General features: G+C 66.6%; 343 protein-coding genes, 2 tRNA genes, 1 other RNA gene, 1 pseudogene and 1 riboswitch. Of the genes and pseudogenes, 209 read left to right on the plus strand and 138 right to left on the minus strand.

Annotated features, from left to right (window positions below):
* From U4Y91_RS10960 to U4Y91_RS10970, 3 genes are all read left to right on the plus strand, one after another.
* Positions 1–269 (plus strand): hypothetical protein (locus U4Y91_RS10960; RefSeq protein ID WP_321805093.1); only part of this gene is annotated, 269 nt, incomplete at its 5' end.
* 84 nt (positions 270–353) lie between these two features.
* The gene (locus U4Y91_RS10965; RefSeq protein WP_321805337.1) at positions 354–2,429 is read left to right on the plus strand and encodes a molybdopterin oxidoreductase family protein; all 2,076 of its coding nucleotides are present in this window, start codon (positions 354–356) and stop codon (positions 2,427–2,429) included.
* A 136-nt stretch (positions 2,430–2,565) separates the two neighbouring features.
* A complete protein-coding gene (locus U4Y91_RS10970) occupies positions 2,566–4,239 on the plus strand; it encodes a long-chain fatty acid--CoA ligase (protein WP_321805094.1) in 1,674 nt (557 codons plus the stop codon).
* A gap of 415 nt (positions 4,240–4,654) precedes the next feature.
* On the opposite strand, the gene U4Y91_RS10975 is transcribed toward U4Y91_RS10970, so the two are convergent.
* Positions 4,655–5,812, minus strand: a complete 1,158-nt coding sequence (locus U4Y91_RS10975; protein ID WP_044844243.1) for a porin — start codon at positions 5,810–5,812, stop codon at positions 4,655–4,657.
* 277 nt (positions 5,813–6,089) lie between these two features.
* On the opposite strand from U4Y91_RS10975, the gene coq7 reads away from it, so the two are divergent.
* The 18 genes from coq7 to lpxC all read left to right on the plus strand — a co-directional run bounded on the left by coq7 (position 6,090) and on the right by lpxC (position 26,251).
* Positions 6,090–6,716, plus strand: coding sequence for a 2-polyprenyl-3-methyl-6-methoxy-1,4-benzoquinone monooxygenase (gene coq7, locus U4Y91_RS10980; RefSeq protein WP_059608158.1), 627 nt, complete (start codon positions 6,090–6,092; stop codon positions 6,714–6,716).
* 388 nt (positions 6,717–7,104) lie between these two features.
* Positions 7,105–7,533, plus strand: a complete 429-nt coding sequence (mraZ, locus tag U4Y91_RS10985; protein WP_006400450.1) for a division/cell wall cluster transcriptional repressor MraZ — start codon at positions 7,105–7,107, stop codon at positions 7,531–7,533.
* Positions 7,534–7,556: 23 nt separating this feature from the next.
* Positions 7,557–8,498 (plus strand): 16S rRNA (cytosine(1402)-N(4))-methyltransferase RsmH, encoded by a 942-nt coding sequence (gene rsmH / locus U4Y91_RS10990; protein WP_044844251.1) that lies wholly within the window; start codon positions 7,557–7,559, stop codon positions 8,496–8,498.
* Positions 8,495–8,836, plus strand: coding sequence for a cell division protein FtsL (gene ftsL, locus U4Y91_RS10995; RefSeq protein WP_321805095.1), 342 nt, complete (start codon positions 8,495–8,497; stop codon positions 8,834–8,836). The genes rsmH and ftsL overlap by 4 nt, the downstream gene beginning before the upstream one ends.
* Entirely contained in the window at positions 8,833–10,680 is a 1,848-nt protein-coding gene (locus U4Y91_RS11000) for a penicillin-binding protein 2 (RefSeq protein ID WP_321805096.1), read from the plus strand. The genes ftsL and U4Y91_RS11000 overlap by 4 nt, the downstream gene beginning before the upstream one ends.
* Positions 10,677–12,215 carry a UDP-N-acetylmuramoyl-L-alanyl-D-glutamate--2,6-diaminopimelate ligase gene (locus tag U4Y91_RS11005; protein ID WP_321805097.1) on the plus strand — a complete coding sequence of 513 codons (1,539 nt, stop codon included), beginning with the start codon at positions 10,677–10,679 and terminating at the stop codon, positions 12,213–12,215. The genes U4Y91_RS11000 and U4Y91_RS11005 overlap by 4 nt, the downstream gene beginning before the upstream one ends.
* Positions 12,212–13,618, plus strand: coding sequence for a UDP-N-acetylmuramoyl-tripeptide--D-alanyl-D-alanine ligase (locus tag U4Y91_RS11010; protein WP_321805098.1), 1,407 nt, complete (start codon positions 12,212–12,214; stop codon positions 13,616–13,618). Before U4Y91_RS11005 ends, U4Y91_RS11010 begins: the two co-directional genes overlap by 4 nt.
* A gap of 16 nt (positions 13,619–13,634) precedes the next feature.
* Positions 13,635–14,804, plus strand: a complete 1,170-nt coding sequence (mraY, locus tag U4Y91_RS11015) for a phospho-N-acetylmuramoyl-pentapeptide-transferase (protein WP_006752439.1) — start codon at positions 13,635–13,637, stop codon at positions 14,802–14,804.
* Positions 14,805–14,832: 28 nt separating this feature from the next.
* Positions 14,833–16,344: a UDP-N-acetylmuramoyl-L-alanine--D-glutamate ligase gene (gene murD, locus U4Y91_RS11020; protein WP_321805338.1), complete on the plus strand. Its 1,512-nt coding sequence runs from the start codon at positions 14,833–14,835 to the stop codon at positions 16,342–16,344.
* The gene (gene ftsW, locus U4Y91_RS11025; protein WP_257768763.1) at positions 16,341–17,624 is read left to right on the plus strand and encodes a putative lipid II flippase FtsW; all 1,284 of its coding nucleotides are present in this window, start codon (positions 16,341–16,343) and stop codon (positions 17,622–17,624) included. Before murD ends, ftsW begins: the two co-directional genes overlap by 4 nt.
* On the plus strand, positions 17,621–18,724 hold the full coding sequence (gene murG, locus U4Y91_RS11030) for an undecaprenyldiphospho-muramoylpentapeptide beta-N-acetylglucosaminyltransferase (RefSeq protein ID WP_321805099.1): 1,104 nt from the start codon (positions 17,621–17,623) through the stop codon (positions 18,722–18,724). Before ftsW ends, murG begins: the two co-directional genes overlap by 4 nt.
* Positions 18,721–20,118, plus strand: a complete 1,398-nt coding sequence (gene murC / locus U4Y91_RS11035; RefSeq protein WP_321805100.1) for a UDP-N-acetylmuramate--L-alanine ligase — start codon at positions 18,721–18,723, stop codon at positions 20,116–20,118. Before murG ends, murC begins: the two co-directional genes overlap by 4 nt.
* Before the next feature lies 1 nt (position 20,119).
* Positions 20,120–21,061, plus strand: coding sequence for a D-alanine--D-alanine ligase (locus U4Y91_RS11040; RefSeq protein ID WP_040143319.1), 942 nt, complete (start codon positions 20,120–20,122; stop codon positions 21,059–21,061).
* 19 nt (positions 21,062–21,080) lie between these two features.
* A complete protein-coding gene (locus tag U4Y91_RS11045) occupies positions 21,081–21,833 on the plus strand; it encodes a cell division protein FtsQ/DivIB (RefSeq protein ID WP_321805101.1) in 753 nt (250 codons plus the stop codon).
* 26 nt (positions 21,834–21,859) lie between these two features.
* Complete coding sequence (ftsA, locus tag U4Y91_RS11050) at positions 21,860–23,092, plus strand: cell division protein FtsA (RefSeq protein WP_044844232.1); 1,233 nt, start codon at positions 21,860–21,862, stop codon at positions 23,090–23,092.
* A gap of 111 nt (positions 23,093–23,203) precedes the next feature.
* On the plus strand, positions 23,204–24,397 hold the full coding sequence (ftsZ, locus tag U4Y91_RS11055; protein ID WP_044844231.1) for a cell division protein FtsZ: 1,194 nt from the start codon (positions 23,204–23,206) through the stop codon (positions 24,395–24,397).
* A gap of 189 nt (positions 24,398–24,586) precedes the next feature.
* Positions 24,587–25,093 (plus strand): peroxiredoxin, encoded by a 507-nt coding sequence (locus tag U4Y91_RS11060; protein WP_321805102.1) that lies wholly within the window; start codon positions 24,587–24,589, stop codon positions 25,091–25,093.
* A 240-nt stretch (positions 25,094–25,333) separates the two neighbouring features.
* Complete coding sequence (gene lpxC, locus U4Y91_RS11065) at positions 25,334–26,251, plus strand: UDP-3-O-acyl-N-acetylglucosamine deacetylase (RefSeq protein ID WP_059506998.1); 918 nt, start codon at positions 25,334–25,336, stop codon at positions 26,249–26,251.
* Between the two features lie 89 nt (positions 26,252–26,340).
* Here the strand turns inward: lpxC and U4Y91_RS11070 are convergent, their stop codons facing one another.
* Complete coding sequence (locus U4Y91_RS11070; protein WP_321805103.1) at positions 26,341–26,820, minus strand: DUF721 domain-containing protein; 480 nt, start codon at positions 26,818–26,820, stop codon at positions 26,341–26,343.
* 267 nt (positions 26,821–27,087) lie between these two features.
* Between U4Y91_RS11070 and secA the strand changes: the two genes are divergently transcribed.
* The 4 genes from secA to U4Y91_RS11090 all read left to right on the plus strand — a co-directional run bounded on the left by secA (position 27,088) and on the right by U4Y91_RS11090 (position 32,615).
* Entirely contained in the window at positions 27,088–29,886 is a 2,799-nt protein-coding gene (gene secA, locus U4Y91_RS11075) for a preprotein translocase subunit SecA (RefSeq protein WP_321805104.1), read from the plus strand.
* A gap of 143 nt (positions 29,887–30,029) precedes the next feature.
* Positions 30,030–31,271: a bifunctional glutamate N-acetyltransferase/amino-acid acetyltransferase ArgJ gene (gene argJ / locus U4Y91_RS11080; RefSeq protein WP_321805105.1), complete on the plus strand. Its 1,242-nt coding sequence runs from the start codon at positions 30,030–30,032 to the stop codon at positions 31,269–31,271.
* Positions 31,272–31,290: 19 nt separating this feature from the next.
* Entirely contained in the window at positions 31,291–32,160 is an 870-nt protein-coding gene (locus U4Y91_RS11085) for an ATP-binding protein (protein ID WP_321805106.1), read from the plus strand.
* Positions 32,157–32,615 carry an NUDIX domain-containing protein gene (locus tag U4Y91_RS11090; RefSeq protein WP_321805107.1) on the plus strand — a complete coding sequence of 153 codons (459 nt, stop codon included), beginning with the start codon at positions 32,157–32,159 and terminating at the stop codon, positions 32,613–32,615. Before U4Y91_RS11085 ends, U4Y91_RS11090 begins: the two co-directional genes overlap by 4 nt.
* Before the next feature lie 64 nt (positions 32,616–32,679).
* Here the strand turns inward: U4Y91_RS11090 and U4Y91_RS11095 are convergent, their stop codons facing one another.
* From U4Y91_RS11095 to U4Y91_RS11135, 9 genes are all read right to left on the minus strand, one after another.
* Complete coding sequence (locus tag U4Y91_RS11095; protein ID WP_321805108.1) at positions 32,680–32,880, minus strand: DNA gyrase inhibitor YacG; 201 nt, start codon at positions 32,878–32,880, stop codon at positions 32,680–32,682.
* 28 nt (positions 32,881–32,908) lie between these two features.
* Positions 32,909–33,664 (minus strand): cell division protein ZapD, encoded by a 756-nt coding sequence (zapD, locus tag U4Y91_RS11100; protein ID WP_321805109.1) that lies wholly within the window; start codon positions 33,662–33,664, stop codon positions 32,909–32,911.
* Positions 33,665–33,773: 109 nt separating this feature from the next.
* Complete coding sequence (coaE, locus tag U4Y91_RS11105; protein ID WP_321805110.1) at positions 33,774–34,382, minus strand: dephospho-CoA kinase; 609 nt, start codon at positions 34,380–34,382, stop codon at positions 33,774–33,776.
* A gap of 84 nt (positions 34,383–34,466) precedes the next feature.
* Complete coding sequence (locus U4Y91_RS11110) at positions 34,467–35,378, minus strand: A24 family peptidase (RefSeq protein ID WP_321805111.1); 912 nt, start codon at positions 35,376–35,378, stop codon at positions 34,467–34,469.
* Between the two features lie 45 nt (positions 35,379–35,423).
* Positions 35,424–36,629 (minus strand): type II secretion system F family protein, encoded by a 1,206-nt coding sequence (locus U4Y91_RS11115; protein WP_321805112.1) that lies wholly within the window; start codon positions 36,627–36,629, stop codon positions 35,424–35,426.
* 5 nt (positions 36,630–36,634) lie between these two features.
* Positions 36,635–37,912, minus strand: coding sequence for a GspE/PulE family protein (locus tag U4Y91_RS11120; protein WP_321805113.1), 1,278 nt, complete (start codon positions 37,910–37,912; stop codon positions 36,635–36,637).
* Between the two features lie 82 nt (positions 37,913–37,994).
* On the minus strand, positions 37,995–39,281 hold the full coding sequence (locus U4Y91_RS11125; protein WP_321805114.1) for an HlyC/CorC family transporter: 1,287 nt from the start codon (positions 39,279–39,281) through the stop codon (positions 37,995–37,997).
* A 149-nt stretch (positions 39,282–39,430) separates the two neighbouring features.
* Positions 39,431–39,507: transfer RNA gene (locus U4Y91_RS11130), tRNA-Pro, on the minus strand.
* Positions 39,508–39,655: 148 nt separating this feature from the next.
* Positions 39,656–40,651 carry a polyprenyl synthetase family protein gene (locus U4Y91_RS11135; RefSeq protein WP_044844218.1) on the minus strand — a complete coding sequence of 332 codons (996 nt, stop codon included), beginning with the start codon at positions 40,649–40,651 and terminating at the stop codon, positions 39,656–39,658.
* Positions 40,652–40,861: 210 nt separating this feature from the next.
* Between U4Y91_RS11135 and rplU the strand changes: the two genes are divergently transcribed.
* The 4 genes from rplU (at position 40,862) to proB (ending at position 43,970) form a co-directional block, all read left to right on the plus strand.
* Positions 40,862–41,173 (plus strand): 50S ribosomal protein L21, encoded by a 312-nt coding sequence (gene rplU / locus U4Y91_RS11140; RefSeq protein ID WP_006025184.1) that lies wholly within the window; start codon positions 40,862–40,864, stop codon positions 41,171–41,173.
* A 24-nt stretch (positions 41,174–41,197) separates the two neighbouring features.
* Positions 41,198–41,461 (plus strand): 50S ribosomal protein L27, encoded by a 264-nt coding sequence (gene rpmA / locus U4Y91_RS11145; protein ID WP_006476999.1) that lies wholly within the window; start codon positions 41,198–41,200, stop codon positions 41,459–41,461.
* Between the two features lie 188 nt (positions 41,462–41,649).
* Complete coding sequence (gene cgtA, locus U4Y91_RS11150; protein WP_321805115.1) at positions 41,650–42,762, plus strand: Obg family GTPase CgtA; 1,113 nt, start codon at positions 41,650–41,652, stop codon at positions 42,760–42,762.
* Between the two features lie 89 nt (positions 42,763–42,851).
* On the plus strand, positions 42,852–43,970 hold the full coding sequence (gene proB / locus U4Y91_RS11155; protein WP_121858525.1) for a glutamate 5-kinase: 1,119 nt from the start codon (positions 42,852–42,854) through the stop codon (positions 43,968–43,970).
* Between the two features lie 102 nt (positions 43,971–44,072).
* Here the strand turns inward: proB and U4Y91_RS11160 are convergent, their stop codons facing one another.
* Entirely contained in the window at positions 44,073–44,681 is a 609-nt protein-coding gene (locus U4Y91_RS11160) for a CNP1-like family protein (RefSeq protein ID WP_321805116.1), read from the minus strand.
* Between the two features lie 13 nt (positions 44,682–44,694).
* On the minus strand, positions 44,695–45,342 hold the full coding sequence (locus U4Y91_RS11165; RefSeq protein WP_034186372.1) for an RNA pyrophosphohydrolase: 648 nt from the start codon (positions 45,340–45,342) through the stop codon (positions 44,695–44,697).
* Positions 45,343–45,570: 228 nt separating this feature from the next.
* On the opposite strand from U4Y91_RS11165, the gene U4Y91_RS11170 reads away from it, so the two are divergent.
* Both U4Y91_RS11170 and U4Y91_RS11175 read left to right on the plus strand, forming a co-directional pair.
* The gene (locus U4Y91_RS11170) at positions 45,571–47,307 is read left to right on the plus strand and encodes a proline--tRNA ligase (RefSeq protein ID WP_321805117.1); all 1,737 of its coding nucleotides are present in this window, start codon (positions 45,571–45,573) and stop codon (positions 47,305–47,307) included.
* A gap of 21 nt (positions 47,308–47,328) precedes the next feature.
* Positions 47,329–47,937 carry a MarC family protein gene (locus tag U4Y91_RS11175; RefSeq protein WP_257768728.1) on the plus strand — a complete coding sequence of 203 codons (609 nt, stop codon included), beginning with the start codon at positions 47,329–47,331 and terminating at the stop codon, positions 47,935–47,937.
* 85 nt (positions 47,938–48,022) lie between these two features.
* Here the strand turns inward: U4Y91_RS11175 and U4Y91_RS11180 are convergent, their stop codons facing one another.
* Together U4Y91_RS11180 and ffh are read right to left on the minus strand one after the other, a co-directional pair.
* Positions 48,023–48,574: a hypoxanthine-guanine phosphoribosyltransferase gene (locus tag U4Y91_RS11180; protein WP_059535202.1), complete on the minus strand. Its 552-nt coding sequence runs from the start codon at positions 48,572–48,574 to the stop codon at positions 48,023–48,025.
* A 94-nt stretch (positions 48,575–48,668) separates the two neighbouring features.
* A complete protein-coding gene (ffh, locus tag U4Y91_RS11185; protein ID WP_039317379.1) occupies positions 48,669–50,036 on the minus strand; it encodes a signal recognition particle protein in 1,368 nt (455 codons plus the stop codon).
* An 89-nt stretch (positions 50,037–50,125) separates the two neighbouring features.
* On the opposite strand from ffh, the gene U4Y91_RS11190 reads away from it, so the two are divergent.
* The 7 genes from U4Y91_RS11190 (at position 50,126) to U4Y91_RS11220 (ending at position 58,130) form a co-directional block, all read left to right on the plus strand.
* Positions 50,126–51,019 (plus strand): inner membrane protein YpjD, encoded by an 894-nt coding sequence (locus U4Y91_RS11190; protein ID WP_321805118.1) that lies wholly within the window; start codon positions 50,126–50,128, stop codon positions 51,017–51,019.
* A 13-nt stretch (positions 51,020–51,032) separates the two neighbouring features.
* Positions 51,033–51,347, plus strand: coding sequence for a PP0621 family protein (locus U4Y91_RS11195; RefSeq protein ID WP_321805119.1), 315 nt, complete (start codon positions 51,033–51,035; stop codon positions 51,345–51,347).
* Positions 51,344–51,934, plus strand: coding sequence for a 1,6-anhydro-N-acetylmuramyl-L-alanine amidase AmpD (ampD, locus tag U4Y91_RS11200; protein ID WP_321805120.1), 591 nt, complete (start codon positions 51,344–51,346; stop codon positions 51,932–51,934). Before U4Y91_RS11195 ends, ampD begins: the two co-directional genes overlap by 4 nt.
* A 463-nt stretch (positions 51,935–52,397) precedes the next feature.
* Positions 52,398–55,394, plus strand: a complete 2,997-nt coding sequence (locus U4Y91_RS11205) for a ribonucleoside-diphosphate reductase subunit alpha (RefSeq protein ID WP_321805121.1) — start codon at positions 52,398–52,400, stop codon at positions 55,392–55,394.
* 363 nt (positions 55,395–55,757) lie between these two features.
* Complete coding sequence (locus tag U4Y91_RS11210; RefSeq protein WP_096506220.1) at positions 55,758–56,969, plus strand: ribonucleotide-diphosphate reductase subunit beta; 1,212 nt, start codon at positions 55,758–55,760, stop codon at positions 56,967–56,969.
* 83 nt (positions 56,970–57,052) lie between these two features.
* Positions 57,053–57,379 carry a hypothetical protein gene (locus U4Y91_RS11215; protein WP_321805122.1) on the plus strand — a complete coding sequence of 109 codons (327 nt, stop codon included), beginning with the start codon at positions 57,053–57,055 and terminating at the stop codon, positions 57,377–57,379.
* 28 nt (positions 57,380–57,407) lie between these two features.
* Positions 57,408–58,130, plus strand: coding sequence for a histone H1-like DNA-binding protein (locus U4Y91_RS11220; protein ID WP_321805123.1), 723 nt, complete (start codon positions 57,408–57,410; stop codon positions 58,128–58,130).
* A gap of 215 nt (positions 58,131–58,345) precedes the next feature.
* Here the strand turns inward: U4Y91_RS11220 and U4Y91_RS11225 are convergent, their stop codons facing one another.
* The 10 genes from U4Y91_RS11225 to U4Y91_RS11270 all read right to left on the minus strand — a co-directional run bounded on the left by U4Y91_RS11225 (position 58,346) and on the right by U4Y91_RS11270 (position 66,618).
* Complete coding sequence (locus U4Y91_RS11225) at positions 58,346–58,819, minus strand: glycine zipper 2TM domain-containing protein (protein WP_059465339.1); 474 nt, start codon at positions 58,817–58,819, stop codon at positions 58,346–58,348.
* Positions 58,820–58,838: 19 nt separating this feature from the next.
* Complete coding sequence (locus tag U4Y91_RS11230; RefSeq protein WP_321805124.1) at positions 58,839–59,777, minus strand: carbohydrate kinase family protein; 939 nt, start codon at positions 59,775–59,777, stop codon at positions 58,839–58,841.
* A gap of 94 nt (positions 59,778–59,871) precedes the next feature.
* Positions 59,872–60,375 carry a thiol peroxidase gene (tpx, locus tag U4Y91_RS11235; protein ID WP_044844203.1) on the minus strand — a complete coding sequence of 168 codons (504 nt, stop codon included), beginning with the start codon at positions 60,373–60,375 and terminating at the stop codon, positions 59,872–59,874.
* Between the two features lie 72 nt (positions 60,376–60,447).
* The gene (locus U4Y91_RS11240; RefSeq protein ID WP_321805125.1) at positions 60,448–61,824 is read right to left on the minus strand and encodes a zinc-ribbon and DUF3426 domain-containing protein; all 1,377 of its coding nucleotides are present in this window, start codon (positions 61,822–61,824) and stop codon (positions 60,448–60,450) included.
* 45 nt (positions 61,825–61,869) lie between these two features.
* Positions 61,870–62,772: a 50S ribosomal protein L11 methyltransferase gene (gene prmA, locus U4Y91_RS11245; RefSeq protein WP_321805126.1), complete on the minus strand. Its 903-nt coding sequence runs from the start codon at positions 62,770–62,772 to the stop codon at positions 61,870–61,872.
* 2 nt (positions 62,773–62,774) lie between these two features.
* Positions 62,775–64,142: an acetyl-CoA carboxylase biotin carboxylase subunit gene (accC, locus tag U4Y91_RS11250; protein WP_044844200.1), complete on the minus strand. Its 1,368-nt coding sequence runs from the start codon at positions 64,140–64,142 to the stop codon at positions 62,775–62,777.
* 84 nt (positions 64,143–64,226) lie between these two features.
* Positions 64,227–64,700: an acetyl-CoA carboxylase biotin carboxyl carrier protein gene (gene accB / locus U4Y91_RS11255; protein ID WP_321805127.1), complete on the minus strand. Its 474-nt coding sequence runs from the start codon at positions 64,698–64,700 to the stop codon at positions 64,227–64,229.
* Positions 64,701–64,764: 64 nt separating this feature from the next.
* Positions 64,765–65,217, minus strand: a complete 453-nt coding sequence (gene aroQ / locus U4Y91_RS11260) for a type II 3-dehydroquinate dehydratase (RefSeq protein WP_040143361.1) — start codon at positions 65,215–65,217, stop codon at positions 64,765–64,767.
* A gap of 194 nt (positions 65,218–65,411) precedes the next feature.
* The gene (locus U4Y91_RS11265; RefSeq protein ID WP_321805128.1) at positions 65,412–65,966 is read right to left on the minus strand and encodes a TlpA disulfide reductase family protein; all 555 of its coding nucleotides are present in this window, start codon (positions 65,964–65,966) and stop codon (positions 65,412–65,414) included.
* A 7-nt stretch (positions 65,967–65,973) separates the two neighbouring features.
* Complete coding sequence (locus tag U4Y91_RS11270) at positions 65,974–66,618, minus strand: UDP-N-acetylmuramate--alanine ligase (RefSeq protein WP_321805339.1); 645 nt, start codon at positions 66,616–66,618, stop codon at positions 65,974–65,976.
* Between the two features lie 234 nt (positions 66,619–66,852).
* On the opposite strand from U4Y91_RS11270, the gene mpl reads away from it, so the two are divergent.
* The 18 genes from mpl to U4Y91_RS11360 all read left to right on the plus strand — a co-directional run bounded on the left by mpl (position 66,853) and on the right by U4Y91_RS11360 (position 86,775).
* Positions 66,853–68,238, plus strand: coding sequence for a UDP-N-acetylmuramate:L-alanyl-gamma-D-glutamyl-meso-diaminopimelate ligase (gene mpl / locus U4Y91_RS11275; protein WP_321805129.1), 1,386 nt, complete (start codon positions 66,853–66,855; stop codon positions 68,236–68,238).
* Positions 68,235–68,804 (plus strand): YqiA/YcfP family alpha/beta fold hydrolase, encoded by a 570-nt coding sequence (locus U4Y91_RS11280; RefSeq protein WP_321805130.1) that lies wholly within the window; start codon positions 68,235–68,237, stop codon positions 68,802–68,804. The genes mpl and U4Y91_RS11280 overlap by 4 nt, the downstream gene beginning before the upstream one ends.
* An 81-nt stretch (positions 68,805–68,885) precedes the next feature.
* The gene (locus U4Y91_RS11285) at positions 68,886–70,991 is read left to right on the plus strand and encodes an RNB domain-containing ribonuclease (RefSeq protein WP_321805131.1); all 2,106 of its coding nucleotides are present in this window, start codon (positions 68,886–68,888) and stop codon (positions 70,989–70,991) included.
* Positions 70,988–71,854 (plus strand): shikimate dehydrogenase, encoded by an 867-nt coding sequence (gene aroE / locus U4Y91_RS11290; protein ID WP_321805132.1) that lies wholly within the window; start codon positions 70,988–70,990, stop codon positions 71,852–71,854. Before U4Y91_RS11285 ends, aroE begins: the two co-directional genes overlap by 4 nt.
* Before the next feature lie 14 nt (positions 71,855–71,868).
* Positions 71,869–72,606, plus strand: coding sequence for a monofunctional biosynthetic peptidoglycan transglycosylase (mtgA, locus tag U4Y91_RS11295; RefSeq protein WP_321805133.1), 738 nt, complete (start codon positions 71,869–71,871; stop codon positions 72,604–72,606).
* 428 nt (positions 72,607–73,034) lie between these two features.
* On the plus strand, positions 73,035–74,645 hold the full coding sequence (locus tag U4Y91_RS11300) for a S10 family serine carboxypeptidase-like protein (protein WP_321805134.1): 1,611 nt from the start codon (positions 73,035–73,037) through the stop codon (positions 74,643–74,645).
* Between the two features lie 84 nt (positions 74,646–74,729).
* On the plus strand, positions 74,730–75,134 hold the full coding sequence (locus U4Y91_RS11305) for a hypothetical protein (protein WP_044844191.1): 405 nt from the start codon (positions 74,730–74,732) through the stop codon (positions 75,132–75,134).
* A gap of 345 nt (positions 75,135–75,479) precedes the next feature.
* The gene (locus U4Y91_RS11310) at positions 75,480–76,379 is read left to right on the plus strand and encodes an IclR family transcriptional regulator (RefSeq protein WP_044844190.1); all 900 of its coding nucleotides are present in this window, start codon (positions 75,480–75,482) and stop codon (positions 76,377–76,379) included.
* On the plus strand, positions 76,376–77,401 hold the full coding sequence (locus U4Y91_RS11315; RefSeq protein WP_321805135.1) for a 2-dehydro-3-deoxygalactonokinase: 1,026 nt from the start codon (positions 76,376–76,378) through the stop codon (positions 77,399–77,401). The genes U4Y91_RS11310 and U4Y91_RS11315 overlap by 4 nt, the downstream gene beginning before the upstream one ends.
* A gap of 22 nt (positions 77,402–77,423) precedes the next feature.
* Positions 77,424–78,101: a 2-dehydro-3-deoxy-6-phosphogalactonate aldolase gene (locus U4Y91_RS11320; protein ID WP_321805136.1), complete on the plus strand. Its 678-nt coding sequence runs from the start codon at positions 77,424–77,426 to the stop codon at positions 78,099–78,101.
* A complete protein-coding gene (locus U4Y91_RS11325; RefSeq protein ID WP_321805340.1) occupies positions 78,101–78,880 on the plus strand; it encodes an SDR family oxidoreductase in 780 nt (259 codons plus the stop codon). Before U4Y91_RS11320 ends, U4Y91_RS11325 begins: the two co-directional genes overlap by 1 nt.
* 102 nt (positions 78,881–78,982) lie before the next feature.
* Positions 78,983–79,978 (plus strand): arabinose ABC transporter substrate-binding protein, encoded by a 996-nt coding sequence (locus tag U4Y91_RS11330; RefSeq protein WP_321805137.1) that lies wholly within the window; start codon positions 78,983–78,985, stop codon positions 79,976–79,978.
* A gap of 67 nt (positions 79,979–80,045) precedes the next feature.
* A complete protein-coding gene (gene araG, locus U4Y91_RS11335; RefSeq protein ID WP_321805138.1) occupies positions 80,046–81,566 on the plus strand; it encodes an L-arabinose ABC transporter ATP-binding protein AraG in 1,521 nt (506 codons plus the stop codon).
* 80 nt (positions 81,567–81,646) lie between these two features.
* Entirely contained in the window at positions 81,647–82,663 is a 1,017-nt protein-coding gene (gene araH / locus U4Y91_RS11340) for an L-arabinose ABC transporter permease AraH (RefSeq protein ID WP_044844185.1), read from the plus strand.
* A 23-nt stretch (positions 82,664–82,686) separates the two neighbouring features.
* Complete coding sequence (locus U4Y91_RS11345; RefSeq protein ID WP_321805139.1) at positions 82,687–83,502, plus strand: SDR family oxidoreductase; 816 nt, start codon at positions 82,687–82,689, stop codon at positions 83,500–83,502.
* A 74-nt stretch (positions 83,503–83,576) separates the two neighbouring features.
* A complete protein-coding gene (locus U4Y91_RS11350; RefSeq protein ID WP_321805140.1) occupies positions 83,577–84,641 on the plus strand; it encodes an aldose 1-epimerase in 1,065 nt (354 codons plus the stop codon).
* A gap of 39 nt (positions 84,642–84,680) precedes the next feature.
* Complete coding sequence (gene pyrF / locus U4Y91_RS11355) at positions 84,681–85,508, plus strand: orotidine-5'-phosphate decarboxylase (protein ID WP_044844182.1); 828 nt, start codon at positions 84,681–84,683, stop codon at positions 85,506–85,508.
* A 208-nt stretch (positions 85,509–85,716) separates the two neighbouring features.
* Positions 85,717–86,775, plus strand: a complete 1,059-nt coding sequence (locus tag U4Y91_RS11360) for a haloacid dehalogenase-like hydrolase (RefSeq protein WP_321805141.1) — start codon at positions 85,717–85,719, stop codon at positions 86,773–86,775.
* Between the two features lie 42 nt (positions 86,776–86,817).
* Here the strand turns inward: U4Y91_RS11360 and U4Y91_RS11365 are convergent, their stop codons facing one another.
* The 3 genes from U4Y91_RS11365 to thiL are packed head-to-tail and all read right to left on the minus strand — an operon-like array spanning position 86,818 to position 88,883.
* Positions 86,818–87,318, minus strand: a complete 501-nt coding sequence (locus tag U4Y91_RS11365; RefSeq protein ID WP_321805142.1) for a CinA family protein — start codon at positions 87,316–87,318, stop codon at positions 86,818–86,820.
* 31 nt (positions 87,319–87,349) lie between these two features.
* A complete protein-coding gene (locus U4Y91_RS11370) occupies positions 87,350–87,895 on the minus strand; it encodes a phosphatidylglycerophosphatase A (protein ID WP_321805143.1) in 546 nt (181 codons plus the stop codon).
* On the minus strand, positions 87,885–88,883 hold the full coding sequence (gene thiL, locus U4Y91_RS11375; protein WP_321805144.1) for a thiamine-phosphate kinase: 999 nt from the start codon (positions 88,881–88,883) through the stop codon (positions 87,885–87,887). The genes U4Y91_RS11370 and thiL overlap by 11 nt, the downstream gene beginning before the upstream one ends.
* 136 nt (positions 88,884–89,019) lie before the next feature.
* Here thiL and U4Y91_RS11380 point away from each other — a divergent pair, with 136 nt between their 5' ends.
* From U4Y91_RS11380 to U4Y91_RS11390, 3 genes are all read left to right on the plus strand, one after another.
* The gene (locus U4Y91_RS11380; protein WP_321805145.1) at positions 89,020–91,362 is read left to right on the plus strand and encodes an NADP-dependent malic enzyme; all 2,343 of its coding nucleotides are present in this window, start codon (positions 89,020–89,022) and stop codon (positions 91,360–91,362) included.
* Positions 91,363–91,737: 375 nt separating this feature from the next.
* A complete protein-coding gene (locus U4Y91_RS11385; RefSeq protein ID WP_006760307.1) occupies positions 91,738–92,169 on the plus strand; it encodes a ribonuclease in 432 nt (143 codons plus the stop codon).
* Between the two features lie 16 nt (positions 92,170–92,185).
* Positions 92,186–92,749, plus strand: a complete 564-nt coding sequence (locus tag U4Y91_RS11390) for a barstar family protein (RefSeq protein WP_321805146.1) — start codon at positions 92,186–92,188, stop codon at positions 92,747–92,749.
* Positions 92,750–93,029: 280 nt separating this feature from the next.
* Here the strand turns inward: U4Y91_RS11390 and U4Y91_RS11395 are convergent, their stop codons facing one another.
* The 3 genes from U4Y91_RS11395 to speE all read right to left on the minus strand — a co-directional run bounded on the left by U4Y91_RS11395 (position 93,030) and on the right by speE (position 95,304).
* The gene (locus U4Y91_RS11395; RefSeq protein WP_321805147.1) at positions 93,030–93,797 is read right to left on the minus strand and encodes a 16S rRNA (uracil(1498)-N(3))-methyltransferase; all 768 of its coding nucleotides are present in this window, start codon (positions 93,795–93,797) and stop codon (positions 93,030–93,032) included.
* A gap of 17 nt (positions 93,798–93,814) precedes the next feature.
* Positions 93,815–94,231: a VOC family protein gene (locus U4Y91_RS11400; protein WP_321805148.1), complete on the minus strand. Its 417-nt coding sequence runs from the start codon at positions 94,229–94,231 to the stop codon at positions 93,815–93,817.
* 215 nt (positions 94,232–94,446) lie between these two features.
* The gene (gene speE / locus U4Y91_RS11405; RefSeq protein WP_321805149.1) at positions 94,447–95,304 is read right to left on the minus strand and encodes a polyamine aminopropyltransferase; all 858 of its coding nucleotides are present in this window, start codon (positions 95,302–95,304) and stop codon (positions 94,447–94,449) included.
* A gap of 215 nt (positions 95,305–95,519) precedes the next feature.
* Here speE and tkt point away from each other — a divergent pair, with 215 nt between their 5' ends.
* Together tkt and gap are read left to right on the plus strand one after the other, a co-directional pair.
* A complete protein-coding gene (tkt, locus tag U4Y91_RS11410) occupies positions 95,520–97,592 on the plus strand; it encodes a transketolase (protein WP_321805150.1) in 2,073 nt (690 codons plus the stop codon).
* Positions 97,593–97,680: 88 nt separating this feature from the next.
* The gene (gene gap / locus U4Y91_RS11415) at positions 97,681–98,691 is read left to right on the plus strand and encodes a type I glyceraldehyde-3-phosphate dehydrogenase (RefSeq protein ID WP_321805151.1); all 1,011 of its coding nucleotides are present in this window, start codon (positions 97,681–97,683) and stop codon (positions 98,689–98,691) included.
* A gap of 79 nt (positions 98,692–98,770) precedes the next feature.
* Here the strand turns inward: gap and U4Y91_RS11420 are convergent, their stop codons facing one another.
* Positions 98,771–99,661 (minus strand): LysR family transcriptional regulator, encoded by an 891-nt coding sequence (locus U4Y91_RS11420; protein ID WP_321805152.1) that lies wholly within the window; start codon positions 99,659–99,661, stop codon positions 98,771–98,773.
* 150 nt (positions 99,662–99,811) lie between these two features.
* On the opposite strand from U4Y91_RS11420, the gene U4Y91_RS11425 reads away from it, so the two are divergent.
* From U4Y91_RS11425 to U4Y91_RS11440, 4 genes are all read left to right on the plus strand, one after another.
* On the plus strand, positions 99,812–100,585 hold the full coding sequence (locus U4Y91_RS11425) for an SDR family NAD(P)-dependent oxidoreductase (protein WP_321805153.1): 774 nt from the start codon (positions 99,812–99,814) through the stop codon (positions 100,583–100,585).
* Positions 100,586–100,811: 226 nt separating this feature from the next.
* Positions 100,812–102,266 carry an MFS transporter gene (locus tag U4Y91_RS11430; RefSeq protein WP_321805154.1) on the plus strand — a complete coding sequence of 485 codons (1,455 nt, stop codon included), beginning with the start codon at positions 100,812–100,814 and terminating at the stop codon, positions 102,264–102,266.
* A gap of 70 nt (positions 102,267–102,336) precedes the next feature.
* On the plus strand, positions 102,337–103,293 hold the full coding sequence (locus U4Y91_RS11435) for a 2-hydroxyacid dehydrogenase (RefSeq protein WP_321805155.1): 957 nt from the start codon (positions 102,337–102,339) through the stop codon (positions 103,291–103,293).
* 10 nt (positions 103,294–103,303) lie between these two features.
* Entirely contained in the window at positions 103,304–104,362 is a 1,059-nt protein-coding gene (locus U4Y91_RS11440) for an L-idonate 5-dehydrogenase (RefSeq protein WP_321805156.1), read from the plus strand.
* Between the two features lie 95 nt (positions 104,363–104,457).
* Here U4Y91_RS11440 and U4Y91_RS11445 read toward each other — a convergent pair whose 3' ends face one another.
* Positions 104,458–105,657 (minus strand): MFS transporter, encoded by a 1,200-nt coding sequence (locus U4Y91_RS11445; protein ID WP_321805157.1) that lies wholly within the window; start codon positions 105,655–105,657, stop codon positions 104,458–104,460.
* A 315-nt stretch (positions 105,658–105,972) separates the two neighbouring features.
* On the opposite strand from U4Y91_RS11445, the gene cynR reads away from it, so the two are divergent.
* Complete coding sequence (cynR, locus tag U4Y91_RS11450) at positions 105,973–106,863, plus strand: transcriptional regulator CynR (RefSeq protein WP_321805158.1); 891 nt, start codon at positions 105,973–105,975, stop codon at positions 106,861–106,863.
* Positions 106,864–106,920: 57 nt separating this feature from the next.
* On the opposite strand, the gene U4Y91_RS11455 is transcribed toward cynR, so the two are convergent.
* Positions 106,921–107,643, minus strand: coding sequence for a FadR/GntR family transcriptional regulator (locus tag U4Y91_RS11455; protein WP_185733788.1), 723 nt, complete (start codon positions 107,641–107,643; stop codon positions 106,921–106,923).
* 203 nt (positions 107,644–107,846) lie between these two features.
* On the opposite strand from U4Y91_RS11455, the gene U4Y91_RS11460 reads away from it, so the two are divergent.
* The 3 genes from U4Y91_RS11460 (at position 107,847) to U4Y91_RS11470 (ending at position 110,816) form a co-directional block, all read left to right on the plus strand.
* Positions 107,847–109,166 (plus strand): C4-dicarboxylate transporter DctA, encoded by a 1,320-nt coding sequence (locus U4Y91_RS11460; protein WP_321805159.1) that lies wholly within the window; start codon positions 107,847–107,849, stop codon positions 109,164–109,166.
* 103 nt (positions 109,167–109,269) lie between these two features.
* Entirely contained in the window at positions 109,270–110,277 is a 1,008-nt protein-coding gene (alc, locus tag U4Y91_RS11465) for an allantoicase (RefSeq protein ID WP_321805160.1), read from the plus strand.
* A gap of 14 nt (positions 110,278–110,291) precedes the next feature.
* Positions 110,292–110,816, plus strand: coding sequence for an ureidoglycolate lyase (locus U4Y91_RS11470; protein ID WP_006760296.1), 525 nt, complete (start codon positions 110,292–110,294; stop codon positions 110,814–110,816).
* 202 nt (positions 110,817–111,018) lie between these two features.
* On the opposite strand, the gene fur is transcribed toward U4Y91_RS11470, so the two are convergent.
* The gene (gene fur, locus U4Y91_RS11475) at positions 111,019–111,447 is read right to left on the minus strand and encodes a ferric iron uptake transcriptional regulator (RefSeq protein WP_011350926.1); all 429 of its coding nucleotides are present in this window, start codon (positions 111,445–111,447) and stop codon (positions 111,019–111,021) included.
* 142 nt (positions 111,448–111,589) lie between these two features.
* Between fur and bamE the strand changes: the two genes are divergently transcribed.
* The 9 genes from bamE to U4Y91_RS11520 all read left to right on the plus strand — a co-directional run bounded on the left by bamE (position 111,590) and on the right by U4Y91_RS11520 (position 120,893).
* Entirely contained in the window at positions 111,590–112,402 is an 813-nt protein-coding gene (gene bamE, locus U4Y91_RS11480; protein WP_321805161.1) for an outer membrane protein assembly factor BamE, read from the plus strand.
* 65 nt (positions 112,403–112,467) lie between these two features.
* Positions 112,468–113,265 carry a 4-hydroxy-tetrahydrodipicolinate reductase gene (gene dapB / locus U4Y91_RS11485; RefSeq protein WP_124663261.1) on the plus strand — a complete coding sequence of 266 codons (798 nt, stop codon included), beginning with the start codon at positions 112,468–112,470 and terminating at the stop codon, positions 113,263–113,265.
* Between the two features lie 19 nt (positions 113,266–113,284).
* Positions 113,285–113,953: a MotA/TolQ/ExbB proton channel family protein gene (locus U4Y91_RS11490; RefSeq protein WP_321805162.1), complete on the plus strand. Its 669-nt coding sequence runs from the start codon at positions 113,285–113,287 to the stop codon at positions 113,951–113,953.
* A 22-nt stretch (positions 113,954–113,975) separates the two neighbouring features.
* Entirely contained in the window at positions 113,976–114,431 is a 456-nt protein-coding gene (locus tag U4Y91_RS11495; protein ID WP_321805163.1) for a biopolymer transporter ExbD, read from the plus strand.
* A 311-nt stretch (positions 114,432–114,742) separates the two neighbouring features.
* The gene (leuS, locus tag U4Y91_RS11500; protein WP_321805164.1) at positions 114,743–117,337 is read left to right on the plus strand and encodes a leucine--tRNA ligase; all 2,595 of its coding nucleotides are present in this window, start codon (positions 114,743–114,745) and stop codon (positions 117,335–117,337) included.
* A 38-nt stretch (positions 117,338–117,375) separates the two neighbouring features.
* Positions 117,376–117,930 (plus strand): LPS assembly lipoprotein LptE, encoded by a 555-nt coding sequence (gene lptE, locus U4Y91_RS11505; RefSeq protein ID WP_321805165.1) that lies wholly within the window; start codon positions 117,376–117,378, stop codon positions 117,928–117,930.
* An 18-nt stretch (positions 117,931–117,948) separates the two neighbouring features.
* Entirely contained in the window at positions 117,949–119,043 is a 1,095-nt protein-coding gene (holA, locus tag U4Y91_RS11510; protein ID WP_321805166.1) for a DNA polymerase III subunit delta, read from the plus strand.
* 138 nt (positions 119,044–119,181) lie between these two features.
* Positions 119,182–120,453, plus strand: coding sequence for a glutamate-5-semialdehyde dehydrogenase (locus U4Y91_RS11515; RefSeq protein ID WP_321805167.1), 1,272 nt, complete (start codon positions 119,182–119,184; stop codon positions 120,451–120,453).
* A 17-nt stretch (positions 120,454–120,470) separates the two neighbouring features.
* Positions 120,471–120,893, plus strand: coding sequence for a CopD family protein (locus U4Y91_RS11520; protein ID WP_124488267.1), 423 nt, complete (start codon positions 120,471–120,473; stop codon positions 120,891–120,893).
* 259 nt (positions 120,894–121,152) lie between these two features.
* On the opposite strand, the gene U4Y91_RS11525 is transcribed toward U4Y91_RS11520, so the two are convergent.
* The gene (locus U4Y91_RS11525) at positions 121,153–122,001 is read right to left on the minus strand and encodes a MurR/RpiR family transcriptional regulator (RefSeq protein ID WP_044844153.1); all 849 of its coding nucleotides are present in this window, start codon (positions 121,999–122,001) and stop codon (positions 121,153–121,155) included.
* A gap of 293 nt (positions 122,002–122,294) precedes the next feature.
* Here U4Y91_RS11525 and edd point away from each other — a divergent pair, with 293 nt between their 5' ends.
* The 4 genes from edd (at position 122,295) to U4Y91_RS11545 (ending at position 126,897) form a co-directional block, all read left to right on the plus strand.
* A complete protein-coding gene (edd, locus tag U4Y91_RS11530) occupies positions 122,295–124,151 on the plus strand; it encodes a phosphogluconate dehydratase (RefSeq protein ID WP_321805168.1) in 1,857 nt (618 codons plus the stop codon).
* Positions 124,152–124,170: 19 nt separating this feature from the next.
* The gene (gene eda, locus U4Y91_RS11535; RefSeq protein WP_059465387.1) at positions 124,171–124,797 is read left to right on the plus strand and encodes a bifunctional 4-hydroxy-2-oxoglutarate aldolase/2-dehydro-3-deoxy-phosphogluconate aldolase; all 627 of its coding nucleotides are present in this window, start codon (positions 124,171–124,173) and stop codon (positions 124,795–124,797) included.
* A gap of 221 nt (positions 124,798–125,018) precedes the next feature.
* On the plus strand, positions 125,019–126,380 hold the full coding sequence (locus tag U4Y91_RS11540; protein WP_044844150.1) for a GntP family permease: 1,362 nt from the start codon (positions 125,019–125,021) through the stop codon (positions 126,378–126,380).
* A gap of 13 nt (positions 126,381–126,393) precedes the next feature.
* The gene (locus U4Y91_RS11545) at positions 126,394–126,897 is read left to right on the plus strand and encodes a gluconokinase (protein ID WP_321805169.1); all 504 of its coding nucleotides are present in this window, start codon (positions 126,394–126,396) and stop codon (positions 126,895–126,897) included.
* Between the two features lie 84 nt (positions 126,898–126,981).
* On the opposite strand, the gene U4Y91_RS11550 is transcribed toward U4Y91_RS11545, so the two are convergent.
* On the minus strand, positions 126,982–127,632 hold the full coding sequence (locus tag U4Y91_RS11550) for a TetR/AcrR family transcriptional regulator (RefSeq protein ID WP_321805170.1): 651 nt from the start codon (positions 127,630–127,632) through the stop codon (positions 126,982–126,984).
* A 272-nt stretch (positions 127,633–127,904) separates the two neighbouring features.
* Here U4Y91_RS11550 and U4Y91_RS11555 point away from each other — a divergent pair, with 272 nt between their 5' ends.
* The gene (locus U4Y91_RS11555) at positions 127,905–129,326 is read left to right on the plus strand and encodes an FAD-dependent oxidoreductase (protein ID WP_321805171.1); all 1,422 of its coding nucleotides are present in this window, start codon (positions 127,905–127,907) and stop codon (positions 129,324–129,326) included.
* A 91-nt stretch (positions 129,327–129,417) separates the two neighbouring features.
* Here U4Y91_RS11555 and purB read toward each other — a convergent pair whose 3' ends face one another.
* Positions 129,418–130,806, minus strand: coding sequence for an adenylosuccinate lyase (gene purB / locus U4Y91_RS11560; RefSeq protein ID WP_044844148.1), 1,389 nt, complete (start codon positions 130,804–130,806; stop codon positions 129,418–129,420).
* 299 nt (positions 130,807–131,105) lie between these two features.
* Here purB and U4Y91_RS11565 point away from each other — a divergent pair, with 299 nt between their 5' ends.
* The 6 genes from U4Y91_RS11565 (at position 131,106) to U4Y91_RS11590 (ending at position 136,991) form a co-directional block, all read left to right on the plus strand.
* Positions 131,106–132,059 (plus strand): LysR substrate-binding domain-containing protein, encoded by a 954-nt coding sequence (locus U4Y91_RS11565; RefSeq protein ID WP_321805172.1) that lies wholly within the window; start codon positions 131,106–131,108, stop codon positions 132,057–132,059.
* A gap of 277 nt (positions 132,060–132,336) precedes the next feature.
* Positions 132,337–133,623: a Glu/Leu/Phe/Val dehydrogenase gene (locus U4Y91_RS11570; protein WP_321805173.1), complete on the plus strand. Its 1,287-nt coding sequence runs from the start codon at positions 132,337–132,339 to the stop codon at positions 133,621–133,623.
* 250 nt (positions 133,624–133,873) lie between these two features.
* Complete coding sequence (locus U4Y91_RS11575) at positions 133,874–134,767, plus strand: glutamate/aspartate ABC transporter substrate-binding protein (RefSeq protein ID WP_321805174.1); 894 nt, start codon at positions 133,874–133,876, stop codon at positions 134,765–134,767.
* Positions 134,768–134,851: 84 nt separating this feature from the next.
* Positions 134,852–135,592: an amino acid ABC transporter permease gene (locus U4Y91_RS11580; protein WP_321805175.1), complete on the plus strand. Its 741-nt coding sequence runs from the start codon at positions 134,852–134,854 to the stop codon at positions 135,590–135,592.
* The gene (gltK, locus tag U4Y91_RS11585; RefSeq protein ID WP_321805176.1) at positions 135,592–136,269 is read left to right on the plus strand and encodes a glutamate/aspartate ABC transporter permease GltK; all 678 of its coding nucleotides are present in this window, start codon (positions 135,592–135,594) and stop codon (positions 136,267–136,269) included. Before U4Y91_RS11580 ends, gltK begins: the two co-directional genes overlap by 1 nt.
* A complete protein-coding gene (locus tag U4Y91_RS11590) occupies positions 136,266–136,991 on the plus strand; it encodes an amino acid ABC transporter ATP-binding protein (protein WP_321805177.1) in 726 nt (241 codons plus the stop codon). The genes gltK and U4Y91_RS11590 overlap by 4 nt, the downstream gene beginning before the upstream one ends.
* A 128-nt stretch (positions 136,992–137,119) precedes the next feature.
* Here the strand turns inward: U4Y91_RS11590 and U4Y91_RS11595 are convergent, their stop codons facing one another.
* Together U4Y91_RS11595 and U4Y91_RS11600 are read right to left on the minus strand one after the other, a co-directional pair.
* Positions 137,120–142,366 (minus strand): autotransporter outer membrane beta-barrel domain-containing protein, encoded by a 5,247-nt coding sequence (locus U4Y91_RS11595; RefSeq protein WP_321805178.1) that lies wholly within the window; start codon positions 142,364–142,366, stop codon positions 137,120–137,122.
* A gap of 668 nt (positions 142,367–143,034) precedes the next feature.
* The gene (locus U4Y91_RS11600; protein WP_321805179.1) at positions 143,035–143,949 is read right to left on the minus strand and encodes a class II glutamine amidotransferase; all 915 of its coding nucleotides are present in this window, start codon (positions 143,947–143,949) and stop codon (positions 143,035–143,037) included.
* 202 nt (positions 143,950–144,151) lie between these two features.
* Here U4Y91_RS11600 and pyrC point away from each other — a divergent pair, with 202 nt between their 5' ends.
* The 3 genes from pyrC to rnpB all read left to right on the plus strand — a co-directional run bounded on the left by pyrC (position 144,152) and on the right by rnpB (position 146,515).
* Positions 144,152–145,216, plus strand: a complete 1,065-nt coding sequence (pyrC, locus tag U4Y91_RS11605; RefSeq protein WP_321805180.1) for a dihydroorotase — start codon at positions 144,152–144,154, stop codon at positions 145,214–145,216.
* A complete protein-coding gene (locus U4Y91_RS11610; protein WP_321805181.1) occupies positions 145,213–146,091 on the plus strand; it encodes a DUF3025 domain-containing protein in 879 nt (292 codons plus the stop codon). Before pyrC ends, U4Y91_RS11610 begins: the two co-directional genes overlap by 4 nt.
* Before the next feature lie 12 nt (positions 146,092–146,103).
* Positions 146,104–146,515: RNase P RNA component class A (gene rnpB, locus U4Y91_RS11615), an RNA gene on the plus strand.
* 70 nt (positions 146,516–146,585) lie between these two features.
* On the opposite strand, the gene U4Y91_RS11620 is transcribed toward rnpB, so the two are convergent.
* Together U4Y91_RS11620 and U4Y91_RS11625 are read right to left on the minus strand one after the other, a co-directional pair.
* Positions 146,586–147,050 carry an OsmC family protein gene (locus U4Y91_RS11620; protein ID WP_081293719.1) on the minus strand — a complete coding sequence of 155 codons (465 nt, stop codon included), beginning with the start codon at positions 147,048–147,050 and terminating at the stop codon, positions 146,586–146,588.
* A gap of 435 nt (positions 147,051–147,485) precedes the next feature.
* The gene (locus U4Y91_RS11625) at positions 147,486–147,791 is read right to left on the minus strand and encodes a DUF1090 family protein (RefSeq protein WP_321805182.1); all 306 of its coding nucleotides are present in this window, start codon (positions 147,789–147,791) and stop codon (positions 147,486–147,488) included.
* Positions 147,792–148,102: 311 nt separating this feature from the next.
* Between U4Y91_RS11625 and rplM the strand changes: the two genes are divergently transcribed.
* The 3 genes from rplM (at position 148,103) to erpA (ending at position 149,514) form a co-directional block, all read left to right on the plus strand.
* Positions 148,103–148,531, plus strand: coding sequence for a 50S ribosomal protein L13 (rplM, locus tag U4Y91_RS11630; protein ID WP_009687896.1), 429 nt, complete (start codon positions 148,103–148,105; stop codon positions 148,529–148,531).
* An 11-nt stretch (positions 148,532–148,542) separates the two neighbouring features.
* Positions 148,543–148,935, plus strand: coding sequence for a 30S ribosomal protein S9 (gene rpsI, locus U4Y91_RS11635; protein WP_011883283.1), 393 nt, complete (start codon positions 148,543–148,545; stop codon positions 148,933–148,935).
* A 207-nt stretch (positions 148,936–149,142) separates the two neighbouring features.
* The gene (erpA, locus tag U4Y91_RS11640) at positions 149,143–149,514 is read left to right on the plus strand and encodes an iron-sulfur cluster insertion protein ErpA (protein WP_321805183.1); all 372 of its coding nucleotides are present in this window, start codon (positions 149,143–149,145) and stop codon (positions 149,512–149,514) included.
* Positions 149,515–149,671: 157 nt separating this feature from the next.
* Here the strand turns inward: erpA and U4Y91_RS11645 are convergent, their stop codons facing one another.
* Positions 149,672–150,820 (minus strand): anhydro-N-acetylmuramic acid kinase, encoded by a 1,149-nt coding sequence (locus U4Y91_RS11645; RefSeq protein ID WP_321805184.1) that lies wholly within the window; start codon positions 150,818–150,820, stop codon positions 149,672–149,674.
* Between the two features lie 142 nt (positions 150,821–150,962).
* Here U4Y91_RS11645 and tyrS point away from each other — a divergent pair, with 142 nt between their 5' ends.
* From tyrS to U4Y91_RS11660, 3 genes are read left to right on the plus strand one after another with little or no spacing between them, the layout of a single operon-like run.
* A complete protein-coding gene (gene tyrS / locus U4Y91_RS11650) occupies positions 150,963–152,204 on the plus strand; it encodes a tyrosine--tRNA ligase (RefSeq protein WP_321805185.1) in 1,242 nt (413 codons plus the stop codon).
* The gene (gene dtd / locus U4Y91_RS11655) at positions 152,201–152,659 is read left to right on the plus strand and encodes a D-aminoacyl-tRNA deacylase (RefSeq protein ID WP_006751891.1); all 459 of its coding nucleotides are present in this window, start codon (positions 152,201–152,203) and stop codon (positions 152,657–152,659) included. Before tyrS ends, dtd begins: the two co-directional genes overlap by 4 nt.
* 23 nt (positions 152,660–152,682) lie before the next feature.
* Complete coding sequence (locus U4Y91_RS11660) at positions 152,683–153,348, plus strand: histidine phosphatase family protein (RefSeq protein WP_321805186.1); 666 nt, start codon at positions 152,683–152,685, stop codon at positions 153,346–153,348.
* Positions 153,349–153,389: 41 nt separating this feature from the next.
* Here U4Y91_RS11660 and U4Y91_RS11665 read toward each other — a convergent pair whose 3' ends face one another.
* The 9 genes from U4Y91_RS11665 to U4Y91_RS11705 all read right to left on the minus strand — a co-directional run bounded on the left by U4Y91_RS11665 (position 153,390) and on the right by U4Y91_RS11705 (position 162,870).
* Positions 153,390–154,343 (minus strand): oxygenase MpaB family protein, encoded by a 954-nt coding sequence (locus tag U4Y91_RS11665; protein ID WP_321805187.1) that lies wholly within the window; start codon positions 154,341–154,343, stop codon positions 153,390–153,392.
* A gap of 24 nt (positions 154,344–154,367) precedes the next feature.
* Positions 154,368–155,435 (minus strand): Holliday junction branch migration DNA helicase RuvB, encoded by a 1,068-nt coding sequence (gene ruvB / locus U4Y91_RS11670; protein WP_321805188.1) that lies wholly within the window; start codon positions 155,433–155,435, stop codon positions 154,368–154,370.
* A 108-nt stretch (positions 155,436–155,543) separates the two neighbouring features.
* Positions 155,544–156,125 (minus strand): Holliday junction branch migration protein RuvA, encoded by a 582-nt coding sequence (ruvA, locus tag U4Y91_RS11675; protein ID WP_044848281.1) that lies wholly within the window; start codon positions 156,123–156,125, stop codon positions 155,544–155,546.
* Positions 156,126–156,338: 213 nt separating this feature from the next.
* On the minus strand, positions 156,339–156,881 hold the full coding sequence (ruvC, locus tag U4Y91_RS11680) for a crossover junction endodeoxyribonuclease RuvC (protein ID WP_321805189.1): 543 nt from the start codon (positions 156,879–156,881) through the stop codon (positions 156,339–156,341).
* 151 nt (positions 156,882–157,032) lie between these two features.
* A complete protein-coding gene (gene purH, locus U4Y91_RS11685) occupies positions 157,033–158,598 on the minus strand; it encodes a bifunctional phosphoribosylaminoimidazolecarboxamide formyltransferase/IMP cyclohydrolase (protein ID WP_321805190.1) in 1,566 nt (521 codons plus the stop codon).
* 44 nt (positions 158,599–158,642) lie between these two features.
* A complete protein-coding gene (locus U4Y91_RS11690; protein ID WP_006476892.1) occupies positions 158,643–158,876 on the minus strand; it encodes a Fis family transcriptional regulator in 234 nt (77 codons plus the stop codon).
* A complete protein-coding gene (gene dusB, locus U4Y91_RS11695; protein ID WP_321805191.1) occupies positions 158,873–159,940 on the minus strand; it encodes a tRNA dihydrouridine synthase DusB in 1,068 nt (355 codons plus the stop codon). The genes U4Y91_RS11690 and dusB overlap by 4 nt, the downstream gene beginning before the upstream one ends.
* A gap of 143 nt (positions 159,941–160,083) precedes the next feature.
* Positions 160,084–161,271: a UbiH/UbiF/VisC/COQ6 family ubiquinone biosynthesis hydroxylase gene (locus U4Y91_RS11700; protein WP_321805192.1), complete on the minus strand. Its 1,188-nt coding sequence runs from the start codon at positions 161,269–161,271 to the stop codon at positions 160,084–160,086.
* Between the two features lie 201 nt (positions 161,272–161,472).
* Positions 161,473–162,870 (minus strand): aminopeptidase P N-terminal domain-containing protein, encoded by a 1,398-nt coding sequence (locus tag U4Y91_RS11705; RefSeq protein WP_321805193.1) that lies wholly within the window; start codon positions 162,868–162,870, stop codon positions 161,473–161,475.
* A 187-nt stretch (positions 162,871–163,057) separates the two neighbouring features.
* On the opposite strand from U4Y91_RS11705, the gene U4Y91_RS11710 reads away from it, so the two are divergent.
* Complete coding sequence (locus U4Y91_RS11710; RefSeq protein WP_321805341.1) at positions 163,058–163,669, plus strand: glutathione S-transferase family protein; 612 nt, start codon at positions 163,058–163,060, stop codon at positions 163,667–163,669.
* A gap of 94 nt (positions 163,670–163,763) precedes the next feature.
* Here U4Y91_RS11710 and U4Y91_RS11715 read toward each other — a convergent pair whose 3' ends face one another.
* From U4Y91_RS11715 to U4Y91_RS11730, 4 genes are all read right to left on the minus strand, one after another.
* Positions 163,764–165,383 carry an FMN-binding glutamate synthase family protein gene (locus tag U4Y91_RS11715; RefSeq protein ID WP_321805194.1) on the minus strand — a complete coding sequence of 540 codons (1,620 nt, stop codon included), beginning with the start codon at positions 165,381–165,383 and terminating at the stop codon, positions 163,764–163,766.
* A gap of 118 nt (positions 165,384–165,501) precedes the next feature.
* Complete coding sequence (gene mnmA / locus U4Y91_RS11720; protein ID WP_321805195.1) at positions 165,502–166,671, minus strand: tRNA 2-thiouridine(34) synthase MnmA; 1,170 nt, start codon at positions 166,669–166,671, stop codon at positions 165,502–165,504.
* Positions 166,668–167,177: an NUDIX hydrolase gene (locus U4Y91_RS11725; RefSeq protein ID WP_321805196.1), complete on the minus strand. Its 510-nt coding sequence runs from the start codon at positions 167,175–167,177 to the stop codon at positions 166,668–166,670. Before U4Y91_RS11725 ends, mnmA begins: the two co-directional genes overlap by 4 nt.
* 307 nt (positions 167,178–167,484) lie before the next feature.
* Positions 167,485–168,405 (minus strand): LysR family transcriptional regulator, encoded by a 921-nt coding sequence (locus tag U4Y91_RS11730; protein ID WP_321805197.1) that lies wholly within the window; start codon positions 168,403–168,405, stop codon positions 167,485–167,487.
* A gap of 80 nt (positions 168,406–168,485) precedes the next feature.
* Here U4Y91_RS11730 and U4Y91_RS11735 point away from each other — a divergent pair, with 80 nt between their 5' ends.
* Positions 168,486–169,409: a carbon-nitrogen hydrolase family protein gene (locus tag U4Y91_RS11735; RefSeq protein WP_321805198.1), complete on the plus strand. Its 924-nt coding sequence runs from the start codon at positions 168,486–168,488 to the stop codon at positions 169,407–169,409.
* Between the two features lie 264 nt (positions 169,410–169,673).
* On the opposite strand, the gene U4Y91_RS11740 is transcribed toward U4Y91_RS11735, so the two are convergent.
* The 8 genes from U4Y91_RS11740 to U4Y91_RS11775 form a co-directional block, all read right to left on the minus strand.
* Positions 169,674–170,360, minus strand: coding sequence for a helix-turn-helix transcriptional regulator (locus U4Y91_RS11740; protein WP_044848271.1), 687 nt, complete (start codon positions 170,358–170,360; stop codon positions 169,674–169,676).
* Positions 170,361–170,433: 73 nt separating this feature from the next.
* On the minus strand, positions 170,434–170,844 hold the full coding sequence (locus U4Y91_RS11745; protein WP_044848270.1) for a VOC family protein: 411 nt from the start codon (positions 170,842–170,844) through the stop codon (positions 170,434–170,436).
* A gap of 279 nt (positions 170,845–171,123) precedes the next feature.
* The gene (locus U4Y91_RS11750) at positions 171,124–172,422 is read right to left on the minus strand and encodes a class I SAM-dependent RNA methyltransferase (RefSeq protein WP_321805199.1); all 1,299 of its coding nucleotides are present in this window, start codon (positions 172,420–172,422) and stop codon (positions 171,124–171,126) included.
* A 166-nt stretch (positions 172,423–172,588) separates the two neighbouring features.
* Complete coding sequence (locus tag U4Y91_RS11755) at positions 172,589–174,712, minus strand: site-specific recombinase (RefSeq protein WP_321805200.1); 2,124 nt, start codon at positions 174,710–174,712, stop codon at positions 172,589–172,591.
* 506 nt (positions 174,713–175,218) lie between these two features.
* Entirely contained in the window at positions 175,219–175,956 is a 738-nt protein-coding gene (locus tag U4Y91_RS11760) for a PqiC family protein (RefSeq protein ID WP_321805201.1), read from the minus strand.
* Positions 175,956–177,572, minus strand: coding sequence for an intermembrane transport protein PqiB (locus tag U4Y91_RS11765; protein WP_321805202.1), 1,617 nt, complete (start codon positions 177,570–177,572; stop codon positions 175,956–175,958). The genes U4Y91_RS11760 and U4Y91_RS11765 overlap by 1 nt, the downstream gene beginning before the upstream one ends.
* Positions 177,565–178,194, minus strand: a complete 630-nt coding sequence (locus tag U4Y91_RS11770; RefSeq protein ID WP_321805203.1) for a paraquat-inducible protein A — start codon at positions 178,192–178,194, stop codon at positions 177,565–177,567. Before U4Y91_RS11770 ends, U4Y91_RS11765 begins: the two co-directional genes overlap by 8 nt.
* Entirely contained in the window at positions 178,191–178,856 is a 666-nt protein-coding gene (locus U4Y91_RS11775) for a paraquat-inducible protein A (RefSeq protein WP_321805204.1), read from the minus strand. The genes U4Y91_RS11770 and U4Y91_RS11775 overlap by 4 nt, the downstream gene beginning before the upstream one ends.
* A gap of 259 nt (positions 178,857–179,115) precedes the next feature.
* On the opposite strand from U4Y91_RS11775, the gene U4Y91_RS11780 reads away from it, so the two are divergent.
* The 4 genes from U4Y91_RS11780 to U4Y91_RS11795 all read left to right on the plus strand — a co-directional run bounded on the left by U4Y91_RS11780 (position 179,116) and on the right by U4Y91_RS11795 (position 182,347).
* Positions 179,116–179,676: a cytochrome b gene (locus tag U4Y91_RS11780; protein WP_321805205.1), complete on the plus strand. Its 561-nt coding sequence runs from the start codon at positions 179,116–179,118 to the stop codon at positions 179,674–179,676.
* Positions 179,677–179,684: 8 nt separating this feature from the next.
* Positions 179,685–180,245 (plus strand): YceI family protein, encoded by a 561-nt coding sequence (locus tag U4Y91_RS11785; RefSeq protein WP_321805206.1) that lies wholly within the window; start codon positions 179,685–179,687, stop codon positions 180,243–180,245.
* Positions 180,246–180,311: 66 nt separating this feature from the next.
* Positions 180,312–180,893: a YceI family protein gene (locus U4Y91_RS11790; protein ID WP_044844018.1), complete on the plus strand. Its 582-nt coding sequence runs from the start codon at positions 180,312–180,314 to the stop codon at positions 180,891–180,893.
* 176 nt (positions 180,894–181,069) lie between these two features.
* Positions 181,070–182,347, plus strand: a complete 1,278-nt coding sequence (locus tag U4Y91_RS11795) for an MFS transporter (RefSeq protein ID WP_321805207.1) — start codon at positions 181,070–181,072, stop codon at positions 182,345–182,347.
* 109 nt (positions 182,348–182,456) lie between these two features.
* Here the strand turns inward: U4Y91_RS11795 and U4Y91_RS11800 are convergent, their stop codons facing one another.
* The 6 genes from U4Y91_RS11800 to queA all read right to left on the minus strand — a co-directional run bounded on the left by U4Y91_RS11800 (position 182,457) and on the right by queA (position 190,318).
* The gene (locus U4Y91_RS11800) at positions 182,457–184,016 is read right to left on the minus strand and encodes a S41 family peptidase (RefSeq protein ID WP_321805208.1); all 1,560 of its coding nucleotides are present in this window, start codon (positions 184,014–184,016) and stop codon (positions 182,457–182,459) included.
* A 160-nt stretch (positions 184,017–184,176) separates the two neighbouring features.
* A complete protein-coding gene (gene secF, locus U4Y91_RS11805) occupies positions 184,177–185,127 on the minus strand; it encodes a protein translocase subunit SecF (protein WP_044844020.1) in 951 nt (316 codons plus the stop codon).
* Between the two features lie 18 nt (positions 185,128–185,145).
* Positions 185,146–187,176 carry a protein translocase subunit SecD gene (gene secD, locus U4Y91_RS11810; RefSeq protein ID WP_321805209.1) on the minus strand — a complete coding sequence of 677 codons (2,031 nt, stop codon included), beginning with the start codon at positions 187,174–187,176 and terminating at the stop codon, positions 185,146–185,148.
* 106 nt (positions 187,177–187,282) lie between these two features.
* Complete coding sequence (gene yajC, locus U4Y91_RS11815) at positions 187,283–187,606, minus strand: preprotein translocase subunit YajC (protein WP_006476868.1); 324 nt, start codon at positions 187,604–187,606, stop codon at positions 187,283–187,285.
* Between the two features lie 231 nt (positions 187,607–187,837).
* Positions 187,838–189,037 (minus strand): tRNA guanosine(34) transglycosylase Tgt, encoded by a 1,200-nt coding sequence (tgt, locus tag U4Y91_RS11820; RefSeq protein ID WP_321805210.1) that lies wholly within the window; start codon positions 189,035–189,037, stop codon positions 187,838–187,840.
* A 213-nt stretch (positions 189,038–189,250) separates the two neighbouring features.
* A complete protein-coding gene (gene queA, locus U4Y91_RS11825) occupies positions 189,251–190,318 on the minus strand; it encodes a tRNA preQ1(34) S-adenosylmethionine ribosyltransferase-isomerase QueA (protein WP_321805211.1) in 1,068 nt (355 codons plus the stop codon).
* 167 nt (positions 190,319–190,485) lie between these two features.
* On the opposite strand from queA, the gene recG reads away from it, so the two are divergent.
* The 7 genes from recG to ubiA all read left to right on the plus strand — a co-directional run bounded on the left by recG (position 190,486) and on the right by ubiA (position 198,792).
* Positions 190,486–192,825 (plus strand): ATP-dependent DNA helicase RecG, encoded by a 2,340-nt coding sequence (gene recG, locus U4Y91_RS11830; protein WP_321805212.1) that lies wholly within the window; start codon positions 190,486–190,488, stop codon positions 192,823–192,825.
* A gap of 138 nt (positions 192,826–192,963) precedes the next feature.
* The gene (locus tag U4Y91_RS11835) at positions 192,964–193,923 is read left to right on the plus strand and encodes a hydrogen peroxide-inducible genes activator (protein WP_044844025.1); all 960 of its coding nucleotides are present in this window, start codon (positions 192,964–192,966) and stop codon (positions 193,921–193,923) included.
* 190 nt (positions 193,924–194,113) lie between these two features.
* Complete coding sequence (locus tag U4Y91_RS11840; protein WP_014898035.1) at positions 194,114–194,251, plus strand: hypothetical protein; 138 nt, start codon at positions 194,114–194,116, stop codon at positions 194,249–194,251.
* 314 nt (positions 194,252–194,565) lie between these two features.
* On the plus strand, positions 194,566–196,752 hold the full coding sequence (katG, locus tag U4Y91_RS11845; protein WP_321805213.1) for a catalase/peroxidase HPI: 2,187 nt from the start codon (positions 194,566–194,568) through the stop codon (positions 196,750–196,752).
* 104 nt (positions 196,753–196,856) lie between these two features.
* Positions 196,857–197,012, plus strand: coding sequence for a hypothetical protein (locus tag U4Y91_RS11850; protein ID WP_321805214.1), 156 nt, complete (start codon positions 196,857–196,859; stop codon positions 197,010–197,012).
* A 120-nt stretch (positions 197,013–197,132) separates the two neighbouring features.
* Positions 197,133–197,621 (plus strand): non-specific DNA-binding protein DpsA, encoded by a 489-nt coding sequence (gene dpsA / locus U4Y91_RS11855; protein ID WP_321805215.1) that lies wholly within the window; start codon positions 197,133–197,135, stop codon positions 197,619–197,621.
* A 298-nt stretch (positions 197,622–197,919) separates the two neighbouring features.
* Positions 197,920–198,792, plus strand: a complete 873-nt coding sequence (gene ubiA / locus U4Y91_RS11860; RefSeq protein WP_321805216.1) for a 4-hydroxybenzoate octaprenyltransferase — start codon at positions 197,920–197,922, stop codon at positions 198,790–198,792.
* Positions 198,793–198,893: 101 nt separating this feature from the next.
* Here the strand turns inward: ubiA and proC are convergent, their stop codons facing one another.
* From proC to U4Y91_RS11890, 6 genes are all read right to left on the minus strand, one after another.
* Complete coding sequence (gene proC, locus U4Y91_RS11865) at positions 198,894–199,706, minus strand: pyrroline-5-carboxylate reductase (protein ID WP_321805217.1); 813 nt, start codon at positions 199,704–199,706, stop codon at positions 198,894–198,896.
* Positions 199,707–199,756: 50 nt separating this feature from the next.
* The gene (locus tag U4Y91_RS11870) at positions 199,757–200,455 is read right to left on the minus strand and encodes a YggS family pyridoxal phosphate-dependent enzyme (RefSeq protein ID WP_124519959.1); all 699 of its coding nucleotides are present in this window, start codon (positions 200,453–200,455) and stop codon (positions 199,757–199,759) included.
* A gap of 148 nt (positions 200,456–200,603) precedes the next feature.
* The gene (gene glcF, locus U4Y91_RS11875; RefSeq protein WP_321805218.1) at positions 200,604–201,830 is read right to left on the minus strand and encodes a glycolate oxidase subunit GlcF; all 1,227 of its coding nucleotides are present in this window, start codon (positions 201,828–201,830) and stop codon (positions 200,604–200,606) included.
* A 7-nt stretch (positions 201,831–201,837) separates the two neighbouring features.
* Positions 201,838–202,926, minus strand: coding sequence for a glycolate oxidase subunit GlcE (gene glcE / locus U4Y91_RS11880; RefSeq protein WP_321805219.1), 1,089 nt, complete (start codon positions 202,924–202,926; stop codon positions 201,838–201,840).
* Between the two features lie 180 nt (positions 202,927–203,106).
* Positions 203,107–204,600, minus strand: a complete 1,494-nt coding sequence (locus U4Y91_RS11885) for an FAD-linked oxidase C-terminal domain-containing protein (protein WP_321805220.1) — start codon at positions 204,598–204,600, stop codon at positions 203,107–203,109.
* Between the two features lie 37 nt (positions 204,601–204,637).
* Complete coding sequence (locus U4Y91_RS11890) at positions 204,638–206,047, minus strand: FAD-binding oxidoreductase (RefSeq protein ID WP_321805221.1); 1,410 nt, start codon at positions 206,045–206,047, stop codon at positions 204,638–204,640.
* A 140-nt stretch (positions 206,048–206,187) separates the two neighbouring features.
* Between U4Y91_RS11890 and U4Y91_RS11895 the strand changes: the two genes are divergently transcribed.
* Together U4Y91_RS11895 and hmpA are read left to right on the plus strand one after the other, a co-directional pair.
* The gene (locus U4Y91_RS11895) at positions 206,188–206,739 is read left to right on the plus strand and encodes a cob(I)yrinic acid a,c-diamide adenosyltransferase (protein WP_257768456.1); all 552 of its coding nucleotides are present in this window, start codon (positions 206,188–206,190) and stop codon (positions 206,737–206,739) included.
* Positions 206,740–206,833: 94 nt separating this feature from the next.
* The gene (gene hmpA, locus U4Y91_RS11900; RefSeq protein ID WP_321805222.1) at positions 206,834–208,042 is read left to right on the plus strand and encodes an NO-inducible flavohemoprotein; all 1,209 of its coding nucleotides are present in this window, start codon (positions 206,834–206,836) and stop codon (positions 208,040–208,042) included.
* A gap of 85 nt (positions 208,043–208,127) precedes the next feature.
* Here the strand turns inward: hmpA and U4Y91_RS11905 are convergent, their stop codons facing one another.
* The 6 genes from U4Y91_RS11905 to U4Y91_RS11930 form a co-directional block, all read right to left on the minus strand.
* A complete protein-coding gene (locus U4Y91_RS11905) occupies positions 208,128–208,517 on the minus strand; it encodes a type II toxin-antitoxin system VapC family toxin (RefSeq protein ID WP_321805223.1) in 390 nt (129 codons plus the stop codon).
* Positions 208,514–208,783, minus strand: coding sequence for a type II toxin-antitoxin system Phd/YefM family antitoxin (locus U4Y91_RS11910; RefSeq protein ID WP_039323450.1), 270 nt, complete (start codon positions 208,781–208,783; stop codon positions 208,514–208,516). The genes U4Y91_RS11905 and U4Y91_RS11910 overlap by 4 nt, the downstream gene beginning before the upstream one ends.
* 119 nt (positions 208,784–208,902) lie before the next feature.
* Positions 208,903–209,976, minus strand: a complete 1,074-nt coding sequence (gene aroG / locus U4Y91_RS11915; RefSeq protein ID WP_044844038.1) for a 3-deoxy-7-phosphoheptulonate synthase AroG — start codon at positions 209,974–209,976, stop codon at positions 208,903–208,905.
* A gap of 398 nt (positions 209,977–210,374) precedes the next feature.
* Positions 210,375–211,841: a metalloprotease TldD gene (gene tldD, locus U4Y91_RS11920; protein ID WP_257768448.1), complete on the minus strand. Its 1,467-nt coding sequence runs from the start codon at positions 211,839–211,841 to the stop codon at positions 210,375–210,377.
* 92 nt (positions 211,842–211,933) lie between these two features.
* A complete protein-coding gene (locus U4Y91_RS11925) occupies positions 211,934–212,761 on the minus strand; it encodes a carbon-nitrogen hydrolase family protein (protein ID WP_321805224.1) in 828 nt (275 codons plus the stop codon).
* Positions 212,762–212,813: 52 nt separating this feature from the next.
* Positions 212,814–217,013 carry a YhdP family protein gene (locus U4Y91_RS11930; protein ID WP_321805225.1) on the minus strand — a complete coding sequence of 1,400 codons (4,200 nt, stop codon included), beginning with the start codon at positions 217,011–217,013 and terminating at the stop codon, positions 212,814–212,816.
* A 228-nt stretch (positions 217,014–217,241) separates the two neighbouring features.
* Here U4Y91_RS11930 and glnE point away from each other — a divergent pair, with 228 nt between their 5' ends.
* Positions 217,242–220,043, plus strand: coding sequence for a bifunctional [glutamate--ammonia ligase]-adenylyl-L-tyrosine phosphorylase/[glutamate--ammonia-ligase] adenylyltransferase (gene glnE, locus U4Y91_RS11935; RefSeq protein WP_321805226.1), 2,802 nt, complete (start codon positions 217,242–217,244; stop codon positions 220,041–220,043).
* A gap of 259 nt (positions 220,044–220,302) precedes the next feature.
* On the opposite strand, the gene recN is transcribed toward glnE, so the two are convergent.
* Together recN and U4Y91_RS11945 are read right to left on the minus strand one after the other, a co-directional pair.
* A complete protein-coding gene (gene recN, locus U4Y91_RS11940) occupies positions 220,303–221,952 on the minus strand; it encodes a DNA repair protein RecN (RefSeq protein ID WP_321805227.1) in 1,650 nt (549 codons plus the stop codon).
* A gap of 19 nt (positions 221,953–221,971) precedes the next feature.
* The gene (locus tag U4Y91_RS11945) at positions 221,972–222,874 is read right to left on the minus strand and encodes an NAD kinase (protein ID WP_124487961.1); all 903 of its coding nucleotides are present in this window, start codon (positions 222,872–222,874) and stop codon (positions 221,972–221,974) included.
* A gap of 130 nt (positions 222,875–223,004) precedes the next feature.
* On the opposite strand from U4Y91_RS11945, the gene hrcA reads away from it, so the two are divergent.
* The 3 genes from hrcA (at position 223,005) to U4Y91_RS11960 (ending at position 225,716) form a co-directional block, all read left to right on the plus strand.
* Positions 223,005–224,027, plus strand: a complete 1,023-nt coding sequence (gene hrcA / locus U4Y91_RS11950) for a heat-inducible transcriptional repressor HrcA (protein ID WP_121858389.1) — start codon at positions 223,005–223,007, stop codon at positions 224,025–224,027.
* Between the two features lie 138 nt (positions 224,028–224,165).
* The gene (gene hemH, locus U4Y91_RS11955; protein ID WP_321805228.1) at positions 224,166–225,230 is read left to right on the plus strand and encodes a ferrochelatase; all 1,065 of its coding nucleotides are present in this window, start codon (positions 224,166–224,168) and stop codon (positions 225,228–225,230) included.
* A 78-nt stretch (positions 225,231–225,308) separates the two neighbouring features.
* Positions 225,309–225,716 carry an RNA-binding S4 domain-containing protein gene (locus tag U4Y91_RS11960; protein ID WP_321805229.1) on the plus strand — a complete coding sequence of 136 codons (408 nt, stop codon included), beginning with the start codon at positions 225,309–225,311 and terminating at the stop codon, positions 225,714–225,716.
* Here U4Y91_RS11960 and U4Y91_RS11965 read toward each other — a convergent pair.
* Positions 225,688–225,849, minus strand: coding sequence for a hypothetical protein (locus tag U4Y91_RS11965; RefSeq protein ID WP_006476841.1), 162 nt, complete (start codon positions 225,847–225,849; stop codon positions 225,688–225,690). The two genes, U4Y91_RS11960 and U4Y91_RS11965, sit on opposite strands and share 29 nt — an antisense overlap.
* A 351-nt stretch (positions 225,850–226,200) precedes the next feature.
* Between U4Y91_RS11965 and grpE the strand changes: the two genes are divergently transcribed.
* The 5 genes from grpE to U4Y91_RS11990 all read left to right on the plus strand — a co-directional run bounded on the left by grpE (position 226,201) and on the right by U4Y91_RS11990 (position 232,641).
* Positions 226,201–226,746, plus strand: coding sequence for a nucleotide exchange factor GrpE (gene grpE / locus U4Y91_RS11970; RefSeq protein ID WP_321805230.1), 546 nt, complete (start codon positions 226,201–226,203; stop codon positions 226,744–226,746).
* Between the two features lie 10 nt (positions 226,747–226,756).
* Positions 226,757–227,197 (plus strand): thioredoxin family protein, encoded by a 441-nt coding sequence (locus U4Y91_RS11975; protein ID WP_321805231.1) that lies wholly within the window; start codon positions 226,757–226,759, stop codon positions 227,195–227,197.
* A 147-nt stretch (positions 227,198–227,344) separates the two neighbouring features.
* The gene (gene dnaK / locus U4Y91_RS11980; protein WP_321805232.1) at positions 227,345–229,297 is read left to right on the plus strand and encodes a molecular chaperone DnaK; all 1,953 of its coding nucleotides are present in this window, start codon (positions 227,345–227,347) and stop codon (positions 229,295–229,297) included.
* 265 nt (positions 229,298–229,562) lie between these two features.
* On the plus strand, positions 229,563–230,699 hold the full coding sequence (dnaJ, locus tag U4Y91_RS11985) for a molecular chaperone DnaJ (protein WP_321805233.1): 1,137 nt from the start codon (positions 229,563–229,565) through the stop codon (positions 230,697–230,699).
* Positions 230,700–230,703: 4 nt separating this feature from the next.
* The gene (locus tag U4Y91_RS11990; protein ID WP_321805234.1) at positions 230,704–232,641 is read left to right on the plus strand and encodes a bifunctional anthranilate synthase component I family protein/class IV aminotransferase; all 1,938 of its coding nucleotides are present in this window, start codon (positions 230,704–230,706) and stop codon (positions 232,639–232,641) included.
* Positions 232,642–232,648: 7 nt separating this feature from the next.
* Here the strand turns inward: U4Y91_RS11990 and U4Y91_RS11995 are convergent, their stop codons facing one another.
* From U4Y91_RS11995 to hda, 7 genes are all read right to left on the minus strand, one after another.
* Positions 232,649–233,101, minus strand: coding sequence for an STY0301 family protein (locus tag U4Y91_RS11995; protein ID WP_321805235.1), 453 nt, complete (start codon positions 233,099–233,101; stop codon positions 232,649–232,651).
* A 186-nt stretch (positions 233,102–233,287) separates the two neighbouring features.
* Positions 233,288–234,103: a 3-methyl-2-oxobutanoate hydroxymethyltransferase gene (gene panB, locus U4Y91_RS12000; RefSeq protein ID WP_044844052.1), complete on the minus strand. Its 816-nt coding sequence runs from the start codon at positions 234,101–234,103 to the stop codon at positions 233,288–233,290.
* 43 nt (positions 234,104–234,146) lie between these two features.
* On the minus strand, positions 234,147–234,833 hold the full coding sequence (locus U4Y91_RS12005) for a deoxynucleoside kinase (protein ID WP_321805236.1): 687 nt from the start codon (positions 234,831–234,833) through the stop codon (positions 234,147–234,149).
* Positions 234,830–235,372 (minus strand): 2-amino-4-hydroxy-6-hydroxymethyldihydropteridine diphosphokinase, encoded by a 543-nt coding sequence (gene folK / locus U4Y91_RS12010; RefSeq protein WP_044844054.1) that lies wholly within the window; start codon positions 235,370–235,372, stop codon positions 234,830–234,832. The genes U4Y91_RS12005 and folK overlap by 4 nt, the downstream gene beginning before the upstream one ends.
* Before the next feature lie 35 nt (positions 235,373–235,407).
* On the minus strand, positions 235,408–236,943 hold the full coding sequence (gene pcnB, locus U4Y91_RS12015) for a polynucleotide adenylyltransferase PcnB (protein ID WP_321805237.1): 1,536 nt from the start codon (positions 236,941–236,943) through the stop codon (positions 235,408–235,410).
* Positions 236,944–236,948: 5 nt separating this feature from the next.
* Entirely contained in the window at positions 236,949–237,626 is a 678-nt protein-coding gene (locus U4Y91_RS12020; RefSeq protein WP_321805238.1) for an HAD family hydrolase, read from the minus strand.
* An 11-nt stretch (positions 237,627–237,637) separates the two neighbouring features.
* Positions 237,638–238,372, minus strand: coding sequence for a DnaA regulatory inactivator Hda (gene hda / locus U4Y91_RS12025; protein ID WP_006760485.1), 735 nt, complete (start codon positions 238,370–238,372; stop codon positions 237,638–237,640).
* Positions 238,373–238,619: 247 nt separating this feature from the next.
* Here hda and purM point away from each other — a divergent pair, with 247 nt between their 5' ends.
* On the plus strand, positions 238,620–239,675 hold the full coding sequence (gene purM / locus U4Y91_RS12030) for a phosphoribosylformylglycinamidine cyclo-ligase (RefSeq protein WP_321805239.1): 1,056 nt from the start codon (positions 238,620–238,622) through the stop codon (positions 239,673–239,675).
* 168 nt (positions 239,676–239,843) lie between these two features.
* On the opposite strand, the gene miaA is transcribed toward purM, so the two are convergent.
* Positions 239,844–240,821 (minus strand): tRNA (adenosine(37)-N6)-dimethylallyltransferase MiaA, encoded by a 978-nt coding sequence (gene miaA, locus U4Y91_RS12035; protein ID WP_321805240.1) that lies wholly within the window; start codon positions 240,819–240,821, stop codon positions 239,844–239,846.
* Positions 240,818–242,815, minus strand: a complete 1,998-nt coding sequence (gene mutL, locus U4Y91_RS12040; RefSeq protein ID WP_321805241.1) for a DNA mismatch repair endonuclease MutL — start codon at positions 242,813–242,815, stop codon at positions 240,818–240,820. Before mutL ends, miaA begins: the two co-directional genes overlap by 4 nt.
* A 171-nt stretch (positions 242,816–242,986) precedes the next feature.
* Between mutL and U4Y91_RS12045 the strand changes: the two genes are divergently transcribed.
* Positions 242,987–243,670, plus strand: coding sequence for a DedA family protein (locus tag U4Y91_RS12045; RefSeq protein ID WP_124487950.1), 684 nt, complete (start codon positions 242,987–242,989; stop codon positions 243,668–243,670).
* A gap of 175 nt (positions 243,671–243,845) precedes the next feature.
* Here U4Y91_RS12045 and U4Y91_RS12050 read toward each other — a convergent pair whose 3' ends face one another.
* Complete coding sequence (locus U4Y91_RS12050; RefSeq protein WP_321796933.1) at positions 243,846–244,658, minus strand: mechanosensitive ion channel family protein; 813 nt, start codon at positions 244,656–244,658, stop codon at positions 243,846–243,848.
* Between the two features lie 714 nt (positions 244,659–245,372).
* Here U4Y91_RS12050 and U4Y91_RS12055 point away from each other — a divergent pair.
* From U4Y91_RS12055 to U4Y91_RS12165, 23 genes are all read left to right on the plus strand, one after another.
* Positions 245,373–246,539, plus strand: a complete 1,167-nt coding sequence (locus U4Y91_RS12055) for a polysaccharide biosynthesis/export family protein (RefSeq protein WP_321805242.1) — start codon at positions 245,373–245,375, stop codon at positions 246,537–246,539.
* A gap of 6 nt (positions 246,540–246,545) precedes the next feature.
* Positions 246,546–247,361, plus strand: a complete 816-nt coding sequence (locus U4Y91_RS12060; RefSeq protein ID WP_321805243.1) for an ABC transporter permease — start codon at positions 246,546–246,548, stop codon at positions 247,359–247,361.
* Positions 247,358–248,020 carry an ABC transporter ATP-binding protein gene (locus tag U4Y91_RS12065; RefSeq protein ID WP_321805244.1) on the plus strand — a complete coding sequence of 221 codons (663 nt, stop codon included), beginning with the start codon at positions 247,358–247,360 and terminating at the stop codon, positions 248,018–248,020. Before U4Y91_RS12060 ends, U4Y91_RS12065 begins: the two co-directional genes overlap by 4 nt.
* The gene (locus U4Y91_RS12070; RefSeq protein WP_321805245.1) at positions 248,017–249,189 is read left to right on the plus strand and encodes a chain-length determining protein; all 1,173 of its coding nucleotides are present in this window, start codon (positions 248,017–248,019) and stop codon (positions 249,187–249,189) included. Before U4Y91_RS12065 ends, U4Y91_RS12070 begins: the two co-directional genes overlap by 4 nt.
* A 15-nt stretch (positions 249,190–249,204) precedes the next feature.
* Positions 249,205–250,323: a non-hydrolyzing UDP-N-acetylglucosamine 2-epimerase gene (wecB, locus tag U4Y91_RS12075; protein ID WP_321805246.1), complete on the plus strand. Its 1,119-nt coding sequence runs from the start codon at positions 249,205–249,207 to the stop codon at positions 250,321–250,323.
* Positions 250,317–251,585, plus strand: a complete 1,269-nt coding sequence (gene wecC / locus U4Y91_RS12080; RefSeq protein ID WP_321805247.1) for a UDP-N-acetyl-D-mannosamine dehydrogenase — start codon at positions 250,317–250,319, stop codon at positions 251,583–251,585. The genes wecB and wecC overlap by 7 nt, the downstream gene beginning before the upstream one ends.
* 6 nt (positions 251,586–251,591) lie before the next feature.
* Positions 251,592–254,309, plus strand: a complete 2,718-nt coding sequence (locus U4Y91_RS12085) for a hypothetical protein (protein ID WP_321805248.1) — start codon at positions 251,592–251,594, stop codon at positions 254,307–254,309.
* Complete coding sequence (locus U4Y91_RS12090; protein WP_321805249.1) at positions 254,306–256,168, plus strand: BNR repeat-containing protein; 1,863 nt, start codon at positions 254,306–254,308, stop codon at positions 256,166–256,168. The genes U4Y91_RS12085 and U4Y91_RS12090 overlap by 4 nt, the downstream gene beginning before the upstream one ends.
* A gap of 12 nt (positions 256,169–256,180) precedes the next feature.
* Positions 256,181–261,919: a glycosyltransferase gene (locus tag U4Y91_RS12095; protein WP_321805250.1), complete on the plus strand. Its 5,739-nt coding sequence runs from the start codon at positions 256,181–256,183 to the stop codon at positions 261,917–261,919.
* 124 nt (positions 261,920–262,043) lie between these two features.
* Entirely contained in the window at positions 262,044–263,435 is a 1,392-nt protein-coding gene (locus U4Y91_RS12100) for a BNR-4 repeat-containing protein (protein ID WP_321805251.1), read from the plus strand.
* Positions 263,436–263,779: 344 nt separating this feature from the next.
* Positions 263,780–264,949 carry a nucleotide sugar dehydrogenase gene (locus U4Y91_RS12105; RefSeq protein ID WP_321805252.1) on the plus strand — a complete coding sequence of 390 codons (1,170 nt, stop codon included), beginning with the start codon at positions 263,780–263,782 and terminating at the stop codon, positions 264,947–264,949.
* Positions 264,946–266,058, plus strand: a complete 1,113-nt coding sequence (locus U4Y91_RS12110) for a glycosyltransferase (RefSeq protein WP_321805253.1) — start codon at positions 264,946–264,948, stop codon at positions 266,056–266,058. The genes U4Y91_RS12105 and U4Y91_RS12110 overlap by 4 nt, the downstream gene beginning before the upstream one ends.
* A complete protein-coding gene (locus U4Y91_RS12115) occupies positions 266,055–266,606 on the plus strand; it encodes a hypothetical protein (RefSeq protein WP_321805254.1) in 552 nt (183 codons plus the stop codon). The genes U4Y91_RS12110 and U4Y91_RS12115 overlap by 4 nt, the downstream gene beginning before the upstream one ends.
* Before the next feature lie 2 nt (positions 266,607–266,608).
* Positions 266,609–267,583 carry a polysaccharide deacetylase gene (locus U4Y91_RS12120; protein ID WP_321805255.1) on the plus strand — a complete coding sequence of 325 codons (975 nt, stop codon included), beginning with the start codon at positions 266,609–266,611 and terminating at the stop codon, positions 267,581–267,583.
* Entirely contained in the window at positions 267,580–268,920 is a 1,341-nt protein-coding gene (locus U4Y91_RS12125) for a glycosyltransferase (RefSeq protein ID WP_321805256.1), read from the plus strand. The genes U4Y91_RS12120 and U4Y91_RS12125 overlap by 4 nt, the downstream gene beginning before the upstream one ends.
* A complete protein-coding gene (locus U4Y91_RS12130; protein WP_321805257.1) occupies positions 268,901–269,986 on the plus strand; it encodes a glycosyltransferase in 1,086 nt (361 codons plus the stop codon). The genes U4Y91_RS12125 and U4Y91_RS12130 overlap by 20 nt, the downstream gene beginning before the upstream one ends.
* 15 nt (positions 269,987–270,001) lie before the next feature.
* Positions 270,002–271,477 (plus strand): glycosyltransferase, encoded by a 1,476-nt coding sequence (locus U4Y91_RS12135; protein WP_321805258.1) that lies wholly within the window; start codon positions 270,002–270,004, stop codon positions 271,475–271,477.
* A gap of 1,086 nt (positions 271,478–272,563) precedes the next feature.
* Positions 272,564–273,349 carry an SDR family NAD(P)-dependent oxidoreductase gene (locus tag U4Y91_RS12140; RefSeq protein ID WP_321805342.1) on the plus strand — a complete coding sequence of 262 codons (786 nt, stop codon included), beginning with the start codon at positions 272,564–272,566 and terminating at the stop codon, positions 273,347–273,349.
* Position 273,350: 1 nt separating this feature from the next.
* Complete coding sequence (locus U4Y91_RS12145) at positions 273,351–274,883, plus strand: LTA synthase family protein (RefSeq protein WP_321805259.1); 1,533 nt, start codon at positions 273,351–273,353, stop codon at positions 274,881–274,883.
* Positions 274,884–274,885: 2 nt separating this feature from the next.
* Complete coding sequence (locus U4Y91_RS12150; protein ID WP_321805343.1) at positions 274,886–282,499, plus strand: SDR family NAD(P)-dependent oxidoreductase; 7,614 nt, start codon at positions 274,886–274,888, stop codon at positions 282,497–282,499.
* Entirely contained in the window at positions 282,496–283,410 is a 915-nt protein-coding gene (locus U4Y91_RS12155; protein WP_321805344.1) for a UDP-3-O-acyl N-acetylglycosamine deacetylase, read from the plus strand. Before U4Y91_RS12150 ends, U4Y91_RS12155 begins: the two co-directional genes overlap by 4 nt.
* Before the next feature lie 37 nt (positions 283,411–283,447).
* Positions 283,448–284,776, plus strand: coding sequence for an aminotransferase class I/II-fold pyridoxal phosphate-dependent enzyme (locus tag U4Y91_RS12160; RefSeq protein WP_321805260.1), 1,329 nt, complete (start codon positions 283,448–283,450; stop codon positions 284,774–284,776).
* Positions 284,776–285,453: a GNAT family N-acetyltransferase gene (locus U4Y91_RS12165; RefSeq protein WP_321805345.1), complete on the plus strand. Its 678-nt coding sequence runs from the start codon at positions 284,776–284,778 to the stop codon at positions 285,451–285,453. The genes U4Y91_RS12160 and U4Y91_RS12165 overlap by 1 nt, the downstream gene beginning before the upstream one ends.
* Positions 285,454–285,474: 21 nt before the next feature.
* Here U4Y91_RS12165 and U4Y91_RS12170 read toward each other — a convergent pair whose 3' ends face one another.
* Positions 285,475–286,308: a class II glutamine amidotransferase gene (locus tag U4Y91_RS12170; protein WP_124520309.1), complete on the minus strand. Its 834-nt coding sequence runs from the start codon at positions 286,306–286,308 to the stop codon at positions 285,475–285,477.
* Positions 286,309–286,457: 149 nt separating this feature from the next.
* The gene (locus U4Y91_RS12175; protein WP_124520310.1) at positions 286,458–286,787 is read right to left on the minus strand and encodes a carboxymuconolactone decarboxylase family protein; all 330 of its coding nucleotides are present in this window, start codon (positions 286,785–286,787) and stop codon (positions 286,458–286,460) included.
* Between the two features lie 130 nt (positions 286,788–286,917).
* On the opposite strand from U4Y91_RS12175, the gene U4Y91_RS12180 reads away from it, so the two are divergent.
* Positions 286,918–287,865: an AraC family transcriptional regulator gene (locus tag U4Y91_RS12180; RefSeq protein ID WP_321805261.1), complete on the plus strand. Its 948-nt coding sequence runs from the start codon at positions 286,918–286,920 to the stop codon at positions 287,863–287,865.
* 82 nt (positions 287,866–287,947) lie between these two features.
* Here U4Y91_RS12180 and U4Y91_RS12185 read toward each other — a convergent pair.
* The 9 genes from U4Y91_RS12185 to U4Y91_RS12225 all read right to left on the minus strand — a co-directional run bounded on the left by U4Y91_RS12185 (position 287,948) and on the right by U4Y91_RS12225 (position 294,527).
* Positions 287,948–288,024: transfer RNA gene (locus U4Y91_RS12185), tRNA-Lys, on the minus strand.
* A 109-nt stretch (positions 288,025–288,133) separates the two neighbouring features.
* Entirely contained in the window at positions 288,134–288,883 is a 750-nt protein-coding gene (ybgF, locus tag U4Y91_RS12190) for a tol-pal system protein YbgF (protein WP_321805262.1), read from the minus strand.
* A 19-nt stretch (positions 288,884–288,902) separates the two neighbouring features.
* The gene (gene pal, locus U4Y91_RS12195; protein WP_044844089.1) at positions 288,903–289,412 is read right to left on the minus strand and encodes a peptidoglycan-associated lipoprotein Pal; all 510 of its coding nucleotides are present in this window, start codon (positions 289,410–289,412) and stop codon (positions 288,903–288,905) included.
* Positions 289,413–289,429: 17 nt separating this feature from the next.
* Positions 289,430–290,728 carry a Tol-Pal system beta propeller repeat protein TolB gene (gene tolB / locus U4Y91_RS12200; protein ID WP_321805263.1) on the minus strand — a complete coding sequence of 433 codons (1,299 nt, stop codon included), beginning with the start codon at positions 290,726–290,728 and terminating at the stop codon, positions 289,430–289,432.
* Between the two features lie 109 nt (positions 290,729–290,837).
* The gene (gene tolA / locus U4Y91_RS12205; RefSeq protein WP_321805264.1) at positions 290,838–291,905 is read right to left on the minus strand and encodes a cell envelope integrity protein TolA; all 1,068 of its coding nucleotides are present in this window, start codon (positions 291,903–291,905) and stop codon (positions 290,838–290,840) included.
* Complete coding sequence (tolR, locus tag U4Y91_RS12210) at positions 291,902–292,351, minus strand: protein TolR (RefSeq protein ID WP_124487921.1); 450 nt, start codon at positions 292,349–292,351, stop codon at positions 291,902–291,904. Before tolR ends, tolA begins: the two co-directional genes overlap by 4 nt.
* A 10-nt stretch (positions 292,352–292,361) precedes the next feature.
* Complete coding sequence (tolQ, locus tag U4Y91_RS12215; RefSeq protein ID WP_010091489.1) at positions 292,362–293,039, minus strand: protein TolQ; 678 nt, start codon at positions 293,037–293,039, stop codon at positions 292,362–292,364.
* A gap of 144 nt (positions 293,040–293,183) precedes the next feature.
* On the minus strand, positions 293,184–293,672 hold the full coding sequence (gene ybgC / locus U4Y91_RS12220; protein WP_321805265.1) for a tol-pal system-associated acyl-CoA thioesterase: 489 nt from the start codon (positions 293,670–293,672) through the stop codon (positions 293,184–293,186).
* 108 nt (positions 293,673–293,780) lie between these two features.
* A complete protein-coding gene (locus tag U4Y91_RS12225; RefSeq protein ID WP_044844094.1) occupies positions 293,781–294,527 on the minus strand; it encodes an SDR family NAD(P)-dependent oxidoreductase in 747 nt (248 codons plus the stop codon).
* 180 nt (positions 294,528–294,707) lie between these two features.
* Positions 294,708–294,808: riboswitch (ZMP/ZTP riboswitch) on the plus strand.
* Positions 294,809–294,945: 137 nt separating this feature from the next.
* On the opposite strand from U4Y91_RS12225, the gene glyA reads away from it, so the two are divergent.
* From glyA to U4Y91_RS12260, 7 genes are all read left to right on the plus strand, one after another.
* A complete protein-coding gene (gene glyA, locus U4Y91_RS12230) occupies positions 294,946–296,193 on the plus strand; it encodes a serine hydroxymethyltransferase (RefSeq protein ID WP_321805266.1) in 1,248 nt (415 codons plus the stop codon).
* Between the two features lie 6 nt (positions 296,194–296,199).
* Positions 296,200–296,679 (plus strand): transcriptional regulator NrdR, encoded by a 480-nt coding sequence (nrdR, locus tag U4Y91_RS12235; protein ID WP_006760615.1) that lies wholly within the window; start codon positions 296,200–296,202, stop codon positions 296,677–296,679.
* A 153-nt stretch (positions 296,680–296,832) separates the two neighbouring features.
* Positions 296,833–297,390, plus strand: coding sequence for a GspH/FimT family pseudopilin (locus U4Y91_RS12240; RefSeq protein ID WP_321805267.1), 558 nt, complete (start codon positions 296,833–296,835; stop codon positions 297,388–297,390).
* A complete protein-coding gene (locus tag U4Y91_RS12245) occupies positions 297,387–297,809 on the plus strand; it encodes a hypothetical protein (RefSeq protein WP_321805268.1) in 423 nt (140 codons plus the stop codon). The genes U4Y91_RS12240 and U4Y91_RS12245 overlap by 4 nt, the downstream gene beginning before the upstream one ends.
* The gene (locus U4Y91_RS12250; protein ID WP_321805269.1) at positions 297,793–298,632 is read left to right on the plus strand and encodes a PilW family protein; all 840 of its coding nucleotides are present in this window, start codon (positions 297,793–297,795) and stop codon (positions 298,630–298,632) included. The genes U4Y91_RS12245 and U4Y91_RS12250 overlap by 17 nt, the downstream gene beginning before the upstream one ends.
* A 106-nt stretch (positions 298,633–298,738) precedes the next feature.
* Entirely contained in the window at positions 298,739–299,287 is a 549-nt protein-coding gene (locus U4Y91_RS12255) for a hypothetical protein (protein ID WP_321805270.1), read from the plus strand.
* A complete protein-coding gene (locus U4Y91_RS12260; protein ID WP_321805271.1) occupies positions 299,284–299,736 on the plus strand; it encodes a type IV pilin protein in 453 nt (150 codons plus the stop codon). The genes U4Y91_RS12255 and U4Y91_RS12260 overlap by 4 nt, the downstream gene beginning before the upstream one ends.
* Before the next feature lie 118 nt (positions 299,737–299,854).
* On the opposite strand, the gene U4Y91_RS12265 is transcribed toward U4Y91_RS12260, so the two are convergent.
* The 3 genes from U4Y91_RS12265 to U4Y91_RS12275 form a co-directional block, all read right to left on the minus strand.
* The gene (locus U4Y91_RS12265) at positions 299,855–300,298 is read right to left on the minus strand and encodes a DUF3318 domain-containing protein (protein ID WP_321805272.1); all 444 of its coding nucleotides are present in this window, start codon (positions 300,296–300,298) and stop codon (positions 299,855–299,857) included.
* 43 nt (positions 300,299–300,341) lie between these two features.
* A complete protein-coding gene (locus tag U4Y91_RS12270; RefSeq protein WP_321805273.1) occupies positions 300,342–300,731 on the minus strand; it encodes a phage holin family protein in 390 nt (129 codons plus the stop codon).
* Between the two features lie 124 nt (positions 300,732–300,855).
* Positions 300,856–301,158: a DUF883 family protein gene (locus tag U4Y91_RS12275; RefSeq protein WP_044844101.1), complete on the minus strand. Its 303-nt coding sequence runs from the start codon at positions 301,156–301,158 to the stop codon at positions 300,856–300,858.
* A gap of 318 nt (positions 301,159–301,476) precedes the next feature.
* On the opposite strand from U4Y91_RS12275, the gene U4Y91_RS12280 reads away from it, so the two are divergent.
* Entirely contained in the window at positions 301,477–302,115 is a 639-nt protein-coding gene (locus U4Y91_RS12280) for a peroxiredoxin (RefSeq protein ID WP_321805274.1), read from the plus strand.
* Positions 302,116–302,253: 138 nt separating this feature from the next.
* On the opposite strand, the gene U4Y91_RS12285 is transcribed toward U4Y91_RS12280, so the two are convergent.
* Positions 302,254–303,441, minus strand: coding sequence for an acyl-CoA dehydrogenase (locus U4Y91_RS12285; RefSeq protein WP_321805275.1), 1,188 nt, complete (start codon positions 303,439–303,441; stop codon positions 302,254–302,256).
* Between the two features lie 183 nt (positions 303,442–303,624).
* Between U4Y91_RS12285 and U4Y91_RS12290 the strand changes: the two genes are divergently transcribed.
* Both U4Y91_RS12290 and U4Y91_RS12295 read left to right on the plus strand, forming a co-directional pair.
* Positions 303,625–304,416, plus strand: a complete 792-nt coding sequence (locus U4Y91_RS12290; protein WP_044844103.1) for an IclR family transcriptional regulator — start codon at positions 303,625–303,627, stop codon at positions 304,414–304,416.
* A gap of 127 nt (positions 304,417–304,543) precedes the next feature.
* Positions 304,544–304,954 (plus strand): GFA family protein, encoded by a 411-nt coding sequence (locus U4Y91_RS12295; protein WP_321805276.1) that lies wholly within the window; start codon positions 304,544–304,546, stop codon positions 304,952–304,954.
* Positions 304,955–305,188: 234 nt separating this feature from the next.
* On the opposite strand, the gene U4Y91_RS12300 is transcribed toward U4Y91_RS12295, so the two are convergent.
* Positions 305,189–305,992, minus strand: a complete 804-nt coding sequence (locus U4Y91_RS12300; RefSeq protein WP_044844104.1) for an EAL domain-containing protein — start codon at positions 305,990–305,992, stop codon at positions 305,189–305,191.
* A 380-nt stretch (positions 305,993–306,372) separates the two neighbouring features.
* On the opposite strand from U4Y91_RS12300, the gene U4Y91_RS12305 reads away from it, so the two are divergent.
* From U4Y91_RS12305 to fahA, 5 genes are read left to right on the plus strand one after another with little or no spacing between them, the layout of a single operon-like run.
* Complete coding sequence (locus U4Y91_RS12305) at positions 306,373–308,061, plus strand: FAD-dependent oxidoreductase (protein ID WP_321805277.1); 1,689 nt, start codon at positions 306,373–306,375, stop codon at positions 308,059–308,061.
* 29 nt (positions 308,062–308,090) lie between these two features.
* Complete coding sequence (locus tag U4Y91_RS12310) at positions 308,091–308,321, plus strand: DUF2783 domain-containing protein (RefSeq protein WP_321805278.1); 231 nt, start codon at positions 308,091–308,093, stop codon at positions 308,319–308,321.
* A complete protein-coding gene (locus U4Y91_RS12315; protein ID WP_321805279.1) occupies positions 308,318–309,679 on the plus strand; it encodes an MFS transporter in 1,362 nt (453 codons plus the stop codon). The genes U4Y91_RS12310 and U4Y91_RS12315 overlap by 4 nt, the downstream gene beginning before the upstream one ends.
* A 15-nt stretch (positions 309,680–309,694) precedes the next feature.
* Positions 309,695–311,029, plus strand: coding sequence for a homogentisate 1,2-dioxygenase (gene hmgA, locus U4Y91_RS12320; RefSeq protein ID WP_321805280.1), 1,335 nt, complete (start codon positions 309,695–309,697; stop codon positions 311,027–311,029).
* Complete coding sequence (gene fahA / locus U4Y91_RS12325; protein ID WP_321805281.1) at positions 311,026–312,330, plus strand: fumarylacetoacetase; 1,305 nt, start codon at positions 311,026–311,028, stop codon at positions 312,328–312,330. Before hmgA ends, fahA begins: the two co-directional genes overlap by 4 nt.
* Before the next feature lie 22 nt (positions 312,331–312,352).
* Here fahA and U4Y91_RS12330 read toward each other — a convergent pair whose 3' ends face one another.
* The gene (locus U4Y91_RS12330; protein ID WP_124488715.1) at positions 312,353–313,513 is read right to left on the minus strand and encodes an MFS transporter; all 1,161 of its coding nucleotides are present in this window, start codon (positions 313,511–313,513) and stop codon (positions 312,353–312,355) included.
* Positions 313,514–313,645: 132 nt separating this feature from the next.
* Positions 313,646–314,815 carry an MFS transporter gene (locus U4Y91_RS12335; protein ID WP_321805282.1) on the minus strand — a complete coding sequence of 390 codons (1,170 nt, stop codon included), beginning with the start codon at positions 314,813–314,815 and terminating at the stop codon, positions 313,646–313,648.
* A gap of 305 nt (positions 314,816–315,120) precedes the next feature.
* Between U4Y91_RS12335 and U4Y91_RS12340 the strand changes: the two genes are divergently transcribed.
* Entirely contained in the window at positions 315,121–315,300 is a 180-nt protein-coding gene (locus tag U4Y91_RS12340; RefSeq protein WP_321805283.1) for a hypothetical protein, read from the plus strand.
* Between the two features lie 8 nt (positions 315,301–315,308).
* On the opposite strand, the gene bluB is transcribed toward U4Y91_RS12340, so the two are convergent.
* From bluB to U4Y91_RS12355, 3 genes are all read right to left on the minus strand, one after another.
* Entirely contained in the window at positions 315,309–316,073 is a 765-nt protein-coding gene (gene bluB / locus U4Y91_RS12345) for a 5,6-dimethylbenzimidazole synthase (RefSeq protein WP_321805284.1), read from the minus strand.
* A gap of 118 nt (positions 316,074–316,191) precedes the next feature.
* A complete protein-coding gene (locus U4Y91_RS12350) occupies positions 316,192–317,190 on the minus strand; it encodes a 2-hydroxyacid dehydrogenase (RefSeq protein ID WP_321805285.1) in 999 nt (332 codons plus the stop codon).
* 30 nt (positions 317,191–317,220) lie between these two features.
* The gene (locus tag U4Y91_RS12355) at positions 317,221–318,207 is read right to left on the minus strand and encodes a LysR family transcriptional regulator (RefSeq protein WP_321805286.1); all 987 of its coding nucleotides are present in this window, start codon (positions 318,205–318,207) and stop codon (positions 317,221–317,223) included.
* Between U4Y91_RS12355 and U4Y91_RS12360 the strand changes: the two genes are divergently transcribed.
* Together U4Y91_RS12360 and U4Y91_RS12365 are read left to right on the plus strand one after the other, a co-directional pair.
* Positions 318,206–318,415: a hypothetical protein gene (locus tag U4Y91_RS12360; RefSeq protein WP_321805287.1), complete on the plus strand. Its 210-nt coding sequence runs from the start codon at positions 318,206–318,208 to the stop codon at positions 318,413–318,415. The two genes, U4Y91_RS12355 and U4Y91_RS12360, sit on opposite strands and share 2 nt — an antisense overlap.
* A gap of 545 nt (positions 318,416–318,960) precedes the next feature.
* The gene (locus U4Y91_RS12365) at positions 318,961–320,172 is read left to right on the plus strand and encodes an alanine--glyoxylate aminotransferase family protein (RefSeq protein WP_321805288.1); all 1,212 of its coding nucleotides are present in this window, start codon (positions 318,961–318,963) and stop codon (positions 320,170–320,172) included.
* A gap of 63 nt (positions 320,173–320,235) precedes the next feature.
* On the opposite strand, the gene U4Y91_RS12370 is transcribed toward U4Y91_RS12365, so the two are convergent.
* Positions 320,236–321,171, minus strand: coding sequence for an AraC family transcriptional regulator (locus tag U4Y91_RS12370; RefSeq protein WP_321805289.1), 936 nt, complete (start codon positions 321,169–321,171; stop codon positions 320,236–320,238).
* Positions 321,172–321,304: 133 nt separating this feature from the next.
* On the opposite strand from U4Y91_RS12370, the gene U4Y91_RS12375 reads away from it, so the two are divergent.
* The 3 genes from U4Y91_RS12375 (at position 321,305) to U4Y91_RS12385 (ending at position 323,571) form a co-directional block, all read left to right on the plus strand.
* Positions 321,305–322,195 carry a DMT family transporter gene (locus U4Y91_RS12375; RefSeq protein WP_321805290.1) on the plus strand — a complete coding sequence of 297 codons (891 nt, stop codon included), beginning with the start codon at positions 321,305–321,307 and terminating at the stop codon, positions 322,193–322,195.
* 107 nt (positions 322,196–322,302) lie between these two features.
* A complete protein-coding gene (locus U4Y91_RS12380) occupies positions 322,303–322,968 on the plus strand; it encodes a hypothetical protein (protein WP_415750457.1) in 666 nt (221 codons plus the stop codon).
* Positions 322,969–323,031: 63 nt separating this feature from the next.
* The gene (locus tag U4Y91_RS12385) at positions 323,032–323,571 is read left to right on the plus strand and encodes an RES family NAD+ phosphorylase (protein WP_321805292.1); all 540 of its coding nucleotides are present in this window, start codon (positions 323,032–323,034) and stop codon (positions 323,569–323,571) included.
* Positions 323,572–323,598: 27 nt separating this feature from the next.
* Here U4Y91_RS12385 and U4Y91_RS12390 read toward each other — a convergent pair whose 3' ends face one another.
* On the minus strand, positions 323,599–324,813 hold the full coding sequence (locus U4Y91_RS12390; RefSeq protein WP_321805293.1) for an MFS transporter: 1,215 nt from the start codon (positions 324,811–324,813) through the stop codon (positions 323,599–323,601).
* A 349-nt stretch (positions 324,814–325,162) separates the two neighbouring features.
* Between U4Y91_RS12390 and xdhA the strand changes: the two genes are divergently transcribed.
* The 4 genes from xdhA (at position 325,163) to U4Y91_RS12410 (ending at position 330,335) form a co-directional block, all read left to right on the plus strand.
* Entirely contained in the window at positions 325,163–326,707 is a 1,545-nt protein-coding gene (gene xdhA / locus U4Y91_RS12395) for a xanthine dehydrogenase small subunit (protein ID WP_321805294.1), read from the plus strand.
* 18 nt (positions 326,708–326,725) lie between these two features.
* Complete coding sequence (xdhB, locus tag U4Y91_RS12400) at positions 326,726–329,089, plus strand: xanthine dehydrogenase molybdopterin binding subunit (RefSeq protein WP_321805295.1); 2,364 nt, start codon at positions 326,726–326,728, stop codon at positions 329,087–329,089.
* An 84-nt stretch (positions 329,090–329,173) separates the two neighbouring features.
* Complete coding sequence (gene xdhC, locus U4Y91_RS12405; protein WP_321805296.1) at positions 329,174–329,836, plus strand: xanthine dehydrogenase accessory protein XdhC; 663 nt, start codon at positions 329,174–329,176, stop codon at positions 329,834–329,836.
* A gap of 97 nt (positions 329,837–329,933) precedes the next feature.
* Entirely contained in the window at positions 329,934–330,335 is a 402-nt protein-coding gene (locus tag U4Y91_RS12410; protein ID WP_321805297.1) for a polyketide cyclase, read from the plus strand.
* A gap of 54 nt (positions 330,336–330,389) precedes the next feature.
* Here U4Y91_RS12410 and U4Y91_RS12415 read toward each other — a convergent pair whose 3' ends face one another.
* The 3 genes from U4Y91_RS12415 to U4Y91_RS12425 form a co-directional block, all read right to left on the minus strand.
* Complete coding sequence (locus U4Y91_RS12415) at positions 330,390–331,337, minus strand: LysR family transcriptional regulator (RefSeq protein WP_044844124.1); 948 nt, start codon at positions 331,335–331,337, stop codon at positions 330,390–330,392.
* A 69-nt stretch (positions 331,338–331,406) separates the two neighbouring features.
* Positions 331,407–332,045, minus strand: a complete 639-nt coding sequence (locus U4Y91_RS12420; RefSeq protein WP_044844125.1) for a 2-hydroxychromene-2-carboxylate isomerase — start codon at positions 332,043–332,045, stop codon at positions 331,407–331,409.
* 107 nt (positions 332,046–332,152) lie between these two features.
* On the minus strand, positions 332,153–333,607 hold the full coding sequence (locus tag U4Y91_RS12425; protein ID WP_321805298.1) for a TAXI family TRAP transporter solute-binding subunit: 1,455 nt from the start codon (positions 333,605–333,607) through the stop codon (positions 332,153–332,155).
* A gap of 452 nt (positions 333,608–334,059) precedes the next feature.
* Here U4Y91_RS12425 and U4Y91_RS12430 point away from each other — a divergent pair, with 452 nt between their 5' ends.
* The gene (locus tag U4Y91_RS12430; RefSeq protein WP_321805299.1) at positions 334,060–334,425 is read left to right on the plus strand and encodes a BON domain-containing protein; all 366 of its coding nucleotides are present in this window, start codon (positions 334,060–334,062) and stop codon (positions 334,423–334,425) included.
* Between the two features lie 251 nt (positions 334,426–334,676).
* Positions 334,677–336,756 (plus strand): annotated as a pseudogene (locus U4Y91_RS12435) (3-hydroxybutyrate oligomer hydrolase family protein).
* 374 nt (positions 336,757–337,130) lie between these two features.
* On the opposite strand, the gene U4Y91_RS12440 reads toward U4Y91_RS12435, so the two are convergent.
* From U4Y91_RS12440 to U4Y91_RS12465, 6 genes are all read right to left on the minus strand, one after another.
* Positions 337,131–337,919 carry a sulfite exporter TauE/SafE family protein gene (locus U4Y91_RS12440; protein ID WP_321805300.1) on the minus strand — a complete coding sequence of 263 codons (789 nt, stop codon included), beginning with the start codon at positions 337,917–337,919 and terminating at the stop codon, positions 337,131–337,133.
* 295 nt (positions 337,920–338,214) lie between these two features.
* Entirely contained in the window at positions 338,215–339,654 is a 1,440-nt protein-coding gene (locus tag U4Y91_RS12445; protein ID WP_321805301.1) for a DHA2 family efflux MFS transporter permease subunit, read from the minus strand.
* Positions 339,655–339,781: 127 nt separating this feature from the next.
* Positions 339,782–340,516: a DsbA family oxidoreductase gene (locus U4Y91_RS12450; RefSeq protein WP_321805302.1), complete on the minus strand. Its 735-nt coding sequence runs from the start codon at positions 340,514–340,516 to the stop codon at positions 339,782–339,784.
* Positions 340,517–340,642: 126 nt separating this feature from the next.
* Complete coding sequence (locus U4Y91_RS12455) at positions 340,643–340,888, minus strand: hypothetical protein (protein ID WP_321805303.1); 246 nt, start codon at positions 340,886–340,888, stop codon at positions 340,643–340,645.
* 298 nt (positions 340,889–341,186) lie between these two features.
* Positions 341,187–341,981 (minus strand): transcriptional regulator, encoded by a 795-nt coding sequence (locus U4Y91_RS12460; protein WP_321805304.1) that lies wholly within the window; start codon positions 341,979–341,981, stop codon positions 341,187–341,189.
* Positions 341,978–342,940, minus strand: a complete 963-nt coding sequence (locus tag U4Y91_RS12465; protein WP_321805305.1) for an ornithine cyclodeaminase family protein — start codon at positions 342,938–342,940, stop codon at positions 341,978–341,980. The genes U4Y91_RS12460 and U4Y91_RS12465 overlap by 4 nt, the downstream gene beginning before the upstream one ends.
* Before the next feature lie 379 nt (positions 342,941–343,319).
* On the opposite strand from U4Y91_RS12465, the gene U4Y91_RS12470 reads away from it, so the two are divergent.
* From U4Y91_RS12470 to groL, 11 genes are all read left to right on the plus strand, one after another.
* Positions 343,320–344,099: an ABC transporter substrate-binding protein gene (locus tag U4Y91_RS12470; protein ID WP_321805306.1), complete on the plus strand. Its 780-nt coding sequence runs from the start codon at positions 343,320–343,322 to the stop codon at positions 344,097–344,099.
* 67 nt (positions 344,100–344,166) lie between these two features.
* Positions 344,167–345,411: an FAD-dependent oxidoreductase gene (locus tag U4Y91_RS12475; RefSeq protein WP_321805307.1), complete on the plus strand. Its 1,245-nt coding sequence runs from the start codon at positions 344,167–344,169 to the stop codon at positions 345,409–345,411.
* Positions 345,412–345,890: 479 nt separating this feature from the next.
* Entirely contained in the window at positions 345,891–348,092 is a 2,202-nt protein-coding gene (locus U4Y91_RS12480; protein ID WP_321805308.1) for a hypothetical protein, read from the plus strand.
* 271 nt (positions 348,093–348,363) lie between these two features.
* Positions 348,364–348,723: a hypothetical protein gene (locus U4Y91_RS12485; protein ID WP_321805309.1), complete on the plus strand. Its 360-nt coding sequence runs from the start codon at positions 348,364–348,366 to the stop codon at positions 348,721–348,723.
* Between the two features lie 54 nt (positions 348,724–348,777).
* Positions 348,778–349,293, plus strand: a complete 516-nt coding sequence (locus tag U4Y91_RS12490; protein WP_044846302.1) for a sigma-70 family RNA polymerase sigma factor — start codon at positions 348,778–348,780, stop codon at positions 349,291–349,293.
* Positions 349,293–350,078 carry an anti-sigma factor family protein gene (locus tag U4Y91_RS12495; protein ID WP_415750458.1) on the plus strand — a complete coding sequence of 262 codons (786 nt, stop codon included), beginning with the start codon at positions 349,293–349,295 and terminating at the stop codon, positions 350,076–350,078. The genes U4Y91_RS12490 and U4Y91_RS12495 overlap by 1 nt, the downstream gene beginning before the upstream one ends.
* A 28-nt stretch (positions 350,079–350,106) precedes the next feature.
* Entirely contained in the window at positions 350,107–350,520 is a 414-nt protein-coding gene (locus U4Y91_RS12500) for a quinol oxidase (RefSeq protein WP_321805311.1), read from the plus strand.
* Positions 350,517–351,149: a DUF1571 domain-containing protein gene (locus U4Y91_RS12505; protein ID WP_321805312.1), complete on the plus strand. Its 633-nt coding sequence runs from the start codon at positions 350,517–350,519 to the stop codon at positions 351,147–351,149. Before U4Y91_RS12500 ends, U4Y91_RS12505 begins: the two co-directional genes overlap by 4 nt.
* 33 nt (positions 351,150–351,182) lie before the next feature.
* A complete protein-coding gene (locus U4Y91_RS12510; protein WP_321805313.1) occupies positions 351,183–351,692 on the plus strand; it encodes an SRPBCC family protein in 510 nt (169 codons plus the stop codon).
* 372 nt (positions 351,693–352,064) lie between these two features.
* Positions 352,065–352,358 carry a co-chaperone GroES gene (locus tag U4Y91_RS12515; protein WP_011544732.1) on the plus strand — a complete coding sequence of 98 codons (294 nt, stop codon included), beginning with the start codon at positions 352,065–352,067 and terminating at the stop codon, positions 352,356–352,358.
* Between the two features lie 46 nt (positions 352,359–352,404).
* The gene (gene groL, locus U4Y91_RS12520) at positions 352,405–354,045 is read left to right on the plus strand and encodes a chaperonin GroEL (protein WP_014897903.1); all 1,641 of its coding nucleotides are present in this window, start codon (positions 352,405–352,407) and stop codon (positions 354,043–354,045) included.
* Between the two features lie 184 nt (positions 354,046–354,229).
* Here groL and U4Y91_RS12525 read toward each other — a convergent pair whose 3' ends face one another.
* Positions 354,230–355,096, minus strand: coding sequence for a hydroxymethylpyrimidine/phosphomethylpyrimidine kinase (locus U4Y91_RS12525; protein ID WP_059466951.1), 867 nt, complete (start codon positions 355,094–355,096; stop codon positions 354,230–354,232).
* 246 nt (positions 355,097–355,342) lie between these two features.
* Between U4Y91_RS12525 and U4Y91_RS12530 the strand changes: the two genes are divergently transcribed.
* From U4Y91_RS12530 to U4Y91_RS12565, 8 genes are all read left to right on the plus strand, one after another.
* On the plus strand, positions 355,343–355,513 hold the full coding sequence (locus U4Y91_RS12530) for a rubredoxin (protein ID WP_004186709.1): 171 nt from the start codon (positions 355,343–355,345) through the stop codon (positions 355,511–355,513).
* Between the two features lie 104 nt (positions 355,514–355,617).
* Positions 355,618–356,919, plus strand: a complete 1,302-nt coding sequence (locus tag U4Y91_RS12535) for a hypothetical protein (RefSeq protein WP_321805314.1) — start codon at positions 355,618–355,620, stop codon at positions 356,917–356,919.
* Between the two features lie 182 nt (positions 356,920–357,101).
* Positions 357,102–357,680 (plus strand): YqgE/AlgH family protein, encoded by a 579-nt coding sequence (locus U4Y91_RS12540; protein WP_044846295.1) that lies wholly within the window; start codon positions 357,102–357,104, stop codon positions 357,678–357,680.
* Positions 357,677–358,126, plus strand: a complete 450-nt coding sequence (gene ruvX / locus U4Y91_RS12545) for a Holliday junction resolvase RuvX (protein WP_059820149.1) — start codon at positions 357,677–357,679, stop codon at positions 358,124–358,126. The genes U4Y91_RS12540 and ruvX overlap by 4 nt, the downstream gene beginning before the upstream one ends.
* On the plus strand, positions 358,113–358,628 hold the full coding sequence (gene pyrR, locus U4Y91_RS12550; RefSeq protein ID WP_321805315.1) for a bifunctional pyr operon transcriptional regulator/uracil phosphoribosyltransferase PyrR: 516 nt from the start codon (positions 358,113–358,115) through the stop codon (positions 358,626–358,628). Before ruvX ends, pyrR begins: the two co-directional genes overlap by 14 nt.
* Before the next feature lie 74 nt (positions 358,629–358,702).
* On the plus strand, positions 358,703–359,734 hold the full coding sequence (locus tag U4Y91_RS12555) for an aspartate carbamoyltransferase catalytic subunit (RefSeq protein ID WP_044846292.1): 1,032 nt from the start codon (positions 358,703–358,705) through the stop codon (positions 359,732–359,734).
* A 52-nt stretch (positions 359,735–359,786) separates the two neighbouring features.
* Complete coding sequence (locus U4Y91_RS12560) at positions 359,787–361,073, plus strand: dihydroorotase (RefSeq protein ID WP_044846291.1); 1,287 nt, start codon at positions 359,787–359,789, stop codon at positions 361,071–361,073.
* Positions 361,074–361,092: 19 nt separating this feature from the next.
* Positions 361,093–361,950, plus strand: a complete 858-nt coding sequence (locus U4Y91_RS12565) for a lysophospholipid acyltransferase family protein (protein WP_321805316.1) — start codon at positions 361,093–361,095, stop codon at positions 361,948–361,950.
* A gap of 33 nt (positions 361,951–361,983) precedes the next feature.
* On the opposite strand, the gene U4Y91_RS12570 is transcribed toward U4Y91_RS12565, so the two are convergent.
* On the minus strand, positions 361,984–362,823 hold the full coding sequence (locus U4Y91_RS12570; protein ID WP_321805317.1) for a symmetrical bis(5'-nucleosyl)-tetraphosphatase: 840 nt from the start codon (positions 362,821–362,823) through the stop codon (positions 361,984–361,986).
* Between the two features lie 334 nt (positions 362,824–363,157).
* Between U4Y91_RS12570 and rfbB the strand changes: the two genes are divergently transcribed.
* The 9 genes from rfbB (at position 363,158) to U4Y91_RS12615 (ending at position 374,501) form a co-directional block, all read left to right on the plus strand.
* Positions 363,158–364,219 carry a dTDP-glucose 4,6-dehydratase gene (gene rfbB / locus U4Y91_RS12575; RefSeq protein ID WP_321797048.1) on the plus strand — a complete coding sequence of 354 codons (1,062 nt, stop codon included), beginning with the start codon at positions 363,158–363,160 and terminating at the stop codon, positions 364,217–364,219.
* Positions 364,220–364,230: 11 nt separating this feature from the next.
* Positions 364,231–365,124: a glucose-1-phosphate thymidylyltransferase RfbA gene (rfbA, locus tag U4Y91_RS12580; RefSeq protein WP_044846287.1), complete on the plus strand. Its 894-nt coding sequence runs from the start codon at positions 364,231–364,233 to the stop codon at positions 365,122–365,124.
* Positions 365,109–365,660, plus strand: a complete 552-nt coding sequence (gene rfbC / locus U4Y91_RS12585; RefSeq protein ID WP_321805318.1) for a dTDP-4-dehydrorhamnose 3,5-epimerase — start codon at positions 365,109–365,111, stop codon at positions 365,658–365,660. Before rfbA ends, rfbC begins: the two co-directional genes overlap by 16 nt.
* A complete protein-coding gene (rfbD, locus tag U4Y91_RS12590) occupies positions 365,653–366,552 on the plus strand; it encodes a dTDP-4-dehydrorhamnose reductase (RefSeq protein ID WP_321805319.1) in 900 nt (299 codons plus the stop codon). The genes rfbC and rfbD overlap by 8 nt, the downstream gene beginning before the upstream one ends.
* A complete protein-coding gene (locus tag U4Y91_RS12595) occupies positions 366,553–367,452 on the plus strand; it encodes a glycosyltransferase family 2 protein (RefSeq protein WP_321805320.1) in 900 nt (299 codons plus the stop codon).
* A gap of 60 nt (positions 367,453–367,512) precedes the next feature.
* Positions 367,513–368,295, plus strand: coding sequence for an ABC transporter permease (locus U4Y91_RS12600; protein WP_200097096.1), 783 nt, complete (start codon positions 367,513–367,515; stop codon positions 368,293–368,295).
* 9 nt (positions 368,296–368,304) lie between these two features.
* A complete protein-coding gene (locus tag U4Y91_RS12605; RefSeq protein ID WP_321805321.1) occupies positions 368,305–369,057 on the plus strand; it encodes an ABC transporter ATP-binding protein in 753 nt (250 codons plus the stop codon).
* Positions 369,058–369,076: 19 nt separating this feature from the next.
* On the plus strand, positions 369,077–372,631 hold the full coding sequence (locus U4Y91_RS12610; protein ID WP_321805322.1) for a glycosyltransferase: 3,555 nt from the start codon (positions 369,077–369,079) through the stop codon (positions 372,629–372,631).
* 103 nt (positions 372,632–372,734) lie between these two features.
* Complete coding sequence (locus tag U4Y91_RS12615) at positions 372,735–374,501, plus strand: glycosyltransferase (protein ID WP_321805323.1); 1,767 nt, start codon at positions 372,735–372,737, stop codon at positions 374,499–374,501.
* Positions 374,502–374,512: 11 nt separating this feature from the next.
* Here the strand turns inward: U4Y91_RS12615 and U4Y91_RS12620 are convergent, their stop codons facing one another.
* Together U4Y91_RS12620 and U4Y91_RS12625 are read right to left on the minus strand one after the other, a co-directional pair.
* Positions 374,513–374,926 (minus strand): GtrA family protein, encoded by a 414-nt coding sequence (locus tag U4Y91_RS12620; RefSeq protein WP_321805324.1) that lies wholly within the window; start codon positions 374,924–374,926, stop codon positions 374,513–374,515.
* Positions 374,923–375,873, minus strand: coding sequence for a glycosyltransferase family 2 protein (locus U4Y91_RS12625; RefSeq protein ID WP_321805325.1), 951 nt, complete (start codon positions 375,871–375,873; stop codon positions 374,923–374,925). The genes U4Y91_RS12620 and U4Y91_RS12625 overlap by 4 nt, the downstream gene beginning before the upstream one ends.
* Positions 375,874–376,061: 188 nt before the next feature.
* On the opposite strand from U4Y91_RS12625, the gene U4Y91_RS12630 reads away from it, so the two are divergent.
* Positions 376,062–377,480, plus strand: coding sequence for a DUF2142 domain-containing protein (locus U4Y91_RS12630; RefSeq protein ID WP_321805326.1), 1,419 nt, complete (start codon positions 376,062–376,064; stop codon positions 377,478–377,480).
* A 568-nt stretch (positions 377,481–378,048) separates the two neighbouring features.
* A complete protein-coding gene (locus U4Y91_RS12635; protein WP_321805327.1) occupies positions 378,049–378,783 on the plus strand; it encodes a methyltransferase domain-containing protein in 735 nt (244 codons plus the stop codon).
* 377 nt (positions 378,784–379,160) lie between these two features.
* Here the strand turns inward: U4Y91_RS12635 and U4Y91_RS12640 are convergent, their stop codons facing one another.
* Together U4Y91_RS12640 and U4Y91_RS12645 are read right to left on the minus strand one after the other, a co-directional pair.
* Positions 379,161–380,342, minus strand: a complete 1,182-nt coding sequence (locus U4Y91_RS12640) for a glycosyltransferase (RefSeq protein WP_321805328.1) — start codon at positions 380,340–380,342, stop codon at positions 379,161–379,163.
* 8 nt (positions 380,343–380,350) lie between these two features.
* Entirely contained in the window at positions 380,351–383,098 is a 2,748-nt protein-coding gene (locus tag U4Y91_RS12645; protein ID WP_321805329.1) for a class I SAM-dependent methyltransferase, read from the minus strand.
* Positions 383,099–384,147: 1,049 nt separating this feature from the next.
* Here U4Y91_RS12645 and U4Y91_RS12650 point away from each other — a divergent pair.
* The 4 genes from U4Y91_RS12650 to U4Y91_RS12665 are packed head-to-tail and all read left to right on the plus strand — an operon-like array spanning position 384,148 to position 388,837.
* Entirely contained in the window at positions 384,148–384,957 is an 810-nt protein-coding gene (locus tag U4Y91_RS12650) for a glycosyltransferase family 2 protein (protein ID WP_321805330.1), read from the plus strand.
* Positions 384,954–385,919 (plus strand): SDR family oxidoreductase, encoded by a 966-nt coding sequence (locus U4Y91_RS12655; protein ID WP_321805331.1) that lies wholly within the window; start codon positions 384,954–384,956, stop codon positions 385,917–385,919. The genes U4Y91_RS12650 and U4Y91_RS12655 overlap by 4 nt, the downstream gene beginning before the upstream one ends.
* Before the next feature lie 5 nt (positions 385,920–385,924).
* On the plus strand, positions 385,925–386,941 hold the full coding sequence (locus tag U4Y91_RS12660; protein ID WP_321805332.1) for a glycosyltransferase family 4 protein: 1,017 nt from the start codon (positions 385,925–385,927) through the stop codon (positions 386,939–386,941).
* 12 nt (positions 386,942–386,953) lie between these two features.
* Positions 386,954–388,837 carry a nucleoside-diphosphate sugar epimerase/dehydratase gene (locus U4Y91_RS12665; protein ID WP_321805333.1) on the plus strand — a complete coding sequence of 628 codons (1,884 nt, stop codon included), beginning with the start codon at positions 386,954–386,956 and terminating at the stop codon, positions 388,835–388,837.
* A gap of 82 nt (positions 388,838–388,919) precedes the next feature.
* Here the strand turns inward: U4Y91_RS12665 and U4Y91_RS12670 are convergent, their stop codons facing one another.
* From U4Y91_RS12670 to U4Y91_RS12690, 5 genes are read right to left on the minus strand one after another with little or no spacing between them, the layout of a single operon-like run.
* Positions 388,920–390,026, minus strand: a complete 1,107-nt coding sequence (locus U4Y91_RS12670) for a glycosyltransferase (protein ID WP_321805334.1) — start codon at positions 390,024–390,026, stop codon at positions 388,920–388,922.
* A gap of 27 nt (positions 390,027–390,053) precedes the next feature.
* Positions 390,054–391,076 carry a UDP-glucose 4-epimerase GalE gene (gene galE, locus U4Y91_RS12675; RefSeq protein WP_044846276.1) on the minus strand — a complete coding sequence of 341 codons (1,023 nt, stop codon included), beginning with the start codon at positions 391,074–391,076 and terminating at the stop codon, positions 390,054–390,056.
* A gap of 14 nt (positions 391,077–391,090) precedes the next feature.
* Entirely contained in the window at positions 391,091–392,227 is a 1,137-nt protein-coding gene (locus U4Y91_RS12680) for a glycosyltransferase family 4 protein (RefSeq protein ID WP_321805335.1), read from the minus strand.
* Between the two features lie 43 nt (positions 392,228–392,270).
* The gene (locus U4Y91_RS12685; RefSeq protein ID WP_044846274.1) at positions 392,271–393,095 is read right to left on the minus strand and encodes a glycosyltransferase; all 825 of its coding nucleotides are present in this window, start codon (positions 393,093–393,095) and stop codon (positions 392,271–392,273) included.
* Positions 393,092–394,348, minus strand: coding sequence for an oligosaccharide flippase family protein (locus U4Y91_RS12690; RefSeq protein WP_321805336.1), 1,257 nt, complete (start codon positions 394,346–394,348; stop codon positions 393,092–393,094). Before U4Y91_RS12690 ends, U4Y91_RS12685 begins: the two co-directional genes overlap by 4 nt.
* Positions 394,349–394,567 lie beyond the last annotated feature (219 nt).

Consider the following 394,567-nt stretch of genomic DNA (forward strand, 5'->3'; position numbering starts at 1 on the left):
GCGGCGACGGAAATGAGCGATCACAGGCACTCGAATCTCCTCCGTTTGTTGCTCAAGCCGCAACGCATGTCCCACTGTCCATCGTCCAGGACCATTCGCCTGTTTATTCGCTTCAATCTTCGGTCAAGGATCGACTCGCGCGAACTCAGCGAAGCCGCTGGCCCGGAACTGTTCACACCCGCTCCACACCTGTATCGTCGCACCGGCTTTTCAAAGTTGGCCCCGTATCGATATTCGCCATCCGCCGCCACCGCTTTTTCGCCAAATAGGCCCGGAAATCCGTGCGAAATGACGCCTTATTCGGCCCATCCACGTAAAATTTGCGAATCTCCACCCCAGTAGCATTCAGAACGATGAACGCCGCCACTCAGATAGCTCGGGCCGTATGCCCGCACGATTGTCCGGACACGTGCGCAATGCGTGTGACCGTCGAAAACGGTCGGGCGATCAAGGTCGCGGGCGATCCTGACCATCCACCCACACAAGGCGTGCTGTGTACAAAAGTCAGCCGATACGCCGACCGCGTTCATCATCCCGACCGACTCACTGTTCCCCTCAAGCGCGTGGGCGCGAAGGGGGAAGGGCGCTTCGTGCCGATCAGCTGGAGCGAAGCATTCGACGAGATCGGTCGTCGTCTCGGCGAAATCGCCGCGCGCGCGCCGGAGGCGATCGTGCCGTACAGCTACGCGGGAACGATGGGGCTTGTGCAGGGCGAAGGCATCGCTCAGCGGTTCTTCCATAAACTCGGTGCGTCCCGGCTCGAGCGGGCCATCTGCGCCGCGGCCGGCGCAGCAGGGCTGCGCTATACGTATGGCGGAAGCGTCGGCATGCATCTCGAGCATTTCGAGGAAAGCGAACTGATCCTGATCTGGGGCGCCAATCCGATCGCCTCCAGCCTGCATTTCTGGACCCGTGCGCAGGAAGCCAAGCGTCGCGGCGCCCGTCTCGTCGCAATCGATCCCTACCGCTCGCTGACGGCAGAGAAATGCCATCAGCACATCGCATTGAAACCGGGCACCGACGGGGCGTTCGCGCTCGGCATGATGCATGTGCTGATCACCGAGGATTTGCTCGATCACGACTACATCGCGCGCCATACGCTCGGCTTCGATGCGCTCAAGGCGCGAGCCATGTCCTATCCGCCGGAGCGTGTCGCCCAAATCTGCGGCATCGAGGCGTCGGAACTGATCGAACTCGCCCGTCGTTACGGCGCGACCCGCAAGGCATCGATCCGCCTCAATTACGGCATGCAGCGTGTGCGCGGGGGCGGCAACGCCGTGCGCGCGATTGCGAGCCTGCCTGCGCTGACGGGCGCGTGGCGCGACCGGGCCGGCGGGCTGCTGCTGTCGTCGTCGGAATCTGCACCGGTCAATCGGGCGGCGCTGCTGCGCCCCGATCTGATGCCCGGCTGGCCGCAGAAACTGCCGCGCATCATCAACATGAATGCCATCGGCGATGCACTGCTGCATCCGGGCGACGCGACTTTCGGGCCGAAGGTCGAAGCAGTGATCGTCTACAACTCGAATCCGGTTGCGGTTGCACCCGACTCGCCGAAAGTCGCCGCGGGGTTCGCGCGCGAAGACCTGTTCACGGTCGTTCTCGAGCACTTCAAGACAGATACCGTCGACTTCGCCGACATTGTGTTGCCGGCCACGACGCAGCTCGAGCATCTCGACGTCCACAAGTCGTACGGCCACACCTATGTGATGGCGAATCTGCCGGCGCTTCCGCCGGTCGGCGATGCACGACCGAACACCGAAATCTTTCGCGGCATCGCGCGCAGCATGGGGCTGGACGAGCCCGCGCTTTATCACAGCGACGAAGAGGTCGCGCAGGCGGCGCTTCGCTGGGACGATCCGGCGCTCGACAGCGACTGGGAGACGTTGAAGCGTGCCGGCTGGCTGAAGCTCAAGGTGGCGGACGCGCCTTTCGCGAATGGCGGCTTTCGCACACCGTCCGGCAAATGCGAGTTCTACAGCGCGCGACTCGAGCAGATGGGCATGGACCCGGTGCCCGATTACCTGCCGCCGTTCGAATCGGCGGAGGCGGCGCCTGAACTCGCCGCCCGCTACCCGCTCGCGATGATTTCGCCGCCGGCCCGGCACTTCCTGAACAGCACGTTCGTGAACGTGGACAGCCTGCGCAGCACGGAAGGCCAGCCGCATCTCGATATTCACCCGGCCGACGCCGATGCACGCGGCATCGGGGAGGGCGACGTCGTACGCATATTCAACGACCGCGGATCGATGCAGGCGGTCGCAAGAGTGACTGATCGCGCGCGGGCGGGGCTCGTCGTCGGGCTGTCGATCTGGTGGAAGAAATTGTCGGCGGACGGTCGGAACGCGAACGAAGTGACGAGCCAGGCGCTGACCGACCTCGGCAACTCGGCGACCTTTTACGATTGTCTGGTGGAAGTTGAGCGGATTTGACCGAACTTCTCGATATGATCAGACGAATTTGTTCGAAAGTTCGAAGTGGACATCTAACCCTGTTGTCTCAGGACGGGCGAGCCGCTACGATGCGTTTTAGCACGACCATTCGAAAATATGTGAGGAGACGCGCGGTATGGATAAAATTTGGCTGAAATCGTACCCACCCGGCGTTCCAGCCGAAATTGACGCGTCCCCGTATCCTTCCATCCCGGATCTCCTCGACGAGAGCTTCAGGCAGTATCGCGACCGCAAGGCGTTCGTCTGCATGGGCAAGAGCATCACGTACGGCGAACTCGATGCACTGTCGCGCCGGTTCGGCGCGTGGCTGCAGTCGCGTGGCCTGAAGCGCGGCGCGCGCGTCGCGCTCATGATGCCGAACGTGCTGCAGTACCCGGTGGCGATTGTTGCGGTGCTCCGCGCGGGCTACACCGTCGTCAACGTCAACCCGCTCTATACGCCGCGCGAGCTCGAACATCAGCTGAAGGACAGCGGGGCGGAGGCGATCGTCATCCTCGAGAATTTCGCGTCGACGTTGCAGGCCGTCATCGCCAATACCGCCGTCAAGCATGTCGTGGTCGCGTCGATGGGCGACCTGCTGGGCATCAAGGGCTGGCTCGTCAATTACGTCGTGCGCAACGTGAAGAAGATGGTGCCGGCCTGGCAGCTCCCGTCGTTCACGCGCTTCAAGGCCGCGTTGTCCGAAGGGGCGCGGCAGACCTTCAAGCCGCCGAAGCTCGGCCCCGACGACGTCGCGTTCCTCCAGTACACGGGCGGTACGACGGGTGTCGCGAAGGGCGCGACGCTGCTGCACCGGAACATCGTGTCGAACGTGCTGCAGGCCGGCGCCTGGCACCATCCCGCGCACGCGAAGTACCCCGAGGTGAAGCAATTCGTGACGGTTGTCGCGCTGCCGCTCTATCACGTGTTCGCGCTGACGGTCTGCGGCTTCCTGACGATGCGCACGGGCGGCATGGGCATCCTGATTCCGAATCCGCGCGACATCGGCGGCATGATCAAGGAACTGAAGGGATATCAGATCTCGACGATTCCCGCCGTCAACACGCTGTACAACGCACTGCTGAACCATCCCGAATTCAACCAGCTCGACCTGTCGAAGCTCGTGATCGCCAACGGCGGTGGCATGGCGATCCAGGAAGGCGTCGCGAAGCGCTGGTACGAGAAGACCCAAACGGCGATCGTCGAAGGGTATGGCCTGTCCGAAACCTCGCCGGTCGCGACCTGCAACCCCGTGACGGCGACCGAGTACAGCGGGACGATCGGCCTGCCGCTGCCGTCGACCGAAGTTGCCATCCGCGACGACGCCGGCAACGACGTCGCGCTCGGCGAGCCGGGCGAGATCTGCATCCGCGGGCCGCAGGTCATGGCCGGCTACTGGAACCGTCCGGAAGAAACCGCGAAGGTCATGTTCGCGGACGGTTTCTTCAAGACCGGTGACGTCGGCGTGATGGACGCGCGCGGTTACGTGAAGATCGTCGACCGGAAGAAGGACATGATCCTGGTATCCGGTTTCAACGTGTATCCGAACGAGGTCGAGGACGTGGTGGCGTCGCACCCGGGCGTATTCGAGGTGGCGGCGGTCGGTGTGCCGGACGAGCACTCGGGCGAAGCCGTGAAGCTGTTCGTCGTGAAGAAGGATCCGGCGCTGACCGACAAGGACATCCTCGCGTACTGCAAGGAGCGGCTCACCGGTTACAAGCGGCCGAAACTGGTCGAGTTCCGCACGGAGCTGCCGAAGACGAACGTCGGCAAGATCCTGCGGCGCGAACTGCGCGACGGACGCGCGTAACACCCAAGTCGAACGAAGGAGCCCGGCCTGCGCCGGGCTCTTTTGTTTGTGGTGCGGCATCGGGGCTGCCGCGCCATATCGGAACGGCGCGCGTTCGTCCGGGCACGCCACGGCGGGCGGAGCGCCTCGGTCGGGCTGCCGGCAGCCGATTCGATTCGAACGGGGCGGCACCTCGCTGCATGCCGGAGTCGGCAAACAGTCGCGTTCGTGTCGAGTCAGCATCGCGAACGATTCGTCGCCTGAGCGCGTTACCCGGCGATCATTCCGCGCACCGCGCACCGCGCACCGCGCACCGCGCACCGCGCACCGCGCACCGCACACCGCACACCGCACACCGCACACCGCTTCGCAGCCCCAAAAAAGAAAAGGCGCCCCAAGGCGCCTTCAAGATGCTTCGGCTTGTCAGGCAAGCTGATTAGAACTTGTGACGGATACCGACACGCGCTGCGACCTGGTTGCTGGTCGTCGACGGATCGAGACCGTTGATCGAAGCATGTGCCTGAACGACGTTGCCTGCCGAGTCGAGCGTGTTGCCCGATGCATGCTGGTACACGCCGATCACGTAGACGTCCGTGCGCTTCGACAGGAAGTAGTCGACGCCCAGCGAGCCCTGGTGGTACTTGGCTGCCGAGTTGCCGTCGATCTTGCTGCCTTGCGTGTAGTCGTACGCCGCGCCGACGATCAACGCCGGAGTCAGCTGATACTTGAAGTTGATTTCGCCGTTGTTGAAGGTCGCGGTCTGGTTCACGAACGGACCGACCGAGAAGCCCTTGAACTTCGTGTTCGAGTACGTCGCGCCGATCGTCGCTGCGCCGAACGTGTATGCGCCGCCCGCACCGATGACCTGGTACGTGTTCGCGCTGTTCGCATACGCGCCGTACACCGGCGACGACACGGCCGTCGCCGCAGCCGACGCGCCCGTGTTGAACATGCCGCCGAAGTTCGCCGGCGTACGTGCGTTCAAGTAGCCGACACCCAACACCAGCGGGCCGTTGTTGTAACCGGCGCCGAGCGACCAGACCTGGTTCTTCGAGAACTGGCCGGCTTGACCGCCGAAGCTGTACAGGCCGCCGAACGAGAAGCCGCCGTAGGTCGGGCTCGTGTACTTGACCGCGTTGTTCACACGGTAAGCGTTGTTGAAGTTGTCGAGGTCGCCCGGGTGAGCGGCGATGTAGCCGCCCCACTGGTCGCCTGCCTCGAGCGGGCCGACGAAGTCGACGACGGAGTCGTACTGGCGACCCAGCGTGACCGTACCGTACTGGCTCGACAGGCCGACGTAAGCCTGGCGGCCGAACATCAGGCCGCCCTGGCCGAGCTTGCCGGAGTTGACGTCAAAACCGTTCTCGAGCACGAAGATCGCCTTCAGGCCGCTGCCCAGATCTTCGGTGCCGCGCAGGCCGAAGCGGCTGCCTTGCATCACGCCGCTTGCCAGACCGTACAGATGGCCGCCCTTGGCGTTGTTGTTGAAGATGAAGCCTTCATCGATGATGCCGTAAAGCGTCACGCTGCTTTGCGCATGGGCAGCGCCAGCAAACGCGCCCAGCGCGACGAGCGCGAGAAGCGACTTTTTCATTAACGGATCTCCAAGAATCACTGAATTTTTTTGGCGGGGCGGATAGTTATGGTGTGTTGACGGACCCCATCAACTTCGCAAGAAGTCGCACGTAATGTAGCAAAGCCGATTTTTCCGACAAAGCGAAATGCCGTGGCTCAAGGTTGCCATGTTTCGTTTATGCAACAATGGTTAAAATCACGGGTTAACCGCAATTTCCGCTGAATAATCAAGTCGGTTACGTAGCGGAGCACGTGCCGTTGCCGCCCGCGGCAGCACACGCAGCCAGGAGAACAGGATGGTGTTGGACGAACTGATCAGCGAATTCGATCGCGGCCTGCGATCGTTGACCGGCATTAGCCGGATGAGCCGCCCGGTGCCCGCGCCGGCGGAGCCGCCGGCCGGCGAACTGACGCCCGCGGAGCGCACGCATGCCGCCGGGCTGATGCGCGTGAACCACGTCGGCGAGGTCTGTGCGCAGGCGCTTTATCAGGCGCAGAAGCTGACCGCGCGTTCGTCGTCGTCGAAGGCGATGTTCGAGGAAGCCGCGCGCGAGGAGGAGGATCATCTCGCGTGGACCGCGCATCGGCTGAAGGAACTCGATTCGCGTCCGAGCCTGCTCAACCCGCTGTGGTACGCTGGCGCGCTCGCGATCGGCGTCGTCGCCGGCACGCTGGGCGACAAGGTCAGCCTCGGCTTCATGGCGGAGACGGAGCGCCAGGTCGAGAGCCACCTCGACGGGCACCTGTCCGAGCTGCCGGCGACCGACACGGCGTCGCGCGCGATCGTCGAGCAGATGCGGCTCGACGAGGTGAAGCACGGCAAGGCCGCGACCGATGCCGGCGGGATCGAACTGCCGCTGCCCGCGCGGATGCTGATGCGCGCCGCGTCGAAAGTCATGACGAGCACTGCATACTATCTGTGACATTCGGAGGTGGGCGGCGCATGACGCCGCCGACCTCCGTCATCCATCGATACCGCCCGTTTTTTCCGCGTTTTCCCGCCCCCGAAAGCCCCGTCCGCACGCCAGTCTGGCCCGCCTTTCTCACGTATCACCTTCACAAGTTGCACTAGCTCTTTCATTTATAACGGTTTTTGGAATGAGGGGGCGCATGAGCATGTGCGCGTAAGTCCTTGTTCTAACTAACAAAATTCGTCAAAAAACCGGGCCGCTCCCTTGACCATGCCAAACCCTTCCTCTAAAGTGGGAGACAGTGTGAGAAAGTGTATTTTTGTGTGATTTGGCGGGCTATTCGGGCTAAATTCTTGAGCGTTGAGCGGGTGCTTCGGTGCCCTGAACGGGAGAGCGGAAAGTGTTCCAAGGGGCGTCGGCGCTGACGCTCGATGCGAAAGGGCGGATGTCGGTGCCGGCTCGCTATCGCGAAGCGCTGCAAGGACAGGCAGAAGGACGGGTGACTGTGACCAAGCACCCGGACGGCTGCCTGTTGCTGTTTCCGCGCCCCGAATGGGAGGTATTCCGCGCCAAGATCGCCGCGCTGCCGATGGATGCACATTGGTGGCGGCGGATCTTTCTCGGCAATGCAATGGATGTCGATCTCGACAGCGCGGGCCGGATTCTCGTATCGCCCGAGCTGCGGATGGCGGCTGGACTGGAAAAGGAAGTCATGTTGTTGGGAATGGGTAGTCACTTCGAGCTGTGGGATTCGCAGACCTACATCGCGAAGGAGCAGGCAGCGATGGCGCAGGGTATGCCCGACGCGCTGAAGAATTTCACGTTCTGATTGCGGTGACGGAGACGCCCGCGATGGGAAACGAATTGCAGCATCGGACCGTGCTTCTGGACGAAGCGGTCGATTCGCTCGTGACGCGGCCGGACGGCATTTATGTCGACGGCACGTTCGGGCGCGGCGGTCATAGCCGCGCGGTGCTCGCGCGGCTGGCGGCGGCCGGGCGGCTGATCGCGTTCGACAAGGATCCGAGGGCGATCGAGACGGCGCAGCGCATCGAGGATGCGCGCTTCTCGATCGTGCATGACAGCTTTGCATCGATGCGCGACGCGCTTGCGGCGCGCGGCGTCGAGAAGGTGTCGGGTGTGTTGCTGGACCTGGGCGTGTCCTCGCCGCAGGTGGACGATCCGGCGCGCGGCTTCAGCTTTCGCGCGGATGGCCCACTGGACATGCGAATGGATCCGACGCGCGGCGAGTCGGCGGCCGAGTGGCTCGCGCGGGCTTCGGTGCAGGAATTGACGGAGGTGATACGGGATTATGGGGAAGAACGGTTTGCTTTTCAGATTGCAAAGGCGCTTGTTGCTCGCCGGGCAGAGTCCGACCGTCTTGGGCCTCTCGACACCACGGGCGAGCTTGCCCAAATCGTGGGTAACGTCGTCAAAACCCGTGAGAAGGGCAAGGATCCGGCAACCCGCACCTTTCAGGCTATACGGATTCACGTCAATCAAGAGCTTGCGGACCTGCAAGTCGTACTAGACGCGGCATTGTCGTTGCTGGAGCAAGGGGGGCGGCTGGTGGTCATCAGCTTTCATTCACTCGAGGACCGGATCGTCAAGCGATTCATGCAGGCGCACGCGAGCGCGCCTGCGGTCGATCGTCGCCTGCCGATCCGTGCCGTCGACCTCCCGAGCCCGCCGCTCAAGATCATCAGCCGTCAGTTCCCGAGCGAAGCGGAAGTCGCCGCGAATCCGCGCGCCCGGTCGGCCGTGATGCGCATCGCGGAGCGCGTCACGCCATGAGCCGCTTCAATATCTTCCTGCTGATCATCGTGATGGGCTGCGCACTGTCGGTCGTCAACTCGACGAACCAGCAGCGCCAGATCTTCATCCAGCTGCAGCGCGCGCAGTCGCAGGAGCGTCAGTTCCAGCAGGACTACGCGCAGCTTCAATATCAGCAGAGCGCGCTGTCGAAGACGTCGCGTATCGAGCAACTCGCGAACGATTCGCTGAAGATGCAGGCGATCACGACGGGCCGCACCCAATACCTGACGCTGCCGCCGGGCGCCGTGAAGGCGATCGACGCACCGATTCCGGCTTCGGCCGAGACGGCCGCCAAGGGCGGCGGAGGCGCGCGATGAAGCCGTCGCAAAAGCGCCAGGACGTGAAATTCTCGTCGAGCCCCGTGCTCGGCGTGCACCTGCCGATGTGGCGCTCGAAATTCGTCGTGTTCCTGCTGTTCATGGCGTTCGTCGCGCTGGCCGCGCGGGCGTTCTGGATCCAGGGGCCCGGCAACGCGTTCTATCAGAAGCAGGGCGAAAGCCGCTACCAGCGCACGATCGAGCTGCCGGCCACGCGCGGCAAGATCCTCGACCGTAACGGGCTCGTGCTCGCGACGAGCCTGCCCGTGCGCGCGATCTGGGCGATTCCGGATGCCGTGCCGGACGATCTCGGCGCGGACAAGGTCAATCAGCTCGGCAAGCTCCTCGGCATGACGCAGAAGGAACTGCGCGTGAAGCTGTCGGAGGACAAGGGCTTCGTCTACGTGAAGCGCCAGGTGCCGATCGACATCGCGGACAAGGTCGCCGCGCTCGACATCCCCGGCGTCTATCAGCGCAACGAATACAAGCGCTTCTATCCGGAAGGCGAGATCACCGCTCACCTGATCGGCTTCACGAACGTCGAGGACGAAGGGCAGGAAGGCGTCGAGCTCGGCGACCAGAAGATGCTGTCCGGCACGTCCGGCGTGCGCCGCGTGATCAAGGACCGGCTGGGGCACATCATCGAGGACGTCGCCGAACAGATTCCGCCGCACAACGGGACGGACGTCGACCTGTCGATCGACAGCAAGATCCAGTACATCGCGTATGCGAACCTGAAGGCCGCCGTCGAGAAGTTCAAGGCGAAGGCCGGCGCGGCGATGGTGGTCGACGTGCGTACCGGCGAGGTGCTCGCGCTCGTCAACTATCCGACGTACAACCCGAACGACCGTTCGCGCATGACGGGCGAGCAGTTGCGCAACCGGATCATGACCGACGTGTTCGAGCCGGGCTCGATCATGAAGCCTTTTACGGTGTCGCTCGCGCTCGACCTGCACCGCGTGACACCGAACACGCTCGTTGAAACGGGCAACGGGCATTTCGTGCTCGACGGCGCGCCGATTACCGACGACGCGGGCTTCGGCACGCTGACGGTCGGCGGCGTGATCCAGAAGTCGAGCAACATCGGCGCGACGAAGATCGCGATGACGATGCGGCCCGAGGAAATGTGGAATATGTATACGGGCATCGGCCTCGGTCAGGCGCCGAAGGTCGGGTTCCCGGGCGCGGTGGCCGGCCGCCTGCGTCCGTGGAAGAACTGGCGGCGCATCGAGCAGGCGACGATGTCGTACGGCTACGGCCTGTCGGTGTCGCTGTTCCAGCTCGCACGCGCCTACACGGCGATCGCGCACGACGGCGAGCTGATGCCCGTGACCATTTTCAAGACCGACCCCAATCAGCCGATCGTGGGCACGCAGGTGTTCAACCCGACCACCGCGCGCGAAGTGCGCGCGATGCTCGAGACGGTGGTCGCGCCGGGCGGCACGTCGCCGGATGCGGCCGTGCCGGGTTATCGGGTCGGCGGCAAGAGCGGTACCGCGTACAAGCATGAAGGTCACGGCTACACGCGCAAGTACCGCGCGTCGTTCGTCGGGATGGCGCCGATGCCGAATCCGCGCGTCGTGATCGCGGTGTCGGTCGACGAGCCGACCGCCGGCAGCCACTTCGGCGGCCAGGTGTCGGGCCCCGTATTCTCGGCGATCGCGGGCGATACGATGCGTGCGCTGAACGTGCCGCCGAACATGCCGATCAAGCAGCTGGTCGTGTCCGACGACACGCCGGGCGCGCCCGCCAAGACGGGCCCGCAAAAGCTCGCCGTCGGCGGCGGTGCGAAGCATATGATCGTATCCAGCACGACACGTAATTCACCAGGAGTTGTTCGATGAGCGCCGCTCGCAGTTCCCATCCGGCGCATCAGCAGATCGCGGCCGCGCTTGCGTGGCTGCGCCAGCATGTGGCCCCCGCGGCGCAACTGCATGCCGACACGCGCAGCCTGCAGGCAGGCGACGTGTTTCTCGGCTATGCGGTCGACGGGGCAGACAATCGCGCCTTCATTGCCGAGGCCGTTTCCCGCGGTGCGGCCGCCGTGCTGTATCAGCCGGAAGGCCTCGCAGCCGCGCCGGCCGCACCCGTCGCACTCGCGGTGCCGGCGCTCGACCAGCTGGCCGGCGAGATCGCCAGCGGCTGGTACGGCGACCCGAGCGACAGCCTGCTCGCCATCGGCGTGACCGGCACCAACGGCAAGACGTCGTGCACGCACTGGATCGCGGCCGCGCTGACGGCGCTGCACCAGCCGTGCGCGCTGATCGGCACGCTCGGCAGCGGCATGCCGGGGCAGCTGGTGCCGACCGGCTTCACGACGCCGGACGCGCCGCAGCTGCAACGCAGCCTCGCGCAACTGCACGACGCGGGCGCAAAGGCCGTCGCGATGGAAGTGTCGTCGCACGCGCTGCACCAGGGCCGCGTGAACGGCACGGCATTCGATATCGCCGTGTTCACGAACCTCACGCAGGATCACCTCGACTATCACGGCACGTTCGACGCGTACGAAGCCTCGAAGTCGAAGCTGTTCGCATGGCGCGGCCTGCGCGCGGCGGTCGTCAATCGCGACGACGCAGCCGGCCGCCGCCTGCTCGAGAAGCTGGCCGGCCGCGTGCGCACGATCGCCTACGGAATCGGCGACGTGCACGCGGCCGACGCCGATCGCGAGCTGGTCGCGCTCGACGTGCGCGCGACCGCCACGGGCACCGCATTCCGCCTGCGCTCGTCGTGGGGCGACGCGGACATCGAAGTCGGCACGCTCGGCACGTTCAACGTCAGCAACCTGCTCGCGGTGCTCGGCTCGCTGCTTGCAGCCGACCTGCCGTTCGACGCGGCGGTCGCGGAGATTGCGCGGCTCGAGTCCGTCAACGGCCGCATGCAGCGCCTTGGCGGCCGGCTGGCGAACGACGAACCGCTGGTCGTGATCGACTATGCACATACGCCCGATGCGCTCGAGAAGACGCTCGACGCGTTGCGCCCGATCGCGGTGGCGCGCGGCGGCCGGCTCGTCTGCATGTTCGGCTGCGGCGGCGATCGCGATGCGACCAAGCGTCCGCTGATGGGCGCGATCGCCGAGCGGCTCGCCGACGAAGTCGTCGTCACGAGCGACAACCCGCGCAGCGAGGATCCGCAGCGCATCATCGACCAGGTCATCGCGGGCATGACCGCGCCCGATCGCGCACGCCGCATCGAGGATCGCGCGAGCGCGATCCTGCAGGCCGTGCGCGGCGCCGCCCGCGAGGATGTCGTCGTGCTGGCCGGCAAGGGGCACGAGGCAACGCAGGAAATCATGGGCAAGAAGCGCACGTTCTCCGATCAGGATCACGCGCGGCTCGCGCTCGCGGCACGCGCGACGCACGGCAAGGGAGGCGGCGAATGACGATGCTCAGTCTCGGCGAAGCCGCCCGCCTGATTCCCGGCGCCACCGTCCACGGCGATCCGGACGCCACGTTCGAGCGCGTGTCGACGGACAGCCGCACGGTCGGCCCCGGCGACCTGTTCGTCGCGCTGAAGGGCGAGCGCTTCGACGCGCACGACTTCCTCGGCGACGTGGCCGCGCGCGGCGCGTCGGCGGCGCTCGTCGCACACGTGCCGGCGGGTCTCGCGATGCCGGCGATCGAAGGCGGCGAAACGCGTGCCGCGCTCGGTGCGCTCGCGCACGGCTGGCGCAACCGATTCGCGCTGCCGCTCGTCGCGGTGACGGGCAGCAACGGCAAGACGACCGTCAAGGAAATGATCGCGTCGATCTTCGCCGCGGCGGTCGGTACCGACGCGCGGCTCGCGACGGCCGGCAACCTGAACAACGACGTCGGGCTGCCGCTGACATTGCTGCGCCTGTCGACCGCGCATCGCCTCGCGGTGATCGAGATCGGCATGAACCACCCGGGCGAGACCGAAGTTCTGGCGCGCCTCACCGCGCCGACGGTCGCGCTCGTCAACAACGCGCAGCGCGAACACCAGGAATTCATGGCGACGGTCGAAGCCGTCGCGCTCGAACACGCGGCCGTGATCCACGCGCTGCCGCCGGACGGCGTCGCGGTGTTTCCGGCCGACGATGCGTACGCGGGCATCTGGCGCGTCGCGGCGACCGGCAACCGGATCCTCGATTTCGCACTGCACGACGCCGAACGGCAGAACGATGCGCAGGTCGTCGGTCGCCTTCACGGCGGCGAACTCGCGATCGACACGCCGGCGGGCGCCGTCACGGTGCGGTTGCGTGCGCTCGGCGAGCACAACGCGCGCAACGCGCTGGCCGCGACGGCCGCGGCGCTGGGCGCGGGTGTCGAACTGTCGGCGATCAAGCAGGGCCTCGAGTCATTCGAACCGGTCAAGGGCCGGCTCCAGGTGAAGCAGGCGATCGCCGGCAGCCTCGCGGGCGCGACGGTCGTCGATGATACGTATAACGCGAACCCCGATTCGATGCGTGCGGCGATCGACGTGCTGGCCGCACAACCGGCGCCGCGCGTGCTGGTGATCGGCGACATGGGCGAGGTCGGTGACGAAGGCCCGGCTTTCCACCGGGAGATCGGCGCGTATGCGCGCGATCGCGGGATCGATGCGCTGTTCGCGCTCGGCGACGCGTCGCGCGATGCGTGCACGGCGTACGGCGACACGGCACGCCACTTTGACGATGTCGGCGCGCTCGTGGCGGCGCTGCTCGCGGCCGGTTACGGCGCGCAGGCGACGGTGCTCGTGAAGGGCTCGCGGTACATGAAGATGGAGCGCGTGGTCGACGCGCTGACGAACCAACCCGCGGCGGGCACGGTGCCCGCTGCACACTGAGTAGAAGGAAGGAAGCATGCTGCTGGCGCTGGCGCAATGGCTGCAGGGAGACGCAAGCTTTTTGCGCTTGTTCACGTACCTGACGTTCCGTGCGGTGATGGCTACCATCACCGCGCTCGGTATCGGGCTCGTGTGCGGACCGTGGGTGATCCGCAAGCTGACGCAAATGAAGGTCGGGCAGGCCGTGCGCAAGGACGGCCCGCAAAGCCATCTCGTCAAGTCCGGCACGCCGACGATGGGCGGCGTGCTGATCCTGATCGGCATCGCGGTCGCGACGCTGCTGTGGGGCGACCTGACGAACCGTTTCATCTGGATCGTGATGCTCGTCACGTTCGGCTTCGGCGTGATCGGCTGGGTCGACGACTACCGCAAGGTCGTCTACAAGGACCCGCGCGGGATGTCGTCGCGCGAAAAGTATTTCTGGCAGTCGGTGATCGGGCTGTTCGCGGCGGTCTACCTCGCGTTCAGCGTGTCCGAGGCGAACAACGTGCGCGTGTTCGACCTGTTCATGGCGTGGGTGAGGAGCGGCCTGTCGATGGGGCTGCCGGCGCGGGCCGACCTGATGCTGCCGTTCCTGAAGTCGATCAGCTATCCGCTCGGCGTGTGGGGCTTCATTGTGCTGACGTATTTCGTGATCGTCGGCGCGAGCAACGCGGTGAACCTCACCGACGGCCTCGACGGGCTCGTGATCATGCCGGTCGTGCTGGTCGGCGGGTCGCTCGGCGTGTTCGCGTACGTGATGGGCAGCTCGGTCTATTCGAAATACCTGCTGTTCCCGCACATCCCGGGCGCCGGTGAACTGCTGATCTTCTGTTCCGCGATGGGCGGGGCAGGGCTCGCGTTCCTCTGGTACAACACGCACCCCGCGCAGGTGTTCATGGGCGACGTCGGTGCGCTGGCGCTCGGCGGCGCGCTCGGCACGGTCGCGGTGATCGTGCGCCAGGAAATCGTGCTGTTCATCATGGGCGGCATCTTCGTCGCGGAAACGCTGTCGGTGATGCTACAGGTGTCGTGGTTCAAGTACACGAAGAAGCGTTACGGCGAAGGGCGGCGCCTGCTGAAGATGGCGCCGCTGCATCACCATTTCGAATTGTCCGGCTGGAAGGAAACGCAGGTGGTGGTGCGTTTCTGGATCATCACGCTGATGCTGTGCCTGTTCGGTCTGTCCACCCTCAAGCTGCGGTAAAGGAAAGGTAACAAGGATGTCTGGCGAGATGTTTGGAGATCGGCAGCGGCCGATGGTGCTCGTACTGGGGCTCGGTGAATCGGGTCTCGCGATCGCGCGGTGGTGCGCGAGGCACGGGTGCCGGCTGCGTATTGCCGATACCCGCGAGGCGCCGCCGAACCTTGCCGCGCTGCAGGCCGAAGGCATCGATGCGGAATTCGTCGGCGGGCCGTTCACGCCCGCGCTGCTCGACGGTGGCGTCGAGATCGTCGGGCTGAGCCCTGGCCTGTCGCCGCTCGAACCGGCACTGGCGGCGCTGATCGCGGCCGCGAACGAGCGCGCGATCGCGGTATGGGGCGAACTGGAATTCTTCGCGCAGGCGCTGCGCGCGCTCGGCACGAGCGGCTACCAGCCGAAGGTGCTCGCGATCACCGGCACCAACGGCAAGACGACGACGACGAGCCTCACGGGCCTGCTGTGCCAGCGTTCGGGCAAGAAGGTCGCCGTCGCCGGCAACATCAGCCCGGCGATGCTCGACCGGCTCGCGGGCGCGATCGACGATACGGCGCTGCCTGACGTCTGGGTGCTCGAACTGTCGAGCTTCCAGCTCGAGACGGCGCGCACGTTCGCGCCCGACGCGGCCGCGATCCTCAACATCACGCAGGATCACCTCGACTGGCACGGCAGCTTCGACGCCTACGCGGCCGCGAAGGGCCGGATCTTCGGCGCGACGACCACGCGCGTGCTCAACCGCGACGATTCCGCCGTGATGAAGTTCGCGCCGGCCGCCGGCGCGGCCGATGCGGCGCGCGCGGTCACGTTCGGCCTGAATGAACCGGCGCAGGACGGCGACTACGGGCTGTCGCGCGACAACGGCATTGCGTGGCTGGTCGAAGCGGTCGACCGCGACGCGCCGGACGAAACGACGACGACCCGCCGGCGCAAGCGCGACGGCGCGCATACGCCCGACATCGCGCAGAAGCGCCTGATGCCGGTCGACGCGCTGCGCATCCGCGGGCTGCACAACGCGGCGAACGCGCTGGCCGCGTTCGCGCTCGCGCGTGCGATCGACCTGCCGGCCGCGCCGCTGCTGCACGCGCTGCGCGAATACCGCGGCGAGGCGCATCGCGTCGAAGTGATCGCGACGATCGACGACGTGGACTACGTCGACGACAGCAAGGGAACCAACGTCGGTGCGACGGTGGCCGCGCTCGACGGGCTCGCGCAGAAGATCGTGCTGATCGCCGGCGGCGACGGCAAGGGGCAGGATTTCGCGCCGCTGGTCGCGCCGGTCGCGCGCTGGTGTCGTGCGGTGATGCTGATCGGCCGCGACGCGCCGGCGCTTCGCGACACGCTCGCCGAAACCGGCGTGCCGCTCGCGGACCACGCGACGCTCGAAGGCGCGGTGCGTGCCGCCGCCGAGCTCGCCGAGCCGGGCGATGCGGTGCTGCTGTCGCCCGCGTGCGCGAGCCTCGACATGTTCAGGAACTACGCCCATCGCGCGGAGGTGTTCCGCGCGGCGGTGGATGAAGTCGCTATCGACAAAGGAGCGACGCCATGAGCTGGTCCGATCGCCTCGTCTCCCGTTTCAACGACCGGCGCGACACCGGCGGCAATGCCGCCGGCGGCCGCGTCGCGTCCGCCACACGCGCCGCGACCGGCGGCCTCGCGAGCGTCGTCAACGGCGTGCGGCCGAGCCGCTCGCGGATGCTCGACTTCGACTACTCGCTGCTGTGGGTCGCGATCGCGCTGCTCGGGCTCGGCGTCGTGATGGTGTATTCGGCGTCGATCGCGATGCCCGATTCGCCGAAATACGCGTCGTATCACGATTACGCGTTCCTGATGCGCCACTGCGTATCGCTCGTCGTTGCGTTCATCGCGGCGGTGATCGCGTTCCGCGTGCCCGTGTCGACCTGGGACAAATACGCGCCGCATCTCTTCCTGATCGCGCTGGTCGGCCTCGTGATCGTGCTGATCCCGCACGTCGGCAAGGGTGTGAACGGCGCGCGCCGCTGGATTCCGCTCGGCATCACGAACATGCAGCCGTCGGAAATCATGAAGCTCGCGGTGACGATCTACGCGGCGAACTACACGGTGCGCAAGCAGGAGTACATGCAGAGTTTCGCGAAGGGCTTCCTGCCGATGGCGTTCGCGGTCGGTCTCGTCGGCGCGCTGCTGCTGCTCGAGCCGGACATGGGCGCGTTCATGGTGGTCGCCGCGATCGCGATGGGCGTGCTGTTCCTCGGCGGCGTGAACGGCAAGCTGTTCGGCGGCCTGGTCGCGACGGCGGTCGGCACCTTCACGATGCTCGTATGGCTGTCGCCGTGGCGTCGCGAGCGGATCTTCGCGTATCTCGATCCGTGGGACGAACGCTATGCGCAGGGCAAGGCGTACCAGCTCACGCATTCGCTGATCGCGTTCGGCCGCGGCGAGTGGTTCGGCGTCGGCCTCGGCGGCAGTGTCGAGAAGCTGAACTACCTGCCCGAAGCGCATACCGACTTCATCCTCGCGGTGATCGGCGAGGAACTCGGCTTCGTCGGCGTGATGGTCGTGATCCTGCTGTTCTACTGGATCGTGCGCCGCGCGTTCGAGATCGGCCGCCAGGCGCTCGCGCTCGACCGCACGTTCGCGGGCCTGATGGCGAAGGGCATCGGTATCTGGTTCGGCGCGCAGACGTTCATCAACATGGGCGTGAACCTCGGCCTGCTGCCGACCAAGGGCCTGACGCTGCCGCTCGTGAGCTATGGCGGCTCGGGCATCCTGCTGAACTGTGTCGCGCTCGCGGTGCTCCTGCGGGTCGATTATGAAAATCGCGTATTGATGCGGGGAGGGAAGGTATGACCGCGTCGCGACGCACGCTGATGGTGATGGCAGGCGGCACCGGGGGCCACGTGTTCCCGGGGCTCGCGGTCGCGCACCGGATGGAAGCGGCGGGCTGGCGCGTCGTGTGGCTCGGCAATCCGGCCGGGATGGAAGCCACGCTCGTGCCGAAGCACGGCATTCCGATGGAATACGTGCGCTTCGGCGGACTGCGCGGCAAGGGCCTGAAGACCAAGCTGACGCTGCCGTTCAACCTGCTGCGCGCATGCTGGCAGAGCCTCGGCGCGCTGCGCCGCGTGCGGCCGGACGTCGTGCTCGGGATGGGCGGCTACATCACGTTTCCGGCGGGCGTGATGACCGCGCTGTCGGGCCGTCCGCTCGTGCTGCACGAGCAGAATTCGATCGCGGGCCTGACCAACAAGGTGCTCGCGAAGCTCGCCAAACGCGTGCTCGTCGCGTTTCCCGGCGCACTGCCGCACGCGGAATGGACGGGCAACCCGATTCGTGCGGAACTTGCGCACACGGAACCACCCAAAGCACGCTATGCGTCGCGCAGCGGCCCGCTGAACGTGCTGGTCGTCGGCGGCAGCCTCGGTGCGGCCGCGCTGAACGAAGTCGTGCCGCGCGCGCTGGCGCTGCTGACGCCGGACGAGCGCCCGCGCATCGTGCACCAGGCCGGCGCGAAGCACATCGACGCGCTGAAGGCGAATTACGAAGCGGCCGGTTTCGCGGCCGGCGAAGACGTGCGGCTCGTGCCGTTCATCGACGACATGGCGAGCGCGTACGCGGCGGCGGATCTGGTGATCTGCCGTTCCGGCGCGATGACGGTGTCGGAGATCGCGGCGGTGGGCGTGGCGGCGCTGTTCGTGCCGTTCCCGTACGCGGTCGACGACCACCAGACGACCAATGCCGCGTTCCTCGCCGATGCGGGCGCGGCCGTGCTGGTACAACAACGCGACCTGTCGGCGGAACTGCTCGCCGATTGGCTGCACGGCCAGTCGCGGGCGTCGCTCGCGGACATGGCGGAGCGTTCGCGCTCGCTGGCGAAGCCCGAGGCTACCGACGAAGTCGCGCGTGTCTGCGCGAAGGCGGCCGGCGCGAACCTGGAAAAACTGCAATGAAACACATCGTCAAACACATTCATTTCGTCGGGATCGGCGGCGCGGGCATGAGCGGCATCGCCGAAGTGCTCGTCAATCTCGGCTACGAGGTCAGCGGCTCCGACCTGTCGCGCAACGCGGTGACCGACCGTCTCGAGGCGCTCGGTGCGCGGATCGCGATCGGCCACGACGCGGCGAACATCGAGGGCGCGAACGCGGTCGTCGTATCGACGGCCGTGCGCTCGGACAACCCCGAGGTGCTGGCCGCGCGCCACCAGCGCGTGCCGATCGTGCAGCGCGCGGTGATGCTCGCGGAACTGATGCGCCTGAAGCAGGGCATCGCGATCGCCGGCACGCACGGCAAGACCACGACGACGAGCCTCGTCGCGAGCGTGCTCGCGGCGGGCGGGCTGGACCCGACCTTCGTGATCGGCGGCCGGCTGATCAGCGCCGGCGCGAACGCGCGGCTCGGCACGGGCGACTTCATCGTCGCCGAGGCCGACGAGTCGGACGCGTCGTTCCTGAATCTGTATCCGGTGATCGAAGTCATCACGAACATCGACGCCGATCACATGGACACCTACGGCCACGATTTCGCGCGGCTCAAGCAGGCGTTCATCGAGTTCACGCAGCGCCTGCCGTTCTATGGCAGCGCGGTGGTGTGCGTCGACGATCCGAACGTGCGGCAGATCATCCCGTTCATCTCGAAGCCGGTCGTGCGCTACGGGCTGTCGCCGGACGCGCAGGTGCGCGCCGAGAACATCGATGCGCGCGATGGCCGCATGCATTTCACGGTGATCCGCGAAGGGCGCGCGCCGCTCGCGGTCGTACTGAACATGCCGGGCCTGCACAACGTGCAGAACGCACTCGCGGCGATCGCGATCGCCACCGATCTCGGCGTGGCGGACGACGCGATCCAGCTGGCGCTGGCGGAATTCAACGGCGTTGGCCGGCGCTTCCAGCGCTACGGCGAGGTGCCGAGCGCGGACGGCGGCCAGTACACGCTGATCGACGACTACGGTCACCACCCGGTCGAGATGGCCGCGACGATCGCGGCCGCGCGCGGCGCGTTCCCGGGCCGCCGCCTCGTGCTGGCGTTCCAGCCGCACCGCTACACGCGCACGCGCGACTGCTTCGACGATTTCGTCAACGTGCTGTCGACGGTCGACGCGCTGGTGCTGACGGAAGTTTATGCCGCGGGCGAAGCGGCGATCGCGACGGCCAACGGCGACGCGCTGTCGCGTGCGCTGCGCGCGGTGGGGAAGGTCGACCCGGTGTTCGTCGCGACGGTCGACGACGTGCCGGATGCATTGGCGAAGGTCGCGCAGAACGGCGACGTGGTGATCACGATGGGCGCGGGTTCGATCGGCGGCGTGCCGGCGAAGCTCGTGCAACACACTCAACAGAAGGCATGACATGAGCGGGATCGATCCGAAACGTTTCGGCAAGGTGGCGGTGTTGTTCGGCGGCGAATCCGCCGAGCGCGAGGTGTCGCTCACCTCGGGCCGCCTCGTGCTGCAGGGCCTGCGCGACGCGGGCGTCGACGCGCATCCGTTCGACCCGGCCGAGCGGCCGCTGTCGGCGCTGAAGGATGAAGGCTTCGTGCGCGCGTTCAACGCGCTGCACGGCGGCTACGGCGAGAACGGCCAGATCCAGGGCGCACTCGATTTCTACGGGATCCGCTACACGGGCAGCGGCGTGCTCGGCTCGGCGCTCGGCCTCGACAAGTTCCGCACGAAGCTCGTGTGGCAGCAGACGGGCGTGCCGACGCCGCCGTTCGAGACGGTGATGCGCGGCGACGACTACGCGGCGCGCGCGACGGACATCGTCGCGAAGCTCGGCCTGCCGCTGTTCGTGAAGCCGGCGAGCGAAGGCTCGAGCGTCGCGGTGCTGAAGGTGAAGACGGCCGACGCGTTGCCCGCCGCACTGTCGGAAGCGGCGACGCACGACAAGATCGTGATCGTCGAGAAGAGCATCGAAGGCGGCGGCGAATACACCGCGTGCATCGCCGGCGATCTCGACCTGCCGCTGATCAAGATCGTGCCGGCCGGCGAGTTCTACGACTACCACGCGAAGTATGTCGCCGACGATACGCAGTACCTGATTCCGTGCGGGCTGCCCGCCGAACAGGAAGCGGAACTGAAGCGCATCGCGCGCCGCGCGTTCGACGTGCTCGGCTGCACCGACTGGGGCCGGGCGGACTTCATGCTCGACGCCGCCGGCAACGCGTATTTCCTGGAAGTGAACACGGCCCCCGGGATGACCGACCACTCGCTGCCGCCGAAGGCCGCGCGCTCGATCGGCATCAGCTATTCGGAGCTGGTCGTGAAGGTGCTGTCGCTTACGCTCAACGACTGACGCAGGAACGGAACGACGTATGTGGAACAACGTTCGCCAACTCAACCTTGCCGCTAGCGCGCTGTACGCGCTGTTGCTGCTCGTGTTGGCGGCGGCCGGCTGCTACTGGCTGATCCAGCGTCCGACGTTCGCGCTGCGCGAAATCCGGATCGATGGCGACACCGAGCACATCAACTCGCCGACGGTGCGTGCGGGTGTGGTCGGCCGGCTGAAGGGCAATTTCTTCACGGTCGATCTCGACACGGCGCGGGCCGCGTTCGAGCAGATGCCGTGGGTGCGCCACGCGAGCGTGCGCCGGGTGTGGCCGAATGCGCTGGCTGTCACGCTCGAGGAGTACAAACCGCTCGGGACCTGGGGCAGCGCGCAGCTCGTGAGCGTCGACGGCGAGCTGTTCACCGCGAATCAGGGCGAACTGGATCGGGAACTGCCCGCGTTCGACGGCCCGGAGGGCAGCGCGAAGGAAGTCGTCACGCGGTATCACGACTTCGCGAACTGGTTTGCGCCGCTGAAGGCGGCGCCGGAAGAAGTGACGCTGTCGGCGCGCTACGCGTGGACGGTGAAGCTGTCGAACGGCATGCAGGTCGAGCTGGGCAAGGAACGCAACAGCGAGTCGCTGCATGACCGGAGCCAGCGCCTCGTCGCCGCGTGGCCGGCCGTCACGGAGCGTTGGGGCAACGACATCGAGTACGCGGACCTGCGTTATCCGAACGGATTCGCGATTCGTGCGGCAGGCATGCGGTTCCTGACCGATACCGACAAGCGCAAGAAGTAACGAGAGATCACACGCAAGAGCACTTTATGAGCAAAGACTACAAGGATCTGCTGGTTTCCCTCGACATCGGCACGTCGAAGGTGGTGGCCATCGTCGCCGAGCTGAAGGGCGAAGGCCATTACGAGGTGATCGGCCTCGGCCAGAGCGAATCGAAGGGTCTGAAGAAGGGCGTGGTGGTCAATATCGAGGCCACCGTGCAGTCGATCCAGCGCGCGCTCGAGGAAGCCGAGCTGATGGCCGACTGCAAGATCACCAACGTGTTCACGGGGATTGCCGGCAGCCACATCCGCAGCTTCAACTCGAGCGGGATGGTCGCGATCAAGGACAAGGAAGTCACGCAGACCGACGTCGCGCGCGTGATCGAGACCGCGAAGGCGATCAACATCCCGACCGACCAGCAGGTGCTGCACATCCTCACGCAGGAATTCATCATCGACGGCCAGGAAGACGTGCGCGAGCCGATCGGCATGAGCGGGATCCGCCTCGAGGTGAAGGTGCACATCGTGACCGGTGCGGTCAGTGCCGCGCAGAACATCGTCAAGTGCGTGCGCCGCTGCGGGCTGGAAGTGAACGACCTGATCCTGCAGCCGCTCGCGTCGTCGCTGGCCGTGCTGACTGAAGACGAGAAGGATCTCGGCGTGGTGCTGGTCGACGTCGGCGGCGGCACGACCGACATCGCGATCTTCGCCGAAGGCGCGATTCGCCACACCGCGGTGATTCCGATCGCCGGCGACCAGATCACGAGCGACATCGCGATGGCGCTGCGCACGCCGACGCCGGACGCGGAAGACATCAAGGTCGGCTACGGGATCGCGAAGCAGGCGCTCGCCGATCCGGACGAGATGGTCGAAGTGCCGGGCCTCGGCGAACGCGGTCCGCGCACGCTGTCGCGCCAGGCGCTCGCCGCCGTGATCGAGCCGCGCGTCGAGGAACTGTTCTCGCTCGTGCAGCAGGTCGTGCGCGAGTCGGGTTACGAAGAACTGCTGAGCTCCGGCGTGGTCATTACCGGCGGGGCTTCGATGATGCCGGGCATGGTCGAGCTCGGCGAAGACATTTTCCTGAAGCCGGTGCGCATCGGCGCGCCGGAATACGCAGGCGGCCTCGCCGACGTGGTGCGCAACCCGCGCTACTCGACGGCGATGGGCCTGCTGGTCGAAGGCAGTGCACAGCGCATGCGCGGCCGCAAGGTCGCCGTGCAGTCCGGCAACGCGGGGCAGATCTTCTCGCGGATGAAGGAATGGTTCCTGAGCAACTTTTGACATACCGAATCGAAATTCGCGCCGGTGCCGGCGGCTGGCGCGCGACAGGGGGTTGCCCGATCTCCTGCCGAATAACGGCCGAGTAGTTCTATTTTCTTGACGGAGGCAACAATGGAATTCGAAATGCTGGAAACCGAAACCAACGGCACCATCATCAAGGTGGTCGGCGTTGGCGGCGCTGGCGGCAATGCCGTTCAGCACATGATCAACCGTGGCGTGCAGGGCGTCGACTTCATCGTGATGAACACCGACGCACAGGCGCTGTCGCGTGCGCGCGCACCGTCCGTGATCCAGCTCGGCAACACCGGCCTCGGCGCCGGCGCGAAGCCGGAAATGGGCAAGGCGGCGGCGGAAGAGGCGCGCGAGCGCATCGCCGACGCACTGCGTGGCGCGCACATGGTGTTCATCACGGCCGGCATGGGTGGCGGCACGGGCACGGGCGCGGCGCCGGTGGTCGCGCAGATCGCGAAGGAGATGGGCATCCTGACGGTTGGTGTCGTCAGCAAGCCGTTCGAATTCGAAGGCGGCAAGCGCATGCGCGTCGCGGAAGCAGGCTCGCAGCAACTGGAGGATCACGTCGACTCGCTGATCGTCGTCCTGAACGACAAGCTGTTCGACGTGATGGGCGATGACGCCGAGATGGACAAGTGCTTCCAGTGCGCGGACGACGTGTTGAACAACGCGGTTGCGGGCATTGCTGAAATCATCAATGTCGATGGCCTCGTGAACGTCGACTTCGAAGACGTGAAGACGGTGATGGGCGAGCAGGGCAAGGCGATGATGGGCACGGCGACGGTCGCCGGCGTCGATCGCGCGCGTCTCGCGGCGGAACAGGCCGTGGCGAGCCCGCTGCTCGAAGGCGTCGATCTGTCGGGCGCGCGCGGCGTGCTGGTCAACATCACGTCGAGCCGTTCGCTGCGCCTGTCGGAAACGCGCGAAGTGATGAACACGATCAAGAGCTACGCGGCGGAAGATGCCACGGTGATCTTCGGTGCGGTGTACGACGACGCAATGGGCGATGCGCTGCGCGTGACGGTCGTGGCGACGGGTCTGGGCCGTGCAGCGAAGAAGCAGCAATCGGCTCCGATGACGCTGCTGCGCACCGGCACCGACAACCAGCCGGTCAACGTCTCGCACGGCTACGCACAGCCGCAGCACGTCAGCACGGCCGATTACGGCGCGCTCGATACGCCGGCGGTGTGGCGCAACTCGCGCGAAACCGCGGCATCGCACGTGCAGGCGCTTCAGGAGAAGGGTGTCGACACGTACGACATCCCGGCTTTCCTGCGCAAGCAGGCTGACTGACGACGCACACAGGCGAAGCCGCGGCGAGGTTGCCGCGGTAACGCCGGCGTGACGGATGCCACGGACCACGACAGGCCGCGTCGGATGCGACGCCGGGCCGGGAAACGTGCCCTCTTCGCTCGAGCGAGGCGGGATGGGCCGTGCTGTCCGCAACACGCTGAAAAACCGTATCGCTATGAGGGACCAGCCATGATTCAAGTGGGCGACGCGCTGCCCGACGCGCAACTGTTCGAGTTCATCGACGACGCGCGCGAAGGCTGCACGCTGGGGCCGAATGCCTGCAGCGTGCGCGACCAGGTTGCGGGAAAGCGGGTGGTGATCTTCGGATTGCCGGGCGCGTTCACGCCGACCTGCTCGGCGCAGCATGTGCCGGGCTATGTCGAGCACGCCGAGCAACTGCGCTCGGCGGGCATCGACGAGCTCTGGTGCGTGTCCGTCAACGACGCATTCGTGATGGGCGCATGGGGACGTGATCTGCACACCGCGGGCAAGGTGCGCATGATGGCGGACGGCAGCGCTGCTTTCACTCATGCGCTGGGGCTGACGCAGGATTTGTCCGCGCGTGGCATGGGAATCCGTTCCCTGCGCTACGCGATGGTGGTCGACGACGGTGTGGTCAAGACGCTGGCCGTCGAAGCGCCGGGCAAGTTCGAAGTGAGCGATGCGGCGAGTGTGCTCGCGACGTTGAAGTCCTGATCGTGCGGTGCGCCGTTGCCTGCCGGCAACGCTGCTCACCGACCTCAGGGCAGTTGTAACACGGGCCGATGACCGGAAACGCCTCCGTTCCGGGCATCGGCCCGTCCCGTATCGGCGCGGGTAACCAGTCGAAACAGATTGATACGCAGTTTCAAACAGCGGCGAATAGGGAATTACGCTATAATCTCCCCTATCGAATATAACTCCTGATTGATATTCTCAATCAAGATGAAGAACATCATGCTGAAGCAGCGCACCATCAAATCGATCGTGAAGACCGTGGGCATCGGTCTCCACTCGGGCCGCAAGGTCGAACTGACGCTCCGCCCGGCCGCGCCGGGCACGGGGATCGTATTCTCGCGCGTCGACCTGCCCACGCCTGTCGACATTCCGGCATCCGCGATGTCGATCGGCGACACGCGGCTCGCGTCGGTGCTGCAGAAGGATGGTGCGCGCGTATCGACCGTCGAGCACCTGATGTCGGCGTGCGCCGGCCTCGGCATCGACAACCTCTATGTCGACGTGACGGCCGAGGAAATCCCGATCATGGACGGCAGCGCCGCGTCCTTCGTGTTCCTGATCCAGTCCGCGGGCATCGAGGAGCAGAACGCGCCGAAGCGCTTCATCAAGGTGAAGAAGCCGGTCGAAATCCGCGACGGCGACAAGTTCGCGCGTCTCGATCCGTATTTCGGCTTCAAGCTGAAGTTCACGATCGACTTTCGTCACCCGGCCGTCGACAAGACCGGCCAGGAACTCGAGGTCGATTTCGCGAACACGTCGTACGTGCGCGAGATCGCGCGTGCGCGCACGTTCGGTTTTGCCCATGAAGTCGAAATGATGCGCGAGCTGGGTCTCGCGCGCGGCGGCAGCATGGACAACGCGATCGTGCTCGACGAGTACCGGATCCTGAACAACGACGGGCTGCGTTACGACGACGAGTTCGTGAAGCACAAGATGCTCGATGCGATCGGCGACCTGTACGTGGTCGGCCATCCGCTGCTGGCATCGTACACCGCGTACAAGTCGGGGCACGGGCTGAACAACGCGCTGCTGCGCGAACTGCTCGCGCACGAAGACGCGTACGAGATCGTCACGTTCGACGATCCGCAAGCCGCGCCGAGCGGCTTCGCGTTCGACACGCAGACGGCCTTCGCCTGATCGGCGTCCGGCACCTCGCGATAAAAAAGCGACCCTCGGGTCGCTTTTTTATTGGGCGGCCGGCCCGCACGGGCGGCGGCGGTGCGCGTTCAGCGCGACGACTTCGCGCCGTGCCGTGCGGCCATCCGCGCGAGCGCAGCCTGCAGCGGCGACGGCTCGAGGTGATCGGCGAGCTCGCGCAACGCGGCGGCGCCGACGGTCGTCATGCGCGCCTGCTTCACGTGCGGCGGTTCCGGCGCGTCCTTCGGCCGCACGCGCACGCGCAGCGCCGAGACCGGCCAGCCGCGCTTCTGGAGATCGGCGAGCAGGCGCGGCTCGACCTGCCGCAACCGGGCCGCGAGCGCATTGTGCGCGGCAAAGAGGGTCAGGGTGCCGTCCTTGATGGAGCCCGGTTCGACATGACTCGCAAGATAGTCGGGCAGGAGCGCGGCGAGGTCGCGCTGCAGCGACGCGACCTGTTCGACGCCGGCGCGCAGCGCCGCGAACGCGTCGGTGCGGTTGAGCACTTCGGACACGGGTTGCGGGCGATACGCGGGGAGCGTGCCGAAACGCTTGGAAAATCGGTTCATCGAGGCATTCTTCGGGCGCGCACGTGCGCGGACGTTGACGCCGATTGTACCCGCGCCGGCTCCCGCACGGGCGGCTTTCGGGCCGTGCGCCCGGTTGCCTGCACGGGTTCGGCGTGCGGCGTGGGTCCGGCCGGGACACCGGCGCATGCTTTCTCGCGTGCTAAAATTCCTCGTTTGATTCCACTAATTCGCTAAGCCGCCGAGGCTCGGGCGTCGGGGCGCGCAATACGCGCCGGGCGCCGGTGCTGCGACGCAGGGTCCGATCCGATGACAACCGGTTTTCTCCAGAAAATTTTTGGCAGCCGCAACCAGCGGCTCGTCAAGCAATACCAAAAGACCGTCGCGACGATCAATGCGCTCGAAACGCAGATCGAGAAGCTGACGGACGACCAGTTGCGCGGCAAGACGGATGAGTTCCGCCAGCGGATCGCGGGCGGCGAGTCGCTCGACAAGCTGCTGCCCGAGGCGTTCGCAGTCTGCCGGGAGGCGAGCCGCCGCGTGCTGAAGATGCGCCACTTCGACGTGCAGATGATCGGCGGCATGGTGCTCCACTACGGCAAGATCGCGGAAATGCGCACCGGCGAAGGCAAGACGCTCGTTGCAACGCTGCCCGTATACCTGAATGCGCTGGCCGGCCGTGGCGTGCACGTGGTGACGGTCAACGACTACCTCGCGCAGCGCGACGCCGAATGGATGGCGCGCCTCTACAACTTCCTCGGTCTGTCGGTCGGCATCAACCTGTCCGGCATGGAGCACGACCAGAAGCAGCAGGCCTACGCGTCGGACATCACCTACGGTACGAACAACGAGTTCGGCTTCGACTACCTGCGCGACAACATGGTCTACGAGACCGACGCGCGCGTGCAGCGGGCCCTGAACTTCGCGGTCGTCGACGAAGTGGACTCGATCCTGATCGACGAGGCGCGTACGCCGCTGATCATCTCGGGCCAGGCGGAAGACCACACCGAACTGTACGTGCGGATGAACGCGCTGCCGCCGCTGCTCGAGCGCCAGATCGGCGAGGAGAAGGCCGATGGCACGGGCGTCGAGAAGCCGGGCGACTACACGCTCGACGAGAAGTCGCGCCAGGTGTTCCTGACGGAGTCGGGCCACGAGAAGGCCGAGCGGCTGCTCGCCGAGTGGGGCCTGATCGGCGAGGGCGAGAGCCTGTACGCGCCGCAGAACATCACGCTGATGCACCACGTGTACGCGGCGCTGCGCGCCCACACGCTGTTCTACAAGGATCAGCACTACGTCGTGCAGAACGGCGAAGTGGTGATCGTCGACGAATTCACCGGCCGCCTGATGGCGGGCCGCCGCTGGTCCGACGGCCTGCACCAGGCGGTCGAGGCGAAGGAGCACGTGAAGATCCAGAGCGAGAACCAGACGCTCGCGTCGATCACGTTCCAGAACTACTTCCGGATGTACGCGAAGCTCGCGGGCATGACGGGCACGGCCGACACCGAAGCGTACGAATTCAACGAGATCTACGGCCTCGAGACGGTCGTGATCCCGACCAACCGTCCGCCGAAGCGGATCGACAAGCAGGACCAGATCTACAAGACGGCCAAGGAGCGCTACGACGCGGTGATCCGCGACATTCGCGAGTGCTACGAGCGCGGTCAGCCGGTGCTGGTCGGCACGACGTCGATCGAGAACTCGGAACTGCTGTCGCACCTGCTGAAGCAGGCCGGGCTGCCGCACGAGGTGCTGAACGCGAAGCAGCACGAGCGTGAAGCCGCGATCGTCGCGGAAGCCGGCCGTCCGAACCGCATCACGATCGCGACCAACATGGCCGGTCGCGGGACCGACATCGTGCTCGGCGGCAACGCCGAGAAGCAGGCCGCGTTCATCGAAGCCGACGAGGCGATCCCGGCCGACGAAAAGGCGCGCCGCATCAAGCAGTTGCACGACGAATGGGAAACGCTGCACGAGCAGGTGAAGGCCGCGGGCGGCCTGCACATCATCGGCACCGAGCGCCACGAATCGCGCCGGATCGACAACCAGCTGCGCGGCCGTGCGGGCCGTCAGGGCGATCCGGGCTCGTCGCGCTTCTACCTGTCGCTCGACGATCCGCTGCTGCGCATCTTCGCGGGCGACCGCGTGCGCTCGATCATGGATCGCCTGAAGATGCCGGAAGGCGAGGCGATCGAGGCCGGCATCGTCACGCGTTCGATCGAATCGGCGCAGCGCAAGGTCGAAGCGCGCAACTTCGATATCCGCAAGCAGCTGCTCGAATACGACGACGTGTCGAACGACCAGCGCAAGGTGATCTACCAGCAGCGCAACGAGCTGCTCGAAGCGCACGACATCACCGAGACGATCTCGGCGATGCGTCACGGCGTGATCACCGAAGTCGTCCGCCAGTTCGTGCCGGAAGGCAGCATCGAGGAACAGTGGGACGTGCCCGAGCTCGAGGAAGCGCTGCGCAACGACTGGCAGCTCGATCTCGCGATCCAGGAAATGGTGAACGAATCGTCGTCGATCACGGCCGAGGAGATTCTCGAAGCCGTAACGACCGCCGCCGACGAGCAGTACGAGGCGAAGGTCGCGCTGGTCGGCCGCGAATCGTTCAGCGCGTTCGAGCGTTCGGTGATGCTGCAGACGGTCGACCGGCTGTGGCGCGAGCACCTCGCGGCGCTCGACCACCTGCGCCAGGGCATCCACCTGCGCGGCTATGCGCAGAAGAACCCGAAGCAGGAATACAAGCGCGAGGCGTTCGAGCTGTTCGCCGCGATGCTCGAGGCGATCAAGCAGGAAGTCACGCGCATCGTGATGAACGTGCAGATCCAGTCGCCGGAGCAGCTCGAGGAAGCCGCCGAGCAGATCGAGGAGCGCGGTGGTCATCTCGAAAACGTCGAGTTTCAGCACGCCGACTACGCGGAATCCGGCGCGCCGGTCGCGAACGTCGCGGCCGCCGCAGCGGCCACGGCGACGGCCGACATGGTCGGCAGCGCGATGACCCACAGCGGCCCCGGCGGCGAGATGCCGAAGGTCGGCCGCAACGACCCGTGCCCGTGCGGCAGCGGCAAGAAGTACAAGCAATGTCACGGGAAGCTGTCATGATCGGCGGCGGCGCGCATCCGCGTGCCGCTTCGTTCGCAGCTTCGAGTCAGTGATGTGAGTTGCGGCGGTCCGCGCGTGCGGCCGCCGGTTCTTCCAATCGATGCCGGCGCGTGCCGGCATTTTCCATCCGGCAGGTGTGCCCCATGGCTGTCAATTTTCCGTCGATCGATCCCGCCCAACTCCATCCCGTCGCCGGCGTCACGCTCGGCTGGGCGGAAGCGAACATCCGCAAGCCGAATCGCAAGGACGTGCTGGTCATCTCCGTCGACGAAGGGGCGACGGTCGCCGGCGTATTCACCGAGAACCGCTTCTGCGCCGCACCCGTGATCGTGTGCCGCGAGCATCTCGCGAAGGTGCGCGCAGGCGGTGCGGGCATCCGCGCGCTCGTCGTGAACACGGGCAACGCGAATGCGGGCACCGGCGAGCCGGGCCTCGCGAATACCCGCGAAACCTGCGCGGAACTCGCGCGCCTCGCGGGCATCGACGCCGCGCAGGTGCTGCCGTTCTCGACCGGCGTGATTCTCGAGCCGCTGCCGATCGACCGCCTGAAGGCCGGGCTGCCGGCCGCGCTCGCGAACCGCAAGGCCGCGAACTGGTACGACGCCGCGCAGGCGATCATGACGACCGACACGCTGCCGAAGACCACGTCGCGCCAGGTGACGATCGACGGCCACACGGTCACGCTGACGGGCATCAGCAAGGGCGCGGGCATGATCAAGCCGAACATGGCGACGATGCTCGGCTTCCTCGCGTTCGATGCGAACGTTGCGCAGCCGGTGCTCGACACGCTCGTGAAGGAAGTGGCCGACCGCTCGTTCAACTGCATCACGATCGACGGCGACACGTCGACGAACGACTCGTTCATCCTGATCGCGTCGGGCAAGAGCACGCTGCCCGCGATCACGTCGACCGACTCGCCGGCCTATGCCGCGCTGCGCGACGCGGTCACGCAGGTCGCCCAGGTGCTGTCGCAACTGATCGTGCGTGACGGCGAAGGCGCGACGAAGTTCATGACAGTCCAGGTCGAAGGCGGCAAGAGCGTCGCCGAGTGCCGCCAGATCGCGTATGCGATCGGGCATTCGCCGCTGGTGAAGACGGCCTTCTATGCATCCGACCCCAACCTGGGCCGAATTCTCGCGGCGATCGGCTACGCGGGCGTCACGGATCTCGACGTCGGCAAGATCGATCTCTATCTCGACGACGTGCTCGTCGCGAAGGCCGGTGGCCGCAATCCGGCTTATCAGGAAGAGGACGGCCAGCGCGTGATGAAGCAGAGCGAAATCACGATCCGCGTGCTGCTCGGCCGCGGCGACGCGCGGGCAACGGTCTGGACGTGCGACCTGTCGCACGATTACGTGAGCATCAACGCGGATTACCGCTCCTGATCGGGAGCGCTCGAACGACATGGACAAACTCGAACAGTTTCTGACGCGCGCGGAAGCGCTGCTCGGCCGCCTCGAGGGGATACTGCCGCCGGCACCGGCGGCCGTCGACTGGAACGCCGCCACCGCGTTTCGCTGGCGCAAGCGCCAGGGGCGCGGCTATCTGCAACCGGTGCCGGCAGCGTCGACGATCACGCTCGGCGACCTGCACAACATCGATCGGCAGAAAGGGCTGATCGAGCAGAACACGCGACAGTTCGTGCAGTGCAAACCGGCGAACAACGTGCTGCTGACCGGCGCCCGCGGCACCGGCAAGTCGTCGCTGATCAAGGCGTGCCTGAATGCCTATGCGAAGGACGGGCTGCGCCTGATCGAAGTCGACAAGGACGATCTGCACGATCTCGGCGACATCGTCGAGCTGATCTCGCAGCGTCCGGAGCGGTTCATCGTGTTCTGCGACGACCTGTCGTTCGAGGACGGCGAATCGGGCTACAAGGCGCTGAAGGTCGCGCTCGACGGCTCGATCGCCGCGCAGTCCGACAACGTGCTGATCTACGCGACGTCGAATCGCCGCCATCTGCTGCCCGAGTACATGAGCGACAACGAGTCGTACAAGCATCTGCCGGACGGCGAGATCCACCCCGGCGAAGTCGTCGAGGAAAAGATCTCGCTGTCGGAGCGCTTCGGCCTGTGGGTCAGCTTCTACCCGTTCAAGCAGGACGACTACCTCGACATCGTCGCACACTGGCTGCGCCATTTCGGTTGCGCGGACGCCGAGATCGAGACGGCACGCGGCGATGCGCTCGTCTGGGCGCTCGAGCGCGGTTCGCGTTCGGGGCGTGTCGCATGGCAGTTCGCGCGCGACTGGTCGGGCCGCAAGGAGCAGGCATGAGCACGGATTCCGCAACGCGCGCCATGCGCGCGCCCGACGGCCGGAAGGTGACGGAAGTCGCGGTCGGCGTGATGGTGCAGCAGGATGGCCCGGTCGGCCGCAGCCGCTACCTGCTCGCGCAGCGGCTGAAGGGCAAGCCGTACGAAGGTTATTGGGAGTTTCCGGGCGGCAAGCTGGAGGCCGGGGAGAGCGTCGAGGACGCACTGGCGCGCGAGCTGCACGAGGAACTCGGCATCGAAGTCACGGCCAGCCACCGCTGGCATACGCTCGAGCACGATTATCCGCACGCGTACGTGCGGCTTTATTTCTGCAAGGTGACGGGCTGGACGGGCGAGCCGCACAGCAAGGAAGGGCAGGCGTTCGTGTGGCAGCAACTGCCGGTCGAGGTCGCGCCGCTGTTGCCGGCGGCGCTGCCGGTGCTGGAACTGCTCGAGAAGGAAGCGGCGTCGCAATGACGCCGTGACGGCTCGCCTGAAGAAAGGCGGGCCATATCCGCCCATGAGCGGTGCTGTGCGCCGCTCAGCTGTCTCGGCGGCCTTCGGTGCCGTCTTCCTCCGACGACGGACCCTCGTCGGAGGACCCGCCGATCCGGTACTTTTCCGCGGCCCATGCGCCGAGGTCGAGCTGCTTGCAGCGGGCCGAACAGAAGGGACGGAACTTGTTTTCAGGCGTCCAGCGCACTTCTGCGCCGCACGAAGGACATTTCACAACGGTAGTCATACGAAAGCGTCGAACCGGCACACGGCCGTTACAGATTGCACAGTGTCAGATGGAACGGCACGTCGATGTCCACCGCGCGCGGCCGCACGTCGCCGTCCTGCATGGTGAACCGTACCCACAACATGTATTTGTTGGCGCTCGCTTCGGGAATCACGCGCAGCTCCGGCGGCACGCGCACCTGCATCAGCTGATAGGTGCGCCCCGACAGCATCTGCTGGTAGCTGCCCTGCATCGCCATCACCTTCGACGCCTGACCCGATTCGCGTGCGAGCCGCAGCACGATCGCCGCGGCATCGCGCAGCGGCAGCAGCGGCAGGATCCATTTCGCGATGTCATGGCGCCGCTGTTCCGCGGGCCATTGCTGCCACGCGTAGTACGACGGCAGGTCGAACTTGCACGTGCCGCCGGGAATCACCGCGCGGCTGCGGATGCTGGCGAGCCACTCGTTGTCGACCAGATGCTGCCCGGTCTTGCCCTGCATCTGCGCAAGATTGGCGAGCGTCTGCTCGATTTCACCGAGCACGGACTCAAGCGCATTCTGTTCGATGCCCGGATTGCCGCGAAAGGGGGCGAGCGTCTGGCGTTGACGTTCGAGCTCTTTCATCAGATCCGATTTCAGGTCCGCGCGGCCCGTGACCTCGGCGATTTCGAACAGCGTCGTCAGCGCGACGTGATGCTCACGCGGGTCCTCCTGAGCCAAAAAGAACGCGAAGCGCTCGAACAGGTCTTCGAGGCGCAACAGCGTGCGAATTCGCTCGTTGAACGGATACTCGTAAAGAATCAAGCGCGCTCGCCTCTAGGGTAGGGATTGAAACAATGCAGGACATTCTAATGCTCACTGTCTACCCTAGCAACGCACCAATTTCGTACACCATCACGATCGCGCGCCGCGGTCAGTGCGCGGCAGCCGCGAACGCGAGATAGCGTTGGTGCAGTGCATCGACCTGCGCGGCGAGCGCATCGGGTGTCGTCGCGTCGTTGACGATCACGTCGTCGGCCGCCGCGAGACGCGCTTCGCGCGTTGCCTGTCTTGCGATGATCGCTTCGACCTGTTCGCGCGTGAAATCATTGCGTCGCATCACACGTGCAATTTGCGTTTCGACCGGACAGTCGACCACGAGCACACGATCGCTGCGCGCCTTCCAGTTGCCTGACTCCACGAGCAGCGGCACGACGAAGATCACGTAAGGGCCCTGCGCTGCGCGGGCCTCGCGATCGGTCTCGGCGCGGATCAGCGGATGCGTGATCGCTTCGAGGCGCCGGCGTGCGTCGTCGTCGCTGAAAATGAGTGCGCGCATCTTCGCGCGATCGAGCGAGCCGTCGGCCGCAACGAAGTCCGGTCCGAATGCGTGTTCGATCGCGGGCATCGCGAGACCGGCCGGTGCGGTGATGCGGTGCGCGATCAGGTCGGTGTCGACGAGCGATGCACCGCGTGCGGCGAACAGGTCGGCGACGGTCGTCTTGCCGCTGCCGATGCCGCCGGTGAGTCCTATTGCAAACATGTGAGCCTCCGCCGGGCCGTCGCAAAGAAGCGAAGCGCCTCCCCGCGACGCAGCGAACATGGCGGACGCAGGCAGTGTGTCATGTCAGCCGCCGAGCGCCGAATAGAAAGGGGTACCAAAAAACAGCGTGGCGACGCCGCCTGCCGCGAGGAACGGGCCGAACGGAATCGGCTCCTCGAAGCGCATGCGCCCGCGCCAGGTCGCGACGAGCCCGACGAGCGCGCCCGTCACCGCGGCGAACAGCACGACCTGCGGCAGCGCGGCCCAGCCCATCCACGCGCCGAGTGCGGCGAGCAACTTCAGGTCGCCGAAGCCGATGCCCTCGATGCCGCGCAGCCACTTGAACAGCCAGTAGACCGACCACAGGAACAGGTAGCCGGCCATCGCGCCGACCACGGCCGAACGCAGCGACGTGAACGTGCCGCCGAGATTCAGTGCGAGCCCGGCCCACAGCAGCGGCAGCGTCATCGAATCGGGCAGGTAGCCGGTCTGGATATCGATCGCGCTCATCGCCAGCAGCGCGGCGCACAGTCCGAACGCGGCGAGTGCGGCAACGGTGGGGCCGAACGCGGCGAGCGAACCGGCGGCGAGCAGCGCACCGGCGAGCTCGACGAGTGGATAGCGCACGCCGATCGCATGGCCGCACTGACGGCAGCGCCCGCGCAACAGCAGGTAGCTGACGAGCGGGATGTTTTCCCACGCGCGCAGCACGTGACCGCAATGCGGACAGGCGCTGCGCGGTCGCCACAGATCGTAGTGCGGCGGATAGCCGTCGTCCGGCGGCGAGCTTGCGCTGCCGGTTGCTTCGGCGATTTCGGCCTGCCACGCGCGCTGCATCATCACCGGGACCCGGTGCACGACGACGTTCACGAAGCTGCCGACGCACAGGCCGAGCACGACGGCGAACGCATACTGCACCGCGAGCGGCAGCATCGCCAGCGCGAGCAACGTGCTGTCGGGCGAGTCGAAAACGGTGGTCAGGGGCGCGGGCGTCATGGGGCTCGGGTTCGGGCTTGAAAGGCGACAGAATCGGTTGCGATGCTACACCACGTTGCCCAGCTGAAGGATGGGCAGATACATCGCGATCACGAGGCCGCCGACGAGCGCACCCAGGACGATCACGATCAGCGGCTCGCCGAGCGCGGCGAGCGCATCGAGGCGTGCGTCGAGCTGACGCTCGCATAGCGCGGCGATATCGGCGAGCATCGTGTCGAGCGCGCCGGTTTCCTCGGCGACGGCGATCGGCTGCACGACGTCGTCCGGGAAGCAGCCCGCCGCTTGCATCGCATCGGCGAGACGCGCGCCGCGCAGCACGCGCGTCGCGATCTGCGCGGTGGCCTGCTCGAACACCGGATGGCCGGCGGTGCGTTCGAGCGTGGCGAATGCATCGGCGAGCGGGACGCCCGCACCGAGCAGCGTTGCAAGCGAGCGGCACCAGCGCGCGGTCGCGAACCGCGTGAGCGCGCCGCCGACGAGCGGCGCATTCAGCACGTGCCGCGCGGCCGTGTAGCGCAGCGATGGCGAGCGCCGCAGCGCGTGACGCGCGGCGAGCCCCGCCGCCGCTGCCCCGGCGACGAACGTGCCGCCCCAGGCCGAGGTCGCGGACGAGAGGGCGAGCAGGACGCGGGTCGGCGCCGGCAAGGCCGCGCCGAAGCCGTCGAAGATCTGCCGGAACGTCGGCACGACCCACACCATCAGCGCGGCCGAGATCGCGAGTGCGAACACGATGACGGCGACCGGGTAGGCGAGCGCGGCACGCAGCTTGCGCCATTGCGCGTCGGCGCGTTCGCGGTGCTCCGCGACGCGGGTCAGTACGGTGCCGAGCGCGCCCGATGCTTCGCCTACCTCGATCAACTGGCGATACAGCGTGCCGAACTGGGACGGGTAGCGTGCGAGCGCGGTGGCAAAGCGTTGCCCGCCGACGATCTCGCGTGCGAGGCCGGCGGCGATGCGCGGCAGCCCGTCGCGCGTGCGGGTGCGCGCGAGTATCTCGAGCGACGGTGCGAGCGGCAGTCCGGCTTGCAGCAGGCTCGCGAGCTGACGCGTGAAGCGCGTGACCTCCCGTGCGCCGGCCGACGGCGGCCGGGCCGTGCCGCGGACATCGAGCGACAGCACCGTGACGCCGTCGCGCGCGAGCGCCGCACGTGCGGCGGCGGCATCGAAGGCGATGACGTTCCCGCGGCATGGCGTGCCGTCGCGACGACGGCCACGCCACGCGAAACGCGTCTCGTGCGGCGGTGCAGGCATTGCGATCACGCGTCGGGCGTCGCGGCCAGCGCTTCCGCGATGCTCGTCGTACCGTCGCGAACGTGCGCGAGTGCCGCGTCGCGCAGACTGCGTACGCCCTCGGCTGCCGCGCATTGCGCGAGCGCACCGACGCTTGCGCGCGCGACGATGCGTTCCGCCATCTCCGGTGAAACCGGCATCGTCTGATGCAGGCCGATGCGGCCTCGATAACCGATGCCGTGACAGGCGGCGCAGCCGCGCGCGACGAACGGGCGCCATCCGGATTCCAGTGCTGCCGGATTGCAGCCTGCTTCGCGCAGCGCGCGCACCGACGCGTCCGAACGCACGCGGCAGGTGGGGCACAGACGCCGCACGAGGCGTTGCGCGGTGACGAGGCGCAACGCGGCCGCCAGGTTGTATGGCGCGACGCCGATGTCGAGCAGTCGCGCGACGGCTGCCGGCGCGTCGTTCGTATGCAGCGTGGACAGTACGAGGTGCCCGGTCTGTGCGGCCTTGATCGCGACGTCGGCCGTCTCCGCATCGCGAATCTCGCCGACCATGATGACGTCCGGGTCCTGACGCAGCAGCGCGCGTAGCGCAGTGGCGAACGTCAGCCCGGCTTTTTCGGCGACGCCGACCTGGTTGATGCCGTCGAGCTGGATCTCGGCCGGATCCTCGACCGTGCATACGTTGTGCGCATCGCGGTCGAGCATCTGCAGCGCGCAGTAGAGCGACAGCGTTTTGCCGCTGCCGGTCGGCCCGGTGACGAGCACGAGACCGTGCGGCGCGCGTATCGCGGCTTCCATCGCCGCGGCCTGCCGTGCGTCGAAGCCGAGACGCGCGAGCGTGAGGTCGGGCGGCAGCGTTTCGAGGCGGCGCAACACGAGCTTCTCGCCGAACAGCGTGGGCAGCGAGCTGACCCGGTAGTCGCCGCGCATGCCGCCATCGACCGCGATGCGCAGCCGGCCGTCCTGCGGAAGCCGGCGCTCGGCGATGTCCATGCGAGCGAGCACCTTGATCCGCGTGACAAGCGCGTCGCGCAGATGAGCGGGCGGCCGCGCGTGGTCATGCAGGACGCCATCGATGCGCAGGCGGATGCGCCAGCCTGCTTCGAACGGTTCGACGTGGATGTCGGACGCGTCGCGCACGCGGGCGGCGTGCAGCGTGTCGGTCAGCAGCCGTACGGCGGGCGAGTCGTCGAGTTGCGCCGCATCGAGCGACCGCGGTATTGCAGCGGGCGATGCGTCGGTGGAGACAGGCGGCCGCTGCGTGCGCAGCGGCGCCCCGGGAAGTGGGAAGTGCATGTGAGCCGGCGCTCGGCCGCCTGTTGATCGTGACCGGCAAATGGTCGCGTATCGTGCGCGGCGCCGACAGTCGGCCGTTCGGCTAGCGCGCGCCGCGTGCGCGCGTGCTGCGCGGCTTGAAGAGCTTGACGGTGCGCACGGCCTGGTCGTCGCTGCGCATGACCTCGAGCATCACGTCGCGGATCTTCAGGCACACGTCGCCTTCGGGGATTTCTTCGAGGATTTCGAGGATCAGGCCGTTGAGCGTCTTCGGTCCGTCGGTCGGCAGTTGCAGGTGCAGCCAGCGGTTCAGTTCGCGCAGCGGCATGCTGGCGGCGACGATGCATTCGCCGTTCTCGTCCCAGCCGCCCGCGCGTTCGCCGCGCGGCATCGACGTCGTGAATTCGCCGATCAGTTCCTCGATGATGTCCTCGGGCGTGACGAGCCCCTCGAGTTCGCCGTACTCGTTGACGACGAGCGCGGTCCGCTGCCGGCTTTCCTGGAAATACTGGAGCTGCTGGACGACCGGCGTGCCCGACGGCACGTAGTACGGCTCGGCGAGCAGCGTGCGCAACGTTTCGCGGTCGAAATCCTGGTTGTGCAGTGCGGTGAGCGTCTTGCGGACGTGCAGCACGCCGAGCACCTTGTCGATGTCGCCTTCATAGACGACGAGGCGGTTGTGATAGCAGGTCTCGAGCTGATGCAGGATGTCGTCGAGCGGCGCGTAGAAGTTGAGCGACTCGATCTGGCGGCGCGGCACCATCACGTCGTCGACCGTGATGTTCTCGAGGTCGAACAGGTTGAGCAGGATGCTGCGGTGCTTGGTCGGCATGAAGCTGCTCGACTCGAGCACGATCGCGCGCAGCTCGTCGGCGGACATTCGCTGGTCGCGGCCCTTCTTCGTATTGATGCGCAGCATCCAGAGCACGCCGTTCGCCAGTGCATTGACGAACCAGACGACCGGCTTGAACACGCGCATCAGCGGCGCGATCACGAGACTGGCGGGCAGCGCGATGCGTTCGGGAAAGGTCGCGCCGACGATCTTCGGCGCGATTTCCGCGAACACGATGATCAGGAACGCGACGATGCCGGTCGCGATCGACAGCGCCAGGTTGTTACGGCCGAACGTGTGCAGCGCGAGCGACGTCGTCAGGACCGGGATGATCGTGTTGAACAGGTTGTTGCCGATCAGGATCACGCTGAGCAGCAGGTCGGTGCGCGTGAGGAGACCCTGCGTGGTTTTCGCGCCGAGCACGCCCTGGCCGGCGAGATGCTTCAGCCGATGGCGGTTGAGCGCCATCATCGCGGTCTCGGAAATGGAAAAGAAGCTGGAGCAGAGGAGAAGCAGGAAGACGGCGCCGATTTGCGCCCATAAGGGAATTTGGTCCACGCGTCAGAAGGGCAGTGAAGGACAGGGATGGAGGGAATATAGCAGAGGCCGGCGGCCGGGATGTGTCGTGCGCGACACGCGCGCTCGCGAGACCAGGCAGAAGAAGGCAAAAAAAAACCGTGCACTCGGTGCACGGTTTTTTCAAAATCTGGTCGGGGTGAGAGGATTCGAACCTCCGGCCTCTACGTCCCGAACGTAGCGCTCTACCAGGCTAAGCTACACCCCGATTTTTTGCTCTTCCGACTTCGCCGCTTTCGTTCAGATCGCTGCGTCGTCACAAGCAAGAACGTAACTATAACGATGTTTTTTCTAAAAGGGAATACCTTGATGAAGAAATTTTTCGAAAAGCGGTTCGCGTCGTGATCGCCGCGCGTTTACGACTGTCGCGACGTCGAGTACGAGCACAGCGCGAGCAGGCTTTCCTTGTAGATCGAATCCGGGAACGCGGCGATCGCGGCGGCAGCGGCCTGTGCTTCCTGGCGCGCGCATTCGAGCGTATGGTCGAGCGCGCCCGAACGCGTGATCGCGTCGAAGATCGTGTCGAAGCGATCGGTGCCGCCTTGTTCGATCGCCTCGCGGGCGAGCGCCGACTGCTCGGGCGTGCCGCGTTCGATCAGATAGATGAGCGGCAGCGTCGGCTTGCCTTCGCGCAGGTCGTCGCCGGCATTCTTGCCCATCGCTTCGGCCGTGCCCGCGTAGTCGAGCCAGTCGTCCATGATCTGGAATGCGGTGCCGATCCGGCGGCCGTATTCGGCGGCGGCGGCTTCGGTCGGCGCATCGGCGCCGGCGAGCACTGCGCCCAGGCGGGCCGATGCCTCGAACAGCTTCGCCGTCTTGTAGCGGATCACCTGCATGTAGCGCGTCTCGTCGACGTCCGCGTCGTGCATGTTCAGGAGCTGCAGCACTTCGCCTTCAGAGATGATCGTCGTCGCTTCCGACAGGATTTCCATCACGCGCATCTTGCCGACACCGACCATCATCTCGAACGAGCGCGAATAGAGGTAGTCGCCTACCAGTACGCTCGCCGCGTTGCCGAACAGCGCGTTGGCCGTCTGCCGGCCGCGCCGCAGTTCGGATTCGTCGACGACGTCGTCATGCAGCAGCGTGGCCGTGTGGATGAACTCGACGACGGCGGCCAGCACGTGCCGCTGGTGCGACGTCTCGCCGAGCGCGCCGGCGACGAGCAGCAGCAGGGCCGGACGCAGCCGCTTGCCGCCCGCGCCGATGATGTACTCGGCGATCTGGTTGATCAGCAGCACGTCGGACGCGAGGCTTTGCCGGATAACGCGATTCACCTGCTCCATGTCGCTGGCGATCGGGGCGAGCAGGTGGGCGGCGCTGAGGGTGGGGGAGGCGGTGGACGACGACATGATGATCGAAATGGGTGATGCCGCGGATTATAAGTCGAATCCGCGATATGCCGGTCTGTCGGACGTGTTTGCCCGGTGATTTTGGCCGTCCGGCCAGGGCTTGCGGGCGGCAATCGTGGATTGGCTTTGACTTGGGTGCTAACCCCATGTATAATCACGTGTTTTCCGCGCGTGGTGTGCGGAAAAATTGGATCCAGAGTGAGGTTCTCAATGTACGCGGTCATAAAAACCGGCGGCAAGCAGTACAAGGTTGCCGTTGGCGAAAAACTCAAAGTAGAACAGATACCGGCTGACATTGACGCTGAAATCACGCTCGACCAGGTTCTCGCAGTGGGCGAAGGCGAATCGATTAAGTTCGGTACGCCGCTGGTCAGTGGGGCTTCCGTCAAGGCCACCGTTGTGTCGCACGGTCGTCATGCCAAGGTCACCATCTTCAAGATGCGTCGCCGGAAGCACTACCAAAAGCACGGCGGCCACCGCCAGAACTACACTGAGCTGCGCATCGACGCGATCAACGCGTAAGCGCCTCGGTAAAGGAGCAATCAGATGGCACACAAAAAGGCAGGCGGCTCTTCCCGGAACGGCCGCGACTCCGAGTCGAAACGTCTCGGCGTGAAAGTGTACGGCGGCCAGGCGATCAACGCTGGCGGCATCATCGTGCGTCAGCGCGGTACGCGCATGCACGCTGGCGAGAACGTCGGCATGGGCAAGGATCACACCCTGTTCGCGCTGGTCGACGGTCACGTCAAGTTCGCGACCAAGGGCGCGGACAAGAAGCATCTGGTCATCGTTGTCCCGGCGGCTGCCTAACTTCAGGCACCCACGGGCTTCGTAGCCGAAAGGCCCCGCAGTCTTCGCGGGGCCTTTTTTTATTTGGCCGCCGGGCGCATGTGCGCGCCGGCGGCTGTCGCGACACTGGCGGGCAATCGGCCGAACGGCAGATTGTTCAAGCGCGCCGGTGCGCGGCACAATAGCGGAAATACTGGTCGGAGTGACGAATGAAGTTCATTGACGAAGCACGAATCGAAGTCATCGCCGGCGACGGAGGCGATGGCAGCGCGTCGATGCGCCGCGAGAAATTCGTTCCGTTCGGCGGGCCGGACGGCGGCGACGGCGGCCGGGGCGGCAACGTCTACGCGATCGCCGACCGCAACATCAACACGCTGATCGACTACCGTTACGCGAAGAAGCACCTGGCGCGCAACGGCGAAAACGGTCGCGGCTCGGATTGCTACGGCAAGGGCGGGGACGACGTCACGCTGCGCATGCCGGTCGGCACGGTCGTGACCGACATGGACACGGGCGAGCTGATCGCCGACCTGACCGAGCACGATCAGCAGGTGATGCTCGCGCAGGGCGGCGCAGGCGGTCTCGGCAACCTGCATTTCAAGTCGAGCACGAACCGCGCGCCGCGCCAGAAAACCGACGGCAAGCCCGGCGAACGGCGCATGCTGCGGCTCGAGCTGAAGGTGCTTGCCGACGTCGGTCTGCTCGGCATGCCGAACGCCGGCAAGTCGACCTTCATCTCGTCGGTGTCGAACGCGAAGCCGAAGATCGCCGACTATCCGTTCACGACGCTCGCGCCGAACCTTGGCGTCGTGCGGGTCGGCCCGAGCAAGAGCTTTGTGATCGCCGATATTCCGGGGCTGATCGAGGGCGCCGCCGAAGGCGCGGGCCTCGGCCACCAGTTCCTGCGACACCTGCAGCGCACCGGCGTGCTGCTGCATCTCGTCGATTTGGCCCCGTTCGACGAAAGCGTCGACCCGGTCGCGGAAGCGACCGCAATCGTCGGCGAACTGCGCAAGTACGACGAGGCGCTCTACGAGAAGCCGCGCTGGCTCGTACTCAACAAGCTCGACATGGTGCCGGAGGACGAGCGCGAGGCGCGCGTCGCCGATTTCCTCGATCGTTTCGGCTGGGACGGCCCGGTGTTCGAGATTTCGGCGCTGACCGGCCAGGGCTGCGAAGCGCTGGTCTACGCGATCTACGACTACCTCGCCGAGCATTCGGACGCGCATCGTGCGGCGGAAGAGGAAGATCTGGCCGCGGACGTGCGGTTCCGCGATGCGCCGCACGCCGATGGCGGCGCGACGCCCGGCGACGACGCCTGAGCGGGCCCGACACGCACCGGGCATCGCGTCCGGTGCTGAATTAAATTGCGCCCGGCCGGGCAGGCATCAGATACAGGAGACGGCGCACGATGCGTTCGATCATCGCGGATTCGAAGCGATTGGTGGTGAAGGTGGGCTCCAGCCTCGTGACCAACGACGGCAAGGGCCTCGATCATGCTGCAATCGGCCGCTGGGCGGCCCAGATCGCCGCGCTGCGCGCGCAGGGCAAGGAAGTGGTGCTCGTCAGTTCGGGTGCGATTGCGGAAGGGATGCAGCGCCTCGGCTGGAGCAAGCGTCCGCGCGAGATCGACGAGCTGCAGGCTGCTGCCGCGGTCGGTCAGATGGGGCTCGCGCAAGTCTACGAAAGCCGCTTTACCGAGCACGATATCCGTACCGCGCAGATCTTGCTCACGCATGCCGACCTGGCTGATCGCGAACGCTACCTGAATGCGCGCTCGACGCTGCTCACGCTGCTGCGGCTCGGCGTCGTGCCGATCATCAACGAGAACGACACGGTCGTCACCGACGAAATCAAGTTCGGCGACAACGATACGCTCGGCGCGCTCGTCGCGAACCTGATCGAAGGCGATGCGCTGATCATCCTGACCGACCAGACGGGCTTGTTCACCGCCGATCCGCGCAAGGATCCGAATGCGACGCTGGTCGCTGAAGCCAGTGCGGGCGCACCGGAGCTCGAGGCGATGGCGGGCGGCGCCGGCTCGAGCCTCGGTCGCGGCGGGATGCTGACGAAGATCCTCGCAGCGAAGCGCGCAGCGCACAGCGGCGCGAACACCGTGATCGCGAGCGGCCGCGAAGCCGACGTGCTGGTGCGGCTGGCGGCGGGCGAGGCGATCGGCACGCAGCTGATCGCGCGCACCGCGCGGATGGCTGCACGCAAGCAATGGATGGCTGATCACCTGCAGGTGCGCGGGCACGTCGTGATCGATGCGGGCGCGGTCGAGAAGCTGACGGCCGGCGGCAAGAGCCTGCTGCCGATCGGCGTGATCGGCGTGCAGGGCGCGTTCGCACGCGGCGAGGTGATCGCGTGTGTCGGCCCCGACGGGCGTGAAGTGGCGCGCGGCCTCACGAACTACAGCAGCGCGGAAACGAAGCTGATTCACCGCAAGCCGAGCGGCGAGATCGAGACGGTGCTCGGCTACATGCTGGAGCCGGAGCTGATTCACCGCGACAACCTCGTGCTCGTGTAACCGTTCGGCCAGGCGTCGCGAGGCAGCAAAAAGCCCGCATGGCGCGGGCTTTTTGTTGTGACGAAGCGAGGCAAGGCCGGACGGGCGGCCTGCGTTGCGCGGTCAGCGCAGCTGGCTCATCGCGGTGCGGTGGAACTTGATGTTCTCGAGGATCTGCTGGGTCGTGCCCTGCGGCATCTTGTTCGAGCAGAAATAGTCCTGGTACAGCGCCGAGTGGTAAGCGTTCAGCTCGCCGTTCTCGATGCGACGCCAGTCGTTCTCGACCGTGCGGTCCCAGCCGTCATGATCCGAATTCAGGCCTGCATACTGACGCCATTCGTAGGTGTCGCAGCGGATGCCTTCGTAGTTCACGTTGCGCGCGCCGGCCGGGCTCGTGATGACGACTGCGTAGCGCACGACGCCGTCGCTGCCGACCGCGAGCGACTTCGCATCGACGGAGAACTTGAGCGGCGTGTTTTGCGACACGTTGAACGGCAGCAGGTCGCCCGCTTGCGGCAACGGCGGCAGCGTGTCGACCGGGTTTTCCTTCCAGTTCCCCTGGCGGTCCAGCAGATAGACGAACTCGCTGTCATCCTTGTTGGACGGCGCTTTCGAATTCGCGCAGCCGGCCAGGGCAGCCATCGCGGCGATCGATGCGAGCGCGAGAGCAATCGCTTTCAATATGCATTCCTCGTAAAAAAAGGGCGCGACACCAAGGTCGCGCCCGGTCATGCAGTCCGACTCGTCATTTGCCGACGATCACGTGGGGCGGCATCTCGTCGAGCGTGCTCGCTTCCACTTCGATCTCCGAACAGACTACCGATGTGTCGACAATCGTCAGCGTCTGCTGGGCCTGTACGCCAATGACGCGCGGATAGCGCGACATTCGCGGCCCACGCGGCTTTTCGGCTCGCTGCGCCGGGCGGCGCAGGAAGCGCGACAGTTCCGTCAGCGCCAACTGATAGACATCCCGCTTGAACTCGATCACCGCATCGAGCGGCACCCAGTACTCGTTCCAGCGCCACGCATCGAACTCCGGGTGATCGGTCGCGCGCAAGCAAATGTCGCAATCGCGTCCGACCATCCGCAGCAGGAACCAGATCTGCTTCTGGCCGCGGTAATGTCCGCGTACTTCGCGTTTGATGAACTTGTCAGGCACCTCGTAACGCAACCAGTCGCGAGTGCGGCCGATTATCTTGACGTGTTCCGGGTGCAGGCCCGTCTCCTCGTGCAGTTCCCGGTACATCGCCTGCATGGGGGTCTCGCCGTACTTGATCCCACCTTGAGGAAACTGCCAGGAATGCTCGCGGAGCCGCTTGCCCCAAAACACCTCGTTGCGCGCGTTCAAGAGGATGATGCCGACGTTCGGGCGAAAGCCTTCACGATCCAGCATACAACCACCTTCGAATCCTTTAAAATTGCTTTGATTATAAACAGATAACGGGCGCTGCGCACCGTGACGGAGCGAAACCGCACGGGGTACACCGGCTGAATTGTCCCTGATTTGTCTGCTAAGTCATCTGCGCCATCGTCGTCCCTCGTTGTTCGCCGCGCGCAGCTTTTTCACCTTGAAACTTTTTCGGGCGCCCCGCCTGGGGGCGCCGTATTTGGAACCGTCCGCATGAAAGCTTCCCGTTTCTTTATCGGCACCCTCAAAGAAGCACCGGCCGACGCAGAGATCGTCAGCCACAAGCTGATGGTGCGCGCCGGCATGATCCGTCGCGTCGCCGGCGGCATCTACAACTACCTGCCGGTCGGCCTGCGTTCGATTCGCAAGGTCGAGGCGATCGTGCGCGAGGAAATGAACCGGGCAGGCGCCATCGAGCTGCTGATGCCGGCCGTGCAACCGGCCGAGCTGTGGCAGGAATCGGGCCGCTGGGAGCAGTACGGCCCCGAGCTGCTGCGCTTCAAGGACCGCAAGGACAACGACTTCGTGATCGGGCCGACGCACGAGGAAGTCGTCACCGACATCGCGCGTAACCAGATCAAGAGCTACCGGCAGATGCCGGTGAACTTCTACCAGATCCAGACGAAGTTCCGCGACGAGATCCGTCCGCGCTTCGGCGTGATGCGCGGCCGCGAGTTCATCATGAAGGACGCGTACTCGTTCGACAAGGACGCGGCCGGCCTGAACGAGTCGTATCGCAAGATGTACGACGCATACGTGCGCATCTTCACGCGCCTCGGCCTCGAGTTCCGCGCGGTTGCGGCCGACAGCGGCTCGATCGGCGGCAACTTCTCGCACGAGTTCCACGTGATCGCCGATACCGGCGAGGACGCGATCGCCTACTGCCCGACGTCCGACTTCGCGGCGAACGTCGAAGCGGCCGAAGCGCTGCCGCTGACGCCCGCGCGTGCCGCGCCCGCCGAAGCGATGGAAAAGGTCGCGACGCCCGGCAAGGCGAAGTGCGAGGCCGTCGCCGAACTGCTGGCGATCCCGCTCGCGCGCACGATCAAGTCGATCGTGCTCGCCACCGACAACGAAGGCGCCGAGCCGACCATCTGGCTCGTGATGCTGCGCGGCGATCACGACCTGAACGAGATCAAGGTGTCGAAGCTGCCGGGGCTGAAGAACCACCGCTTCGCGACCGAGCAGGAAATCGTCGAGTGGTTCGGCACGCCGCCGGGCTACCTCGGCCCGGTCGGCACGAAGAAGCCGGTGAAGGTGATCGCCGATCGCACGGTCGCGAACATGAGCGACTTCGTCGTCGGCGCGAACGAGGTCGACTATCACATCGCGGGCGTGAACTGGGGCCGCGACCTGCCGGAGCCGGACGTCGCCGACGTGCGCAACGTGAAGAAGGGCGATCCGTCGCCGGACGGCAAGGGTGAGATCGACATCTGCCGCGGCATCGAAGTCGGCCACGTGTTCCAGCTCGGCACCAAGTACTCGGAAGCAATGGGCGCGACGTTCCTCGACGAGTCGGGCAAGCCGCAGCCGATGCTGATGGGCTGCTACGGCGTCGGCGTCACGCGCATTCTCGGCGCGGCGATCGAACAGAACTTCGACGACCGCGGCATCATCTGGCCCGAGTCGATCGCGCCGTTCGAGGTCGTGCTGTGCCCGATGGGCTACGACCGCAGCGACATGGTCCGCGAGGCCGCCGACAAGCTGTACGCGGAACTGGCCGCGGCCGGCATCGACGTGATCCTCGACGATCGCGGCGAGCGCCCGGGCGTGATGTTTGCCGACTGGGAACTGATCGGCGTGCCGCATCGCCTGGTGATCGGCGAGCGCGGCCTGAAGGAAGGCAAGATCGAGTATCAGGGCCGCCGCGACGCCGAGGCGACGCTGCTGCCGGCCGACGCGGCCGCGGCGACGGTGACGGAGAAGATCCGCGCCGCGCTCGCGCGCTAAGCGCTTCGACCGGAGGACACGGTGGAATACACCTTCCTGTCGGCCACCGTGCTCCTCGTGCTGATCACGGATCCGCTCGGCAACATCCCGCTGTTCATCACGGCGATGCGGGACGTGCCGCGCGAGCGGCGCGTGAAGCTGATCCTGCGTGAAGTGGGGATCGCGTTCGTGATCCTGCTGTTCTTCATGGTGGTCGGCGACCGCTTCCTGCGGATGATGAACCTCACCGACCTGTCGCTGCGGCTCGGCGGCGGGATCGTGCTGTTCCTGATCGCGCTGCGGATGATCTTCCCGCATCCGGACGGCGCGCTCGGCAGCGATCCGCGCGCCGGCGGTGAACCGTTCATCGTGCCGCTCGCGATTCCCGCGCTCGCCGGGCCGTCCGCGCTCGCGACGGTGATGCTGCTGACGTCGCAGGCGCCGGGCAAGATGTTCGAGTGGGTCGGCGCGCTGACGGTCACGATGATCGTCTGCGCGATCACGCTGGTGCTGGCCGAACGGATCCAGCAGTGGCTCGGCGAACGGACCGTCGCCGCGTTCGAGCGACTGATGGGTCTCGTGCTCGTCGCGATCTCGGTCGAGATGCTGCTCGCCGGCATCCGGGCGTTCGTGCACCAGCTGCAGATGTAACGCATCGGTGCGTGCCGACGAAAAAAAGCGGCGCTCCGGGTAACCGGAGCGCCGCTTTCTATTTATATAGCGGGCAGGGCGGCGATCAGACGTTCGCGGTCAGCGCACGGATCGTCGGCAGGTTGCGCCAGTAGCCCTTGGCGTCCATCCCGCAGCCGAACACGTAGCGGTCCGGCACCGAGAAGCCGCAGAAGTCGGGATGCAGCGGTTTCGCCTTGGTGAGCGTCTTCTCGCACAGCACGGCGGACATGAAGCGCTTCGCGCCCATGTCGAGGATGCGGTCGCGGATCGCGGCCATCGTCTCGCCTTCGTCGAGGATGTCGTCGAGCACGAGCACGATCCGGTCCTTCACCGATTCGCGCGGCGCGACGCGCCAGTGCATTTCCGGGCTGCCCTGCGTCGTGTTGCGGTAGCGGGTCAGGTGGATGTAGTCGAATTCCAGCGGGAAATCGAGATGCGGCAGCAGCATCCCGGTAAACACCGCGGCGCCACCCATCACCGAGAGCACGAGCGGGAACGCGTCGCCGATGTCGGCGCGGATCGCGTCGGCCATCCGGGCGATCGATGCGTTGACGGCATCGGCCGAGACGATCTCTTCGGAGTGGTCGAAAATGTGGAGGGCTTCTTCGCGGTTCATGGGTTCTGGCGGGCAGTCGGTATACAAATAAGAATGAAGCAGAACGGCCGGCGCGCGCTACGGCAAAAACCCGCGCGCCGGCCGACGGGCGGAATCAGCGCATGCCGGGCATCATGCCCTTCAGGCCGCGCATCATCTTCTGCATGTTGCCGCCCTTCAGCTTCTTCATCATCGTACGCATCTGGTCGTACTGGTTCAGCATCCGGTTGACTTCCTGCACCGGCACGCCCGCGCCGGCTGCAATGCGGCGCTTGCGCGTCGCCTTGATGATTTCGGGTTTGGCGCGCTCGGCGGGCGTCATCGAGCTGATGATCCCTTCCATCCGGCGGATCGACTTCTCGGCCTGGCCCATGTCGGCGCCTGCGGCCGCCTGCTGGAACTGCGCCGGCAGCTTGTCCATCAGCGACGACAGGCCGCCCATGTTCTTCATCTGCGAAATCTGCGCGCGGAAATCGTTCAGGTCGAAGTCGCCGCCTTTCTTGACCTTGTCGGCGAGCTTCTGCGCGGCCTGCACGTCAACGCCGCGCTGCGCTTCCTCGACCAGCGCGAGGATGTCGCCCATGCCGAGGATCCGGTTCGCCATCCGGTCCGGGTGGAACACCTCGAGGCCGTCGAGCTTCTCGGCGACGCCGACGAACTTGATCGGCTTGCCCGTGATGTGGCGCACCGACAGCGCGGCACCGCCGCGCGAATCGCCGTCGAGCTTGGTCAGCACGACGCCGGTGAGCGGCAGCGTGTCGTTGAACGCCTTCGCGGTGTTGACCGCGTCCTGGCCGAGCATCGCGTCGACGACGAACAGCGTTTCGGCCGGCTTCAGCGTGCCGTGCAGCGCGGCGATTTCCTGCATCATCGCTTCGTCGATACCGAGGCGGCCGGCCGTGTCGACGATCAGCACGTCATGGTAGTGGCGCTTCGCCCAGTCGACGGCCGCGAGCGCGATGTCGACCGGCTTCTGGTCCGGCGTCGACGGGAAGAAATCGGCGCCGACCTGTTCGCTCACCGTTTTCAGCTGCATGATGGCGGCCGGGCGATACACGTCGCACGACACCGTCAGCACCTTCTTCTTGTACTTCTCGCGCAAGAGCTTCGCGAGCTTGCCGGCGGTCGTGGTCTTGCCGGCGCCCTGCAGGCCGGCCATCAGGATCACGGCGGGCGGCGTGACCGCCAGATTCAGTTCGGCGGCCTTGCCTTCGTAGTCGCCGCCGATCACGGCGGTCAGTTCCTTCTGGACCACGCCGACGAGCGCCTGGCCCGGCGACAGGCTGCTGATCACTTCCTCGCCGAGCGCCTTTTCCTTGACCTTGGCGATGAATTCGCGGACGACGGGCAGCGCGACGTCGGCTTCCAGCAGTGCGAGACGCACCTCGCGGAGCATCTCCTGGGTGTTCGCCTCGGTAAGCCGGGCCTCGCCGCGCAGCGTCTTGACGACGCGCGCCATCCGTTGAGTGAGATTGTCGAGCATGGGGAGCGATGGACAGTGGGGCCCGAAGGCGCAACGGAACCGAACAAAGGGAGCCGTCGCGGGAAGGGGGCCTAGTGTAAACTTCGAACATGGATATTGTACTGTATGCCCTCACCGCATTCCTGTACGGCGGCCTCGCCGTCGCAGGCTGGCGCACGCACCGCCAGGGTGCGACGCCGCTCGTCGCGAGTGTGCCGGCCGTGCCGGTTCCGGCGTCCGCCGCGTCGGGAATGAGCGGCGCCGGCCGCGCGCTGCTGTTCGCGGCGCTCGTCGCGCACGGCGTGCTGCTGCACATGACGATCTTCCCGCACGACGCGATGGTCTTCGGCTTCGCGTTCGCGCTGTCCGCGATGTTCTGGCTCGGCGCCGGCATCTACTGGATCGAGAGCTTCTTCTTCCCGCTCGACAGTCTGCGCCTGCTCGTGCTGCCGCTCGCGTGCGGCGCGTCGCTGCTGCCGCTCGTGTTCGGCGGCGTGCGGGTGCTGCCTTATGCCGCAGCGCCGCTGTTCAAGATGCACTTCCTGATCGCGAACATCGCGTACGGCCTCTTCGCGATCGCCGCGCTGCACGCGGTCCTGATGCTGATGGTCGAGCGGCGCCTGCAGTCGCTGAGGAGCGGCGGGCGCGACGGCTCGACCGGCTGGATCGCGAGCTGGCTCGAAACGCTGCCGCCGCTGCTCACGCTCGAGAAGCTGCTGTTCCGCCTGATCGGCGCCGGCTTCGTGCTGCTGACGCTGACGCTCGCGTCGGGGATCCTGTTCAGCGAGCAGGTCGATGCACGCGCGCTGCGGCTCGATCACAAGACCGTGTTCGCGGTGCTGTCGTGGCTGATGTTCGGCGGCCTGCTGGTCGCCCACAAGACGTCGGGCTGGCGCGGGCGCGGCGCCGCGCGCTGGGTGCTCGTGTCGTTTGCCGCGCTGCTGCTCGCGTATGTCGGCAGCCGGTTTGTTCTCGAGGTGCTGCTGCACCGCTCCGTGGTTTGAACGCAGGTTTCCGATGCGACAGATTCTTCTCCTGATTCTTCTCTTCTTCGCGGGTTCGTGGCTCACGCGCAAGCTGCGCCAGGCCCAGGAGCACGCGCAGGCGCGCACCGGCCGCGGTGGCGGCTACGACGGCGCACCGGGTCCCGGCGCCGGGGCGGCACGCCCGAACGGCGACGCGCGCTCGCTGCCCGAACCGATGGTGCGTTGCGCCGAATGCGGCGTGCATACGCCGCAGGGCGACGCGGTCGCCGCGGGCGGCGAGTACTTCTGCAGCACCGAGCACGCGCAGCGCCACGGCGCACACGCGAGCGGCCACGACGCCCGATGAGCGACGCAGCGCTGCTGTCGGTCGACGCGAGCGGCTGGGTGCGCGAAGCGCGCCACGCGCCGTCGCCGAATTTCGAGGCGCGGCCCGCGGACGCGGTGCCGACGCTCGTCGTCGTCCACAACATCAGCCTGCCGCCCGGCGAGTTCGGCGGCGATGCAATCGAGGCGCTGTTCCTGAATCGACTCGATTGCGATACGCACCCCTATTACCAGCGCCACCTGCGCGACGTGCGCGTGTCCGCGCACTTCCTGATCCGCCGCGACGGCGAACTCGTGCAGTTCGTGTCGTGCGACGAGCGTGCATGGCATGCGGGTGCGTCCGAGTTCTTCGGCCGGCCGCGCTGCAACGACTTCTCGATCGGCATCGAGCTCGAAGGTGCGGACGACGTGCCGTTCGACGCGGCGCAGTACGCGACGCTCGGCGTGCTCGCGCGCACGCTCGCCGCGCGCTATCCGATCGATGCGGTGGCCGGGCATTCCGACGTCGCGCCGGGCCGCAAGACCGACCCGGGTCCGCACTTCGATTGGCAACGCTTCGCAGGCGATGCCGGCTTTTCCGCCGGATACTTTCCTTTCCGTCAGCACTGAGCGCAGGGTTTTTGAGCCGGCGAAATTTTTTTTTCCGACCAATGCCTTGTCACATCTGCGCCTGCGCGGGGCGGGGGTGATGTCAAGACCTCCAGCGCAAATTATCCGTTTTGACCTCGTCCGAATGTCCACTATACTTGGTGCCAGTTGAGCGGTTCTGTACTAGATATAGTGTGTGTCGCAGGGGAAACCCGAGCGGCACCGGCCGGCGGGCAACGCCGGCGGCCAGGGTTCTCAGTGCGGCGCGCCAGGCCGGGCGGTCCGGGCGTCGCAATCAAGCGCAGCGAACTTCGACGGGGCAGCGTACACATGACGAAGCACACGACCGGATCGGTTGTCGCGCATCGACCGAACCGGCTTCCCCGACGCATCGCTCGCCTCTTACCGCTCGCGCATCCCGTAGCGCAGCGTTCGTTTTAATCCGCGGTTCTCTCCGCACCATCCAACACCAGGAGCTTTGCACATGCAAACCACCGACAACGCGACGTCCCAGTACGAGAGCGCCTCGAGCCGTCCGCTCGGCGGGACCGAACAGGGCGCGCAGGCGCTCGCGCCGCAGGCCACGTTCGCCGACTACAAGGTGATCCGCCGCAACGGCAGCGTGGTGTCGTTCGAGCCTTCGAAGATCGCGATTGCGGTGACCAAGGCTTTCCTGGCCGTCAACGGCGGGCAGGGCGCGGCATCGGCACGCGTACGCGAACTCGTCGAGCAACTGACGCACAACGTCGTGCGCGCGCTCGTGCGCAGCCGTCCGAACGGCGGTACGTTCCATATCGAAGACATCCAGGACCAGGTCGAACTCGCGCTGATGCGCGGCGGCGAGCACAACGTCGCGCGTGCGTACGTGCTGTATCGCGAGAAGCGTCACCTCGAGCGCCAGCACGCGGGCGAGGAAGCAGCGGCAGCGGGCGGCGAGTCGAGCACCGGCATCAACGTCGTCGACAACGGCGTCACGCGCCCGCTCGACCTGAACGCACTGCGCGCGCTGATCGTGTCGGCATGTGACGATCTCGGCGCTGCGGTTAACCCTGACCCGATCGTCGCGGAGACGGTGAAGAACCTGTACGACGGCGTGCCGATGAGTCAGGTCTACGACTCGGCGATCCTCGCTGCGCGTACGATGATCGAAAAGGATCCGGCATACAGCCAGGTCACGGCCCGCATCCTGCTGCACACGATCCGTCGCGAGATCCTCGGCGAGGAAGTGGTGCAGGCCGAGATGTCGGCCCGCTACGCGGAATACTTCCCGCAGTTCCTGAAGCGCGGCGTCGACGCCGGCCTGCTCGACGACAAGCTGCTGCAGTTCGACCTGAAGCGCCTCGGCGAAGCGCTCGACGCGAACCGCGACCTGCAGTTCGGCTACCTCGGCCTGCAGACGCTGTACGACCGCTACTTCCTGCACGTCGACGGCTCGCGCATCGAAATGCCGCAGGCATTCTTCATGCGCGTCGCGATGGGCCTGTCGCTGAACGAGATCGATCGCGAAACGCGCGCGATCGAGTTCTACAACGTGCTGTCGAGCTTCGACTTCATGAGTTCGACGCCGACGCTGTTCAACTCGGGCACGCACCGCTCGCAGCTGTCGTCGTGCTACCTGACGACGGTCGCGGACGACCTCGACGGCATCTATGAAGCGCTGAAGGAAAACGCGCTGCTGTCGAAGTTCGCTGGCGGTCTCGGCAACGACTGGACCCGCGTGCGTGCACTCGGCTCGCATATCAAGGGCACGAACGGCAAGTCGCAAGGCGTGGTCCCGTTCCTGAAGGTCGTCAACGATACGGCCGTCGCGGTGAACCAGGGCGGCAAGCGCAAGGGCGCGGTCTGCGCGTACCTCGAATCGTGGCACCTCGACATCGAGGAGTTCCTCGAGCTGCGCAAGAACACCGGTGACGACCGTCGCCGTACGCACGACATGAACACGGCGAACTGGATTCCCGACCTGTTCATGAAGCGCGTGATGGAAGGCGGCGACTGGACGCTGTTCTCGCCGTCGACCTGCCCGGACCTGCACGACAAGTTCGGCGCCGATTTCGAGAAGGCTTACACGGCTTACGAAGAGAAGGTCGCGCGCGGCGAGATCAAGCTGTTCAAGAAGATTCCGGCGGCGCAGCTCTGGCGCAAGATGCTCGGCATGCTGTTCGAGACGGGCCACCCGTGGATCACGTTCAAGGATCCGTGCAACGTGCGCTCGCCGCAGCAGCACGTCGGCGTCGTCCACTCGTCGAACCTGTGCACGGAAATCACGCTGAACACGAGCGACACCGAGATCGCGGTGTGCAACCTCGGCTCGGTGAACCTCGTCGCCCACCTGGTGAAGCAGGCCGACGGCAGCTACGCGCTCGACCACGACAAGCTGAAGCGCACGATCAGCGTCGCGATGCGCATGCTCGACAACGTGATCGACATCAACTACTACGCGGTGCCGAAGGCGCGTAACTCGAACCTGAAGCACCGTCCGGTCGGCATGGGCATCATGGGCTTCCAGGACTGCCTGCACCTGCTGCGCACGCCGTACGCGTCGAACGAAGCAGTCGAGTTCGCCGATCGTTCGATGGAAGCGGTCTGCTACTACGCGTACCACGCGTCGACCGAGCTGGCCGAAGAGCGCGGCCGCTACTCGAGCTACCGCGGCTCGCTGTGGGATCGCGGCATCCTCCCGCAGGACACGCTGAAGCTGCTGGCCGAAGCGCGTGGCGGCTACGTCGAGGTCGACACGTCCGAGACGCTCGACTGGACGACGCTGCGTTCGCGGATCGCCACGCACGGCATGCGCAACTCGAACTGCGTCGCGATCGCGCCGACGGCGACGATCTCGAACATCATCGGCGTGTCGGCCTGTATCGAACCGACCTTCCAGAACCTGTACGTGAAGTCGAACCTGTCGGGCGAATTCACGGTGGTCAACGAGTACCTCGTTCGCGACCTGAAGGAACGCGGCCTGTGGGACGAAGTGATGGTCGCCGACCTGAAGTACTTCGACGGCATGCTGTCGCGCATCGACCGTATCCCGGCCGACCTGCGCGCGATCTACGCGACCGCGTTCGAAGTCGACCCGACGTGGCTGGTCGAAGCGGCATCGCGTCGCCAGAAGTGGATCGACCAGGCGCAGTCGCTGAACATCTACATGGGCGGCGCGTCGGGCAAGAAGCTCGACGAGGTCTACAAGCTCGCCTGGCTGCGCGGTCTGAAGACGACCTACTACCTCCGCACGATGGCGGCGACGCACGTCGAGAAGTCGACGGTCGCACACGGCGCGCTGAACGCGGTGCCGACGAGCGGCGGTTCGAGCAGCGGCGGCGCGCAAGGCGCAGCCGGCGGCTTCGGTGCGGCAGGCGGCGCAGCATCGTCGTCGGGCGCAGTCGACGCAGCACCGGCACTCGCGCCGGTCGAGGCCGACGGTCCGGTATGCACGATGCGCCCGGGCGACGCCGGCTTCGACGAGTGCGAAGCCTGCCAGTAACGCGGCGCGCATGACCTGAAGAAGGTTCGGGCGGCGCGCACGACAACCGATCGAGGTTGAAGTGTGCGCCGCTCTCAACTAAAAAAATGATAAGGAATCTGTAACGCGGCACTCGCGTTGCAGGCAGTGACAAGCGATCGAAACATCCCCGACGACGTCGCGTTTCGATCAGCGTTCGATGCGTCGAGCGCACCTCGCGATACACGTGCGACACGCGTCGCGCGCTGCATGAACGACGATGCGTTGCTCAAAGTGTTGTATCGAGGTCGCAACGCGAATCGAAAAAAGGATTTTTCGTGAGCGAGCCCTTTTATCGCTCAGGAAAAGATGGTACAAACCGTTCTAAATTGATGGTGAGAATTTATGCTCAACTGGGATGACGAGAAGACTGCCGTAACCCCCGCGAGCGGAGCGCAACAAAACGCGTTGCGCACCTCCGCAGGGATGGCTGTCGGAATGCAGGCTGCAACGCCTGCCGCCCATCAGGTCCGCGACATTTTCGAAGGCGATCTTGCGGTGCCGCCGCAAGCATCGGCTGTTCCCGCTGGTGGTTCCGAAGCGCGGGTCAATGTCGCCGACAAGCGCATCATCAACGGCCAGACTGACGTCAATCAGCTGGTGCCGTTCAAGTACAAGTGGGCGTGGGAAAAGTATCTGGCGGGTTGCGCGAACCACTGGATGCCGCAGGAAATCAACATGTCCCGCGACATCGCCCTGTGGAAGGATCCGAACGGTCTGACCGAGGACGAGCGCCGCATCGTCAAGCGCAACCTCGGCTTCTTCGTGACGGCCGATTCGCTCGCCGCGAACAACATCGTGCTCGGCACGTACCGCCACATCACGGCGCCCGAGTGCCGGCAGTTCCTGCTGCGCCAGGCGTTCGAAGAGGCGATCCACACGCACGCGTACCAATACATTGTCGAATCGCTCGGTCTCGACGAAGGCGAGATCTTCAACGCGTACCACGAGGTCACGTCGATCCGCGCGAAGGACGAATTCCTGATCCCGTTCATCCACACGCTGACGGACCCGGCCTTCAAGACCGGCACGCTCGAAGCGGATCAGAAGCTGCTGAAGTCGCTGATCGTGTTCGCCTGCATCATGGAAGGCCTGTTCTTCTATGTCGGCTTCACGCAGATCCTCGCGCTCGGCCGCCAGAACAAGATGACGGGTGCTGCAGAGCAATATCAGTACATCCTGCGCGACGAGTCGATGCACTGCAATTTCGGTATCGACCTGATCAACCAGATCAAGCTCGAGAACCCGCATCTCTGGACCGCGGAATTCCGCGCCGAGATCCGCGAGCTGTTCAAGCAGGCTGTCGAACTCGAATACCGCTACGCCGAGGACACGATGCCGCGCGGCGTGCTGGGTTTGAACGCGTCGATGTTCAAGAGCTATCTGCGCTTCATCAGCAACCGCCGTTGCCAGCAGATCGGCCTCGATCCGCTGTATCCGAACGAGGAAAATCCGTTCCCGTGGATGAGCGAGATGATCGACCTGAAGAAGGAACGCAACTTCTTCGAGACGCGTGTGATCGAGTATCAGACGGGCGGCGCGCTGTCCTGGGAATAACCCGCAGCAGCGAACCCGTCACATGATGTGAGCAGCCGGCGGCCTCTCGGCCCCGGCCCAAGGTTTAGGAGCAAGAACGCCTGATGCAAAGCATGCCCGGTGCCTTAACGGCCCAACGACATGATCGGCACTTTGCGAACCCTTCAGTGGGATGGGCAAACTTCCCTCCGGAAAAAGCGGACGGCCGTGTGGCGGTCCGCTTGATCAAGCGATTAGGGGTGGCGGCGCGAAGTGCGCCGGCTACCGACTTGATTTGGCGCGCGAGGCCATGGGGTCACGTGCGCCATACCGTATTCATTAGCGTAAGCGCGTGGTATCCGCGTACGCCGATGAATAGCCCGCTTCGAAGCGCACGTCCTGAACAGCGTCCGCGGGAAGCGGGTTTTGACGAAGGGTGTAGTTTGAACTGACTCTCATCTGAACCTGAAGGAGAACAACATGGCTACTGCCAAGAAGAAACCGGCTGCTAAGAAGGTTGCTGCCAAGAAGACCGTTGCGAAGAAGGCTGCTGCTCCGGCGAAGAAGGCCGCTGCAGTGAAGAAGGTTGCTGCGAAGAAGGTCGCGGTGAAGAAGGTTGCCGCGAAGAAGGCAGCACCGGCGAAGAAGGCCGCTGCGAAGAAGGTCGCGGCAAAGAAGGTCGCAACGAAGAAGGTTGCAACGAAGAAGGTTGCTGCGAAGAAGGTCGCGGTGAAGAAGGTTGCCGCGAAGAAGGCAGCACCGGCGAAGAAAGCCGCTGCGAAGAAGGTTGCAGCCAAGAAAGTCGCCGTGAAGAAGGTTGCTGCGAAGAAGGCAGCACCGGCGAAGAAGGCTGCTGCCAAGAAGGCCGCGCCGGCGAAGAAGGCTGCCGCCAAGAAGGCTGCGCCTGCGAAGAAGGCTGCTGCGAAGAAGGCTGCGCCTGCCAAGAAGGCTGCCCCTGCGAAGAAGGCTGCTGCTGCACCGAAGGCTGCCGCTGCTCCGAAGGCTGCCGCTGCACCGAAGGCCGCCGCACCGGCGAAGAAGGCCGCTGCTCCGAAGAAGGCTGCTGCTCCGAAGAAGGCCGTCGTGAAGAAGGCTGCACCGGCAACCACCGCGTCGACCGCATCGGTCGCGCCGGCATCGGGCGTGAAGACCGCGCTCAACCCGGCAGCGGCATGGCCGTTCCCGACCGGCAGCCGTCCGTAATCGCGGCTGACCCGTACCACCCGGACACTCACGCAGTGTCCGCGGGTTGAGTAGCGCTACTCAATCGATCCCGCCATCTGGCTCAGGTGGCGGGATTTTTTTCGTCCGTCTACATCGATGGGCCGGCCGGCTGCCGGGCACGGACGAAAAAAAACGCATGTGCAGCTTCGCACATGCGTTCGACCGCGGCTTGCGCCGCGTGCTGAGGATGCTCGTTAGTGCGTGACGCGCGTGACGCCGCCGCTCGACAGCAGTCGCACCCGTTCGCCGGCGCGGAACATTTCGCCGCTCGCCGCCTGCGTGATCGAGCGCAGGTCGCCGTTGTCGAGGCGCACGGTGATTTCGACACCGTTCGCCGTGCTGAGGTTTTCGCCGACCGCGTTGCCTGCGACCGCGCCGACGAGACCGCCCGCGATGGCCGTCAGGATCGATCCCTTGCCGCCGCCGATCGCGCTGCCCGCGACTGCGCCGAGCGCACCGCCGCCGAGCGTGCCGATCGCGCTGCCGCCGCCGTCGGACTGGATGCGCACCGCACGGACGCTTTCGACGGTGCCCATGCGCACGGTTTGTTCGCGCTGCGCCTGGCCGACGCTATAGACATCTGCCGAGCCCGGCGCCGTGAAGCAGCCGGCGAGCGTCAGCGTGGCCGTCAGCATGGCAGCGAGCGTGAGGGTTTTCTTGGTCAACATCTTTGCTCTCCCACAATATTCATTTGAGACTGTACCCGAAGGCAGCCTCGAAGCGCGCGTCGATTTCGGCGCGCGTCAGTGCGTAAGTTTGAGGCCCCTGGTGGGCGATCTTGATCGAGCCCATCAGGCTCGCGAGGCGGCCCGTGGTTGCCCAGTCGAGGCCATTCTCGATGCCGTACAGCAGGCCGCCCCGGAAGGCGTCGCCGCAGCCGGTCGGATCGACGACACGCTCGGCTTGCACGACCGGAATCTGTTCTTCGCCGTTTTTGTGAAGAATGGTGGCGCCGCGCTCGCCGCGCGTGATGATCAACGCCTGAACCCGGCTGGCGATTTCCTGTTCGGACCAGCCCGTCTTGTCGCTGACGAGCTTGCCCTCGTAGTCGTTGACCGCAACGAAGGTGGCGAGTTCAATGATGCGGCGCAGCGTCGCGCCGTCGAACAGCGGCAGGCCCTGGCCCGGATCGAAGATGAACGGGATGCCGGCCTTCGCGAATTGCTCGGCGTGCTGGACCATCCCGTCGAAGCCGTCCGGCGCGACGATGCCGAGCTTCACGCCCGACACTTCATCCGCGCGGTTCAGGTGCGACTGCATCATCGCGCCCGGGTGGAATGCGGTGATCTGGTTGTTCTCGAGATCGGTCGTGATCATCGCCTGCGCGGTGTGCGTTTCGGGCACTACGCGCACGCTGGCCTTCGACAGGCCGAGGCTGTCGAGACGCTCGAGATAGCGATCGGCGTCGTTCGCGCCGACCGTCGCCATGATGCGCGCGTCGCCGCCGAGCATGTGCAGCGCGTAGGCGATGTTCCCCGCGCAACCGCCGAATTCGCGACGCATCGTCGGCACGAGGAAGCTCACGTTCAGAAGGTGAACCTGGTCGGGCAGGATGTGCTCGCGAAACCGGCCTTCGAAGGTCATGATGTTGTCGTAGGCGAGCGAGCCGCAAATCAGCGTAGTCAAGGCGTGCGTTCCTGTAGAGAGCAAAGGGAAGCGGCCGCCCGGCCGGCGCGCACAGGCCGTCGGGCTTCGTGCGGCAGGGCCGGGCGGCTGCGGGTTACTTCAGTGCGGCGAGCGCTGCGTCGTAGTTCGGCTCGTCCTTGATCTCGCCGACGAGTTCCGCGTGGAGCACCTTGTCCTGCGCGTCGAGCACGACGACCGCGCGGGCCGTCAGGCCGTTCAGCGGGCCGCTCGTCACGTCGACGCCGTATGCGTTCGCGAACGCGCGGCCGCCGCGGAACGTCGAAGCCGTCACGACGTTCGCGAGGCCTTCGGTCGTGCAGAAGCGCGTGGCGGCGAACGGCAGGTCGCCGGACACGACCACCACGACCGTGTTGTCGAGCGACGACGCGGCTTCGTTGAACTTGCGGGTCGACGTCGCGCAGGTGGGCGTATCGAGGCTCGGGACGATGTTCAGCACCTTGCGCTTGCCGGCGAAGCTGGCGAGCGACAGGTCCGCGAGGTCCTTGCCGACCAGCTTGAAGTCGGGGGCTTGCGAGCCGACGGCCGGGAACGTGCCGGCGAGATCGATCGGGTTGCCACCCAGCGTAACTTTGCTCATGTTCGTGCTCCGAAATAGCGCGCCGCAGCGGCGCGCGGGTTGAGACGGCGCGCATGCGCGCGCCGCGGGGCGTCACGGATAGAAGATCTGGACGCGGAAATTCGAGGCGGGCGCGCCGTTCGTGTCGAGACGGACGACCATCGTCTGCGTCGTGCCGGGCGGCAGCCCGGCGTCGATCGGCATGCCCGGGCGCACGTAGTCGCGCGGCGCGAGCACGCGGCGCACGGTCACGTGATTCGTGTCGTCGAGCAGCGTCAGCTCGAGCGACGGGTAGGCGAGCGCAACGCGGTAGCGGTTCGTCAGCGGCACCTTCAACTCCAGCACGCGCGGGCCGTCGATCTGGCGCAGGTCGGCCGCGTCGAGCCGCAGGCCGTCGATCGCGCGCGGCGGCGTCACCTTGCAGCCGAGCGGCGCGCACGCCTGCCGGAACCAGCCCTGCGTGACGGGCCAGTCGATCATCACGGTTTCGCGCTGCCACCACGCGAGCTGCGCGACGAGCAGCACCGCGAGCACGGCCGCGACGAGCCCGCCGAAAAAGCCGCCGAGCGTTCCGTGTCGCTGCTGCGCGCGCATCTCGCGCGTCACGGCGAAGGGCGGGCGATCGTCGTCGGACAGTGCGGCGGGGAAGGGGGCGACCGGCTGGGCGGCGGGTTGTACGTCCGGTTCGGCGCCCGGTTCGCTGGCGGCTGCGGCCGGTGCGGCGGCACGTTCGGCGTGGGTGTCGGGTTCGGGTTTCGATTCGAGTCCGGGCTCGGCTTGTACCGGCCTGAACGCGAAGCGCGGTTCGCGTGGCGCGTGCTCGTCGTCGGGCACGGCGAAGCGCGCGTTGCCGGCCGGTTCGACGGGCGCTGCTGCGGCGTGTTCGGCCGTTGGCGCGGGCGCGACGAAGCGCGGTTCGCGCAGATCGGGTTCGGTGAGCGGCGTGAGCGGTTCGTCGGTTTCGGGCGGCACCGCATCCGCATCCGGTTTGGCCGACCGCGCGGCGACGGCGTGCAACTCGGCCGGCTGCGATGCGATCGGCGCCGGCGTGCCGGACAGGTGAACCACACCGGATTCCGTCGACGGCAGCGCAAGCGGGATCAGCGGTTCGGCGCGCACGGTCTCGACACTGTGCTGCAGGGACGGGTCGACGCCGGCATCGAGCCACGGCGCCCACATGTCCCAGCCTTCCGGCTGGTAATCGGAACCGGCCGCCGGCTCGACCGGTGCGTCGGTGGTGAAGAGCCGCGCGGGCGCGGCGTCGTGTTGCGGGTCGGCGGCGGCCGGCTCGACCGGCGCCGTTTCGGTCAGCGCGGGTTCCGGCGGTGCCGGATCGGGCACGAGCGACTGCGATGCGTTGAAGACCTGCTGACAGTATCCGCAACGCACGAGCCCGTCATGCAGCGAGAGCTGTTCCTGCTGCAGCCGGAAGACGGTTTCGCAATGAGGGCAGCGCGTCGCAAGAAGCATGTCGAGCCGGGCGGCCTGCTGGCCAGAGTGAAGGACAGCGCTATTCTAATGGCTTTCCCGCCGGGTTCCGGCGAGGCATACCCAACCTTCGTGTTCGCGCCAGACCGAGATGTCGACGTAGCGCGCATAGACGGCCGCGACTTCGTCCGCCTGGCGCGCGAGCACGCCCGACAGCGCGATGCGCCCGCCCGGTTTCACCTTCGATGCGAGCATCGACGCCATCAGTTTCAGCGGGTTCGACAGGATGTTGGCGACGACGATGTCGAATTCGCCGGCCGGGCACGCATCGGGCAGCCCGTACGTGACTTCCGCATGGTTGCGTTCGCTGTTCTGGCGCGCCGATTCGACCGCCTGCGGATCGATGTCGATGCCGACCACGGGGTTCGCCCCGCATTTCTGCGCGAGGATCGCGAGAATGCCCGAGCCGCAGCCGTAGTCGAGCACCGACAGACCGGGCTTCACCGACTGTTCGAGCCATTCCATGCACAGGCGCGTGGTCGGGTGGCTGCCGGTGCCGAACGCGAGGCCGGGGTCGAGTTCGAGGATCAGCGCGTCGGGGTCGGGCGCGTCATGCCACGACGGCACGACCCAGATCCGCTCGCCGATCGGAATCGGCTCGAACTGCGACTGCGTGAGCCGCACCCAGTCCTGTTCCTCGACTTCGCGCACGTCGAACTTCGGCGTCTCGGCGACCCCGATCCCGTTCGCGGCCGCCGCGAGCAGCACGGCCGGGTCGTGATCGGGCGACAGCAGCGCGATCACGCGCGAGTGCTGCCACGCGGTGCGTTCGGGAACGAGGCCGGGCTCGCCGAAGAGCGGCTGTTCGTCGGGCGTGTCGGCGTCGGCGTCCTCGACGGACACCGACAGCGCCCCGAGGTCGAGCAGCGCGTCGGACAGCGCCTCCGCGTGCTCACGGGCCAGTTCGACGACGAGTTCGCGATAGCTCATGCTTACGCTTCTTCCGGTGCGACCTGCTGCTTCTGGGCGAGCCGGTGTTCGAGGTAGTGGATGCTGGTGCCGCCTTCGACGAACTTCGAGTCGATCATCAGCTCGCGGTGCAGCGGGATGTTGGTCTGGATGCCTTCGACAACCATTTCCGACAGCGCGATGCGCATCCGGCGGATCGCCTGGTCGCGCGTCGCGCCGTAGGTGATCAGCTTGCCGATCATCGAATCATAGTTCGGCGGCACGAAATAGCCATTGTACGCATGCGAGTCGACGCGCACGCCGGGGCCGCCCGGCGTATGCCACGACGTGATCCGGCCCGGCGACGGCGTGAACTTGAACGGATCTTCCGCGTTGATCCGGCATTCGATCGCATGTCCGCGGAACTCGATGTCGCGCTGGCGCAGCGCGAGCTTCTCGCCGGCCGCGATGCGGATCTGTTCCTGCACGATGTCGACGCCCGTGATCATCTCCGACACCGGGTGCTCGACCTGCACGCGCGTGTTCATCTCGATGAAGTAGAACTCGTTGTTCTCGTACAGGAATTCGAACGTGCCCGCGCCGAGATAGCCCATCTTCTTGCACGCGTCTGCGCAGCGGTCGCCGATGCGCTCGATCAGGCGGCGCGGAATGCCGGGCGCCGGCGCTTCTTCGATCACCTTCTGGTGACGGCGCTGCATCGAGCAGTCGCGCTCGCCGAGCCAGATCGCGTTCTTGTGCGCGTCCGACAGCACCTGGATTTCGATGTGGCGCGGGTTCTCGAGGAACTTCTCCATGTACACCTGCGGGTTGCCGAACGCACGGCCGGCTTCCTCGCGGGTCATGTTGACCGCGTTGACGAGCGCGGCCTCGGTGTGCACGACGCGCATCCCGCGCCCGCCGCCGCCGCCCGCTGCCTTGATGATGACCGGATAGCCGATCGCGCGCGCAATCTTCACGATCTCCTTCGGATCGTCGGGCAACGCGCCTTCCGAACCCGGCACGCACGGCACGCCGGTCTTGATCATGGTCTGCTTCGCGGTGACCTTGTCGCCCATCATGCGGATCGTTTCCGGGCGCGGGCCGATGAACGTGAAGCCCGACTGCTCGACGCGTTCCGCGAAATCGGCGTTCTCCGACAGGAAGCCGTAGCCGGGGTGGATCGCCTCGGCATCGGTGACTTCCGCGGCGCTGATCAGCGCCGGCATGTTCAGGTAGCTCAGGTTCGACGGGGCCGGGCCGATACAGACGGCTTCGTCCGCGAGGCGCACGTACTTGGCTTCCTTGTCGGCTTCCGAGTAGACGACCACCGTCTTGACGCCGAGCTCGCGGCACGCGCGCTGGATGCGCAGCGCGATTTCACCGCGGTTGGCAATGAGGATTTTTTCAAACATAGCGAGTATTCGTCTCTTCGAGGGGCGCGCGAACGGCGCCTGGCGAGCATCGGCGGTGCGCGGCCGGACGGCCGCGCGGCGGGCTTAGCCGATCACGAAAAGCGGCTGGCCGTATTCGACGGCCTGGCCGTTCTCGACGAGGATTTCCTTGATCACGCCGGCCTTGTCCGACTCGATCTCGTTGAGCAGCTTCATCGCTTCGATGATGCAGATCGTCTGGCCTTCCTTGACCGTGTCGCCGACCTGGACGAACGGGTCCGCGCCCGGCGACGGCGCGCGATAGAACGTGCCGACCATCGGCGACGTCACGACGTGGCCTTGCGGGACGGCCGGTGCGGCGGCGGCGCCTGCTGCCGCCGCGGCAGCGCCTTCGGTCGGCAGCGCGACCGACGGAGCGGGCATGCTGACTTGCGGGGCAAACCCAGCCGTCTGCTGCACGTAGACCGGCGGCGCGTTCTTGACGATACGCACCTTGCCTTCGCCTTCCGTGACTTCCAGCTCGGAGATGCCGGATTCGGAAACGAGGTCGATCAGAGTTTTCAGCTTACGAAGATCCATCGGGAATTCCCCTTTCAATACGTGAAAGCGCCGGTGGGACCGGCGCTGAATCTAGATCGCGAAATCAGCCGCGCGACGCGCCTTGCAGCTTGTCCAGCGCGTACTCGAGCGCGTACAGATAACCTTTCCAGCCGAGCCCGCAGATCACGCCTTCGGCCTGGTCGGAAAAGTAGGAGTGGTGCCTGAACGCTTCGCGGCGGTGCACGTTCGACAGATGAACCTCGACGAACGGGATGCCGACGCCGGCGATCGCGTCCCGGATCGCGACGCTCGTGTGCGTATACGCGGCGGGATTGATCAGGATGAAATCGGTCTGTTCCTCCCGCGCGGCCTGGATGCGGTCGACGAGCGCGCCTTCATGGTTGCTCTGGAACGACGACAGTTCGGCGCCCGCTTCCTGAGCTCGCGCGGCAAGCGCCTGATCGATCTGCGCGAGCGTGACGCGGCCGTACACCTCCGGTTCCCGGGTGCCGAGAAGGTTCAGGTTGGGGCCGTGCAGCACCAGCAATCGTGTCATGGTCGCTTCTATTTCTGCGGAATTGCGCGAACTTTAGCGCTATTTAGAGAAATTTGTCTAGTTTTGCCGAACGGCCGGGCGCGCCGGACCTGCAAGAATTACCGGTGCGGCTGCAAAGTATCAGCGAATTCACGTGAAATTGCGGCGATCGACGTACAAATCGCCGCCAACGCGCGGGCCGCCGTTCAGGGCGATCACAACGCGTCGAGGGTCTTTTTCAGCTCGGCCGGTTGGATTTGTCCTAATTTTGTCTCGCGAATCTTGCCGGTTTCGTCGATGACGACCGTAAACGGCAGCGCGCCGGCGGTATTTCCGAAATTACGGGCCAGATCGGCGCCCGCATAACCGCTGACGAAAACCGGATAGTCGACCTTCACCTTCTGCAGGAAGTTCTTCACGTTCTGGTCGGAATCGACACCGATCCCGATGAAGCGGATGCCTTTCTGCTTGTATTGGTGCGACAGCGCGACGAGCTCCGGCATCTCCTCGACGCACGGGCCGCACCACGACGCCCAGAAATTGACCACGACCTTCTGGCCCTTGAAGGAAGCGAGCGACGCCGGCTTGCCGTCGACGCCGGTCAGCGGCGCGGCCCACAGCTGGTCGACCGGGCTGCCCTGCGCAGCGGGCGCGGCGACGGCGACGCCGTCATCGGCGCTGCCGCCGCGGAACCAGTGGCCGGCGGCGAGCCCGCCGGCGACGGCGACGGCCGCGACCAGCGCGAGCGGCAACATGCGTTTCATCATCATCGTTGAATCATTCCGGTTCGGAAGGGGCGTTGCTGGCTTCGAGGAGCGCACGCAATGCGGCGGCGTCCGCGCGGGCGACCCGGCCGCGCGCGTCGGCCTTGACCGCGCCGCGCAGGTCGTCGCTCGCGTAGAGCGCGACGTGAATGCCGATCGCGTCCACGTCACGCCGCGGGCGCCACAGGAAGCTGAGCGTCTCGACGTCGGCGCGACCGGCGAAATGCCGCGTCTCGGACACGTCGTACTGAACGTTCTGGTTCAGCAGGTAGATCGCGACGTCCTTCGGGTTGTCGGTGAATATCTGCAAATGGATGTCCGAATGCGCGTTCGCGGTGCCGTGCAGCACCGCGCCCGTCACATACGGATTGAACTCGGCGAGCCGGCGCATCCAGTCGAGCGCGACCTCGCGCAGGCGGCGCAGTTCGTCCGGCTGCGTGTCGCTCTGGAACAGGGCGAGGTACTCGCGCAGTTCTTCCTCGATCAGGTCGTTATCCGGCAGCCATTCGCCGGCAACGCGCGTATCGTCGAACAGCTGGCGCGCGGCCTTGCGTTTCGCGCTGGCGTAATCGAGGCCGTCCTCCGCGATCAGGCGGGCGGCGGACTGGGCGATTTCCTCGCGGGCGCGCCGCGGGTCGACAAGGGGTTTGCGAGACATGATCCGGCAATCATACTCGATCGCCGCCACGGCAGAACGCGGCGCGGCTGCGTGCTGCCCACCGCGTCGCGCGGCGTCCGGATCCATCGTTCGGGCCGCCGGGCACGGCGGGCCGTCAGTTACAATGGCGGTCTTTGTGTCGCGGCGAAAGTCGTTGGCCGGGCGGCCTGTCCGGCGTGCCGCAGACCATTCTTTCCGAATCGACGGCGCCCGGCGGCGCGAAAGCATTCATCTATGCACATCCACATTCTTGGCATCTGCGGCACCTTCATGGGCGGTCTCGCCGTGCTCGCGCGCGAGGCCGGCCACACGGTGACGGGTTGCGACGCGGGCGTCTATCCGCCGATGAGCACGCAGCTCGAGGCGCAGGGCATCACGCTGATCGAGGGCTACGGCGCCGAGCAGATCGACCTGAAGCCCGACCTGTTCGTGATCGGCAACGTCGTCACGCGCGGCAACCCGCTGATGGAGGCGATCCTCGATCGCGGCCTGCCTTATGTATCCGGCCCGCAATGGCTCGGCGAGCACGTGCTGGCAGGCAAGTGGGTGCTGGCGGTCGCGGGCACGCACGGCAAGACGACCACGTCGTCGATGCTCGCGTGGCTGCTGGAAGATGCCGGCCTGAACCCGGGCTTCCTGATCGGCGGCGTGCCGCTGAACTTCGGCGTGTCGGCGCGGCTGACCGATTCGAGTTTCTTCGTGATCGAGGCCGACGAATACGATACGGCGTTCTTCGACAAGCGCTCGAAGTTCGTCCATTACCGGCCGCGTACCGCGGTGCTGAACAATCTCGAATTCGATCACGCCGACATCTTCCCGGATCTCGCCGCGATCGAAACGCAATTCCATCATCTCGTGCGCACCGTGCCGGGCGTCGGCCGGATCGTGACCAACGGCCGCTCGGACGCGCTCGAGCGCGTGCTCGCGCGCGGCTGCTGGAGCGAGGTCGAGCGCTTCGGCGTCGACGGCGGCTGGCAGGCACTGCCGGCCGAGGACGGCGTACCGGTCGACGAGCGGTTCGCGGTGTATTCGCAGGCAGAGCGTGTCGGTGAAGTCGCGTGGCAGGTGCAGGGCGACCACAACCGGATGAACGCGCTCGCGGCGATCGCCGCCGCGCGCCACGTCGGCGTGCCGCCCGCGCAGGCCGCCGAATCCCTCGCATCGTTTCGCAACGTGAAGCGGCGCATGGAAGTGCGCGGCAGCGTGGATGGGGTAACCGTCTACGACGACTTCGCGCACCATCCGACCGCGATCGAAACCACGATCGCCGGCCTTCGTGCACGCATCGGCCGTCAAAACTCCCGCATTCTTGCGGTGCTCGAGCCGCGCTCGAACACGATGAAGCTCGGCGTGATGAAGGCGCAACTGCCGGCCAGTCTCGCCGACGCCGACCTGGTGTTCGGCTACGGCGCGCCGACCGGGCGCGACGCGCTCGGCTGGAACCTCGGCGACGCGCTCGCGCCGCTCGGCGACAAGGCCCGCGCGTTCGACGATCTCCATCTGCTGGTGAAGTCGGTCGTCGCGGCCGCGCGCCCGGGCGACCACGTGCTCGTGATGAGCAACGGCGGCTTCGGCGGCGTGCACCAGAAGCTGCTCGACGCGCTCGGGAGCCGCGCGTGATCCTGTACCTGCACGGGTTCCGGTCGTCGCCGGAGTCGCAGAAGTCGCGGCTCCTCGCCGCGCGCATGGCCGAGCTCGGCCGCACGCCCGAATGGCGCTGCCCGTCGCTGTCGGTGTCGCCGCTCGACGCGATCGCCGTCGCGGAAGCCGAGGTGGCCGGGGTGCGCGACGTGACGGTGATCGGTAGCTCGCTCGGCGGCTACTATGCGACCTGGCTCGCCGAAAAGCACGGCTGGAAGGCGGTGCTGCTGAATCCGGCGATCGTGCCGCAGCGCGACCTCGAGCAGCATCTGGGCGAACAGCCGCTGTGGCACGGCGGCGGGTCGATCGTCGTCGAACGCCATCACCTGCAGGAGCTCGATGCGCTGCGCGTGCCGGCGATTTCGCGGCCCGAACGCTACTATCTGTTCGCGGCGACGGGCGACGAAGTGCTGGACTACCGCGAGATGCTCGCCCACTACCCGGGCGCGAAAACGCGCGTGATCGAAGGCAGCGACCACGGAATCAGCGAATTTGCCGACTATGTCGACGACGTTCTCGCTTTTTGCGACGACCGAACGTCATGAACCCGGCGTCATGCCGATCGAATTCCCATCATCATGTGGCGCCGCCGATGCGGCGCCCGGCAGTCTGAACGAGAGTACTGAGTGAACGTTTTCTTCGAGGAATCGGGCAGTTTCAAGGCGGGCAGCGTGCTGTCGCGCCAGGGTGACGCGTTTCAGGTCGAGTTGCCCGGCGGGCGGCGGGCGAAGGTGCGCGCGAAAGACGTGCTGATCGAATTCGAGAAGCCGGCCGCGAGCGAGCTGATGCAGGAAGCCGACACGGCCGCGCAGCAGATCGACCTGGATTTCCTGTGGGAATGCGCGCCGGCCGACGAATTCGCGTATACGGCGCTGGCCGCGGAATACTTCGGCGCGACCTACGGTCCGGTCGAGCGCGCGGCGCTGGTGCTGCGGCTGCACGGCTCGCCCGTCTACTTCCGCCGCAAGGGGCGCGGCCAGTATCAGCGCGCGCCGGAAGAGCAGCTCAAGATGGCGCTCGCGTCGCTCGAGCGCAAGCGCCAGCAGGCGCTCGTCCAGGCGCAGTACGAAGAGGAACTGAAGGCCGGCAAGCTGCCGGAAGCGTTCGCGGGCAAGGTGCTCGGGCTGCTGACGCGGCCGGACAAGAATGCGATCGAATACAAGGCGATGGAAGCGGCGGCCGGCGCGCGCGGCGTGTCGCCGGCGCGGCTGATGCTCGACTGCGGCGGCATCGCGTCGCCGCGGGCGCTGCACGAGGCGCGTTTCCTCGCGGAATTCTTCCCGCACGGCACGGGCTTCCCGGCCGTCACGGTCGGCCCGCTGCCGGACGACCTGCCGCGCGCGGACGTCGAGGCGTTCTCGATCGACGACATCACGACGACCGAAATCGACGACGCGTTCTCGGTCGAGCACCTGTCCGACGGTCGCGTGCGGATCGGCGTGCACATCGCGGCGCCGGCGCTCGGCATCGTGCGCGGCGACGCGGTCGACGCGATCGCGCGCGCGCGCTTGTCGACCGTCTACATGCCGGGCGACAAGATCACGATGCTGCCGGACGACGTGGTCGACGTGTTCACGCTGAAGGAAGGCGACTACCGCCCGGCGCTGTCGCTGTACATCATCGTCAACCGCGAGACGCAGGACATCGTCGCGAACGAGACGCGTGCCGAACTCGTGTTCGTGAAGAACAACCTGCGCCACAACACGCTCGACGAGCTCGTCAACGAAGAGACGCTCGCGGCCGGCACCGGCGACTACCCGCACAAGGACGACATCGCCGTGCTGTGGCCGCTCGCGCAGGCGCTGTTCGAGAAGCGCCAGGTCGCGCGCGCGGGCTACGGCCTGAAGCGCGAAGTGCAGCGCAACACCGACTACAACTTCTACGTCGAAGGCGAGCACGTGACGATCACGCCGCGTCGCCGCGGCTCGCCGCTCGACCTGATCGTGTCGGAGCTCGCGATCCTCGCGAACTCGACGTGGGGTGCGTTCCTGCACGATCACACGGTGCCCGGCATCTACCGCTCGCAGCGCGGCTTCGGCGCGCCGGGCCCGAAGCGCACGCGGATGCAGACGACAGCCGCGCCGCACGAAGGCCTCGGTGTCGCGCAATACGCGTGGAGCACGTCGCCGCTGCGCCGTTACGTCGACCTCGTGAACCAGTGGCAGCTGCTGGCATGCGTGCAGCACGGCGTCACTGCGAAGCTCGCCGCGCCGTTCAAGCCGAAGGACGCCGACCTGTACGCGGTCGTGCAGGGCTTCGACGACACCTATACCGCGTACGCCGACTACCAGCGCCGGATGGAGTACTTCTGGTGCCTGCGCTGGCTCGCGCAGGAGCAGAAGAAGCAGGTCGTCGCGAGCGTCGTGAAGGGCGATCTGGTGCGCCTCGAGGAAATTCCGCTGCTGCTGCACGTGCCGGGGCTCGGCGTGCATGCGCGCGGCACGCGCGTGCTGCTCGACGTGATGTCGCTCGACGAGCTGACGATCGAGGCGTCGGTGCGGCTGCTTAACGTGCTCGACGCGCCGACCGTGACGAGCGGCGACGCGGCGGACGACGAAGACGAGAACGAAAACGAAGGCGGCGACGACACGCTGGTCGATGCGCAAGACGCGTCGGCGCAAGCCGAGGCCGAAGCACTGGCCGAAGCGGACGGCGCGACGGCCGCAGGCGACGAGGCCGCGAGCGGCAACAGCCAGGAAAGCGCGGCAAGCGAAGCGGGGCGCGCATCATGAACGCAGCCGCGTCGACGAGCGGCGCCGACCGCTATGTGGTGTTCGGCAACCCGGTGGCGCACAGCAAGTCGCCGTTCATCCACGCGCAGTTCGCCGCGCAGACGGGCGAGGCGATCGTCTACGAGCACCGGCTCGCGCCGATCGACGGCTTCGAGGCCGCCGTGCGTGCGTTCATCGCCGAAGGCGGACGCGGTGCGAACGTGACGGTGCCGTTCAAGCTCGACGCGCATGCGCTCGCCGACACGCTGTCGCCGCGCGCGGCGGCGGCGGGCGCGGTGAACACGCTGCGCATCGATGCCGACGGCGGCATCTACGGCGACAACACGGACGGCGTCGGCCTCGTGCGCGACATCGAATTGAATCTCGGCGTGTCGCTCGCGGGCGCGCGCATCCTGCTGCTCGGCGCGGGCGGCGCGGCGCGTGGCGTCGTGCTGCCGATGCTCGAGCGCGCGCCGCTGTCGATCACGATCGTGAACCGCACCGCGAGCAAGGCCGAGGCGCTCGTCGGCCAGTTCACGCAGGCCGCGCACGATGCCGGCTGCGTACTGTCGGGCGGTGGCCCGGACGCCGTGCGTGCCGAGCCGTACGACGTGATCGTCAACGCGACGGCAGGCAGCCTCGATGCTGCGCTGCCGGCGTGCGACGCGGCCGCGTTCGGCGCGGGCACGCTCGCGTACGACATGATGTACGGCGCGCAGCCGACGGTGTTCATGCAGCATGCGGCGTCGCTCGGCGCGCGCACGGCCGACGGGCTCGGGATGCTGGTCGAGCAGGCGGCCGAATCGTTCTTCATCTGGCGCGGCGTGCGGCCGGACGGCGCACCGGTGCTGGCCGCGCTGCGCCAGGCGCTCGCGGTGGCCTGAGCGGAGCGCGGCAGGTGGTGGCGGTAAGCGGCACGCAGCGCACGCGGACGGTCAGCCCGACCCGCTGGATCGTCTATGCGGGTTCGGTGTTCGCGGGCGCGTGGCTCGCGACGCAGCTGTTCTATCTCGTGCAGATCGCGCTGTGGTCGTTGATCAATCCCGGTTCGACCGCGTTCATGCGTACCGACTCATGGTGGCTGTCGCACGACAACCCGCCCGCGCGGATCCAGCACCAGTGGGTGCCGTACGACCAGATCTCGCGCAACCTGAAGCGCGCGCTGATCGCGTCGGAGGATTCGACCTTCGCGACCAACAACGGCTACGACGTCGACGCGATCCTGCAGGCATGGGAGAAGAACAAGGCGCGCGGCCGGATCGTCGCGGGCGGTTCGACGATCACTCAGCAGCTCGCGCGCAACCTGTTCCTGTCGCGCGAGAAGAGCTACATCCGCAAGGGGCAGGAGCTGATCATCACGTGGATGCTCGAGACGGTGCTCGACAAGGAGCGGATCTTCGAGATCTACCTGAATTCGGTCGAATGGGGCCGCGGCGTGTACGGCGCCGAGGCCGCCGCCCGTTATTACTACAGGATTCCCGCGAGCCGGCTCGGCGCGTGGCAGTCGGCGCGCCTCGCGGTGATGCTGCCGAAGCCGCGCTGGTTCGACGCGCACCGCGGCTCGGCCTACCAGGCGCAGCGCGCGGCCGTCATTGCCCGCCGGATGGGCGCGGCCGAACTTCCGCAATCGCAGTGAGCGGCGCACCCGCGCCGTCGCATTGTCCGTTCCGTCGCCGGTGCGCCATTGGTGCGCTGCAGCGCGTTCGTGGTGCCCGCATTTCGGGCCGCATCCATTAGACGAATTCGTCTATTTCGCTTTGCTGAGCAATGCCCGCGCGCATGGAATTTTGTTTGCCGATATGGCACGAAATCCGCGTGATTTTTAGTGCTCCCGAGTAAACACGAGAGCAATCGAAAGGCGACTGAAAAGCGACGGTTCGCGAATCGAAGCATTCCTGAAAGGTGTGCACTGCACCGGCCGCCGATCGAATATTTCCAAATTTTTCAAAGCCGACCCGCTCGCGTATATTGGCCGGCGCCTCGGCTTATCGGCCGCAATCGAGGCGGGGGGCGGCTCACCCGGCTGCTCGACACAAAAAAACATTCGAGAGAAGGAAAGCAACGATGCCAGCGAGCAAAGCGAAGCTGTGGTTGGGGGTTGTGTTCTCTTCGCTGATTCTGACGGCCTGCAACGACGACGTGACCCCGTCCTCGGCAGCAGGTACCGACAATTCAGCCGATCCCGCCGCTCAGGTGGACAGGCCGTACAACGATCCCAACAGTTATTCATCGAGCGCGACCGCGTCGCTCGACGCGTCCGCCGCGGTCGAAAAGGCCGCCGTCACCCATCACCAGATCACGCTGAACGGCAAGACGATTCGCTACACGGCCACCGCCGGCCATCTCGTCGCGCGCAATCCGCAGACGGGCGCGCCCGAAGCCTCGTTCTTCTACATCGCGTACACCGCGGACAACCAGCCCGCGGCGAAGCGGCCCGTCACGTTCCTGTACAACGGCGGCCCCGGTTCCGCATCGGTGTGGCTGCATCTCGGCTCGTTCGGTCCGAAGCGGATCCAGACGGGCGACCCGAACGCGAATAGCTCGACATTCCCGTTCGTCGACAACGCGGAAAGCCTGCTCGACACGACCGACCTCGTGTTCGTCGATGCGATCGGCACCGGCTTCTCGGAGGCGATCGCACCGAACACGAACCAGACGTTCTGGGGTGTCGACCAGGACGGCGGCGCGTTCCGCGACTTCGTGACGCGCTACATCGCCGTGAACCGGCGCAACGATTCGCCGAAATACCTGTTCGGCGAGTCGTACGGCACGCCGCGCACCGACGTGCTCGCGAACCTGCTCGAGACGGCCGGCGTGAAGCTCGACGGCATCGTGCTGCAGTCGTCGATCCTGAACTACAACGCGAACTGCGACATGGCGAGCGACTATGTCGGCAACTCGAACAACGGGGCGAGCCCGGTGAGCTGCGCGGGCTTCGTGCCGTCCTACGGCACCGTCGGCGCGTACTACCAGCTCGACAATCCGAACCCGTCGAGCCTGCCGCAGTACGCGGACCAGATGCGCCAGCTGACGGCCGGCAGCTACACGCCCGCCGTGAACGCATATCTCGCAAGCCACACGCCGCCTCAGCCGACGCTCGTCACGACGATGGTGAATTCGACCGGCGTGAAGCAGTCGCTGTGGAATGCGGACTTCAACGTGGTCCCGACCTTCTTCGACAACAGCTTCCAGGTGGCGCTGATCCCGGGCACGCTGATCGGCCGCTACGACGCACGCGTGAACGTGCCGTCGTCGAGCCCGCTCGCGGCGGACGGGGACCCGTCGAGCACGTTCATCACGAAGCCGTTCACCGACACGATCGGCAGCTACCTGCCGAACGTGCTGAAGTACAGCGCGCAGTCGGCGTATTCGCTCAGCAGCAATGCGATCCAGACCTGGGACTGGACGCACGACGGCCTCGCGATGCCCGACACGATTCCCGATCTCGCGGCTGCGCTGACGCTGAATCCGTCGCTGAAGGTGCTGTCGCTGAACGGGTATCACGACATCGCGACGCCGTTCTACCAGACCGAGCTCGACCTCGCGCGGCTCGGCACGCAACCGAACCTGACGATCAAGGACTATCAGGGTGGACACATGGTCTATCTCGACGATACGTCGCGTCCGCAGGAGAAAGCCGACCTCGTGACTTTCTACAACGCGGCCGCGCACTGATGCGATGTGCGGGCCTGGCGACGCGCGCCCGTGGCGGTGCCGTTCGCCGGCCGTCGACGACCTCATTCCAGACTGGAGCCTGACATGAAGAAACGTTTCATCGTCGTTGCCGCGGCGCTCGCATGCGCCGGGGTTGCAGCATCCGCATCGGTGTCCGCGTTCGCGCAGGCGAGCGACGCCGCCACCCCGGCGCGCGCGCGCCAGGCGCAGCTCGGCGATCCGTACGTGCCGCCGGCCGCGCGCAAGCCGACCGCCGGCACGCAGACGACGGGCGCCGCGCTGCACGCGCAGGTGGTGCGCAAGCTCGCGCGGCAGTTCGGCGCGGCCGACACGCAGAACACCGGCTCGATCACCGAAGCGCAGGCGCGCGCGGCCGGCCTCGGCTACGTCGCGAACCACTTCCGGCAGATCGACGCGAACGGTAGCGGCCGCGTGTCGTTCTCCGACGTGCAGCGCTACATGCAGGCGCGCAGCACGAACCAGCAGTAAGCACGCCGCGCGGATAACGGGGGCGGGACCCGCGACGCGTCGGGTTCCGCCCCCGTGCGCATGGCGCGGCCGTTCCGCGCCGAATGCCGCGGCTTCTGCCGCTTTTCTCATTATCTGGACAACGCACTCAAATATTGGAGGCGAGTGCGTGCGCTCCTACAATCCGAAGCACATCGACAGCTTCGGACCCACGCATCGCGCGGCGCCCGACGCACACGGAGACACCTTCCATGACGTTCGCCGGGCGCTTTCCTCGGTGCATCGACCGCCGCGTTGCCGCGACGCCCGACTTCGTTCCGGCCTCGCGACAGCGGCTATACCGATTCCGCTGAAGAAGCCCGTTCCATGACCAAGATGCCCGATACCCTTGCTCTCGACGCCCGGCGCGCGACGCCGGACGATGCGCCGCTGACCGACAGCATCGGCGCGACCAGCACGCCGCTCGACCTCGCCGCGCAGCAGGCCGGCACGCAGACGCTGCTGCGCGGCCTCGCGATCCTCGAAGCGATCGCGAACGGCGCGCGCGACATGCGTGCGATCGGCGCCGCGCTCGGCACGACGCGCAGCACGACGCACCGCCTCGTCAGCAGCCTCGTGCAGGCGCGCTACCTGCGCCAGGTGCAGGGCGGCTACCTGCTCGGCCCGAAGCTGATCGAACTCGGCACGATCGCGCTCGAGCAGATGCCGCTCACGGCGGTTGCGCGGCCGCACCTCGAGGCGCTCGCCGAAGCGACGCTCGACACGATCCACCTCGGCGTGCGCGACGGCGACGACGTGCTGTACATCGACAAGATTCCCGGCACGCGCGGCCTCGAGATGCGTTCGCGCGTCGGCCACCGGATGCCGCTCGCGTCGACCGGCATCGGCAAGGCGATGATGCTCGACCTCGATCCGGACCGGTGGCGCTCGCTGTTCGAAGCCGCGCGGCGCGCGCTGGCCGGCGTCAATTTCAAGCCGGACAACCGGCCCGAGACGAGCGCGTTCCTGCAGCGCATGGCGCATTACGCGGCCGGCGGCTACACGTTCGATCTCGAGGAAAACGAAGCGTCGATCCGCTGCGTGGCCGCGCCGATCCGCGACGCGTCGGGCGCGATCGTCGCCGCCGTATCGGTCGCGAGCACGATCCCGTACATGCCGCACGACCGGATGGACGAACTGATTCCGCTCGTGCAGCGCGAAGCGCGAGCCATTTCCGCGGAACTGGGCTGGAGCCCGCCGCAGGGTACCCGCAGGATCAAACGATGACCCATTCGACCCGGACCGCTCCGGACGCCAACACCGCCGCCCCGTCGCTGATCGCGCTCGACTGGGGCACGACGTCGCTGCGCGCGTATCTGTTCGACGCGCACGGCGCGCTGCTCGACACGCGCAGCCGCGCGGCAGGCGTGATGCACGTGCCGGCCGGCGGCGCGCGTGCCTTCGACGTCGTGTTCGAGGAAGCGTGCGGCGACTGGCTCGACCGCGCGCCGGGCGTGCCGGTGCTGGCGGCCGGGATGGTCGGCAGCGCGCAGGGCTGGCGCGAGGCGCCGTACGTCGCGGTGCCGGCCGGCGCCGACGCGCTCGTCGCGGGGCTCGTCACGGTGACGACGGCGCGCGGCACGACGGTGTCGATCGTGCCGGGCGTGATCGCGACGGGCGAATTGCCCGACGTGATGCGCGGCGAAGAAACGCAGATATTCGGTGCACTCGCGAACGATCCCATGCTTGATGCTGATCGTTCAGGTGTACTGATCGGCTTGCCGGGCACGCATGCGAAGTGGGCATGGGTTAAGGACGGGCTCATCGAGCGCTTCCAGACTTTCATGACGGGTGAGCTGTTCGCGGCGCTGCGCGATCACACGATCCTCGGCCGCACGATGCGCGCGAGCGCGTCGCCCGACCGCGCGGCGTTCGCGCGCGGCGTCGCAGTGGCCCGCGGCGCGCAGCGCGCGGGGCTGCTCGCGACGATCTTCAGCACGCGCACGCTCGGCCTGACCGACCGGCTCGCGCCCGATGCGCAGGGCGACTATCTGTCCGGGCTGCTGATCGGCCATGAGCTGAACGCGCTCGACGCGATGCTCGCGGAGCGCGGTGTCGCGCTCGCGAACCAGCCGCTGCTGCTGATCGGCGACGACGGATTGTGTGCGCGCTACGTCGACGCGTTGAGCGTATTCGGCTGCACGCATGCACGCGTCGTCGCCCAGGCGACCGAGCGCGGCTTGTGGTGGATCGCGTCGCGCGCCGGACTCGTGCGCGCGGACGGCGAGCCCGTCTGCGCCGACCAATGAACCGATTGAAGAGGAACCGCTGATGTCGTCCGACCTTACGCTGCCCGCGCCGTACACGCCGCACGCGGCACTGATGCGCGCGTTCGACGCGTGCCCGCTGATCGCGATCATGCGCGGCATCGCGCCCGCGGAAGCTGTCGACCACGGCCTTGCGCTGCATGAAGCCGGCTTCCGGATCGTCGAGGTGCCGCTCAACTCGCCCGATCCGTTCGGCAGTATCGCGGCGCTGCGCCGCGCGTTGCCCGACGACATGATCGTCGGCGCGGGCACCGTGCTGCGCGCCGAATTCGTCGACCGCGTGCAGGATGCGGGCGGCACGCTGATCGTGATGCCGCACAGCGACGCGGCCGTGATCCGCCGCGCGCGCGAGCGCGGGCTCGCGAGCGCACCGGGCGTCGCGACGCCGACCGAGGCGTTCGCCGCGCTCGCGAACGGCGCCGACGTGCTGAAGATGTTCCCGGCCGAGCAGCTCGGCGTGCCCGTCGTGAAGGCGTGGCGCGCGGTGATCGACCGCGCGGTGCCGCTGCTTCCGGTCGGCGGGATTACGCCGGACAACATGCAGCCGTTCCTCGCGGCAGGCGCCAACGGCTTCGGCCTGGGTTCGGCGCTGTACCGACCCGGTCAGTCGGCGGACACGACCGCGGCGAACGCGCGTGCGTTCCAGGCCGGCCTGCGCGCGGCGCGCAGCGGAGCCGCATGATGGAACGCCTCGCGGGCAAGGTCGCGATGGTGACGGGCGCGGGCCGCGGGATCGGCGCCGCGATCGCGCAGGCGTTCGCGCGCGAGGGCGCGGCCGTCGCGCTCGTCGACCTCGACTTCCCGCAGGCGCAGCGCACGGCTGCGGCGCTCGCCGCCGAGGTCGGCGGCGCGCGCGTGCGGGCGCTGCACGCGGACGTCGCGCGGCAGGACTCGGTACGCGACGCGCTCGCGCAGACCGAAGCGGCTTTCGGCCCGCTCGACGTGCTGGTGAACAACGCGGGCATCAACGTGTTCGCCGATCCGCTGACGATGACGGACGACGACTGGCGCCGCTGCTTCGCGGTCGACCTCGACGGCGTGTGGCACGGCTGCCGCGCGGCGCTGCCGGGAATGGTCGAGCGCGGCCGCGGCAGCATCGTGAACATCGCGTCGACGCATGCGTTCCGGATCATCCCGGGCTGCTTTCCGTATCCGGTCGCGAAGCACGGCGTGCTGGGCCTCACGCGTGCGCTCGGCATCGAATACGCGGCGCGCAACGTGCGCGTGAACGCGATCGCGCCCGGCTACATCGAGACGCAGCTCACGCGCGACTGGTGGGATGCGCAGGCCGACCCGGCCGCGGCGCGCGCCGAGACGCTCGCGCTGCAGCCGATGAAGCGGATCGGCAAACCGGAGGAAGTCGCGATGACGGCCGTGTTTCTCGCGTCCGACGAGGCGCCGTTCATCAATGCCGCGTGCATCACCGTCGACGGCGGGCGCGCGGCGCTGTACCACGACTGACGCAACGATTCGACAGACCGCACGTGCGACGGCCGCGCGCACGCTGCGTCGAAACCAACAAGCGGCTGCATTCCGTTCGATGAAGACAAGGAGACACTGGAGATGAAACGCAGAACGTTCGTAACGCTGGCCGCCGCGGCCGCGGTGGTGATGGGAAGCCCGGTTGCGCACGCGGCCGACCCGGTCAAGATCGGTTTCCTCGTGAAGCAGCCGGAAGAGCCGTGGTTCCAGGACGAATGGAAGTTCGCCGAGATGGCCGCGAAGGACAAGGGCTTCACGCTCGTGAAGATCGGCGCGCCGTCGGGCGAGAAGGTGATGAGCGCGATCGACAACCTGTCCGCGCAGAAGGCGCAGGGCTTCATCATCTGCACGCCCGACGTGAAGCTCGGGCCGGGCATCGTCGCGAAGGCGAAGTCGCACAACCTGAAGATGATGACGGTCGACGACCGCCTCGTCGACGGCGCAGGCAAGCCGATCGAGGCGGTGCCGCACATGGGGATCTCCGCGTACAACATCGGCAAGCAGGTCGGCGACGGCATCGCGGCCGAGATCAAGAAGCGCGGCTGGAACATGAAGGACGTCGGCGCGATCGACATCACCTACGAGCAGCTGCCGACCGCGCACGACCGCACGAGCGGCGCGACCGATGCGCTGGTGGCCGCCGGCTTTCCGAAGGCGAACGTGATCGCGGCGCCGCAGGCGAAGACCGACACCGAGAACGCGTTCAACGCGGCGAACATCGCGCTCACCAAGAACCCGCAGTTCAAGCACTGGGTTGCCTACGGCCTGAACGACGAGGCCGTGCTCGGCGCGGTGCGCGCGGCCGAAGGGCGCGGCTTCAAGGCGGACAACATGATCGGCATCGGCATCGGCGGTTCCGATTCGGCGCTGAACGAGTTCAAGAAGCCGCAGCCGACGGGTTTCTACGGCACCGTGATCATCAGCCCGAAGCGGCACGGCGAGGAAACCTCCGAGCTGATGTACACGTGGATCACGCAGGGCAAGGCGCCGGCGCCGCTCACGCTGACCACCGGCATGCTCGCGACGCGCGACAACGTGTCGAAGGTGCGCGAGGAGATGGGGCTTGCCTCGAAGTAAGCGGCACGCCGGCCGCCGCGGCGATGCGGCGGCCGGCGATCGATGGATCTGCAAGTGGGGAGACGACGTGTCAGCGGCACTGCGTTTTGACAATATCGGCAAGGTATTTCCCGGCGTGCGCGCACTCGACGGCATCTCGTTCGACGTACACGCGGGCGAGGTGCATGGCCTGATGGGCGAGAACGGCGCGGGCAAGTCGACGCTGCTGAAGATTCTCGGCGGCGAATACCAGCCCGATGCGGGCAGCGTGCTGGTCGACGGCCAGCCCGTGCATTTCTCGAGTGCGGCTGCGTCGATCGCGGCCGGCATCGCGGTGATTCACCAGGAACTGCAGTACGTGCCCGACCTGACGGTCGCGGAGAACCTGCTGCTCGGCCGCTTGCCGAATGCGCTCGGCTGGGTGAGGAAGGGCGAGGCGAAGCGCCACGTGCGCGAGCGGCTCGCGGCGATGGGCGTCGATCTCGATCCGGATGCGAAGCTCGGCCGGCTGTCGATCGCGCAGCGGCAGATGGTCGAGATCTGCAAGGCGCTGATGCGCAACGCGCGCGTGATCGCGCTCGACGAGCCGACGAGCTCGCTGTCGCATCGCGAGACCGAGGTGCTGTTCAAGCTCGTCGACGACCTGCGCGCGCAGGGCCGCGCGCTGATCTACATCTCGCACCGGATGGACGAGATCTATCGGCTGTGCGATGCGTGCACGATCTTTCGCGACGGGCGCAAGATCGCGTCGCACGAATCGCTTGCCGACGTGCCGCGCGAGCGGCTGGTCGCCGAGATGGTCGGGCGCGAAATTTCGGATATCTACCATTACGCGCCGCGCGCGCTCGGCGACGTGCGGTTGTCGGCGGAAGGCGTCGATGGCCCGGCGCTGCGCGAACCCGCGAGCTTTTCGGTGCGCGCGGGCGAGATCGTCGGGTTCTTCGGCCTCGTCGGCGCGGGCCGCAGCGAGCTGATGCGGCTCGTGTACGGCGCCGACCGCCGGCGCGCGGGCGTGCTGACGCTCGACGGCAAGCGTATCGACGTGAAGCGCACGGGCGACGCGATCCGTCACGGCATCGTGCTGTGCCCGGAAGACCGCAAGGAGGAAGGGATCATCGCGATGGCGTCGGTCGCGGAGAACATCAACATCAGCTGCCGCCGTCATTCGCTGCGCGCGGGCCTGTTCATCGACCGCAAGGCCGAAAGCGAAACGGCCGACCGCTTCATCCAGCGACTGAAGATCAAGACGCCGAACCGGCGGCAGAAGATCCGCTTCCTGTCGGGCGGCAACCAGCAGAAGGCGATCCTGTCGCGCTGGCTCGCGGAGCCCGACCTGAAGGTCGTGATCCTCGACGAGCCGACGCGCGGCATCGACGTCGGTGCGAAGCACGAGATCTACGACGTGATCTACCGGCTGGCGGAGCGCGGCTGCGCGATCGTGATGGTGTCGTCGGAGCTGCCGGAAGTGCTCGGCGTGTCCGACCGCATCGTCGTGATGCGCGAAGGCCGCATCGCGGGCGAGCTGCCGCGCGAACAGGCGAACGAGCATGCGGTGCTGAGCCTCGCGCTGCCGCAGACCAGCGTCGTCGAGGCGGCTGACGCAGTGTGAGGTCGCCGCGGGCGACGCAGGACATTCGAATCGATCACGCGCGGCGCGGGCCGCGCGATGCAGGAGCAGGAGACACAACCATGCAAGTCAGGGAAAACCTCGCCAGCGCAGCCGTGAAGCCGTCGGCCGATGCGCTGGTACCGCAGCAGAGCGACCGCCAGAAGTGGTGGCAGCACCTCACCGAATACAGCCTCATTGCGATCTTCGCGGTGATGTTCTTGACGATGTCGCTGACGGTCGATCACTTCTTCTCGATCGACAACATGCTCGGCCTCGCGCTGTCGATCTCGCAGATCGGGATGGTCGCGTGCACGATGATGTTCTGTCTGGCCTCGCGCGACTTCGACCTGTCGATCGGCTCGACCGTCGCGTTCTCCGGCGTGCTGTGCGCGATGGTACTGAACGCGACCGACAACACGTTCGTCGCGATCGTCGCGGCGGTCGCGGCAGGCGCCGCGATCGGCTTCGTGAACGGCGCGGTGATCGCGTACCTGCGCATCAACGCGCTGATCACGACGCTCGCGACGATGGAAATCGTGCGCGGGCTCGGCTTCATCGTGTCGAAGGGGCAGGCGGTCGGCGTGTCGTCGGATACCTTCATCGCGCTCGGCGGGCTCACGCTCTTCGGCGTGTCGCTGCCGATCTGGGTCACGCTGCTGTGCTTCATCGTGTTCGGCGTGCTGCTGAACCAGACCGTGTACGGCCGCAACACGCTCGCGATCGGCGGCAACCCCGAGGCGTCGCGCCTCGCGGGGATCAACGTCGAACGCACGCGCGTATACATCTTCCTGATCCAGGGCGCGGTGACGGCGCTCGCCGGTGTGATCCTCGCATCGCGCATCACGTCGGGCCAGCCGAACGCCGCACAGGGCTTCGAGCTGAACGTGATCTCTGCGTGCGTGCTCGGCGGCGTGTCGCTGATGGGCGGCCGCGCGACGATCTCGGGCGTCGTGATCGGCGTGCTGATCATGGGCACCGTCGAGAACGTGATGAACCTGCTGAACATCGACGCGTTCTACCAGTACCTGGTGCGCGGCGCGATCCTGCTCGCGGCCGTGCTGCTCGACCAGCTGAAGAACCGCGGCGTACGCGACTGACCGATTTCACGGAGACGATTCGCATGACCATCGACACATCCGCGCAGGATCCGCTCGCCGCTGGCGACGCGCGTTATGCGCGCTACCCGAGCCTCGAGGATCGCGCGGTGCTGATCACGGGCGGCGCGACCGGCATCGGCGCGGCGTTCGTCGAGCACTTCGCGCGGCAGGGCGCGCGCGTGGCGTTCGTCGATCTTGACGCACAGGCGGGCCAGGCGCTCGCGGAAAGCCTCGCGCAGGCGCCGGACGTACGTCACGCACCGCTGTTCCTCCCGTGCGACCTCACCGACATCGACGCGCTACGCCATGCGATCGATGCGATCCGCGCACGGATCGGCGCGATCGCGGTGCTCGTGAACAACGCGGCGAACGACACGCGCCACGCGATCGGCGACGTGACGCCCGCGTCGTTCGACGCGGGCATCGCGGTGAACCTGCGCCACCAGTTCTTCGCCGCACAGGCCGTGATCGACGACATGAAGCAGCGCGGCGGCGGCGCGATCATCAACCTCGGCTCGATCAGCTGGATGCTGAAGAACGGCGGCTATCCCGTCTACGTGATGGCGAAGGCAGCCGTGCAGGGCCTCACCCGCGGGCTCGCGCGCGATCTCGGCCCGTTCGGGATCCGCGTGAATTCGCTGGTGCCCGGCTGGGTGATGACCGACAAGCAGCGCAGGCTGTGGCTCGACGACGCGGGCCGGGCGGCGATCAAGGCCGGCCAGTGCATCGAAGCGGAGCTGCTGCCGGACGATCTCGCCCGGATGGCGCTGTTTCTCGCGGCCGACGACAGCCGGATGATCACCGCGCAGGACGTGGTGGTCGACGGCGGCTGGGCCTGATTGCCGATGTCCGTGTTCGCGCGGCACCGCGCAGCGATCCGTATCGTTTCATCGACGAAGCAAAGGAGTTCACCATGACCGCCACGTCCTCGCACGCAGCGTCGTCGTCCACGAGCCAGTCGCGCCGTGCGCGCCTGGCCGCCGCCGCGCAGCCGGTCAGCGCCGGCCCGCAGACCGCCACGTTCGCGCAGGGCGTCGGCGCCGCGCATGCGGCGGCCGTCACGCTGTCGAACGCGGCGCTGCGGCTCGACGTGCTGCCCCACCTCGGCGGCGGCATCGCGCGCTTCGACTGGCGCGGCGACCACGGCGCACTGGTGCCGGTGTTCCGACGTTGCGAACACCCGGAGACGGCGACGGACCCGAACGCACTCGCGTGCTATCCGCTGCTGCCGTATTCGAACCGGATCGGCAACGGCCGCTTCGAATGCGACGGGCGCAGCGTCGCGGTGCCGCGCAACCGCCGCGACGAGCCGCTGCCGATCCACGGCGACGGCTGGCTCGCGCCGTGGCAGGTGGACGACGCGACCGATACCACGCTGCAGCTGTCGCTCGATCGCGCGAGCGGCGCGCCGTACGCGTTTCGTGCGATCCAGTCGTTCGCGCTCGACGACACGACGCTGTCGATCGCGCTGACGATCGAAAACGCGGGACGCGCACGGCTGCCGTTCGGGCTCGGCGTGCACCCGTTCCTGGTGCGCGACGACGCGACCGAGCTGGCCGCGGCTGCGGGCGGCCTGTGGCTGTCGGGCGCGGATTTCCTGCCGGTGCGGCACGTGTGCGTGCCGCCGGCCTGGCAGTTCGGCGTCGCGTATCCGTTGCCGGCGACGCTCGTCAATCATGCGTTCACCGGCTGGGGCGGCCACGCGACGGTGAGCTGGCCGCGCCGCGGGCTGTTGCTGACGATCGCGGCCGACACCGATGCGTACGTGCTCTATACGCCGCCCGGCGAGCCGTTCTTCTGCTTCGAGCCGGTCGATCATCCGATCAATGCGGTGAACCTGCCGGGCGGCGCGGCCGCGCACGGGATGACGCTGCTCGCGCCGGGCGAGCGGCTCACGCGGCGTTTCGCGTTCACCGTCGAGCGGGCCGATGCACGGGTCGACGCCGCCGTGCGCGAAGGACGCCGGCGACGCGGGTAAAATACGCGGTCTACCAACGGTTTGCCGCGAGTATCCGCCATGTCTTCCCCGCTTACTTTCATCGAATCGCTGCGCGCCGCGTGGCAGCGCACGAATTCGCTGCTCTGCGTCGGCCTCGATCCCGAGCCGTCGCGCTTTCCCGTGCAGTTCGACGGCCAGCCCGACGCGATCTTCGAGTTCTGCCGGCAGATCGTCGACGCGACCGCGCAGTATGCGAGCGCGTTCAAGCCGCAGATCGCGTACTTCGCCGCGCATCGCGCGGAAGATCAGCTCGAGCGGCTGATCGCACACATCCACCTCCAGCATCCGGGCCTGCCCGTGATTCTCGACGCGAAGCGCGGCGACATCGGCAGCACCGCCGAGCAGTACGCGCGCGAAGCGTTCGAGCGCTATCGCGCGGACGCGGTCACCGTGAACCCGTACATGGGCTACGACTCGGTGGAACCGTACTTCGAGCATGAAGGCAAGGGCGTGATCGTGCTGTGCCGCACGTCGAACCCGGGCGGGTCGGACCTGCAGTTCCTCGAAACGGGTGGCCGGCCGCTGTACCAGGTCGTGGCCGATCTCGCGGCGAACAAGTGGAATGCGAAGAACGGCCAGCTCGGCCTCGTGGTCGGCGCGACCTTCCCGAAGGAGATCGAGATCGTGCGCGGGATCGTCGGCGACATGCCGCTCCTGATCCCCGGCATCGGCGCGCAGGGCGGCGACGTGCAGGCGACCGTCAACGCGGGCCGCACTGCCGACGGCACCGGGATGATGATCAACTCGTCGCGCGCGATCCTGTACGCGAGCAAGGGCGAGGATTTCGCCGAAGCCGCCGCGCTCGCCGCGCAGAAGACGCGCGATACGATCAACGCGCATCGCTGAAATATCGCTGAGTCACAGGCCGCCCGCCCGGGCGGCCTTGCAACGCCGAGCCCGCATCCGCGGGCCGCGCGCCTGCCTCGCGTGTTCGCCGTCCTGGCGCACGCGAACAACTTCCCGTCGCTTGCGCACCGCATGCTCGCGCCACAATCGCGCGATGCTGCCGCTTGTCATCGATTCGTCATCAGAATGTCACAAAAGGAGCGGCGCCATGCCCAAGCTGTCCCGACGTTTTCTGAGCGCGCTTGCCGCGTCGTTGTGCATGTCGTTCGCCCACGCGGCGGACCTGTCGCACTGGCCGGCGGACAGCGCGAAGGCGCTGAACGCGATGATCGCCGCGCACGCGCATCGCGGCGACTACGCGGTGTTCGACGCCGACAACACGACCTATCGCTACGATCTTGAGGAGTCGCTGCTGCCATATCTCGAGAACCGCGGCGTGCTGACGCGCGACTCGCTCGATCCGTCGCTGAAGCTGATCCCGTTCAAGGATTCCGCCGACTACAAGGAATCGCTGACGAGCTACTACTACCGGCTCTGCGAGATCGACGACCTGGTTTGCTACCCGTGGATCGCACAGGCGTTCGCGGGGCTGTCGCTGGCCGACCTGAAGCGCCACGTCGACGCGATGCTCGCCGACGGCAAGCCGGTGCCGATCCGCTACTGGCAGGGCGACAAGGTCGTCGACGGCACCGCGAACCCGCCGCGCTTCTTCCACGGCATGCAGGAGCTGTACAACGCGCTGCGCGAGAACGGGATCGAGGTGTACGTGATGACCGCCGCGCACGAGGAGCTCGCGCGGCTCGTGCTGTCCGATCCGAAATACGGCTACAACGTGAAGCCGCAGAACGTGATCGGCGTGACGACGCTGCTGCGCGACCCGGCGACGGGCGCGCTGACCACGTCGCGACTGCAGATCAAGGCCGGCAAGTACGACGAGGCCGCGAACCGCAACCTCGTGATCACGCCGTTCCTGATGAATCCGATGACGTGGTACGAAGGCAAGCTCGGCTCGATCGCCGGCTGGATCGACCAGTGGAAGAAGCCGGTGCTGGTCGCGGGCGACACGCCGAAATCCGACGGCTACATGCTGCTGAACGCGACCGACGTCGCGCGCGGCGGCGTGCGCGTGTGGGTGAACAAGAAGGACAAGCAGATGGCGCAGATCCGCGCGTGGTCGGACGAATCGGCCGCGCAGCAGAAGGCGCTCGGCCTGCCGGTCACGGCGGACAAGAACTGGATCGTCGTGAAGCCCGACGCGATTCAGTAAGCGGGCAGGGGCGCCGGCCGCCCCTGCCGTTGCGCGGGGGAATCAGCCTTCGCGTTCGTCGAGCAGCTTGAGCAGCCCGCGCAGCGCATGCGCGGCCGCCTGCGTACGGATCTGCTCGCGATCGCCCTTGAACACGAGCGTTTCGACGTCGGTATGCAGCCGGTTGCTCCACGCGAACGACACGGTGCCGACCGGCTTCTTCTCGCTGCCGCCCGCCGGCCCGGCGATGCCGGTGACCGACAGCGCGACCTGCGCGCGGCTGTTGCGCAGCGCGCCTTCGGCCATCGCGCGCGCGACCGGCTCGCTGACGGCGCCGTGTTTCTCGATCAGGTCGGGCGGCACGCCGATCATGTCGATCTTGGCCTGGTTCGAGTAGGTGACGAAGCCGCGCTCGAACCACTGGCTGCTGCCGGAGATGTCGGTGATCGCGGCGGCGATCATGCCGCCCGTGCAGGATTCGGCGGTGGCGAGCGACAGGTGCTCGTCACGCAGCTTGTTGCCTGCGCGGATCGCAAGCTGATGGACGACGGAATCGGTTGGCATGCGCGTCGGGAAGCGGGAGTCGGGAAATCGGTCAGCCGACGACGGAGCGCCAGAAGGCGATCACGAGCAGCGTCATGAACGCGGCGATCAGGTCGTCGACCATGATGCCGAGCCCGCCTTTCACGCGACGGTCGAAATAGCGGATCGGCGGCGGCTTGAGCATGTCGAAGAAGCGGAACACGACGAACGCCCACAACTGGCCGATGAAGGTCGCGGGCGTGACGAACAGCATCACGAGCCAGATCGCGACGATCTCGTCCCAGACGACGGCGCCCGGATCGGACGTACCCATCTTCGTCGCGGTGAAACCGGTGATCCACGTGCCCGCCGCGAAACCGATCGCGATCAGCGCCCACCATTCGGGCACCGTCAGGTAGCGGTTGAGCACGACGAACGCGAGCCAGCCGAACAGCGTGCCGAACGTGCCGGGCATGAACGGCGCGAGCCCGCTGCCGAAGCCGAGCGACACGATGTGCGCCGGGTGCGACAGCATGAAGCGCGCGGTGGCGCGCCGCGGCGCGCTCCGGGCGGCGCCGGGCGCGGCCGCGGATTGCGCGGTCGTCGGGTCAGTCTGCATGAAAGTGGTCGAAACCGTGCAACGTGAAAGTCAGGGGCGCGCCGGCGGCGTCGCGCCACGCGATCGCGGGCTGCTCCGACGGCGAGGACAACGCGTGTATTGTACCGACTCGCGTGACCGGAACCCCGGCGCTCGCGCCCGCTGCCTCGACCGCCGCGCGGGCCGCGGCCGGTGCGGTGAAGCACAGTTCGTAGTCGTCGCCGCCGGCGAGCGTGCAGCGTCGCTGCACGTCGGGCGGCAGCGTCGCGAGCGCGGCCGAGCGCGGCACCGCGTCGGCGTCGATCTCGGCGCGCACGTTCGAGCAGGTCAGGATGTGCCGCAGGTCGCCGGCGAGGCCGTCCGAGATGTCGAGCGCCGCATGCGCGACGCCCGCGAGCGCGAGCCCGAGCGCAATACGCGGTTCCGGGCGCTCGAGTGCCTGCCGGAACGCGGCGGCTTCGTCCGCGCCGGCGGTCCATTCGCCGCGCGCGAGCCCGAGCCCCGCGCGCGCGTCACCGAGCGTGCCGGACACCCAGACGTCGTCGCCGTCGCGCGCGGCGTCGCGCCGCAGCGCCGCATCCGGCGCGACTTCGCCGAACACGGTCACGCACAGGTTCAGCGGCCCGCTCGTCGTGTCGCCGCCGATCAGCTCGCAGCCGAACCGCTCGGCGAGCGCGAACAGGCCGTTGCTGAACGCCTCGAGCCACGCTGCGTCGGCGCGCGGCAGCGCGCACGCGAGCGTGAACGCGCGCGGCTCGGCGCCCATCGCCGCGAGATCCGACAGGTTGACCGCGAGCGTCTTGTGGCCGAGCGCGTCGGGCGCGACATCGGGAAAGAAATGGCGGCCCTCGACCAGCATGTCCGTCGAAATGGCCAGCAATTTTCCGGATCGCGGCGCGATCAGCGCGCAATCGTCACCGATGCCGAGCGTCGACGCACGCGCCCCCCGGGCCGCGCGGCGCGCGAAGAAGCGATCGATCAGCGAAAACTCGGACAGGGCGGCTGGCACGGCGGAGGAACCCGGAAGCGGTGAAAGGAATGGCATTGTACGCAGCGAGCGGTGCCGTTCCTGCACCGTTCAGTACATTTATGTCGCGGCTGTCGCACCCGAATCGCCGGTCTGACGGCCTTCGATTGGCGCTACAATGCCGTCGAACAGTTATTCTAATCCGCCCGCCACGAGACACATGTCGACCCAAGCCTCCTCCAAAGCCAAGCTCCGCGAAGCCGCTCTCGACTATCACGAATTCCCGACTCCCGGGAAGATCGCGATCGCACCGACCAAGCAGATGATCAACCAGCGCGACCTCGCGCTCGCGTATTCGCCGGGTGTCGCGTATGCGTGCGAGGAGATCGTCGAGAACCCGCTGAACGCCGCGCGCTTCACCGCGCGCAGCAACCTGGTCGGCGTCGTCACGAACGGCACGGCGGTGCTGGGGCTCGGCAACATCGGCCCGCTCGCGTCGAAGCCGGTGATGGAAGGCAAGGCGGTCCTGTTCAAGAAGTTCGCCGGCATCGACGTGTTCGACATCGAGCTGAACGAGTCGGACCCGCACAAGCTGGTCGACGTGATCGCCGCGCTGGAGCCGACCTTCGGCGGGATCAACCTGGAAGACATCAAGGCGCCGGACTGCTTCATCGTCGAGCGCGAAGCGCGCAAGCGGATGAAGATCCCGGTGTTCCACGACGACCAGCACGGCACCGCGATCGTCGTGGCCGCAGCCGTCACGAACGGCCTGAAGGTCGTCGGCAAGGACATCAAGAAGGTGAAGCTCGTCGCGTCGGGCGCGGGCGCGGCTGCGCTGGCGTGCCTGGACCTGCTGGTCGACATCGGCCTGCCGCTCGAGAACATCACGGTGACCGACCTGGCCGGCGTGGTCTACAAGGGCCGCACCGAGCTGATGGATCCGGACAAGGAGCGTTTCGCCCGCGAAACCGAAGCCCGCACGCTGGCCGAGGTGATCGACGGCGCGGACATCTTCCTCGGCCTGTCGGCCGCCGGCGTGCTGAAGCAGGAGATGGTGAAGGGCATGGCCGAGCGCCCGCTGATCCTCGCGCTCGCGAACCCGACGCCGGAAATCCTGCCGGAACTGGCGCTCGAAGTGCGCCCCGACGCGATTCTCGCGACCGGCCGCACCGACTACCCGAACCAGGTCAACAACGTCCTGTGCTTCCCGTTCATCTTCCGCGGCGCGCTCGACGTCGGCGCGACGACGATCACGCGTGAAATGGAAATCGCGGTCGTCAACGCGATCGCCGAACTCGCGCAGCACGAGCAGAGCGACATCGTCGCGACTGCCTACGGGATTCAGGACCTGTCGTTCGGGCCCGAATACCTGATTCCGAAGCCGTTCGATCCGCGCCTGATCGTCAAGATCGCGCCGGCCGTCGCGCAGGCCGCGATGGACGGCGGCGTCGCGACGCGCCCGATCGAGGACATGGAAGCCTACAAGCAGCACCTGCAGCAATTCGTGTATCACAGCGGCACGACGATGAAGCCGATTTTCCAGCTCGCGCGCAGCGCGCCGGCGGAGAAGAAGCGCGTCGTGTTCGCGGAAGGCGAGGAAGAGCGCGTGCTGCGCGCCGTCCAGATCATCGTCGACGAGAAACTCGCGAAGCCGATCCTGATCGGCCGTCCGTCGGTGATCGAGCACCGTATCCAGCGCTACGGCCTGCGCCTCACGCCGGGCACCGACTTCACGGTCGTCAACACCGAGCACGACGAGCGCTACCGCGATTTCTGGCAGACGTACCACAAGATGATGGCGCGCAAGGGCATCAGCGAGCAGCTGGCCCGTGTCGAGATGCGCCGCCGCACGACGCTGATCGGCTCGATGCTGGTGAAGAAGGGCGAAGCGGACGGGATGATCTGCGGCACGATCAGCACCACGCACCGCCACCTGCACTTCATCGACCAGGTGATCGGCAAGCGCCCGGGCTGCAGCGTGTACGCGGCGATGAACGGCCTCGTGCTGCCGGGCCGCCAGATCTTCCTGGTCGACACGCACGTGAACGTCGATCCGACCCCGGAGCAACTCGCCGAGATCACGATCATGGCTGCCGAGGAAGTGCGCCGCTTCGGCATCGAACCGAAGGTCGCGCTGCTGTCGCACTCGAACTTCGGCACGAGCAACGCGCCTTCGGCGCAGAAGATGCGCGATACGCTCGCGATCCTGCAGGAACGTGCGCCGGAATTGAAGGTCGACGGCGAAATGCACGGCGATGTCGCGCTCGATGCGGCGCTGCGCAAGGAAATCCTGCCGGAATCGACGCTGGAAGGCGACGCGAACCTGCTGATCCTGCCGAACATCGATGCCGCGAACATCGCGTACAACCTGCTGAAGACGGCGGCCGGCAACAACATCGCGATCGGGCCGATCCTGCTGGGCGCGGCCCAGCCGGTGCACGTGCTGACCGAATCGGCGACCGTTCGCCGCATCGTCAACATGGCGGCGCTGCTGGTCGCCGACGTGAACGCCGCACGCTGAGCGGAATGAACGCGCGGCGCCGGTCGAACCGCTGCCGCGCGGCGGGCGAAATTGTAAACAAAAGCAAAAAGAGGCGTGCCCGCAATGGGCACGCCGCGGGCAGGGCGCAAACGCGCTTCCCATAAGCAACAGCGGCATCTCTCCCCCTGGACTAGCGGGCGTGGCAAGGAGGCAGGTCTTGCCATTCGAGAGATGCCGCGGATATTTTATCTCATGTAAGATAAATGTAGTCTTATTTCGGTAAAAAATGCGCGATTCCGGGCGACGCCAGCCTTTCGGTTCCCAAACGAACATTGATTCGCGCGGACAATAGCGCTACGCTAACGCCTTTGGTTGGTCGTCAACTACTTGATTTAACAGCGGGAACCCTGGTTCATGGCACGCAAGTGGCTCCGCAACGGCGCGCTCGCGTCCGTCTTCGCGATGTTCGCGATGGGTATCGTCGGTACACCGACGGGCAGTCTGGTTTCCGCCGCTTACGCACGGCAGGCCGTTTCGGCCGACCTGGCCGTCGGCGGGGTCGATACGATCCCGACCGCCCGTCTGCCGCGCGAGGCCGTGACCACGCTTGGCCTGATCGGCGCCGGTGGCCCCTATCCGTACGAGAAGGACGGCGTCGTCTTCGGCAACCGCGAGCGGATCCTGCCGAAGGCGAAGCGCGGCTACTACCACGAGTACACGGTGCCGACGCCGCGCGCGCGCAATCGCGGCGCGCGCCGGATCGTCTGTGGCGGGCCATTGCGCCGGATCGACAACTGTTATTACACGGACGACCACTACAACAGTTTTAAACGTATTGTTGAATGACTTCGGGATGAACGGCATGAGCGACTCCATCTACGCGCACGATACGGCGGCGGCGGAACTGTTCGCGGCCGGCGACGGCAACCTGTTTCAGCGCGTGATCCAACTTCACGCGGCGGCACAGGCTGGCGGCGCGGCGGGGCAACAGGAAGCCGAGCCCGGGCTTTCATCGAACGAGGAGCCTATGAGCCTTTTCACGACCGTGCGACCCAATCTCGTGCAGTCGATCCGCGCGTTCCGCGTGCAGGATCTCGCCGACGAAGCCGGCCGGCTCGGCCAGCATTTCCTGTACGCGTATTGCGGTGCCGCGCAGTCGAAGCAGGAAGTGATGGAGACGATCGCGACGTCGTTCCTGTTTCCGAAGCATTTCGGCAAGAACTACGACGCGCTGTACGACTGCCTGACCGACCTCGTCGCGAAGGCCGGCGCGCAGCCCGGTTTCGTGATCGTTCTCGAAGGGCTGCCGATCGCGCAGAAATTCGACAAGGAAGGGCGCGAGACGCTGCTCGACGTGTTCCGCGAAGCCGCCGAGTTCTGGGCCGAGCGCAAGGTCGCATTCCGCGTGTTCTATTCGTTCGCGTAAAGCGCGCATCCGCCGGCCGCGGCCGGTTTGGCGAAAAGCCCGCCTCGCGCGGGCTTTTTTGCGTTTGCGCGGCGCAGGCCGGCCGGCCCGTGGTATCGCCTGCTGACATTGGCCTTTCATCTGGCGCCGTTTTCGGGGCAATCTCGATCGGCCCGACGGCGGCAACCGCCGCGCCGGGTCACCAAAAAAACCTTCGAGAGAGGGCCGTCGTCGTGCGGTGATCCGGGCCCGCGTGTGACGTCGCGCACCGGCAGTCGCCCGGCTCGGCACGCTCAGCGCATCACCACCCGCCCCAGCGCGCGGCCAGCGCCGCCAGCACGGCCGCGCCGGCCGTCTCGGTGCGCAGCACGCGCGGGCCGAGCGATAACGCGGTGAACCCGTGTGCGCGGGCTGTGTGTTCCTCGTCCGGCGACAGCCCGCCTTCGGGCCCGATCAGCAGCGTGACGGCCGCCGCGGGCGGCGCGTCGGGCAGCGACGAAAACGGGATGCTCGCGCGCGGCGACAGCAGCAGCCGCAGCTCGCCGTCGGTCGGCGCGGCCGGCAGCGTATCGAGCCAGGCGCCGAAGCCGCGTACCGGCGCGATGTCGGGCACGCGGTTGCGCCCGCATTGCTCGCACGACGCGCGCACGACGCCGCGCCAGTGCGCGACGCGCTTGTCCGCGCGCTCGCCGGACAGTTTCACGACGCCGCGCGCGGTCGACAGTGGCACGACCGCCGCGACGCCGAGCTCGACGGCCTTCTCGATCAGCCAGTCCATCTTGTCGCCGCCGGCGATGCCTTGCGCCAGCGTCACGCGATAGGGCGGCTCGGCCTCGGCCGGATCGAACGCTTCGATCTGCGCGAGCGCGCCGCGCTTGTCGATCTCGACGAGCTGCGCGCGGTACTGGCCGCCGCTGCCGTCGAACAGCGCGAGCGCGTCGCCGGGCTGCAGCCGCAGCACTTGCGCGTGCCGCGCGACGTCGGCCGGCAACGCGAGCGTCGCATCGGCGCGCAGCGCCGCTTCGACGAAGAAACGCGGCACGGCCGCGGTGGTGGTGGCTTCACTCATGCGTATCGCGGCTCCGTTCATGCAGTCAGGCGGTGCGCGAGCGCCCAGCGGTAGCCGTCGAGATCCTCGATCTGGGCGAAGCGGTCGCCCCAGAACTGATCTTGCGGCGAGGTCAGCGATTTCGCGCCCGCGTCGAGCGCGCGCTGCCAGGTTGCGTCGACGTCGTCGACATACAGATAGAAAGACTGCGGGGCGGTTGCGTGCGCACTCTTCGGCGTGAGCGCGATCGAGCCGAATGCGCCTTCGGGCGCGAACATCACGATCAGCTGCCCGCGGTAGGTCATCTCGACGTGCATGATCGCGCCGTCCTCGTCGAGGACGTCGCGCAACTCGAAGCCGAATGCGGCCTGGAAGAACTCGATGGTCGCGTGCGCATTGCGCACGGCCAGGTAAGGCGTCAACCAAGGCACGTTGGCCGGACGTGGATCGGTCATGAAATCTCCTGTCGAACGGGGTTGGCGCTTGAGCGGTGACTCCGGTCCCGTGCTTTGCAGTCCAACGGATATTGGCGCGCGGGTGCCCGGTGCGGTCCCGCGCTGTGCAGAGGATACGCAGGCGGGCCGCCTGGATCGCGCCGGGCCCGCGCGTGGCGGGTCGAGCGCGGGAGAAAGCGCGGCCCACCCGCGAAGCGATACGTCCGCCCGGAAGCTCAGCGGCGAACGCCCAGTGTATCGCGCAGCGCGCGCGGCAGGGCAAAGAGGGCCGCATGGAGTCGCGCGTCGTAGTAGCGCAAGCCCTGCACGCGGCGTGCGGCGAGCCGTTCGTCGATGTCGTGCGCGAACAGCGCGGCCGCATCGAGCGTGTCGCTCGCGATCGCCATCAGCCACTGGGATCCGTACAGCGGTACGTGCGCGGACAGCGGATCGACGACCGCGAAGCTCGCGCGCAGGTCGTCGAGCAGCGCGGCGATGCGCGCCGTGTGGAACACCGGCGAGCCGAGATGCATCGAGATCGCGCCGCACGGCGTGAGGATCCGCTTGAGCCGCGCGTAGAACTCGCGCGTATAGAGGCCGGCCGCCGGCGAGTCGGGCGGCGTGAGGTCGAACACGACGAGATCGAAATGCTCGACGGTCGACGCGACGAAATGCGCGGCGTCGCCGATCACGATCGCGACGCGTGGGTCGTCGAGCGCGCCCTGGTGCACGTCGTCGAGATAGCGGCGCGCCATGCCGACCACCTCGTCGTCGAGCTCCGCGACGACGATCCGCTCGATGCACGCGTGCTTGAGCAGCTGGCGCGCGGCGCCGCCGTCGCCCCCGCCGAGCACGAGCGCCTTCCTCGGGCACGGATGCGCGAGCGCGGCCGGGTGCGTCATGCACTCGTGGTACACGTATTCGTCGCCGACCGACGTCATCGGCCGGCCGTCCAGCGTGAACAGGCGGCCGAGCTGCGGGGTTTCCCAGACCTCGATGTGCTGGTGCGGCGACGCGACGTGCGCGAGCCGGCGTGCGTTCGGGAAGCCGTACGCGGCGTCGGGCGTGGGATGGAAGAGAAGGGTCGTGTTCACGGGCGGGCCGCTCGGGCAGGCAGTTCCGACGTCTGAATTATAGGAGGCTGGCGGTTTGGCGGAAAACCGTGCCGGAACACTACGCGCGGACAAGGGAAATGTCAGCCCATCTGTTAAAATGACGAGCTTTGCAGCCCCGTCCGTAGGCTCCGTCCGCTTCGCGTCCGTCAGGCGCCGCACCGCGCGCCGGGAACGATTGACGCTCGAGCTTCCGGATGCCGCCGTGCCCCCGTTTCCTCGACTCGTTCTCCGGACTCGACATGACGACTTCGTCTCCCGCCTCCACCACCCTGATGGCCAATGCGATCCGTGCGCTCGCGATGGACGCCGTCCAGCAAGCGAACTCCGGCCACCCCGGCATGCCGATGGGCATGGCCGAAATCGGCGTCGCGCTCTGGTCGCGCCACCTGAAGCACAACCCGACGAACCCGCACTGGGCAGACCGCGACCGCTTCGTGCTGTCGAACGGCCATGGCTCGATGCTGCTGTACTCGCTGCTGCACCTGACCGGCTACGACCTGCCGATGGAAGAGCTGAAGAACTTCCGCCAGCTGCACTCGAAGACGCCGGGCCACCCGGAATACGGCATCACGCCGGGCGTCGAGACGACCACCGGCCCGCTCGGCCAGGGCCTCGCGAACGCGGTCGGCATGGCGCTCGGCGAAGCGCTGATGGCCGACGAGTTCAACCGTGACGGCGCGAAGATCGTCGATCACCACACGTACGTGTTCCTCGGCGACGGCTGCCTGATGGAAGGCATCTCGCACGAAGCCTGCTCGCTCGCGGGCACGCTGAAGCTGAACAAGCTGATCGCGCTGTACGACGACAACGGCATCTCGATCGACGGCGACGTCGTGAACTGGTTCCACGACGACACGCCGAAGCGCTTCGAAGCGTACGGCTGGAACGTGATCCCGAACGTGAACGGCCACGACGTCGATGCGGTCGACGCGGCGATCGCGAAGGCGAAGCTGTCGGACAAGCCGACGCTGATCTGCTGCAAGACGGTGATCGGCAAGGGCGCGGCGACCAAGGCGGGCGGCCACGACGTGCACGGCGCGGCGCTCGGCGCGGAAGAAATCGCGAAGACGCGCGAAGCGCTCGGCTGGAAGTGGGAGCCGTTCGTGATTCCGCAGGAAGTCTATGCGGCATGGGACGCGAAGGAAGCCGGCAAGCGCGCTGAAACCGAATGGGACGCGACGTTCGCCGCCTATCGCGCGAAGTTCCCGGCAGAAGCCGCCGAATTCGAGCGCCGGATGGCCAACAAGCTGCCGGCCGACTGGGCCGAGAAGGCTGCGGCGATCATCGCCGGTGCGAACGAGCGCGGCGAGACGGTCGCGACCCGCAAGGCGTCGCAGCAGGCGATCGAAGGGCTCGCCGCCGCACTGCCGGAGCTGCTCGGCGGCTCCGCCGACCTGACCGGCTCGAACCTGACCAACTGGAAGGCATCGAAGGCGGTCCGCGCGAATCCGGAAGGCGCGGGCGTGCTGCTCGGCAACCACATCAACTACGGCGTGCGCGAATTCGGCATGAGCGCCGCGATCAACGGCCTCGCGCTGCACGGCGGCCACAAGCCGTTCGGCGGGACGTTCCTGACGTTCTCCGACTACAGCCGCAACGCGCTGCGCGTCGCGTCGCTGATGAAGCTCCCGTCGATCTTCGTGTTCACGCACGACTCGATCGGCCTCGGCGAAGACGGCCCGACGCACCAGTCGATCGAGCACGTGTCGAGCCTGCGCCTGATCCCGAACCACGACGTCTGGCGTCCGGCCGACACGGTCGAGACGGCCGTCGCGTGGACCCACGCGGTTGCCGCCGACCGTCCGTCGAGCCTGATCTTCAGCCGCCAGAACCTCGCGTTCAACCCGCGTACCGACGCGCAGATCGCCAACATCGAGAAGGGCGGCTACGTGCTGAAGGACTGGGACGAAGAGATCGTCGCGCGCAAGATCATCCTGATCGCGACGGGCTCGGAAGTCGAACTCGCGATGAAGGCCGTCGAGCCGCTCGCGCAGCAGGGCATCGCGGCCCGCGTCGTGTCGATGCCGTCGACCAACGTGTTCGACCGCCAGGACGCCGAATACCGCGAACGCGTGCTGCCGCACGGCGTGCGCCGCGTCGCGATCGAAGCGGGCGTGACCGCGTTCTGGCACAAGTACGTCGGCCTCGAAGGCGGCGTCGTCGGGATCGACACGTTCGGCGAATCGGCGCCGGCCGGCGTGCTGTTCAAGTACTTCGGCTTCACCGTCGAGCACGTCGTCGAGACTGCCAAGGCCGTGTTGGCCTAAAAACATACGCGACGCGCGCTACCCCTCGCGCGCGTCGCACCGTGAAGCTGCACGAAACAATTTTTTTTCAGCCATCAGGAGATAGACCATGACGATTCGCGTCGCAATCAACGGCTACGGCCGTATCGGCCGCAACACGCTGCGCGCGTTCTATGAAAACGGCAAGAAGCACGATATCGAGATCGTCGCGATCAACGACCTGGGCGATGCGAAGACCAACGCGCACCTGACCCAGTACGACACCGCGCACGGCAAGTTCCCGGGCGAAGTGTCGGTCGACGGCGACTACCTCGTCGTGAACGGCGACAAGATCCGCGTGCTGGCGAACCGCAACCCGGCAGAACTGCCGTGGGGCGAGCTGGGCGTCGACGTCGTGATGGAATGCACGGGCTTCTTCACGACGAAGGAAAAGGCGAGCGCGCACCTGAAGGGCGGCGCGAAGAAGGTGATCATCTCGGCGCCGGGCGGCAAGGACGTCGACGCGACGATCGTCTACGGCGTGAACCACGACGTGCTGAAGGCCGAGCACACCGTCATCTCGAACGCATCGTGCACGACGAACTGCCTCGCGCCGCTCGTCAAGCCGCTGAACGACCAGATCGGCCTCGAAACCGGCCTGATGACGACGATCCACGCGTACACGAACGACCAGGTGCTGACGGACGTCTACCACGAAGACCTGCGCCGCGCGCGTTCGGCCACCCACAGCCAGATCCCGACCAAGACGGGCGCTGCGTCGGCCGTCGGCCTCGTGCTGCCGGAACTGAACGGCAAGCTCGACGGCTACGCGATCCGCGTCCCGACGATCAACGTGTCGATCGTCGACCTGTCGTTCATCGCGAAGCGCGACACGACGGTCGAGGAAGTCAACGCGATCATGAAGGAAGCATCGGAAGGCGCGCTGAAGGGCATCCTCGGCTACAACGACGCACCGCTGGTGTCGATCGACTTCAACCACAACCCGGCTTCGTCGACGTTCGACGCAACGCTGACCAAGGTGTCGGGCCGCCTCGTCAAGGTGTCGAGCTGGTACGACAACGAGTGGGGTTTCTCGAACCGCATGCTGGATACGGCAGTCGCATTCGCGAACGCGAAGTAATCCCGCACGTCGCGCGGCCGCCGCACGGCGGCCTGCGTGGCGAACGAGCCCGGCCCGGTTTTTTCCCGGCCGGGCTTTTTCATTGCGCGGCGTTCGCCGTCACCTGCTCGAGCGCGTCGACGAACGCGCGCTTCAGCGGGCTGTCGAGGTCGGTCCACGCGAGGCCGATGCCGGTCCGGTGGCCGGCCAGGTCGAGCGGCCGCGCGAGCACGTTCGGCGGCAGCGCGCTCGCGGCTTCCGCCGGGATCAGCCCGATCCCCATGCCGGCCGCGACGAGCGCGAGCATCGTCGTGAATTCCCCGAACTCCTGCGCGATCTCGAGCGTCGTGCCCGCGCGGCTCAGCGCGAGCAGCATGTCGTCGTGAAAGCCGGGCGCGTAGCGGCGCGCGAGCACGAACGCGGGCTGGCCGCGCAACGCGGCCGGTGAAATCGTGTCGTGCGCGGCGAGCGGATGGTCGAGCGGCAGCGCGACCACGAAGCCTTCCTCGAGCACCACGCGCGTGTCGATGCCCGCATACGCGGCCGGCAGCCGGATCATCCCGAAATCGATGCGCCGGTCGCGCAGCGCGGCGATCTGGTCGGGCGTCGGCAAATCCTTCAGTTCGAGCGTGATCAGCGGATAGCGCTCGCGCATCGTGCGCAGCACGGCCGGCAGCAGAGCCGGCAGCACCGACGACACGAACGCGATGCGCAGCGTGCCGATCTCGCCGCGGCTCGACAGCCGCGCCATCTGCTCCGCGCGCGCGGCCTGCTGCAGCGTCGCCCGCGCTTCGGGCAGGAACACGCGCCCCGTATCGCTGAGCTCGACCTTGTGACGGTCGCGCTCGAACAGGCGTGCGCCCAGATCCTCCTCGAGCGCCTTGATCTGCATGCTCAGCGCGGACTGCACGATGAACAGGCGCTGCGCGGCGCGCCCGAAATGCAGTTCTTCCGCGAGCGTGACGAAGGCGCGCAATTGCTTGAGTTCCATGGTGGGAGGACGGCAGAGAACGGTGATCGGATTTCATGATAACCGGATCAAAAAAGACCATTGGCGCGACGCCCGGCCGAGCGCCGAAGATACCCTCAACGCGAGACCGGCCGCGACCGGCGGTTGGCTCGAAGGCACGAGGAGACATGCATGGACAACGCGCTTGACCGGTTCCGCCTGGATGGCCGCCGCGCACTGATCACGGGTTCCGGACGCGGCATCGGGCTGACGCTCGCCCGCGGGCTGGCGGAAGCCGGTGCGGCGATCGTGATCAACGATCGCAATGAGGAAAAGGCCGCGACGCTCGCGCGCCATTTCCGCGAGGAAGGCTTCGCGGCTGACTTCGCGGTGTTCGACGTCGCCGAGCACGCGCAGGTGCGCGCGGCGATCGACGATTTCGAGGCGCGCGCCGGCGCGATCGACATCCTCGTGAACAACGCGGGCATCCAGCGCCGCGCGCCGCTCGACGCGTTCGACCCGGGCGACTGGCACGCGCTGATGCGCGTGAACCTCGACGGCGTGTTCAACGTCGCGCAGGCGGTGGCGCGCCACATGATCGCGCGCGGCCGCGGCAAGATCATCAACATCTGCTCGGTGCAGAGCGAGCTCGCGCGGCCGACGATCGCGCCGTATGCGGCGACGAAGGGCGCGGTGCGGATGCTGACGAAAGGCATGTGCGCCGACTGGGCGCGCCACGGCATCCAGGCGAACGGCCTCGCGCCCGGCTATTTCGAGACCGAGCTGAATCGCGCGCTGGTCGACGACGCAGCGTTCTCCGACTGGCTGTGCAAGCGCACGCCGGCCGGCCGCTGGGGGCAGGTCGACGAGCTGTGCGGCGCGGCGATCTTCCTCGCGTCGGCCGCATCCGATTTCGTGAACGGCCAGACGCTGTTCGTCGACGGCGGGCTGACCAGCGCCGTCTGAGCGACGACGCTTGCGCCGTGCGCGCAGCGTCGTTGCGCCGGTGAGCCGGTGAGCCGGTGAGCGCCGGTGAGCGCCGGTGAGCGCCGGTGAGCGCCGGCCAATACCGGCCAGTGCCGGCTCGCGCCGGCATCCGAATGCCCAGAAGAGCCCGCCGCACGAGCGGGCCGATGTTCCGGCGCGCCTCGCGCCGGGTTCCGGAACGGAATGCAGGAGACAGGAGACAACGATGGACCGCACTTCCCCGCCGCCCGCGCGGCGCGATGCAATGCCCGGCACGGACGCGCCGGCCGACGCCGTCGAGCGCCGCGGCGTCGACACGAAGCAGCTCAACCGCGCGGCCTGGACCTGCTCGCTCGGCAGCGCGCTCGAATACTACGATTTCGCGCTGTACACGCTCGCGTCGGCGCTGGTCTTCGGGCCGCTGTTCTTCCCCGCGCAAACCGCCGAGATGCGGTTGATCGCGAGCTTCGGCACGTACTTCGTCGGCTTCGCGGTGCGCCCGCTCGGCGGCGTGGTGTTCGGCGTGCTCGGCGATCGCGTCGGCCGCAAGTTCGTGCTGACCGCGACGGTGCTGCTGATGGGCGTCGCGAGCACGCTGATCGGCGTGCTGCCGACCTATGCGAGCGCCGGCTACTGGGCGCCCGCGCTGCTGGTGCTGCTGCGCATCCTGCAAGGCCTCGGCGCCGGCGCGGAGCAGGCCGGCGCCGCGGTGCTGATGACCGAATACGCGCCGCCCGGCAAACGCGGCTTCTATGCGTCGTTGCCGTTTCTCGGGATCCAGCTCGGCACGCTGCTCGCGGCGGCCGTCTATTTCCTGCTGCTCGCGAACCTCGAGCGCGTGACGGACGGCTGGGGCTGGCGCGTGCCGTTCCTGTTCAGCGCGGTGATCGTCGCGGTCGGGCTCTACATGCGCGTGCGGCTGCACGAGTCGCCGACCTTCGTGCGGCTCGAGAAGCGCGCGCAGGTGTCGGCGAATCCGCTGAAGAGCGCGGTCCGGCATTCGAAGCGCACGCTGCTGATCGGCATCGGCCTGCGGATGGCCGAGAACGGCGGCTCGTCGATCTACCAGGCGCTCGCGGTCAGCTATCTCGCCGGCGTGATCGGGATGAAGGGGCCGATCGGCGCGCTCGCGCTGGTGTGCGCGGCGACCGTCGGCGCGTGCACGGTGCCGCTGGCCGGGCGGTTGAGCGATCGCTACGGCCGCGTGCGCGTGTACCGCACGTTCGCGTGGCTGCAGCTCGCGCTCGCGTTTCCGGTGTGGTGGATCTTCAGCCAGGGGAACGTGGTCGCGAGCGTGATCGCGATCTCGGTCGCGCAGGGCTTCGCGAACTGGGGGATGCTCGGCGCGCAGGCCGCGCTGCTGCCCGAACTGTTCGGCGCGCGGCATCGCTACATGGGCGTGTCGTTCTCGCGCGAAGTGTCGGCCGTGCTCGCGGGCGGGATCGCCCCGCTCGTCGGCGCGACGCTCATCGCGACCGTGATCGCGCGGCACGGCGGCGACCATGCGGCGGGCGTGCATGCATGGGTGCCGATCGCCGCGTACCTGGTGCTGCTGACGCTGATCACGCTGTTCACCACCGCGCGGATGCCGGAGACGCTGAACCGCGATCTCGACGATCCGCTCGACGCCGCGCAGGCGCAATCGGCCCCGGACGCCGAATCGCTCGCACGGCATGCATGAACGGGCCGGGCGGCCGACGCGGCCCGGCACGCATTCGACTTTCAACGCTTTTCGACAGGAGCAAGCGCAGATGGCGCACGAATCGAACCGGCGGCCCGAGCTGCTGATGACGGGCCCTTACCAGCCGTGGGACGACGCATGGTTGTCGACCGGCTACGACGTCCATCGGTTGTGGGAGGCCGCCGATCGCGCGGCATGCCTCGCCGAACACGGCGCCGGCGTGCGCGCGATCGCGACGCGCGGCGACCTCGGCGCCGACGCGGCGCTGATCGCCGCGCTGCCGAAGCTCGAGATCATCGCGTGCTACGGCGTCGGCACCGATGCGATCGATCTCGCGGCCGCCCGCGAGCGCGGGATCCGCGTGACCAACACGCCCGACGTGCTGACCGGCGACGTCGCCGATCTCGGCGTCGGCCTCACGCTCGCGCTGCTGCGCCGGATCGGCGCCGGCGACGCGTACGTCCGCTCCGGCGCATGGTCCGACGGCGACATGCCGCTCGTCACGCGCCTGTACGGCAAGCGCGTCGGCATCGTCGGCTTCGGCCGGATCGGCTCGACGCTCGCGCGCCGGCTGTCGGGCTTCGACGTCGAACTCGGCTACTTCGACGTCGCGCCGCGCGACGACAGCCAGCATCGCTTCTTCGGCCGGCTGGCGGAACTGGCCGGCTGGTGCGACGTGCTGATCGTCACGCTCGCGGGCGGCGCATCGACGCGTCACCTCGTCGACGCGGCCGTACTCGACGCGCTCGGCCCGCGCGGCTATCTGGTGAACGTGTCGCGCGGCACGACCGTCGACGAGCCCGCGCTGCTCGACGCGCTCGAACGCGGCGCGATCGCCGGCGCAGCGCTCGACGTGTTCTGGAACGAGCCGCGCATCGACCCGCGTTTCCTCGCGTTGCCGAACGTGCTGCTGCAGCCGCATCATGCGAGCGGCACCGTCGAGACGCGCCAGGCGATGGGCTGGCTCGTGCGCGACAACCTCGCCGCGCACTTCGCCGGCGCGCCGTTGCTCACGCCGGTCGTCTGAGGAGGCTGTCATGCGTATGCGTTGCATGTGTCTCGTGATCCACGGGCCGAACGACCTGCGGCTCGAAGAGCAGGACGCGGGCGAGATCGGCCCGGGCCAGGTGCGCATCGAGGTCGCGATGGGCGGCATCTGCGGCTCCGATCTCCATTACTTCCGGCACGGCGGCTTCGGCGCGATCCGGCTGCAGCAGCCGATGGTGCTCGGCCATGAAGTCGCCGGCACGGTGGCGGCGGTCGCGCCGGACGTGACGTCGGTGAAGGTCGGTGATCGCGTCGCGGTGAACCCGAGCCGCCCGTGCGGCGCGTGCCGCTACTGCCTCGAAGGGCTGCCGAACCAGTGTCTCGACATGCGCTTCTACGGCAGCGCGATGCGCATGCCGCACGTGCAGGGCGCGTTTCGCAACGCGCTCGTGTGCGATGCCGCGCAGTGCGTGAAGGTGGCGGACCATGTGCCGCTGTCGCTCGCGGCGCTCGCCGAGCCGTTCGCGGTCGGGCTGCATGCGGTGTCGCGCGCGGGCCCGTTGATCGGCCGGCGCGTGCTCGTGTCGGGGTGCGGGCCGATCGGCGTGCTGGCGGTCGCGGCGGCGCGGGTGCACGGCGCGGCGGAGATCGTCGCGACCGACGTGGTCGATGCGCCGCTCGAGGTCGCCCGCGCGCTCGGCGCCGACCATACCATCAACGCGGCGGCCGACACCGGCTGGGTGGCGCGCTACGGTGCCGACAAGGGTACGTTCGACGTGATGATCGAGTGTTCGGGCAATGCGCGCGCACTGCGCGACGGGCTCGACGTGATGCGGCCGCGCGGCGTCGTCGTGCAGCTCGGGCTCGGCGGCGACGTCAGCCTGCCACAGAACGTCGTGGTCGCGAAGGAGCTGTCGATCTGCGGCTCGTTCCGCTTCCATGCGGAATTCGCGCTCGCGGTGCAGCTGATCAATGCCGAGCGCGTCGACCTGCGCCCGGCCGTGACGGGCGTGTTCCCGATGCGCGACGCGAACCGCGCGTTCGAGCTGGCCGGCGACCGGCAGCGCGCGATGAAGGTGCTGATCGATTTCGCGGACACGGCGGCATGATCGTCTGCTGATGGCGCGCGACGGCGCGCAAGGCAAAGAAGGCACGCCCGCGATTGGCGGAGCGTGCCTTTTTCATCGGCTGGAGCGAATCCGGATCATTGCGTGACTTGCCGCGCGCCGATGCGCTGCGACGCGAGCCACAGGGCGATCAGCACGCCCGCGAGCGCCGCGCCCGCGATGCATACGCCGCGCCAGCCGTCGATGCCGTACGCGACGCTCGCCGCGAACGATCCGAATGCGCCGCCGATGAAGTAGCTCGTCAGGTAGATGGTCGTCACGCGGCTGCGTGCGTGGCCCGCGAGCGCATAGATCACGCTCTGGTTCGAGATGTGCATGCCCTGTACGCCGACGTCGAGCAGCAGGATCCCCACGATCAGCGCGACGAGCGAATGCGCGCCGGCCGCGATTAGCGCGAACGACGCGAGCACGGCCGCCGCGAACAGGCCGGTCGCCGCGTTGCCGTGGCCGCGATCGACGAGCCGGCCGGCCGACGTCGCCGCGAGCGCGCCCACCGCGCCGACGATCCCGAACAGGCCGATCTGCCCTTCGGAATAGCTGTACGGCGGCTGGCTCAACAGGAACGTGAGGCCGGTCCACAGCAGGCTGAAGCACGCGAACACGAGCGCGCCGTAGGCCGAGCGCAGCGCGATCAGCGGCTGCGCGCGCACCAGCGCGACGAGCGAGCGCATCAGCGCCGCGTAGTCGAGCCGCGCGTGGCGGCGATCCTTCGGCAGCTTCACCGCGAGCACGCCGGTCAGCGCGAGGATCATCGCCGCGGCGATGCCGTACACCGCGCGCCAGCCGAACCCGTCGGCGATCGCGCCGGCCGCGACGCGCGCGAGCAGGATGCCGAGCAGCAGCCCGCTCATCACGGTGCCGACCGCGCGGCCGCGCGTACGCGCGTCGGCGAGCGACGCGGCGAACGGCACGAGCAGCTGCGTCGAGCAGGTGACGAAGCCGAGCGCGATGTTCGCGACGACGAACATCGTGAAGTTCGTGCTGAACGCGACGGCGGCCAGCGCGATCACGTTGAGCACGAGCAGCCGCACGATCAGCGTGTGGCGGTTGACCGCGTCGCCGAGCGGGACGACCAGCAGCAGGCTCGCCGCATAGCCGAGCTGCGTCAGCGTGACGAGATAGCCGAGTTCGGCGGGCGGGCGGCCGAAGCTGTGCGCGATCGCCGCGAGCAGCGGCTGCGCGTAATAGATGTTGCCGATGACGATGCCGCAAGCGCAGGCGAACAGCAGCGTCATCGCGCGGGTCAGGGGAGGATGGTTGTCTTGATGCGGTTCCATGGTCGCGAAAGAAACAGCGGTGCCGGCCGGCGGCGCGGGCCGTCGGCAACGCGGGGTTGCGGAAATCGGGGCCGGCGATCGACGGATCGACGATGAGCGCGATGCGCGCCGGGCGGCGCGTGGCCGGCGCCCGGTCGAGGCGGCGGCGCAACGTCGTGCGGCGGGCGGGGGAGGGCGGGCCCGGGCGGGCCGCTCCGGTGCGGTGGCCAGGCGGCGTGTGCGGGAGCGGATGTGCGTATGATGCGGGAACCGAACCATAGCGTCCAAGACTGGATCCTTATGGTATCCATTGGTGCTACCAATACCCGGGCCGCCATGCTACTCCGTCACATCCGCTATTTCCTGGCCGTCGCCGAGCAGCGCAGCTTCACGCGCGCGGCCGATGCGCTGCACGTGTCGCAGCCGACGCTGTCGCAGCAGGTCCGCCAGCTCGAGGACATGCTCGGCGTGCAGTTGTTCGACCGCTCGGGCCGCACGGTGCGGCTCACCGAATTCGGCGAGGTCTATGCGCGCCACGCGCGCGCGGCGCTGCACGAGCTCGACACCGGGCAGCGTGCGCTGCACGACGTTGCCGATCTCGGCAGCGGTTCGCTGCGGCTCGCGATGATGCCGACCTTCGCGGCCTACCTGAGCGGCTCGCTGATCGACGCGTTCCATGCGGATTTTCCGAACGTCGCGCTGACGATCGACGCGATGCCGCAGGAACGCATCGAGGCGCAGCTTGCCGACGACCGGCTCGATGCGGGCTTCGCGTTCATGCCGCCGCGCGCGCCGGACATCGACGCGCTGCCGCTGTGGGAAGAACCGCTCGCGCTCGTGACGGGCCGCACGCACCGCCTCGCCCGCCGCCGCCGCACGCTGAGCCCGGCCGAACTCGCCGGCGAGCCGCTGGTGCTGCTGAGCCGCGCGTTCGCGACGCGCGCGAGCATCGACCGGTATTTCATCGAGCAGGGCGTGCAGCCGAGGATCGCGATCGAGACGAATACGGTCAGCGCGGTGCTGGAGCTCGTGCGCTGCGGGCGGCTCGCGACGGTGCTGCCCGACGCGGTCGCGCGCGAGAGCGGCGACTTGTGCGCGCTGGAACTCGATCCGCCGCTGCCGTCGCGCACGGCCGCGCTGCTCACGCGCAAGGGCGCATACCGCAGCGTCGCGGCGCGCGCGTTCATCGAGCGCGCGCTCGCGTATCGCGATCCTTCGGGGGGATGACCGGTACGACCGGCGAACCGCTATCGCGCCGGCCGCGACCGTAGGCCGGCGGCTGCGTCAGGTGCCCGGCGTCGGGAAGAAGATGCCCGCGCGCTGCGCGGCGTTCGCGATGTGCGTCTCGATCGCGGTGCCGGCCGCGGCCGCATCGCGGGCGATCAGCGCGTCGACGATCGCGCGGTGCTCGTGCCACGTCGACAGCAGCAGCTCGCGCCGGTAGAACGGCATGCGCTGGCTTTCCTTCATGATGTCGGCGCTGCTGCGCAGCACCGACTCGATCGCCGCGTTGCCCGCGAGATGGATGATCCGCATGTGGAAGTCGAAGTCGAGCTGCGACGCTTCGTCGAGCGCACTCTCCGTCAGCGCGACGTGCAGGTCGGCGAGGTTGTCCTCGAACCACGCGATGTCGTCGTCGGTGACGACGTGCGCGGCCATCCGCGCGGCGAACCCTTCGAGCGCATAGCGCATCTGGTACGTATCGGGCGGCGACGACTGCTCGGCGAATTGCCACGGATGCGCGGCCGACGCCTGCGCGCTTTCGACATACACGCCCTTGCCGGCGCGGATGCGCAGCATCCCGAGCGCCTCGAGCGTCGACAGCGCCTCGCGCAGCGACGCGCGGCTGATCTCCAGCTCCTCGGAGAGCTGGCGCTGGGCCGGCAGCAGGCTGCCGACCGGATACACGCCTGCCTCGATCCGGTCGCGGATCGTCGCGATGGCGGCGTCGGTCACGGTGTGCGGAACGTTTTTCATGATGTGAACGATGGCCGGTCTGACCGGCATTGTAATCCGCACGCGCGCGGTGCACGACCGGCCTACGGGAAAGCCACGATCCGCCCCCGTATGGCGCGGGGGCACAGGGGCGGGAAATCCCTATTTTGTCCGTCCTTGACTCGACTATATCGGCTTCCTACTATCCACCATAACATCACTGGTCTTACCAGTATGAACAGACGAAACTGCAACCGTTGGATCGGGAGAGCGCCGTGTCGAAATTCCTCAATTCGCTGTTTGGCCGGGTAGTCGTCGCATTGATCCTGGGGGTCGCGCTCGGCGCGTTCTTCCCGCATTTCGCCGAGTCGCTGCGACCGCTCGGCGACGGCTTCCTGAAGCTCATCAAGATGGTCATCGGCCCGATCGTGTTCTGCGTCGTGGTCAGCGGGATGGCCAATGCGGGCGACCTGAAGAAGGTCGGCCGGGTCGGCCTGAAGGCCGTCGTCTACTTCGAGATCATGACGACGCTCGCGCTCGGCATCGGGCTCGTCCTCGCGTGGCTCACGCGCCCCGGCGTCGGCATGAACATCGACCTGCGCTCGCTCGACGCGGCCTCGCTCTCGTCGTACGCGAAGAACGCCGAAAGCCTGAAGGACACGGCCGGCTACCTGATGAAGATCATCCCCGAGACCGCGATCGACGCGTTCGCGAAGGGCGACATCCTGCAGATCCTCGTGTTCGCGGTGCTGTTCGGCTCGGCGCTGTCGCTGCTCGGTGACAAGGCGCAGCGCGTCAATTCGCTGATCGAGGAACTGTCGCACGTGTTCTTCCGCATCATCGGCTTCATCATCAAGCTCGCGCCGCTCGGCGTGCTCGGCGCGATCGCGTTCACGACCGGCAAGTACGGCGTCGCGTCGCTCAAGCAGCTCGGCTACCTCGTCGCGGTGTTCTACCTGAGCTGCTTCGTGTTCGTCACGGTCGTGCTCGGCGCGGTGATGCGTCTCGCGGGCTTCTCGGTGTTCAAGCTGATCCGCTACCTGCGCGAGGAACTGTCGATCGTGCTCGGCACGGCGTCGTCGGACGCGGTGCTGCCGCAGGTGATGAGCAAGCTCGAATACATGGGCATCAAGGATTCGACGGTCGGCCTCGTGATCCCGACCGGCTATTCGTTCAACCTCGACGGCTTCTCGATCTACCTGACGCTCGCCGTGCTGTTCATCGCGCAGGCCACCAACACGCCGCTGTCCACGCACGACCTGATCGTCGTGCTGCTCGTGTCGCTCGTCACGTCGAAGGGCGCACACGGGATTCCCGGTTCGGCGATCGTGATCCTCGCGGCGACGCTGTCGGCGATTCCAGCGATTCCGGTGCTCGGCCTCGTGCTGATCCTGCCGGTCGACTGGTTCGTCGGCATTGCCCGCGCGCTGACCAACCTGATCGGCAACTGCGTCGCGACGGTGGTCGTCGCCGTGTGGGAGAACGACATCGACCGGGCCCGTGCGAAGCGCGTGCTGAACCGCGAACTGCGCTACGTGGCCGACGAACCGGGCAGCGCCGCGCCGGTCGCCGGCGACCAGGCCCACGCGCTCTGAGCGCACCCGCGTGCGAGGCGGCCTCCCGGGCTGCTTCGCGCGAACGAATGTCCTGCGGCCGGCGCGACGATGCGCCGGTCCTTACCAAGATAATGGAGACGACATGGCAGCCCCCATCCTCGATCCGAACGCGCCGGCCTTCACGCGGCGCTACATGAACCTCGCCGACCCGCGCCTGGGCGCGCAGGCGCTCTTCGCCAGCGACGAATTCTTCGCGCCGAAGGAGCGCATGCTGAATCCCGAGCCGGCCGTCTTCATTCCCGGCAAGTACGACGACCACGGCAAGTGGATGGACGGCTGGGAAACGCGCCGCAAGCGCACCACCGGCCACGACTTCTGCGTGGTCAGGCTCGCGCGGCCGGGCGTGATTTACGGCGTCGATCTCGATACGAGCCACTTCACCGGCAACTTTCCGCCGGCCGCGTCGATCGAGGCCTGTGCGGCGGACGGCGACACGCCGCCGGACGACACCGCATGGCGCACGATCGTCCCCGCGACGACGCTGCAGGGCAATTCGCATCACTACGTGAGCGTCGACGATGCGCAGCCGGTCACGCACCTGCGCGTGAACCTGTATCCGGACGGCGGGCTCGCGCGGCTGCGCGTGTACGGCCAGCCGCAGCGCGACTGGCGCCACGTGCCGGCGGGCGAACTCGTCGATCTCGCGGCGATCGAGAACGGCGGTTACCTGGTGGCCGCGAACAACCAGCACTTCGGTCCGGCGTCGCAGATGCTGATGCCGGGGCGCGGCGCGAACATGGGCGACGGCTGGGAAACGCGGCGCCGCCGCGAGCCCGGCAACGACTGGGCGATCGTCGCGCTGGCGCGGCCGGGCATCATCCGGCGCGTCGAGGTCGATACGGCGTTCTTCAAGGGCAACTTCCCCGACCGCTGTTCGCTGCAGGCCGCGCACGTTGCCGGCGGCACCGACGATTCGCTCGTCACGCAGGCGATGTTCTGGGCCGAACTGCTCGGCGAGCAGAAGCTGCAGATGGATCACGTGCATACGTTCGACCAGCTCGCGGCGCTCGGCCCCGTCACGCACGTGCGCTTCAACATCTTCCCGGATGGCGGCGTGTCGCGCCTGCGTCTGTGGGGCGAGCCGGCTTGAAGGAGGGCATCGGCATGAGCGGACCACACATCCTGCGCGTCGAGCGCCTGACCCGCGAGGCCTTCGCGCCGTTCGGCGACGTGATCGCGCTCGAAGGCGCGCGGCACTTCCCGATCAACGGCGGCACGACCGAGCGCTTCCACGATCTCGCGACGATCGACGTCTGCGCGGACGGCGGCCGGCCGCTCGTCAGCGTGTTTCGTGCGCAGCCGCGCGCGCTGCCGGTGGCGATCACGCTGATGGAGCGCCATCCGCACGGCAGCCAGGCGTTCATCCCGCTGGCGGCCGTGTCGCGCTACGCGATCGTCGTCGCGCCGGCCGGCGAGTTCCGGCCCGACGCGATGCGCGCCTTCCTCGCTGAAGGCTGGCAGGGCGTGAACTACGCGAAGGGCGTCTGGCACCATCCGCTGCTCGCGCTCGACGCGGTCAGCGACTTCGTGATCGTCGACCGTGGCGGCCCGCAGCCGAACTGCGACGAGATTCCGCTCGACCACGCGTGGGCGCTCGAGTTCGAGCCGGCGTGCGCGAGCGCGGCCTGACGCGCGGCGAAGGCGGCACGGGCGTCACGCGTATCGGGCACCGGGCGGTGGCACGGCTCGCCGCCGCACGCTCGACTGAAAAGGTCCCCGAACCGGCCCGCACGCGACGCGCGGGCCTTTTTTGTTGTTCCTGTCCCGAAAAAAACACGGCCCGGGCGGCGTGATGCCGGCCGGGCCGTCGCGCAGGCGCGAAGCGCGCGGATCAGTGCTTGCGGTGCGGGCAGTTCTCGGTCGTGCAGGAGCCGTACATCGCGAGCGAGTGTTCCTGGAGCCGGAAGCCGCGTTCCTTGGCGATCGCTTGCTGGCGGCCTTCGATCTCGGCATCGAAGAATTCCTCGACGCGGCCGCAATCGAGGCAGACAAGGTGATCGTGGTGCGAACCTTCATTGAGCTCGAACACGGCCTTGCCGGATTCGAAGTTGCTGCGCGTGAGCAGGCCGGCCTGCTCGAACTGCGTCAGCACGCGGTAAACGGTGGCGAGCCCGATGTCGAGCTGCTCGTTGAGCAGGTTGCGGTAGACATCTTCGGCCGTCAGGTGACGCACCGGGCTTTGCTGGAAGATCTCGAGAATCTTGAGGCGCGGTAGGGTGGCCTTTAGCCCGATATTCTTGAGATCCGTCGGATTGGTCATGGCTAGGCATCCCTAGAGTACAATGCAGGGCTTCAATGTTACCGGCTTTTCGCCGTTCCAGAAACACGCGCGACCCGCGACGCGGGCCAGCACGGTGACGGAAATGTTCCCGGAATCCCTTTCGCACTATCAGAGGAGTCGCATGCGGAGTGCCATCATCGCTGCCGCCGCCGTTGCCGCGCTGGCTGGTTGTTCGTCGTACGACAGCGTGACGCAGCGCATCGCGCAGAGCATCACGCCCTATCGGATCACTGTCGTGCAGGGCAACTTCGTGTCGCAGGAGAAGGCCGCGCAGCTGCAGGCCGGGATGACGCGCGAGCAGGTGCGCGCGTTGCTCGGCACGCCGCTGCTGTCGGACATGTTCCATGCCGACCGCTGGGATTACCTCTTTTACTTCAAGCGCGGCTCGACGTCCGTCGTCCAGCAGCGCGACCTCGTGCTGACGTTCTCGGGCGATCGCCTCGCGAGCTGGACGGGCGCCGAGAACCTGCCGTCCGAACTCGACCTGCTGGCCGATATCGACGGCGATCGCGGCGGCAAGAAGGCGAAGGCCGCCGCCGCGGCGAAGAAGGCATCCGAAGCCGCGGCTGCCGCGGCTGCGGCGAGCGCCGCGCAGGTGACCGCTGCCGCGAGCCCGTCCGTCGAGCCGGTTTCCGGCGCGGCGGTCGACCAGGATGCGAACGCCCAGGCGGCGCGCGCGGCGAACCGCGCGACCAACCAGGTGTCGGGGCAGGGCACGACCGCCCGCCGCTTCACGCCGTCCGCGCAGGCCTCGGGCGGCGCGCCGGTGCCGGGCGGCCAGCCGCCGGGCGCCGCGCCGGCGATCCAGCCGCAGTTCCAGTTCCATCGTCCGCCGCCGCCGAACGCGTCAAACGAGGCAGCGCCGCCGGTCGGCCCGCAGGGTTCGGACAACCTGCAGAACCAGCCGCTCACCGCGCCGGCCCAGCCGCAGTAAGCGGCCGGCGTGCGGAAACAGGGCGGCATGCGCCGCCCGCCTTTAGACCTGTCGTGTAGAAAGCCATGAAGATTGCGATTGCCGGTGCATCGGGCCGTATGGGCCGGATGCTGATCGAAGCCGTTCTCAACGATTCCGACGCGCAGCTCGTCGGCGCGCTCGACCGCGCCGATTCGCCGTTCCTCGGCCAGGACGCGGGCGCGTTCCTAGGCAAGGAAACCGGGATCAAGCTGACCGACGACCTCGATGCCGTGTTCGCGCAGGCCGACTACCTGATCGACTTCACGCGGCCGGAAGGCACGATCGCGCACGTCGCGGCCGCGCTGCGCCACGACGTGAAGCTCGTGATCGGCACGACCGGCTTCACCGCCGAGCAGAAGGCCGAGCTGCAGGCCGCTGCGGCCAAGATCGGCATCGTGTTCGCGGCGAACATGAGCGTCGGCGTGAACGTCACGCTGAAGCTGCTCGAATTCGCGGCGAAGCATTTCTCGCACGGCTACGACATCGAGATCATCGAGGCGCACCACCGTCACAAGGTCGACGCGCCGTCGGGCACCGCGCTGATGATGGGCGAGGCCGTGGCCGGCGCGCTCGGGCGCTCGCTCGACGACTGCGCGGTGTACGGCCGCCAGGGCGTGACGGGCGAACGCGACCCGTCGACGATCGGCTTCGCGGCCGTGCGCGGCGGCGACATCGTCGGCGATCACACCGTGCTGTTCGCCGGGATCGGCGAACGGATCGAGATCACGCACAAGTCGTCGAGCCGCGTGTCGTACGCGCAGGGCGCGCTGCGTGCGGTCCGCTTCCTGTCGGCGCGCGGCGCCGGCCTGTTCGACATGCAGGACGTGCTCGGCCTGCGCTGACCCTCACGGGGAAACTCCGATGGCGATTCCCACCGGCGTTGTCCACTACCTCGAAAGCGGCGATGCGATCACGCACGCCGTCGCCTATGTGCTGCTGGCGATGTCCGTCGCCAGCTGGTGCTTCCTCCTCATGAAAGCCTGGCTGCTGGTCCGCGCGAAGCGGCAGGGGCCGCGCGCGCTTGCCGCGTTCTGGCGCGCGGCGTCGCTCGACGCGGGCATCGCCGCGCTGGCCGGCACCGATCGCGAGCGCGTGTTCGTGCCGCTCGCCGAAGCCGCGCGCGATGCGGCCGACGAACACGATCCGGCCGCGCTGGCCGCGCGTGTCGAGCGCAGCGAACGTGTGCTGCGCGCGCTGCGTCACGCGATGCTGCGCTCGCAGCGGCGTCTCGAGTTCGGCCAGGTGCTGCTCGCGTCGATCGGCAGCACCGCGCCGTTCGTCGGGCTGCTCGGCACCGTATGGGGCATCTACCACGCGCTCGGCAGCATCGCCGCGAGCGGGCAGGCGCAGATCGAGAACGTCGCGGGGCCGGTCGGCGAGGCGCTGATCATGACCGCGTTCGGGCTCGTCGTCGCGATCCCCGCGGTGCTCGCCTACAACATCCTCGGGCGGCTCGTGCGCCAGCTCGCCGAGGAACTCGACGGCTTCGCGCGCGACCTGCACGTATTCGTGTGCGCGCAGGGCGCCTGACGCGCGGCCGGGAGGAGCGACCATGGCATTCGGCGGGCTGGAGCACCACAAGACGTCCGCGCCGATGGCGGAGATCAACATGACGCCGCTGATCGACGTGATGCTCGTGCTGCTCGTCATCTTCATCATCACCGCGCCGCTGATGACGCACGCGATCCGGCTCGACCTGCCGAAGGTCGCGGCCAGCGTCGCGCGCGACACGCCGCAGTCGGTCACGCTGTCGATCGACGACGCCGGCAAGCTCTACTGGGACGACGCGCCCGTCGCACTCGACGCGCTGCCGGCGCGCTTCCGGGCCGCCGCCGCGGGCGCCGCGCCGCCCGAGCTGCGGCTGCGCGCATCGCGCGCGACCCGCTACGACGTGATCGCGCAGGTGATGGGCGCCGCGCAGGCCGCGGGCCTCACGCGGATCGGCTTCGTGACCGACGTGCCGCCGGCGGGCGCCGCCGCGCCGGCCGCCGCGGGCGCGACCCGCTGACCGGCTGACCGGCTGACCGGCTGACGCACCGGGCGCTCGCGCCATCCGCGTCGTCCCGCAGGCAAGAATGCGGGCCGGCCGGCGAGACCGGCCGTACCGCCCGCCACGGACGGTATAATCGTCGTTTTCGCCCGGTTGGCAGGGTTTCGCCGGGTAACCTGGAGACCCTCCGGGTTACCCGGCGAATATCCGGAACCATGAGGCAGGCCCGGGAACCGCGAGCCTGCTCCCGCCGCCGGGCTGCCCGATTTCGTCCACTTCCGCGTGCCCGCCTCGTGGCGCGCCGCTTAAAGCCTAGTCCGAACCACACCATGCACGAGAGATACGTACCCGCCGACGTCGAAGCCGCCGCTCAGGGCGACTGGCGCGCAGCCGATGCCTACAAGACGAAGGAAGATTCGCAGAAGCCGAAGTTCTACTGCGTATCGATGCTGCCGTACCCGTCCGGCAAGCTGCACATGGGTCACGTGCGCAACTACACGATCAACGACGTGATGTACCGCTATCTGCGGATGAACGGCTACAACACGCTGATGCCGATGGGCTGGGACGCGTTCGGGATGCCGGCCGAGAACGCCGCGATGGCGAACGGCGTGCCGCCCGCGAAGTGGACCTACGACAACATCGACTACATGAAGGGCCAGATGCAGTCGATGGGCCTCGCGATCGACTGGTCGCGCGAGATCGCGACGTGCAAGCCCGACTACTACAAGTGGAACCAGTGGCTGTTCCTGAAGATGCTCGAGAAGGGCATCGCGTACAAGAAGACGGGCACCGTGAACTGGGACCCGGTCGACCAGACCGTGCTCGCGAACGAGCAGGTGATCGACGGCCGCGGCTGGCGTTCGGGCGCGCTCGTCGAGAAGCGCGAGATCCCGATGTACTACCTGCGGATCACGCAGTACGCGGATGAGCTGCTGAAAGACCTCGACGGCCTCGGCTGGCCCGAGCGCGTGAAGATCATGCAGCAGAACTGGATCGGCAAGAGCTTCGGCGTGAACTTCGGCTTCCCGTACGAACTCGACGGCGAGCAGAAGCTGCTGCGCGTGTTCACGACGCGCGCCGACACGATCATGGGCGTCACGTTCTGCGCGATCGCGGCCGAGCACCCGCTCGCCACGCGCCTCGCGCAGGGCAAGCCGGAACTGCAGGCGTTCATCGACGAATGCAAGCGCGGCGGTGTCGCCGAGGCCGATGTCGCGACAATGGAAAAGAAGGGCGTCGCGACCGGCTTCTCGGTGTCGCACCCGCTGACGGGCGAGCCGGTCGAGGTGTGGATCGGCAACTACGTGCTGATGAGCTATGGCGAAGGCGCGGTGATGGGCGTGCCGGCGCACGACGAGCGCGATTTCGCATTCGCGAAGAAATACGACCTGCCGATCAAGCAGGTGATCGCGGCCGAAGGCCAGACGTACTCGCTCGACGCATGGCAGGAGTGGTACGGCGACAAGGAAGTCGCGACCTGCATCAACAGCGGCAAGTACGACGGCCTGGCGTACGGCGCGGCGGTCGACGCGATCGCGGCCGACCTGAAGGCCGGCGGCTTCGGCGACAAGCAGGTCACGTGGCGCCTGCGCGACTGGGGCGTATCGCGCCAGCGCTACTGGGGCACGCCGATCCCGATCATCCACTGCCCGTCGTGCGGCGACGTGCCGGTGCCGGAGCAGGACCTGCCGGTCGTGCTGCCGGAAGACCTCGTGCCGGACGGCTCGGGCAACCCGCTCGCGAAGTCGGAAGCGTTCCTGAACTGCACGTGCCCGAAGTGCGGCGCGGCCGCGAAGCGTGAAACCGACACGATGGACACCTTCGTCGATTCGTCGTGGTACTTCTCGCGCTACACGGCGCCGGACGCCGAGACGATGGTCGACGCGCGCACCGATTACTGGATGCCGATGGATCAATACATCGGCGGCATCGAGCACGCGATCCTGCACCTGCTGTATTCGCGCTTCTGGACCAAGGTGATGCGCGACCTCGGCCTCGTGAAGTTCGGCGAGCCGGCGAAGAACCTGCTGACGCAGGGCATGGTGCTGAACGAGACGTTCTACCGCGAAGACGCATCGGGCAAGAAGACCTGGTACAACCCGGCCGACGTGACCGTCACGTTCGACGACAAGGGCCGCCCGGTCGGCGCGACGCTGAACGCCGACGGCCAGCCGGTCGTGCTCGGCGGCATCGAGAAGATGTCGAAGTCGAAGAACAACGGCGTCGACCCGCAGGTGCTGATCGACCAGTACGGCGCCGATACCGCGCGCCTGTTCACGATGTTCGCCGCACCGCCCGAGCAGCAGCTCGAATGGTCGGGCGCGGGCGTCGAGGGCGCGAGCCGTTTCCTGCGCCGCGTGTGGAGCTTCGGCGCGACGAACCGCGAAGCGCTCGCTGCGCGCGCGGGCTTCGACGCGGCCGCGCTCGGCGATGCCGACAAGGCGCTGCGCCGCGAGATCTACAGCGTGCTGAAGCAGGCCGATTTCGACTACCAGCGCCTGCAGTACAACACGGTCGTGTCGGCCGCGATGAAGATGCTGAACGCGATCGACGGCGCGAAGGGCGCGACGCCCGGCGTGCTGCGCGAGACGTACGGCGTGCTGCTGCGCGTGCTGTACCCGGTCGTGCCGCACGTCACGTTCGAGCTGTGGAAGGCGCTCGGCTACGCGGACGAATTCGGCCCGCTGCTCGACGCCCCGTGGCCGAAGGTCGACGAGGCCGCGCTCGAGCAGGCCGAGATCGAACTCGTGCTGCAGGTGAACGGCAAGGTGCGCGGCGCGCTGAAGGTCGCGAAGGACGCGAGCCGCGAGGCGATCGAAGCGGCGGCGGTGGCCGACGACGCGTTCGCGAAGTTCAGCGACGGCAAGCCGGCGAAGAAGATCGTCGTCGTGCCGGGCCGCCTCGTGAACATCGTCGTCTGACGGCCGTTGGCCGCCGGGCGCACACAGAAGGAGCGAAGGTGATCCGCAGATCGTTTTTGATGCTCGCCGTCGGCAGCGCGGTCGCGCTGTCGGCATGCGGTTTCCAGTTGCGCGGCCAGCAGGACTACGCGTTCAAGCACCTGCTGGTGGCCGGCGCGCCGGCGCCCGTCGAGGCGCGCCTGGTGCGTCTCGTCGAGGCCGGCAGCGACACGAAGATCGTCAAGTCGGCGGACGACGCCGACGCCGTGCTGCGCATGTGGGAGTCGCGTGGGCAGAACACGCTGACGCTCAACAAGTACGGCTCGGCGCAGGAGTACGCGCTGTTCTATACGCTGAACTACACGCTGACGAGCAAGGACGGCACCGTGCTGATCCCGCCGAGCGCGATCGCGCTGAACCGCGCGATGACGTACAGCGACCAGTACACGAACGCGAAGGCGCAGGAGGCCGAGATTCTGTACGGCGACATGGAGAACGACGCGGTCGACCAGCTGATGCGGCGTCTCGCGATCGTCCACTCGCTGACGCCGGCGCCGGAAGACGTGGTGCCGGGCGTTGCGCCGGGCGCACCGCTGCCGCCGCCGCCGCTCTGATCGCCAGCGAACGTATCGATGCAATTGCGACTTGATGCGCTGGAGCCGCACCTCGCGAAGGGGATGGCCGGGCTCTACACCGTCTACGGCGACGAGCCGCTGCTCGCGCAGGAAGCGTGCGACCGCATTCGTGCGGCCGCGCGCGCGGCCGGCTTCACCGAGCGATCGGTGCATACGGTCGAGCGCGGCTTCGACTGGAGCGTGCTGCTCGGTGCGACCCAGGCGATGTCGCTGTTCGGCGAGCGCCAGCTGATCGAGCTGCGCATTCCGTCGGGCAAGCCCGGCAAGGAAGGCGCGGACGCGCTGAAGACGCTCGCGGCGACCCCCAATCCCGACGCGCTGATGCTCGTCACGTTGCCGCGCCTCGACGCGGCCACGCAGAAATCCGCGTGGTTTACCGCGCTGCAGAACGGCGGCGTCGCGCTGAAGATCGATCCGGTCGACCGTGCGCAGCTGCCGAACTGGATCGGCCAGCGTCTGTCGATGCAGGGCCAGCGCGTCGCGCCCGGCGACGACGGGCGGCGCGCGCTGCAGTTCATCGCGGAGCGCGTCGAGGGCAACCTGCTCGCCGCGCACCAGGAGATCCAGAAGCTCGGGCTGCTCTATCCGCAGGGCGTGCTGACGTTCGAGCAGGTGCACGACGCGGTGCTGAACGTCGCGCGCTACGACGTGTTCAAGCTGAACGAGGCGATGCTCGCGGGCGACGCCGCACGGCTCGCGCGGATGATCGACGGGCTGAAGGGCGAGGGCGAGGCGATCGTGCTCGTGATGTGGGCCGTCGTCGAGGAGTTGCGCACGCTGCTGCGGATCAAGCGCGGCGCGACGGCCGGCAAGCCGCTGGCCACGCTGCTGCGCGAGAACCGCGTGTGGGGGCCGCGCGAGCGGCTGATCGGCCCCGCGCTGAACCGCGTGTCGGAAGCCGTGCTCGAGAAGGCGCTCGCGTTTGCCGCGAAGCTCGACCGGCAGGTGAAGGGGCTGTCGGCTGTTACGCCGGGCCGCCGCGCGCAGGACGATCCGCCGCCCGATCCGTGGGACGGCCTGTTCCAGCTCGCGATGACGGTTGCCGGCGCGTGCGGCGAACGACCGCCGACCGCGGGTCGCGTGCGGCGTTAAGCCCCGTCCGGGCCTTCAGCGCACGCATCGCAACCCGCTTACAATATTTCGATAGCTGGCGCGGCCTTCCTGCCGCCGCGCCTCACGCTTCTCCACGAATTCATGCCGCGCCAAGCGGCTCGCTTCTCGAGTCACACGATGGATATCGACCAGTACATGACGGACCTGGGCCGCCGTGCCCGGCACGCTTCCCGCGCGATGGCGCGCGCCAGCACGGCGGCGAAGAACGCGGCGCTCGACGCCGTGGCCCGAGCGATCGAGCGCGACGCGCAGGCGCTGAAGGACGCGAATGCACGCGACGTCGCCCGTGCCCGCGAAAAGGGGCTCGATGCGGCGTTCATCGACCGCCTGACGCTGTCGGACAAGGCGCTGAACACGATGGTCGAAGGCCTGCGCCAGGTCGCGTCGCTGGCCGATCCGATCGGCGAGATCGGCAATCTCAAGTACCGCCCGAGCGGGATCCAGGTCGGCCAGATGCGCGTGCCGCTCGGCGTGATCGGCATCATCTACGAGTCGCGCCCGAACGTGACGATCGACGCGGCCGCGCTGTGCCTGAAGTCGGGCAACGCGACGATCCTGCGCGGCGGCTCCGAGGCGCTCGAATCGAACGCGGCGCTCGCGAAGCTGATCGGTGAAGGGCTCGAGGCGGCTGGCCTGCCGCAGGACGCGGTGCAGGTCGTCGCGACCGCCGATCGCGCGGCGGTCGGCAAGCTGATCACGATGACCGACTACGTCGACGTGATCGTGCCGCGCGGCGGCAAGAGCCTGATCGAGCGCCTGATCAACGAGGCGCGCGTGCCGATGATCAAGCACCTCGACGGCATCTGCCACGTGTATGTCGACGATCGCGCCGATCTCGCCAAGGCACTGACGGTGTGCGACAACGCGAAGACGCACCGCTACGGCACCTGCAACACGATGGAAACGCTGCTCGTGTCGGGCGGCATCGCGGCCGCGCTGCTGCCGCCGCTCGGCAAGCTGTATCGCGACAAGCAGGTCGAGCTGCGCGTCGATGCGGCCGCGCGCGCGGTGCTCGCCGAGGCGGGCGTCGGTCCGCTCGTCGACGCGACCGACGAAGACTGGCACACCGAATATCTCGCGCCGGTGCTGGCGATCAAGGTCGTCGACGGCCTCGACGCCGCGATCGAGCACATCAACCATTACGGCTCGCACCACACCGATGCGATCGTCACCGAGGATCACGACCGCGCGATGCGCTTCCTGCGCGAAGTCGATTCGGCGAGCGTGATGGTCAATGCGTCGACGCGCTTCGCGGACGGCTTCGAATTCGGCCTCGGCGCGGAAATCGGCATCTCGAACGACAAGCTGCACGCACGCGGCCCCGTCGGCCTGGAAGGGCTCACGTCGCTGAAGTACGTCGTGCTCGGGCACGGCGAAGGCCGCCAGTAAAGCGAGGCGCACAACCGATGGCAATGCTCTGGGTCAAGACGTTCCATATCGTTCTGATCGCCGCGTGGTTCGCGGGGTTGTTCTACCTGCCGCGCATCTACGTGAACCTGGCCATGGAGACCGATCCTGCCGCGGTGCGGCGCCTGCTGCTGATGGCGCGCAAGCTGTTCCGCTTCATGACGATGATCGCCGTGCCGGCGCTCGCATGCGGGCTGTGGCTGTGGCTCGTGATCGGCATCGGCCAGGGGCAGGGCTGGATTCATGCGAAGGTGACGGTGGTGCTGCTGCTCGTCATCTACCACGCGTATTGCGGGCACCTGCTGAAGGTGTTCGAGCGCGGCGAGAACCGTCGCACCGACAAGTGGTATCGCGTGTTCAACGAACTGCCGGTGCTCGGCATGCTCGTGGCGGTCGCGCTGGTCGTGATCAAGCCGTTCTGAGCTGAGCGGCCGGCGAGGTGCGGCCGGCTCGGCTGTCTGCACCGATCCATGCGCAACGGCGCCCCTCGGGGCGCCGTTCGTCGTTTACGTGCGTGTCGGGTAGCGGCTGACGCGCCGGACCGTGAGTCGGTTCTGCATCGCTCATGCGCCGGCCGGGCGCCGTGCGTGGGTCAATCCTTCCCGCCGTCGTCGATCCAGCGGCGCGTGATCGCCTCCTTCGCGCGGCCGACGCGTTACCGGTCGAGCGCCGCACTTGGGATCAATCCTTCGTGCCGTCGTCGATCCGGCGGCGCGTGATCGCTTCCTTCGCACGGCCGACGCGCTCCATCAATGCGGGCCCGCGCGACAGCGCGACGCCGACCGCGAGGATGTCGCCGATCGCGAGATGTGACATCCGCGACGTCATCGGCGAGAACACGTCGGTTTCCTCCGCGACGTTCGACGCGAGGCTCACCGTCGCGAGCTTCGCGAGCGGCGAATGGCTCTGCGTGATCGCGACGACCTTCGCGCCGCACGCGAGCGCGGAGCGCGCGGCCTCGACGATGTCGCGCGTGCGGCCGGTGTTCGAGATCGCGACGACGACGTCGTGCGGCCCGAGCAGCGCGGACGACATCGAGAACGTGTGCGGGTCCGAATACGCGACGCTCGGCACGCCGAGCCGGAAGAACTTGTGCTGGATGTCCTGCGCGGCGATGCCGGAGCCGCCGGCGCCGTAGAACTCGATGCGCGACGCGTTCGACAGCAGCGCGATCGCGTCGGCGACGCTGCCGGCCGACAGGCTGTTGCGCACCTCGATCAGCGCGCCGATCGTGCGGTCGAACACCTTGCCGATGATGCCGGGCGCGGGCTCGTCGGGCTCGACGTCGCGATACACGGACGACACGCCCGGCGCGACGCTCTGCGCGAGCCGGATCTTGAATTCGCGAAAGCCGCTGCAGCCGAGCGCCTGGCAGAAGCGCGCGATGGTCGGCTGGCTGACGCCCGCGCGGGTCGACAGCTCGGTCATCGCGAGGTCGAGCACCTCGCGCGGCGCGGCGAGGATGTAGTCGGCGAGCTTGCGCTCGGACGGGCGCAGGTCGGCGCGGATCGCTTCAATGCGAGGCAGCATGGGACGGCGGATGGAAATCGGGTTCGGATGAGCGAGTGTATCGCAATCGAATTGTAGAAAATCTACATGAAAATGCTAGATCTATCGTCGGCAATTTCTGCAGTGGCAGATGTCGGTGATTAGGGTTTTCACTAGGAAAGCCTTGCTGGTGGCGGCAGAATGAGTTGTGCGTATGCTGATCCGCATTGCGCGCTTGTAGTTTTTCTACTAGACTGGCTTCGTTCGTTCGATGCACTCGACCGTCCCCACGATTCCAACCGCCGGTGTCCGTCCGGCATACAGGAGCGCCCAGCATGACGTCGCTGCACCCCACCCTGGCGAAAGTCACCGATCGCGTGATCGCCCGCAGCCAATCGACCCGTTCCGCCTATCTGCAGCGCATCGACGGCGCGCAAGGCAAGTTCCCGGCGCGTGGCGCACTGTCGTGCGCGAACCTCGCGCACGGCTTCGCGGGTCTCGAAGGCAGCGACAAGTTCCAGATCAAGGCGATCCGCGAGCCGAACATCGGCATCGTGTCCTCGTACAACGAGATGCTGTCCGCGCACGCGCCGTACAAGGATTTCCCCGACATCATCAAGGCCGCCGCGCGCGAGAACGGCGGCGTCGCGCAGTTCGCGGGCGGCGTGCCGGCGATGTGCGACGGCGTCACGCAGGGCAACCCGGGCATGGAGCTGTCGCTGTTCTCGCGCGAGGCGATCGCGATGGGCACGGCGATCGCGCTCACCCACAACATGTTCGACGCGGCGCTCTGCCTCGGCATCTGCGACAAGATCGTGCCGGGCCTCTTGATCGGCGCGCTGCAGTTCGGCCACCTGCCGACCATCTTCGTGCCGGCCGGCCCGATGACGAGCGGCCTGTCGAACGACGACAAGGCGAAGATCCGCCAGCAGTTCGCGACCGGCCAGGTCGGCCGCGACGCGCTGCTCGAAGCGGAATCGGCCGCGTATCACGGCCACGGCACCTGCACGTTCTACGGCACAGCGAACAGCAACCAGATGCTGATGGAGCTGATGGGCCTGCACCTGCCGGGTTCGGCGTTCGTCCATCCGCACACGCCGCTGCGCGACGCGCTGACCGCCGAAGCCGCGCGCCGCGTGCTCGACCTGACGGTCGAGCGCGGCCACTACACGCCGATCGGTCACGTGATCGACGAGAAGGCGATCGTCAACGGGATCGTCGCGCTGCTCGCGACGGGTGGCTCGACCAACCACACGCTGCACCTCGTCGCGATCGCGCGCGCGGCCGGCATCCTGATCGACTGGAACGATTTCGACGAGCTGTCGGCGGTCGTGCCGCTGCTCGCGAAGATCTACCCGAACGGCAAGGCCGACGTGAACCACTTCCACGCGGCGGGCGGCGTCGCGTTCCTGGTGCGCAACCTGCTCGAGGGCGGGCTGCTGCACGAAGACGTGACGACCGTGGCGGGCAAGGGCCTGTCGCACTACACGAAGGAGCCGAAGCTGATCGACGGCAAGCTGACGTGGGTCGACGGCACGGCCGAGAGCCACGACACGAAGGTGCTGCGCGGCATTCGCGACCCGTTCCAGCCGGACGGCGGCCTGCGCCTGATGCAGGGCCGGCTTGGTCGCGGCGTGATCAAGATCTCGGCGGTCGCGCCCGAGCACCGCAAGGTGACGGCACCCGCGATCGTGTTCGATTCGCAGGAAGCCGTGCAGGAGGCCTTCGATCGCGGCGAGCTGAAGCGCGATTTCGTCGCGGTCGTGCGCTTCCAGGGCGCGCGCGCGAACGGGATGCCCGAGCTGCACCGTTTGACGCCGCTGCTCGGCGTGCTGCAGGATCAGGGCTTCCACGTCGCGCTCGTCACCGACGGCCGGATGTCCGGTGCGTCGGGCAAGGTGCCGGCCGTGATCCACGTGTCGCCGGAAGCGCTGCTGGCCGGCCCGCTCGGCAAGGTGAAGACGGGCGACACGCTCGTGATCGACGCGGAAGCCGGCATTCTCGACATCGAGGTCGACGACGCCCAGTGGCAGGCGCGCCCGGTCGCGCAGCCGCTGCATCAGGCCGAGAACGAGGTCGGTTTCGGGCGCGAACTGTTCGGCGTGTTCCGCGCGGCGGCCGCGCCGGCCGAGCAGGGCGCATCGGTTTTCGGGACGCTGGTCGGCGAAACGGCCGTCCGCGTCGCTGCATGAATTTCAAGGAGTGTTCCAGATGAAGACGATTGCTGAAATCGTGAAGCTGGGCCCGGTGATTCCGGTGCTCGCATTCGACTCGGTCGAGCAGGGCGAACACGTGTCGCGCGCGTTGCACGCGGGCGGCGTCAAGGTGCTCGAGATCACGCTGCGCACGCCGGCCGGCCTGGAGGCGATCCAGCGCGCGAGCCAGCTCGCGGACGACATCGTCGTCGGCGTCGGCACGATCACGAAGCCCGAGCACTGCGAGCAGGCGAAGCGCGCGGGTGCGAAGTTCGGCGTGTCGCCGGGCCTGACGAAGGACCTGCACCTCGCGTCGCTCGACGCCGGCCTGCCGCTGCTGCCGGGCGTGATGACGCCGAGCGACATCATCCAGGCGCTCGAATTCGGCTACGAGATCGTCAAGTTCTTCCCCGCGCAGCAGGCCGGCGGCGTGCCGATGCTGCAGGCGTTCCACGGCCCGTTCCCGGCGCTGAAGTTCTGCCCGACGGGCGGCATCACGGTCGACACCGCGCCGAATTTCCTGAAGCTGCCGAACGTCGTGTGCGTCGGCGGTTCGTGGCTCACGCCGAAGGCCGCGCTCGCCGCGCAGGACTGGGCCGAAGTCACGCGCCTCGCGCAAGCCGCGAGCCAGCTTCACCGCTAATACTTGTACGGAATGAAGGCTTGACCCTCGGAAAGCGAGCGCTTAGTGCTTGTTTTACCGAGGGTTTTTGCTGATGGAACCGGTTCTATCCGCGGGCCGTAAAGATAAGTAAAATTCAGCGTCCTCACGGGGTGGGTACCCCCCGTGTTTCGGAGACCTGCATAGCCGGGCATACTCGCAACAACTCGCCCGGTTTCGAACAATCCTAGGAGGAGTGCCACATGGGGGCTGTCCAAGGCAGCATGCTGCTCATTTATACCGTGATCGCGATCGTCGCGCTGATCGTGATGATCGCGCGGTTCAAGATCTATCCGTTCCTGGTGCTCATCATCGTGTCGCTCGGCCTCGGCCTCGTGGTCGGGATGCCGATGGACAAGATCGTCAAGTCGTTCGAGACCGGCAACGGCAACACGCTCGGCCACATCGCGGTGGTCGTCGGCCTCGGCACGATGCTCGGCAAGATGATGGCCGAATCGGGCGGCGCGGAGCGGATCGCGACCACGCTGATCGACTGGTTCGGTGAAAAGAACATCCATTGGGCGATGATGTTCGTCGCGATCATCGTCGGCCTGCCGGTGTTCTTCGAAGTCGGCTTCGTGCTGCTGATCCCGATCGCGTTCAACGTCGCGAAGCGCACCGGCAAGTCGCTGCTCGTCGTCGGCCTGCCGATGGTCGCGGGCCTGTCCGTCGTGCACGGGCTGATTCCGCCGCACCCGGCCGCGCTGCTGGCCGTCCAGCAATACGGTGCCGACATCGGCAAGACGATCGCGTTCGGCCTGATCGTCGGCGTGCCGACCGCGATCGTCGCGGGCCCGCTGTTCGCGCTGATGATCTCGAAGTTCGTCAAGCTGCCGGAGAACAATCCGCTCGCCGCGCAGTTCGTCGAATCGCACACGGAAGGCAAGCAGCGCGAACTGCCGAGCTTCGGCATCACGCTGTTCACGATCCTGCTGCCGGTGATCCTGATGCTGGTCGGCAGCTGGGCCGACCTGATCTTCACGCCGAAGTCGCTGCCGAACAGCCTGCTGCGCTTTGCCGGCAACTCCGACGTCGCGCTGCTGATCGCCGTGCTGGTGAGCTTCTTCACGTTCGGCAAGCTGCAGGGTTTCAACCGCGACCAGATCCAGAAGTTCTGCGGCGAGTGCCTGGCGCCGATCGCCGGCATCACGCTGATCGTCGGTGCGGGCGGCGGCTTCGGCGGCGTCCTGCGCGACAGCGGGATCTCGCAGCAGATCGTCGAGACCGCGAAGCACGCGCACCTGTCGCCGCTGCTGCTCGGCTGGTTCGTCGCGGCGCTGATGCGTCTCGCGACGGGTTCGGCGACGGTCGCGATGACGACGGCCTGCGGCATCGTCGCGCCGATCGCGGCGGCGTCGGGCGCGGCGGTTCGTCCGGAGCTGCTGGTGCTCGCGACGGGCTCGGGCTCGCTGATCTTCTCGCACGTGAACGACGGCGGCTTCTGGCTGATCAAGGAATACTTCGGGATGACGGTCGGCCAGACGTTCAAGACCTGGTCGCTGCTTGAAACCATCATCTCGGTGCTCGGTCTGAGCTTTACGCTGCTGCTGAGCGTGGTTCTGTAACAAGGGGTAGTCAATGATTCTGATCGCAATGGGCGTGTCGGGCGCGGGCAAATCGCGAATCGGCGAAATGCTGGCAGAACGCCTGTCGTGCAGCTATACCGACGGCGACGCGTTTCACAGCGCGGCGAACAAGGAAAAGATGCACAACGGCATTCCGCTGACCGACGACGACCGCTGGCCGTGGCTGGGCACGATCCGCGCGGCCATCGAGGAAAAGCAGCGTGCCGGCGAGACGGCCGTGTTCACGTGCTCGTCGCTGAAGCGGTCGTACCGCGACGTGCTGCGCGGCACCGACACCGACGTGCGGTTCGTGTATCTGAAGGGCTCGTTCGAGGTGTTGCACGAGCGCCTGAAGAGCCGCACCGGCCATTTCTTCGATCCGTCGCTGCTGAAGAGCCAGCTCGACACGCTCGAGGAGCCGGGCCCGGACGAGGCGATCGAGGTCAGCATCGAGCTGACGCCCGAACAGATTGTCGATGAAGTGATGGTGAAGATCGGCCACGCGCAGCAGCACTGAGCGCGGTTCGCGGCAATCATCGTGCAAAGGCGCCCTGCGGGGCGCCTTTGTGCATTTTGGGCGGGTGCGTGCGGGTGCGGCGGCTCAGGCGGTCGCGCGGGCCTGCTTCTCGATGCCGTCGAGCAGCACGTCGAGCATCGTGTCGTGCACGGCGGCCGGGTCGAGTTGCGCATAGAGCGGGGCGGCCGACTTGACGAGCGGGTGCGCGGTGTCGGACAGCGCATCCATTTCCGCGAGCTCGACGTCGTTCGCGGGCCGCGTGAGGCCGCCGGCCTCGGCGGCGGCGAGCCCGATCACGCTCGCATACCAGCCGACGCACACGGACGGCAGCGCGGTGCGCGGAATGCCGGCATCGGCCAGCGCGCGATGCACGGCCTCGATGTGCGCGAGATCGGCCGGGCCGGTGCTCATGTGACGCTGCAGCAGCGCGAACGCGGCGGGGTAGCGCAGCGCGAGCGCGCGGTACTGACGGGCGAGATCGCGCAGCCGTTCGCGCCACGGCAGCGCGGGGTCGACCGGCACGAGCGAGCGCGACAGCGCATTCGCGATCGCACGGCTCAGGCCCTCTTTCGACTTGAAGTGATACAGCACGCTCATCGGGTCGCAGCCGACCGACTGCGCGAGCTTGCGCACGCTGAACGCGGCTTCGCCGACCTCTTCGAGCAGCGCGAGCGCGGCTGTGACGATCGCGTCCTTGTCGAGGCCGCGCGGGCCTTGGGCGGGTTTGTCTTTCATCGATACGGCAGCTGGCATGGGCTCGGCTGTAAACTTGACGAAAGCATATTCTACGCTGTAGAATTATTTCTGCGGTGTAGAAATTGGGTGTCCCGGCACCTTTCAATGCGTGCTTTCGCACGGTCCGGGATCCTGGCAGACACGAGCGTGCCTGCCGTCAACACGGGCCATCGCGCCCTTTATCTCGTTGACACCCAAGTGGAACCGGCTGCCCCACCCGCGAAGCCCGAACGGCTCTTCGACAGGCGGCCCAAGACCATGCAAGTGCAATCATGACTTCCAGCAACAAACCCCTGATCCAGGGCGAATCGCGTTTCGACCAGACGCAACTGAACATCGAAAAGGACAACTGGAACTGGTGCGAGCCGTCCCGCTACGACGGCGAGCGTCCGGCCAACTGGTACGAGGCGTCGTTGTCGCGCCATGAAAACAGCGCGCCGCTCGTGCGCGACGCCGTTTGCGACGTGCTGGTGATCGGCGCGGGGCTGCTCGGCGCATCGGCCGCGCTGCATCTCGCGGAAGCGGGCGTCGACACGATCCTCGTCGACAAGCATCACGTCGGCTCCGCGGCGTCGGGCCGCAACGGCGGCCAGCTCACGCCGGGCCTCGCGCGCTGGGAAGCGGCCGACATGATCGACCACCTGTCGCACGCCGACGCGAAACGGCTGTGGCGCTTCGCGTCGGCCGAATCGATGGACCTGATCGATGCGATCGGCGCGCGTTACGCGCTCGACCTCGACCGCCAGCGTGGCCACATCACGGCTGCGGTCCACCCGGGCCACATGAGCGCGCTGCTCGATGGCGCGGACGCCCGCCGCCATCTCGGCGACGCCGGCGTGACGCTCGTCGGCCGCCATCAGCTGCACGACGAATACGTGCGCTCGGGGCTGTATCACGGTGCCGCGATCGACGCGCTCGGCGGCCAGCTTCATCCGCTCGCGCTGGTGCGCGGCCTCGTGCACGGCTTCCGGCTGAACGGCGGCGCGCTGTACGAGGGCACCGAGGTGCTGGAGCTGGACGAAACGCCGGCGGGCGTCGTCGCGACGACGCCCGCCGGCACGATCACCGCGCGCCGCGGCGTCGTGCTCGCGCTGCACAACACGACGTTCCGGCTGCTCGACGACGGCGCCGCGACCACCGTGCCGTTCTTCACGTACGTGAGCGTGACGGCGCCGCTTGACGTCGACGTCGCGACGCTGATGCCGGCCGGCATGCCGGTGTACGACACGCAGTTCCAGATCGACTACTACCGGCCGGTGCGCGGCAACCGCCTGCTGTTCGGCGGGCAGGGCACCGGCACGTGCTGGGCGCAGCACGACGTCAACGCCTATCTGCTGACGCGGCTGAACACGGTGTTTCCACAGCACGACGGCCGCTTCGCGCTCGACTACTGCTGGAGCGGCGTCAGCGACTTCACGCTGAACGGCGCGACCGACAGCCGCAAGACCGACGGCCGCGTGCCGATGTACATGGTGCAGGGCTGGAGCGGGCACGGCGTCGCGCAGACGGTGCGGATCGGCAAGGCGATCTGCGACGATTTCGTCGGCCGCAACGACGATTTCTCGATGCTGACCGGCATCGACCATCGCGAGATTCCGCTCGGCCGGCAGCTGTCGCCGATCGCGATTCCGGCCGCGAAGGCGGCGATGAGCGTGATGAGCGCGCTCAATCCGGGGCGGATGATCTCGTTCTGACCTTCCGGCCGCAGGCGAACCGCCAATGAAAAAGCCCGATGCGATTGCTCGCATCGGGCTTTTTTCCGTCCGGCGACGGCGACGGCGGCGCTTACGCGATCCGCTTCGCGAGTTCGACGGCCTTGCCGATGTACGACGCCGGCGTCATCGCGAGCAGGCGGTCCTTCGCGTCCTGCGGGATCGCCAGCGTGGCGACGAATTCCTGCAGCGCTTCGCGCGTGATGCCCTTGCCGCGCGTCAGTTCCTTCAGCTGTTCGTACGGGTTCTCGATGCCGTAGCGGCGCATCACCGTCTGCACCGGCTCCGCGAGCACTTCCCAGCAGTTGTCGAGATCTTCGTTCAGGCGCTGCGGGTTGACTTCGAGCTTGTCGAGGCCGCGGATCAGCGAGTCGTACGCGAGCAGCGAGTAGCCGAGCGCAACGCCCATGTTGCGCAGCACCGTCGAGTCGGTCAGGTCGCGCTGCCAGCGCGACACCGGCAGCTTGTCGGCGAGGTGGCGCAGCGTCGCGTTCGCGAGGCCGAGGTTGCCTTCCGAGTTCTCGAAGTCGATCGGGTTGACCTTGTGCGGCATCGTCGACGAGCCGATTTCGCCGGCCTTCGTCTTCTGCTTGAAGTAGCCGACCGAGATGTAGCCCCACACGTCGCGATCGAGGTCGAGCAGGATCGTGTTCGCGCGCGCAACCGCGTCGAACAGCTCGGCCATGTAGTCGTGCGGCTCGATCTGGATCGTGTACGGGTTGAACGTGAGCTTCAGGCGGTTCTCGATCACGTCGCGCGAGAACGCTTCCCAGTCGAATTCCGGATACGCGGAAAGATGCGCGTTGAAGTTGCCGACCGCGCCGTTCATCTTGCCGAGGATCTCGACCTTCTCGATGCGCGTGATCGCGCGTGCGAGGCGCGCGGCGACGTTCGCGAGTTCCTTGCCGAGCGTCGTCGGGCTGGCCGGCTGGCCGTGCGTGCGCGACAGCATCGGCTGCTCGGCGAGCGCGTGCGACAGCGCGACGAGGCGCTGGTGGACCGTGCGCAGCGCCGGCACGATCACGTGCTCGCGCGCGCCGGCGAGCATCATCCCGTGCGACGTGTTGTTGATGTCCTCGGACGTGCACGCGAAGTGGATGAATTCGCTGGCCTTCTCGAGTTCGGCCTGACCCTTCACCGATTCCTTCAGCCAGTATTCGACGGCCTTCACGTCGTGGTTCGTCACGCGCTCGATTTCCTTGATGCGCGCGGCGTCGTGCGCGGTGAAGCGCTCGGCGAGCTGCAGCAGGAATTGTTCGGACGCGTCGGAGAAGCGCGGGACTTCCGCGAAGCCGGCGCGCGACAGCGCGATCAGCCAGTGCACCTCGACGGTGACGCGGTGGCGCATGAAGGCCGCTTCGGAGAGCCAGTCGCGCAGCGCTTCGGTCTTGCTGGCGTAGCGGCCGTCGATGGGCGAGAGCGCGGTGAGGGCGAAAAGCGTATCGGGACGAGTGTCGGACATGATCGGGCGGGGCCTTGGGGCCGGGTCGAGCGAGGGGGGAAGAATCTGGCATTTTACCATCGCCGCGGGGCGATCCCGGCCGAACCGGTCCGGCCGGCGCCGGCGCGGACAAATCGCGTGCGCGCCGCGTCGAAACCGTCCCGGCAACGCGCCCGCGCGGCCCGCCGACGGCCGGTCCGGCGGCTTGCCTGCCGACGTGTGCGGCCGTCTCGCCGGGCTGCCCGCCACACCGCCGGCCGGGCGCGCCCGCCGGTAGAATGCAGGCTTCTTCCCGACCGCCGCCCGCCGCGCCCGCCTGCATGGAACTGAAATGGCTCGAAGACTTCGTCTCGCTCGCGGAAACGCGCAGCTTTAGCCGGTCCGCCGAACTGCGGCACGTGTCGCAGCCCGCATTCTCGCGGCGTATCCAGGCGCTCGAGGCGTGGCTCGCGACCGAACTGATCGATCGTTCGGTCTATCCGACGCGGCTCACGCAGGCCGGCCAGATCTTCTACGAGCAGGCGCTGACGATGCTGTCGCAGGCGCACGAGGCGCGCACGCTGCTGCGCGGCCACGTCGGCGCGCCGGTGCCGACGATCGAGTTCGCGGTGCCGCACACGCTGTCGCTCACGTATTTTCCGCGCTGGCTGCAGCGGATCGAGGCGAAGATGGGGCAGGTCCACACGCGGCTGCGCGCGCTGAACGTGCACGATGCCGTGCTGTCGCTCGTCGAGGGCGGCTGCGATCTCGTGATGGGCTACCACCACCCGAGCCATCCGGTCGCGCTCGACCCGGCCCGCTACGACATGCTGGTGCTCGGCAGCGAGCCGATCAGCGCGTTTTCGGCGCCGGGCCGCGCGGGCCGGCCGCGCTATACGCTGCCGGGCACGGCCGATGCGCCCGTGCCGTACCTGTCGTATACGCCGAACGCGTATCTCGGCCGGATGACCGAAGTCATCGTTGCGAATGCACCGACGTCGCTGTTCCTCGATCGTGTTTACGAAACCGACATGGCGGAGGGGCTGAAGGCGATGGCGCTCGCGGGCCACGGCGTCGCGTTCCTGCCACACAGCGCGGTCGAGGATGCGGTGGCGGGCGGCCGCCTGATCCGGCTCGACCGTTCCGCGCGCGGCGGCACCCATCCGTTCACGCTGACGATGGAGATCCGCCTGTACTGCGACAAGCTCGCGCTGCAGGGCGACGATCCGCACCAGAAACTCGTGCGCGCGCTGTGGGACGTCGTGCGCGACGAACTGCGCGAAACCACCGGTTAACCGTGGGCGGTTAACCGGGCCGGTCGGGCGCGAGCGACTGACGAGCCGCTTTCGACGCCTGTCGGACGCCCATCCGGCGGGCATCTCGCGACTTTCACCGACGATTTTTCACGCACGCGATGCACGGCCGATCGCGGGCGTTCTTGCGCAAATCGACCGCGGATTTGCGAAAAATCACGATCATGCAAGAAACGCATAATCGAATAAGCAAACGGCATTGGATAAAAAAAACGGGTTTTTCGACAATGTGCGCAATCCGTTGAACGTTGGAGTGTCCATGTCTTCGCAACTGCAATCCATCCCGTCCTACCTTCACGCCGACGATCTCGGCCCGTGGGGCAACTACCTTCAGCAGGTCGATCGCGTCGCACCGTACCTCGGCTCGCTGTCGCGCTGGCTCGAAACGCTGAAGCGTCCGAAGCGCATCCTGATCGTCGACTGCCCCATCGAGCTCGACAACGGCACCGTCGCGCACTTCGAAGGCTATCGCGTGCAGCACAACGTGTCGCGCGGTCCGGGCAAGGGCGGCGTGCGTTACCACCAGGACGTGACGCTGTCGGAAGTGATGGCACTGTCGGCATGGATGTCGGTGAAGAACGCGGCCGTGAACGTGCCGTACGGCGGTGCGAAGGGCGGCATCCGCGTCGACCCGCGCAAGCTGTCGCGCGGTGAGCTCGAACGCGTGACGCGTCGCTACACCAGCGAAATCGGCATCATCATCGGCCCGAACACCGACATTCCGGCACCGGACGTCAACACCAACGAACAGGTGATGGCGTGGATGATGGACACGTACTCGATGAACCAGGGCCAGACGTCGACCGGCGTCGTGACCGGCAAGCCGATCGCGCTCGGCGGTTCGCTCGGCCGCAAGGAAGCAACGGGCCGCGGCGTGTTCGTCGTCGGCTCCGAAGCGGCGAAGAAGAAGGGCCTGGAAATCGAAGGCGCGCGCATCGCGGTGCAGGGCTTCGGCAACGTCGGCGGCATCGCGGCGAAGCTGTTCCAGGAAGCGGGCGCGAAGGTGATCGCGGTGCAGGATCACACGGGCACGATCTACCGGCCGGCCGGCCTCGATTCGAACAAGCTGCTCGACCACGTGGCACGCACGGGCGGCGTCGCGGGCTTCGAAGGCGCCGAGCCGATGCCGAACGACGAGTTCTGGACGGTCGAGACCGACATCCTGATCCCGGCGGCACTGGAAAACCAGATCACCGAGAAGAATGCAGCGAAGATCCGCACGAAGATCATCGTCGAAGGCGCGAACGGCCCGACGACGACGGCAGCGGACGACATCCTGAGCGCGAACGGCGTGCTCGTGATCCCCGACGTGATCGCGAACGCCGGCGGCGTGACCGTGTCGTACTTCGAGTGGGTGCAGGACTTCTCGAGCTTCTTCTGGACCGAAGACGAGATCAACCACCGTCTCGAGCGCGTGATGCGCGAAGCGTTCGCCGGCGTGTGGGCGGTCGCGGAAGAGCACAAGGTGTCGGTGCGTACGGCGGCGTTCATCGTCGCGTGCAAGCGCATCCTGATGGCGCGCGAAATGCGCGGCCTGTACCCCTGATCGGTCACATCCGAGTCGATCGGATGACTATGACAAAAGCATGACGCAATCCACCCGATTGTGTGCATGAACCCTCGCGGGCGGTGCCGAATCCGGCACCGCCCGCGTGTGCATTCAGGCGCCGCAAGGGGGGCTCGAAGCCGGGAGGACGGCTTCGTACGGGACGATTCGTAGTGCGGTTAACAACCAGTACTTTCAAAAATATTACTTTGATACACTGGCGCGGGTTTTAGCCAAGGAGATGACCAAAATGAAATACCACAAGGCAGTCCTGATGGTCGCGGCGCTGTGCGCGTTCGCGAGCGGCGCGCATGCACAGGAGACCGGCACGCTGAAGAAGATCAAGGACACGGGCGTGATCGCGCTGGGCCACCGCGAATCGTCGATTCCGTTCTCCTACTATGACCAGAACCAGCAGGTCGTCGGCTATTCGCGCGAATTCCAGATGAAGGTCGTGGACGCGGTGAAGAAGAAGCTGAACCTGCCGAACCTGCAGGTCAAGAACATCCCGGTCACGTCGCAGAACCGCATCCCGCTCGTGCAGAACGGCACGGTCGACATCGAGTGCGGCTCGACGACCAACAACCTGGAGCGTCAGCAGCAGGCCGCATTCTCCGACACGATCTTCGTGATCGGCACGCGCCTGATGACGAAGAAGGATTCGGGCGTGAAGGACTTCGCCGACCTGAAGGGCAAGACGGTCGTGACCACCGCCGGCACGACGTCCGAGCGCCTGCTGCGCAAGATGAACAACGACAAGCAGCTGGGCATGAACATCATCAGCGCGAAGGACCACGGCGACTCGTTCAACACGCTCGAGTCGGGCCGCGCGGTCGCGTTCATGATGGACGACGCGCTGCTCGCGGGCGAGCGCGCGAAGGCGAAGCAGCCGGGCGAATGGGTGATCGTCGGCACGCCGCAGTCGGAAGAGGCGTACGGCTGCATGATGCGCAAGGGCGATGCGGACTTCAAGAGGGTCGTCGACGACGCGATCTCGCAAGTCGAGAAGTCGGGCGAAGCCGCGAAGATCTACGCGAAGTGGTTCGAGAACCCGATCCCGCCGAAGGGGCTGAACCTGAACTTCTCGCTGTCCGATTCGATGAAGAAGCTGTACGCGAACCCGAACGACAAGGCGCTCGACTGACCACGCGGCCGTTGACGCAGAAATGACGCTACTGAAACGGAAGAGGCCACGCTTCTTCCGTTTCTTTTTGCTGGAGTCTTGCCCATGTCTTACCACTGGAACTGGGGCGTCTTCCTGAGCCCCGTCTCGACCGGCGAGCCGACGACTTATTTCGGATGGCTGATGTCCGGCTTCTGGGTGACGATCGAGGTGTCGCTCGTCGCCTGGGTCATCGCGCTGATCGTCGGTTCGCTGTTCGGCGTGCTGCGCACGGTGCCGAACAAATGGCTGTCCGCGATCGGCACCGTGTACGTGTCGATCTTCCGGAACATCCCGCTGATCGTGCAGTTCTTCATCTGGTATCTCGTGATACCGGAGCTGCTGCCCGCGTCGATCGGCACCTGGATCAAGCAGTTGCCGCCGACCACGCAGTTCTTCACCTCGTCGATCATCTGTCTCGGCCTGTTTACAGGCGCGCGCGTGTGCGAACAGGTGCGCTCGGGGATCAACGCGCTACCGAAGGGCCAGCGCGCGGCCGGCCTCGCAATGGGCTTCACGCAATGGCAGACGTACCGCTACGTGCTGCTGCCGGTTGCGTACCGGATCATCGTGCCGCCGCTCACGTCCGAGTTCCTGAACATCTTCAAGAACTCGGCGGTCGCGTCGACGATCGGCCTGCTCGACCTGTCCGCGCAGGCGCGCCAGCTCGTCGACTACACCGCGCAGACCTACGAGTCGTTCATCGCGGTCACGCTCGCGTACGTGATCATCAACCTCGTCGTGATGGCGTTCATGCGCTGGATCGAAGGCCGCACGCGGCTGCCCGGCTATATCGGAGGCAAGTGATGCATCAGTTCGACTGGAGTAGTATTCCCGGCGCGATACCGACGCTGTGGACCGGTGCGATCGTCACGTTCAAGATCACGCTGATCGCGATCGTCGTCGGCATCGTGTGGGGCACGTTGCTGGCGCTGCTGCGGCTGTCGGGCGTGAAGCCGCTCGCGTGGTTCGCGAAGGCGTACGTGACGGTGTTCCGCTCGATCCCGCTCGTGATGGTGCTGCTGTGGTTCTTCCTGATCGTGCCGCAGGTGCTGCAGGGCGTGCTCGGGCTGTCGCCGACGATCGACATTCGCCTCGCGTCGGCGATGGTCGCGTTCTCGCTGTTCGAAGCCGCGTATTATTCCGAGATCATCCGCGCCGGCATCCAGGCGGTGCCGCGCGGGCAGGTCAACGCCGCGTTCGCGCTCGGCATGAACTACACGCAGGCCATGCGCCTCGTGATCCTGCCGCAGGCGTTCCGCGCGATGGTGCCGCTGCTGCTCACGCAGGCGATCGTCCTGTTCCAGGATACGTCGCTCGTCTACGTGATCAGTCTCGCGGACTTCTTCCGCACGGCCGCCAACATCGGCGATCGCGACGGCACGACCGTCGAGATGGTCCTGTTCGCGGGTGCATGCTATTTCGTGGTTTGCTCGGTGGCGTCTGCCCTCGTCAAAGGTCTCCAGAAAAAGGTCACAAGATGATTTCCATCAAGAACGTTTCCAAGTGGTACGGCCAGTTTCAGGTCCTCGCCGATTGCACAACCGAGGTCAAGAAAGGCGAGGTGGTGGTCGTGTGTGGCCCGTCGGGCTCGGGCAAGTCGACGCTGATCAAGACCGTGAACGGCCTCGAGCCGTTCCAGCAGGGCGAGATCCTCGTGAACGGCCAGTCGGTCGGCGACAAGAAGACGAACCTGTCGAAGCTGCGCTCGAAGGTCGGGATGGTGTTCCAGCATTTCGAGCTGTTCCCGCACCTGTCGATCACCGAGAACCTGACGCTCGCGCAGGTCAAGGTGCTCGGCCGCGGCAAGGACGAGGCGAACGAGAAGGGCATGAAGCTGCTCGATCGCGTCGGCCTGAAGGCGCATGCGCACAAGTTTCCGGGCCAGCTGTCGGGCGGCCAGCAGCAGCGGGTCGCGATCGCGCGCGCACTGTCGATGGACCCGATCGCGATGCTGTTCGACGAGCCGACGTCCGCGCTCGATCCCGAGATGATCAACGAAGTGCTCGACGTGATGGTCGAACTCGCGCAGGAAGGGATGACGATGATGGTCGTCACGCACGAGATGGGCTTCGCGAAGAAGGTCGCGCATCGCGTGATCTTCATGGACAAGGGCGCAATCGTCGAGGACGACCGCAAGGACGATTTCTTCTCGAATCCGAAGTCGGACCGCGCGAAGGACTTCCTCGCGAAAATCCTGCACTGAGCGTTCGTGCCGCGCGTGCGCCGCATGCACGCCGATGAAAAAAACCGCCCGGCTGAACACCGGGCGGTTTTTTTTCGCGGGCTGCCCGTCGCCCGCCGGTGGCAGCGGACGGGTCGCCGCGCCGGGCGTTACCAGCTGTAGCGGTAGCCGACCTGCCCGGTCACGCCGCGCCGGTAATCGCCGCCGATGTTGCGCGCATATTTCACGTTCGCGTACAACGCGCCCGACTTGCCGAAGCCCGCGGTCACGCCAAGGCCGAGCTCGTACCACGTACGGCCCAGGTGCGTCGCGAACGGCGTGCCGCCGACGACGGTCTGGCCCGGCGACAGGAAGTCGTGCAGCACGTCGGCCGTGAAGTACGGTGTCGCGGCGCCGCCGCCCGCGTTCGCGTCGAGGTTCGGCCGGAAGACGCGCACGCCGACGCGTCCGCGCAACGCGTGGGTCGTCGTGCCCGACACGGCCGATACGTTGTCGTTGAACCCGTTCAGCTTCAGGTACTGGTACATCAGCTGCGCCTGCGGCTCGACCGCGATCGGCGTGCCGCCGATCCCGAACGGCTTGCCGACCTCCTGCGACAGTGCGATGCCGAAGCCGTTCTGCGAGGCTTCGTTGCCGTAGCTGTCGCGATAGCGGTTGCCGTAGTGCGTGACCTGGTCGACGCTGTCGAAGTAGGTGCCGTCGGACAGGTAGCGCGTCCAGTAGCCGCCGACGCTCTGCGCGTGCATCTCGACCGAGCCCGTCGACGTCGACAGCCCGGCTGTGTCGGCGCGTGCCATGTCGCTGAAGCTCGCGTTCGCGACGCCGATGCTCGCCGTCACGCCCGCATGCGTGCTGCCGCCGGCGGGTGCCTGGTCGAGCGTCCAGTCCTTGCCGAACTGCGCGAAGAAGGTGCGCTCGTCGGCCGCGAAGCGGCCCGCGTTCGCGTCGAGGCTCTGTCCGCCGATGCGGCCCCACACGCCGTCGCGGTTGCCCGGCGCCTGCTTCTCGAGGTTGTAGATGTCGCCGACGCGCTCGTGCAGCTTGCCGAGCGTCGAGAAGCCGTAGTCGGCGTTCAGCAGCGGTGTCATCGCATAGCCCGCGACGCCCGGACGGTACGCGAGATTGCCGCCGTTGTCGCCGTCCTCGATGACGGATGGGCCGACCGGATCGCCGGGGTCCGTCGGGTCCAGTTGCGAGCGCAGGTACCAGCCGTTCGAATCGCCCTGTCCGCCGCGGTAGAGCCGGTATTCGTATGCGCCGGCCTGTACCGGGCCCGCGAGATGGAACGCCGACGCGGTAGTCGTGCCGCCGTTGGCCGTGACGACCACCGGAATCCCGTCGCCCGTCGTCTGCGCGCCGGTGCCGGCCGTGTTCGCGATCTTCAGGCCGGTCGTGCCGCTTGCGGTGCCGCGGTTCACGATCAGCCGGTCGGTCGGCGATGCGTCGGCGCCGAGGTAGGTGTTCAGCGCGATCGTGCCGCCGTTGCCGACGTAACTGCCGGTCGTCAGCGTCCGGTAGCTGCCGGACGCCGTCGGTGAACCGGACGGCGCGGCGAACGCGACCAGGCCCGCGTTGTTCAGGCTGCTCAGCACGGAGCTGCCGGTCATGTGCCACGTGCTCGAGCCGTCGACGCTCAGCGCGACCGGGTCGATCGTGCCGGTCAGGGTCGTGCCGTTCGTCAGGAACACGTTGCCGGTGCTCGACGCGTCCGACACGATGTCGCCGGCGAGATTCACGGCCGATGCGTTGAAGGTCGCGGTACTGCCGTTCGCGAGGTCCAGCAGCGTGCCGTTGCCGGCCGTCACGACGGTGCCGTTGCGCACCGCGATGTCGACGGTGCCGCCGCGTGCGGCGAACGCCGGCCCGGCGACGGACGCGACGCTGCCGCCGTCGACGAGCACCGAGCTCGTCGCGCCGGTCGCGAGCGTGTCCGTGCTCATGACGCCGGCCGTCGCGCCCTTGAGCGTCGTGCCCGTCAGCGCGAGCACGCCGCCGCCGTCGACGGTCGCGCCGTTGCCGGCCGCGCTTGCTAGCGACGAACCCGTGTCGCCGATGCGGCCGCCGTTGCGCGCGACGAGGCCGTCGGCTGCCGCGCCCGCCGCAGAGACCTTCGTGCCCGACAGCCACGCGGTCGCGCCGCTGCCCGCGACGATCGCGTGCGCGCCGGCGCCGGTCGTCGCGACGGTCGTGCCGTCGGCCGCGAGCGTCGAATCCGCACCCGTCACGAAGAGGCCGCGCGCGTTGTCGCCGGCGGTGCGTACGACGGTCGCCGCGTCGGTCGCGATGCGTGCGCCCGTGCCCGTCGACGACAGCCCGTCGGCGCCATTGCCGGTCGTGCCGATCTGCGTGCCCGACAGCGCGATCGTCGTGTTCGTGCCGAGGTTGTCGATGCCCTTGCCGGCGCCGCCCGCCGCGATCGACGTCGCGCCGGCCGCGATCCCGCCATTCGAGACGGTCGAGTCGATCAGCACGCCGTCGGCGCTGCCGTTCGCGACGACGGTGCCCGCGCCCGACAGCGCGACCGACGCACCCGCGCCGGTCAGGTGCACGCCCGCGACGCCGTCGTCGGCCTCGATCGTGCCCGCGTTGGCAAGCGTCGCCGATGCGCCCTGCACGAGCGCGCCGGTGCCGTTGGCCACGCGGATCGCCGACGCGTTGCTCACGGTGCCGAGCGTGCCGACCACGACGCCCGTCGAGCCTGCGCCGCTCAGCAGCACCGTGTTGCGGTTATCGAGCGTGCCGAGGTTCTGCGCGACGAAACCCGTCACGCCCGCGGTCGACGAGGTGACCGCGGCATCGTTGGTCAGCGTCGTCGCGACCGGCGCGCCGGCATTCGCGCCTGCGAGGTCGTGCGCCTGGCCGTCGACGACGCCCGCGATCGCGCCGGCCGCATTCAGGTTGATGGTCGCGCCCGAGTCGATCGTGCCCTTCGCGCCGCCTTCGACTGCTACCGCGATGCCGTTCGCGCCGTTGACGTTGTAGGTGGCGTGGCCGGTCGACAGCATCGTGCCGGCACCGGTCGCGAGCACGCCGCGCGCGCGCTGGCCGTTCACGTCGGTCGTCAGCGTGCCGGCCGCCGATGCACCCGTATAGGCCGCGCCGCCCGCAATGCGGAACAGCGTCGAATCGTCGGTATCGACGCTCAGGTGCTGCGCGGCGACGTTGATCTTCGAGCCTGCGCCATACGCATAGAAGCCGATCTGGTTCGTGCCCGACATGAAGTCGGGCACCGCGTTCGCGTCGACGTTGATCGTCGCGCCCGAACGCGCATGGACGCCGATCGCGCCGGTGCCCGTCAGGTTGAGCGCGCCGTCGACCGTGGCCTTCGCGCGCGGCCCTTCGGCCCACACGCCGTAGTTGCGCGTGTCCGAGGCCGGATCGAGCCCGCCGGCCACGTTGATCGTGCCGGTCGACGTCGCGGCCGTCGCGGTCGAGCCGGTGCCGACCACCATGATGCCGATGCCGTTCACGCCGTTCAGCGTGATCGTGCCGGTGTTGGTCACGGTCGCGGCCGTGTTGGCCGCGAGCATGCCGACGTTCGCGAGCGGCGTGCCGGGCGCCGCGCCGTTGACGACGATCGTGCCCGCGTTGCGCAGCGTGCCGGACGACGAGCCGATGCTCGCGATCCCGGCGCCGTTCTGCGTCTGCGAGCCGATCACGATCGAGCCGCGGTTGCTGGCGGTGCCCGACGCGCCGAGCAGGATCCCGTACGCGTGCGCGGACAGCGCGACGTCGTTCGCCGCCGCCCCCGGCCCGTACTGGGCCGCGCGGCCGAGATAGATCGTGCCGCCGGCCGCGTTCGTGAAGGTGCCGCCCGCCGCGAAGCCGCCGATCACCTGGCTGTCGAGCGTCGTCGCGTTGACGCCGACGTTGATCGTGCCGGCGTTCGACGCGTTCGCGCCGCCCGTCACGGCCACCGCGTAGTTCTGCAGGTCGGGGCGGTTGCCGTCGAGCGTCCATGCGCCGACGTTCATCACGCCGTGGTTGACGAACGAGGTGCCCGAGCCGTTCGCGTACACGCCGTCGCCCTCGGTGTACGCGTGGAACCCGAAGTTGTCGGGCGGCGTGCTGCTGCTCGTGTCGAAATTGTCGCCGGACGCGTAGCCGGACGAGATCACGCCATTGTTGACGCCGCTCGCGCCGCTCAGCAGGCGCACCAGCGTGAAATCGCCCGACAGGCGGCCGTCGTTGACGAAGTGCGCGCCGTTTTCCGCGAGGACGGCCGAACTCGATGCGATCGTGTTGGTGCCGCGGAAGTCGATCTGGCCGTCCTTGCCGATCTGCAGCGTCGCGTTCGCGCCGGTGCCGTGCATTGCCGACAGGTGATCGAGCGGCAGCGTGTTCTTGTCGCCGGCGGACACGTTGTTCGCGTACTGGAAGGTCTCCTTCGAGAACGTGACGGCCTGGCCGAACGCGGTGTCGTACGCGGCCTGCGAGCCGAGCGCGCCGCGCTGGACCGAACGCACGAGGAAGTCGTTGTAGGCGGCGAGCGACGCGGCGTCGCTGACGGTCCACGTGCTGCCGTCGAACGCGGTGAAGGTGCCCGCATAGGCCGGCACGTCGAGCTGGAGGTTGCCGACGGAGCCGCCGCTCGCGAGGTAGTCGCCGGTGGTGAACCAGACCTGGTTGCGTGAATTCCAGTTGACGACGCTTGGGGTGGCGCCCGTCCCGTCCGCGACGGTGAGGTCCGTCTGCTTCGCGGCCATCGTGATTGCGTTGCCGGCCGAGTCGGGCGCGTTGGCGGGATTGCCGATCGACACGTTCAGCGTGCCGCCGGAACGGTCGACCGTGCCGATCCGCGTGTTCACGTACTGGTCGCCGTTGACGTCGCGGTAGACGGGCACGTCGGTCGTGCCGACCGTCGACGCGGAGAACGCGGACGAGTCGTAGGTGGCGACCGACGTATGGGTGCCCATGATCGTGTCGGGCGTGCCGATGCTTTGCGTCTTGCCGCCGAGCGACACCAGCGGCTGATCCGGATTTCCCGACACGATCGTCGTCGTGCCGAACGGGATGCGCGTGTAGCCGGCGTCGCCGCCGTTCTGCCCCGTCCATGCGCCCGTCACGCCGACCGCGTCGCCGCCGGACACGGTCGTGGCGCCGGCCAGGTTGTCGTTCACGGTCGGGCTGACGCTGCCGAGCGCGCAACTGCCGCCGCTCGCGACCGCCGAACCGTCGCCGCAGCTCGACGCGTACGCGGAGCCGGCCGACAGCGCGGCCAGCGCGGCACCGAGCGCGACGACGCGCAGCGGCGAGCGGCGGATCGCCGTGCGGCCGGCGCGGCGGCTTGCGCCCGATTCGCGGCCTGAACGCTTGCCGCGCGCCCGTGTCGTTTCCGCGACCGCGACCCAGCAGCCGGCGGCGTCGCTCCAGATCAATCGAAATGAGTGATTCACGACATGCCCTCTTTCTTGTTTTGAAGTGGTATTCGCCGCATGCGGCGAATGCGCATTCCACGGTGACGCGTGACTCGAATGGACGTGCGGCAGCCGTGGCTGCATGACGCGCCGGTCGGGTTTCGTTACACCGAAGATGGAGCGAGTCTACTAATCGGCGGGGCGGTCGATTTTCAAAAAAATCAGGAAATGTGGGGATGGTAACGGTATCGAGTGGTATTTCTGAATTGTGTGGGTAATCGAACTGAAAGCCTTTGTGGGTAAGGGCTTGGTGGATTTTTTATAAAACAGGCAGAATCGCCGGTTCGGTGGGCTGGCGCACGATCGGCGTGGGGATTTTGCTTTAAGCTGTGGCTTCCGGATTATCCGATTTCGAATGTCTTGTTTTATTTGTTTCGCCAGTGAATTATTTTCGCTTGAAAATTAATTAAATAAAAGTGAATGTCGTGTGGCGACGCACGCGTGCGTGAAATGGCGGCCTGAATGGAACGTTGTCGGGCGGAGCTTTCAATGCGGGCAATCATCGGCGGATGCCGGATGCCGGATGCCGGATGCCGGATGCCGGATGCGTGGTGCGACGATCCGGGCGTGACGCGGGATCGTCGGGCCGCGACGATGGCGGAACAGCGCAACGCATGAAGGGCGCGCCCGGCGGCGGCGCGGGGCGCTCAGAAATCGATCGAGTCGTCGGAATCGCCGTCGGCGCCGGCCGCGAGTTCGGCGTGCTGCGTACCGCACGGCGCGGACGCCGACGCGTCGAGCGCCGGGTTGCGCAGTTTCTCGAGCACGCGCTCGGGCACCGGAATCTGCATCCGCGCGGCGACGTCGCCGCACTGGAACATGATCAGCTCGCCCGGTTCGAACGAGGTCCAGATTTCGTTGTCGGTCAGCGGCTGCGTGGCGATCACCGCGACGCGATCCTCGGGCGTCGTGTATTTCGCGAAGTCGATCGACAGGTCTTCGTCGACCAGATGCGCGGTCGAGAACGGCCAGCGCCGCACGAGGTAGTGCAGCCGCGTCGAGCAGTGCGCGAAGAGGGCCTGGCCGTTCGACATCAGGAAGTTGAACACGCCGTGATCGGTGATGCCGCGCGTCAGCTCGCCGACGCGCTCGAACAGCTCCGGCAACGGCGGCTGCGCGCCGGGAAACGCTTCGCGCAGCCCCTGCATCAGCACGCAGAACGCCTTCTCGCTGTCGGTGGTGCCGACCGGATGGTAGACGCTGCCGTCGAGATCGGGTTCGTAGTCCTGCAGATCGCCGTTATGCGCGAAGATCCAGTGCCGCCCCCACAGCTCGCGCATGAACGGGTGGCTGTTCTCGAGCAGGATGTGGCCTTGCGTGGCCTTGCGGATGTGCGCGATCGTGTTCTTGGACTTGATCGGGTAGCGCTTCACCATTTCGGCGAGCGGCGACGTGGCCGACGCCTGGTGGTCGACGAAGAGGCGACAGGCCTTGTCCTCGAAGAACGCGATCCCCCAGCCGTCGGCATGGTGATCGGTGAGGCCGCCCCGGGCCGCGAAACCTGTGAAGGAGAATGTGACGTCCGTCGGCGCGGCGCAGTTCATTCCTAGGAGTTGGCACATTTTACTTGGGGCGGGGGCGGAAGCGGGGTAACCAACCGGGTGAACCCCGGTACAATATGACTTCTAGCATATCACCGAGCCTTGAGCGGTAAAAAGCGGATTCCGCCGGCCGAAGGCCCCGTGTTGCGGTTTGCCGTCAGTCGGCCCGCGCACGCGCGTTCCGGCCCCGCAGATGGCCAGCCCGTTCCTCACGACGCCTCCTATGACTGCCTCGAACGCTTCCTCTCCGGCGACGCTCACGCTCGCCCGTCCCGACGACCTGCACCTGCACCTGCGCGACGGCGACGTGCTGGCCGCGGTGCTGCCGCACACGGCGCGCCAGTTCGCCCGCGCGATCGTCATGCCGAACCTGAAGCCGCCCGTCACGACCACCGCGCAAGCGCAGGCCTATCGCGAGCGAATCCTGGCCGCGCTGCCGGCGGGCATGGCGTTCGAGCCGTTGATGACGCTGTACCTGACCGACAACACGTCGCCCGACGAAATCCGCCGCGCGCGCGACAGCGGCTTCGTGCACGGCGTGAAGCTGTATCCGGCCGGCGCGACGACGAACTCCGACCACGGCGTCAGCGATCTCGCGAAGTGCGCGAAGACGCTCGAGGTCATGCAGGAAACCGGTATGCCGCTGCTCGTGCACGGCGAGGTGACCGATCCGTCGATCGACATGTTCGATCGCGAGAAGGTGTTCATCGACCGCGTGATGACGCCGCTGCGCCGCGATTTCCCTGGCCTGAAGGTGGTGTTCGAGCACATCACCACGAAGGACGCCGCCGACTACGTGCGCGACGCCGATGCGGCGCCGGGCCTGCTCGGCGCGACGATCACGCCGCAGCACATGCTGTACAGCCGCAACGCGCTGTTCGTCGGCGGGATCCGCCCGCATTACTACTGCCTGCCGGTGCTGAAGCGTGAAACGCACCGCGTCGCGCTCGTCGAAGCCGCGACGTCGGGCAACCCGCGCTTCTTCCTCGGCACCGACAGCGCGCCGCACGCACGCGACGCGAAGGAAACCGCGTGCGGCTGCGCGGGCTGCTACACGGCGCTGCACGCGCTCGAACTGTATGCGGAAGCGTTCGACAAGGCGGACGCGCTCGACAAGCTGGAAAATTTCGCGAGCCGCTTCGGTGCCGATTTCTACGGGCTGCCGCACAGCACCGAGACGATCACGCTGCGCCGTGAGACCTGGGAACTGCCGCGCGAGGTGTTCGCGGGCGATACGCCCGTCGTGCCGCTGCGCGCCGGCGAATCGATCGGCTGGAAGTTCGCGTGACCGGCACGCCGCCGCGCGCGGCCGGCCATGCGGCCGGCGGCGGCGCGGCGGCGTTCGCGCGGATCGACTGGTCCGCGCCGTGGCTCGCGCGCTACGCGGAACCGGGCCGCACGCTTCAGGCGGCCGCGCTCGCGGGCGAGGCCGCGCTGCTGGACGCACTGAACGGCGCGCTGCGCGGTGATGCCCGCGTCAGCGGCCGCGGCAAGCCGCTGCGCTTCGTGCCGCAGGCCGAGCTGCCGCCCGGCATCGCATACGAAACCCATATCGCCGAGACCGGCGGCGTCCCGACCCGCCACAATCTTCACGACTTCTTCAATGCGCTCGTCTGGTTCGCGTATCCGCGCACCAAGGCCGCGCTGAACGCACGCCAGGCCACGGCGATCGATGCCGCGGGCGGCGTCGGGCCCGTGCGCGGCACGCTGCGCGACGCGCTGACGCTGTTCGACGAAAATGCCGCGCTGTTCGTGACGGCCGACCGCACGCTCGCCGACGCGCTGCGCGGCTTCAGCTGGCAGCAGCTGCTGGTGGCGGCGCGCGACGCGTGGGGCACGCGCTGCGAGGCGCGGCTCGTCGGCCATGCGCTGCTCGAGAAGCTCGTCGCGCCCTACAAGTCCTGCACCGCGCACGCATGGATCGTCGAAGTGGGTGACGACTATTTTTCGTGGCCCGACGCGCAGCGTGCCGCGCATGTCGATGCGCGGATCGCCGGCGAACTCGCAACGCGCGAGCTCACGAGCCGCGATTTCGCGCCGCTGCCGGTGCTCGGCGTGCCGGGCTGGTGCGAAGCGAATGCCGCGCCCGCGTTCTACGACGATCCGGCGGTTTTCCGCAGCGGCCGCCGCTCGCGCGCTGCCGGCGGCGGCGCACAGTGCTAGAATGCGCGTCGCAAAGCAGGCCAGGCAGTCGCGGCCTCGCCGCCTTCGGGCAGGCGGGGGCGAGGAAAGTCCGGACTCCACAGGGCAGGGTGATGGCTAACGGCCATCCGTGGCGACACGCGGAACAGGGCAACAGAAAGCAAACCGCCGATGGCCCGGCGCAAGCCGGGATCAGGTAAGGGTGAAACGGTGCGGTAAGAGCGCACCGCGGCGACGGCGACGTCCGCCGGCACGGTAACCTCCACCCGGAGCAATTCCAAGTAGGCAGGCGCGCATTTTCGGATGCAGGACGGGGCCCCCGTCTCGTCTGCGGGTAGGAAGCTTGAGCGCGTCAGCAATGGCGCGCCTAGAGGAATGGCTGCCACGCGCCGTGCGCTTCGGCGTGCAGCGTGCACAGAATCCGGCTTATCGGCCTGCTTTGCCGTTCGAATGCGAAAGGGCCGGCGCTCCATCAGGAGCGCCGGCCCTTTTTTTCATGCGTGGCTGCCGTGCGTTCAGGCCGCGACGATGTCGAACGAATGCGTGAGTTCGGCGGTCTTCGCGATCATGATCGACGCCGAGCAGTACTTGTCGTGCGACAGGTTGATCGCGCGCTCGACCGTGGCCGGGTTCAGGTTGCGGCCGGTGACGGTGAAGTGGAAGTGGACCTTCGTGAACACTTTCGGATCTTCGCTCGCGCGTTCGGCCTTCAGCGTGACCGAGCAGCCGGTGACTTCCTGGCGGCTCTTCTTCAGGATCAGCACGACGTCGTACGCGGTGCAGCCGCCGGTGCCGACCAGCACCATTTCCATCGGACGCGGCGCGAGGTTGTGGCCGCCGCCTTCAGGCGCGCCGTCCATCGCGACGAGGTGCCCGCTTCCGGTCTGGGCGGAAAACGCCATGCCGTCCTGACCCATCCAGCTTACTTTGCATTCCATGCTTGCACTCCAGCGTTGCCTGATTCGGATTCGATCCGGCATTGTAGCCCGCGGCGCTTCGGTCGGCTGATGCGCTGCACGACGCGCAGCGCCATGCCGCTGCGTGCGGCGCCCGGCGGGGCGCCGAACGGCGATTTCCCTGCTGTCTTTAGGGGTTTTACTCTAGGTGTGACGGGCTTGCGGCCGCGCTCTTGCTTTCCAATCGATTGATTCTAAAAGAGAAAATCCATTCATCGGGCGAGGCTCATCGAATTCCGCATTATGGTGTTCGATTTCGTAATGCAAATTTTCTTGTGAAGTCGGCGACGCATTCGTATAATGAGCCTCATTGGTTGTCGCGCTGCGGCAACCTCCGCATGTCTCCTCCACCCTCCTCCAAAGGTGGATTAAGCCCGAACCAACCGTTCGGGCTTTTTTTCGTCCCATGCAAGCATCGGCGCGCAGTTTGCGCGCGTCGATATCGTCATTGACGCCCGTTTACGCCGGCCGCCGTGCGGCTGGCTGCGATGCCGCGCCGGGCGGCGTGTCCGTCGAACGGGCGGCAGGGGCCGGGACGTGTGCGGCCGATGCATGGCCATGACCGCGCGCGCAGAAGTGGCGTACGCGTTCGCGTACCGCACGCAGGCGGGCGATGCGATCTTCGGCATGGGCGCGGCGGGCGTCGGCGATGCGGGAATCGAGGGCGTCGAGCTTGGCCTCGCAGCCGGCCCGGGCGGCGACGGCGGGCGCCGCGGCGGCCAGCAATGCGGCCGCGAGAAAGGGCGTAAGTCGTTGTTTCATCATGCTTGTTTGTTGTTTTCCGTGATCGGCCGGTCTGGCGCGGCAAGGTCAGGTGCCGCGCGTCGATGGGTGCCGCCCCAAGCGCTCGGTTCGCCTGGTGTATCGGGGCACGACCGGATTTTGGCCCATTTCGGGCGCCGCCGGCACGGGGCGTGGATTCTCTTTGACCACGCTGCGGTATTTCCTTTATAATTCAGGGCTTTTCCGCATTCATGCCCACGGAAAAAGAACAGGGAGAGCCTGCACCGCGCCTCGAAGCGCACACAGACAAGCAGGAAGAACACATCGGGCAAAGCATTTTTTTTGGATCGATCATGAAGACGTTTTCCGCAAAAGCCCATGAGGTGACGCGCGAATGGTACGTGATTGACGCGACGGATAAGGTTCTCGGCCGTGTTGCCAGCGAAGTGGCACGCCGTCTGCGCGGCAAGCACAAGCCTGAGTTCACCCCGCACGTCGACACTGGTGATTTCATCATCATCATCAACGCAAGCAAGTTGAAGGTCACGGGCAACAAGACTCTGGACAAGAAGTACTACCGTCACTCGGGCTACCCGGGCGGTATCTATGAAACGACGTTCGGCAAGATGCAAGAACGCTTCCCGGGCCGTGCGCTCGAGAAGGCGGTCAAGGGCATGCTGCCGAAGGGCCCGCTCGGCTACGCGATGATCAAGAAGCTGAAGGTCTACGCTGAAGCTACGCATCCGCATTCGGCTCAACAGCCGAAGGCGCTCGAGATCTAAGGGGAGCCCACATGATCGGTAACTGGAACTACGGTACGGGCCGCCGCAAGAGCGCAGTCGCACGTGTCTTCATCAAGGCTGGCAAGGGCGACATCATCGTCAACGGCAAGCCCATCGCTGACTACTTCTCGCGTGAAACGTCGCTGATGATCGTGCGTCAACCGCTGGAACTCACGAACCACGGCCAGACGTTCGACATCAAGGTCAACGTCAACGGCGGCGGCGAAACGGGTCAGGCAGGCGCAGTGCGTCACGGCATCACCCGCGCGCTGATCGACTACGATGCGACGCTCAAGCCGTCGCTGTCGAACGCAGGCTTCGTCACGCGCGATGCACGTGAAGTCGAGCGTAAGAAGGTTGGTCTGCGCAAGGCACGTCGCGCAAAGCAGTTCTCGAAGCGTTAATTCCGCTTCATGGCCGCGCCGCTTCCGGGCGGCGTCCGCCGGAAAAACCGCCAGTTTTCGCGCTGGCGGTTTTTTTATGCCCGCGCGGCGGCGCCCCGCGGGCGGTTTCCTGTACTGAAATCAACAAGAACCTATTGATTTCATGGACATCAGCACGATCTTCTGATCGGCCCTACAATAGCGGCTAAAGCTTTTTGGAGAGTTCGCATGAACGCTGTTACCGAATCCGCAGCAACGACGACCGATATGCCGATGCCGTTTGTCTTCACCGACGCCGCGGCCGACAAGGTCAAGCAATTGATCGATGAAGAGGGCAATCCCGACCTGAAGCTGCGCGTGTTCGTGCAGGGCGGCGGCTGCTCGGGCTTCCAGTATGGCTTCACGTTCGACGAGGAAGTCAACGAGGACGACACCGTGATGAACAAGAACGGCGTCCAGCTCCTGATCGACTCGATGAGCTACCAGTACCTGGTCGGCGCCGAGATCGACTACAAGGACGACCTCAACGGCGCCCAGTTCGTGATCAAGAACCCGAACGCCACGACCACCTGCGGGTGCGGCTCGTCGTTCTCGGTCTGAACGCACGACGGATCCTGTCCGGTTCGCCGGAATGAAAAAACGGGGCTTGATGCCCCGTTTTTTTCGTCCGTGTGCGCGACGAACCGCGCGGGCGGCCTGTCGGCGCGTCCCGGACGCGCCGCATCCGGGGTTCCTCCTCGTTTCTCGTTTCCTCGCATCAGCGCGGATAGAGCGCGCCGAGCACGCGCTCGCCCGCGGCGCCCGTCACACTCGCGAGATTGCCGGGCTGGCGCGCGGTGAAGCGGTACGCGAGCCACGCGAACGCGAGCGCCTCGACCTGCTGCGGCGGCACGCCGAGCGCGGCCGTCGTCTCCACCGTCGCCGGCACGCCGGCCTCGTGCAGTGCATGCCGGAGCGCAGCGAGCAGCACCGGGTTGCGGGCGCCGCCGCCGCAGACGAACACGGCCTTGCAGCCGGCCGCGTGCCGTGCGATCTCGCGCGCGACCGAGACGGCGGTGAGTGCCGTCAGCGTCGCCTGCACGTCTTCCGGCGCGACTTGCGCGAACGCGGCGAGCTTCGCGTCGAGCCACGCAGGATTGAACAGGTCGCGGCCGGTGCTTTTCGGCGGCGGCGCGGCGAAGTAGGGTTCGTCGAGCAGCGCGTCGAGCAGCGCCGCGTGCACGGTACCGCGCGCGGCGAACTTGCCGCCGTCGTCGTAAGGCTTGCCGAGGTGGCGCATCGCCCATTCGTCGAGCAACGCATTCGCGGGCCCGCAGTCGAAGCCGCGCACGTCGCCGCCTTCGCCGGGCAGGATCGTGATGTTGCTGATGCCGCCGAGGTTGCAGACGACCCGCGTCTCGCCCGGCGCGCCGAACACCGTCGCGTGGAACGCCGGCGCGAGCGGCGCGCCGTGGCCGCCGGCCGCGACGTCGCGGCTGCGGAAATCGGCGATCACGTCGAGATGGGCGAGTTCGGCGAGCAGCGCCGGATTGTTGAGCTGGCGCGTGTAGCCGCGCTCGGGGCGGTGCCGGACCGTCTGGCCGTGCACGCCGATCGCGCGGATCTCGTCGCGCGACAGGCCGGCCGTGCGCTGCAGCTCGTGACAGCACACCGCGTAGCGCGTGACGAGCGCATTCGCCGCGACCGATTCGCGGTCGATCTCGTTGTCGCCGGGCTGCTGCAGCGCGAACAGCGCGTCGCGCAGCGATTGCGCGAAGCCGACGAACGCTTCCGCGAGCACGAGCGGCGCGCGGCCGGTCTCGAAACGCACGGCGACGCCGTCGACGCCGTCCATGCTGGTTCCCGACATCAGCCCGAAGTAGATGCCGTCGGCCGGATGGGCGGGTTGCGGATGTCGTTGCGGCACGTTGGGTCCTCCTGGATCGAGCGGCGCGGGCCGGTGCCACGCGCCTTGCGCCCGATTATCCGCGCAACCTGACGCGTCGTTAAGCGATGCACGCGCAAGTTATGGGAAAATCCCTGTCTTTGCGACATTCTTCCCGGCACCGATGAGCACCGAATCCAGTTCCAAGCCCGTTTTCCCGATCACCGACGAAGTCCGCCATGCGCTCGCCGTCACGAAGCGCGGCGTCGACGAGCTGCTGATCGAGGAAGAGTTCGCGCAGAAGCTCGCGCGCAGCGCGGCCACCGGCACGCCGTTGCGTATCAAGCTCGGCCTCGACCCGACCGCACCCGACATCCACATCGGCCATACGGTCGTGCTGAACAAGATGCGTCAGCTGCAGGACCTCGGCCACACGGTCATCTTCCTGATCGGCGATTTCACGTCGCAGATCGGCGACCCGTCGGGCCGCAACGCGACGCGCCCGCCGCTCACGCGCGAGCAGATCGAATCGAACGCGAAGACCTACTTCGAGCAGGCCGCGCTCGTGCTCGACCGCGACAAGACCGAGATCCGCTACAACAGCGAATGGTCGATGCCGCTCGGCGCGGACGGGATGATCAAGCTCGCGTCGCGCTACACGGTCGCGCGGATCCTCGAGCGCGAGGATTTCACGAAGCGCTTCCAGGGCGGCGTGCCGATCTCGATCCACGAATTCCTGTACCCGCTGATGCAGGGCTACGACTCGGTCGCGCTGAACGCCGACCTCGAGCTCGGCGGCACCGACCAGAAGTTCAACCTGCTGGTCGGCCGCGAACTGCAGAAGCAGTACGGCCAGGAACAGCAGTGCATTCTCACGATGCCGCTGCTCGAAGGCCTCGACGGCGTCGAGAAGATGTCGAAGTCGAAGGGCAACTATGTCGGCATCAGCGAGCAGCCGAACGACATGTTCGGCAAGCTGATGAGCATCTCGGACACGCTGATGTGGCGTTACTTCGAGCTGCTGTCGTTCCGCAGCATCGAAGAAATCGCCGGCTTCAAGCGCGATGCCGAAGGCGGCCGCAACCCGCGCGACTTCAAGGTGCTGCTCGCGCAGGAAATCGTCGCGCGCTTCCACTCGCAGGCCGATGCCGAGCGTGCGCTGGAGGACTTCAACCACCGCGCGAAGGGCGGCGTGCCGGACGACATCCCGTCGGTCACGCTCGCGGGCGCGCCGCTCGCGATCGGCCAGCTGCTGAAGCAGGCGGGCCTCGTGCCGTCGACGAGCGAAGCGCTGCGCAACATCGAGCAGGGCGGCGTGAAGATCGACGGCGCGACCGTCTCCGACAAGGGGCTGAAGGTCGAGGCCGGCGAATTCGTCGTGCAGGTTGGCAAGCGCCGCTTCGCGCGCGTCACGCTGACCGCATGATCGCGCTGATCCAGCGCGTGAAGCGCGCCGACGTGCGCGTCGGCGACCGCACGACGGGCGAGATCGGCGCAGGGCTGCTCGCGCTCGTCTGCGCGGAGCGCGGCGACACCGAAGCCGCGGCCGACAAACTGCTCGCGAAGCTGCTCGGCTATCGCGTGTTCAGCGATGCCGCGGGCAAGATGAACCTGCCGGTGTCGAACATCGACGGCGCGGGCGGCGCCGGCGGCCTGCTGCTCGTGTCGCAGTTCACGCTCGCGGCGGACACCAACAGCGGGCTGCGGCCGAGCTTCACGCCGGCCGCACCGCCCGACGAAGGCGCGCGCCTGTTCGACTATTTCGTCGCGGCCGCGCGCGAGCGTCATCCGGTCGTCGAGACGGGCGAGTTCGGCGCCGACATGCAGGTGTCGCTCGTCAACGATGGCCCCGTGACGTTCTGGCTGCAAGTGCGGCCCTGATTCATTCCCGGAGACGCGCCGCGATGGCCACCACGCAGATTCTCTTCATTCGCCATGGCGAGACGGCCTGGAACCGCATCAAGCGCATCCAGGGCCATATCGACATTCCGCTGGCCGACACGGGGCTCGCGCAGGCGCAGCGGCTGGCCGTCCGGCTCGCGCGGGACGCGCGCGAAGGACAGCGGATCGACGCGATCTATTCGAGCGACCTGATGCGCGCGCAACAAACCGCGCAACCCTTTGCCGATGCGCTCGGGCTGCCGCTGCAGTTGCGCGAAGGGTTGCGCGAACGCGCGTACGGCGTGTTCCAGGGGCATGACAGCACCGAGATCGAGATGCTGTTTCCGGACGCCTACGCCGCGTGGCAGACGCGCGACCCGGGCTTCGCGCCCGACGGCGGCGAGTCGCAGCGCGAGCTCTATCATCGCGTGCTGCATGCGCTCGAGCCGATCGTCGCCGCGCATCCGGGCGACCGGATCGCGTGTGTCGCACACGGCGGCGTGCTCGACTGCGTGTACCGCTTTGCAAACGGTATCGACCTGTCGGCGCCGCGCAGCTATCAGCTGCTCAACACGAGCATCAACGTCGTCGATTACGTCGATGGTCGCGCGCAGGTCGTGCAATGGGCCGACGTGTCGCACCTGGACGCCGCGAGCGACGACGATGACGGGTATCGCAAGGTACTCTGATCCGGTCGTACCGGCTCCACCCCGGCGGAAGAAGCCGATCGTCAGGCGGGCGGGGTACCGTCGGGCGGTGTCGCGGTGGCGCGGCGGCGTGCGCGCTTCGACGCGCCGTTGACGAGCGCCCAGCGCAGCACGGGCGCGACTGCCCGCACACCGGGCCGGACCACCGCGCGTCGCAGCGGCGCGAACGTCGACACGTCGAGCATGCGCTGCGCCCAGGGCGGCAGCAGGTCGATTCCCGCATGCATGATCAGCGACGCGGCCGGTCGCAGCGCGGGCGTTGCGACCGGCACGTTCAGCAGGATGTCCATGACCTCGAAGGTGTGCGGCCCGGCTTCGAGTTCGGGCAGCATGCGCGCGAAATAGGCCGCTACCTCGGCGCGTGAACGGGGCACATCCCGGGCGCCGAGCAACTCCGCGATCAATGCCGTTTCAGCGTAGTAGCCGTCCTGCAGCTCGCCCGACAGCGACGGATTCACATAGCGCAAATGCGCAGCGAGGAAGCTCGAAACTTCCGCGACATGCACCCAGGTCAGCAACGCCGGATCGTCGGCTCGATACGGCCGGCCGTCGGGCGCGGTGCCCGATATGCGCGCGTGGATCGTTTTCACGCGCTCGATGAGCGCGAGTGCGTCCGCGCGGCTGCCGAACGTCGTGCCCGTGATGAACGTGGCGGTGCGCCGCAAGCGGCCGAGGATGTCGGTGCGAAACGACGAGTGATCCCAGACGCCCGCGAGCGCGAGCGGATGGAGCGCCTGCAGCAGCAGCGCGGCAATGCCGCCCGTCATCATCGACGTGAAATCGGCATGCACGCGCCAGCAGATCGCGTCGGGGCCGAACAGCCCCGGGTCTCCGGGCGGCGATGAGAGATCGATAGACGGACCGCCGCCGCCCGTCGTCAGGTGCGTGATGCCGGCCACGAGCCGCTTGCGGATCGGTTCGACCCAGCGCGGGCCCGGTGTGGGCGAGGCGCGGTGCGGGCTGGGCGGCGTGGTCATGGCGAGCTTGGCGCGGGCAGCGGGTTACTTCCCGTCGGCGGTATCCCACATCCCGCGTTCGGGGTTGCCGGCATCGGGCGCGGAGAGCCCGAAGTGGCGATACGTGAGCAGCGTCGCGATGCGCCCGCGCGGCGTGCGCTGCAGGAAGCCCTGCTGGATCAGGTACGGTTCGAGCACGTCCTCGATCGTGTCGCGCTCCTCGCCGATCGCCGCCGCGAGGTTGTCGATGCCGACCGGGCCGCCGTCGAACTTGTGCAGGATCGCCTCGAGCAGTTTGCGGTCCATCAGGTCGAAGCCGACCGGATCGACGTCGAGCATCGCGAGCGCGGCGTCGGCGACGGCCGCGGTGATCTGGCCGTCGGCCTTCACTTCCGCGTAGTCGCGCACGCGGCGCAGCAGCCGGTTCGCGATCCGTGGCGTGCCGCGCGAGCGCTTCGCGATCTCCAGCGCGCCGTGCGGATCGATCTGCGCGTTCAGGAGCGACGCCGAGCGCCGCACGATGCGCGACAACTGCTCGGCATCGTAGAACTCGAGGCGCGCGACGATCCCGAAGCGATCGCGCAGCGGGTTGGTCAGCATCCCCGCACGCGTGGTCGCGCCGACCAGCGTGAACGGCTGCAGGTCGAGCTTCACGCTGCGCGCGGCCGGCCCTTCGCCGATCATGATGTCGATCTGGTAATCCTCGAGCGCCGGATACAGGATTTCCTCGACGACCGGCGACAGCCGGTGGATCTCGTCGATGAACAGCACGTCGTTCGCTTCGAGGTTGGTCAGCAGCGCGGCGAGATCGCCCGCGCGTTCGAGCACGGGGCCCGACGTCTGGCGCAGGTTCACGCCCATCTCGCGCGCGATGATGTGCGCGAGGGTGGTCTTGCCGAGGCCCGGCGGCCCGAACAGCAGCACGTGGTCGAGCGGCTCGGCGCGGCGCTTCGCGGCCTCGATGAAGATCTCGAGCTGGCCGCGCACCTTTTCCTGGCCGACGTAGTCGTCGAGCTGGCGCGGCCGCAGCGCGCGTTCGAACACCTCCTCGTGCGACGAGGCGGGCGTGGCGGCGATGATCCGCTCGGCGGCGAGTTTGTCGGTTTCAATCATGCGGCCATTGTACCGCGCGCCGTCACGCGGCCGAACTGGCCGAGCGGCCGACTGGCGCGTGCCGCGCGACGGCGCGACACTGGCTCCGACAGCCGGCTCGGGCGGCCGTTACACCTTCGACAGTGCCTTGAGCGCGAGTTTGATGCCTTCGGACACGCCGGTGCCGGCCGGCACGTTCTTGATCGCGGCGAGGCCTTCCTTTTCGGAATAGCCGAGCGCGAGCAGCGCGTTGAGGATGTCGGTCGCGTGGTCGGACTGGGACGCGGCGCCGGCGAGCGCGCCGAGGTCCGCGCCCAGCTTGCCCTTCAGCTCGAGCAGCAGGCGCTCGGCGGTCTTCTTGCCGATGCCGGGCAGGCGCGTGAGACGCGCGGCGTCCTGCATCGTCACCGCCTGCGCGAGCTCCTGCACGCTCATGCCGGACAGCACGGCCAGCGCCATGCGCGCGCCGATGCCGGTGATCTTCAGCAGTTCGCGGAAGGTCGTGCGCTCCTGCGGCGTCAGGAAGCCGTACAGCAGGTGCGCGTCCTCGCGCACGATCTGCTGCGTGAGCAGCACGACGCGCTCGCCCGTTTGCGGCAGGTTGTAGAAGGTGCTCATCGGTACGTCGATTTCGTAGCCGACGCCGTTGCAGTCGACGAGCAGGTGAGGCGGATTCTTTTCGAGCAGGATGCCGGCGATGCGACCGATCATGGATGGCGGGATGCGAGGAAGAAAGCGCGAGTGTAGCGCAGGTGCGGCGCGATGCCGATGGGTTGGCCGTCAGGCCAGGGCGCCGCGCGGCGCGTGCGCGACGCGGGGCGATCAGGCGATCAGGCGGGCGGGTAGGCAGGCAGGACGGTGGCAGGCGCAATGCGCGCGATGCGGGTGGCCGCGCGCCGCGCCGAAGGGATGCGTGCCGTCGCGTCAGCCGACGAGCCGTCCGCGCCGCACGCGCAGCCCCCTTTTCGCGAGCGCCGGCGCGAGGCCGCTGATCGTGCCGAGCGTATTGCCGCTGTGCGCGTGGCAGATCGCCATCCCGAGCGCGTCGGCCGCGTCGCTTCCGGGCTGGCCGGTCAGGTTGAGCAGCCTCGTGACCATCTCCTGCATCTGCGACTTGGTCGCGCGGCCGTAACCGACGACCGCCTGCTTCAGTTGCAGCGCGGTGTATTCCGCCACCGGCAGGCCGCCGGAGACGAGCCCGCAGATCGCGGCACCGCGCGCCTGGCCGAGCAGCAGCGTCGACTGCGGGTTCACGTTCACGAACACCTGTTCGATCGCGGCCTGGTCGGGCGCGTGTTCACGCACGAGCGTCGATACGCCCTGGAAGATCGTGCCGAGCCGGGTGGCCAGGTCGGCCGTGGGCGTGCGGATCACGCCGCTTGCGACATAGGCGAGCCGGTGGCCGCTGACGTCGATGACGCCGAAGCCGGTGACGCGCAGGCCGGGGTCGATGCCGAGAATTCGCATGAGTGAGGAGAAAAACCTGATGCCGCGATACTACAACGAATGGTGCGCGGGGCCGGCCGCGCAGCTGCGTGCGCCGGCGCCGCGCAATAAAAAACCCGGCGGGGATGATGCCGCCGGGTCTTCGTGCGGCGGCCGCGCGGGCCGCGTGCGATCAGTGACGGAAGTGGCGCACGCCCGTCAGGATCATCGCGATGCCGTGCTCGTCGGCCGCCGCGATCACTTCGTCGTCGCGCATCGAGCCGCCCGGCTGGATCACGCAGGTCGCGCCTGCCGCCACGACGACGTCGAGACCGTCGCGGAACGGGAAGAACGCATCCGACGCGACGGCCGAGCCGGCCAGCGTGAGGCCCGCGTTCTGCGCCTTGATGCTCGCGATGCGTGCCGAATCGACGCGGCTCATCTGGCCTGCGCCGACGCCGAGCGTCATGCCGTTGCCGCAGAACACGATCGCGTTCGACTTCACGTACTTCGCGACGCGCCATGCGAACAGCAGGTCGTCCATTTCCTTCGCGGTCGGTTGACGCTTCGTGACGACGCGCAGCTCGCTCGGCTGCACGTTCTTCGAATCGAGCGACTGCACGAGCAGGCCGCCGCCCACGCGCTTCAGGTCGAACGCGTTATGGCCGTCGCCGAGCGCGATTTCGAGCAGGCGCACGTTCTGCTTCGCGGCGAACACCTGCTTCGCGGCGTCCGTGAACGACGGCGCGATCAGCACTTCGACGAACTGCTTGGCCACCGCCTGTGCGGCCGTCTCGTCGACTTCGCGGTTGAACGCGATGATGCCGCCGAATGCCGATGTCGGGTCGGTCTGGAATGCCTTCGCGTATGCGTCGGCCGAGTCGTTGCCGACCGCGACGCCGCACGGGTTCGCGTGCTTGATGATCACGCAGGCCGGCGCGTCGAACGTCTTCACGCATTCCCACGCCGCGTCCGAATCCGCGATGTTGTTGTACGACAGTTCCTTGCCCTGCAACTGGCGGTAGTTCGCCAGTGCGCCGGCCGGCGCCGCGAGGTCGCGGTAGAACGCCGCGCTCTGGTGCGGGTTCTCGCCGTAGCGCAGGTCCTGCACCTTGTCGAACGCGATGTTCAGCGTGGCCGGGTATGCGCTGCGCGATGCGTGCTGCAGCTCGTCGGTCAGGCTCGTCAGGTAGTTCGTGATCGCGCCGTCGTATTGCGCGGTGTGCGCGAACACCTTGGTCGCGAGGCGGAAGTTGGTCGCATAGCCGATCGCGTTGCCGTTCGCCTTCATTTCGTCGAGCACGACCGCGTAGTCGGCCGGGTCGACGACGACCGTCACGTCGCGGTGGTTCTTCGCGGCCGAGCGCAGCATCGTCGGGCCGCCGATGTCGATGTTCTCGATCGCGTCGGCGAGCGTGCAGTCGTCCTTCGCGATCGTCGCGACGAACGGATACAGGTTCACGACCAGCAGGTCGATCGTCGGGATGCCGTGCTGCTCCAGCGCCTGCATGTGCTCGGGCAGGTCGCGGCGGGCGAGGATGCCGCCGTGCACCTTCGGGTGGAGCGTCTTCACGCGCCCATCGAGCATTTCCGGGAAGCCCGTGTAGTCAGCGACTTCGGTCACGGGCAGGCCCGCGTCGGCGAGGAGTTTCGCGGTGCCGCCGGTCGACAGCAGTTTGACGCCGAGGTCGGACAGCGACTTCGCGAAGTCGACGATGCCGGTCTTGTCGGAAACGGAAATGAGCGCTTGCTTGATCATGATGGAACCACCAATAGCCAGGGAAACGGGGACGGGACGGCCGCCTACAGCAGGCCGTGCTGCTGCAGCTTCTTGCGCAGCGTATTGCGATTGATGCCGAGGTACTCCGCGGCGAGCGACTGGTTGCCGCCGGCCTGTACGAGCACGACCTCGAGCATCGGCTTTTCGACGCAGGACATCACCATTTCATAGACGTCGTGCGGATTGGAGCCGTCTAGATCCCGGAAATACACGTCCAGGCTCTCGCGGACACATTGTTCGATGTTGTGCTTGCTCATGCTGCTAACTGGTTATGGTCGTCCGACTCGCCCTGGCCGTTTTCCTCTTCGTCATCGACGTAGACGAGGTGGTCCGACAGCGCCTTTTGCGCCTCGAAGAATGCATTGACGGCGGCGAGCTGCTCGCGGGAGGAATCGAGCGTGTTCATCCTGTGCCGGAACCCGTTGGCACCGGAAAGGCCGCGAGTGTACCAGCCGATGTGCTTGCGCGCAGTACGGACGCCCGTGAATTCACCATAGAACGCGTAGTGGTCTTCCAGGTGTTCGTTCATCACCTGCTGGATCTCGTCGATCCGCGGCGGGGGCAGCAGCTCGCCGGTTTGCAGGAAATGATCGATTTCACGGAACAGCCACGGCCGGCCTTGCGCGGCGCGACCGATCATCAGGGCGTCGGCGCCGGTGGCGTCGAGCACGGCCTTCGCTTTCGCCGGCGACGTGATATCGCCGTTCGCGACGACCGGGATGCGCACGGCCGCCTTCACGGCCGCGATCGTGTCGTATTCCGCGTCGCCGCGGTAGAGGTCGGCGCGCGTGCGGCCGTGCACGGTCAGCATCGAGACGCCGGCCGCCTCGGCGAGGCGCGCGACCGTGATCGCGTTCTTGTGCTCGCGATCCCAGCCGGTGCGGATCTTCAGCGTGACGGGCACCGCATCCGGCCCCGTGCCGACCGCCGCGACGACGGCCTCGACGATCCGCTGCACGAGCGGCTCGTTCTGCAGCAGCGCGGAGCCGGCCGCGACGTTGCAGACCTTCTTCGCCGGGCAGCCCATGTTGATGTCGATGATCTGCGCGCCGTTGTCGACGTTGTAGCGGGCCGCTTCGGCCATCATCGCCGGATCGGCGCCGGCGATCTGCACCGCGATCGGCTCGACTTCGCCTTCGTGGTTCGCCCGTCGCATCGTCTTCGCGCTCTTCCACAGCTGCGCATTGGACGCGACCATCTCGGACACGGCGTACCCGGCCCCCAGCCGCTTGCACAGCTGGCGGAACGGACGATCCGTCACGCCGGCCATCGGGGCGACGAACAGGTTGTTACGCAATACGTGAGAGCCGATAACGGGCATCGCAATGGCACCGCCCGCGAGCGCCGGGCGTCGCGGGCAAAAAAGGGCAGAGGGAAAACAGCTATTTTACCGTATTCCCATGCCCCGCCGATTTGACCCGGTTTGCGCGGCCTGACGGCGCGCAACGCGCGGCGCGCCGCGTGTCAGTCGCGCTGGCCGAACATCATCTGGCGTGCGATCGCCTTCTTGAGTGGCGGCACGAATTCGAGCGCGGTGAGCGCCGCGCCGCGCAGCAGCGGAAGGGGTCCGGCGTCGACGGTAAACAGGCGCGCGAGCGTGTCCGTCGCGCCGATCGTGAAGCGCCGGTCGAGCGCGCGCCGTGCGTTGAAGGTGGCGAGCGCGGTCGCTTCGAAGCCCTGCGTGGACAGCGCGTCGACGAGCGTGTGCGCATCGCGCAGCCCGAGGTTGAGCCCCTGGCCGGCGACCGGATGCAGCGTTTGCGCGGCGTTGCCGACGATCGCGATGCGCCCGTTGACGAGCGTCTGCGCCGCGTTCAGCCCGAGCGGGAACGATGCGCGCCCCGCGATCGCGACGAACTGGCCCATCCGCTCGCCGAATGCAGCGCCGAGTTCGCGCAGGAACGCGTCGTCGGGAAGGGCGGCACGGCGGGCCGCCTCGTCGGGCGTGCAGCACCACACGAGCGAATACTCGGCCTGGCGCGGGCCACCGAGCGGCAGCAGCGCGAGCGGGCCTTCGTGCGTGAAGCGCTCCCAGGCGACGTTCGGGCGCGGTGCCGAGACGGTGACCGTGCCGACGATCGCGGTCTGGCCATAGTCGCGGCGATGCTTGCCGGTATCGGCCTGCTGTTCGTGGAACAGCCCGCCTTCGGCGTTGATGACGATGCGCGCGCGCAGCGTGCGCTCGCCTTGCGGGCCGTCGAGCGTCAGCGTGACGCCGTCGGCGTCCTGTTGCGGCGTGCGTGCGGTGGTCGAGGTGAGCCAGTCGACGCGCGTGCCGCGCACGGCCTGTGCGAGCGCCTGCACGATCGAGCCGTAGCGCACGACGTAGCCGAGCGCGGCGAGGTCGTGCTCGTCGCGGTCGATCAGCGTGCGGCCGAAATGGCCGCGCTGCGACACGTGGATGTGTTCGATCGGCGTCGCGTCGGCCGGCCATCCGAGCGTGTCGAGCAGCACGCGGCTGCCGTGCGACACGGCGATCGCGCGCGGGTCGTTCGCACTCGCGGCCGGCTCGCGCGCGTCGATCAGCGCGATCGACGCGTGCTGCGTTGCGCTGCGTCGGGCGAGCCAGCCGGCGAGCGCGAGCCCGACGGGGCCCGCGCCGACGATGGCGAGGTCATAGTCCGGCGTGGCCGGGGAGGAAGCGGTCGTCATCAGTGTTCGTGAAACGGGGTAACGGTCAACTGCGGGTCAACTGCGGGTCAACGGCAGATCAACAGCAGATCAACAGCAGATCAACAGCAGATCAACAGCAGATCAACAGCAGATCAACAGCAGATCAACAGCAGATCAACAGCAGATCAACACCGGGCCAACGGCGGCCCGGCATCGGCGCGATGGCAACCTGCGGCACGCTCACGCGCCGTGCGCCGCGCCCGCACGCATCAGCGCCTCGATCTCGTCGGCCGCCACCGGCACGTCGCGCGTGATCAGCTCGCAACCGTGCTCGTGCACGATCGCGTCGTCCTCGATGCGGATGCCGATGTTCCAGTATTCGGACGGCACGTCGTCGGCGGCCCGCACGTACAGGCCCGGCTCGACGGTGAGCGTCATGCCGGGTTTCAACGTGCGCCACGGCAGCGCGCCGTTGGCGTCGCGCGCGGCGAGCCGCTCGCGGTAGTCGCCGCAATCGTGCACGTCCATGCCGATCCAGTGGCCGGTGCGGTGCATGTAGAAGCGTGCGTACGCGCGCTCGGCGATTACGTCGTCGACGCTCGAGAAGCGCGTCTTCGGGACGATGCCGGTATCGAGCAGCCCTTGCGCCAGCACCCGCACGGCCGCGTCGTGCGGCGCCTCGAACGGCACGCCCGCGCGTGTCGCGTCGATCGCGGCCTGCTGCGCGGCGAGCACGATGTCGTACAGCGTGCGCTGCGCGGGCGAGAAGCGCCCGTTGGCCGGGAACGTGCGCGTGATGTCCGACGCGTAGCCGTCGAGTTCACACGCGGCATCGATCAGGATCAGGTCGCCGTCCCGCGCGGCCGCGTTGCCGGCCGGGTAGTGCAGCACGCACGCGTGCGCGCCGGCCGCGACGATCGAGCCGTACGCGGGCGCCTGCGCGCCATGCTTGCGGAACGTGTACAGCAGCTCGGCCTCGAGTTCGTACTCGCGGATCCCCGGGCGGCACACCTGCATCGCGCGACGGTGCGCGAGCGCGGAGATGTGTGCGGCACGCATCATGATCGCGAGTTCGTGTTCGTCCTTCACGAGCCGCATGTCGTCGAGCAGGGGCGTGAGGTCGAGCAGCGCGTCCGGTGCGGCGACGCCGCTGCGCGCCTGCGCGCGCACCGCATCGATCCAGCCGGCGAGCTGGCGGTCGAACTCGGCCGACGCGCCGAACCGGTAGTGCACGGTGCCCGCATCAGCGAGCAGGCGCGGCATCTCGGTGTCGATCACGTCGACCGCGTAGGCCGCGTCGAAGCCGAACGCATCGCGCGCGGCCTCGGGCCCGTAATGGAAACCTTCCCAGATCTCGCGGTCGGCATTCTTCGCGCGGCAGAACAGGATCGATTCCGGCGCGCCGTGCGACCCGGCCGCGTTCAGCACGAGCACGGCATCCGGCTCGGTGAAGCCCGTCAGGTAGTGGAAGTAGCTGTCATGCCGGTACGGAAAGGCCGTATCGCGGTTGCGCAGCATTTCCGGCGCGGTGGGAACGATGGCGACGCCGCCGCCCGCGGCGCGCAGTGCGGCAAGCACGCGTTCGCGGCGCTGGCGGTAGACGTCGACGGCGATGGCGGTATCGAGGGGCGCATTCATCGTGCGATTGTAGCGCCGCCGGACGCGGCGCGTGAGAGGCACGGCCGCAAGCCGCGCCGGACGGGGCTCGGCGGCGGCTGTTGCAAACCATCCACAGGCCGGACGGGCGATTTTCTATCGGGCCACGCCGGCCGGTTATGATCGGCGACAACGTATACTCTCGGCAGTTCCCTTAAAAAGGCAGATGATGAAATTAATCGGTTCGCTCAGCAGCCCGTACGTCCGAAAGGCGCGGATCGTGCTCGCTGAAAAGAAGATCGACTACAAGCTGGAGCTCGAGAACGTATGGGCGCCGGAGACGGATATTCATGCATCGAATCCGCTCGGCAAGGTCCCGTGTCTCGTGATGGAGGATGGTGCCGCGGTGTTCGATTCCCGCGTGATCTGCGAATACGTCGACACGCTGTCGCCGGTCGGCAAGCTGATTCCGCCGTCGGGGCGCGAACGGCTCGAAGTGCGGTGCTGGGAAGCGCTGGGCGACGGCGTGCTCGACGCGGCCGTGGCGATCCGTCTCGAACACACGCTGCGTGACGAAGCGCAGCGCAGCGCGAGCTGGATTGCGCGCCAGCAGCGCAAGATCGACGACGCGCTCGTCGCGATGTCGCAGGGCCTCGGCGGCAAGACGTGGTGCGTCGGTAATCATTACACGCTCGCTGACATCGCACTCGGCTGCGCGCTCGGCTACCTCGACTTCCGGGTGCCCGAACTCAACTGGCGCGACCGCCATCCGAACCTCGACAAGCATTTCGTGAAGCTGTCGCAGCGGCAGACGTTCGTCGACACGCTGCCGCAAGGCTGACCGGCCGCCGCCGGCGGATCGGGCAGACAAGAGAAAAGCGCCCCGCGGGGCGCTTTTCTTTTTGGCGAGCCGCCCGGCGGCGGGCGATCGCGCGTTACTCGATCGACGTGTAAACGGTTTCGCCGAGCACGAACGAATCGCTGCGTGCGATCGGCCACCACTTGTCGTACAGCGTATAGCCGCAGGTCTGGCCGTCGAGCAGCGCGCCGGGCTTCAGGTACTTCAGCAGCTGCGACATCAGCCGCACCTCGTGCGGCGCGACGCGCTGCACGATGTGATGCGCGCGCAGCTCGGACGGATGGCCGAGGCCGGCCGCCTGCACGAGTTCCTGCAGTGCGTGCAGCGTATTGCGGTGGAAGTTGTACACGCGCTCGGCCTTGTCGGGCACGACGAGCGCGCGCTGGCGCACCGGGTCCTGCGTCGCGACGCCGGTCGGGCAGCGGTCGGTGTGGCAATGCTGCGCCTGGATGCAGCCGACCGCGAACATGAAGCCGCGCGCCGAGTTCACCCAGTCCGCGCCGATCGCGAGCGTGCGGGCGATGTCGAACGCGGTGATGATCTTGCCGCTCGCGCCGAGCTTCACGCGATCGCGCACGCCGATCCCGACGAGCGTGTTGTGCACGAGCAGCAACCCTTCCTGCAGCGGCACGCCGACGTGGTCGGTGAATTCGAGCGGCGCCGCGCCGGTGCCGCCTTCCGCGCCGTCGACGACGATGAAGTCGGGCACGATGCCGGTCTCGAGCATCGCCTTCGCGATGCCGAAGAATTCCCACGGATGGCCGATGCACAGCTTGAAGCCGGTCGGCTTGCCGCCCGACAGCGTGCGCAGCCGGTCGACGAATTCGAGCAGCCCGCGCGGCGACGAGAATTGCGAGTGCGTCGCGGGCGAGATGCAGTCCTTGCCCATCGGCACGCCGCGCGTCTCGGCGATCTCGGGCGTGATCTTCGCGGCCGGCAGCACGCCGCCGTGGCCCGGCTTCGCGCCTTGCGACAGCTTGATCTCGATCATCTTGACCTGCGGATCGGCGGCCTGCTTCGCGAACTTGTCCGGGTTGAACGTGCCGTCCTCGTTGCGGCAGCCGAAGTAGCCGGACGCGATTTCCCAGATGATGTCGCCGCCGTTCTCGCGGTGGTACTTCGACAGCGAGCCTTCGCCGGTGTCGTGCGCGAACCCGCCTTTCTTCGCGCCGAGGTTCAGCGAGCGGATCGCGTTCGCGGACAGCGAGCCGAAGCTCATCGCCGAGATGTTGAAGATCGAGATGTCGTACGGCTGCGCGCGGTTCGCGCCGACCCGGATGCGGAAGTCGTGGTTCGGCAGCTTCGTCGGCGCGAGCGAGTGGCTGATCCATTCGTGCGCGACGGCCTTCACGTTCAGTTCGGTGCCGTACGGGCGATTGTCGGCGACGTTTTTCGCGCGCTGGTAGACGAGGCTGCGCTGCGCGCGCGAGAACGGTTTCTCGTCGGTGTCGTCCTCGACGAAGTACTGGCGGATTTCAGGCCGGATGAACTCGAACAGGAAGCGGAAATGGCCCCAGAGCGGGTAGTTGCGCAGGATCGCGTGACGGTCCTGGTTCAGGTCGTACAGGCCGACGGCGACGAGGGCGACGGGGATGATGATCCACAGCCAGGAAAGCACGTGGATCGACGCGAGTGCGGCCGCGGCAACGAGCAGCAGGACGGCGCACCACATCGCGAGGTAGCGTCTGGAAAGCATGGGGACTCCGTAAGAATCTTGAAATGCCGCCATGCGTACGCTGCGCGGCGGCGCACCGGCCGCGGCGGAATCGTGTTCCGCCGGGCGCGGCGTGCCGCAAGTCTAAACCGAATGGATGTCAGCGTGCTTCGGCGAGCGCGCCCGTGCGGGCTGCCGCCGGTGCCGGCGCCGTCTGGCCGGGCTGGCCGGTGGCCGCGAACTCGATGATGCCGCCGCCGAGGCAGATCTCGCCGTCGTACAGCACGGCCGACTGGCCGGGCGTGACGGCCCACTGCGCGTCGTCGAAGGCGAGCGAGAAGCGGGCTTCGCCGGCCGGGCCGGGTGCGGCGGCGCCGAACGCGCATGCCGCATCGGCCTGCCGGTAGCGCGTCTTCGCGCCGCACGCGAAGCCGTCGGCCGGCGGTTCGCCCGCGACCCAGCTCACGTTGCCGGCGACGAGCTCGCGCGACAGCAGCCACGGATGGTCGTGGCCCTGCACGACGTACAGCGTGTTCGACGCGATGTCCTTCGCCGCGACGAACCACGGCTCGCCGCTGCCGTCCTTGCTGCCGCCGAGGCCGATGCCCTTGCGCTGGCCGAACGTGTAGAACGCGAGGCCGATGTGCTCGCCGACCACCTTGCCGTCCGGCGTCTTCATCGGGCCGGGTTTCGTCGGAAGATAGCGGTTCAGGAAGTCGCGGAATGGCCGTTCGCCGATGAAGCAGATGCCGGTCGAGTCCTTCTTCTTCGCGTTCGGCAGGCCGATCTGCGCGGCGATCTCGCGCACCTTCGTCTTCGGCATCTCGCCGAGCGGGAACATCGTCTTCGACAGTTGCGCCTGGTTCAGCCGGTGCAGGAAGTACGACTGGTCTTTCGTATGATCGAATGCCTTCAGCAGTTCGAAGCGGCCGTCGCGCTCGCGCACGCGCGCGTAGTGGCCGGTCGCGATCATTTCCGCGTCGAGCGACATCGCGTGGTCGAGGAACGCCTTGAACTTGATCTCGGCGTTGCACAGCACGTCCGGGTTCGGCGTGCGGCCGGCCGAATATTCGCGCAGGAATTCGGCGAACACGCGGTCCTTGTATTCGGCCGCGAAGTTCACGGCTTCCACGTCGATGCCGATCAGGTCGGCCACCGACACCACGTCGATCCAGTCCTGGCGCGTCGAGCAGTATTCGCCGTCGTCGTCGTCTTCCCAGTTCTTCATGAACAGGCCGACCACGTCGTACCCCTGTTCCTTCAGCAGCCACGCGGTCACCGACGAATCGACGCCGCCCGACATGCCCACTACTACACGGCGCTTGCTCATTTGTTTACCGCCTGACGGTCGAATGCTTCGGGACGCGGCGCGACCGAATGCGTATGCACGAAATCGAGCGGAATGCGCCGCCCGGCCAGATAGTCGTCGACGCAGCGCATCACCGCGGGCGAGCGGTGACGCTCGCTGCATGCGCGCAGCTCGTCGGCGCTCATCCACAGCGTGCGGACGATGCCGTCGTCGAGCACGTGGCCCGGCAGCGGCTCGCCGGCCGTGCCGCAGAACGTGAAGCGCAGGTAGGTCGCGCCGGCGCTGCCGGGGCGGTCGTAGTGCGCGAGATAGACGCCGACGAGCGCATCGGGGACGAACGGATGCGCGGTTTCCTCGAGCGTCTCGCGGATCACGGCGTCGGCGAGCGTCTCGCCGGCCTCGAGATGGCCGGCCGGCTGGTTGATGCGCAGGCCCGTCGAGGTTTCTTCCTCGATCACGAGAAAGCGACCGGCACGCTCGACGAGCGCCGCGACGGTCACATGCGGGGTCCAGATTTCGGGTTTCATGGATCGGCATTTTACCGGTTGCGCCCGGACGCTGCCGGCCATTACGTTAGACGAATCCGACCCCGGTTGCTTTCGCCCGTCGCCCGTTCGATTGCAGGTCGAACGACATGTGCTGCATTCCGCACGGCGCGGCTCCTGAGCCGGACTACCGGCGGGCCGGGTGAATGGGGCGAAGCGGACGAAGGGGGCAAGCCGGACGAAGGGGGCAAACCGGACGAATGGGGCGAACCGGACGAATAGGGTGAACCGGACGAACGGGACGAACGGGATGAAAGCCCTTCACGGGGGCACGCCGTATCGCGCCCTTTTATGGCGCGACGATCGTCGCGACGCAGGCGGCGATCGTGTCCCGCACGCGCACGATCGCCGGGTCGCGCTGCGTGCTCGTGCGCCAGCCGATTTCCACCGGGTAGCGCGGCAGCTCGACCGGGCACGCGAGCGCGCGCAGCGACGTCGACTGCGCGATCGCGCGGGCCGCGTGCGCCGGTATCGTCGCGACCGCGTCGGAGCCGGCGAGCAGGTACGGTAGCGCCGCGAAATGCGTGGTCGACGCCGCGACGCGCCGCTTGTGGCCGAGCGCGGCCAGCGCCTCGTCGACGATCCCGATCACGCCGCCCGACGACACGAGCAGGTGATCGCGCTGCAGGAAATCGGCGAGCGCGAGCGTGCGCGGCGCGCGCGCCCGGCCGGCCGGATCGATCAGGCATGCGTAGCCGCCGGTCGCGATCGCGCGCCGGCTGAGCCCGTTCGCCGAGAACCCGCCCGACGCGATCGCGAGATCGACGCCGTGCCGCAGCAGCGCGTCGCCCGCAACGCCGCTGTGGGTCTGCCGGAAGATCAGCCGGATGCCCGCGGCTTCCCGCGCGACCGCGTCGATCAGCGCGCGGCCGAGCGCGATCTCGAAGTCGTCCGATAGCCCGATCGAGATCGTGCGGCCGACCCGCTCGCCGCTGTCGGCCGCGATCGCGAGGCTCGCGCGGCAGCGGTCGAGCGCGTCGGACAGGAGCGGCTTCAGCTCGTCCGCGCGCGGCGTCGGCGCGAGCCCGCGGCCGGTGCGCACGAACAGCGGGTCGGCGTAGATCACGCGCAGCCGCGCGAGCGCCGCGCTGACGGCCGACTGCGTGAGGCCGAGCCGCAGCGCCGCGCGGCTCGCGCCGCCTTCCTCGTACAGCGCCTCGAACACCTTCAGCAGGTTCAGGTCGAGCCCGGCGATATCATCCGTATTCATGTCAGTTATCGTTGTATCGATTTGATCGATGAAATGATATCGATAAAGATGGCGTCACCCCATTCACCGGAGACGTCTTCATGTCCACCTCAGTCATCGCCGCGCTGCAGATCGGCGCATCGCCCGCCGGCACGCGCGCCACGCTCGACACGATCCTCGGTTACGAAACCGCGATCCGCGACAGCGGCGCGTCGCTCGTCGTGCTGCCCGAGGCCGTGCTCGGCGGCTATCCGAAAGGCGAGATCTTCGGCACGCGGCTCGGCTACCGGCTGCCCGAGGGCCGCGACGCGTATGCGCGCTACGCCGCGCAGGCGATCGACGTGCCGGGCCCCGAAACCGACGAACTGGCCGCGCTGTCGCAGCGCACGGGCGCGAGCCTCGTGGTCGGCGTGATCGAGCGCGGCGGCAGCACGCTGTACTGCACGGCGCTGTTCTTCGATCCGCGCGACGGGCTCGTCGCGAAGCACCGCAAGCTGATGCCGACCGGCACCGAACGGCTGATCTGGGGGCAGGGCGACGGCTCGACGCTGCCGGTGGTCGACACGGCCGCGGGCCGCGCGGGCACCGCGATCTGCTGGGAGAACCACATGCCGCTGCTGCGCTGCGCGATGTATGCGAAAGGCGTGCAGATCTGGTGCGCGCCGACCGTCGACGAGCGCGACCTGTGGCAAAGCTCGATGCGGCACATCGCGCACGAGGGACGCTGCTTCGTCGTGAGCGCCTGCCAGGTGCAGCCGTCGCCGCGCGCGCTCGGCATCGACGTGCCGGGCTGGGATCCGGAGCGGCCGCTGATCCGCGGCGGCAGCGTGATTGTCGGGCCGCTCGGCGACCTGCTGACGGAACCGCTGATCGGCGAGGCCGGGCTCGTGACCGCGCGTATCGATACCGACGAACTCGTGCGCGCGCGTTACGACTTCGATGTGGTCGGGCACTATGCGCGCCCGGACGTGTTTTCGCTGCACGTCGACGAGCGGCCGAAGCGGTCGGTGGTGTTCGGCGAGTGACGGGTGCGACCGGGGCGCGGACGCCCCGGTGTACGAATGGCGGCGGGATGGCCTGACAGTCGGGCGGCCGGGCAGCCAGACGGACAGCCGGACAACCAGGTAGCCGAACAGCCGAACAGCCGAACAGCCGAACAGCCGAACAGCCGAATAGCCACGCAACCAGACAGCTGAACGGCCGAACGACCGGGCAACCAGACAGCCAGACAGTCGAACAGCCAGGTCGCGGTGCGGCATTCAGCGGGCAGCGGCCCGAGCCTACCCGCGTCAGCGCATCGGCGCTTCCGCGATCCGCATGTAGTCGGCGATCCGCCGGCCTTCCATGTCCGGAAACTGCTCGTGCACGGAGATGTCGCCCATCCGCGCGATGTCGAAGGTGCGGAAGTCGTCGCGCAGCTCGCACCATGCGCCGATCGTCCAGCGTCCGCCCCAGTAGACGAGCCCGAGCGGCCACACGCGGCGTTTCGTGTGCGCGCCGAGCCGGTCGCGGTAGTCGAAGCTGACGACGTGATGCGTGTCGACCGCCTGGTGGATCGCGTCGACCTTCGCGCAGAACGTCTCGTCGATGTGGAACGACGGCGCGAACACCGGCAGGCGATCGAGCGCGGTGCGCTTGTCGGCCGGCATCGCCGACGCGATCTTCGCGAGCGCCGAACGCGCGCCGCCTGCGAAGCGCGCGCCACCCCAGGTCTCGAGCATGCGCGCGCCGGCCGCGAGCGCCGCGAGCTCCTCGGCCGTGAACGTGAGCGGCGGCAGGCTGGCGTTGCGGTTCAGCCGGTAGCCGATGCCGGCTTCGCCTTCGATCGGCACGCCCGACAACTGCAGGTCGCGCACGTCGCGATAGACCGTGCGCGGCGACACCGACAGCCAGTCGGCGAGCTGCTGCGCGGTCGTGAGACGCCGCCCGCGCAGCAGCTCGGCGATCTGGAACAGGCGGTCGGCACGGCGCGTCATGGCTGCACCTCGACTCCAACGGCTACGGGGACTTCGCGATGATAGCGCCGCGCCGGCCGAAGGGTGGACGCGCTCAGTGGCATTTCGGCGCGTGCAGGCCGACGCGATTGCCCTCGGTGTCGATCAGGTAGCCGATGTAGCCGTAGTTGTTCGGCAACTCGACGACCGAGCCCTGCACGACGCCGCCCGCGCGCTTCGCGCGTTCGAGCGCCGCGACGACCGATTCGCCGGCGTTCAGGTAGACGAGCACGCCGTTCGCGCTCGGCTTCATCTGCTGCGGATCGAACACGATGCTGCCGCCCGTGCTCGACGCTTCGTGATCGAACATGGCCATCGGCACGCCGCCGATGACTTCGCGCTGCAGCGTCGTCTGCAGCACGGTTTCGTAGAAACGGATCGCCCGGTCGAAATCGAGGGACGGGATGTCGAACCACGCGATCGCGCGTTCCAGGGTTGCGGTGTCGGTTGCAGTTGCGGACGTCATGACGAGCTCCGTGTTGTTCGGGTTCTTGATGGAAACCAGCCTTGCATTGCGCCGGGATTGCAGTGTGATCGGGGGCTGCTGACAGCGTGCTGTCAGTAGTCGTGGCGACGCTGACAAATGACGCTGAGAAATGGCGGCTTCGGTCGCGCAACGACCGCGCGGCACCGCGGCGGCACGCGTGGCGCCGCTCGCCAGGGTGAGGCGGAAAGAAAAATGCCCGGCCGATTGGCCGGGCATCGTCAGGGTGTCAGCAGGCGGCCGCAGCCGTCGCCTCGCGTATCAGGCGTCGCCTTCCGGCGCCGCTGGGCGTGCCTTCACGCTGCCGGCGATCAGGTCGAAGCGGAACAGCCGGCATTCGAGCGCGCCGTTGAACAGCGGCGTCTTCGCCGATTCGCGCAGGCGCAGCTGGCCCGGCAGCGAGCGGTCCGACGTCAGCAGGAACGCCTGCCAGCCGGTGAAGCGCTGCTTGAGCGCATCGCCGAGCGCGTTGAAGAACTCGCTGTCCGGCGCGTCGGTGTGCGTTCGGCGGAATGCGTCGTCGTTGCCGCGGTTGCGGCCCGTCTCGCGTACCTCGCCGCGCGCGCTGCGGCCGCGCACCTCGATCCGCTCGCCGTACGGCGGGTTCGCGAGGATGATGCCCGGGCCGTCGCACGGCGGCGTCATGCCGCGCGCGTCGACCTGCTTGAGCCACACCGACGGCACGCCCGCGCGTTCGAGGTTCGCGCGCGCCTTCTCGAGCATGTCGCCCGAGATGTCGCTGCCGTACACGCCGAGCGCATCGCGCTTGCCGCGCGCCGCGCGTTTCGCGTCGAGTGCCGGGACCTTCAGGCCCTGCCATGCGGTGATGTCGTACTGCTTGAGCTTCTCGAAGCCGAAGCGGCGCTCGACGCCCGGCGCGACGCCGAGCGCGATCTGCGCGGCTTCCGCGAGGAACGTGCCGCTGCCGCACATCGGGTCGTACAGCGCCGTGCCGGGCGTCCAGCCCGTCAGGCGCAGGATGCCGGCCGCGAGGTTCTCGCGCAGCGGCGCCGCGCCCTTGTCGAGGCGCCAGCCGCGCTTGAACAACGGCTCGCCCGACGTATCGAGGTACAGCGTGCACTCGGTGGCCGTCAGGAACGCGAACACGCGCACGTCCGGCGCGCCGGTGTCGATGCTCGGGCGCGAACCGGTCTTGTCGCGCATCCGGTCGCAGATCGCGTCCTTCACGCGCAGCGTCGTGAATTCGAGACTTTTCAGCGGCGACTTGATTGCGGTGATGTCGATGCGCAGCGTCTGCGTCGACGCGAACCAGCGTTCCCACGGCTGCTCGAGCGCGAGCGCGTAGACGTCCTGTTCGTTGCGGTACGGGCGGTGCGCGATCTTCAGCAGGATCCGGCTCGCGATTCGCGAATGGAGGTTCGCAGCCATGCCGGCGGCCCAGCCGCCGCGGAAATGGACGCCGCCCGGCACCTGCGCGCCCGCGGTGAACGGCGCGCCGTCCAGATGGCGGCCGGCGATTTCGGCCAGCTCGGCGGCAAGCGCCGCTTCGAGGCCGCGCGGGCAGGGAGCGAAGAATTCGTACAGGGTGGGCGAGGACATAAGGCGGGTGAGGACGTGCAAAAGTCCACTATTGTACGCGGCGCGGGCGCCCGGGGCCGGCGTTGCATCCGATTCGGGACGCCGGCGCGGGTGGGCCGGCCGTGACGGGCGGCCCGCCGGGCCGCGCGGCGGCGCCCGCCCGGGCAGGCGCACCGCCGCCAAACGCTCAGTGCGAGCCGGTCTGGCCGGCCCGCGCGGCCGTTCCGCCGGCCGGCCAGAACAGCGCCGACGGCTTCGACAGCACCGTGCGGACGATCGCACCGACCAGCGCGCGCACCTTGGTGCGGCGCAGGCTGCGCGAGCGCACGGCCATCGTGAACGCGAGCGCGAAGCTCACGAGCACGTTGAGGATTGCCATGCTCAGCACGCCGGCGCAGGCCCACCAGAGTTCGGGCGTACTCAGCGCGCCCTTGCCGAGCACGCCGAGGGCAATCCCGATCGAGCCGGCCGACAGCGTTACGTGCCGCACCTCGAACGGGAACAGGAACACGGTGACGATCGCGGGGATCAGGCCGAGCATCAGGCCGAGGCCGACGTTGGCGACCACGCCCGCGACGTTCGAGCGGCAGAAGTGCGCGAGTTTCGCAGCGCCCGACGCGCCGAGCGTGAGCCGCAGGCGGCGGTTGTACGTGAGCGCGTCGCCGACCCGGTGCAGCACGAACCAGTTGTCGGCCCATCCCGCGAGCAGGCTCGACGCCCACAGCAGCACGCCCGTGAGCGCCGCATAGAACGGCGTCGGGCCCAGCAGCGAGAACGAATGCAGCGTCGCGTGCGCCTTTTCCGGCGAGATCAGGTTCGCGTGCAGCAGGTTGCCCGCGAACAGTTGAACGAGCAGACAGACGGGCAGCACGACGAGCACGTTGCCGGAGATCGCCGCGGCCTGCGTGCGGATCAGCGCGATCACCGACGCGACGAACGCCTTCACGCCTTCCTCGTGACCGGTGTCGTCGAGCTCGCGCGCGAGCGTCGGCGCGGTCATCGCGGGCTGCTTGGTCGCGAGCGTGAAGTGCAGGAAGTGCATCAGCATGAAGCTCGCCGCGTAGTTGACGCCCGCGAGCAGCCCTTCGAGCATCGACTGGAGGTGCGCGCCCGTGATCGCGAACTTCACGCACACGGTCGCGACGGTGACGAGGCCGCCGCCCGCGGCCATCCGCAGCATCTTCAGGTACTCGGCGCGGCCGCGCGAGATGTAGTGCTCGCCGGTGTCCGCGTTGGTCTCGACGAGCTTGCGCGCGAACAGCGAGAAGTTGCTGCGCACGAGGTGCGACACGCTCTGGCTGTTCTGGTTCGCGTCGACGAGCTCGGCCGTCAGGCGCGCCATCCCGCGCAGGTCGTCGCGTGCCATCCACGCGTTGAGCAGCAGTTCCGCACGCAGGATGCGCATGCGCATCCGTTCGACCTGGAACACGATGTCGACCGACACGCCGTTGCGGTACAGGTGCGCGAACACGTCGTCGACCGCGATCCGGCATTCGTCGAGCAGCATGCGCAGGTAATTCACCTCGTGCAGCAGCTTGCTCGGGTCGCCGCCGTCCTCGACGGCCGCGTGGGCGGTCTCGACCGCGAGCATCGCACGCGTGAGGCGGTAGAACGGCTGCGTTTCGAGCGGCTTGCGCGCGTCGTCGTCGGACAGGCGGCTGCGCACCGTCTGCGACAGGCCGGTCGAGCTGATCTGGCAGGTCAGGTTGTGCAGCGCGGCCAGCAGGTCGCGCGAGAACGAGCCGGGCTCGTGGCGTTCTTCGTCGGTGACGTCGAACGAGATCAGCTCGGCGAGGCGGGCGAGCAGGTCGTCGGGCAGCGCGTCGATCCATTGCGCGTCTTCCGGCGTCGGGAACATCAGCGTGAACAGCGCCGTCAGCTCGCGGCGGTTCGGCGCCGGCGGGATCAGCGACGAGTCGATGCGCTCGAACAGCGCGCCGAAGAAACCGGAATGCACGGGCATCCCGGCGTCGCACAGCAGCGAGATGCCGTCGCATTCGCGCAGGATCCCGCGCAGGATGCGCGCCGCGTGCGATTTCCATGCCGGGTTGCGGTCGAGTACGTGGAACAGGTAGCGCAGCCGCGCGTGCGCCGGATACGCGCGTGCGTCGGCGTCGCGTGCGGCCGGAGTATCGTGCGCGGCCTGCATCGCGCCGTTGCGGCGCAGCCAGTGCGCGAGCTCGATCAGCCATTCGCTGCGCTCGGCGTACGGCGCGTCCGCGTCGGCATGCGCGAGCAGCGCATCGAGCTGGTGGCCCGCATTGCGCGACGCGCGCCACTTCTTGATCAGGGTCGTCAGGGAACGAAACATAAACGGAATAGCGATAGCCCTCGACGGGCGGGTTCGGGATGCCGGCGGGAACACACGGCGCGGCGCCGGCGAGAACGGTGAAGCTGGTCGGGATGCCGGACGATGCGCGGCGACCCGCGATGCGGCTGCCCCGATGCGGTGCACGCGGACACGCGTGCGAGCCCCGGGAGACGCGGCGACCGGACCGGACACAACGGGCGGATCGCCGCCGGCTGGCGCGCGCGACAGGCGGCGCGTGCCGGAAAGTGCGTAGGATCGTCAATCGGGCGCGAAAACGCAAGCCGACCGCGTTGCATGGCGCCGGTTCCGGCGGATTTTGACAAACACTGCAAAGCGGCCGTCCGGCCGATGGATGCCGTGCTGCGTCGGCCGGAGCGGCGAGGGCGGCGGGTTCGCGTGCGTGGCGGCGCGCGCACGCGGATCGATGCCGGTGAGGACTATCGGGCGGCGCGTGCCGAATCCGGTCGCAGGCGCGCAGCCATCGGACGCCGGCCCGCGCGCCGTGCTTACGCGCCGGACTTGCCGCTCGCGCCCGCGTCGCCGCCGGGCGTCGGATTGGCCGGGCAGGGCATGACGGGCGCGGCGGCCGCTGCCTTGCCGGACGCAGCCGTCGATGGGGCCGAGGCAGCCGTCGAGCCGCGCCGTGCGGCGAGCGCGCGCACGCCGGACGCGGCCTGCGATGCAATCACGTCGAGCGCGCGCCGGTGACCGGCGACGAGCGCGTCGTAGCCGTCGGCGACCGGTTCCGCGACGCTCGTGCGGCAGGTCATCAGCGCCTGTGTGCCGACCGCGCGCACGCTCCACACCGCATCGATTGCCGCACGCTTGCCGGGCCACGACTCGAAGCGCTGCACGTTCACGCTGATCCGATAGACGGGCACGCCGGCCGGATACGCGGAATTCGCGACGTCGATCGTGCCGAGCTGCGCGGCGAGGTCGTCGGACAGCGCGCGGCGGATCTCGTCGGCGGGCGGCGCGGCCCAGCGTTCCTGCTCGAGCACGTCGACCTGCGCGGCGTTCTTCTGCACGACGAGCTGGTTCTTCGCGACCTGTTCGGGCACACCGACGGACGGCACCTCGATCAGGAACGGCGGGTTGGCGGGTGCGGTGCGCACGGGTGCCGCGGCGTCGGCCGGGCTCAGCGTATAGAACCGCGCGGGCGGCGAGCTGCACGCGGCGAGCGCGAGCGCGGCGAACACTGCCGCCGCGCCGCTCGCGAGGACGTTCACGCGTGTCGTCGTCATTATCGATCTCCTGATTTGCCCTTGAGCAGCGATTCGGGATGGCGCTCCAGATAGTCGGCGAGCGCGTTCAGCGATTGCAGCGTGCGCGTGAGTTCCTTCAGCGCACCGCGCACGTCGGACTGCAGCGGCGAATCCTGCTGCAGCGTCACCTCGGCGGTCGAGAAGGTCTGCCGCGCGGCCGACAGCGTGTCGCGCGCTTCCGGCGCGACCTGCGTGTCGAGCTGCTTGAACAGCTTGTCTGCATTCGACAGCGCGCTGTTCAGGTTCGCGCCGATCTGGTCGAACGGCACCTTGTCGAGCTTCTTCGCGATGTCGGCGACCTGCAGCTGCAGTTCGTCGAGCGTGTTCGGCACGGTCGGCAGCTCGAGCGGCTGGCGCGCGGTGTCGATCTTCACGGCCGGCGCCTTCGGGAAGAAGTCGAGCGCGACGTACAGCTGGCTCGTCAGCAGGTTGCCCGTACGCAACTGGCCGCGCAGCCCGTGCTGGACCAGGCGCTCGACGATCTCGCGGCGGGCCGGTTCGCCCTTGCTCGCGATCGTTTCGCGGAAGCGCGGTCCGAGCCGCTCCGGATACACGTTCATCGTCACCGGCATCAGGAAGTTCTTGGTCTTCGGATCGAAGTCGATGCCGATGTTCGTGACTTCGCCGAGCACGATGCCGCGGAAGTCGACCGGCGCACCGACCGCGAGCCCGCGCAGCGACTGGTTGAAGTTCATCACGACCTGCAGCGGCTGGCCGTCCGGATCGCGCATCGCGTCGGTCTCGTCGGAGCCGAGGCGGAAGGTCGTGTTGTTCGGCGCCGTCGCGCCGCTGTCCTGGTTCGGCGGCGTCTGGAATGCGATGCCGCCGAGGATCACCGTCGCGAGCGACTGCGTGTTCAGCTTCAGGCCGCTCGAATCGAGCCGCAGGTCGACGCCGCTCGCTTGCCACCAGCGCGAGTTCACGCCGACGTACTGGTTGTACGGCGCATTGACGAACACGTTGAACGTGACGCCGGTGCCGTCCTTGTCGAGCGAGAAGCCGACCACCTGGCCGACCTGCACGCGACGATAGTAGACGGGCGAGCCGATGTCGACCGAGCCGAGCGAATCGCCGCGCAGCACGTACTGCGTGCCCTTCTGGTCGCCGGTCACGGGCGGCGGCGTCTCGAGGCCGGTGAAGTCGGTCTGCGTGTCCTGGCCGTGGCCGGCGTCGACGCCGATGTACGCGCCCGACAGCAGCGTGCCGAGCCCCGACACGCCGGTCGCGCCGATGCGCGGACGCACGATCCAGAAGCGCGAGCCCTTGATCGCGAAGTCCTCGGCTTCCTTCTTCAGCTGCACCTGCACCAGCACGCGCGACAGGTCTTTCGACAGCTTGATCGTCTTGACCATGCCGATCTCGACATCCTTGTACCTGACCTGCGTCTTGCCCGGCTCGAGGCCTTCCGCGCTGTGGAAGCTGATCGAGATTTCCGGGCCGCGCTCGCGCACGGACTTGATCACGAGGCCGATGCCGATCAGCGCGGCGATCAGCGGCACGAGCCAGACGAGCGACGGCAGCCAGCCGCTTTTCGTCGAGATCGCCGGATCGGGCGGCCGGGACGCATCGTGCTGCGGGCCTTGCGGACTATTCATGGTGTTTCCCTGAGGTTTCGACTGGATCCCAGATCAGGCGGGGATCGAACTGCATCGACGCGAGCATCGTCAGGATCACGACCGAGCCGAACGCGAGCGCGCCGGGGCCGGCCGTGATGACGGCGAGCGAACGGAAATGGACGAGCGCGACGGTGAGCGTCACGACGAAGATGTCGAGCATCGACCAGCGGCCGATCCGCTCGACGATCCTGAACAGGCGCGTGCGCTGCAGCGGCCGCCACGTGGCGCGCCGCTGCGCGCTGCTGACGAGGATCGTCAGCACGCCGAGCTTGAGCATCGGCACGAGGATGCTGGCGACGAACACGACGACCGCGAGCGGCCAGTCGCCGGACGTCCAGAAATAGATGACGCCGCTCATGATCGTGTCTTCCTGCGAGCCGACGATCGACGACGTGTGCAGGATCGGCAGCAGGTTCGCCGGGATATAGAGGATCGCGGCCGCGATCAGCAGCGCCCACGTACGCATGATGCTGTTCGGCTTGCGGATGTGCAGCGTGCTGCCGCAGCGCGCGCAATGCGCGTGCGGATGGTCGATCGTCTGCACGAGCCCGCATGCGTGGCAGCTGGCGTAGCCCTCGCGGGCGGCGGTCGGCGTCGTCATCGGCGGGGGGCTTCCGGCCGCAGCGCGGTGTTGTCGGGCCGCGCGGGCGAGCGCCCGGCGCGCAGGTCGTCGGCCATGTCCCACAGCGTGCGCGGATCGAACATCAGCACGACGGCGGTCATCAGCGTGAGTGCGGCGAACGCGAACAGCGCCGCGTCGGGCACGACGCGCGCGAGGCTCACCATCTTCACGATCGTCACGAGGATCCCGAGCATGAACACCTCGATCATCCCCCATGGCCGCACGAACTGGATCATGCGCAGCACGAAGTTCAGGCCCGGCGGCACGACGCCACGCCGTATCGGCAGCAGCACGTAAAGCAGCGCGGCCATCTCGACGAGCGGGAACAGCACGGTCGAACAGAACACCATCACGCCGACGATCTCCATGTCCTGATGCCACAGCGCGTCGATCGCGCCGATCAGCGTCGTCTGCACGCGGGTGCCGTTCAGGTCCATTTCGAGGATCGGGAACGCCTGCGCGATGATGAACGTGACGAGCGCCGCGACCGCCAGCGCGCTGATTCGCTCGATCTGCGTGGTGCTGTCGCGATAGAGCAGCGCGTCGCACCGCGGGCAGCGTGCGATTTCGCGGCGCGCGAGGTGCGGTTTATGCAACAGTGCGTCGCATTCGTGGCAGGCAATCAGGTCGTGTCGTTGCATGGGAAAAGCGGTTGTGCGACGGGCGGGGGACGCGTCGACGGGGGCCGGAACCCGCGCCAATCTTACCAAAACGGCTTTTTCGACGTGTCAACGCCCGGTTGCCGGGTGACCGGTCGGTAACATGGCGCGAACATGACAGCCGGCTGGCGCGCCTGTCCTCAGAGTCCGCGCGCGACAAAAGGTTGCGGTAGCATGGCGCCCTTGACAAGCGTCGGACGAATGGGCCGGCGCAGCCGTTCGCTCAACTGAGGAATCCAAGATGGTATCGAAATCGCCGCCGGCCGTGCCGGTACGCTACGCGCACACCGCGATCGCGCTGCACTGGCTGATCGCGCTGCTGATCGTCTGCGGCTTCGCACTCGGCTGGGTCATGACCGACATCCCCGGCTTCACGCCGACGAAGCTGAAGTACTTCTCGTGGCACAAGTGGATCGGCGTGACGGTGTTCGCACTGGCCGTCGTGCGCGTGCTGTGGCGCGCGACCCATGTGCCGCCGCCGCTGCCGGGCGACACGCCGGCGTGGCAGCGCGCGGTGTCGCACGGCGTGCACATGCTGCTGTACGTGCTGATGATCGTGATTCCGGTAACGGGCTACCTGTACAGCTCGGCGTCGAACATCCCGGTCGTCTACCTCGGCATCGTGCCGCTGCCGCGCCTGATCGATCCCGATCCGGTGCTGAAGGAAACCTTCAAGACGCTGCACGTGTCCTTGAATTACATTCTGCTTGCGCTCGTCGCCATGCACGTGCTCGCGGCGCTCAAGCACCAGTTGTTGGACCGCGACGGCCTGCTGTCGCGGATGCTCCCCTCTGCCAAATGAAGGATCCCATGAAAGTGTCTTTCTCCCGCTCCATGCTGACCGCGTTCGCCGCGGTGTCACTTGTCGCGTCGGCCGCGGCGCATGCCGACGTCGATCTCTCGAAGAGCAAGGTGTCCGCCGTGTCGAAGCAGATGAACGTGCCGACCGAAGGCGCATTCAAGAAGTTCGCCGCGCAGGTGAAGTTCGACCCCGCGAAGGCGGCGCAGGGCAGCGCGCAAATGTCGATCGACATCGCGAGCTTCGATATCGGCGACAAGATGTACAACGACCAGGTCGCGGGCAAGGACTGGTTCGACGCGAAGGCGTATCCGCAGGCGACCTTCGCGTCGTCGGCGATCGCGCCGGCCGGCGGCAACAAGTACAACGTGACCGGCAAGCTGACGATCAAGGGCAAGTCCGAGACCGTCACCGTGCCCGTCACGGTCACGCAGAGCGGCGCGACGCAGACCTTCGACGGCGTGCTGCCGATCAAGCGTTCGGCATTCAACGTCGGCACCGGCGAGTGGAAGGACACGTCGATCGTCGCCGACGAAGTGCAGATCAAGTTCCATCTCGTCGCCACGAAGTAAGCGGCGGGCTGTCGCATCACCCCGAATGCCGCGCGAGGGCGCGGCGCTGTTCCAAGGAGAAAGCATTTGAAAAAGCATCTGATCATCGCCGCGGGCGCGCTGGCCGCCTCGCTGTCGTTCTCGGCATTCGCCGACAGCGCGACGTACCAGTTCGACCCGAGCCACACGTACCCGAGCTTCGAGGCCGACCACTTCGGCGGCCTGTCGGTCTGGCGCGGCAAGTTCGACAAGTCGAGCGGCAGCGTGACGCTCGACCGCGCGGCGAAGACCGGCACGGTCGACGTGACGACCGACGTCGCGTCGATCCAGACGGGCAGCGCGAAGCTCGACGAGCACCTGCAGACGGCCGAGTTCTTCGACGTCTCCAAGTTCCCGCAGGCGAACTACAAGGGCACCATCAAGTTCGACGGCGACAAGCCGGTGTCGGTGGTCGGCAACCTGACGCTGCACGGCGTCACGAAGCCGCTCACGCTGAAGATCGATTCGTTCAAGTGCATGCCGCATCCGATGCTCAAGCGTGAAGTGTGCGGTGTCGACGCGGTCGGCGAATTCAGCCGCGACGATTTCGGCCTCGACTACGGCAAGCAGTACGGCTTCAAGATGAAGACGAAGCTGCTGATCACGGCCGAAGCCGTCAAGCAGCAGTAACGCGCCCGGCCGGGCCGGCCGCCGCGTCACGCTCGCCGGCCCGTCGCGTGCCAGCCGCCGCGCTTCCGTTCTGCGGGGGCGCGGCGGTTTTTTTTGCGCGCCTATAATCGTCCGCACAGCTCGCGGCGCGAGAACGGACGCGTCGGACAGAACGTACAACGACAAGGAGATCGCCGATGCACGCCGTCACGCAGTCCAGCGCCATTGCTTCGTCGTCGCGCGTATGGCGCGCGGTGGTCGCCGCGTCGATCGGCAACGCGCTCGAGTGGTTCGACCTCGTCGTCTACGGCTTCTTCGCGGTGACGATCTCGAAGCTGTTCTTTCCGGCCGGCAACGACACCGTGTCGCTGCTGCTCACGCTCGGCACGTTCGGCGTGTCGTTCTTCATGCGCCCGCTCGGCGCGATCGTGCTCGGTGCGTACGCCGACCGCGCGGGCCGCAAGGCCGCGCTCACGTTGTCGATCCTGCTGATGATGGCCGGCACGCTGGTCATCGCGGTACTGCCGACCTACCAGACGATCGGCGTCGCGGCGCCGCTGATCCTCGTCGCCGCGCGATTGATGCAGGGCTTTTCGGCGGGCGGCGAATTCGGCAGCGCGACCGCGTTCCTGGCCGAGCATGTGCCCGGGCGGCGCGGTTTCTTCGCGAGCTGGCAGGTCGCGAGCCAGGGGCTCACGACGCTGCTCGCGGCAGGCTTCGGCACCGTGCTGAACGCGCAGCTCACGGCCGAGCAGATGGCCGCGTGGGGCTGGCGCATCCCGTTCTTCTTCGGACTGCTGCTCGGGCCCGTCGCGTACTACATCCGCTCGAAGGTCGACGAGACGCCCGAATTCCTCGCGGCGGAAAGCACCGCGAGCCCGCTGCGCGACACGTTCGCGTCGCACAAGGCGCGGCTCGTCGCCGCGATGGGCGTGGTGGTGCTCGGCACCGTCGCGACCTATCTCGTGCTGTTCATGCCGACCTACGGCGTGAAGCAGCTCGGCCTCGCGCCGTCGGCCGCGTTCGCGGCGATCCTCGTCGTCGGCGTGATCCAGATGGCGTTCGCGCCGCTCGTCGGTCACTGGTCGGATCGTTACGGCCGCGTGCGCGTGATGCTCGCGCCGGCCGTCGGCATTCTCGTGCTGATCTATCCGGCGTTCGCGTATCTCGTCGCGCATCCGGGCTTCGGCACGCTGATCGCGCTGCAGGTGCTGCTTGCGTTCCTGATGACCGGCTATTTCGCGGCGCTGCCGGGGCTGCTGTCCGAAGTGTTTCCGGTGCAGACGCGCACGACCGGGATGTCGCTCGCCTATAACGTCGCGGTGACGATCTTCGGCGGCTTCGGGCCGTTCATCATCGCGTGGCTGATCCGCGCGACCGGGATGAAGACCGCGCCGAGCTTCTACCTGATGTTCGCGGCCGTGCTGAGCCTCGCGGCGCTGGTGGTGTTGCGGCGGCGGTTCGGGTTCCGGTGAGGTCGCGGCGACGCTGGCGGTGCGTCAGCCGCTTTCCGAGGGTGCGGCGGTTTTGTCGTGCCTGATGACCGGGCCGGATTGAGCCGAGGCCTGCAATCGTATTGGCAGATTAGCCTTCCGGCTCGCACGTCGGCTTCGCCGGCATCAACGATGGCTTCGCCTCGACCGTCGCGATCGCGCGCTGCGCAAGCGCATTCAGCGCTTGCTGAAGCTGCCAGTCACTTGCCGTGCCGAATTCGCGCTGCGGCAGCGCCGCGCTTTTCGCCGTGTCGATCTTCGCGCGCACGCGGGCTTCGCGCAGCGCCTGCCGCGCCTTGCGGACCTGCGCGAACGGATCGGGCGCGACCCGGTCCGCATACGGCGCGCGGGCGAGATCGACTTCGCGGTACCACAGCAGCACGCCGTCGACGTCCGAGTCGCGGCGCGGCGGCACGAGCCAGTCCGGCACGACGCCGTAGCCGTCCATCGGGCAGCCGTTCGGCCGCAGGTTGCGCGCGAACGTGAAAGCGAGGCGCGTACCGTCGATCAGGTCGACGCCGGTCTGCGCGAGTCCCTTTCCGTAGGTCGGCATCCCGAGCAGCCGCGCGCGGCCGAGATCCTTCAGTGCCGCCGCGGTCGCTTCGGCGGCCGACGCGCTCTGTCCGTCGACGAGCACCACGAGCGGCACGGTGCGCCACCAGTCGTCGGCCTGCAGCGGCGCGAGCGGATCCTGGCCGCGCATGACCGGCAGCTCGTAGTCAGGCCAGTTGGTCGTGAAGCGGCGGCGCTTCGTGCCGTCGCGCTCGAGCGTGACCATCGCGGTACGGTCGCGCCCTGCGAACAGCGCGGTGATGCCGATCGCCGCATTCAGCGCGCCGCCGCCGTTGATGCGCAGGTCGAGGATCACGCCTTTCACCGGCGGCCCCGCGCGGCGCGCGGCCTGCACCGCGTCGATATAGTTGCCGATCGCGGGTTCCGGAAAGCTAGACAGCCGCGTGTACAGGATGTCGCCGGCGAGCCGCTTCGTCGTCGCCGGGTGTGGCCGGACGATCGCGCGGACCGGCGCGAAGATCAGCGTCGCGTGGTTCGGACCGCGCCGGACCGTGAGCTTGAGCGGCACGCCCGCGTCGCCTTTCGCGAGTTTCACGACCTCGCTGCTGTCGATGCCGACGACGCTTCGGTCGTTCATCGCGACGACGAGATCGTCGGGCCGCACGCCGGCCTGTTCGGCGGGCGCGTCGGGGATCACATCGAGGATGTGCAGCCCGTCGGGCCGCGTCTCGAACACGATGCCGATGCCCGGCGTGCCGTCGCGCGCGCGGCGCTCGTCGTCGCGCCGTTCCTGCTCCTCCTTCGCGTTGAAGAAGCGCGCGTGCGGCAGCGTCTTGATCCCCTCGTGCACGGTGGCGTCGAGCAGCGCGCCGATGTCGACGTCGGTCAGGTGCTGCTTCTTCAGCACGTCGACCGCGGCCTTCAGTTCGCAGAGTTGCGGTTCCCAGTCGGGCGGGCAGGGTGACGGTTGCGGTGCGGCGGCAGCAGCGGCCGCGGATGGGGCCGCAGGCGGGACGGCAGGCGGCGCGGACGCGGATTGCGCGCAGGCGGCCGATGCGCATGCAACGAACGCAGCCGCGGCGGCTGCACCGGTACTCCAGGCGACGATGCGATGAACGACACGCGTGGCTGGCATCATGAGGACCGCGGCTTCGGCGGGTGGCGGGGCGGGACGGTGACGCGATTGTAGCCGACGGTCCGTGCAGCCGCGACGGAGGAGGAGGGCGGCGGCTCGCCCATGAAAAAAGGCCGGTCCACGAGGGACCGGCCTTCCGGTATCAGCCGAAGCGATGCGGCGCTTAAACCTGCGCGCCCGCGTTCGGATCGTCCGGATCGTGCGCCGTCTTCTTTTCCTTGATCAGGTCTTCGCGCTTGATGCCGAGCCACATCGCGAGCGAGCCCGCGACGAACACCGACGAGTAGATGCCGAACATGATGCCGACCGTCAGCGCGAGCGCGAAGTAGTGCAGCGTCGGGCCGCCGAAGAAGAACATCGACAGCACCATCATTTCCGTCGACGTGTGCGTGATGATCGTCCGCGACATCGTGGTCGTGATCGCGTGGTTGATCACTTCCTGCACGCTCATCTTGCGTTCGCGGCGGAACGTTTCGCGGATCCGGTCGAAGATGACGACCGACTCGTTGACCGAGTAGCCGAGCACCGCGAGGATGGCCGCGAGCACCGCCAGCGAGAACTCCCACTGGAAGAACGCGAAGAAGCCGAGAATGATCACGACGTCGTGCAGGTTCGCGATGATGCCGGCGACCGCGTACTTCCATTCGAAGCGGATCGACAGGTAGATCACGATGCCGATCACCACGCACGCGAGCGCGAGGAGACCGTCGGTCGCAAGCTCGCGGCCGACCTGCGGGCCGACGAACTCGACGCGCTGCAGCGTCACGTCGGGGCTTTGCGCCTTCAGCGCGGTCATCACCTGGTCGCTCTGCTGCGCGGACGTGAGGCCTTCCTTCAGCTGCAGGCGGATCAGCACGTTGCGCGACGTGCCGAAGTTCTGCACCTGCGCATCGGCATAGCCGAGCTTGCCGAGCGTGTCGCGCACGGGTTCGAGCTGCGCGGCCTGCTGATACTGGACCTCGATCACCGTGCCGCCGGTGAATTCGACGGACAGGTGCAGCCCGCGGTGGAACAGGAAGAACACGGCGGCGAGGAACGTGACCAGCGAGATCACGTTGAACACCAGCGCGTGCCGCATGAACGGAATGTCTTTACGGATGCGGAAAAATTCCATGGCTTCGTCTCCGGGGCCTTATTGGGTCGAGCCCGGTTTCTTCGGCGACACGCCTTGCTGCGCGCGGTTGCGCAGCTGCGGCTTGCCGGCGCGCGGTGCGTCGCCCTTCGCGGGTGCAGCGAGCTTCGCGGCGCGCGCAGTGTCGGTCGATTCGTCGGCCGCGCCGAACGCTGCACCTGCGGCACCGGCCGTGGCGCCTTCCGGCTTCCACACCTGGCCGATCGCGAGCGACTTCAGCTTCTTGCGGCCGCCGTACCAGAGGTTGACGATCCCGCGCGAGAAGAACACCGCGGAGAACATCGACGTCAGGATGCCGAGGCAGTGCACGATCGCGAATGCGCGAACCGGGCCCGAGCCGAACGCGAGCAGCGCGAGGCCGGCGATCAGCGTCGTGACGTTCGAGTCGAGAATCGTCGCCCACGCATGCGCGTAACCGGCCTGGATCGCGAGCTGCGGCGGCTGGCCGGCGCGCAGTTCTTCACGCACGCGCTCGTTGATCAGCACGTTCGAGTCGATCGCCATGCCGAGCGCGAGTGCGATAGCGGCGATACCGGGCAGCGTCAGCGTCGCCTGCATCAGCGACAGCACCGCGACGAGCAGCAGCAGGTTCACCGACAGGCCGATCACCGAGATCACGCCGAACAGCATGTAGTACGCGATCATGAACACGGCGATCGCGCAGAAGCCCCAGATCACCGAGTGGACGCCCATCTTGATGTTGTCCGCGCCGAGGCTCGGGCCGATCGTGCGTTCCTCGATGATGTCCATCGGTGCGGCGAGCGAACCGGCGCGCAGCAGCAGCGCGAGGTCGGCCGCCGCCTGCGGCGTCGGCTGGCCCGTGATCTGGAAGCGGTCGCCGAGTTCGGACTGGATCGTCGCGACCGTCAGCACTTCGCCCTTGCCCTTCTCGAACAGCACCATCGCCATCGGCTTGCCGATGTTCTCGCGCGACACCGCGCGCACCGAGCGGCCGCCCGCCGAGTCGAGGCGGATGTTGACCGACGGACGCTGGTGCTCGTCGAAGCCGGCCGACGCATCGATGATGCGGTCGCCGGTGAAGATCACGTCCTTCTTCAGCAGCACGGGCGCCTGGTTGCCCTGCGTGAACAGCTCCTCGCCCGGCGGCACGGGGTCGTTCGGGTTCGGGTGCGTGTTGAGCGGATCGGCGAGGCGCGCCTCGAGCGTCGCGGTGCGGCCGATGATGTCCTTCGCCTTCGCGGTGTCCTGCACGCCCGGCAGTTCGACGACGATACGGTCGCTGCCCTGCTGCTGCAGGATCGGCTCGGACACGCCGAGTTCGTTCACGCGGTTGTGGAGCGTCGTCAGGTTCTGCTTCAGCGCGGCGTCCTCGACGGCCTTCTGCACGGCCGGCGTGAACGTGCCGACGACTTGCGTGCCGCCGCCGCCGGGCTGGGTCGCCCATTGCAGTTCGGTGACCGACGCGGCGAGCACCTTGCGGGCGTCTTCGGCCGTTTGCGCGTCGCTGAAGTTGACGACGACGGACTGGTCGACGCGGCTCACGCCGCCGTCGCGGATGTTCTTGTCACGCAGCAGCGAACGGGCGTCGGACGCATCGGAGTCGAGCTTCTTGGTGAGCGCGCCCGTCATGTCGACCTGGAGCAGGAAATGCACACCGCCGCGCAGGTCGAGGCCGAGATACATCGGCAGTGCGTGCAGCGCGGTCAGCCAGCGCGGCGACGCGCTCTGCAGGTTCAGTGCGACGACGTATTGCGGATCGTTCGGGTCGGTGTTCAGCGATTTCTGCAGCAGGTCCTTGACGCGCAGCTGCGTATCGGTGTCCTTCAGGCGCACGCGGATGTTCGCGTTGGACGCCGTGTTCTCGAAGGTGACGTCGTCCGGCGTGATCTGCGCGGACGCGAGCGCGGATTCGACCTGGGTCAGCGTGGTCGAGTCGAGCTTGACCGTGGCCTTGCCGCTCGACACCTGCACCGCCGGCGCTTCGCCGAAGAAGTTGGGCAATGTGTACAGAAGGCCGATGGCGAGCGCCACGACCATCACGACATATTTCCAGAGTGGATAACGATTCATGAGGGGGCCGAACGGGTGGTTGGCGTGAAAGCGTCGCGTCCGGCGCCGCGGCGGCCCGCGCTCTCAGGCGGGCACGGCGCGGGGAGCCGGACGCTCGGTGAAAACCTTACAGCGACTTGATCGTGCCCTTCGGCAGAATGGTCGTGACCGCAGCCTTCTGCACGGTGATTTCGGTGCCTTCGGCGATTTCGACGCCGATGTAGCCTTCGGTGACCTTCGTCACCTTGCCGACGAGGCCGCCGCTCGTGACGACTTCGTCGCCCTTCGCCATGGCCGCGAGCATGTTGCGGTGTTCCTTCTGGCGCTTCATCTGCGGACGGATCATGATGAAGTACAGCACCGCGAACATCAGGATGAGCGGCAGGAAGCTCATCAGGCTCGATTCGGCGCCACCGGCGCCTTGCGCGAAGGCATTGGAAATGAACGGCACGTTGGTCTCTCCGTAGGGGAAGATCGAAAAATAAGCCGGTTATTCTACCACCGGCCCCATGCGCGAACGGCTCGGCAAATGCGCTTTCGGATCAAGCTGTTAAGCGTGAAACGACACCGTTGCGACTCGTTTGGAAAGGCAATTGTAATGTTTGGCGGTCGTGACCGGCACTCAGAACGCATTATTTAGTACACGTCCTATGTGACGGGCGCGCTGCGGGCCGCCGGCCCGTCAGTCGACCCCTCTCGCGCGATCCTCCGCGAAGCGCTGGCGGAATGCGTCGAACGTATGGGTTTCGATCGCGTCGCGGATCTCGCTCATCAGCTGCAGGTAGTAGTGCAGGTTGTGGATCGTGTTGAGCTGCGCGCCGAGGATTTCGCCGACGCGGTGCAGGTGGTGCAGGTAGCCGCGCGAGAAGTTCTGGCACGTGTAGCATGTGCAGCTCGCGTCGAGCGGCTTCAACGAGTTCTTGTGCGTCGCGTTGCGGATCTTCACGTCGCCGAAGCGCGTGAAGAGCCAGCCGTTGCGCGCGTTGCGGGTCGGCATCACGCAGTCGAACATGTCGATGCCGTTCGCGACGCCCTCGACCAGGTCCTCCGGCGTGCCGACGCCCATCAGGTAGTGCGGCTTGTGGGCCGGCAGCTTCGGGCCGACGTGCCGCAGCACCCGCATCATGTCTTCCTTCGGCTCGCCGACCGACAGCCCGCCGATCGCGAGGCCGTGGAAGCCGAGCTCCGACAGGCCCGCGAGCGATTCGTCGCGCAGGTCCTCGAACATCCCGCCCTGGACGATCCCGAAGAGGGCGTTCGGGTTGCCGAGCTGGTCGAACTCGTCGAGCGAGCGCTTCGCCCAGCGCAGCGACATGCGCATCGACTCGGCCGCTTCCTTGTGCGTGGTCGGCACGCCGTTGGTCGCGTACGGCGTGCACTCGTCGAACTGCATCACGATGTCCGAGTTCAGCACCTTCTGGATCTGCATCGACACTTCCGGCGACAGGAACAGCTTGTCGCCGTTGATCGGCGATGCGAACGTCACGCCGTCTTCGGTGATCTTGCGCAGGTCGCCGAGCGAGAACACCTGGAAGCCGCCCGAGTCGGTCAGGATCGGCTTGTTCCAGCCCATGAAGCCGTGCAGGCCGCCGTGCGCGTCGATCGTGTCGAGGCCGGGGCGCAGCCACAGGTGGAACGTGTTGCCGAGGATGATCTGGGCCTTGATCTCGTGCAGCTCGCGCGGCTGGATCGCCTTCACGGTGCCGTACGTGCCGACCGGCATGAAGATCGGCGTCTCGACCACGCCGTGGTTGAGCTTCACGCGGCCGCGGCGCGCATGGCCGTCGGTCGTCAGCAGTTCGAATTCGAGCCCGTTCGCGGGGCGGTCCTGCACGGGGGCGTGCGGATGAGCGTGCGTATCGTGGGATGAACCTTCGGTCATCGCGTCATTCTCCTTGCCACCGGAGAACAGTCCGGCGCATGTTGGAAACGCCGCCGGGCACCCGGCGGCGGGGAAAAGCGGGTGCGCGCCATCGTAGCGCGTACCGCAGGAAAACGGGGCAACAGCGCGGGGACAACGGCGCGGCGCGCGACAGCGCGAAGCGCAGCGGCCGCTGCGCGGTCGCGGGCCGGCGCGTCATCGCACCTGCCGCGCTTACGCGCGCGGCGCCTCCGGCGTGTCGCGCCGCGTGAGCAGCATCGCGTCGCCGTAGCTGAAGAAGCGGTAGCGTGCGTCGATCGCGTGCCGGTATGCGGCGCGGATCGTCTCGACGCCCGCGAACGCCGACACCAGCATCAGCAGTGTCGACTTCGGCAGGTGAAAGTTCGTGACGAGCCGGTCGACGACCCGGAAAGCGTAGCCGGGCGTGATGAAGATGTCGGTCTCGGCCTGCGTCGCGGCGAGCGGGCGGCCCGCTTCGTCGGCGCTGCGCGCCGCGGCTTCGAGCGCGCGCATCGAGGTCGTGCCGACCGCGATCACGTTGCCGCCGCGCGCACGGGTCGCGGCGATCTTGTCGACGAGCGACTGCGGCAGGTCGTACCACTCGCTGTGCATCCTGTGCTCGTCGAGGTTCTCGACGCGCACCGGCTGGAACGTGCCGGCGCCCACGTGCAGCGTCAGCGTCGCGCGCTCGACGCCCATCGCGTCGAGCTTCTCGAGCAGCGGCTGGTCGAAATGGAGCCCGGCCGTGGGCGCGGCGACCGCGCCCGGATTGCTCGCATAGACGGTCTGGTAGCGCGTCTCGTCGTTCGCGTCGGCGTCGTGCTCGATGTACGGCGGCAGCGGCAGGCGGCCGTGCTGCTCGATCAGCGTGAGGCACGGCGCCGGGAAATGCAGCGTGAAGAACGGCTCGACGCGCTCGCCGACCGTCACGTCGAACGCGTCGGCGAGGCGCAGCGTCGTGCCGGCGCCCGGCGACTTGCTCGCGCGGATCTGCGCGAGCGCGGTGTGCGTGCCGGTCACGCGCTCGATCAGTACCTCGATCTTGCCGCCGCTGGCCTTCTGGCCGAAGAAGCGTGCCTTCAGGACCTTGGTATCGTTGAACACGAGCAGGTCGCCGGGCGCGATGCACGACGGCAGCTCGGCGAAGCGGCGGTCGACGAGGCGCGCGGGCTCGACGGTGCCGTCGACCTCGAGCAGGCGGCTCGCGGTGCGGTCGGGCAGCGCGGTTTGCGCAATCAGCTCGGGGGGCAGATTGAAATCGAAATCGGAAAGCGTGAACATGCGGGCTGGTTCGAAACGGCCGGCGGGCGCCGCCGACAAGGCGGAAACGCATGAATGGGGTGCGCGAGCCGCTATGATGGCGGGATGCGCGGCCTGGCCGGCGTCGTTCGTTCGGACGACGTGAAAGCCGCTATTGTACTTGCCTTGCGAAGCACCCAGACGATCCGATGCCTGTGTCACCACGCCGTTCCACCGCCGCCGTTGCCGATTCCGCCGATCCGTTCGACGCGGACGATGCCGCGTTACCCGCGCGCAGCGCGGGGGAGCGCGAGCCGCCGCGCAGTATCGCGCCGCGCCGCACGGGCCCGAAGCGCGGTGCCGACGGGCGGCTCGCGCAGCCGGCCGCTGCCGCGCCCGACGCTGAACCGGGCGCGGGCAGCGACGAAGCGGGCGCAGCGGGACCATCCGGTGCGAAACGCAAGAAGAAGCCGGCCGCCGACAAACCCGTGAAGACCGTCGACAAGCTCGCGAAGCTCGGCCTCACGCGCTCGATCGATCTCGTGCTGCATCTGCCGATGCGCTACGAGGACGAAACCACGCTCACGCCGATCGGCGAACTGCTGCCGGGCGGCATCGCGCAGACCGAAGGCGTTGTGTTCGACAACGAGGTCGCGTACCGGCCGCGTCGGCAGCTCGTCGTGAAGATCCAGGACGACGACGGCGAGCACCTCGTGCTGCGCTTCCTCAATTTCTACGGCTCGCAGGTCAAGCAGATGGCCGTCGGCCAGCGGCTGCGCGTGCGCGGCGACGTGCGCGGCGGCTTCTTCGGGATGGAGATGGTGCATCCGGCCGTGCGCGTCGTCGAGGCCGATGCGCCGCTGCCGCAGGTGCTCACGCCCGTCTATCCGAGCACGGCCGGCGTGTCGCAGGCGTATCTGCGCAAGGCGATCGAGAACGCGGTCGAGCGCACGCCGCTGCCCGAGCTGCTGCCGCCCGAGATCGAGCGCGACTACCTGAAGCCGCTCGGCGTGCCGACGCTCGCGCAGGCCGTGCGCATCCTGCACCACCCGGCCATCGATTCCGACGAAGCCGCGCTGATGGACGGCTCGCATCCGGCGTGGACCCGCATCAAGTTCGAGGAGCTGCTCGCGCAGCAGCTGTCGCTCAAGCGCGCGCACGAGGAGCGCCGCACGCGCGCGGCACCCGCGATGCCGCGCCGCGCCGCGGCCGATGCCGACGCGCTGACCACGCGCCTCTACGCGGCGCTGCCGTTTACGCTGACGGGCGCGCAGTCGCGCGTCGTCGACGAGATCGCGCACGACCTCACGCTCGCGCACCCGATGCAGCGGCTGCTGCAGGGCGACGTCGGCAGCGGCAAGACGGTCGTCGCGGCGCTGGCGGCCGCGCAGGCGATCGACGCCGGCTACCAGGCCGCGCTGATGGCGCCGACCGAAATCCTCGCGGAGCAGCACGCGCGCAAGCTGCGCGCATGGCTCGAACCGCTCGGCGTCACGGTCGCATGGCTCGCGGGCAGCCTGAAGGCGAAGGACAAGCGCGCGGCGATCGAGGCCGCGGCGCTCGGCACCGCGCAGCTCGTGATCGGCACGCACGCGATCATCCAGGACACCGTCGAATTCGCGCGGCTCGGCCTCGTGATCGTCGACGAGCAGCACCGCTTCGGCGTCGAGCAGCGTCTCGCGCTGCGCGCGAAGGCCGCGAACGCGGCCAACGGCGCGCGCGATTTCCAGCCGCACCAGCTGATGATGTCGGCCACGCCGATTCCGCGCACGCTCGCGATGACGTATTACGCGGATCTCGAGGTGTCGACGATCGACGAACTGCCGCCGGGCCGCACGCCGGTGCTGACGCGCCTCGTCGGCGACGCGCGGCGCGAGGAGGTGATCGCCCGCGTGCGCGAGGCCGCGCTGACCGGCCGCCAGGTGTACTGGGTGTGTCCGCTGATCGAGGAGAGCGAGACGCTGCAGCTGCAGACGGCCGTCGAAACCTATGAAACGCTGGCCGCGGCGCTGCCCGAGCTGAAGGTCGGGCTCGTGCACGGGCGGCTGTCGCCGGCCGACAAGGCGGCCGTGATGGAGGCCTTCACGCGCAACGACGTGCAGTTGCTCGTCGCGACGACCGTGATCGAAGTCGGCGTCGACGTGCCGAATGCATCGCTGATGGTGATCGAGCACGCGGAGCGCTTCGGCCTCGCGCAGCTGCACCAGCTGCGCGGCCGCGTCGGGCGCGGCACCGCGGCGTCGGTGTGCGTGCTGCTGTACACGGGCCCGCTGTCGCTGACCGGCCGCGAGCGGCTGAAGACGATGCGCGAGACGACCGACGGCTTCGAGATCGCGCGGCGCGACCTCGAGATCCGCGGCCCCGGCGAATTCCTCGGCGCGCGCCAGTCCGGCGCGGCGATGCTGCGCTTCGCGAACCTCGAGACCGACGGCTGGCTGATCGACCCGGCCCGCGACGCGGCGGCGCGACTGATCGCCGCGTATCCCGATGTGGTCACGCAGCATCTCGCCCGGTGGCTCGGCGCGCGCGAGCAATATCTGAAGGCCTGATTCCGCGCATTCAGGGTCGGATTTAAAAGCGCCATTCCGCGCTGATTCGGCGCGTTGCGATGCAGAGAAACTTGGCGAACCGGTGCCAACGGGTGTATAAATTAAACCTATCGCCTGTATATCCCTGATTGACCCACAATGACCCTGACTGAATTGAAATACATCGTCGCGGTCGCGCGCGAACGGCATTTCGGTCGCGCGGCCGAAGCGTGCTTCGTGAGCCAGCCGACGCTGTCGGTGGCGATCAAGAAGCTCGAAGACGAGCTCAACGTGCAGATTTTCGAGCGCGGCGCGAGCGAAGTGAGCGTGACCCCGATCGGCGACCAGATCGTCACGCAGGCGCAGCGCGTGCTCGAGCAGACCTTCGCGATCAAGGAGATCGCGAAGCAGGGCAAGGACCCGCTCGTCGGCCCGTTCCGGCTCGGCGTGATCTACACGATCGGGCCGTACCTGCTGCCGACGCTCGTCAAGCAGATGATCCAGCGCGTGCCGCAGATGCCGTTGATGCTGCAGGAAAACTACACGCTGAAGCTGCTCGAACTGCTGAAGCAGGGCGAGATCGACGCCGCGATCATGGCGCTGCCGTTCCCGGAAACGGGCCTGATGGTGCGGCCGCTGTACGACGAGCCGTTCGTCGTCGCGCTGCCGGCCGGCCATCCGTGGGAGAAGCGCGAAGAGATCGACGCCGAGGACCTGAAGCAGGAAACCATGCTGCTGCTCGGCAACGGCCACTGCTTCCGCGATCACGTGCTCGGCGTGTGCCCGGAGCTGATGCGCTTCTCGCAGACGGCCGACGGCATCCAGAAGACCTTCGAGGGCTCGTCGCTCGAAACGATTCGCCATATGGTCGCGAGCGGCGTCGGCATCACGGTGCTGCCGCGGATGTCGGTCGCCGAGGTCGGCCCGCGCGCGAACGGCCCCGACGCCGAATTGCTGTCGTACGTGCCGTTCAACGAACCGGTGCCGGATCGCCGCGTCGTGCTGGTGTGGCGCAAGAGCTTCACGCGGATGCCCGCGATCGACGCGATCAGCGAGGCGATCGCCGCCTGCGAGCTGCCGGGCGTCGCGAAGCTCGACATGCCGGCGACGATGAACTGAGCAGGGCGCGGCGCGCCCGCATGCCGGCCGATCGACGGGGTCTTGCGACCCCGTTTATTTTTTCCTATCGCATAGATAAAATTAATCAAATTAAAATAATCGATAGGTTTGCATAGAATGCTCTACATGGATCGGCGCCGGATCGGCAGCCCGATTCGCACGCTGGATGCAAGCGTCAAAGGAGGATGTCATGATGCGGTCGGTAATGCAGCACGCGCAGCGGAACATCCCGTCGCGCGACGAGGTCGTAACGCGCGCCAGGGCCGTGGTCCGCAACCTGCGCCCGATTGCGTTCGCGTACCTGGCGGACCGTGTGTACGGCGGCTGAGCGCCGCTGCACGCCGGTCCTGTGTTCCCCCGATTCACCTGCCGTCCAGCCATGAGGGAGCATTGCATGTCCGAAGTCCGGAAAACCACCCGCACCGCCGGCGTAGCGCCGGCCGGTCGCCGATTCCTGGAGCGCCCCGCTTGCGGCGCTTCGCGACGGGAACGCGCACCGAAGGTCACGCACGACATCCCGTAGTAAGCAGGAGGACCAACCTGTTCCGTTTCTTACCCCCGCAATGACACTCCACGAACCGCGCGCGGCACGATGCCGGGCCGGGTTGGTGGAGGCACATGAGCAAGCCTAGGAGAAAACGCATGTCGAACGAAAAGAAGTGTCCGTTCAATCACACCGCAGGCAGCGGCCCGTCGAACAAGGACTGGTGGCCGAACCAGGTGAACCTGAACATCCTGCACCGGCACTCGGCGCTGTCCGATCCGATGGACCAGGATTTCGACTACGCGGAAGCATTCGGGAAGCTGGACCTCGCGGCGGTGAAGCGCGACCTGCAGGCGCTGATGACCACGTCGCAGGACTGGTGGCCGGCCGACTTCGGTCACTACGGCGGCCTGTTCATCCGGATGGCCTGGCACAGCGCCGGCACGTACCGGACCGCCGACGGCCGCGGCGGCGCGGGCGGCGGGCAACAGCGCTTCGCCCCGCTGAACAGCTGGCCGGACAACGGCAACCTCGACAAGGCGCGCCGGCTGCTGTGGCCGATCAAGCAGAAGTACGGCCGCAACATCTCGTGGGCCGACCTGCTGATCCTGACCGGCAACGTCGCGCTCGAATCGATGGGCTTCAAGACCTTCGGCTTCGCGGGCGGCCGCGTCGACACGTGGGAACCGGACGACGTCTACTGGGGTTCGGAAAAGATCTGGCTGGAACTGAGCGGCGGCCCGAACAGCCGTTACTCGGGCGACCGTGACCTCGAAAATCCGCTCGCGGCCGTGCAGATGGGCCTCATCTACGTGAACCCGGAAGGCCCGGACGGCAATCCCGACCCGGTCGCGGCGGCCCGCGACATCCGCGAGACGTTCGCGCGGATGGCGATGAACGACGAAGAGACGGTCGCGCTGATCGCCGGCGGCCATACGTTCGGCAAGACGCACGGCGCGGGCCCCGCATCGGACGTCGGTCCCGAGCCGGAAGCGGCCGGCATCGAGCAGCAGGGTCTCGGCTGGAAGAGCGCTTACGCATCGGGCAAGGGCCGCGACGCGATCACGAGTGGCCTCGAAGTCACGTGGACGTCGACGCCGACGAAGTGGAGCAACGATTTCTTCAAGCACCTGTTCGGCTATGAATGGGAACTGACGAAGAGCCCGGCCGGCGCGCACCAGTGGGTTGCGAAGGGCGCCGACGAAGTGATTCCCGATGCGTTCGATCCGGCGAAGAAGCGTCGCCCGACGATGCTGACGACCGACCTGTCGCTGCGTTTCGACCCGGCCTACGAGAAGATCTCGCGCCGCTTCTACGAGAACCCGGCCGAGTTCGCCGACGCGTTCGCGCGCGCCTGGTTCAAGCTCACGCACCGCGACATGGGTCCGCGTGCGCGCTATCTGGGCCCTGAAGTGCCGGCCGAGCACCTGCTGTGGCAGGACCCGATCCCGGCCGTCGACCACACGCTGATCGACGACGCCGACGTCGCGGCGCTGAAGGCGAAGGTGCTCGCGTCGGGCCTGTCGGTCGCGCAGCTCGTGTCGACCGCATGGGCGTCGGCTTCCACGTTCCGCGGTTCGGACAAGCGCGGCGGCGCGAACGGCGCGCGCATCCGCTTGACACCGCAGAAGGACTGGGACGTGAACCAGCCGGCCGCGCTCGCGACGGTGCTCGAGACGCTCGAAGGCGTGCAGATGACGTTCAACGATGCGCAGACGGGCGGCAAGAAGGTGTCGCTCGCCGACCTGATCGTGCTCGCCGGTGCAGCCGGCGTCGAACAGGCCGCGAAGAACGCGGGTGTCGCGGTGACGGTGCCGTTCGCACCGGGCCGGATGGACGCGTCGCCGGAGCAGACCGACATCGAGGCGATGGCCGTGCTCGAGCCGGTTGCGGACGGTTTCCGCAACTACCTGAAGCACGCGTACAAGACGCCGGCCGAGGCGCTGCTGGTCGACAAGGCCCAGCTGCTGACGCTGAGCGGGCCGGAGCTGACGGTGCTCGTCGGCGGCCTGCGGGTGCTCGGCGCGAACGTCGGTGACGCACAGCACGGCGTGTTCACCGATCGTCCGGGCGCGCTGACCAACGACTTCTTCGTGAACCTGCTCGACATGGGCACGGAGTGGAAGCCGGTGTCGGCTGCGAACGACGTGTTCGAAGGGCGCGATCGGGCGACGGGCCAGGTCAAGTGGACCGGCACGCGCGTCGACCTGATCTTCGGTTCGCACTCGCAGTTGCGGGCGCTGGCCGAGGTGTACGGCAGTGCCGACGCGCACGAGAAGTTCGTGCGCGATTTCGTCGCGGCCTGGAACAAGGTGATGAACCTCGACCGCTTCGACCTCGCGTGAAAGTCGCGATGCGCTGACGCAGTCATGCTGCAACGTGAAACGGCCGGTCGCACGACCGGCCGTTTTTTCTTCCGATTCAAGGTCTTGTCGAAGGAGTGACGACCATGACGCAAATGATGCTGAACATGCGCGCCGCGTTCACGCCGGCCGAGCTGGCGCGCCGTATCGTCGGTTTCGCGATCGTCATCGGCGGTGCGGCCGAGCTGGTCGCGCAGGCGCTGCACGCGCTCGCACCGCTCGTGTCGAGCGTCGGCGGCTGAGCGCAGCGAATCGCGCGCCGCGCTAGACTGGCCCGTCGCGAACGGATGCCGCACGGCGCGGCATGCGGATTGCTCGACGCGTTTTCGCCGGTTCAACATTTCGAATGAGGAGTCCCGAAGATGGCCAAGAAAGGCAACGCCACGAAGATCAACATCGGCATCAGCGACAAGGACCGCAAGAAGATCGCGGACGGCCTGTCGCGTCTGCTCGCCGACACGTTTTCGCTGTACCTGAAGACCCACAACTTCCACTGGAACGTCACGGGTCCGATGTTCAACACGCTGCACCTGATGTTCGAAGAGCAGTACAACGAACTGTGGCTCGCGGTCGACTCGGTCGCGGAGCGCATTCGCACGCTCGGCGTCGTCGCGCCGGGCACGTTCGCGGATTTCGCGAAACTGTCGTCGGTGCCGGAAGCGAACGGCGTGCCGGCGGCCGAAGAGATGATCCGCCAGCTCGTCGAAGGGCACGAGACGGTCGTGCGCACCGCGCGCGAAATCTTCCCGATCGCCGATGCGGCGAGCGACGAGCCGACCGCCGACCTGCTGACGCAGCGCCTGCAGACGCATGAAAAGACCGCGTGGATGCTGCGGTCGCTGCTTGCCTGAATCCGGCGTGACTGGCCGTGTGTCGTGCAGCCGGTCTCAGCGGGTGATCGGCAACTGAGCGGTGTCCCGAAGTCGAAGCGGGGCCGGATTGCCCGCATCGGCATCGCATGTCGGCAGGGCGGGCTACGCACCGCCCATGCATCTGTCCCCTGATTGACGTATGCGGCTGCTCGGCCGCGTGCAGCGGGCCCGAGCAGCCTGCGCGCGTGCCGCCGCACCCGGCTGCGGGCCGTCCCCGACATGACGCGAACCGCCGCTCGGCTCTAAAATGCCGGGATTCTCTTCCCGGTGCTTCGCCATGCTCGCCCGCTTTCCCCTGTATCTGCGGCTCGTCCGGATGGACAAGCCGATCGGCAGCCTGCTGCTGCTCTGGCCGACGCTCAACGCACTGTGGATCGCGTCGGACGGTCATCCGCGCTGGTCGCTGCTGGTGATCTTCGCGCTCGGCACGCTGCTGATGCGCTCGGCCGGCTGTGCGATGAACGACTACGCCGACCGCGATTTCGACCGTCACGTGAAGCGCACGGCCGACCGGCCGCTGACGTCGGGCAAGATCCGCGCATGGGAAGCCGTCGCGATCGCGGTGGTGCTGTCGTTCATCGCGTTCCTGCTGATCCAGCCGCTCAACACGCTGACGAAGGAGCTGTCGGTCGTCGCGCTGTTCGTCGCCGGCTCGTACCCGTTCATGAAGCGTTTCTTCGCGATTCCGCAGGCGTATCTCGGCATCGCGTTCGGCTTCGGCATCCCGATGGCGTTCGCGGCCGTGCAGGACACGGTGCCGACGCTCGCGTGGGTGATGCTGGTGGCGAACATCTTCTGGTCGGTCGCGTACGACACCGAATACGCGATGGTCGACCGCGACGACGACATCAAGATCGGCATTCGCACGTCCGCGCTGACGTTCGGCCGCTTCGACGTCGCGGCCGTGATGGCGTGCTATGCGGTGACGCTCGGCATCTACGTGTGGATCGGCGTGACGCTCGGCTTCGGTCTCGCGTACTGGGCCGGCTGGGCGGCGGCGCTCGGCTGCGCGCTGTATCACTACACGCTGATCAAGGGGCGCGAGCGGATGCCGTGCTTCGCGGCGTTCCGGCACAACAACTGGCTCGGCGGCGTGCTGTTCGCGGGGATCGCCGCGCATTACCTGCTGGCGGGGCCGGCTGCCAACTGAAGCGGTACGGGCACCTCGCCGGTGCGCGATGCCAACAAAAAAGCGGCCGCGGCCGCTTTTTTGTTGGCGCTGCCGGGCAAGCCCGGCCGACGACGCGGCGCTTACGCGCGGCCGAGCTCGTCGCCCATTTCCTTCGCGCGTGCCTCGGCTGCGAGCGCGCCGCGCACGATCGCTTCCTTCACGCCTTGCGCGTCGAACGACGCGAGCGCGGCGGCCGTCGTGCCGCCCTTCGACGTCACGCGCTCGCGCAGCACGCTCGCCGGTTCGCCCGATTGCGCGGCGAGCTGCGCGGCGCCCGCGAACGTCGCGACCGCGAGCGCGCGGCCCTGTTCGTCGTTCATGCCGAGGCGGCGCGCGGCTTCCTGCAGCGCTTCGATGAAATAGAACACGTACGCCGGGCCGCTGCCCGAGATCGCCGTGACCGCGTCGAGCTGCGCTTCGTCGTCGAACCAGACGATCTCGCCGACCGCGCCGAGCACGTTCGACGCGAGCTCGCGACCGGCCGCGTCGACGCCCGGCAGCGCGGCGAGGCCCGTCACGCCCATGCCGACCAGCGCGGGTGTGTTCGGCATCGTGCGCACGACGCGTGCGTAGTCGCCGAGCCAGCGGGCGAGGTCGGTGGCGCGGATGCCGGCCGCGATGCTGATCACGAGCTGCGACTTCAGGTGCGGCGCGAGCGCCTGCGCGACGTCCTTCAGCACCTGCGGTTTCACCGCGAGCACGATCGCGTCGTAGTCCGCGAGCGTCGCGTCGACCGCCGCGCCGGTGCGGATGCCGAACTGCTGCGCGGCGCGCGCGCGGGCGTCTTCGTTGACGTCGATGGCATACAGGCCGTCAGCGGCGACGCCGCGCTTGACGAGGCCGCCGATCAGGGCCGCGGCCATGTTGCCGCCGCCGATGAATGCGATTTTCATGGTGTCGAATTGAGCAAGTGAGTGAACGGGAAGGCGGAAAAGGGCGGCGCTCAGTGCGAATAATCGCGTGCGCCGAAGATCGCGGTGCCGACGCGCACGATGGTCGCGCCTTCGAGCACCGCGGCCTCGAGATCGGCGGACATGCCCATCGACAACGTGTCGAGCGGCAGGCCGTCGGCACGCAATGCGTCGTACAGCGCGCGCAGCGCGCGATGCGGCACGCGTTGCGCATCGATATCGCCGGCCGGCTCGGGAATCGCCATCAGGCCGCGCAGGCGCAGCGCCGGCAGCGCGGCGACCGCGCGCGCGACGTCGGCCACGTCGGCCGGCGCGACGCCGCTCTTCGACGCCTCGCCGCTGATGTTCACCTGCACGCACACGTTGAGCGGCGGCAGGTGCGCGGGGCGCTGTTCGGCGAGACGCTGCGCGATCTTCAGCCGGTCGACCGAATGGACCCAGTCGAACCGTTCGGCGACCGGGCGCGTCTTGTTCGATTGCAGCGGCCCGATGAAATGCCATTCGAGCGCAGCGCGCAGATCCGCGAGCGCGTCGATCTTGTCGATCGATTCCTGCACGTAGTTCTCGCCGAACGCGCGTTGGCCGGCCGCATGCGCGGCGCGCACGTCGTCGGCGGGAAACGTCTTCGACACGGCGAGCAGCGAGACGGTGGCGGGATCGCGGCCGGCCGCGCGGGCGGCGTCGGCGATGCGGCGGTGAACGGAGTCGAGACGGACGGCGAAATCGGACATGACGGGCACGGAAGCAGGCACGGGAAGCGAGTACGGCGGCGAATGGTGACGAACGCGGAGACGAATGCGACAGCGGATGCGGCACGGCACGCGCCGCATCGGTTCGCCCATTATACGGACGGGGCGCCGGCGGGGCCGGCCATCCGCGTCAGCCGTACAGCAGATGTTCGACGAGCTGGATCCAGTGCGCGACCGGAATCTGCGTGCCGCTTTGCAGGTGCGCGATGCAGCCGACGTTGCCGGACACGATCATCTGCGGCTCGAGTGCCTGCAGCTTCAGCAGCTTCTGCTTGCGCAGCCGGTACGACAGCGACGGCTGCGTCAGCGAATAGGTGCCGGCCGAGCCGCAACACAGATGGCTGTCGGCCGGCAGCCGCACGTCGATGCCGAGCGTCTCGAGCAGGCGCTCGACCTTGCCGCGCGACTGCTGGCCGTGCTGCAGCGTGCACGGCGGGTGGTACGCGACGGTATGGATCGCGCGGCGCCGCGCGAGCGTCGCGATCTCGGCCTCGAACGCGAGCAGCACGTCGGAGATGTCGCGCGTCAGCGCGACGATGCGCTGCGCCTTCTCCGCATAGGCCGGATCGTCGCGCAGCAGGTGCGCGTATTCGAGCACCGTCACGCCGCAGCCGGTTGCGTTCATCACGATCGCTTCCGCGCCTTGCTCGACGTACGGCCACCACGCGTCGATGTTGCGGCGCGCGTCGTCGAGCGCCTCGTCGTGATAGTTCAGGTGCAGGCGGATCGCGCCGCAGCAGCCCGCGTCGGGCGCGACGATCGTCTCGATCCCGAGCGCGTCGAGCACGCGCGCGGTCGCGATGTTGATGTTCGGCAGCATCGACGGCTGCACGCAGCCGGCGAGCATCAGCATCTTGCGCGAATGGGGGCGCTGCGGCCATTCGAGCAGCCGCGTGCGCGGCGGCACCTTGTCGCGCAGCCGTTTCGGCAAGAGCGGCCGCATGTGCTGGCCGAGCCGCATGAGCGGCGAGAACAGCGCCGCGTTCGGCACGAGGCTGGCGAGCACGCGGCGCACGAGCCGTTGCTGCACGGGGCGCTGCACTTGCGCCTCGACGTGCTTGCGGCCGATTTCGACGAGCCGGCCGTACTGGACACCCGACGGGCAGGTCGTCTCGCAGCTGCGGCAGGTGAGGCAGCGATCGAGGTGCTGCTGCGTGCTGCGCGTGACGGGCGCGCCTTCGACCATCTGCTTGATCAGGTAGATGCGGCCGCGCGGGCCGTCGAGTTCGTCGCCGAGCAGCTGATAGGTCGGGCACGTCGCGGTGCAGAAGCCGCAATGCACGCACTTGCGCAGGATCGCGTCGGCCTCGTCGCCGTCGGGCGTATTGCGGATGAAATCGGCGAGGTTCGTTTGCATCGATCCCTCAGAGATCAGGGTAGAGCCGGCCGCGGTTGAAGATGCGCGCGGGATCGAACGCAGCCTTCAGCCCGCGGTGAATCTTCATCAGCGGCGCGGGCAGCGGCGTGAACACGCCCGCGCTGCGGTCGTACGACTCGCCCGCGCGGAACAGCGTCGCATGGCCGCCGGCCTGCTTCGCGCTCATGCGCACCGTCTGCGCGTCGGCGTCGGTGATCCACCAGCGCTGCGCACCGCCCCATTCCATCAGCTGGGTGCCGGGCAGGTGCATCGGTTCGGTGATCGACGGCAGCGCGAGCCGCCACAGCGCATAGCCGGGCGGGATGCCGTTGAAGAACGGGTCGGTGTGCTCGCGCACGGCTGCCCAGAAGCGCTCGGCCTCGACCGCGTCGACGACTTCGCCGCCGAGCAGCGTCTTCGCCGATTTCACGGCCGCCTCGGCGCCCGACAGCCGCAGCACGAGCGTGCCGTTGCGCCACGCGCTCGCGCTGACGGGCAGCGGATGGCCGCCCCATTCGTTGAGCTTGCGCACCGCGTCGGTCGCGCTCATCTCGAACTTCAGCGTGACTTCGGCGACCGGCACCGGCAGCACCTTGATCGACAGGTCGAGTATCAGCCCGAGCGTGCCGAGCGAGCCGGCCATCAGCCGCGACACGTCGTAGCCGGCGACGTTCTTCACGACCTGCCCGCCGAAGCGCAGCACTTCGCCGCGGCCGTTCATCAGCGTGACGCCGAGCACGAAATCGCGCGGCGCGCCGCAGGTCGCGCGGCGCGGGCCCGCGAGGCCCGCCGCGACGCAGCCGCCGACGGTGGCCGCGCGGCCGAAGTGAGGCGGCTCGAACGGCAGCATCTGGCCGCACTCGGCGAGGACGGCTTCAAGCTGCGCGAGCGGCGTGCCCGCGCGGACCGTGACGACGAGTTCGGCCGGGTCGTACGACACGATGCCCTGAAACGCGCGCGTGTCGAGTATTTCGCCGTCCAGCGCCTGGCCGTACCAGTCCTTGGTGCCGCCGCCGCGAATCCGCAGCGGCCGGCCGTCGGCACTGGCGGCGCGGACGCGTTCGGCCCATCCGGCGACGATGTCGTCCTCTTCCATGTTGTATTGCTGCCTCGTTGTTGTCCGGTCGATTGTACCGGGGTGGCGCGAATCCACATCGCGACTATCCCTAAGCCGCGCATGACGAACGCATGCGGGCGTCGCCGCGCGCACGGCTGGCGCGGGCAGGGCGGTACGCCGCGGCCCGCGCGTCGGCACGGGCCGCGCACCGCGCGGCGCTCAGAAGCGCGGCAGGTCGGGGTGCGGCAGCAGCCCTCCGCGCACGTGCTGGCGGCCGTATTCGGCGCAGCGCGCGCGGGTCGGGATGCCCTTGTCGGGATTGAGCAGCCCGGCCGGATCGAACGCGCGCTTGACCGCGAAGAACGCATCGCGCTCCTGCGGCGAGAACTGCACGCACATCGAATTCAGCTTTTCGATGCCGACGCCGTGCTCGCCCGTCACGCTACCGCCGAATTCCACGCAGCATTCGAGGATTTCCGCGCCGAACTGCTCGGCGCGGTGCAGCTCGTCCGGATCGTTCGCGTTGTAGAGGATCAGCGGATGCATGTTGCCGTCGCCGGCATGGAACACGTTGATGCAGCGCAGCCCGTAGCGTGTCTCGAGCTGCTCGATGCGGGCGAGCAGCGGGCCGATCGCACGGCGCGGCACGGTGCCGTCCATGCAGTAATAGTCAGCGGAAATGCGCCCGGCGGCCGGGAACGCGTTCTTGCGGCCGGACCAGAAGCGCAGCCGCTCGCTTTCGTTGCGCGACACCTGGATGCGCGTCGCGCCATGCTCGCGCAGCACGGCCGTCATGCGGACGATTTCCTCCGCGACTTCTTCGGGCGTGCCGTCCGATTCGCACAGCAGGATCGCTTTCGCGTCGAGGTCGTAGCCCGCGTGCGTGAACGCCTCGACGGCCTGGGTGGCCGGCTTGTCCATCATCTCCAGCCCCGCCGGGATGATGCCCGACGCGATGATCGCGGCAACCGCCTCGCCGCCCTTCACGACATCGTCGAAGCTCGCCATCACGAGCTGCGCGGTCTGCGGTTTCGGGATCAGCTTCACCGTGATTTCGGTGACGATCGCGAACATCCCTTCGCTGCCGATCATCACCGCGAGCAGGTCGAGGCCGGGCGCGTCGAGACCGAGCGAGCCGAATTCGACGATCTCGCCGTCGATCGTGACCGCGCGCACGCGCATCACGTTGTGCACCGTCAGCCCGTATTTCAGGCAATGGACGCCGCCGGAATTTTCCGCGACGTTGCCGCCGATCGTGCAGGCGATCTGCGACGAAGGATCGGGGGCGTAATACAGCCCGTAAGGCGCGGCGGCTTCCGAAATCGCGAGGTTGCGCACGCCGGGCTGCACGGTCGCCGTGCGCGCGTACGGATCGACCTCGACGATGCGCGTGAAGCGCGCGAGCGACAGCACGACGCCGTTCGCGATCGGCAGCGCGCCGCCGGACAGGCTCGTGCCGGCGCCGCGCGGCACGATCGGCACTTCCATGCGGCGGCAGATCTGCACGATCCGCTGCACCTGCGATTCGGTTTCGGGCAGCGCGACCGCGAGCGGCAGCCGGCGGTACGCCGACAGGCCGTCGCATTCGTACGGCGCGGTGTCTTCGTCGCGGAACAGCAGGCAATGCGTCGGCAGCACGGCCATCAGCGCCTGCACGACCTCGCGCTGGCGCTGCGCGCGGGTCGCGCTCGACAGTTCGACGGAAGCGTTCATTGGGTCTCCAGCCGGGGCGCGGCGGCGCGCCGCCGTGTCAGCACGTGAAGATCTTGCCGGGATTCATCAGGTTGCGCGGATCGAGCGCCAGCTTGATCGCGCGCATCGCGTCGATCGCGTTGTCGCCGTGCTCCTTCGGCAGGAAGCGCATCTTGTGCAGCCCGACGCCGTGTTCGCCGGTGCAGGTGCCGCCGAGGCGCAGCGCGCGCTCGACGATCCGGTCGTTGATGCGTTCGGCTTCGTCGATTTCCTCGGGCTTGTCGGGATCGATCAGGATCGCGACGTGGAAATTGCCGTCGCCGACGTGGCCGACGATCGGGCAGGGCAGCGACGATGCGCGCAGGTCGATCTCGGTTTCCTCGACGCACGCGGCGAGCTGCGAGATCGGCACGCACACGTCGGTCGTTACCGCGCGGCAGCCGGGCTTCAGCTGCAGCATCGCGAAGTACGCGTTGTGGCGCGCGGCCCAGAGCCGCGTGCGGTCCTCGGGGCGGGTCGCCCATTCGAAGCCCTGGCCGTTGTTCTGGCCCGCGAGCGCCTGCACGAGCTCGGCCTGTTCCTTCACGCCGGCCTCGGTGCCGTGGAATTCGAAGAACAGCGTCGGCGCTTCGGCGAGCGTCAGGTTCGAGTGGCGGTTGATCGAGCGCACCGCGAGCGAGTCGACGAATTCGACGCGCGCGATCGGCACGCCGATCTGGATCGTCTCGATCACGGTGCGCACCGCGTCGCCCATCGACGGGAACGTGCAGATCGCGGCCGACACGGCTTCGGGCAGCGGATGCAGGCGCAGCGTGATCTCGGTGATCACGCCGAGCGTGCCTTCGGAGCCGACGAACAGGCGCGTGAGGTCGTAGCCGGCGGACGACTTGCGCGCGCGCGAGCCCGTCTTCACGACGCGGCCGTCGGCGAGCACGGCGGTCAGGCCGAGCACGTTCTCGCGCATGGTTCCGTAGCGCACGGCGTTGGTGCCCGATGCGCGGGTCGCGGTCATCCCGCCGATGCTGGCGTCGGCGCCCGGATCGATCGGGAAGAACAGGCCGGTGTCGCGCAGCGCTTCGTTGAGCGCCTTGCGCGTGATGCCCGGTTCGACCGTGACCGTCAGGTCTTCCGCGTTGATCGACAGCACGCGGTTCATTTCCGACAGGTCGAGCGAGACGCCGCCGCGCACGGCGAGCAGATGGCCTTCGAGCGACGAGCCGGCGCCGTACGGGATCAGCGGCACGCTGTAGAGCGCGCACAGCGACACGACTTCGCGGACTTCATCGGCGTTGCGGGCGAACACGACGGCGTCGGGCAGTTGCGGATCGAACGGCGATTCGTCGCGGCCGTGATGGGCGCGGACGGCGTCGGCGGTCGACACGCGCTCGCCGAAGGCGGCGCGCAGCGCCTCGAGCATGGCGGAGGGCAGCGGGCGGCGCGTGGTGGCCGGCGGGGCAGGGTGATTCACGAATGTCTCCTGACGACTGCTTGTCAAACTTTCGGCCCATTCTACGCTGGAACGCCCGCTGCGCCCGCCGCCGCGGGCTGCGATAATCGCGTACCAACCCAACCGGGCCGCATCGCGGCCGCGCACGAGAGGAGATTCGCATGGGCAACCGCTTGAGCAAGATCGCGACGCGCACGGGCGACGACGGCACCACCGGCCTCGGCGACGGGCGGCGCATCGGCAAGGACGACGCGCGGATCGCCGCGATCGGCGACGTCGACGAACTGAACTCGACCCTCGGCGTGCTGTTGGCCGAACCGCTGCCGGACGACGTGCGCACGGCGCTCGTCACGATCCAGCACGACCTGTTCGATCTCGGCGGCGAGCTGTGCATTCCCGGCCATGCGGTGCTTGACGACACGCACCTCGCGCGCCTCGACACGTGGCTGGCCGACTACAACGCGACGCTGCCGCCGCTGAAGGAATTCATCCTGCCGGCCGGCTCGCGTGCGGCGTCGCTCGCGCACGTCTGCCGGACGGTGTGCCGCCGCGCGGAGCGCTCGATCGTCGCGCTCGGGCGCACCGACACGCTCAATGATGCGCCGCGGCGTTACGTGAACCGGCTGTCGGACCTGCTGTTCGTGCTGGCGCGTGTGCTGAACCGCGCGGATGGCGGCTCGGACGTGCTGTGGGAGCGCGGGCGCGTCCGCTAGCGCCCGGCGTCGCTTTTCCGCACTGCGACAATTTGCCCAAGGGGCGTCTATTTTTAAAGATGTATCGTATTCGCATGTTTAACGGAGAACGAACATGACCCACATCACCGCTGACCAGATGGCCCGTGTGAAGGCCACCGCCCCCGTCCTTGCCGTGCACGGCGCGACGATCACGAAGCATTTCTACCAGCGCATGTTCGCGCGTCATCCGGAACTGAAGAACCTGTTCAACCAGACGCACCAGAAGACCGGCAGCCAGCCGGAAACGCTCGCGAAGGCGGTCTATGCGTATGCGGCGAATATCGACAACCTCGGTGTGCTCGGCGGGGCGGTGTCGCACATCGCGCACAAGCACGCGAGCCTGAACATCCGCCCCGAGCATTACCCGATCGTCGGCGAGAACCTGCTCGCGTCGATCGTCGAAGTGCTCGGCGATGCGGTCGATGCTCAGACGCTCGAGGCATGGCGCGTCGCGTACGGCCAGCTCGCGCAGATCCTGATCGGTGCCGAGGCCGACCTGTACGCGGGCGCCGCGTGGAGCGGCTTCCGTCCGTTCAAGGTTGCCCGCAAGGTGCGTGAAAGCGACGAGATCACGTCGTTCTACCTGACGCCCGCCGACGGCGGCGACGCGCCGAAGTTCGAGCCGGGCCAGTACGTCACGGTGAAGCGCTTCGTCGGCGATCTCGGCGTCGATCAGCCGCGCCAGTACAGCCTGTCCGACGCGCCGCACGGCAAGTGGCTGCGCATCTCGGTGAAACGCGAGGCCGGCCAGCCGGAAGCGATCCCGGCCGGCAAGGTGTCGACGCTGATGCATGACGGCGTGGAGGAGGGCGCGATCGTCGAGGTGACCGCGCCGATGGGCGAATTCTCGCTGAAGCGCGGCGTCGATACGCCGGTCGTGCTGATCTCCGGCGGCGTCGGCCTGACGCCGATGGTGTCGATGGCATCGACGCTGGTCGCCGAAGGCAGCAAGCGTGAGGTGCGGTTCGTCCACGCATGCCGGTCGGGCGCGGTGCATGCGTTCCGCGACTGGCTGAACGATACGGTGCGCGAACACGCGAACGTGAAGCGCACGGTGCTGTACGAGCTGGTCGGCCCGAACGATCGCGTCGGCATCGATCACGACCTCGAAGGGCGCCTGACGCCGGAACGCGTGAAGCAATACGCGCTGGTGCCGGATGCCGACTACTACATCTGCGGTCCGATCGCGTTCATGAAGGCGCAACGCGATGCGCTGGTCGCGCTCGGCGTCGCGCCGGAACGCATCAATACCGAGATCTTCGGCTCGGGCGCGCTCGAGTGAGGATCTGACGGCCGGTTCCGGCCGAGGCAATGAAAAAGCCCGGCGCGAGCCGGGCTTTTGTTCGTGCTGCGCCAGGCGGGCGACTTCAGGCGCGCAGCATCAGCGTTGCGTGGTAGCGCCATACCTTCGGATCGGCACTCACGAATGGCATGCCTTCATGTAGCGCTTGCGCGACCATCACGCGGTCGAACGGATCGGCATGATCAGCGAAATCCGGCAACACGGCGACCGCTTCAGCGTGATCGCTGCTAATTGGCAACTCCGCGAAGCCAGCGAGCCGGAATGCCGAACGGGCATCGCGTGGATGAACGGGGAGGTTGCCTTTGCGATACTTGATCGCAATTTCCCAGATGGACGCGGCGCTGACATACAGCGTGTTCTGCGGATCCTCGATCAATGCGACGGCGGTCGGCGACAGTTGCGGCGCGCCTTCAGCCGCCCACAGCGCGATATGCGTGTCGAGCAACAGCTTCACGGCGCGAGTCCTCGCTCGGCGCTGGCATCGAAATCGGCGGCAATCGATTCGTCGCCAGCGTTGAATGCTTCGACCGTCGTCGGGATGTTCAGGCCGGCAAGCAACTGACGAGCGGCGCCGATGCGGCGCGGCGCCGTGTAGGGGACGATGCGGGCGACCGGATGGCCGTTGCGGGCGATCACGACTTCGGATTCGCGCCCCAGTTCCAGTGCCTCGACGAGACTTGAAAGCCGCGACTTGGCATCATGCATGTTGACGGTCGACATGAGTACCTCCGGTTAGCTAGGGGGTGTTAGCTAGTCTAGCAGAACCGGATGCCGGTCGCAGTCGAACCATGGCAACCCGCCGGCAAGCGGGAAGCCACGGTCCGGACCGGTGTCGTCTGTCAGTTGCCGCTGCCGCGCGCGACGCGGCGTGCCTTCACCGATTCCGCGAGGCCTTCGAGCACCTTCACGCTGTCGTCCCACGCGATGCACGCGTCGGTGATGCTCTGGCCGTAGGTCAGCGGGCAGCCTTCCTTCAGGTCCTGGCGCCCCTCGACGAGGTGCGACTCGATCATCACGCCGACGATGCGCTCGTCGCCGGCCGCGACCTGGCGGCCGATGTCCGCGCACACGGGAATCTGGTTCTCGTGCTTCTTCGAGCTGTTCGCGTGGCTCGCGTCGATCATCAGGCGCGCGGCGAGGCCGGCCTTGCCGATGTCCGCGCACGCGGCGTTCACACTGTCCGCGTCGTAGTTCGGCGTCTTGCCGCCGCGCAGGATCACGTGGCAGTCCTCGTTGCCGGCCGTCGACACGATCGCCGAGTGGCCGCCCTTGGTCACCGACAGGAAATGGTGCGGCTGCGATGCGGCCTTGATCGCGTCGACCGCGATCTTCACGTTGCCGTCGGTGCCGTTCTTGAAGCCGACCGGGCACGACAGCCCCGACGCCAGCTCGCGGTGCACCTGCGACTCGGTCGTGCGCGCGCCGATCGCGCCCCACGAGATCAGGTCGGCGATGTACTGCGGGCTGATCATGTCGAGGTATTCGGTCGCGGCCGGCAGCCCCATCTCGTTGATCTGCAGCAGCAGTTCGCGCGCGGTGCGCAGCCCTTCGTTGATCTTGAAGCTGTTGTCCAGGTGCGGATCGTTGATGAGCCCCTTCCAGCCGACCGTCGTGCGCGGCTTCTCGAAGTACACGCGCATCACGATTTCCAGCTCGCCGTTGAAGCGCTCGCGCTCCTTCACGAGCCGCCCCGCGTACTCGATCGCCGCCTTCGTATCGTGGATCGAGCACGGCCCGATCACGACGATCAGCCGGTCGTCCATCCCGTGCAGGATGCGGTGCATCGACTGGCGCGAGTTGTAGATCAGCTCGGACGCGGCCTCGGAGCACGCGAATTCGCGGATCAGGTGGGCGGGCGGCGTCAGTTCCTTGAGTTCGCGGATGCGGACGTCGTCGGTGTTGTGCGGGGGCATGCTGTTTCTCCTAGTTTTGCGGGCGCCGTTCGGTCAGTGCGCGTGCGGCAGATTCATCGATTCAAGCGATTCAGTGATTTCGGTCGGGGCCGCGGGATCCGCTGCGGCGGCGACCGGGTGGCGAAGGGCGAAAAAAAACCGCCGGGTTCGCCGGCGGTTTTTTCGGGAATTTCGGTTGCGCTTCACGCGCCATCAACCCTCTCGATCCGCCAGCGGTCTGAGATGCCAAAAAAAGTAAAAATAAAACTTGGCGGACATGACGGAGATTCGGTTCGTCAAAAAAGTTGATTCGGAATTTATACCCGGTCGCCGCGTCGCTGGCAACCGGGGGTGCTCAAAAATGCGGACAATCCGCGCGCATTTGCCAAAATGCGCGGATTGTCTGCGGCGCGATGCGGTTATGCCGTACCGCCGACCGTCATCTTGTCGATCCGCAGGGTCGGCTGGCCGACGCCGACCGGCACGCTCTGGCCTTCCTTGCCGCACACGCCGACGCCCGAGTCGAGCGACATGTCGTTGCCGATCATGCTCACGTACTTCAGCGATTCCGGGCCGCTGCCGATCAGCGTCGCGCCCTTCACCGGGTAGGTGATCTTGCCGTTCTCGATCATGTACGCCTCGGACGCCGAGAACACGAACTTGCCGTTCGTGATGTCGACCTGGCCGCCGCCGAAGTTCACCGCGTACAGGCCGTTCTTCACCGACGCGAGGATTTCCTGCGGATCCTTGTCGCCGTTCAGCATGTACGTGTTGGTCATGCGCGGCATCGGCAGCGCCGCGTACGACTCGCGCCGCGCGTTGCCGGTGACGGGCATCTTCATCAGGCGCGCGTTCAGCGTGTCCTGGATGTAGCCCTTCAGGATGCCGTCCTCGATCAGCGTCGTGCACTGCGTCGGGTTGCCTTCGTCGTCGATGTTCAGCGAGCCGCGGCGGTTCGGCAGCGTGCCGTCGTCGACCACCGTCACGCCCTTCGCGGCGACCTGCTCGCCGATCCGGCCGGCGAACGCCGACGAACCCTTGCGGTTGAAGTCGCCCTCGAGACCGTGGCCGATCGCCTCGTGCAGCAGCACGCCCGGCCAGCCCGGCCCGAGCACGACCGTCATCGCACCGGCCGGCGCGGGGCGCGCGTCGAGGTTCACGAGCGCCGCGTGCACGGCGTCGTCGACGTAGCGCGACAGCACTTCGTCGGTGAAGTAGCCGTAGTCGAAGCGGCCGCCGCCGCCGCCGGAGCCGATCTCGCGGCGGCCGTTCTGTTCGGCGATCACCGTGACCGACACGCGCACGAGCGGGCGGATGTCGGCCGCGAGCGCGCCGTCGCTGCGCGCGACCAGCACGACGTCGTATTCGCCGGCGAGGCCCGCCATCACCTGCGTGACGCGCGGGTCGCGCCCGCGCGCCATCTGCTCGATGCGCTCGAGCAGCTTGACCTTGGCGGTCGCGTCGAGCGACGCGAGCGGATCGGACGGCAGGTACAGGTCGCGGCCCGAGATGCCCTTCAGCGACGTCGCCGCCTTGATCTTCTGGCGGCCGCCGCCGGCCGCCGCGATCGCCTTGGTGGCCGCGGCCGCCTGGGCGATGGCTTCCGGCGACAGGTCGTCCGAGTACGCGAACGCGGTGCGGTCGCCCGCGACCGCGCGCACGCCGACGCCCTGGTCGATGCTGAAGCTGCCCGACTTCACGATGCCTTCCTCGAGGCTCCACGCTTCGCTGCGGGTCGCCTGGAAGTACAGGTCGGCGTAGTCGACGCGATGCGTGAAGATGTCGGCGATCGTGCGCGTGAGCAGGCTCTCGTCGAGGCCGTACGGCGTGAGGAGGATGTCCTTCGCCAGCGCAAGATTGCGGATGCCGGGTTCGATGATGTTCATGCGGGTATCGAGGGTTCTCAAAAAGTTGTCGGGTGCGTTCTGGGCAGATGGGTTGGCCGGGCGGCGTTTCAAGCGCCGGGCGGTTCAGCGGTTCAGGCCAGCACGCGATGCCGCCACGCGGGCAGGCTCTGGCGCACGTCGGCGATGCGCTGCGGATCGAGCGCGCCGGTCACGACGCTCGCGCCTTCGTCGCGGACCGCGACGATCTCGCCCCACGGGTCGATCAGCATGCTGTGGCCCCAGGTGCGCCGGCCGTTCTCGTGCTTGCCGCCTTGCGCGGCCGCGAGCACGTAGCACTGGTTCTCGACGGCCCGCGCGCGCAGCAGCATTTCCCAGTGCGCGCGGCCCGTCGTATACGTAAACGCCGACGGCACGACGATCAGCGCGCAGTCGCCCATCCTGCGATACAGCTCCGGAAAGCGCAGATCGTAACAGACCGACAGGCCGACCCGCCCGAACGGCGCGTCGAATGTGACGACCGTATCGCCCGCGCGGATCGTGCGCGCCTCGTCGAACGATTCGTCGCCTTTCTCGAAGTTGAACAGGTGGATCTTGTCGTAGCGGGCGGCTTCCTGGCCGTTCGGGTCGAACACGAGCGTCGTGTTCAGCACGCGATCGGGCTCCGGCGCCTTCAGCGGCAACGTGCCGCCGATTACCCAGATGCCGTGACGGTGCGCGGCCTCCGACAGGAAGCGCTGGATCGGGCCGTCGCGGTAGGGTTCGGCGAGCGCGAGCTTGTCGGTGTCGCGATGGCCCATGAAGCAGAAATACTCGGGCAGCAGTACGAGCTGCGCGCCGTCGCCGGCCGCTTCCGCGATCAGGCGGCCGGCTTCGGCGAGATTGCGTGCGACGTCCGGCGTGCTCACCATCTGCAGCGCGGCGACCCGAAAGGGCGTGGCGGAACGGGTGTGATCGGTCATCGCTGGATCGGTTGCGTCATAAATGGGGTGCGGCCCGGCACCGTGCGCGCCGTCAGTGGCTCGCCGCATCGGCCGGACCGTGATTCATCTTACCCTGATCGCCTCGCACCCGCTCGATGTGCGGATGCGCCCACGAGCCGGTGATCGCGTAGTCGAGCGCGAACGCGTGCGACAGCGTCTCCGACAGCGCGTAGTTCGCGGCCAGCACGCCGACACCCAGCAGCGGATTGATGATCGCGGCCGCGATTGCCGCCGTGCCGGCGCCGATCTTCGGCGCGACGTGCGCGTGCAGGTCCTGCGTCTCGGCGCCGAGGTCGACCGCGCCACGCACCGTCACGTTCGCCGGCGCCGTCGTCATCGAGAAGTCGTCGGTGCGCGCGATCCCGTTGGAGATCCGGCTGGTGCCCGTGATCTTGTCGAACGGCAGCCCCTTGCCGATCACGTCGCGGAAATTCAGCGTCAGGAAGCGCGCGAGGCTCTGCAGGCTCAGCACGCCGAGCAGTTTCGCGGCACCCGGATCGACCTTCAGGATCTGGCCGTGTTCCAGGTCGAGCGCGACCTGGCCGCCAAGCGACGGCAGATCGACCGCGGTCGGGCCGCCGCGCCAGCCGACCTTGCCGGTCACGGTGCCGTGGCCGTTTGCAAGCGTGCGCGGCAGGCCGACGAGGTCGAGCAGCGCGCCCGCGTTGCCGACGTCGAGCTTGAAGTCGAACACGCTGCGGCGCGGCGCATCGTTTTCGTCGACGCCGCGGGCCAGCGCGCGGCGCGACGTGCGCCAGTTGCCGGTCGCCGTCAGCTTCGCGGCCGGGTTCGCCAGTTCGAACTTGTCGAGCTGCCACACCGGTACGCCGTCTTCCTCGAGGTTGCGCGCGTTGACGACGAGCCGGCCGATGTCGTGATCGCGCGCGACGACCTGGTCGACGATCAGGTCGACCGCCGGCATCGGCCGGTCGGTCGGCGTCGGCAGGTTCATCGCGCGGCCGACGAGGTCGTGCTGCGCGCTCTGCGGGATCACGAGCTTCGCGAGCCGTGCGTTCAGCACGCCCGCGCCGTTGTGGCCGCCGCCCGGCGCCCACGACAGGTAGCCCGATACCTGGTTCGACGCGATGTTCGCCTGCCACAGCTCGTCGACGTGCGACGCGCCGATGATCACGTTTTCCCAGTTGCGCTTGAGCAGCTTCAGCGTGCCGAAGTGGAGCGCGAAGCGCTTCGGCGTGAAGCTCGCGACGTCGATGCGCGGCGCGGCCGGCGGTTCCGGCGCGCGCGGCGTGTCGTGCTGCAGCGTGCGGGCCAGTGCGAGCCAGGCGTCGGCGTCCAGTTCGTCGACGTCGACGGCGGCGCTCACGCCGTCCTGCGGCAGATCGGGCATCCGGTGGATGCCCATCGCGCCGCGCACCGCGCGCAGCGGCTGGCCGGGCGTCGCGTCGAGCAGGTAGGTCGCGGACACGGGCCCGAGCGTCAGGTCGGCATGCTCGAGGCGCTTGCCACCGTCCTGGGCGGCCGGCTGCAGCGTGAAGCGGAACGGCATCGGCGTGCCGGCCGGTTTCGCGAACGGCGCCGGGAAATTCAGCGCGACGCCCGTCAGGTCGGAATGCGCGGTGACCTCCGGCAGGCGGCCCGGCGCGCCGCGCACGGCGAGCTGGTACGGCGCGTCGCCGACCACGTGCTCGAGCAGCGCCGCGGCCGTGCCGCGCAGGTTCAGGCCGCGCGCGGCGTCAAGCGCGAGCTTGCCGTCGACGTCCACCGCGTACGGGCCGTGCGACTGGAAGTTGCCGTTCGCGCGCACCGGGCCGCCGAGGAAGCGCCCCGACAGCTCGTGCAGCGACGCGCCAGCCTCGCTGAAGCGCACGCTGCCGCGCAGCGCGGACAGCGGCGGCACGCCGTCGGTCGACAGCGTGTTGCCGCCGAACGCGAGCGCGCCCTCGACATGCGTATGCGGATGCGGAACGTGCTGCGGAATCGTGATCTTGAGCGCGAGCGCCGCGGGCCCCTGCGCGTCGATCCGCTGGCCGATGTGCCCGCTCATCGCGCCGAGCGAGCTGTTGTCCGCGTAGTCGATCAGGTCCGCGAGCGGGCCTTGCGCGTGGCCGTCGATGATGAGCGGCGACTTCGACGGATTGCCGAGATCGTCGATCCGGCCCGCGACCTTCGTCAGTGCGACGCGCTTGTAGTGCGCGCGCGCGATGTCGAAGTGCAGCTTGTTCTGCGCGAGCTCGAACACGCCGTCGATCCCGTCGAGCGCCGGCCAGACGCTCGGCGTGCCGTTCGCGAGCTTGCGCGGCGGGTACGGCGTCGGCTCGAAGCGCCCGCCGGTGAACGGCGCGACGATGTGGAACACGCCGGCATCCGGCTCGTGTTCGAACGGGAATTTCTCGAGCGGGCCGCGGGCGACGATCGACGCCCCCTTGGTCACCTGGCCGTCCTGCAGCGCATGGCCGAGATAGTCGCGCAGGTGCTCGGACATCCCGGTCGGCAGGTAGCGCGGAATGCGCGCCACCGACGCGCGCGCGAAATCCGCGCGCAGGTCGAGCGAGCCGCGGCCGTGGCCGGGGTTCGTGTACGTGCCCGACACCGCGATTTCCGCATCGGGGTTCGCGACGAACAGGTCGGGCAACGTCACGTCGACGCGCGCGTGCTTCTCGCCCGGCGCCGGCGTGATCACCCATTTCGCGTTGCCGCGCAGCCGGTCGAAGGTCAGGCGCGGCTCGTCGAATTCGCCGGGCACCGTGACCGCCGCATTGACCGTGTCGAAGTGCGCGCGGCCGCCGGTTTCGTTCGCATCGATGCGGCCCCACAAATTCTCGACGCCCGGCCAGCCGGCGCGCGGGTGACCGCGCGGGGACAGCCCCGGAGGCGGCTCCTGCGCGGCGACGCTGATGCCCTGCAGATCGCCGAGGAAGCGGTAGCGGACGATCGGCGCGGCGCCGGTGCGCCGTTCTTCGTCGGCGAGCTCGGCCCGCGCCGGCTTCGCGCGTTCGACCTCGATGTGATAGTTCGACACCATCCCGCGCGGGTCGAGCTTGATCAGCTCGTTGCGCAGCCGCGCGGGCAGCGGCAGCCCGCGGATGAACTCGCTGAGGATGCCGAGATCGACGCGGTCGCCGACGACGCTCAGCAGCTGCCCCTGGTCGGCGGTCGGCACGCGGTAGCGGGCGGTCAGCGTCGACAGCGCGAGCGAACGGGCGAGCGGCGTGCCGTCAGGCAGCGGCGGCTGGCCGAGCTCCGCGTTGAAGCGCGTCAGGTGCAGCGTGTAGTCGCGGCCGGCGTCCAGCGCCATGTCCCAGCCGAACCCGACCGTCGGCACGTCGAGGCGCGGCTGGGTCGGCCGCACGCGCAGCACGACGTCGGCGCCCTGCAGGTCGCCGCCCGCGGAGCGCAGATGGCCGTCCTGGAAGGTCGCCCAGATCGCGTTGTCGATGCGGCCCGCGTGGATCGTGAGCGGGATGTCGAGATAGCGGCCGAGCGTCTGCAGGTCGACCGGGCCGGTCGACAGGTACGCGTCGCCGGTCCAGTTCGTCGGCTTGCCCATCGGCGCGAGCGGCTTGTGGCGGAAACGCGCGCGGAAATCGAGCGGACCGAGCAGCAGCGTGCCGTTCGCGGGCGCCTGCAGCGCGGCCTTGTGCTCGCGGCCATGGTTGAGCACCGCGAGGCGGATGCCGGACAGCGCGAGCTCCGGTGCGTCGTGCTGCGCGTCGCGCCAGCGCAGCGTGCCGTTGCGCAGCACGATCGCTTCCTGCTTCAGCAGCCACGTGCTGAACGTGTCGTTGCCGCCATGGGTGGTCGCGACGCCGACGCCCGCGACGCTCAGCGAGCCGTCGGCGGCGCGTGCGACGACGAGGTCGGGATGGTCGACGATCAGGCTCGACAGCGCGGGCGACAGCCGCAGCAGCGACATCCACGACAGCGCGGCCGTCGCGTGCGGGACCGACAGCGCGATCTGGCCGTCACGGCCGCGAATGGTGAGGTTGGCGACTTCGACGCCCGGCTGCATGCCGGACCAGTGGGGAGACAGCTTGCCGATCGAAAGTTGCGCGTGGAGCTTGTCGGACACCGCGCGCTCGATGCGCGGGCGGTATTCGTCGATGCGCGGCAGCAGCACGTAGCGCATCCCGAGGAACACGCCGGACGCGACGAAGTACGTGCCGATCCCGACTGCCAGCGTCACCCTGAACACGCGACGCAGGACCGGATGATCGTGCTTCGGAGGTCCCGCTTCGGGCTCAGCTACGGCGGATTCCTGACGGTCGGACATGCGGCGGAAGGGCGGCGATATGGTAGTTTTGCAGACTGACGTTGAAATGTATCACACGGGTTCGTGCCGGCGGCCGTTGCGGCCGCACGGCACGGGCTTTCCGGCGCGCGGTTTTCGCGGCGGCGCACCCGCGTCGCGACACCGCGCCGAGTCCAAGGGGCCTGTCGGCAGCGGGGCGCGCACGCGTTGTCCCGCAGCGGCAGGCCTTACCGCCAGGCCCGCTTTTCGATGACCGACGCTTCCGCCCTGATCAGCACGTCCTATTCCCGCTACATCGCCCGCGCGACCGCCGCGCGTCCCGCGCTGTCCGGCCAGATCGCCGCGTGGGCCGCCGCGCCGCTCATGCGCGCGCAGCTCGACGCGCGCCTGACCGAACTGCTCGCCACGCCGGCCGGCACGGCCGCGCCGGGCGACGAGCAACTGAAGCGCGCGCTGCGGCAGTTGCGTATCGAGGTGTTCGGCGCGGTCGCGGAGCGCGACCTGCGCGGCGTCGCGAGCGTCGCCGAGGTGACGGGCGCGATGACCGATCTCGCCGAAGTGGCCGTGCAGCGCTCGCTCGCGCTGCTGTCGGCCGAACTCGAGGCGATGTACGGCGAGCCGCGCGGCGCCGACGGCCAGCGCGTCGTGCTCGGCGTGGTCGGGATGGGCAAGCTCGGCGGCCGCGAGCTGAACGTGTCGTCGGACATCGACCTGATCTTCGTCTACGAGGACGACGGCGAAACGGCCGGCGGCACGCGCTCGCCGCTGTCCACCCAGGAATATTTCACGCGGCTCGGCCGGCGCCTGATCGGCGTGCTGTCCGAGGTCACGGCCGACGGCTACGTGTTTCGCGTCGACATGCGGCTGCGCCCGAACGGCGATTCGGGGCCGCTCGTCTGCAGCCTCGGGATGCTCGAGGAATATTTCTACGTGCAGGGGCGCGAATGGGAGCGCTACGCGTGGATCAAGGGGCGGCTCGTATCCGAAGGCGACAGCGACGCGGCGCGGCGGCTGGCGGCGCAGCTCGAATCGATCGTCAAGCCGTTCGTGTACCGCCGCTATCTCGACTTCGGCGTGATCGGCGCGATCCGTTCGCTGCACCAGCAGATTCGCCAGGAAGCTGCGCGCCGCGCGTCGATGCGGCCCGACAAGGCCGACGACATCAAGCTCGGGCGCGGCGGGATCCGCGAGATCGAATTCAGCGCGCAGGTGTTCCAGCTGATCCGCGGCGGCCAGGATGCGGAATTCCGCGTGCGGCCGACGCTGGCGGTGCTGCGCCATGCGCAGGCGCGCGGGCTGATCGGCGAGGACGTGCGCGAGCGGCTGACCGACGCCTACAACTTCCTGCGCACGCTCGAGCACCGGCTGCAGTACCGCGACGACGCGCAGACGCACGCGATGCCGGTCGATCCGGGCGAGCGGGCGGTGCTGGCCGCGTCGCTCGGCTTTGCCGACTATGCGGCGCTGATGACGGTGCTCGACGATCACCGGACGTTCGTCGAGGCGCAGTTCGACCAGGTCTTTGCCGACAAGGTGAGCGGCGGCCCCTGCGCGGCGGGCGAGGACACGGCCGCGACGTGGATCTGGAGCGGGGCGCTCGCCGACGACGGCGAAGACGACGCGCTGCTCGCGCGCCTCGACGGCGTGGGTTTCACCGATCCGGCGGCCGTGCTCGCGCGGCTGCGCGCGATCTGGCAGTCGTCGCGCTACGCGGGCCTGCCGGAAAAGAGCCGGCAGCGCTTCGACAGCGTCGCGCAGCGCGCGCTCGAGGCCGCGCCGCGGATCGACGCCGCGCGCCGCGACGATACCATCGTGCGGCTGTTCGACCTGCTCGAGACGGTCAGCCGGCGCGGTGTCTATCTCGCGCTCCTGACCGAGTATCCGGCTGCGCTCGACCGCGTGCTGTCGGTGCTCGGCGCGACGCGCTGGGGCGGCGGCTACCTGATCCGCCATCCGCAGCTGCTCGACGAACTGCTCGACGACGAAGCGATCGCGAGCCCGTTCGACTGGCCCGCGTTCAAGGATGCATTGCGTGCGCGCCTCGCGGCCGCCGACGGCCCCGAGCAGCAGATGGACCTGCTGCGGCACGCGCAGCACGCGGAAGTGTTCCGCATCCTGCTGATCGATCTGGCGGGCCAGCTGTCGGTCGAGCATGTGAGCGACCGCCTGTCCGAGCTCGCCGACGCGGTGCTCGACGTGACGATCGAAGTCGTCTGGTCGCAGCTCGCGAAGCGCCACCGCGACGTGCCGAAGTTCGCGGTGATCGCGTACGGCAAGCTCGGCGGCAAGGAGCTCGGCTACGCATCGGATCTCGACCTGATCTTCCTGTACGACGACCCCGACGAGCGCTCGGCGGACGTCTACACGACGTTCACGCGACGGCTGATCACGTGGCTCACGACTGCGACCGGTGCGGGCGCGCTGTTCGACATCGACCTGCGGCTGCGGCCGAACGGCGAGGCCGGGCTGCTCGTGACCGATCTCGACGCGTTCCGCCGCTATCAGCTGCGCGAGGGCGACGCGGCGAACACCGCGTGGGTGTGGGAACACCAGGCGCTGACGCGCGCCCGCTACAGCGCAGGCGACCCGCAGATCGGCACGGACTTCGAGGCGATCCGCCACCAGGTGCTGACGACGCCGCGCGACGGGGCGGTGCTCGCCAAGGAAATCGTCGACATGCGCGGCAAGGTGTTCGCCGGCCACCCGAACCAGACCGAGCTGTTCGACCTGAAGCACGATCGCGGCGGGATGGTCGACATCGAGTTCATCGTCCAGTACTGGGTGCTGCTGCATGCGTCGAGCGATGCCGAGCTGATCCGCAACACCGGCAACATCGCGCTGCTGCGCGAGGTCGCGCGGTTCGGGCTGATGGGTGAGGACGAGGCCGAGCGCGTCGGCGCCGCGTACCGCAAGTACCGAAAGCTGCAGCACAAGCTGCGGCTCGACGGGATGGAGAAGGCGCGGGTCGATCCGGCGCTGGTGGCCGACGAACGGGCGGCCGTGACGGCGTTGTGGGAGCGTGTGTTCGGCGGGGCCGAAACGGGCGTTTGAGTCGGACGTTTGAATCCGGCGTTCGCGGCAGGCCGCTCGAATCCGCGGGGCAGGGCGGGCGCGCTCGGGCGGCGGCCGTCCATCGAAAAACTGCGCCGTGCGAGCTGTTTGACCGGCAGATCGGTCTGCTGACTCGCCGTGCCGCTGCAGCTCTGTTCCGGGGAAAGCGACACGCCACGTTCCGAAAAACGTGGGGTTCGTCGGCAGTCCGGGACCGGCGCATGCGCCGATCTTCTGCATTCGGCCAACGGAGCTGGCGTCAGGCCGCCAGCATTTCCTTCGCGTGCTTGCGCGTGGTGGCGGTGATTTCGAGCCCGCCGAGCATCCGGGCGACTTCCTCGACCCGGTTCGCCTTGTCGAGCGGGACGACCGACGAGACGGTGCCGCCGCGCTCGTCGGCGCCTTTCGCGACCTGGAAGTGATGGTCGCCGCGCGCGGCGACCTGCGGCAGGTGCGTCACGCACAGCACCTGGCGGTCGCGCCCGAGCTGGTGCAGCAGGCGGCCGACCACTTCGGCGACGCCGCCGCCGATCCCCGTGTCGACTTCGTCGAAAATCAGCGTCGGCGTCGGGCTGGCGGCGCTCGCGATTACGGCTAGCGCGAGGCTGATCCGTGCGAGTTCGCCGCCCGACGCGACTTTCGCGAGCGGCCGCAGCGGCACGCCCGGGTGCCCGGCGACCCGGAATTCGACCTGCTCGAGCCCGTGCGGGCCGCCGTCGGCGAGCGGCACGAGCGTGACTTCGAAGCTGCCGCCCGCCATCGACAGTTCCTGCATGCCGGCCGTGACGGCCGTGCCGAGCGCCTTCGCGGCCTGCGCGCGGGCCGTCGACAGGTGTTTCGCGTCGGCGAGATAGGCTTCCCATGCCTTCGCCTGCGCGGCTTCGAGCGCGCCGAGATCGGCGGCCGCGTCGAGCGCGGCGAGCTGCGCGCGGCGTGCCGCATGTTCCTCGTGCAGCGTGTCGGGCGGCAGCCGGAACTTGCGGGCGGTCGAGTGCAGCGCGTCGAGGCGCGATTCGACCTGCGCGAGCCGGGCCGGGTCGAGATCGAGGCGCTGCGCGTAGTGCGACAGCGAATAGACGGCTTCCTGCAGCTGGATTTCGGCCGGTTCGAGCGAGGCGAGCGCATCGCCGAGCCCCGTGTCGTAGTCGGCCAGGCTGCGCAGCTTCGACACGATTGCGCCGAGCTGCGGGAGCATCGCGTCGTCGGCCTCGGTCAGCGCGTTGAGCGCGCCCTGCACGCCGGCGATCAGGTTCGCCGAATGCGACAGGCGCTTGTGTTCGCTGCCGACTTCGTCCCATTCGCCGGGTTGCGGTGCGAGCTTGTCGAGCTCGGCGAGCTGCCACGCGAGCTTCTCGCGTTCGAGCTGCAGTTCGCGCTCGTGCGCCTTCGCGGCGTCGATCGCCTGCGTTGCGTCGCGCCAGACGCGCCACGCGCGTGCGACGTTCGCGGCGTCGGCGACGAGCCCCGCGTGCGTGTCGAACAGCTCGCGCTGCGCGTCGGGCCGCATCAGCAGCTGGTGCGCGTGCTGACCATGGATGTCGACCAGCATCTCGCCGAGTTCACGCAGTTGCGCGAGCGTCGCGCTGGTGCCGTTGATGAACGCACGCGAGCGGCCGTTCGCGTCGATCACGCGGCGCAGCATCACGGTGTCCTCGGCGTCGAACGCGTGTTCGTCGAGCCAGCGCGCGACGCGGTCGTGCGGCGTGAATTCGGCGGTGATGTCGGCGCGGGTGCAGCCGGCGCGCACGACGCTTGCGTCGGCGCGTTCGCCGAGCGCGAGCGCGAGGGCGTCGATCAGGATCGATTTACCGGCGCCGGTTTCGCCGGAAAAGACGGAAAAGCCGCTGTCGAATTCGAGATCGAGCGCGGCGACGATCACGAAGTCGCGAATCGAGAGGTGGCGGAGCATGGTGTCGGGCGTGGGTGCGTCAGGACGCCTTGTCGTCTTCGTTCGATGCGTGTTCGTTCCAGTGCAGCTTCTTGCGCAGCGTCGCGTAGTAGCTGTAGCCGACCGGGTGCAGGAACGGAACCGTGTGCTTCGAGCGGCGGACCTCGATCGTGTCGTTCAGCTCGAGCGACGTGAACGACTGCATGTCGAAGTTCACGTTGACGTCGCGGCCGCCGACGATCTGGATCGCGATCTTCGAATCGTCGGGCAGCACGATCGGCCGGTTCGACAGCGCGTGCGGCGCGATCGGCACGAGCACGATGCCCTGGAGCTGCGGATGCAGGATCGGGCCGGCCGACGACAACGCGTACGCGGTCGAGCCGGTCGGCGTAGCGACGATCAGGCCGTCCGAACGCTGGTTGTACATGTACCGGCCGTCGACCGACGCGCGCAACTCGACCATCCCGGAAAAGCCGCTGCGGTTCACGACGACGTCGTTGAACGCGAGCGCGTGGTAGATCGGTTCGCCGTCGCGCACGATCCGGGCCTCGAGCAGCGAGCGCTCCTCGCGCTCGAACTTGCCCGACAGGATCACCGGGACGCGCGCCTGCATGTCGGCCGCCGCGATGTCGGTGATGAAGCCGAGCCGCCCGTGGTTGATCCCGATCAGCGGTGTCTTGTACGGCGCGAGCTGGCGGCCGATGCCGAGCATCGTGCCGTCGCCGCCGAGCACGACCGCCACGTCCGCGCGCGCGCCGATCTCCGCTGGGGTGAGCGCCGGATAGCCGGAGATGCCGATCTCGCGCGCCGTTTCGGCTTCGAACACGACCTCGAAGCCGAGCTTCGCGATGCAGCCAGCCAGCGTGGCGAGCGGCTCGGCGATGCCGGGCGTGTTGCTCCGGCCGACGAGCGCGACAGTGTTGAACTGATTACCGGTTTTCATGCCGGCATTACACCATAGCTCGTTGACGAAAAGAACCGGCTGTGCGCAGACGGGGCCGGATCGGTCGGCCTGTGCGACAGTGGCCGCGGCCACTCGCCGTGCTCGCGCGGTTGCGCTAAAATTTTCCACCATGCTAGATCCTCGCGCACGAACCCTCCTGAAAACCCTGATCGAACGGTATATCGCCGACGGTCAGCCGGTCGGCTCGCGCACGTTGTCCCGTTATTCCGGGCTCGAACTGAGCCCGGCAACGATCCGCAACGTGATGTCCGACCTGGAGGAGCTCGGCCTCGTGTCGAGCCCGCACACGTCGGCCGGCCGCGTGCCGACGCCGCGCGGCTATCGGCTGTTCGTCGACACGATGCTGACGGTCGAGGCGCCGATCGACGCCGAGGCCGTCGCGCGCCAGGTGCAGAACACGCTGCAGACCGGCGAACCGCAGCAGCGGGTCGTGGCGGCCGCGGCGAGCGTGCTGTCGAACCTGTCGCAGTTCGCGGGTGTCGTGCTGACGCCGCGCCGCAGCCACGTGTTCAAGCAGATCGAGTTCATGCGGCTGTCGGACAAGCGCATCCTGCTGATCATCGTCACGCCCGAGGGCGACGTGCAGAACCGGATGCTCGCGACGCCGCGCGACTATTCGCCGTCGCAGCTCACCGAGGCGTCCAACTACATCAACGCGCATTTCGCCGGGCTGTCGTTCGACGAGGTGCGCCGCCGCCTGCGCGACGAGATCGACCAGCTGCGCGGCGACATGACCACGCTGATGCATGCGGCCGTGACGGCCAGCACCGAGGTGCCCGACACCGAGGACACCGTGCTCATTTCCGGCGAGCGCAACCTGCTCGAAGTGGCGGATCTGTCGTCCGACATGGCGCGGCTGCGCAAGCTGTTCGACGTGTTCGACCAAAAGACGGGCCTCCTGCAATTGCTCGACGTGTCGAGCCACGCCCAGGGCGTGCAGATCTTCATCGGCGGCGAATCGACGCTCGTGCCGATCGAGGAAATGAGCGTCGTGACCGCGCCCTACGAGGTGAACGGCCAGATCGTCGGCACGCTCGGCGTGATCGGCCCGACCCGCATGGCGTACAACCGCGTGATCCCGATCGTCGACATCACCGCGCGGCTGCTGTCGCTCACGCTGAGCCAGCAGTAACCCGAACCGACACCGTCCTGCCATCGTGCCGCGGCGCCGTGCGCACCGCCAGTCGGCCGAACGGCCAGCCGACCCGGGCGAGACGGCCCGCTATAATTGAGGGCCGTCCGACTGCGTGCCCCGAGCACGTTCCTGCCCATGCGTTTCGATCTTGAGCCGCCTTCGAGCGTCGCGGCTGCCCATCGCATTGGCGTGCTGCTGATCAATCTCGGCACGCCCGACGCCCCGACGCCGCGCGCGGTGCGGCGCTATCTGGCCGAGTTCCTGTCGGACCCGCGCGTCGTCGAAATCCCGCAGGTCGTCTGGCAGGTGCTGCTGCGCACGCTGATCCTGCCGCTGCGCGGTCGCGCGTCCGCGAGGAAGTACGCGGCCGTCTGGATGCCCGAAGGCTCGCCGCTGCGCGTGTACACCGAGCGCCAGACCGACGGCGTGCGCCACCTGCTCGCGTCGAACGGCTATCAGGTGACGGTCGACTACGCGATGCGCTACGGCAGCCCGGGCATTGCGCAGGTGCTCGCGCAGTTCAAGCGTGCGGGCGTCGAGCGCGTGCTGCTGATGCCGATGTACCCGCAATACTCGGCGTCCACCACCGCGACGGCATTCGATGCCGCGTTCGCCGCGCTCGCGCGGATGCGCAACCAGCCGGAAGTGCGCACGGTGCGGCACTACGCCGACCATCCGGCCTATATCCATGCGCTCGCCGAGCAGGTGCGCCAGTACTGGGCGCAGCACGGTCGGCCCGACTTCGCGGCCGGCGACAAGCTCGTGCTGAGTTTCCACGGCGTGCCGAAGCGCACGCTCGATCTGGGCGACCCCTATCACGACCAGTGCCAGCAGACGGGCGCGCTGCTGATGGCCGCGCTCGGGCTGTCGACGCTCGAATGCCGCGTGACGTTCCAGTCACGCTTCGGCAAGGCCGAATGGCTGCAGCCGTACACGGCGCCGACGCTGCGCGAACTCGGCGAGGCGGGCGTGCGGCGGGCCGACGTGTTCTGTCCCGGTTTTACGGCCGATTGTCTGGAGACGATCGAGGAGATCGGGATGGAGGTACGCGACGAGTTCATCGCGGGCGGCGGCCAGGCGTTCCACCGGATTCCGTGCCTGAACGGCGCGCCCGCGTGGATCGGCGCGGTGGGCGAGATCGTCGCCGAGAATCTGCAGGGCTGGCCGGTGAAGGCCGCGCAGCCCGAAACGGTGAACTGAAATGACGATACGACCGGTGCGTTCGGCACGGCGCGACGGTATGACCGGCCGCGGCGGGGCGGCCCGGCGGAGGCTGGCATGAACTACAGGATTTCGACGGAACCCGGCGCGAAGCTGCGCATCGACAAGTGGCTGTGGGCGGCCCGCTTCTTCAAGACGCGCTCGCTCGCGTCCGACGCGGTCGACAAGGGCCACGTGAAGATCGGCGGCGCGGCGGTCAAGCCGGCCAAGGACGTGCGCGTCGGCGACGAGGTCGAGATTGCGATCGACGGTGTCGTCTGGCACATTGCCGTGCTGGGCATTTGCGACGTGCGCGGGCCCGCCAGCATCGCGCAGACGCTTTACGAGGAAACGGAAGCGGGGCGCGTCGCGCGGCTCGCCGAACTGGAACGGCGCCGCACCTATCGCGAGCCGGCGGCGGAACTGCACGGCCGGCCGACCAAGCGCGACCGGCGCATCATCGACAGATTTTCTGGTGGGAACTGAACATCTGGTCGAACGTCGCCCGCGCGCTTCCGTATTCGGTCGTGCGGTCGGTGACGGCTCCGGACAGGCAGATGGTGGTGGTGCCGGCAATCAGTACCAGCGCGACCACCGATATGGCAAAGGTCAGTTTCACGGTACGCGCCTCGATGGGACTGTGAACGCAGCGCCAGGTGGATGTCAGGCGCCGGTAAGCTAGGGTAAACGCGCTTTTTCGACGCTTGAATGGAGTGTAGTGCACCCCCCTGTGCCGAGCTAGTACTTGCCTGGTAAGCGTTGTTACCGGTCGTTTCGTCCGATCTGGCGACAAATGCGCGCAATCGGGCGGCGCGCAGCGTGGTTGTTTCACGGCATTGGCGAATGCCGGTGAATAACCCTCTTGAAATCGCAGTTTTCGCCCTTATTTGCACCAACAATGTGCGGTTCCGCCGGCATACGGTCCGGCGGTTGCCGATTTGGCTTCAACCTCTAATCGACTTTCAGCGACATGGAAAACACGCAAGAGAACCCGGCTACCCAATCGGCCGATGACATCGGCAGCGAGAAGCAGGCGGCGCAAGGCGCTGCGCCCGCCGCCGAAGCAGCCGACGCGGCGCTCGCGGAGGCTCAAGCCAAGGTCGCCGAGCTGCAGGAGAGCTTCCTGCGGGCGAAGGCCGAGACCGAGAACGTCCGCCGCCGCGGGCAGGAAGATGTCTCGAAGGCGCACAAGTTCGCGATCGAGGGCTTCGCGGAGCACCTGCTGCCCGTGCTGGACAGCCTCGAGGCCGCCGTCAGCGATACGTCCGGCGACATCACGAAGGTGCGCGAAGGCGTCGAACTGACGCTGCGCCAGCTGACGAGCGCGCTCGAGAAGGGCCGCGTCGTCGCGATCAACCCGGTCGGCGAGAAGTTCGATCCGCACCAGCACCAGGCCATTTCGATGGTGCCGGCCGAGCAGGAGCCGAACACCGTCGTGACCGTCCTGCAAAAGGGTTACATGATCGCCGACCGCGTGCTGCGCCCGGCGCTCGTCACGGTCGCCCAGCCGAAGTAAGGCTGCCGCGATGGTTCCCGCCGGCGTCGATCCGGCCGCGTTCGACGCGTTCGACATGCAGGCGCTGGCGGCCGACACGTTCGACGCCGCGATCGCCGGCGCCGGTGATGCGCTCGCCGTGGTGTTCTTCTGGGGCGTCGACTGCTTCAACTGCGAGATCGCCAAGAAGGCGATGCTCGCCCAGCCGGACGCGATCCGCGCGCTGGACCTGAAGTGGTTCCATTGCAACGTGTACGAACATCATGAGCTGGGGCGCCGCTTCGGCCTGCACGGTGTGCCGACGTGGTTCTTCTTCCACCGCGGCAAGCGGCTCGGGCGTGCGACCGGCTGGCATGGCCTCGCGCAGTTCCAGGCGGCGGTGTCGGCGGCGCGCGCGAAGATCGCCGCGGCGGCCGGCGCGCAGTCGGACCGCGACGGCGGTCCGCACGATCCGGCTACCGGCGGCGATTGAAAAAATTTAATATCCGCATCGCTCGGCGGGTCTTGAAAACGGATCGGCCGGACGCATTTCGGGAACAGAGTTGAATTCTGGCGCGCGAAACTGCCCAAAAACGCGGGGTTTCGCGCAGCAAACAAGCATTTCTGGAGATTAGGAAAAATGGGAAAGATCATCGGTATTGACCTCGGCACCACGAACTCGTGCGTCGCCATCATGGAAGGCAACCAGGTCAAGGTCATCGAGAACTCGGAAGGCACGCGCACGACGCCGTCGATCATCGCCTACATGGACGACAACGAAGTGCTCGTCGGCGCGCCGGCCAAGCGTCAGTCGGTGACCAACCCGAAGAACACGCTGTTCGCGGTGAAGCGCCTGATCGGCCGCCGCTTCGAAGAGAAGGAAGTCCAGAAGGACATCGGCCTGATGCCTTACAGCATCGTCAAGGCCGACAACGGCGATGCATGGGTCGAGGCACACGGCGAAAAGCTCGCGCCGCCGCAGGTTTCGGCGGAAGTGCTGCGCAAGATGAAGAAGACGGCCGAAGACTACCTCGGCGAGCCGGTCACGGAAGCTGTGATCACGGTGCCGGCGTACTTCAACGACAGCCAGCGCCAGGCGACCAAGGATGCCGGCCGCATCGCGGGCCTCGAAGTCAAGCGGATCATCAACGAGCCGACCGCAGCCGCGCTCGCGTTCGGCCTCGACAAGGCCGAGAAGGGCGACCGCAAGATCGCCGTGTATGACCTCGGCGGCGGTACGTTCGACGTATCGATCATCGAGATCGCGGACGTCGACGGCGAAATGCAGTTCGAAGTGCTGTCGACCAACGGCGACACGTTCCTCGGCGGCGAGGACTTCGACCAGCGCATCATCGATTACATCATCGGCGAGTTCAAGAAGGAGCAGGGCGTCGACCTGTCGAAGGACGTGCTCGCGCTGCAGCGCCTGAAGGAAGCCGCTGAAAAGGCGAAGATCGAGCTGTCGTCGAGCCAGCAGACCGAAATCAACCTGCCGTACATCACGGCGGACGCGTCGGGCCCGAAGCACTTGAACCTGAAGATCACCCGCGCGAAGCTGGAAGCGCTGGTGGAAGACCTCGTCGAGCGCACGATCGAACCGTGCCGCATCGCGATCAAGGACGCAGGCGTCAAGGTGTCGGACATCGACGACGTGATCCTGGTCGGCGGCCAGACGCGCATGCCGAAGGTGCTGGAGAAGGTGAAGGAGTTCTTCGGCAAGGATCCGCGCCGTGACGTGAACCCGGACGAAGCTGTCGCGGTCGGCGCAGCGATCCAGGGCCAGGTCCTGTCGGGCGACCGCAAGGACGTGCTGCTGCTCGACGTGACCCCGCTGTCGCTCGGTATCGAGACGCTCGGCGGCGTGATGACGAAGATGATCAGCAAGAACACGACGATCCCGACGAAGCACGCGCAGGTGTACTCGACGGCCGACGACAACCAGGGCGCCGTAACGATCAAGGTGTTCCAGGGCGAACGCGAAATGGCAGCGGGCAACAAGCTGCTCGGCGAATTCAACCTCGAAGGCATCCCGCCCGCACCGCGCGGCGTGCCGCAGATCGAAGTGAGCTTCGACATCGACGCGAACGGCATCCTGCACGTCGGCGCGAAGGACAAGGCGACCGGCAAGGAAAACCGGATCACGATCAAGGCCAACTCGGGTCTGTCCGAGGCTGAAATCGACCAGATGATCAAGGACGCGGAAGCGAACGCAGCGGAAGACCACAAGCTGCGCGAGCTGGCCGATTCGCGCAACCAGGGCGACGCACTCGTCCACAGCACGAAGAAGGCGCTCACCGAGTACGGCGACAAGCTGGACGCGGGCGAGAAGGAAGCGATCGAAGCGTCGCTGAAGTCGCTCGAGGAAGTGCTGAAGGACACGTCGGCCGACAAGGCTTCGATCGACGCGAAGGTCGAGGAACTCGGCAAGGTGTCGCAGAAGCTCGGCGAGAAGATGTATGCCGACATGCAGGCCCAGCAGGCAGGTGCAGCCGGCGCGGCCGGTGCAGCTGAAGGCGCGGCCCACGCGGGTGGCGCACAGCAGGCGGCCGACGACGTCGTCGACGCCGAGTTCAAGGAAGTGAAGAAGGACTAAGCCGGGTTGCAATGGCACCGCACGCCGCGCGTGGAAACGCGCGCGGCGCGACTGACCAGCGGCTGAAAAGCGGTCTGTCTTTCCTTCCGGATGGCCGGATCGACTCCACGCCTGGCGGGCTTCGCGGCCCTCCGGGCACATTTGTTTTTTGGCGGGTGCTGCGCGAGCCGTCCGCGGACGGTGCAGCGCCAGACGAGTCGAGAGACTTTACTGCAGGCGAAAGGAGCCGCCGCGTGCGCGATGCGTGGCGGCACAGTGAATCGATATGGCGAAACGGGATTACTACGAGGTTCTGGGCGTCGCGAAGAATGCGAGCGACGACGAAATCAAGAAGGCGTATCGCAAGCTTGCGATGAAGTATCACCCTGACCGCAATCCGGACAGCAAGGATGCGGAAGAGCATTTCAAGGAAGTGAAGGAAGCCTATGAAATGCTGTCGGACGACCAGAAGCGCGCGGCGTACGACCAGTACGGCCACGCGGGCGTCGATCCGAACATGGGCGGTGCGGGCGCACAGGGTTTCGGCGGTTTCGCGGATGCGTTCGGCGACATCTTCGGCGACATCTTCGGCCAGGCCGCGGGCGGTGCCGCGCGCGGCGGCCGCGGCGGCCCGCAGGTGTATCGCGGCGCCGACCTGCGCTACAGCATGGAAATCACGCTCGAGCAGGCCGCGCACGGCTACGACACGCAGATCCGCGTGCCGAGCTGGGTGTCGTGCGAAGTCTGTCACGGGTCGGGCGCGAAGCCCGGCACGAAGCCGGAAACCTGCCCGACCTGTCACGGCCAGGGCACGGTGCGCATGTCGCAGGGCTTCTTCAGCATCCAGCAGACCTGCCCGAAGTGCCACGGCACCGGCACCTACATCCCGGAACCGTGCGTGCATTGCCACGGGTCGGGCAAGGTGAAGGAAACCAAGACGCTCGAAGTGAAGATTCCGGCCGGCATCGACGACGGGATGCGGATCCGCTCCGCCGGCAACGGCGAGCCGGGCATCAACGGCGGGCCGCCGGGCGACCTGTACGTCGAGATCCACATCAAGCCGCACTCGGTGTTCGAGCGCGACGGCGACGATCTCCACTGCCAGATGCCGATCCCGTTCACGACCGCCGCACTGGGCGGCGAGATCGAGGTGCCGACGCTGGCCGGCCGTGCATCGTTCCCGGTGCCGGAAGGTACGCAGTCGGGCAAGACGTTCCGCCTGCGCGGCAAGGGGATCAAGGGTCTGCGTTCGAGCATCGCGGGCGATCTGTACGTACACGTGCAGGTCGAGACGCCCGTGAAGCTGACCGACCAGCAGCGCGATCTGCTCAAGCAGTTCGAGAAGTCGCTGGCCGAGGGCGGTGCGCGTCACAGCCCGCAGAGCAAGAGCTGGTTCGACCGGGTGAAGAGCTTCTTCGAGTAACGGCATGACTGAAGGCAACGAGAGCGCGTCGTTCGCGCTCTTGGACGATTGCGACTCGACCGCGTCCGCGCGGTCGAGTCGCTTGTATTCCGGTTTCGTGCGCGAACGCGTGTGCACGGATCCGGCACGGCTCGACGAAGTCGATGCGGCGGTGGCGCAGGATCTGCGCGACGGGCTGCATGCGATCGTCGTCGGTGATTACGAATTCGGACGCAATCTGGACAGAGCGCAGCCGGGCCATGCCCCGCTGCGCTTTTTGCTGTATGCGCGCTGCGAGCGCCTGTCGCGCGACGAAGTCGATGCGTGGCTCGCGCAGCAGGACGGCGGCGGACCGCCGTCGATCGCGGGCGTCGCGCACGTCGCGAAGAGCGTGTCGCGGGACGCGTTCGACGCGGCGATCGCCGCGGTGCACGACGCGCTGCGGGCGGGTGATTCGTATCAGATCAACTACACGTACCGGCTGAATTTCGACATGTTCGGCACGCCGCTCGCGCTGTACCGGCGGCTGCGCGCGCGTCAGCCCGTGCGTTACGGCGCGCTGATCGCGCTGCCCGACGGCGCGTGGGTCGTGTCGTGCTCGCCGGAGCTGTTCGTCGAGAAGCACGGCGACGTGCTGCGCGCGCGGCCGATGAAGGGCACCGCGCCGCGCTCGGCCGATCCGCGCGACGATGCGGCGGCTGCCGCGTTCCTCGCGAACGATCCGAAGAACCGCGCGGAAAACGTGATGATCGTCGATCTGCTGCGCAACGACGTGTCGCGGATCGCGCGCACGGGCACGGTCAAGGTGCCGACGCTGTTCTCGGTCGAGCCATATGCATCGGTGTGGCAGATGACGTCGACGGTCGAGGCCGGCTGGCGCGACGGCACCACGTTCGCGCAGATGCTGCGTGCGCTGTTTCCGTGCGGATCGATCACCGGTGCGCCGAAGCACAAGACGATGGAACTGATCGACGCGATCGAGTCGACGCCGCGCGGGCTCTATACGGGCGCGATCGGCTGGCTCGATGCACCGGAGGAAGGCCCTTCGGCAGGCGCTGCGGTGCCCGACGGCGCGGCCGGCTGCGGCGATTTCTGCCTGTCGGTCGCGATCCGGACGCTGACGCTCGATGCGATCGCCGTCGATGCGGCCGCAACGATCGACACGCGCGACGCGGCAACCGCCGCTAGCGGCCGGCGGCGCGGCAGGATGGGTGTCGGCGCGGGCATCGTGCTCGACAGCGTCGCCGCCGACGAATATGCGGAGTGCGAATTGAAAGCGCGATTCCTGACCGATGCCGATCCCGGCTTCCAGTTGTTCGAAACCACGGCCGCGACACGTGCGGACGGCATCCGGCATCTCGAGCGCCATCTCGCACGGCTGCAGCGCAGCGCGGATGCGTTCGGCTTCCGCCTCGACGCCGACGCGTTGCGCCGCGAGATCGACGCGCGCTGCGCGGCGCTCGACGGCGACGGCCCGTACCGGATGAAGCTCGCGCTCGCGAAGGACGGCACGGTCGACATCACGGCCGCGGTGCTGAAGCCGCTGCCCGCGGGGCCGGTCGGCGTGATGCTCGCGTCCGCGCATGGCTTCGCGCCAACCCGCACGGACGATGCGCTGCTCTTGCACAAGACGACGCACCGCGCGGAATACGATCGCGCGTGGCAGGCGGCGGAAGCGCTCGGCGGCTTCGACATGCTGTTCGTCAACGAGCGCGGCGAGGTGACGGAAGGCGGGCGGTCGAATGTGTTCGTGAAGCGTGATGGCGTGTGGTTGACGCCGCCGTTGTCGTGCGGCGTGTTGCCCGGCGTGATGCGCGGTGTGCTGCTCGACGATCCGGCGCTAGGCGCAAAAGAGCGTGTGCTGACGCTCGACGATGTGCTGAACGCAGACGAGTTGATGATCTGCAATGCGTTGCGCGGGTCGGTCGCGGCGCGGCTGATTCAAGGCCGCGCACCGGCCTGAACGCGGATTACTTCCGCGGCGTGCATTGCCAAGTTTGTACGATGGCGTGCCCACGCCTGTAACGCGCGACGCAAGTCTGTGCCTGTCTGCCGAGCGGCCGTGCGATCACGACGCTCGTATTGCCGTAGTCGCATGAGACCCAGTACTCCTCACGGTTTTCAGCGAGCGACCAAGTATAGACGTCGCTGTTGGGCTCGGAGCGCGAGCGGTTCGGCAGCAAGGACATCATCCGGTCCGGCGGCCCTGACCAGAAGGTGACGCTGGCAAGCGGGTAGGTGCTTTGCGTGTCGAAGCTTTTCCAGCCGTCGGGTGGTTGACCGTCGAGCTGCTGGGTAACGGCAACGCGTGCGGGGCAGTCAGCGGTCGCAGCGGACGCGGGTAATGCGACGAGCGGACTGCATGCGAGCGCGGCGATGGCGAGCAGCCGATGTTCGGCCGCCTTTTCATACACATGTGCCATCTTTCCCACTCCTTCGTTTGACGAAGGTTTGATGGTCGCAGCGACGAAGGTGTGCAGGAATAGGACGAGTTAGAAAGTACGCGCTGTTCGTCATGCAGTACGAGAAACGGCGTACCGCATCGCCGGCCACGTCAGCGAGTGTGCCGCAGCGATCGCTAACAGCGCGCCGCGGCACGCACGTCCCGATCAGAACGAATGCTCGGGCCCGGGGAACGTGCGGTCCTTCACCGCGCTCACATACGCCTCGACGGCTGCCTGGATGTTCGGCTGGCCCTGCATGAAATCCTTCACGAAACGCGGCCGCTTGCCGGGGAAGATGCCGAGCATGTCGTGCAGCACCAGCACCTGGCCCGAGCAATCGAGGCCCGCACCGATGCCGATCGTCGGGATCTTCAGCATGTGCGTGACTTCGGACGCGACGAGCGTCGGCACTGCCTCGAGCACCACGAGCTGCGCGCCCGCATCTTCGATCGCACGCGCATCGCGCAGCAGCTGCGCGGCGCCGGCTTCCGTGCGGCCCTGCACCTTGAAGCCGCCGAACGCATGCACCGACTGCGGCGTAAGGCCGAGGTGCGCGCACACCGGCACTGAGCGTTCGACGAGGAAGCGGATCGTGTCGGCGAGCCATTCGCCGCCTTCGAGCTTGACCATCTGCGCGCCGGCGCGCATCAGCGTGACCGCGTTCGCGAACGCCTCGGCCGGCGTGCCGTACGTGCCGAACGGCAGATCGGCAACGACGAGCGCGCGCGGCTGCACGCGCGCGACGCATGCGGTGTGGTACGCGATGTCGTCGAGCGACACCGGGAGCGTGGTCGTGTGGCCCTGCAGCACGTTGCCGAGCGAGTCGCCGATCAGCAGCACGTCGGTGCCGGCGCGATCGAGCAGCGCGGAAAAGCTCGCGTCGTAGCAGGTGAGCATCGCGATCTTCTCGTCGGCTTCGCGCATTGCCTGCAGCTTGGGCACCGTGACGGCAGGCCGGCTCGATTCCTGGAGATAGGTCATGGGAAATCCGGTTCGATGGGGAGGAACGACAGGCGAGGACGCGTCAGCGCGTCGTCTCGCCCTTGACGAAGAATTCCTTGCGGCCGCGCATCGTGTCGATGCGCTCGATCAGCAGCGCGAGGTCTTCGGGGGAATCCTGCGGATTCAGGTGTTCGGCTGCGACCGTGAGTACCGGCGTGCGGTCGTAGTGATAGAAGAATTCGTTGTATGCATCGACGAGCGAGCGCAGGTACGCGTCGCTGATCTGCAGCTCCATCGGCAGCCCGCGCTTCTGGATGCGCGAGAACAGCACCTCGGGGCTCGCCTGCAGGTACACGACGAGATCGGGCGTGGGTGCCTGCGGCACGTCGAGGTGCGTCGCGATCGACCGGTACAGCTGCCATTCGTCTTCCGGCAGGTTCAGCCGCGCGAAGATGTCGTTCTTCTGCGGCATGAAATCGGCGACGACGGGCCGGCCCGTATCGAGCGCGCCGATCAGTTCGCGCGCCTGCTGCGCGCGCTGCAGTGCGAACGACAGCTGCGCGGGCAGCGCGTAGCGCGCGGTGTCGCGATAGAAGCGTTCGAGGAACGGGTTGTCCTGCGGGCGTTCGAGCAGCGCCTGCATCGACCAGCGCTCGGCGAAGAGGCGCGCGAGCGTCGTCTTGCCGACGCCGATCGGGCCTTCGATCACGAGATAGCGATGCGGGGCGCGCAGGTCGGGCGCGGTGACGGTCAGCGGAGTGGTGTTCATCGGCAGGGGTTCTTGTCGGCGTCAGCGCCGGCGGCAAGGGCCTTCTGCATCAGGCATTGACAGGTCTGCACCTTCTCGACGCGCTGATCGGCGACGGCGGCGAGGAACGCATCGGCGCGGCCGCGCGCGGGGATGTCGAGCGCCGGTTCGATTTCGACGAGCGGCACGAGCGCGAATGCGCGATCGGTGAGGCGCGGATGCGGGACGATCAGGTCGGGTTCGTCGATCGAATCGGAGCCGAACAGCAGGATGTCGAGGTCGAGCGTGCGCGGCGCGTTGCGATACGGGCGCTCGCGCCCGAAGTGATGTTCGATCTTCTGGCAGAGCGCGAGCAGCTCCCGGGCCGACAGCGTCGTGTCGAGCTTGACGACGCAGTTGTAGTAATCGTCGCCGCCCGCTTCGAAGGGCGCCGTGCGATACAGGCTCGATTTGCCGAGGATCGAGATGGTGCGCTGCTGCGCGAGGCACACCACCGCGTCCTTCAGGGTCTGGCGCGCATCGCCGAGATTCGCCCCCAGTCCGATATATGCAACCGTCATGGCATCACTTCCTACGTCGTTCGCCGGCGAGCGCGTCAGTCGTCGGAACCGTCCGCGGTGTCCGGCGCCTGCTCGGCGGCGCCTTCGCCCGGCTTGCGGTTTCGCGCACCGCCGCGGCGGCGCCGCTTGCGGGGCGATTTTTCCTTCGAGCCGCCCTGCGTGAGGAGTGCCTCACGGGCGGCCGCGTCGCCTTCGATGAAATCCGTCCACCACTGTCCGACTTCCGCATCGAGCTCGCCGGATTCGCAGCGTAACAGGAGGAAATCATACCCCGCTCTAAACCTTTGGTGTTCCAGCAGCCGCATCGCGCTGCGGCCCGAGCGTTTTTCGAGGCGCAGTTGCAGGCCCCAGATCTCGCGCATGTCGGCCGAGTAGCGCTTGTGGATCGCGAGCTTCTCGGTCTGCATGTCGAGCACGTCGTCCATTGCGCGATGGAGCGCCGGCACCGGGATTTCGCCCTCCGCCGTGTATTGCTCGAAGCGCTGGCGCATGTCGTGCCACAGCAGCGTCGCGAACAGGAAGCCCGGCGACACCGGCTTGCCGGCGCGCACGCGCGCGTCGGTGTTGTTCAGCGCGAGCGTGATGAACTTCTCGCCCTGCGGCTGCTCGAGCACGACGTCGAGGAGCGGCAGCAGCCCGTGGTGCAGGCCTTCCTTGCGCAGCTGCTTCAGGCACGCGAGCGCATGGCCCGACAGCAGCAGCTTCAGCATTTCGTCGAACAGGCGCGCGGCCGGCACGTTGTTGATCAGGTCGGCGAGCGCGTTGATCGGCTCGCGCGTGTGCGGCTCGATCTCGAAGCCGAGCTTCGCCGCGAAGCGCACGACGCGCAGCATCCGCACCGGATCCTCGCGGAAGCGCGTGGCCGGATCGCCGATCATCCGCAACAGGCGGGCGCGCATGTCGGCCATCCCGTCGTGGTAGTCGAGCACCGTCTGCGTCGACGGGTCGTAGTACATCGCGTTGATCGTGAAGTCGCGGCGCGCGGCATCTTCATGCTGCTCGCCCCACACGTTGTCGCGCAGCACGCGGCCGCTCGCGTCCACCGCATGCGTGCGGCGGTCGAGCTCGTCGCGCTTCAGGCGCTTCGGCGGCTCGGCCGCGGCGGCTTCGGGCGGCGCGTCGACCAGCGCGCGGAACGTCGACACCTCGATCAGTTCCTGGCCGAACTGCACGTGGACGATCTGGAAGCGGCGGCCGATCAGGCGCGCGCGGCGGAACAGGCGCTGCACCTCGGTCGGCGTCGCGTCGGTCGCGACGTCGAAGTCCTTCGGCGCGATGCCTAGCAGCAGGTCGCGTACGGCGCCGCCGACGATGAACGCGCGAAAGCCCGCCTGCTGCAGCGTGTCGGTCACGCGCACGGCGTTCCGCGAGATCAGCGACGGATCGATCTGGTGCACGCTGGCCGGCACGACGGTCGGCTCGTGGTTGCTGCGCGCCTTCTTGGCGCTGCCGCTGCGGTTCCCCTTCGCGGGGCGCGGGGCAGGGGCCGTGTCGGCGGCGGGCGCCTCGACGGGCGACGTGTGTTCGGCGCCGTCCTGGCCGAGCAGCTTGCGAATGAATTTTTTGATCACGACGTTCAGAAGAGATCGAGGATGCGCCAGCCGCGGTCGCTTGCATGCGCACGCAGCGTGTCGTCGGGGTTGGTCGCGATCGGGTCGGTGACTTTCTCGAGCAACGGGATGTCGTTGTGCGAGTCGCTGTAGAAGTAGCTGTGTTCGAAGTCGTCCCAGTGCTTGCCGAGCGACGCGAGCCACGCTTCGGTGCGCACGATCTTGCCTTCGCGATAGCTCGGCGTGCCGGTCGGCCGGCCCGTGTACGGCGAGTCGGGATGGCCGTCGGTCGTTTCGACCTCGCACGCGATCAGCGTGTCGACGCCGAACGCGGTCGCGATCGGACGCGTGATGAACTCGTTGGTCGCGGTCACGACGCAGCACGGGTCGCCGGCATCGAGGTGCTTGCGCACGAGTTCGAGCGCGGCGGGCGTCATCGCGGGGCGGATCACCTCGTGCATGTACTGCTCGTGCCATTCGGCCAGCTGCGCGCGCGAATACTTCGCGAGCGGCGTGAGCATCGCGCACAGGTACGCATGGATGTCGAGCTTGCCGGCCTTGTAGTCGGCGAAGAACTGATCGTTCTGACGCGAGAAGCTTTCCGCGTCGACGATGCCGAGCTTCACCATGAAGCGGCCCCATTCGTGGTCGCTATCGGTCGGGATCAGCGTGTGATCGAGGTCAAAGAGTGCCAGATTAGTCATGGATGCGCATTTTACTCGAAGCGGTTCGGGCCTGTGCCCGGCGGTGCGATGTCGTCGCCGGGGCGGGCCAGCATCCGGCGCAGCAGCGGCAGCGTGACGGCGCGTTTCTGCTCGAGCGAGAAGCGGTCGAGCGCGTCGAGCAGCGCCATCAGGCTCGGCATGTCGCGGCGGAAATGGGTCAGCAGGTACGCGGCGATGTCGTCGGTGAGCGCGATCCCGCGCTCCTTTGCCGCGAGCTTCAGCACGGCGATCTTGCCGGCGTCGGACGGCGGCGACAGATGGAACACGAGCCCCCAGCCGAGGCGCGTGCGCAGATCTTCGCGCACGTCGAGCGCGAGCGGCGCCGCGGGGCCTGCCGCGACGAACGCGCTCGACGGGTGCGCGCGGACTTCGTTGAACAGGTTGAACAGCGCGACCTGCTGGGTATCGCTCATCCTGTCGCAGTCGTCGATCGCGTAGATGCCGATGCGCGGGTCGAACGTGAACGCGCCGAGCGGGCTCTGCGGCGTCAGATAGCGCGCGTAGCCGTACGACGCATCGCTCACGAGCGCCTGCAGCAGGTGGGTGCGGCCGCTGCCGGGCTCGCCCCAGATGTAGAACGACCGGTCCGGCACGGGCCCCGCCGCGAGTGCGAGGTCGAGCTTCTGGAGCCGCGAGATCAGCTCGTCGTTCTCTTCATTCATGATGAAGTTGTCGAACGTGGCGGGCGGCGGCGTGCCGAGATCGAGCGTCAGTTGACGGGACACAACAGTCACAATGCAGGTCGGTTGATGAAACGCGCGCCGTACGCCGGGCACGCGCGGGGGGCTGCTCCGGTGCCCGACCACGCGGCCGCACGCACGGCGGCGCGCGGGTTTCGGCGCGGCTCGCGTAGCGAGGAAAACGGGGACGTGTCGACCAAGATGCAATCCCTGACGATTCGGTGCTGGGAATTCCGGCCAACGGGCCGGCTTCGGGTAAAATCGCATTTTACCGACCTTCTCGCATTCCCCCATGAATCCTCCGAAATCTGCTCCTGACGCTCAGGGTCTGTCCTATCGCGACGCAGGCGTCGACATCGACGCGGGCGACGCGCTCATCGACAAGATCAAGCCTTTTGCGAAGAAAACCCTGCGCGACGGCGTGCTCGGCGGCATCGGCGGGTTCGGCGCGCTGTTCGAAGTGCCGAAGAAGTACAAGGAGCCCGTGCTCGTGTCGGGCACCGACGGCGTGGGCACCAAGCTCAAGCTGGCCTTTCATCTGAACAAACACGACACCGTCGGCCAGGATCTGGTGGCGATGAGCGTGAACGACATCCTCGTGCAGGGTGCCGAGCCGCTGTTCTTCCTCGATTACTTCGCGTGCGGCAAGCTCGACGTCGACACGGCCGCAACCGTCGTCAAGGGCATCGCGCACGGTTGCGAACTGTCGGGCTGCGCGCTGATCGGCGGTGAAACGGCCGAAATGCCGGGCATGTACCCGGACGGCGAATACGACCTGGCCGGTTTCGCGGTCGGCGCGGTCGAGAAGAGCAAGATCATCGACGGCAGCACGATCGCCGAAGGCGACGTGGTGCTCGGCCTCGCGTCGAGCGGCATCCACTCGAACGGCTTCTCGCTCGTGCGCAAGATCATCGAGCGCGCGAATCCCGACCTGTCGGCCGATTTCCACGGCCGCTCGCTGGCCGACACGCTGATGGCGCCGACGCGCATCTACGTGAAGCCGCTGCTCGCGCTGATGCAGAAGCTGGCGGTGAAGGGCATGGCCCACATCACCGGCGGCGGCCTCGTCGAGAACATTCCGCGCGTGCTGCGCGAAGGCCTCACGGCCGAGCTCGACCAGAACGCGTGGCCGCTGCCGCCGCTGTTCAAGTGGCTGCAGGAGCACGGCGGCGTCGCCGACGCGGAAATGCACCGCGTGTTCAACTGCGGGATCGGGATGGCCGTGATCGTTTCGGCGGCCGATGCCGACGCAGCGATCGCCGACCTGACGGCCGCCGGCGAGCAGGTGTGGAAGATCGGCACCGTGCGTGCGAGCCGCGAAGGCGAGGCGCAGACGGTCGTGGTCTGACGCACCGCACGCAGGATGCAGCAAGGAAAGCCGCCCGGAGTCGATCCGGGCGGCTTTTTTTCTGGCGTGGCCCTTGGCGTATCGGCGCGCGGCCGAAGGAGGAACGACGATGACCGAAGACGAGGGTATCGCGCGCAAGCAGGATAGATGCGCGGCGATCCTGCCCCGTTATTGATCGTCGATGCGGCCGTCGAGCACGCGTTCGAGCGTGTCGAGCGCCTGTGCCGTCGAATCCGGCGCGACGCAGTCGATGACGATCCGCTCCGGCATCGCGCGCAGCCACGTGATTTGCCGTTTGCACAGCTGGCGCGTCGCGAAGATGCCTTTGTCGCGCATGGTCCGGTAGTCGGTGTCGCCGTCGAGGAATTCCCATGCCTGCCGGTAGCCGACGCAGCGCATCGACGGCAGGCCGAGATGCAGATCCTCGCGGCGGCGCAGCCGTTCGACTTCGTCGATGAAGCCCGCGTCGAGCATCGCGTCGAAGCGTTGCGCGATGCGCGCGTGCAGCACCGCGCGGTCGGATGGTTCCAGTGCGACCGGCACGAAGCGATACGCAGCGGCTTCGTCGTCCGCGCGCCGCGGCGCGGCGAGCAGCGCCGACATCGGCTGCCCGCTCAGCAGGAACACTTCGAGCGCGCGCTGGATCCGCTGCGAATCGTTCGGTGCGAGCCGCGCGGCCGTTGCGGGGTCGACCTGCGCGAGCCGCGCATGGAGTGCCGGCCAGCCATCGCGCGCGGCCTCGGTGTCGAGCTCGGCGCGCACGGCCGGATCGGCGGTCGGCAGGTCGTTGAGGCCCTGCGTGAGCGCCTTGTAGTACAGCATCGTGCCGCCCGCGAGCAGCGGCGTGCGGCCGCGCGCGGCGATCTCGCCGATCAGGCGCAGCGCGTCCGCGCGGAATTCGGCCGCCGAATACGCATCGGCCGGGTCGATGATGTCGATCAGGTGATGCGGCACGCTCGCGCGCTCGTCGCGCGTCGGTTTCGCGGTGCCGATATCCATGTCGCGGTAGACGAGCGCCGAATCGACGCTGACGATCTCGATCGGACGGCGCGCGGCGAGCGCCAGCGCGGCGGCCGTCTTGCCCGATGCGGTGGGGCCGAGCAGGCAGGCGATCGTCGTCGGAGCGGACTGCGGTGAAGCGCTCATTGGCCGCGCATGAAGAGACGGTCGAGATCGTTCAGCGTGAGCTGATACCACGTCGGCCGGCCGTGATTGCACTGGTCCGCGCGTTCGGTCGCTTCCATCTGGCGCAGCAGCGCGTTCATCTCGTCGAGCGTCAGGCGCCGGTTCGCGCGCACCGCGTGGTGACACGCAAGCGTGCCGAGCAGCTCGTGCTGGCGTTCGGTGAGCACGCGCGAACCGCCGAACGCGTGCAGGTCGGCGAGCACCGCGCGCGCGAGCGACTGCAGGTCCGCGTCCTTCAGCAGCGCGGGCACCGCGCGGATCGCGAGCGACGTCGGCGACAGCACCGCGAGGTCGAAGCCGAGCGATTCGAGCGTGTCGCGTTCTTCCTCGACCGTGCCGATCTCGACCGGCGTGGCCGTCATCGAGATCGGTAGCAGCAGCGACTGCACGGCGACCGTGCGGTCGGCGAGCGCGTTCTTGAACTGTTCGTACAGGATCCGTTCGTGCGCCGCGTGCATGTCGACGATCACGAGGCCGTGCGCGTTCTGCGCGAGCACGTAGATCCCGTGGATCTGGCCGAGTGCGAAGCCGAGCGGCTGCTCGTCGTGCGCGGTGGCGGCGAGCGGCGACGCGACGAAGCCCGACAGCGGCGCGACCGGCGCAGCGGCCGCATCCGCCGCATCGCGCGCGACGATCGTCGTGCCGTCCGGCGTGCCCGCGCCCGTGTCCTTGCGGCCGAACAGCGCGTCGTAGAGCGCGAGCGGCTGCGCGACCGGCAGCGTGCCCTGCGTCATGCGCGCCTGGCGCATCCACGTGTTGCCCGACGACGACGAGGAGGACGACGGCGACGAGAAGCCGCTGCCGCCCGTGCCGGTGGCCGCGCCCTGGCCGAGCGGCGTATTCAGGAACGACGCGGGGCCGCTCGGCGCCGGTGAGAGTTGCGCGGCATGGCCGCCCGCGGTGGTTTCCGGCGACGCGCCTGCATGGCGCGCGAGCGCGCGCTGCACCGCGTGGAAGACGTACTGGTGGATCGAGCGCGAATCGCGGAATCGCACCTCGATCTTCGACGGGTGCACGTTCACGTCGACGCCTTCGGGCGGCAGATCGAGGAACAGCACGTACGACGGGTAACGGTCGCCGTGGAGGACATCCTCGTACGCCGCGCGCACCGCGTGCGTGAGCAGCTTGTCGCGCACGAAGCGGCCGTTGACGAAGAAGTATTGCTGGTCGGCGCGGCCGCGGCTCGCGGTCGGCAGGCCCGCGCAGCCGTAGACGGCGAGCGGCCCGGCCTGCTCGTCGAGCGGCAGGTGTGCGGTCGCGAAGCCGTCGCCGAGGATCTTCGCGACGCGCTGTGCGGGTTCGGTCGCGTTCCAGTGCTCGACGGCCTTGCCGTTGTGCAGCACCGAGATCGCGACGTCCGGCCGCGCGAGCGCCGCGCGGCGGATCATTTCGAGGCAGTGGCCGAACTCGGTCTGCTCGCTTTTCAGGAACTTGCGGCGCGCGGGCGTGTTGAAGTACAGCTCGCGCACCTCGATCGTCGTGCCGACCGCGCCGGCGGCCGGCGACAGCGCGCCCGTGGTCGCGTCGATCTTCGTGGCATGCGCGACCTCGGCCGTGCGGCTCGTGATCGACATCTCGGCGACCGACGCGATCGACGCGAGCGCTTCGCCGCGAAAACCCAGCGTCGCGACCGCCTCGAGCTCCTCGAGCGAGCGGATCTTGCTCGTCGCGTGGCGCATCAGCGCGAGCGGCAGTTCGTCGGGCGGAATCCCGCAGCCGTCGTCGGTGATCGAGATGCGCTTGACGCCGCCTTCCTCGAGCACGATGCGCAGCGTCGTCGCGCCGGCGTCCATCGCGTTCTCGAGCAACTCCTTGACGACCGACGCCGGGCGTTCGACCACCTCGCCGGCGGCGATCTGGCTGATCAGCTGGTCGGGCAGGGGCTGGATCGCGCGCAGCGGGCGCGCGGCGGGCGTGGGCACGGCGCCTGCGGCCGTTTCGGTGATTTCGGACATGGCCGAATTATAGCGAGGCGGCGGGGGATGCCGTGGCCGGGGCCGGTTACGTTTTTTTCACGGAGCCTTAAGGTAGTTTCGGTATGATGACTCCGTTCCGCGCGCCGCCTTGTCCGGCGGGCACTTCCGCTTTTCGGCCGCTCCGGCCCTTTCGCCTTCGAGGAATCGCATTTGGATACGCTGCTTCATTTCGTCAACCTGGTCCTGCATATCGACGCGTTCCTCGGCGACTTCATCCGGCAGTACGGTGCGTGGGTGTATCTGGTGCTGTTCCTGATCGTGTTCTGCGAGACGGGGCTCGTCGTGTTGCCGTTCCTGCCGGGCGATTCGCTGCTGTTCATCGGCGGCGCGTTCGCGGCGACGGGCGACATGAACGTCGGCGGGCTGATCGTGCTGCTGCTGGTCGCGGCGATTGCCGGCAATACCGTGAACTACCTGATCGGCCGCTGGGTCGGGCCGAAGGTGTTCAATACGCATATCCCGGTGCTCGAGCGCTTCCTCGATCGCGCGGCGCTGCAGAAGACCCACTCGTTCTACGACAAGCACGGCGGCAAGACGATCGTGCTCGCGCGCTTCATCCCGGTCGTGCGCACGTTCGCGCCGTTCGTCGCCGGTGCTTCGTCGATGAGCGTCGCGCGCTTCCAGCTGTTCAACGTGATCGGCGCGTTGCTCTGGGTGCTGCTGCTGGTGCTGCTCGGCTACTTCTTCGGCAATATCCCGTTCATCCGGCAGTATCTGAACGTGATCGTGCTGGCGGGGATCGGCGCGGCGATCGTGCCGGTCGCGCTCGGCGCGCTGTGGAAGCTGGTGCGCGGGCGGCATTCGGGCGGTACGCAGAACACGCGCGGCCACTGAGCCTGCGCGTTTTCGCTTCGGCGCAGTAAAAAGCGTGGCAGTTGCCACGCTTTTTTTTCGTCCGTGCGGTTCGTGCGCTCCGATCGATTGCCGATGTGCGGTATCGGCCGATCCGGCTGCTCGACGCCGGCAGCTTCAGTCGTAATCCCGCGAACCGCTGGGCGGCACCGTACCGTCAGGTCGTGCGATGGAAGATCGGCGTTTCGGGCGTCGGGTATTGCGCGTCGCGGAACGTCTCGAGGATCACGCGGTTGGTGTCGCAGTACACCTGCCAGTAGTTCTCCGGCTGCGTCGACGGACGCACGAACAGCAGCGGGCCTTCCGGCGTGAACTGCAGCACACCGACGTCCGGCGCCGGCACCTTCATCACGTTCGGGATCAACTGGATCTGCGTCTTCAGGCGGTTGATCGCATCGGCCGCGTCGACGCCGTTCGCGATCTTCGCGGTCAGATCCACGCGGCGATGCGGCGTCGCGCTGTAGTTCGCTATGTTGTCCGAGAAGATCTTGTTGTTGCCGACGATCGTCACGACGTTGTCGGCGGTGATGATCGTCGTGCCGAACAGGCCGAGTTCCTTCACCGTGCCCGTGACGCCGCCCGCGCTGATCACGTCGCCGATCTTGAACGGACGCAGCACCTGCATGAACACGCCGGCGGCGAAGTGCGCGAGCAGGCCGCCCCAGGCCGTGCCGATCGCGAGGCCGAGGCCGGCGAGCAGGGCGGCGAACGACGTGGTCTGCACGCCGAAGATCTGCAGGATCGCGAGGATCAGCAGGATCGTCAGCAGCACGCTGACTACAGAGGTCAGGTAGTCGGTGAGCGTCGGGTCGACCTTGCCGCTGCGGCGCACCACCTTGCCCAGCAGGCGCGTGCCGAGGCGGATCGCCCAGCGGCCGATGAACCACAACGCGATCGCGGCGAGGAGGTTGAGGCCGAAGTCGAGGCCGCGGGTCATCAGGAATTGCTGGGTGGATTCCAGGTTCAGCATGGGGACTCCATGGCAGGTTTAAAGAATGGCCTGCGGCCGATTTTCGTCGAACGGTTATAACCGACCTGCGTGACCGAGACAACCACAGCACTCGCCGGAGCAGCGGCATGGAAAACGTTTCAATCAGCGCGGCGCGTGCCGTTTGTCACGACACGAACATTGTTAAATCGGGTATGCAGTGCGTATTAATTACCGCTTATTACCGGCCGATCGTGATGCGGACTGATCCTATAACTTACAGAGTGATTTCGGGTGTGTCCGACTTCCATGCGATAATGCCGGCGTCGGGAGACCCTGCGCTGTAAGTTGCGAGAACCTGAGCGGGCAGTTCGATTGCATGAGACGGTCGAACACCCCTGATAACAGGCGCAATCGGCCGGCTGCCAATGCCGGGCGGGTTTTGCAGGCGTGCCGTCGTGTTGGTTATTTTCCGTGGTTTTCCGACGTTCGTTCGCCAACTGGCCAGGTATCCATGGCGGGATTTGACATGCGGTAACCATTTCTTCTGTTGTCACAGAGGGGGGATTTGTTGCTTTTTCGGTCGTCAATGTCCGAAAGAGTGCAAATTTAAGTGAAGAATTTTTGAGACGCCGGTGGCCTGATCGAGCCAATCGGCTGATGAATGAGCGGCTGGGTGTTCGGGGGATGCGTCGATTGAACGCCCGGGAAATGACGCTTGCAAATCAATAGTAAAAAGTCTTGGCCTCAAGATCCATGAAAAAGAGTGTATTGGCAATTTCCGTTCTTGCCGCTGTGGCGCTTTCGGGGTGTGCAACCTATCCGGACTGGATACCTGCTTCCGGTGCGTCGCGCCAGAAAGTGCAGGAAGTGCCGGAAACCGGCGGGCGGATCGAAGGTATTCAACTGGTGGACGTCAACGATACGTTGGCGCGGAAACTTGCCGACAGCAAGAAGCTGGGCCAATTCGCGAACATCTTTCCGAGTGCGGTTACCAACAATTACCTGATCGGCCCGGGCGACGTCATCGAAGTGACGATCTGGGAGGCGCCGCCGGCGATGCTGTTCAGCACGCTGGCGCCCGCGCAGCCGATGACGACGAGCACGGCCAACAGCGTCACGCTGCCCAACCAGATGGTGGCCTCGGACGGCACGATCACCATCCCGTTCGCGGGGCGGATTCCGGTCAAAGGGCGCACGACGGAGCAGATCGAGTCGAGCATCGTCAGCCATCTCAAGGGCAAGGCGAACCTGCCGCAGGTGCTCGTCAGCGTCACCAAGAACAATGCGTCGAACATCACGGTCGTGGGCGAAGTCAACACGAGCGCGCTGATGCCGCTGACCCCGAAGGGCGAGCGTCTGCTCGATGCGCTGGCATTTGCGGGCGGCGTGAAGCAGTCGGTCAACCGCATGGCCGTGCAGCTTTCGCGAGGCAGTGTCACCGCGACGATGCCGCTCGATTCGGTCATTCGTGATCCGCACCAGAACGTCGTGCTCAAGCCGGGCGATGTCGTGACTGCACTCTTCCAGTCGCAGAGCTTTTCGGTGTTGGGCGCAACGGGCAAGAACGACGAGATTCCGTTCGAAGCGCAAGGCATTTCGCTGGCCCAGGCGCTCGCGCGTTCGGGTGGCCTCAACGACAACCGAGCCGACGCGCGCGGCGTGTTCGTGTTCCGGTTCGAAGACGCGAAGCTGGTCGATGCGCAGGACAAGACGGTCAGGGCCATCAACGGCACCGTGCCGGTGGTCTACGAGATCAACCTGCGGGATCCCGCGGCGTTCTTCGTGACGCAGAACTTCCCGATTCAGAATCACGACGTGATTTACGTCTCGAACTCGCCCGAGGTTGAGTTCAAGAAGTTCCTTACGCTCGTTGTGATGGTGGCCAGCCCCGCGGCGACGCTCAACCGGGAACTGGAGTAAGGCGCCATGGAGGGAAAGGTGCGTACTCCGATGGAGATTACGGTTTCGGTCTGGCGCGCGATGTTTCTGCGCGAGGCGTTGGATCGCCTCTTTGAAGCACGAGCGGCTTGGCTCTGGCTGCTGGTCGAGCCCGTGTTCTATATTGCGATCCACGCCTTTGGATATATCACGTTCCACATTCACCAGATTGGCGGAATCGAGATAACCATGTGGATCATCGCCGGCTTCATTGGATTCCTGCTTTGGCGGCGTACTTGGGTTCAGGTATTGCATGGGATCGACTGCAACAAGGCCTTCTTCGTGTACCGGCAGGTCAAGCCATTCGATGCGGCGTTCATGCGGGCTGTTCTCGAGTTGTTTTTGATGATTCCGATTTCAATCGTCATCTTCTTCATCGCTGTCGCTGCGGGCCGGATGATCACGCCGGGTATGCTTAACCCGGTTTTTCTGCCGGCAGATCCGTTGCTAATGATAGCCAGTATTTTTGGACTGTGGCTGTTTGCGCTAGGCTTTGGTTTGATTACTTCGGTTGCGATGAAATTCGTGCCGGAGCTCGACCACGTTTTCAAAATACTTTTTTTGCCATTGTTTTACATCTCCGGGGCGATGTTTCCGATTGCGCTGGTGCCAACGCCGTATCGTGAAATATTGCTAATTAATCCGGTTGTCCATGGCGTTGAGTTGCTGCGGCTCGGATTTCTGTCCTCATATCACACGCTCCCCGAAGTGAGTCTTGCCTATCTATACGAAGGCGGGATCATATTTATGCTTGCGGGTCTGATGCTCTATCGGCGATTTGCAAAAAAGCTGGTGATGAAATGATCATTATCGAAGATGTTCATAAGCGATATCTGACAGAGCACGGGGCCGGCAAGTGGGTACTGCAGGGTATTAGTATGACGATCCCGCCGAAACGGAATATTGCCCTGATCGGTGTGAACGGTGCGGGCAAGTCGACGCTGCTGCGTATTATTGGGAACGTTGATTACCCGACCAAGGGGCGGGTCGAACGGCGCTGTCGCGTATCCTGGCCAGTAGGTGGAGGGGGGTTGGAAGGGACGCTGACCGGGCGTCAGAATGCGAAATTCGTTTGCAGGGTGTACGGTCGTGAAGAAGAGTTGAAGGATCGACTCTCGTTTATTCAGGACTTCACCGAACTGGGTGATTCATTTGATGAGCCCGTGCAGACGTATTCGTCTGGGATGCGGTCGCGTCTCCAGTTTGCGCTGTCGATTGCTTTCGAGTTCGATGTATATATTTCGGATGAGGTGACGGCTGCGGGCGATGCTAGATTTAGAAAAAAAGCCGCTGATGCTTTCAAGAGCAAGGTTGATCGGGCAAGCGTGATCATGGTGTCCCATGACGAAGGCACGCTAAAACAGTTTTGCCAGTCCGGTATCTGGATCAATGGCGGTAAGGCATATTGGTTCGACGAACTTGATGAAGCATTGAGGGCTTATAAGGACGCTATCTTGGTATGAAAGAACTAACAGTGAGCAGAAGTGGGCGCATTGGTGCCAGGCTGGCTGCGGTATATGGAAAAGGGAAGTCGACGCTTTTTTCGATGGGAGTATTTCGGCTGATTATCAAGGTGATCTTGATTTATGCGGTGCTTGCCACCGTGTATTGGCTGTTCATCGCTTCCGACCGATTTGTATCGGATGCGAATGTAATCATCCGATCCACCGATCAGATCAGCAGTCCGAGTGTCGATGTATCAACGCTCGTTCCCGGTGCTGGTGGTCCCAATCGCGGTGATCAGCTGCTGTTGCGCGAATATCTTCTGTCGGAAGATGTTCTTAAGAAGCTGGATACCGCTTTGGATTTGCGCTCTCATTTCAGCGATGGACATCGAGATCCCATTTCGCGGATGTGGTTCAAGAGCGCACCGATGGAGTGGTTCTATCGCTACTGGCTGTCGCGTATCGATGTCGAGTACGACGACTACAGCGGTGTACTGCGCATCCAGGCACAAGCCTATGATTCGAAGACTGCGCAGGAAATCGTCAATTTCATGGTTCGCGAAGGTGAAGCCCACATGAATCAGATTGATCATGAATTGGCTTTGTCACAGGTGCGCTTCCTCGAGCGGCAGGTGACGCTGGCGCATGGCGGTCTTCTAGATGCGACGCATACGCTGATCGATTTTCAGAACCGCAAGGGGTTAATGGCGCCACAGGCAACGGCAGAGAGCCAGAATGCGCTGATTGACAAGCTCGAAGCGCAAAAGGTTGACGTGCAGACGCAAATTGCTTCATTGCCTCCAACGTTGAGCCCGGATCAGCCCACCGTGGTGATGCTCCGGAACAACCTCAACGCGCTTCAAAAGCAGATCGCGCAAAAGCGGGCTGAACTGGCGTCACCCTCGAAAGGGACGCTCAACTACACCGTAGAGGAGTTCCAGCGCCTGCAGATGCAGGTGAGCTTTGCGCAGGACTTGTACAAAACCGCGCTTTCGGCGCTTGAGAAAGGGCGGATGGACGCAGCCCGCACACTCAAGATGGTTTCAATCCTGCAAGCACCGACGAGACCGGGTTATCCATTGCAGCCGAAGCGACTCTATAACGCATTTCTGACTCTGCTGCTTGCTGCCTCATTGATTGGTGTTTTGAAATTGTTGGAAAGCATCATTCGTGATCACGTAGATTGAGTTTCGGGGGATTCAATGAGGGCCTTGATTATCCTTGGAACCCGGCCAGAAGCGATAAAAATGGCACCACTGGTCGGTGTACTGAGGAACGAACCTGAGATCGAGACGAAAGTCTGCGTAACGGCACAGCATCGTCAGATGCTCGACTCGATGCTCGATTTTTTCGGCATTTGTCCCGACTACGATCTTGACGTCATGGCACCGGATCAAACGCTGACCGGGATGACGAGCAGAGCGCTGGCTGGCCTCGACATCGTATTGAGTGAGGCTCGGCCGGATCTGGTTCTGGTACAGGGCGACACGTCGACCACGCTTGCCGCCGCCCTGTCCGCACACTATCGGCAGATCGAAGTCGGGCACGTCGAGGCCGGTCTTCGGACCGGTGACTTGCTAGCTCCTTGGCCGGAGGAGGCAAATCGCAGGCTGACGAGCGTTCTGGCTAAATACCATTTCGCGCCGACATCCAGCGCTCGTGACAATCTGCTGCGGGAAGGCATTGCTGAATCGAATATCCACGTAACCGGAAACACTGTTATCGATGCCCTTCTGGCCACTGCAGCAAAGATGCGTGACGACACTGCACAGCGCAGCGAGCTTGATTCGCGTTTCGGTTTTCTCGATCCGAAGAAGCGTTTGATTCTTGTCACCGGACATCGCAGAGAGAATTTGGACGGCGGCCTCGACTCCGTGTGCCACGCGTTGCGGGAAATTGTCCGGCGTGGCGACGTGCAAATCGTCTTTCCGGTCCATCTCAATCCTAGGGTCCGACAGTCTGTATATCGCCTTCTCGGCGACGTTCCGGGCGTGTATCTGATGGAGCCGCAGGACTATCTGCCCTTCGTTTACCTGATGGACAGAGCCACGCTGCTGATTTCGGATTCGGGTGGAATTCAGGAGGAGGCGCCTGCCTTGGGCAAGCCGGTGCTTGTGACACGTGAGACGACGGAGCGTCCGGAAGCGGTGGCCGCCGGCACGGTGCGGATCGTCGGTACTAGCCAAGCGGCAATAGTTGCGGAGGCGAGCAGACTTCTCGACGATCCGATCGGATATGCCGCCATGGCCCGGGCGGCCAACCCCTATGGCGATGGCAATGCTGCCCAGCGCATCCGCGATATTTTGGTGAACGCATGTTGAATACGATTTCGATAATTGGCCTCGGCTACATAGGCCTGCCGACTGCTACGTTGTTTGCGTCGCGCAAGATGCGGGTTATTGGCGTCGATGTGTCTTCGCATGTCGTCGATACCATTAACCGAGGGAATATCCATATTGTCGAACCAGAACTCGACATTCTGGTTCACGCCGCGGTGGGTGCCGGTTACCTGCGCGCGACGACACGCGTCGAGCCTGCCGATGCGTTCATCATTGCCGTGCCGACGCCGCTGACGGCAGACCGAAGGCCGGATTTGAGCTACATCGAGGCTGCGGCCAAATCGATTGCGCCCGTGCTGGCCAAGGGCAACTTGGTCATTCTCGAATCGACATCGTCGGTCGGTGCGACCGAATTGCTGGCCAACTGGTTGGCAGAAATCCGCCCGGATCTTACTTTTCCGCAACAGACTGGAGAAGCATCCGATATTCGGATCGCTCACTGTCCCGAGCGCGTCTTACCAGGCCGCATCGTGCATGAACTGGTCGCTAACGACCGCGTGATCGGCGGGATGACCGCGAACTGTTCCAAGGCGGCGATTGAGCTTTACAGCTTAGTGGTACAAGGCGACTGCATTGTCACGGATGTTCGCACTGCTGAAATGTGCAAGCTTGCTGAAAACAGTTTCCGTGACGTCAATATCGCCTTTGCGAATGAACTGTCGATGATTTGCGACAAGCAAGGTATCGACGTTTGGGAACTGATCAAGCTGGCAAACCGGCACCCCCGCGTCAATATCTTGCAACCGGGGTGCGGGGTGGGGGGACACTGCATTGCGGTCGATCCGTGGTTCATCGTGGACGGCGCACCGCAGGACGCAACGCTTATCCGTGCTGCACGCAGTGTCAACGACACGAAGCCGGACTGGGTGATTCGCAAGGTCGGTGAGGCTGTCGAAGTGCTGTCCCGTTCGGGTGTCCCGGCCGAGGAAATTTGTGTTGCTTGCCTCGGTATCACATACAAGGCGGATATCGACGACTTGCGCGAAAGCCCGGCCCTTGAAGTTGCGCAGGCGCTCGCGAATTGCCACCGCGGAAAAATCGCAATCGTGGAACCGAACCTTCAAACGTTGCCCGATGAGCTTGCAGCGGGAAGAGCGACATTGTCCGCACTGGATGATGCGATCGCGGAGGCTCACGTCCTCGTCCTGCTTGTCGATCATGCAGAGTTCAAAAACTTGAAGCCCGAGCTTGGCGGCAGGCAATTGCTTGTCGACACGCGTGGTGTCTGGAAAAACGCAAAATAAATGATAATGAACCAGAAAATTCAGGCTGATCTCGAGTCTCGTCTCCACGAGATGGGAGAAGAAAACGAGCTGTTACTCCTGCAACTCCATCAGGTTCAGGAGGCGCTCGAGCATCACCATCTGCAGAACAAAACGTCTGCGACCGACCTTGCAGCCGCGCCGCAAGCCGGTGGTGCGACCGGCTGGGGCTGGGTGGACGACGAACTGCCCGAAGCGTTGGCGGAAAGCCAGCGTTTACATGCATTGGTGGACGTTCAGCGGCAAGTCCATCAGACCGAGTCTCGCAACGCATTGAATTCGAAGCTGGGGGACTTGCTGATCGAGGGCGCGGATTCCCCGGGCTCGATTGCGATGTTGCCTGGAAAGCTCTGGAAGATCTGGCGGTCATATAGTCGGCAGACACCTCCGGAATCGCTCGGTGGAAAAGGATTCGACAAGATCATCGACGCGTACGGTGTGGGGAGTTTCGACGCGGTCGACAAGCTTATGTCGCAGACGTCGAGTTCACCCGCCATGCAGGCCAACGGCTATACCGCGTTGGCGCGGTATCTGATGAAAGGTGATCGCCAGTGCGCGGCTGAAGCTGCACGTCGCGCGTATGCACTGGAGCCGAAGCCTTACCGATTGAAATGGCTCGCGTTCCGACTTCATGAAGCCGGTGACGTCATCGAAGCGAGTGCCATGCTGGACGTCCTGCCTTCTGACATTCAGTTTAGCGAGTCGGAAGGCCGGCAGGCTACCCAATTGCGCCATGAGGCACGGCACGCGCTGCAGCGCGAGGCCAAGCAGAAGACCGGGTTTTCCGAGCGCCGCGCCGAGATTGAGCGTCAGTTGAGCGGCCTGGTACAGGAAAGGGACGAGCTATCGAAGGAGCTCGATTCGCTTCGCGACGAAAACGAGACGCTCAAGCAGGCGAACGCACGGCTCGAACAGGACAAGCAGTCGTTGACAGATCTCCACGGAGAGGTCGCTCGGCAGGTTCGTGAACGGGCGGGCGAAGTCGACGCACTGAAGCAGCTCAATACTCGATTCAAGCAGGACCAATTGGCGCTTACGGGCCGGTATGACGAGGCCATTAGGCAAGTGCATGAATATGCCCTGGAAATCAGGAGCCTGAAGCAAGCCAACGCGCAGTTTGGGCAAGACCAGGTGGCATTGACTTGGCAGCACCGCGAGGCTGCAAAGCAAGCGGCGGACCGTACTCGTGCGGTCGAAGTGCTGAAGCAAGCCAAGGTGCAACTCAAGCAGGAAAAGTCGGCGCTGGAGATGCGGTACGCAAAGGTCGCGAAACAGGCGACTGAGCAGATGCGGAAAGTCGATGCGCTGGAGCGCATCATGGCGCAGCTCAAGAAGGACAAGATCGTCCTGGCCGACTTGCACGATGATGCAGCGAAGCATGCGTCCGAGCGCAACCGCGAAGTCGAAGCACTGAGGCGACTCAACGCGCAGCTTGAGCAAGACAAGACGACTTTGGCCGGTCTGCATCAGGCGGCCGAGAAACTGCTGGCTGAGCGCGGCAGTGAAGTCGACGCATTGAAACAGGTCAACACGCAATTGGTAGAGGACCATGCGGTCTTGACGGTGCGGCATGAAGATGTCGCGAAGCAAGTCGCTGAACGTGTTCAGGAAACCAATGCGTTGAAGAGTGCCAACACTCAACTGGAGCAAGAAGGGCTGGTGCTCGCGCAGCAGCGCGAAGAAGCGACGCAGCGAATGGTCGAGCGTAGCCGCGAGATCGACGCGCTGAAGCAACTTAACATGCAGCTTGAGCAGGACCAGGCGACGCTGGTGGCTCAACGTGAGGAGGCCGCGAAGCAGATGGCCGAGCGTAGCCGCGAGATCGACTCACTCAAGCAACTCGCAACGCAGTTGGAGCGGGACAAGGCGACGCTGGCGGGGCAACGTGAAGATGCGACCAAGCAGTCGGTTGAACGTGCCCGGGAAGTCGATGCGTTAAAACAGGCCAATGCGCAATTGGAACAAGACCGAGCGGCCCTGATCGGCCAGCATGATGACGCTACTAGACAGGTGGCCGAGCGCAGTCAGGATGTCGAAGCACTGCAAACTGCCAACGCCCGGTTGGAGCAGGACAAACTGATGCTGGTGGGGCAGCAAGAAGAAGCGGCGAAGCAAGCGGCCGAGCAAAGTCGCGAGGTCGAAGCACTGAAGCAGGCCAATGCACTTCTGGAACAGGACAAGGTGGCACTTGCGAGCCGACATCAGGAACTTGCGCAGCAGGCTGCCGAGCGGTGTCAGGAAGTCGAATTGCTGAAACAAGCCAGGGCGCAACTGGAGCAGAGCAAGCTTCTGCTGGCAAGCCAGTACGAAGAGGCCGCGAAGCAATCTGGAGAGCGCAGCCGAGAGGTTGAATCGCTGAAGCAGGCCAAGGCACAACTGGAGCAGGATAAGGCAGCGCTCACAGGTCGGTACGAAGAGGCCGCTAAGCAGATGGCCGAACGCAGTCACGAAATCGAAGCCCTGAAGCAAGCCAGGGCACAGCTGGAGCAGGAGAAGTCAGTGCTCGCTGGGCAACATAATGACTCTGCCAGGCAGGCAACTGAACGCCTCGCGCGAGTCAACGTATTGGAACAACTGATTCAAAGTCGTCAGGTGTACGAGGCGGAGCTGGCGGCGCGTCAGAAGATTGTGCAAGAGGAGATGGTTCGGGCCGAAGCTCAACTCGACCTGATCAAGGATATTCTGCTTCGAGAGTCCGGGTTATGAGAAAGAAGTCCGCGTCCGTTCGCTATACAACGGCGGCGAAGGAGTCTGCGCATCCCGTCACGGTAGTCGAGGTCGATTCCGCACATTCCGTTGTTCCTTACGACGAGAATCTGCTGGAGCGTGCGCGCACGCAATGGCAGTTCGGCGACTGGCACAGCCTCGCCCAACTCGGGCGCGGTGTCTTGCAGCACCATCCGGATCGAGCCAAGCTGGCCCTACTTGCAGCGGCAGGTCGCCTGCAAACCGGGCAAATCGCCGAAGCCAAACAGTTCATTCGACTTGCCCAGGATTGGGGAATCAGCCAGAAGCTCCTTTGCCAGATTCTTGCAGCAGGCGTTCACAACAGCTTGGGGCGTGCTGCCGCTGTGGCCGGGAATCTACCGCGGGCGCTCACTCATTTCGAATCTTCCATTGCTGTCGGTACACCGGAGGCCGACCGATCGCTATTGACCAAGGCACGAATCCACCAGCAGTGCAGCGAACTTGGCGTAGCGTCCGGTCATCTTGAAAGAGAGCTGGAAAGCGTTGCGCGATCGGATCGACCTTTCTCGCACTCATCCACACGACGTTTTCACGTCGTCAAGCTGGCTGAGTTCGATCTAGGTGATGCTTGGGCCGGGAATACGATCAATACGGTTATCTTTCGCCACCACGGTGTTCTGACTCATCAGGGAAAGCAAATCACGGCCTTTTATGTCGATGCGCATACGCTGCGCGTCGTACGCCGTGATCTGGAGACAGATGATCTCCAGACGTTTGACCTGCGTGGTGAATACAATTTGGCAGACGCTCACAACAGCATCAGTCTCGGTATCGATCGCGCTGACCATCTGCACATTTGTTACGATCACCACGCTACGCAGTTGCGATATCGCAGAAGCACCCGACCCAACGATATATCGAGTTGGACCGACGAACTGCCCATGACTGGAGAGGCTGAAACGAAGGTAACCTACCCGACTTTCATGCAGCCGCATCATGGCTTTCCGTTGACGCTGCTATATCGCGATGGCGTACACAACAATGGCACCGCGCGTCTCAAGACCTACGACGAGGCATCCGCGGGTTGGACGGACCATCCGACACCTGTTTTGAGCGGTAGCGACTCGAAGCCGTGGACCAGCAACGCCTATTGGAACCACCCGGCTATTGGTCGGAACGGCAGCCTTCACCTGAGCTTTGTCTGGCGTACACATACGCTCGGTGTGGAGGAGCGAGTCAACAACATCAATATCGGCTACGCCTGCTCGCTAGACAATGGGATCAGTTGGGTAACGTCCAAAGGGCGGGGCTACCAGCTTCCGATTACGCCGGTAAATGCTGAAACGGTTCATCCGGTGTCTCCGGGCAGCAACCTCATTAATCAATGCAGCATGGCGCTCGACAGTTGCAATCGTCCGCATATCGTTTTTTATGCCGATGATTCAAACGGCATCCCGCAGTATCAACACTTGCGGTACGACGGCAAGCAATGGCATCACCAGATCGTGTCGCAACGCGTTGAGCCGTTTGCGTTGCAAGGTGGCGGAACGCTGCAGATCCCGATCAGTCGGCCGGAAATCGTTATCGACCGCCTGGACAACGCGTACATCATTACTCGCGGAGATCACAGCGACGGAAGAATGGTTGCGACAGTCCTGGCCGCCCCGGAGTACACCTGGCATCAAGACAACACCCGGGTTCTGTGGGATGAGGATCTCGGGTTCGCGGAACCCGTAATCGACCGATTGCGATGGGAGCAGGAAAACGTATTGAGTATGTTGCTGCAGTACAACGAGCAACCCAGTCATGACATCGGCTGGCGGCAGACGAATGGGCCCGTCACACTGCTGGACATTCAATTCAAATTTAAAAACTAAGTCCAAAAAAATATGAAAAATCTGGATACGTCTCTCGCACTTGGCAACGCATCGATGCGGGCGGGAAACTTCGAAGACGCTATTCGCCACTACGCAAGGGTGTTGCTCAAGGCTCCGGGGTTGGCCAAGCACATCTCGGCGAATTTCGTTTTGGCGCGGAGGAAGTACCTGAGAGAGCGCCAATGCGTCAAAAAACCGCGTGTAGGCGTATGCGGTTGGGATCTCGGGCGCAATCCCGCCGGGCGTGCGTACACGCTGGCCATGTTGTACGAAGACTTCGCGGACGTGGAAATCGTCGGCAGCATATTTCCGAAGTACGGGCGACAGATCTGGGAGCCTATTCGAGGAAGTCGGATCGCGAAGCATTGCTTCGTGGCGGACGACGAGTCGCGCTATATCGATCAGGCGATCGAACTCGTTGCGGACCATCCTTGCGACATCGTGCATCTGTCCAAGCCGCGAGCCCCGAATATCTTCCTGGGGATTCTCTACAAGCTGATTTGGGGTGCCAAGGTCATCGTTGACGTCGACGACGACGAACTTGCCTTTTTCGGCGACGACGCGTCTGTCGGCATTGACGAATACATCCAGAAACACCATCAACTGCCTGCTCTAGCAGACCTTGCGGGGAAGAACTGGACGCGTCTGGCCGTCGGGCTTGCCGAGTCTTTCGACGGCGTTACTGTTTCGAACACCGTTCTCAAGCAGCGCTACGGCGGCCAGGTCATTCAGCATGCGCGGAATGAAAAGCTCTTTGATGCATCTCCGGAGTTCAAGCGGAAGTGCCGGGAAAAGCACGGTGTGCCGCAAGAGAAGAAGGTCGTACTGTTTTTCGGTACGCCGAGGACGCACAAAGGGTTGCTTGAAACAGCCGAGGCCATAGCTGCACTCAAGCGGAATGACTTGGTGTTCGTCATAGCCGGCGAATTCTCCGATGCGGCACTGAAGGCGAGATTGCAAGCGATTGCCGGTGTCGAATACCTTTTCATCGGCAATCAACCCATCGGAAGTGCTCCAGAAATCGCTGCGGTAGGGGACGTCTGCGTTCTGTTGCAGGATGTCGGTTCGGCCGTTGCACAGTGTCAGATTCCGGCCAAGCTCTCTGACGCGTTGGCCGTCGGCATGCCTGTTCTGGCAAGCGAGACCCAGGCGCTGGCCGATGTCTTTGCGCGAGGCGCGCTTCTGGCGGTCACGCCAGAAACGTTGAGTGTCAAGCTGGGGCAGGTATTGAGCGATTCCGGTACTGCTGACCGCTTGAGCGAGGCCGGGCGTGCCTATTTTCATAGCGAGCTTGGTCACGACACAAATGTGCTTCGCCTGCGTCAGGCTGTCGAGCAACACCGCAATTTACCCCTGTCGAAAGGCGGTGAACTCCTTCTCAACAACCTGGACGCGAATGTTCGCGGGACGCTGCAATACCTGTTGAACGCCGTAGACGCAGGCCATCCGGGATCTGAGACAACGAATGACCGGGGTGGCGTAGACACACGCCAGCTCGCAACTGGGGACGCCGCTGGATCGGCAAGCGCTGGTCCGTGGGCGAACGCGGGGCGCGGCGGCGTGTCCGGTCGAATTGCCGTCGTCGTCCACTATTTTTATCCGGAGATCTGGCCGGAAATTTGTGGGCGATTGGAGCGAATCGGTACCGCTTTCGACCTTTTTGTGACGGCACCTGTCGAACTCGCGTCGAGCGCGCACGAAAATGTTCTTCGCAGTTTCCCGAATGCGCGATTCGCCTTTGGTCCCAATCGCGGGATGGACATCCTCCCATTTCTCTCGTTGATTCCTACGTTGATCAACGAGCGATACATGGCTGTGTGCAAGATTCACACCAAGCGCGGCTATGACGAATCTGCGGTGGTGTGGCGTAATGTGATGCTCGACAGCTTGCTGGGTTCCGACGACTCCTTTTCCTCCGTGGTTCGCGCATTCGATGAGCATCCGGAACTCTGCCTGGCAGGACCAGCGATGCTGTATCAGTCGGCGCCCAGACTGATGTACGAGAACAAGACGAACGTTTCGCGCATCTTGAGGGAGAGCTACGGGAGGGACATTCCCGAGACGGACTGGGGATTTTTTGCGGGAACGATGTTTTGGGTTCGTCCCGAACTGCTCGAAAAAATTTGCGGGTATGCAACCTTTCATATCGCGGACCAGCAGGCTGCGAATCATAAGGACGGAAAACTCGAACACGCATTAGAGCGCGCATTCGGGCTACTGCCGACCATTTACGGAGGCAGCGTCGGCCTGCTGCACGGCTCGAGCAGCGGCGAAGGAAATTGCACGCTTCAGTTGACGAACAATTCCGCTTTCGTCGGCAAGGCTGACGTAGGTGCCGCTCTTGCGCATCGAGCTGGTCTTGCGCGATATGTGGACGCGATCCGGAAGGCGGGGGTCTTTGACGAAGCACTTTACAGATTTCAGTATTCCGAAGAACTGCCGATGGATGTCGATGCGTTGGCGCATTACCTTCTGATCGGTTGCTTCAGCGGAAAGCGTCCGGTCAAGTCATTCAGTCCGACACAATATCTGTCTCAGAATCAGGATGTCAGGCGACACAGGGTCGAGCCGTTGTTCCATTATCTGTCCAGCGGTGCGCGGGAGGGCAGGTTGCTGTTCAGCGAGCCTGAGAAGGAGCCGCAGTTTCGGTTCGAAGTACTGAACAGGACGTTGATCGACTGGAATCGGCTCGCCGCGGAATCTCGGAAGCCTCGCACGCTCGACGTGTCTATCGTGATTCCGGTGTATGGCCAACCCGAGCTCACCGTGAAATGCGTGGAATCGATATTGAACGCGGATTCTACGCTGTCGTGGGAAGTCATTCTCGTCGACAATGGCAGCGACCCAGTTACGGCGGCGCAGGTTGAAAAGCTCAAGAGCGGTACGCGGGTCAAAGTCGTGCGAAATTGGGAGAACCTGAATTTCGCCCTTGGCTGCAACGTCGGCTTTGCGCACGCAAGCGGGAAGTCGGTCGTGTTTCTGAACAACGATACGACGGTCACGAATGGATGGCTGGAAAAATTGGTGCAGCCCCTTGCGGATGCAAAGGTCATGGCCGTCCAGCCCAAGCTCCTGTTCCCGGACGGAACGCTGCAATGTGGCGGGGTGGTGTTTTCGCGATGGAGTGCCCTCGGCTATCCGATATATGTGGACTTTCCCGGGGATGCCGAGTGCATCAACAAGAGTCGACCATTCCAGGCCATTACGGCTGCCTGTATCGCGCTGCGCAGCGAGGATTTTGCGGAAATCGAAGGATTCGATCCTGTATTCATCAACGGGCAAGAGGACATCGATCTATGCCTCAGGCTCAGAGAGCGCTTTCGTGGACATTGTTGGTACGCCGCAGACTCCACGGTGATTCACTACGAAGGCAAGACGCCCGGCCGCGGAAAATATATTGCGCACAATCGAGCAAAATTCATTGCGCGATGGTCGGAAAAGCACACGCCCGATGACTTCTCCTACTATGCGGAGGATGGGTACGTCGTGAAGGAGTGGCGAGTCGATTCGGAAAGAAATCTGGAGAGGGGCATCGCGGTCTATCGTCCTGCGGTCGCTCGCGCCGAGACACGGACCACCCTTGACCGCGAGCACGCCGTGTCCTGGCCTATTGCGGATGTGTCGGGTGATGCTGTAGTGCCTAAGCGAGACACGTTTGTCGGCGGAAAGCAGGCGATCCGGCCGGATGCGCCGTGGCTGCTCCTGTGCGCGCACGCGGCCGGAACGCAGTTGTTCGGAGGTGAGCGAAGCTTCCTGGATATGCTCGTCGCGTTGAACGGATGCGGTTTCAACGTCGTTGCAACCTTTCCGGGTTTCGGCAATGAGGAGTATCTGGCAGAGGTTCTACAGTACGTCCATGCGCTGTATGTTTTCGAGTATCACCACTGGCAAAAAGAAGTACCGATGTCGCGATCTGCCGTGGAACGATTCTCTGCCATCGTTAAAAAGCATTCGATCGATGCCGTCTACGTCAACACGATCGTTATCCGGGAGCCGTTGCTGGCTGCTCGGGAGTGCGGCGTGCCCAGCGTCGTTCACGTGCGGGAAATGATTTCGAACGATGAGCATCTTTCGAAGGCGATCGGGATGTCGCCCGAGGACATCGCCCGCCACGTGTATGCGAGCGCCGACTACGTCGTGGCGAACTCGAGGACGACTGCTCAGGCGCTGGGACACCCGGATCGCACGTTCGTAGCACCAAACGTGGTCGATCTGACGTGTCTTGATGTGCCCAACCCCATTGATCCGGGGGAGATCACATTCGCGCTGATCAGCAGCAATATCCCGAAAAAGGGGATCTATGATCTCGTCGAGGTGGCTCGAATTTGCGAAAGGATCGCCCCGACGGCGAGATTCTGGTTGGTTGGGCCAGAGCGAAAGGAAATAAGCGAGCTCATGGCGTTTCAGGAGAGTGGGCGGATTCCGCGAAATGTGGTTTTTGCTGGATACAAACAAACGCCTCGTGAGGCGCTAGTGGGTGTCAATGTGGTCCTCAACCTGTCGTTGTTTGCCGAATCGTTCGGACGAACGGTAGCCGAAGCGCTATCGGCAGGACGCCCCGTTATCGCGTACGACTGGGGTGCATTGGGTGAACTCGTCCAATCTGGGAAAACAGGATTCTTGGTTCCGTATCGGGATGTTGCACAGGTTGCACAGAAGGTCAGGGCGTTCTGTGCGAACCCGGCACTGATAGACACCTTCGGCGAGGCAGGGCGGCAATTTGTCCTCGAGAAATATACCCCTGCAACGCTTCAGGGCAACCTCGGCAAGGCGTTCTCGAAAATTCTCGGACGAGAGCCGGTCGTGGATGAAGTATCGCGGGCTGCAGACCAAGCCAAGCAGATGCTCAAGCTCGCGACGGAAAAATACGGGCGTTTTCCGTCGCACGCAGTTAATCGGGATGTCACGGTAATCGTTCCTGTATATAACGCACTGAACGAGTCGATAGCGTGCATCGAAAGCGTTATCGCAAATACGGACCCGCAACATACGCGCTTGCTCGTCATCGATGATGGAAGTCCGGATCAGCAAGTGTTTCCCGTTCTCTCGAAATTCGACGGCGTGGGCAATGTGACCGTCGTTCGTAACGAGCGAAACATCGGTTATACGAAAACGGTCAATAGAGGGCTCGAGCTTGCCGGTACGGATGACGTCGTTCTGTTGAACAGCGATACGGTGGTGACGTCGAATTGGCTACTTGGACTGAGAATCGCAGCGTATGGGCCCGACTCGGTCGGCACGGTGACTGCTATGAGTGACAACGCGGGCGCATTTTCGTTTCCCGTTCCAGGTCGAGCGAATCCGAAGCCGGACAGCATGTCGTATGACGAATATGCGTCCGTGGTTCTGACGGGGAGTACCCCTAAAGATCCGATCGAGCTTCCGACCGGCAATGGCTTCTGTATGTATATCAAGCGGGAACTTGTCGACAAAATTGGTACATTTGATGAGGAAGCATTTCCGCGAGGCTATGGAGAGGAAAATGATTTCTGCATGCGTGGACTGAAGGCAGGCTATAAAAATCTTCTGTCTCCGTGGTCGTTCGTATTCCACGTGCGAACTGCCAGCTTCAAGGGTGAGAAAGTCAAGTTGGTTGCCGAAGGTAATGCCGCACTCGAAAAATTGCATCCTGATTATCCGGGGCGAGTTCGGGAAGCATTCTCGTCTCCGGCAATCAAAGACCTGCATAGCGCTGTTCAGGCGGCGGTTCGTGAATACGATCTGAGAGCTGCGGAGTTTCGTCAAATGTAGGAAACGCAAGGATCGGTACAGGCAAGTCGCTGGGGTAAGTGGAACTCTTGCGAAATTTGTAGCGTCAGTTTGAAGAGTTCTTGAACGATGGGAAAAGTGGTTTTTGCTCAAAAGAGGGGTTGAGATGCCGAGATATTTGATCGGATGTCTTGCTGTGGCAGCGGCGATGGCTTGTTCAACCTCGTCGTTTGCAGGCAGCGACATCGATACTTGCAAGGTTCTGCCGCCAGAACTGCCGATCGATCAGGTCTGGGGGAGCGCGCACGTCGAGTTCGCTTCTCTCGAAAGCGAGAAATTCGTCTACGTTGCCTACTACGACGCTGATCGCTGGCTCACCGTTGCGCAAATCAATAAATGCACCGGTGACAAGGAGAAAGTCAGGGTTCCGTCTCGCTTCGAGGGGTGGGACGAGCACAACTATATTTCCCTCGTGCTGGACGACAAGAACCGGCTGCATGTATCGGGGAATATGCATGTGTCTCCATTGATTTATGCCCGAACAGACGGCCCGGATCGATTGACTGGACTTGATGCGCTACGACCGATGACCGGAACGGACGAGACTCGAACAACCTATCCGTATTTTTTTCGCTTCGCTGATGGCGCGCTCGGATATTCATACCGATCTGGCCGGAGTGGCAACGGTATTGAATTGATCAACCGGCTGGAAGGTTCGCGATGGGTCCGCTGGACAGACCAGCCGATCTTCGCTCCGAACTCGGGAAAGAGCACGGTCAACGCTTACCATTCGGATTACCAGTTAGGGCCGGACGGCTTCTTCCACGTAGCCTGGGTTTGGCGGGAGACCTACAGAGTCGAAACCAACTTTAACGTCAGTTATGCGAAGAGCTCTGATCTGCGCACCTGGAGGAATAGTCGAGGAGAGGTTGTACCATTGCCTATCACGCCAGCCACAGCTGAAGTTGTGGACGCCATTCCGAAGGGTAGCGGACTGATCAACAATGTCCGGATCGGGTTCGATGCAATAGGCCGCCCGGTCATCTCATACCTGAAATTCGATTCGACCGGTGCTACACAGTTGTTCCACGCCAGACGAGAGAACAACGGGTGGAAGTCAGTGCCAGCGACCCAATGGACCTATCGGTGGGACCCGAGGGGCGGCGGAACGATTCCGAGTGAGATCAATTTCTCGGGCGTGAAGATGAGAAGCGGTCGCCTGATCGAACAGGTTCATCAACGGGATATCGGTACGAAGACGTTTGCGTACGATGGCGATTCACTCAAGGCTCGACAAGTGCTTGGTGCAAGCGTATGGGCGCCGACAATTGCCATCAAGGATCGTCAGGCCCCGAAGGGCGCCGAGCTGAATGTTCGTCCTGTCGCCATTGGGGATGCGGCACCTGATAGCGCCGACGCCAATTATGCGATTTCGTGGTTTAGCTTACCGGCGGACAATAGAGATCGCCCGAGGGACTGCAAGTCTGAGGTGCCGTGTAACTTCGTCTCTGATCTGGTGTTGAAAGCGATTCGGACGTCACATGACGCCGCGAACTAGCGAGTGAAGCGGCCACGGATTGTGGAGGTTGCGGATCATGTCGCGGAAGCGGGTGCGTTGCCGCATGTCAGAGGGCTCCCGTTTCGCAGTTGAGTGTGACGATGTGGTCGGTTTGATCCTGTTGGCACTGGAGGCTGGCTCTGAAAGCGCGGCATTCAAACGCAATGTCGGGCACCGCTGAATTTGAACAGACTTCCCCTGGACGACGGCCCATTGGCCTCGGCCGTTGGGGGATGTTTGCAATGGAATGAAGTTGCTTTTCGTGGCACGGATCGCCTATGGGTGCGCTTGTCCTGGCCGGAAGGAAGGCAGCGGATTTCTTTATCTGTCTGAGAGATGTTTGCATGAAAATCGCTATCGCCGGCACAGGCTACGTCGGCCTGTCCAACGCCGTCCTGCTGTCGCAGCACAATGAAGTCGTGGCTCTGGACATCGTCCCCGAGAAGGTGGCGATGCTCAACCGCAAGGAGTCGCCGATCGAGGATGCCGAGATCGAGGACTACCTGCGCCACAAGGATCTGAACTTCCGCGCGACCCTGGACAAGGAAGACGCGTACGCCGGGGCCGACTACGTGGTGATCGCCACGCCGACCGACTACGATCCGGATACGAACTACTTCAACACCCGCTCGATCGAGGTCGTCATCCGCGACGTGATGGCGATCAACCCGCGCGCGGTAATGGTGATCAAGTCGACCATTCCGGTCGGCTACACCGAGCGCACGCGTGCGGCACTCGGCACCGACAACCTGATCTTCTCGCCGGAATTCCTTCGCGAAGGCAAGGCGCTGTACGACAACCTGCACCCTTCGCGGATCGTGATCGGCGAGCGTTCCCGGCGAGCCGAAGCATTCGCCGATCTGCTGAAGCAGGGGGCGATCAAGCAGGACGTTCCGACGCTGTTCACCGGCAGCACGGAAGCCGAGGCGATCAAGCTCTTCGCGAATACGTACCTGGCGATGCGCGTGGCCTATTTCAACGAACTGGACACCTACGCCGCGCAGCACGGTCTCGATACGCATCAGATCGTCGACGGCGTCTGTCTCGATCCGCGCATCGGCGCGCACTACAACAACCCGAGCTTCGGCTACGGCGGCTACTGTCTGCCGAAGGACACGAAGCAGCTACTGGCCAACTATCGCGACGTGCCGCAGAACCTGATCCGCGCGATCGTCGAGTCGAACAGCACGCGCAAGGACTTCATCGCCGAGAGCATTCTCAAGCGCAAGCCGAAGGTTGTCGGCATTTACCGTCTCGTGATGAAGGCTGGGTCGGACAATTTCCGCGCGTCGAGCATCCAGGGCGTCATGAAGCGCATCAAGGCCAAGGGCGTCGAGGTCATCGTCTACGAGCCGGCATTGCACGAATCGACGTTCTTCAATTCGTCGGTCGTGCACGATCTGGCCGAATTCAAGCACTCCGCCGACGTGATCGTTGCAAACCGCCTGACCGACGATCTGACCGACGTCGCAGCCAAGGTCTACACGCGCGACCTGTTCGGCGGGGACGCATGATCGACCAGCAGTCCGGTCACGCGGTAGGCGCGGCGAGCGCGTTGCCGCGCATCCTGTTCTTCAACGTGAACGGCTCGGGCATGGGCCATCTGAACCGTTGCCTCGCATACGCGCGTCGCCTGCGGGGCCGCGCTCGCCCGTATTTCTTTTCGCTGGCGTCGGCGATCGAAATCATCGAGGAGATGGGATTCGAAGCGGACTACTTCGTTTCGCATTACTGGTCGTCGAGTTCGACGTTCGGCTGGAACAGTGAACTGGCCGTCCGATTGGGCCTGATGCTGGAGCGGGTACGTCCGGATGCGGTCGTATTCGACGGCACGTGGCCGTTCAAGGGTTTGCTGACGGCCAGCGAAATGTATGGATCGCCCGTCCTCGTGTGGTCCAATCGCGGGCTGCTCAAAGCCGATACCAAGGCGGTGCCGGTGGACGAATCGTTGTTCGATCTCGTGATCCAGCCCGGTGAACTGGGTGCGGCCGAAGCACGCGCGGCCCTGACGAACGGCGGCACGCGGCTGACGGTTCCGCCGGTTTGCCTGCTGGAGGACGACGAGTTGCTCGACCGAGGAGCGGCGAGAGACGCGCTTGGCCTGCCGCAGGCGGGCCGCTTCGTCCTCTTTTCGCTCGGCCCGGGCAATCTGAAGGATGTCGCCGGCATCGGGCACGGACTGATCGCCTCTTTCGAGGCGGCCGGTTTCCAGGTGGTCTGGGCGCGTGCGCCCATTTCGGTGCGTGACGTCGAATTGCCGGCCGGCGTATTGCCGGTCTCGGTCTATCCGTTGGCGCGCTATCTGCGTGCGTTCGATGCATTTGTCGGCGCAGCGGGCTACAACACCTGCTGCGAACTGGTGCAGTCGGGCGTTCCCGCGCTGCTGGTGCCCAACGCGCAACTGGTGGACGATCAGGTGCGTCGCGCACTGATGGTCGCCGACGTGATGCCGGCTGTCGTTTCGGCGTGCGAGACTGAACAGGAACGCAAGACTGCCGTCGACGCGCTGCTGGACCTGTTGCCCGATGCAGGACCGGCGCAGCGCGCGGTGCCGATGAACGGCGCGTCGCTCGCGGCGGACGAGATCATCGCCAGGATTGCTGACAAGAGGCGAACGCATTGAGCATCATCGACCAAACCCGAACCTTGAGGCGCGAGTTGCGTGCGCTGGCGGCGAGGCCCGACTGGACGTTGCTGACGCGCCACGACCTGCTCGCCGGGAAACCGCCTGCCACGCTGAAGGAGCGCGCGTGGCGCGGTGCCAGGCGCCTGCTGGCCACGTTGGGCGTGATTCCGCCTCACGTGACGAAATATCCGTGGCTGTCGACCCTGAAGCACGCACCGGTTTCGGCCGAAGCGAACACGCTGCTGATCTGGGCGCCGGGTACGGAGCGCGATGCACTGCGCCGTGCGTGCGAAGGATTTTCCGCGCGGCTGAAAGGTAACGATGCGCTGGCGCCGGTACTGGTGACCGACGTGGCCGATTTCGCCTTCTATTCGCGGCTGGGCTGGCTGGTGGAATACCTGCCGGAATTGAGCGGCGAGGACCGTTCCTATCGCGAGAGAAAGCGCGCGTACCTTGCGTGGCGCTATCGCGATGCGCGGATCGTGCCGCCGGCCGTGGCGCAGGCCAACGACGCCGACTGGAAGGCACTGGTGGAAGTGAACTGAACATGATGGATAGAAATCGCTATGCCATGTTGACGGTGGATACCGAGGCGCTGCCCAAGCGCGCCACGGAGGATCACGTCAAACGGCTGATGTGGGGTGTGCACGAGAAGGGACGGGCGGGGGTCGGTGAAATGGCTTCCATCGGCGACGAGTTCGGCGTCAAGCACGTGTTCTTCGTGGACCAGTGCGGCGCATATGCGTATCTCGACGAGACGAAGGACGTCGTGCGCCGACTGGATGCCGCAGGGCAGGACGTGCAACTGCACACGCATCCCGAATACCTGCCGGACGCGTTCTGGGCCGAGCACGGCCTTGCGCGGCGTCCGCAATACATGAACCAATACACGGACGATGCGCGTGCGGAGTTCGTGATTCGCCACTTCGGCGGGCTGATTTCGGCGGAAACGGGCAAGCCGGTGCTGGCGCACCGTGCCGGTTCGTTCCGCTGGAACGCGTCGACGATCCGGGCGCTGAAGTCCACCGGCGTACAACTGTCGTTCAACAATTCCCTGTGCGCCGTCCATGCCGGGCAGTGCAACTACAGCGAGCCCACGAATCTGCCGTTCCAGTGGTCGAACGGCGTGATCGAGGTGCCGATGACGGAAAAGAAGATCCTGCCGAAGGTCGGCAAGGAAGAATGGTGGGCACGCCTGACTTACCCTGAGTCGCCGTATTTCCGGTTCCGTCCGTGGTGGGGCAAGCTGCTGCTCGACGCGTTCAGCGGCAGTCCGACGTTCTCGATCTTCCTGCTCCATTCGTGGTCGCTGCTGTATTGGGACGAAAACGGGCACGCGACCTACCGGGACGACCAGCGCGTCGAAGGCTACCGCAAGCTGCTGTCGCGGCTGACGAAGGACTACGACGTGATCACCACGGCGGAATTCCTGGACCTGCAGGCCCGAGGAAAGATCCGGACCACGCATACGACCGATCTCGCCCATGCCGAACTGAGGGCGGCCGGGGCGGTGAAAGCATGAGCACGATGCTCGATTCGTTGCAGACGGCGTTGACCGAGCCGCTGCTCGCGATGAGCCGTCGACTGACGGCGCATGTGCTCGAGCGCAAGTTGAAGCAGCGTTCGCGTGGCGTGCCGTTCGTCGGTGATCCGGACAGCATGCTGTACGTGGCGGCGAGCGCGTTGCCGTATCACACGAGCGGCTATACGACGCGCACGCACGAAGTCGTTCGTGCCTTGGCCGCTGCGGGCGGTCGCGTGCATCCGTTGACGCGGCCCGGTTATCCCGGCGATCGCGTGGATCGCCTGACGGATGTCGCGGGAAGCGACACGCAGGTCAGCGAGGTCCGGTATCTGCATGCGAGCGCACCGTTGAACAACCGGCCGGTGCTGATGTATGCGTTGCAGGCGGCGCCGGTCATCGCGCGCGTGGCCATGCAGCATCGCGTGTCCGTGATCCACGCGGCGTCGAATCACGTGAACGCGCTGCCCGCCCTGCTGGCGGCACGGCAACTGGGCATCCCGTTCCAGTACGAGATGCGCGGGTTGTGGGAGTTGACGCGCATCTCGCGCATGCCGGAATACGAAGGGCGCCAGGGGTTCGCGCAGGGGCTGCAACTGGAGGGCCTGGTGGCCCGTCACGCGGACAAGCTGTTCGTGATCTCGGCGCAGCTGGGGCGGTTCGCGCGGGACCGCTGGGGGATTGCCGGCGAGCGGATGCATCTGCTGCCGAATTGCGTGGACCCCGAGCGGTTTACGCCGTCGGCACCCGAGGAGATCGACGCGGACACGATCGGCTATGCGGGTTCGCTGATCGGCTATGAAGGGCTCGATACGTTGATCGATGCGGTCGGGCGGTTGATCGGGGAAGGGCGCACGGTGCGGGTCGAGATCGTCGGAGAAGGCGAGGCACGGCCGGCGCTGGAGGCACAGGTCCGGCGCCTCGGATTGTCGGAGCAGGTTCGCTTTCTGGGGCGAACCTCGCCCGAGCAGGCGCGCAGGACGCTCGGCCGTTGCGCGCTGGTGTGTATTCCGCGCAAACCGTTCAAGGTTTGCGAGATCGTGCCGCCGATCAAGCTCGTGGAGGCGCTTGCGATGGGCAAGCCGGTGATCGTGCCGGATTTGCCGGTGTTTCGCGACGAACTGGGCCCGAGTCCGGCCGGCTGGTTTTTCAAGGCCGGCGATGCGGTCGACCTGGCGCGGGTCATCGATGCGGCGCTGTCCGATCGCGGCACGCTCGCGGCGTTGCGCGGTCAGGCGAGAGAATACGCGGCCACGCAGCGCCGCTGGCGCGAATTTGTCATGAACGCACTGCCAATGTCGCAGGGTGAGGGGTTAAATGGTCGGCAGGGTCATTAGAAAACTGGGTTCGTTGGTCTACGACTACCCGACGGTTGCCGAGGACGTGGAGCAGGCAGGGCGCTTCGGGCGTCTGAAGATCGCGCTCGTCACGGATTACTTCACGGCGGATTGCCTGTCGGCAGAATGCCGCGTGCGCACCATGACGCCTGCCAACTACGCGGACGTGATCGGCAACTGGAAGCCCGATCTCGTTCTCGTGGAATCGGCGTTTCATGGCGTGGACGGAAGCTGGCGCTACGAGCTGGCGCGACAGTCGCCGCCGATGCGCCTGAGCAAGCCGACGGCGATCTTTCGCCTGGTCGACTTCGCCAGGCGCGCGGGTGTGCCGACCGTATTCTGGAACAAGGACGACGGCGCGTTCTTCGACACGTTCATCGACGTGGCGAAGGTATTCGACTACGTGTTCACGACCGACGAGGAGTGTCTCGACCGGTATCGGCAGCAGGTGCCCGCGCATGTGCCGGTGAACACGCTCGTGATGCCGTATCAGCCGGCGTCACATAACTTCACGGGCTTCAATTTCGTGCGCAACGAGGCGTGCTTCACGGGCAGCTATTACCGGCGCATCCTGAACGAACGCCGCCGCTTTCTCGACATGGTGTTCGACACCTGCGAGCACAGCAATCTGCCGCTCAACGTATTCGACCGCAATCACGATCGCCTGTCGCGCTTCTTCGAGTTTCGCTATCCGAAGAAGAGCGGGCTGCGCGTGCATGGCAAGGTGCCGCATCGGGAAACGGCGCATGTGTACAAATCCCATGCGATTTCGATCAACGTGAATTCCGTGACGGGCTCCGAGACGATGTTCTCGCGGCGCCTGGTCGAAATCCTCGCGTGCGGCGGCATCGCCGTGACCAACGCGAGCCGCTCGGTCGACCGGTACTTCCGCGGGTTCTGCCATGTGATCGATACGCCTGATGAGGCGCGTGAGTTGTTTTCGCGGCTTCGGCACGGTCCGTCGCAGGACGATCTGGACCGAGCCGAGGCAGGCGCACGCTACGTACGGCAAAACCATACGTGGGCGCACCGGCTGGAGGAAATCTGCGCCGTCGTGAAGATCTGAGGAGAAGCGGTCACGATGCTCGCGCTGCTCTCCTATGCTGCCCAGCTGGTGTTCCTGCTGGTGGTGCTCTATTTTGCGCTGTACGTGCTGCTCGAACTGCGCGTGCTGCTGATTTCCCGCAAGGTCGAACGGCGCAAGCTGACCGACCTGGCGCAGCCCGTCCGGATTTCCGAAAACGGGTTTCATCCTCGGGTCAGCGTGCTGCTGCCGATCTGCAACGAGTCCGAGGTGGTCGAGCGGCTGATCGACGCGGCCTGCCGGCTGACCTATCCGCCGAACGAGATCGAGATCCTGGTGCTCGACGACTCGTCGGATGCGACGACGAAACTGGCACGGGCGAAAGTCGATCGCTACGCCGCCGACGGAATCAACATCCGGCTCGTCAAGCGTCAGTCGCGAACGGGCTACAAGGCCGGCAATCTGGTCAACGGCATCCAGCAGTCGTGCGGCGAGTTCTTTGCGATCTTCGATGCGGACTTCGTGCCGCCGGCCGATTTCCTGCTGAAGACCATTCCATGCTTCACCGATCCGAAGCTCGGTTTCCTTCAGACCGGCATCGGCTACGAGAATCGCGACGCGTCGTTTTTGACGCGCTTCCAGGCCATGGAAATGGGCCACCAGCAGTACGTGACGGTAGGGCTGAGCGAGGACGGCGACATGGCTTCGCTGAGCGGCAGCTCGTGTGTGTGGCGCAAGGAGTGCGTTGACGCATTGGGCGGCTGGAATGCGTCGACGGTCACCGAAGACGTGGACCTCGGCTATCGCGCGCAGTTCGGTGAATGGAAATACGCGTATCTGCGAGAAGTCGTTTCCATGTCGGTGCTGCCGGAGACCATCAGCGCGTTTCGCATTCAACGGGAACGCTGGGGGCGCGGCCTGATCCACAGCGGGTTCAAGCATGTCGGGCAAATGTTGTCGCAAAGCATGCCGCTGATGAAGCGGATGCACGCGATCTCGGTGATGTTCTCGTCCGTGCTGCTGGCTTCGATCTATGTGCTGATCCTGCTCAGCCTCCCGTTGACCTGCCTGGTGCATTTCGACGGCGAGGGTATTCATCTCGGCGCATTCGCCTTTTTTGTACTGGTGGCAATCTGGGCGCTTGCGAATGCGTTTGGTTCACGCAAGGGCGCGAGATTCGACGACAAACCGAGCGTTCTGAAAACCGTATGGGATACCTACCTTTATATCGCGATGTTCTTGCCGATGGCCTGGTATTACTTTGCGGGGGGCGTGCGCGCCGTTTTTGGCGTGTATAGCGGTTTTCACCGCACACCAAAAGGCAAGGAAGCCTATCGTTCCACGATGCCGCGCATCAATGCAGTTCTGCTGGCCGGAGAAATCGCCACGTTTTCCTATTCGCTCGTGACGATTTTGCTGGCGATTCAGAAGAAGAACTACGTTCTGATTCCGCTCAACGTAACGGTTTGCGTCGGCTTCGGGATGGTTCTCTATTGGTCGTGGCGAGAGCGCCGTGCCCGTGAGCAATCGTGATTTCAGTGCGCGTAGTCGAATCAGTCCAAGTGAAGGGCGAGAATTGCCGATTCGTTAAGGGCACCTTCCTTTCTTCCATGTGGCCTGCGTAAAGCGATTGTCAGTATCGAAGAAGCACCGATCTTTGCACGACGAGGGAACGTGCCATAACAATCGATACCATCAGACGAATTCCGCACGCCGCCGATGCGCTGGCCGGCAGCTCGACCGAGGGCAGTGCATTCACTTTTACCGATGGCGCGGCCGTCCGGTTGCGCTCGCTTCGCCGGTCTGGCGCCGGTCGAAGGCGCCGCCTGACGATCTCCATACATAGTTCAGCGAATCAAGCGAGTCGAAGGATCATCAAGATTTGCAAAGAACATTCGAGGAATTCTATCCGTCCCAATTGGACGGGGCAGAATGCCACCAGACAGCCTTTCGTCGAACTCGCCAGGTCCGAGGGTACGTCTGACAAATAGCCGGAAAACTTTAAGAATTGCTTGCAGGATGGGCCGCATGCAGTCCGCCGCGTGGCGTCGCGCGCATCGGTTATCTGCGCGATTAAAAGCATCTTGAGGATGGGTCGCTACCGGACGGTCAGGAGAGCGGTTCGGCATTTTTTTCCGATATTTGTACTTCGGGAATCGGTGTGCGGCCGGTACTTGAGGATTGCAGGCAACGCGAGTTTCTACCTTTACATGGAGCAGGACGGCCGGCGCACGTCTGATGTAAGCGGTTGTAACACGTAAGGTATTACTCGAATATTAATATTGATGTATGATCGCGTCGGCGCGTTGTAAGCTTGTGGCCAACTGCCTTTCGCGCCGCGCAAATTTCCATGTGGTGCCGTTCGCTGCATGGTCCGCACATTTTTTCGCAACCCTGATTCGGGCGGTCGCACGTCGTCACGTCGATGTGCCTTATCAGTGCGTGGCATGTTGCGGGCATAGTCAAATCAAACGCAATAAATCGACAATGTTGTCCGCTGCTTGGTCGAAATATCAGGCAGCGCTTGGCGCTTGGAGATCGATAACCAGACGGCCGCTGAAAAACAATGTTCGTTTAAAACGATGGAAAAACAGCAATATTCGCAACCGGGGAGGGCAGGTGAGCGCAAACGGGCCACGAGCAATCGTGATAACCGGCAGTAGTGCCGGGCTTGGGCGCGCGCTGGCATTGAGTTATGCCGCGCCCGATATCACGCTGGGGTTGATTGGCAGAAATTCGGCACGGCTGGAATCCGTCGCTGCAGAATGCCGCGCGCGCGGCGCCCGCGTCGTGATCGGCTGCATGGACGTGCGCGATTCGGCCACCGTCCAGGACTGGATGATCGATTTCGATACGCGATACCCGATCGAATTGATGATTGCGAATGCGGGCGTCGCCAGCACGCTGCAGTCCGCCGACGACTGGGAGCACATGGCGCGTACCGCCGACGTCGTCGATACCAACCTGTACGGCGCACTGCATGCGGTGCTGCCGGTCATCGACCGGATGCGCATGCGCGGGCGCGGACAGATCGCGGTCGTCAGCTCGCTCGCCGCATTGCGGGGCATGGCCATCTCGCCCGCCTATTGCGCGAGCAAGGCGGCGCTGGTCGCCTACTGCGATTCCGTGCGCCCGATCCTCGCACGCGAGGGCATCGGCCTGTCTGTCGTGATGCCGGGTTTTGTCCGCACGGCGATGAGCGACGTCTTCCCGGGCAGCAAGCCGTTCATGTGGAGTGCGGACAAGGCCGCCGGATACATCAAGAAGCGCCTCGCGCGACGCCGCGTGGAAATCGCATTTCCGTTCAGTCTTGCCTTCGGCATCAAGTTGCTGCGCCTGCTGCCGGCCACGCTGGCGGATGCCATTCTCGGTCGTCTGTCCTACCTCCCGCGCGGGAAGGCGTGACGTGCTGCCCGGATTCGCGTTCGCGGCTGCCGCAGCCGCACTCTCATTTCTCGTAGAGGCCATCGCGTATCCGCGCGCGTCGCTCGCCCGTTCGCCGGCGGCGATCGCACTGCATGTCTGCGCGTTCGCGATCGTGGCGGGCGCGACTTTCGCCGTGACGGCACGGCCGCTTTTCTCGACATCCGTCGCCCTCGTGCTGATCGCCTTGCTGGCGGTCATCAGCAACGCAAAATACGAATCCCTGCGCGAGCCCTTCGTCTTTACGGACCTGAGCCTGTTCAGCCAGGTCTTCGCTCATCCGCGTCTCTACCTGCCGTTTCTGAGTGCCGGCAAGGTGCTCGGCATCGCTGCCGCCGTGGCGGTCGCGACGGCCGGGTTTCTGCTCGAACAATCGGCCGGCACGACGGCGCGTAGCGCCGCCGCACTGATCGCGGCCGCTTGCGTGCCGGTCTGCGTCGCGCTGTCGCGTCGCATGCCGCTGACGCTCGACCCGATGTCGGACCAGCACCGGACGGGTTTCTTCGCGACATTCGTCGCTTATCTCGTCAACGGGCTGCGGCGCGCGGAACGCAATGCGTTCTTTCGCGCGGTCGATGCCGGGCCATTCTCCGGCGGCCGTCCGGACAGCACGCCGGACGTGATCGTCATCCAGAGCGAATCCTATTTCGACGCGCGCCGTCTCGGCGCAAGCGTGCTGTCGGAGCCTTACGCGAACCTCGATCGCGTCCGCAGAGAAGCATTCATGCAGGGCAGCCTGGACGTTCCCGCCTGGGGCGCCAATACGATGCGCAGCGAATTCGCGATGCTGACGGGATTGCCGTCGGCGGCGCTCGGCTATTCGCGCTTTTATCCGTACATGTACGTGCGCCGCGCGTGCGCGTCGCTGGCGGGCTGGTTCAAGCAAGGCGGATATCGCACTCTCGCGATTCATCCGTATCACGCCGACTTCTTCGGGCGCGACCGGGCATTCCGGTTCATGCATTTCGACCGCTTTCTGGACATTCGGGATTTCGGCGGTGCGGCGCGAATCGGGCCGTATATCGGCGACGGTCCGGTGGCCGATGCGATCATCGCGGCCCTCCAGGCGCATGACGACAGGCCGGTATTCGCATTTGCGATCACGATGGAAAACCATGGCCCGCTGCATCTGGAGTCGGTCGGGCCGGGTGAGTCCGAATCGCGGCATACGCTCGGCGACGACGCGCGCTGGCGCGACCTGACCGCCTATCTTCGACATGTCGAGAATGCCGACGGCATGATCGGCAAGCTGACTGATTATCTCCGCATGCGGGAACGACCGACCGTGCTGTGCTTTTACGGCGATCACGTTCCTGCTTTGACTTCGGTGTTCGACGCGCTCGAAACCGAACCGACCAATAGCGACTACTTTATTTGGCGCAACTTCGCGAACGATTTCGGCGAGCAACGAAACGTTCGCGTCGAGAGTCTCGGTGCCGCGATACAGCGCGCGATGGTGCACGTCGATTGCACGCGCGCCGCTTCGCCGACCGGGATGCTGCAGACGCCGGCGTGATGATGGAAAAAAGAATTGCAATTATTGGGATGGCGTGCCGCTTTCCCGGTGGGGTTGAAGGACCGGACGACTTCTGGCAACTGTTGTGTGACGAACGCGATGCCGTGACCGCCATCCCACCGGACCGTTTCGGTACGGCGTTCTACCAGCACCCGTCGAAGCGCGAGCCGGGAAAGAGCTACACGTTCGCAGCGGGTGTCGTCGATGACGTCGCCGGTTTCGATGCCGAATTCTTCGGCATCTCGCCGCGCGAGGCGGCGCAGATGGACCCGCAGCAGCGCCTGCTGCTCGAACTCGCGTGGGAGGCGTTCGAGGACGCCGGCGTGCGTCCGGCCGCGATGCGCGGCCGCGACTGCGGCGTGTTCGTCGGTGTGGCGGGCATGGATTACGGCAACCGCAATATGGACGACATGAACACGATCGATCCGTATTCGGCAACCGGCAACACGCTCAGCATTGCGTCGAACCGCGTGTCCTACCTGTTCGACCTGCGCGGACCGAGCATGTCGGTCGACACCGCATGCTCGTCTTCGCTCGTCGCGCTCCATCAGGCGGTCCGGGCGCTGCAGTCGGGCGAGACCGCGATGGCGCTGGCCGGCGGCGTGAACCTGCTGCTGCACCCGTTCGGATTCGTCAGTTTTTCGAAGGCGTCGATGCTGTCGCCGCGCGGCCGCTGCCGTGCGTTCGACGCGACCGGCGACGGCTACGTGCGTGCCGAGGGCGGTGCGTTCGTGCTGCTCAAGCCGCTCGATCAGGCGCTGGCCGACGGCGACACGATTCACGCGGTCATCGCCGGATCGGGCGTGAATTCGGATGGCCATTCGCACGGCGGCATCAACGTGCCGGCCGCGGCGACGCAGGCGGATCTGCTGCGCGCCGTGTATCGGCGCGCGGGCATCGATCCGCGCACGCTCGCGTATCTCGAGGCACACGGGACGGGCACGGCGGTCGGCGATCCGATCGAGGCGCGTGCGTTGATCGATGCGGTGTCGGGCGGCCGGCCCGAATCCGATCCGCTGCTGATCGGTTCGGTCAAGACCAATATCGGTCACCTCGAAACCGCGTCGGGCATGGCGGGCTTGCTGAAGGCGGTGCTGTGCCTGAAGCACCGCGCGGTGCCGCGTTCGCTGCATTTCGACACGCCGAATCCCGGCATCGATTTCGATGGCGGACGCTTGCGCGTGGTCGATCGGTTCACGCCGCTCGAGCGCGGCGAAGCACCGCTGACGATCGGCATCAACTCGTTCGGCTTTGGCGGCACGAATGCGCACGTCGTCATCACCGAAGCAGCGGCACCGGCGCCCACCGCGCAGTCGGCGGCAAGGATCGATGCACCGTTGCCGCCGCTCGTCCTCACCGCACGTTCACCGGCCGCGCTGGCGGCCGTCGCCGCGGGCCATCTCGCACGCCTGCAGTCCGGTGCCGACTGGGCTGCACTCGCCGCCGCCGCCGCACGGCGTCGCCAGTGGCTCGAGCATCGCGCGGTCGTCGCGCCGGCCGATCGGGCCGAAGGGCTGGCCGCGCTCGCCGCACTTGCCGACCCGTCGGCGCGCGGGCTGCCGGCGTGCGCGGTGCAGGGGCAGGCCGTCGAAGGCGACGCGCCGGTCGCGTTCGTCTATGCGGGCAACGGCAGTCAATGGGCCGGGATGGGCAAGCGGCTCTATGGCGAGGACGCCGTGTTTCGCGCGGCACTCGACGAAGTCGATGCGCTCTGGCGTGCGGACGGCAACGCGTCGCTCGTCGAAGTCATGTGCGAAGGTGTCGACGCCGCATGGCTCGCCGCGACCGAAAACGCACAGCCGCTGCTGTTCGCGATGCAGGTCGGCATCACGCGTGTGCTGACCGCGCGCGGCATCCGCTTCGACGCGGCGGTCGGCCACAGTGTCGGCGAGATCGCCGCTGCCTGGGCGTCGGGCGCGCTCACGCTCGCCGAGGCCGTGCGCGTGATCCGGATTCGCAGCGGTGCGCAGGGCCTGACACGTGGCGCGGGCAGGATGGCGGCGGCCGGCATCGGCGAAGCCGCGGCGCGCGACTGGATCGCGCGTCTCGATCTCGCCGCAGCGATCGAAATCGCGGGCGCCAACAGCCCCGACTCGGTGACGCTCGCGGGTTCGCAAGCGGCGCTCGACGCGCTCGGCGCGGCGCTTGCGGACGCCGGCCATTTCTACCAGATGCTCGACCTCGATTACGCGTTCCACAGCAGCCGCATGGACGCGATCGAGCCGGTCGTGCGCGACGGGCTGGCCGATCTCGCGCCGCGCGAGACGCATACGCGATTCGTGTCGACGGTGACCGGCGACACGCTGCCGGGTACCGCGCTCGATGCAAGCTACTGGTGGCGCAACATTCGCGAGCCGGTTCGTTTCGGCGCCGCAATTTCCCGCCTGGCGGACGATCGCGTGCGCGTGTTCGTCGAGATCGCGCCGCACTCGATCCTGCGCACCTACGTGAAGCAGACGCTTGCGGCGCGCGTTGCGCCGGGCGTCGTCGTGCCGACGCTCAAGCGCCAGCACGATAGCGCGGAGATGCTCGCCCATTCGGTCCTGTCGGCGGTTGCGCAAGGCGCGCGCGTCGATCTCGACCGCTTCGTGCCCGATGCGCCGCACGCCGCGCTGCCGACCTATCCGTGGCAGCGCGAGCGCTACTGGCTGGTGCCGAGCGTCGAGGGCTACGGGCTCGTGAGCCGGCGCGTCGATCATCCGCTGCTCGGCTATCGCCTGCACGAGCATGCGTTCGCCTGGGAGAACCAGCTCGATCCGCAGCGCGTAGCGATGCTCGCCGATCACGTCGTCGACGGTGGCGTCGCGTTCCCCGGTGCCGGTTATGTCGAAATGGCGCTCGCGGCGGCGCGCACGTTCTTCGGGACGCCGGATGTGGCCATCGAGAACGTCGAGATCCGCATGCCGGTCGTGTTCCAGCCGCAGCACGCGAAGCTGTTCCGGTTCGCGATCGACGTGCGCACGGCGTCGTTTACGATCGAGACGCGCGACCGGATGACGGACGGCCCGTGGAACCTGAACGTGACGGGGCGCCTGCTCGAAAGCGGCAATACGCTCGATGCGGACAGCATGCCGGAGGCGTCCGTCATCGCCCGCCTGCAGTCGTGTCCGGCGCTGTCCGGCGACGCACTGTATGCGGGCACGACGGCAATCGGCCTGAGCTACGGGCCGGCGTTCCGGTGGGTGCGGTCGCTGTGCGTGTCGGGCGACGACGCGCTTGCCGAGCTCGAGGTGCCGTCGGTCCTCGCCGATGCGCGTGCGCGGTCGGACTATCTGCTGCATCCCGCGCTGATGGACAGCGGTTTCCATCCGCTGTTCGCGGTGCTGGGGCAGGCCGGTGCCGCACCGGACGATGCGCATGCGGCATTTGTTCCGGTCCAGATCGGCCGCGTCGATTTCCTGAGCGGCGAATCGATTCATCGCGTGCTGGCGCGCATTCACCGCCGCAGCCCGCATTCGATCGTCGCATCGTTCGAATTCATCGATGCCAACGGCAGGATCGTCGCGCGCCTTGCCGCGTGCCGCTTCCGTCGCGTCGATCTCGCCGGGCGCCGTCACGGCGCGCCGGCACGATTTGCCTACGTGCTCGAAGCGCGGCCGCTGCCGGGCGGCTACACGGCCGCCGCACTGCCACAGCCGGGCGTGCTCGTCGAGCGTGCGAACGCGCACGTCGCGGCGCGCGCGGACCTCGCGCGCCGCACGCAGCATCTGACCGAAATGCTGCCGCTGCTCGACGTGCTTGCCGGTCTGCATGCGCTCGATGCACTGGATGCGCTTGGCGTCTTCGCCCGGCCGGCGCTGCCGATGGACACGCACCCGCAACAGGTCGCGCGACTGGCGGAGATCGTCGTCGAGGACGGGCTGGCCCGTTTCGACGGCGATCGTCTGGTTCGCGATGACGAAGCCTGCGCGGCGATGCCCGCGCGCGACGCGCTGTGGCGCGACGTGCTGGCGGCATCGCCGGCCCATGTCGCCGAACTGACGTTGCTGGCGCACGTCGGCGCGGCGCTGCCGCGCGTGCTGCGCGACGCGTCGTCCGAGGGCGCGCTGCTGTCGTCGACCGGGCGCAGTCTGGTCGAGCAGTTCTTCGATGCCTCGCCGACCTGGGCGCATGCACGCGCGCTGCTCGCCGCCTGCGTGACGCAGGCCGTCGCGGCGTGGCCGGACGCACGCCGCTTGCGTGTGCTGGAGATCGGTGCCGCGAGCGGCGACGTGCTGCAACCGCTCGACGTGGACGTGCCGGCCGGTCGCTGCGAATACCTGCTGGCAGGTACGCAGCAGCAGCTCGCCGGGTTCGATGCAGAAGCGCACGCGCAGGTACGAACGCTGGCGTTTGCGACCGACGCGCCGTTGTTCGCGCAATGTTGCGATACGACGCCGTTCGACGTCGTGATCGTCAACCGGATGCTGGGCGATCACCCGGATCCGCTCGCCGCGCTGACGGCGATCACCGACCGGCTCGCACCGGGCGGGCTCGTCGTCGTCGCCGAGGCGCGACGCAGCCGGTTCTCCGACATCGTGTTCGGCACGGCCGGTGGCGAAGTTGCCGCCGGCACGTACGGCGCGCTGGCGCCCGCCGCGATCGAGTCGATGTGCGAACGCGCCGGACTGGTCGACGTGGTGCGCGATACCGAACAAGGCCTCGATCTCGAGGGCATGCCGACGTTCGTCGTCGCGCGCAAGCCGGTTGCCGACGAACAAACGGCCGGCGCATCGCGGGCCGAGGATCGCATGCGTTGCATGGCGGAGCGTGACGGCGCGCACTGGCTGATCGTGCAGGAGGATGACGATGCGTTCGGCATCGCCCTGGCGGGTGAACTCGAGCGACTGGGTTGCCGCGTCGAGTCGGCAGCGGTGCGCGACGCCGCGGGATGGTCGGCGCGTCAGCCGGCCGAGCATCCGGCGCATGTCGTGTTCGTGGCGCCGCTTGCATCGCTCGACTCGGCCGACGGTGCGGCCGTGATGCGCGCGCAGCACGGCGGCGCACTCGCGCTGGCGTCGCTCGTGCGCGATCTCGAGGCGGCTGGTGCGACGGCGCGCGGTCGGCTGTGCGTCGTGACGCGCGGCGGTGCGCCGTTTGCTGCCGGTACGTCGTCACATCCCGAACATGGAACGTTGTGGGGCCTCGGCCGCGTGATGGCGAACGAGTATCCGACGCTGCCGATCCGTCTGATCGACGTCGATCAGGCCGTCGAGCAACCGGCGCTGCAACTCGCGATGGCGCTGCTTGGCGACGACGGAGAGGAAGAAGTGCTGCTTGCGCCGCGAGGCCGCTACGTGCCGCGCATGCTGCCGGCCGCGCAGGCGGCCGAGCGTGACAACGCGCTGTCGATCGCATCGGACCACCCGGGAGCGCGGCTCGCATTCGACATGCCGGGTTCGTTGCGCAACCTCGAATGGTTCGCGATGCCGGCGCGCGATCTCGCAGCCGGCGAGGTCGAGATCGCGCCGATGGCGACGGGGCTCAATTTCCGCGACGTGATGTACGCGATGGGGCTGCTGTCCGACGAAGCCGTCGAGACGGGTTTCGCGGGCGCGACGATCGGCATGGAAATGTCGGGGCGCGTCGCCCGGGTCGGCCCGGACGTCGACGGTTTTGCGCCGGGCGATGCGGTGCTGGGTTTCGCGCCGGCATCGTTCGCGACGCGCGTGGTCACGCGCGCAACCGCGATTGCACGCAAGCCCGACACGATGTCGTTCGAGGAGGCCGCCACGGTCCCGACGACGTTTTTCACCGCGTACTACGCACTTTGCGAACTGGCGCGGCTGCGACGCGGCGAGCGCGTGCTGGTGCACGGCGGTGCGGGCGGGGTCGGTATCGCGGCGATCCAGATCGCGCGGCATCTCGGCGCGGAAGTCTTCGCCACGGCCGGCAGCGACGAGAAGCGCGAGTTCATTCGCCTGCTCGGCGTCGACCGCGTGTTCGATTCGCGCAGCCTCGCGTTCGCCGACGAGATCCTCGCGCGCACGCACGGCGAAGGCGTCGACATCGTGCTCAATTCGCTCGCCGGCGAAGCGATGGTGCGCAGCATCGATACGCTGCGTCCGTTCGGCCGTTTCCTCGAACTCGGCAAGCGCGACTTCTACGAGAACAGCCAGATCGGCCTGCGGCCGTTCCGCAACAACATCAGCTATTTCGGCATCGACGCCGATCAGCTGATGGGCGTGCTGCCGTCGCTGACGACGCGACTGTTCGAGGAAGTGATGGACCTGTTCTCGGGCGGCGTGCTGCATCCGCTGCCGTACCGCGCGTTCCCGGCCGCGCGTGCGGAGGAAGCGTTCCGCTACATGCAGCAGGCGCGCCAGATCGGCAAGGTGCTGGTCACCTATCCGTCGGGCACGCCGGTACCGACGCGCGGCGTCGCGGTGCCGACCCTGCGGCTCGACCCGCAGGCGGCGTACCTGATCGTCGGCGGCACCGGCGGGCTGGGCTTTGCGACCGCGCGCTGGATGATCGAGCGCGGCGCGCGGCACCTGACACTCGCGAGTCGCGGCGGCGCACTGGGCGCCGCGATGCAGGCGGAAGCCGATCGCTGGCGCGACGCGCTCGGCGCGCACGTGTCGGTCGCACGATGCGACGTGACCGACAGCGCGGCGCTGGAAAACCTCATCGACGCGATCGAGCGTCGCGGGACACCGCTCAAGGGTGTGCTGCATTCGGCGATGCGGATCGACGACGGACTGCTGCGCAACGTCGATGACGCGCGCTTCGCGGCCGTGCTCGAACCGAAGGTGGCGGGCGCATGGAACCTGCATCGCGCGACGCAGCGTTGCGCGCTCGATTTCTTCGTCATGTATTCGTCGGCGACGACCTATCTCGGCAATCCGGGGCAGGGCGCGTACGTCGCCGCCAACGGCTTCCTCGAGGCGCTGGTCGCGCATCGTCGCGCTGCCGGCCAGCCGGCCATGTTCATGGCGTGGGGGCCGATCGAGGACGTCGGCTTCCTGGCCCGCAACGCCGGCACGCGCGAGGCGTTGCAGTCGCGGATCGGCGGTGCGTCGATCACGTCGGACGAGGCGATGGCCGCGCTCGAATGCGCGCTTGCGCAAGGGGCTGCCGGCGAAGCCGTCGTGCGCCTCGACTGGGGGGCCATCTCGCGCGGCATGCCGGCCGCGCACGCGCGCCGTTACGCGGCATTGCAAACGGGTGGGGCGGCCGAGACGTCGAGCGAGGATCGCGTGTTGCTGGAGCAATTGCGAACGTTGCCGGCGGCCGAGGCCGTCGCGCTCGTCGAGACGGCGCTGCGCGGCCAGATTGCGCGGATTCTGCACATGTCGCCGGAGCGCGTCGATGCCGGCCGGTCGGTACTGGATCTCGGGATGGACTCGCTGATGGGCATGGAGCTCGGCATGGCCGTCGAGGAGACCTTCGGCGTCAAGCTGTCGATCATGGCGATCGCGGAAGGCGCGACGGTGCATACGCTGGCCGAGCGCATCGTCGAGTTGCTCGATGCGCAGAACGGCGACGAGAATGTTGCGGCAGCGGACGAACTGGCGGATGCGTTGGTCGCGCGGCATGGGCTGGGCGACGAGGCGCGGGCGACACTCGCACGCAATCAGGATCACGAAAACCAGGGGGCAGCAACATGCAAGTCGACGCCGGTTCATGCCGGGTGAAAGCGCCGCAAGGATGGCGGGCCAGCGAAGGGACGGTCGCCCGGCCGGTGACGATGACCGGACATGGCCTGCACACCGGGCGCCGGGTCCAGGTGCGGATCCTGCCCGCGGCCCCGTCGGGCGAACGGCACGGGATCGTGTTTCGCCGCATGCGCGGCGAGCATGAACTGGGGAGGCTCGCCGCCGGCCCGGCGGTGCGTCGCGCACAACCGCTCTGCACGATGCTGCGAGCGGACGACGGCATGGGCGTGCGTACGGTCGAGCACTTGCTCGCGTCGCTGCTGACCTGTGAGATCGATCACGCGATCGTCGAACTCGATGCGGAAGAAGTGCCGATTCTCGACGGTAGCGCGCGGCCCTGGATCGACGCGATCACCGCCGGCGGCCGTGCCGAATTGCAGCGTTCGAAGCGCTTCCTCCGGGTGCTGAAGCCGGTGAGCGTGGCCGACGGCGAAGGTGCGTCGCGGCGCGAATTGCGCGTCGAGCCCGCCGAGCGATACGAATTCAGTGTGCGCGACGATCTCAAGGGGTTCGGCGACATGCAGTGGGACGGCGAGCTCACGCCGGGGACGTTTGCCAGCGAGATTTCGTCGTCGCGTTCGTACGGGCGGATCAAGTGGGCCGTGCCCGCGATCGCGGTCGGCTACCTGACGGGCACGCCGATCCTGCGTGGCGCACGACCGTCGTGCACGGCGTCGATCATCGGCAATCACGTGATCGGCGGGCTGCGTGCGCCCGACGAATTCGTGCGTCATCGCGTGCTCGATCTCGTCGGCGACCTTGCGCTCGCGGGTTCGCCGCTGCTCGGGCGTGTCATCGCGCATCGCCCCACCCACGAAATGAACTACAGGCTCCTCAGCGCGCTGCTCGGTACGCCCGACGCGTACGAATGGGTTGACGTGTCCGCGTAACGCGGACGCAACGCACGGATTGCCCGGAACCAAAGACATGGCACTCGGAGAACACCTTCGCCAGCAACTGGCCGCGAAAGCCCTGAAACGGCAGCTGGAGCGCGCGACGGAAGCCGTCGCGGCGCCCGGTGTTCCCGCTGCACCGGCGGCACAGGCCGCGTCGGCGCGCAGCCGTTTCGAATCGATGCCGCAGTATCAGCAGGTCAGGATCATGCGCGAGATGGGCGAGAAGCTGCGCGTCGACTCGCCGTTCTTCCGCGTGCATGACGGCATCGCCGGCGCGACCACGCAAATCGGCGGTCGCGAATACGTGAACTTCGCGAACTACAACTATCTCGGTCTCGCCGGCGATCCGGCCGTATCCGAGCGGGCGAAGGCCGCGATCGATCGCTATGGCACGTCGGCGTCCGCGAGCCGGATGGTCGCGGGCGAGCGTCCGGTGCAGCGCGACCTCGAGCGGGCGCTGGCCGCGTTCTACGAGACCGACGACTGCGTCGCGTTCGTGAGCGGCCACGCGACCAACGTGACCGTGATCGGTGCGCTGTTCGGCCCCGGCGACCTGATCGTCCACGACGCGCTCGCGCACAACAGCATCGTGCAGGGCGCGCAGCTGAGCGGCGCGAAGCGGTTGAGCTTCGCGCACAACGACTGGCAGGCGCTCGACGCACTGCTGTCGCGCGTGCGTCGCGAATACCGGCACGTGCTGATCGCGATCGAGGGGCTGTACAGCATGGATGGCGATTTTCCGGACCTGCAGCGCTTCGTTGACGTGAAGACGCGCCACGGCGCGTTCCTGCTGGTCGACGAAGCGCATTCGCTCGGCGTGCTCGGCGGGACGGGCAAGGGCATCCGCGAGCATTGCGCGGTCGCGCCCGACCAGGTCGACATGTGGATGGGCACGATGAGCAAGACGCTGGCCGGTTGCGGCGGTTTCATCGCCGGCTGCCAGCCGCTCGTGGACATGCTGCGCCATCTGGCGCCGGGCTTTCTCTATAGCGTCGGACTCGCGCCGACGCTCGCCGAAGCGTCGCTGGCCGCGCTCGAACGCCTGCAGGCCGAACCGCAGCGGGTGGCGCAATTGCAGGCGCGCGGGCGGCAGTTTCTGACCGAGGCGCGCGCCGCGGGGCTCGACACCGGCACGAGCGCCGGCTATGCGGTCGTGCCGGTGATCACCGGCAGTTCACTGAAAGCCGCGCAGTGGGCCAACGCGATGTTCGACGAAGGGATCAACGTGCAGCCGATCTTCTATCCGGCCGTCGAGGAGAAGGCCGCGCGCCTGCGTTTCTTCATCTGCTCGACGCACGAGCCGGCGCAGATCAGCCGGACCGTCGCCGTGCTGGCCCGCCTGGCGGGGCGGGCAACGTGATGCCCGCCGCGGCGCTCGCACCATCCTTCGACGCGCCGCATGCCGACGCGTCGACACCGTTTCGCGCCGCTTGCGCGAACGATGCGGCGGCTTGCGCGCCGCTGGTGTTTGCATCCGGTGTCGGCGAATTCGGCTTCTTCCTCGGTGAAAGCGACGCGCGCTGCATTGCGTTCCTGCAACAGGCGTTCCGCTCGCGTCATGGCCGGTTCTCATGGCGCCGGCATCGGGTCGCGGTCGGCGCCGACGGCACGGTGCATGCCGTGATGGCCATCCATGACGGGCGCCGGACGATGTTCGACGACCTTCACGTCGTGTGGGCCCTGGCGCGCTTTTTCGGCGTGCGCCGCACGATCGGCCAGTTGCTGCGCGGGCTGGTGCTCGAAACGGAGATTCCGGCGCCGAAACGTGCGCAGATCCTCATCGCGCATTGCGCGACGGACGAGCAGCGGCGCGGCACGGGCGTCTTCACCGCACTGCTGCGCGACGCGCTCGAGGCCGGTGCGTTACCGGACGACGGCAGCCGCGACATCGTGCTCGACGTGCTGACCCGGAATGTGCGTGCCCGCGAACTGTACGAGCGGCTCGGCTTTGCCGTGCTGACGCGGTCGCGTCAGCGCTCGCGCCGGCTGCCGGCAGAACTCGATTCGGTCCGCATGCGGCTCACGCGCCGCGGCTGACGGTGCACCCGCCGTCGCGGCCTACTTGCGCCGCGGATTGAACGGCCGCTGCTGCACATCCGCCCCGTGCGCGACGATCGCCATGCTTTCCGGCACTTCCTCCCATGCGCCGCGCAAGTCGACGAGCGGCTCCGACACGACCATGAACGCGTCGTCGCCCGCTTCCGCGATGCGCGGATTGTGCGGATAGAGTTCGTGCAGATGCTTGAACGACGTGCTGTGGAACAGCGAGCGCGATTGCCGTTCGCTCGAGTAGCGCACCGCGATGATCCGCTCACCATCCGTCGCGCAGATCGTCATGTTGAGCGGCTCGGCAACGCGGTATCGCGCGGCGGTTTCCTCGACCATGCCGACCATCCGCTCGAGCGCCGGCAGCGGCGTCTGCTCGAGGCCGTAGGTCAGCGCGAGACGGAACATCAGCTCGGAGTCGGTCGTCCCTTCGAGCGTCGGGAACAGCGCCGGGTCGACCTTCATCGTCAGGTCGCGGCGCAGCTTGTGGAAATCGCGAATCAGCCCGTTGTGCGCGAACAGCCAGCGGCCGTGGCGGAACGGGTGGCAGTTGGTTTCCTGGACGGGCGTGTCGGTTGCCGCGCGGATATGCGCGATGAACATCCGCGAGCGGATCGCGCGCGCGGCTTCGCGCAGGTTGCGGTCGTTCCATGCGGGATGCACGGAGCGATAGCGGAACGGCAGTTCCTCGGGGCGGCCGTACCAGCCGATGCCGAACCCGTCGCCGTTGGTGGTCGTGGCGCCCAGCTCCGAATGCAGGCTCTGGTCGATCAGCGAATGCTTCGCGCGAAACAGTACGGTCTCGAGATGGATCGGATTACCCGTATAGGCGAGCCAGCGGCACATGGAGCGCTCCTTCGCGATGAATCTTCTCGCGCATGGTAGCCGACTTCGCGGCGCCGGCGTACGCGACTGCGCCGCGTCCGCCGGCTGGCCGGCTGCGCCGGCGATCGTCCGTGAAGGATGCGGCGGGCGCCGCACCCTTCATGCGCGCGTCACTCGCCGAGCGCGTCCATCACGCGGGCCGAATAGACGAGCGCCGCGCCCGCATTCAGCGCGATCGCGACGCCGAGCGCCTCGGCCACTTCCTCCTTGGTTGCGCCATGCTTCGCGGCTTCGGCCGTGTGCACCGCGATACAGCCGTCGCAGCGCGTCGTGACGGCCACCGCGAGCGCGATCAGTTCGCGCGTCTTCGCGTCGAGATGCCCCGTCTTGGCGCCGGCGCCGGCCAGTGCCTGGTAGCCGGCCAGCGTGTCGGGCGAGAGCTTCGCGATGTCGCCGATGCGTGTCGTGAGTTCCTTCCGGTATTCGTTCCAGTTCAGCATGATGCGTCCTTTCGAGAAGAGGTGGATCAGGCGGCGGATGCCGCGATCTCGGGCGATGCAGGACTTATTCTGAGCGTTCGCGCTGAGGGTTTCGATACGCTAGAGTGTCAATTTTTAGCGCAAACGTCTCATGGACGCGTTGAGTCAACTATTGTCGCTGGGCCGCAGCCATGTCGAGCTCGACGTGCGCTGCCTGCTCGACGGCCCGTTCGCGATGCCGCACGATCCGTTGCCGCCCGGCGAAGCGGCGTTTCACCTGCTGCTGTCCGGAACGTGCCGGCTGCGCACGGCCGACGGGCGCACGCTGCGGCTGGCCGACGGCGACTTCGTGCTGCTGCCGGCGGGCGACGCGCACGATGTGTCCGATGTCGAGGGGGGCGGCGCGCGGCCGGTCGCGTCGCTGCGTGAACCGGGCGCGGCCGGCGGCGCGGGGCTGCCGGTCAAGTCGAATCGCGATCCCGCGGATCCGGCCGATGCAAGCGTCGACCTGCTCTGCGGGCGCTTCATTTATGCGCGCGGCGCCGGTGAATTGCTGATGCGTACGTTACCGCGCGTGCTGCATGTCGGGCTGCGCGCGGCGTCGGGGCCCGCGTCGCTGCAACTGCTGACGAGCGTGCTGCGTGCCGAGGCATCGAGCGCGCAGCCGGGTGCGCGCGCGATCGTGAACGCGCTGGGGCAGGCATTGCTCGCCTACGCGTTGCGTGCGTACGGCCGCGATGCGCGCGTGCCGGCCGGCTGGCTCGCGCTGGCTGCCGATGCGCGGCTCGGCCCGTCGGTCCAGGCCGTGCTGCAGGCGCCGGCGCAAGCGTGGACGGTCGAATCGCTCGGCGCGGCATCCGCGATGTCGCGCGCGACCTATGCGCGGCATTTCCGCGAGAAGGCCGGGATGAGCGTCGGCGCGTTCGTCGCGCAGATCCGGATGATGCATGCATGCGCGCTGCTGCAGGACACGCAGCGCGGCCAGGCGGAGATCGGGCAGGCGGTCGGCTATCAGTCCGAGGCGGCGTTCGGCAAGGCGTTTCGCGCGGTGCTCGGCACGACGCCGGGGCGCTGGCGGCGCGCGCAGCGGGGCACGTAAGACCGGCAGCGCGCAATACTGCAGGAAGCAGACGCAAAAAAGCCTCCACTCGGGAGGCTTTTATTGCACTATCAAAGATAGTTGGTAGGGTGGGAGGGACTCGAACCCTCGACTCTCTGATTAAAAGTCAGATACTCTAACCAACTGAGTTACCACCCCACGTTCTTGAAACCGGTTGGTCCGTTGCGCTGACAACTTGCTCAACGACCCAAAGAGCAAAAAATTATATCGGCGAATTGAAGGGCTGTCAACAATTCGACACGGTAATTTATTTGATGCTCTCGATCTTGCCCTGCGCAGTCTGCGCAGCGTTCGATCCGGCGTACTGCGACACGACCTGCTCGAACGTCTTTTTCGCGGCCGCCTTCTGGCCTTGCTCGAGCTGGTTCGTCCCGATCGCGACGAGTGCGTCGGCCGCACGCGGATGCTGCGGATACTTGCTCACGATCGCTTGCCACGTCGCGGTCGAGCCGCGGTAGTCGCGCAGCGCGTATTGCGCATTGCCGAGCCAGTACTGCGCGGTCGGCTGGTACGGGCTCTGCGGGTACTTCGCGATGAAGCTGCGGAACGAGGCCGCGGCAGCCTTGAAGTTGCCGTTGCGGAACTGCTGCTGTGCCGCGCTGAGCGCATCCGTTTCACCCGGCTGCACGGTGCCTTCGACACCATCGATCGTCGCCTGTTGCGGCTCGAACTTCTTGAGCCGCGTGTCGAGATCCTGGTAGTACTCCTTCTGCTGCCGCTCGAGCGTCGTCAGCCGGTTCGTCAGATCCTCGTTCTCGCCGCGCAGCGTCGCGACCTGCTGGTTCAGCTGGTCGATACGGCCGGATTGATCGAGGATCGTACGCTGGGCGGCCGACAACTGGCTCGCCAGGTTGTCGGTTTTGCTGCGCAGATCGAGCACGGCGCGGCGCGCTTCGTTGTCGTCGAACACGCCGGCGTGCGCCGGCGCGGCCGACCACGCCGCGCCGGCGACGCAGAGAGCTGCGGCTGCACGCAGCCAGGTTACACGGTGCGTCATACGGCGATTCTTCCGTTACTTACTGTTGGTAGACGAGGTCGGCGCGACGGTTCTGCGCCCACGATGCTTCGTCGTGACCCGCTGCTTGCGGCTTTTCCTTGCCGAGGCTCACGGCTTCCATCTGCGAGTCGTTCACGCCGAGCAGTGCCATCGCACGGCGGACCGCTTCCGCACGCTTCTGGCCCAGCGCGAGGTTGTACTCGCTCGTGCCGCGTTCGTCGGTGTTGCCCTGGATCAGCACGTGGCGCTGCGGGTGGCTCTTCAGATACTGAGCGTGTTGCTGCATCAGCGGCTGGTACTCGTCCTTCACCGAATAGCTGTCGAAGTCGAAGTAGATGCTGCGCTTTGCGAGCGGGCTGTTCGGGTCGTTCAGCGGATCGACGTTCACTTGCGCGACGTTGTCGGCGCTCGGCTGCGTGCTCATCGCACCTGCGTTGGCCTTGTCGTCGAGCTTCACGCCCGACTTGCACGCTGCGAGCGCGCTGATCATCATCACGGCCAGGGCCAGACGAGCTTTATTCGACATCATGGTTACTCTCCTTGTGGTCATTGCATGAAGGGCCCCCACGACGGCTCACGAACGGAGCCGCCCTGGACGGACAGGATTTGCGGCGGCGCGCTGCCGTCGGAGGGCACTGCTGCCAGCACGTTACGACCACCCGACTGGGTCGCGTAGAGAAGGTACTGGCCGTTTGCCGCGAAGCTCGGCGATTCGTCGTGATTGGTATTCGTGACGGCGTTCGCCGCGCCGGATTGCAGATCCTGAACGTACAGCTTGAACCCCCCACCCGTGCGGGAGATGTAGGCGAGCAGCTTGCCGTCCGGGCTGATGCGCGGGCTGGTGTTGTAGCTGCCGGTGAAGGTCACGCGTTGTGCCGCGCCGGCGCTTTCGCCTTGCGCGGGCATCCGGTAGATCTGCGGCGCGCCGCCGCGATCGCTCGTGAAATAGATCCAGCGGCCGTCCGGCGAGTAGAACGGCTCGGTGTCGATCGAGCTGCTCTGCGTGAGCCGGCGCAGGCCGCCGCCGTTTGCATTGACCGTATAGATTTGCGTATTGCCCGTCAGCGACAGTGCAACGGCCAGCGTGTTGCTGTCCGGCGACCACGCCGGCGCGCTGTTGTTGCCCTTCTGGTCGGAGACGATGTAGCGGCGGCCGGTCGGCAGGTCGTGGATGTAGACGATCGGCTTCTTGCGCTCGAACGACACGTACGCGACCTTCGTGCCGTTTGGCGACCAAGCCGGCGATATGATCGGCTCGGTGCTAGTCAGTGCGCTAATTGCGTTTTGGCCGTCGGAATCGGAGACCTGCAGCTTGTACTTGTTGCCGATCTTGACCACATACGACAGGCGCGTGGCGAACACGCCGCGCGTGCCGAGCAGCTTCTGGTAGATGTAGTCGGCGATCTGATGACCGGCCTTGCGCAGCGAGCCATCGTTTGCTGCCGTCAGCGACAGGCCGCCGAGGCTTTGCTGCTTCACGGTGTCGTACAGGATGAAGTTCACCTTGTACTGGCCGTTCGCTTCGCGGTTCACGCTGCCGGCGACGAACGCGTTCGCGCCCTTGGCCTTCCATGCGCCGAGGTCGACCGATGCGGTCTCGGGCACGGGCGTGCTGCCCGCGTCGATATTGGTGAATTTGCCGCTCCGGGCGAGGTCGGAGCGGACGATCGACGTGACCTGCTGCGGCAGGCCTGCCTCGTTCGCGAAGTTCGCGGTGGCGATGGGGAACTGGGTCGAACCGACGCCGGTGATCAGCACGTTGACCTGCGCGTTAGCGGCGCCGCCGGCCGCAATCAGACACGAGGCCACGAGTGCCCTGAAACCTAGTTTCGTCATCAAACTCATGCTTCTTGCTTCCCATGTGACTTGGATCGCTGCGCAACCGCAGAGACAGTAAAAATACCCGATTCGTTCCCGTCCGGCAGCGACGCACGGAGTGTAAGCGCATTTGCGATCACTCCGCCGCCTTGAAGGTAATCGTAATGTCGGACGGGGTACGACCGTTAGAATCGGGCGGCAATGGGACCGACGACTGGATCGCATTGACCACGGCCTGATCCCACCCCGAATTTCCGCTCGAACGGCGGATCGAAACACTCAGCACGTCGCCCGACGACGTGCAGCGGATCGCGACGACGGTCGTCAGACCCGCGCGCTCGCCACCCCAGACGATGTTCGGCTTCACGCGGCGACGCACCTTGTCGGGATAGCCGGGCGATGCGGCATTGCCGCCGGAGCCCGTGCCGGTGCCGCTTTTCGCGAGGCCCTCGCCGCCGCCTTCGCCGGCGCCGGACATGCCCTGCATCTGCGCGAGGCGCGCGTTGCGCTCACGGTCGAGCTTCGCCTTCGCTGCGGCGTCGGCCTTCGCGCGCGCCGTCGCTTCAGCCTTCGCCTTGGCCTGGGCTTCCGCCTTCGCCTTCGATGCCGCGTCGGCCTTGGCCTTCGCTGCCTGCTGCGCTTCCAGCTGCGCCTGCTTCTGTTGCTGCAGTTTCTGCTGCTGGAGTTTCTGTTGTTCGAGCTTCTGCTGCTCCACGAGCTGTTGTTGCTTGAGCTTGTCCGCCTGCTTCTGCCGTTCGCGCTCGGCGGCCTTCTGCGCTGCGAGCGCGGCAGCCTGCTGGGCCGCGAGCTGCTCGCGCCGGGTTTCCTCTTGCTGGGCCTTCAGCTGCTGCGCGCGGCGCTGCTGCTCGAGCAGCGCTTCGCGCGCGGCCGCTTCCTGCTGCCGCTTCTTCTGCTGCAGCGCGATGTCCGCCTGCTCGTCCCGGACCGGGGGAGGGGGCGGTGCGAGCTTCGCGGGCGGCGCGGGCGTGACGACGGGCCGCGGCGCGGGCACGTCGGGCACCTCGGTCCACAGCTCGGCTTCGGCGCCGGCCGGCGTGCTGTTCTGCCACTGCACGCCGTGATAGAGGAACAGCGCGAGCAGCACGTGCATCAGCGCGGCGAGCGCGAACGCGCGCCAGGTGCCGCGCTCGCGCGGGGGCTGAGACGGGTAGGCGTTGCCGCGCGTGGATTGCTGCCGGTTCATTGCGATTTGACGAGGAGGCCGACGCGCTTGACGCCGCGCGCCTTCAGGTCCGACATCACGGTCATGACCGCATCGTACTGCACGGTCTTGTCGGCCGCGATCACGACGGGCTGGTCGGGATGGTCAGCCTGCCGGGCCGAGATGAAGCTGTCGAGCTCGGCCTTGGTCATCGTGTCTTCCTGCGTCGCGCCGGCGTCGCTCTTGTACTTGACGCTCATCGTGCGGTCGGCCTTGATGTTGACGACGACGGGGGGCGTCTGTTCCTGCGGTGCTGCGTTGCCGACAGTCGGCAAATTGATGATCGACGGGGCGACGAGCGGTGCCGTGACCATGAAGATCACGAGCAGCACCAGCATCACGTCGATGTACGGCACGACGTTGATGTCGGCCATCGCGCGGCGCGAGCGGCCGCCGCGCATGCTGGATCGAATGGGACTTCCTGCCATGGCGTGCTCCTTACTGGGCCTGGCGCTGCAGGATGTTCGAGAACTCTTCGATGAAGGTCTCGAAGCGGATCGCGAGGCGGTCGATGTCGTGCGCGTAGCGGTTGTACGCGACCACCGCCGGAATCGCGGCGAACAGGCCGATCGCGGTGGCGACGAGCGCCTCGGCGATGCCCGGTGCGACGTTCGCGAGCGTCGCCTGCTGCACGTTCGCAAGGCCGCGGAACGAGTTCATGATCCCCCAGACGGTGCCGAACAGGCCGATGTACGGGCTGACCGAGCCGACCGACGCGAGGAACGCGAGGTTCGCTTCGAGGACGTCCATTTCGCGCTGGAACGACGCGCGCATCGCGCGACGCGCCCCGTCGAGCACGAGGCCCGGGTCGCTGATGCGTTTTTCCTTCGCCTTCAGGAATTCACGCATCCCCGATTCGAAGATCCGCTCGAGCGCGCCGATCGTGTGACGGTTGTTGGCCGCGCTTTGATACAGCGCCTGCAGGTCGCCGCCCGACCAGAAATCCCTTTCGAAGCGTTCGGTCTGCGCGCGTGCGCGGCGGATCGCGAACCACTTGCGGAAGATGAAGGTCCACGACATCAGCGACAGCAGCAACAGCAGCCCCATCACGGCCTGGGCCAGCACGCTCGCGTTGAGGACGAGGGAAATGATCGACAGGTCTTGAGAAGTGTTCATAGAGGTTTGAGTAACGTCCCTTCGGGGGTGTCCGGCGAGGGCGCGCGGTATGCGTGTGGCGCGGCGCGCCGGCCTGGCCTGGCGCCGAACCTTGCTTAGTATCGATTCAGGAAGGCAAGTTCATGGGCCTTGTCTAAACGGTGCTCATCCGAGCTTCGTTGACAATACAGCAGTCTGCCCGGCGTCGATGACGGGCCCGCGTTGCAGCGCGTCGAGCGCGACCGGCGGGATCGCCGCGGGCCGGATGCCGATCTGTTCGACGCAGCCGAGGCGGATGTGCCCGGCGACGAGCAGCGTGTCGCCGCGCCACGCTTCCTGCGTGAATTCCACCGAGGCGCGGCCGATGCGTCCGGGCTGGCTCGTGATCGTCAGCGTGTCGTCGAGTCGCGCCGGCGCGCGGTAGTCGAGCGACGTGCTGCGGACGATGAAGATCGCGCCCGTGTCGTCGGCGAGCCGACGCTGGTCGATGCCGCACGCGCGCAGCCATTCGGTGCGAGCGCGCTCGAAGAATTTCAGGTAGTTGGCATAGAAGACGATGCCGCCTGCGTCGGTGTCCTCGTAGTACACGCGTACCGGCCAGGTGAAGCCGGAGTGCGCGTCCGGGGAGCGGGTAGGCTGAGTCATGGCGCGCATTTTACCGGAAGGCCGAGGCCTGATTCGTAACCGATTCGTAACGGAATGTAGTACGTCGTAGCATGCCGCAGGCCGGCCGGAGGCGGGCCCGCGGCTGCGCCCGCCGTGTCAGCCGCGATGGATCGTGAGGCCGGCCGGGGCCTGGGCGACCGGCATCATCTCGATCGTGTTGATGTTGACGTGCGCGGGGCGCGTCGCGATCCAGTAGATCGTGTCGGCGATGTCCTCGGCCGTGAGCGGCTGGACGTTCTGGTAGACGTTCGCCGCCTTCGCATCGTCGCCGCGGAAGCGGACGTTCGAGAATTCCGTGCCGCCGCAGAGGCCCGGCTCGATGTCGGTTACGCGCAACGGCGTGCCGATCAGGTCGGCGCGCAGGTTCAGGCTGAATTGTCGGACGAAAGCCTTGGTTGCGCCGTATACGTTCCCGCCCGGATACGGATAGGTTCCGGCCACCGAACCGAGGTTGAAGATATGGCCGCGGCCGCGCTCGATCATGCCGGGCAGCAACGCGTGCGTGACGGTCACGAGGCCCGAGCAGTTCGTGTCGATCATGGTTTGCCACTCGTCGAGGCTGGCCTTGTGGGCCGGCTCGACACCGAGCGCGAGACCGGCGTTGTTGACGAGCACGTCGAGCGCCGCGAATTCGGCGGGAAGGGCGGCCGGCACGGCTTCTACTGCGGCGCGGTCGCGCACGTCGAGCTCGAGCGGCAGCAGTGCCTCGCCGAGTTCGGCCGCGAGCGCATCGAGACGATCCTTGCGGCGCGCGGTTGCGACGACGCGATGGCCGCCGTTGACGAAGGCTCGGGCGATGGCGGCGCCGAAGCCGGCGGACGCGCCTGTGACGAACACGATCATTGCTGCTCCTGGTCGGTAACAAAGTAGCGGATAGTATCCCGCAAGCCTACTGAGATTGCCGCACCGCGGCAAGGCGCCAAAGCGCGTCGGCACGGGTGCGTAGAGTCTGGCCCTTATTGTTTCGGGGCCGCTGCCGCGCGGTTGCCTATTCATGACGCATCCAATACACTAACGCGCTCATCACCCCTGCGTGACTGGCGATAGAACCCTTCGGGTTCAAGGTGGAGCATCCCACCGTGAAGCGCGGGGCGCCGTTTTTGCCGTTCGCCTGGGCAGCCGTTGTGCGCCGTTGCGTGCATCGCCGGTGGCTGTCCCGTCTCGCGTCATACGGATTCTTCCGCCACGTCGAGCTGGTCCCGCCAGCAACGCAATGTACTCGGCCGCCCCGGTCAACCTGTACACACTTAACGGAAACCGTATGTTTGACAGAGCCCAAAGCACCATCGCGAACGTCGATCCCGAACTCTTTGCAGCGATCGAGCAGGAAAACCGCCGCCAGGAAGATCACATCGAGCTGATCGCGTCGGAAAACTACACGAGCCCGGCCGTGATGGCCGCACAGGGCTCGCAGCTCACGAACAAGTACGCGGAAGGTTATCCGGGCAAGCGCTACTACGGCGGCTGTGAGTACGTCGACGTGGTCGAGCAGCTGGCGATCGACCGTGTGAAGCAGCTGTTCGGCGCGGAAGCCGCGAACGTGCAGCCGAACTCGGGTTCGCAGGCGAACCAGGGCGTGTTCTTCGCGATGCTCAAGCCGGGCGACACGATCATGGGCATGAGCCTCGCGCATGGTGGCCACCTGACGCACGGCTCGCCGGTGAACATGTCGGGTAAGTGGTTCAACGTCGTCAGCTACGGCCTGAACGAACAGGAAGACATCGACTACGACGCGGCCGAGAAGCTGGCTAACGAGCACAAGCCGAAGCTGATCGTCGCGGGTGCATCGGCATTCGCGCTGAAGATCGACTTCGAGCGTCTCGCGAAGATCGCGAAGTCGGTCGGCGCGTACCTGATGGTCGACATGGCCCACTACGCGGGCCTGATCGCAGCGGGCGTGTACCCGAACCCGGTGCCGCACGCGGACTTCGTGACGACGACGACGCACAAGAGCCTGCGCGGCCCGCGCGGCGGCGTGATCCTGATGAAGTCGGAATACGAGAAGCCGATCAACTCGGCAATCTTCCCGGGCATCCAGGGCGGCCCGCTGATGCACGTGATCGCGGCGAAGGCCGTGGCGTTCAAGGAAGCGCTGTCGCCGGAGTTCAAGGAATATCAGCAGAAGGTGGTCGAGAACGCACGCGTGCTGGCTGAAACGCTGGTCAAGCGCGGCCTGCGGATCGTGTCGGGGCGCACCGAAAGCCACGTGATGCTGGTGGACCTGCGCGCGAAGAACATCACGGGCAAGGCAGCGGAAGCGGCACTCGGTGCGGCGCACATCACGGTGAACAAGAACGCGATCCCGAACGATCCGGAAAAGCCGTTCGTGACGAGCGGCATCCGCCTGGGTTCGCCGGCGATGACGACGCGCGGCTTCGGCACGGCGGAAGCCGAGCAGGTCGGCAACCTGATCGCCGACGTGCTCGAGAACCCGGAAGATGCAGCGACGATCGAGCGCGTGCGCGCGCAAGTGGCCGAGCTGACCAAGCGTTTCCCGGTCTATCGCTGATCCGGCATGCGCTGCCCGTTCTGCCGGCATGAGGACACGCAGGTCGTCGACTCGCGCGTGTCCGAAGATGGCGCCGCGATTCGTCGGCGCCGTCGTTGCTCGGCTTGCGACAAGCGCTTCACGACGTACGAGCGGGTCGAGCTGAACCTGCCGGCCGTTGTGAAGAAGGACGGCAGCCGCACGGAATTCGACCGTCGCAAGATCGTCGCCAGCATGCAACTCGCGCTGCGCAAGCGGCCGGTTGCGGCTGACGCGATCGACGCGGCGGTCGCCCGCATCGAATATCAGCTGCTCGCAACCGGCGAGCGTGAAGTGCGTAGCGAGAAGCTCGGCGAACTCGTGATGAACGAGCTGCGCGGCCTCGATACGATCGCCTATGTCCGTTTCGCGTCGGTTTACCGCCGGTTCGAGGACGTTTCCGAATTTGCCGACGTGATCGAAGAGTTCCGTCGCGCGTCCCCCTCCAAGCCTCCGCGTAAGCGCTGACGCGCTGCGTCCGTTCATCGTCTTCTCCGTTGGTTCAGTTCGCGCCGATTGTGTCGGCTGCGATCGCATGTCGCCAGTCGGCCGTTCGGCTAATGGCGCGCGTTCGCTCGCGTCGCTACAGTCGACGCATCACGTTGACGGAGGGCGATCGCGATGGGACTGCACCGGCAGGGTGTTGAAAAACGCATGCGATGCGGCGGCTTCACGCTCGTCGAGTTGATGGTCGCGATCGCGCTGGCAGCCGCGATCGGACTTTACGCCGCACCCGCATTCGATCAGTGGCGCATGCGCGAACGCGTGGAGGCCCGCTCGCTCGCGCTGCTCGGTGCGCTGTCGTTCGCGCGCACCGAGGCGACACGTCTCGGCGTGCGCGTCACGCTGTGCAGGGCCGGGCGCGATGGCGACTGCGTGCGGCCCGGCGAGCGGTGCGATCCGGCGGAATGGTCGTGCGGCTGGATCGTCAGCGGGCAGGTCGACGGGCAGTCGCGCGTGCTGCGGCGCTATCCGCGCGATGCCGACGTTGCTATCGCGGGCGCGGCGCACGATCTGGCATTTGCGCCGTCGGCAGGCCAGGTGATCGGCGGGATCAGGCGTTTCGAATTGCGGCCGCAGCGTGCGCTGTCCGGCGACGACGCACGCGTGTCGCGCTGCATCCGGATCGCGGCGGGCGGTCGGGCACGCGTCGTCGCCGGTCGTTGCGACGCGGCATGAAGCGCGCGCGCAAGTCGATGCGTGGCACGTCGCTGCTCGAAGCGGTGCTGGCCATCGCGCTGCTCGCAATCGTGATGCTGGCCGTGGCCGGCAGTCAGCTCGCGATGACGCGCGCGCAGCGGGCGACGATCTGGCGTGAACGCGCGCTGTGGCTGGCCGACGCTCGCATCGAGCGCCGGCACGCGGCGACGGGCGCCGACGACGGCATCGCGGCGCTCGCGGCTGCATCGCTGCCCGGCGGTACGATGACGCTCGACGATGGGCCGGCCGGTGTCCGCTACGTGATGGTCGGCTGGCGCGACACCAACGCCTACGCGGCGACTTCCACGCGATGTGAAGGTGCGGGGGCTACGGTCAAGCCGGCGTCGTGCGTGCGAATACCGTTTCGGGAGGCCCATGCCGATGCGGACGAACGCTGATCGCCACAGCCGCGCGCATACGCTGCTCGAAGTGCTGATCGCGATGACCGTCGGCCTGCTCGTGCTTGCCGCGGCCGGTGCGCTGTATCACGCCCAGCGCGTCGCGCAGCGGCGCGCGGAAGACGGGTTCCGGATGCGCGATGCGGCCGCGACCGCGCTGATGCTGATCGGCCAGCAGATCCAGATGGCCGGGTTTCGTCCGCTCGATGTCGAAGGGGCGTCGTCGCTGCCGCCGGTGTTCGGTTGTTCCGCGGGGCGCGTGCGAGGCGATGGCGCGCAGGTGCGCTGCGAAGCCGTGCGCGCAGCGTCGGATGCGGTGCTGGTCCGGTATGTCGGCGATGCCGTGTCGACGTGGCCGACGGTCGGTGCACAGGTGTCGGATTGTCTCGGGCAGGGTGTCGGCGCTCCCGGTGAGCGGCCGCTCGTGGAAAACCGTTTCGACGCGCATGTCAGCCCGTCGACGGGCGAGCCCGAGTTGTACTGCGAGGGAAGCGGGCGCCCGGGTACGCCGCAACCCGTCGTGTCCGGCATCGATCAGCTGCGGGTCCGCTACCTGCGTCGCGAAGGCACGCGGTTCGTCGACGCGGAGGCGATGGGTGCCGGCGACTGGCGCGATGTCGTCGCCGTGCATGTATGCGTGCGGGCGCGTGGCGAACCGATTGACGGGCCCGCGCGTCATGTCGATTGCGACGGTCGCACGGCGGTTTCGCGAGATGATCGCGCGCATCTGGTGCTGCATCGAATCGTTGCGTTGCGCAATGCCGCGGTCGCATTCGCGGATCCCGTACGCGACGCGGCGCAGGACCACGAGGTAGTGCGATGATCCATGCAACCGGATTCGTCGGCGAGCTTGCGATGCGAATCGCGGCCGGCCGCGCAAGGGGGCGCGCCGTCGCGTTCTTCGACTCGCAGCACGCGGTGAGGGCCTCATGCTGAGCGGAAGAACAACGCGCACCCGCTTGCCATCCGCCAGCCGCGGCTGGCGTCGCGACGCGGGCCTTGCACTGCCTGCCGTGATCGCGGTCGGCGCGGCGGTCGCTGCGCTGACCGGTACATGGTTCGAATCCGCGCTGACGGAATCGCGCCGCACGCGTGCATTGTCGGACCGGTTGTTTGCATTTCACGCGGCCGACGCAGCACTGGCAGCCTGTACCGCGCGATTGCTCCGCGGCGGGGCGCCGTACATGGACGAACCCCTGTCACCCGGCGAGCCGGATGCATGGCGGCGTACGCCCGCGCTGGGCGTCGCCGACGCATTTGCGCCGTTCGCCTCCTGGCCGATGGCGGCCCAGCCGCCGCGTTGCCTGATCGAAGCCTGGCGAGGCGTCGGTCCGCAAGGGAGTCGCGCTTACCTCGTCACCGCGCGTGGTGTCGGCGGCCATGCGTCGAGCGTGGTCTGGCTGCAGAGCCAGGTCGCGCTGCGCGACGGACGCGTCGTTGCGCAGCGCTGGCGTCGCGTCGCGGCGGTGCATCGATGAAAGCGCCTGCATCGCTGCGCCGGTCGGCGGCGTTCACGTTGCTCGAACTGATGATCGTGCTTGCGATCGTCGCCGTGCTGGCCGCGTGGGGCATCCCGTCGTATCGCGAACATGTCGCGCGCATGCATCGCGCATCCGCGGTTGCCGCGCTGTATCGCGCCGCTCAATATCTCGAAACGCTCGACGGCCCGGCGCCGCAGACGTTGCCGGATGCATACGCACAGGCACCGCCGGACGGGCAGGCGATTTACCGCGTGGGGCTGAAGCGATCGGTCGGCGACGATGCGCAGGTCGTCTACGAACTCGTTGCGAACCCGCTCGAGGCAGGCCCGATGCGCGCCGATGCATGCGGCGCATTCACGCTGCGTTCGGACGGCACGAAAGGCAATACGGGATCGAGCGACGCAGCGACCGAGACACTGGAGCGCACATGCTGGGGCGTGCGCTGATCGCCCGATTACCCGATTACCCGATTACCCGATTACCCGATTACCCGATTACCCGATTACCCGATCACGCACGGAAAACGCGCACCGCCGGATGGCCGTGCACGCCCGTCGTTGCGTATCAGTCGCCGTTCGCGGCCATTGCGCGTTCATCGCGCGACTGTTTCCAGATCCGGTAGAACTCCCACGCGGCGAAGCCGACGGTGCCCCACTTCAGCGCGGGGCCCGCGCTCGCGCGCAGCAGCGATCGAATGGGTTTCGCCAGCACGAGCGACGCGAGCGAACTCAGCATCGGATACTGGTTGACGAGCTGGCCGAGGTTCGCGTTCAGGTTCTTGGCGGACTGGCTGAACTTGCCGCTCGCCAGGCCGGGGATGAACACCTTGAGCCAGCTGAAGCGCGTGACGGCGTGGCGCATTTCGGCGGCGGCTTCGGCAAGCTCGAGCCGCTCGACCTCGGATCGCAGGATCAGCAATTCCTTGCGGAGCGCGCGATGCTGCGACGCGCTCCACTTCGATCGCGACGAATGGGGGCGGGGCGAGTGGCCCGTGACGTTCTGGCTCATGGCGCGTCGGCGAAGTAGGTGAGAGGGGTGAACGCGACTGCGTTCACGGCTTGCCGCGGAAAGCCTCGCGGTCTTTTTCGAGCTCGGCGAGCGTTGCTTCGAACACGGTCGGCGCCTCGCGCAGGCCCGTGCGCGCCTTCAGCGCACATGCGATACCGGCGATCGCGTACAGCGCGGTGATGACCGCGAGCGATTGCCACCGGTAGGTGTCCCAGAACGCGATCGTGATGAGCACGGTCAGGCTGATGAGTGCCATCGTCGCGAGCATCATGGCCGCGAGCCCGAGGAACAGCACGCCCATCAGGCGTTCCTTCTCCTCGGCGAGTTCGATGCCGACCAGTTCGAGGCGCGTCTGCAGGAGGCCGATCGCGGAGCCGACGAAGCGGCGCAATGGTCCCTGGCCGGACGGCTGCGAGTGGGTGTCTGTCGTCATGAATGAGGCGCTTGCGCGCGCAGTGAGCGTCTAGGTCAAAGCCGGCCGGCGGCGAACCGCCGGCCGGCTTCGGCGCCCATGTGCCGCACCGGGCGGCGCATGGGGCGGAACGGCGCTGAGCGCGTTACTTGCGGTTGATCAGCAGGCCGATCAACACGCCGACGCCGGCGGCGACGCCGATCGACGTCCACGGATGCTCGTGCACGTAGTCGTCGGTCGCGCGCGCGGCCTTCTTGCCTTTCTCGACCACCACGACCTGGACGTCGGTTGCCTTTTCCTTGGCCTGCTTCAGGCGCGACAAGGCTTTTTCGCGCAGTTCGGCCGCACGGTCGCCCGTGCTGCTCGCCGCTTGCTTGAGCAGATCCTCGGCGTCCGCGAGAACGGTTTTGATATCCGACATCAGTTTCTCCTTGTTGATTTCCGACATTGCAACTCCCTTCATGCTGTCATGCTGCAGGTTCACATCCTAGCGAAACGCCTGCCCGCTGGCGAGCCGGACAAATACACGGCGGCAGTGCAAGACTGCATGGTAAACGACTCGTAATCATCGACAGAGCTGCAGACGATACGAAAAGTTTCCCTGGGCGCCATCCGTGCCGCGCCGCCACCCGGCAAAAATGACAAAAAAGTATGAATATCAAACGTAATAATCGTTCGCATGTCTCATTGCTTCCCGTAAGCTGATGGACTGTCCCGCGCCATCCCGCGCGCGGTTTCAACCAGCATCGTTCGAGGAGGGAACATCATGAGTCTGCGTCTTGGCGACATCGCACCGGATTTCGAGCAGGAATCGAGCCTGGGCCCCGTCAAGTTTCACGAGTGGCTGGGCGACAGCTGGGGTGTTCTGTTCTCGCACCCGGCCGACTACACGCCCGTGTGCACGACTGAACTCGGGTTGACCTCGAAGCTGAAGGGCGAATTCGAGAAACGCAACGTGAAGGTGATCGCGCTGTCGGTCGACGGCGTCGAATCGCACAAGGGCTGGATCAACGACATCAACGAAACGCAGTCGACCGTGGTCGGTTTCCCGATCATCGCCGACGCGGACCGCAAGGTTTCGCAGCTGTACGACATGATCCACCCGAACGCGAACGAAACGCTGACGGTGCGCTCGCTGTTCGTGATCGACCCGAACAAGAAGGTGCGGCTCACCATCACCTATCCGGCCAGCACCGGCCGTAACTTCGACGAAGTGTTGCGCGTGATCGACTCGCTGCAGCTGACCGACAACTACAAGGTCGCGACGCCCGGCAACTGGAAGGACGGCGACGACGTCGTGATCGTGCCGTCGCTGCAGGATCCGGAAGAGCTGAAGAAGCGCTTCCCGAAGGGCTTCAACGCCGTGCGCCCGTACCTGCGCCTCACGCCGCAGCCGAACAAGTAAAGAGCGGCTGCCGCATCGGCGGCGCGTGACGAACGCGCGTCGATGAAAACGGCCCGCCCGGCAGCGATGCCGGGCGGGCCGTGTCGTTTCAGCGGCAGCGATGCGACGCGAAGGGCGCCGCGCCGTGCCTGCGAATGATCAGAAGAATGCCTGGATGCCCGTCTGGGCGCGGCCGAGGATCAGCGCATGGATGTCGTGCGTGCCTTCGTACGTATTCACCACTTCGAGGTTCACGAGGTGGCGCGCGACGCCGAATTCGTCCGAGATGCCGTTGCCGCCGAGCATGTCGCGCGCGAGCCGCGCGATGTCGAGTGCCTTGCCGCACGAGTTGCGCTTCATGATCGACGTGATCTCGACGGCCGCCGTGCCTTCGTCCTTCATGCGGCCGAGACGCAGCACGCCTTGCAGGCCGAGCGTGATTTCAGTCTGCATGTCGGCGAGCTTCTTCTGGATCAGCTGGTTCGCGGCGAGCGGACGGCCGAACTGCTTGCGGTCGAGCACGTACTGGCGCGCGGTGTGCCAGCAGGACTCGGCTGCGCCGAGCGCGCCCCAGGCGATCCCGTAGCGCGCCGAGTTCAGGCACGTGAACGGACCGCGCAGGCCGCTCACGTCGGGCATCAGGTTCTCTTCGGGCACGAACACCTCGTCGAGGACGATCTCGCCGGTGATCGACGCACGCAGCCCGACCTTGCCGTGGATCGCCGGCGCCGACAGGCCCTTCCAGCCCTTCTCGAGGATGAAGCCGCGGATCGCGTCCTTGCCGTTTTCATCCAGTTTCGCCCACACGACGAACACGTCGGCGATCGGCGAGTTGGTGATCCACATCTTCGCGCCGGACAGCGAATAGCCGCCGGGCACCTTCTTCGCGCGCGTGACCATGCTGCCCGGGTCGGAGCCGTGGTTCGGCTCGGTCAGCCCGAAGCAGCCGATCCATTCGCCGCTCGCGAGCTTCGGCAGGTATTTCTGCTTCTGCGTGTCCGAGCCGAATTCGTGGATCGGCACCATCACGAGCGACGACTGCACGGACATCATCGAGCGGTAGCCGGAGTCGACGCGCTCGACTTCGCGCGCGATCAGCCCGTAGCTCACGTAATTGAGGCCGGGGCCGCCGTATTCTTCCGGAATCGTCGGGCCGAGCAGGCCGATCTCGCCCATCTCGCGGAAGATCTCGGCGTCGGTGCGCTCATGGCGAAACGCTTCGGTGACGCGCGGCGCGAGCTTGTCCCGCGCGTACGCGTGTGCGGCATCGCGCACCATCCGCTCTTCTTCGGTCAGTTGCTGGTCGAGCAGCAGCGGATCGTCCCAATGAAAAGTTGCAGCAGCCATCGTTTCATCTCCTGTCGGCTTCGCGGTCGGCCCGAGTCGGTGCTTCAGCGCTTGCTCCGGCCCCATGCTTTGCGGTCGTCCCGGGTTGGCGCTTCGCTGCCTGGCCCGATGTCTAAAGTTCGCTTGACTGAAGTTCCGCTGTGCGGAACAATGTTTTGCAAAACGAACCCAGTGTAGCATCAGATGACACTTTCAACCATCGACGAAACCACGATCGACGAACGCAAGTTCGTCGTTGCGCTCGCGCGCGGGCTCGACCTGCTGCGCGCATTCCGGCCCGGCGAGACGATGCTCGGCAATCGCGACTTCGCGGAGCGCACCGGGCTGCCGAAGGCGACGGTGAACCGGCTCGCCTACACGCTGACCGTGCTCGGCTACCTGCGCTACGACGAGACGCTCGGAAAGTATGCGCTCGACGCCGGTGTGCTGTCGCTCGGCTACGCGCTGCTGTCCGGCTCGGGGACGCTCGATCTCGCGCGGCCGCACATGCAGGCGCTCGCGCGCGAGATCGGCGCGGCCGTGTCGCTCGGCTGCCGGGACGGGCTCGACATGATCTATCTGGAGACGATCCGCAGCGAAACGGCGCTGACGCTCGGGCTGGCGCCCGGCTCGCGGCTGTCGATGCTGACGAGCTCGATGGGGCGCGCGTACCTGGCCGTGCAGCCGGAGGACGTGCGCCGCGCGCTCTATGCGGATCTGCACCGGGCGGCGGGCGGCGCGGCCGACGCGGATGCGCTCGTCGCGGCCGCACAGGACGCGGTGGCCGAATTCTCCGCGGGCGGATGCTGTTATTCGTTCCGCGCGTGGCACATGGACGTGAACGCGGCGGCCGTGCCGTTTCGCGAGCCGCGCGAGGGGCGCTGGCTGATCCTGAGCTGCAGCGGGCCTGCGTCGTCGATGGACGAGGACGTGTTCCGCACGCAGGTCGGGCCGAAGCTGAAGGCGCTCGCGCAGCGGCTCGGGCAGACGGTCTGAAACGGGCACCGCGCGCGGCGCGTCGCCGGGGTGCCCGGGCACGCGAACGGGCGCTGCCGCCGGTTGCACCGCGCGCGAACCGCGCTCATCATCGTCCACCTGCTTCCCGACGCTGACGAGGTTCGCGATGTCACACCCGGAAACCCTGGAAGGCGGTTGCGCATGCGGGGCAATCCGCTACCGGATCGCCGGCATTCCGACCGACGCAGGCTTTTGCCATTGCCGGCTCTGCCAGCGCACGACGGGCGCGGCGGTCGTCGCGTCGGCCTCGGTGCCGATCGACGCATTCGAGTATGTGCAGGGTGAGCCGACGGTCTATGCGTCGAGCGCGTGGGGCGAGCGGCGCTTTTGCGGCCGCTGCGGCGCGCAGCTCGAGTACCGGCTGGCGGATGCGCCGACGACCGTGGAAATCAACTACGCAACGCTCGACGAGCCGGCGCGGCTGCGTCCCGCATGGCACGTCTGGTACGGGGATCGTTTCCCGGGTATCGAGATCGACGACGATCTGCCGAAATACGCCGACGGCGGAAGAGCATAGGCGGCGGCATCGAGGCCGACGCGGCAGCACGACCACGCGAGCGTGCTCAACGCAGCTCCGATCTTTGCGCGTGATGAATCAGGCACCGGCTACCGTCCGGCATCGCATCACGAACGATCCGGCGTGCCGACATCCCGATCCCCGCCGCAACCCGCTCGCTGAATCGAATCCACGATCCTGCGCGGCGCTCCCCGCGCGCCGGCTGCTCCCGCGCGCCGGCAGCCACACCGTCGATCAGGCCGTGACGACCTTCGCGAACACCGGCCCCTGCATGAACCGCACGTCGTGCTGGCGCAGCAGCTCGCACTGTGTCTCGTCAACGACGCCGTCGAAAATCAGCGGAATCCGCACGCGCTGCGCATACGCGACCAGCGCCTTCACCATCCCGTCGCGCAGCGCGATGCCCGCATCCATCTTGATGTAGTCGGGCCGCGCCATCTCCGATTCGACCGCGAGGATCCGGCCCGGGTCGGGCAGTTTGTCGGCAACCTTGAAGCCGTGATGCTGGTAACTGCGCGTCAGGTAGCCGAGGAAGGTCTTGTGCGCGACCGCGACGGCCGGCAACTCGATCACGATCCGCTCGGTCGGCAGCCCGAAGCGCTGCAGCACCGACGAGAAATGCTTGCCGTGGTCGTACTTCACGCTCTTGAGCAGCCGTTCGTGCACGCGCAGGAACAGCAGCCCGTGACGTTGCGCGCCGAAGAAGTTGATCGCGTGCAGCGCGCGCGACAGCCGGTCGATCGCGACGAGCGTCTGGTCGTCGACGGCCGAATCGACCGGGTCGTGCGGCGTGCCCGTGACCAGCGTGACGGCCTGGAAGCCGAGTTCGTCGCCGTAGCGCTCGATCGCGTCGGCGAACGACGTCGACTGCGGGGCGCCGGGCATCGTCACGTCGTAGATCGGTTCATAGGCGCTCGCGAGCGTGCGCTCCGGCAGATTGGCGCACGCGGTGCCGCCCTCGGCGAGCGCAAGGTGTTCCCGCAGATACGGCAGTTGCCCGGCACGGACGACCAGCTCGGGAATGTTGGGCGGAATCATCGGCGTGGGAAGGAAAAAATGGCGGCCGAAAGGGCCGCCTCACCTCTCGATATTAGCAGCGCGAGCCCGGCTCGGCTTGGCGTTTCGCTCATATGGTTATCCCGTTCTGGAACCGGCGGCTAGGGTTTACGTTGATTTCACTATTCGTAATTGGTTTTACTATTCGTAAATCCAAGAATGTGTCGCCGATCAAGAAAAGCGGCGTTCGGGCGCCCGGAGCGGTGCCGTTTCCCGAATCGGATCAACAGGAAGCAAGGAGCGAGACGTGGCGGTTGACAGAAAGTGGACGGAACAGGGCGGGCCGCGGCGGCGGCGGACAACGGGCATGAGCGGAACGACGCTGCGCGCGCCGGCATGCGCACGGCAGGGCTGAGGAGCGGATGGCGACCATGAGCATCGATTACCAGACGCTGAAGTTCGACTACCGGCCGCGCGCGACGCGCGCCGCCGGCGATGACGCGGCCCTCCACCCGGTGATCGTCGTCGGCGCGGGCCCGGTGGGCCTGGCGGCCGCGATCGACCTGGCGCAGCAGGGTGTGCCGGTCGTGCTGCTCGACGACGACGACACGCTGTCGACGGGCTCGCGCGCGATCTGCTTCGCGAAGCGCACGCTCGAGATCTTCGACCGGCTCGGCTGCGGCGAGCGCTTCGTCGACAAGGGCGTGAGCTGGCATGTGGGCAAGGTATTCCTGCAGGACGAACAGCTGTATGCGTTCGACCTGCTGCCGGAGGAAGGTCACGCGCGTCCCGCGTTCATCAACCTGCAGCAGTACTACGTCGAAGGCTATCTGGCCGAGCGCGCGTTCGCGCTGCCCAACCTCGACATTCGCTGGAAGCACAAGGTGACGGGTGTTGCGCAGTCGGCGGAACACGCCACGCTCACCGTCGAGACGCCGGAAGGGATCGAGACGCTGCGCGCGCAATACGTGATCGCGGCCGACGGCTCGCGCAGCCCGATGCGCGCGGCGATGGGCCTCGAGAGCCGCGGCCGCACGTTCAAGGACCGCTTCCTGATCGCCGACGTGAAGATGAAGGCGGAATTCCCGACCGAACGCTGGTTCTGGTTCGATCCGCCGTTCCACCGCAACCAGTCGGTGCTGCTGCACCGCCAGCCCGACAACGTGTGGCGCATCGACTTCCAGCTCGGCTGGGACGCCGATCCGGTCGCCGAGAAGCAGCCGGAACGCGTGATCCCGCGCGTGCGCGCGCTGCTCGGGCCGGACGTCGAGTTCGAGCTCGAATGGGTGAGCGTCTATACGTTCCGCTGCCAGCGGATGGACACGTTCCGTCATGGCCGCGTGCTGTTCGCGGGCGATTCCGCGCACGGCGTGTCGCCGTTCGGTGCGCGCGGCGCGAACAGCGGCGTGCAGGACGCGGACAACCTCGCGTGGAAGCTGAAGCTCGTGCTCGACGGCCGCGCACACGACCGCCTGCTCGACACCTATGCGAGCGAGCGCGAGTTCGCGGCCGACGAGAACATCCGCAATTCGACGCGCTCGACCGACTTCATCACGCCGAAGAGCGCGGTGTCGCGCGTGTTCCGCGACGCGACGCTGAAGCTCGCGCGCGACTGCGAATTCGCGCGCAAGCTCGTGAACAGCGGCCGCCTGTCGGTGCCTGCCGTGCTGACCGATTCGCCGCTGAACACGCCGGACCGCAACGGCGACGCGTTCGCGTGCGAGATGCGGCCGGGCGCGGCGGCGGCCGATGCGCCGGTGCGCGTGCAGGGTGCGTCCGGCTGGCTGCTGCGGCATCTGGGCGACGGCTTCGCGGGCGTGCTGTTCGGGCTGCCCGGCGACGCCGCCGCGCTCGCGCAGGCGCTCGACGGCCTCGCGCTGCCGGTGCGGCCGGTGCTGGTCGTGCCGGCCGGGCATGCGCAACCGGTGGCCGGCGTCGACGTTGTGGAGGACGTCGACGGTTTCGTCGCGCAACGCTACGACGCGAAGCCCGGCACGTTCTACCTGCTGCGTCCCGACCAGCACGTCTGCGCACGGATGCGCACGCTCGAGCGCCAGGCGATCGCCGACGCACTGGCGCGCGCGACCTGCGCACGCGCAACCGCGCATTGACTACGACAACGATACCGGAGACACCCGTCATGCCCCGACTCGACACCCGCCCGCGCCTGGCCGATCCGGACGCGTTCTACGAAGCGCTGATCGACATGCATCGCGACCTGTCGGACGCCGACAGCCAGCTCGTCAACGCGAAGCTGATCCTGCTGCTCGCGAACCAGATCGGCGACGCCGACGTGCTGCGCGAAGCGATGGCGCTCGCGCGCCAGGGCGTGACGCCGCCCGTGCATCCGGCCGCCGAGGCGGTGCAATGAGCGCGGCGCCGGCCGACGCGCGCGTGCTCGAAGTCGAGCGCGTGATCGACGAGACGCATCGCCCGGGCTTTCACTGGATGCTGCTCGTGTTGTGCGGGCTGTGTCTCGTGATCGACGGCTTCGATGCGCAGGCGATGGGGTATGTCGCGCCGAGCGTGATCGCCGAATGGGGCGTGCCGAAGCAGGCGCTCGGTCCCGTGTTCAGCGCGAGCCTGTTCGGGATGCTGCTCGGCGCGCTCGGGCTGTCAGTGCTGGCCGACCGGATCGGGCGGCGCCCGGTGCTGATCGGCTCGACGCTGTTCTTCGCGGTGACGATGCTCGCGACGCCGTTCGCGGGTTCGATCCCGGTGCTGATGGCGCTGCGCTTCGTCACGGGCCTCGGCCTCGGCTGCATCATGCCGAACGCGATGGCGCTGGTCGGCGAATTCAGCCCGGCCGCCCATCGCGTGAAGCGGATGATGATCGTGTCGTGCGGCTTCACGCTCGGCGCCGCGCTCGGCGGCTTCATCAGCGCCGCGCTGATTCCGGCGCTCGGCTGGCGCTCGGTGTTCTTCGTCGGCGGCGCGGTGCCGCTGGTGCTGACGCTCGCGATGTTCGCGCGGCTGCCCGAGTCGCTGCAGTTCCTGGTGCTGAAAGGGCGCGACGCGCAGGCACGCGCCTGGCTCGCGCGCTTCGCGCCGCAGGCCGGCATCGATGCGAACACGCGCGTCGTCGTGCGCGAGCGCGCGGCGAGCGGCGCGCCGGTCGCCGAGCTGTTCCGCCATGGCCGCCTGCCGGTCACGCTGCTGCTGTGGGCGATCAGCTTCATGAACCTGATCGACCTGTACTTCCTGTCGAACTGGCTGCCGACCGTGATGCGCGACGCGGGCTATTCGCCGGGCACGGCGGTGATCGTCGGCACGGTGCTGCAGACGGGCGGCGTGATCGGCACGCTGTCGCTCGGCTGGTTCATCGAACGCTACGGCTTCATGCGCGTGCTGTTCGCGTGCTTCGCATGCGCGGCCGTGTCGGTGGGGCTGATCGGCTCGGTCGCGCATGCGCTGCCGTGGCTGCTGCTCGTCGTGTTCGCGGGCGGGTTCTGCGTGGTCGGCGGGCAACCGGCCGTGAACGCGCTCGCGGGCCAGTATTACCCCACGTCGCTGCGCTCGACCGGCATCGGCTGGAGCCTCGGCATCGGCCGGATCGGCTCGGTGCTCGGGCCGCTCGTCGGCGGACAACTGATTGCGCTCAACTGGACCAACGGCGCGCTGTTCCATGCGGCCGCGGTGCCCGTGCTGTGCTCGGCGCTGTTCGTGCTGGGTCTGGCCGGCGTCACGCGGCGCAACGGTGCGCAAGCGCCGAACGTCGCCACGAATTGATGGAGAAAGGAAACGATGACGCTTGACCTGTCGAAACCGGCGACCGCCGGCTACCTGAGCGGTTTCGCGAACGAATTCGCGACCGAGGCGCTGTCGGGCGCGCTGCCGCACGGCCGCAACTCGCCGCAGCGCGCGCCGTACGGGCTGTATGCGGAGCAGCTGTCGGGCACCGCGTTTACCGCACCGCGCAGCCACAACCGCCGCTCGTGGCTGTACCGGATCCGGCCGGCGGCCGTGCACCGGCCGTTCGAGCCGTTCACGGGCCCGCAGCGGCTCGTGTCGGAATTCGGCGACTCGGCCGACGTGCCGCCGACGCCGCCGAACCAGCTGCGCTGGGATCCGCTGCCGATGCCGGTCGAGCCGACCGATTTCGTCGAAGGGCTCGTGACGATGGCCGGCAACGGCTCGGCGGCCGCGATGAACGGCTGTGCGATCCACCTGTACGCGGCGAACCGCTCGATGCAGGACCGCTTCTTCTACAGCGCCGACGGCGAGCTGCTGATCGTCCCGCAGCAGGGGCGGCTCTTCATCGCGACCGAATTCGGCCGGCTCGACGTCGAGCCGTTCGAGATCGCGGTGATTCCGCGCGGCGTGCGTTTTTCCGTCGCGCTGCCGGACGGCGATGCGCGCGGCTACATCTGCGAGAACTTCGGCGCGCTGCTGCGCCTGCCGGACCTCGGCCCCATCGGTTCGAACGGGCTCGCGAACCCGCGCGATTTCCTCACGCCGCAGGCCGCATACGAGGATCGCGAAGGCGCGTTCGAGCTGGTCGCGAAGCTGAACGGGCGCCTGTGGCGCGCGGACATCGGCCATTCGCCGTTCGACGTCGTCGCGTGGCACGGCAACTACGCGCCGTACAAATACGACCTGCGACTGTTCAACACGATCGGCTCGATCAGCTTCGACCATCCCGATCCGTCGATCTTTCTCGTGCTGCAGTCGCCCAGCGACACGCCGGGCGTCGACACGATCGACTTCGTGATCTTCCCGCCGCGCTGGCTCGCGGCCGAGGATACGTTCCGTCCGCCCTGGTTCCACCGCAACGTCGCGAGCGAGTTCATGGGGCTCGTGCACGGCGCGTACGACGCGAAGGCCGAAGGCTTCGTGCCGGGCGGCGCGAGCCTGCACAACTGCATGTCGGGCCACGGGCCGGATGCGGACACGTTCGAGAAGGCGTCGGCGAGCGACACGACGAAGCCGCACAAGGTCGACGCGACGATGGCGTTCATGTTCGAAACCCGCACGCTGATCCGGCCGACGCGCTATGCGCTCGATACCGCACAGCTGCAGGCCGACTACTTCGAATGCTGGCAAGGCATCAGGAAACACTTCAATCCGGAGCAACGATGAGCGATACCCAAGACTGGCGCGCGACGCTCGACCCGGCTCGCAAGAGCTGGGTCGAGACGGCGAACGATCCCGCCTGCGATTTCCCGATCCAGAACCTGCCGTTCGGGATCTTCAGCGATGCGAAGCAACCGGCGCGCCGCGCGGGCGTCGCGCTCGGCGACCAGATCGTCGACCTCGCCGCGCTCGCGCGTGCGGGCCTCGTGACGCTGCCGGCCGGCGCCGACGTGTTCGCCGCGCCGACGCTCAATGCGTTCATCGCGCTCGGCCGCGACGCATGGCGCAGCGTGCGTGTGCAGCTGTCGACGCTGTTTTCGCGCGACGACGCGCGACTGCGCGATGACGCCGCGTTGCGCGCGCAAGCGCTCGTTGCGCAGCGCGACGCGACGCTGCACCTGCCGGTCGACATTCCCGGCTACACCGATTTCTATTCGTCGAAAGAGCATGCGACCAACGTCGGCTCGATGTTCCGCGATCCGAAGAATGCGCTGCTGCCGAACTGGTCGGAGATGCCGATCGGCTACAACGGCCGCGCGTCGTCGGTGGTCGTGAGCGGCACGCCGGTGCGGCGCCCGAACGGGCAGCTGAAGCTGCCCGACCAGGAGCGTCCGGTGTTCGGCGCGTGCCGCAAGCTCGACATCGAACTGGAGACGGGCTTCATCGTCGGCCGCGGCAATGCGCTCGGCGAGCCGGTCGCGTGCGAGGATGCCGAAGCGCACATCTTCGGGATGGTGCTGCTGAACGACTGGAGCGCGCGCGACATCCAGCAGTGGGAATACGTGCCGCTCGGCCCGTTCAACGCGAAGACCTTCGCGACGACGATCTCGCCGTGGATCGTCACGCTCGACGCGCTCGAACCGTTTCGCGTCGCGCAGCCCGAACAGTCGCCGCAGCCGCTCGCGTATCTGCGGCACGCGGGCAAGCATGCATTCGACATCGCGCTCGAAGTGACGCTGCGCGCGGAAGGCGCCGCCGAAGCGACGTCGATCTGCCGCACCAACTTCAGGCACATGTACTGGACGATGGCGCAGCAGCTCGCGCATCACACGGTCGCGGGCTGCAATACGCGCGTGGGCGACCTGATGGGTTCGGGCACGATCAGCGGGCCGACGAAGGATTCGTTCGGCAGCCTGCTGGAACTGACGTGGAACGGCAAGGAGCCGCTCGCGCTGAACGGCGGCGGCAGCCGCGCGTTCATCGAGGACGGCGACGAGCTCACGCTCGCCGGGTGGTGCCAGGGCGATGGTTATCGCGTCGGCTTCGGCACGTGTGCCGGCAAGATCCTTCCCGCGCGGGGCGCGTGACGGATCGCGGCCAGCGCCAGCGTCAGACCGCGCGCTGCAACGCGGCGCGTCGTTCCCACAGCGCGGCCGCGACGAACGCGGCGACGCAGACGACCAGCACGCCGATCAGCGCGTTGCTGCCGAGTTGCTCCATCAATGCGCCGGCGACCAGCGGACCGCCGAAGCTCGCGGCACTCCACGACGCCGACACGAGCGAGCTCGCGGTGACGAGCGCCGCGCCGCGAAAGCGTTCGCCGCACGCGACGAGCGACAGCGTGTAGATGCTGCCGGCCGCCGCGCCCAGCACGAACAGCAGCGGCCAGCACAGCCACGGGTTCGCGATCACGAACGGCAGCAGCGGCAGGCCCGCGAGCACGATCCAGCCGGCGCCGAGGTGCACGCGTTCGCGGCCGAGCTTGTCTGCGAGCCAGCCGATCGGGAACTGCATCGCGGTGTCGCCGAACAGCATGATCGACGCGAGCAGCACGGCGGTCGCGCTCGCGACGCCGTGATCCATCGCATAGAGCGGCAGCAGCGACAGCGCGAGCGTATCGAACAGCGCGAAGAAGCCCGTGCCGATGATCAGCGCGGGCATGCGCGGCAGCACGGCGAACCAGCTGTCGTGCGCTGCGTGATGTGCGTCGTCGCCGGCGAGCGGCGCGCGCCGGATCGTCGCGAGCGCCGGCAGCGCGAGCAGGAACAGCGCGCCGCACAGCGCGAAGCGGATGCGCGTCGCGCCGGCGATCTGGCTGACGAGCACCGGGCCCGCCATCTGGAACAGCGTGAAATTGGTCGCATAGATCGCGACCACGCGGCCGCGTGTCGAGTCGTCGGCGAGCTGGTTGACCCAGGCCTCGCCGATCGTGAACAGCAGCATCAGCGCCGCGCCGCACAGCACGCGCAGCGCGCCCCACACGATCAGGTTCGACGTGAACTGCATCAGCGCGGTGGCCGCGGCGAGCAGCACGACCGACACGACGATCGCGCGTCGCGCGCCGATGCGCCGTGCGAGCGCGGTGACGAACGGGACGATCGCGAGGCCGCCCAGGGCCTGCGCGGCCGTCAGCATGCCGACGACGTTGGTGCCGTGTCCGGCTTCGGTCAAGGCGAGCGCGGTGAGCGGCATCGTGGCGCCGGTGCCGAGACCGACCACCGCGACGCTCAGGATCAGCGCGAGGAAATCACGATTGAGAATGGCTTTCATCGGCCGCGATGCTACACCGCGGCCCCTGAAAGGTCCATGAAGGCCATCAGGATCGAATGGGGTTGCGTGTGCAACGATCGCTGCGGCGCGCGGGCGCGCGCCGTGCTGCCGCGCGTCGCCGCCGCGCGCGCGTCATACGTATCCGGTCGGCCCGCTCACCGGGCGGCGTTCGAGCGACGCCGACCACAGCGTGAGCGCGAGCGCGGCGACCGCCATTGCTGCACCGACCCACGGCAGGTTCACGAGCGACACGCCGGAGCCGATCGCCATCCCGCCGAGCCACGCGCCCGTCGCGTTGCCGAGGTTGAACGCGCCCTGGTTCAGCGTCGACGCGAGGTTCGGCGCGTCGCTCGCGCGATCGACGATCAGGATCTGCAGCGGCGGCACGATCGCGAACGCGAGGATGCCCCAGACGAAGATCGTCACGAGTGCCGCGAACGGCAGGTGCATCGTGCCCGCGAACAGCGCGAGGACGATGCCGATCAGCGCGAGCGTCGCGATCAGCGACGGCATCCGGCGCCAGTCGGCGAGCTTGCCGCCGAGCGTGCCGCCGACGGTCAGGCCGAGACCGAACAGCAGCAGCACGTAGGTGACCTGGCGCGGCGAGAAACCCGTCACGTCCTCGAGGATCGGCGTGATGTACGTGAACACGCTGAACAGGCTCGCGGACGCGAGCACGCTGATGCCGAGCACCATCAGCACCTGCGGGTGCTTCAGCACGCTGAATTCGCGTGTGATGCTGGTGTCGGGCATCGCGAGGTGCTTCGGCAGGCACACCGCGAGCGCGGCGGCCGCGGCGATGCCGATGCCGGTGACGGCCCAGAACGTCGCGCGCCAGCCGTACGCCTGGCCGAGCGCGGTGCCGAGCGGCACGCCGAGCACGTTCGCGAGCGTGAGGCCGGTGAACATCAGCGCGATCGCCTGCGCGCGGCGGTTCGGCGCGACGAGGTTGCTCGCGACTACCGAGCCGATCCCGAAGAACGCGCCGTGGCAGAACGCGGTGACGACCCGCGCGGCCATCAGCACCGCATAGCCGGGCGCGATCGCGCAGAACAGGTTGCCCGCGATGAACAGCCCGATCAGGCCCATCAGCGCGCGCTTGCGCGGCATTTTCGCGGTGACGATCGCGAGGATCGGCGCGCCGATCGTCACGCCGAGCGCGTAGCCCGACACGAGCATCCCGGCGGCCGGGATCGACACGCCGAGGTCGCGGGCGACGTTGGGCAGCAGCCCCATGATCACGAACTCGGTGGTACCGATTCCAAATGCGGCGACGGCAAGGGCGAAAAGAGGTAATGGCATCGCGGTGGGCTACGGAAAAGGCCGCGGCCCGAGATCGGCGCGGGATGCGCGGGCGGGCAGGGCGGAGAGACGTCAGTCGCGATTCTACTTCAGTGAAAACCCCTATGCTTGGGGCCAAAACGGATGTTGCCGGCGTGCGACGCGGTAATGCGTCGTGCGCGCCACAGTGTGGGATTGGGCAGCGTCCGGGGCCGGCGCGGTGGCGGAGTGTCGGTCCGGAGCGAAGCTGCGGAAGCGGCGGTTCGGGTGCGCGTGGATGAGCGGTTGGTCAGCGTTCGGGAAGCGCCCCGGTCGGCGTCGAATCGGTGACGCCGTCCACTGCGTCGCTCTCCGGCGACGGCGCCGATCCGGTGGTGGCCGTTCAATTGCGCACGGATGATCGGTCAGTCAGCGTGCTGGTCGGTGTCGATTCGGTAACGCCGTCCACTGCGTCGCCCTCAGGCGACCGCGCCGATCCGGAGGCGGCCGTTCGAATGCGCGGATGAGCGTTCAGTCAGCGTACGGGAAGCGAGCCGGTGGGTGCCGAGTCGGCGACACCGTCCGCTGCGCCGCCCGCAGGCGACGGCGCCGATCCGCCAACCGTGCCAGTGGTCGCAGCACTTTCGGCGGCAACCGTAGTCATCGGCGCATCCCAGCCGTTTTCGAACAGGCACGCCTCGATCGGCATCCGCGCGGCCCACCGCTCTTCCTCGAGCATCGGCTTCGCATAGAACGCGTCGACATGCCCGACGCACAGCACGGCGATCGGCTTCGCGCCGGCCGGCATGCCGAGCAACGTGCGCAGCGCGTCGACATCGAACAGCGACACCCAGCCCATCCCGAGCCCTTCGGCGCGCGCGGCGAGCCACATGTTCTGGATCGCGCAGGCGGCGGACGCGAGGTCCATCTCCGGCAGCGTGCGGCGGCCGAACACGTGGCGCTCGCGGTCGTCGGTCAACGCGACGACCAGCAGTTCGCCGCATTCGCGCACGCCTTCGACCTTCAGCCGCATGAATTCGTCCTGCCGCTCGCCGAGTGCGTTGGCGGTTGCGCGGCGCTCGGCCTCGACCAGCGCATGGATCGCGGTGCGCAGTGCGGGATCGGTGATGCGGATGAAGCGCCACGGCTGCATGAAGCCGACGCTCGGCGCGTGGTGCGCGGCGCGCAGCAGCCGCGCGAGCGTGGCCGGATCGACGGGTGCCGGCGTGAAGTGGCGCATGTCGCGCCGTTCGAAGATGGCGCGGTAGACCGCGGCAATGGCGGAGTCGTCGAAACGCATGAGCGGCAGAAGCAGGGGGAGGTCGGCGCAACGATAGCAGACGCCGCGCGTGCGGCGTTACATCAGTCGAAATAAATCGACGAATCGTTGCCGGATCGCGTGCGCCGGGAGCCGCGGGTCAGCGGCCCGTCGTGACGACGTTGGTCGGCGTTCCGGCGTGCCACGCCTCGATGTTCAGCAGCGTCGTGTGCGCGATCTCGGCGAGTGCCTCGCGCGTGAAGAACGCCTGGTGCGACGTGACGATCACGTTCGGGAACGTCAGCAGGCGCGCGAGCACGTCGTCCTGCAGCGGCAGGTCGGAGTGATCCTCGAAGAAGAGGCCGCTTTCCTCCTCGTACACGTCGAGCCCGAGATGGCCGAGCTGACCGCTCTTGAGCGCGTCGACCAGCGCCGGCGCGTCGACCAGGCCGCCGCGGCCGGTATTGATCAGCATCGCGCCGTGCTTCATCCGCGCGAGCGTCTGCGCGTTGATCAGATGGTGCGTCGACGGCAGCAGCGGGCAGTGCAGGCTGATGATGTCGGCATGGTGCAGCAGCGCGTCGAGCTCGACGTAGCGCGCGCCGAACGCGATCAGTTCGTCGTCGTACGGCGGCATCGAGTGTGCGAGCACATGCATCCCGAAGCCCATCATGATCTTCGCGAACACGCGGCCGATCAGGCCGGTGCCGATCACGCCGACGGTCTTGCCGTGCAGGTCGAAGCCGAGCAGGCCGTTCAGCGAGAAGTCGCCTTCGCGCGTGCGTGCGACCGCGCGCGGCAGCCGGCGGTTGAGCGCGAGGATCAGCGCGACCGCATGTTCGGCGACCGCATGCGGCGAATACGCGGGCACCCGCACGACCGCGATGCCGAGCCGCTCGGCGGCCGTCAGGTCGACATGGTTGAAGCCGGCCGAGCGCAGCGCGATCAGGCGCGTGCCGCCGTCGGCGAGCCGTTCGAGCACGGCCGCGTCGACGGTGTCGTTGACGAACGGGCAGACGACCTCGTAGCCGTGCGCGAGGATCGCGGTTTCCGCGTCGAGGTGCGACGGCTGGAAGTGCAGCCGATAACCGAATGGCCGATTGGCGGCGGTGAACGATTCGTCGTCGTACTGCCGGCTGCTGAACAGGATCACACGCACGCTGCACCTCCGATGGCTGTCGCGTGCAGTTTACTGCAGGCCCGTCTGCCGGCCCGCGACGATCTCGACGCGATCGGGCGTGCGCAGGAAGCCGTAGCCGGTCCGCTCGCGGGCCGCCTGCGCGCCGAAATGTTCGAGCGCATGCTCGACGAAGCTGCGCGTGCGGGCCGGCACGTACTGACGGTTCGGGTAGACGAGCGACAGCTGCGCGTCCGGGTCGTCGATCCGGTAAGCGGGCAACAGCCGCACGAGCGTGCCGGTGGCGAGTGCATCGGCGACGCTCGGCTCGGGCAGTACCGCGATGCCGGACCCGGCGACGGCCGCCGCCTGCACGAGCGCCAGCTGGTTGACCGTGCAGGTCGGGCGCACCGTGACCGAATGCGTGACGCCGTCGTGGCCGATCAGCCGCCACGCCGGCGCATGCTGGTGCGGCGCGAGCGCGACCCAGTCGTGACCCGGCAGGTCGTCGGGTGCGCGCGGCTCGCCGCGCCGTTCGAGATAGGCGGGCGCCGCGCAGGCGACGAACGGGTTCGGCGCGAGCGCGTGGCCGATCAGCGTCGGGTTGCCGTCGAGCCGGTTGCCGGTCACGATGCCGACGTCGTAGCCCGAATCGAGCACGTCGAGCGGCCCCTCGGCGACGGTGAGCTGCACGCGCAGTTCGGGGTAGCGGTGCCGGAAACTGCTGACGAGTGGCGTCAGCGCGAGCGGCGACAGCAGGCCCGATGCGACGACGCGCAGCGTACCGGCCGGCTCGCGCACGGCGTGCGCGACGGATGCCTCGAGGTGGTCGAATTCCTCGAGCAGCGCACGGCAGCCGTCGAGGTAGCGCAGGCCGGCCTCGGTCAGTGACAGGTTACGCGTGGTGCGGTGGATCAACCGCGTGTTCAGGTGAGACTCGAGCATCGCGATCGAGCGCGTGACGAGCGCGTTGGACACGCCTAGATGGTGCGCCGCGCGCCGGAAGCTCTGCTGCTCGGCGACACAGACGAACACACGCATGGTCTGAATCTGGTTCATGGCTCGCGAATTTCTGGCCCGGTTGATTGATTTTGGTTGTGATTTTTCGTTGGACGACCAGGAAAACCGTCGCGCTACCCCCGGTTCTCGTCCGTCTCAAAAAATCGGTTTTTCGATTCTACAGACGATTGTTCATTACGGAAGCAATATCGTCAACCTGAGAAAAGGGGCGGCTTGCGTAAAATCGAAATCGCGGGTATCGATTTAACGGATCGGGGCGCTGGCGTGCGCCGGTGTTAGCCCGGCGCGTATTGGGGGGAACCCGCCTTTGATTTTAATATTTGTCATATAAATCAATGTGTTGGAATTTTTTGAATGCGACAGGGTGCGGTAATAGGTGAAATCGCTCACCAATAGATGCTGCGATAGTGGATGTTTTTGTGCAGTCCCGTTTTCGTGCGCCGATGCCAGTCACGCGATTTTTATCGTGATGACCGGTATTCCGGTCGATGCATGCGGCATGCTGAACCCGGGCGTCAGGATGCGCGTCTCAATATTGCCGGAGAAAATCGCGGGCATCGACCGTCCGGTGGAACCGTTTCGCATGCGGCCGGCAATACCGCGGCAATACGAAACCCGGTCGTGCGACGCGGGCGCGGCCGGCTGGCCCGGTCCGCCGACCGGGCCAGCGTCACGCTGTCCGGGCGCGCGTGCCTCTTGCGCACGGGCGCGGAACGCGGAATGATCGATCAGTTCGCCGTGCCGTGCGGCGAACGACGTCCGAGCGTTTTCTCCGTTCCTCTTTTACCCGCCATGTCCATCGATTACTCGCCGATTCCCTGTCCCGTCGTCGTGCCGCTCGACGCGATCCTGCCCGAAGAACCGCTGCTGATGATGGGGGCCGGCCCGGTCCCGATCCCGGCCGCCGTCGCGAAGGCGAACACGATCGTGATCAACCACCTCGGCGCGACGATGGCGAAGATCATCGAGCAGGTGAAGGAGATGGCGCGCTACGTGTTCCAGACCCGCACGAAGTGGGTGCTCGGCGTTGCCGGCCCCGGTTCCGCCGCGATGGAAATGGCGATCTCGAACCTCGCTTGGCGCGGCACGCGCGTGCTGTCGATCCGCAACGGCTTCTTCAGTGCGCGGATGGCCGAGATGGCCACGCGCGTCGGCGCCGACGTCGCCACGCTCGAAGTGGCCGACCGCTCGGTCGCGAGCCTCGACGAGATCGCGGACGCGATCGCGCGCGAGCGGCCCGAGATCGTCACGATCGTGCAGGGCGAGACGTCGAACACCGTGTGGAACCGCGACCTGCGCGACATCGCGGCGCTCGCGAAGGCGGCCGGCGCGCTGGTCGTCGTCGACGCGGTGTGCACACTGTCGACGATGCCGCTCGAGATGGACGCGTGGGGCATCGATGCGGTGATCACGGGCGGCCAGAAGGGGCTGTCGTCGATTCCCGGCGTATCGCTGATCGCGTTCTCGGACGCCGCGTGGGACCGGATGAAGCAGCGTCCGGAACCGAACGCGCACTGGTGCCTCGACATGGCGCTCGCGGAGAACTTCTGGCACAACGCGGGCTACCACTACACGGCGCCGGTGTCGGGCGTGCTCGCGCTGCACGAGGCGCTGCGGCTCGTCTGCGCGGAGACGCTCGAAAGCCGCTTCGCGCGCCACCTGCGCTGCTCGCTCGCGTTGCAGGCGGGTGTCGAGGCGATGGGGCTCGCGCTCTATGCGCCGAAGGACTGCCGGCTCAATTCGGTGGTCGGGATCGAGACGCCCGAAGGGCTGACGCCCGGGATGGTGTGCGGCCATATCTCGAAGCAGTATCAGGTCGAGATTTCGGGCTCGTTCGGGCTGCCGATCGTGCGGATCGGGCAGATGGGCGAACAGTGCCGCGAACACAACCTGTTCCGCACGCTGCACGCGTTCGGCCGCACGATGATCGACCTGAAGGTGCCGGTGGACCTGCCGGCCGGCGTGGCCGCGCTCGAGCAGGAACTGTCGCAGCGGGGCGGGTAAGCGGGGCGACGGTGGTGCCGGGTGCGCGGGGCGCAGCCGGCCGTTGAACGGTGCGCGCGGGGCTCAGCCGCCCTGCATCGCGCGCCGGTACGCGTTCGGCGTCGTGCCGTGCGCGTCGCGAAAGCGATGGCTGAAGTGGCCGGCGTTCGCGTAGCCGCATTCGGCCGCGACCTGCGCGAGCGGCAGCGTCGTCGTGCGCAGCAGCAGGCGCGCCCGTGCGAGCCGCTGCTCGGCCACCCACGCGTGCGGCGCGCGGCCGAACGACAGCCGGAACATCCGCGAGAAATGGTATTCGGACAGCGCGGCAACCTCCGCCAGTTCGCCGAGCGTCAGCGGCTGCGACAGGTAGCTGTCGATGTAGTCGCGCACGCGGCGGCGCACGGCCGGCGCGAGTCCGCCGCGGAACGGCACGTCGGTGCGCGTCGTGCTCTGGCCGCGCAGCAGCAGGCTCAGCACGTCGTGCGCGGCCTCATTCACGCGCAGCCGCCCGTCGGCATCGTCCCAGCGCTCCAGCGCAAGCGAACGGAACTGCGCCGCGACGCGCGCATCCTCGAAATAGGTGCGGTCGGCGAGCTTCAGCTCGCGCGGCTCGCGGTCGAGTTCGCGGATCGCGCGCTGCGTGAAGTGCTCGGGCAGGAAGTACAGGTGGATGAAGTGCATCTCGCCGCGCACCCACCAGCGCGATTCATGGTCCCCCGGCAGCGCGCACAGCAGGCTCGGCGCGCCGTAGCGCGGCACGCGTTCGCGCTCCGTCCGGTAGCCGCCGTCGAGATAGCACGACAGCGTGTGGTGGCCCGGCTGTTCGTAAATCGTCTCGCTTTCGTCGGTGATGCGCGTCCATTCGGCGATCGCGAGATGATCGCCGAGCCACGTGAAGCGCTCGAGCGTCGCGTTCGCCTCGGCGAGCGTGCGGCACACCGACTGCAGGCCGAACGGCATCGCACCGCCGGCAAGGGCGGCGGCATGATCGGCGGGCGGGGCGTACAGGGGCGGACTCATGGTGCGACGAGTATAAGCGCGCGCGCGGCGCCCCGTGCGGTCGCCCGAAAAAGACCGCAATTCCGGACAATCCGCGCGGGCGGGGCGGCGGCACAGTCTGAGTCCGTTTCACTCGTTTCGCTTCGTTGCCGCCATGAACCTGTCGCTTTATTTCGTCACCGTGCTGATCTGGGGCACCACCTGGATCGCGATCAAATGGCAGCTCGGCGCCGTGCCGCCGCCCGTGTCGATCGCGTGGCGCTTCTGGCTCGCGGCCGCCGTGCTGTTCGCGCTGCTGCGCGTGATGCGCCGGCCGATGCGTCCGCCGCGCGAGGCGTGGCGCTACCTCGTCGCGCAGGGCTTCGCGTTGTTCTGCCTGAATTTCCTGTGCTTCTACTACTCGGAGCAGGTCGTGCCGAGCGGCCTCGTCGCGGTGATCTTCTCGACCGCGCCGCTGCTGAATTCGATCAACGGCCGGCTGTTCATGGGCCGCCCGCTGCGGCCGTCCGCGATTGCCGGCGCGCTGCTCGGGCTGACCGGCATCGCCTGCCTGTTCTGGCAGCAGATGGCCGGCCACCTCGACGATCACGCGACCTGGACGGGCCTCGCGATCGCGTTCGCGGGCACGATGTGCTTCTCGGCCGGCAACCTGCTGTCGAGCCGGATGCAGTCGATGGGGCTGCATCCGCTCGCGACCAACGGCTGGGCGATGCTGATCGGTGCGGCGATCCTGACGGTCGGCAGTGCGGTGGCCGGGCTGCCGTTCATGATCGACCCGAGCCCGCGTTATCTCGGCGCGCTCGTCTATCTGGCCGTGCCGGGCTCGGTGATCGGGTTCACCGCGTACCTGACGCTCGTCGGCCGGATCGGGCCGGAGCGCGCCGCGTACTGCACGGTGCTGTTCCCGATCGTCGCGCTGGCCGTGTCGACGGTCTTCGAGGGCTACCAGTGGTCGCCGCTCGCGGTGATCGGGCTGCTGCTCGTGCTGGCCGGCAATCTCGTTGCGTTCGACCTGACGCGCCGGTTGTTCCTGCGCACGGCTTGATCGACGTCGTATGGCACTGTCCGGATATCACGCGGAAAAGTTGACTTGGTTGACTTGATTTCGATTCGGGACTAGGCTTGATCCTCCGGTTGCATCAGGAGGTGATGATGGTCACGCACGCTCACGCGCTCGAAGGTTCGGCCGCGGTTCTCGATATCGAGACCGAGGAGGCGCTGCGCAGCGCCGTCGGCGCGGCAACCATGCTCGGGCCGGATCGCGCCCGTGCGCTGCTCAGGCTGTCGGACGAGCAACTTGGGCACCTGTTCAAGGTAGGCATCGCGCAGGTCATCGATTTGGCCGGCACGATCACGTTCGGTATCGCGGCCGCCGCGACGCGCGACAGGAAGCCGTCCGGCCGGAAGAAGGGGGCGGCCGATACGCGCACCGGCGTCACCGTCGCCGATCTGGAGCGGCATGCGCAGGCCGAACGACACGCGCTGGTCGCCGACGGCACGCTGTTGCCGGCCGCGCAGATCTGGACGGGGCTCGGCATGACGCGGCAGGCGCTCAGCAAGGCAGTGGCATCGGGGCGGATCTTTACGGTCGATGTCGGCGCCGCGCACTACTACCCGGCGTTCTATCTGGCGGGCGACATCGATCGCAAGACGCTCGGGAAGGTGACTCAGCGTCTTGGGGCCTTGCCGGGGTGGAGCAAATGGCAGTTCTTCACAACACCCAAGGCGTCCCTGGGCAACGTCACGCCGCTGGTCGCGCTGTCGCGCGGGAAGCTTGACGAGGTCGAGCGTGCGGCGATGGCGTTCGCGGGACGCTAGGACGCGCATGTGTTGAAGGCGCCGGGGAAACATTTCGCGAGCACATCGCTGACGATTCGCGAGGTGACGCCGACGGCGCTGGTTCGCATCTCGCGATACGCGACTGGCGAGCCGTACTTCGGCAAGTCCGGCGGCAACCGCTTCGACGATCCGCGCCCGCGGCGGCGGTACGGCACCAGCTATTTCGGTTTCGATCTGCATTGCGCGTTCGCCGAAACGGTGCTGCACGACGAAGTCGCCGATCTGGTGCTGGGCGGCTTTCCGCTCGTGACGACCGAACTCGATCGCTACGTGCTTTCCTTCGACGGCGAGCCATTGACCGTGGCCGTCCTGCACGGCTTGCCGCTGAAAAACCTGGGTGGCGATGGCGCGTTGTCGACCATCGTGCCGTACGACGTTCCGCGGCAATGGTCGCTTGCCGTCCACCGGCATCCGCGGCGGGTCGACGGCTTTCTATACATGTCCCGCCATCTCAACACGTCGGAAGCGCTCGTGCTCTTCGATCGTGCCGCATCCAGACTCTCGCTCAGGAGCGCCGTTCCGTTCCGGCATCATCCCCACGCCGTCCGCGTGCTGCGCGACTTCAACGTGTTGCTGCGCTGAACGGCGTTGCGCGTGCGGCAGCACGACTCACGCCGCCGCGCCGCTCCCCGCGACCCGCGCCTGCCGCTGGTACAGCACCATCGACAGCGCGACGCCCGCCGCCGCGGCCACCGCCGCGAACAGGAACACCTGCGGATAGCCGAACGCGCCCGCCACATAGCCGGCGAGCGGGCCCGTGATGCCGAGCGACAGGTCGAGAAACACCGAATACGCGGACAGCGCCGCGCCGCGGCTCGCCGGCGGGACGAGCGCGACGGCTTCGACGCCGAGCGCCGGGAAGATCAGCGCGAAGCCGAAGCCGGTCAGCGCGGCGCCGATTAGCGCGACGTGCGGCACGGGCGCGAGCCACAGCAGCACGAGGCCCGAGCATTCGAACGCGAACGACACGATCGCGACGCGGAAACCGCCGTGGGTCTTGATCGTGTTCGCGAACAGCAGTCGCGCGCCGATGAACAGCGTGCCGAACACGGTCAGCGACAGCGCGGCGTTCGGCCAGTGGCGCGCCGCGTAGTACAGCGTGACGAAGGTCGCGATCGAGCCGAAGCCGGCCGAGCCGAGCGCGAGGCCGAGGCCGTGCGGCAGCACGCGCGTGAACACGCTTGCATACGACATCCGTTCGCCGTGCACGAGCGGCACGGAAGCGATCAGGCGCGCGAGGTAGAAGCCGATCGCGGCGAGCGCGATCACGATCACGCCGATCAGCGCCGGATTCAGCGTGTGCGCGATCGCGACGCCGACCGGCGCGCCGAGCGCGAGCGCCCCGTAGGTCGCGATGCCGTTCCACGAGATCACCTTCGCGTTGTGCGCGACGCCGACCCGCCCGATGCCCCACAGGATCGCACCGGTGCCGCACAGGCTCTCGCCGACGCCGAGCACGAGCCGGCTCGCGACCAGCAGCACGAGGCTCGCGACCGGCCAGTGGGCCAGCAACAGCGCGACGAGCAGCAGCACGCCCGACACGCCGCAGCCGATCAGCCCGCGCAGCACCGTCTGCTTCGGCCCGAGCGTATCGGCGAAGCGCCCGGCGAGCGGGCGCGACGCGAGCGTCGCGAAATACTGGACGCTGATCGCGCCGCCCGCGACGATCGCGGAAAAGCCGAGGTCGTCATGGACGAAGCCCGGCAGCACCGCGAGCGGCAGGCCGATGGTCAGGTAGCAGATGAACGTGAAACAGACGACGGACACGATTTGCAGCGTGACGGCAAACCCGCTGCGCGGCGGTGTGGCGGAATCGGTTGACATGGGGTCGGATCGAATGGGCGAAACGGAACGGAAAGCGGCGAAAAACGGAATCGGGATTTTCCCATGGAACCGGTTTTCACGCAGGTACCATTTAGTTAATCGCGCCCCCTTTTCGACGCCGAAGAATGGCTGACGGACCGCTGCGGGCCGGCCCGGAACCCAGGCCGGGCAAGGCGCCCGGCGCCTGCCGGGCGGCCCCGGCGCGCATATCGCGGCAGTTATATGCGCCCCATGCGTGATGGGCTATGGGTTGCGGAATTTGATGGTGATAGCGTGCAAACTGTCAGAGAAACGTCGGTCGAGCGCCCCGCGCAGGCCGCCTTGCCCCCACCGGAAGAACGATAGAGACATGAGTGAGCCGATCCGCTTCTACCATCGTCACGCGGTCCGCGAAGTCAGCGGCGCGGACGTCACCCGCACCGTGCTGCAGTACCTGCGCGAGGATGCGCACTGCACCGGCACCAAGGAAGGCTGCGCGGAAGGCGACTGCGGCGCGTGCACGGTCGTCGTCGGCGAGCTGACCGACACGGGTACGGTCGCGTTCAAGGCCGTCAATGCCTGCATCCAGTTCCTGCCCACGCTCGACGGCAAGGCGCTGTTGACGGTGGAAGACCTGCGCCAGCCGGACGGTTCGCTGCATCCGGTGCAGCAGGCGATGGTCGATTGCCACGGTTCGCAATGCGGGTTCTGCACACCCGGTTTCGTGATGTCGATGTGGGCGCTGTACGAGAAGCACGGCCACGAAGGCTGCGCCGGCACGTGCGCGAAGGCGAAGGACGTGCCGACGCGCACCGAGATCGCCGATGCGCTGACCGGCAACCTGTGCCGCTGCACCGGCTATCGCCCGATCGTCGATGCGGCCGTGCAGATGTTTGATGCGCCGGCGCCGGCGGCACCGGTCGACACGGCCGCGCTGGCCCGCACGCTCGCGTCGCTCAAGCGTGACGACACGTTCGACTACACGACGCTCGACGGCGCGCGCTTCGCCGCGCCGCGCACGCTCGACGCGCTGGCCGCGCTGAAGGTCGAGCGCCCGGATGCACGGCTGCTCGCCGGCAGCACCGACATCGGCCTGTGGGTCACCAAGCAGATGCGTCGCCTCGACGACCTGATCTACGTCGGCCAGATCGCCGAACTGCAGCACATCGCGCACGGCGACGACTGGATCGAGATCGGCGCGGGCGTGACGGTCGAGGACGGCTATGCGGCACTCGCCGGCACGTATCCGGAATTGACCGAAATGTGGAAGCGCTTCGCGTCGCTGCCGATCCGCAACGCGGGGACGATCGGCGGCAACGTCGCGAACGGCTCGCCGATCGGCGACTCGATGCCGGGCCTGATCGCGCTCGGCGCGCGGGTCGTGCTGCGCGGCGGCGACACGGTGCGCGAGCTGCCGCTCGAGGCGCTCTACACCGGCTATCAGCAAAAGGACATGGCGCCGCACGAATTCGTCGTCGGCCTGAAGGTGCCGACCCGCACCGGCGCGCGCGCGAAGCTGCAGTTCCGCACCTACAAGCTGTCGAAGCGGTTCGACTCCGACATTTCGGCGGTGTGCGCGGCGTTCGCGTTCATCGCGGACGGCGAGCTGATCCGCGAGCCGCGCATCGCGTTCGGCGGGATGGCCGCGACGCCGAAGCGCGCGACGCATACGGAAAGCCTGCTCGACGGCGCGCAGTGGCACGAAGCCACCGCGCAGGCCGCGATGCAGGCGCTCGAGCGCGACTACCAGCCGCTCACCGACATGCGTGCGACGAGCGCGTATCGCCTCGATACCGCGAAGAACCTGATGTACCGATTCTGGCTGGAGACGCGCCCGCACGACCCGCTGCCGCTGCAAGCGCTGAACGTGCGTGAAGTGGCCGCCGAAGTTGCCAACGACGCGGCGCGCGTCTGACGAGGGAGAACACCGAACATGAACCAGCAAGCAGAACCGTTCCTGAACACCCTCGACCCGCAGGCCGACGCCGCGCAGGTGCACGTCTCGCGCGCGCACGAATCGGCCCACCTGCACGTGAGCGGGCGCGCGACCTACACCGACGACATCCCGCTCGTCGCGGGCACGCTGCACGCGGCGCTCGGGCTGTCCGCGAAGCCGCACGCGAAGATCGTGTCGATGAACTTCGACGCGGTGCGCGCAACGCCCGGCGTGGTCGCCGTGTTCACGGCCGACGACATCCCCGGCGTCAACGATTGCGGCCCGATCATCCACGACGACCCGGTGCTCGCCAAGGGCATCGTGCAGTTCGTCGGCCAGCCGATGTTCATCGTCGTCGCAACGTCGCACGAAACCGCGCGGCTCGCCGCGCGCCGCGCGCAGGTCGCCTACGAGGAACTGCCCGCGATCCTGACCGCGCAGGACGCGCGCCGCGCCGAAACCTACGTGATCCCGCCGCTGAAGCTCGCGCGCGGCGACGCTGGCGCGCGGCTCGCGGCCGCGCCGCATCGCGAGTCGGGCGAGATGCTGCTCGGCGGCCAGGAGCAGTTCTACCTGGAAGGGCAGATCGCATACGCAGTGCCGAAGGACGACGACGGGATGCACGTGTACTGCTCGACGCAGCACCCGAGCGAGATGCAGCATCTCGTCGCGCACGTGCTCGGCGTCGCGTCGCACAACGTGCTGGTCGAATGCCGCCGGATGGGCGGCGGGTTCGGCGGCAAGGAATCGCAGTCGGGCCTGTTCGCATGCTGCGCGGCGCTCGCCGCGTGGAAGCTGCTGTGCCCGGTGAAGCTGCGTCCGGACCGCGACGACGACATGATGATCACCGGCAAGCGGCACGACTTCCATTACCGCTTCGACGTCGGCTACGACGACGACGGCCGCCTCGACGGCGTCGCGCTCGACATGACGTCGCGCTGCGGCTTCTCGGCGGACCTGTCGGGCCCGGTGATGACGCGCGCGGTGTGCCACTTCGACAACGCGTACTGGCTCGGCGACGTCGCCATTGCCGGCTACTGCGGCAAGACCAACACGCAGTCGAACACCGCGTTCCGCGGTTTCGGCGGCCCGCAGGGCGCGTTCGCGATCGAGTACATCCTCGACGACGTCGCGCGCGCGCTCGGCCGCGATCCGCTCGACGTGCGCTACGCGAACCTGTACGGCAAGACCGAGCGCAACGTGACGCCTTACGGGCAGACGGTCGAGGACAACGTGCTGCACGAACTGCTCGGCGAACTCGAGTCGACGAGCGACTACCGCGCGCGGCGCGCGGGCGTGCGCGAATTCAACGCACGCAACACGGTGCTGAAGAAGGGCATCGCGCTCACGCCGGTGAAGTTCGGCATCGCGTTCAACGTCACGCACTTCAACCAGGCCGGCGCGCTGGTACACATCTACACCGACGGCTCGGTGCTCGTGAACCACGGCGGCACGGAGATGGGGCAGGGGCTCAACACGAAGGTCGCGCAGGTCGTCGCGCACGAGCTCGGCATCCGCTTCGGCCGGATCCGCGTGACGGCGACCGACACGAGCAAGGTCGCGAACACGTCCGCGACGGCTGCGTCGACGGGCTCCGACCTGAACGGCAAGGCCGCGCAGGATGCGGCGCGCCAGCTGCGCGAGCGCCTCGCGGCGTTCGCGGCGAAGCAGTACGGCGACGGCAAGGTCGATGCGGCCGACGTGAAGTTCGGCAACGACTTCGTGTGGATCGGTGGCGCGAGCGTGCCGTTCGGCGAGGTGATCGCGAAGGCGTATCTCGCGCGCGTGCAGCTGTGGTCCGACGGTTTCTACGCGACGCCGAAGCTGTACTGGGATCAGTCGAAGCTGCAGGGCCGGCCGTTCTACTACTACTCGTACGGCGCGGCCGTGTCGGAAGTCGTGATCGACACGCTGACGGGCGAGATGCGCACGCTGCGCGTCGACGCGCTGCATGACGTGGGCGCATCGCTGAACCCGGCGCTCGACATCGGTCAGGTCGAAGGCGCGTTCATCCAGGGGATGGGCTGGCTCACGACCGAGGAGCTGTGGTGGAACAAGGGCGGCAAGCTGATGACGCATGCGCCGTCCACGTACAAGATCCCGACCGTCAACGACACGCCGCCCGAATTCAACGTGCGGCTGTTCCAGAACCGCAACGTCGAGGACAGCATCCATCGTTCGAAGGCCGTCGGCGAGCCGCCGCTGCTGCTGCCGTTTTCGGTGTTCTTCGCGGTGCGCGACGCGATTGCCGCGGTCGGCGACTACCGGGTGAATCCGCCGCTCGACGCGCCGGCCACAGGCGAGTCGATCCTGCGCGCGGTGAACGCGGTGCGTGCGGCGAGCGCCGCGCGGGCAGGCTGAGATGAAGCGACCCCCACGCTCACTTCGTTCCCGGCCCCCCGTGGCGGCAGTCAGCCTCCTTGGAACGGCCCGGCGGAGGCTGACATGAACGGGCCCGCTCGTTCGCTGCGTGCCGCGCCGCATGCGCCCGTCGCCGGGTGCGACGGCGCGTGCGGCACCACGCCCGCGCAGACGTTCGCGCCCGGCACCGGCCGGCGCAACCGCGCGGGCGCGCCGCCGCCGCCGATGCACATCGTGCTGTTCGGCGCGGGGCACGTCGGTCATGCGCTCGTCACGCTGCTCGGCGCATTGCCGTGCGTCGTGCAGTGGGTCGATACGCGCGACGAGCTGTTCCCGGACGAATGTCCGCCGAACGTGCAGCCGGAGCCGACCGACATACCCGAGGCCGTCGTCGACGCGGCGCCGCCCGGCGCGTACTTCCTTGTGATGACGCACAACCACGCGCTCGACTTCTCGCTCGCCGCGCAGATCATGCGGCGGCGCGACTTCGCGTACTTCGGGATGATCGGTTCGCGCACCAAGCGCGTGAAGTTCGAGCGCCGGCTCGCCGCGCGCGGCGTCGATCCGGCGCGGCTCGCCGAGATGGTGTGTCCGATCGGCGTCGCGGGCATCGTCGACAAGGCGCCCGGCGCGATCGCAGTGGCCGTCTGCGCGGAACTGCTGCAGGCCCGCTCGGGCATGCCGGTGGCCGATGCGAAGGCAGCCGCGGCGGGGCGCTTGCGCGACGACGCGCGCTGCGCGCGGTAGCGATCAGGGCCGGCACGCCCGACCCACATCCGCGCGTTTTTGCCTACACTGCACGGATCGCGCGGCAGCGGGCCGCGCGTCCTTTCGTGCAGGCACCATGTCCGATCATCAGGTCTATCTCGAAGCGCTCGATGCGAGCCTCGTCGTCATCGAGCGCTGGCTGTCCGGCGCCGATACTTCCCCCGCGGCGCTCGATGCGCTGCTCGCGTCTTTCTCCGCCGAATTCACGATGATCATGACCGACGGTCGCGCGTTCGACCGCGATGACACGCGCGCGCTGTTCGCGAAGCTCGGCGGCGCGAAGCCGGGGTTGCGCATCACACTGTCGGACATCCGCGTGCTCGCGGCAGACGCGTCGCATGCGGTGCTCACCTATCTCGAAGCGCAGCAGGCGGCGTCGGGCGAATTGCCCGCGCGTCGCGCGACCGCCGTGTTCGCGCGCGACGCGGCAGGCGTCGTGCGCTGGACCCATCTGCAGGAAACCTTCTGCACGGCCTGAGCGGCCGCGCCGCGTGATCGTGCGCGGGCGATTCCGTGCGGGTTCAGCGCCGCTTCAGCGCTTGCGGCCGCGTGCGGCCGTCAGCTCGTCGGACACGCTCTGCATCAGCGCACACAGCCACGCGATGTCGGTCGGGCGATCGGGGTGCGGGTGCGTGAGCAGGTAGCTCTTGATGCGCGGGAACGGCACGGGCGGCGCGACGACGACGAGCGGTAGCAGCTGCGCGTAATGCGTCGCGAAGCGGCGCGTCGTCGTGAAGATCAGGTCCGACTGCAGCAGCACCTGCGGCACGATGCCGAAGTACGGCAGCGTCGTCACGATCCGTCGCGTGAGACGGGCGCGGGCGAGGCCGATCTCGATCGCGTTGCGCTTGTCGCCGGTGTACGGCGTCGGCGCGACGTGCGCGGCCGACGCGTACGCTTCGCGCGTGAGCGGTTCACGGGCGAGCGGATGCGCGTCGCGCATCAGGCACACGATCGTGTCGGAGAACAGGTCCTGGCGCGCGAACCGAGGGTCGGGCTTCGGCCAGTTGCCGATCACGAGATCGAGCGCGCCCGATTCGAGTGCCTCCGCATGATCGAGCGCGGGATTCAGCGAGTCGATTTCCAGATGCGCATGCGGCGCCGCGTCGCGAAAGCGCTCGATCAGCGTCGGCATGAAGAAATCGTTCAGGTAGTCGGGCGCGGCGACGCGGAACGTGCGCCGCGCGGACGATGGATCGAAGTCGCCGTGCGGCGTTGCGATGAAGTCGACCTCGCGCAGCGCGCGCGACGCGGCACCGAGCAGCGACGCGCCGTACTCGGTCGGCACCATCCCGGATTTGCCGCGCACGAGAATCGGGTCGTTCAGCGTCTCGCGCAGCTTGCGCAGCGCGGTGCTGATCGCGGGCTGGGTCTGGTTCAGCCGCAGCGCGGCCTGCGTGACGCTGCGCTCGAGCAGCAGCGTGCGCAACACACGCACGAGCCAGATATCGAGCGAGGCGGTACGGTCGTCGTCTTCCATCGGCGAGCGGTGATTCGGGAGAAGCGTAACCTTACCGCAGCCGCACGTTGCCGTGCGTGATACCGGCCATCACGTGCGCCCCTTCGGCAGCACGCTGATCCGCTTGACCTCGCGCGACTCGAGCCAGTTCGGCGTGCGCGCGCAGTACAGCACCATCGGCAGCGCGTCCTCGCCCCAGAACAGCTGCTGGTTCATCCAGAAGGTCGGTACGCCGAACACGCCGAGCGCGATCGCATCGTCGGTGTTGCGGCGCAACTGCGCGCTCGTCTCCTCGAATTCGATCAGCTCGTCGCCATGCCCGACGCCGACGCGCTCGCACAGCGCCGCGAACCCGTCCGGCGTCGACGGATCGTTGCCGTCGTGCCAGATGAAGCGGAACATTTCCAGCACGGTCGCGATGTCGGCGCGCAACGCGATCGCGAGGCGCAGCACCTTGTCGGAGTCGAACGGATGCGCGGGCGGCATCTTGAAGCGGATGCCGAGCTGTTCGGCGCGAAACAGCGCGTGGCGGTACGTGAACACGCGCTTGGCCGGCACGTCGGCGCTCGGGCGCTGCCCCCAGTGGCGCTGCAGGTCGGGCAGCGATACGGCGACGGGGTCGAACGGCACGTCGGGCCACTTGTCGTGCTGTTCGAGCAGCAGGTAGGAGAACGGCGACACGAAGTCGAAGAACCAGGCAGGCTGGGCAGTGTCGAGGCCGGTTGTCATGGCGATCTCCAGAGGGTGGGGCGTGCGCGCCTGGCGGCGGCCTTCATGTTACGTGGCGGCGCGCGGATGCAACCGCGCGGATGCAGCAATGATCGCGGATCGGCCGCTCATGCGGAACCGGGAGTCGCCCGGGGGGGCTCGCCGGCTGGCGGCGCCGCCGCGCCGTCGCGCGCCGCTGCACGGCCGCCGGCGCCGGGTGTGCCCGGCGTGACCGATGCGGCGTCGTGGTCGTGCGCGGTGAGCCGCTCGCGCACGAAGCCGATGTGCTCGCGCAGCACGTAAAACTGCCCTGCGTACGCGAGCGGCATCTTCATCCGGTTCACGGCTTCCTCGATGTCGTCGAGTTCGTCGAGCAGCTGGACGCGCTCTTCGGCCGTATGCTCGCCGAGCGCGCGGCGCTCGAGCGCGATCAGCGCACCATACCAGCGGTAGATGCGCGAACGCACGCGCCAACCGTACAGCGACGGCACCAGCCGCAGCCCGGGGATCAGCACGACGATCAGCGGCACCACGACGACGAGCAGCCGGTCGACGAGACTCGCGACCCAGAACGGCAGCCGCCGGTACAGGAAGGACTTGCCCGACTTGTAATAGCGCCCCGCGTCGTCGGACAGCGGGAAGCCGCGCGTGACGGCCGATGGGAATTCGCCCGCGTGCTGCAGGATCGTCGCGTGGCCGTGCACTTCGCGCGCGGCCTCGATCAGCAGGTCGGACAGCGCGGGGTGCAGCGTATCGCGCGCGACCAGCTCGATCGTCGGCGCGACCGTGTGGATGTCGGCGGGCGGCAGGTTGCGGCCGAGATCGTAGACGCCCATCGGCAGCGTGATCGCGGTCAGGTACGGAAAGCGCCGCGCGTAGGCCTCGGCTTGCGTGAACGAGTACACGTGCACGCCGGGCGCGCGGAACAGCTTCGCCATCACCGGGATCTGCGTCGAGTCGCCGGACAGGAACGCGGCGTCGATCTTGCCGTCGAGCAGCGCGGCCGCGGCGTCCTCGCCGGCCGTCGGCAGCAGCTCGGTCGAGCCGCCCGGCACGATGCCGTTCATCTTCAGCAGCGCCAGGCTCAATTCGCGCGCGCCGCTGCCTTCCGCGCCGAGCGCGAGCCGCTTGCCCTTGAAATCGGACAGGCGCGCGACCACCGGCCCGCGGTACATGATCGCGAGCGGCACGTAGCCGATGCTGCCGAGCGAGACCAGGTGTTCGTCGCGCTCCTTCGGGCCGATGCCGCTCTGCACGAAGCCGACGTCGACCGGCGCGTCCGGATTCGACAGCCGCGCGAGGTTCTGCGCGGATCCTTCGGATGACTGGACGTCGAGCGTGACGCCGTTCTTCGCGAGGATCGCCTTGTATTTCTGCGCGGCGTTCCAGTAGGTGCTGCCGGGCGGGCCGGACGAAATCACGAGCGTGGACGGCGGCGCCGGCTGGATCAGCTTGACCGCGAGCCAGATCGCCGCGACCGCGAGCAGCACGGTGGGGCCGATCGACAGCGCGAGGTCGCGCCACGACACCGCGACGAAGCGGGCGAGGATGCGGCGGGGCGGGCGAGGGCGGGCTGGCTTCATGGGGTCGGCGGATGACACGGGCGTGACGCATCGATGACGGCCGTCACGGACAAGGCACGCGATGCGCGTTCTGGCGGCGATGGTACCCGGTTTCGCCCGACGTGCGGGAGTCTGGCGCCGTCGCGCGGAGGCGGACACGGGAGCGCGCAGGCGGATGGCGGGCGGCCGCGCGTCAAAAGCTTTGCGCTTCGGCGGGCGCTGGATTACATTGTGCGACGCAGCCGCGCCCGATTCGCGCGCGACCCGGCACGTTATGAGACCGGGCGCGCCCGGCCGGCGGCTGTCCGGCCCGGCCGGCCCGCATTCGCGCGCGCCGGCCGCCGGCCCGTGTCGCCTCTCTCGCATCGCCGTGGAAATCATCGGCCGTCCCGCCCGTTCGCGCGCGGGCCGGCTGCCTTTGGGGGTATCCGGCCGTACTGTGCACGGCCGTTCCGGAGTTACAAGGAGATAGCATGAAGTCGATCGTGTTGAGAGCGTTGGGTGTTGCGGCCGTGGCGGCTTGTCTGACGGGTAGCGTGTACGCGCAGTCGAGCGATGCGGCGGTCACCGAAGCGCCGGCCGCGGCAGCGAGCTCGCCGAAGGCGGCGGCCAAGACCGCGAAGAAGGCCAACCGCCAGCTCGGCTATGCGGTGCGCAAGGCCATTACGAAGGCAGGCGGCATCGACGTGGCGAACATCGTCGTGCGCTCGAAGGGCGGCGCGATCTCGCTGGAGGGCACGGTGCCCGACCAGGCACAGATCGACAAAGCGGAAGAGGCGGCGAAGGGCGTGAAGGGCGTGACGTCGGTCACGAACAAGCTGACGGTTCAGCAGCAATGATGCCGGGCGGCGGCGCGCCAGCGCCGCCGTCGTCGGGCGGGCTCCGGCATGCCGGGGCCCGTTTGCACTGTTTTCACTGAAGCGTGCCCCCGGACCTGGCGCCTCGCGCCAGGCTTCCCGACGGGGCCTTCCCCGAACCGCACTTCGTTCGGGGCAGAACACGCGGGGCGATCCGGCGTGTTCCCGATGGCCGCGGGCCGCGCACGACGCGGCGGCGGACCGATAACGATATCGATACCGAGAGGGCGGCGATGACGACGCACGGGTGGGGCAGTCGAATTCTTGTCGGCGCGGCGCTGGCCGCGGTCACGTTGCTCGGCGCCTGCAACGGCGACGAGTCGTCCGAACGCAACCGGCTGCCCGGTTTCGTGGCCGGTAGCGTGCGCACCACCGCCTATGACGGTACGAGCGACGACCTGCTGACGGCCGGTCTCGGCAAGACGGGCCTCGCCGCCGCCACCGCGCCGGCGTTCGCGAATCCGTCGCGGCCGACGAGCGCCGAGCTGCGCCGGCTCGCGATCTGGTCGAACTACCGCGCGCTCGTCGACATGAGCGCCAACGGCGGCTACGGCCGCTTCTGGGGACCGAACGTCGACCTCGACGGCAACGACACGCTCGGCGAAGGCAGGATTCCCGGCACCGAATATCTCGCGTATTCCGACGACGGCAGCGGCCGCAAGAACGTGACGCTGCTCGTGCAGGTGCCCGCGAGCTTCGACCCCGCGCAGCCGTGCATCGTCACCGCGACGTCGTCCGGTTCGCGCGGTGTGTACGGCGCGATCTCGGCGGCCGGCGAGTGGGGCCTCAAGCGCGGCTGTGCGGTCGCGTACAACGACAAGGGCGGCGGCAACGGCGCGCACGAGCTCGGCACCGACACGATCACGCTGATCGACGGCACGCTCGCCGACGCGGTGCTCGCCGGCAATGCCAGTCTCTTTACCGCCAACGTGACGAGCGGCGACCTGGCCGCGTTCAACAGCCGCTTCCCGAACCGCTACGCGTTCAAGCACGCGCATTCGCAGCAGAATCCCGAGCAGGACTGGGGGCACGCGACGCTGCAGTCGGTCGAATTCGCGTACTGGGCGCTCAACGAACAGTTCGGACCGCTGCTCGACGGCTCGCATCACGGCGTGCGCTACCGCCCGGGCGACATCACGACGATCGCCGCGTCCGTCAGCAACGGCGGCGGCGCGGCGCTCGCGGCGGCCGAGCAGGACACGCGCCGCTGGATTACCGCGGTCGTGGTCGGCGAGCCGCAAGTCAACGTGCGGATGGCGCCGAACGCGGTCGTGCGCGAGGGCGGCCAGCCGGTGCCGTCGTTCGGCCGGCCGCTGGCCGACTACGCGACGCTCGCGAATCTGCTGGAGCCGTGCGCGGCCGCGTCGTCATCGCTCGCGGGCGCGCCGTACCTGAGCGCGCTGCCGGCCGCCACCACGCAGTCGATCCGCACGCAGCGCTGCGCGACGCTCGCCGCGGCCGGGTTCGTGTCAGGGGCCGATACGCAGAGCCAGGCCGCCGACGCGCTCGCGCAACTGCATGCGGCCGGCTATCTCGCGGATTCCGACCTGCTGCAGGCGCCGATGTGGGATTCGCAGGCGATTCCGGCGATCGCGGTGACCTATGCGAACGCGTACACGCGCTCGCGCGTGACCGACAACCTGTGCAATTTCAGCTTCGCGACCATCAGCGCGGCGACGGGCGCGGTCGCGCCGCCCGCCACCTCGCCGATGCCGGCCGTGTTCGGCCTCGGCAACGGCGTGCCGCCGACGGCAGGCGTCAGTCTCGTGTTCAACACCGGCGCGGGTGTCGACCACCGGCTCGCGACACCCGATGCGAGCGCTGTGCCTGCGCCAGCTGTGGACCAACGGAATGCTCGACATGCCGGCGAACGTCGATGCGGTGCGCGTGAACGCGAACCTGCAGGGTAAGCCCGCGATCATCGTGCAGGGCCGCAGCGACGCGCTCGTGCCCGTGAATCACGCGTCGCGCGCGTACGTCGCGCAGAACAGCATCAGTGAAGGCGGCCGCAGCCAGCTCGTGTTCTACGAGGTGACGAACGGGCAGCACTTCGATGCGTTCCTGCCCGTCGCGGGCTTCGACACGCGCTTCGTGCCGGTCCACTACTACAACCTGCAGGCGCTGAACCTGATGTGGCGGCACCTGAAGAACGGTGCCGCGCTGCCGCCGTCGCAGGTGGTCCGCACGCTGCCGCGCGGCGGCACGCCGGGCGCCGCGCCGGCGCTGACGAGCGCGAACCTGCCGCCGATCTCGGCGTCCCCCGGCGCGAACGCGATCACGGCCGGCGCGGGCGCGATCGATGTGCCGCTCTGACGGCACCCGCCGCGCTGCGATACGGAAGCCGGACGGTCGTCCGGCTTTTTTATTTTCAGCGGCTGGAATCGGTCCCGCATTGTCCTTTGTTCGACGTCGCGAGCGGCTCGCGCCACCTGATGTGACGTGAAGGCGCTGCCGGGTCAGGTACGCCGGCGCTTCGCATGGCGTGTGTCGATGGCGGCGCTGTCGTCCTGCAAGGTGCCCCGGGAGTCATGGACTTCCGGGGCATTGTCCTGTCCGAGGGGGGAATCGCCGTGCCCGGAAGCCACCCGTGGCGGCATGGCGCAATCCTTGAATCAGCGACGAACGGCCCACTAACGAGGATTGGGGAGGTAGGCCGATCCTGGGGCGCGTTTTGCGCCGCACGCCGCTTACGCCAGCACGAGCCGCAAGCCGACCGCGACGAGCGTTGAGGCGAGCAGGTTGCGCAGCAGCCGCTCGGGCGCGCGCGCCGACAGCAGGCTGCCGAGCACGATGCCGGGCAGCGAGCCGAGCAGCAGCGACAGCAGCATCGACCAGTCGACCGAGCCGAGCAGCCAGTGGCCCATGCCGGCGACGAGCGTGAGCGGCACCGCGTGCGCGATGTCGGAGCCGACGATGCGGGAGGTCGCGAGCATCGGGTACAGCAGCAGCAGCACGGTGACGCCGATCGCGCCGGCGCCGACCGACGTCATCGACACGAGCACGCCGAGCACGGCGCCCGTCAGCACGGTCGACCAAAACGTGCGCGCGGGGTTCGGCGGGAGCGGATTGCGCGCGGCGAGCGCGGTCAGCTGCGGGCGGAAGATCAGTGCGAGCGACGTGAGCAGCAGCGCGACGCCGAGCACCAGCTGGATCATCCGCGCAGTGCCGGGCGAGTTCATCCCGTGCGTGTGCAGCACCCACAGCGTGACGGCCGCGGCCGGGACGCTGCCGGCCGCGAGCCGGCCGGTGATGCGCCAGTCGATCGACCCCTTCAGTCCGTGAACGAGGGTGCCGGTGGCCTTGGTCGCGGCCGCGTACAGCAGGTCGGTGCCGACCGCCGTCGCGGGGTGGACGCCGAACAGCAGCACGAGGATCGGCGTCATCAGCGAACCGCCGCCGACGCCCGTCAGGCCGACGAGAATGCCGACGAACAGGCCGGACAGGGAGTACAGCAGATCGATATGGGGAAGCGACATCGGAAGCAGGCGGTTATGCGGCGTTCGGCGGCGGCGCGCGGCCGCGGCGCGCGCATCAAAGTCTGCCATTGTCGCAAAAGTGGCGCGTCGGTGTACGACTACGTTAAAAATCGGCCGGGAAGGTCCGCCGGACGGGCCGCTCGCGGCGGGTGAAACGAACGTTTGAACGGGCGCCGGGCCGGCCGGGCGGGGCGGCGTGCCGGCGTTGCCGGGTTGCGACGCCGATGGTGGGCTATCGGGTGCGGCGCGGAGGGGCGGCGGGGCGGAGCTCGCCCCGATTCAGGCCGGACGGCCGTCAATGCGTCGCGGGGCCGACGCCCGCAACGGCGTCCTGGCGGCGGATGCGCAGCGCGAGGCCGAGCAGCCCGGCCGCGGCCGCAAATGCTGCGCCGACCGCGAACGCGGCGTGGTAGCCGCCGTTCAGCGCGTCGAGCGGCGAGGCGTGTGCCGCCGCGAGCGCATCGGTGCGCGCGGCCGCGAGGCTCGCGAGCACGGCGAGGCCGAGCGCGCCGCCCATCATGAACGCGGTGTTGACGATGCCCGACGCGAGCCCCGAATCGGCCGGGTCGACGTCGCTCATCGCGGCGAGCAGCACCGGATTGAACGCGACGCCCGCGCCGATGCCGAGCAGCGTCATGCCCGGCAGCACGTGCCAGACGAAGCTGCCGTCGGCCGGCGCGCGCGCGAACAGCGCGAGGCCGCACGCCGCGATCAGCAGGCCGGCGGCGATCGGGCCGCGGATGCCGAAACGCATCACGATCCGCGCCGACAGCCCGAGCGAGAACGCGGCCATGATCAGGTTCGCCGGCAGGAACGCGAGCCCGACCTGCAGCGGTCCGTAGCCGAGCACGCGCTGCATGTAGAGCGCGGACAGGAAGAACCACGCGAACATCGCGGCCGCCCACAGCACGCCGATCACGTTCGCGAGCGCGACGTTGCGCGCGGCGAACAGCGTAAGCGGCATCAGCGGATGCGCGACGCGCGCCTCGATCGCGACGAACAGCGCGAGCAGCACGACGGCCGCGCCGAGCAGCACGACGGTCTGGGTCGACAGCCAGCCGGCCTCGTTGCCGCCGACGATCCCGTAGACCGCGAGCATCAGCGACGCGGTCACGGTGATCGCGCCCGCGACGTCGAGCCGCGCGGCGCCGGCCGGCGCGCGCAGGCGCGGCAGCAGCGCGACGCACATCGCATAGACGGCGATGCCGATCGGCAGGTTGACGAGGAAGATCCAGTGCCACGACAGCGTGCTCGTCAAGAGCCCGCCGAGCAGCACGCCGATGCTGCCGCCGCCCGCGCAGACGAAGCCGTAGACACCCATCGCGCGCGCCCGTTCGCCCGGTTCGGTGAACAGGTTCATGATCAGCGACAGCGACACGGCCGACACGATGGCGCCGCCGAAGCCCTGCACCGCGCGCGCGGCGATCAGCATCGTCTGCGATTGCGCGAGGCCGCAGGCGAGCGACGCGAGCGTGAACACGACGAGGCCGGCGAGGAACATGCGCCGCTGGCCGTACAGGTCGCCGAGCCGGCCGCCGAGCAGCAGGCAGCCGCCGAACGTCAGCAGGTAGGCGTTGACGACCCACACGAGGGCCGTCTCGGTGAAATGGAGGTCGGTGCTGATCGACGGCAGCGCAACGTTCACGATCGTGCTGTCGAGCACGATCATCAGCACGCCGAGGCAGAGGACGATCAGCGCGTACCAGCGCTTCTCGCCGTGGATCCCGTGGGTCATGGGCTGGCAGCCTTCTCTCTGATCGTTATTTGAAAGGCTGAATTGTAGACGTCGTTCGCGTGCGCTTCCTGCCGGTTTGTGGCAGGAGCGACGCGTAGCGGCGGCGCGTGTCGCGCCGCGCCGGGCGTTATCCGCGCGGCGGCAGTTCGCAGCCGTCGGGGCCGCATGCGGCGGCGTCGTCGCCGGCGAATTCGACGATGGCGCCTTCGCGCCATGCCTGCTCGAGCGCCTGCGCGAACACGCCGGCCGGCTGTGCGCCCGATACCGCGTAGCGGCCGCCGAACACGAACAGCGGCACGCCGCGTCCGCCGATCTGCGCGGCGCGCGCGATGTCGGCCTCGACTTCGTCACGGTATGCATCACTGCGCAGCACGGCTTCGACGGCCGAGCGCTCGAGCCCCGCTTCGACCGCGAAGTCGATCAGCGCCGCATGGTCGAACAGCGAGCCGTGCTCGCAGAAATAGGCGCGGTACAGGCGCTCGGTCAGCGCGTGGGCGCGGCCGGTGGCTTCCGCGAGCTTCACGAGCCGGTGGCCGTCGAGCGTGTCGCCGACGAACGTGCCGGGCAGGTCGTAGCTCAGCCCGACGCTCGCTGCCGCGTCGGTCACCTGGCGCAACATCTGGTCGACCTGCGCGGGCGACATCCGGTACTTGCCCGCGAGCATCGCCTCCACCGGTTCGACCGGCTGACCCGGCATCAGCCGGTACGCGCGTAGCGCGACGTCGACGTGCTCCGCGTGCGCGAATGCGGCGAGCGCCTCGTCGAAGCGGCGCTTGCCGATCCAGCACCACGGGCAGATCAGGTCGGACCAGATTTCGACGGTCAGGGTCGGGCGGGCAGTCGGGGCGGGGGTGGTCGTCATGGGCGGTCCGGGGCGGCAAATAAATGTAACCGGGACTATAGCATTTTATGCTTCGACGCTTCGACGCTTCGCCGTGGCCTGGCCCGGGTGGAACGGGCCGGCCCCCTGACGTATCACGAAGCATAGTCACGGACCGCGCGAACCGGTAGCGGGGCCGATGTCAGTGACGGTGAACGGTGAACGGTGAACGGTGAACGCGAAGGCGAAGGCGAAGGCGAAGGCGAAGGCGAAGGCGAAGGCGAAGGCGAAGGCGAAGGCGAAGGCGAAGGCGGCAAGCTCGGCAACCAGCCAACCAGCCAACCAGCCAACCAGCCAACCAGCCAACCAGCCAACCAGCCAACCAGCCAACCAGCCAACCAGCCAACCAGCCAACCAGCCAACCAGCCACCCAGCCACCCAGCCACCCAGCCACCCAGCCACCCAGCCACCCAGCCACCCAGCCACCCAGCCACCCAGCCACCCAGCCACCCAGCCACCCAGCCACCCAGCCACCCAGCCACCCAGCCACCCAGTCACCCAGCCACCCAGTCACCCAGCCAACCAGCCACCCAGCCAACCAGCCAACCAGCCACCCAGCCACCCAGCCACCCAGCCAACCAGCCAACCAGCCAACCAGCCAACCAACCAGCCAACCAGCCAACCAGCCAACCAAGCCCGCAGCGCCCGCCGCTTACGCGTCGCCCTGCGTTTCCTTCAGATGCTTCAGGTGCTTGTAGACGGTCGCGCGCCCCATCCCGAGCACGTTCGCGACGTAGTTCGCGGCGCTCTTGCCGCGGAACGCGCCTTCCGCGTACAGCGCCTCGACGAGCTCGCGCCGGTGCTCGCGCGTGAGGCCGTTCAGGCCGACCTGACGGTCGCGCAGCCACCCGTGCAGGAACGTGTTGATACGTTCCTGCCAGTCGTCGCGGAACAGCTCGTCCGGTTGCGCGACGATGCCCGCGCCCTTGATGAACACGTCGAGCGTCGCGCGGACGTCGTCGAACACCGCGATGTTGAAGTTGATGCACATCATCCCGGCCGGCCGGCCTTCGTCGTCGAACAGCACGTTGCTCACGCAACGCATGCGCCGGCCGTCCCAGTTCAGTTTCTCGTACGGGCCGATCACGCGCTCGCGCGCTGAATGATCGATTTCCTCGAGCGCCGAATCGTCACCGACCTCGCGCTTCGACAGGTTGTTCGCGAGGTACAGCACGGTCTGGTCGTGCAGGTCGTGGATCACGACTTCCGCGTACGGGAAGAACAGCGCCGCGATGCCGTCGGCGATCGGTGCGTAGCGGGTGAGCAGCAGGTCTTTGACGGGGGATTGCTTCTTGCGCATCGGAATCGCCATCTCGGGTGAGCGGGGGCCGGGCGGCGCGTCGGCGCGGCGCGCCGGCGTGCCGTCGACCGGCTCGCCCGTGCGCCCCCGCGCTGCCGCCGCGGCGGTTGCGCCATTGTATCGGCCCCGCGCGCGCGTGCTGCTCATGCGCGCGTCAGATGCGTGTACAGCGCGTGAGCGATCGCGATGTCCTCGAGCCCGAGGCCGATCGAGCGGAAGAACGCGTGACGCGTGCGCGACGGTGCGGCGCAGGTGCCTGCGACGAGCGCGGGCAGGTCGCCGACGATCCGCTCGGGCGTCCAGCCGTGCCCGGCCGCCGCGATCTGCATCTCGCCCGCGCTCGCGGGCGTCGTGTGCCGGTAGTCGCAGTAGACGTCCATGTCGGGCAACCATGCGGGCGGGATCTCATGCGCGCGCGCGACGTTGGTGCTGATCGACGTGACGAGCGCGGGGCGCGTGAGCATGCCGTCGGCGAGCACCGGCGTGCCCGACGACGTGCACAACATCACGACGTCCGCGTCGCGCACGCACGCCTCGACGCTGGCGGCCGCACGGGCGCGCGGATCGATCCGCGCGAGCGTCGCCTGCAGCGCCGGGTCGCCGGCGAGCGCGGGCGAATGGACGCTGATCGATGCCCAGTCGCGCAATGCCGCCGTGTGGCGCAGATGCGCGAGGCCCACCGCGCCCGCGCCGATCACGGCGAGCCGGCGCGCGTCGCGCGGCGCGAGGCAGTCGACCGCGAGCGCCGTCGTGCCGGCCGTGCGCTCGACCGTCAGCAGCCCCGCGTCGCACCACATCAGCGGCTGGCCAGTGCGCATCGACATCAGCGCGGTCCACGCTGTGACGATCGGTTTGCCGCCCGTCACGACGTACGGCGACAGCTTCGCGCCGAACACCTGCTCGTCGGCGAGCGCGCCGAGGTACGTGATGAAATCGCCGGCCTGCTCGGGAAACAGCGTGAGGGTTTGCGGCGGCTGCACCGCGCGGGCCGATGCGAGCGACGCGAACATGCGGCGCAGCGTGCCGAGCACGTCGAGCGACGGCAGCGCCGCGCGCACCGCGGCTTCGTCGACGGTCAGCGGCAGGGTCGGGGCGGGTTGCGTCATGGAACTTCTCCGGTGGGCCGGACAGGACAGTCTCGAAAGCGGGCGTCCGGCGGTGTTCGTGATGGATTAAAAGTCTAATATAGACAAAAGAAGCCGGGTGGATTTTTCTTTTTCGGGACAGGCTCGAGCCACCGTCTGTCGAAAAAACATCGATGAATCAACGGCATTTTGCGTGATCGACGGAATCTCGGCGGGCAGCAGCGAGGCCGCGATTATCGTATCCCCTATAGTCTATAGTAGACTAAGAGTCTATATTTCGTATGCAGACCGACATGTTGCCGCCCGGCGGCCGGCATGCATCGCATGCCGATCCGGCGCCCGGCGACGGCGTCGCGCGAACGGTCTTCATCGCCTCAATCCGGAATCGAAGGACATCGTCATGAACTGGAAGCTTTCCCTCTGCGCCGTCGCGGCGCTTGCGTGCGCGGCCGTCACCGCCCACGCGGAACAGACCACGCTGCGCTTCGGGATCGAAGCCGCCTATCCGCCGTTCGAGAGCAAGACGCCGGCCGGCCAGCTGCAGGGTTTCGACGTCGACGTCGGCAATGCCGTCTGCGCGAAGCTGAACATGAAGTGCGTGTGGGTCGAGAATGCGTTCGACGGGCTGATCCCGGCGCTGCAGGCGCGCAAGTTCGACGCGATCAATTCGGCGATGAACATCACCGCGAAGCGCAGGCAGAGCATCGATTTCACGCCGGCGATCTACGTGGTGCCGATCGTGATGGTCGCGCACCGGGGCTCGCCGCTGCGGCCCGATGCCGCGAGCCTGCGCGGCAAGCACGTCGGCGTGCTGCAGGGCTCGTCGCAGGAGGATTTCCTGAAGGCGCACTGGGCCAATGCGGGCGTGGACGTCGTGTCGTATCAGGACCAGGACCAGATCTATGCCGATCTCGTCGCCGGACGTCTCGACGCGGCCGTGCAGGAAGCGCAGACCGCGCAGGACGGTTTCCTCGACAAGCCGGCCGGCCGCGACTACCAGATCGTCGGCGAGCCGTTGAAGGATCCCGCGACGCTCGGCGAAGGCACCGGCTTCGGGTTGCGCAAGGGCGACAAGGCGCTGCAGGCGAAGATTGTCGGCGCGCTCGACGCGCTGAAGAAGGACGGCACGCTGAGCGCGCTGTCGCAGAAGTATTTCAAGCGCGACATCGTCGCGAAGTAAGCCGGGCCGCGCGCCGGCCATCGTGCGGGCGCGCGTCGCATCCAATCTCGACGCGGTACGGAAAAGCATGGATTTCGACGTCATCGTTCTGGGGGCCGGCATCGTCGGCGTGTCGTCGGCGCTGCATCTGCAGGATCGCGGGCTGCGTGTCGCGCTCGTCGACCGGCGCGCGCCCGGCGAGGAAACGAGCCACGGCAATGCGGGGCTGATCGAGCGCTCGTCGGTCGTGCCGTACGCGTTTCCGCGCCGGCTCGGCACGCTGCTGCGCTACGCACGCAACCGCTCGGTCGATCTCTATTGGGACTACAAGGCCTTGCCCGCGTATGCGGGCTGGCTCGCGCGCTTCTGGCGCGAATCGTCGCCGCAGCGGCTCGCGGCCGCCGCGCGCGACATGCTGCCGCTCGTCGCGGCAAGCGTCGTCGAGCACGACGCGCTGCTCGCGCGCACCGACGCGCAGCCGCTCGTGCATGACGGCGGGTGGATCGAGGCGTTCCGTTCGCCCGCGCTGTTCGACGCGGAAACACGCGCGCAGCAGCGGGTGGCCGCCGCGCACGGGTTGCGGATGAGTGTGCTCGACGCGCGCGCGTTGCGCGAACGCGAGCCCGGCATCGGCGACGCGTTCTGCGGCGCATTCCACTGGCAGGACCCGAAGACGGTGTCGAGCCCCGGGGGCCTCACGAAGGCGTACGCGCGGCTGTTCGAGCGCGACGGCGGCACGTTCGTGCGCGGCGACGCGACGACGCTCGCGCAGGTGCGCGACGGCTGGCAGGTCGATACCGAGCACGGACCGATTGCGGCCCGTTCGGCCGTGGTCGCGCTCGGGCCGTGGTCCGATCACGTGTTCGCGCCGCTCGGCTACCGGATTCCGCTGCGCGCGAAGCGCGGCTATCACATGCATTACCGGCCGACCCGTGCGCCGCTGAACGTGCCCGTGTGCGATACCGAGGAGGGCTTCGTCGTCGCGCCGATGGAAGGCGGCCGCCTGCGGCTCACGACCGGCGTCGAGATCGCGTTGCGCGGCGCGCCGCCGACCGGCGTGCAGCTCGCGCGTGCCGAGCCGCTGGCGCGCGACGCGTTCGGCATCGGCGAGCGGCTCGATCCGGCGCCGTGGCTCGGCATGCGGCCGTGCACACCCGACATGCGGCCGGTGATCGGGCCTGCGCTGCGCCATCGCCATCTGTGGTTCGCGTTCGGCCACTGTCACCACGGGCTCACGCTCGGCCCCGCGACCGGGCGTCTGCTTGCCGAGATGATGACGGGCGCGCCGACCTACATCGATCCCCATCCGTACCGGCCCGCGCGCTTCGGCTGAGCCGGTTGCGATACGACGGCCGCCGCGCGTGCGGCCGTCACAGTTTTTCATTCGGCTGTCCGTATTGTGCGAAGGCTTGCAGTCGGAAATGATCTGCGCAATTGGCCGGAAAGAAATCGCGAAATAAGAAAAACGGAAAACGCGCGATTTATTAATGCATTTTCATGAAGATGAAATGCGACGCAGGCGGTCCGTCCGGGCCATCCGGCGACGTTTCGCAACGGACGTTCCGATGTGACCCGGGATGTACCGGAACACGTTACTTCCGGCCTCGCAAACGTTACGTTACATCCGCGCTCCTGACGCATTTATCATCAGATGATTGTGGCTGCGCGACCCGTTTATTTACCCGGAAATCCATATAAAACCGTTATTGGCTTGCAATGGGCCAACGAATGAATCCGTTTTATCCGGGTGGCACACTTCGTGCAATCCGTCCCCATGCTTTATCAACGTAGTGCCAACGAGATGGGGTAAGGATGAGACAAAACTTTAAATTGACGGGTGTGGCGCTGTCGGTCGCGACGGTGTTCGGGGTACTGGTTTCCGGTTCGGCTATCGCCGGGCCGCTCGATGCGCTGCCGATTCCGCAAGTCATCGTGAATCCGCCGACCAACAGCGTATCGATCGGGTTGGCCGCGACCGGCGCGTCGCCGCTGGGTTCGGTCACCGTGGCGACGGGCGGGGCGGGCGCGATTCAGACGTCGCTGGGCAATCCGGCGCAGGCCTTGTCGGGCGCGGTGAACGCGCTGCAGGGCGCGCTCGCCGGCGGTGGCGGCGCGGTGACGCCGCTCGCGCCGGTACAAGGCGTGGTGAACCAGGTGACGGGAGCGCTCGGTGGCGGCAATCCGGCCGGTGCGCTGACCGGGGCGCTGAATACGGCGACGGGGACGTTGAGCAATGCGGTTGGCACGGTAACGGGCGCAGTGGGGAATGTGGGCGGCGGAGCGAATCCGCTGGCGCCGGTGCAGGGCGTGGTGAATCAGGCGACCGGGGCGCTTGGTGGTGGCAACCCCGCCGGCGCGCTGACCGGTGCTCTTGGCACGGTGACGGGCGGGCAGGGTAACGTCGGCGGCGCGAATCCGCTGGCGCCGGTTCAGGGTGTGGTGAATCAAGTGACGGGTGCGCTTGGCGGCGGCAACCCGGCCGGCGCACTGACCGGCGCTCTCGGCACGGTGACGGGCTGGCTGGGTAATGTCGGCGGCGGTGCTAACCCGCTGGCGCCGGTTCAAGGCGTGGTGAATCAAGTGACGGGTGCGCTCAGCGGCGGCAACCCGGCCGGCGCGCTGACCAGTGCTCTCGGTACGGTGACGGGCGGGCTGGGTAACGTCGGCGGCGCGAATCCGCTGGCGCCGGTTCAGGGTGTGGTGAATCAAGTGACGGGTGCGCTTGGCGGCGGCAACCCGGCCAGCGCGCTGACCGGCGCCCTCGGCACGGTGACAGGGGCGCTCGGTAACGTCGGCGGCCCGAACCCGCTGACGCCGATCCAGAACGTCGTCGACCAGGTCACGGGCACGCTGGGCAGCGGCAATCCGGCCGGTGCGCTGAGCAACGCGGTCAATACGATCACGGGGACGCTCGGCAACATCGGCGGCGCGTCGAGCCCGCTGGCACCGGTGCAAGGCGCCGTCACGCAACTCGCCGGCACGCTCGGCAATGGCAACCCGGCCAGTGCACTGACGGACGCCGTGAACGTGGTGACGGGCGCGCTCGGCAACCTTGGCGGCACGAACCCGCTGGCGCCGGTACAAGGCGTCGTGAACCAGGTCGTCGGCACGCTATCGGGCGCCGGCGGCGGCAGCCCGATCGCGCCGATCACGAACCTCGTCAGCGGCCTGCAGAACGCGCTGCCGACGGGCGGCAACGCGGCCGGCGCGCTGGCCGGTGCGCTCGGTTCGGTGACGGGCGCGCTCGGCAGCCTCGGTAGCACGAACCCACTGGGCCCGGTACAAGGCGTCGTGAACCAGGTGGTCGGCACGCTCGGCGGCAGCAACCCGGCGGGCGCACTGAGCAACGCAGTCAACTCGGTGACGGGCGCACTCGGCAACCTCGGCGGCTCGAACCCGCTGGCGCCGGTACAGGGCGTCGTGAACCAGGTGGTCGGCACGCTGGGCGGCAGCAACCCGGCCGGCGCACTGAGCAACGCAGTCAGCTCGGTGACGGGCGCCCTCGGCAGCCTCGGCGGCACGAACCCGCTGGCGCCGGTGCAGGGCGTCGTGAACCAGGTCGTCGGCACGCTGTCGGGCGCAGGCGGCAGCAGCCCGATCGCGCCGATCACGAACCTCGTCAGCGGCCTGACCGGCGGCAGCAACCCGGCCGCCGCGCTGACCAATGCGCTCGGTTCGGTGACGGGGGCCCTCGCGAACGGTCCGGCGGCCCTCGGGCAGGCGGCCGGCGCGTTGTCGGGCGCGGCCGGTTCGACGGCTGCAGCGGGCGGCAGCCTGCTCGGCTCGGGCGCGAGCGCGGCGGGCAGCACGGCGAGTGCAGCCGGTTCGCTGCTGTCGACGGGCGGCAACGCGACGGCGACGGTCGTCAATGCGGCCGGCACGACGCTGGGCACGGCGCTGGGTTCCACGCCGAGCCTGTCGGTCACGCCGCACTCGGGCAACAATTCGGCGAACAACCCGCTCGCACCGGTGTCGACGCTGCTGCAGGCGGTGACGGGCGCATTGCCGAGGTAACCGGCCGGAGCGCGCGGCGAATCGCCTGCCGCGCACAACGGGTCGCACAACGCGGCATGGCAGCAATGTCATGCCGCGTTTTCTTTGGGTTCCCGATCTATTTCATGGGAGGAATGGGCACTGTATTGCGGGGCGGAATGGAATAACCGGCCGGATTCGTCCGTTTACTTACCGAGTCGCGGCGCAGCCGGACAGCGGGATAATGGTCATGACGTAGTCGACGTCCCGTCCGGCGCCGCCGTGCCGCGATGCCATGCAAAGGAGAACGGGAATGAAGACGATGCTGTTCGCCATCGCGCTGACGGCCGCGATCGCGCGGCCCGCGGCCGCCGAGCCGCCGCAGGCCGGTGACGGGAAACTGGTCGACGAAGATCACATGACGCTATACGTGTTCGATCACGACGCGCCGGGCAAGAGCACGTGCACCGGCACCTGCGCGGCCAACTGGCCGCCGGCGCTCGCCGACGGATACGACAAGGCGTCGGGCGCACTGAGCCTCGTCACGCGCGACGATGGCAAGAAGCAATGGGCGTACCGCGGCCGTCCGCTGTACCGCTGGAAGATGGACCGCAAGGCCGGTGATGCGGGCGGCGACGGCGTCGGCGGCATGTGGCACGTCGCGCGCCCCTGAGAACGGACTGACGGACTGACGGGCTGACGGCGCGGCGACGCGCAAGGCATCCGGATGAGCTACGAATCGGACCTGCTGGTGTGGCTGCCGCATCTCACCCGGTATGCGCGCGCGCTGACGGGCGACCGGGCCTGGGCGGACGATCTCGTGCAGGACACGCTCGAGCGCGCGCTGAACCGGCCGCCGCGTGACGGCGGCAACCTGCGCGCGTGGCTGCTGACGCTGCTGCGCCACCGGTTCATCGACCAGTTGCGCGCGCGGCGCGAGATCGCGGTCGACGATGCTACCGCGCCGTGGCAGACGATGGCCGCGCCGAACGACGAGATCGGCGGCCTGCTGCTGCGCGACGTGCAGCGCGCGCTGTACCGGCTGCCGGTCGAGCAGCGCGAGGTGCTGCTGCTGGTCGCGCTCGAGGAGTTGAGTTACCGCGACGCCGCACAGGTGCTCGGCGTGCCGGTGGGGACGGTGATGTCGCGGCTGTCACGGGCGCGTGAACAGATGCGTGCGCTGCTGTCCGGCGAGCCGCCGGCGCACGGCGCGGCCGCGTTACGGGTGATCGGGAAGACATGATGGACGACGACGATCCGCGCAAACCTTCGAACGATCGGGACGATGCCGTGTCGGCCCAGCTGCTGTCGGCGCTGCTCGACGGCGAGCTGTCCGGGCAGGAGCGCCGCGAGGTGCTCGAGCGGCTGCAGTCCGATCCGCGGGAGGCCGACCGGTTCGCGCATTACGGCGCGCAGCGCGATGCGTTGCACGCGCTGTTCCCGCTGCCGGCTGCCGCACCCGCGCTGTTCGTGCAGCGCCGCGCGCCGCGCTGGCGTGGCCTTGCCTATGCGTTCGCGGGGCTGGCGGCCGGGCTGGTGATCGGCATCGCGCTGCACGCGGGCTGGACGACGTTCGGCGCTGAGCCGGCATTCGCCGCACGCGCGGACGTCGCGTACGCCGTGTATGCGGCCGAGCGGGAGCACCCGGTCGAGGTCGACGCACGCGATCCGGCGCGCCTTGCCGCGTGGCTGTCCGCGCGTCTCGGGCGGCCCGTGCGTGCGCCGTCGCTCGACGAATACGGCTATGCATTGCTGGGCGGCCGGCTGCTGCCGGGCGACGCGGGGCCGGCGGCGCAACTCGTGTACCAGCGCGCGGACGGCAAGCGCGTGACGCTCTACATGACGGCCTACGATGCGCGGCGTTTCGCGCCCCGGGCGATGTCGGCCGACGGCCGCCATACGTATTTCTGGTCGGATCGCGGCATGGGTTATGCGCTCTCCGGGCGCGCCGACGAACGACGCCTGCGCGAGCTCGCGATCGAAGCATGCGGCGCGCTCGGCGGGCCGACCGACGCGTGGAAGGGATGAAGCGCGCGGCATCGGCAGGGAGCCAATGATGAACGCGAAGGTGGCGATGGTGGTGGTGGCGCTCGCGGCATGCGCCGGGCTCGCGCGGGCGGACGGCGATGCCCCGGTGCGCGTGCCGGTTGACGCCGACGGCGTGCAGCGGGTGGCGATCGTCGGCGGCAGCTATTTCTTTCGCCCGAACCACGTGATCGTCCGCGCGCATGTGCCGGTGGAACTGACCGTATCGGCCGAACCGGGCGTCGTGCCGCACAGTTTCGCGATCGACGCGCCGCAGGCCGGCATCGCGGTGCGTACCGAACTCGGCACGACGCCGCGCACGTTGCGCTTCACGCCGACGGCGCCCGGCCGCTTCGCCTACTATTGCACGCATCGGCTGCTGTTCCTGCGCAGTCATCGCGAGCGCGGAATGGAAGGCGTGCTCGACGTCGAGGCGGCGCCATGATTGCCGCGTTGCTGGCCGCGAGCCTGATAGGAGCGAGCATGACAGCCGACCCCGTGACCGTCGCGCAGACGCATTTCGACCAGGTCCACTCGTACCGCGCGACGATCCGCTCGTCGGCGCGAAGCGGCGAGCACGCCGAATTCCACTATGCGTACCTGAAACCCGGTTTCGTCCGGATGGACTTCGTGTCGCCTCATCACGGCGCGGTGCTCGCGTACGATCCCGGCGACGGCAAGGTCCGGCTGCGCCCGTTCGGCGAGCATGCGCTGCCCGCGCTGACGCTGTCGCCGTCCAATCCGCTCCTGCGCAATCGCAGCGGCCATCGCGTCGACCGGTCGGACGTCGGCGTGCTGCTGCGCAACGTGCATGCGCTGCAGCAGGGCGGTGCGACGGTGACGGAGGGCCGGGAAACCCTCGGCGGTCGCACCACGCTGCGCGTGTCGGTGACGGGCGCACCCGCGCACGTGGTCGACGGCGTGCATCGCTATCGTCTGTGGCTGGACACCGAGGACGGCTTTCCGCTGAAGGTGGTCAGCTTCGCGGACGACGACGGCGCGCCGCTCGAGACGGTGACGCTCGACGACGTCGAGATCGACGTTGCGTTTCCCGCCCGCTTTTTCGCACCCTGATCCCTGATCCCGACGACTCATGCCGGAGGCAGCATGGCGGAATACCGGTTTTCGACGACGTGGCGCGTGGACGCGTCGCTCGCGGCTGTCTGGGACGCGATCTACCAGGTCGATCGCTGGCCCGACTGGTGGAAGAGCGCCGTGCGGACCGTCGAGATCGAACCCGGTGATGCGCACGGCGTCGGCGCGCTGCAGCGATACACGTGGAAAGGCGCGTTGCCGTACCGGCTGACCTTCGACATGCGCGTGCTGCGCGTCGAGCGGCTGCATGTGCTCGAAGGCCGCGCGAGCGGCGCGATCGAAGGCGACGGCTGCTGGTCGTTCGCCGGCGACGGCACGCGCACCGTCGTGCGCTACGACTGGCACATCCGCACGCGCGAGCGCTGGATGAACTGGTTGGAGCCGGTCGCGCGCCCGCTATTCGCCTGGAATCACGACGTCGTGATGCGCGAAGGCGCGAAAGGGCTCGCGCGCCGGCTGGGCGCGACGGTCGAGACCGACGGCCGGACGTTCCAGCCGGTCGCCGGCTGTCCGGACACGTGACGATCTCGCGGTCTGTCCCGGCCTCTTTGGCGTCCGAGCGGCCTTTTTCATGCGATGCCGGACGACCGAGGGAACTCGGTGCCTGCCCCGTGTCAAATTGGGGCGATGGTCGGGATATCCCGTATCCCGTCCGCTCCCGGTGTGCGGGGTTGACGTTTATGTGGTTGTTTTGAATGGGATTTTTCGATTTCTCCCCGTTTTTCCGCCGTTCCGCCCCGCACGAAAAAACCTCCGTCGCCCCTTCTTGAATTTGTCAAAACCCGTCCATATAATTAGCACTCGCTGCACGAGAGTGCTAACAATTCTCTGCCGGGCGAACCGCCGGGCAGATTCCCTAAGCGTTCTTCAATCTCAGTCAAGAGAGGAGTGAATATGAACCTTCGTCCTTTGCACGATCGCGTGATCGTCAAGCGCCTGGATCAGGAAACCAAGACCGCCTCGGGCATCGTGATCCCCGAAGCTGCTGCTGAGAAGCCGGATCAAGGCGAGATCCTCGCAGTCGGCCCGGGCAAGCGCGACGACAAGGGCGCGCCGATCGCGCTCGACGTGAAGGTCGGCGATCGCGTGCTGTTCGGCAAGTACGCTGGCCAGACCGTCAAGGTCGACGGCCAGGAGCTGCTGGTCATGCGCGAAGAAGACATCATGGCCGTGGTCAACGCGAAGTAAGCGTCCACTGACGGTACATATTCTCAAGAATTCAAGGAGTTAGAAGATGGCAGCTAAAGACGTCGTATTCGGCGATTCCGCCCGTTCGAAGATGGTCGAAGGCGTGAACATTCTCGCCAACGCAGTCAAGGTCACGCTGGGTCCGAAGGGCCGCAACGTCGTGCTCGAGCGCAGCTTCGGCGGCCCGACGGTCACCAAGGACGGTGTGTCGGTCGCGAAGGAAATCGAGCTGAAGGACAAGCTCCAGAACATGGGCGCGCAAATGGTCAAGGAAGTCGCTTCCAAGACCAGCGACAACGCAGGCGACGGCACGACGACGGCAACCGTCCTCGCGCAATCGATCGTTCGCGAAGGCATGAAGTACGTCGCATCGGGCATGAACCCGATGGACCTGAAGCGCGGCATCGACAAGGCAGTCGCAGCGGCTGTCGAAGAGCTGAAGAAGATCAGCAAGCCGTGCACGACGAACAAGGAAATCGCACAGGTCGGCTCGATCTCGGCGAACAGCGACACGTCGATCGGCGATCGCATCGCTGAAGCGATGGACAAGGTCGGCAAGGAAGGCGTGATCACCGTCGAAGACGGCAAGTCGCTGGCTGACGAACTCGACGTCGTCGAAGGCATGCAGTTCGACCGTGGCTACCTGTCGCCGTACTTCATCAACAACCCGGACAAGCAAGTTGCCGTCCTCGACAACCCGTTCGTGCTGCTGCACGACAAGAAGGTGTCGAACATCCGTGATCTGCTGCCGGTACTCGAGCAAGTCGCGAAGGCTGGCCGTCCGCTGCTGATCATCGCTGAAGACGTCGAAGGCGAAGCGCTCGCAACGCTGGTCGTCAACAACATCCGCGGCATCCTGAAGACCGTTGCGGTCAAGGCGCCGGGCTTCGGCGATCGCCGCAAGGCCATGCTGGAAGACATCGCGATCCTGACCGGCGGTCAAGTCGTCGCGGAAGAAACCGGCCTGACGCTCGAGAAGGCAACGCTGGCAGAACTGGGCCAGGCGAAGCGCATCGAAGTGGGCAAGGAAAACACGACGATCATCGACGGCGCAGGCGAAGCCGTGAACATCGAAGCGCGCGTCAAGCAAGTTCGCACGCAAATCGAAGAAGCGACGTCGGACTACGACCGTGAAAAGCTGCAAGAGCGCGTGGCCAAGCTGGCCGGCGGCGTGGCAGTGATCAAGGTCGGTGCTGCGACCGAAGTCGAAATGAAGGAAAAGAAGGCACGTGTCGAAGACGCACTGCACGCAACGCGCGCAGCTGTGGAAGAAGGCATCGTGGCAGGCGGCGGCGTTGCGCTGATCCGCGCTCGCACCGCGATCGCAGCCCTGACCGGCGCGAACGCCGACCAGAACGCCGGCATCAAGATCGTGCTGCGCGCAATGGAAGAGCCGCTGCGCCAGATCGTCACGAACGGCGGCGAAGAAGCGAGCGTCGTGGTGGCGGCAGTGGCTGCAGGCACGGGCAACTACGGCTACAACGCAGCAACGGGCGAGTACGTCGACATGGTTGAAGCCGGCGTCGTCGACCCGACCAAGGTCACGCGCACCGCACTGCAGAACGCAGCTTCGGTTGCTGGCCTGCTGCTGACGACGGACGCAGCTGTCGCAGAACTGCCGAAGGAAGACGCACCGATGGCCGGCGGCATGCCGGGCGGCATGGGCGGCATGGGCATGGACATGTAATCGACTTCGGTCGATGGTGTCCGGGGCGCGCAGCGATGCGCGTTCCAGCCAAAGAAAAAGACCCGCAGCGATGCGGGTCTTTTTTTATGTGCGCGCAAAAAAGGGCGGACATTTGGGGGCGGACCTGCCGCCCCGGCGCGAGGGTGAGCCGCGTGCAACGGCGGCGCAGGGCCGCCGTGCGGGTTCAATGCCGGGCGATCCGCGGCGAGCTTTTGCTGCTTTCCGTCACCGGGCGCCCGCCTTCCTCATCGTTGCTGCGGGCCCAGAAGAACCGGTCGGGCAGGTACGCGCCCATGCCGGGCCGGAACGCGTCGCGCACGGCCTGGTACAGGTATTCCTGCGCCTCGCGCACCGCTTCGGGCGGCTCCTGGCCATTCGCGAGCAGGGCGGCGATCGCCGCGCCGAGCGTATCGGTGATGCCCATCAACCGGTGCGGCGAGCGATCCCACATGTCTTCGCGAAGCTGGCCTTCCTCGCCGTACAGCGTGTTGACGAGCCGGTGCGAGCCCGTCTCCGACGACAGGATGTACTCGCAGCCCTGCGACAGCAGGTGCGACACGGCCGCATCGAGATTCGGCGCCTCGGCATCGCCGTCCGGCTGCGCGAGCGCGATCAGCGTCGCGTGGTCGGCGACCAGCAGCGTCGTCTGCGGCGCGAGCAGGTCGGCGATCGATTCGCGCAGGTCGTCGGCGGCGAGCACGTGCTCGTCGTCGAGCGTGAAGTCCGGCGCGAGCACGAGCGGCACGCCGTCGTAGTCGGCGACCACTTCGGCGATCGCGCTCACGACTTCCGCGCGCGTCGCCGCGCCGATCTTGAACGCGGCGACCGGCATGTCCTCGAGCAGCATGCGCGCCTGGGCGGCGACGACATCGGGATCGAGACCGGTCACTTCGTCGCAGGCGGCGGAGTCGCGCACGGTATAGCCCGTCAGGACGGACACGCCGTGGCAGCCCATGCTCGCCAGGGTCATCAGATCGGCTTGGAGGCCGGAGCCGCCGGTGGGATCGGACAGGCCGAAGGTGAGGACGATCGGAGGGGCGTTGCTGGACATGTAAAAATGGGGCAAGAAAAAAACGACGGAACTGCGGACGGCGAGGCGAAGTGGGCGTTTGGGCCCTGTGTTGCCCGGCAGGCCGCACTTTCCAGCCATTATGCGGCGGAATCCGGCCCGCACGACGGATTTTTTAGCGCAGCGCAACGTAGTTGCCGTACTCCAGTGCGATTGCTAGGCAGTCCGGCCCCGACACGGTACCATCATGGCTCCCGAATTTACCGACTTTTCCCGACGCGGCTTAAGATGGAATACAAGAGCTGGATGTGCCTGATTTGTGGCTGGATTTATGACGAAGAAGCCGGGCTGCCCGAAGAGGGCATCGCCCCGGGCACGCGCTGGGAAGACGTCCCGATCAACTGGACGTGCCCCGAATGCGGCGCTCGCAAGGAAGACTTCGAGATGGTCCAGATCTGACCGGACCCTTGGCCAACGGACACACGGCTGCGGCCTCGCGGTTGCCCGGTGCTTGCGCGCCGCGGCCGGCGCGAGCGACTTGACGATGACAGGCGCGCGTGTCCATGACGGCCGATCCGGCGAACGTTCCCCACCCTGACGCATTGCCCAACCCGCGCGGCGGGGCTGTGCGCGCGGCCGACGCGTGGCTCGCGGCCGCCGCCGACGCATTCGAGCGTCGCGACGACGCGGCCGCGCCGCTGTCGGCCGCTGCCGCCGTGCTGGCGGAGGCCGGCTGGCTGCCGGCCGCCCGATTCGCGGGGCAACTGGCCGCCGCGGTGCCGGTCGTCGCCACCGAACCGGCTTCCGCCGCCTGGCGCCTCGCGTTGCGCGATTTCAGCGCGGCGGTCGGGCGCCACAATCTGCGCGAGCTGGCCTGCTCACCCATCCTGTTCGACCATTTCCGTGCGCTGCGTGCGCAAAGCTCGGCCGACCTGCACGCGAGCGTGCCGCTCGACGCGCTGGCACTCGTCGGGCGCGCGATGCCGCCGGCGACGCTGCGCGCGCTGCCCGACGCATTCGCGAGCCGCGCGCGGGCCCGTTACGAGCAGGCGCTGCTCGGCGTGCTGCGCGCGCCGCACGGCACGCCGGACGCGGCGCTCGACGAGCTCGACACGACCCTGACCGCGCTGGCCGACGACGCGCCCTACGATTTCTGGCGGCTCGCCGCCGCGTGCCTGCGCGCGCTGCGCGCCTGCGCCGCGCCCGAACTGAAGCGTTTCCTCGCACGGACCAACCTGCTGCTCGGCGAGCACGCGCAGGGCAGGCGCAGCGCGCCGCCGGCGCTCGTGCGCGAGACGGTTGCGTTGCTGTGGCGCGATTTCGCGCTGTTCGGCGCGGCCGCGGAAGACGTCGCGCTCGTCGACGTGCTGCACGACTATGGGCTGACCGTGGACTGGCACGTCGCCGGCACGCCCGCGTCCGAGGCGCTGTGGGAAGCAGGCGCCGCGCAGGCCGAGCATGAGGCGGTCGCGGCGGCGCCCACCCGCATGCTCGGCGTCGTGACCGTCAACGCGCACGCGTATGAGGATTTCCTGCAGACGGCCGACGCGTCGATGGCCGATCTGGCGGTCGATGCGGCCACGGCCGATGCGGGGGCCGCATGGCGCGCATCCGCGGCCGCCTACCGGGTCGGTACGGCCGCATGCGCGCTCGGGCTCGGTCACGCGGCGCTGCTGGCCGACACGCTCGGGCTCGCATGGCGCCGTGCCGCACACGGCCTGCCGCTCGCCGACGGTGGGCTCGACGCGCACGGCCGGGCATCCGACCTGCTGCGCGGCGCGCTGCTGAAGATCGCCGCGGGGGTGGCGCCGCCGGACCTGACCGCGGCATCCGAGGCGCTCGGCGCGGCGCTCGCCCGGACCTGATGCGCAACGGGGCGCGACCGCAGCGGCAGCCCTTGCCACGCGGGCCGGCAACACGCTGCCGACAGCGCCCGCGCGCGTGTTAGAGTGCCATGTGATCCGCGCGCGTCGTTGCCAGCGTCGTGCGGCGTTGCTTGTTGATCGCGGCCCGGTCAGGCCGCGGCGTCTTTGCTAAAATTCAAACCATGTCAAAGCCTTCCGATCGCATCAATCTCACCAACCAGTTCCTGATCGCCATGCCGAACATGGCGGATCCGACGTTTTCGGGAACGGTGGTCTATCTTTGCGATCACAGCGAGCGCGGTGCGCTCGGCCTCGTCATCAATCGGCCCACCGACATCGACCTCGAATCGCTGTTCAGCCGCATCGACCTGAAGCTCGACATCGAGCCGCTGCTGCACATTCCCGTGTACTTCGGCGGCCCGGTCCAGACCGAGCGCGGCTTCGTGCTGCACGAGCCGGTCGAGGGCGCGAACTACAACTCGTCCATGTCGGTCGAGGGCGGGCTCGAGATGACGACGTCGAAGGACGTGCTCGAGGCGGTCGCGACGGGCACCGGCCCGAAGCGCTTCCTGCTGACGCTCGGCCATGCCGGCTGGGGCGCCGGGCAGCTCGAGGAAGAAATTTCCCGCAACGGCTGGCTGACGGTCGCCGCCGATCCGCGCATCGTGTTCGACACGCCGGCCGAGGAGCGTTTCGAAGCCGCACTTGGCCTGCTCGGCGTCAGCTCGTCGATGCTGTCCGGCGAAGCAGGGCACGCATGAGTGGCGCGAGCGCGCGCGACGCGACGCTCCTGGCGTTCGATTACGGCGAGAAGCGGATCGGCGTCGCGATCGGGAATGCGCTGACGCGCTCGGCCCGCGCCCTCGTCGTGATTCCCAACCTGAACCGCGAGCACCGCTTCAAGGCGGTCGGCGAACTGCTGGCCGAATGGCGGCCGGACGCGCTCGTCGTCGGCCTGCCGATGCATCCGGACGGCACGCCGCACGACATGACGCAGCAGGCGAAGCGTTTCGGCAACCAGCTGAACGGCCGCTTCGGGCTGCCCGTCACGTGGGTCGACGAACGCTATTCGTCGGTCGAGGCCGAGGCCGGGCTGCGCGAGCGCAACGTGCGCGGGCGCGCACGCGCCGAGATGCTCGATGCCGAGGCCGCGCGCGTGATCCTTCAACAGTATCTCGATCAATTGTCCGACCATGAGCACCATTGATGCCGACGCGCTCTACCGCGTCCTGCTCGACCAGATCCGCGACGCATACGGCACGGCCTTCGCCGAGCCGGGCGGCCCGCGGCTCGCCGGCATTCACAGCGGCGGCGCCTGGCTCGCCGAGCGCCTCGCGCGCGATCTCGGCGCGCCGGGGTTCGGCGTCGTGAACGTCGCGCTGCATCGCGACGATTACGCGAAGAAGGGGCTGCACAGCCAGGCGAGCCCCACGTCGCTGCCGTTCGAGGTCGACGGCGCGCGCATCGTGCTCGTCGACGACGTGCTGTACACCGGCCGCACCGTGCGCGCCGCGCTCAACGAACTGTTCGACTACGGCCGTCCGGCCGCGGTCGAGCTTGCGGTGCTCGCCGATCGCGGCGGCCGCGAACTGCCGGTCGCCGCGCGTTTCGCGGGCGGCACCCTCGACGTGCCGGCCGATGCGACGCTCGTGCTCGCGCGCGACGAAGCCGCGCAGCTCACGCTGCGCATCGAGGCGCGCGGCGCCTGAGCGAACCGCGAAACCGTATCCCGGGCCGCCGCTTCGTACCGCGGCCCGTTTGCATAGTTGGAATCACGCACACCATGACCACCGACACCACTGGCCGCACCGGCAATCCCGCCGCGGCCGCGAGCCCCGAGCGGTTCCGCTACGGTTTCCTGAAGGGCAACCCGCAGCTCACGAAAAACGGCGAGTTGAAACACCTGCTGTCGATCGAGGGCCTGCCGCGCTCGATCGTCAACCACATTCTCGACACGGCCGAGCAGTTCGTCAGCGTGACGGACCGCGAGGTGAAGAAGGTGCCGCTCCTGCGCGGCAAGTCGGTGTTCAACCTGTTCTTCGAGAACTCGACGCGCACGCGCACGACCTTCGAGATCGCCGCGACGCGCCTGTCGGCCGACGTGCTGAACCTGAACATCAACGCGTCGTCGACGAGCAAGGGCGAGTCGCTGCTCGACACGATCAACAACCTGTCGGCGATGCATGCCGACCTGTTCGTCGTGCGCCATGCGTCGAGCGGCGCGCCGTACCTGATCGCCGAGCACTGCGCGCCGCACGTGCACGTGATCAACGCGGGCGACGGTCGTCATGCACACCCGACGCAGGGCCTGCTCGACATGTACACGATCCGTCACTACAAGCGCGACTTCACGAAGCTGCGCGTGGCGATCGTCGGCGACATCCTGCATTCGCGCGTCGCGCGCTCGGACATCCACGCGCTCACCACGCTCGGCGTGCCGGAAGTGCGCGCGATCGGCCCGCGCACGCTGCTGCCGGGCGGCCTCGAGCAGATGGGCGTGAAGGTGTTCCACAACCTCGACGAAGGGCTGAAGGGCGTCGACGTGATCATCATGCTGCGCCTGCAGAACGAGCGGATGAGCGGCGCGCTGCTGCCGTCCGCGCAGGAATACTTCAAGACCTGGGGCCTGACGCCCGAGCGCCTCGCGCTCGCCGCGCCCGACGCGATCGTGATGCACCCGGGCCCGATGAACCGCGGCGTCGAGATCGACTCGCAGGTCGCCGACGGTCCGCAGTCGGTGATCCTCAACCAGGTCACGTTCGGCATCGCCGTGCGGATGGCGGTGATGGGCATCGTCGCCGGCAACAGCGACTGAGCCCGCTTTCGCGCATCCTTATTCACGCAATCAACGCATTTACAGACAGCGCATGAAGATTCATATCAAAGGCGGCACGCTGATCGACCCGGTCGCCGGCACCGAACGGCAGGCCGACGTATTCGTCGCGGACGGCAAGATCGCCGCGCTCGCGGCAGCAGGGACGGCGCCGGCCGGTTTCGACGCGGACAAGACGATCGACGCGTCGGGCCTGATCGTCGCTCCCGGTCTCGTCGACCTGTGCGCGCGGCTGCGCGAGCCCGGCTACGAGCACAAGGCGACGCTTGCGTCCGAGATGGCCGCGGCCGTCGCGGGCGGCGTGACGACCCTCGTGTGCCCGCCGGACACCGACCCCGTGCTCGACGAGCCGGGCCTCGTCGAGATGCTCAAGTTCCGTGCCCGCAACCTGCACCAGGCGAACGTCCATCCGCTCGGCGCGCTCACCGTCGGCCTCAAGGGCGAAGTGATCACCGAGATGGTCGCGCTGACCGAATCGGGCTGCGTCGGCTTCACGCATGCGAACGTGCCAGTACGCGACACGCAGGTGCTGCTGCGCGCGCTGCAATACGCGAGCACCTACGGCTACACGACGTGGCTGCGTCCGCTCGACGCGTTCATCGGCCGCGGCGGCGTCGCCGCGAGCGGCGCGCTCGCGTCGCGGCTCGGGCTGTCCGGCGTGCCGGTCGCGGCCGAGACGATCGCGCTGCACACGATCTTCGAACTGATGCGCGTGACGGGCGCGCGCGTGCACCTTGCGCGCCTGTCGTCGGCGGCCGGCCTTGCGCTTGTGCGTGAAGCGAAGGCCGAGGGGCTGCCCGTGACGTGCGACGTCGGCGTGAACCACCTGCACCTGATCGACGTCGACATCGGCTACTTCGATTCGCAGTTCCGGCTGGACCCGCCGCTGCGCGGCGAGCGCGATCGCGAAGCGATCCGCGCGGCGCTCGCCGACGGCACGATCGATGCGATCTGCTCCGATCACACGCCGGTCGACGACGACGAGAAGCTGCTGCCGTTCGCCGAAGCGACGCCGGGCGCGACGGGGCTCGAACTGCTGCTGTCGCTCACGGTGAAGTGGGCCGATGAAACGAACACGCCGCTCGCGCAGGCGCTGCGCCGCATCACGGCCGCGCCGGCCGACGTCCTGCAGTTGCCGGCAGGCCGCCTGGCCGAAGGCGGCGCGGCCGACCTGTGCGTGTTCGACCCGCGCGCGCACTGGCGCGTCGAGCCGCGCGTGCTGAAGAGCCAGGGCCACAACTCGCCGTTCCTCGGCTACGAACTGCCGGCCTGCGTGCGTGCGACGCTCGTGGCGGGGCAGGTCGCGTTCGAGCGTCACTGAACCCAGCCGGATCTTCGCCATGACCGCTCTTCGCAAGCTGCGTCTCGTCTTTCACCTGCTGCGCGGCATGGCGATCGTCGCGCTGCGCTTTTCGCATGTCACGCCCGCGCGCCGCGCCGAAATGACGCGCCGCTGGTCGCTCAAGATGCTGCGGATCTGCGGGATGCGTCTCGTCGTGCACAACGACGGCGCGCGGCTCGACGCGAGCGCGCTCGTGGTCGGCAATCACGTGTCGTGGCTCGACATCTACGCGGTCAACGCATGGCGGCCGACGCCGTTCGTGTCGAAGGCCGAGGTGCGGCAGTGGCCGGTCGTCGGCTGGCTCGCCGAGAAGCTCGATACCGTGTTCCTGCAGCGCGAGAAGCGTACCGAGGCGATGCGGATCATGCACGAGATGGCCGAGCGCCTGCGCGGCGGCGGGCTGATGTGCGTGTTTCCGGAAGGCACCACGTCGGACGGGCAGGCGCTGCTGCCGTTTCATGCGAACCTGTTCCAGGCCGCGGTGTCGGCCGGCTGCGCGGTGCAGCCGGTCTGCCTGATGTACGAGGACGCGCAGCGGCGGCAGTCGGTCGCGCCGGCCTACACGGGCGAGCTGTCGCTCGGGATGTCGCTCGACATGGTGTTGCGCGGCGGCCCGCTCGTCGCGCATCTCTACGTGTGCGAGCCGATCGCGCCGGGCGGTGATCGGCGCATGACGTCGGCGGCGGCGCGCGATGCGATCGCCGCCGCGCTGGCGACGTTGCAGGAGAAGGTCGGCAAGCCGTCGGCCGAGTCGCTCGCGGAGTTGCAGAAGCATGCGTATCCGGCGACCGAGCTCGGCGGCGGTGCGGCGGGTGATGCGGCGGCCGAGGAGCCGGTGCCGGGGCGGGAGGGGTGATGCTTCATTCCGCCCGCGCGCCGCGCGTGCGGATTATTCGCCGCCCGGCGTGCGGCACGCCTCGCACTGCACCTGCGTGACCGTACGCTGCGCCGGGTCGGCCGTCAGTCGCACGGCCGACAACTGATTTCCCCATACGCATCCCGAATCGAGCGCGACGACGTTGTCGCGCAGCATCAGGCCGAGCGCGGCCCAGTGACCGAACACGACCGTTACGTTTTCGGTGCGGCGCGCCGGTACGTCGAACCACGGCAGGTAGCCCGGTGGCGCGCTGTCGGGGCCGCCGTTCGCCTTGAACTCCATCGCGCCATCGGGCGTGCAGAATCGCAAGCGCGTGAACGCGTTGAACGCGACGCGCATCCGGTCGCGTTTTTTCAGGTTCGGACTCCATTGATTCGGTTCGTTGCCGTACAGGCCTTGAAGCGTGTCGCGCCAGTCGGGGGCGCGCAGTGCGCGCTGGAGTTCGTCTGCGAGTTCGAGCGCGAGCGATGTGTCCCATTGCGGCAGTACGCCCGCGTGCACGAGCAGCATGTCGTTGTCGAAGTGCGCGAACGGGCGGTGGCGGACCCAGTCCAGCAGTGCGTCGGCGTCGGGCGCGTCGAGGATTTCGCCGATCGTGTCGCCCGGGCGTTCGGTGCGGATGCCGGCCGACACCGCGAGCAGATGGAGGTCGTGGTTGCCGAGCACGACGGTCGCGCGCGGGCCGAGGTCGACCAGCGCGCGCAGCGCGGCGAGGGAGTCGGGCCCGCGATTGACGATGTCGCCGGCGATCCATAGCGGGGTGTCGGCGGGCGCTGAAAGCTTTTCGGACAGCGACTGGAAAGCTGAATGACAGCCTTGGATGTCGCCGATGGCGATGGGGGTGCGGGTCATGAGGGGCGGATCCTGCGGGTTTCCCGGGAAAAAGAAAAGTAATCGGAATTCAGCATAATTTTTTGGTCGATGTTCTCGGAAATGCGCTTGATTTGGTGGGAAATTCCGTTGCCGGCAAGGGTGCGGAGCGCTGTATCAAGTTGTTAGCAACGTGGCTTTTGCGCCGCGCGGCTCCCTATAATTGTCGTTTTCCCGAACAAAATTAGCATTTCATGACTTTGGCGGACATGTTGACCGGTTAAAATTCCCGGTCTGATGTACCGAACACAATACTGACAAATTTGACGCGGCCAGCGCCCGACAGTGCGGGCCGCGCACTACGAGAGGGAACCTCATGATTCTGGTTACGGGCGGCGCAGGGTTTATCGGTGCCAACTTTGTACTCGACTGGCTGCGCGATTCCGACGAGGCAGTGCTCAATGTCGACAAGCTGACTTATGCAGGCAACCTCCGTACGCTGCAGTCGCTGGACGGAAATCCGAACCATGTGTTCGCACGCGTCGACATCTGCGATCGTACCGCGCTCGACGCACTGTTCGCCGAGCACAAGCCGCGCGCGGTGCTGCACTTCGCAGCCGAAAGCCACGTCGACCGCTCGATCCACGGCCCGGCCGATTTCGTGCAGACCAACGTCGTCGGCACGTTCACGCTGCTGGAGGCGACCCGCCAATACTGGAACGGCCTGAACGACGCCGACAAGGCGGCATTCCGGTTCCTGCACGTGTCGACCGACGAGGTGTTCGGCTCGCTGTCGGCGACCGATCCGCAGTTTTCCGAGACGACGCCCTATGCGCCGAACAGCCCCTATTCGGCAACGAAGGCAGGCTCGGACCATCTGGTGCGCGCCTATCATCACACGTACGGCCTGCCGACGCTGACGACGAACTGTTCGAACAACTACGGCCCGTACCAGTTCCCCGAGAAGCTGATCCCGCTGATGATCGCGAATGCGCTCGCCGGCAAGCCGCTGCCCGTGTACGGCGACGGCCAGAACGTGCGCGACTGGCTGTATGTCGGCGACCACTGCAGCGCGATTCGTGAAGTGCTCGCGCGCGGCGTGCCGGGCGAGACGTACAACGTCGGCGGCTGGAACGAAAAGAAGAACCTCGAGGTCGTGCATACGCTGTGCGACCTGCTCGACAAGGCGCGCCCGAAGGCGGCCGGTTCGTATCGCGACCAGATCACCTATGTGACGGATCGCCCGGGCCACGATCGCCGCTATGCGATCGATGCGCGCAAGCTTGAGCGCGAACTTGGCTGGAAGCCCGCGGAAACGTTCGAGACCGGCCTCGCGAAGACCGTCGACTGGTATCTCGACAATCAGGTCTGGGCCGACGAAGTCGCGTCGGGCGAGTACCGCAAGTGGGTCGAAACCAACTACGCGAAACGCGCTTGAGGAGACTCGCGATGGCACGTAAAGGCATCATTCTCGCGGGCGGTTCGGGCACGCGGCTGTATCCGATCACGCACGTCGTCTCGAAGCAGCTGCTGCCGGTGTACGACAAGCCGATGATCTACTACCCGCTGTCCACGCTGATGGTCGCGGGCATTCGCGATGTGCTGATCATCTCGACACCGCAGGATACGCCGCGCTTCGAGTCGATGCTCGGCGACGGCAGCCAGTGGGGCATGAACATCCAGTACGCGGTGCAGCCGTCGCCAGACGGCCTCGCGCAGGCGTTCATCATCGGCAAGGAATTCGTCGGCAACGATCCGTCGGCGCTGATCCTCGGCGACAACATCTTCTACGGCCACGATCTCGCGAAGCAGCTCGAGCGTGCGCACGCGCAGGAAGCCGGCGCGACGGTGTTCGCGTATCACGTGCACGATCCGGAGCGTTATGGCGTCGTCGAGTTCGACAAGTCGTTCCGCGCGCTGTCGATCGAAGAGAAACCGGCGCAGCCGCGTTCGAACTACGCGGTGACCGGCCTGTATTTCTACGACAACCGGGTGTGCGACATCGCGGCCGACATCAAGCCGTCGCCGCGCGGCGAGCTGGAAATCACCGACGTCAATTCGCGGTATCTGAAGGACGGTGCGCTCAATGTCGAGATCATGGGGCGCGGCTATGCATGGCTCGATACCGGCACGCACGATTCGCTGATCGAGGCGGCCAGCTTCATCGCGACGCTGCAGAAGCGGCAGGGTCTAGTGGTCGCGTGCCCGGAAGAGATTGCCTATCGCCGGAACTGGATCGACGCGGAGCAGGTGCTGAAGCTGGCACAGCCGCTCTCGAAGAACGCGTACGGGCAGTACCTCAAGAACATTCTCACGGATCAAGTCGCATGGCCATCCAAGTAACGGCGACGGCGCTGCCCGAAGTCAAGATCATCGAGCCGAAGGTGTTCGGCGACGCGCGCGGGTTCTTCTACGAAAGTTTCAACGGGAAGGAATTCGCCGAGCAGGTCGAACCCGGCATCGAATTCGTGCAGGACAACCATTCGCGCTCGTCGAAGGGCGTGTTGCGCGGGCTGCATTACCAGATCCAGCACGCGCAGGGGAAGCTCGTGCGCGTCGTCGAGGGCGAGGTGTTCGACGTCGCGGTCGATATTCGCAAGCACTCGCCGAACTTCGGCAAGTGGGTCGGTGTGGTGCTGTCGAACGACAATCACAGGCAACTGTGGGTGCCGCCCGGCTTTGCGCACGGGTTCGTCGTGTTGTCGGAGGCCGCGCAGTTCCTCTACAAGACGACCGACTACTGGTTCCCCGAGCACGAGCGGAGCATCGTCTGGAACGATCCCGAAATCGGGATCGAGTGGCCGATCGATTTCGAACCGCTGCTGGCTGCGAAGGATGCGGCCGGCAAGCGTTTGAGCGAAGCCGAAGTCTATGCGTGAGGTGGGTGTGAAACCTGAACCGACGATTCTCGTGACGGGTGTGAACGGGCAGGTCGGGTTCGAACTGCTGCGCTCGCTGCAAGGCCTGGGGCGCGTGGTGGCATGCGACCGTTCGATGCTTGATCTGTCCGATCTCGATCGGGTGCGCGGCATCGTTCGCGACCTCAAGCCGTCGATCATCGTGAATCCGGCCGCGTATACGGCGGTCGACAAGGCGGAGACGGACGTCGATGCCGCGCGTCGGCTGAACGCCGATGTGCCGCGCGCGTTTGCGGAGGAAGCGGCGCGCATCGGCGCGGCGCTGGTTCATTATTCGACGGACTACGTGTTCGACGGCACCAAAGAGGGTGCCTATGTCGAAACGGATGCGACCAATCCGCAGAACGTCTATGGTCTGACCAAGCTCGAGGGCGAACAGGCGATCGCTGCGACCGGGTGTGCGCATCTGATCTTGCGGACGAGCTGGGTTTACGGCCGGCGCGGCAAGAATTTCCTGCTCACGATGCTGAAGCTCGGCAGTGAGAGGCCGGAATTGAAAATCGTCGCGGACCAGATCGGCGCACCCACGTGGTCGAACTCAATCGCGACCGTCACGGCACACGTCGTTGCGCAGGGGCTGGCGGCCGATTCGCCCGAATGGTGGCGTGAGCGCTCCGGTATCTACCACTTCGCCGCAGGCGGTGAAACGTCCTGGCACGGCTTCGCGGAAGAGATTTTCCGTTTGTCGCTGGGTGACAAGGCGCCGCGAACGGTGCCGATTCCGGCGAGCGAATACCCGGTACCGGCGAAGCGGCCCGCGAATTCCCGCATGTCGGGCGAAAAGCTCATGCAGACGTTCGGACTGCGCATGCCTGCATGGGACGATGCGCTCAAGCTTTGCCTGGATGCCTGAATGACTAACGCTTCCGCACCGCGCGGAACGACTGGCTACGTTGTCGTTTTTTATCGACCGGATGCGGACTGCGTGGTCCGTGCGAATCGCCTGTGCGGATTCGGGCCGTGCGTGGTGGTCGACAACACCGAGCGCGCCGTGTCTGCCGCGTCATTAGGGCTCGACCCGAGCGCGATCTATATCGCGAACGGTGAGAATCGGGGGGTTGGCGAGGCGTTCAACCAGGGGGTCGAGCGCCTGATCGAACTGGGGTGCGAATTCGCGATGCTGTTCGACCAGGATAGCGAACCGGAGAGCGAACTCCTGCGCGGATTGCCGGAGGTGCTCGCATGCGAGCTGTCTAACGGCACGCGCGTCGCGCTGGCCGGCCCGGCCTACGACGACCGTCGCCTGGGAGGCGTCGTGCCATTCGTGCGATTCGGCTATTTCAAGCTCAAGCGGGTACCGCCGACGGGAACCCGTCCTGTGGACGTGGACTTCCTGATCAGCTCCGGTTCGTGCCTGAATCTGGGCGCTTGGCGGGAAATCGGGCCGATGGACGAGGGACTGTTCATCGACTTCGTCGACTTGGAGTGGTGCATCAGGGCGCGAGCGAAGGGGTATGCGGTGCTGGGCGTCCCCGCCTTCCGGCTTTCCCACGAACTGGGCGGTGAACCCGTTCGCGTATTCGGACGAAAGTACCCGGGGCACAACGCATTGCGCCACTATTACATGTTCCGTAACGCGATTGCGCTGTTCAAGCGCCGGTATGTTCCGTTGACGTGGAAATCGACCGAGTTCGTCAAGTTGCCGGTCAGGCTCGCGATCTATGCCATCTTCATGACGCCGCGACTCGACCATCTGCGGATGTCCCTGCTCGGGCTCTGGCATGGCGCAATCGGCCGGACTGGTGCCCGATAACCGTATCGTACGGACTGTCCCTCTATTTCCAACCTATTCTGACAGATTCAAAAATCTCGCATGTTTAATCTCGCATTCGGTGACCTCAAGCAGAGCGTCGTGTCCTGGCGGCTCTGGACATTGTTGGGTTGGCTGGAGGTCCGTCAGCGTTATGCGCGGTCACGCGTCGGGCCGTTCTGGCTCACGATCAGCATGGGTGTGGTCATCGGTTCGATCGGCGTCGTGTATGGCACGCTGTTCGGACAGAAGATGAGCGACTACCTGCCGTTTCTGGCGAGCAGCCTCGTGATGTGGGGCGTATTTTCGCAGACGATTCTCGAGGGCAGCGTCGCGTATATCAACAGCGGCACCTACATCCGGCAGGCCGCTACGCCGAAGCTGATCTATATCCTGCAGGTCGCGTGGCGCAACCTGATCGTGCTCGCGCACAACTTCGTGATCGTGCTGCTGCTGCTGGTCATCTTCGGCGTGAAGAACTGGGAGGCGCTGCTGTTCGTGATCCCGGGGCTGATCGTCTACATGCTGAATGCCATCTGGATCGCGATGATTGCGGGTCTGCTGTCCGCGCGCTTCCGCGACTTGCCGCAGATCATCGGTGCGTTGATTCAGGTCGCCTTCTATGTGACTCCGATCATCTACCGCCCGTCGTCCCTGAACCGGTATTCGTTCATCGTCGAATGGAATCCGCTGGCCTATCTTTTGGACATCGTCCGCGATCCGCTGATCGGCCAGATTTCTCCACCGTTGACGTGGGGCGTGACGATTGGAATGGCGCTGATCGGATGGCCCATTGCGCTGACGCTGACCGGCCGGTTTCTGAAACGTATTCCGTATTGGGTGTGAGGTCGCCAAATGGCTTTTATCGAACTGAAAGGGGCGACGCTGGATCTGCCCATCTACGATGTGCAGGGACGCTCGCTGAAACGTCAGGTTCTGCGCATGGGGCGCCGCAACACGATCGCGGAAGACAACGACGGCGTGATTGTCGTGCGTGCGCTCGACAACATCGATTTGCGCCTCGAGAGCGGTGACCGGATCGGCCTGATCGGCCACAACGGTGCCGGCAAATCGACGCTACTGAGAACGATGGCCGGCATCTACCCTCCGACGGCGGGCACGGTGGCCCGCAGCGGCAAGGTGGTTCCTCTACTCGACATCAGTCTCGGGATGGATGAAAACTCTACGGGACTCCAGAACATCCGGCTGCGCGGTCTGCTGCTGGGAATGAGCGACGCGGAGATTCGTGAGAAGCAACAGGAGATTGCCGACTTCTGCGAGCTTGGCGACTACCTGGACCTGCCGATTCGGACGTATTCGAGCGGTATGCGTGTGCGTCTCGCGTTTGCCGTCTCGACGGCGGTCGATGCCGAGATCCTGCTGCTCGACGAAGTGATGGGTGTCGGCGATGCGGCTTTCATGCATAAGGCTGAGCAGCGGCTCGCGGATCTGCATAGCCGGGCCGAAATCGTCGTGCTGGCGATGCATTCGAATCATGAAATCCGCCGTGTCTGCAATAAGGCACTCTGGATGGAGCGTGGTCGGGTGCGGGCATTCGGTGCGGTGGAAGAAGTCGTGTCGGCATACGAGGCGCAAGTCGGCGTCTGATTGTCGTGGTGAGGGCAAGATGGTTGCCGCGCACCGCGTTCTGCTTGAGATGGATGCAATGAATCTGGGAAATACTCGACTCGATGCGGATGGCTGCAGTGATCTGCCCATTTCGCCGGTTTCGCTCTGGTGGCCGGAGCTCACGATTGCATCGGCGTGGCGGGTGCATGCGCCGTTCGGCTTCTGGCTGATTGACGCGGTACGGCCTGCTGTCGTCGTCGAGTGGGGGATGCGCGATGGCTTCGGCTATTCGGTTTGGTGCCAGGCCATTCGCGATCTCGGATTGTCCGCTCGCTGCAGCGCGTTTGGTGAACTGCGTGACGGCGCGTTGCCGGCTGCGCGTGAGGCGTCCGAGCGCCAGGATCTGCACGCGCATCATGCGCGGCATTACGCGACGTTTTCGACACTTGCGTGCTCGACACTGGATGACGCGTGCGCGAGCGTTGCCGATGAGACGATAGGATTGCTTCATATCGATCATGCGCCCGAGGACGGTGACGTCCGTCGGATTTTCGACGCATGGCTGCCCAAGCTCGCGCCGGACGGGATCGTGCTGCTCCATGGCACGCAGCGGGACGCTGGCAATGGCATGCGCGATCTCTGGGCCGTGTTGCGGACCCGCTATCCGTCGTTCGAATTCGCACACGGATCGGGGCTCGGCGTTGTCGCTGTCGGCGAACGTTATCCTGTCCGGCTGCGCCCGTTGTTCGAATCAGGCGCGCGTGCCGAGTATATTGCCGGCCTCTACGCGCATCTGGGCGATGCGGTCATGCAGCGATTCGGCCAGAATGAACGTGCAGGCATGGTGCGCGTCGGCGTGGACCAGGGTGTTCCGGTTCGCGGCGCCGCCGCAATCGGTATATTGCAGGCGGCGGTCGACAAGCAGCGTACGCGGCTCGACGTGCTGACACGTCGACTGAAATCCGAAGCGCGTAGCGCGTATCTTGCAAACGAGCAGTTGCGGCAGGCTCGAGCAGAGGTCAACGCATTGCGCGGCTCGACGTCCTGGCGCATCACGGGACCGATGCGGGCTGCCGTCGGATCCATGCGCGGCCCCCGTAGAGTGGTGTCGAAGGTGAAGAACCTGTCGGCAATCGTGGGTACGTCCGTCCGGACGCGGGGCGTCGCCGCGACACTGCAAAAAATCGTCGGTGCGCGAAAGGAGCATGGCCTGCGCGCGCTGCTGGCCGCCGTACCCGGCATGCATTCGACTCCGTTGTTCGATCTGCCGCCTGCTCGTCCTGCGCAAGGCAATCTGGCATTGCGGGTGCTGCTCATCGCGGAGATGAGCATTCCTCAATGCCTCAAATATCGCGTCACGCAAAAACAGAGGATGATCGAGGCGCTGGGCTTTGATTGCTCGGTCGTCAGTTGGAGCGATATCGACAATGCGAAGAGTCTGCTGCAGACGCATTCGATTGCGATTTTCTACCGCGTCCCGGGTTTTCCGGGGCCGCTCGAACTGATTGCCGAGGCGAAGGCGCTCGGGTTGACGACGTTCTGGGAAGTCGACGACCTGATTTTCGATGCGGAGAAGTATCTGCATAACTCGAATCTCGACAAGGTCGATGCGGAAACCCGCAAGGGCGTGCTGGCGGGAGTGCCGCTCTATCGCGCGGCGATGCTCGCGTGCGACTACGGTATCGCGTCGACGTCGGGTCTTGCGGACGCAATGCGGGAAGCCGGGGTGCCCAAGGTGTACGTGATCGAAAACGCGCTCGACGAAGAGACGATCCGCGTTGCGACCGCCATCGCGAACACACCGAAAAAGGATGATGGGCTGGTGCGGATCGCGTACGGTTCCGGGACCAAAACGCACGACGCCGATTTTCGCGAGGCCGCCGCCGCGATCAAGCGTGTGCTGGCAGCCAGGCCGAACGTCCGCCTGCGTATCCTCGGCGAACTCAACTTGCCGGACGATTTCAGCGACGTCATGGCTCAAGTCGAACGGTTGCCGCTGTCGAACTACGTAACGTATCTGAAACGGCTGGCGGAGTCGGACATCAGCATCGCGCCGCTTGAAGACAACGTTTTCAACGACGCCAAATCGAACATCAAGTATCTCGAGGCGGCAAGTATCAAGCTGCCGTCCGTCTGCTCGCCCAGCGCAGCGTTCCGTACGGCAATCGTGGACGGCGACACGGGTTTCCTGGCGGCGGATTCGGCTGCCTGGGAGCGAGCATTGCTCGCATTGATCGACGATCGGGCGGTGCGCGAGCGGATGGCCGAACGAGCGTTCCAGCACGTGCACGACGATTATGCTCCCGAGCCGATCGGGCGACATCAAGTGCAGCCTTTACTGGCCGGTTATCGGGCGCCACAGCGCAAGTTGCGAGTACTTGGCGTCAACATCTATTTCGAACCGCGGCGCTTCGGTGGTGCGACGGTCGTGGCGGAGGAAATGGCGCGGCGTCTGAATCGAAGCGGTGCACTCGAGTATTTCATGTTTTCGTCACTGCCCACCAGCGACGTGCCGGCCTACAAGCTGAAGCGCTACGATGCGACGGCGGGCGGCGTATTTGCGATGGGGCTGCCGGGCGAGAGCGATCCGTCGTTCGGATTCGAGAATCCGCATTCCTTGGCACCGTTCAGGGAAGCCGTGCGCGCGATACGGCCCGATGCCGTGCATCTGCACAGCATCCAGGGCATCGGCGCCCAGATCGCCGAAGTGTGTCAGGACGAGGACATTCCGTATGTCGTGACATTGCATGATGCATGGTGGATCTGCGGTCGGCAGTTCATGATCACGGGCGAAAATCGGTTCTGCAACCAGCGCAAGATAGACATCAACGTCTGCGCGACGTGCGTCGACAATCCGGCGCTGAACGGGTATCGCCAGATGCGGTTGCGCGATGTCCTGGAAGGGGCTGCGTTGCTGCTCGTGCCGAGCGAGTACTTCAGGCAGTTGTTTATCGAGAACGGCTTCGATCCGGCCCGGATCGCGCTCAACAAGAATGGCATCATGGCGCCCGCGTCGCGCGCCATCCCTCGCTCATCCGGTGAGCGGGTGGTGAGGTTCGGATATGTCGGGGGAGAGACGCCGATCAAGGGTTCGCATCTGATCAAGGCTGCGTTCAAGCAGTTGCCCTATACGAATTACCGGCTTCGCGTTGTCGACAATGTGCTGAATCTCGGCCGTCGCTCGATCGATCCGGTCGACTGGTCGATTCCCGGGGAGCTGGAGATCGTGCCGGCATACACGCAGGAAAGCATCGACACGTTCTTCAACGAAATCGATGTATTGCTCTGTCCGACGCAATGTATGGAGAGCTTCGGCCTGTCCGTGCGAGAGGCGTTGATACGTAACGTCTGGGTGATTGCGACGGACGCCGGCGGCTTGAGCGAGGATATCGTTCCGGGCGAGAACGGCGATGTGATTCCGCTCGACGACACGGGGCCGGCACTTGAAAAGGCCATCGGCCGCCTGCTGGCCGATCCTTCGCGTCTCGACGGATATCGGAATCCGTACGCCGACCGGATCCGGCAATTTGACGATCAGGCGAGCGAACTCGGTCGCCTGATCGAGCAGGCCGTTTCACAGCATCAGTCCATCCCGCAGGCGCCGGCACGATGATGGCGACGGAGTGCTGTCGCTGCGCCGGACAGCGGTGGTCGCGCGTCGGGTATTGCGAGTGCAGTCCGGAGGCATGGTGAGCAGGCGTGCTGCGGGAAATGCAATGCTTGCCCGGATCGCATCCGTGCGCCTTTCGATCAGCAGGCGTGCGGCCACGGTCATGGCGGCCGTGCGCCGGCAGGGGGTCAAGGGCGCGGTGCGCAAGATCGTGCGTGTGTTGCGACGGGATGCGCGATATCAAAAGTGGATCGCCAGCTACGACACGTGCGGAGCCCGAGAGCGCGCGACACTCGAGGCAGAGACAAGGAGGCTGCCTGCGTCTCCGCTGATTTCGATCGTGGTGCCGGTGTACAACACGCCGGCGTCGTTGCTTGCCGAGATGATCGAGTCGGTACTTGAGCAAATCTATCCTCGCTGGGAGCTTTGCCTTGCGGACGATGCGTCTCCGGAGCCGCATGTCCGCGACATCCTCCAGCGTTACGCCGCACGCGATTCGCGCATCCGCGTCGCATACCGGGCGCGCAACGGGCATATTTGCGAGGCGAGCAATAGCGCGCTGGATCTCGCGACGGGGGAATTCATCGCGTTGCTGGACCACGACGACGTATTGCCGAGCCACGCACTTGCCATCGTCGCGCGCTACATCAACGCATATCCTGAAGCGAAACTGTTCTATAGCGACGAGGACAAGATTTCGGAGGCAGGGCGGCGCAGTACGCCCTATTTCAAGGGCGACTGGGATCCTGAGCTGATTGTCCAGCAGAATTTCTTTTCGCACTTCGGCGTGTTCGACACGAATATCGTTCGAGCGGTCGGGGGATTTCGCCGCGGACTCGAGGGAAGCCAGGATCACGACCTCGTGTTGCGATGTGCCCGTGTCGTCGCTCCTTCGCACATCGTGCATATTCCACACGTGCTGTACCACTGGCGGACGATCGAGGGGAGCACGGCGGTCAGCATCGCGGAAAAGCCATACGCGGTCGACGCGTACGTCCGGGCAGTTACCGACCATCTTGCCGCGACCGGAGTGGACGCGACAATCGTGCCGCCGTCCCGCGATTTCCCGTTCATTCGCATCGACCATGCACTCCCTGAGCCGGCGCCACGCGTCCATGTCGTGGTCCTGCCGGACGACAGCCGGGACGCGGATATGGCCACGTATCTGTCGGATTTGCTATCGAAAACCGCTTATACGAACGTTCATGTGACGCTGCTGCAGCGAAACGCTGCGTTGTCGCTGCCTGACGAACTGGCGCGGACGGTTTCAGTCGCCGATGTGCGTGAAACCTGCGACATGGAGCGGCTGCTGGAGGGGCACGACATCGTCTGCATCATCGATGCGCGTGCGATGCCGATCGAGCGGAACTGGCTGCGCTGGTTGATTGGTCACGCGATGCAGCCTGGTGTCGGCCTGACGGGGCCGGTGCTGTTCGACGCGGCGGGCGCCTTGCGGGCGGCCGGACAGGTGATGACCTCGCACGGCCGTGCTGTTCCGGCGCTGCCCGGTGATGGAGTCGGAGACTTCGGCTATTTTGGCTGGCAGGTGCTGACTCATGCCGTATCGTCGATTCCTGCTGCATGCGTCGTCGCGAGGGTTGATCGCGTGCGTGCCGCCGGCGGATTGCGGTTCGATCCGGCGCGTGCATGGAATGTCGACCTGTCGATGCGAATGATCGAGACCGGCATGCGAAACCTGATCGTGCCGCGGGCCGCGTTTCGCGATACGTCGCGCAGGCAGTGGCAATTCATCGACGATCTGGTCGTCGGGGAAGCGGTGCGTGAATCGTGCTATAGCCCCAATCTGAGCCTGACGGGCAGCGCTGCGGAGTTCGACTATGCGTATCCGCCGCGTGTCACAGTCTTTTCGTGATCCGAGTTCGGTCAGTCGGGGCGTTTCGTGGTCGCATGCCGGAACACCCACAGCTTGGCGCTCGCGAAGTTGATGGCCATTCCGGCTAACGAGCCCCCTGCGACTGCGATGAGTGGCGCGAATGTGCCCGCATGCAGGAGCCGGATGATCAGCACGTAGACCGCATAGTTGCACGTACCACCCACCGCCATCGCGAGCAGATATTCGCACCATTCGCGCCACGCTGAGCGTCCATGTGAACGCGAGAAGGTTACCCTGCGGTTGAACTGCCATGTCGTGAACGCGGCGCAAAGAAACGAGATCACACGCCCCAGGTATGGTCCGGTGCCGAATCGCAGCATCATGTACAGGACGCCAGCATCGACAACGAATCCGATCGCGCCTGCAACTACGAAGAATGCGGCTTGCCTGTGAATTCCGGTCATGGCAGCGGCGGACGAGGGAGTCGGGGAATGGCCAGGTACGACAGTCTCTTCATTTCGTTTCTGCCGCGTGTAACGGTATCCAGCACGATGCCGCACGTCAGCAGGACACCACCGAACAGCGTCAGGCCGCAGCAGAAAATGACGGTTGGTATTCTTGGGACGAGTCCTGTCTCGATGAATGTTTCGAATACCGGAATGCTTAAAATGACCGCGAGTATCGTGCAGGCGGCGAAGGCCGCGAAGAAGAAGGCGAAGGGTTTTTCCGATTTGAACAACTTCAGGATCGTCATAAGGATCCTGAGGCCGTCCCGGTAAGTGCTCAGCTTGCTGGTGGATCCGTCGGGACGAGAGCCGTAGCGCGTTTCGATTTCGGCGACCGGCATGCGCATACCCAGCGCGTGGACTGTCAGCTCGGTCTCGATCTCGAATCCTGACGAATGCGCGGGAAACGATTTGGCATAGCGTCGAGAGAACACGCGGTAACCGGACAGCATGTCCTTGAAGGTCTTGCCGAAGATCGACGCAACACATTGCGTCAGCAATACGTTGCCGAATCGATGGCCCCGGCGATAGGCCGTCTGCTCGCTGCTCACCCGTGTGCCGACGACCATGTCGAGCCCGTCGTCGATCAACTGCTTGACCAGCATCGGGGCGACCGACGCGTCGTAGGTCGCGTCACCGTCGACCATCACATAGACGTCAGCCTCGACATCGGCGAACATCCGCCTGACGACATTCCCCTTGCCTTGCAGCGGGACGGAAATGACATCGGCGCCCGCTGCCCGGGCGATCTGCGCGGTGCCGTCGGTCGAATTATTGTCGAACACAAGAACGGAGGCTCCCGGCAAACTGGCCGAGAAGTCGCGAACGACTGAGGTAATGGCCGCCGCTTCGTTATGGCAGGGAATGACGACGGCTATGCGTGGCGTGTGGGATGAAGTCGACATGCTGCAGTGTTCCAGAAGATGGGCCGCCGGGAAATCGAAATAAGCATTGTAGTGTTTGCGAACGATATCTTGGCAATGAGCATGCGTTGTCGGGAGGCGGATTGTCGACCGCGAGACGCGTCGCCATTATGATATGGGGGACGGGTGAGTGGCTAACCGGGATCGAATGATTTCACGATTGGAGCTTCATGAGCGCGATGGAAGGGATGAATCGGCGAGTGACGCCGGCCATGCTCGCATGGATATATGTGTGCTATGCCGTGTTTACGGGGCTGTTGTTGATCGTGATCACGCCGCCGTTTCAGACACCGGATGCCGTCAATCATTTTTATCGCGCCACCCAGGTTTCGGAGGGACATTGGCTGGGTGAGCGCTATCCCGGAACATCCGGCGGCGCAATCGACGGAGGTGCGATCGAATTCGCGACCTTGTTCAATCCGATCATTTTTCATCCGGGTACGAAAGTGGATGGGCGGCTACTCGAGCAGGCCGCGTCGATTCGGTGGAGCGGCGCGGTGCGGCCGGCTGAATTTCCCAATACGGCCATCTATCCGCCATATGCCTATTTTCCTCAGGCGGTCGCAATCGGGATCGGACGATGGACTGGACTCACGATCCAGCGAACCTACATGCTGGCGTGTCTGTTTGGCCTGATCGCAAGTACCGGATTGACTTTCTGGGCGATCCGGATGGGACGTGCCACAGCCTTCCCTGTATTTGTCATTGCGCTGTTGCCAATGACCTCGATGATCTTTTCGTCCGTCAGCCAGGAGACACTCGTGTTTCCCGCGATCTTCCTGCTAGCTACCTATCTCGAGCACTTGACGGAAGCGTCGCGGCGGGTCGACACGCGGTCGCTGGCCTGTATCGGGGCAATGCTGGTGTTGTCCATATCGGCACGGCCACCGTACGCGGGGCTGCTGCTGCTGCTGTTCTGCCCCGGGCTTCGCTTTGACGATCACGGGTTCGGGCTGTTTCGCCGCGTAACGGCATGTATCGCGATCGGAACCATCGCGATGGCGGCGTCGTGGGTATTCGGGGCGGCAGCATGGGCTCCCGTGCCGCCGCCGCGTTCGGTCGGCGGACAGCTTGCCTATCTGATCGGCAATCCAGCGGACATTGTGCGTATCGCTGCTGCGACGATGCGCGAACACCTCGGTTTCTACTGTCAGAGTTTCGTCGGTATCCTCGGATGGCTCAACGTGCATCTCGGGCGCGACTACTATGTCGCCGCAGCATGGATGCTCGGATTCGCGGCGGCCTTTGCCGCGCTCGCTCCCGGTGTCGCGGTACGGTCCGTGATGGATCGATCGCTGCTGCTGCTGTCCGTCCTGACGTGCGTTGGCATGATCTTCGGCTCCTTGTATCTGACATGGACACCGTTGCACGCTCCGGTCGTCGAAGGTGTCCAGGGGCGCTACTTTGTGCCGCTCGCGCCGTTGTTCGCCATGGCGCTGACGGGCGTGGCCGGCGGTGGCGCAATGGGCCGCCGCCTTGCCGCAACCGGCATGTGCGCGGCCCTTTCTTTCGGCCTGGTTGTTTTTCCAATTTATTCGTATGCCCAGATCATTCACGCATTGCTTATGCAGTACTACGTTAGTTCCTAGCAGTGCGAAGCAGGATCGAGTGTATTCGAAGTTTTCTACACATTCGGAAGCGTGGGGCGTGCGTACGATTTATTACATTCTTGAAATATTCCCCTGGACGTCGATGCGCTACGCTGATTAAGGCGTGCCTTTCGCTCTGTCCGACAGCTTATTCGGCCCGTTCCAGCATCATCGGTATCGATGGGTGCTTGATCGGCGCATGACGATGCCCACGCATGGTGAACCAGGTTGTGAATCGATAGGGCGTCGATGTCGGGGGCGACTCCGGCGGGTGGTAGGTGACGCGAGAGATCTGTCCTGAAGCCGCGCGAGGGTCGTGCATTTCCGCTACGATTGGAACCGCCAGCGCCGCGATACGTCCAGGGCCGGCAGGTGCGGGATGCGCAGTGCGCGTCCGTTCAGGATCGCGAAGGCTAAGAGTTTTCTGGTGTGAGGTATCGGCAGATCGCCGAGTCGTCAAGATAACTGTTTAACGTCCCCTGATCTGGCTGTCGATGTCGGTAAGACAGTAGTGATTCATCGTCAGGTAATTGTTCGGTGCTCGACACGCATATGGAGGGAGTTCTGGATGCATCCATCCGCAATGGAAAACGGCAAGATTTTCTTCGATACCTACGTATCACAACTCGGGCCGGTCAAGCTTGTTGAGATCGGTTCGCAGAACGTCAATGGATCACTCAGAGAGGTTGCGCCGTCAAACGTCGACTATATTGGCGTTGATTTTGTCGAAGGGCGAGGCGTAGATGTTATCCTGGATGATCCTTATGTATTGCCATTCGAAACGTCTTCAGTCGATTTGGTTGTGAGTTCGTCCTGTTTCGAGCATTCGGAGATGTTTTGGCTTGTATTCAGTGAAGTGATGAGAACGCTCAAGCCGGCGGGTTTGTTTTTCTTGAATGTGCCGTCCAATGGCCCGTTTCACCGTTATCCGGTGGATTGCTGGCGATTTTACCCGGATTCGGCCAATGCCCTGGTAACCTGGGCGAAACGAACGGGTACCAACGCTGGTGTGCTTGAGTCATTCACAACTCCACAGAAGGATGATTATTGGAATGATTATCTGGCGGTTTTTATAAAAAACATCGAATATGCGCAGAAGCATCCAAACAGAATGCTTGATGGGCTCGAAGAATTCGCTAACGGAATGATTTATGGTGAGGCGAGTACCATCAATCCGGAAAACATGCCGCAGGATGTCAGTGAGAAGCGGCGCCTGATGCAAGAGGTGGGCAGACTGAAGGAAGAGCTTGATGAGCTCAAGCGAATGGTTGAGGCGAATAATAATAACGGACTAAAAGAGTAGCGATTTTGTGCTTCAAGCGGGGACGTGATCGAGTTCGCGGGATATCGATAGTTATTCAATTCCGTCGACGCATCCCGGTTATCCTGTCCAACTGCATGGTCACCTCGGCCGTCGGCTGGCGGTCGAGGTGATCAACGCCGCGTCGATCACCCTCAAAGGCACGGATCGAGCTAGCGGCGGGCGCTTGAACTACTCCACCGGATCAGGTTGCGCCCGCGCCAGGTTGCCGATCGGAGAACTGATAACGGCGTCAACGCGGTTCGAACCGGTGACGGTCCCATCCGCGTTGCCTGTTCGGTGACCGATAGGACCACGATCACGGTGCCCGGCCGTCTTTTTCGATACGCTGCGGGGCAGGAATTGCAGCCGCTTTTCCTTCAAGTGCCCAGCGTGGCAACACGTATCTTGTCGGCCTGTCGATCCCATCCATAAAACGATTTGCATTCGTTGAAGGCCCTGAGCGCTATGTCCGCATAGCTATCCGGGTTTCTAAGTCGTGCGATTGCAATCTCCAGCTTTTCTTCCCATTCATGAGATTTTGAAAGGTAACCAGTCTGATCATCCCGGATTGCCTTGTCGAAGGTATATGTCGGAGTGGCTATGGTCAATGTTCCTGTAATGGCTGCCTCAAAATACTTCAATTCGGATTTGCAATTCGTGAACGTATTGTCAATCAGCGGCGCAATATTGATCTCCGTCGATGCAATCAGGCGTTGCAGGTTCAAGAAATCCTGTAGCGGATGGCGATCAATTCGATCTACGTGAGGCTCCAAATACGGACCTGGCTCGAGAAAGCCGACAATGGTTAATCGTAGTTCGCTGTAACGATCGAGCAGTCTCGCGAGTGTTTGCGACACCACGGCGAAATCCCGGCGGTGGGTGGGAGTGCCGCTGAAATATCCGATATGAAAAGGTGCGGTGGTCCGGAATCCTGTTGCTTTCTTTTGATGAAAGAATGACTCGGATATTTCTTGTTGTTTGCGATTTAAGAAATTTGGAACAATTTTTGCCGTTAAATGAGGCGCGAACTCTTCGATCTTTTTGGCCAGAAATTGATTGGTGGTGATCGCAAAATCACACAATTTCAACAGGGTGCCGTGCCGAGCCATAAAGGCAAAGAAATCGTTTAGTGCGGCTTCATTGCTCGTATCCTGATCCAGCGTATCCAGAACCAAGTGTGTGTATTGCGTATTGAATACCAGATCGTCGATGTCGAAGCCGATGCGAATGCCGCGGCGATGCGCCATACTCACAAGATGCGCGTGTGCAGGGGTATATTTGCTTCGGCAAAATATCAGAACGTCGCAGGCGCCGATCACGGATTCCATCTGGGGAAGATCGCCGACATGAAACCACGACGCTGATACTTCATGCGCATTTACGTCATTGATGGCCTCGACCATGTTGAATGCACGGTATCGAAAAGTGCTGTTGTCGGGGTTGTCATAAAAATACGCAATGCGAGTTTCCCCGGCGCGCAGCATCGCCAAGCGCCTCTCAAAAGATAGCGACCATGGGTCGCTATATTCGATTTGCTCGGTTGAGATGGATTCAAACATCTATATTCCTAGTTCGTTTTGCTGGCGATCGAAGAAAACGCCTTGTCGAAAGATTGTGACCAATTTTTTGAGATGGAATTTTGGCTGGCGTTGGCAGATCTCTGCTCCATTTCCCGCGAAAGATTCAATGCTATTTTGATGCCGTCTTGCAGGGATTCAATATCCGTCTTTGTGCAAATAATATTCCTGGAGTATTTCTCAAGACCGGTCTTGCAGCCGTGTTGATTGGTCACCACGATTGCTCCGGTTGCGGCGAGATCGAACGGCGGATAACTAGGGTGAGGGGTATCCATGAGCGATAGACCGATATCCATGCTCGAAATCAGTTCAACGTAATTCTGCCAAGGAAGGTTCTGATGGAAGTACGGGCGGATGTTGTGCGGAAGGACCGCGTCCGGCATGTCTTTGCCAACGAAGTGAAACTCCCATTCCCGTGGGTCGAGCGTGCCGTCCTTCAGGCTCGTGACGATAACTTCAAGCCCGCGCCAATACAGGTTTCGCAGATTGTTGGGACGGGCATAGAAGAAGAAGCGTCTCTTTTCGCCAGGCAAAGGCTGGCGTCGATTCACGACGTCAGGCAGAAACGGGAATGACGGTTCGAACCAGGTGCCGTTGGCGGCTACATTCGCCAGGGCATCCGGACCGGAAGTGAGGTGATTGAACAATATTTCGCTGTTGACCACGACAGTAATATCGGGGTCGCTGATGGTTTCCGTGCAACGTAGACGCTCGTCGCCAAACGGATAGAACATGCGTTCATCTTCCTGCAGGAGATAGACGATCTGCGATGGCGCGCAAACTTGACGAACCGAGCGAGTGGTCCACCACGACGTGGTGACAAAGATCTCGTCATTGCCGATCGGAACGGCGTACCCGTCTTTCGGCGGGGAAAAGATGAACTCGATATTGTCATCCCAATCTATATCGTTGAGTTTCAAGATGGTGCCGAACGCAGTCGGATCCGCGACTTCCGTGCGGGTGACGAGGCGAAGCTTGACGCCGAGTCGCTTGGCAAGCGACGTAGCGAAGACGATCGCAGTGCCCACACCGCCGAACAGACTGCCGGGGCTGATGCTGTCGGTAACCATGGTGATGCGGCGCGGCTCGCCTGGAACGGGATAGACGCGCAACGGGCGCGTGTTGTTGAAATGGTCGGCGATTAGTTCGTCCGCAAACACGACGCTCGGTACAGGTCGCTGCCGAGTTGCGGTCTCGGTGGCCTTGGCGACGGCAGGCATGAGCTGCGGAGTCGTAGCCGGCTGGATTTGGAGTCCTTCTCTTTTACCTTGCAGTTCGTAATGAACCAGCGGGTTCATTTGGGCGGTTGTGACTTCAGGATATTGTGCAACGTACCACCTTGCGTCGAATCGATTGCTCGGATTGCGATGGTCGGAGCCTCCCACGATCGCATAATGAACTGCGGCGGACAGGCCGGAATGACGAACATCGTCATACTGAGTGATGTACCAGTTCGCATCGAACAACTCCGAGTTTTCGATGATCGCGGCCTCACGCAGCTTGGCCCGCCGAGTGGCGAGCATTCGCGGCAGATTGCCACGGAGGGTGGACACCACCAGCCGCGCGCTCCCCCTGAATGTTCGCCTGACGCGTGGATGACGCGCAAAAAATTCGCGTACCGGCTGCGTGGCGCGCCAGAACGTGCTGTGCTCGATCACGGCTCTCGTTGTTCGCTCCGCATCGCGCTCCTTCTCGGAAAATCCGAGTGCCGCTTCAAGTGCCGAGATGTGCTCCTTTAGACCGGCTATCGAATGAGCTTGAGCGTCAGACTCCGCTTCGACTTGAGACCGTAATCGTTGCAAGTCTCGTTCTGCTGAACGGGCTTTTGCTTCCGCATCGAATAATTGCGTCGACAGCTGCGTGATGGTGTTCTCGTGGCCTGCTGCGAGTTCCGAATTATGCGTTGCCTGCCTGTCGTTCAACTGTGCCTGAAAGGTCTGATGCAACGACTGAAAATGCTCGGCGTTCGCCAGCAATTGCTGCTCCGCCTCCCAGCGTTCTCCCAGCAGCGAGAATCGGTGTCGAATTGTTGCTGCCTGTTGCTCGGGCAAATTTGCGATCTTGAGTAGATCGGCTGGCGGATTTTTGCCGACAAGAAGGACGCCAAGGCCATGCCCGTGAATGAATTCAAATGCAGGGAATTCAGTTCGAAGTTCCGCCCAGAGCTTCCACACCCCGAAATCGTGGTGGCGCTCATTCGTGTCGTGAAACAGGACGACCGCTCTATCGCTTAATTTGCGTTTCCAAGTATCGAAGTCGTGACTCACTGCATCGTACGAGTGCAGTCCATCGATGTGCAACAAGTCGACACTGCCATCGTCGAAATGCTCGACTGCCTCGTCGAATGTCGAGCGAATCAGCGTCGAGAAGGAAGAGAAGCGTGCTCGGTGATATTGGGAGAGGTCGGCAAAAATCTCTTCGCCGTATTTGCCTGCGTGCTCGTCTCCCGCCCATGTGTCTACCGCATAGCATCGTGCCGGTACCGTGTGTCGCTCTACCGACGTGCAAAGCGCAGCATAGGACACACCGGTGTGCGTGCCGAGCTCGACGACGATCCGCGGCCGTGTGACGCCTACCAGCCAGTGTGCAAACGGGATATGTCCACACCAGGCGCTATGTGCATCTACTCGGTCTGCTCGCCAGAACAGGGAGGCGAGCTGAGGGGCGAGGAAGGGTTCAATCGAGGAGGGGGCGGACTCCGCGTCCGACGTGATCGCGTGAGGTACAGCAGAGTTCATACTCACCTTGTGATGAATTGACGATGTCCTAATTATAGAGACGTAGCGATCAGATCGTCGTGAGGAAAACTGGGGGGCAAAGGCTCCATATCGCTTCGCGTCCCAGGTGCGTGACCCGCCGTCGCGCGGATGAGGACAGCGTGGATGGTAAGGCCTGATGACACGGGTGATGCGGCAGCGGGAGAATCCGAGCGCGACGACGGTGGGATTCCCGGTGCACTCGCTGTTCGGTTCCGATTACTTCTCGAAATTCTGGCGATCGCGGTGCTAGTGCTGCTTCCGAGAAGCGCGTTTGAGACGGCGAAGATTTTCGGTGACTGGGGTCGGCATCGTAGTCCATACGGCCTCACACTACGATTGATGCACCCATGGTGCGTCGAAACTGGCATGGTGAGTATGCGTTGGACCCGAAATAGGAATGTTTCTTGTTGTAATGTCCGAACGTCACGGCCGGATTCTGCACCACTGTTTTCGAATCCGGTCTCGGCATGAAACCACGTAATCGAACTCCCTCGTCTTCACGAAGCTCTCTGCTGTGCAGATTAATCAAGGGCTCCCCTGGGGGCTCGCAGCATGCGATGGAACCGCTCGGGTTTGCCGCTTCATGAGGCAAATATCTGAAAGTGCCTGCATGGCAACGCGGTGCATCGTGAGATCTGGCCGTCGCCACCGTCTGCGAACTCGGTTTCCTGACGTTAGCGGAGCGACGCTGATCGCCTGTCTCGTATACGTCGTCGACATTCGTAATCCGAATGATGTCTGGAAGGCACTTGAAAGGCGGGACCAGTTCGGTTCGCATACGGATGTCGCGGTATTCCGCTGTGATGTCTAGCCTGCGTGCTTTCGCGACCTCGCGGAACGCGTTGATCGATGGCACGTCGGTGACCGGTCCGGCGAGACCATGAATGTGAAATGTGGCAAGCCCGGTTGCGCGAGCGGATGACTGTGGCACACTTGACTGCGTTTCGTCCCTTCATCGATCCTGTCAGAACGTGGCATCTCCTCTCGGTAAGTCTTTTTCACCCCCGCCCACGACGGGGGACAATGCATTGTCGGTTTCCGTCGTGACTTATTACTCCGACGAGGGCATGCTCACGCAGACGTTTTTGAGCCTGATCGCAGCAGTCGAGAGGTTGCGGGCGTCGCGCCCCGGATTGGCCGTGAGCGTCTGTCTTGCAGACAACGGCGGCGACGCGACGAAATTGGCATCGGCGGGAGAGGCGTTCTCGAACGTTGGGATCGATTGCAGGGTACTGACTGGCCACGGCAATGTCGGATATGCACAAGGCCACAATCTCTCGATCAGCATGGCGGAGAGCGACTATCACCTCGTCCTCAATCCCGATATCGACATGGTGCCCGATGCGCTCGAGAAGGGGCTCGATTTCCTCGATGCACATCGCGACGCCGGGTTGTTGACGCCGCAGATTGGCGATGATGGCGGCTGTATCCAGTATCTATGCCGGCGTTACCCTGCGCTGTTCGACCTGCTCGTACGGGGCTTCCTGCCGGCTCGCATCCGGCAATGGTTCGCCGGACGCCTCTCCCACTACGAAATGCGCGACGTGATCAACGATCACGACATCGTCTGGGATCCACCCATCGTCAGCGGCTGCTTCATGCTGTTCCGCACGGAAGTGCTGAAGAAACTGGGCGGTTTCGACCCGCGCTATTTCCTCTACTTCGAGGACTACGATCTCAGCCTGCGCACGCACGATGTCGCGCGCGTCGCGTATGTGCCGTCGGTCCGCGTGATCCATCACGGCGGTGGCGCGTCCCGCAAGGGCTTCGCGCACATCCGCATGTTCGCGGCATCCGCGTTCAAGTTCTACAACCGTTTCGGCTGGAGGCTGTGGTGAGTCATCTCGTCGTGACCGGTGCAAACGGCTTCGTCGGCCGCGCGGTATGCCGCCGCGCGCTGGAGGCCGGACATACCGTGACCGCCCTGGTGAGGCGCCCGGGCGGCTGCGTCGACGGCGTGCGCGAATGGGTGCATGACGCCGCCGATTTCGATAGCCTCGATGAAGCGTGGCCGACCGATCTCGCCGCGGATGGCGTGATCCATCTTGCCGCCCGCGTGCACGTGATGCGCGACGAGTCGCCGGATCCCGACGCCGCATTCGACGCGACCAACGTCGCTGGTACCTTGCGTCTCGCTAAAGCCGCGCGCCAGCATGGCGTGCGCCGCATCGTTTACGCGAGCAGCATCAAGGCGGTTGGCGAGAGCGATGGCGGGGTACCGCTGTCGGAAGCGGTGAGTCCCGACCCGCAGGACGCCTACGGCCGCTCGAAGCTGCGCGCGGAGCGGCAGCTGGCACAGTTCGGTGCGGCGAACGGGCTCGACGTCGTGGTCGTGCGCCCGCCACTCGTCTACGGTCCGACCGTCCGCGCCAACTTCCTGCGCATGATGGACGCAGTTGCGCGCGGGATGCCGCTGCCGCTCGGTTCCATCCCGGCACGCCGCAGCATCGTCTACGTCGACAACCTGGCCGACGCACTGCTGCAATGCGCAATCGATCCGCGTGCGGCCGGAGAATGCTTCCACGTCGCCGACGACGACGCGCCGTCGGTCACGGGCCTGTTGCGCCTGGTCGGCGACGCGCTTGGCAAGCCGGCGCGCCTGATCGCTGTCCCTTCCGCCGTGCTGCGAGCGCTCGGCGCGCTGACCGGCCGCCGCGCGGCGATCGACCGCCTGACCGGCAGCCTGCAGCTCGATACGGGTCGGATCGCGCGCGTGCTCGACTGGCATCCGCCTTATACGACAAGACAAGGCCTCGAAGCGACGGCCGCATGGTATCGTTCGCGCGACACACAACAATAATCGCCATGTTTCTCCCGATATCCACGTGGCCCGAAGCGGCCGCGGTGGCGCTGGCCGCCGCCATCGCGTCCACGGCCATCCTGCGCGTGCTGCTCGCGACCGGCCTTGCGTGGCGCCTTGCCACCGACATTCCGAACGACCGTTCGCTCCATACGCTGCCGACGCCGCGTGTCGGCGGATGGGGCATCGTACCGGTCTGCGTCGTTGCGCTGTTCGCGCTGGCGCCGCACTTGTGGCTGATCGCCATCGCCGCCGCCGGACTCGCCGCGATGTCCCAGATCGACGACCGGCGCGGGCTGCCCGCCCGCGTGCGGTTCTCGGCGCACCTCGCGGCGGTCGTCGCGCTGATCGCCGTGTTCCCGGCCGACGCACCGTGGTGGCTGCTGGTCGGCATCGGCTTCGCGATGGTCTGGCTGACGAACCTGTACAACTTCATGGACGGCGCCGACGGCCTCGCGGGCGGCATGGCGCTGTTCGGCTTCGGCGCGTATGCGGTCGCGGCGCTGATCGGCCCGATGCCGTCATCGGATCTGGCCGTGGCCGGCTCGGCCGTCGCCGGCGCCGCGCTCGGCTTTCTGCTGCTGAATTTCCACCCGGCCCGGCTGTTTCTCGGCGATGCGGGCTCGATTCCGCTCGGATTCCTGGCCGGTGCGCTCGGCTATTGGGGCTGGCGGGCCGGGGTCTGGCCGATCTGGTTTCCGGCGCTGGTGTTCGCGCCCTTTATTGTCGACGCATCTGTAACACTTTTGAGACGACTGTTACGCGGCGAAAAGTTCTGGCAAGCGCACCGGGAGCATTATTATCAAAGGATGGTCCGAGCGGGCGTAGGTCACCGCCGGACCGCTCTTTATTGGTACCTCATCATGCTCGCAGGCATAATCGTCGCCGTGTGGGCAAAGGGCCGCCCGGAACTGCAGCAGTGGCTGTCGTTCTTCGCGTGGTACGGCGTCCTGGCATGTATCGGACTGGTCATCGACATGCGCTGGCGCCGGTTTCAGTCGGCCGCCGAAAATAACTCTTGAGGTTTCCCGCCGATGTTGCGATCCAAAGCATCATGGCTTTCGCTGAGCGCTTTCCTGTTTGACCTGACGGCGGTCACCGCCGCGTGGTTATTCGCCTATCTCGTCCGATTCAACGGCAGCGTTCCGTCCGATTTCATGGGCGGCGCGCTGACGGCGCTCGTCTGGGTGCTGCCCGTCTACGCGCTGATGTTCCACGTGTTCGGCCTGTATCGCGGCCTGTGGGTGTTCGCGAGCCTTCCGGACCTGGTTCGGATTTCGAAGGCGGTGATTGGCGGCGGCGTGATCGTGATGATCGGCGCCGTGATGTTCCAGCCGTCGCCGATCATCCCGCGCTCGGTGTTGCTCGTGTCGCCGCTGATGCTGTTCCTCGCGATGGGCGGCGCTCGCGCGCTGTACCGCGCAACGAAGGAGTTCTACCTGTACGGCGGGCTCGTCGGGCAGGGCAAGCCGGTGCTCGTGCTCGGCGCCGGCACGGCCGGCGCGAGCCTCGCGCGCGAACTGTCGCGTTCGGGGGAATGGCGTCTGGTGGGCCTCCTCGACGACGATCCGACCAAGCAGGGGCGCGAGATCTACGGCTACAAGGTGCTGGGCTCGTTCAACGACCTGAAGCACTGGACCGATGCGATGAAGGTCGAATACGCGATCATCGCGATTCCGTCGGCATCCGTTGAAACACAGCGCCGCGTTGCGACATTGTGCGTGCGCGCCGGCGTGAAGGCGATGGTGCTGCCATCGCTGACCGCGCTGATGCCGGGGCAGGGGTTCCTGTCCCAGGTACGGAACATCGACCTCGAGGACTTGCTCGGACGCGATGCCGTGACGATCGACACGCCGCACGTCGAGGCGTTGCTGCGCGGCCGCGTCGTGATGGTAACCGGCGCGGGCGGTTCGATCGGTTCCGAGCTGTGCCGGCAGATCCTCCGCTTCAAGCCGGCGCAACTGGTTGCGTTCGATCTCTCCGAATATGCGATGTACCGGCTCGCCGAGGAACTGCGCGAGCGCTTCCCCGACCAGCCCATCGTGCCGATCATCGGCGATGCGAAGGATTCGCTGCTGCTCGACCAGGTGATGTCGCGCTATGCGCCGCATATCGTCTTCCACGCGGCCGCGTACAAGCACGTGCCGTTGATGGAGGAGCACAACGCGTGGCAGGCGCTGCGCAACAACGTGCTGGGCACCTATCGCGTCGCCCGCTCGGCGATCCGCCACAACGTGCGCCATTTCGTGCTGATTTCGACCGACAAGGCCGTCAATCCGACCAATGTGATGGGCGCGAGCAAGCGGCTCGCCGAGATGGCGTGCCAGGCGTTGCAGCAGACGAGCGAAGGCACGCAGTTCGAGACGGTGCGTTTCGGCAACGTGCTCGGCAGTGCCGGCAGCGTGATCCCGAAGTTCCAGCAGCAGATCGCGAAGGGCGGCCCGGTGACGGTCACGCATCCCGAGATCACGCGCTTCTTCATGACGATTCCGGAAGCGTCGCAACTCGTGCTGCAGGCGTCGAGCATGGGGCGCGGCGGCGAGATCTTCATTCTCGACATGGGCGAGCCGGTCAAGATCGTGGATCTCGCGCGCGATCTGATCCGTCTCTACGGCTTCTCGGAAGGGCAGATCCGGATCGAATTCACGGGGCTGCGTCCGGGCGAGAAACTCTACGAGGAACTGCTCGCGGACGACGAGACGACCACGCGCACGCCGCATCCGAAGCTGCGGATCGCGCGGGCCCGGGAAGTGCCGGACCATCTGCTCGACGAGCTGTTGCCGTGGCTGATGCAGCACCGCGTGCTGAGCGACGACGAGGTGCGGCGGGATCTGCGGCGCTGGGTGCCGGAATATCAGACGACCGTCGCCCCGGTGCTGCAGAGCGTGCCGATGGCGCGAGCCGTATCGAACGAATGAGCGCTCGCGGACGCCGCCCACGTTGGCCCCGAGCATGAAAAAAGCGCCCTGCGAGGCGCTTTTTTCGTTTTGGGTGCCGGACTCACTGCCCGCGCCTCTCCTTCCTCACCACCATCCACCGCGGCGCCTTGAACCTGACGATGCTGAGATAAAGCCACACATACGTCAGCGCGAACAGCACGACGAACACGAACAGGTGCACCGTGTGCCGCCAGAACAGCGTCGCCGGAATCACCGCAACGAGGCACAGCAGCCAAAGATAAGGCGACGTCAGCGAATTCCGCCGCGTGAGGTCGTGCGCATGCTTCGTCCCGACGGCCCAGCGCATCAGCCGCTTGTACACGAGCATATGAAGATGCACGCCGTCCGGAATCCCCGGCGACATCCCGCGGATGAACTTCTTCCGGTAGATCGAGAAACACGTCTCGAAGATCGGATACATGAACAGCAGCACCGGATACCACGCCGACACTTCGCGATTGCGCATCACGAGCATGATCGCGAGTTCGGCGAGCATGAAGCCGATGAAATACGCGCCGCCGTCGCCGAGGAAGATCAGCCCCGCGGGGAAATTCCACAGGAAGAAGCCGAGCACGGCGCCCATCATGATGATCGACGCGGACATCACGACCGGGTCGTTGACGTGGAACGCAACATACGCAAGCGACGCGAACATCATGAAGCTGACCATCGACGCGAGCCCGTTGAAGCCGTCGATGATGTTGATCGCGTTGGCCAGCGCCGCGACCGCGAGCACCGTGATGAACGCCGAGATGGCCACGTAGCCGAGCAGGAAGTCGAGCGGCGGCACGCTGATCCGCTTGACCGCGATGCCCAGCAGCCAGAACGCCAGCGCGGCCGCGCCCATCGTGCACAGCAGCCGCGCGCGCGGCGACACGCGCTTGGTCAGGTCCTCGACGAGGCCCGACAGGAACGCCGGCATCCCGCACGCGACGATCCCGAGAATGCTGCCGGCGATCGTCGGATAGCGCCGCGACACGAGCAGCGCGGCGATGACGACCCCGGCGAGGATCCCGATGCCCCCGACGCGCGGCACCGGCCGCACGTGGAATTTCTGCACGCCGGCCAGGTCGCTGTCGACCGAAAATTTCTCGTGCAGATGCGCATAGCGCACGATGAACAACGTGACGAGCAGGGAGACGATGAAGCCGGACGCGAAGCTGAGCATGGGATCGCTCGAAAAATGGACAGCGGATTATACAAAACCGCGGGGGTTCCCCTCCTGCCATTTCCAGTGGTCGGCGCACATCTCGTCGATTCCGAGCGTCGCGCGCCAGCCGATGAGGTCGGCCGCGGCCTGCGGATTCGCATAGCACTCGGCGATGTCGCCCGGGCGGCGCGCGACGAGTTCGTATGGCACCGGGCGGCCCGACGCCTTCTCGAACGCGCGCACGACTTCCAGCACGCTGTAGCCCTGGCCCGTGCCGAGGTTCACGACGAAGCTCGCATCGCGCTTCGCGAGCGCGTCGAGCGCGGCGATGTGCCCCTTCGCGAGATCGACGACGTGGATGTAGTCGCGCACGCCGGTGCCGTCCGGCGTCGGGTAGTCGGAGCCGAACACGCGCAGCTTCTCGAGCTTGCCGACCGCGACCTGCGCGACGTACGGCATCAGGTTGTTCGGGATGCCGGCCGGATCCTCGCCGATCAGCCCGCTCGCATGCGCGCCGACCGGGTTGAAGTAGCGCAGCGTCGCGATGCGCCACGACGGGTCCGATACCTCGAGATCGCGCAGGACCTGCTCGGCGATCAGCTTCGACTGGCCGTACGGGTTGGTGGCCGACAACGGGAACGATTCGTCGATCGGCGAGCGCTCCGGCACGCCGTACACGGTGGCAGACGAGCTGAACACGAACTGCCGCACGTTGCGCTCGCGCATGATCTTGAGCACCGAGAGCAGTCCGCCGAGGTTGTTCTGGTAGTACTCGAGCGGCTTCGCGACCGATTCGCCGACCGCCTTGAGCGCCGCGAAATGGATCGTGCCCGTGATCGGATGCGCGTCGAACACCTTCGCGAGCGCGGCTTCGTCGCACACGTCGACCTGGTGGAACGCGGGCGTCCTGCCGGTGATCCGCTCGATGCGCCGGACGGACTCGGCCTTGCTGTTGACGAGGTTGTCGACGATCACGACATCGTAGCCGTTGTCGAGCAGCTCGACGGCCGTGTGCGAGCCGATATAGCCCGCACCGCCGGTAACGAGGATGGTGCCTTTAGCGGTCATGCTGATGCGCTCCTTCAGAGTGTGATGCCGGTCAATGTATGAATGGTCTGCCGGTAGCGTTCGACGACCTGCTGCTCGTCGAATTCCGCGCTCACCTTGCGGCGGCCGCGCGCGCCCATCGCGTCGCGTCCGGCGGTCCCGAGTTCGATCATGCGGATCAGCTGCTCCGCGAGGCTCGCACTGTCGCGCACGCGGCACAGGAAGCCGGTTTCGCCGTCGGCGACGATGTCGCGGCAACCCGGCACGTCGGTCGCGACGATCGGACGGCTCATCGCGGACGCTTCCATCAGCGTGCGCGGCACGCCCTCGCGGTACGACGGCAGCACGACGCAGTCGGCCGCCGCGATGTGCGGGCGCACGTCGTGCGCCTCGCCGAGATACTCGACGACACCTTCGCCGACCCACGCGTCGACGTCCGCGCGGCCGATCGCGCTCGGATTGTCGACGCCGAGCGGCCCGAGCAGCTGGAAGCGCGCGTCCGGGTAGCGATCCCGCACGACGCGCGCGGCCTCGACGTATTCGCGCACGCCCTTGTCCCACAGCAGCCGGCCGATCAGGATGAACACGGGGCCACGGCCGGCGGGCAGCGGCACCGGCGCGAACTGGTCGAGATCGACGCCTTCGCCGTGCAGCAACCGCGCGCGTTCGGGGTGCGCGAGCAGCTGCTCGTCGGTGAAGGTCGCGAGATCGTCGCGGTTCAGGAACCAGACTTCACGCGGAAAGCGGAACGCGAACCGGTACAGGCGCTTCGCGACGCTCGCCGCACGGCTTTTCTGGATGAACACGTAGCCGAGGCCGGTGGTGACCGCGATCGACGGCACGCGCGCGAGCCACGCGGCGATCGACCCGTAGATGTTCGGCTTGATCGTGTAATGGAACACGAGATCGGGCTCGAGCGCGCGGTAATGGCGCACCAGCGCGGCAAGCGTGCCGAGATCCTCGCGCGGGCTCGTGCCTTTCGACGCGACGGCGAGCGCGACGTAGCGGCAACCCATCTGCTCGAGCAACGGCACCGTGCGGTCGTGCGGCGCGATCACGATGACCTCGGCGCCGCGCGCGACGAGCGCACGGATCAGCCCGTGGCGGTACGTGTAGATCGCCCAGGCCGTGTTGCAGACGAGCGCGATGCGCAGCGAGGAGGTAGCGGACATGAAAAAAAGAAAAAAATAAAGCGTCGAAAATGCCGGAGGCGGACTACGCGGACGGCCGCGCCGCGAACAGCGTCTGCTTGATCCGCTGCAGCGTACGGTACGGCGTCACGAAATGCAGCAGGTTCTTGGCGAGGCCGGCCCAGTCGTACGGGTTCAGCACGTTGAAGTGCCGCAGCAGCAGCGATAGCGTCGAGATCAGCTGGCGGCGGCGCTTGGTCGCGCTGATCCCGCCCTCGTTGAGCTCGTAGTAGAGGCCGAGCTCGGGCAGGTTCGCGCAATCGTAGCGTTGCATTAACCGTAAAAAAAGATCGAGATCCTCGGCCGCGCGATACTTCGCGCGGTAATTGCCGACTTCGCGCACGGCGTCGATGCGCAGCATGACCGACGGATGCACGAGCGGCGAGCGCAGGAAGCGCGTGCGGCGCAGCGTGCGCGGGTCGGCGGGCGGGGTCAGCATGAAGCGCGGCTCGCCGGCACGCGACACGACCTGGGTCCACATGCCGACGCAGGCCACGCGCGGGTGCGCATCGAGATACGCGCGCTGCTTCGCGAGGCGCCGCGGCGCGGCGAGGTCGCCGGCGTCGATGCGGGCCGCAAAGCGGAAGCCGCGCGCCGCGAGCGCGTCGATGCCGGCCTCGAGCGCGCGCTCGATGCCGCCGTTGCGCGGCATGCGCAGCACCTCGACCGCAAGGCCGGGCAGGTCGGGCGCCACGATCGGCGGCGTGCTGCCGTCATCGACGATCAGCACGTGCACCGGCGCGTCCTCGCGAAACGACGCGAGGGTGCGCACGACGTCGTCGTGGCCGTTGTAGGCCGGCATCAGCACGGCCACGTCGTCGAGCGGGGGCGGGCAATCGGGAGACGTCATGGGCGCAGCTTGAAATGAATGTAATAAAAATTAACGGCGGCGGCGGCCACATAGCCGGCCGCCAGCCCGACGAGCGCGCCGTACAGGCCGAGCAGGGGGATGGCGAACACGTTGACGAGCGCGGCAATCGCGAGCGCGAGCACCCATTTCGCCAGCAACACGAATTTTGCTTGATATTTGAGAACGATAAGATTGCCTATCGCCTCGATGCCGGCCGGCACGGACAGCCAGACCGCCCAGCGGAAGATGTCGACCGACGCTTCGTAGCCGTGCCCGAACACCTTGCCGACGATGAGCGGCGCGGCCGCGTCCAGCACCAGCGCGCCGGCCGTCATCAGGCCGGCGGTCATCACGATCAGCCGGACGATGTTGCGGCGCAGCCGCGCGACGTCCTGTACGCGGTACACGAACGCGGGCGCGATGGTCTGCGCGAGCATCAGCGCGAGCGTGATCCAGTTCTCGTTGAGCTGCTGGGCCGCCGAGTAGCGGCCGAGGTCGGCGAACGACACGTGACGCTCGAGCATCAGGCGGTCGAGCTTCAGGAACAGGTACATGCAGATCAGGCCGAGCCAGAACACGGTGCCGGCGGTGGCAAAGTGCCTGAACAGCGGTTTGTCGAACGTCCAGCCGAGCGCGCCGCCGTTACGATGGCGGAAGTAGAGCAGCAGCGCGAAGCCGATCACGGCGGCCTCCAGCGCCCACAGCCACGCGAAGCGGGCGGGGCCGGCGGCCGCGCGGACCAGCAGCCAGACGAGCAGCGCCTTCGCCAGCGCCGTGACCATGCTGGTCACGAGCTGCGGCTTGCTGTAGGTCATGCTCTGCAGCCACGCGTTGATCACGCCGACGAACGGCTCGCGGAACACCATCGTGACCGCGAGGCCCGCGAGCATCGCGCCGACGAGCGGATCGAACGCGCCGGCGCCGATCGCGATCCAGGTCGCGACGAGCGCGACGGCGGACACGCCGATGCGCAGCACGAAGGCGCTGCCGAGCACCGCGCCGAGTTGCGCGGGCGGGCGCTGGACGATGGTCGGAACCAGGATTTCGGCGCCGCACACCCAGGTGAGCGGCGCCAGTACGAGGAGAAGCGTATTCGCATACTGCCATTTGCCGAACACGTCCGGCCCGAAATAACGGGCCAGAAGACCGCTGATCGCGATCGCGACGCCGATCTGCGTGAGCCGTTCGAGCCCCAGCCAGACGAGATTCGCGACGGCCTTCGCGACGTCCGGGTTGCCGAATCGCTTCAGCATGCGGGGCAGCCGCGCGCGCGGGAGGCGGCCGGCAGGGCGCCCGAAGGCGGCGGGTTGGCGGCGGCGGAACGGCTAGGCATTAAAATGGACAAAATACGCGTCATCAAAACCCGCGATTATAAGTTGGATCGGGGCCGCTCCAGCCGTCCCGTTCCTTGTTCCGCAAGGCCCGCATGTACGATGGCCGGCATGCGCGAAAGGCGGCCAGATTATTTTCCA

The sequence above is a fragment of the Burkholderia sp. BCC1993 genome (assembly GCF_905339865.1).
Lineage (GTDB): Bacteria > Pseudomonadota > Gammaproteobacteria > Burkholderiales > Burkholderiaceae > Burkholderia.

Excerpts from the sequence above, each read along its gene's own strand:
- U4Y91_RS12370 (WP_321805289.1), bottom strand. The coding sequence starts at position 321,171 with ATGAGTCCGCCCCTGTACGCCCCGCCCGCCGATCATGCCGCCGCCCTT.
- U4Y91_RS12130 (WP_321805257.1), top strand. The coding sequence starts at position 268,901 with ATGGTCGGCAGGGTCATTAGAAAACTGGGTTCGTTGGTCTACGACTAC.
- U4Y91_RS12020 (WP_321805238.1), bottom strand. The coding sequence starts at position 237,626 with ATGACTAATCTGGCACTCTTTGACCTCGATCACACGCTGATCCCGACC.
- U4Y91_RS11550 (WP_321805170.1), bottom strand. The coding sequence starts at position 127,632 with ATGAAAGACAAACCCGCCCAAGGCCCGCGCGGCCTCGACAAGGACGCG.
- U4Y91_RS12430 (WP_321805299.1), top strand. The coding sequence starts at position 334,060 with ATGAAGTCGATCGTGTTGAGAGCGTTGGGTGTTGCGGCCGTGGCGGCT.
- U4Y91_RS12005 (WP_321805236.1), bottom strand. The coding sequence starts at position 234,833 with ATGAACACCACTCCGCTGACCGTCACCGCGCCCGACCTGCGCGCCCCG.
- U4Y91_RS11135 (WP_044844218.1), bottom strand. The coding sequence starts at position 40,651 with ATGTCGTCGTCCACCGCCTCCCCCACCCTCAGCGCCGCCCACCTGCTC.
- U4Y91_RS12615 (WP_321805323.1), top strand. The coding sequence starts at position 372,735 with ATGCTTGCCCGGATCGCATCCGTGCGCCTTTCGATCAGCAGGCGTGCG.
- U4Y91_RS11070 (WP_321805103.1), bottom strand. The coding sequence starts at position 26,820 with ATGAACCGATTTTCCAAGCGTTTCGGCACGCTCCCCGCGTATCGCCCG.
- tkt (WP_321805150.1), top strand. The coding sequence starts at position 95,520 with ATGCCGCCGTGCCCCCGTTTCCTCGACTCGTTCTCCGGACTCGACATG.
- wecC (WP_321805247.1), top strand. The coding sequence starts at position 250,317 with ATGTTGAATACGATTTCGATAATTGGCCTCGGCTACATAGGCCTGCCG.
- U4Y91_RS11395 (WP_321805147.1), bottom strand. The coding sequence starts at position 93,797 with ATGAGTGAAGCCACCACCACCGCGGCCGTGCCGCGTTTCTTCGTCGAA.
- U4Y91_RS11690 (WP_006476892.1), bottom strand. The coding sequence starts at position 158,876 with ATGAGCAAGCACAACATCGAACAATGTGTCCGCGAGAGCCTGGACGTG.
- ybgC (WP_321805265.1), bottom strand. The coding sequence starts at position 293,672 with ATGCGCGCCATGACTCAGCCTACCCGCTCCCCGGACGCGCACTCCGGC.
- U4Y91_RS11625 (WP_321805182.1), bottom strand. The coding sequence starts at position 147,791 with ATGATGAAACAACGACTTACGCCCTTTCTCGCGGCCGCATTGCTGGCC.
- U4Y91_RS12070 (WP_321805245.1), top strand. The coding sequence starts at position 248,017 with ATGAAAGAACTAACAGTGAGCAGAAGTGGGCGCATTGGTGCCAGGCTG.
- xdhB (WP_321805295.1), top strand. The coding sequence starts at position 326,726 with ATGAACCAGCAAGCAGAACCGTTCCTGAACACCCTCGACCCGCAGGCC.
- hrcA (WP_121858389.1), top strand. The coding sequence starts at position 223,005 with ATGCTAGATCCTCGCGCACGAACCCTCCTGAAAACCCTGATCGAACGG.
- U4Y91_RS12665 (WP_321805333.1), top strand. The coding sequence starts at position 386,954 with ATGTTGCGATCCAAAGCATCATGGCTTTCGCTGAGCGCTTTCCTGTTT.
- U4Y91_RS12505 (WP_321805312.1), top strand. The coding sequence starts at position 350,517 with ATGATTGCCGCGTTGCTGGCCGCGAGCCTGATAGGAGCGAGCATGACA.
- grpE (WP_321805230.1), top strand. The coding sequence starts at position 226,201 with ATGGAAAACACGCAAGAGAACCCGGCTACCCAATCGGCCGATGACATC.
- U4Y91_RS12310 (WP_321805278.1), top strand. The coding sequence starts at position 308,091 with ATGCCCCGACTCGACACCCGCCCGCGCCTGGCCGATCCGGACGCGTTC.
- U4Y91_RS12465 (WP_321805305.1), bottom strand. The coding sequence starts at position 342,940 with ATGACGCAACCCGCCCCGACCCTGCCGCTGACCGTCGACGAAGCCGCG.
- U4Y91_RS12420 (WP_044844125.1), bottom strand. The coding sequence starts at position 332,045 with ATGACAACCGGCCTCGACACTGCCCAGCCTGCCTGGTTCTTCGACTTC.
- U4Y91_RS12515 (WP_011544732.1), top strand. The coding sequence starts at position 352,065 with ATGAACCTTCGTCCTTTGCACGATCGCGTGATCGTCAAGCGCCTGGAT.
- U4Y91_RS12640 (WP_321805328.1), bottom strand. The coding sequence starts at position 380,342 with ATGTTTGAATCCATCTCAACCGAGCAAATCGAATATAGCGACCCATGG.
- U4Y91_RS11840 (WP_014898035.1), top strand. The coding sequence starts at position 194,114 with ATGATGCGGTCGGTAATGCAGCACGCGCAGCGGAACATCCCGTCGCGC.
- U4Y91_RS11330 (WP_321805137.1), top strand. The coding sequence starts at position 78,983 with ATGAAACGCAGAACGTTCGTAACGCTGGCCGCCGCGGCCGCGGTGGTG.
- U4Y91_RS12555 (WP_044846292.1), top strand. The coding sequence starts at position 358,703 with ATGACCACCGACACCACTGGCCGCACCGGCAATCCCGCCGCGGCCGCG.
- U4Y91_RS12525 (WP_059466951.1), bottom strand. The coding sequence starts at position 355,096 with ATGTCCAGCAACGCCCCTCCGATCGTCCTCACCTTCGGCCTGTCCGAT.
- U4Y91_RS11945 (WP_124487961.1), bottom strand. The coding sequence starts at position 222,874 with ATGAAAACCGGTAATCAGTTCAACACTGTCGCGCTCGTCGGCCGGAGC.
- proC (WP_321805217.1), bottom strand. The coding sequence starts at position 199,706 with ATGAAAATCGCATTCATCGGCGGCGGCAACATGGCCGCGGCCCTGATC.
- dusB (WP_321805191.1), bottom strand. The coding sequence starts at position 159,940 with ATGCCCGTTATCGGCTCTCACGTATTGCGTAACAACCTGTTCGTCGCC.
- U4Y91_RS11835 (WP_044844025.1), top strand. The coding sequence starts at position 192,964 with ATGACCCTGACTGAATTGAAATACATCGTCGCGGTCGCGCGCGAACGG.
- tolR (WP_124487921.1), bottom strand. The coding sequence starts at position 292,351 with ATGGCAGGAAGTCCCATTCGATCCAGCATGCGCGGCGGCCGCTCGCGC.
- U4Y91_RS11730 (WP_321805197.1), bottom strand. The coding sequence starts at position 168,405 with ATGAATACGGATGATATCGCCGGGCTCGACCTGAACCTGCTGAAGGTG.
- accC (WP_044844200.1), bottom strand. The coding sequence starts at position 64,142 with ATGTTTGAAAAAATCCTCATTGCCAACCGCGGTGAAATCGCGCTGCGC.
- U4Y91_RS11850 (WP_321805214.1), top strand. The coding sequence starts at position 196,857 with ATGACGCAAATGATGCTGAACATGCGCGCCGCGTTCACGCCGGCCGAG.
- U4Y91_RS12065 (WP_321805244.1), top strand. The coding sequence starts at position 247,358 with ATGATCATTATCGAAGATGTTCATAAGCGATATCTGACAGAGCACGGG.
- lpxC (WP_059506998.1), top strand. The coding sequence starts at position 25,334 with ATGCTGAAGCAGCGCACCATCAAATCGATCGTGAAGACCGTGGGCATC.
- U4Y91_RS11885 (WP_321805220.1), bottom strand. The coding sequence starts at position 204,600 with ATGAACGCTTCCGTCGAACTGTCGAGCGCGACCCGCGCGCAGCGCCAG.
- U4Y91_RS11470 (WP_006760296.1), top strand. The coding sequence starts at position 110,292 with ATGAGCGGACCACACATCCTGCGCGTCGAGCGCCTGACCCGCGAGGCC.
- holA (WP_321805166.1), top strand. The coding sequence starts at position 117,949 with ATGCAATTGCGACTTGATGCGCTGGAGCCGCACCTCGCGAAGGGGATG.
- U4Y91_RS11370 (WP_321805143.1), bottom strand. The coding sequence starts at position 87,895 with ATGCAGACTGACCCGACGACCGCGCAATCCGCGGCCGCGCCCGGCGCC.
- U4Y91_RS11525 (WP_044844153.1), bottom strand. The coding sequence starts at position 122,001 with ATGCTGCCTCGCATTGAAGCGATCCGCGCCGACCTGCGCCCGTCCGAG.
- U4Y91_RS11455 (WP_185733788.1), bottom strand. The coding sequence starts at position 107,643 with ATGCCGGTCAGACCGGCCATCGTTCACATCATGAAAAACGTTCCGCAC.
- glcE (WP_321805219.1), bottom strand. The coding sequence starts at position 202,926 with ATGGAAGAGGACGACATCGTCGCCGGATGGGCCGAACGCGTCCGCGCC.
- hmpA (WP_321805222.1), top strand. The coding sequence starts at position 206,834 with ATGACCCACATCACCGCTGACCAGATGGCCCGTGTGAAGGCCACCGCC.
- glcF (WP_321805218.1), bottom strand. The coding sequence starts at position 201,830 with ATGCAAACGAACCTCGCCGATTTCATCCGCAATACGCCCGACGGCGAC.
- U4Y91_RS11425 (WP_321805153.1), top strand. The coding sequence starts at position 99,812 with ATGGACAACGCGCTTGACCGGTTCCGCCTGGATGGCCGCCGCGCACTG.
- U4Y91_RS12495 (WP_415750458.1), top strand. The coding sequence starts at position 349,293 with ATGGACGACGACGATCCGCGCAAACCTTCGAACGATCGGGACGATGCC.
- pal (WP_044844089.1), bottom strand. The coding sequence starts at position 289,412 with ATGATGTCGAATAAAGCTCGTCTGGCCCTGGCCGTGATGATGATCAGC.
- dapB (WP_124663261.1), top strand. The coding sequence starts at position 112,468 with ATGAAGATTGCGATTGCCGGTGCATCGGGCCGTATGGGCCGGATGCTG.
- mutL (WP_321805241.1), bottom strand. The coding sequence starts at position 242,815 with ATGTCCGAAATCACCGAAACGGCCGCAGGCGCCGTGCCCACGCCCGCC.
- U4Y91_RS12450 (WP_321805302.1), bottom strand. The coding sequence starts at position 340,516 with ATGACGACCACCCCCGCCCCGACTGCCCGCCCGACCCTGACCGTCGAA.
- U4Y91_RS12245 (WP_321805268.1), top strand. The coding sequence starts at position 297,387 with ATGAAGCGCGCGCGCAAGTCGATGCGTGGCACGTCGCTGCTCGAAGCG.
- murG (WP_321805099.1), top strand. The coding sequence starts at position 17,621 with ATGACCGCGTCGCGACGCACGCTGATGGTGATGGCAGGCGGCACCGGG.
- tolA (WP_321805264.1), bottom strand. The coding sequence starts at position 291,905 with ATGAACCGGCAGCAATCCACGCGCGGCAACGCCTACCCGTCTCAGCCC.
- U4Y91_RS12265 (WP_321805272.1), bottom strand. The coding sequence starts at position 300,298 with ATGAGCCAGAACGTCACGGGCCACTCGCCCCGCCCCCATTCGTCGCGA.
- U4Y91_RS12500 (WP_321805311.1), top strand. The coding sequence starts at position 350,107 with ATGAACGCGAAGGTGGCGATGGTGGTGGTGGCGCTCGCGGCATGCGCC.
- U4Y91_RS11160 (WP_321805116.1), bottom strand. The coding sequence starts at position 44,681 with ATGACCGGGCGCGACCTTGGTGTCGCGCCCTTTTTTTACGAGGAATGC.
- U4Y91_RS12095 (WP_321805250.1), top strand. The coding sequence starts at position 256,181 with ATGAAAAATCTGGATACGTCTCTCGCACTTGGCAACGCATCGATGCGG.
- U4Y91_RS11420 (WP_321805152.1), bottom strand. The coding sequence starts at position 99,661 with ATGGAACTCAAGCAATTGCGCGCCTTCGTCACGCTCGCGGAAGAACTG.
- tolQ (WP_010091489.1), bottom strand. The coding sequence starts at position 293,039 with ATGAACACTTCTCAAGACCTGTCGATCATTTCCCTCGTCCTCAACGCG.
- U4Y91_RS11440 (WP_321805156.1), top strand. The coding sequence starts at position 103,304 with ATGCGTATGCGTTGCATGTGTCTCGTGATCCACGGGCCGAACGACCTG.
- U4Y91_RS11215 (WP_321805122.1), top strand. The coding sequence starts at position 57,053 with ATGCAAAGCATGCCCGGTGCCTTAACGGCCCAACGACATGATCGGCAC.
- dnaK (WP_321805232.1), top strand. The coding sequence starts at position 227,345 with ATGGGAAAGATCATCGGTATTGACCTCGGCACCACGAACTCGTGCGTC.
- U4Y91_RS11110 (WP_321805111.1), bottom strand. The coding sequence starts at position 35,378 with ATGACGCCCGCGCCCCTGACCACCGTTTTCGACTCGCCCGACAGCACG.
- accB (WP_321805127.1), bottom strand. The coding sequence starts at position 64,700 with ATGGATCTTCGTAAGCTGAAAACTCTGATCGACCTCGTTTCCGAATCC.
- U4Y91_RS12180 (WP_321805261.1), top strand. The coding sequence starts at position 286,918 with ATGGACGCGTTGAGTCAACTATTGTCGCTGGGCCGCAGCCATGTCGAG.
- pyrR (WP_321805315.1), top strand. The coding sequence starts at position 358,113 with ATGAGCACCATTGATGCCGACGCGCTCTACCGCGTCCTGCTCGACCAG.
- U4Y91_RS12255 (WP_321805270.1), top strand. The coding sequence starts at position 298,739 with ATGCTGAGCGGAAGAACAACGCGCACCCGCTTGCCATCCGCCAGCCGC.
- alc (WP_321805160.1), top strand. The coding sequence starts at position 109,270 with ATGGCAGCCCCCATCCTCGATCCGAACGCGCCGGCCTTCACGCGGCGC.
- U4Y91_RS12050 (WP_321796933.1), bottom strand. The coding sequence starts at position 244,658 with ATGCTGAACCTGGAATCCACCCAGCAATTCCTGATGACCCGCGGCCTC.
- U4Y91_RS11095 (WP_321805108.1), bottom strand. The coding sequence starts at position 32,880 with ATGACTACCGTTGTGAAATGTCCTTCGTGCGGCGCAGAAGTGCGCTGG.
- U4Y91_RS11490 (WP_321805162.1), top strand. The coding sequence starts at position 113,285 with ATGGCGATTCCCACCGGCGTTGTCCACTACCTCGAAAGCGGCGATGCG.
- prmA (WP_321805126.1), bottom strand. The coding sequence starts at position 62,772 with ATGAGCTATCGCGAACTCGTCGTCGAACTGGCCCGTGAGCACGCGGAG.
- groL (WP_014897903.1), top strand. The coding sequence starts at position 352,405 with ATGGCAGCTAAAGACGTCGTATTCGGCGATTCCGCCCGTTCGAAGATG.
- edd (WP_321805168.1), top strand. The coding sequence starts at position 122,295 with ATGACGTCGCTGCACCCCACCCTGGCGAAAGTCACCGATCGCGTGATC.
- U4Y91_RS12475 (WP_321805307.1), top strand. The coding sequence starts at position 344,167 with ATGGATTTCGACGTCATCGTTCTGGGGGCCGGCATCGTCGGCGTGTCG.
- U4Y91_RS12670 (WP_321805334.1), bottom strand. The coding sequence starts at position 390,026 with ATGCTCAGCTTCGCGTCCGGCTTCATCGTCTCCCTGCTCGTCACGTTG.
- U4Y91_RS11380 (WP_321805145.1), top strand. The coding sequence starts at position 89,020 with ATGCCGTCGAACAGTTATTCTAATCCGCCCGCCACGAGACACATGTCG.
- U4Y91_RS12225 (WP_044844094.1), bottom strand. The coding sequence starts at position 294,527 with ATGATCGTGTTCGTCACAGGCGCGTCCGCCGGCTTCGGCGCCGCCATC.
- glnE (WP_321805226.1), top strand. The coding sequence starts at position 217,242 with ATGACCGACGCTTCCGCCCTGATCAGCACGTCCTATTCCCGCTACATC.
- miaA (WP_321805240.1), bottom strand. The coding sequence starts at position 240,821 with ATGAGCGCTTCACCGCAGTCCGCTCCGACGACGATCGCCTGCCTGCTC.
- wecB (WP_321805246.1), top strand. The coding sequence starts at position 249,205 with ATGAGGGCCTTGATTATCCTTGGAACCCGGCCAGAAGCGATAAAAATG.
- cgtA (WP_321805115.1), top strand. The coding sequence starts at position 41,650 with ATGAAGTTCATTGACGAAGCACGAATCGAAGTCATCGCCGGCGACGGA.
- katG (WP_321805213.1), top strand. The coding sequence starts at position 194,566 with ATGTCGAACGAAAAGAAGTGTCCGTTCAATCACACCGCAGGCAGCGGC.
- U4Y91_RS10970 (WP_321805094.1), top strand. The coding sequence starts at position 2,566 with ATGGATAAAATTTGGCTGAAATCGTACCCACCCGGCGTTCCAGCCGAA.
- ruvA (WP_044848281.1), bottom strand. The coding sequence starts at position 156,125 with ATGATCGGTCGCATCGCCGGCATCCTGCTCGAAAAGAATCCGCCTCAC.
- U4Y91_RS12360 (WP_321805287.1), top strand. The coding sequence starts at position 318,206 with ATGGCTCGCGAATTTCTGGCCCGGTTGATTGATTTTGGTTGTGATTTT.
- U4Y91_RS12415 (WP_044844124.1), bottom strand. The coding sequence starts at position 331,337 with ATGGAAGACGACGACCGTACCGCCTCGCTCGATATCTGGCTCGTGCGT.
- U4Y91_RS11660 (WP_321805186.1), top strand. The coding sequence starts at position 152,683 with ATGGCCACCACGCAGATTCTCTTCATTCGCCATGGCGAGACGGCCTGG.
- U4Y91_RS12600 (WP_200097096.1), top strand. The coding sequence starts at position 367,513 with ATGTTTAATCTCGCATTCGGTGACCTCAAGCAGAGCGTCGTGTCCTGG.
- U4Y91_RS12165 (WP_321805345.1), top strand. The coding sequence starts at position 284,776 with ATGCCCGCCGCGGCGCTCGCACCATCCTTCGACGCGCCGCATGCCGAC.
- purH (WP_321805190.1), bottom strand. The coding sequence starts at position 158,598 with ATGATCAAGCAAGCGCTCATTTCCGTTTCCGACAAGACCGGCATCGTC.
- erpA (WP_321805183.1), top strand. The coding sequence starts at position 149,143 with ATGAACGCTGTTACCGAATCCGCAGCAACGACGACCGATATGCCGATG.
- U4Y91_RS11975 (WP_321805231.1), top strand. The coding sequence starts at position 226,757 with ATGGTTCCCGCCGGCGTCGATCCGGCCGCGTTCGACGCGTTCGACATG.
- gltK (WP_321805176.1), top strand. The coding sequence starts at position 135,592 with ATGCATCAGTTCGACTGGAGTAGTATTCCCGGCGCGATACCGACGCTG.
- fahA (WP_321805281.1), top strand. The coding sequence starts at position 311,026 with ATGAGCGATACCCAAGACTGGCGCGCGACGCTCGACCCGGCTCGCAAG.
- U4Y91_RS12480 (WP_321805308.1), top strand. The coding sequence starts at position 345,891 with ATGAGACAAAACTTTAAATTGACGGGTGTGGCGCTGTCGGTCGCGACG.
- secD (WP_321805209.1), bottom strand. The coding sequence starts at position 187,176 with ATGAATCGTTATCCACTCTGGAAATATGTCGTGATGGTCGTGGCGCTC.
- U4Y91_RS11795 (WP_321805207.1), top strand. The coding sequence starts at position 181,070 with ATGCACGCCGTCACGCAGTCCAGCGCCATTGCTTCGTCGTCGCGCGTA.
- U4Y91_RS12110 (WP_321805253.1), top strand. The coding sequence starts at position 264,946 with ATGATCGACCAGCAGTCCGGTCACGCGGTAGGCGCGGCGAGCGCGTTG.
- U4Y91_RS12540 (WP_044846295.1), top strand. The coding sequence starts at position 357,102 with ATGTCAAAGCCTTCCGATCGCATCAATCTCACCAACCAGTTCCTGATC.
- U4Y91_RS11090 (WP_321805107.1), top strand. The coding sequence starts at position 32,157 with ATGAGCACGGATTCCGCAACGCGCGCCATGCGCGCGCCCGACGGCCGG.
- U4Y91_RS11515 (WP_321805167.1), top strand. The coding sequence starts at position 119,182 with ATGGATATCGACCAGTACATGACGGACCTGGGCCGCCGTGCCCGGCAC.
- U4Y91_RS11040 (WP_040143319.1), top strand. The coding sequence starts at position 20,120 with ATGAGCGGGATCGATCCGAAACGTTTCGGCAAGGTGGCGGTGTTGTTC.
- U4Y91_RS11195 (WP_321805119.1), top strand. The coding sequence starts at position 51,033 with ATGCGACAGATTCTTCTCCTGATTCTTCTCTTCTTCGCGGGTTCGTGG.
- U4Y91_RS12085 (WP_321805248.1), top strand. The coding sequence starts at position 251,592 with ATGAACCAGAAAATTCAGGCTGATCTCGAGTCTCGTCTCCACGAGATG.
- U4Y91_RS11710 (WP_321805341.1), top strand. The coding sequence starts at position 163,058 with ATGAAATTAATCGGTTCGCTCAGCAGCCCGTACGTCCGAAAGGCGCGG.
- araH (WP_044844185.1), top strand. The coding sequence starts at position 81,647 with ATGCAAGTCAGGGAAAACCTCGCCAGCGCAGCCGTGAAGCCGTCGGCC.
- U4Y91_RS11495 (WP_321805163.1), top strand. The coding sequence starts at position 113,976 with ATGGCATTCGGCGGGCTGGAGCACCACAAGACGTCCGCGCCGATGGCG.
- leuS (WP_321805164.1), top strand. The coding sequence starts at position 114,743 with ATGCACGAGAGATACGTACCCGCCGACGTCGAAGCCGCCGCTCAGGGC.
- U4Y91_RS11240 (WP_321805125.1), bottom strand. The coding sequence starts at position 61,824 with ATGCTTCTTGCGACGCGCTGCCCTCATTGCGAAACCGTCTTCCGGCTG.
- xdhA (WP_321805294.1), top strand. The coding sequence starts at position 325,163 with ATGAGTGAGCCGATCCGCTTCTACCATCGTCACGCGGTCCGCGAAGTC.
- U4Y91_RS12285 (WP_321805275.1), bottom strand. The coding sequence starts at position 303,441 with ATGGCTGCTGCAACTTTTCATTGGGACGATCCGCTGCTGCTCGACCAG.
- U4Y91_RS11000 (WP_321805096.1), top strand. The coding sequence starts at position 8,833 with ATGAAGCCGTCGCAAAAGCGCCAGGACGTGAAATTCTCGTCGAGCCCC.
- U4Y91_RS11400 (WP_321805148.1), bottom strand. The coding sequence starts at position 94,231 with ATGACCGATCCACGTCCGGCCAACGTGCCTTGGTTGACGCCTTACCTG.
- tldD (WP_257768448.1), bottom strand. The coding sequence starts at position 211,841 with ATGAACATCATCGAACCCGGCATCCGCAATCTTGCGCTGGCGAAGGAC.
- U4Y91_RS12685 (WP_044846274.1), bottom strand. The coding sequence starts at position 393,095 with ATGACGTCTCCCGATTGCCCGCCCCCGCTCGACGACGTGGCCGTGCTG.
- U4Y91_RS12125 (WP_321805256.1), top strand. The coding sequence starts at position 267,580 with ATGAGCACGATGCTCGATTCGTTGCAGACGGCGTTGACCGAGCCGCTG.
- U4Y91_RS12275 (WP_044844101.1), bottom strand. The coding sequence starts at position 301,158 with ATGTCGGAAATCAACAAGGAGAAACTGATGTCGGATATCAAAACCGTT.
- U4Y91_RS12135 (WP_321805258.1), top strand. The coding sequence starts at position 270,002 with ATGCTCGCGCTGCTCTCCTATGCTGCCCAGCTGGTGTTCCTGCTGGTG.
- eda (WP_059465387.1), top strand. The coding sequence starts at position 124,171 with ATGAAGACGATTGCTGAAATCGTGAAGCTGGGCCCGGTGATTCCGGTG.
- U4Y91_RS12565 (WP_321805316.1), top strand. The coding sequence starts at position 361,093 with ATGACCGCTCTTCGCAAGCTGCGTCTCGTCTTTCACCTGCTGCGCGGC.
- murC (WP_321805100.1), top strand. The coding sequence starts at position 18,721 with ATGAAACACATCGTCAAACACATTCATTTCGTCGGGATCGGCGGCGCG.
- U4Y91_RS12240 (WP_321805267.1), top strand. The coding sequence starts at position 296,833 with ATGGGACTGCACCGGCAGGGTGTTGAAAAACGCATGCGATGCGGCGGC.
- U4Y91_RS11540 (WP_044844150.1), top strand. The coding sequence starts at position 125,019 with ATGGGGGCTGTCCAAGGCAGCATGCTGCTCATTTATACCGTGATCGCG.
- rpmA (WP_006476999.1), top strand. The coding sequence starts at position 41,198 with ATGGCACACAAAAAGGCAGGCGGCTCTTCCCGGAACGGCCGCGACTCC.
- U4Y91_RS11360 (WP_321805141.1), top strand. The coding sequence starts at position 85,717 with ATGCCCAAGCTGTCCCGACGTTTTCTGAGCGCGCTTGCCGCGTCGTTG.
- recN (WP_321805227.1), bottom strand. The coding sequence starts at position 221,952 with ATGCTCCGCCACCTCTCGATTCGCGACTTCGTGATCGTCGCCGCGCTC.
- pyrC (WP_321805180.1), top strand. The coding sequence starts at position 144,152 with ATGACTGCCTCGAACGCTTCCTCTCCGGCGACGCTCACGCTCGCCCGT.
- U4Y91_RS12645 (WP_321805329.1), bottom strand. The coding sequence starts at position 383,098 with ATGAACTCTGCTGTACCTCACGCGATCACGTCGGACGCGGAGTCCGCC.
- U4Y91_RS11390 (WP_321805146.1), top strand. The coding sequence starts at position 92,186 with ATGAGCGACTCCATCTACGCGCACGATACGGCGGCGGCGGAACTGTTC.
- U4Y91_RS12330 (WP_124488715.1), bottom strand. The coding sequence starts at position 313,513 with ATGAAAGCCATTCTCAATCGTGATTTCCTCGCGCTGATCCTGAGCGTC.
- mraY (WP_006752439.1), top strand. The coding sequence starts at position 13,635 with ATGCTGCTGGCGCTGGCGCAATGGCTGCAGGGAGACGCAAGCTTTTTG.
- U4Y91_RS12380 (WP_415750457.1), top strand. The coding sequence starts at position 322,303 with ATGGTCACGCACGCTCACGCGCTCGAAGGTTCGGCCGCGGTTCTCGAT.
- aroQ (WP_040143361.1), bottom strand. The coding sequence starts at position 65,217 with ATGACACGATTGCTGGTGCTGCACGGCCCCAACCTGAACCTTCTCGGC.
- ftsZ (WP_044844231.1), top strand. The coding sequence starts at position 23,204 with ATGGAATTCGAAATGCTGGAAACCGAAACCAACGGCACCATCATCAAG.
- U4Y91_RS11315 (WP_321805135.1), top strand. The coding sequence starts at position 76,376 with ATGACCCATTCGACCCGGACCGCTCCGGACGCCAACACCGCCGCCCCG.
- U4Y91_RS11220 (WP_321805123.1), top strand. The coding sequence starts at position 57,408 with ATGGCTACTGCCAAGAAGAAACCGGCTGCTAAGAAGGTTGCTGCCAAG.
- U4Y91_RS11990 (WP_321805234.1), top strand. The coding sequence starts at position 230,704 with ATGACTGAAGGCAACGAGAGCGCGTCGTTCGCGCTCTTGGACGATTGC.
- ruvX (WP_059820149.1), top strand. The coding sequence starts at position 357,677 with ATGAGTGGCGCGAGCGCGCGCGACGCGACGCTCCTGGCGTTCGATTAC.
- U4Y91_RS11700 (WP_321805192.1), bottom strand. The coding sequence starts at position 161,271 with ATGACGACCGCTTCCTCCCCGGCCACGCCGGACTATGACCTCGCCATC.
- U4Y91_RS12410 (WP_321805297.1), top strand. The coding sequence starts at position 329,934 with ATGTCCGATCATCAGGTCTATCTCGAAGCGCTCGATGCGAGCCTCGTC.
- U4Y91_RS11575 (WP_321805174.1), top strand. The coding sequence starts at position 133,874 with ATGAAATACCACAAGGCAGTCCTGATGGTCGCGGCGCTGTGCGCGTTC.
- U4Y91_RS12425 (WP_321805298.1), bottom strand. The coding sequence starts at position 333,607 with ATGAAGCCAGCCCGCCCTCGCCCGCCCCGCCGCATCCTCGCCCGCTTC.
- U4Y91_RS10975 (WP_044844243.1), bottom strand. The coding sequence starts at position 5,812 with ATGAAAAAGTCGCTTCTCGCGCTCGTCGCGCTGGGCGCGTTTGCTGGC.
- U4Y91_RS11745 (WP_044848270.1), bottom strand. The coding sequence starts at position 170,844 with ATGACGTCCGCAACTGCAACCGACACCGCAACCCTGGAACGCGCGATC.
- U4Y91_RS11060 (WP_321805102.1), top strand. The coding sequence starts at position 24,587 with ATGATTCAAGTGGGCGACGCGCTGCCCGACGCGCAACTGTTCGAGTTC.
- U4Y91_RS11265 (WP_321805128.1), bottom strand. The coding sequence starts at position 65,966 with ATGATGATGAAACGCATGTTGCCGCTCGCGCTGGTCGCGGCCGTCGCC.
- U4Y91_RS11320 (WP_321805136.1), top strand. The coding sequence starts at position 77,424 with ATGTCGTCCGACCTTACGCTGCCCGCGCCGTACACGCCGCACGCGGCA.
- U4Y91_RS11740 (WP_044848271.1), bottom strand. The coding sequence starts at position 170,360 with ATGACGCGCCGTGCCGACCGCCTGTTCCAGATCGCCGAGCTGCTGCGC.
- U4Y91_RS11010 (WP_321805098.1), top strand. The coding sequence starts at position 12,212 with ATGACGATGCTCAGTCTCGGCGAAGCCGCCCGCCTGATTCCCGGCGCC.
- U4Y91_RS12630 (WP_321805326.1), top strand. The coding sequence starts at position 376,062 with ATGAGCGCGATGGAAGGGATGAATCGGCGAGTGACGCCGGCCATGCTC.
- tpx (WP_044844203.1), bottom strand. The coding sequence starts at position 60,375 with ATGAGCAAAGTTACGCTGGGTGGCAACCCGATCGATCTCGCCGGCACG.
- U4Y91_RS12535 (WP_321805314.1), top strand. The coding sequence starts at position 355,618 with ATGACGGCCGATCCGGCGAACGTTCCCCACCCTGACGCATTGCCCAAC.
- ampD (WP_321805120.1), top strand. The coding sequence starts at position 51,344 with ATGAGCGACGCAGCGCTGCTGTCGGTCGACGCGAGCGGCTGGGTGCGC.
- U4Y91_RS11115 (WP_321805112.1), bottom strand. The coding sequence starts at position 36,629 with ATGCCTGCACCGCCGCACGAGACGCGTTTCGCGTGGCGTGGCCGTCGT.
- bluB (WP_321805284.1), bottom strand. The coding sequence starts at position 316,073 with ATGCGTTTCGACGACTCCGCCATTGCCGCGGTCTACCGCGCCATCTTC.
- U4Y91_RS12175 (WP_124520310.1), bottom strand. The coding sequence starts at position 286,787 with ATGCTGAACTGGAACGAATACCGGAAGGAACTCACGACACGCATCGGC.
- U4Y91_RS12150 (WP_321805343.1), top strand. The coding sequence starts at position 274,886 with ATGGAAAAAAGAATTGCAATTATTGGGATGGCGTGCCGCTTTCCCGGT.
- U4Y91_RS11705 (WP_321805193.1), bottom strand. The coding sequence starts at position 162,870 with ATGAATGCGCCCCTCGATACCGCCATCGCCGTCGACGTCTACCGCCAG.
- argJ (WP_321805105.1), top strand. The coding sequence starts at position 30,030 with ATGGCTGTCAATTTTCCGTCGATCGATCCCGCCCAACTCCATCCCGTC.
- secF (WP_044844020.1), bottom strand. The coding sequence starts at position 185,127 with ATGGAATTTTTCCGCATCCGTAAAGACATTCCGTTCATGCGGCACGCG.
- U4Y91_RS12625 (WP_321805325.1), bottom strand. The coding sequence starts at position 375,873 with ATGTCGACTTCATCCCACACGCCACGCATAGCCGTCGTCATTCCCTGC.
- ybgF (WP_321805262.1), bottom strand. The coding sequence starts at position 288,883 with ATGACGCACCGTGTAACCTGGCTGCGTGCAGCCGCAGCTCTCTGCGTC.
- U4Y91_RS11775 (WP_321805204.1), bottom strand. The coding sequence starts at position 178,856 with ATGCAACGACACGACCTGATTGCCTGCCACGAATGCGACGCACTGTTG.
- U4Y91_RS12470 (WP_321805306.1), top strand. The coding sequence starts at position 343,320 with ATGAACTGGAAGCTTTCCCTCTGCGCCGTCGCGGCGCTTGCGTGCGCG.
- U4Y91_RS12260 (WP_321805271.1), top strand. The coding sequence starts at position 299,284 with ATGAAAGCGCCTGCATCGCTGCGCCGGTCGGCGGCGTTCACGTTGCTC.
- rfbD (WP_321805319.1), top strand. The coding sequence starts at position 365,653 with ATGCGTGAGGTGGGTGTGAAACCTGAACCGACGATTCTCGTGACGGGT.
- U4Y91_RS11785 (WP_321805206.1), top strand. The coding sequence starts at position 179,685 with ATGAAAGTGTCTTTCTCCCGCTCCATGCTGACCGCGTTCGCCGCGGTG.
- U4Y91_RS12510 (WP_321805313.1), top strand. The coding sequence starts at position 351,183 with ATGGCGGAATACCGGTTTTCGACGACGTGGCGCGTGGACGCGTCGCTC.
- U4Y91_RS12090 (WP_321805249.1), top strand. The coding sequence starts at position 254,306 with ATGAGAAAGAAGTCCGCGTCCGTTCGCTATACAACGGCGGCGAAGGAG.
- U4Y91_RS11570 (WP_321805173.1), top strand. The coding sequence starts at position 132,337 with ATGTCTTCGCAACTGCAATCCATCCCGTCCTACCTTCACGCCGACGAT.
- coaE (WP_321805110.1), bottom strand. The coding sequence starts at position 34,382 with ATGTTTGCAATAGGACTCACCGGCGGCATCGGCAGCGGCAAGACGACC.
- U4Y91_RS11780 (WP_321805205.1), top strand. The coding sequence starts at position 179,116 with ATGGTATCGAAATCGCCGCCGGCCGTGCCGGTACGCTACGCGCACACC.
- U4Y91_RS12595 (WP_321805320.1), top strand. The coding sequence starts at position 366,553 with ATGACTAACGCTTCCGCACCGCGCGGAACGACTGGCTACGTTGTCGTT.
- U4Y91_RS11750 (WP_321805199.1), bottom strand. The coding sequence starts at position 172,422 with ATGTCCTCGCCCACCCTGTACGAATTCTTCGCTCCCTGCCCGCGCGGC.
- U4Y91_RS11325 (WP_321805340.1), top strand. The coding sequence starts at position 78,101 with ATGGAACGCCTCGCGGGCAAGGTCGCGATGGTGACGGGCGCGGGCCGC.
- U4Y91_RS11520 (WP_124488267.1), top strand. The coding sequence starts at position 120,471 with ATGGCAATGCTCTGGGTCAAGACGTTCCATATCGTTCTGATCGCCGCG.
- recG (WP_321805212.1), top strand. The coding sequence starts at position 190,486 with ATGCCTGTGTCACCACGCCGTTCCACCGCCGCCGTTGCCGATTCCGCC.
- U4Y91_RS12305 (WP_321805277.1), top strand. The coding sequence starts at position 306,373 with ATGGCGACCATGAGCATCGATTACCAGACGCTGAAGTTCGACTACCGG.
- U4Y91_RS12460 (WP_321805304.1), bottom strand. The coding sequence starts at position 341,981 with ATGAGCAGCACGCGCGCGCGGGGCCGATACAATGGCGCAACCGCCGCG.
- U4Y91_RS12605 (WP_321805321.1), top strand. The coding sequence starts at position 368,305 with ATGGCTTTTATCGAACTGAAAGGGGCGACGCTGGATCTGCCCATCTAC.
- U4Y91_RS11005 (WP_321805097.1), top strand. The coding sequence starts at position 10,677 with ATGAGCGCCGCTCGCAGTTCCCATCCGGCGCATCAGCAGATCGCGGCC.
- dtd (WP_006751891.1), top strand. The coding sequence starts at position 152,201 with ATGATCGCGCTGATCCAGCGCGTGAAGCGCGCCGACGTGCGCGTCGGC.
- U4Y91_RS11995 (WP_321805235.1), bottom strand. The coding sequence starts at position 233,101 with ATGGCACATGTGTATGAAAAGGCGGCCGAACATCGGCTGCTCGCCATC.
- ftsW (WP_257768763.1), top strand. The coding sequence starts at position 16,341 with ATGAGCTGGTCCGATCGCCTCGTCTCCCGTTTCAACGACCGGCGCGAC.
- U4Y91_RS11600 (WP_321805179.1), bottom strand. The coding sequence starts at position 143,949 with ATGTGCCAACTCCTAGGAATGAACTGCGCCGCGCCGACGGACGTCACA.
- folK (WP_044844054.1), bottom strand. The coding sequence starts at position 235,372 with ATGACGGTTGCATATATCGGACTGGGGGCGAATCTCGGCGATGCGCGC.
- U4Y91_RS12060 (WP_321805243.1), top strand. The coding sequence starts at position 246,546 with ATGGAGGGAAAGGTGCGTACTCCGATGGAGATTACGGTTTCGGTCTGG.
- U4Y91_RS12170 (WP_124520309.1), bottom strand. The coding sequence starts at position 286,308 with ATGTGCCGCTGGCTCGCCTATACGGGTAATCCGATCCATCTCGAGACC.
- U4Y91_RS11045 (WP_321805101.1), top strand. The coding sequence starts at position 21,081 with ATGTGGAACAACGTTCGCCAACTCAACCTTGCCGCTAGCGCGCTGTAC.
- U4Y91_RS11765 (WP_321805202.1), bottom strand. The coding sequence starts at position 177,572 with ATGAATAGTCCGCAAGGCCCGCAGCACGATGCGTCCCGGCCGCCCGAT.
- U4Y91_RS11345 (WP_321805139.1), top strand. The coding sequence starts at position 82,687 with ATGACCATCGACACATCCGCGCAGGATCCGCTCGCCGCTGGCGACGCG.
- U4Y91_RS11170 (WP_321805117.1), top strand. The coding sequence starts at position 45,571 with ATGAAAGCTTCCCGTTTCTTTATCGGCACCCTCAAAGAAGCACCGGCC.
- hemH (WP_321805228.1), top strand. The coding sequence starts at position 224,166 with ATGCGTTTCGATCTTGAGCCGCCTTCGAGCGTCGCGGCTGCCCATCGC.
- U4Y91_RS11365 (WP_321805142.1), bottom strand. The coding sequence starts at position 87,318 with ATGCCAACCGATTCCGTCGTCCATCAGCTTGCGATCCGCGCAGGCAAC.
- U4Y91_RS11190 (WP_321805118.1), top strand. The coding sequence starts at position 50,126 with ATGGATATTGTACTGTATGCCCTCACCGCATTCCTGTACGGCGGCCTC.
- aroG (WP_044844038.1), bottom strand. The coding sequence starts at position 209,976 with ATGCCCCCGCACAACACCGACGACGTCCGCATCCGCGAACTCAAGGAA.
- U4Y91_RS12445 (WP_321805301.1), bottom strand. The coding sequence starts at position 339,654 with ATGACCCACGGGATCCACGGCGAGAAGCGCTGGTACGCGCTGATCGTC.
- U4Y91_RS11925 (WP_321805224.1), bottom strand. The coding sequence starts at position 212,761 with ATGACCGATCACACCCGTTCCGCCACGCCCTTTCGGGTCGCCGCGCTG.
- U4Y91_RS12610 (WP_321805322.1), top strand. The coding sequence starts at position 369,077 with ATGGTTGCCGCGCACCGCGTTCTGCTTGAGATGGATGCAATGAATCTG.
- rfbA (WP_044846287.1), top strand. The coding sequence starts at position 364,231 with ATGGCACGTAAAGGCATCATTCTCGCGGGCGGTTCGGGCACGCGGCTG.
- U4Y91_RS12530 (WP_004186709.1), top strand. The coding sequence starts at position 355,343 with ATGGAATACAAGAGCTGGATGTGCCTGATTTGTGGCTGGATTTATGAC.
- U4Y91_RS11960 (WP_321805229.1), top strand. The coding sequence starts at position 225,309 with ATGAACTACAGGATTTCGACGGAACCCGGCGCGAAGCTGCGCATCGAC.
- U4Y91_RS11270 (WP_321805339.1), bottom strand. The coding sequence starts at position 66,618 with ATGTCTCGCAAACCCCTTGTCGACCCGCGGCGCGCCCGCGAGGAAATC.
- pyrF (WP_044844182.1), top strand. The coding sequence starts at position 84,681 with ATGTCTTCCCCGCTTACTTTCATCGAATCGCTGCGCGCCGCGTGGCAG.
- U4Y91_RS12375 (WP_321805290.1), top strand. The coding sequence starts at position 321,305 with ATGAACCTGTCGCTTTATTTCGTCACCGTGCTGATCTGGGGCACCACC.
- U4Y91_RS12390 (WP_321805293.1), bottom strand. The coding sequence starts at position 324,813 with ATGTCAACCGATTCCGCCACACCGCCGCGCAGCGGGTTTGCCGTCACG.
- U4Y91_RS11800 (WP_321805208.1), bottom strand. The coding sequence starts at position 184,016 with ATGATGCCAGCCACGCGTGTCGTTCATCGCATCGTCGCCTGGAGTACC.
- U4Y91_RS11300 (WP_321805134.1), top strand. The coding sequence starts at position 73,035 with ATGCCAGCGAGCAAAGCGAAGCTGTGGTTGGGGGTTGTGTTCTCTTCG.
- proB (WP_121858525.1), top strand. The coding sequence starts at position 42,852 with ATGCGTTCGATCATCGCGGATTCGAAGCGATTGGTGGTGAAGGTGGGC.
- rfbC (WP_321805318.1), top strand. The coding sequence starts at position 365,109 with ATGGCCATCCAAGTAACGGCGACGGCGCTGCCCGAAGTCAAGATCATC.
- dnaJ (WP_321805233.1), top strand. The coding sequence starts at position 229,563 with ATGGCGAAACGGGATTACTACGAGGTTCTGGGCGTCGCGAAGAATGCG.
- U4Y91_RS11910 (WP_039323450.1), bottom strand. The coding sequence starts at position 208,783 with ATGTCGACCGTCAACATGCATGATGCCAAGTCGCGGCTTTCAAGTCTC.
- U4Y91_RS12280 (WP_321805274.1), top strand. The coding sequence starts at position 301,477 with ATGAGTCTGCGTCTTGGCGACATCGCACCGGATTTCGAGCAGGAATCG.
- U4Y91_RS12490 (WP_044846302.1), top strand. The coding sequence starts at position 348,778 with ATGAGCTACGAATCGGACCTGCTGGTGTGGCTGCCGCATCTCACCCGG.
- U4Y91_RS11565 (WP_321805172.1), top strand. The coding sequence starts at position 131,106 with ATGGAACTGAAATGGCTCGAAGACTTCGTCTCGCTCGCGGAAACGCGC.
- U4Y91_RS11665 (WP_321805187.1), bottom strand. The coding sequence starts at position 154,343 with ATGACCACGCCGCCCAGCCCGCACCGCGCCTCGCCCACACCGGGCCCG.
- purM (WP_321805239.1), top strand. The coding sequence starts at position 238,620 with ATGAATCCTCCGAAATCTGCTCCTGACGCTCAGGGTCTGTCCTATCGC.
- rsmH (WP_044844251.1), top strand. The coding sequence starts at position 7,557 with ATGGGAAACGAATTGCAGCATCGGACCGTGCTTCTGGACGAAGCGGTC.
- rpsI (WP_011883283.1), top strand. The coding sequence starts at position 148,543 with ATGATCGGTAACTGGAACTACGGTACGGGCCGCCGCAAGAGCGCAGTC.
- cynR (WP_321805158.1), top strand. The coding sequence starts at position 105,973 with ATGCTACTCCGTCACATCCGCTATTTCCTGGCCGTCGCCGAGCAGCGC.
- tyrS (WP_321805185.1), top strand. The coding sequence starts at position 150,963 with ATGAGCACCGAATCCAGTTCCAAGCCCGTTTTCCCGATCACCGACGAA.
- U4Y91_RS11435 (WP_321805155.1), top strand. The coding sequence starts at position 102,337 with ATGGCGCACGAATCGAACCGGCGGCCCGAGCTGCTGATGACGGGCCCT.
- panB (WP_044844052.1), bottom strand. The coding sequence starts at position 234,103 with ATGACCTATCTCCAGGAATCGAGCCGGCCTGCCGTCACGGTGCCCAAG.
- U4Y91_RS12335 (WP_321805282.1), bottom strand. The coding sequence starts at position 314,815 with ATGCCATTACCTCTTTTCGCCCTTGCCGTCGCCGCATTTGGAATCGGT.
- U4Y91_RS11735 (WP_321805198.1), top strand. The coding sequence starts at position 168,486 with ATGTCCACCTCAGTCATCGCCGCGCTGCAGATCGGCGCATCGCCCGCC.
- U4Y91_RS11930 (WP_321805225.1), bottom strand. The coding sequence starts at position 217,013 with ATGTCCGACCGTCAGGAATCCGCCGTAGCTGAGCCCGAAGCGGGACCT.
- U4Y91_RS12660 (WP_321805332.1), top strand. The coding sequence starts at position 385,925 with ATGTTTCTCCCGATATCCACGTGGCCCGAAGCGGCCGCGGTGGCGCTG.
- U4Y91_RS11180 (WP_059535202.1), bottom strand. The coding sequence starts at position 48,574 with ATGAACCGCGAAGAAGCCCTCCACATTTTCGACCACTCCGAAGAGATC.
- tolB (WP_321805263.1), bottom strand. The coding sequence starts at position 290,728 with ATGAGTTTGATGACGAAACTAGGTTTCAGGGCACTCGTGGCCTCGTGT.
- U4Y91_RS12295 (WP_321805276.1), top strand. The coding sequence starts at position 304,544 with ATGTCACACCCGGAAACCCTGGAAGGCGGTTGCGCATGCGGGGCAATC.
- U4Y91_RS11590 (WP_321805177.1), top strand. The coding sequence starts at position 136,266 with ATGATTTCCATCAAGAACGTTTCCAAGTGGTACGGCCAGTTTCAGGTC.
- nrdR (WP_006760615.1), top strand. The coding sequence starts at position 296,200 with ATGCGCTGCCCGTTCTGCCGGCATGAGGACACGCAGGTCGTCGACTCG.
- rplU (WP_006025184.1), top strand. The coding sequence starts at position 40,862 with ATGTACGCGGTCATAAAAACCGGCGGCAAGCAGTACAAGGTTGCCGTT.
- U4Y91_RS12355 (WP_321805286.1), bottom strand. The coding sequence starts at position 318,207 with ATGAACCAGATTCAGACCATGCGTGTGTTCGTCTGTGTCGCCGAGCAG.
- U4Y91_RS11760 (WP_321805201.1), bottom strand. The coding sequence starts at position 175,956 with ATGACGACGACACGCGTGAACGTCCTCGCGAGCGGCGCGGCGGCAGTG.
- gap (WP_321805151.1), top strand. The coding sequence starts at position 97,681 with ATGACGATTCGCGTCGCAATCAACGGCTACGGCCGTATCGGCCGCAAC.
- glyA (WP_321805266.1), top strand. The coding sequence starts at position 294,946 with ATGTTTGACAGAGCCCAAAGCACCATCGCGAACGTCGATCCCGAACTC.
- U4Y91_RS11580 (WP_321805175.1), top strand. The coding sequence starts at position 134,852 with ATGTCTTACCACTGGAACTGGGGCGTCTTCCTGAGCCCCGTCTCGACC.
- U4Y91_RS11430 (WP_321805154.1), top strand. The coding sequence starts at position 100,812 with ATGGACCGCACTTCCCCGCCGCCCGCGCGGCGCGATGCAATGCCCGGC.
- bamE (WP_321805161.1), top strand. The coding sequence starts at position 111,590 with ATGCGGAGTGCCATCATCGCTGCCGCCGCCGTTGCCGCGCTGGCTGGT.
- U4Y91_RS11770 (WP_321805203.1), bottom strand. The coding sequence starts at position 178,194 with ATGACGACGCCGACCGCCGCCCGCGAGGGCTACGCCAGCTGCCACGCA.
- U4Y91_RS11165 (WP_034186372.1), bottom strand. The coding sequence starts at position 45,342 with ATGCTGGATCGTGAAGGCTTTCGCCCGAACGTCGGCATCATCCTCTTG.
- U4Y91_RS12290 (WP_044844103.1), top strand. The coding sequence starts at position 303,625 with ATGACACTTTCAACCATCGACGAAACCACGATCGACGAACGCAAGTTC.
- U4Y91_RS12365 (WP_321805288.1), top strand. The coding sequence starts at position 318,961 with ATGTCCATCGATTACTCGCCGATTCCCTGTCCCGTCGTCGTGCCGCTC.
- ffh (WP_039317379.1), bottom strand. The coding sequence starts at position 50,036 with ATGCTCGACAATCTCACTCAACGGATGGCGCGCGTCGTCAAGACGCTG.
- mpl (WP_321805129.1), top strand. The coding sequence starts at position 66,853 with ATGCACATCCACATTCTTGGCATCTGCGGCACCTTCATGGGCGGTCTC.
- U4Y91_RS11085 (WP_321805106.1), top strand. The coding sequence starts at position 31,291 with ATGGACAAACTCGAACAGTTTCTGACGCGCGCGGAAGCGCTGCTCGGC.
- U4Y91_RS11445 (WP_321805157.1), bottom strand. The coding sequence starts at position 105,657 with ATGGAACCGCATCAAGACAACCATCCTCCCCTGACCCGCGCGATGACG.
- U4Y91_RS11555 (WP_321805171.1), top strand. The coding sequence starts at position 127,905 with ATGACTTCCAGCAACAAACCCCTGATCCAGGGCGAATCGCGTTTCGAC.
- U4Y91_RS11305 (WP_044844191.1), top strand. The coding sequence starts at position 74,730 with ATGAAGAAACGTTTCATCGTCGTTGCCGCGGCGCTCGCATGCGCCGGG.
- U4Y91_RS11870 (WP_124519959.1), bottom strand. The coding sequence starts at position 200,455 with ATGTCCGATTTCGCCGTCCGTCTCGACTCCGTTCACCGCCGCATCGCC.
- U4Y91_RS12055 (WP_321805242.1), top strand. The coding sequence starts at position 245,373 with ATGAAAAAGAGTGTATTGGCAATTTCCGTTCTTGCCGCTGTGGCGCTT.
- U4Y91_RS12300 (WP_044844104.1), bottom strand. The coding sequence starts at position 305,992 with ATGATTCCGCCCAACATTCCCGAGCTGGTCGTCCGTGCCGGGCAACTG.
- U4Y91_RS11620 (WP_081293719.1), bottom strand. The coding sequence starts at position 147,050 with ATGCCGGATCGAATCCGAATCAGGCAACGCTGGAGTGCAAGCATGGAA.
- queA (WP_321805211.1), bottom strand. The coding sequence starts at position 190,318 with ATGTTCACGCTTTCCGATTTCGATTTCAATCTGCCCCCCGAGCTGATT.
- U4Y91_RS11385 (WP_006760307.1), top strand. The coding sequence starts at position 91,738 with ATGGCACGCAAGTGGCTCCGCAACGGCGCGCTCGCGTCCGTCTTCGCG.
- ruvB (WP_321805188.1), bottom strand. The coding sequence starts at position 155,435 with ATGATTGAAACCGACAAACTCGCCGCCGAGCGGATCATCGCCGCCACG.
- rfbB (WP_321797048.1), top strand. The coding sequence starts at position 363,158 with ATGATTCTGGTTACGGGCGGCGCAGGGTTTATCGGTGCCAACTTTGTA.
- ftsA (WP_044844232.1), top strand. The coding sequence starts at position 21,860 with ATGAGCAAAGACTACAAGGATCTGCTGGTTTCCCTCGACATCGGCACG.
- U4Y91_RS11715 (WP_321805194.1), bottom strand. The coding sequence starts at position 165,383 with ATGCTTTCCAGACGCTACCTCGCGATGTGGTGCGCCGTCCTGCTGCTC.
- U4Y91_RS12105 (WP_321805252.1), top strand. The coding sequence starts at position 263,780 with ATGAAAATCGCTATCGCCGGCACAGGCTACGTCGGCCTGTCCAACGCC.
- U4Y91_RS12250 (WP_321805269.1), top strand. The coding sequence starts at position 297,793 with ATGCGGACGAACGCTGATCGCCACAGCCGCGCGCATACGCTGCTCGAA.
- hmgA (WP_321805280.1), top strand. The coding sequence starts at position 309,695 with ATGACGCTTGACCTGTCGAAACCGGCGACCGCCGGCTACCTGAGCGGT.
- murD (WP_321805338.1), top strand. The coding sequence starts at position 14,833 with ATGTTTGGAGATCGGCAGCGGCCGATGGTGCTCGTACTGGGGCTCGGT.
- U4Y91_RS12270 (WP_321805273.1), bottom strand. The coding sequence starts at position 300,731 with ATGACGACAGACACCCACTCGCAGCCGTCCGGCCAGGGACCATTGCGC.
- U4Y91_RS11225 (WP_059465339.1), bottom strand. The coding sequence starts at position 58,819 with ATGTTGACCAAGAAAACCCTCACGCTCGCTGCCATGCTGACGGCCACG.
- mnmA (WP_321805195.1), bottom strand. The coding sequence starts at position 166,671 with ATGAGCAAGCGCCGTGTAGTAGTGGGCATGTCGGGCGGCGTCGATTCG.
- U4Y91_RS11120 (WP_321805113.1), bottom strand. The coding sequence starts at position 37,912 with ATGCACTTCCCACTTCCCGGGGCGCCGCTGCGCACGCAGCGGCCGCCT.
- U4Y91_RS12620 (WP_321805324.1), bottom strand. The coding sequence starts at position 374,926 with ATGACCGGAATTCACAGGCAAGCCGCATTCTTCGTAGTTGCAGGCGCG.
- U4Y91_RS12440 (WP_321805300.1), bottom strand. The coding sequence starts at position 337,919 with ATGTCGCTTCCCCATATCGATCTGCTGTACTCCCTGTCCGGCCTGTTC.
- U4Y91_RS12120 (WP_321805255.1), top strand. The coding sequence starts at position 266,609 with ATGATGGATAGAAATCGCTATGCCATGTTGACGGTGGATACCGAGGCG.
- U4Y91_RS12160 (WP_321805260.1), top strand. The coding sequence starts at position 283,448 with ATGGCACTCGGAGAACACCTTCGCCAGCAACTGGCCGCGAAAGCCCTG.
- fur (WP_011350926.1), bottom strand. The coding sequence starts at position 111,447 with ATGACCAATCCGACGGATCTCAAGAATATCGGGCTAAAGGCCACCCTA.
- aroE (WP_321805132.1), top strand. The coding sequence starts at position 70,988 with ATGAACGCAGCCGCGTCGACGAGCGGCGCCGACCGCTATGTGGTGTTC.
- U4Y91_RS11895 (WP_257768456.1), top strand. The coding sequence starts at position 206,188 with ATGGGCAACCGCTTGAGCAAGATCGCGACGCGCACGGGCGACGACGGC.
- galE (WP_044846276.1), bottom strand. The coding sequence starts at position 391,076 with ATGACCGCTAAAGGCACCATCCTCGTTACCGGCGGTGCGGGCTATATC.
- U4Y91_RS11310 (WP_044844190.1), top strand. The coding sequence starts at position 75,480 with ATGACCAAGATGCCCGATACCCTTGCTCTCGACGCCCGGCGCGCGACG.
- ruvC (WP_321805189.1), bottom strand. The coding sequence starts at position 156,881 with ATGCGAATTCTCGGCATCGACCCCGGCCTGCGCGTCACCGGCTTCGGC.
- U4Y91_RS12315 (WP_321805279.1), top strand. The coding sequence starts at position 308,318 with ATGAGCGCGGCGCCGGCCGACGCGCGCGTGCTCGAAGTCGAGCGCGTG.
- U4Y91_RS11350 (WP_321805140.1), top strand. The coding sequence starts at position 83,577 with ATGACCGCCACGTCCTCGCACGCAGCGTCGTCGTCCACGAGCCAGTCG.
- U4Y91_RS12635 (WP_321805327.1), top strand. The coding sequence starts at position 378,049 with ATGCATCCATCCGCAATGGAAAACGGCAAGATTTTCTTCGATACCTAC.
- xdhC (WP_321805296.1), top strand. The coding sequence starts at position 329,174 with ATGAACGGGCCCGCTCGTTCGCTGCGTGCCGCGCCGCATGCGCCCGTC.
- U4Y91_RS11205 (WP_321805121.1), top strand. The coding sequence starts at position 52,398 with ATGCAAACCACCGACAACGCGACGTCCCAGTACGAGAGCGCCTCGAGC.
- U4Y91_RS12100 (WP_321805251.1), top strand. The coding sequence starts at position 262,044 with ATGCCGAGATATTTGATCGGATGTCTTGCTGTGGCAGCGGCGATGGCT.
- coq7 (WP_059608158.1), top strand. The coding sequence starts at position 6,090 with ATGGTGTTGGACGAACTGATCAGCGAATTCGATCGCGGCCTGCGATCG.
- secA (WP_321805104.1), top strand. The coding sequence starts at position 27,088 with ATGACAACCGGTTTTCTCCAGAAAATTTTTGGCAGCCGCAACCAGCGG.
- U4Y91_RS11725 (WP_321805196.1), bottom strand. The coding sequence starts at position 167,177 with ATGAAACCCGAAATCTGGACCCCGCATGTGACCGTCGCGGCGCTCGTC.
- ftsL (WP_321805095.1), top strand. The coding sequence starts at position 8,495 with ATGAGCCGCTTCAATATCTTCCTGCTGATCATCGTGATGGGCTGCGCA.
- U4Y91_RS11755 (WP_321805200.1), bottom strand. The coding sequence starts at position 174,712 with ATGTTTCGTTCCCTGACGACCCTGATCAAGAAGTGGCGCGCGTCGCGC.
- U4Y91_RS10965 (WP_321805337.1), top strand. The coding sequence starts at position 354 with ATGAACGCCGCCACTCAGATAGCTCGGGCCGTATGCCCGCACGATTGT.
- U4Y91_RS12560 (WP_044846291.1), top strand. The coding sequence starts at position 359,787 with ATGAAGATTCATATCAAAGGCGGCACGCTGATCGACCCGGTCGCCGGC.
- dpsA (WP_321805215.1), top strand. The coding sequence starts at position 197,133 with ATGGCCAAGAAAGGCAACGCCACGAAGATCAACATCGGCATCAGCGAC.
- ubiA (WP_321805216.1), top strand. The coding sequence starts at position 197,920 with ATGCTCGCCCGCTTTCCCCTGTATCTGCGGCTCGTCCGGATGGACAAG.
- purB (WP_044844148.1), bottom strand. The coding sequence starts at position 130,806 with ATGTCCGACACTCGTCCCGATACGCTTTTCGCCCTCACCGCGCTCTCG.
- U4Y91_RS12570 (WP_321805317.1), bottom strand. The coding sequence starts at position 362,823 with ATGACCCGCACCCCCATCGCCATCGGCGACATCCAAGGCTGTCATTCA.
- U4Y91_RS11545 (WP_321805169.1), top strand. The coding sequence starts at position 126,394 with ATGATTCTGATCGCAATGGGCGTGTCGGGCGCGGGCAAATCGCGAATC.
- tgt (WP_321805210.1), bottom strand. The coding sequence starts at position 189,037 with ATGACCGAAGGTTCATCCCACGATACGCACGCTCATCCGCACGCCCCC.
- U4Y91_RS12485 (WP_321805309.1), top strand. The coding sequence starts at position 348,364 with ATGAAGACGATGCTGTTCGCCATCGCGCTGACGGCCGCGATCGCGCGG.
- U4Y91_RS11210 (WP_096506220.1), top strand. The coding sequence starts at position 55,758 with ATGCTCAACTGGGATGACGAGAAGACTGCCGTAACCCCCGCGAGCGGA.
- U4Y91_RS12690 (WP_321805336.1), bottom strand. The coding sequence starts at position 394,348 with ATGCTGAAGCGATTCGGCAACCCGGACGTCGCGAAGGCCGTCGCGAAT.
- rplM (WP_009687896.1), top strand. The coding sequence starts at position 148,103 with ATGAAGACGTTTTCCGCAAAAGCCCATGAGGTGACGCGCGAATGGTAC.
- U4Y91_RS12680 (WP_321805335.1), bottom strand. The coding sequence starts at position 392,227 with ATGTCCGCTACCTCCTCGCTGCGCATCGCGCTCGTCTGCAACACGGCC.